We start from the raw sequence: 347640 nt of genomic DNA, 5'->3' as shown, positions 1-347640 counted from the left end.
CCCGACGGCTCCGCCCAGATACTCATCGTCGGCGCCGACAACGGCATCTACCACAAGATCCGCCACCCCAACGGCACCTGGGACGCACTCCAACCACTCACCGGCATGGGCACCCCCACCACGGCCGCCGGCAGCAACGTCAGCATCGCCGGCATGCCCGACGGCTCCGCTCAAGTCCTCATCGTCGGCGCCAACAACATCGTCCACCACCAGATCCGCAACCCCAACGGCACCTGGACCGGATTCCAACCCATCAGCGGCTACAACACGTCATCCCCCGCAGCCGGCAAGGACGTCGCCATCACCGGCATGCCCGACGGCTCCGCCCAGATACTCATCGTCGGCGCCGACAACGGCATCTACCACAAGATCCGCCACCCCAACGGCACCTGGGACGCACTCCAACCGCTCCCCGGCAGGGGCACCCCCACCACGGCCGCCGGAAATCGCGTCAGCATCGCCGGAATGCCCGAAGGCTCCGCCCAGGTGACCATCGTCGGCAGGCGTTGACGAAGCACCTCGGGAACCGCTCCGAGCGGCCCGCCGGTTGAAGGCGGGAAAGTGCCCCCTCCCCCGTCAGTGACCCGCGATCGAGATGTCGCGGGCCCGCTGCCGGGGGAGGCGCGGCCGATGAGCCGCCCCCGGCCCGCGGGCTGGCACCGGCACCCGGCCCACGATCGGAACACCCCGTGTACGTCGGGGGCCGGCGCGCCGGCCGACCCCCGACGTACACGGGCTCACGAACGCCCGACCGACCGGCCGGTCGTCGCGCCGCCCTGACAAACCGGTTCACGAACGTCGGGGTTCCCGGCAAGGATGGCCGCATGACCTGGCGAGCACCGGAGATCACCCGGACCCCCGAGCCCTACGTCGGCGACGAGCGCACCATGTTGGAGGGCTGGCTGGATTACCACCGGCAGACCCTGCTGCTCAAGTGCGCCGGGCTGACCGCGCAGCAGCTACGCACGCCGAGCGTCGAGCCCTCGGGGCTCACCCTGCTCGGCCTGGTCCGGCACCTGGCCGAGGTGGAGGCCTCCTGGTTCCGGGAGGACTTCGCCGGCGAGCGGATCGACCACCCCTACTGCACGCCGGAGAGCCCGGACGCCGACCTCGACGTCGGCACCGCCGACGCAGAGGCCGACTTCGCCACCTACCACCGGGAGATCGCGCTGGCCCGGGCCGCCACCGCCGGCCGGTCGCTCGACGAGACCTTCACCGAGGTCGGCCCGAAGCGCCGGACGTTCAACCTGCGCTGGGTCTACGTGCACCTGATCGAGGAGTACGCCCGGCACAACGGCCACGCCGACCTGATCCGCGAACGCATCGACGGCCGCACCGGCGAGTGACCTACACCGTTTCCCCCGACCGGCGCCCCTCTCCCGCCGAACCGAGCCGCCGCCCACGCCGGGCGTCCATTTCGACGTAACGACAGCAACTCACGACCCGTCCGTGACGTCTTCCGGTAGGACGGGGCGTGGCCGACCCCGTCCTACCGACCGGTACGCCTGCCTGGCGTGGCGGTGGACACGACGGGGAGCTGACGATGGTCGACGGGGAACGCCTGACGCCTTCCAGGAGAAGGACGCTGGGCATGATCGGCGCGGTGGGCGCGGCCGGTGCTGCCGCCCTGGTGGGGCTCGGATGGCGGCTCGATAGTCGCCCGGCGGCGGCGCCCGCCGACCCGCACTATCCCGGTGACCTGGTCGAGGCCGGCACGCCGGGCGTCGTCCACCGGACACCCGGCCGGTTCCCGGTCGTCCTGGAGAACAGCCGGCCGGGCGCGGCCGGCTTCCGCCTCACCGGCCACCGGTTCGGCACCGACCGGTCCGGTGAGATCGCCGGCTACGCCTCGACGACCAGCATCGAGCCCGGGGAGGAACTGGTCTTCCGGGTCTCGGTGGCACCCGCCCAGCAGTACCGTGGCGCGGTATTCCGGATCGGGCACTACGGCGGCGCGGGTGCCCGGATGGTGGCCCAGGGCCCCTGGCTGGACGGGACGACCCAGCCCGCTCCCACGGTTTCGGCGGAGACCGGCACGGTGTCGTGCGCATGGTCACCCGGATGGCGGCTGCGGATCGGCCCGGACTGGATCAGCGGGCAGTACCTCGCCCTGCTGAGCACCGCGTCCGGTCACCACCACTGGGTTCCGTTCGTGGTTCGCGGTCCGGCCCGTACCTGCGGCGCGCTGGTGGTCATCCCGACGAGCACCTACCAGGCGTACAACCAGTGGCCGTTGGACGGCCGCACCGGCGCGAGCCTCTACTACGGCCACGACGGCACGGGCCGACGCTCGCCGACGCACCGGTCCCGGGCGGTCAGCCACGACCGCCCGTACGCCGAGAGCGGCCTGCCCCACCTGGCTGCCGACGACATCGGCTTCGTGCAGTGGGCCGAGGCGCAGGGGCACGACCTCACCTACGCCACCAGCGAGGACCTGCACACGGGCCGGGTCGAGCCGGGACGTCATCAGGCAGTGATCTTCCCCGGGCACGACGAGTACTGGTCGGCGCGGATGCGAACGGCAGTCGTCACCGCTCGCAACGGCGGCACCAGCCTGGTCTTCCTCGGTGCCAACAACTGCTACTGGCGGATCCGGTACGGGGTCGACGACCACGACGAGCGGCTGGTCCGATGCGACAAGGTCGACGAGCCGCGCAACGGTGTCGTTCCGACGACCCCCATGTGGCGGAAGACCGGCAGTCCCGAGCAGCACCTGATCGGCAGCCAGTACGTCAGCGTCGTCGACGGCCGCGCGCCGCTGGTGGTACGTGCCAGCGGGCACTGGTTCTGGGCCGGGACGGGCGTACGCGACGGCGACTGCATCCCCGACGTGGTGTGGGGGGAGGCCGACCAGCGGATGCCCGGCGTGGGCGGTCCGCGAGCGGTCGAACAGGTCCAGCTCGCCGACTCGCCCTTTCACCGGAAGGGGACGGCCCAGCGGCAGCACACCCAGCTGTACCGGGCCCGCTCGGGCGCCTGGGTGTTCGCCGCCGGGTCCCTCGGGTGGACGCGGGCGCTGCACGACCCGGCCATCGCCGACCCGCGGGTGGACCGGGCCACCCGCAACCTGCTCCATCGCGTGCTCGGCGAGGTCCCGGCCGAGACGGATCAGCCGGTCAATGCCAGCGCGGCCCGCAGGTAGCGCAGATCGGCCGGGCCGCTCCAGCGCAGCGCCGACAGCCCGGCGACGCGGGCGCCCCGGATCGCCCGGTCCTCGTCGTCGACGAAGAGCACCCGGGCCGGCGGGGTCTCCAGCGCCTCGCAGGCGGCCTGGAAGTACTCCTTCGCCGGCTTGTGCACCCCGATCTTCGAGGAGTTGACCACCACGTCGAGCTCACCGACCAGGCCGAGCGCGACGAGGTCGGCGTCGAGCAGGTCGGTGGCGTTCGTGCCGAGCCCGACCCGGATACCGCCGGCCCGCGCCTCGCGGACGAAGTCGAGCACCTCGGGGTCCACCTCGCCGCGGTAGCGCTGCCACTGCTCGACGGCGGCACGGGCCCGCTCGGGGTCGCCCACGGAGTCGGTCAGCGCGTCGGAGACGCTGGTCATCCAGTCGGCGTGGCTGACCCTGCCGGTCAGCACCGGCTGGAGCCGCCCCCAATGCATGGCGATCTCGGTGAGCACGCCCTCGGACAGGCCGTACTCCCGCTCCACCCCGGCGGCCACCGCCGGGTCCCACCGCCGCAGGACGCCGTCGAAATCCACCAGGAGCGCCGTCGCCCGTTCCCGACCCACTACTCGTTCTCCTCGCCGCGGCCACGCCGCTCGTCGTCCCCGTCGGCCCGGTTGAGCCGTTGGCTGATCACCTGGGTCACCCCGTTGCGCATGGTCACGCCGTACAGGGCGTCGGCGATCTCCATCGTCCGCTTCTGGTGCGTGATGACGATCAGCTGACTCTTCTCCCGCAACTGTGCCAGCAACGTGATCAACCGGCCCAGGTTGACGTCGTCGAGGGCCGCCTCCACCTCGTCCATGATGTAGAACGGGCTGGGCCGGGCCCGGAAGATCGCCACCAGCATGGCCACCGCGGTCAGCGACCGCTCGCCGCCGGAGAGCAGGGAGAGCCGCTTGATCCTCTTACCCGGCGGGCGGGCCTCCACCTCCACGCCGGTGACGAGCAGGTCGTCGGGTTCGGTGAGGATCAGCCGACCCTCGCCGCCGGGGAAGAGCACCGTGAAGACCTGCTCGAACTCCCGGGCGGTGTCGGCGAACGCGCTGGCGAAGACCTCCAGGATCCGGTCGTCGACGTCCTTGACCACGGTGAGCAGGTCCCGGCGGGTGGCCTTGAGGTCCTCCAGTTGCTCGGTGAGGAACTTGAAGCGCTCCTCCAGCGCGGCGAACTCCTCCAGCGCGAGCGGGTTCACCTTGCCCAGCAGGGCCAGCTCCCGCTCCGCCTTGGCGGCCCGCTTCTCCTGCACCGGGCGCTCGTAGGCGACCGGGTCGGGCACCGGCAGCCCGTCCCGCTCGGCCGCCGCCACGTCCGCCTGGGTCGGCGGTACGGGCTGGTGCGGGCCATACTCGGCGACCAGGGTCTCCACGTCCAGGCCGAAGTCCTCGGCGGCCTTCGCCTCCAACTGTTCGATGCGCAGCCGCTGCTCGGCGCGGGCCACCTCGTCCCGGTGCACCTGGCTGGTCAGCCGCTCCAGCTCCGCGCCGAGGCGCTTGGCCGCGCCGCGTACCTCGGACAGCTCGGCCTCCCGGGTGGCGCGCTCGCGGGCCACGGCATCCCGGTGCTCCTCGGCCCGCGCGATCGTGGTGGCCAACCGGGCCAGCGCCTCGCGGGCGCCGCCGGCCACGGCGCGGGCGATGTCCGCGCCCCGTGCCCGGGCGGCCCGACGGGCCGCCGCGCGCTCCCGCGCGGCCCGCTCGGCGGTGGCCTGCCGGCGCAGCGAGTCGGCCCGGCCGGCGATCGAGGAAACCCGCTCCTCGGCGGTACGCACCGCGAGCCGGACCTCCATCTCGTTCTGCCGGGCCCGGGGCACCATCGCGGCGAGCTGGTCGCGCTCCTCGGTGGACGGCTCGGCGTCGAGCGGGGTGGCCTCGGCCAGCCGGAGCCGTTCCGCCAGCTCGGCCAGGGCGGTCAGGTCGCGTTCCCGGGCCGCCTCGGCACGGGACCGGGAGTCGCCGAGCCGGTCGGTCTCCGCCTTCGCCGACCGGGCGGCGGCGCCCAGTTCGGCGAGCCGACGGGCGGCGGCGTTGCGGTGGCTCTCGGCCTCCCGCCTCGCGGCGGCGGCATGCTGCACCACCTCCTTCGCGGCGGCCACCTCGGCGCGCGCCTCGCCGAGCTGGTCGCGCAGCTCGGCGGCGGCCCGCTCGGCGGCCGTCCGGTTGGTCCGGGCCTCCTCCACGGCGGCCTGCACCTCGATGAAGCTGGGTGCCTTGGCCGACCCGCCGGCCGCCGCGTACGCCCCGACCACGTCGCCGTCCCCGGTGACCGCGCGCAGCTCCGGGTTCCCGGCGACCAGCTCGGACGCGGCGGCAAGGTCGTCGACCAGCACCACGTCGCGCAGCGCCCGGTGCACGGCCGGGCGCAGCTCGGCCGAGCACTCGACCAGGTCGGGGGCCCAGCGGGCGTGCTCGGGCAGCTGCGGGCGCAGCGCGTCGGCCGACCCGGTCATGCCCGGCCCGGCGGGGCTGCCGACCAGCAGGCCGGCCCGACCGGCGTCGGCGATCTTCAGCAGCCGCATCGCCTCGACCGCCTCGTCGACGCCGCTGACGGCGACCGCGTCGGCGAGCCCGCCGAGCGCCGCGGCGAGCGCCGCGGAGTGGCCGGGGGCGATGGTGAGCAGCCCGGCCAGACTGCCGAGCAGACCGGGCACCTCGTCGGCGCGGGCGAGCAGCGCGCCTGCGCCGTCCTTGCGGCGCAGCCCGGTGGCGAGCGCCTCCTCGCGGGCCTTGTGCGTCGCGGCGTCCTTCTCGACGGCCCGCTCGGCGTCGGCGAGGGACCGGACCGCTGCCTGCGCCTTCTCCTGCACCGCGACCGCCTCGGCGTGCCGGGCGTCGAGGTCGGCGTTGTCCCGGTCGGCCTCGGTGGACTGTTCGGCCACCATGTCGAGGTCGGCCTGCGCCTGCTCGGCGCGGGCCAGGGCGTCGGCGTGCGCGGCGGCGAGCCGGTCGATCTCCTCACCGGCGCTGGTGGTGCGGGCCCGCGCCGAGTTCACCTGGCCGGTGAGCCGGGCCAGCCCCTCGCGCCGGTCGGCGATGGCCTTGGCCGCCGCGACCAGTTCCCGCTCGGCGGCGGCGAGCTGCCGTTCCAGCTCCTGCCGGTGCTCGACGGCCTCGGCGAGCCGGATCTGGTCGTCTGTGAGCGCCGCCCGCAGCTCCTCCTCCTGCTCGTGGACCCGCTCGGCCTCGGCCTCCAGCTGGTCGGGGTCGCGGCCGGGGCGCTCGTCGTCGCCGGTGGCGCTGAGGTGACGCAGCCGCTCCCGGGCGAGCTGCTCGATGGAGCGGAACCGCTCGGACAGCGCGGAGAGCTTGTACCAGGTGTCCTGGGCGGCAGCCAGCAGCGGGGCGTCCTCCGCCAGTGCCGCCTCCAGCTCACCGAGCCGGCCCTGTACCTCGACGTGCTCCGCCTCGATCTGCTCGCGCCGCTCGCGCAGGGCGCTCTCGTCGGCGATCTCCTTGTCCAGGGTGGCGCGCAGGGTGGCCAGGTCGTCGGCGAGCAGCCGCAGCCGGGCGTCGCGCAGGTTGGCCTGGATCGCGGCGGCCCGTCGGGCCATCTCGGCCTGCCGGCCCAGCGGCTTGAGCTGGCGGCGCAACTCGGCGGTGAGGTCGGTGAGCCGGTTGAGGTTGGTCTGCATCGCGTCCAGCTTCCGCAGCGCCTTCTCCTTGCGCTTGCGGTGCTTGAGGACGCCGGCCGCCTCCTCGATGAACGCCCGCCGGTCCTCCGGCTTGGCGTGCAGCATCCCGTCGAGCCGGCCCTGCCCGACGATGATGTGCATCTCCCGGCCGATGCCGGAGTCCGACAGCAACTCCTGGATGTCGAGCAGGCGGCAGGAGTCGCCGTTGATCTCGTACTCGCTCTCGCCGGAGCGGAACATCCGGCGGGTGATGGAGACCTCGGTGTACTCGATCGGCAGCGCGCCGTCGGTGTTGTCGATGGTGAGGGTGACCTCGGCCCGGCCCAGCGGCGACCGCCCGGCGGTGCCGGCGAAGATGACGTCCTCCATCTTGCCGCCGCGCAGCGCCTTGGCGCCCTGCTCGCCGAGCACCCAGGCGATGGCGTCGACGACGTTGGACTTGCCGGAGCCGTTCGGGCCCACCACGCAGGTGATCCCGGGCTCCAGCTTCAGCGTCGTCGCGGAGGCGAAGGACTTGAACCCCTTCACCGTCAGGCTCTTGAGATACACCTTCTCGATCCTCGTCCGGTGGTCGCCGACCGTCGTGGGCTGCGCGGACCCTGGTGACCCGCAGACTAACCCGGCGTCGCCGGGGGTCGCGCACGCGACCCGCCCCGGGCGTCCGTTCTCCACCGGCGCGTCGCGACCGGCGCCGGGCGTCCACGGTACGGATCGGACGGATCGCCGGACCGAAGCTTGATCAATTATTCAAGATCAGGAAATGGTGCCGGGGAATGGCCCGGACATGGCGGCGCGCCGGCACATAAGTGTCGGCGCGCGATTTTGCGTGGTGCGATTCAGTTGTCCGACAACCGAAGATCAGGTCAGCGCCGGCTCGGCCAGACGGAGCAGATCGTCCGCCTCCGCCACAGCCGCCGCGAGCCGATCATTCTCGGCACGCAGGCGCGTGATCTCGAACTCAAGTGCCTGAACCCTGGACCGCAGTCGGGTGACCTCGTCGAGCAGACGCCGATCGGGCGCTGCACCTACGTGGCCGTAGAGGGCCTTCGCCATACTGACTCCTTGATATGCGCTGCCAGAAAGACCGGCCAACGCGCGCCCACTCGTTCGCGGCTGTCATTCCCAGCGATTCTGGGCATGACCGGGCGCGACTGGCGACACCTACATATTGAGCCGACAACCGCCATTCGTCAAGTTCCCGCAGGCCGTAGATCATCTCCACGTCTGCCGGTCCACTTGTCGGGGGCTGCCACCAGGCACGGACACGCTCTGTCCGGACGCGTTAACTGTACGCCTCGGATCACCGGAAGTGGCCGTCCATGCGAGCCGGATTCGCTTAACTCTTCCTTAGCCACGTTGCCGCGGCTCGCGCCGCACCCGTAGGTTCAGCCCGGTCCGCAACCGACCCGTGGAGGCGACAGGCGTGTATGGCTCGAACGACCCGAACGATCCGGAGGGCGCCCGCCGGCGCGAGGAATTCCCGACCGGCAGGCCCGCCTGGCTGACCGACCGGCCCGAGCCGCGGTCGGCGTACCTGTTCGGGGACGAGCCGGACCAGCCGGGTGACCGTTGGGCCGCCGATCCGCACCGCGCGGATCCCACCGATCGGGCGGAGCCCACCGATCGGCCGTGGGCACGGCAGCCCACCGATCGGCCGGAGCGGCCGGGCGACCAGCCCTGGCGGGAGGAGCCCACCGGCCGGTGGCAGCCCGCGAGCGAGCCGCGGCGGCCGGAAGGCGAGCCGTGGCAGCCCGGCGCCGAGCCGTGGCACAACCAGCCGACCGAGCCGTGGCACAACCAGCCGACCGGGCAGTGGCACGACGAACCAACCGGGCAGTGGCACAACCAGCCGACCGAGCAAGGGCACGACCAGCCGACCGGGCAGGGGGACGCGGAGCGCACCCGGGTCGTGCCGGTCGTCGGGCCCAGCGCGTCGGTGGCCGGCGGGCCGCAGGCGGGACTCACGACGTACCGGGGAGGCCGGGCCGGGGACGCCCCGGCCGACGGCGAGGGGCGGCACCGGCCGGCCCGCCGGTTCCCGCGCCCGCTGCTGATCGGCGGGGCCGCCGCGGCGGCCACCCTGGTCGTCAGCCTCGGCGTCGGCGCCCTGGCCCTGCCGGGCGGGGACGACCCGCGGACCGAGCCGGCCGCCGCCGACGGCCCGGTCGCCGCCGCGCCGGCCGACCCCGATGCGACGTCCGCGCCGGCCGCCCTCCCGCCGAGCGCCTCACCCACCACCGCCCGTCCGTCGGCCGCACCGAGCCGGACCGCCAAGCCGACGCCGATGCCCAGCCGGTCCACCGCCGCGTCGCGGAGCAACCACCGCAGCACCCCGCCGACGGCGTCCCGCAGCGTCGTTGGGACGGGCGTCAGCAGCCAGGCGCGGCAGGTCGTCGACCTGGTCAACGCCGAACGGGCCAAGGCCGGCTGCGGCGCACTGAAGATCAACAGCAAGCTGACGGCCGCCGCCCAGGCGCACAGCCAGGACCAGGCCGACCACCGGAAGATGTCGCACGACGGCAGTGACGGCAGCAGCGTCGGCAAGCGGCTCGACCGGGTCGGGTACGCGTGGCGCGCGTACGGCGAGAACGTCGCCTGGAACCAGCAGACCCCGGCCGCGGTGATGAACGCCTGGATGAACAGCTCCGGGCACCGGGCCAACATCCTGAACTGCTCGTTCACGGAGATCGGCGTCGGCGTGGCCACCAGCAACGGGCCGTACTGGACGCAGGACTTCGGCACCCCGCGCTGAGGCGACGAACGTGACCCCGGCGACCCGGGCGAGTCGTCGCAGGGGTCACGTTCGTTGCACCGGGTGAGGCCCGCCGAGGCGGTACGTGGGGGCGGCGGGCCCGACCGGGCGGCCGGGGGCCGCCAGCTACCCGGGAGCTGCCGATGCGGATCCGGCTGCGCTCGCCCGGCGTGTGGCGTGGGCCGCGCCGGCTGCTGCGGTCCCTCGTCGCGGTGGCGCTGCTCACGGCGGCGTACGGCTGCCGGGCGGACCTGCTCCCGCCGGGCGCGCCCACCCCGTGGCCGGCCGACTCGGCCCGGCACTGGCGCTGGCAGTGGCAGCTCAACGGGCCGCTCGACACCACGGTCGACGCGGAGGTGTTCCTGCTCGACCCGGTGCGTACCACCGCCACCGAGACTGCGGCGCTGCGCGCCCGGGACCGCCGGCTGGTCTGTCAGGTCGCCGTCGGCTCGTACGCCGGGACGGACCCGGACGCCGACCGGTACCCGGCGGCGGCGCGCGGCGGGGCGGGCCTGCGGCCGGACACCCGCTGGGTGGACGTCCGGCGGTGGGACGTGCTGGAACCGATCCTCGCCGACCGGTTCCGGCTCTGCCGGGGGAAGGGCTTCGGCGCGGTGGCGCTGGCCGACGCCGACGGGTACGCCCACCGGCCCGGCCTCCCCCTGGACTTCGACGACCAGTTGCTGTTCAACCGGCGGGTCGCCGCGCTGGCCCGTACGCTGAGCCTCTCCCCCGGCCTGCTGGGCGACGTGCCACAGGTGGCCGCGCTGGCGCCGGACTTCGACTTCGCGGTCGACGAGGAGTGCGTCCGGCTGCGCCGGTGCGCCAAGCTGCTGCCGTTCGCCGACGCCGGGAAGCCGGTGTTCCACGTCGAGTACACCGGCGACCCCACCGAGTTCTGCGTGGCCACGGTCGGGTACGGCTTCGCCTCGATGCGCAAGGACCGCCGGCTCGACGCGTGGCGGGCACCGTGCCCGGCCGCCCCCTGACCGCCCGGGCCCATCACTCCGTTCGCGGCACATCGCGGTGTCCCGCCGGGCCGTGAGCCCGACAGGTCGCACCCGGAGCCGGTCGCGGCGTACCCCCGGGGCGGTGCAGCATCGCGAGCACGTTGCGGGCGGGGACCATGCCACCGTAGAAAGCCCCGACACGGCGACGCCGCCCCCGGCCGGCGGGAGCGGCGTCGCGGCGTGTGCCGCGTCAGCCGGTGGCGGCCGGGGTCGCGGCGTCGTCCGCCCCGCGCTGCCGGGGCACGCCGGCCTCCTCGGCGCTCAACGGCGTCGCCAGCTCCTCCAGCGACTTCCCCTCGGCCCGGACGCCGAGGACCAGCTCGACGATGCCGCCGACGATCATCACGGAGGCGCCGATGACGAAGGCGAGCACGGTGTCGCCGACCTGACCGCTGCCCACCAGCTTCGAGAACAGCAGCGGGCCGGTGATGCCGCCGACGGCGGTGCCGATCGCGTAGAAGAACGCGATCGCCATGGCCCGGGTCTCCATCGGGAAGATCTCGCTGACCGTCAGGTACGCCGCACTGGCCCCCGCGGAGGCGAAGAAGAGCACCGCACACCAGCAGGCGGTCATCGTGGTCGCGCTGAGCACCCCGTCGTGGAACAGCCACGCGGTGCCGAGCAACAGCAGGCCGGAGATGATGTACGACCCGGCGATCATCGGCACCCGGCCGACCGTGTCGAAGAGCCGGCCCAGCAGCAGCGGTCCGAGCAGGTTGCCGACCGCGATCACCGCGAAGTAGTAGCCGCTGTTGCCCGGCGGCACCTCGAAGAAGGTCTCCAGGATCTGGGCGAAGCCGAAGGTGATGGCGTTGTAGAGGAACGCCTGCCCGACGAAGAGCGAGAAGCCGAGGACGGCGCGCTTCGGGTACCGGGCGAAGAGGGTCTTCGCGATGGTCAGGAAGCCGGTGCTGCGACGCTGGCGGATCTCGAGGTAGCTGTCGGCGGCGTCGAGTTTCCGGCCGGTCTCCCGCTCCACCTCCCGCTCGACGGAGTCGACCAGCCGCTCGGCCTCCTCGCCCCGGCCGTGGATGAACAACCATCGTGGGCTCTCGGGCACGTGCCGGCGGACCAGCAGGACCACCACCCCCAGCACCGCGCCGAGGCCGAACGCCACCCGCCAGCCGACACCGGTGGGCAGGCCGTTGAGCAGCGGCACGGTCAGCAGCGCGCCCAGCGCGGCGCCCAGCCAGAAGGTGCCGTTGATGATGATGTCGATCCGGCCCCGGTGCCGGGCCGGGATCAGCTCGTCGATCGCGGAGTTGATCGCCGCGTACTCGCCGCCGATGCCCATGCCGGTCAGGAACCGGAACAGGAAGAACCACCAGGTGTCGAAGGAGAGCGCGGTCATCGCGGTGGCGACCAGGTAGACGCCCAGCGTCAGCAGGAACAGCTTCTTCCGGCCGAACCGGTCGGTGAGCCAGCCGAAGAAGAGCGCGCCGGTGCAGGCGCCGGCCACGTAGAGCGCGGCGGCCAGGCCGGTGACCTGGCTCTGGGTGATGTCCAGACCGCTGCCCGGCTCGGCCAGCTTGCCGGAGAGGTTGCCGACGATGGTGACCTCTAGGCCGTCGAGGATCCACACCGTGCCGAGGCCGATGACGATCATCCAGTGCCAGCGGGACCACGGGAGCCGGTCGAGCCGGGCCGGCACGTTGGTCCGTACCGTGCCGGTCCGCACGTCGGCGCTCATGGCCGGCTCCGCGGGGATTCGGGTTCGTCCGGGGCACCGGCGCGGTGGCCGACCGCCGGCATGCGCTGTACGTCCATGGCGGCCCAGATGCCCCGCGGACCGGGCGGCTAATCCTGCCGTCACGTCGACGGGACGCACCCCGGGCGGCGGGGCCGGTCGGGCCGCTCCGGGGTGCCCAGGGTCATCCCCGGAGCGCCCCCCGGGGCCGGGGCTGGCAGCGGGGACAGCTGTACGAGGAGCGGTTCATGAACGCCTCGCGGCGCATCGGCGTCCCACACCGTCGGCACGGCTCACCCTCCCGGCCGTACGCGTTGAGGGCGCGGTCGAAGTAGCCGCTCTCGCCGTTGACGTTGACGTACAGGGCGTCGAAGCTGGTGCCGCCCTCGGTGATCGCCTCGCTGAGGACGTCGCGGACGTGGCCGAGCAGCCGCAGCGCGGTCGGCCCGGTCAGCGCGTCGGTCGGCCGGGCGCCGTGCAGCCGGGCCCGCCACAGCGCCTCGTCGGCGTAGATGTTGCCGACCCCGGAGATCAGGGTCTGGTCGAGCAGCGCCCGCTTCACCTCGGTACGCCGGCGGCGCAGGGTGGTGACGAAGGCGTCGTCGGAGAACTCCGGGTCCATCGGGTCCCGGGCGATGTGCGCGATCTCCCCCGGCAGTTCCGCCCCGCCCTCGGAGACCGACAGCCCGCCGAACGTGCGCTGGTCGACGAAGCGCAGCTCGGGGCCGTCGTCGGCGAACCGGAACCGGACCCGCAGGTGCAGCTCGTCGGCCGCCGTGGCCGGCTGGAGCAGCAGTTGGCCGGACATGCCGAGGTGGCCGACGATGGCGTCACCGCTGTCCAGCGGCAGCCACAGGTACTTGCCGCGCCGCCGCACGTCGCGCACCGTCCGCCCGGCCAGCACGTCGGCGAAGTGCGCCGGGCCGGCCAGGTGGCGACGGACCGCCCGGGGGTGGCGCACTTCGACGGTGGCGATCCGCCGGCCGGTGACCCACTGGGCCAGGCCCTGCCGGACGGTCTCGACCTCGGGCAGCTCAGGCACGGCCCGCCTCGTCCGCCGCCCGGGCGTCCAGCGCGCTGCCGCCGGCCGGGTTCACGGCGGACCCGTTCACCCCGCCGGACGCGCTCGCCCCCACCGCCGCCGGCGTCCCGGCCTCTCCGGCCGCCGACTGTTCGGTCGCCGCCCGCTCGGCGGCGTCCCGCTCGGCCTGGGCAGTCAGCTCGGCGGCGTCCCGCTCGGCCTGGGCAGTCAGCTCGGCGGCGTCCCGCTCGGCCTGGGCAGTCAGCTCGGCGGTGTCCCGCTCGGCCTGGTCCCGCTCGGCCTGGGCGGTCAGCTCCCGCCAGGCGGACTCGGCGGCACGCTGCTCGGCTTCCTTCTTGCTGCGCCCCTCCGCCCCGCCGTAGCGGTTGCCGGCGACCACCACCCAGGCGGTGAACGTCTTGAGGTGGTCGGGGCCGGTGCCCTCGATCCGGTACTCCGGGACGCCCAGCCCCAGCGCGGCGGTCAGCTCCTGCAGGCTGGTCTTCCAGTCCAGCGCGGCGCCCCGACCGGCCGACTCGGCCATCAGCGGGTCGAACAGCCGGTGGATCACGATGGCGGCGGTGTCGAGGCCGTACTGGAGGTAGATCGCGCCGAGCAGGGCCTCCAGGGTGTCGGCGAGGATGCTCGCCTTGTCCCGGCCGCCGGTGCTCTCCTCGCCCTTGCCCAGCAGCAGGTACGCGCCCAGCCCGTCCGGGCCCAGGCCACGCGCCACGTCGGCGAGCGCGCGCATGTTCACCACGCTCGCCCGCAGCTTCGCGAGCTGCCCCTCGGGAAGATCGGGGTGGTTGTGGAAGAGCGCGGCGGTGATCACCACGCCGAGCACCGAGTCGCCGAGGAACTCCAGCCGCTCGTTGGTGGGCAGGCCGCCGTTCTCGTACGCGTACGAGCGGTGGGTCAGGGCCCGCTCCAGCAGTTCCGGGTTCAGCGAGACCCCGAAGGCGGACTCCAGGTGGCCGACGGGGGCCCGCCGCCGCTTGTCGTTGGTCATGATGCGGTTACCTCTTCGTTCGCGACCGGGCGGGCCGCGCGCGGCGGGCCCCCCGGGGCCGGCGCGGAGCACGCGGCCGGTCGGGCCGGGACGGGACGGGCGGTCACAGGCTCACCTCGGTGTCGGTGGTGCGATCGGCGTGGTCACCGGGCTGGGCGGGGGTTTGCGGAGCACGATCGAGCAGCGCGGAGACCGTTTCGGTGGCCCGCCGACGCCACAGGTGGGCGGCGAGGGCGATGCCGGAGGCGACATCGTCCTCCCGGGCCGCGCCGTGGCAGACGACCACCGTCCCGGCCACCCCCAGCAGGGCCGCCGCCCGGGGGACACCGCCGCTGGCGGGCGGCCCGCCAGCCATCGCGTACGCGCCCTCGATCGCCTTGAGCAGCACGTTTCCGGTGAAGCCGTCGGTCACCACCACGTCGGCGCGCGCGCCGGAGGCGATGTCGTACCCCTCGACGAGGCCGACGTAGCGCGCTTCGTGGTGCAGCGGCACGGCGGCGAGCATCGGATCGGCGGTGCGCCGCAGCCGGTCCCCCTTGCCGGCCTCGGTCCCCACGGACAGCAACCCGACCCGGGGCTCGGCCACCCCGTGCGCGACGGCCGCATAGGCCGCACCGAGCACGGCGTGCCGGGCCAGCGTGGCGGGGCCGGGTTCCAGGGAGCCACCGACGTCGAGCAGCACCACCGGGCCGGCGACCGCCGGCAGGGTGGCCACCAGCGCCGGCCGTCGCACGTGTGGCCAGCGGCCGAGACCCAGTGCGGCGGCGGTGACGGTGGCGCCGGTGGCGCCGGCGGAGACCACCGCGTCGGCGGTCCCGTCGCGGACGGCGGTGACCGCCGCCCGCACGGTGCTGTCGCCGCGGGCGGCGACGGGGTGGTCGGCCATGCCGACGGCGGCCCGCACCGGCCGGACCGTGATCCGGCTGCGCTGCACCGGGTCGAGGGCACCGATCAGCCTGTCGGCGACCTCGGAGGGGCCGACGAGCAGGAGGTGCAGGTCCGGGTCGGCACGCATGGCGTACAGAGCGCCGTCAACCACGACGGCGGGAGCATCGTCCCCGCCGAGGAGGTCAACGGCGATCCGCACGGTGCCCGGCTCCACCGGGACGTCGGCCGGAACGGGCCGGCCGGCGACGGCGGGAGCCGGGGCACCGGGCGATCGCCAGGATGCACGCGCCACCCGACCTGGGGTCGGGGGCGTCACTCGGCGTCCAGGTCAGACCTCGATGACCTGGCGGCCGTTGTACGTGCCGCAGACGGAGCAGGCGGTGTGCGGCAGCTTCGCCGACTTGCACTGCGGGCAGGCCACGGTCGCGACCACGGCCGCCTTCCAGTTCGCCCGGCGGGACCGGGTGTTGCTGCGCGACATCTTGCGCTTCGGGACGGCCACGGTTCTTACTCCTCTGTACGGGTCAGTTGCGACAGGCCCGCCCAACGCGGGTCGATCTGCTGGTGACTGTGGTCGGCCGGCAGATCGTCCCACTGCACCCCGCACTCGGGGCACAAGCCTGGGCAGTCCTCCCGGCAGAGCGGGTTGGTCGGCAGCGCGAGCACCACCGCGTCCCGCAGCGCCGGCTCCAGGTCGATCAGATCGTCCTGCATCCGGCCCACCTCGTCCTCGTCGGTCGTTTCGTCCGTGGTGCTGTCCTCGTACGCGTACAGCTCCTGGACGTTCACGGCCACCGAGTCGTTGATCTCGCGCAGGCACCGGCCGCACTCGCCCCTGACGAGACCGCTGACGGTCCCCGAGACGAACACGCCCTCGGACACCGACTGCAGCCTCAGGTCGAGGTCGAGGTCCGTGCCCTCCGGTACGCCGATCAACTCCCCGCCGAGGTCCGCCGGTGCCGGGACGACCCGCTTGACCGTACGCAACGCGCCAGGGCGACGCGGCAGGTCCCTCGTGTCGAGGACCAGCGGCGCCTTGGGGTTGAGTGATGAAGACGAGTGTTTGGGCATAGTCAGACTCCGGCCGGTGAGAGGCCGACAAAGCAGGTTACCTGGGCGACCGCCGGACCGTCGAACCGGGGGCGGCGCCCGACCCGCCTGTCGGCTGCTGAGGTGCCGCTCAGAAGGGTAGCGGGCGATCCGCCTCGTCCCCACCGAAGGTGCCGATCTCCCGCAGCGCGTGCATCTTGTCCCGGCCGCGCTCTATCGAGGCGAGCGCCCGGGTGAGGAACTGCTCGAAGTTCGCCAGCGCGGTGTCGACGTAGTCGTCGACCTCCTCGCGCAGCCGTTGCGCCTCGGCCCGGGCCTCGGCGATGATCCGTGCCCCCTCGTGCTCGGCCGAGACGGTGATCTCGTTCACCGACACCAGGCGGGCGTGTTCCGCCTCACCCTCGCTGATGATCCGGTCGGCCTCGCGCTTGCCGGCGTCCATGATCTTGTCCCGTTCCTCCAGCAGGACGGCGGCCCGGCGCAGGTTGGCGGGGAACTCGGCGCGCATCTCGTCGAGGACGGCGATCATCTCGCCCCGGTCGACCATGCAGTTGTTCCGCGACATCGGGACGGAGCGAGCCTGCTCCACCATGGCGATCAGTTCGTCGATGCGATCGAGCGGGTCCACCGGTACCTCACTCCTGTCGTTCGTCGGCCGACCTACATGATGCGGGCTACGGCCGGGTTCCCGCTCGACCCATCATGTCGCGCCGGGGCCACCGCTTGCCGGTCCACCCCGCCCGGCGCGCGTCGTGTCGCGCCCGACGGGGCCGATCGGGCACGCGTAGGCCCGACGAATCGCCCGCAACGGGGCGATCCGGTGCCGACGCACGAGATCCGGCGCGCGGGTCAGGGGTGCGGGGTGAGGCGGGACCGGAGGGCGTCGCGAACCAGGTCCGGGACGTGGGAGGAGATGTCGCCGCCCCACTTGGCCACGTCCTTCACCAGGCTGGAGGAGAGGAAGGAGTAGAGCGGGTTGGTCGGCATGAACAACGTCTCCACCCCGGCCAGACCGATGTTCATCTGGGCCATCTGGAGCTCGTAGTCGAAGTCGCTGACCGCCCGCAGGCCCTTGATCAGCACACTGGCCTGCTGCGCTCGACAGAAGTCGACCAGCAGGCCACGGAAGGACGCGACCCGCACGTTGTCGTACGAGGACGTCACCTCCCGAAGCATGTCGATCCGCTCCTCGACGGTGAACAGGCCGCTCTTCGACTGGTTCACCAGCACGCCGACGATCACCTCGTCGAAGAGTCGGGCGGCCCGCCCGATGATGTCGAGGTGTCCATTGGTGACCGGGTCGAACGAGCCGGGACACACCGCACGTCTCATGAGCGGCGACCGTACCAAAGGGTGGTCTCGCCGTATCGACGGCTGCGCTCCCCGGTGACGCCCTGCACCCAGGCGACCGGGCCGGTCCGGCTGGACCGTTCCACCACCACCAGGGCGTCCGCCGCCAGCCAGTCGCCGTCGACCAGCGCGGCCAGCAGCTCGGTGACCTCGGCGTCGGACACGGCGTACGGCGGGTCGGCGAACACCACGTCGTACGGCCCGCCGTCCGGCCCGGCCGCCAGCACCGTGGCGACCCGGCCGGTGACCAGCCGGGCGGCCGGGGCGGCCCGCAGCGCGGCGATGTTCTCCCGGACCACGCGGGCGGCCCGGGGATCGGACTCGACCAGCAGCACGTGTGCCGCGCCCCGGGACAGCGCCTCCAGCCCGACCGCGCCGGACCCGGCGTACAGGTCGGCGAAGCGCGCACCGGCCAGGTCGACGTCGGCCTGCACCGCGCTGAACAGGGCCTCCCGCACCCGGTCGGAGGTGGGTCGGGTGCCGGCGCCGGGCGGCGCGGCGATCCGCCGGCCGCCGAGCGTCCCGGCCACGATCCGGGTCACCGCCTGCTCCTGCTCATGCCCCGACGCTACGCGACTTGCGGCGCGCCCCGGCACGTGCCGGGGGCGTCGCGCCGCGATCACCCGGCGTGCATCAATGATCTCAAATCAATAACATCACTTCCGGAGGTTTCCGTGCGCTGTGCCGGCCGCCCCGTTCTCGCTAGGGTCTGCCGGGTGCCGGCCGCGTCCCGCCGGCCCACCGGCGCCGGGAGGCGTCGTCGCGGGCGCGCCGCACCCGGCCGCGACCGCTGACCCCCGCTACCCCGCGCCGCACCCCTGATGCTTTCTTCACCCCGGGAGTACGCGTGATCCGTCCCAAGCTGTCGCCACGACGGCCGATCGTCGTGGCCGCCGCCGCCCTGGCCGGCCTCGCCACAGCGTTCGCGGCGTCGTCGCCGGCGCTGGCCACCAGCCCGTCCCCGACGCCGTCGGCCACCCCGGCCTCGCCCGCGCCGACGCCGTCCGCGAGCACGTCGCCGGCCTCGCCCGCCCCCGAGGGGCCGACCTGCGTCAGCGCGGCCGACGCGCGGTACACGCACACCTTCCGCGGCAAGCGCGGCGAGGCCAGCATCACGCTGGTCAACGGCCCGCTCTGCGAGGGCGAGGAGCAGTCCTTCGCGCTGGTCTCCTACGTCGCCCCGTCGACGAAGGTCGAGTTCCCGCAGTACGTGCTGAGCAAGTCGGTGGACAAGTTCACCTCCGTCGCCAAGGGCGAGGTGGGCACCCGGTCCACGCTGAAGTTCAAGGTCGAGGTCCCCACCTGCTACACCCAGGTCGACTTCGTCTTCGGCGACAAGATCATTGACCCGCTGACGGAGAGCGACCTCTACCGCAACCGCAAGGTCGGCAGCCCCAAGGGCATCGGCTCCCAGTCCAAGGGCCCGCAGGCCTGGTACAACGGCGGCAGCGGCACCTGTGAGGCCGCCCCCGAGGTGATCGTCGAGTCCGACTGCACCGGCAAGGTCACGTTCAACCTGATCAACCGCGACGGCAACGCCGCGGCGAACTTCGTGATCACCACCGACAAGGGCTTCAGCAAGGCCGTCACGGTCGCCCTGCGCAGCATCGAGAAGGTCGAGCTGGACGCCGCCGCGGTGGACGGCCAGATCACCGTCACCGCGAACGAGAAGAGCCTCTGGACCGGCACCCGGAAGGCCCCGGCGGAGTGCCAGGAGCCCGAGGTCGGCGAGCCGGAGACCTCCTACGAGTCCACCTGCGACGAGCTGTTCCTGCTGGTCCAGAACCCGAAGGACGGCGTCAGCCTGACCGTGACCTTCACCCCGAGCACCGGCAAGCCGCAGACCGTCACCATCGAGCCGGGCACCAACAAGTCCGTGCGCTTCCCGGCCTCCAAGGGTCTGAACGTCGTCATCACCGGCGACCTGGAGTCCGCCGAGCCGATCGAGTGGACCGCCCCGATCTCCGGCTGCGACGGTGGCGGCACCGGTGGCGGCGACCAGGACGGTGGCCTGCCGGTGACCGGCGCGGCGGCCGGCGGCATCGCCGCGGGCGCGGTGGCCCTGCTGGCGGCCGGCGCGGTGCTCTTCGTGGTCGCCCGGCGTCGGCGGATCCGCTTCACCTCCTGACCCACCGACCCACCCTGACCCGCTGACCTGACCGGGTTCCCCCGAACCGCACGAACCGAGGGCGCGTCGACCACCCGGCCGACGCGCCCTCGCCCCATCCGGGCCGTCCCCCGCCCCCGCAGAGTCGCGCTCTTTCACGGAATTAGTGGCGTCGTGCTCGCCGGAGGCCACTAATTCCGTGAAAGAGCGCCTGCGTGGGACGCGGCGGGTGGGAGTGGTCAGTTGGGGGTGAGGAGGTGGTCGATCAGGGTTGGGGCGACCGGGTCCTCGTCGTCGTTGGTCAGCACGACCAGCCGGCGGTCGGAGTCCGGTAGCCAGGCGACGAACGCCTTGAAGCCGAGGTTGTGCCCGGAGTGGCCGACCGACCGCTCCCCCGCCAGCGGGCCGACGAAGCAGCCGTACCCGTACGCCTGCGACCCGAAGCTGGCCTGCGCGTACGCGGTGATCATCCGCGCGACCGAGGCGGGGGTGAGCAGTCGGGCGTCCCGCAGCCCGTCGAGCCAGGCCAGCAAGTCGTCGGCGGTGCACCAGACGTCACCTGCGCCCATGCTCACCGTGTCCAGGTCCCAGGAGGGCACCGGACGGCCGCCGGAGTGGCCCGTCGCCACGTCGGCGCGTCCCGCGCCGGAGCCGGCGAAGCTGCCGGTCATGCCCAGCGGCGCGAAAACCTCCTCCGCCAGGAAGTCCCGGTACGGCCGGTCGGCGGCCCGCTCGACGGCGCGGGCGAGCAGGACGTAACCCGGGCTGCTGTAGTGCCAGCCCGCACCGGGGGCGAACAGCGGCGGGAGCGCGCGGAACCTGGCCAGCAGCTCGTCGGGGTCGATCGCGCCGGCCAGGTCGAGCAGCGGGTACTCCTCCCAGTGCCCGAGGCCCGAGGTGTGGGTGAGCAGGTGGTGCAGGGTGATGGGCCGCCAGGCCGGCGGGCAGTTCGGCACCCACCGGTCGACGGGATCGTGCACGTCGAGCCTTCCCCGCTCGGCGAGGAGCAGGACAGCCGCGGCGGCCATGTTCTTGCTGATCGAGGCGATCTGGAACCGGGTCCGGCCGGAGCAGGGCTGACCGGTGGCGTCGTCGGCGAGGCCGGTGGCCTGCTCTACGGAGCGCCGGTCGCCCTGGGCCAGCAGCGCCATGCCACGAAGGAGAGATGGGGTCGACATCGACCGAGCCTAGGCGCGGACGCGCCTCCGGTGGGGCCGCCGACGACCCTAACGGCGGGCGAAGCCGCCCCTCCCGGTGTGCCGCCCAGCGCTCCGCCCGACGAGGGGGCCACCCGACCTCGACGCCGACGGCCCGACCGAGGTGTGCACCGTGCTCCACCCGGAGTCGATCACCCCGCCCGGGGCGGGATCAGCCCTTCTCCAGGTACTCCGCTCGTTCCTCGTCGACCAGGGCGGCCACCGAGGCGGCCAGCGCCGGGTGGCTTTCCAGCTCCGGGTCCTCCTCGACCAGGGCGATCGCCTCGGCCCGGGCGTCCCGGATCAGGTCGGCGTCGCGCAGCAGCGACAGCAGCCGTAGGTGCGAACGCCGGCCGGACTGGGTGGCCCCGAGCACGTCGCCCTCGCGGCGCTGCTCCAGGTCCAGCTCGGCGAGCTTGAAACCGTCCGTGGTGGACGCCACCGCGTCGAGGCGCTCCCGGGCCGAGGAGCCCTCGGCGGCCTCGCTGACCAGCAGGCAGAGCCCGGCCGCCGAACCCCGGCCCACCCGGCCGCGAAGCTGGTGCAGCTGGGAGACGCCGAACCGGTCGGCGTCCAGCACGATCATCACGGTGGCGTTGGGCACGTCGACGCCGACCTCGACGACCGTGGTGGCGACCAGCACGTCCAGATCGCCGGCGGCGAAGGAGCGCATCACGGCGTCCTTCTCGTCGGCGGGCAGCTTCCCGTGCAGGACGCCGATCCGCAGCCCGTGCAACGGCCCCTCGGCGAGCAGCGGGGCGACCTCGGTCACCGCGAGCGGGGGCCGTCGACCGGTGTCGTCCTCCCGGGGCGGCTCCTCCTCCGACGCCGGCCCCTCTCCGATCCGGGGGCACACCACGTACGCCTGGTGGCCGGCGGCGGCCTCCTCGCGGAGCCGGCGCCAGGCCCGGTCCAGGAAGGCCGGCTTCTCAGCGGCGGGCACCACGTGCGAGGCGATCGGCGAGCGCCCCTGCGGGAGCTGGGACAGGGTGGACGTCTCGAGGTCGCCGTAGACGGTCATCGCCACCGTGCGCGGGATCGGGGTGGCCGTCATCACCAGCACGTGCGGCGGCTGGTCAGCCTTGGAGCGCAACGCGTCGCGCTGCTCCACGCCGAACCGGTGCTGCTCGTCGACCACCACGAGGCCCAGGTCGGCGAAGTCCACCCCCTCGTACAGCAGGGCGTGGGTGCCCAGCACGATCCCGGCCCGCCCGCCGGCCACCTCGGCGAGGGCCTGCCGGCGGGCTGCCGCACCGAGCGAGCCGGTGACCAGCTCGACCCGGGTGGCGTCGTCGGCGGCGCCCAGCTCACCGGCCCGGGCGAGCGGGCCGAGCAGGTCGAGCATCCCCCGGTGGTGCTGGGCGGCGAGGACCTCGGTCGGGGCGAGCAGCGCGGCCTGCCCGCCGGCGTCGACCACCTGGAGCATCGCCCGCAGCGCCACCACCGTCTTGCCGGAGCCGACCTCGCCCTGGAGCAGCCGGTGCATCGGGTGCGGGACGGTCAGGTCGGCGGCGATCTCCGCGCCGACCGTCCGCTGGCCGGGGGTCAGCTCGTACGGCAGCCGGGCGTCGAACGCGTCGAGCAGCCCACCGGCGCGCGGCGGCCGGGCCTTCGCCGGCCAGGCGGCGGCCCGGAGCTTGCGCTGCACGAGGGTGAGCTGCACGGCGAACGCCTCGTCCCACTTGAGCCGGCGGCGGGCCCGGTACAGGTTCTCCTTGCTGGACGGCCGGTGGATCTCGCGCAGCGCGGTGCCGATCCCGACCAGTTTGCGGTCGGCCCGGACGGTGGCGGGCTGCGGGTCCTCCGGCGGGGTGAAGGTGTCCAGCACCACCCGCACGCAGCGGGCGATCACCCAGGTCGGCACCGCCGCCGCAGCCGGATACACCGGGATCAGCGCACCGGCGAACTCCTCGACCTCCTCGCCGACCGCGGCCTCGCCGTCGTCACCGTCGCCGAGCATGACGTACTCCGGGCCGTTGAGCTGCCGCTTGCTCCGGAACTCGGTGACCTTGCCGGCGAACAGGCCCCACCGGCCGGGGCGCAGCTCCCGCTCCCGCCACGCCTGGTTGCCGAAGAAGGTCAGGGTGAGCACGCCGCCGGAGTCGTCCCCGACGGTCACCTCCAGCAGGTTGCCCCGGCGCTGGCGCATCGGCCGCACGGCGGTTCTCTGCACCTGGGCCAGCACGGTGACCTGCTCGCCGACGTCCAGCGAGCGGATGTCGGTGTGCTCGCCGCGCTCGTCGTACCGGCGGGGGAAGTGGTAGACCAGGTCACCGGCGGTGTGCAGGTCGAGGTGCGCGGCCAGGGCCTTGGCCGTCTTGTCCCCGACCAGCTTCTTCAGCGGCGTGTCGACCGTGGCCGGCTCGGACGTCGTCATTCGACCCCCACCAGGAGTGGATAGTGCGGTTGGCCGCCCGGGTACGCCTGGACCTCCACGAACGGCCAGCGCCGGGCGACGTGCTCTCGGACGGCCTCGGCCAGCCCGTCGGGGGCGCCCGCGCCGGAGAGCAGGGTGACCAGCTCGCCGCCGCCGCCGAGCATCCGGTCGACCACGGCGGCGCAGGTGTCGGCCAGGTCGACGCCGATCAGGTGCACTTCCCCCTCGACCAGGGCGAGCACGTCGCCGGGGCGGCACGGGCCGGCGACGGTCAGCGCCTCCCGGCTGGCCCAGCAGACCTCGGCGTACCGGCACGCGCCCGCGGCCTCGGCCATCGCGATCACGTCGTCGGCGAAGCGGCGCTCCGGGTCGCGCACGGCGAGGGCTGCCAGCGCCTGCACCGGCGACCGGGTCGGCACCACGCTGACCTTCACCCCGAGCGCGTGCGCCTCTCGCGCGGCGGCGCTCGCCACGGCCTGGGTGTTCGGGTCGTTGGGCAGCACCACCACCCGGGCCGCCGCCGTGGCCCGGATGGCGTCGAGCAGCTCACCGATGGACGGGTTGCCCGGCACCACCGTCGCCCCCTCGCCCTCGAACAGTTCCGCCATGCCGACGCCGGAGGCGACCACCACGGCCGCCCGGCCGTGGTGGGCCGGGGTCGGCGTGGCCACCTGGTCCGCGAAGCGGGTCACCGAGATCCGGTACGGCCGGCCGGCCTCCACCCCCGCCTCCACGGCCGCGCCCACGTCGTTGACGTGCACGTGCACGTTCCAGGTGGTCGACGCCGCATCGGTGGCCCCGTCGCCGACCACCACCAGCGAGTCGCCGAGCCCGGCCAGGGTCTCCCGCAGCCGGGTGACCCCCTCGGGCCCGGCGTCGAGCAGGAACTGCACCTCGTACGCGTACTCCGCCGAGCCGGTCTCCCGGGCGGCGGTGGCCGGCGGGCGGGCCTCGCGCGGGGCGAACGCCGGCCGGGCCGGGCTCTCCCCTGTGATCACCTCGACCAGCGCGTCGAGCAGCAGGCACAGCCCCCGACCACCGGCGTCGACCACGCCGGCGCGGGCCAGGGCTGGCAACTGCTCGGGGGTGCGCGCCAGGGCCCGGGCCGCCGCTCCAGCCGCCTCCCGGGCGACGATGCGCAGGTCGTCGCTGTCCGCCGACTCGGCCGCCCCGGCCGCCGCCGCGACCACGCTGAGCAGGGTGCCCTCGACCGGGCGGGCGACAGCGGCGTACGCCGCCGCGGTGGCGTCGCGCAGCGCGGCGGCCAGCTGGCGGCCCCGCACCGCCGGCACGGTGGCCAGGGCGTCGGCGAAGCCGCGCAGGATCTGCGACAGGATCACCCCGGAGTTGCCCCTGGCGCCGAGCAGCGCGCCGCGCGCCATCAGCCGCAGCGCGTGCCCGTGCGGGGTGGACCCGCCGTCGCCGACGGTGGCCAGGTCCATCGCCAGGGCCTGCTGGGCCGAGGTGAGGGTGAGCACGAGGTTGGTGCCGGTGTCGCCGTCGGGCACCGGGTAGACGTTGAGGTCGTCGATCTCCCCCTGGTGCCGGCGGAGCGCGGCCAACCCGCCCGCGCACCAGCGGCGCACCGCGGCGGCGTCGAGGGTGTCCAGCACGGCGAGAAGCCTACTGGCGCGCACCGACACGCGCCCGGGCCGGCACCGACACGCGCCCGGGCCGACCGTCCCGTTCCGGCGTGTCCGCCCGACAGGGGCCGGTTGGCCAGGCACGGGGGCATCGGGTAACCTGGCCAGGTTGCCCGGGCAGCGCTTGGCGGCGACCTCATGAACGTTTCAAAACACCCAGGAGTATCCCGTGGCTAGCGTGTGCGACGTCTGTGGCAAGGGACCGGGCTTCGGCCACAACGTGTCCCACTCGCACCGGCGGACCAACCGCCGCTGGAACCCGAACATCCAGTCGGTGCGCACTCCGGCCGGTGGCGGTAACACCAAGAAGTTGCAGGTCTGCACCTCCTGCATCAAGGCCGGCAAGGTCACCCGCGCCTGACGCGGTAGCGCCGACCCACCTTTCGCCGAAAAGCCGGCGGGCCCCGAGGGCCCGCCGGCTTTTCGTGTCCGCCCTCGGGGCGGGGCACGGCGAGGATGGGGGCCTCAGAGGGTACGGCCGAAGGAGAGGCAGCCCGGGGCGTCCTGGTAGTACCCGAAGTTCGGGATGTGCTCGTACCCGGCCGAGGTGTACATGGCGATCGCCTCGGGCTGCTTGTCCCCGCACTCCAGGATGAGCCGCTTGCGCCCGTGCTCACGCGCCGACCGCTCGACGGCCACGAGCACCGCCCGCGCCACGCCTCGGCCGCGCGCCACGGGGCTGGTGTACATCCGCTTCAGCTCCGCGGTGTCCCCGGTGTCGCCGTGGCTGCGCCAGCCGCCGCACCCCACCGGCTCCCCGGCCAGGTACGCGACCAGGAACGCCCCGCCCGGCGGCTCGAACTCGACGGCGTCGACCGGGGTGTCGTCCCCGCTGCCTCCGTACCGCTGACCCAGGTCCGCCAGGGCGGCCCGGACGAGCCGCTGCGACTCCGGCGAGTCGAAGCGGGTCGCGCGGATCTCAATCTCACTCACCGGTGAAGGGTACGTCGCTGACCAGCCGTTACCGGAAGTGGTCCCAGCCGGTCGGCCCGGCGTACGGTACGCCGTCGACGGTCACGCCCCCGCCCCCGCCCTCGACCACCCGGCCGACCGGCCGCCACGGCGCGGGCAACGCCACCGCCGGGGGGAAGGTCGCGGCCAGCGCGTGGTCGTCGCCGCCACCGAGGATCCACAGGTACGGGTCGACCCCGAGCGCCTGGGCGGCGTCACGCATCTGCCGGGGCACCTCGAAGGCGTCCCGGCGCACGTCGATGCCGACCCCGCTGGCCCGGGCCACGTGTCCGAGGTCGGCCAGCAGCCCGTCCGACACGTCGATCATGGCGGTGGCACCGAGCCGGGCGGCGTGCGGGCCGGCCGGGTACGGCACCTCGGGCCGCCGGTACGCCTCCACCAGCAGCTTCGGGGTGCGGAAGCCCCGGGACAGCACGGTGTACCCGGCGGCGGCGTACCCGCTGCGGCCGGCCAGGGCCAGCACGTCCCCCGCCCGGGCGCCCGAGCGGACCACCGGGGCCAGCCCGCCCAGGTCGCCGAGGGCGGTGACCGCGATCGTCAGCGTCGGGCTGGCGGACATGTCGCCGCCGACCACGCTCGCCCCCACCGTGGCCGCCTCGGCGGCCAGCCCGTCGGCCAGTTCCTCGGCCCAGGCCGGGTCCAGGTCCGCCGGCATGCACAACGCCACCAGCAGCGCGGTCGGGGTGCCGCCCATCGCCGCGATGTCGGCCAGGTTGGCCGCCGCCGCCCGGTGCCCCACGTCCCGGGCGCTGGACCAGTCCCGCCGGAAGTGCCGCCCTTCGACCAGCACGTCGGTGGACGCGACGACGCGGGCGTCCGGCGCGACCAGCACCGCCGCGTCGTCGCCGGGCCCCAGCAGGCAGGCCGCTCCCTGGGGCAGCCGGGCAGTGACCCGGTCGATCAACCCGAACTCGCCGATCCCCGCCACGCTCATGCCCGTCCCCCGTCGCGCCCGTACCCGCCGTGGGCCCGGAACCGTCCCGCGCCCCATCCGCTGTCGCGCCCGTCGCGCTCGCTCACCGCTTCTCCTTGGCCACCGATAGGGATCAGACCTGGTCCGTAAGGTACTTTCACCCTTCGGGCCGCCTGCGGGCGGCGACGGACGGAGGTCGAGTCGTGGTACAGGCGTACATCCTCATCCAGACCGAGGTCGGCCGAGCGCGTGACGTGGCCGATCTGATCGCGGACCTTGCCGGCGTGGTACGGGTCGACGCCGTCACCGGCCCGTACGATGTGGTCGTGCTCACCGAGGCCAACACGGTCGATGAGCTCGGCAAACTCATCGTCAGCAACGTGCAGATGGTGCCCGGCATCACCCGCACCCTCACGTGTTCGGTGGTGCGCCTGTAAGTGGACGAGATCATCTCCTCCCCCAACAAGACCGACAACACCCACGGCGCCAGCGGTGCCGACGGGCAGGCCCCGGGCCCGCCGCGCCGGGACCGGGCCAACCGGAGCGCGGCGCTGATGGCCACGCTGATCGCCGTCCCGGTGACCGTGGCCGTCGCCGGGTTCACCTTCGCCAAGCTCGCCCCGGACACCCCGGCCGCCGAGCCGGCCCCGGCGGCGACCAGCGCCCAGCCGCAGTCCACCGCGCCGGTCGAGATGGCCGCCCCGAAGCTGCCCGGGCGGCCCGAGATCGTGTGCCGCGCCCTGACGTCGCAGCTCCCGTCGACCGTGCGGGGCCTGGGCCAGCGGCCGGTCACCGCCGGCCCCGAGCAGAACGCCGCGTACGGCGATCCGGCGCTCACCGTCGCCTGCGGCGGCGACGAGCCAACCCCCGGCACCACCGACGACGTCTGGGTGGTCAACAAGGTCTGCTGGTACCCGGTCGAGGGGCCGGACGCGACCGTGCTCACCACCCTCGACCGGGAGACCGCCGTGCGGGTCACCGTCCCCCACACGCACGGGTCGGCCCTGCAGTGGGTGAGCCCGATCTCCGACGTGGTGGTCGCCACGGTGCCCTCCGGCGGCACCGTGCCGGCCGGCTGCACGGGCTGAGCGCGGGCCGGGCCCGCTCGGCGCGGAGGGCCGGGTGCGGGTTCAGTGCAGGCCCACGCCGCGCCGCTGGGCGGTGCGGATCAGGCGGTTCACCAGCTTCGGGTACTCCAGCCCGGAGGCGGCCCACATCAACGGGAACATCGACGTCGGGGTGAACCCCGGCATGGTGTTGATCTCGTTGAGGTAGACGTCCAGCTCGGGGGTGACGAAGAAGTCGACCCGGGCCAGCCCGGCGCAGTCCAGCGCGGCGAACGCCCGGACGGCGTACTCCTGGACCTGGCGGGTGACGTGCTCGGGCAGGGGCGCCGGGAGGTCGTACTCGGGCTCGGAGAGGTACTTCGCCTCGAAGTCGTACCAGGCGTGCTCGCCCCCGGCGCGCACCTCGGCCAGCAGGGACGCCTCGGCCCCGCCGCCGGCCTCACCCTCCAGCACGCCGCACTCGATCTCCCGGCCGACGATCGCGCCCTCGACCAGCACCTTCGGGTCGATCTCCCGGGCGACGGCGACGGCGGCCTCCAGGTCGGCCCAGTCGTCGACCTTGGTGATGCCGAACGACGAGCCGGCCCTGGACGGCTTGACGAAGACCGGCAGGCCGAGCCGCTGCTTGTCCTCCCCGGAGAGGGTCACCCCGTTGCGCAGCACGGCGTACGGCCCGACCGGGATGCCCTCGGCGGCGCAGAGCTTCTTGGTGAACTCCTTGTCCATGGCGGCGGCGGAGGCGAAGACGTTCGCCCCGACGTACGGGATGCCGGCCATCTCCAGCATGCCCTGGATGGTGCCGTCCTCGCCGTAGGCGCCGTGCAGCACGGGGAAGACCACGTCGACGTCGGCGAGCACCTGGGGGCCCTGGGTCGGGTCGAGCACCATCAGCCCGTTGCCCGTCGGGTCGGCGCGCAGCACGATGTCGACGCCGGCCTCGGCGGTGATCTCCGGCAGCCGCCGGGCGCTGATCGCCAGGTCGCGATGGTCCCCGCTGGTCAGCACCCACTTGCCGGCCCGGGTGATGCCCACGGGGACCACCTCGAACTCGTCCGGGTCGAGCGCGCCGAGCACGCTGCCGGCGCTGACGCAGGAGATGCCGTGTTCGGGGCTTCGGCCGCCGAAGACGAGGGCCACACGGGTCTTGCCTGGGGTGGTCACTCGGTCACCCTTTCGTCCGCGACTGCGAGGCTGATGGCGCTCACCCGGTTGACCTTACTGTGGGTGGCGAGACATGGATGCCGATACCCGGGGAGGGCGGCAATACACCGCAACCGGTCAACATCGCCTACACGCAGCGTAATCGCATCAGCTCGGACGCTCGGGGCGGTCGGCGGCCGACCGGCGGTCAGAGGCCGTAGCGGCGGCCGACCGCGATGACCTTCACCCGCTGCCGGCCGGCCCGCACCATGCCCAGCGCCATGAACGCGCCGGCGATCCGGTCGGCCGCCTCCCGGCTGCTCGCGCCGACCACCTGACGGCGCCGCTCGGGCGCACGCCGCTCGTCCCGGAGGGGTCCGTCGACGGGTCGGACGTCGGTCAGCACCACCAGGAACCGGGTCATGGCCGCCCTCCGGTCCCGCCCCACTCCGACCGGGCGGACGCCTGTTCGGGCTCCGCCGTGGTCGCCGCGAGGCCGCCCGACCGGTCCCGACACACGTAGGCCAGGCTCGCGTGGATCCACGCGTCGTCGTTGTCGCGGAGCACCGGATGCGCGCACCAGCGGCACCGCGACACCCTGGGCCAGGAGGCGGTCACCGTCATGCGACTCCCTTCCGGTGCGTCCCGGGTGGCGGCACGCGGCGATCGGGTACGGGGGAGAAAACCCGATCGCCACGCGCCCCATCCCCTCCGGTCACTCACCACCGCCGTCGCCACGACAACCGGCAGTGAGGAACTGGTCACACATTGACATGTGGATGGGCGTGAATGCAACTCTCATCGGCGTTCTCTCATGCACACCTTCCCGAAGATGTGTGTCACCATCAATGCATGGCACCGAAGACCGCCAGGGCCCGACGGCTCGGCATCGCGCTGCGTACGCACCGGGAGGCGGCCGGCCTCACCCTCGAGGCCGCCGCCGACGAGATCAACAGCACCCGGAGCACCCTGTCCCGGTACGAGAACGCCCAGACGCTGATCAGCCCGGCCACGGTGCGCGCCCTGCTCACCCTCTACGGCGTGGGCGCCGACGAGCTCGCCGCGGCCGTCCAGCTCGCCAAGGACGCCCGTAAGCCGGGCTGGTGGGTGTCCTACTCGTACCTGCTGGACCGGCGGACCATCGACTTCATCGCGCTGGAGGCGGAGGCGACCGGCATCGCCAACTTCGAGCCCTCGGTGGTGCCCGGCCTGTTGCAGACGGCGGACTACATCCGGGCGGTGATGCGGGGCGGCCCGCACACCCTCAGCGACGACCAGGTGGAGCAACGGGTCCACCTGCGACTCGACCGCCAGCAGCGGCTCACCGACGAGAATCCACCGATCCTCGACGCGATCATCGACGAGGGCGCGCTGCTGCGCCCGGTGGGCGGTGAGAGCGTGATGGAGGAGCAACTGCGCCACCTGCTCAAGGCGTCCGAATTGCCCAACATCACCGTCCAGGTGATCCCGCTGGCCGCAGGCTACCACCGGGGCACCCGGGGCTCGCTGCACATCCTGGAGTTTCCCGACCCGGAGGATCCGATCATCGCGTCGGTGGAGACGGTGGCCGGGCAGATGGTCCTGGACCGGGCCGGTGACCTGCGTACCTGCACCAAGATCATGGAGCATCTACGGACGGTCGCACTCAGCCCTGGGGCCAGCCGGGAAGAGCTTTTCCGCATCCTGAAAGGACGGTAGGACAATGACCCCGACGACGAGCGCGGCACTGGCTGCGGCGCGATGGCGCAAGAGCAGCCGCAGCGGCGACGAAGGTGCCTGCGTGGAGATGGCGGTCGTGCCCGACGCGATCGCGGTCCGCGACTCCAAGGACCCGGCCGGCCCGGCGCTGATCTTCGCGCCGACAGCCTGGACCGCCTTCGCCACAGCCCCGCCCCGCCGCTGACCGCCGCCCGGCCGGCCGGGGGGTCCCGCCCCGGCCGGCCGGCGCGGCCCACCCCGGCCGGCACCCGCCGGCCTCTCGTCGTGGTCCACCCGCCGCCCGGTCCGCACCGCCGGCCGGCGGGTGGGCCACCACCGCACCCCACCCCGCGCCCCGGCGACCGCAGGCGGTGGCCTTCCGCTCAGGCGTCGAGAGCGGCGGTGACGTCGGCCAGCAGGTCGGCGGTGTCCTCCACCCCGCAGGAAAGCCGGACGAAGCCGGGGGCGGTGTCATCGCCCCACTGGGCCCGGCGGTCCGCCGTGGTGTGCAGGCCGCCGAACGAGGTGGCCGCGTCCACCAGCCGGGCCGCGTCGACGAACCGGCCGACCCGCTCGGCGTCGCCCAGATCGAACGCGAGCATCCCGGGCATCCGGCGCATCTGCGCCGCCGCCACCGGGTACGCGGGGTCGTCGGGCAGGCCCGGCCAGCGCAGGCCCGTCACGTCGGGACGGCCGGCGAGCAGCCGGGCCAGCGCCTCGGCGTTGGCGGACTGCCGGGCCAGCCGCAGGTCGAGAGTGGCCAGCGAGCGGTGCGCCAGCCACGCGTCGAACGCCCCGGGCACCGCGCCGGTGACGGTGCGCCAGGCGGTGACCGGGTCGAGCAGCTCCGGCGTACGGGTCGCCACGTAGCCGAGCAGCAGGTCGGAGTGCCCGGTCAGGGCCTTGGTGCCGGAGGCGACCACCAAATCCGAGCCGAGATCCAGCGGGCGCTGGCCGAGCGGCGTGGCGGTGGTGTTGTCGACCGCGACGAGGGCCCCGGCGGCGTGCGCGTCCCGGGCCAGCGCGGCGATGTCGGCGACGTCCAGGCCGGGGTTGGCCGGGGTCTCCAGCAGCACCAGCCGGACCCCGTCGAACGACGGGTACGGCCCGGCGGTCGGCGCGAACAGCACCCGCACGCCGATCCCGGCGAGGGTGTCGGTGGCGAACGTCCGCATCGGGTAGTACCCGTCGGCGGGGAGCAGCACGGTGTCGCCGGGGCGCAGCAGCGCCAGCAGCAGGCCGGTGATGGCCGCCTGCCCGCTGGCGAAGACCCGGACGTCACCGCCCTCCAGCTCGCCGATGGCCGCCTCCAGCAGCCGGCGGGTCGGGTTGTCCGGCCGGCCGTACCCGTTCGGGGTCGCCGCCGGCCCCTGCCACGGGTCGAGGTGGTACGTCGCGGCGAAGACCGGCCCGGGCAGGAACGGCTGCCCCGGGGTCGGCTCGGGCAGGCCGGCCCGGACGCAGCGGGTGCCGTCGCCGTCGCTGGCCCGTGCGCTCATGCGGGCCTCACTCGTACGACTCGGGCTTGGCGGTGCGGCTCATCAACAGGTCCACCGTGAGCCGGGGGTCCATCCCCTCGTGACAGATCCGCTCGATCTGCTCGGTGATCGGCATCTCCACCCCGTGCGAGCGGGCCAGGTCCCGGATGGCCAGGCAGCTCTTCACGCCCTCGGCGGTCTGCCGGGTGGCCGCCTGGGCCTGCTCCAGGGTCTCCCCCCGGCCCAGGTGCTCACCGAAGGTCCGGTTGCGGGCCAGCGGCGACGAGCAGGACGCCACGAGGTCGCCCATCCCGGCCAGCCCGGCGAAGGTGATCGGGTCCGCGCCGAGCGCCACCCCGAGTCGGGCGGTCTCGGCCAGCCCCCGGGTCATCAGCATCGCCCGGGTGTTGTCGCCGAACCCCATCGCGGTGGCGATGCCGTACGCGAGGGCGATCACGTTCTTCACGGCCCCGCCCAGCTCACAGCCGATCACGTCGTCGTTGGTGTACGGCCGGAAGTACGGCGTCCGGATCGACGACTGGACTAGCTGGACGCGGCGGTCGTCGGTGCCGGCGACCACGGTGCCGGCGGGCTGCTCGGCGGCGATCTCGGGGGCGAGGTTCGGGCCGGAGACCACCACCACCCGGTCCGGGGTGACCCCGGCGGTCTCCACGATCACCTCGCTCATCCGCCTGGTGGTGCCCAGCTCGATGCCCTTCATCAGCGACACCAGCGTCGAGTCCGGATGCAGGTGGCCGGTCCACTCGGCGAGGTTGCCGCGCAGCGTCTGCGACGGCACGGCCAGCACCACGATCTCCGCGCCGGTGATCGCCTCGGCGGCGTCGGCGGTGCCGGTGACCCGCTCCGGCAGCCGCAGGTCCGGCAGGTACTCCGGGTTGTGCCGACGCGACCGGATCGCCTCGGCCACCGGCTGCCGCCGGGCCCAGATCGTCACGTCCCGGCCGGCGTCGGCGAGGATCTTGGCGAACGCCGTCCCCCACGATCCGGCTCCCAGCACGGCCACGTGGCCGGTCACGCCGCACCCCCCTCGGCCGGCAGGGAACGGGTGACGGCGGGACGGGACGGCCGTTCCCACAGCGGTGGCGGCGTCCCGCCGCGGATCTCGGCGAGCTGGTCGCGCAGGCGCAGCATGATGGCCTCGGTCATCTCTTCCAGGGTGGCCTTGGTTGGCGTCGAACCGACCCACCGGCTCAGGTCGACCGGCGGACCGGCGACCACGGTCACCGGGATGCGGGGCCGCAGGTTGAACCGGTTGGTCCGCGGGTCGAAGAGCTTCTCCGGGCCCCACATGGCGACGGGGACCACCGGGGCGCCGGTGGCCAGCGCCAGCCGGGCGGCGCCGGTCTTGCCCTTCATCGGCCACAGCTCCGGCTCGCGGGTGGTGGTCCCCTCCGGGTAGATCACCACCGCGCCCCCCTCGGAGAGCGCGGCGACCAGGGTGTCCAGCGACTTGACGGCGTCCGCCGTGCCCCGTTCCACCGGGATCTGCCGGCACCGGTGCAGGATCCAGCCCGCCACCGGCACCCGGAAGACGCTGGCCTTGCCGAGGAACCGGGGCCAGCGTCCCGCGTCGTAGACGAAGTGCGCGGAGACCAGCGGGTCGGCGTGCGAGAGGTGGTTCGGCACGATGATGATTCCGCCGTCGCGGCGCAGCTGCTCCATGCCCCGCCAGGTGCGCCGGGTCCAGACCATCATCACGGGCTTGACCAGCAGCACGGCGAACCGTTGCCAGAACCCCAGCCTGCGCCGTGTCACCCTGCCTCCTCGTAGCCCCGACCCGCGCCGCACCCGCCCGCGCTGCCCGCAGCGAAATCATGCCTGCTCGCCCCGGGTACGGCCAGTGCGGGTGCCGCCACCCGACTGGCAGGATTGTCCCGTGCAGCAGCGAACCTGGACGGTGGTGGTACCGGTGAAGCGCCTCGGCGCGGCGAAGAGCCGGCTGCGCGGGGCGCTGCCCGGCGTACCCCACGAGGAGCTGGCACTGGCCCTGGCGGCCGACACGGTCGCCGCGGTGCGGGCGTGCCCGGCGGTGTCCGCCGTGGTGGTGATCACCGACGACCCGCTGGTGGCGGCGATGGCCGGCGCGGCGGGCGCGCGGGCCGTGCCGGACGTGCCGGACGCCGGCCTGAACGCCGCCTTCCGGCACGGCGCCGAGGTCGCGACCGCCGGCGGCGGGGCGTGGGTGGCCGGGCTCACCGCGGACCTGCCGGCGCTGCGCCCGGCCGAGCTGGCCACCGCGCTGGACGCGGTCACCGCCGGCCCTGCCGGGGTACGCCGATTCGTGGCCGACGCCCCGGGGAGCGGCACCGTGCTGCTCGCCGCGCCGCCCGGCGTGCCGCTGGACCCCCGGTTCGGGGTCGACTCGGCGGCGGCTCACCTGGCGGGTGGCGCGTTGCCGCTGACCGGCGACTGGCCGACCCTGCGCCGGGACGTCGACACGGCCGCCGACCTGGCCGCCGCCCTCCGGCTGGGGCTCGGGCCACGCACCGCCGCCCTGGCCGGCGTCGACCGGCCGGCCGCCCACCCGGGTTGACCCGACCGGCCCGGCGCGGGGTGTACGGTGCTGCCATGCAGGGCACGGTGGCCACCTACGACGCGGCGACGCGCAGCGGCGTGCTGCTCCTCGACGACGGCACCGAGCTGGCCTTCCCGGCCCGGGCGTTCGACGCCTCCGGGCTGCGGCTGCTCCGGCTGGGCCAGCGGGTCCGGATCGAGACCGACACCGCCGGGGAGATCGTCCGGGTGACGTTGCCGACGATGCCGTGAGCTACCCGCCCAAGTTCATTTTGCGTTAACCCGTTCCGGGACATTATGAGCGGGTGAGCACCCCTCGCGAGCAACCCGCCGGCCCGTCCACCGACGATCACCCACCCGCCGACGACCGCCCCACCGGTGGGCGGGAAGCCGTCGACCCCACGCCCGTCCGCAACGGGTCCCGCCGGCGCGGCGTCGACGGCCGCTTCCGCCCCCGGGAGACCGCCGAGGACGAGCTGGCGGCGTCCGGCCCGGCCGCCGGGGCGGCCTCCGCCGGGTTGGAGGAGGTGCTCGACGCGCCCAGCGAGCAGCCGACGGCGGCGGCCCTGCCCGCGCCCGGCTCCGGCTCCGGGTCTGGCTCCGACCCCGGCTCCGACGACGAGCCGACACCGCCGGAGCCACTGCCCGAGGACCGGTTCCTCAACCGGGAGCTGTCCTGGCTCGACTTCAACGCCCGGGTGCTGGCCCTGGCCGAGGACCCGCGCACCCCGCTGCTGGAGCGGGCGAAGTTCCTGGCCATCTTCGCCAGCAACCTCGACGAGTTCTACATGGTGCGGGTGGCCGGGCTGAAGCGCCGACTGTCGGCGGGGCTGCCGGTGCGCGGCGGGGACCGGCTGCCGCTGCGCACCCAGCTTGAGCTGATCACCGAGCGGACCGCCGACCTGGTCGGCCGGCACGCCGCCTGTTCCGTCGACGACGTGCTGCCGAAGCTCGCCGCCGAGAACATCCGGATCCTGCGCTGGTCGGACCTGGACGCGCCCGAGCGGGAGCGCCTACGCACCTACTTCCGCGAGCACATCTTCCCGGTGCTCACCCCGCTCGCGGTCGACCCCGCGCACCCGTTCCCGTACATCTCCGGGCGGTCGCTGAACCTGGCCGTCGCCGTCCGCGACCCCGACGGCGGCTCGGAGCTGTTCGCCCGGGTCAAGGTGCCGAACAACGTGCCCCGGTTCGTCCGGGTCGGCCGGGACTCCCCCGGGGTGCGGGTGCTCCCGGTCGAGGAGCTGATCTCGGTGCACCTGGAGCAGCTCTTCTCCGGTATGCAGGTGGTCGAGTGTCACCTGTTCCGGGTCACCCGCAACACCGAGGTGGAGGTCGACGAGGACCGCGACGAGGACCTGCTCCAGGCCCTGGAGCGGGAGCTGGCCCGCCGCCGGTTCGGCCCGCCGGTACGGCTGGAGGTGGCCGCCTCCATCTCCGACCACATGCTGGAGCTGCTGGTCCGCGAGCTGGACATGGACGGCCACGACGTGCTGCGGGTCCGTGGCCTGCTCGACCTGTCCGCCCTGTGGCAGCTCTACGGCGACGCCGACCGCCCCGACCTGAAGGACCCGCCGTTCGTGCCGGCCACCCACCCCCGGCTCACCGAGGGCGAGGTGCCGCGCAGCGTCTTCGCCACCCTGCGGGACGGGGACGTGCTGGTGCACCACCCGTACCACTCGTTCGCGACGAGCGTGCAGCGCTTCGTCGAGCAGGCGGCGGCCGACCCGGACGTGTTGGCCATCAAGCAGACCCTCTACCGCACCAGCGGGGACTCCCCGATCGTCGACGCGCTGGTCGACGCCGCCGCCGCCGGCAAGCAGGTGGTGGTGCTGGTGGAGCTGAAGGCCCGGTTCGACGAGGTGGCCAACATCGGCTGGGCGCGCACGCTGGAGCGCGCCGGCTGCCACGTGGTGTACGGCCTGGTCGGCCTCAAGACGCACTGCAAGACCGCCCTGGTGGTACGCCAGGAGGGCACCCAGATCCGCCGCTACTGCCACATCGGCACCGGGAACTACCACCCGAAGACCGCCCGGCTGTACGAGGACTTCGGCATGCTGACCGCCGACCCGGAGATCGGCGCCGACCTCACCGACCTGTTCAACGTGCTCACCGGCTACAGCCGGCAGACCGCGTACCGGCGGCTGATGGTGGCTCCGCAGGGGATCCGGCGGGGGCTGATCGAGCGGATCGAGCGGGAGATCACCCACGTCCGGCTCGGCATGCCGGGGCTGGTGCAGTTCAAGGTGAACTCGCTGGTCGACGAGAAGGTCACCGACGCGCTCTACCGGGCGTCCCGGGCCGGGGTGCACGTGGACCTGCTGATCCGGGGCATGTGCACGCTGCGCCCGGGAGTGCGGGGGCTGTCGGAGAACATCCGGGTCCGGTCGATCCTCGGCCGGTTCCTGGAGCACTCCCGGATCTTCCGGTTCGGCAACAACGGGGCCGCCGAGTTCTGGATGGGCTCGGCCGACCTGATGCACCGCAACCTGGACCGCCGGGTGGAGGCACTGGTGCAGGTGAGCGACCCGGTGGCCAGGGCCGAGTTGGACCACGTGCTGGCCGCGGCGTTCAGCCCCGACGTGGAGGCGTTCGAGCTGGCCGGGGACGGCTCCTGGACCCGGCGGACGGGAGCGCCGGGCGGTCCGCTGACCCATCTGCAGGATCTGCTGCTGCGCCGCGTCGGCGGCACTCCCGGTTGAGCCTAGGCTGAGCGGATGTCGGAGGGGGAACGGATGATCCGGGCGGCGGGCGGGGTCGTCTGGCGCCCGGACCAGGACGACGTGCTGGTCTGCCTGGTGCACCGCCCCCGGTACGGCGACTGGTCGCTGCCCAAGGGCAAGCTGGAGGCGGGCGAGCATCCGCTGTCAGCCGCCGTCCGGGAGGTCGCCGAGGAGGCCGACGTGCGGGCGGTACCCCAGGTCCGGCTGCCCACCATGCGGTACCGCAGCGAGGGCCGGCCGAAGGCGGTCGACTACTGGTCGATGCGGGCGGTCGCCGACGGGGGCTTCCAGCCCGACACCGAGGTCGACGGGATCCGCTGGCTCCCCGCCGGGGAGGCGACGCGCCTGGTCAGCTACCCGCACGACGCCGAGGTGCTGGCCGCGTTCGCCGCCCTGCCGCCGGTCACCGCGACGGTGGCGCTGGTCCGGCACGCCCACGCCGGCAGGCGCGGGACCTGGTCCGGCCCGGACGCCGGCCGACCGCTCGACGACACCGGCTGGGCGCAGGCGCACGCCCTGGCGCCCCTGGTGGCCCTGGTGCGCCCGGCCCGGCTGCTGTCGGCCTCGGCCCGCCGCTGCGTGCAGACACTGGACCCGGCGGCGGACCTGCTGGACCTGCCGATCGAGGTGGCCGGCGACCTCGACGAGCCGCAGCCCGGCCAGGACCCGGACGAGCGGGCGCTGGCCGCCGCGGCCTGCCTCACCGAGCTGGCCGCCGAGCAGGCCAGGGCCGGGGTGTGCACCCAGGGCAAGGTGATCCCCGGGGCGATGGAACGCCTCACCGGCCGCGCCGACGACTTCACCACACCGAAGGGCGGCGGTTGGCTGCTCGCCTTCGCCGCCGACCGCCTTCTCGCCGCCGACCCCCTGTGACGGCGTCAGCCGGCCGCCTCTGACGAAAGGTCGCGGCCGACGGGGTTCGGCGCGGGCGTCAGCCGGCGGCGGTGGGCGGCAGGGTGAGGGTCACCGCCACCGGCAGGTGGTCGCTGGCGGTGCTGCGCGGCGCCACCGGCCCACCGGCCACCACGCCCGGCGAGACCAGGACGTGGTCGATCTGCTCGCGCGGGTCGTCGGCCGGGCTGGTGAACAGGGGTCGGGCCGCGGCGAGCGCGTCCACCAGTCCGGCGCGGGTGAACTCCGCGTACGCCGGGGCGTCCGGCTCGGTGTTCAGGTCCCCGGCGACCACGAGGGGCCGGCCGGCGGCGTACCCCAGGGCGAACCGCGCCACGGCGCGGGCCTGCGCCACCGGCTCTTGGCCGGGCGGCGGTTGCAGGTGGGTGGCGACCACCGCGAGGCGCGCGTCGCCGCCGAGGTCGACGGTGACGCCGAGCGCCTGGGCGCCGGTGGGCGCGCCGAGGGCTGCCAGCCGCTTGCTGCGGGCCGACTCCATCGGGAACCGGCTGAGCACCGCGTCGCCCCACACCGGGTCGGCGGCGGGCGCGAAGACGTACGGCATGCGCAGCCGCGCCGCGAGCAGGGTGAGTGTGTCGTGGCCGCCGTTGAGCAACCAGCCCCGGTCCACCTCGCTCAGCAGCACCACGTCGGGCCGCTCGGCGGCGACCACCCGGGCCAGCCCGTCCGGGTCGAACCGCCCGTCCAGCCCGAACCCCATCCGGACGTTGTACGCCACCACCCGCACGTCGGCGGGCGGGCTGCCGGGCCGGAGCGGGGCGACCTCGGCGGCCGGCAGGTTCGTCACGAGGAGGGTGACCAGGCCGGAGACCGCAGCGACAGGGCTGGTCCACGCCCGGGACGCCGCCCCGGCCGGCGCGGCCGTCCCGCCCCGGAGGCCCGGTGCGAGCGCCACGACGGCGACGAGGCCGGCCACGACGACCGGCACCGCCGCGTTCGGGTAGCCGAGGTCGTAGGCGGCGTAGTAGCCGACGGCGGCGACGGCGAAGAGCAGCATGCCCAGCACCGCCGCGAGCGGCGACCGGTCGGGCCGGCCCGGGGCCCCGGCGGAGGCGGGGGCCGCGGGCTCGACGGATGCGGAGGCGTCCGGGGAGCCGGCAGGATCGGGAACGGCGGGTGCGGTGGCCGGGGCGACGATCGGGGCGGCGGCCCCGGCGAGGCTCAGGCACGCGCCGACGCCGGCGGCGGTCAGCAGGACCGCCGGCCCCAGCCAGCCCGGATCCCCTACGGCGAACAGCACCACCCCGAGTACCAGCGCGAGCGGGCCGAGCAGCCGCGCGTACCCGCGCGGCGGCCGGGCCAGCGCGGCGAACAGGAAGAAGGCGACTGCGTAGCTGAACAGGGCGGACACGTCACCGGCCGCCGAGTGGGCGAGGACGTCGCCGGGGCCACGCCGGTAGGAGGACGCGGTCTCCGCCACCGCCGGGGAGAGCGCCACCATCCCGGTCAACAGCAACGCCGGGCCGGCGAGCAGCCACGCGCGGGCACCGCGGCCCGGTTCCACCGGCGGCGCGGGGCGGGTCGTCGCGGCCAGGAAGAGCCCCACGAGGACGACGCTGCCGGCCCACCCGGCCCAGCCACCCCGCCAGACCAGGTCGTACGTGCCGAGCCCCGCGTGCACGACCGCGCCGAGGGCCAGCCCCAGCGTCAGCCCGGGCACCGGCCGGTGGGTGCCGGCCGCGGTGCCGGCCAGCCAGAGCAGCCCGGCCACCAGGCCTGCGGTGGCCAGCCAGAGCTGCGCCCGGCCGCCCGGGGCGGCGGTGAGGGCGAGCCGGAGGCCGGCCAGCGCCACGGCGGCGACCAGCGTGACCGGGCGGGCGCCCGACCGGCGCAGCAGCGCGGGAAAGGCCAGGGCGAGCACGAACCAGCCGAGCGCGAACGCTCCCAGCAGTTCGGCGGGGGTGGATGCTGCCTGCCCGAAGATGGTGATGACCGAGGGGAGGAAGACCCGCAGCACGTCGATCAGGACGACGATGCCCAGGGCGAGCGTGGCGGTGTGGAGGTGGCGGTAGCGCACGGGATGCCTTTCGCCGACCGGTGGGGGTCCGGCGATTCTGCGCGCGCCGCACGCCGTCGGTCAACGGGCCGGAACCCGTACCCGGACAAGCGGAAGGGGCGCCCACCGGTCCGGTGGGCGCCCCTTCGACGGTTCGGCCGGTCAGCGCTTGGTAGCCGCCTTCTTGGCCGAGGACTTCTTCGCCGGCGCCTTCTTGGCCGCCGTGCTCTTGCTCGCCGCGCTCTTGGTCGCCGCGCTCTTCGTCGCCGCCGCGGTGGTCTTCTTCCCCGTGGTCGACTTGGTCGCCGCCGCGGTCTTCTTCGCGGGGGCGGCCTTCTTGGTGGTGGCCGTGGACGCCGTTGTCTTGGTCGCCTTGGCCGGGGCCGCCTTCTTCGTCGCGGCGGTGGCCTTGGCGCCGGTGGCCTTCGTACCCGACGCCTTGGCCGTCGTGGCCTTCGTACCCGCCGCCTTCGCACCGGTGGCCTTGGCGCCCGCCGCCTTGGCCGTCGTGGCCTTCGCGGTCGTCGTCTTGGCCCCGGTCGCCTTGGCGGCCGTGGTCTTGGTGGCGGCCGTGGCGGTCTTCTTCGCCGCCGCCGTGGCCTTCGGCACCTTGCCGCTGGCCACCATCTCCTTGAACCCGGCACCCGGCCGGAAGGTCGGGACGGATGTCTTCTTGACCTTCACCGCCTCGCCGGTCCGCGGGTTGCGCGCTGTTCGGGCTCCCCGGACGCGCTTCTCGAACGCTCCGAATCCGGTGATCGCCACCTTCTCGCCCTTGGTGACCGCCGCCTGGACCTCAGCGAGGACCGCGTCGAGCGCGGCCGTCGCCGTCTTCCGGTCCCCCAGGCGAACGGCGAGCGCCTCGATGAGCTCGGCCTTGTTCACGACTTCCTCCCGATTGTGCAACTGACTCGACGCGAGCCATTCTGCGCGCACGGTATGCCCTGTGCTGCCTGGACACAAACATTCGGTCGAAAAAAGGCCTTGTGTCGCAACGGATTCGCCCCCACCGGGCGGGCCGGTGGGGGCGGAAAGCGATGCCGGATCGGGCGTACGGCTATGCCACGGCGGGCAGGAACGGCCGCCGACCGCGCTCGTACGAGGTGATTTCGGCCTCGTGGCGGAGCGTGAGTCCAATGTCATCCAACCCCTCCAGCAGCCGCCAGCGGCTGAAGTCGTCGAGGGGGAACGACCAGGCGGCATCCCCCGCCCGGACCTCACGGGAGGTCAGGTCGACGGTGACGGCGGTGGTGGGGTCGGACTCGACGAGGCGCCACAGCTCCTCGACGGCTTTCAATTCCAACTCGACCGGCAGCAGGCCCTCCTTGAGGGCGTTGCCGCGGAAGATGTCGCCGAACCGGGGCGAGATCACCGCCCGGAACCCCCAGTCCCGCAGCGCCCAGACGGCGTGCTCCCGAGACGACCCCGTACCGAACTCCGGGCCGGCCACGAGAATCGACGCGCCCGAATACACGGAATCGTTCATCACGAATGACGGGTCCTCCCGCCACGCGCTGAACAGCCCGTCGGCGAATCCGGTCCGGGTCACCCGCTTGAGGTACACGGCGGGGATGATCTGGTCGGTGTCCACGTTGGAACGGCGCAGCGGCACGGCGGTGCCGGTGTGCACGGTGAACTTGTCCATCTGTCGCGGCTGCCCTTCTACAGGTCGGCGGGGGCGGCCAGCCGGCCGGCCACGGCGGTGGCGGCGGCGACCGGCGGCGACACCAGGTGGGTGCGGCCACCCCGGCCCTGGCGCCCCTCGAAGTTGCGGTTGGAGGTCGAGGCGGAACGCTCCCCCGGGGAGAGCGTGTCCGGGTTCATGCCCAGGCACATCGAGCAGCCGGCGAACCGCCACTCGGCCCCGGCGTCGGTGAACACCTTATCCAGTCCTTCGGCCTCGGCGGCCTCCCGGACGGCTGCGGAGCCGGGGACCACGAGCATCCGTACGCGGTCGGCGACCTTCTGCCCGCGCAGCACGTCGGCGGCGGCGCGCAGATCCTCCAGCCGGCCGTTGGTGCAGGAGCCGACGAAGACCACGTCGACGGAGAGGTCACGCAGCGGGGTGCCCGGCGCGAGGTCCATGTATTCCAGGGCCCGGCGGGCGGCGGCCCGTTCGGAGTCGGTGCCGAACTCCTCCGGGTCCGGCACGACCGCGCCCAACGGGGCGCCCTGACCGGGGTTCGTGCCCCAGGTGACGAACGGGGTGATCCGGCTCGCGTCGAGGGTCACCTCGGCGTCGAAGGTCGCTCCCTCGTCGGTGGGCAGCGTCCGCCAGTGGTCGACCGCCGCGTCCCAGTCAACCCCCTGCGGCGCGTTCGGCCGTCCCTTGAGGTAGGCGAAGGTGGTCTCGTCCGGCGCGATCATGCCGGCCTTGGCGCCCCACTCGATGGACATGTTGGCGACGGTCATCCGCCCCTCCATGGACAACGCGCGGATCGCCTCGCCCCGGTACTCCACGATGTGCCCACGCCCGCCGCCGGTGCCGACCTGGGTGATCAGGGCGAGCACCAGGTCCTTGGCGGTGACGCCGGGGCCGAGCTGGCCGGTGACGTTCACGGCCATCGTCTTCGGGCGGGCCTGCGGCAGCGTCTGGGTGGCCAGCACGTGCTCGACCTCGCTGGTGCCGATGCCGAACGCGAGGGCGCCGAACGCCCCGTGGGTGGCGGTGTGTGAATCGCCACAGACGATCGTCATGCCGGGCTGGGTGACGCCGAGCTGCGGGCCGATGACGTGCACGATGCCCTGGTTGGCGTCGCCGAGCGGGTGCAGCCGGACGCCGAACTCGGCGCAGTTGCGGCGCAGCGTCTCGATCTGGGTGCGGGAGGTGGGGTCCGCGATCGTGAGCAGGTCGCCGCGCCGCTGCTGGAACGCCGGATCCGCGTACCCCGTCGGGGTGTTGTGGTCCTCGGTCGCGAGCGTGAGGTCGGTGCGGCGCACGCGGCGGCCGGCGAGCCGCAGCCCGTCGAAGGCCTGCGGGCTGGTGACCTCGTGCAGCAGGTGCAGGTCGATGTAGAGCAGGTCCGGTTCGCCCTCGGCGGACCGGACGACGTGCGTGTCCCAGACCTTCTCGGCCAGGGTCCTCGGTCGAGTGACTCCCACCATCTGGACATCCTAAATTCTGGGAGGTAAGTTTCGGTTTGTGGGACACAGTATGAGCGGTGTTGGCGTTCTCGACAAGGCGGTGGTCATCCTGGCCGCCTGTGTCGACGGCGCCAGCCTGGCCGAACTCGTTGAACGCACCAAGCTGCCCCGGGCCACCGCGCACCGGCTGGCGCAGGCGCTGGAGATCCACCGGATGCTGGTCCGGGACACCCAGGGCCGCTGGCGCCCCGGCCCTCGACTCGGTGAGCTCGCCAACGCCGCGCCGGACGTGCTGCTGACAGCGGCGGAGCCGCTGCTGGCCGCGCTGCGCGACGCCACCGGGGAGAGCGCCCAGCTCTACCTGCGCCGCGCCGACGAGCGGATCTGCGTGGCCGCCGCCGAGCGGGCCAGCGGCCTACGGGACACCGTGCCGGTGGGCTCGGTGCTGCCGATGACCGCGGGTTCGGCGGCGCAGATCCTGCTGGCCTGGGAGCCGCCGGAGGCGGTGATGCCGCTGCTGCCCCGGTCGAAGTTCACCGGCCGCACACTGGCCGAGGTACGCCGGCGGGGCTGGGCGCAGAGCGTCGCCGAGCGGGAGGCGGGTGTGGCGAGCGTCTCGGCCCCGATCCGCGACCGCACGGGCCGGGTGATCGCCTCGATCAGCATCTCCGGCCCGATCGAGCGCCTTGGCCGCCGCCCCGGCGAACGCCACGCCATGGCGGTGGTGAGAGCCGGCCAACGCCTCTCCGGCCTCTAGCCCCTCCCCCACCCCCGGGTGTGAGAACGGCCCGTCTCACCGAGGTGAGACGGGCCGAGTGGAGTACGTAGCCCCGACCGGATTCGAACCGGCGCTACCGCCTTGAGAGGGCGGCGTCCTGGGCCACTAGACGACGGGGCCAAGACTTTTCCTGCATCGCCGGCCTGACGGTCGGCGCCGCTGTAGTCTAGCGGCGGGTCCCCTCGCGGGCGCGCAGGGGGTGGCTGGCGGGGTCGAGCACAGCGCCGCCAGCATGACCCCGGCTGTGGGCTCCTTCGTGAGCCGGCTCCCGGGGGCTCACCACGGGGCCCGGAACGCGAAACAGCCCGCCTCACCGAGGTGAGACGGGCTGATCGGAACTGTAGCCCCGACCGGATTCGAACCGGCGCTACCGCCTTGAGAGGGCGGCGTCCTGGGCCACTAGACGACGGGGCCAGAACCTTCTCCTGCACCACCCTGCCGGGCGGTGCCGCCGAACTCTACCAGAGAATTCTTCTCAGCCCCCCTTGCGGGCGACCGGAGCGCTCTCCAGCGGGATCCAGCGACCGGTGCTCTCGCGACCACCGGTTGCTGGGGTACCAGGACTCGAACCTAGACTAACTGAACCAGAATCAGTTGGGCTGCCAATTACCCCATACCCCATTGGCACCTCACGGTGCCGTTCGGTGCCTTGCGGCACCGGAGAGAAACTTTACCCTCCCGGCCCCGGCTAGGCCAAATCGGGGGCCCGAACCCGTGCTGTACTGCGGTTCCGGGCCCCGACGAGTCAGCCGACCGGGACGACCGGGTTGGTCAGCTCCCCGATCCCCTCGATACGAACGGTGACGGTATCCCCCTCCGCCAGCGGGCTAACCCCCGCAGGGGTGCCGGTGAGCACCACGTCGCCGGGGAGCAGCGTCATCACGTGCGAGACGTACGACACCAGGGCCGGGACGTCGAAGACCATGTCCCGCGTCCGGCCGAGCTGCCGCACCTCCATCTCCTCCGGGTTGCGACCCACCTCGCACCGGACCTCCAGGTCGGTGACGTCCAGGTCCGTGGTGATCCAGGGCCCGATGGGGCAGAACGAGTCGAAGCCCTTGGCCCGGGTCCACTGCCCGTCGGAGCGCTGGAGGTCCCGGGCGGTCACGTCGTTGGCGCAGGTGTAGCCGAAGATGGCCCGCTCGGCGGCGGCCCGGTCGGCCCGGCGGGCCCCAGGGGCGCCGATCACCACGGCCAGCTCGGCCTCGTGCTCGACCCGCTTGGAGAAGATCGGCAGCCGGATGGCGTCGCGCGGGCCGATCACCGAGGTGGACGGCTTGAGGAAGAGCAGCGGCTCCTTCGGCACCGCGCTGCCCTGCTCGGCGGCGTGCTCGGCGTAGTTGCGGCCGACGCAGACCACCTTGCTGGGCAGGATCGGGGAGAGCAGTCGGACGTCGGAGAGCGCCCACCGGGCACCGCTGAACTGGATCTGGCCGAACGGGTGGCCCTCGATCTCGGCGATGGTCAGGCCCTGTGGGCCCGCCTCCGGCTCGCCCTCGACGGCCCCGAACGACATTCCCTTGGCATGAGCGAAACGAGCGATACGCACCAGGCCAATCTAGCCCCGGGACGACGTCCGGCCGCGCCGACGGGCACGCCGGGGCGGCGAGTGCCCTCCTGCTACGCGTACGGGAGGCACCCCAGGCGGCGGGGCGGGGGTGTCGGAGGGGAGGGTCCGGGGCGGCCACCCTACGTGGTCCGTCGCCGGCGCGGACCGGGTTCGCCACTTCGTACCCGCACGACGTGGCGTCGCGCCTAGCGTCGGCTACCGGAGGTTCGTTCGTATGCCTGCATCGACACGAAACCACAGGGCCCTCGCAGTGTTCGTACACTGCCTCGGCATCCTCGCCGCCGTGCCGGCACTGCCCACGGCGGCCCCGGAGGCGGCCACGCCGGCAGCGGCGGCCCGTCCGGCCGCGGCCGTCGCCACGCCGACGGAGACCCCGACACCAACCGACTCGGCGACGGCGCCGACGCCGGCGGCGCCCGCGCCGCCCCCGCTGGTCTCGCCGTCCGTGGTGGTGCCGACCCAGGGCGCACCGTCACCGGTGACGGTGGCGGTCACCCCGGCCGGCACACCCGCGCCGGGCTACCAGGTCCAGGTCCGCAACACCGGGAGCCGGCCACTGGCCACCACGGTGCGCCAGGAACTGCCGGCCGGGACGTCCGCGACCTGGATCACCCCCGGCGGGCGGGCCACCCGCTCGGCGGCGAGCACCGAGGTGACCTGGCAGCTCAACCTGCCCGCCCGCAGCACCACCACGCTGCACACCGCGCTCTCCGCCGCCGCGCCGGGCCGACCGCTCGCCGCGCCGGCCTGCGCCTTCACGAGCGACGGCAACCGGCCGTACGACTGCGCGACCGCGACCTGGAGCGGCGCGACGGTACCGGCGGCCGAGGTCACCGCGGCCCCGCCGTGGCGCCGGCCCCCGGTGCTGCTCGCCGCGCTGGCCGTGGTCCTCCTGGCCGGGCTCGGCGGGCTGTGGTGGTGGCAGCGGCGCCGACGCGTACGCTCCGGTGCCCGGCAGCCCGGGGCGACCGCGCCGGCCGGGACCGCCGGGGCGACCGTGCCGGGGACGATCGACCGGGGGACCGTGTACCCCCGGCCCGCCACGCCGACGGCTGCGACCCGCCGCCGCAGGCCTCCGGTCTGGCTGCTGGTGGGGGCGGCCCTGGCGCTCCTGGCCGGGGTGGTCCTCGCGGCCACGCTGACCGCCACCCGGCGGGTCGCCGCGATCGACACGACCAAGCAGCCGACCAGCGGCGCCTGGGTGGGGCGCAGCGCGACGGGGGTGGTCGGCGTGCCGCTGCGCGAGCAGGCGCTGGAGTTCACCGTCTACCGGGTCGCCTGCCCGAGCAGGCCGGTCGCCGGCGGGCAGTGCCAGGCCACCGTCGGGGTCCGCAACGTCAGCCCGCAGCAGCAGACCTGGCACGGTCAGATGCAGCGCGCGTACCTGCCGGGCGGCACCTGGGTCAGCACCGACGAGGCGGCGACCCGGCTGGCCAACCAGGGGCGGGACGTGTTCGCCCAGCCGCTCGCCGCGGGCAGCCGGCTGGTGCTGCCGCTGGTGTTCACGGTCGACGGCCCGGCCCGGCCGAAGCAACTCGAGCTGCGCAGCGGAGTGTTCTCCGCCGGGGTCCGGGTGGACGTGCCCTGACCCGGGGCGCGGGGCGGAGACCGTTGGCGCCGCCCCGGGCCAGGCCGGGGTGGGCACGGGGGGTGGGCGGGCGGCGGTCGTACGCTGGGACGGTGACCGCCGCCCTCGTCCCTGCCGCACCGCTGCACCTGACCGACTGGCAGGCCCGGCGGCGCGCCCACGAGGAGCGGGTCGACGGATGGCTGACCCCGCACCTGGCCCGCCGCCGCACCGGCGCGAAGCACCCGGTGGAGGACTTCCTCTTCACCTACTACTCGCACCGCCCCGCCCAGCTGCGCCGCTGGCATCCCGGGGCGGGCGTGGTGCTGCGCGGCGCGGACCCGGCCGGGTTCGGCCCGGACTACCGGGCCACCGCCGCCGGGCTCACCCTCGACACCGAGGCGGTACGCGCCCGGCGGGCCGGCTCGGTGGACTGGATCCGCGCCCTGCTCGCGGCGACCGCCGGCCGGCCCGCGCACCTGGGCTGCTTCGGGATGCACGAGTGGGCGATGGTCTACCGGCAGACCCAGGAGGAGGTACGCCACAACGCGTGGCCGCTGCGGCTCAGCCCGGCGGAGACGGCAGCCGTGGTCGAGGAGCGGGGCGTGCGGTGCAGCCACTTCGACGCGTACCGGTTCTTCACCGCGCCGGCCCGGCCGCTGAACCTGCTCGCCCCGACCCGGGAGAGCCAGCACGACCTGGAGCAGCCGGGCTGTCTGCACGCCAACATGGACCTCTACAAGTGGGCGTACAAGCTGTCCCCGCTGGTCTGCTCGGAGCTGGTGGCCGACGGCTTCGCCCTGGCCCGGGAGATCCGCGCGCTGGACATGCGGGCCAGCCCGTACGACCTGGCCGCGCTCGGGTACCCGCCGGTGCGGGTGGAGACCCCCGAGGGCCGCGCCGAGTACGCCGCCGCGCAGCGCGGGTTCGCCGAGCGGGCCGCCGTCCTGCGCGCCCGGCTGCTCGCCGCGCTCGGCTGAGCGCAGGGGCCCCTCCCGACGCCCGTGGCGCGGCAGGAGCCCCTGCTTATCCTTCCGGCCTCAGCTCGCCGTGCAGCTCAGGGTGGGGATGGTGGGCGCGGCGGTGCTGCTGCCGAGGAAGCCGAAGGTGGCCTCCGCGCCCGGGGCGAGCGCCCCGTTCCAGCTCACGTTGCGGGCGGTGACCGCGCCGCCGGTCTGGGCCAGCTCGGCGTTCCACGACTGGCTGATCCGCTGGCCGTCGGGGAGGGTGAAGCCGACCGTCCAGCCGACCGTCCGGGCGGTCCCGGTGTTGCTGACGACCACCTCGCCCTGGAAGCCGCCCTGCCACTGCCCGACGATCCGGTAGCCGGCCGTGCAGCCGACCCCCGAGGTCGGGCCCGCCGTGGGCGTGGCGGTGGGCGTCGGCGTCGGCGTGCTCGTCGGGGTGGGGGTGGTGCCGGAGAGCGCGGCGACCAGCGCCGGGTACCAGCGGTCCGACATCTTCTGGTCGCCGGCGGCGTTGGGGTGCACCCCGTCGTACGTGTCGGTGGCGGTGCTGAAGCCCGTCCACTGGTCGACGACCACGATCGGGGACTGGGCGGTGGTCTTCCCCGCCGCCCAGCCGTCGATCGCGCTGTTGAACGCGACCACCCGCTGCCCGCACTCGGCGCAGCTGGCCGGGGCCATCGGGATGATCTTCGCGACGATCACCCGCATCGCCGGGTTGCTGGCCCGCATCTGGTCCACCAGCTTCGAGTGGGCGGCCAGGATGGTCGCCGGCGCGATGCTGCTCCACACGTCGTTGGTGGCGAAGTGCATGAGCACGATGTCGGGGTGGGTGGCGGAGAGCCAGCCGGGGAGCAGGTTCTGGTTGGCGACGTTCGTCACCAGGTACCCGCCGTGGCCCTCGTTGTCACCGTCGTACGCCTGCCCGCAGCCCTGCGGGCCGAGCGTGCCGACGAAGTCGATGTTCGTGTGGCCGGTGGACTGGAGGCGGTTCCAGAGGATCGACCGCCAACAACCGGGCGAGCCGGTGATCGAGTCACCGAGCGGCATGACCCGCACCGGTGCGGCGACGGCCGGCGCGGCGGACGCGGGCAGGGTGGGCGCGGCGGCGAACAGCCCGGTCAGCAGGGTGAGGGAGACCGCCGCGAGGGCGGCGAGCAGGACCGGAACGATTGGCCTTCGAAGCATGGTGAGGGGGCTCCTGTCACGTGACGTCGTACGGTCGGTGACGGCCCGGTTGCTCCCAGGGCCATTCCACCAGATCGCCGCCCGTCCCTCAACGGCCTCCCGAATACCGGCCCCCGGCCGCTCCGGGATCGCCCACCGGCGTGGGCCCGGTCGAGGTCCCGACGCGGGCCGTCGCGCCCCGGTCAGGGGTGACCGCGATGCGTGGCCCACTCGGGGGCGAGGATCGACATCACCGTGGCGTCCACCCAGTCGTCGCCGTCGCGCAGCACCTGGCGCAGCACCCCCTCGGCGACGAAGCCGACCTTCTCGTAGACCCGCCGGGCCTGGGGGTTGAAGGCGAACACCTCCAGCGAGATCCGGTGCAGGCCGAGCCGCTCGAAGCCGTACCCGACGACCAACCGCACCGCCTCGGTGCCAAGCCCCCGGTTCCGGCCGGACGCGGCGAACAGGGTGCGAAAGTTGCAGCTGTGGTTCCACCCGTCCCAGTCGTTGAGGACGACCTCGCCGACGCAGTCGCCGGTGGCCCGGTCGACCACGGCCAGATCGAGCCGGTCGGCCTGCGCGTTGCGGCTGCCGTACCAGTCGCGCAGCCGCCGCTCGTCGAAGCCGCCTGGCGGGCTGCCGGTCAGCCGGCCGACCTCGGGGTCGGCCATGGCGGCGCCGAGGGCCGCCACATCCCCGTCGACGAACGGGCGCAGGACGACGCGTTCCCCGGTGAGGGTCGGCTTGACGGCGAAGTCGGGCGTCGGGGCGGTGTTCATGCCCTGGGACGCTAGGGCCCGTTCCGGCCCCGCCATACCCGATTTTCCGCCGGGACGGTCAGTCGTCGTCGGCCCGGCGGTCGCGCTTGCGCTGGGACTGGCGCTTCTTGTCGGTGAGGCGGCGCTCCTTGGCGCGCCGCGACGGGCGGGTCGGGCGACGCGGCGGGGGCGGCGGGGCCACCGCCTCGCGCAGCAGCGCCGCCATCCGCTCCCGGGCTGCCTCCCGGTTGGCGAGCTGGGCCCGGTGCTCGCTCGCGGCGACGGTGAGCACCCCGTCGACGAGCCGGCCGGCCAGGCGTTGCAGCGCCCGGGCGCGCAGCGGCTCCGGCAGGCTCGGCGAGCCGGCCACGTCGAAGCTCAGCTCCACCCGCGAGTCGGTGGTGTTGACGCCCTGCCCACCCGGGCCCGACGAGCGGGAGAACCGTTCGCGCAGCTCGGCTCCCGGCACCACCAGCCGGTCGGTCACCCGCAGTCCGTCGTCCACGCCCCGAGGCTAGCGCCCCACCCGCGCCCGTGGTCGGGCATGGGTCGCCGAAGGGCCGAGAGCCGGTCAGCTCAGCCGCCCTTGCCGATGATGGTGTCGGCGGTCTGTTGTACCTGCTCGATCGGGATGGCGAAGCCGATGCCGATCGAGCCGCTGCCGTCGATGGTGGCGATGGCGGTGTTCACCCCGACCACCTCGCCCCGGGCGTTGACCAGCGGGCCGCCGGAGTTGCCCGGATTGATCGACGCGTCGGTCTGCACCGCCCGGTGCCGGTTGGTGCCGAGCCGCACCTGGCGGTCGAGCGCGCTGACGATGCCCGCGGTGACGGTGCCGGCCAGCCCGAGCGGGGAACCGACCGCGAGCACCGGCTCGCCGACCCGGGTGGCGCCCGGCTTGGCCAGCGGCAGCGGGGCCAGGCCGGCGTCCGGGGGCACCCGGAGCACGGCCAGGTCGCTGCCCGGCTCCCGGCCGACCACCTCGGCGGGGAACCGCCGGCCGTCCGGCAGCTCCACCGTGACCGCTGTCCCGCCGCCCTTGGCCAGGATGTGGTCGTTGGTGATCAGGTGCTGTTGGTCGTCGATGGCGAACCCGGAGCCGGTCGCCCCGGCGCCGGAGCCGCCCCCGACCAGCACCGACACCACGCCCGGCACGGTCCGCTCGGCGGCGGTGACCAGCTCGGCGGGCACCGGGGCCGCCGACGCCGCCGACGGGCCCGGCGCGCCGGCCTGGTCGGCGACCCACATGCCGGCCGCCGCGCCTGACAGGGTGGACAGGGCGACCACCCCGGCCGCGGCCAGCAGCCGGTCCCGCCAGCCGCGCCGCCGGCCGCCCCCCTCCTGACCGGGTACGTCCCACCGGCCCCGTCCGTCCGGGTCGAGTTCGGGCGAGACGAACCACGGTCCGCGCGGCTCGCCCAGTCCGGTCTGCACTGCCATGCGTGCGCTCCTCACGTCCTTGTCACCGCGGATGTCCGTCTCGGGAACCCGGAAGGGTCGGCGTGCTGACGTGCCGGGACCCGCGCCCGACCGGTTCAGGGCAGCCGGGAGAACCACCGCATCGACCCCGCCGCGGCCCCCATCGCGAGGACCAGCCCGAGCCCGATGAACCGGGCGGAGACGTCCTGCCGCTCCCGGCGGTAGCCGACCGAGGTGCCGATGTCGTCGTAGACCGCCCGCAGCTCCGCGCTGCTGGTCGCCTCGTGGAAGCCGCCCCCGGTGGAATCGGCGACCGCCCTGAGGGTCTGCCCGTCCACCGGCACCTGGATGGGTCGGCCGCCCCGGTCGACGAACCCGGACGGGGTGCCGAACGAGATGGTGTGCACCGGCACCTTCGCCGCGACCGCCTCGTCGGCGGCCTCCATCGGGTCCATGCCGGAGGTGTTCGCCCCGTCGGAGAGCAGGATGATCCGGGCCGGCGGTGGCTGCTTGGCCGCCTGACTGTCCAGCCCTTTCAACGCGCCGAGCGAGGTGTTGATCGCCTCCCCGATGGCGGTGCCCTGCACGCCGGTGGCACCCTCGGCGAGGCGGTCGATGCCCTCGTGCAGGGCCTCCCGGTCGGTGCCGGGCGGCACCAGCACCGCAGCGCTGCCGGCGAACGCGACCAGCCCCACGTTGAACTCGTCGGGCAGGCCGTCGACGAACCGCCGGGCGGCCTGCTTGGCCGCGCTGAGCCGGTCCGGTTCGACGTCGGAGGCGAGCATCGAGGTGGACACGTCCACGGCCACCATGACGGTGGCCCGTTCCCTGGGCACCCGCACCTCGTCGTGCGGCCGGGCGAAGCCCACCACCAGCAGCGCCAGCATGGCCAGGAAGAGGCCCGCCGGCAGGTGCCGGCGCCACGCGGGGCGGTGCGGGGCGACCCGGTCGAGCAGCCGCAGGTTGGTGAAGCGGACGGCGTACCGGCTGCGGCGGCGCTGGGCCAGCAGGTAGCCGGCGGCCAGGGCGGCGACCCCGAGCAGCAGCCAGAGCCGGGCGGGTGACTGCCAGCTCACGCGGCACCTCCCCGCGCCGCGCCCGGCACCCGCGCCGGGCCGCCCCCGCTCGCCGCCGGCGCCAGGGCGAGCCGGCGCTGGGCGTGCACGTGCCGGACGATGTCGGCGCACCAGTCCCGGTCGGTGCGCAGCGGCAGGTGGGCCGCCCCGCACCGGCGCAGCGCCTGGCTGATCTGGTCGCGTTGGGCGGCGGCAGCCTCGGCGTACCGCTCGCGCAGCCGGGGGTCGCCGGTCCACACCTCCCGCCGCCGGCCGGTCTCCGGGTCGACCAGGGTGATCAGGCCGACGTCCGGCAGCTCCAGCTCACGCGGGTCGGTCACCTGCACGGCGAGCACCTGGTGCCGCACGGCGAGCCGGCGCAGCGGCGCCTCCCAGGGTGGCGGGGCCGCCGGGTCGTCGGGCAGGCCGTCGAGGAAGTCGGAGACCACCACGACCAGGCCACGTCGGGCGGCGACCCGCCCCACCGCGGCCAGCCCGTCGGTCAGGTCCGGGGGCGCCAGCGGCGCGGTGTCCGGTTCGTACCCGCCGACGCGCGGCGCGGACAGCAACGTGCGGAGCAGCCCGAGCAGGTGGGTCCGGCCGCTGCGGGCGGGGAACCGGTGCAGCCCGTGCGGGGCCAGCAGTTGGGCGCCGAGCCGGTTGCCGGAGCCGGCGGTGAGGAAGCCGACCGCCGCCACCGCGGCCACCGCCAGCTCGCGCTTGTCCAGTTCGGCGGTGCCGTACTCCATGCTGGGGCTGGCGTCCACCAGCAGCCAGGTGGTCAGCTCCCGGTCGGCGTCGACCTCGCGGACGTGCGGGACGGTGGTCCGGGCGGTGACGGCCCAGTCCATCCTGCGCACCTCGTCCTCGCCCGGCCGATACTCGCGGCTGCCGGCGACCTCGCTGCCCGGACCGGGCAGCAGCCCGCGGTACTGGCCGTGCAGCAGCCCGTCCAGGCGGCGGGTGACGGTCAGCTCCAGCCGGCGCAGCCGCCCGCCCGGCGCGAGGTCGGCCAGGGTCGGGTCGGCCAGGGTCGGGTCGGCCGGCGGGGCCCCGCTCCACGTCGGCGGGGTGCCGTTCGACGACCGCGTGGTCCCGCCCCGCGCGGGCGGGACGGCGGGGCCCCTCACGCCGCCGCCAGGTCGGTGGCGTACCCGGTGTGGTGGGTGGCGATCCGGGGCGGCGGCACCGCGTCGACCAGCCGGCGCACCACCGCCTCGGCGGAGACCCCGTCGGCGACCGCGTCGAAGGAGAGCACCAGCCGGTGGGCGAGGACGTCCACCGCCAGTTCCCGGACGTCCTCGGGCAGCACGTGGTCCCGGCCGCGCAGCAGCGCCTGGGCCCGGGCGGCGGCGACCAGACCCAGGGTGGCCCGGGGGCTGGCCCCGTACGCCAGCAACGGCGCGATCTCGGGCAGCCCGAACCGGCCCGGGTCCCGGGTGGCCAGGATCAGCCGGACGACGTACTCGGCGAGGGCGTGGTGCACGAAGACGTCGCCGGCCCGGCGTTGCAGCGCGCGCAGCCGGCCGGGGTCGAGGACCGGGCGCGGACTCGGCCGGCCGGCGCTCATCCGATAGAGGATGGCCAGCTCGTCGGCGTCCCCCGGGTAGTCCACGACGATCTTGAGGAGGAATCGGTCGCGCTGCGCCTCGGGGAGCTGGTACACGCCCTCGGACTCGATCGGGTTCTGGGTGGCGAGCACCAGGAACGGGTCGGGGACGGGCCAGCTCCGCCCGCCGATGGAGACCTGCCGCTCGGCCATCGCCTCAAGCAGCGCGGACTGCACCTTGGCCGGGGCGCGGTTGATCTCGTCGGCGAGCAGCAGGTTAGCCATGATCGGGCCTAGCTCGACGTCGAAGCTCTCCTTCGAGGCCCGGTAGATGCGGGTGCCGACGATGTCTGAGGGCACCAGGTCCGGGGTGAACTGGATCCGGGAGAAGGTTCCGCCGACCACGGTGGCGAGGGTGTGCGCGGCGAGTGTCTTGGCCACGCCGGGGACGCCCTCCAGCAGGCAGTGGCCGTTCGCGAGCAGCGCGGTGAGCAGGCGTTCGACGAGCCGATCCTGCCCGACGATCACGCGTTTGACCTCGAAGAGCGTCTGTTGCAGCTCGGCGCCGGTCGGATCGGGATCGACCGGGCTGGGCAGGCTGGCCAGGGTGTCCGAGATGTCCGTCACGGTGCTTGCTTCCCGGGCGGCGGTCCGGCAAACGTCGGAAATTACGCCACTCGGTGGCCCTTTGTCCCCCTGACCGGGGCGACCGTCGCCATCCGCCGCGAAGCACGCCCCGGGTCCGGTAGCGGACGCGACGACGCCGGCCCACCGGGGGCCGGCGTCGTCGGGTGGCATGGATCAGGGGGTGAACACCGCCAGGTGGAAGGGTCGGTCCGACGGGGCGCCGGTCGAGTCGACCGTCTGCACGAACACGCCGTTCGGCGTGCCGAGCCGCGGCGCGACCGAGACCTCGCCGGCCGGCGGGACGCAGCAGTTGGCGGCATCGCCGACGTTGGCCACGTACGCGCCCCGGACCAGGCTGTGGTTGAAGATGACCTGGTACTGGCCGGGGCCGTACCTGGTCGCGGAGACCGCGTCGTGCCCGCGGAGCAGCACGCCGGCGCTGCTGACCACCGCGAAGGAGGTGGAGCCCGCCACGAAGGACGGGCTCACGTCCCGCAGCGCCGCCCTGGCCTGGGCCGCCTCGGCCGGCGTCACCGTCGGCTGGCCCACCCGCGCGGCGGGGCGGGCCCCCGGCTGCCCGGTCTGGGCCGCGGGCTTCGCCGTCGTCGTCTGGGCGGCGGCGATGCCGCCACCGGTCAGCGTCAGCGCCAGCACGCCGAACGTGACCGCAGCCGCCCTACCGGAAATGAATCTCGCCATGACAGGTCCCCCTTTTGTCGACCGTGTCGAAACGACCGGCTCGTCAGGCAACGAGTCGGATAGCCTCCGAGCCTGATCGGTGTTTCGTAAAGCGTCGGCACAGCCGCCGCCGACACATTGACCGTGCCGAAAAGCGGGCCACCAGACGACCTCTGAGCAGCTACTACTGCCGAGAACACCAGGGCTGGAACCAGGTGGAAACTAGCACCGGGAAAAGTGCAGGGTCAATAGATGACCACGGCGTTTCGGATTTATTCAGGCGATCGGAGAATTGCGAAACATGAGCGCTGGGAAATTCACGAAAGGCGCCCAGGCTCAGGGTCATTGCGTTTTCACGGGTGCGGTCCCTGGTCGGCCCGGGGACCGTGGCCGGGGCGAGGCGGCCGATGCCGTGGGGCGGCGCCTATGGAGCTGAGTCGTCCACGTCGTCACCGCCGGTCGGGCCACCGCCGTCGCGTCACCCACCACCGTCGGTAGATATCCGGTCACCGTCACCGTCACCGTCAGCGGCAGCGGCAGCGGCAGCAGCCGGTTCCGGTTGGCGGCGATCGCGATTGCCCGCCGCCGGAGACGTGGCGGGCGTCTCCCGCACCTCGACACGGGCGCTAGCGTGTCGCCGTGGACACGTCCGAGAAGGCGCCGCCCGGGTTCGACCGGGGTGCCCGGGCCCGCGTGTGGCTCTGCTGGCTGGCCGTGGCGCCCGGGCTGGCCTGGGCGGCGGTCCGGCTGACCGGCCTGGAACGGGGCCCGCTCGTGCAGGCGGTCGCCTTCACCCCGTACGTGGCGGCCTGGACGCCCGTGCCGCTGCTGCTCGCGCTCGCCCTGCGACGCCGCTGGCCGGCGGCGGTCGCGGCCCTGGTCGCGGTGGCGCTGATCGGGACGGTCGCGCCCCGGGCGCTGCCCGGCGGGCGGCCCGCCGCGCAAGGGCCGGAGCTGCGGCTGCTCACCGCCAACCTGCTGGCCGGCGCGGCCGACGCCGGCGCCGTGGTGGACCTGGTCCGCGCGCACCGGGTCGACGTGCTGACCGTGCAGGAGTTCACCCCGGGCGCGGCAACCGAGCTGGACCGGCTGGGCCTGGCCGGCCTGCTGCCCCACCGGCAGCTCAACCCGCAGGTGGGCACCACCGGCTCGGGCCTCTACGCCCGCTTCCCGATCGCCGGGGGCGGGATCCGGCAGAACCGCGGCGGCTGGGGATTCAGCCAGGCGTACGGCACGGTGCTGCCGCCGGGCGGGCCGCCGGTGCGGATCGAGTCGGCCCACCCGGCGGCCCCGTACGCGGTCGACCAGGTCGGGGCCTGGCGTGCCGACCTGGAGGCGCAGCCGGCCGCCACCCCGACGGCGGGGCTGTCGATCCTGGCCGGGGACTTCAACGCCACCCTCGACCACGCGCCGCTGCGCTCCCTGCTGGCCACCGGGTACGCCGACGCCGCCGACGCCGCCGACGCCGGGCTCACCGGCACCTGGGGGCCCTACGACGGTGACCTGATCCCGCCGGTGACGATCGACCACGTGCTGGTGGACCGGCGGATCGCCGTCCGGTCGGTGGCGGTGCACCCGCTGCCGGGCAGCGACCACCGCGCGGTCCTGGCGGGGCTGCGGGTGCCCGCCCCACCCCCAACGGGCGGGTGAGCGAGCGGCCCCTGCGCGTCGGGCAGTACGACGCGGTCACCGACCGGCCCAGCGTGCACCGCGCCCCCGCTCAGACGTGGGCGCGGTCCAGGCCATAGGTGAGCGCGTCGACGAGGGCGCGCCAGGACGCCTCGACCACGTTCGGGTGCACGCCGACGGTCGTCCAGTCCCGGCCCGTCCCGTCGGCGGTCTCCACCAGCACCCGGGTGACCGCACCGGTGCCGTGGCTGCCCTCCAGGATGCGCACCTTGTAGTCGGCCAGCTCGAAGTCGCGCAGCTCCGGGTAGTGCCGGCACAGGCCGACCCGCAGTGCCTCGTCCAGGGCGTTGATCGGGCCGTTCCCCTCGGCCGTGGCGATCACCCGCTCGCCGCGCACCCGGATCTTGACGGTGGCCTCGGAGACGACCGCGCCGTCCTCGCGGTGCTCGACCAGCACCCGGTACGACTCCAGGGCGAACGGCCGGGTCGGCGCGGCGCCGGGCAGCTCGGAGCGGACCAGCAGCTCGAAGGAGGCGTCGGCGGCCTCGAAGGACCAGCCCTCGGCCTCCAGCTCCTTCACCCGGCTGGTCACCTTCGACAGGGTCTCCGGATGGCCGGCCAGGTCCAGGCCCAGCTCGCGGCTCTTCAGCTCGACGCTGGCCCGGCCGGCCATCTCGGTGATCAGGATCCGCATGTCGTTGCCCACCACGCGTGGGTCCACATGGTTGTAGAGCAGCGGATCCACCTTGATCGCGCTCGCGTGCAGCCCCGCCTTGTGAGCGAAGGCGGCGGCCCCGGCGTACGCCTGGTGGGTGTCGGGGGCGATGTTGGCGATCTCGGCGATGGCGTGGGAGACCCGCACCATCTGTTCCAGGCAGCCGTCCGGTAGGACCGGCAGCCCGAGCTTGAGTTGGAGGTTGGCGACGACGGCGAAGATGTCGGCGTTGCCGGGGCGCTCGCCGTACCCGTTGGCGGTGCCCTGGACGTGGCGGACGCCGGCCTCGACGGCCGCGATGGTGTTGGCCACCGCGCAGGCGGTGTCGTTCTGGGCGTGCATGCCGAGCCGCCCGGGATCGACGCCGGTCCGCGCGACCAGGTCGGCGATCGCGGCGGTCACCTGGGAGGGCAGCATCCCGCCGTTGGTGTCGCAGAGCACCATCACCTCGGCGCCGGCGGCCAGCGCGGTCTGGACCACCGCCGCCCCGTACGCCGGGTCGTGCCGGTAGCCGTCGAAGAAGTGCTCGCCGTCGACGAAGACCCGCCGCCCCTCGGCGACGAGGTGGGTCACGGTGTCCCGGATCATCGCCAGGTTCTCGGCGGCGGTGGTGCGCAGCGCCCGCTCGACGTGCCGCAGGTCGGCCTTGGCGACCAGCGCGACGGCCGGGGTACGCGCGTCCAGCAGCGCCCGGACCTGCGGGTCGTCGGCCACCGCGACGCCCGCCTTGCGGGTCGCCCCGAACGCGACGAGCTGGGCGTGCTTCAGGTCCAGCTCGGTGCGGGCCCGGCGGAAGAACTCGGTGTCCTTCGGCACGGCGCCCGGCCAGCCCCCCTCGATGAAGCCGACCCCGAACTCGTCGAGCAGCCGGGCGACGGCCAGCTTGTCGACCACCGAGTAGGTGAGCCCCTCTCGCTGGGCGCCGTCGCGCAGCGTCGTGTCGTAGACCTGGAACGTCATGGAGGGTCCTCTCGGGCGCGAGTGGGACGGGGCGGCGGGGCGGGGTGGGACCAACAAAAAGACCTCCCGCGGATGCGGGAGGTCTGCGCGCTCGGCGGAGGGAGGCCGGGCGCGCTAGGTGCCGATAATGACGACGCTGCTGGTCACGATCACCACTCTGCCACCCGCCCCACCGTTTTGGGAGGCACAATCCACATGTCGGGACGGTGACGCAGGGTTGCGATACCTCATCCGCCCTCACCTGCGGGGCAGAACCCGCCGCCGGTGATCGGGTTCACAAGTCACCTGGCCGCTATCAAGCCGAAACACCGCTGCGGCAGTATCTGGAACAGATCCAGTTACGGCCTCGTGCCGCTGCCAAGGAGGACCCCGTGCTCACTGTCGGTGACCGTTTTCCCGAGTACGAACTCACCGCCTGCGTGTCTCTCGACGCCGACAACGCGTTCGAGTCGATCAACCACAAGTCTCACCAGGGCAAGTGGCGGGTTGTCTTCTTCTGGCCGAAGGACTTCACCTTCATCTGCCCGACGGAGATCGCCGAGTTCGGTCGGCTGAACGGCGAGTTCGCCGACCGGGACGCCCAGGTGCTCGGCGTGTCGGTCGACAACGAGTTCGTCCACTACGCCTGGCGCAAGGACCACCCGGACCTGCGCGAGCTGCCCTTCCCCATGCTCAGCGACATCAAGCGCGAGCTGACCGCCGACTGCGGCGTGCTCGGCGAGGACGGCGTGGCCCAGCGCGCCACCTTCATCGTCGACCCGGACAACGAGATCCAGTTCGCCATGGTGACCGCCGGCTCGGTCGGCCGGAACGTCTCCGAGGTGCTGCGGGTGCTCGACGCGCTGCAGACCGACGAGCTGTGCCCGTGCAACTGGAACAAGGGCGGCGACACCCTCGACGCCACCAAGCTGCTCGCCGGCGCCGGGGCCTGACGATGGGTCTCGACGCGGTCAAGGCAGCCCTGCCGGAGTACGCCAAGGACATCAAGCTCAACCTCGGCTCCACCGTCGGCGCCTCGACGCTGAAGCCGGAGCAGGCCTGGGGCACCGCGCTGGCCTGCGCCGTAGCGGCGCGCAACCCGGTGGTGCTCCGGGAGATCGCCGCCGAGGCCGCCGGTCACCTCACCCCCGAGGCGGTCGAGGCGGCCAAGGGCGCCGCCACGATCATGGCCATGAACAACGTCTACTACCGGGCCAAGCACCTCATCGGCGACGACCAGTACGCGTCGATGCCGGCCCGGCTGCGGATGCAGATCATCGCCCGACCGGGTGTGGAGAAGGGCGACTTCGAGCTGTGGTGCCTCGCCGTCTCGGCGATCACCGGCTGCGGCGTCTGCCTGGAGTCGCACGAGAAGACGCTGCGCGGGGCCGGCTTCACCCGCGAGCAGGTGCACGAGGGACTGCGGATCGCCGCCGTGGTGCACGCCGCCGCGGTGGCGCTCGACGCGCAGGCCGCGCTGGCCTGAGCCCGCCGCCCCGACTCCGCCGGCGCCGCTACCGCGGTGCCGGCGGAGTCGGCGTTTCCGGCGGTACGTGTGTAGGAGCCGACCGGGCTGGGTAGGTGTATTTCGGACAACGAGAACACCCCCTCTCCGAGACGACTACGACAGTCGAGGCAGGAGCACCCCATGGACAGGCTCGACCCGCACACCACACACGGCACGCCGGAGCCCATGACCCACGGCGGGCAGGGTTCGGTCGCCGGCGGCGCCCCCGCCGGCGCGTTCGACCCGTGGAGCTACCGCGACCGGGCGTCGGCGGCCGACGCCGACCTGGTCGGCTACAAGGTCGAGGCCACCGACGGCGGCATCGGCAAGATCGACAGCGCGAGTCACGAGGTCGGCAGCAGCTACCTCGTGGTCGACACCGGCCCGTGGATCTTCGGCAAGAAGGTGATGCTGCCGGCCGGCACGGTCAACCACGTCGACCACGACGAGCGCAAGGTGCACGTCGACCGCGACAAGGACCAGATCAAGGCCGCGCCCGAGTACGACGAGGACAGCCACAGCGACCCGGCGTACCGGGACAAGCTCGGCGGCTACTACGACGAGAGCTACGGCAACCTGCCCCCGGGCACCGCTCGCTGAGCGGGGCCGCCGGCCCGGCCGGCGGGGCCAGGTTCACCGTCACGGCCGGTGGGGTTCACCCCCACCGGCCGTTACCGTGTCAGGGTGGACGCGATCGAGGTAACCCGCAGGATTCCCTTCTCCGCGATGTTCAACTTCCGTGATGTCGGCGGCTACCCGGCGGGCGACGGGCGCACCGTCGCCTGGGGACGGCTCTACCGCTCGGACTCACCGCACCGGATCGACGGCGCCGACCGGGACGCCTTCGTCGCCCTCGGCGTCCGCACCGTGATCGACCTGCGCCGCCCGGACGAGGTGGCCCGGGACGGCCGGGTGCCGGAGCTGGACGGGCTCACCTACCGGCACATCCACCCGGAGCACACCCCGTGGACGGAGTCGCAGTACGAGCCCGGCTCGAGCCTGGCCCGCTACCTCGCCGACCGGTACGCCGCCCTCGCCGGGACCGGCGCTGCCGGGCTGGCCGAGGCGGTCGGGCTGATCGCCGACGGCGCCGCCGCCCCGGTCGTCGTGCACTGCGTGGCCGGCAAGGACCGCACCGGCATCGTCTGCGCGCTGACCCTCGCGGTGCTCGGCGTGAGCGACGCCGACATCGTCGCCGACTACGCGCTGAGCACGGAGGCGTCGGCGCGGTTCAGCGCCTGGGTGGCCGCCACCACCCCCGAGGCCGAGGAACTCCCCGCGCCGTTCCTGGCGTCCCCGGCCGAGGCGATGGCGCTGTTCCTGACCGAGCTGCGCGCGGGACACGGCTCCGTCGAGGAGTACCTGCGGCACGCCGGCGTCACCGACGCCCAACTCACCGCCCTCCGCGACCACCTGCTGGACTGACCTCCGACCCGGCCGCTCCCCGACCCGGCGACGGCCGCCGGGCGCGGTGGGGCGGCGGGAAATGCCCGGGGCGGCGGGCGCCCCGGGCATCGGGGCCGGTGCTCAGAGGACCCTGGTGACCCAGCCGTGCGGGTCGGCGGCCCGGCCGCGCTGGACGTCCACCAGCCGTCGGTGCAGGTCGGTGGTCACCCGGCCCGGGTCGCCGCCACCGACGATGAACTCGCCGTCGGAGAAGCGGACCTTGCCGATCGGCGTGACCACGGCCGCGGTGCCGCAGGCGAAGGCCTCGCGCAGCCGACCGCTGGCCGCGTCGGCCTGCCAGTCGGCGAAGCTGACCGGCCGCTCCTCGACCCGGTGGCCGGCCTCGGCGGCCAGGGTGAGGATCGCGTCGCGGGTGATGCCCGGCAGGATGGTGCCGGTCAGCGGCGGGGTGACCAGGGTGTCGTCGTCGTAGACGAAGAAGACGTTCATCCCGCCCAGCTCGTCGACGAAGCGGCGCTCCACGGCGTCGAGGAAGACCACCTGGTCGCAGCCGGCCTCGATCGCCTCGGCCTGGGCGGCCAGCGAGGCCGCGTAGTTGCCACCGCACTTGGCCGCGCCGGTGCCGCCCGGGGCCGCGCGGGTGTAGTCCGGCGACACCCACACCGTCACCGGCTTGACCCCGCCGGAGAAGTACGCCCCCGCCGGGGAGGCGATGACCACGTAGAGGTATTCGTTGGCCGGGCGGACGCCGAGGAAGACCTCGCTGGCGAACATGAACGGTCGCAGGTAGAGGCTGCTCCCGTCGCCCTCGGGGATCCACTCCCGGTCGATCTCGACCAGCCGGCGCAGCGACTCGACGAACGTCTCCGGCGGCAGCTGCGGCATCGCCATCCGGCGCGCCGACTCGGCGAACCGGGTGGCGTTGGCCTCCGGCCGGAACATGGTCACCGCGCCGTCGCCGGTGCGGTAGGCCTTCAGGCCCTCGAAGATCTCCTGTGCGTAGTGCAGCACCGCGGCGGCCGGGTCCATCGGGATCGGCGCACGCGCCTCGATCCGGGCGTCGTACCAGCCCTTGCCGTCCGCGTACCGGATGGTGACCATGTGGTCGGTGAAGACCCGGCCGAAGCCCGGGTTCGCGAGCAGGGCGGCCCGGTCCACGGCGGATACCGGCGTGGAATTCGGACGGATCTCGAAGTCGAGCATGTCACCACCGCTCATCGCGCGGACCTCCCTGGGGACGACGGCGGCCGGGACCGCACGCCGGATTCACTGGTGCCAGAAACTTACCCCGAACGGTCGTTCAGCGGGTAGCCGCGTACCGGCGGGACGGACGCCCCGAACGGGCGTTCCGGCTGTTCAGACGCCCTTTCCTCGGGGCATCGGGGCGGGGCGGAGCCGCCGTCAGGCCGCCGCGTGCGCGGCGAGGCGGTCGCCCACCTCGGCGGTGCGCAACGGTACGCCCGGGGCGCGGCCGGCCAGCTCCGCGCCGACGGCGGCGGTCACCCGCGTCGCGGCGTCGGCGTGCCCGAGCTGGTCGAGCAGCAGGGCGGCGGAGAGCACGGCGGCCACCGGGTCGGCGATGCCCTGGCCGGCGATGTCCGGCGCGGAGCCGTGCACCGGCTCGAACATCGACGGGTACGCCCCGGTGGGGTTGATGCAGCCGCTGGCGGCCAGCCCGATGCCGCCGGTGACCGCGGCGGCGATGTCGGTGAGGATGTCGCCGAAGAGGTTGTCGGTGACCACCACGTCGTACCGCTGGGGCTGGGTGACCAGGAACATCGCGGCGGCGTCGACGTGCTGGTACTCCGTGGCCACGTCCGGGTGCTCGGCGGCCACGGCCGCGAAGGCGCGGGCCCACAGCGACCCGGCGTGGGTCAGCACGTTGGTCTTGTGCACCAGGGTGACCTTGCGCCGCTCGCGGCGGGACGCCCGGGCGAACGCGTCGCGGATGACCCGCTCCACCCCGTGCCGGGTGTTCAGGCTCTCCTCGGTGGCCACCTCGGCCGGGGTGTCCCGGTGCAGCGAGCCGCCCGCGCCGGCGTAGAGCCCCTCGGTGCCCTCCCGGACCACGACCAGGTCGACCTCGCCGGGCTTGACGGTGGCCAGCGGGCCGGCCACGCCTGGCCACAGCCGCGACGGGCGGAGGTTCACGTACTGGTCGAAGGCGAACCGGAGCTTGAGCAGCAGGCCGCGCTCCAGCACGCCCGGCGGGACGCTCGGGTCGCCGACCGCGCCGAGCAGGATCGCGTCGTGCCCGGCCAGCTCGGTCAGGACGGAGTCCGGCAGCACCTCGCCGGTGCGGTGGTAACGGGCCGCACCGAGGTCGTACTCGGTGGTCTCCACCCCGGGGAGGACGGCGTCGACGACCTTGAGGGCCTGCGCGACCACCTCGGATCCGATCCCGTCCCCGGCCACCACCGCGATCCGTGCCACGTCGTGAGCTCCCTCGCCTCGTCGTCTTCCGCAACGGTACGACTCTGTCCCGCCTCCCGGTACGATGCTTCCGCATTCTGGGAATTGGAACGCACAGCAGGCTCCCAGGTGGGATTCATGGTGCGGCCAACTTCGCTGCTTAGGGTCGGTGGTGAACGGGTCACGGGGCCCGGACGGGATTCGTCGCGGCGCTGCGGCGCCGTCAGCGAAGGAGCAACTGCCATGCGGATCGAGGAACAGCCCCGGCACCGGTGGGTCGACGAGCAGCCCCGCACGCAGTGGGTGGACCAGTCGACGTTCGCCAGCCGCCGCCCCGACCTGCGCCTGGGCAGCCGCACCCACCGCCTCGACCGGGCCGGTGGCACCGCCGCCGACCGGATCGCCGTGCAGCACACCGTCGGCACCAGCACGGCCGAGTACTCCCTGCTGCTCAACGCCCCGAGCTGGCTGGGCCGGCGCGGGGTGGGCGAGGCGCTCGCCGACGCCGTCGCCGAGCTGCGCGCCATCGACCTCACCTACGGCCCGAACCGGCGCGACAGCCTCGTCTCCCGGCTGCGCCGGGGGGAGATCAGCCCCGAGTCGTACCCACCGCTGGCCGACCTGGTGGACCGGTGCGCCGCCATGCGGGCGGCGACCGACGGCTGGTTCGACGCGTGGGCGGTGCCCGGCGGCTTCGACCCGGGCGGCCTGCTCGGCGGCTGGGCGGTGGAGCGGGCCGCGGCCCGGCTGCGCGCCGCAGGCATCCACGACTACGCCGTGCTCACCGGCGCCGACCTGGTGGTACGCGGGCACGCCGCGCACGGCGGCCCGTGGCGGGTGGCCGTGCACCACCCGACCGACTCCCGCCGGCCTCCGCTCGTGCTGGAGATGACGGCCGGTGCGGTGGGCACCTCCGGGGTTACCGGACGGCGGGGGCATGTGGTCGACCCGCACACCGGGGAGCCCGCCGACCAGCTCGACGCCGCCACGGTGATCGGGCCGGACCTGGCGGTGGCCGACGCCTACGCCACCGCGCTCTACGCCGCGGGCCCGGCGGGGCTGGACTGGTTCCGCGACGGGTCGGACTACCGGGCGCTGTTCGCGCACCGCCGCCGCTGAGATCCGACCGGGCCACCCTCGGCGGCCGGTCTTCGCTCCCGGCCGTGGGTGACCCGCGATCGGCCCCCACGGTCTCGGCAACGGCCGTGGGGGCCGGTCAGCGACGAGTGCGCGTGGCTCGCGCAATCGAGGGGTGCGGACCCGGGCCGGGGTGGACGTCAACCGCGTCACCCGAAGACGGGTCGACGCCGAACTCAACCAGTGACCGCACGAGTACGCTAGCGAATCGCCGTCACTCGATGCAAGGGTCTCCACAGCGGACCGTCCCCGAAGGACGATCGGAAGTTTCACGACTGACCTGCGGCGGGGTCACGGTGACTTACCCGGCCCGGGATGGCACGCTGTCCGCCGTGAGTTTCGATCTGAGCGTGTGGGCCCTTCCGGACAGGGCCACGCCCATGGACGTGCGGGCAGCAGTGCAACGGTGCCGACAGGGGCAGCACGACGACCGCTACCCGGACCCACGGGTCGTCGCCTTCTACCGGGCGATCACCGCCCGCTATCCGGACCGGCCGGCGGGCCCGGGTTCCCCGTGGGTGGTCGCGCCCCTGCACGCGGCCAACGACCACATCGAGATGAACCTCAACCCGGCCTGCGAGGACCAGGTGCTGCTCGACATCGAGCGGCTGGCCGGCGAGTGCCACCTGATGCTGTTCGACTACCAGGACGGCTCGGTCTACCCGCCACCCGCCCCGGCGCGCCGCTGACCGGTCGACGGCGAGGGGCCCGGCCGTCCGGCCGGGCCCCTGATCCGTCCTGTGTGGACGCCGTGTCACTCGTTCCTGGATGGACCTACTCGTCGCGCAGGTCGGCGGCGCTGGCCGAGGTCGCGCCGATCGAGTCAGCCGCGGAGGTGAGCAGGTCCGCGCCGAGCGCCTGGTCGACCGTGAGGGTCATCAGCGTCTCACCGCCGGCCTCCCGGCGGGCCACCTGCATCGCCGCGATGTTGATACCGGCCTCGCCGAGCAGGGTGCCGACGGTGCCGACCACGCCCGGCCGGTCCGCGTAGCGCAGGAAGAGCAGGATGCCCTCCGCGCCGATCTCCACGTCGAAGCCGTCGACCTCGGTGAGCTTGAGGATGTCGCGGGCACCGGTGTGGGCGACCGTGCCGGAGACGCTGACCGTGCGGCCGTCCGGCAGCGCGCCGCGGACGGTCACCAGGGTCTGGTGCTCGGCGGTCTCGGCCAGGCTGGCGAGGTTGACCTCTACGCCACGCTCGGCGGCCAGGTGCGGCGCGTTGACGTAGGTGACCTGCTCCTCGACCACGGAGCTGAACAGCCCCTTGGTGGCCGCGAGCTTGAGCACCGAGACGTCGTGGTTCACGACTCCCCCGCGCACCTCGACGGTGACGCTGGCGGCCACCCCGCCGGCCACGGCGGTGAACGCCCGGCCGAGCTTCTCGGCCAGCGGCAGCAGCGGGCGGACGTCCTCGGCGACCACGCCGCCGGCCTGCACGTTGACCGCGTCCGGAACGAACTCGCCCTGCAACGCCAGCTTCACGCTCCTGGCCACGGCCAGGCCGGCCTTGTCCTGCGCCTCGGCGGTGGAGGCGCCCAGGTGCGGGGTGGCCACCACGTTGTCGAAGGCGAACAGCGGCGAGGAGGTGCACGGCTCCTTGACGTACACGTCGACGCCGGCACCGCCCACCCGGCCCTCGGCGAGCGCGTCGGCGAGGGCCTGCTCGTCGATCAGTCCGCCGCGGGCGGCGTTGACGATCCGCACGCCCGGCTTGACGATCGCCAGCTCCTTCTCGCCGATCAGGCCCACGGTCTCCGGGGTCTTCGGCAGGTGGATCGAGATGAAGTCGCTCTCCCGCAGCAGCTCCTCCAGCCCGACCAGGCGCACCCCGAGCTGCGCCGCGCGGGCCGGCTGGATGTACGGGTCGTACGCGATCAGCCGGGTGCCGAAGGCGGCGATCCGGGACGCGAAGAGCACCCCGATCCGGCCGAGGCCGACCACGCCCACGGTCTTGCCCTGCACCTCGACGCCGGTGTACTTGGACCGCTTCCACTCGCCGGCCTTCAGCGCGGCGCTGGCGCTGGCGGTGTTGCGGGCCACGGCCAGCAGCAGCGCGACGGCCTGCTCGGCGGCGGAGACGATGTTGGAGGTGGGGGCGTTGACGACCATGACGCCCCGCGCGGTGGCAGCCGGCACCTCGACGTTGTCCAGACCCACGCCGGCCCGGGCCACCACCTTCAGCCGCGGGGCGGCGGCGATCGCCTCGGCGTCGATCTGCGTGGCGCTGCGCACGATCACCGCATCGGCCTCGGAGAGCGCGGAGAGCAGGGCCTGACGGTCGGTGCCGTCGACGTGACGGACGTCGAAGTCGTGGGCGAGCACCTCGATGGCGGCGGGGGCGAGTTCTTCGGCGATCAGTACGACAGGAGTCATCGGTCCTCGTAGAGGTCGTGTGGCGGTCGGCCGGGACGTGGGGGCGCCGCGCTGCGCCCTGCGCCGAGTCGTGCCATGGCCGTCAGGTGGCGGCTACGCACCTACCCGCGATGTTAGGGCGCGGGCCGGCCGGCGTGCCCCGGACTGTGGGGTGAGGGCCCTCACAAACCCGACATGTCAGTGGGGTTCCGGGCGGGAGAACACCAGCGGCGACCCGCCCGGCGCCGGGTGGGCGTCGGGCGGGCCACCGCTGTCCACGCCGGGGTCAGGCGGTCTCGGTGATCGGCCGGTCGACCCAGCTCATCATGGACCGCAGCTTCTGACCGGTCTCCTCGATCGGGTGCGCCGCGCCCTCGGCCTGCCACTTGGTGAAGTTCGGCCGGCCCGCCTCGTCCTCGGCCACCCACTCGCGGGCGAACTCGCCGGACTGGACCTCGGAGAGGATCTTGCGCATCTCCTCCTTGACCCGGGCGTCGACGACGCGCGGGCCGCGGGAGAGGTCGCCGTACTCGGCGGTGTCGGAGATGCTGTAGCGCATCTTCGCGATGCCGCCCTCGTACATCAGGTCGACGATCAGCTTCAGCTCGTGCAGGCACTCGAAGTAGGCCACCTCGGGGGCGTAGCCCGCCTCGGTGAGCACCTCGAACCCGGTCTGCACCAGGGCCGCCGCGCCGCCGCAGAGCACCGCCTGCTCGCCGAAGAGGTCGGTCTCCGTCTCCTCCTTGAAGGTGGTCCGGATCACGCCGGCCCGGGTGCCGCCGATCCCCTTCGCGTAGGCCAGGGCCAACGCGAGGGCGGTGCCGGTGGCGTCCTGCTCGACGGCCACCAGGCAGGGCACGCCCTTGCCGTCGACGTACTGGCGGCGGACCAGGTGACCCGGGCCCTTCGGGGCGACCATCGCGACGTCCACGTCGGCCGGCGGCTTGATCAGGTCGTACCGGATGTTGAAGCCGTGGCCGAAGAGGATGGCCTTGCCGGGTGCCAGATTCGGCGCGATCGCCTCCGTGTAGAGGGTCCGCTGGGCGGTGTCCGGTGCCAGGATCATGATCACGTCGGCCTCGGCCGCGGCCTCCGCCGGGGTGAGCACCCGCAGGCCCTGCTCCTCGGCCTTGGGCCGGCTCTTCGAGCCCGCCGGCAGGCCGATCACCACGTCGACGCCGGAGTCCCGCAGCGACAGCGCGTGGGCGTGGCCCTGGCTGCCGTACCCGATCACCGCCACCTTCTTGGCCTGGATCAGGCCCAGGTCGGCATCGTCGTCGTAGTACACCTCAACGCTCATTGACTTCCCTTTCGTACGGCGGCCCGGGCGGCCCGTCGTGGCTTGTGCGGGTGGTGTGGCGGGCAAGGGGCTCAGGCGGCCCTCAGCGCCGGGCCGGCGGCGATCGAACGCGAGCCGCGCCCGATCGCCACCGTGCCGGACTGGACCATCTCCTTGATCCCGAACGTTTCGAGGTCGCGTAGCAGCGCGTCCAGCTTGTCGGGGGTGCCGGTGGCCTCGATCGTCAGCGTGTCGGGCGCGACGTCGACCACCCGGGCGCGGAACAGGTTGACCGTCTCGAGCACCTGGCCACGGATGGCCCGGTCGGCGCGGACCTTGACCAGCAGCAGTTCCCGGGCGACCGAGACCTGCGGGTCCAGCTCGACGATCTTGAGCACGTTGACCAGCTTGTTGAGCTGCTTGGTGACCTGCTCCAGGGGGGACGACTCGGCGTTGACCACGATGGTGATCCGGGAGACGTCCGGGTTCTCGGTCTCGCCGACGGCGAGACTGTCGATGTTGAAGCCGCGCCGGGAGAACAGCCCGGAGACCCGGGCCAGGACGCCCGGCTTGTTTTCCACGAGCACGGACAGGGTGTGCAGGTTCATTAGATATCGTCCTCGTCGAAGTTCGGGCGGACGCCGCGGGCGAACATGATCTCGTCGTTGCTGGTGCCGGCGGCCACCATCGGCCAGACCATCGCGTCCTTGCCGACCACGAAGTCGATCACGACGGGGGCATCGTTGATCGCCATCGCCGCCTCGATGGTGGAGTCCACGTCGGCCGCGCTCTCGCAGCGCAGGCCGACGCAGCCGAGCGCCTCGGCGAGCTTGACGAAATCGGGGATGCGGTGCTTGTGGGTGCCCAACTCGGTGTTCGAGTACCGCTCGTTGTAGAACAGCGTCTGCCACTGCCGCACCATGCCGAGGTTGCCGTTGTTGATCACGGCGATCTTGACCGGGATGCCCTCCAGCGCGCAGGTGGCCAGCTCCTGGTTGGTCATTTGGAAGCAGCCGTCGCCGTCCACCGCCCAGACCACCGTGTCCGGCCTGCCCACCTTGGCCCCCATGGCGGCCGGGACCGCGTAGCCCATGGTGCCGAGGCCGCCGGAGTTGAGCCAGGTGCCCGGCCGCTCGTACGAGATGAACTGCGACGCCCACATCTGGTGCTGGCCGACGCCGGCGACGTAGACGGCCTCCGGCCCGGCGATCTTCCCGAGCCGCTCGATCACGTACTGCGGGGAAAGGGAGCCGTCGGCTGACTCCTCGTAGCCCAGCGGGTACCGCTTGCGCAGCTCGTCGAGCTGGGCCCACCAGTCGCCGAGGTCGGCCGGACGGCTGGCGGACCGCTCGGTGGTGACCGCGGCGATCAGCTCGTCGATCACGTGCCGGGCGTCGCCGACGATCGGCACGTCCGCGTGCCGGTTCTTGCCGATCTCGGCCGGGTCGATGTCGGCGTGCACGACGGTCGCGTCCGGGGCGAACGAGTCCAGCTGGCCGGTGACGCGGTCGTCGAACCGGGCGCCGAGCGCCACGATCAGGTCCGACTTCTGCAGGCCGTAGACCGCCGACACGGTGCCGTGCATGCCCGGCATGCCCAGGTGCTGCGGGTGTGAGTCGGGGAACGCCCCGAGCGCCATCAGCGTGGTGACCACCGGGATGCCGGTCAGCTCGGCCAGCCGACGCAGCCCGTCCGTGGCGCCGGCCTTGAGGACCCCGCCGCCGACGTAGAGCACCGGCCGGCGGGCCGAGGTCATCAGCCGGGCGGCCTCCCGGATCTGCTTGCCGTGCGGGTGCAGGGTCGGCCGGTACCCGGGCAGGTCCAGCGTCGGCGGCCAGGAGAAGGTGGTCTGCGCCTGGAGGACGTCCTTCGGGATGTCCACCAGCACCGGGCCGGGGCGACCGGTCGAGGCCAGGTGGAACGCCTCGGCGAGCACCTGCGGGATCTCCTCCGGCGTCTGCACCAGGAAGTTGTGCTTGGTGATCGGCAGGGTGATGCCCTGGATGTCGGCCTCCTGGAAGGCGTCCGTGCCGATCGACGGCCGGGCCACCTGACCGGTGATCGCCACCATGGCCACCGAGTCCATGTACGCGTCGGCGATCGGGGTGACCAGGTTCGTCGCGCCCGGGCCGGAGGTGGCCATGCAGACCCCGACCTTGCCGGTGGCCTGGGCGTACCCGGTGGCCGCGTGTCCGGCGCCCTGCTCGTGCCGGACCAGGATGTGCCGGACGGTGGAGTCGTAGAGCGGGTCGTACGCCGGGAGGATCGCCCCGCCCGGAATGCCGAAGACGACATCGACGCCGAGCGCCTCCAGGGACCGCACGAGCGACCCGGCTCCGGAGATCTGCGCGGGCGCGGGCTGCCGTACCGCCGGGGCGGACGGCGCGACCTGGTCGGCGGTCGCCGGCTCGGCGCCGGCACGGGTCCGGCGGGCGGAATGGGCGAGGGTCTCTGGCGTGGGTCTCGTCATGGCGGTTCAGGCCTTCGGCTGGAGTGGCTGATGCTCTTCAGGCGGTGCAACGCGGGCGGGGCACACCCGGATGGGTCCGACGGCAATAAAAACGGCCCTCGTGCAGATGCACGGGGCCAGCGCACTCTCGATGACGGAGAGTGCGCTCAGGTAAGTACTCGCGGAGAGGTCGACGGCATGCGGTCAAGCCTGCCGCATCTCACGCGATGAGTCAACTGATCCCACATTTTGGTTAACGGGCGTCGGTGACGTGCTCTCCGGCACACCGGCTCCGACCGCCCCCAGCTGCACGGACGCGCCCCCGTCGGGGCGTTGGGCGGGCATCGTCGGCAGCCGCCGTGGACGCGCCGCCGCGGGCGGGGCCGGCACGGCGGCGGGGTGCCCGGCGGGCGGCGCCGACACCGGGGCGGGACGCGCGCCACCGGACGTGGCGGCCTCCAGCATCGCCTCCAGGTGCTCGCCCGGCACCCCCCAGCCGAAGAGCGCGCCCTGGCCCCACCGGCAACCGGCGGCGACCACCGCGGCCAGCTCGGTGGGGGTGGTCACTCCCTCGGCGATCACCTCCATCCCGAGCTGGTGGCCCAGCCGCATGACGATGTCGACCATCGGGGCGAAGGCCGGGCCGTCGGTGCCCACGGGCCGAACCGGCTCGTGCTCGGCGACCAGGCTGTGGTCGATCTTGAGGATGTCGATCGGCAACCGGCGTAGCTGCCCGAGCGACGAGTACCCGGCGCCGAAGTCGTCCAGGGCGATCCGGACGCCGGTGCGCCGCAGCGCGGTCAGCCGCCGGACGAGTTCGTCGAGGTCGGTCGCGACGGCGTGCTCGGTGACCTCCAGCACCAGCCGCTGCGGCGGCACGTGGTGGGCGCGCAGCGCCTCGGCGACCTGGATCACGTACTCGGGGGCGTGCAGCTCCCGGGGGGAGACGTTCACCGAGACCCACACGTCGTGCCCGTCGGCCAGCCAGCGGGAGAGCTGGTGACACGCCTGGTGCAGCACCCACGCCCCGAGCTTGGCGATCATCCCGCACTCCTCGGCCAGCGGGATGAACTCGTCCGGGCGGACGTTGCCCAGCTCCGGGTGGCGCCAGCGCAGCAGCGCCTCCGCGCCCACCGGGCGCACCGACGGCAGCGACGCCACCGGCTGGAACACCAACCGCAGCTCGTCGCGCTCGATCGCGCCGCGCAGCTCGTGCTCCAGCGTCGTGCGGCGGCGCAGCAGCTCGTCGTAGGCGACGTCGTAGTGCTCGATCCGGTTCTTGCCGCGCTGCTTGGCGTAGCGCAGGGCCAGGTCGGCGTGGCGCAGCAGCAGCTCGGTGTCCGGCTCGTCGGGCTGCCCGGCCACCCCGATGCTGACCGAGAGGAAGACCGGCCCGCCCGGCTGCTCGTACGGGCGGCCGAGCAGCCCGAGCAGCCGCTCGGCGACCCGGCCGGCGTCGGGCGGGCGGCCGGGCATGAGCACCGCGAACTCGTCGCCGCCCAGCCGGGCGGCCAGGTCGCCGGGGCGCAGGTTGCCGCGCAATCGCCGGCCCACCTCGGCCAGCACCTCGTCGCCCACGTCGTGCCCGCGCATGTCGTTGACGTTCTTGAAGCCGTCCAGGTCCAGGCCGAGCAGCACGCACGGGACGCCGGAACCGGTGCTGTCCTGCAGGGCGCGCAGCAGCCCCCGCCGGTTGGCCAGGCCGGTCAACGGGTCGGTGTGGGCCAGCTCCCGGAAGTGCGCCTCGCGCTCGGCGAGCCGGCTCGCGTACCGGCGAACGTCGTGCAGGGCGAAGTACTGCCGGGCCACCAGCGCGAACCCCTCGACGCTGCCGGCGACGATGCCCAGCGCGTCGAACCGGCCGCCCTGGAGCAGGTGGTACATCGCGGAGGCGGCCATCGCGACCATCGGGACGAAGGCGTACGCGCCGTCCCGGCGGATCAGGTCGACGTCGAGCTGCCCGGGCGGGGCGGCCCGGTGCACGGCCCGGTGCACGGCCAGCGCGGCGGTCAGCAGCCCGGCCGCGAGCAGGACCGTGCCGGCCAGCAGCATGCCGGGCACGGACTGGCAGAGCCCGCCGGCGATGCCCAACCCGCCGCAGGTGACCGCCGTGATCCCGGCGCCGAGCCAGGCCAGCCGGCGGCGGGGCGCGGCGGCCCGCATGAGCACGATCAGGGTGAGCCCGGCGGTGAGCGCCACGCTGACGCTGGCCAGCAGGATCGGCGCGCAGGCCGCCGGGATGGCGGTGGCGAGCAGCCGGGTCGGCTCGGAGAGGAGTACCCAGCCGACGAACCAGAGCGCGGTCGCCATGATCAGGCCGTCGAGCACCAGCCGGGCCGTCGCCGCCCGGGTGGGCCCCGCGCAGGTCAGCCGGAGCAGGCCCGCGCCGAAGGCGAACGCGCTCACCGCGGTGCCGACGGAGACCAGGGTGGCCCAGCCGACGCGCAGACCCTGCTGATCAGCCAGGTATGCGCCGCCGACGAGCGGCACCGCCCACCCGATCAGCAGGCTGAACAGCGCGAACACCCCGGCGGCGGCGACCAGCGCGGCGGCCTGCCCGCACCCTCGCCCCGCCCGGCGGGCGAGGACGACCAGCAGCGCGGTGGCGCCGGCGGCCACGAGGCCGCTCAGCACCGCCACAGCGATCATGCCCGGGGGGAAGTGCACGTCCTCAACTGTGCCGGATGCCCGCTCGGCGTGGGGGGCCGGGTGCGCAACTGTTGGGACACAGCGCGGCACCCCTGGGAGCACCCCGGCCGACGGTGCAAGACTGGTACGCATGCCTGAGCTGCGGTCGAAGACCTCCACGCATGGCCGGACGATGGCCGGCGCCCGGGCCCTGTGGCGGGCCACCGGGATGACCGACGACGACTTCGGCAAGCCGATCGTCGCCATCGCCAACAGTTTCACCCAGTTCGTGCCCGGCCACGTGCATCTCAAGGACATGGGCGGCCTCGTCGCCGACGCGGTGGCCGAGGCCGGCGGGGTGGGCCGGGAGTTCAACACGATCGCGGTCGACGACGGCATCGCCATGGGTCACGGCGGGATGCTCTACTCCCTGCCCAGCCGGGAGCTGATCGCCGACGCGGTGGAGTACATGGTCAACGCGCACTGCGCGGACGCCCTGGTCTGCATCTCGAACTGCGACAAGATCACCCCCGGCATGCTGCTGGCCGCGCTGCGGCTGAACATCCCCACCGTCTTCGTCTCCGGCGGCCCGATGGAGGCCGGCAAGACGATGGCGATCGAGGGGATCGTGCACTCCAAGATCGACCTGATCGACGCGATGGTCGCCTCGTCCAACAACGCGGTCACCGACGACCAGCTCGGCGAGATCGAGCGGTCGGCCTGCCCGACGTGCGGCTCCTGCTCCGGCATGTTCACCGCGAACTCGATGAACTGCCTCACCGAGGCGATCGGCCTGGCCCTGCCCGGCAACGGCTCGACGCTGGCCACCCACGCCGCACGCCGGTCGCTCTTCGTCGAGGCCGGCCGCACCGTCGTGGAGATCGCCAAGCGCTGGTACGACGGCGACGACGCCTCGGTGCTGCCCCGGCGGGTCGCCGACCGGGCCGCGTTCGAGAACGCGGTCGCCCTGGACGTGGCGATGGGCGGGTCGACCAACACGATCCTGCACCTGCTCGCCGCCGCCCGGGAAGCCGAGATGGAGTTCTCGGTGGCCGACATCGACGCGATCTCCCGTCGGGTCCCGTGCCTGGCCAAGGTCGCCCCGAACTCGCCGCAGTACCACATGGAGGACGTGCACCGGGCCGGCGGCATCCCGGCCCTGCTCGGCGAGCTGGACCGCGCCGGCCTGCTGCACCGGGACGTGCACGCCGTGCACTCCCCCAGCCTTACGAGGTGGCTCGCCGACTGGGACGTGCGGGGCGGCTCGGCCACCCCCGAGGCGGTCGAGCTGTTCCACGCCGCCCCCGGCGGGGTGCGCACCACCGAGCCGTTCTCCACCACCAACCGCTGGTCCACGCTGGACACCGACGCGGCCGGCGGCTGCGTGCGGGACCTCGCCCACGCCTACAGCGCCGACGGCGGGCTGGCCATCCTGCACGGCAACCTCGCCCCGGAGGGCTGCGTGGTGAAGACCGCCGGGGTGCCCGACGAGTGCCTGACCTTCCGCGGCCCGGCAAAGGTGTACGAGTCCCAGGACGACGCCGTGACGGCGATCCTTGCGAAGGAGATCGTGGCCGGGGACGTGGTGGTGATCCGGTACGAGGGCCCGAAGGGCGGCCCCGGCATGCAGGAGATGCTCTACCCCACCTCGTTCCTCAAGGGCCGGGGGCTGGGCAAGGCCTGCGCGCTGCTCACCGACGGCCGGTTCTCCGGCGGGACCTCGGGGCTGTCCATCGGGCACGCCTCCCCCGAGGCGGCCTCCGGCGGCCTGATCGCCCTGGTCGAGCCCGGCGACGAGATCGTCATCGACATCCCGGCCCGGTCGATCTCGCTGAACGTGCCGGACGACGTGCTGGAGGCCCGCCGCGTCGCGCAGGAGAAGCGCGACAAGCCGTACACGCCGCTCGACCGGCAGCGGCCGGTGTCGGCGGCGCTGCGCGCGTACGCCTCGATGGCCACCTCGGCCAGCGACGGCGCCTACCGCCGGGTGCCGGAGTAGGCGTGGGGCCCCTGCCGTCACTCCCGTGCCCGGCAGGGGCCTCCCCGACGCCGCTCACCCGTCCGGCCAGGGCTCCCCGGCTCCGTCCGCGAGCGACGCTCAGTACCCGACCAGGGCGATGACGAGCGACGACACCGCGGCGGCGAGCAGCACCCCGCCCGCGCCGATTCCGACCGCCGCGCTCACCGGCACGGCGCGGGCCCGGGCGACCGGAACCGCCGCCAGCGCCGCCGCCGTCACCAGGGCGGCGACCACGTGGATCAACGGATAGTCGAGCAGCGCCGCGACCGGGAACAGGTGCACCCCCACCACGAGCGCGACCCAGACGGGGATCAGCTCCCGGCGGCCCCGCAGGGCGAGCAGCCCGGCACCGAGCGCCGCGACGCCGAACTCGATGCCGACGACCAGGCCGAAGGTGCGGCTGGTGTCGGCGTCGAAGGCCGTCGGGTCGGACCAGCGACGCCAGGTGAGAACCCCGCCGGCGACGGCGGTGAGCAGCGAGAGCACCGATCCGATGGTGAGCACCGGACGCCAGCTTTTGGGCGGCGCCTCCTGGGCCCAGCCGAACCAGCTCGATGCGAAGAAGCCGAACACGACTGCTGTGGCCGACGCGTCCCGCACGTGCTCCGCGATCATGGCTCCCTCTCGGTGGTGCGGCGTCGGCGATGCCGTCCGCAGACCGATCTCCCGACACGACGGCCCGCCTGATCTTGGTAGATCCTTGCCTACGATCGGAGTGGGCAGGCATCGGGGGCGGGCATGAGCTGCTGAACTTCAGCCCGGCCAGGACCCGCATACCGGTCTCCGGCAGGCAGATCCGCAGGGCCGCGTCGGCGACCAGGATAAGCGTCAAGTTCTCAAAGGATCGGGGATCATCGCTCGACAGCGCACACCGACAGGTCGAACATCGGCTCCTCGATCGCCTTCAGCAGCGGCCGGGAAGCCGCGTGTTCCGGCCTGACGTGCCGGCCGAGCACCACAACCGCCACCGACGAGGCACCGGCTGTCTTCAACGCATGGGCGAGCGACTGCGCCCGAGACCCGGTCGTCCAGGTGTCATCGACAATCAGCGGCCGGACGAGGCCGACGTGCTCGGGGAGCCGGACGCCGAACCAGTCGGGCTGAAAGCTCCGGACGTCAGGCCCGTAGCGGGGTTCGGCACAACGGCGAGCCAGGGCAGCCCCAGCCGGTCCCCGATCAGCTCCTGGAGTGCGTGCGGGCCGGGCCTCCCCCGAGTGCTGGGGACCGCGACAACATGGGTCGGGGCACCGCCGATCCGTCGGGACACGCAGTCGAGGTGCTCCCGCAGGAACAGGAGCAGCAGCGCCAGCAGGTTCCACCTCGCCTGTGTCGACGCCGGAAGCGACTTGTACGAGCGCAGGTGGTGGTGATGCTGGCCCGTACGTGGCGAGTACGAGATCGGCACCACCACGTCGGCGAGCAGACCTCCGGATTCGGTCTGCTGCTCCTGGCATGGGTAGCAGTAGGCGAACCCCGGCGTGCGCACGCCTCGGCAGGTCGGGCAGACCCACTCGGCGGCGGGCAGCGGGTTGCGCAGGAAGTTCCGCTGGGTCTCGACGTGTTCCCGGATACGGGCCCAGGGGTCAGAGGCTGGCGAACTCAGGGAATCCCTCCAGCTCGGTCGCGGCCGGCATCCTGTCAAGGATGGCGTCGATGGCCTCTACCAGCTCAGCCGTGCCATGCGCCACGTGAACCCCGGGCCGGTCGGCGAACGAACGCGCCCAGTCGTGTCGCATCACCTGGCTGGTCAGCACCACCGGGCGGCCATGCTGAAGGGCGAGCCGCGCCTGGATCCGGGCACCGCTGCGTTCGCCAGCCTCGACGACGACGGTGGCGGCGGCGTAGCCGCTCATCACCGCGTTGCGCATCGGGAAGCTCTGCTTCGTCGGGGCGGCGTCCGGCCAGAACTGGCTGATCACCAGGCCGACCTCAGCGATGTGCTCCTGCAGTGCCCGGTTGACGGCCGGGTAGTGGCGACGGATGCCGGTGCCGATGACCGCGACGGTGCGCCCCCCGGCGGCCAGCGCCGCCTGGTGGGCGGCGGTGTCGATGCCCTTCGCCAGGCCGCTGACCACCGTCACCCCTCGGACTGCCAGCGAGGTCGCCACGGAGCGGGCGATCGCCACCCCCCCGGCCGCTCGCCTCGCGGCTGCCGACCACCGCGATGGCTCGGGCGTCGGGCCGGAGGTCTCCCCGCGTGAACAGCAGCGGCGGCATCTCCCGGATGTCGCGGAGTTGGGCGGGATAGTCGTCGTCGAAGAAGGCCCGCACCGTGATGCCCTCGGACTGCCATGCGGCCAGATCGGCGGCGGCGGCCTCGACCAACGAGTCGACGGAGCGCTCGTCTGGGAAGAGGGTGTCCGCCTGCCCGACGACCCGCCCGAGCACGCCGAGCGCGCTACCGGTCTCCTGGACGTCGTGGGCGGCGTCGGACCAGCCCAGGTCGGGCTGCCACAGCAGCGCTACCAGCGCCGCCCGCTCCGCCGTCGCCCGGTCCATGGCCCCGATCGTAGAGGCCCGACCCGGCTCACCGGCCCGCTGGCCACGCGATGGTGACGAAGCAACCTGGCGCGTTCCGGATCTCCCCCACACGCGTCGAACATATGTTCCCCGCGTGGCCCGTCAATCGGGGATCTCCAGGTCGGGGCCTGCGGATACAGGGCGGATGCCCTCGTCGTCGTGGCGGTGGACGGCGCAGCCGGCCCGGGTGAACCGGGCGGTCACCGTCTGCCCGGCGTGCTGGGCGGCCAGCCGCAGCAGGGCCGGCACCGGGTCGGCCGGCAGTGGGCGGGGAGCCGACTGCGGCAGCGGGACCGCCACCTCCGGGTCGGTCGGGACGGTCTCGGGGAGGGCCGCGTCGAGGCCGTCCAGGCAGTCCGCCAAGGCCGCCTCCAGGCTGGGCCGGCACGGCAGGTCGTCGGGGCAGACCGGGGCGGCCAGGGATCGCAGGTCGACCGACCAGAGCAGCCCGTGCGCCCGCAGCGGGTCGGCCGGGTGCCCCCGCAGGTCGAGCACGCCCACCACCAGGGCCAGGTCGAGGCCGTGGGTGAGCCGGAGCAGATCGGCCAGCGGGGGCGCGTCCGGGCGTACCGCGGCCACCAGCAGGCGCGCGGCGGGCAGCCCGGGGCGGACGGCGGCCACCTGCTCCCCCACCGGGTCCGCGCCCGCCCAGGGCAGGGTGACGTAGCCCTCGCGCACGTCCGGCGGGATCTCGTGGCCGCCATCGGCCTCGGTGAGGTCCTCCGGGCGCACCCCGAAGCCGGTCGCCCACGCGCCCAGCCGGTAGCGGCCGGACAGCCGCACCGACGCCCGCCCGCCCGACGTGTTACCGGCCAGGGTCGCCACATCCGGCGCTCCCGCGTGCCAGGCCAGGTGCACCACCCGGTGCCGCAGGTCGGTGATGGTCACCAGCACCGTCCGGTGGAGGCGGCGGGTGCCGCCGCAGGTGACGCAGGACAGCCCGGACGGGCGGCAGTCCGGGCAGGGCCGCCACGACACCGGCTCGCCGAGCCAGGCCGGGTCCGGCGGCTCGGCGAGCCGGCGCAGCGGCACCCGCACCCGGCGGACGACCTGGCCGGTGGGGTGCCCGACCAGGGTCTCGACCGCCTCGCCGTGGCCCAGGCCGGTGTGCCACCAGCGCCCGTCCCGCCAGACGGCCTGCGCACCGGGCAGCCCGCCGCCACCCGCCGGGCCGGCGCAGCCTGCGTGGACCCGGTGCTCGATCCCGGCCACGTCGGTCGCCGTCGGGTGCAGGGGGCGGGGCAGGTCGGGGCGGAGCATCCGGGCGGGGGCGCAGCGGCCTCGCTCACCGAGCCCGGCCAGCGCGCCGACCATGTCGGTGGCGGCCAGGGCTGCCGACAGGTCCGCGTGGGGCTCCGGCAGCACGGCGGGCACGGGCGAACCGGGCACCTCGTACCGGACGTCCCAGCGGAGGGCATCGCCGTGCCGGCGGGCCTCGACGACCAGGTCGAGCAGGAGCAGATCCGCCAGCGCACAGAGCCGGGCCAGCCTGGCGGCGGGGTCGAGCGGGGGCGGCGCGGTCGACCGGCCCACCAGCACCCGCCACGCCGGTCGGGCGGCCTCCGCGACGGCCCGACCCTCCAGCTCGTGCCGCTCGTCCGCCGGCAGGTCGGGCCGCCAGGCCGGCGGCAGCCGTACGGTCAGCGGGTCGACGGTGGCGGCGACGCCGGTCGTGGCGGCCAGTTCGCGTACCCGGGGAGTCAGGTCGGCCACCCAGTCACCCGCCGGGTCCGGACGGGGGTCGAGGGTGCCGGGCGCGACCAGGTGGGACGCGACCGCGCCCGTGTCCAGGTTGGCCACGGTCAGCACGAGCTGCGCGCGGCGGCGACCGCGCCGGCCGCAGCGCAGGCAGGCGACTGCGACGGTCCCGACGCCCCGGCACAGCTCGCATTTCCGGTACGGCTCCCGGCGCGGCTCCGCGTCGCCGGGCGGGCCGTCGTCGGCCAGGAGCCGGTCGCCGTAGCGGGTGCAGCGGCAGGGGTCGAGACGGAAGGTCACGCCGTCGCAGTCGGGGCAGGCGACGGTGGGCGCGCCGGTCACCGGGGCTGCCGGCCCGTGCAGGGCCCGTCGTGGTCGGTGCGGCGCACGCAGCGCGTGCGGTCCGGCAGCGGCAGGTCGCAGAAGATCCGATGGCGTACGCCCTGCTCGTCCTCGGCGGAGACGGTCGTCTCCCCGGCGTCCACGTCGGGCAGGAAGGTCACCGACCGGGCCAGCGCCCCGGCGAACCGGCGCGCGGCGGGCAGGTCGGCGGCGGTGAACGGCAGGTGCGCCACCCAGCGCGGGCTCACCGGCCGACCGCCGGATTCACCGACCCGACCGAACACGGTTGACGATAAAACGCGCGCACGACAGACCCACTCCCTCTCGGACGGCTGACCGAATCAGCAATTGGTGAACCGTAGGAATTTCTCGGTAATCGCCTTTGTCAGAGCCATCTTGTAAGGTCGGAAGCGCTATCACAACGAAGGTTCGCTCACACTGTTCAGCCAATTGTCTGCAACATTCCGGTGTTTCAGGACGGGCGTCGAGATGTTGCAAAACGGAACCGGGAAGGAGGCCGGATGGCCGAGGACATGGGATCGACGGTGCCCCGGCGCAGGCTCGGCAGGACGCTGCGCGACCTGCGCAACGAGGCGGGGATAACCCTCGACGCCGCCGCCGAGGCGCTGGAGTGCAGCAGGCAGAAGGTGTGGCGGATCGAGAGCGGGCTCGGTTCGGCGCGCAGCGTGGACGTCCGGGCCATGTGCGAGCTGTACCGGACGAAGGGCGAGCTGACCCGCGCGCTCCTGGCCCTGGCCGGCGAGACCAGAGCGAAGGGCTGGTGGCACGCCTACGGCGATGCCATCCCGGACTGGTTCGAGTTATACGTCGGCCTCGAATCCGCCGCCTGCCGGATTCGGCGATACGATGAATCGCTGATTCCTGGCCTACTGCAAACCCGAAGCTATGCGCTCGCCGTCTATCAGCACCGTTCCGAGGTGACCGAGGATGAGCGGGAACGCCTGGTTCAGGTGCGGCTACAACGACAGGCGCTGCTGACACGTCGGCTGCCGGCAGCACCCAGGATGGATGTCGTAATCTCGGAGGGCGCGCTCCTGCGGATCGTAGGCGATCGACCGACGATGGCTGAGCAATTGCGCCACCTGCTTGATGTCGGCGAGCATGCCTCCGTGAGCATCCGGGTCCTGCCACTCTCGGTTGGCTTACACCGAGGCGTCGAGGCAGGGACCTTCGTGATGCTGGAGTTCCCACTGGGTAACCGCGCCACTCCGGACCCCCCGGTGATCTACAGCGAGTCGTGGACCGGGGCGCTCTACCTCGACCGGCCGGAGGAGTTCGCCGCCTACGAAAAGGTCTGGACGAGCCTGGATCAGCTTGCCCTCGATGAAGGACAATCAAGGCACTTGATCAACAAGATCACTGGAGAGGTCCACCATGGTTGACCTGACGAGCGCCCACTGGCGCAAGAGCACCCGAAGCGGCAGCAACGGCGGCGACTGTGTCGAGGTGGCCGACAACCTGCCTGGCATCGTCGCCGTACGCGACAGCAAGGACCCGGCGGGGCCGGTCCTCAGCTTCACCCCTGCCGCCTGGACCGCCTTCACCCACCGGGTCAAGCGCACCCACTGACGAAACAGCCCGGGTGCGGCGGGTACGAAGACCGCCGCACCCGGCGCAACCCGCCTTAGGATCACGTAGGTCGGACGGATCGTCAGTAGTACTCGCGGATATAGCCAAGGGCACGCTCGTACACGTCGCTGTCGCGGATCTTGAACTTGATGTAGAGCGTCTTACGGAGGGACTGCTGGACCAGGCGGTCGCCGTCACGGGTGTCCTGCCAGCCCTCGAACCGCACCGCCCGAACGACTTCGTCGACCTCGCTGACGATCTTCTCGGCGATGATCGGGGTTCCGTTGCCCTTGAGGGACTGGAACAGCTCCGTCAGCGCCGCCTTGCCTCGCTCCTCGCGGGGGACCTCGGTGGCGGCCTTCTCGGCAGCCACGGTGTCCTTGGCCAGGGCGAACAGCTCCTTGAGAAATTCCAGGCTGGCCTGTTGGGAGTGCGCGTACTTCTCCCGCAGAGCCGTGAGCCGCTTGCCGAGTTCGATGAAGACAGGATTACCGATGTGCCTGGCGACGCGGGCGGTAATCCACTTTTCGACCTCGACCGGGTCGACGTCCTTCTTCCTGCCCGTCATGAGGTCTTCGATCACCTGAGCATCCAGGACGATCGTGTCAAGGTCGGTACGAGGCACCTCGACGGTGATGTGCGCGTTGATGAGTTCCAACGTCTTGGCACCGAGGGTGTGCCACACGAGCCGGCCGGCGACGTCCGCCGGCCGCACCGACTCGTACACGTCGGTGAGCCACCGGTAGTCGGTCGCGTAGGTCGAGAGGATCGGGTCGGGGCTGAGGGTCTCCCAGAGCTGGGCGACTACGCTGAAGGACTGGCCGAAGGCGTCGCGGGCCTCGTCGCTGCTGATCGCGGTCTGGGCGGCGATCAGCCCTTCGTAGCCGCCCACGGTCCGGTCGACGCCGGGGAAGAAAGCCAACGCGGCTTCGACGGCCGGGCCGAGCTGATTACGCAGTACGGCGATGTTGCTGATGACCTGCTGCACACTCTTCTCGTCGAAGGCGAACGCCTTGGCGACGTCGTCGAAGATGCCCAGGTAGTCGATGATCAGCCCGTGCGTCTTGCTCGGCGGGTAGACCCGGTTGGTACGGGTGATCGCCTGGAGCAGGTTGTGCTCCTTGAGTGGCTTGTCGACGTACTGCGCGTACAAAATCGGAGCATCGAACCCGGTAAGCAGCTTGGCCGTCACGATGATGATCTTCAGCGGGTCGGCCGGGTCGTTGAACCGGGCGGTGATCCGCTCCAACTCGTCCCGGTCGGGGGTGTACTCCTTCCACGCCTTCGGGTCCCGCGCGTTGTGACTCATGACCACGGTGGAGGCGTCGGGTCCGAGGATCTTGTCGAGCTCCGCCTTGTACGCGACACAGGTCGGCTTGTCGTAGACGACCACCTGCGCCTTGAATCCCTGCGGCTCGACCTTGGCCCGGAAGTGCTCGGCAATGTCCGCAGCGATCCTGCGGATACGCTCGTCGGCCTTGATCAGCGATTCCAGCGAGGCGGCCCGCCTCGACAGGGTGGTCTTGTCGGCCTCCGTGAGCCGGTGCTGTTCGGCCAGCTCCGCGAACGCGGCGTCGATCGCGGCCTCGTCGAGATGGATCTCCGACAGGCGCGGCTCGAAGTGCAGCGGCAGCGTCGCCCCGTCCCGGATCGAGTCCTGGAAGGAGTACCGCGACAGGTACCCACCTTCGTCCAAAGTGGACCCGAACCACATAAAAGTATTGCGGTCGCGCTTATTGATGGGAGTGCCGGTCAGGCCGAACAGGAACGCGTTCGGCAGGGCCTCGCGCATCTTGCGCCCGTAGTCACCCTCCTGGGAGCGGTGGGCCTCGTCGACCATGACGATGATGTTGTCGCGGTCGTCCAGCACCCCGGGTGCCTCGCCGAACTTGTGCACCGTGGTGATGATGACCTTGCGCGCGCCGGCGCTGAGGAGATCCTGAAGCTCACTGCGGAGTTTGGCCGAGACAAGATTCGGCACGTCCGAGGCGTTGAACGTGCCGGTGATCTGGGTGTCCAGGTCGATCCGGTCGACGACGATGATCACCGTAGGGTTCGTCAGTCCCGCCGTGGCGCGCAACTTCTGCGCGGTGAACACCATGAGCAGCGACTTGCCCGAACCCTGGAAGTGCCAGATCAGGCCCTGCTTGACCCGCCCATGCAGCACCCGCTCGACGATGAGGTTCGTCGCCTGAAACTGCTGGAATCGGGCGATGATCTTTATCTTGCGGTGCTTCTTGTCCGTGGCAAACACCGTGAAGAACCGTAGGAAGTCCAGCACCGCCCCCGGTGAGAGCACACCCTCGACGGCCTCCCGCACCGCCGCCAGGCCGGTCCGCGCTGGGGCGTCAGCGGCGGACTCTTCCCGCCACGGGCCCCACAGGTCGACCGTCATGCCGACCGAGCCGTACCGGAAGTCCTTGCCCTCGGTGGCGAAGTTGAACACGTTGGGTACGAAGAACGCCGGTACGTTGACCTCGTAGTCCTCGTTGATCTGCGCCGCCGCGTCGATCCACGTGTAGGCCGGCCGAACCGGGGACTTCGCCTCACCAACGACCAGCGGGAAGCCGTTGCACCACAGCACCAGGTCGAAGCGACGCTCGACCCGCCCAACCTTGTATGTCACCTCTGTGGAGATCATCCACTGGTTGGCGCTCGGCTCGGGGTTGTCGAAGTCGATGAGCCGGACCGTGACGTGCTCCCCGGCCGGGCCGAACGGCATCGACTTCTGCCCGGTCAGCCACGCGGCGAACTCCTCGTTCGCCACCACCGGATTCGGCGTACGCCGCGCGGTCAGGATGATCGCCCGAAGGCGATAGATCACCTCGTCCGCCAGCCGAGGGTCGGCTTCGATCACCGGGTTCAACCGCTTCAGGGCCTCCTTGACCGGCCCCTCCAGCAGCACCTCATCCTCCCGGCGCGGCAACTCCCTACCCGGCACGAACTGGATGTCAGGCGACTCAACAAGATCCCGCACAAAGTCCCGAACCGTGTTGGCCTCGTTGAAGGTCACTTGACACCTCCGAAAATGCTGCCATGAATCACATCTGCGAGATCGGCCGCCCGAGAGCGCTCAGTCGAAATCGCTTGCTCGGCCCACTCAGCCTGAATGAGTCGAGATGAGGCACCGTCGGGGTCTGGGACGGTAAATAGAAAACTAGCGAAGTCCCCATGCGCCAGATGGGGGGCGAAAGAACCAGTGAGCGAACCGCTTAGGGATCGCTGAAATCCGGAACTTCGAACGATCGCGCGCAACAAAGGTGATCTTGACCGATCTCGCGGCCGAAGCCGTGCTACTCGCTGCACAAGTAACGCGCCATCCTCTTCCGCCTGGAGTTCCGCCCAGCGCAAGTGACCGGCTGCAGTGAAGGGCCTATCCATAGGGATCACAACATCCCCGACAGTTAATGCATACTTCGACATTTGAGCCGTCAGCGGCAATCTCCAATGCACAGTATCCGAAGAACCCCAGCGAGTTTCGCCGATCCCAATATTAATACCCCTGAGGAGCGGCCGCGACGATTCACTCGCTTCGTCGCTAAAACCAACACTCGGGAACGCGAATCCGACAAGTACATCCGCAATCTCGCGAATCGACTGTCCACCTGAAACGACCTCGCAGCTAAGCACCCCATCGACTGCTGGGGATGCCGCATTAGCCAAACGTCGCAATGCCCCCCGGTGACGCTCGATGGACCAAAGGAGGCTGGCGAGGCGCCACTGCTCGTCGAGGGGCGGCAGGTCTAGCTCATAACGCTGCATTGGCCCCCACAGCAACCGAGGGTTCATGGAACCGGTCGCTTCGGTGGTTGCGTATTCGACGAATTCCTCTGAGGAGAGCACGAACGGCAGAAATTCCTGAAGCAAGCCGTTCTCTGGGACTGCGTCGAGGACGTAGGTCTTGTCAGCAACGACACCGGCGAAGTCAGGCACCCCGACCTTGCGCAGGTATGGACGCGCCGACACAAAGAGGGCCTGCCCCGGCTGAAAGACGTACCGGAAGGTGGAGCCCATCTGGCCGTCACCGACCTGACCCCAGCGCTCGATTGTCACGCCTTCACTGTCGACGTGCCCACCAGCGACATACCGCTCGACTCCGCTACTCGTCGGATCAACCTGAGTTCGCGAGCGACGGATCACATCGCCCAGTCGAACCCGCTTCCAGGTGCTCTTGTCGAGGTTGAGACTCACCGGGCCGCCTCCTGCCGTAGGAGCGCTAACACGTCTTCGATGGCGGTGTCGGCTCCAGCGGCGGCTTCGCGCCAAGTGGCGACCGTGGCCTCGATATGGTCGCTGGCGGTTGCTCCCCGTCGACCGCTGGGTGGTTTGACATAGAGCGGAATGGCGAGGTTGTAACCGTTGTCAGCGATCCGCTCGATGGTCGCGGCAGCCGCGAATCCTTCTTCTTCGTCGAACCCTTGATAGGAATCGAGGATTCGCTGCTGGTTCCGGTCGCTCAAAAAGGACTGCGCCTGCACTCGGGCGAACTCGCGCGCAGCGTTGATGAACAGAACCCGACCACGGCGCTCAGCGGGCTTGCGGGACCGGAGGACGAGTACAACCGCCTCCATCGACGAGTTGTAGAACAGACCCGGTGCCAAGCCGATCACCGCCTCGACCAGGTCCGACCGGACCATCACCTGACGGACCGCGCTCTCGGACACTCGGGTGAGGACACCGTGTGGCAACAGGATCGCTGCCCTACCCGATGCCGGATCGAGGCTCTTGGCGATGTGTTGCAGGAACGCATAGTCGGCTGCGTTCTGCGGCGGAATGCCCCACATATTTCGGCCATGCGGGTCCTTGACGAACGCGGTGCGGTCCCACGCCTTGATAGAGTACGGCGGATTGGCGAGCACCACGTCGAAGGTACGCAGCCGGGCACCGTCGTGGAAGGCCGGCCTGGTGAGGGTGTCACCGTGCTCGATGCGGCCGTCGACGATGCCGTGCAGGAACAGGTTCATCCGGGCGATGGCTGACGTACCGTAGTTGAGCTCCTGCCCGTAGAGCCGGAGGTTGCGCCACTCCTTGCCCTGGCGGCGCAGCTCAGCGGCGGTGGAGATGAGCATGCCGCCCGTGCCGCAGGTCGGGTCGTAGACCGACTCCCCCGGTTCGGGCTTGAGCATCATCGTCATCAGGTGGACAAGGGTGCGGTTGGTGTAGAACTCCTGCGCGGTGTGACCGGAGTCGTCGGCGAACTTCTTGATGAGGTATTCGTACCCCTGACCGAGTTCGTCCTCTGGCAGGTTGGCCACCGAGAGCGTCTTGGTGGAGAAGTGCTCGATGAGATCGTTGATGGTCGCGTCGGGCAGCAGGTTCTTGTTGCCCCAGTCGCCGTCGCCGAAGACGCCGGCCAGGGTGTCCGGATTTGCCGACTCGATCGCCCGCATGGCAGCGAGGATCGCCGCGCCGACGTCGTTGGTGACCTTGCGGACGTCCTGCCAGTGGGCCCCGTCGGGGATGGCGAAGCGGTGGTTCTCCGGCAGGTCGGCCAGCTTGTCGTCACCGTAGATCTCCAGCGCCGCGGCGTGTTCCTCGTCGTACACGTCGGAGAGCCGCTTGAGGAAGACCAGCGGGAAGATGTACTGCTTGTAGTCGCCGGCATCGATCAGGCCGCGCAGCCGGATTGCCGCGCCCCACAGGTAGGACTCCAGTTCACGCTGCGACATGCGGGCGCTCACGCCGTCACCTCCGTCGGGGTGAAGCCCCACTTGGCAAGTTCGGCTTCCAGCGCGGAGCGCGTTTCCCGGGCGGCGGCGTGGGCCGCTTCGAGGTCGGTCAGGGCCTGCTCCAGGGTGCGCTGCTCGCCGTCATCGGCGGCAGCGACGTACAGCGGGATGTTGAGGTTGAAACCGTGGGCCTTGATGTCGTCGAGCGTGGCGACCGCCGCCAGGCCGGGTGCATCGGCGAACGCCTGGCAGGTCCGCAGCAGGGTGTCGGCGTGCTCCGGTTCGAGGGTGTTCTGGTTACGGCCGCGCTTGAACAGCGTCTCGCCGTTGACGAACAGCACCCTGCCCTTGCGATCGTCGGCCTTACGTCGGCGCAGGATGAGCACGCACGCGGCTAGGCCGGTGCCGTAGAAGAGATTGGGCGCGAGACCGATCACGGCCTCGACCAGGTCCGCCTTCAGGACGAACTCGCGGATGCGCCCCTCGGCACCCTGGCGGAACAGCGCGCCCTGCGGCAGCACGACGGCGACCCGGCCGCTCCCCGGCGCCGCAGAGGTGAGCATGTGCTGGACCCAGGCCCAGTCGGCATACCCCTTGGGTGGAACGCCCCCGAGCCGGTTGCGGCCCCACGGATCGGAGGCCCACGCCACCTCGCCCCAGTTCTTGAGCGAGAACGGCGGGTTGGCGATGACGCAGTCGAACTGGGCGAGGCGCGAGCCGTCGTAGAAGGCCGGCGAACGCAGGGTGTCGTCGTGGGCAATGTCGAAGTCTCCGACCCCGTGCAGGAGCAGGTTCATCTTGGCGAGGCCGGAGGTGGCGAGCACCTTCTCCTGGCCGTAGAGCTTGCCCCAGAGGGTCTGCGGCCGGCCACCCTGGCGCTTCACATGCTCGATGACCTCGATGAGCATGCCGCCCGTGCCGCACGCCGGGTCGTAGACCGTCTCGCCCTCCTGCGGGTCGAGGATGTCGACGAGCAGTTTGACCACCGGGCGCGGGGTGTAGTACTCGCCGGCCTTCTTGTTGGACTGGTCCGCGAACCGCTTGATGAGGTATTCGTACGCCTGCCCGAACACGTCCGGCGCGACGTTCGCGTTACTCAAATTCCTGGTCGAGAAGTGCTCGATGAGATCGAGCAGCTTGGCGTCAGGAAGCTTGTCCTTGTTCGTCCAGGCTGCGTTGCCGAAGATGCCGTACAGCACATCCGGGTTGGCCTTCTCGATCGCGCGGAAAGCGGCCACCAGGGCCTGCCCGACGTTCTCGGTGCGGGCGCGCACGTCCTCCCACAGGCTGCCCTCCGGGATGCCGAAGCGGTGGTTCTCCGCGAACGAGGCGTACTCGTGGTCGCCGTCCGACTCCCCGAGCGCCCGCTCGTACTCCTCGGTGTAGGCGTCGCTGATCCGCTTGAAGAACATCAACGGAAAGATGTACGCCTTGAAATCCGCCTGGTCGATGCTTCCGCGCAGCAGGTCAGCGGCCTTGGCGAGGTACTGCTCCAACTCCGACAGGCTCAGTGGAATGGCGAGTGTGTCATGGGTCGTCGCGGAGGCCCGCGCGTATCGATCGGTCACGTCGGGCACCGGTCCACAACCATGTTTGTTGCTGTCTCCTCGGGAGTTGCCGGCATGTCGCCATGCCGGTCTCCTACCGTAGCCGGGACGGCAGACAGCGAGGGACCCCCGGGTCGGTTGCTGATGCGTGTCGTTGGGTCGGGGCGGTCAGCCCAACCGGCGCAGCCGCCGCACCGTCTTCGCCGACCTGAGGCGACCGCCCGTTCGTGCACCACACCGCCGAGTCGCTGGGCACCCGGCCGTCCCTACGCCCAACTCGGGCTGGGCATTACCGAGCGCCCTCGCCCGGTGCGGTGGAGTCTGACGGTTCAATCGCCAGGGCCGCGCAGGGACGGCACGGTCGACGCCTTACTTCGATTCCGAGAACCCATCGGGATCGTCGAGTTCACCGCGCGGCATCTCTGCCAGGAGAGCGACAAGACTAGCGGTGGAGCCAACAAGCTCCGAGGCCGCTTCTCAGGCGACGGCGGTGGCCATCCGGCGTACCGCCTCGGTGATCAACTCCGGTGCGGTGCCCAGGTTCAGCCGGACGTGGCCGGCACCGCCGGTGCCGAAGGCCGGGCCGGAGTTGAGCGCCACCCGGCCACGATCGAGGAACACGGCGGCGGGGTCGTCGCCGAGGCCCAGTGCGCGGCAGTCGAGCCAGGCGAGATAGGTGGCCTGACCGGGGTGGTGACGGATGGCCGGCAGGTGCTCCGCGAGCAGCGCGGCGAGGAGTCGACGGTTGTCGTCCAGGCCGGTCAGCAGGGCGTCGAGCCACTCGCCGCCGTCACGGAAGGCGGCGGTGTGAGCGATCACGCCGAGGTGGCTGGTGCTGACGCTGACCTCGACCGGAACGCGGGCGAGGTCACCGGCCGCGGCCAGGCCGGCGACGAGGAGCGCACCGCGCAGGCCGGCGAGGTTCCACCCCTTGGAGGCGGACATCAGCGAGAGACCGTTCTCCGCGCCGGGCACCGAGAGGTACGGCACGAACCGCGCTCCCCCGGCCACCACCGGAGCGTGGATCTCGTCGGCGACCACTCGCACCCCGTGCCGCTCGGCCAGGCCGGCGACGGCGGCCAACTCGTCGGCGGTGTGTACGACGCCGGTCGGGTTGTGCGGGCTGCACAGCAGGTACGCCGCCGGCCGTCCACCGGCCCGCGCCTCCCGGAACGCGTCCTCCAGCGTGCCGAGGTCGATCCGCAGGTCCTCGCCGAGAGGGGCCTCCACGATCCGACGGCCTGCGTGCGCCACGAAGTCGTAGAACGGCGGGTAGACCGGACAGTTGACGACCACCGCGTCCCCCGGACCGGTGACCACCCGCAGCACCTCGACGACGCCGTGCATCACGTCGGGCACCAGCGCGGTGCGCTCCACGGCCAGCCCGTCCCAACCCCACCGCCGCCGGGCGAACTCCGCCAGTGCCTGCGGGTACGCCGTGCCGGCGGCGTAGCCGGTGTCACCGCGCGCGACGGCGTCGGTGATCGCCCGCGCGACGGGCTCGGCCAGCGGGACGTCCAGCTCCGCCACCCAGAGCGGCAGCACGTCGTCCGGGTACGCCCGCCACTTGACGCTCGTCCGTTGCCGGAGCTGGTCCAGCGAGAGCTGGCGCAGGGGATTCATCGCGTCTCCGCCACCGCTGAGCACACCACTCATGGTTGAAGCCTATTCCGCTCCCCGCAACCTCGCGATCAGCGCCGCCGAGGGCCTGGAGTCGGGTATCGGCGACCTGTCGCACGGTGTACCCCAGGCAGGAGCATTGCTCTACCTTGGACGGTGCAGCAGGGCTTGCTAGGCGTGGAACGTAACAGGACCACCGACTTCCGACGGGGAGAGATGGACGATCAACCGAGTAGAGACTCCGGGCTGGAAGTTCCGCTTTCCTGGCTTGCCGACGCCCCGTTGTTCATCGACGGTGAACAGGTGTCTGCCTTCTACGACGCAGTGGTCATGCCGGAGAACGAGGCCGGCAAGATCTCAATCTCCACGAAAGACATCCGTCTTTCGAGGACCAGCACCAACGGAAAGTTGGGGGCCCGCATCGGGACCAGAGAGTTGCTGGCGGCCATCTTCCCCTTCCTGGACGCCCAGATCAGCCTGGAGGGGAGTCGCGGTCGCGAGAAGTCGAAGCAGGCCGAGGATGGAGACACGATTGAACTCCATCCCATCAGCAATCCCCACCGCCAGCTCGTTCAACTTGCCCTGCATTACGCGGCGCATCTGCCCAGCAGGGTGAGATTCGCCCAAGATGAGATGTGGCTGGATGACCTCGACGAGGCATACATCAAGGACAGCCCCCGGGCACTCGTCTTCTTCGACCTGCCTGCGCGACGAGCGATCATTCCGCTGGCCGCAGAGCTGACCACCGGAAAAGTGGTGGCAATCTTCGAGGAACTGGCGACCGAGGTCTCCAAGACGGTCCGCACGCTGCCGCCGACCTACGCGGCGACCGAGGAGCCTGAGACGAAACGCGAATACTGGCGCTGGTTCTCAGACAACTACAATCCCATTTCAGCGATGAACGTGCTCGAACGCGGCATAGGTGACGGCGGTCTGGCTCGCTGGGTGGACTACCGGGTTCACATCGAGGACAGGGCCCTTCAGCTCTCCCTGCGGGGCCGCGGCAAGTTCGAAACAGGAATTTTCGCGTACTCCATGATCCGCCGCGGCAACCAGCACGGGCTGCGCATCGTCGGCACGCTGAAGTCCGGGCCAGGGCTCAACGTCCTCGCCGTCTTCGAGAAGTAGGCCGGCAGCGACGGTCAGACGATGCCGGCGTGTCGACGTCCGGTTGCCGGCGGCCAGTCGCCCGCCCCACCACGGCGCTGGCGCGCATCGAAGCAGATGTGAAGCTATGAGCGAGCCGTTGCAGGTAAGTCGTGCGCCACTGGGCCTTCCGCGTAGGTCCCGTCGGCGAACAGCACTGGCCGTAGCCCTGGGTCGTCGACCCGCACGCCGAGAATGCCATTCCTTCTGGCATCACCGCGCCAGCCGCCCTGTTCCTGAGCACCGTCGCTCGATTCGGCCACAGCCGTCCCGTGTTCGATCCGGCGAACCCGCAGCCGCTGCACGACACCTATCGTTGGTTCTACCTAACCGGTCAACGCGCCGACACGGAGTTCGGATCGCCCGCTACGGTCCGCACCGATGGGACGGACGTCGAGGAGATGCGGCGGGCCATCGTCGACCTGTTGCAGGCCGCCGATGTGGGCATCATCGACGTACTGATCAGACCGGACCCGAGCGACAAGGAAGCCCTTTCGGCAGCTTCTCCGCGACTGCAAGGATCCGGACGGCCCCACCCTCACCTTTCAGCCGCACCGCGTGGTCCACCTACGTCCGTAAGGTCAGACCGGCTCGCTGACGGTCGCGAAGGGGCGGGTCAGTTCTTGCGTCGGAGATCCAAGCCGTAGACGAGCAGACCCGCGCCCACAACCAGGCAGGTCATCATGACGAGGACCCGGCCTTTGGGAGAAGCCGGGGTGAACCAGAAGGTGATCAGTTCCTGTATGCCAGCCCCGAGGAGGGCACCGCCGAAGGCCAGGGCCGAGATGCGCCAAGTGTCGCCGTCGGTGCGGATCAGCTCCTTCGTGGCGGCATCGATGTGAATCTTGGAGACGGTCTCCAGGCCGCGCAGGCGGGCGATCCGGATGGCCCGAATCCCGATCTCCCTGATCAAGCGGGTGTTCGTCTTGAGGAGTTCGGCCGCGCCCTGCCGGCCGAAGTCGAGCGGGGTGTCGCCACCGGTCAGTTCCTCCTGAATCTGCCGCAGCGCCTCATGCAGGTCCCTGGTGCCCCCGGCGAAGTCGAAAGGCGCACCGACCGAGTCGTCGCCAGTGCTCCAGCCATCCGTCCCCGCCCCGTCCCGGCTGGTGGTCTCGGTCATCCTCGCACCTCCGGCCGGCCGGAAATCTCGAACGTAAAGTCCTGCTGGCGCTCTTCCAACGCCCTGAACAGGTCCCTTGCGACAGTCGCTCGATGGGCCACCAGCGAGTCGATGTTCTCCTTTTCGAGCATTCGGACGACGCGATCGTGGCCCGTGACGCCCATCAGGATCCTCATCAGGGCGGGAAGCATCTCGATCAGGATGATCGTCAGGCGGAGGGTCCACTCAGCGGCAGCTACGTATCCCCCCTCGGCGGTCAGCTCGCCCAGGGCCTTCAGGCGCTCGATAATGCCGACCTTGCCCTGGCTCTGGCGTGCCCTGGCGACCTCTGTCTCGATCTCCCCCTCGACACTTTCGGAGGCACGGGCCAGGAACTGCCCCGATTCCTCGCGGAGGGCAGCGGTCGAGTCGTTCAGCTTCCGTAGCTGGTCCTGCTTGTCGGAGAGTCCGCTGTCTTTGGCGTAGCGATCCGCGATCTGGCGCTTGAGCATGCAACTCGGCCCTTGGCCCGGCCTGCCGCTAACGCTCTCGCCGGCTTTCCCGGTGCATTCCGCGACCGCGTCCTGTTGGAAGCGACTGGCCTCGGCGGAGATCGACTTGATCTCCGCCTGGAGCGTCGCAGCCTCCCGTCTGGTGCGCGAGAGATTATCGAGCTTTCCCAGCACCGGGCCGAATGATTCCAGCCGCCGCCCTTCACACGCCGGGGAGTCGGGGACGGGCGGCGTCCCGTCGGCCACGAGCCCGTTGCAGGCCCGCAACTCGCTTTCCAGCCGTAGGACGGACTCCTGCCTCGATCTCGCGACATGTTCCTCGATGGCGGTGTGGAAGATGCCCAGGAGCAACGGCTCAGCCAGGATGACTCCGAGCAGGACCGCCAACGCGAGCCTGCTCAGGGTCCTCGAAATCGCCTGCCGTACGGCGCTGACGGCGGAGGCCGTAGCCAACCACCGGTCCAGGCTGAGGATCAGGGCTCCCCAGAGCAGCGCGATAAACGGAATCGACCAGTTGAAATAGCCGAAGGAGTAGTAGAGGGCCAAACCGAGGGACAGCGTCGCGAAAGTACTCGTGATCAGCACCACGGACCCGAGGCTCGTGTACCGGATCCGCTCGCTGGGCACCAGGGTGAGGATGTCCTCGCGCGCCCCGGCCAACGAGCGCAGGAGCCGCGTGACACTGAATGATCGAATGGAGTGGCCGCTCAATTGGTCTCCAGGTTCGCTCTACTGGCCTCGTCCACCACTGTGAGGTCAGCCGTTCGCGTGCACCGCCAGGGTGGCACGGTCACCAACGCCTGGGCCTGCGCGAGGTGGTCCCACCCGGCCCAGCCGAGCAGTTCCGTGCCGTCGTTGTCCCGGCCCGCCTTCGAGTACGAGATGAACCGCCGCACCGCACGCCCCCGCGCCGCCATGACGGTCACTCCCACCTATTCAGCTGTTTGGGATCCGGTGGACCGTACCGGCCGACGAAGGCCCGCAAAGTCAGAGATCCGACAGGCTTCTCATCGCTCACCACGGGGCCGAGCGGTATCGGGACGCATGGATCCGGTGTCCTGCCCGGACGGCTGATCCTGTGTGGAGGAATGGGCGCGGACGAGAGCGCATGCGGCCGGCCGGCGCGCAGTCATCTGCTGCGCTCAGTTGACCGTGCGCAGGACCGGCCGGGTAGTGAGGGCCGCCGGGTCGAGCCGGCGCGAGGCACGGACGATGAACGTCGCCGACTCGCCCGGCAGCAGGGTGACCAGTGCGTCATCGACCTGCGCGGCCGGGTCGAGCCGGTCCGGGTACAGGGTCAGGTCGCGCAGGATCGTCCGTGCGGTGACCCGTACCCGTTGACTGCCGTCGACCTCCTCCACCGTCGCGTCGAACGCTGCCGCCGGCCAGTCGGCGTCGCGGTCCTCGGCGAAGAACCAGAACGCCCGGTCGATGCTCTCACCCGCCTCAGCGACCAGCAGCTCGCGCCGGGGCTCCTCGGGCCGCGCCAGGTCCGCCGGCAACTCCAGCGTCACCGAGGCGTACGCGGGCACGTCGAGGTCGTACGTCGTCTTCGCCCGCGCCTCGCCGTCCAGGGTGAGCCGGGTGACCGTGGCGGGGGCCCGCCACGGCCGGCCGGTCTCGTTGACCGCAACCAGCGCCAGCCCGCCGTCGCGGGGCTGGACGGTGAGCAGCCGGTCGGCGTACGCGCGGCGCAGCGCGTACCACAGGGGTTTGCGGCGTCCGTCGCCGTCGACGGCCGACCAGGAGGTCACCGGCCAGCAGTCGTTGAGCTGCCAGACGATGGTGCCCATACAGACCGGCCGGTGCGAGCGGAAGTGCTCCACCCCGAGCTGGATGGCCCGGGCCTGGTTGAGCTGCGTGAAGTAGTGCCACTCGTCGAAGTCGACCGGCGGCGACAGGTGGGCGTCCAGGCCACGCTGGAGCTTCGCGTCGCCGTCGATGGCCTTCTGGTGGTGGGCCATGCCGGGCGAGTCGTGGGCGAGGGGGTCGTCGGAGATCGCCCGGCGCAGGGTCGCGTACGCCGGGGGCGCCTGGTAGCCGAACTCGGCGACGAACCGGGGGACGTACTCCCGGTATTTGGTGTAGTCGTCGGTGTTCCACACGTCCCAGATGTGCGTGGTGCCGTGCGCCGGGTCGTTCGGGTGGACGTCCTCGCTGCCCGACCAGGGGCTGCCCGGCCAGTACGGGCGGGTCGGGTCCAGCTCGGCGACGATCCGGGGCAGCAGGTCCAGGTAGTAGCCCCGGCCCCAGGTGCGGCCCGCGAGGGGCTCCTGCCAGTCCCAGTCGTGCCAGCCCCAGATGTTCTCGTTGTTGCCGGTCCACAGCACCAGCGACGGGTGGGCGGCCAGCCGGGTGACCTGCTCGCGCGCCTCGGCCTCCACCTCGGAGCGGAACGGCTCCTCCTCCGGGTACGCCGCGCAGGCGAACAGGAAGTCCTGCTGGACGAGCAGCCCCCGCTCGTCGGCCAGCTCGTAGAAGTCCCCCGACTCGTACCGGCCGCCGCCCCAGACCCGCAGCAGGTTGATGTTCGCCCCGGCCGCCTGGTCGAAGCGCTCGGCCAGCCGCTCCCGGGTCACCCGGTTGGGGAAGGCGTCGTCGGGGATCCAGTTGACGCCGCGCACGAACACCGGCACGTCGTTGACGTGCAGGGCGAACGCGGAGCCGTGCTCGTCCGGGGCGGTGTCCAGGCGGACCACGCGGAAGCCGATCCGGCGGGACCAGGCGTCCAGCTTCCGCCCGTCGGCGGCATGCAGGGTCACCGCGAGGGGGTGCAGCGGCTGCTCCCCGTACCCCCGGGGCCACCACAGCGCGGGGTCGCGGACCTCCACGGTCAGCGCGGCCGTGCGCTGTCCGGCCGCCACGACGGCCTCGACGGCGACGCCGGCCACCTCGGCGCGGACGGTGACCGGCTCCTCGGCGGCGCGCTCGACCTCGACGCGCAGCTCGACCCGGCCGACGCCGTCGGCGGCGGTGACCAGCGGGCGGACCGTCGCCAGTCGGGCCGTGGACCAGGCGTCCAGGGCGATGTCCTGCCAGATGCCGGCGGTGACCACCGTCGGTCCCCAGTCCCAGCCGAAGTTGCAGGCCGTCTTGCGGATGAAGTTGAAGGGCTCCGGGTACGCGTTGGGCCGGTCGCCGAGCCGGTCCCGGTGCTCCTCCGCGTACCGGTACGGCGAGTCGAAGCGGACGGTCAGCGTGTTGGCCCCCGGCCGCAGCACGGATGTGACGCCGAAGCGGTGGCCTCGGTGCATGTTCTCGGTGCGGCCGACCTCGGCGCCGTTGAGGGTGACGGTGGCGACCGTGTCGAGGCCGGCGCAGGCCAGGTCGACCCGGTCGGCGTCGCCCGGTGGCGCGTCGAAGGTGGTCTCGTACACCCAGTCGGTGCGCCCGATCCAGGCCAGCGCCGTCTCGTTGTCGTCCAGGTACGGGTCGGGGATGAGGCCGGCGGCGAGCAGATCGGTGTGCACGCAGCCGGGCACGGTCGCCGGGACCGCCCGGTCGATGATCTCCGACGGCACCTGCGGACCGGGAACGGCCCGCAGCACCCACCCCTCGGACAACGATTGCCGGGTCACGACTTCACCGCACCTTCCATGATTCCGCGGACGATCTGGCGGCCACCGACGAACAGCATGATCAGTAGGGGCACGGTGGCGACGAACGCCCCCGCGAGCACCCGCCGGTAGATCACGTAGTTGCCGCTGGCCAGGTCGGAGATGGCCACCATCGAGGTGGGGAAGTCGGTGCCGCTGAGCGTGATCAGCGGCCACTGGAAGTCGTTCCAGGTGCCGACGAAGGTGAGCAGGCCGAGCACGGCCAGCGCCGGGCGGATCGCCGGCAGCACGATGTTCCAGTAGACGCGCATCGTGGTCGCGCCGTCCATCCGGGCCGACTCGACCAGCTCGTCGGGCACGGTGTTGAGGATGAACTGCCGCATGTAGAACACCCCGAACGCGGTGACCAGGCCGGGGGCGATGACCGCGAGCAGGGTGCCGTTCCAGCCGAGCTTGCCCATCACGATGTAGAGCGCGACGATGCCGAGCTGGTTGGGCACGGTGAGGGTGAGCACCACGAAGAGCATCAGCCACCTGCTGCCCTTGAACCGCAGCTTCGCGAAGGCGAACCCGGCCAGCGAGCAGAAGAACAGCACCGAGGCGGTGACCGCGGTGGAGACGAGGGCGCTGTTGACCAGGCCGGCGGCGAAGTAGACGTCCTGGAGGGAGAAGACCTCGTCCAGGTTCGTCATGAACTGGTCGCCCGGGACCACCGCCGGCGGGATCTTCGCGAGCGCCTCGTCGTTGCTGGTGGCGATGACGAACATCCAGTACAGCGGGAACGCGGAGAGCAGGATCGTCGTCGCCAGCAGCAGGTACGTCCAGACGCCGGCCGCGGTGTCCTGCGGGGCCCGGCCCAGCAGCCGCGCCCGGTTGCGCCCGCGCGGCCCGGCGTCGGCCGCCCGCGGCACGGTGTCGACGGCACTCATTGGCGGCCTCCGGACAGACGGTTCGTCAGCAGGGTGTTGATGCCGGCGACTACGAGGATGATCAGAAACAGGGCCCAGGACATCGCGGCGGCGTACCCGAGGTCGAGGTCCTTCCAGCCGACCTTGTAGATGAGCTGGGCGATGGTCTGCCACTCGCCGTTCGGGCCGCCGGTGGCCGCCTGCGCGTTCAGGTCGAACAGCATCGGCTCGGTGAAGAGCTGGAGCCCGCCGATGGTGGACAGCACCACGGTGAAGACGACGACCGGCTGGATCATCGGCACGGTGATCCGCCAGAGCTGCCGCCACGGGCCGGCGCCGTCGATGGCGGACGCCTCGTAGACGTCGCGCGGGATGGACTGCATCGCGGCCAGGTAGAGCAGCGCGTTGTAGCCGATCCACTTCCAGTTGACCATGGTGGCGATGGCGATCCAGGAGTGGAGCTTGTCGGCCCGCCAGTCGGCCGGGGCGTCGCCGCCCAGGCCCACGAGGCCGAGCAGCCAGTTGGCCATGCCGAAGTCGCGGGAGAAGAAGACGCTGAACACCATGGTCGAGGCGACCAGCGGGGTGACGTACGGCAGCAGGATGCCGACCCGCCACCAGGTCTGCGCGCGCAGCTTGCGGTTCAGCAGCGAGGCGACCACCAGGGCGAGCAGGAGCTGCGGTATCGAGGAGAGCAGGAAGATGCCGAAGGTGTTGTAGAGCGCGTTCCAGAAGTCCTCGTCGCCGAGCAGCTTCGCGAAGTTGTCGAAGCCCGCCCAGGGCGGCAGGGTCGGGTCGTCGAGCTGGTAGTTCCGCAGCGAGACGACCCCGTTGAAGATCAGCGGGAAGAGCCCGAAGACTCCGAAGATCAGGAAGAACGGTGCGATCAGCAGGTACGGCATGTAGCGCATGTCGAAGCGGTACAGCCGGTTGCGCCAGGTGAGCTGCCGCTCGTCGGCCCCGGGGCCGTCGACGCCACGCTTGCGCGGGGTACGACGGCCCGGCGGGGCGGGCGCGGCACGGGTGGAGGGCATGGGACGCTCCTGGGCCGAGGTGGACTGTCTCCGGGGTGGGACGCCGGGGCGGTGGCGGGGCGGGGCGGCCCCGCCACCGGTCACCGGATCGTCAGGACCTGCCGGCCTTCTCGGCCTCCTTGACCGCCTCCGCCCAGGCGGCGTCCGGCTTGAGGGTCTTGTTCTCCACCCGCTTGATGACGTTCTCCACCGCGACGCGGGTCGGGCCGTTCTTCTTGCCCAGGTACTGCGGGGTGAGGCCCTGCGCCATCTTCGGGAAGATCTGCCCGACCGGCGCGTCGTTGAAGAACGGGTTCTTGAACTCGGCGATGGCCGGGTCGGAGTACAGGGCCGGCTGCGACGGCAGGTTGCCGACCTTCTTGAAGACCTCGATCTGCTGCTCCGGCTGGACCAGCCACTCCAGCAGCTTGTACGCCTCGTCGGCGTGCTTGCTCTGCTTGGGGACGGTCAGGAACGACCCGCCCCAGTTGCCGCCGCCGCCGGGCACCGCCGCGATTTCCCACTTGCCCTTGGTGCCGGGGGCGGTGTCCTTGATGTGGCCCAGCATCCACGCCGGGCAGGCGAGGACGGCGAAGGCGCCGCTGGTGAAGCCCTTGTCCCAGTCGGCCTGGAAGCTGGTCAGGTTGGCCGAGATGTCGGCCTGGAGGGCCTTGACCGTGTAGTCGAAGGCGACCTTCGGGCCGCCCTCCATCTGGAGCTGCTCCTGCTCGCTGTAGAAGCCGGCCTGCTGCTGGCCGAGGACCGGGTTGAACAGGTTGGTCCCGGCGTCGAGGAACTTCTTGTCGGTCTTGGCGGTGTACTGCTGGCCGACCTCGATGAACCGGTCCCAGGTGGGCCAGAGCGCGGAGACCTGGTCCCGCTCGGTGGGCAGGCCGGCGGCCTTGAACAGGTCGGTGCGGTAGCACATGGCCAGGCCGCCGACGTCGGTGCCGAGGCCGATCTGGGTCTTGCCGTCGGCGGACAGCGACTGCTTCCACTTCCACGGCAGGTACTTGCTCTCGTACTGCCCGGCACCCTTGTCCAGCAGGTTGACGAACTTGTCGGACTGGCTGCGGAACTGGACCATGAAGCCCTCGTCGATGGCGGCGATGTCCGCCGCGCCCGAGCCGGCGACCAGCTTCTTCTGCAGGTCCTCGTGCTGCGCGTTGTACTCGCCCGAGTTGAGCTGGATCTTGACGTTCGGGTGGGCGGCCTCGTACTTGGTCTTCAGGTCCTGGAGCCCGAAGTCGCCCCAGAAGTTGATTTTCAGGGTGACCGCGCCGCCGCCCGCCTCGTCGCCGCCGCTGGTGCTCTTGCCGCTGCACGCGGCCACCACGGCCAGGCTGACCGCGCCCACGGCGACCGCGCGGGCCCAGTGGGTCCAGGACCGTCTCATGTCATCCTCCGAGCAAGATGGGAACGCTCCCGACATCGAGAGACGTTGACTGAACCGGATAAGTGAAGCCACCGTACGATCCCGTCTCCGCAGTGTCAACGAATGGTTAAGCCCGGGGCCGTTCCGTAACTTTCGACCCCATGGGAGCGCGACCATGCGTGGTCGACCCCTCCGCAGCATCCCGATCGGCGACAGCGTCACCCGCGCCCGGCCGACGACCCGTATCCTTAACCGGGCAAGTAATCCGTTCGGTCGCGGGGCGGGGCGGCTCCGGCCCGGTCGCCCGCGGGGCCGGTTGCAGTAGCGTGAGGGCCGCCGGTTCACCCCGGCGCCGTGACACCCGCCCGGGGCGGGCCCAGCAAGTGGAGGAGACACGCCGGTGAAGCGGCCGACCATCGCCGACGTCGCGCGGCGGGCCGGGGTGTCCAAGGGCGCGGTCTCGTACGCGATGAACGGACAGCCCGGCGTCTCCGAGGCGACCCGGCAGCGCATCCTGGCCATCGCCGCCGAGATCGGGTTCAGCCCGAGCAGCGCCGCGCGGGCGCTCTCCGGCGCCACCGCCAAGGCGGTCGGCCTGGCCCTGTGCCGCCCGGCCCGGATCCTCGGCATCGAGCCGTTCTTCATGGAGCTGATCAGCGGCGTCGAGGCCGAACTGTCGGCCCGGTCGTACGCGCTGACCCTCCAGGTGGTCGCCGACCAGGATGCGGAGATCGCGGTCTACCGGCGCTGGTGGGCCGAGCGCCGGGTGGACGGGGTCTTCGTCTGTGACCTGCACACCGACGACCGGCGGGTGCCGGCGCTGGAGGAGCTGCAACTGCCGGCCGTGGTGATCGGCGGCCCCGGGCACACCGGCTCGCTGGCCAGCGTCTGGTCCGACGAGGCCGCGGCGCTGGCCGAGACGGTGGAGTACCTGGTAGCCCTGGGCCACCGACGGATCGCCCGGGTCGGCGGCCTGCCCGCACTGCTGCACACCGAGATCCGCAGCGACGCGTTCACCGAGGTGTGCGGGCGGCTCGGTCTCGACGAGTCGGTCACCGTCTGGTCGGACTACACCGGCGAGGAGGGGGCCCGGGCCACTCGGCGGCTGCTCAGCTCGCCGAACCGCCCCACCGCCGTCATCTACGACAACGACGTGATGGCGATAGCGGGGCTGTCCGTGGCCCAGGAGATGGGCCTTCAGGTCCCCGGCGACCTGTCGATCGTCGCCTGGGACGACTCCCCGCTGTGCCAGCTCGTGCACCCGCCGCTGACCGCCCTCGGCCGGGACATCCCCGCGTACGGCGCGCACGCCGCCCGGCAGCTGCTCCGGGTGATCGCCGGCGAGCCGACCGGCGAGCTCCAGGACGAGACCGCCCACCTCACGCCCCGGGGCAGCACCGCGCCGCCCCGGGTCAGGTGAACCGGTTCAGCACCGCGCGCCCCACCGGCCCGGACGCCCTCACCGGGACGCGGACGGGAACTCCTCGAAGTACGCCTCCACCCGCTCGGCCGTCGCCGGGCGGGCCAGCGCGAAGCCCTGCCCGTAGCGGCAGCCGGCCCGGCCGGCGGCGTCCGCCTGGGCCGGCGTCTCCAACTGCGCGGCGATGATCTCCAGGCCGAGCCGGTCGCCGAGGCTGACCACCACGTCGACCAGCTGGTGGTGCCCGCCGTCGGCCCCGTCGACCCCGTGCGGGGCCAGCTTGAGCAGGTCGATGGGGAGCCGGCGGAGCTGGGCCAGCGAGGCGTGCGCGGCCCGGAAGTCGTCCAGCGCGGTGCGCACTCCGAGCGAACGCAGCCCGGCGAGCCGGGCCACCATCGTCGACGGCTCCGCACCGACACGCGGCTCGGCCACCTCGACCACCAGCCGCTCCGGCGGCAGCCCGTGGGTGGCCAGCACCGCCGCGGTGCGCTGGAGGAAGTCCGGCGCGGCCAACTCCCGAGGGGTGACGTTCACCGACATCCAGAGCTGCCAACCCCCCGCCGACCAGTCGGCCAGTTGACGGCAGGCCCGGTCCAGCACCCAGCGGCCCACCTCGCCGACGAGGTCCAGGTCCTCGGCGACCGGCAGCAGCTCGGCCGGGAGCACGGTGCCCAGCACCGGGCTGCGCCAGCGCAGCAGCGCCTCGGTGCCCACCGGCAGCCGGTCGGCCAGCCCGAGCACCGGCTGGTAGACCAGGTCCAGCTCGCCCCGGGCCACCGCGCCGGGCAGCTCCCGCTCCAGATCGAGCCGGCGGACGAGCTGCTCCTCCAGGTACGCGTCGTACCACTCGATCCGGTCCCGGCCGAGCTGGGCGGCCCGCCGGCGGGCCAGGTCCGCCTGGCGCAGCACGTCGTCGGCGGTTGCGCCGGGGATCTCGGCCAGGCCGATGCTGGCCTGCAACCGGACCTCGGCACCCGCCACCCGGTACGGCTCGCCGAGCGCCTCCAGCAGCCGGGTGCCCAGTGCGTACGCCAGCACCGGGCCGGCGGTGGTGACCACGCCGAACTCGTCGCCGACCAGCCGGGCCACCAGGTCGTCCGGGCCGACCGCCGCGCGCAGCCGGCGGGCCACCTCCACCACGACCACGTCGCCGACCGCGTGGCCGCGACCGTCGTTCACCGCGCCCAGGCCGTGCAGGTCCACCACCAGCAGCGCCCCCGCCCCGTCCCGCCGGGCGGCCAGCTCGCGCAGCAGCTCGCGCCGGTTGGCCAGCCCGGTGAGCTGGTCGGTCGCGGCGAGCTGGCGCACCACGCGCTCCAGCCGGCGACGCTCGCCGACGTCACGCATGTGCAGCACCAGCGCGTGCACCTCGGGCACCCCGCGCTGGTCGCTGATCGTGGACTCGGTCTCCCGCCACGCCCCGTGCCCGTCGCGCAGCCGGGCAGCCAGCAGCGTCGGCCGGACGCCGGCGCGCACCCCGTCGAGCAGCAGCGCGGCGCGCGGGACGTCGGCGGGGTGCAGCAGGTCGGCGAAGGGCCGGCCGAGCACGTCGGCATCGGTGAGCCCGAACAGCCGGGTCGCGGCCGGGGACTGCCAGCGCACCCGCAGCGCGTCGTCCAGCAGCAGGATCAGGTCGTCGCCGCCCGAGACCAGGGCCCGGAAGTGCGCCTCCTGGGCGGCGAGGCGGGTGGCGTACCGGCGGTTGTCGGTGGCGGTCATCAGCTCCCGGACCACCAGCGGCGGGGTCACCGCCAGCCCGAGCAGGATCGCCCCCGGCGTGAAGTCGCCGTGCGCGTAGAGGTGCCCGACGGCGGCCAGGGCGGCGATCGCGGCCGGCGCGCTGACCCGGGGCCAGACGGGCGTCGGGCCACCCGGGCGGCGCGGGTCACCGGCGGCCACCCGGCGGACCCCGTCGGCGGTGAGCAGCGCCCCGACCACCAGCGGCCCGACGGTGGCCAGCAGGGCCCGGTCCATGGCGTCGTAGGCGAGCAGCACGATCAGCGCGAGCAGGCCGAACTGGGCCGCCCCGGCGCCGAGCAGGCAGATCGCCGCGCCCGGCCGGCGTCGCCAGTCGGCCAGCGCCGCGACGCCGATCGACGCGAGGCCGAACCCGCCGGCCACCACCGCGACCCGGGCTGCCGGCGGGGTCTCCCCCGGCGGCAGCAGCACCCAGGCGGCGAAGATCAGACTCAGGCCCAGGCTGACGATGTCGACCACGCGGCGGACCCGGGCCCGGTTCGGCAGCCGGCTACGGCCGGGCAGCAGGAGCAGCCCGCCGGTGTGCAGCAGGGCCGCGATCCCGAGACCGGTCGCGCCGACGGCGACCCGCAGGCCGGTGCCGACCAGGGGAAGCACCGCGACGGTCAGCCCGACCGTGGCCACCGCCGCGTCGAGCAGCCCAGCGGCCGAGCGGCAGCGGATGGCGCGGCGGCCGGCCCGGTCGGGGCCGCCGCCGGGCGGCCCGGCGTACCGGACGGGCACGGCCAGCAGGGACAGCCGGACGCCGGCCAGGACGCTACCGGCGGCACCGGCGAGCGCCACCGCGGCCAGCGGCGGGATCACGCCGGCCAGGCCGGCGAGGGCGAGCAGCGCCGCCGTCGCCAGCACCAGGAGGTCGGCGGGACGCGGGAGGCTGCGGGAGGTGCCGGAGGGATACGCGACGGGCACGGCGATCGCCTTCGTGAGGGGGCACGGGCGGTGCGGTACGACGGTGCGGGGTTGCGGTCGGCGGCGTCGCCCGGCGTGGCGGCCCGGGACGACGTGGGCGCGGCTGGTTCGCCGGCCCAACATGATGAAACGATCCACCGTCACCGCAGGAAACGGCTATCAGGCCATGAAGATGAGTGATTCAAGTCACTTGCATGGCACCGGTCACCCGCGCCCCCGCCCGCCCGGGGGCCGGCCCCGCCCAGGTGGGATCATCTGGGGGTGAGTCGCGCCGAGACCGTCCGCTTCCGCCCCAACCAGGCGATCCTGGTCGCGGCGGTGATCGCCTTCATCGGGGCGCTGCCGCTGGCCGCCGCCGGGTGGTACTTCCTGCCGGTGCTGCTCGTCCCCCTCGCCGTCGCCGTCTGGGCCTGGCGCTCAGGCACCGAGGCGGACGCCCGGGAGCTGCGCCTGCGGGCGCTGACCGGGCAGCGCCGGATCGGCTGGGAACGGATCGTCGAGCTGACCGCCGACGCCCGGGGCCGGGCCGTCGCCCGGCTCGACGACGGCGAGTGGCTGGTCCTGCCCGCGGTACACGGCACCGAACTGCCCCGGCTCGTCGCCGTCACCGGCCAGCCTCTGCCCGGCCGCACACTCTGACCCACCTGACCGGGCCCGGCCCGGCCGACCGGCGGGCCGGACCACATCGGCGGGTCGGCCGGCGGACGGGTCAGTAGCCGTCCGAGACCGTGTTGATCAGCGCCTGGCCGGCGGCGAACCGCCGCACCTGCTCCCCCACCAGCCGGTACGCCCGGGGCAACAGCCCGCGCACCGAGCCGGCGACGTGCGGGGTGAGCAGCACGTTGGGCAGCCCCCACAGCGGGTGGTCGGCGGGCAGCGGCTCGGGGTCGGTGACGTCCAGCGCGGCCCGTAGCCGGCCGGAAGCCAGCTCGGCGACCAGCGCGTCCGTCCGGGCCACCGGGCCGCGTGCGGCGTTGACCAGCAGCGCGCCGTCGGGCATCGCGGCGAGGAACTCCTCGTCGACCATGCCCCTGGTCGCCTCGGTGAGCGGCACCAGCAGCACCACCACGTCGGCCTCGGGCAGCAGCGCCGGCAGCTCGTCGACCCCGTGCACCCCCTCGGCGGGGCGGGCCGTCCGGGCGACCAGGGTGAAGGTCACCTCGAACGGTGCGAGCCGGGCGCGCACCGCCGCCCCGATCGAGCCCGCGCCGACGATCAGCACCCGCTTGCCGGCCAGCTCGTCGGTCGGGCAGACCCGGTCGTACGCCCACTCGCGGCGGGACTGGGCGACGGCGAAGGCGGGGAAGCCGCGCAGCTGGGATAGGACCGCGGTGGCCACCCACTCGGCGGTGCCGGAGTCGTGCACCCCGCGCGCGTCGCAGAGCGTCACCCTGGCCGGGACCCGGCCGACCCAGGCGTCGGCCCCGGCGGAGAGGAGCTGCACCACCCGCAGGTCGGGCAGCTCGCCGAGCAGGGCGGTGGCGTCCCCGCCGGACAGGAACGGGGGCACCCAGAACCGCACGTCGGCAACGTCGGACGGGAGGCGGGACGGCGACTCGACCACCTCGACGGTCACCCCGGGCGGCACGTCGCCGAGCAGGCCGCGACCGGCCGGGTGCGGAATCCATACCTTCACGCCCGACGACGATAGTCGCCCGGCGGCGCCGGTCCCCCGTTGGTGCGGGCCGAACCACCCGGCGCGGGGCCCACGCGGCGGTGACCGGCCGCCCGCACCGGCGACAGATCCGGGCAGGGCTACCGCGCGGCCACCGCGCAGGACCCGTCCGGGCGGCTAGGCTGGGCCGGGTGAGCCCCCGTCGCCCGTACGCCCGGAAGACCTCTGTGCGCGCGGTGGCTGCGGCGTCGTGCGCGGCGCTGCTGCTGGCCACCGCCGGATGCAGCTTCGGCGAGCCGGACCCCGACCCGGCCGGCGAGCCGCCGAACCTGCCGACCCCCTCCGCCTCCGCCCCCGGCGGCGGCCAGCAGATGGTCGCCACCGTGCTGGCCAAGGGCCTGCGGGTGCCGTGGGGGATCGCGTTCCTGCCCGACGGCGGCGCGCTGGTGACCGAGCGGGACAGCGGCCGGATCCTCAAGGTCGGGCCCGGGTCCGGGCGGGACGGGCTGACCGTCACCGCCGTGCAGACCGTGCCCGACGTCGCGGCCGGCGGGGAGGGCGGCCTGCTCGGCATCGCCGTGTCCCCCCGCTACGCGACGGACCGGACGGTCTTCGTCTACCACACCGCCGAGCAGGACAACCGGATCGTCAAGCTGGAACTGGGCGGCCGGCCGACGCCGGTCCTGACCGGTATCCCCCGGTCCGGGACCCACAACGGCGGCGGGCTCGCCTTCGGCCCGGACGGCTACCTTTACGCCAGCACCGGCGACGCCGGCAACCGGGAGTCCGCGCAAAACCAGAAGAGCCTCGGCGGCAAGATCCTGCGGATCACCCCGGACGGCAAGCCGGCCCCGGGCAACCCGTACCCGGGGTCCCCGGTCTGGTCGCTGGGGCACCGCAACGTGCAGGGCCTCGCCTGGGACGCCGGCAAGCGGATGTACGCGGTCGAGTTCGGCCAGAACACCTGGGACGAGATCAACCAGATCACCAAGGGCGGCAACTACGGCTGGCCCCTGGTCGAGGGGAAGGCCGGCGACAAGCGGTACACCGACCCCCTGGTGCAGTGGAAGACCTCCGACGCGTCCTGCTCGGGCCTGGCGGCGACCGACCGGCTGCTGGTCACCTCCTGCCTGCGCGGGGAGCGGATCTGGCTGGCCGAGCTGACCGACACCGGCACCATGCTCGGCCAGCCCCGGGAGCTGCTCACCCGAAAATACGGTCGGCTGCGGGCGACGGTCGCCGCGCCCGACGGGTCGATCTGGGTCACCACCTCCAACCACGACGGGCGGGGCCAGCCGGCCCCCGAGGACGACCGCATCCTGCGGCTGGTCTTCCCCGACGGCGGCGCGGGGCGTGGCTAGCCGCGAAGCGCAGCGGCCGTAGCACCCCGGCCCGCGCGGCGCGGCGCGGCGGAATCCCCGGTTTGCCAAGATCCTTCACTGGGCAGGTCAGAATCTCAGCATGGACGGCCAGGAGAACGAACAGCGAAACACCGGGGACGCCGACACCCCGGCGACCGGTCGTGGCCGGCGCTGGGCCCTCCCGCGCCGACGCGGGGACGTCTCGTCCGGCCGGGCCCTGGCCCGCCGGGTGGGCGTGGCGCTCGCCGTCGTGGCGATCGCCCTGGCCGGGGTGGTGATCGGCACCTTCGCCGGCGGACGGGTGCAGACCGACATCGGTCCGTTCCGGGCCGAGTTGACCCTCGCGCCCGCGCTCACCGGCAGCACCACCGTCGACATCCCGCCGCTGGGTGCCCTGCAACTGAACAGCCACGACGGGCCGACCCATCTGACCGTGGGGCTGGGGGCACTGGACCAGCGACGCACCGTAGCGCTGATCGACGACCCGGCGAGCATCAGCCGGGCCAGCCAGTCCGCCGTCACCGACGTCCGCACCGGGGTGATGCGCCTCGGCCTGCGTACCGCCGGCGCGACGCTGCTGGTCACCCTGTTGCTGGCCGCCCTGGTCTTCCGGGACACCCGGCGCACCGCCTGGGCCGGAGGGCTCGCCCTGGCGGTCACCGCCGGCAGCCTCGGCCTGGCCGCGTCCACCCTCCGCCCGCAGGCCATCGAGGAGCCCCGGTACGAAGGGTTGCTGGTCAACGCCCCAGCGATCGTCGGTGACGCCCGGAAGATCGCCAACGACTACACCAAGTACGCCGAGCAGCTCCAACGCCTCGTCGGCAACGTCAGCCAGCTCTACACCACCGTGTCGGCGCTGCCGGTGTACGAGCCGGCGCCCGGCACCACCCGGATCCTGCACGTCTCCGACATGCACCTCAACCCGACCGGCTGGCAGCTCATCCGCACCGTGGTCGAGCAGTTCGGCATCGACGTGGTGATCGACACCGGCGACCTCACCGACTGGGGCAGCGAGCCGGAGGCGTCCTACGTCGGGTCGATCGGGCTACTCAAGAAGCCGTACGTGTACATCCGGGGCAACCACGACTCGGGGAAGACAGCGGCGGCGGTGGCGCAGCAGCCGAACGCGATCGTGCTGAACAACTCGACCACCACCGTCGCCGGGCTGACCATCGCCGGCATCGGCGACCCCCGGTTCACCCCGGACAAGGAGACCTCGCCCGCCGGCAGCGGCCTGACCAAGCAGGTCGCCGACCAGGTGATCGGGGCCGGCGACCAGCTCGCCACCACCGTCCGCAACTCGCCCAAGCCGGTGAACATCGCCCTGGTGCACGACCCGGCGTCCGCCGGGCCGCTGTCGGGCACCTGCCCGCTGGTCCTCGCCGGCCACACCCACGCCCGGCAGGTCTCCAAGCTGCCGCAGGTGCCGGGCCAGATGCCCACCCAGCTCATGGTGGAGGGGTCCACGGGCGGGGCCGGGCTGCGCGGCCTGGAGGGCGAGGAGCCCACCCCGCTGTCGATGACGGTGCTCTACCTCGACAAGGACAAGCTGCTCCAGGCGTACGACGACATCACCGTCGGCGGGACCGGCCAGTCGCAGGTCAGCCTGGAACGGCACGTGGTGCGGGACCCGAAGGCCGGCGCCGAGGTCCCCGTCACCCCCACCCCGACCCGCTGAGCGCGGCGGGCCGGGGACGGCGGGAACGGGTCAGCGCAGGGCCAGGGCGGCCAGGGCGGCGTTGACGATGCTGCCCGGCAGCAGGTCGTGCAGCTCGTACAGCTCGCGGACGCTGCCGGACTGGCCGAACTCGTCCACGCCCAGCGGCACGGCGTGCGCGCCGAGGGCCGAGCCGAGCCAGGCCATCGCGTGCGAGGCGGCGTCGTGCACGGTCACCACCGGCACCCGGTCGACGAACGCCGACCGCAGCGCCCCGGGCACGCTCGGCACGGTGGCCGTCCGCACGCCCTGGCGCAGGGTGCGCTGCCAGGCCCGGTAGAGCCGGTCCAGGCTGGTCACGTCGACCACGTGCGCGGCCACGCCCTCCTCGGCCAGCTCGGCGGCGGCGGCCAGCACCTCGGGCAGCACCGCGCCGGACGCGGCGAGCTGCACCACCGGGGCGTCGGCCAGGTGCGGGTACGCCTCGTGCGCGTCCACCAGCCGGTACGCCCCGGCGACCGCCTGCCGGCGCAGCACCGCGTCGCCGATCCGGGCCCGGGCCGCCTCGAAGGGGGCCTGGTCGATCGGGCGGGTGCTGAGCCGGAAGTAGTACGCCCCGTCCTCGGCCGGCGCGGCGGTGGTGGCCGGCACGCCACCGGCGGCGATCTGCCCGAGCGCGTCGCAGAGCAGCCAGTCGAGGGTGGCCGCGTACGCCGGCTCGACGAAGGTGACCCCGGGCAACTCCAGCCCCACCGAGGCGGTGATCGTCGACTGGTGGGCGCCGCCCTCAGGGGCGAGGGTGATGCCCGACGGGGTGCCGGCGACCACGAACCGGGAGCCGGAGTACGTGCCGTACAGGAACGCGTCCAGCCCGCGCAGCACGAACGGGTCGTAGACCGTGCCGACCGGCAGCAGCGGCTGCCCGGACAGGTCCCAGGACAGGCCGAGCTGGCCGAGCAGCAGGAACAGGTTCATCTCCGAGATGCCCAGCTCGATGTGCTGGCCCGACGGGCTCTCCGTCCAGCGCAGCATCCGGTCCTCCGTCCAGGACCGCTGCGCGGTCGGGGCGAACACCCCGGTCTTGTTGATGAACCCGGCCAGGTTGGTGGAGGTGGCCACGTCCGGGGCGGTGGTGACCAGGTACGGGGCGATGTGCTCGTCCCGGGCCAGCTCCACCAGCACCCGGCCGAAGACCTCCTGGGTGGAGACGGGCTTGTTGGCGCGTACCCGGGTGGTCTCCGGGACGGTGACCGGCAGGGCCCGCTCGCGGGGCGCGCGGGACAGCGCCTCGCGGCGCTCGCCGGCCCGGATGCCGGCCGGGGTCGCCGGGTCGAGGCGGTCCCACTCGGTCTCGACGGTCAGGCCCTGCGCGGCGCGCAGGACGTCGACCTGCTCGGTGGACAGCAGCGCGGAGTGGTTACGCGGGTTGCCGGCGATCGGCAGCCCCCACCCCTTCACCGTGTACGCGAAGACCACGCTGGGCCGGTCGGTGACCGCGTCGCACTGGGCGTACGCGTCGAGCATCGCCGCGAGGTCGTGCCCGCCCAGGTCGGTGACCAGCGGGCCCAGCTCGTCGTCGGCGATGTCGGCGATGAGCTCGGCGATCCCGGCGGGCGCCCCGTCGAGGAACTGCGCGCGCAACGCCGGGCCGGCCAGCCCGAACAGCGACTGGTACTGCTCGTTGGGCATCGCGTCGATCCAGTCGCGCAGCGCCTCCCCGCCCGGCCGGGCGTACGCCTGGGCGAGCCGGCGGCCGTACTTGACCTCGACGACGTGCCAGCCGGCGGCCTCGAACTGGCCGCGCCACTGCTTGATCCGCACCCCGGGGACGACCCGGTCCAACGACTGGCGGTTGAAGTCGACCAGCCACATCACGTTGCCCAGCCCGGTGGTGGCGGGGTCGGCGACGGCCTCCCAGATGTTGCCCTCGTCCAGCTCGGCGTCGCCGATCAGCGCGACGAACCGGGAGTGCGGGCGCTCGCCGAAGTGGGCGTCGACGTACCGGCGGGTGACGGCGGCGAACAGCGGCGCGGCGGCGCCGAGGCCGACCGATCCGGTGGAGAAGTCGACGCCGTCCGGGTCCTTGGTGCGCGACGGGTACGACTGGAGGCCGCCCCGGGCCCGCAGCCTCGGCAGGTACGACCGGTCCAGGTTGCCCAGCAGGTACTGGACGGCGTGGAAGACCGGAGAGGCGTGCGGCTTGACCGCGACCCGGTCCTCGGCGTCGAGGTGGGCGAACCACAGCGCGGTCATCGCGGTGACCAGGGAGGCGCTGGACGCCTGGTGGCCGCCGACCTTCACCCCGTCGCCGGTGTCCCGGTCGTGGTTGGCGGCGTCGACGATCCGGGTGGCGAGCCAGAGCACCCGCCGCTGGATCTCGTCGAGGACATCGAGGTCGTGCTGGTTCACGGTGGCTCCATCCGGGCGTCGCCGTTGACGCCCTCCGAGGGGGTGCGGGGGCCGCGTACTCGAAAGAGGCGGGAAGGCCGCCGCCGGGTCCCGGCGGCGGCCTTCCCGGGTCGGGCCTCAGCCCTGGGCGCCGAGGCGCTCCAGGATCAGCTCGCGGACGGTCTTGGCGTCAGCCTGGCCCCGGGTGGTCTTCATGACCGCGCCGACCAGCGCGCCGGCCGCCGCGACCTTGCCGCTGCGGATCTTCTCGGCGATGCCCGGGTTCGCGGCGATCGCCTCGTCCACGGCGGCGGTGAGCGCGCCGGTGTCGGAGACGACCTCCAGGCCCCGGTTGGCCATGATCTGGGTGGGCGAGCCCTCACCGGCCACCACGCCCTCCAGGACGGTCCGGGCCAGCTTGTCGTTGAGCTTACCGGCGTCGACCAGGCACTGGAGCTCGGCGACCTGGGTCGGGGTGGCCCCGATGTCGGCCAGCTCCACGCCGGCCTCGTTGGCCCGGCGGGACAGCTCGCCCAACCACCACTTGCGGGCGGCGGCGGGGGTGGCCCCGGCGGCGATGGTGGCCTCGATCAGCTCGACCGCGCCGGCGTTGAGCACCGACTGCATGTCGGCGTCGGACAGGCCCCACTGCTCCTGGAGCCGGCGGCGGTGCAGCCGGGGCAGCTCCGGCAGGGCGGCCTTCAGCTCGGCCACCCACGCGGTGTCCGGGGCGAGCGGCACCAGGTCCGGCTCCGGGAAGTACCGGTAGTCGGTGGCGGTCTCCTTGGACCGGCCCGGCCGGGTGCCCCCGGTGTCCTCCTGGAAGTGCCGAGTCTCCTGGATGATCCGGCCGCCCGCGTCGAGCACCGACGCCTGGCGCAGCATCTCCGAGCGGACCGCCCGCTCCACCGAACGCAGCGAGTTGACGTTCTTCGTCTCGGTGCGGGTGCCCCACTCCGCGCCCGGGAGGTTGAGGGAGGTGTTCACGTCGCAGCGCAGCGAGCCCTCCTCCATCCGCACGTCGGAGACCCCCAGGGAGCGGATCACGTCGCGCAGCTCGGCGACGTACGCGCGGGCCACCTCGGGGGCGAGCGCCCCGATCCCCGGGACCGGCTTGGTGACGATCTCCACCAGCGGGATGCCGGCCCGGTTGTAGTCGACCAGCGACTCGGTCGCGCCGTGGATGCGGCCGGTGGCGCCGCCGACGTGCAGCGACTTGCCGGTGTCCTCCTCCAGGTGCACCCGCTCGATGCCGATCCGGACCAGCTCGCCGTTGACCTCCACGTCCAGGTACCCGTCGACGCAGAGCGGCTCGTCGTACTGGCTGATCTGGAAGTCCTTCGGCATGTCCGGGTAGAAGTAGTTCTTCCGCGCGAACCGGCACCACTGCGCGATCGAGCAGTTCAGCGCCAGGCCGATCCGGATCGTCGCCTCGATGGCCGCCTTGTTCGCCACCGGCAGCGAGCCGGGCAGACCGAGGCAGACCGGGCAGACCCGGGTGTTCGGCTCGCCGCCGAAGTCGGTGGGGCAGCCGCAGAACATCTTGGTGTTCGTGCCCAGCTCGACGTGGGTCTCCAGGCCGATCACCGGTTCGTAGCGCGCAACGACGTCGTCGTACGCGGGCAAGGTGGTCGTCATCGGTGCTCCTGCCTCACAATGCCGGTGGGGTGAACGTGCCGACCGCGGACTCCAGCGCGGCGGCGACCCGGTACATCCGGTCGTCGGCCATCGTCGGTGCCATCACCTGAAGACCGACCGGCAGCCCCTCGGAGAGGCCGCACGGCACCGAGATGCCCGGCCCGCCGTACAGGTTCGTCGGAATGGTGAACAGGTCCGCCAGGTACATCTGGTACGGGTCGGCGGTGCGCGCGCCGATCGGGAACGCCACGAACGGCGTGGTCGGCGAGATCAGCGCGTCGACCTGCTCGAACGCGGCGGTGAAGTCCCGGGTGATCAGGGTGCGGACCTTCTGCGCCTGCCCGTAGTAGGCGTCGTAGTAGCCCGAGGAGAGGGCGTACGTGCCGAGCATGATCCGGCGCTTGACCTCGGGCCCGAAGCCGGCCTCCCGGGTCAGCGACATGACCTCCTCCAGCGACCGGTTGCCGTCGTCGCCGACCCGCAGGCCGAACCGGACGCCGTCGAACCGGGCCAGGTTGGAGGAGCACTCGCTGGGGGCGATCAGGTAGTACGCCGGCAGCGCGTACTTGAAGTGGGGGCAGGACACCTCCACGATCTCGGCGCCCAGCTTGGCCAGCGCGTCGACCGACTCGCGGAACGCCGCCATCACGCCCGGCTCGGCGCCCTCGCCGGTGAACTCCGTGACCACGCCCAGCTTCACGCCGGTCAGGTCGCCGGTCGCGCCGAGCCGCGCGGCGGCCACCACGTCGGGCACCGGCTGCGGGATGGAGGTGGAGTCGCGCGGGTCGTGGCCGCCGATCACCGAGTGCAGCAGCGCCGCGTCCAGCACCGTACGCGCGCAGGGGCCCGGGGTGTCCAGCGAGGAGGAGAACGCCACCAGGCCGTACCGGGAGGTGCCGCCGTAGGTGGGCTTCGCCCCGACGGTGCCGGTGACCGCGCCCGGCTGGCGGATCGAGCCGCCGGTGTCCGAGCCGATCGCCAGTGGCGCCTCGTACGCCGCGATGGCGGCGGCGCTGCCGCCACCGGAGCCGCCCGGGATGCGGTCGAGGTCCCACGGGTTGTGGCTCGGCCCGTACGCCGAGTACTCCGTGGAGGAGCCCATGGCGAACTCGTCCATGTTCGTCTTGCCGAGCATCACCGTGCCGGCCGCCCGCAGCCGCTGCACGATCGTCGCGTCGTACGGCGGGCGCCAGCCCTCGAGGATCTTCGACCCGACGGTGGTCGGCACGCCCTTGGTGGTGAGCACGTCCTTCACGGCCACCGGGACGCCGGCCAGCGGGCCCAACTCCTCCCCGGCCGCCCGGCGCTCGTCGACCGCGCGGGCGGCGGCGAGCGCGCCCTCGGTGTCGACGTGCAGGAAGGCGTGCACCCGGCCCTCGACGGCGGCGATCCGGTCCAGGTGGGCCCGGGTCACCTCGACGGCCGAGGTCTCCCCACCGGCGACGAGACCGGCGATCTCGACGGCGGTCAGCTTGGTCAAATCAGTCACGACGCCACATCCTCGTCCAGGATCCGCGGGACGCGGAACCGCTGTTCCTCCGCGTCGGGCGCGCCCGACAGGGCCTCCGCCGGGGTCAGGCCCGGCACCACCACGTCCTCGCGCAGCACGTTCGTCAGCGGTACGGAGTGGGAGGTCGGCGGGATGTCCGCCGCGGCGACCTCGCCGACCTGGGCGACCGCCTGGAGGATCGTGTCGAGCTGGCCGGCGAAGGTGTCCAGCTCCTCCTCCGTGACGGCGAGCCGCGACAGTCGCGCCAGGTGCGCGACCTCCTCGCGGGAGATGGCGGCCATCAGTGCCCCCTTCGTGGCTGTCGTGCTGGTTTCTGGCGGTGGCCCGCCGCGCGTCGGGATGACGATGACGTGCGGTGACCGGAGCGAGTCTATTGTCCAGCACCGGCCCGGCGTCCCCGACTCCCCCTCCGGCCCCGCGGCGCCCAGGACGCCGTCGGGTCAGCGGGCGCGCGGGGGCCGGCTCTCCGCCTCCCGCGCGGCCGGCCGCAGCGGGCGGTACCGGGCGAGCCACGCGGCCAACTCCTCGGCCGGCATCGGCCGGGCGTAGAACCAGCCCTGCGCCACGTCGCAGCCGGCGGCGTGCAGCAGCCGCCAGGTCCGCTCGTCCTCCACCCCCTCCGCGACGACCCGCAGCCCGAGCGCCCCGGCCAGCTCGATCATCGACCGGACGATCGCGGCGTCGTCCGCGTCGTCGGCCATCCCGAGTACGAACGACCGGTCCACCTTCACCTCGGACAGCGGCAACCGGCGCAGGTGCTGCATCGACGAGTACCCGGTGCCGAAGTCGTCCAGCGCGATGGCCACCCCGATGGCGTGCAGCCGGGAGATGGTGGCCAGCACCCGGCGCGGGTCGGCCATCAGCGCGCCCTCGGTGATCTCCAGTTGCAGCCGCTCCGGCCGGACGCCGAAGCGGGCCAGCCGGTCGGCGATCTGGTCGGCGATCTCGCCGGTGTGCAGGTCCCGGACGCTGACGTTGAGCGCCGCCCGCAGGCTGATGCCGGCCGCCGACCACTTCGCCAGCTGTTCCACCACGTCGTCGACCACCCGGCGGGTGAGCAGCCGCATCACCGCGCTCTGTTCGGCGACCCGGATCAGCTCCTCCGGGTCGACCATTCCCCGGCGCGGATGCCGCCAGCGCAGCAGCGCCTCCACGCCCACCACCTCGCCGGTGGCGATGGCGACCTGCGGCTGGTAGTACATGGTGATCTCGCCGGGGTTGCCCGGCTCGTCGGGCCCCGGCCGCCGGCCGGTCGGCTCCGCGTACGCGGCCCCGGCCCCCGGGCCGGTCCCGGGATCCGACTCCGTCGCCCCGCCGCCCGGTTCGGCCGGCTGCTCCGGCCCGGTGTCGGCCGGCTGCTCCGGCCCGGTGTCGGTGTCGGCGGCCCGCCGGCGGATGGGGTCGGCGGCGGTGACGATCCGCTGGATCAGCTCGTCGGGGTGGGCCGGCCCCGAGCGCTCCCGGCGCCGGCGGGCGCCCCAGCGGGCCGACCCGCCGGTCGAGCGCCCCGCGCCACCACGGCCGGCGACCGCCGGGGCGAGGGCGGCGGGCAGGGCGGCGCCGTCCCCGCCGCGCACCCCGGCCGCCCCCCGACCGTCGTCCCGCCCCGCCGGCCCCGCTTCGAGTACGCGCCGCAGGTCGGCCAGCAGGCCCAGCCGCTCGGCGGAGTTGTGGTCGGACTCGGCGGCGTACACGGCGACGGTGTCGCTGCGCTGCTTGGCGTCGTACATCGCCACGTCGGCGTGGCGCATCAGGGTGGCGAAGTCCTCCCCGTGCTCGGGGTAGAGCGCGATGCCGATGGAGCCGCCGACGTCCAGCGGCAGCCCGTCCAGCGCCACCGGCTCGGCGAGAGCGCCCACCAGCCGCTCGGCGGTCTCCCGGGCGGCGTCCACGCCGGTCAGGCCGGTGCTGACGATGGCGAACTCGTCCCCGCCGAGGCGGGCGAGCAGATCCCGCTCCCCCACCGCGCCGGCCAGCCGGGCACTCACCTCGACCAGCAGCCGGTCGCCCACGGCGTGACCGAGCGCGTCGTTGACGTTCTTGAACCGGTCCAGGTCGATCAGCAGCAGCGCCAGGTGGGCGTCCGGCTCGCCCCGGGCGGCGCGCTCGGCGTGCAGGTGGACCTGCTCGGCCACCTCCGCGAGCAACGCCTTGCGGTTGGGCAGGCCGGTGAGCGGGTCGAGCGCGCCCAACTGCTCCTGCTCGGCGGCGAGGTGGGCCATTCGGTACACCGCGAACAGCGGCACCAGCACCAGCGGAATCAGTGCGGCGCTGGCCCGGGCTGCGGTCACCAGCACCGGGGCGAGCAGCAACAACGAACCGGTGGAGATCAGCTCGTACCCCAGGCCCGACCGGAACCCGGGCCACCAGCGGCCACCGAAACGCCACCGGATGGCGGTGCTGACCAGACCGTAGTTGACCACGAACCAGGCCGCCGCCGCCCCGCCGACGGCCAGCACGTCGCTCCAGCCCAGGTGCCCGCCCTCGAAGATCCCGCCCGGCCCCAGGCCCGTGACCGCCGCAGCGGCGGCCAGCGCGCAGGCGTACTGGGCTGCGTTGAAGCCGGACCGCCAGGCGGAGTGTCCCATCCGCCAACCGGAGACGACCACCGCGACCGTCTGCACCGCCACAGCCGGACCGAGCCCCCAGCCGAGCAGGATGGCGAAGGTGAAGCAGGTGGACGGGAATACCGCCGAGGACTGCCGGCGCCCCGGGGGCACGAACGGCCGCGCGTCGCAGACCACGGCGAGGGCCGCCATCGTCCAGAACGCCACCGGCAGCCCGGCGAGTCGGCCCGGCAGCTCGGTCAGCGGCCCGGCCGAGACCAGCAGCGCCAGCACCGCGACGGCGGCGACGAAGCCGTAGAAGGGCGCAACCCGTCCCGGCGGGACGAAGTTTCGCGGATCTGCGGCCTCCATCGCACCTCCCGGGCAGCGGCCACGGCGGGCCCTGCGCCCGTCGTGCCCCCATGAAACGCCCTGAGTGCCGCTTTTTCCGAGACGACAGCCACGAATCGGTCGTAGTCGTGATTAAGTTGGTATACGCGACCAGGTGGGGTCAAGATTCACGACCCGCCCCGCAGGCCCTCCGGCCGGGTCACCCGGGCCGGTGACGGCCTAGGCGCTCGGCGGCGGCGGCCGGGTCACTCGCCGACGCGGGCCACCTCACGGGCCGCGTCCGGGCCCTGGTCGAGCAGGACCCGGAAGCCCTCCTCGTCCAACACCGGCACCTTCAGGCTGACCGCCTTGTCGGCCTTGGAGCCGGGGTTGTCCCCGACCACGACGAAGCCGGTCTTCTTGGAGACCGAGCCGGTGACTTTGCCGCCCCGGATCTGGATCGCCTCGGCGGCCTGGTCCCGGGAGAACCCGGCCAGGGTGCCGGTCACCACGACGGTGAGCCCCTCCAGCGGGCGTGGCCCCTCGTCGACGGCCTCCTCGGCCATCCGTACGCCCGCCTCGGCCCACTTGCGGACCACCTCGTGGTGCCAGTCGACGGCGAACCACTCCTTGATGCTGGCCGCGATCGTCGGGCCGACGCCGTCGACCGAGGACAGCTCCTCCTCGCCGGCCGCCTCGATGGCCGCCATCGAGCGGAAGTGCCGGGCGAGGGCCTGTGCTGCCGTCGGGCCCACGTGCCGGATCGAGAGCGCCACCAGCACCCGCCACAGGTCGCGCTCACGGGCCACGGCAAGGTTGTCGAGCAGCTTCACGGCGTTGCTGCCGAGGCTGCCGTCCTTGTTGACGAAGAACGGCGACCGGGCCAGCTTCTCGGCGTCGAGGGAGAACAGGTCACCCTCGTCGGCGATGACCTGCGCGTCCAGCAGCGCCGCCGCGCCCTTGTAGCCGAGCACCTCGATGTCGAACGCGCCCCGGCCGGCCAGGTGGAAGACCCGCTCGCGCAACTGCGCGGGGCAGCCACGGCTGTTCGGGCAGCGGATGTCGACGTCCGCCTCCTTCTCCGGCCGCAGCGGGGTGCCGCAGGCCGGGCAGGTGGTCGGCATGACGAACGGCCGGGCGTCGGCCGGACGCAGGTCGACCACCGGGCCGAGCACCTCGGGGATCACGTCGCCCGCCTTACGGATCACCACCGTGTCGCCGATCAGCACACCCTTGCGCTCCACCTCCTGCGCGTTGTGCAGGGTGGCCAGGGCCACCGTCGAGCCGGCCACCAGGACCGGTGCCAGGACGGCGAACGGGGTGACCCGGCCGGTGCGGCCGACGTTGACGTCGATGTCGAGCAGCTTGGTGTTGACCTCCTCCGGCGGGTACTTGAAGGCGATCGCCCAGCGCGGGGCCCGGCTGGTGGAGCCGAGCCGGCCCTGGATGGAGACCGGGTCCACCTTGACCACCACGCCGTCGATCTCGTGCTCGACGTCGTGCCGGTGCTCGGCGTAGTACGCGATGAACTCCGCGACGCCGGCCAGGTCGGGCACCACCCGCCAGCGGTCGCTGGTCGGCAGCCCCCACGCCCGCAGCGCCGCGTACGACTCGGACTGGGCGGTCGGGGCGAAGCCCCGCCGGGCGCCGACGCCGTGCACCACCAGCCGCAGCGGCCGGGACGCGGTGATCCGCGGGTCCTTCTGGCGCAGGCTGCCGGCGGCGGCGTTGCGCGGGTTGGCGAACGGGGCCTTGCCCTGCTCCACCAGGCTGGCGTTGAGGTCGGCGAAGCCGGCGATCGGGAAGTAGATCTCGCCGCGCACCTCGATGAACTCGGGCACCTCGGGGAACTCGGCCGACGTGGCCAGCCGGGCCGGCACGTCCCGGATGCTGCGGACGTTGGCGGTGACGTCCTCGCCGGTGCGCCCGTCGCCCCGGGTGGCCGCGCGCACCAGCCGACCCTGCTCGTAGGTCAGGTTGATCGCCAGCCCGTCGACCTTGAGCTCGCACAGGTAGGACACCGGGCCGCCGGCGTCCCGCTCGACCCGCTCGGCCCAGGCCGCCAACTCCTCATCGGCGAAGGCGTTGTCCAGGGAGAGCATCCGCTCGGCGTGGGCGACCGGGGTGAAGTCGGTGGAGAAGGTGCCGCCGACCCGCTGGGTCGGGGAGTCCGGGGTGCGCAGGGCCGGGAACTCGGCCTCCAGCGCCTCCAGCTCGCGTAGCTGCCGGTCGAACTCGGCGTCGGTGACGATCGGGGAGTCCAGGACGTAGTAGCGGTACTGGTGATCGGTCAACTCCTGGCTGAGAGTGGCGTGCCGCTCCCGCGCCTCGGGGGTCGGCTCGGCCCCCGCCGCCGCCTCCTGCGCCGGGGTGACCTGCTGCGGGACTGCCCCCTCAGCGCCGTCCGGCGCGGCCGGCCCCGCCGTCGACGCCGGATCGTCCCCCGACGCCCCGCCGCTCTCGGACGCCACGCCGCTCCCCGACGCCCCGCCGCTCTCGGACATCCCGCCGCTCCCCGATACCCCGCCGCTCCCCGACATCCCGCCGCTTCCCGACACCTTGCCGCCACCGGACACGTCGCGCGACCTCCCGTGATCAAGCTACCCCCGCACCGTATCGGTCGGGTGTGACAATCCGCCGGCCGCCCACCGCGCCCAGCGGGCCGTCACCCCGCCGGCGTGCGAGGATCGCCGCACGTCGGCGGGCCCGGGCCGACGCCGGACAGAGGGAGGCGCGGATGACGGACTGGCTGCTCTGGGCACTGGCGATCGTGCTGGCCGTCGCGGCGGGCTGGGCGTGGAGCGAGTGGCGCCGGCGCAACGCCGGGACCGAGCGCACCCGCGCCCGGCGGGACCGGACCCGGCCGCAGCGGGACCGGCCGCGCCCCGGATCCACCGCCACCCGTCCCGGCCGGGGAGCCGGCACGCGGGCCCCGGGCCGACCGGCCGCCCCGCCCCGGCCGCGCGCCGCCGAGCGAACCAACGCCCCCGCCGGTACGCCCCGACCCGGCGAGGTCTGGTGGGCCGAGGTCCCGTACGCCGACGGCACCGGCTCGAAGGTCCGCCCCTGCGTGGTGCTGCGGGCCGACGAGCGGGACGCCGACGTGCTCAAGGTCACCAGCCAGGACAAGTCCGACCGGGACGATCACGTCCGCATGCCCACCCGCGACTGGGACCCCGGCGCCGACCACGACAGCTACCTCGACATCAGCGAACCCATCCGGATCACCACCTCGGCCTTCCGGGACAACGCGGGCAGGTGCGACCCCACCCTCTGGCGCCAGCTCCGCACCCTCCCCCACCTGCCCACCCCCTAACCACCCACCCCACCCGAACCCCAGAGAGTTGATCAAGAGGTTTGCGTCAGCGGCGGGGCTTGGCGTGACGCAAACCTCTTGATCAACGGGCTGGTCGGGAGGGGGTCAGTCGTGGGGGGTGGTGAGGGTGGTTAGTTGGTCGGCGTACTCGATGCGGGTGGACCAGTCGCGCGGCCAGGCGGACAGCCCGTGGGCGGCACCGACGAAGGCGCCGGCCAGGGCCGCGATGGAGTCGGAGTCGCCGGAGGTGGTCGCACCCCGGGCCAGCGCGCCGACCGGGTCGTCGGCGTGCCACAGCGCGCAGAGCAACGCCGTCGCCAGCGCCTCCTCGGCCACCCACCCCTCACCGGTACGCCGGCACGGGTCGCCGCCGTCGTCGGGGCGGGTGAGCGTCGTGGTCAGCCGGCCCAGGGCGGCCAAGCACTCGTCCCAGCCTCGGGCGATGAACTCCTCCGGGGAGTCCACCCCCGGGCGCTGCCACAGGTCGCCGAGCCAGTCCGCCCGGTAGACCCGACGCTGCTCGCGGGCCCGCTCGGCGAGCAGCACCGGCAACTCGGCCAGGGCGACGCCGTCGCGCAGCAGCCGGACCGCGTAGGCGGTCAGCTCACTGGCGGCCAGCCCGGTGGGGTGGCCGTGGGTCAGCCCGGCCTGGAACTGGGCGAGGCCGGCCAGGGTGTCCAGGTCGACGGGGAGCAGCCCGACGGGGGTGACCCGCATGTTGGCGCCGCAGCCCTTCGAGCCGGCGACCGTCGCCTCCTGCCAGCGCACCCCCCGGGACAGTTCGGCGCAGGCCCGCAGACAGGTCATCCCCGGGGCGCGGTTGTTGTCCGGGCTGACCGCCCAGGCCATGAAACGCTCCCGCAGCAGCGGCTCGACCGCCTCCGGGGTGAACGCTGGCGCGTCGTGCAGCGCCCAGCCCACCGCGAGCGCCATCTGGGTGTCGTCGGTGACCAGCGCCGGGTCGCCCTCCAACTCGCGAGGGCCGGACGGGCCGTACCGGCGGTGGATCTCGGCGACGGTCAGGAACTCGGTCGGCCGGCCCAGCGCGTCACCGTAGGCGAGGCCGAAGAGCGAGCCGGAGGCCCGCCGGAGCGAGGTGTCAATCACCCCCGTGATCATGCCCGGCGGCAGCAAACCGCGCCACGGGAGCGCGGGTCAGTCCCAACACAGGCAGAACGGGTGCCCGGCCGGGTCGGCGTAGACCCGGAAACCCTCGCCCTCGCCGGGCAGCCGCCGCGCGCCCAGGGCCAGCGCCGCCTCCTCGGCGGCCTCGATGTCGGAGACGGTGACATCGAGGTGGAACTGCTGGGGCCGCTCCGGGTCCGGCCAGGCCGGCGGGCGCAGGTCGGGCGCCTGCTGGAAGGCGAGCCGAGGATGGCGGCCGACCGGGCCGCCGAGCACCACCCACTCGTCGCCCTCGGAATCCTCCTCCGCCACCGGCAGACCCAGCAGTTCGGCGTAGAAAGCCGCGAGGGCGCGGGGATCAGGGCAGTCGATCACCGTGGAACGCAGTTGTCCAACCATGGGGTCATTCTGCCCACCGGATCCGACAGGAAACCTCAGTCCTCGGCGAGGCGCCGCCCCGCGTCCCGGCACGCCGCGAGCACCGCCCGGACGTACTGCGGGCTGGCCCCGGCGAGGCCGCAGGCCGGGGTGACCACCACCTGCTCGGCGAGGCGACGGCGCGGGAAGCCGAGGCGGTCCCAGAGTTGACGTACCCGGTCGGCGACCTGGGCGGAGGTCGGCGCGCCACCGGCCGGCGGCGGGGTGGCCGGGGCGGCGCCGGCCAGCAGCCCGAGCCCGGCGTCGATCGCCTCGCCGAGCGGGTCCAGGTCCCGTACCAGGCTCAGGTCCAGCGCGACCGCAGCCGCGCCGGCGCTGCGGAACAGCTCCAGCGGGACGTCCGGCGCGCAACAGTGCACCACGACCGGGACCCCGACCGCCTCGATCACCGTGCGCAGCAGGTCCGCCGCGTCGGGCTGCGCCACCGGACGGTACGTGCCGAGGCCGCTCTCCGTGGGCACGTGCCCGGCCAGCACGGTCGGCAGGGACGGCTCGTCGAGCTGGAGCAGCACCGTGGCCCGGGGCAGCCGGCGGGCCACCGCCGCGACGTGCGCGCGCAGCCCTTCGGCGAGCGACCCGGTGAGATCCCGCACCGCGCCCGGGTCGCGCAGCATCCGCCCGCCGATCGGCAGATCGAGCGAGGCGGCCAGGGTGTACGGCCCGGCCGCCTGCACCTTGACCGTCCCCGTGTACTCCTCGGCCTGCTCGGCGAGCTGGTCGAGGTCGCGTTCCATCAGGTCCCGGGCCCGGCGCAGGTCCCGGCCCGGCCGGGGGGCGACCCGCCATCGGCCCGCGTACAGCTCGACCGGCAGCTCGACCAGCAGGCCGCTGGTGCGGCCGATCAGGTCCGCGCCCGGGCCGCGCTCGGGCAGCTCGGGCAGGTGGGGCAGCGCGGGCAGCTCCCCGAGGACGACCCGCTGCGCCTCGGCGACGTCGGTGCCGGGCAGCGATCCGATACCGGTCGCCGCGCCGGCCGGCCAGGGCCACGCAAGATCTGTCACGGGCGAAGGGTATACGGATCAGGCGGTGATGGTGGCGGAGCCGAGCACCACGTCGCCGGCCTGGTCCGGCCGGTACGCCACCACGGCCTGACCCGCGGCGACTCCGCGCACCGGACGGCGCAGCTCGGCGCGCAGCGTGTCCCCGATCAGCTCGACGGTGGCCGGCACCACGTCGCCGTGGGCGCGCAGCTGCACCTCGCACCCGACCGGCCCGGTCGGCCGCCCCCCACCGGTCCACACCGGACGCTCGGCGCGCACCGAGAAGACCTCGAGCGCCTCGGCCGGCCCCACGGTGACGGTGTTGGTCTTCGGTGTGATCGAGAGCACGTAACGCGGTCGTCCGTCCGGGGCGGGCCGGTCCAGGTGCAGGCCGCGCCGCTGCCCCACCGTGTACGCGTACGCGCCGGTGTGGCTGCCGACCACCGCGCCGGTGAGCGCGTCGACCACGTCGCCCGACGCCTCGCCGAGTCGTCCGGCCAGGAAGCCCCTGGTGTCGCCGTCGGCGATGAAGCAGATGTCGTGCGAGTCGGGCTTGTCGGCAACGGCCAGCCCGCGGCGGGCCGCCTCCTCGCGGACCTGCGCCTTCGTCGAGTCGCCGAGCGGGAAGACCGACCGGTCGAGCTGGGCGCGGGTCAGCACCGCCAGCACGTACGACTGGTCCTTGGCGAGGTCGACGCTGCGGCGCAGCAGCCCGTCCGGGCCGAGCCGGGCGTGGTGGCCGGTGACGACGGCGTCGAAGCCCAGGGCCACGGCCCGGTCCAGCACCGCCGCGAACTTGATCTTCTCGTTGCAGCGCAGGCAGGGGTTCGGGGTACGACCGGCCGCGTACTCGGCGACGAAGTCGTCGACCACCTCTTCGTGGAACCGGTCGGCCATGTCCCACACGTAGAACGGGATGCCGATCACGTCGGCGGCCCGCCGGGCGTCCCGGGAGTCCTCCAGCGTGCAGCACCCCCGCGCCCCCGTGCGGTACGTCTGCGGATTACGGGCAAGCGCCAGGTGGACGCCGGTCACGTCGTGCCCGGCCTCCACGGCCCGCGCCGCCGCCACGGCGGAGTCCACCCCGCCCGACATGGCCGCAAGAACCCTCACCCCGTCACGCTCCCTTCCCCACCCGAGCGTACCGGCCCCGCCCTGTCGCCCCGTCGATCATGGAACGGTGCCGGGGGCGGAAGGCGCGCGGCGCCGAACCGGGCCCACGAGTCCATCTGGTCGGCGGGGGTGAGGGCTAGCGGGGGGTGCGGAGGGCGGCGGCGCGGCGGGCGCGGTCGACTGCGGCCGGGAGGGCCGTCACCAGGGCGTCGATCTCCGCCTGGGTGCTGGTGTGGCCGAGGGTGAAACGGAGCGAGGAACGGGCGCGGTCGTCATCGGCGCCCATCGCGATCAGCACGTGCGAGGGCTGGGCCACGCCGGCCGAGCAGGCCGAGCCCGTGGAACAGGCGATGCCCTGGGCGTCGAGCAGCAGGAGCAGAGCGTCGCCCTCGCAACCCGGGAAGGAGAAGTGCGCGTTGCCCGGGAGCCGGTCGGTGGGGTCGCCGTTGAAAACCACCTCGGGGACGGCGTGCCGGACCCGCTCCACCAGGTCGTCGCGGAGGGCGGCCACCCGGGCCGCGTACTCCTGCTGGCCCTTCACGGCCGCCTCCACCGCGACCGCGAAGGAGACGATGCCGGCGGTGTCCAACGTCCCGGAGCGGACGTCGCGCTCCTGCCCGCCGCCGTGCAGCAGCGGGGTGGCCGCGACATCCCGGGCGAGCACCAGCGCGCCGACGCCCGCAGGGCCGCCCAGCTTGTGCCCGGTTACGGTGAGCGCTGAGACGCCGCTGGCGGTGAAGTCGACCGGCACCTGCCCGACGGCCTGGATCGCGTCGGTGTGGAACGGCACGCCGTGCTCGGCGGCGACGGCGGCCAGCGCGGCGACCGGCTGGAGGGTGCCCACCTCGTTGTTGGCCCACATGGCGGTGACCAGGGCCACGTCGTCGCCGTGCGCGGCCAACTCGGCGCGCAGCGTCTCCGGGGCGAGCCGACCGGCGGCGTCCACCGGCAGCCACCCCACCTCGGCCCCCTCGTGGTCGACCAGCCAGTCGACCGCGTCGAGCACGGCGTGGTGCTCGACGGCGCTGGAGATCAGCCGCCGCCGGCCCGGGGACGCGGACCGGCGGGCCCAGAAGATGCCCTTGACCGCGAGGTTGTCGCTCTCCGTGCCGCCGCCGGTGAAGATCACCTCGGACGGGCGGGCGCCCAGCGCGGCGGCCACCCGCTCGCGGGACTCCTCCACCCAGCGCCGGGCACGTCGGCCGGGCGCGTGCAGTGACGACGCGTTGCCGGCCTCGCGGGCGGCGGCCAGGTACGCCTCCAGTGCCTCGTCGAGCATCGGAGTCGTCGCGGCGTGATCCAGGTATGCCATCACCGTTCAGCCTACTGACCGGGGCACCGGTGCCCCGACGCCGGAGGGCGCTCGCGCCCTGCCCCGGGGAGCCCACCGGGGCGCAGAGCAGAGCCACCGACCCGCACGTGGCGAATCTCCAGAGCATTCCGGGGTACTACAAGGACTACCCCATCGACCCAACAACCCCGCCCACCCCGACAGAACCCTGTCGGGAGGCACCTTGACGGGCTGATCGGCGGGCCGGCTCAGCTCCCCGACCCGCCGATCAGCCCCCTCCCCCACCCCACCCCACCCCCTCCCCACCCCACCCGGCCCACCTGGCGGCAAATACACGGAAAGAGTGGCTATCCCGCGCGGGATAGCCACTCTTTCCGTGTATTTGCGAGCCCTCAGGGGGCGGCGGTCACTTGCGCTTGCGGATCTCCTCCGCCGCCTGGGGGACGACCTTGAACAGGTCGCCGACGACGCCGAAGTCGGCCAGCTCGAAGATCGGGGCCTCGCCGTCCTTGTTCACGGCGACGATGGTCTTCGAGGTCTGCATGCCGGCCCGGTGCTGGATCGCCCCGGAGATGCCCAGCGCGACGTAGAGCTGCGGGGAGACGGTCTTGCCGGTCTGGCCCACCTGGAACTGGTGCGGGTAGAAGCCGGAGTCGACGGCCGCGCGGGACGCGCCGACGGCGCCGCCGAGCAGGTCGGCCAGCTCCTCGACCAGCTTGAAGTTGTCGGCGTTGCCGACGCCACGACCGCCGGAGACGACCACGCCGGCCTCGGTCAGCTCGGGGCGCGAGCCCTTCTGCTCGGCGACCCGGTCGACGACCTTGGCCAGCTTGTCGGTGTCGGTGACCGACACGGTGAGCTGCTCGACGGTCGGGGTGGCGGCGGCCGGCACCGGGGGGACCGAGTTCGGCCGGACGGTGACCAGCGGGAGGCCCTTGGTGACCTTGGACTTCACGATGGCCGAGCCGGCGAACGCGACCTGGGTGGCGGTGCCGTCGGCCGCGAGGCCGACCACGTCGGTCAGGATGCCGTTGTCCAGCTTGACGGCCAGCCGGGCGGCGATCTCCTTGCCCTCCTGGGCGGAGGCGAGCAGCACGGCCGCAGGCTGGACCCGCTTGACCAACTCGGCCAGCACGGTGGCCTTGGGGGCCACCAGGTAGCCGTCGATCTCCTCACCCTCTGCGGCGTAGATCTTCTCCGCGCCGTACTCGCCCAGCTTGGCGCTCAGCGCCTCGGCGGCGCCGGGGCCACCGAGCACGACCGCGCTCGGCGTGCCCAACTCGCGGGCGAGGGTGAGCATCTCCAGGGTGACCTTCTTGACGCCGAACTCCCGGGTGGCTTCGACGACGACGAGAACCTCAGACATGTCCAGACCCCTCACACGAACTTCTCGGTGGCGAGGAACTCGACCAGCTGCACGCCGCCGGAGCCCTCGTCGGTAACCTTCGCGCCGCCGGAGCGCGGTGGGCGCTTGGTGTGCCCGAGTACGGTGCTGGTCGCGCCGTCGAAGCCCACCTCGGCCGGGGCGACACCGAGGTCGCCCAGGGAGAGCGTCTGCACCGGCTTCTTCTTGGCGGCCATGATGCCCTTGAAGGACGGGTAGCGCGGCTCGTTGATGGTGTCCCAGACGGAGACGACGGCCGGGGTCGAGGCGGTGACCACCTCGTAGCCCTCCTCGGTCTGCCGCTCGACGGTCAGGGTGGCACCGTCGACGGTGAGCTTGCGCGCACCGGTCAGCGCGGCGACGCCGAGGCGCTCGGCGATCATGTGCGGCAGGACCTGGACCCGGCCGTCGGTCGACTCGGCGCCGCAGATCACCAGGTCGGCGCCCAGCTGACCGAGAGCGGCGGCGAGCACCTTCGAGGTGGCCACGGCGCAGGACCCGTGCAGGGCGTCGTCGACGACGTGCACGGCCTTGTCCGGCCCCATGGAGAGCGCCTTGCGGATCGACTCGGTCGCCCGGTCCGGACCCATGGTCAGGATGGTGACCTCGCCGCCGTGCGCCTCCTTGATCTTCAACGCCTCTTCGATGGCGTACTCGTCCATCTCGTTGATGACGTTGTTCGCCGAACCGCGGTCGACGGTGTTGTCGTCAGTGCGCAGGCTGCGGTCCGCGCCCGAATCGGGCACCTGCTTGACGAGTACGACGATGTTCATCGCGCTTCGACGACCCTCCTGTTGGTGTTGCGATTGCTCGCCCGGTCTCGGGCGCAGCCTCGCGCGTCCGTTGACGCCCGGTCAACAGCGGGCTGCTGTGCAGTTGCCCACGACCCAATGTTACCCACAAGTAGGTTCAGCCTCCGGGGGCCCCGGAGTGACACAACTCACCGCACGCGCCCCGGCCGGGGCGCGTACGGCGGGGGTCAGGCCGGCTCGGCCAGCGCGGCCCTGATCTTGTCGATCGCCGCCTCCTCGGCCGGCACCACCCCCCGGTGCGCCCGGGCCACCCGGTCGGCGGCGGCGAGCACCAGCGACCGGTAGCCGGCCACGTCCTCCGGGGACTTCTCCCGCAGGATCTCCACCGCCCGGCCGAGCGCCGGCAGCACCACCGACTCGATCTCCAGGGCCGAGTCCCGGGGCAGCATCGGCAGCGGCCCGGTGGTGAGGGCCTCCTTCACCGGGCCGCCCGCCTGCGCCAACACCCCGGACGCGGCGAAGCTCTCCCGCAGCAACGCGAGCATGCCCGGATCGGCGTTCGAGACCAGGAAGACCGCGCCGAACGCGCCGGTCTTCAGGGTGAGCCGCTCGTCGTCCGTCAGTCGCTGCCCCATGGTCACGGAGTGTAGATGTAGGGCGTGGTGGTGGTGACCGGGACGAGGCCGAGCCGCTCCAGGATCGGCCGGCTGTCGTCGGAGGCGTCCACCTGGAGCAGGGTGCGGTCGCGCTGGGCGGCCAACCGCGCCCGGTGGCCGACCAACGCCCGGTAGATGCCCCGGCGGCGCCAACCCTCCAGCGTCGAGCCGCCCCACAACGTCGCGAAGCCGGTGCCGGGGACGTAGCGCACCCAGCCGGCGCTGACCACGGTCTCCCCCGCCTCGGCGACCACCACCGTGATCGACTGCGGGTCGGCGGCGATCTCCCGCTCCAGCCCGTCGGCGAGGTGACCCCGGCTGTCGCCCCAGACCTCCTCCTCCATGACCACGATCCGGTCCAGGTCGGCGCGGGCGGTCACCTCGCGCAGGCGTACCCCCTCGGGGACCACCGGGAGGGCTGCGGCCAGCGGCGCGACCGGGCCGATCACGACGGTCTCCCGTTCCTCCGGGACGAACCCGGCGGCCCGCAACCGGTCGGGCAGGTCGGCCGGCTCGTCGTGGCCGTGCAGCTTCCACTCCACCTGCTCGCCCCGGGCCCGGAAGAACTCCACCTGCCGGGCGATCAGCTCGTCCAGCGCCGCCCCGGTCAGACCGCCCAGCTCCCGGTAGCTGAGGAAACCCCCGCGGTCCAGGCCGAGAATGCGGCAGAGCGGCCCGTCCCGCTCCACGGTCACCCCGGCCGGGAGCGGGTCCGGCACCCATGCCTTCAGCTGGTTGTCGTACGCCTCACGCAGCGTCATCGCGTCAAGATCGGTCACCGGTCCAGGTTATGCCCGGGGCAAAGCGGATAATCGGCGTCGTGTGGGAGACGGTGCGGCGGTGGTTCGACCCGCGGGAGCTGCGGTCGGTGGGCAGCACGCCCGACTACCGGTTCTCCCTGGCCAACGAACGGACGTTCCTGGCCTGGCTGCGCACCGGGCTGGCGCTGGTCGCCGGCGGGCTGGCCGCGGCCCAGTTCCTGCCGCCGCTGCCGCTGGCGCACCTGCGCGAGGCGATCGCCGTCGCGCTGCTGCTGCTCGGCGGGACGGTGGCGGTGCGGGCCGTGGACCACTGGGCCCGCACCGAACGGGCCATCCGGCTCGGCGAGGAGCTACCGGCGTCCCGCTTCCCCGCCGTCCTCGCCCTCGCCGTGGGGCTGGGCGCGCTGCTGCTGGTGGTGGCCGTGCTCGTCCGGGCGGTCGGCGGCCGGTGACCGGGGACCCGGGGCTGCAACCCGAACGGACCCGGCTGGCCTGGCGGCGCACCCTGCTCGCGCTCACCGTCGTCACCGTGCTGACCGTCCGGTTGGCCCTCACCGGGGACGCGATCGGGGCGGTGCTGGCCGGCGTGGCGATCGCCGGCTGGGCGGCGGCGCTGCCCCTCTGCTGGGGGCGGGCCGTCGGCTCGGGCCCGATGCGCGGCACATCGCGGACCATGCCCGTGGTCGCCCTGGCCGCCCTCGGGCAGGCCGCAGTGGGTGTGCTGCTGACGGTGCGCGGACTGTGGTGATCGGGCGAAGGTGCGCCATGATGGGGGGATGGCCAGGCTGTACGTCCTACTCTTCCTGATCCAGATCGTCCTCGCGGTCTGCGCGCTGATCAGCTGTCTCTCGGCCGAGGAGGGCCAGGTCCGCGGCCTGCCCCGGATCGCCTGGGTGCTGGTCATCCTGATCTTCCCGCTGGTCGGCTCGATCGCCTGGTTCGTCGCGGGACGGGAGCCCGCCGCGGGCCGGCCCCGGGCGGCCGGGCCGCTCGGCCGCGCTCCGGCCGAGCGCCGCCGGCCCGTCGCCCCGGACGACGACCCGGAGTTCCTCAGCTCCCTCGCCGAGCGCTCCCGCGAGCAGGACCGGGAGCTGTTCCGCCGCTGGGAGGACGACCTGCGCCGGCGCGAGGACGACCTGCGCCGTAAGGAGGGCGACCCGCCCCGGGAGGACGACCGGCCGGGGGCCTGACGCGGCGGCGAGCCCGACCAGGCTGCCCGGTCAGGGTGCCCGTCTGGAGCCGGTCCGCGAGCTGGTACGGGTCACACTCGACGCCTGAGCGCCCGAACCGCCAGAGGCGCGAAGACGGCGGCGAGGGCGACGGCCCAGAGCATCGACTGGACGACCGGGGTGGCCACCGGGCCACCGACCAGCAGTCCACGCAGGGCGTCGGCCAGGATGGTCACCGGGTTGACCTCGACCCAGTGCTGGAGCCAGCTCGGCATCCGGTCGGTCGGGACGAAGACATTGCTGGTGAAGGTGAGCGGGAAGATCACCATGAAGCCGAAGATCTGCACCTTCTCGGGCTCGCTGACCAGCACCCCGACCAGCACCGAGATCCACGCGGCGGCCAGCGAGAAACCGAGCAGCAGGACGAACGCCCCGAGCAGCCCGAGCACCCCGTTGCCCAGCCGGAAGCCGAGGATCGCGCCGACGCCGATCAGCAGCGACACCGACCAGGCCTGCTTCACCGTGTCGGCGAGGATCCGCCCGGCCAACGGCGACCAACGGGCGATCGGCAGGGCGCGCAGCCGGTCGAACACGCCCTTGGTGAGGTCGTTGTTCAGCCCGAACCCGGTGGTCATGGTGGCGAAGAGGGCGTTCTGCACGATGATGCCGGGCAGCGCGAACGTCAGGTACTCCCCCGGCGAGCCGGAGATGGCCGTACCGAAGACGTACGTGAACAGCAGCACGAACATCACCGGCTGGATGCTCAGGTCGAGCAGCTCCATCGGGTTGTGCTTGATCTGCACCAGGCTGCGCCAGGCCAGGGTGAGGGTGTGCCGCAGCCCGGCGGACACGCCGAGCCGTCGGGCCGGGGCCAGTGGGGCGGTGACGGTGGCGGCGGTCATGCCGGCGTCCTTTCCAGGTCGGCCCCGGCCGGGGCGTCGGACTCAGCACGGTGGCCGGTGAGGGAGAGGAAGACCTCGTCGAGGCTGGAGCCGCGCAGGGCCAGCTCGGCCACCGGAACCTCGGCGGCGTCGAGGCGGCGGACCACGGCCGACAGCACCGCCGGGTCGGTCACCGGGACCGTGACGGTGGTGTGGGCGACCTCCGGGGGGACGGCGGCCACCTCGCCGGCGATGGACACCACGGTCGCCAGGTCGGCCGGATCCGCCGGGCGGACCGTGAGCACCTGGCCGCCGGTCTTGGCCTTCAGCTCCTCCGGCGTGCCCTGGGCGATCACCCGGCCATGGTCGACGACGGCGATCTCGCCGGCGAGCTGGTCGGCCTCCTCCAGGTACTGCGTGGTCAGCAGCACGGTCACCCCGTCGGTGACCAGTTCGCGGACCGTGTCCCACAGCTCGTTGCGGCTGCGCGGGTCCAGCCCGGTGGTCGGCTCGTCGAGGAAGAGCACCTGCGGCCGGCCGACGAGGCTGGCGGCCAGGTCCAGGCGGCGGCGCATCCCGCCGGAGTAGGTCTTCGCCGCCCGGTCGGCGGCGTCCGTCAGCTGGAACCGGGCGAGCAGCTCACGCGCCCGGGCCCGGCCGTCGGCCCGGCTCAGCCCGAGCAGCCGCCCGATCAGCAGCAGGTTCTCGGTGCCGGTGAGGGCCTCGTCGACCGAGGCGTACTGGCCGGTGAGGCCGATGAGCTGACGGACCCGGTGGGCGTCGCGGCGGATGTCGTACCCGCCGACGGTGGCGTGGCCCTCGTCGGCGGCGAGCAGGGTGGCGAGCACCCGCACGATGGTGGTCTTGCCGGCCCCGTTGGGCCCGAGCAGCCCGAACACGGTCCCGGTGGGGACCGCGAGATCGACTCCGGCGAGGGCCGTGGTGGCGCCGAAGCGCCGCACCAGACCCTCCGCCCGGATCGCGTACGTCATGGAAAGCTCCCGTCGTCTCGCTTGTCACGCCACCATGGCCGACGGCATTGACAAACTGCCGAGGCGCGGCTGACGTTACGGCGACGGGCGCTGACAATTCGGTGATTTCGCCCTCGGCGGATCACGCCGGGGGGGTTGACGGCAGCCTCAGGCCAGGTTCGAGGAGCGGGGGTACGCGTCGGCCGGGTCGGTCAGGACGTTGACCAGGTACGGCACGCCGGAGGCGAAGGCGCGGTCCAGCGCCGGGGCAAGGTCGGCGGCCTTCTCCACCATCTCCCCCGCTCCGCCGAGGGCCTCGACGACGTGGTCGTAGCGAAGTCCAGGCTGGAGGTCGGCGGCCACGTCGTAGCCGTACATGGCCCGCATCGGGTGCTTCTCCAGGCCCCAGATGCCGTTGTTGCCGACCACGATCACCACGGGGAGCTGCTGGCGGACCAGGGACTCCACGTCCATCAGCGAGAATCCGGCCGCGCCGTCGCCCATCAGCACGCAGACCTGCCGGTCCGGGTGGCTGACCCGGGCCCCCATGGCGTAGCCCATGCCGGTGCCGAGGCAGCCGTACGGGCCGGGGTCGAGCCAGGTGCCGGGCTGGGCGGGCTCCAGGTACTTTCCGGCGTACGAGACGAAGTCGCCCCCGTCGCCGATGGTGATGGCGTCCGGGGCGAGGACCCGGCGCAGCTCGCCGTAGACCCGGGCCGGGCGGATCGGGTCGGTCTCGGCGGCCATCTCCTCGGCGTCGCGGGCCTTCGCGGCGTCCTCGGCGACGCGCAGCTCGGCGATCCAGTCGGCGTGGTCGGCCCGGTCGCCGGGGTGGTCGGCGAACGCGGTGAGGACCAGCCGCAGGTCGCCGGCGGGCGAGGCGGCCGGCTGGACGTGGGTGGCGCGCTGGCTGGGGGCGTCCACCACGTGCACGACCTTGGCGTCGCCGAAGTCGCCGAAGGCGAGCCGGAAGTCCAGCGGGGTGCCGACCACGACCACCACGTCGGCGCCGCGCAGGGCGACCCGGCGGGCCTTCGCGAAGGCGAGCGGGTGGGTCGGCGGCAGCGTGCCCCGGCCCATGCCGTTGGTGAAGACGGGCACCTGCAACGCCTCGGCGGCGGCCCGCAGTGCGTCGACGGCGTCCCCGGCGTACACGTCGGAGCCGGCGATGATCACCGGGCGGCTGGCGGCGGCGATCAGTGCGGCGGCCCGCGCCACCTCCGCCGGGTCGGCCTCGACCGGGGCGGGCGGGGCCACCTCGGGCAGCTCGGCGTCGCCGACGGAGAAGACCGCCTCCAGGGGGAGGTCCAGGAAGACCGGGCCCCGGTGCGGGGTGAGCGCGGTGGTCAGCGCGGCGCTGACCGCGCGGGGGATGTCGTCGGCGCTGAACACCGTCCCGGCGTGCTTGGTGACCGGGGCGACCAGTGGCAGGTGGTCCATCTCCTGGAGGCTGCCGGAGCCCCAGCGGAACTGCGGGGCCCGACCCCCGAGCACCAGCACCGGCGACGCGTTGAAGAACGCGCTGGTCAGCCCGGAGATGCCGTTGGTGACGCCGGGGCCGGCGGTGAGCACGGCGAGGCCGGGGCGGCGGTTGAGCTTGGCCACCGCCTCGGCCGCGAAGACCGCCGACTGCTCGTGCCGGACGTCGTAGAGCGGGAATCCGGCCTTGTGGGCCGCGTCGTAGAGCGGGAAGACGTGCCCGCCGGAGAGGGTGAACATCTCCCGTACGCCGTGCGCGCGCAGCGCCGCGAGCGCCAGTTCCCCGCCGTGACCCTCGACCCGCTCCGTCATCGCCGTTCCCCTCGTCCGTGGCCGGAGTCACACGCTACTGGCCGGTAGGCGGAATGTGAACCGTCCTCGGGTCAGCGCCCGGTGAAGTCCGGCTTGCGCTTCTCGACGAAGGCGGCCATCCCCTCGCGCCGGTCGTCGGTGGCGAACAGCGCCGCGAAGAGCTGACTCTCCCAGGCCAGGCCGGAGGTGAGATCCATGTCCAGGCCGCCGTCGACCGCGAGCTTCGCCGCCCGCAGCGCCTGCACCGGACCCTTCAGGTACGGCTTCACCAGCTCGACGGCGGCGGAGTACACCTCGGCGGCCGGGACCACCCGGTCGGCCAGGCCGATCCGCAGCGCTTCCTGGGCGTCCACCATCCGGCCCGACATGATCAGGTCCTTGGCCCGGGCCGGGCCGACGAGACGGGCCAGCCGCTGGGTGCCGCCCGCGCCGGGGATGACGCCGAGCTTGATCTCCGGCTGGCCGAGCTTGGCGTCCTCGGCCACCACCCGCCAGTCGCAGGCCAGGGCCAGCTCGCAACCGCCGCCGAGGGCGTACCCGGTGATCGCGGCGACCACCGGCTTGGGGATCCGGGCGAACTCGCCGAGCGCGCTGGACAGGGCGGCCGCCCGCTCCGCCATGTCCACGTAGGACATCTCGGCCATCTCCTTGATGTCCGCGCCGGCCGCGAACACCTTCTCCCCGCCGTACACGATGACGGCGCGGACCTCGGGGTCGGCGGTGGCGGCCGCAGCGGCGGCCCGCAACTCCTCCTGGACCTGCTTGTTGAGCGCGTTCATCGGCGGCCGCTCCAGCCGGATGGTGCCGATGCCGTCCCTGGTCTCCAGCCGCACGAACTCGCTCACGCCGCCCTCACTTCCTCGTCGAAGTCGCGTGCCAACCTTACGGCCCGGGTCGTTGGGGTAAGTAGTCTGGTGTCCGCCCCGCGTCCCGGAGTCCGCCATGGTCAGGTACTACGACGACAGGTCGGTGCAGGTCACCTCCGCCGCCATCCACGTGGACGGCCAGGCGTACCCGCTGGCCGAGATCAGCATGGTCTGGCACCTGCGCGGCAGCCGGTCCTGGCGGGTGCTCGTCGGCCGGGGCGCGATCGGCGCCGCGCTCGCCGGGCCCCTGGTCGCCGCCGCACTGGGCGTGGCGCTCGCGCTGTGGCTGCACCGCTCGCTGACCGTCACGATCGCCATCGTGGGGGCCTCGGTGCTGGTCGGGCTCGCCGTCGGGCCGGTCGCCGACTTCCTCTTCGAGCACCTGGACCGCTCGTACGCCCGGGGCAGCCGGCAGCTGGAACTGTGGGTCCGGTGGCGCGGCCACCCGGTGCGGCTGCTGAGCACCCGCGACGCGCTGCGCTTCGGGCAGATCTACCGGGCCGTGCAGCGCGCGGTGGAGAGCGGCCAGTCGCCGGCCCCCCCGGCGCGGAACACAGGCCCGTCGGGCAACATGGCCAGACCGCGCAACAGGCCGTAGCGGTCCTGTTCGTCGCTCGCGACGCGACGGAGGTGTTGCCGACCGCCTACGGAGCTGCCCGCACAGACGGGGCAGCCCCGAAGGGGCCCCGGGCTCCACCGCCCCGCGCCGGTACCGCACCGGAAAGACCCCGCACGCGGAGGCGCGACACCGCCACGGCCGGTTAGCCTTAGTGATGACCCTCTATTACCGGGACGACGCGGTGCAGGTGACGTCCGAGTCGATCCGGGCGGGCGGCCACTCCATCCCGATCGCCGGGATCACGTACGTCTGGCACGCACGCGGGCGGACCACGCTCGCCGTGCGGGGGCGGGTCGTCGGCCGGGGCGTGCTGGTGCTGCTGCTGTCGCTGCCGCCGCTGGTGGCGCTGGTCTGCGTGGTCTCGCTCGCGTGGTCGGCGCAGGACCGGGGCAATTGGACGCTGGCTCTGATCATCCTGGCCGCCTGTGCCGTGGGCGTGCTGGCCCTGGTCCCGTTCCTGGAGGTGCCGCTCGGCTGGCTGGACCGCTCGTACGAGCGGGGGAACCGGGTGAACGAGCTGTGGGTGCAGCACCACGGCCAGGAGGTGATGCTGCTGCGCACCCCGGACGCGCTACGGTTCGGGCAGATCTACCGCGCCGTGCAACGCGCCGTCGAGCAGCAGGTGGACCGGGGATGACCGGTCGGCGGGCGACGCGCTCGCCCTGACCCGGCAGTCGGGCGCCGACGGGCGGCACTGGATGTCCCGGCGCACACTGGGAGGCATGGCGATTCCCCTTCCCCGGCCGACCGCTGTCCTCGGCCTCACCCGGTCCGCCTTCGATCAGGCCCTCGGCTCGGCCGCCTCGTTCGCCGCCGTCCCGGTCCGCGCGTTCGCGGTGCTGGACGGGGTGGAGGCGCTGCTGTCCCGGATCAATCGGGTGGTGGACCGGATCGAGGGGACGCTGGACCGAACGGACCGGGTGCTCGACGACGCCGAGTCCGCCGTCCGGGAGGTGGCCGTGATCAGCGCCTCCGCGACCACCGCGATCGACACCGCCACCGGGGTCGCCACCGCGGCGGCCGTGGTGGTCGCCTCGGCCGAGGGGGTCGCCGGCCGGGCCGCCGCCACGGTGGACGCCGCCGCCGGGGCGGCCGACACCGCCGGCGAGCTGCTCGCCGCGTACGAGCCGGCGCTGCGGCGGGCCGCGCCGATGACGACTCGTTTCGTCGAGGAACTCAGCCACGAGGAGGTGACGGCGGCTATCCGGCTGGTCGACGAGCTGCCCAAGCTCAAGGAGCACCTCACCGCCGACATCCTGCCGATCCTGGCCACCCTGGACCGGGTCGGGCCGGACCTGCACGACCTGCTCGACGTCACGCGGGACCTGAAGCTCGCCGTCGCCGGCATCCCCGGCCTGGGCATGCTGCGTCGCCGGGGCGAGAAGCTGACCGACGACCCGGGCTGACCGACGGCGCCCGCCCCGTCAGGCCGACGGGGCGTGGAGCTCGTCGATCTCGGCCCGGCGGGGCAGGGCCACGGACGCGCCGAGTTTGCGCACGCAGGCCGCGCCGGCCGCCGCCGCCCACCGCACGGCGGCAAGCAGGTCCCGCCCCTCGCCCCAGGCCACGGCGAGGGCCGCCGTGAAGGCGTCCCCGGCTGCCGTCGAGTCGACCACGTCGACCTGCACCGCCGGGACGTACGCGGGCTCGGCGTCCCGCTCGACGTACCAGGCGCCGTCCCCGCCCAGGGTCAGCACCGCCCGGGGCGCGAGCGCCAGCAGCGCCCCCGGGTCGTCCCGGCCGCGCCCGGTGAGCGCCAGCGCCTCGTTCTCGTTGACCACCAGCAGGTCGACGGCGGCGAGCAGCTCGTCCGGCACCCGCTGGGCCGGCGCCGCGTTGAGGATCACCCGGGTGCCGGCGGCACGGGCGGCAAGCGCCGCCTGGGTCACCGTCGCGACCGGGATCTCCAACTGGGCGACCAGCACGTCCGCCGCCCGCACGGCGGCCAGCTCACCCTCGGTGAGATCGGTGAACGCGGTGTTCGCCCCCGGGGTGACCATGATCGCGTTCTCGCCGTCGGCGCCGACCATGACCAGGGCGACGCCGGACGCCCCGTACACCACCCGGAGCTGGCCGGTGTCGACACCGGCCGCGGTGATCCGGGCCTTGAGGGTGACCCCGAACGCGTCGGAGCCGATCGCGCCGAGGAACGCGCAGGACGCGCCGGCCCGCACGGCGGCGACGGCCTGGTTGGCGCCCTTGCCGCCGGGGACCATGACGAAGGCGCTGCCGAGCAGCGTCTCACCGGGACGCGGCAGGGCCGGCGCGGTGGCCACCAGGTCCATGTTGGCGCTGCCCACCACGACCACCCGGGTCTGCTGCACGCTCGGCACTCCTCGCGGCTCAGGCGGCGCGGGCCGTCCAGCGGTCGCCGACGCGGTCGACCGTCAGGGGCAGGCCGAAGGTCTTGGAGAGGTTGTCGGCGGTCAGGGTGTCGGCGAGCAGCCCCTGGGCCATCACGCCGCCCTCGCGCAGCAGCAGGGCGTGGGTGAAGCCCGGCGGGATCTCCTCGACGTGGTGGGTGACCAGGACCAGGGCCGGAGCGTCCGGGTCGTACGCCAGCTCGGCCAGCCGGGCCACCAGGTCCTCGCGCCCGCCCAGGTCGAGCCCGGCGGCGGGCTCGTCCAGCAGCAGCAGCTCGGGGTCGGTCATCAGCGCCCGGGCGATCTGCACCCGCTTGCGCTCCCCCTCGGACAGGGTGCCGTACGCCCGGTCGGCGAGGTGGCCGATGCCGAACTGGCCGAGCAGCGCGTGGGCCCGGGCCTCGTCGGTGCGGTCGTAGCTCTCCCGCCAACGCCCCACCACCGACCAGGCGGCGGTGACCACCACGTCGACCACCCGCTCCTCGGCGGGCACCCGCTCGGCGAGGGCGGCGGTGGACAGGCCGATCCGCATCCGCAGCTCGTTGACGTCGGTCCGGCCGATCCGCTCGCCGAGCACGTGCGCCGTGCCCGTGGTCGGGTGCAGCCGGCCGGCGGCCAGGCTCAGCAGTGTCGTCTTGCCGGCACCGTTGGGGCCCAGCACGACCCAGCGCTCGTCCAGCTCGACCCGCCAGTCCACGTCGTGCAGCAGCGCGGTGCCGGACCGGCGTACGCCCACACCGTCCAGGCTGACCACCAGATCCGCGTCCACGGGGGCGGTGGCGGGGGCGGCGCCGACGACGCCGGGGATCAGGTCACCAGTCACCCGTCCATCCAACCACGCACCGCCGCACCGCCCCCCACGGGCGGTGGCCACGCCATAGGGTGGGGCGCCGTGGCGTTGGTCACCGCACGGGGGAGGAACCAGATGCCGTACCGCTTCAGGGAGCGTCTCGGGTGAGCGCCGCTATTGAGATCGAAGGGCTACGCAAGACCTTCCAGGGCCCGTACCGCAGCCGCCAGGTCGCCGTCGACGGCTTCGACCTGCTGGTGGGGCGGGGCGAGATCCACGGCTTCCTGGGGCCGAACGGCTCGGGCAAGACCACCACGCTGCGCGCCCTGCTCGGGCTGGTCCGTGCCGACGCGGGCCGGATGCGGCTGTTCGGCGAGGACGTGCCGCGCCGGTCGGCCGCGGTGGCCGGGCGGGTCGGCGCGATCGTGGAGACGCCGCAGTTCTTCGGCAACTTCACCGGGCACCGCACGCTGCGGCTGCTCGCCCTGGCCGGCGGGGTGCCGACCCGGCGGGTGGACGAGGTGCTGGACCAGGTGGGGCTGCGCGGCCGGGGCGACGACCAGGTCAAGGGCTACTCGCTGGGCATGCGGCAGCGGCTGGCGGTGGCCTCGGCCCTGCTCAAGGAGCCGGAGCTGCTGATCCTGGACGAGCCGGCGAACGGGCTGGACCCGGCGGGCATCCGGGAGATGCGGGACCTGATGCGGGAGCTGGCCGCCGCCGGGGTGACCGTGCTGCTGTCCAGCCACATCCTCGGCGAGATCCAGCTGATCTGCGACCACGTGACGATCATCTCTCGGGGGCGGCGGGTGGCCGCCGGGCCGGTGGAGGGCGTGCTGGACGGCCACGACCAGCACGACTGGCGGGTCGGGGTGCCCGAGCAGGGGCGGGCTGCGGAGCTGCTGCGCCGGGAGGGGCTGCCGGTGGAGGAGCACGCCGAGCACCTCGTCGTCGGCGGGGTGCCGGACGCCGGCGAGATCAGCCGGCTGCTGGGCGAGCAGGGGCTCTGGGTCCGCGAGCTGGTGCCACTGCGACCCGACCTGGAGAGCGTCTTCCTGGAACTCACCGACGACGGGGCGGAGCGTCCCGAGCCGCCCGGACTGGCCGACGGGCCGGCGCCCGGCGACCCCGGCGAGGGCCGGCTCATCGACCTCGACGTGACCGTCGGCGACGACAGGGAGGCAAGGGCGTGAGCCTGGTACGGGCCGAGCTGGAACGGCTGGCCGCGCGCCGCTTCGTCCAGCTCATGCTGGTGTTGCTGGTGCTGGCGTTCGGGGTGACCGCGGTGACCACCCTGGTCGGCTCGCACCGACCGTCGTCGATCGAGGTCGCCGAGGCCCAGCAGGCGGCGGCCGAGGAACGGCAGGCCCTGGAGGCCACGTACCAGCGGTGCCTGGCCGCCGCGCGGGGAAACCTGCCGCCGGAGGAGGCGGAGAGCTTCCCGGACGACTGCTCGGCGTTCGACCCTGCCCAGCGGGAGCGGCTGCCGGTGGCCACCGACCACCTCCAGGGGGTGTTCAACTTCGCCAACCAGGCCCGCCCCCTGCTGTACCTCCTGATCCTCTTCCTGGTGCTGTTCGGGTTCCTGGTCGGGGCCTCGTACATCGGGGCGGACCTGTCCACCGGCGGGGTGGTCAACCTGCTGATCTGGCGGCCCCGGCGGCTCGCCGTGCTCGGCGCGAAGCTGGGCACGCTGCTCGGCGCGCTGACGGCGGTGTCGGTGCTGGCGTCGACGGCGTACGGGGGCGCGTTCTGGCTGATCGGGCAGACCGCCGGGATGCCCGGGGCGACCGACGGGGACTTCTGGCCGTGGCTGTGGCTGACCTGGGCCCGCGGGGTGGTGCTGGTGCTGTTCGCCGCGACGGCCGGCTTCGCCATCGCCACCCTCGGCCGGCGGACGGCGGCGGCGCTCGGCGCTGTCATGGCGTACGCGGTGGTGTGGGAGCTCGGCCTACGGGTGGTGGTGGAGGTGGTGGGCATACCGCGGGGCGAGGACTGGATGCTCTCCACCTACCTCGACGCCTGGCTGACCGGGGAGGCGCGGCTCTCCGACGCCACGGTGTGCCGGGGCGTGTCCGGCTACTGCGACGGCACCTACCAGCTCGGCTGGGGGCTCGGGCTGGCGGTGCTGCTGGCGCTGACGGGCGGGCTGACGGTGGCCGCGTTCGCCGCGTTCCGCCGCCGCGATTTGATCTGACCCGCGCACCCGGGACGCGACAACTTGTTGCAGCGCCCCGGGTGATGGTGAAGAATTCCTACGTGACGGACGCGTGGTCAGCCCACGGTGCTGCCGAACACCTCGTCCCGCACGGCGTCGAGAGCGGTGCGCAGCGCGCCGTGCAGGACCGGCTCCTCGGTCAGGCCGCTCGGCACCACCCGGGGGCGGACCAGGGTGATCGCCGCCACCTCCCGCTGCACCCGCCCAGCCAGCGCCGCGCCGCCGGCCCGCCCGACCTCGCCGGCGAGCACCACCAGCGGTGGGTCGAGCACCACGCAGGTGCTCGCCACGCCCAGGGCGAGCCGGCGGGCCAGCTCGTCGAGCACCGGTGCGGCGTCGGCCTCGACCGCCGCGCGTACCGCCTCGGCGGCGTGGTCGGCGACGATGCCGTGCTCCCGGGCCACCGCCAGCACCGCGTCGCTGCCGGCGAGCTGCTGGAAGGCCGGCTTGGCCCGGCGGGACACGTCGCGCGGGATCGGCGCCCCGGGCACCGGCAGGTAGCCGATCTCGCCGGCCGCGCCGCTGCTGCCGTGGTGCAGCCGTCCGCCGAGCATGATCGCCAGACCGACGCCCGCGCCCAACCAGACCAGCACGAAGTCGGCCAACTCCCGGGCCGCGCCCGACTGCGCCTCGGCGACGGCGGCCAGGTTGACGTCGTTCTCGAAGACCACCGGGGTGTCCAGGTCCTCGCGCAACGCGGCGAGCAGACCACGGTGCCAGCGCGGCAGGTTGAACGCGAAGGTGATGTCGCCGGTGCCCGGCTCGACCAGGCCGGGCGTGCCCAGCACCACCCGACGCACGCCGGACAACTCGGCCCCGGCGCTGCTGGCGGCCTGGACGACGGCGTTGTGCACCACGCCGACCGGGTCGTCGGTGTCCCGGGTGGACAGCTCCACCCGGCCGGTCACCGCGCCCGTGATGTCGGCGCAGGCCGCGACCACCCGGTCCGCGCCGACCTCCACCCCGACCACGTACGCGCTGCCGGGCCGGACGGCGTAGAGCTGGGCGTTCGGGCCCCGCCCGCCGGCCTGCTCGCCGACCCGGGCGACCAGGCCGCGTTCCTCCAGCCGCTCGACCAGCTGGCTGGCGGTGACCTTGGACAGGCCGGTCAGCTCACCGATCCGGGCCCGGGTCAGCGGCCCGCGCTCGAGTAACAGCTCCAACGTCGCGCGGTCGTTGAGCGCTCGTAACAGGCGGGGGGTGCCGGGCAGCCGGGTCGCACTCATGCCATGTCCTCTAGCTATTCGTAAACTTTACTCACCACTACCGACCTGCAGACGGGTGTCCGTAGCGTAACGGCCGCCCGAGACCGGGTGGTCGGACGACCCGGCAGCGACCGTGGTCCCGCCGGCGATCCCGGTACGACGTTCGTGCCCTCGGGCACCGGAAGGGGACAGACTCGTGGGGACCGATCCAGGACTGCGCCGACTCGCGCTGGGCACCCTACTCGCCGCGTACCCGGGGCCCGTCCCGCCGGACTGGGCCGTCGGCCTCGTGGGCGAGGGCCTGGCCGGGCACACCCTGTTCGGCACGAACGTGCACGACTTCGCCCAGCTCGCGGCGAGCACGGCGGCGCTGCGCGCGGCCCGGCCCGACGTGCTGGTCGCCATCGACGAGGAGGGCGGCGACGTCACCCGGCTCGCCCGCGCCACCGGCAGCCCGTACCCGGGCAACGCCGCGCTCGGCGCGGTCGACGATCCGGCGGTGACCGAGCGGGTGTACGCGGCGATCGGGGCCGAGCTGGCCGCCCTCGGGATCACCGTCAACCTCGCGCCGACCGTGGACGTGAACACCGCCGACGAGAACCCGGTCATCGGCACCCGCTCGTTCGGCGCCGACCCGGCCCGGGTGGCCGTCCACTCGGCCGCCGCCGTCGCCGGCATCCAGTCGACCGGCGTGGCCGCCTGCGCGAAGCACTTCCCCGGCCACGGCGCGGCGACCGCCGATTCGCATTACGAGCTGCCCACCGTGGACGTGCCGCCGGCCGTACTGCGCGAGCGGGACCTGCCGCCGTTCGCCGCCGCCGTCGGGGCCGGGGTGCGGTCGATCATGACGGCGCACATCCGGGTCCCCGCGCTGACCGGGGACGACCCGGCCACCTTCAGCCGGGCGGTCCTGGTCGGCCTGCTGCGCCGCGAGTACGGCTTCTCCGGGGCGGTGATCACCGACGCGCTGGAGATGAAGGGCGCGGCGCTCGCCGCCGGGGGCGTCGGCCCGGCCGCCGTCCGCGCGCTCGCCGCCGGGGCGGACCTGCTCTGCATCGGCGCCACGGTCGACGCCGCGCTGGTCGAGCGGGTGGCCGCCGAGATCGTCGACGCGCTCGGCGACGGTCGGCTGGACCGGGCCCGGGTGGAGGAGGCCGCCGGCCGCACCGCGGCGCTCGCCGCCTGGGCCCGGCCCGCCGGCACGCCGCCCCCCGCCCCGACCGACCTCGGGTACGCCGTCGCGCGGCGCGCCGTCCGCGTCGAGGGCGACGTCACAGGGCTGGGCCGGCCGCTGGTGGTCCAGTTGCACACCGCGTCCACGATCGTCGAGGAGCGGGTGCCGTGGGGGCTCGGCCCGCACCTGGCCGGGCTGGAGGAGGTGCGGGTGGTGGCCGCCGAGACCGACGTGGCGTCCCTGCGCGGGCTCGCCGGGGCCCGGCCCATCGTGCTGGTGGGCCGGCACCTGCACCGGCTCCCCGGCGGCCCCGACCTGGTCGACGCGCTGGCCGCCACGCATCCGGTGACCGTGGTGGAGATGGGCTGGCCGGGCCGGTGGCGGCCGACGGGCGCTCGCGCCTACGTGACCACGTACGGAGCGAGCCACGCAAACGGGCGGGCGGCGGCGGAGGCACTCGGCCTGGCCGGTTGACCCCGGGCTGCTCTGGGTTCGCGTACCTGGGGTTGGTCCGCGCGTCGGGCTGTCCCGTGCACGGGTGCCCCGGTCGGCCAACCGCCAGACACCGACCCTGATCCGCACTCTGCGTCACTAGGCCCAGAAGCCACCCAGCTCGCTGCACCACAGGTCAAGTCCCCTAAATGACACCGACAACCCGCCGATCACCCCTTGCCCGACCCATTATCGATACGTAGCGTCATGGACGGGACGGCGGCCGGCAGGAGGGCCTGGGGAAAGGCTGCGGACCGTGGATCCGGCCCGGGATCCACGGTCCGCGCTCCGCCTGCGGCACCGGCCGGCGGGCGGGCAGCTACGGGCCGCCGGGGCCCGGAGTCACGGCGGGTACACCCCGTACGACCGCCAGCCCTGGTCCGCGAAGCCGGCCGCCTCGGCGACCCGCGCCGACGCGACGTTGGCGGGGTCGTGCCGGTACGTCGGCACCGCACCCCCGTCGAGCACCCGGCGGGCGGCCCGGGCGACGAGTCGACGCGCCAACCCGCGACCCCTGGCCTCCGGCACGGTGCCGACGGCCAACTCGTGCCCGTGGGCGTCGTGCCGCTTGATCGCCGCGCCGGCCAGGTACCGTCCGTCGGCGCCCCGCACCACCAGCACCTCGCGGTCGAACAGCCGCAGCCACCGCGGCAGCCCCGGCTCGGTCGGCGCGACCCATTCCCCCACGTCCGGCAGCGGAGCCGGGGCCAGGGTCCACCGGAAAACGTCCTCGTGGCACACCCACCCGGGGTGGTCCACGGCGGCCGGCAGGCCGGCGATCAGCCGCCGCTCCGACTGGCCGGCCAGCGCCCGGACCGCCGGGGCGTGCCGGGGCGCCACCGAGAGCACCGTGCCGCGGCCGTCGCCGACCGCGATCGCCGGGCGGAGCCGGCCGTCCCAGGCGGGCAGGGCACGCCGGCGCGAGCCGACCACGTTCAGCCCGGGTCCGGCCGGCCACTGCCCGAGCCAGGTCGCCAGGTGCAGGTACAGCCGCCGGTCGAGCACCGGTCACCCTCCTCCGCACCGCCGGAACGCGCCCCACCCCGAGGCCAACATGATCACGGTACGCCAACCACCCGCCTCGGGCCGGGAGCTCCGGCGGACCGCTTCTGAAGAACGTGCACAGTCTGGTTGAGGCGGCCGACGGGCGGGTAGACGTACAGAAGATCAGCGATGATTGCCGATTCGTCGTCCGGTTGCCGTCGACGGGAACCGGACGCATCGATCGAACGTCATAACCAGTTCCATCCATGTACAACTTTCTCTGGGACGGTATGGTCATGCCGAATCTGCCTTATGACCGGTACCAACAGGACGCCGAGCGCCGCTGGCGGGAAGCCGGAAGCGGGCGGTTCCCCGCGCAGCCGACGTACCGCGAGGTGCGCAACGCGCGCCGCACGGAGCCGGCGCTGTCCTGGGCGGAGCTGAACCGGCTGCCGGCCGGCGTCTCCACCCGGCGCGGCCTCACCGCCCGCTGAACCCGCGGACGGGGGCCGGAGCTCAGAGCTCGGCGGCGATGGCCTTGGCGCTGTCCACGTCGGGGCCGGGCAGCGGGACGAAGAGGGTGCGCCGGTAGTACTCCAGCTCGCGGATGCTCTCCCGGATGTCGGCCAGCGCCCGGTGGGCCAGCCCCTTCCGCGGCTGCCCGAAGTACACCCGCGGGTACCAGCGCCGGCACAGCTCCTTGATGGAGGAGACGTCGATCATTCGGTAGTGCAGGTGCGCGTCCAGGCGCGGCATGTCCCGGGCGATGAAGCCCCGGTCGGTGGCGATGGAGTTGCCGCACAGCGGCGCGGTGCGCGGGTCCTTGACGTGGCTGGCGACGTAGTCGAGCACCAGGTCCTCGGCCTCGGCCAGGGTCACGGCCGAACGCCGGACCTCCTCGGTGAGGCCGGACTTGCCGTGCATGGTCCGGACGATCTCCGGCATCCCCTCCAGCGCCGCCTCGTCGGCGTGGATCACCACGTCGACACCGTCACCGAGCACGTTGAGGTCGGGGTCGGTGACGAGCGCGGCGACCTCGATCAGGGCGTCCCTGCCGAGGTCCAATCCGGTCATCTCACAGTCGATCCAGACGAGGAGGTCAGCCACGGCCACAGCCTACGCGCAGCCCACGCCCTCGCGCCTCGGCACTGTCGGCCGGATGGACCGCTAGGGTTTCCCCGTGCCAGCTGAACCGATCGCGCCACCCTCCGTCACCGCCGACGAGCCGGGCGGCCGCAGGGTCCGCCGGCTGGTCACGGTGCTGGCCCTGGCTGCTGTCCTCCCGGCGCTGTACCGGCCCGGGCTGGTGCACGACTTCTTCGACCTGAAGATCTACATGCGGGCGATGGACTGGTGGGCCGCCGGCAACCCGCTCTACGACTACGCGCAGCCGGACCGGGTCCAGGGCGAGCTGTACTTCACCTACCCCCCGCTGAGCGCGCTGCTGCTGCGCCCGTTCGCGTTGCTGCCGCTGGGCCTCACGATCGCGGTCTTCACGGTCCTGACCGCGCTCGCCGTGGTGGTGACCACCCGCTGGCTGCTCGCCCCGGTCATCGCCCGGCACGGCCTGCCCCGGACGTTCGCCCTCACCGTCGCGGTGCTGCTGGTCTTCGCAATGGAGAGCACCCGGGAGACGATCACCTTAGGTCAGATCAACATGCTGCTGGTCGTGCTGATCCTGGCCGACCTGCTCTTCGGGGTGCCGCAGGGGCGGCGCTGGGCGGGGGTCGGCATCGGGTTGGCCACCGCCCTGAAGCTCTACCCCGGCATCTTCATCGTCTACCTGCTGGCGACCCGCCGCTGGCGGGAGGCGGCCGTGGCGTCGGCGACCGCCGCCGGGGCGACCCTGCTCGTGGCGGCCGTGGCCCCGTCGGACTCGTGGCGGTTCTGGACCCACGAGCTGTGGGCGACCAACCGGGTCGGTCGCGCCGACTACACCGGGAACCAGTCGCTGTTCGGGCTGCTCAGCCGGTTCACCGCGCCGGCCGCGCCGAACCGGGCGCTGTGGATCGCGCTGGCCCTGCTGGTCGCCGGGTACGGGCTGTGGCGGGCCGCCCGTGCCGCCTCGGCCGGGGACGTGCTCACCGGGTTGACCCTGACCGGGCTGGTGGGCGCGCTGGTCAGCCCGATCACGTGGACCCACCACATCTACTGGTTCGTCCCGGCGATGGTGGTGCTGGCCGACACGGCGCTGGGCGCGGACCCGGCCACGCCCGGCGGGGCGCGGCGGCGTCGGTGGCTGACCGGGCTGGCCGTGTTCACCGGCGCGGTGATCGTCTACGGGGTGGTCTCGTTCCAGAACTGGGGGGTGGCCCCGGTGCGCACGGACTCGCCCGGGGAGTTCCTGGTCCGCAACACGTACGTGCTGCTGAGCCTGCTGCTGCTGGTGGCTCTGCCGGTCGCCCGGCGGGCCGGGCCGACCACCGCCAGGGACAAGAAATCGCACCAACTGGACAGAACTCCCGATTAGCGCCGATACCGGCTAACCTTGCCCCTACCTCGGGCATCTCCCGTGGCACCGGCCCCCCGGTGAGGCGGCCCTCCGCGTCGGCAGCGCGGAGGGCCGCCCTCCGTCGAGGACGAATTCTCCGGTCGACGCCTCCGGCGAGGGGCGCACCCCGCCCCGCCGGCCGGGGGCGGCGTACCGGTCAGGAGGGTTGGCGGGTGCGGGCCGGGCCGGGCGCGGCTGGGCGGATACGGCGGGGCTCGATGCGCACCGGCCGGGCCGTGGCCTCCGGGTTCAGCGGCGGCCAGGCCAGCGGTGCCGGCGGGGACGGCGGGGCGAGATCGGCCAGGGTGGCCGGGCGGCGGGCCGGGGCCGGCCCCAGCGCCGGGCGGGGCCGGCCGGCGGGCGGCCCCACCGCGACCAGCTGCCGTTCGGCGGGGACCGCCGGGGCCGGCGCGGGGCCGGCGCCGAGCGCGTCGAGCGAGGTCATCCCGAGCCGGCCGGCGAGCACCGGCACCTGGTCGGGCTCGACCACGAAGACCACCTCGCGGGGGCGCACCGGTCGCAGCAGGAGCGCGGCGGACACCACCAGCAGGCCACCCAGGACGATCAGCGCCCAGACGGCCACGGGGAACCACCCGGCGGCGAGTTCCGCCTGCAGGTCCACCGCGCCGATCCGGGCGGTGACGCCGCCGTCGGGGTCGACGCGCCGGGTGGCGACTCCGAGGGCGACGCCGGCCAGCAGCGCCGGGATCCCGATGGTGAGCAGCAGCATGCCGACGAGCGCGCGAGCGAATCGCATCCGTGTCGTTTCCTTCCGTGGCCGGGTACCCGGACGACCATACCGAGGCAAATCGCACAATCACCCGATATCACCAGCAACGGCGTACAGCGACCCGGAAAAGGCGCTGGCCCGCCGGTATGCACCGGCGGGCCAGCGGGCGGTACGGGACGGCTCAGGACCTCGCGGCCGGCTCCCGCCGCGTACGGGCGAACGCGAGACCGCCCAGGGCCAGGCCGGCCAACCCGGCGACCAGCCCCGCCACCCCGAACGCAGTGCCCGCGCCGCCGTCGGAGTCGTCATCGTCGTCGTCCGCACCGGCGGCTGCCACGGCCGGCGCCGACGCCCCCGCCGACGGGGCCGCCGCGGTGAGGGTGAGCACCGGCGCGGGCTTCTCCGGCTCCTCGGCCCCGGCGGCGGACGGCTCCTCGATCCAGCGCACCACGTTGCCGTCCGAGTACGTCTGAAGCGCCTTGAACACCATCGTGTCCACCTCCGGCAGCGGCCCCATCGAGACCGGGAACTCCTGGAACTGGCCCGGCTTGACAGCCGCGTCGCCGGTCGCCGTCCAGGTGATCTTCGACACGGCCTCGGTGACCTCGCTGCCGTGCACCTGCACCGGCGGATCCACCTTGCGCTTCTCCATCGCCACCGTCCAGCCCGGCACCGGCATCGTGGACACCGAACCGACCGGGGCGTTCTCCGGCAGCACCACCTCGACCTTGGTCGTGGAGGCCTCGTCGCTCTCGTTCGGCACCCGGAACGCGAACCGGCCGTAGCCGCCCTGGGTCGCCTCCTTCGGGTTGACCGAGACGTGCGCCGAGGCGGGCGCGGCCACGCCGAGCACCACGGCGGCGACGCCGAAGGCCAGGACGGCGGCGGTTGCGGAACGCCGGTGACGGAGCATGGGGAACTGCCTCTCTCTAGCGGATGCTCACGGTGGCGCTCACCGTGGCCTGGTCGATGTCCGTGGTCCGGACGGTGAAACGGAACTGCCACTCCCCCACGGCGGGCAGGTTGAGCTCCCCGGTCGCGTGGTTGTCGGTCAGCGGCAGCAGCAGGATCTCGATCGGCTCGATCCCGGCCGCCGGCAGCGCGGCGGTGGCCTTCCACTCCTCCACCGGCTGCGGTCGATTGTCCTTCGTGTACGCGTACAGGTGCAGTGAGTTGTTGCCCCGTTCGGCCGGGTCCATCTCGACCTGGAGGGAATAGAGCGGGCTGGACAGGGTGGTGGTGAACAGGCCGGCCTGCGTGCCGGCCGCGTCGGCCCCGGCGGTGCGGGCCGGCGGCGTCTGCACCAGGGTCGCCGACACCGCGAGCACCACCGCGGTGATCGCCAACTCCACCCACACCGCCCGCCGCACCGGCGTCGGCCGCCCCGCGGCGGTGCGCCGGCGCACCAGCGCCCGGGAGTACGCGGCCACGCCGAGCACCAGGACGAACAGCACGATCTTGGCCAGCACCAGCCGCCCGTACGTGGTGTCGACCAGGGCGGTCGGGGTGGCCACCTCGATCAGCGCCTGCACCGTGCCGGCGAGCAGCAGCGCCGCGACGGCCAGCGCCGCCCAACGCGACCAGATCGGCAGGATCGCGCCCAACTCCCGCTCGTCGGCCCGACGCAGCAGGAACCCGCCGAGCATCACCAACCCGCCCAGCCAGACCGCCATGCTGCCCAGGTGCACCGCGTCGACCACCACCGACACGGCCGGGGCGGGCGAGGCCGCCGGGTGCCCGGCCAGCGGCCAGGTGAGCAGCGCCGCGCCGCCGAGGATCGCCAGGATCACCCCGTCGGTGCGGCCCACCGGCCCGGCGAAGAGCGGGCGGAGCAGGAACGCCGCCGCCGCGAGCAGGCCCAGCCGGACCAGGTGCGTCGCGCCGTACGTGCTGCCCAGCACGTCGCCGAGGCCCGCCCCGGTCACGTCGAACAGCCCGCCCCCGGCGGTGTACGGCACCTGCAACCACAGCTCGGCGAGCGTGGCGAACACCAGCAGGCCCAGCCCCGTCCAGGCCAGCCGGGCCGGGCCCCGGCGGGAGAGCCGACGCGGCCACAGCGCGCCGAGCACCAGCGCTGGGCCGACCAGCAGCAGCAGCCCCGCGTACCCGAGGTACTTGGCGACCTTGACCCCGTGCTCCACCACCGGGTCGGCCCGGTTGTCGGACCCCGCGTCCGTCGGCGGCGTCGACGGGGCGCCCACGGAGTAGGTGAACGCGCCGGACACCGGGTGGCTGTCCGCCGAGATGACCCGGTAGCTGACCAGGTAGGTGCCCCGCCCGGCGGACGGGTCCACCGGCACGGTCACCACCGTGCTCTCGAAGGCCGGCTCCCCCCGGTCGGCCCGCGCGCCGTCCGGGGCGATCACCCGGATCTTCCCGGCCACCTTGCGCACCGGCTCGCTGAACGTCAGCACCACCTCGGTCGGCCCTCCGGGCACCACGGCGGACGCGGCCGGGCTGCTGCTCACCAGCACCGCATGGGCGCTTGCGGGGGTGGCCGGGGCCAGCAGCAGGGCGACGACGGTGACCAGCAGGCCGGCGATCGCGCCCACCCGCGCGAGCCGGCGGCGGGGAGGCCGGAGATTGGCAGCAGTCATGTGGGCCATGCTCGCCGACGCGGGGGCCGATCGGCGACCCGGGCCGGCACCCGCGGCGGCCCGGACCCGATGCCCACCGCCGGCGCCTGCGGGTCCTCGCCGCCCAGCCGCGCCGACAACGCCGCGCGCACGCCGTCGCATGTCATGAGCGGGTAGTCGGGCCGGGCACCGGGAAAGTTCCCCGAGTGGGCCACGCCATGTAAGGGCCGAAGGACCCTGCCCGGCCCGGATCTGCCGCGTACCCTGATGTGACGTGATCCCCGCCCCGCGTGACCCCGCCGCCGTCGGTCCGCCCGACGCCACGGGCGTCGGTGCCCGGGGTCCGGCGGTCGACGCGGCCCGGGACGGGGCGACCGACTGGGCGCTCGCCGCACGCGGCGGCGACCCGGTCGCCCAGGCGGCGTTCGTCCGGGCCACCCAGGCCGAGGTGTGGCGGTTCGCCGCCGCGCTGGTCGACCGGGACAGCGCCGACGACCTCACCCAGGAGACCTACCTGCGGGCGTTCCGGGCGCTGCCCGGCTTCGAGGGGCGCTCCAGCGCCCGGACCTGGCTGCTCGGCATCGCCCGCCGGGCCTGCGCCGACCACCTGCGCACCGTGGTCCGTCGGCGGCGGCTCGCCGAGCGGCTGGTCGGCCACGCGCACGCCGACCGCCCGTACCCGGACCCCGCCGGGCAGCTCGGCGCCACCGATCTGGTACGCCGGCTGCCCGCCGAGCGGCGCGGGGCCTTCGTGCTCACCCAACTCCTCGGCCTGTCGTACGCGGAGGCCGCCGCCGTGGAGGGGGTGCCCGTCGGCACCATCCGCTCCCGGGTGGCCCGGGCCCGCGCCGACCTGGTCGAGGCGGTCGGCGACGCACTCGCCGGATGACCGGGAACTTCCGTCGGAGCCGGGGCGACCAATGACCATGACCGCACGACGCATCGGGGCCGTCCGCTGGCCCGCCGTCCGCCCCTGGCTGGGCGTCGCCGCCCGGCTCGGCCTCGCCGCCGTCTGGCTCGTCGCCGGCGGGACCAAGGTCGGCGACCTGGCCGCCTCCGGGCGCGCTGTCAACGCGTACCAGGTGCTGCCGTACGACGTCGCGACGGTGATCGGCGCGGCGCTGCCCTTCGTCGAGCTGGCCCTGGGGCTGCTGCTGCTGGTGGGACTGGCCACCCGGCTGGCCGCCGGGGTGTCGGCCGCGCTCCTGGTGGTCTTCGTCGCCGGCATCGCCTCGGCCTGGGCCCGTGGCCTGGCCATCGACTGCGGCTGCTTCGGCAGCGGCGGGCAGCTCGCCGCCGGACAGGCCCCGAGCTACCTCCCGGAGATCCTCCGGGACCTGGGATTCCTGGCGCTGGCCGGATTCCTGCTGAGCTGGCCCCGCACCCCCGTCTCCGTGGACGGCTGGCTCGCGGGCACACCTGTGGAGGACGAGGATGAGTAGTCGCAAGGGACAGCGGGACGCCGCCCGGGTGGTCCGGCAGCAACTGGCCCGGGAACGCCGCCGACGGCGGACCCTCTGGGCCTCGGTGGCGGCGGTCGCCGTGCTGGTGATCGCCGGCGGGATCGGCTGGGCCGTCTGGTCCAGCCAGCGCTCCGACACCTTCACCGCCCCGCCCGGCGCGACCGAGAACGGCACCGGCGTCGCGTACGGGGACGGGCCGGCCACCATCGACCTGTACGAGGACTTCCTCTGCCCGGCCTGCAAGCAGTTCCAGCAGAGCAGCGGCGCGACGATCGAGCAGCTGGTCAACGAGGGCAAGGCCCGGGTCGTCTTCCACCCGGTGGCCTACCTCAACCGGTTCTCGACCACCGAGTACTCCACCCGGTCCTCGGCCGCCTCCGGGTGCGCGGCGAAGGGCGGCAAGTTCCGGGAGTTCACCGCCGCGCTGTTCGACCGGCAGCCGCCGGAGGGCGGCGCCGGGCTGAGCAACGACGAGTTGGTCGAGATCGGCGCCGGCGTCGGGCTGAACCGGGACGACTTCTCCTCCTGCGTCTCCGACGGCACGTACCGGGCGTGGACCGAGCACGTCACCGAGGACGCGAGCAAGGCCGGGATCACCGGCACGCCGACGATCAAGGTCGACGGCAAGGAACTCTCCGACCGCAGCCCCGCGGGCATCACGGCGGCGGTGGCGGCGGCCGGCAAGTGACCCCCGCGCCGCTGCGCCGGGGCGGGCCGGGCCGCCGGGGCGGGCCGCTGCGCCGGGGCGGGCTGGTCGCCGCCGCCGCGCTGGTCGCCGTCCTCGGCACCGCCGCGCCGGCCGCCGCGCACGGCGGGGAGGCCCCGGACGGCACCGACTACCGGGCCGAGGCGATCGGGGTCGCCCCGGCCCGCCCGGGGCTGACCGTCCGGGTGGTGGAGGCGGGGGCCCGGCTGGAGCTGGTCAACCGCACCGGGCGGCCGGTCGAGGTGATCGGCTACTCCGGGGAGCCGTACCTGCGGGTCGGGCCGGACGGGGTGTTCGAGAACAGCCGCTCCCCGGCGACATACCTGAACCGGACCCTGTCGGGGGACGCCACCCTGCCCGCCCAGGCCGACCCGGCCGCCGCCCCGGACTGGCGGCGGATCGACGACGGGCCGGCGGCCCGCTGGCACGACCGGCGCATCCGGTGGCAGGAGCCCGACCCGCCCGCGCGGGTGCGCGCCGACCCGACCCGGGAACAGCGGGTCCTGGACTGGGCCGTGCCACTGCGCGACGGCGCCGAGCCCGTGGAGGTCCGGGGCACCCTCGACTGGGTGCCGCCGCCGGACCCGTACCCCTGGTGGGTGGCGGCGACCCTCGGCTTCCTCGCGCTGGGCGCCGCCGGGCTGCTGGCCACCGGCACCGCGGCGGCGGCCAGGGCGCTGGCCGGGGTCGGCGCGGCACTGGCCGTCGGCGGGGTGGCCGCGATCGTGCTCACCGTCGGCCGGGAGCTGGACGCCGGCGCGTCCGGGGTGGGCGGGGTGCTGGCCGGCCTGCTCGCCGGGCAGGTCTGGGCGGTGCTCACCGGCCTGGGTGCGCTCGCGGCGGGCGGGTACGCGCTGGCCCGCCGCCCCGCCGCCGACTTCGCGCTGGCGCTGGCCGGGGCCTGCCTGGCCCTGTTCGTCGGCGTCACCAATCTCGCCGTCCTCGGCCGCTCGGTTCCCCCGGCCCCCTGGCCCGGCAGCCTGGCCCGCCTCCTGGTCACCGTGGTCCTGGCCGCGGGAGCCGGCGCCACGGCCGCCGGCCTCCTCCGCCTCCGCGCCGCCGCGGCCCGCCCCGCCCCGCCGCCCGCCCGCGTCGATCATGGGCTCGCGCTGGGGAACGAACCGTCCTAGCGCCCATCCACCGGGCACCAGGGCTTTCTGACCGCCCCCGGGTCAGGGCTGGGGGATGAAGCCGTAGGGGAGTTCCAGGCGGTGGGTCGACAGCAACTCCTGGTTCGCCAGGAGGGTGCGGGTGGGGGCGTCGGCGACGATGCGTCCCTCGTCGAGGATGACCGAGCGGTCGCACAGCTCCAGCGCGTACGGGAGGTCGTGGGTGACCATCAGCAGCGTCACCGGCAGGGCGCGCAGGATCCCGGCCAGCTCCCGGCGGGCCGCCGGGTCGAGGTTCGACGACGGCTCGTCGAGCACCAGGATCTCCGGCCGCATGGCCAGCACTGTGGCCACCGCCACCCGGCGGCGCTGCCCGAACGACAGGTGGTGCGGGGTGCGGTCCCGGTGCTCGCCCATCCCCACCGCCGCCAGGGCCTCGTCCACCCGGGCCGTCAGCTCCGCCCCACGCAGCCCCAGGTTGGCCGGCCCGAACGCCACGTCCTCGGCGACGGTGGGCAGGAAGAGCTGGTCGTCCGGGTCCTGGAAGACGATGCCCACCCGGCGGCGGATCTCCGCGAGGGTGCCCCGGTCCCGGCTGACGGTCAGCCCGCCGACGTGCACCGAGCCCTCGGTAGCGGTGAGGATGCCGTTGAGGTGCAGCACCAGGGTGGTCTTGCCGGCACCGTTGGGGCCGAGCAGCGCCACCCGTTCGCCGCGCGGCACGGTCAGGTCCACCCCGTGCAGGGCGACGTGCCCGTCCGGATAGGCGAACCGCACGCCGCGCACGTCGAGGGAGACAGGAGCCGGGGTCTGCACGTACCCGATCATTGCAGGACGACAGCGGCCCCGGCGATGGTGGCCGCGACCAGCGGCACCGCCGACCCGACCAGCCACTGCCCGGCGGTCGCCGCGCCCGCGCCCTGCCAGACCGCCGGCATCCGGCCGGAGTAGCCGCGCGACACCATCGCCAGGTAGACCCGCTCGCCGCGCTCGAACGCGCGCAGGAACAGCGCCCCGATCCCGGCGGCGAAACCGCGCAGCTGCCACAGGAACCGCGGGTCGTCCCCCCGGGAGACCCGGGCCACCCGCATCCGGCGGGCCTCGCCGACCAGCACGTCCAGGTAGCGCAGCATGAAGGTGGCGATCTGGGTGAGGATCTGCGGGCAGCGCAGCCGGTCCAGGCCGACGATCAGGTCCCGGGTCGTCGTGGTCGCCGCGAGCAGCAGCGACGCCAGTACGCCGAGGGTGCCCTTGGCGATGATGTTCCACCCGCCGAGCAGCCCGTCGACGGAGAGACTCAGCCCCGCCACGTCGACCCGCTCACCCGCCCCGAGGAACGGCAGCGCGAACGCGAACAGCACGAACGGCAGCTCGATCGCCGCCCGGCTGAGCAGCCAGCCCGGCCCCACCCGGGCCAGCGCGGCCACCACCGCGACCAGCAGGGCGTACCCGCCGAAGGCCCAGAACGCCGCGCGCGGGGTGGCCACCACCGCGACGGTGAACAGCACCATCGCGGCGATCTTCACCTCCGGTGGGAGGCGGTGCACCGGCGAGGTCGACTCCCGGTAGAGCACGTGGGCGTGGCCGGCCCCCATCGCCGTCCCGCCTACCGGCTGTTCGCCACGCGCGAGGCGTCGTCGCCGCGCCCGCCGCCGACCGGGTCGCCCCCGGCCCGGTCCCCGCCGGTCGTTCCGGCGGCGGTGGCGTGGCCGGTGCCCCGGCGGCGCAGCAACCAGAACACGCCGCCACCGACGGCGAAGGTGAGCAGCACCCCGAGGACGCCGGAGAGGCCGGTGGAGAGGAAGTCGTTGTCCACGCCCCGGATGCCGTAGTCGGCCAGCGGGCTGTCGGCCAGCTCGTGGTCCTGCGCCTGCTGCGCCGGGCAGCTGCCGCCGGTGATCTCGTCCTCGGCGTTGACCGTGCAGCCCTTGAGCAGCGACGAGTCCAACCCGTCCGGGTGTGACGAGGCGTAGTTGCTGACCACACCGGCCAGCAGCAGTGCGACCAGCAGGCCGCCGACGACGAATCCCCAGGGACGCTTGCTCATCGGGCACCTCCGGCGACCGGGACGACGGGAGCCGGCGCGGCCGGCTTCAGGGCGCGCAGCGCGTACACGAGATCGGGGCGGACCTTCGCGACGGTGACCACGGTGGTCGCGGTGATCAGGCCCTCGCCGATGCCGATCAGCAGGTGTGCGCCGGCCATGGTGCCGGCCAGGCCGGCCAGGTTGCCGCCCAGGTCGGTGGTGCCACCCAGCCAGTACTGCAGCACGAAGCCCTGGGACGCGACGACGACGCTGACCAGCGCCGAGACGAAGGCGGTCACGCCGAGGCCGGCCGGAGTGCGGGGCAGCACCCGCAGCAGCAGGGTGATCAGCAGGTACGCCGCGGCGGTGCCGAGGACGGCCATGTTGCTGATGTTCAGGCCGAGCATGGCCACCCCGCCGTCGCCGAAGACCAGCGCCTGCACGACCAGCACGACCGCCACGCAGAGCGCGCCGACCCACGGGCCGACCAGCATCGCGGCGAGCGCGCCGCCGAGCAGGTGACCGCTCACGCCGGCGGTGAAGATCGGGAAGTTGAGCATCTGGACGGCGAAGATGAACGCGGCGACCAGGCCGGCCATCGGGGCGAGCCGGTCGTCCAGGTCGCGCCGGCCACGCAGCACGCACAGGGCCAGCACCGCCAGCGCGAAGGCGGCGAAGAGGGCGGCGACGGGACCGTTGACGATCCCGTTGGAGATGTGCATCGCCAGGGTTTCCACTCGACCTCCCGGGGCGCGGTGGGCGGGCCCACACCGACGGGGTGAGCCTATTTCCAGGGAACCACTGTTGCCAATAGCTTGCAACAAGCCATGAAGTTGCTCACGGGTGCCGGCGCGTCGCCCCCGCCGGCCCGCCCCGGGGCGGCGGTAGGGTTCCGCCATGACCGCGCCCGCCCGCCTCAACCCCGGTGACCCCGCGCCCGAGTTCACCCTGCCGACCGACACCGGCGAGACCCTCTCCCTGGCCGACCTGCGCGGCCGGAAGGTCATCCTGTACGCCTACCCCGCCGCGATGACCCCCGGCTGCACCAAGCAGGCGTGTGACTTCCGCGACTCGCTCGCCTCGCTCCAGGCGGCCGGCTACGAGGTGGTCGGCATCTCCCCCGACAAGCCGGAGAAGCTGGCGAAGTTCCGCGACCGGGACGCCGTCACCTTCCCGCTGGTCGGCGACGCCGACAAGGCGGTGCTCACCGCGTACGGGGCCTACGGCGAGAAGCAGTCGTACGGGCGGACGGTGACCGGGGTGATCCGGTCCACCTTCGTCATCGACCCGGACGGGAAGATCGAGCGGGCGCTCTACAACGTCAAGGCCACCGGCCACGTCGCCAAGCTGCGCCGCGACCTCGGGCTGGACTAGGACCGTCACACCGGACCACTACCCTTCGCACGTGGCCCGTTACAAGTATTCGCCGGAGGCGCTGGCCGCCGCGGCGGCACAGGCCCGCAGCATCACCGAGGTGATGCGGCTGCTGGGCGTACGCCTCAGCGGCGGCTCGCACGCGCACATCAGCCGTCAGCTCAAGCGCTTCGGCATCGACACCTCGCACTTCACCGGGAGTGCCCACAACCGGGGAGAACGCAACATCCGGGTTCCGGCGTCGGCGCTCCTGGTCAAGCGGCCCGAGGGATCGCGACGGGTCGCCGGGAGCCGGCTGAAGCGAGGACTGGCGCTGATCGGGCTGTCGGAGGAGTGCGAGGTATGCGGCACCGGCCCGAACTGGCAGGGAGCGCCCCTCACCCTGCACGTCGATCACATCAACGGCGACTTTCTGGACAACCGGCCGCACAACCTGCGGCTGCTCTGCCCCAACTGCCACAGTCAGACCGCCACGTACGCCGGGGCCCGGCGGCCGGCTGTGGTCGCACCCGATGTGGTCTACGATCCGAGTGCCGTGACACCAACGGGTTTTCCGATCGGCCGGCGACTTCGTCGGCCGCCTCAGTGGTCGTGGAAGATGACGGTGTACGCGGTCAAGGGGCCGTAGCCCAACGGCAGGAGGCATACGGTTTAGGTCCGTACCAGTGCGGGTTCGAATCCCGTCGGCCCTACTTCTGCACACCCTGACACCATCCGCCGAGGATGGTGTCACGCTCGTCACGACACGTAGTGGCCCTGCTCAAGGCTGGGCCAGGATGGCAGCGTGAGTCTGCGCTTCGTCCTCGACCCCGAGCTGACCCCCGAACTGCGCGAGCAGATCGTCCGCCTCTGGGTCGACGTCACCAACGCCGGCGGCGCCGTCGGCTTCGTGGCGCCGGTCACCGCCGCCGACGTCCGTCCCGTCGCCGAGGCCGCCTTCGCCGACCTCGCCGACGGCCCGGACCGGCTGCTCGTCGGGTACGACGGCGCGCGTGCCGTGGCCGTGCTGATCTTCGCCGACAACCGGTTCCACCTCAAGGCGCACTGGTGCACCCTGAAGCGGGTGATGGTGCACCCCGACACCCAGGGCCGGGGACACGGGCTGGCGCTGATGCGCGAGGCGGAGCGGCTCGGCCGCAGTCTGGGCCGGGAGGCGCTGCACATCACGGTGCGGGGTGGGCTGGGGCTGGAACGGTTCTACGCGCGGCTCGGCTACCGGGAGGTGGGCCGGCTGCCGGGCGCGCTGCGGGTCGCCCCGGGCGACGACCGGGACGAGGTCCTCATGTGGCTCGACCTGACCGCCGGCGGGTGCCCCGACGCCGCCCCGACCGCCTGATCGCCGTCGCCCGTCCGGGCCCGGTGCTCGCCCGCTCACCCGTTCGGCTCGACTCGGGATGCCGGTGCTGCGGTGCCGGAACCGGCTGCGGCTCTGGTGAACCGGCGGGCGAGGTGTGCGAAGGCGTCGGTCAGTTCGTCGGGGCCGACGACGTCGATGTCGGCGTCGAACCGGGCGACGGCGGCGGCGAGGCTGGGCCATGACCATGATCCGAGGGTGAGCCGGCAGCGGTCGGGGCCGAACTCCTCGACGACGCCGTCGCGGGTGTAGAGGGCTGCGGTGGCCGCGGGCAGGTCGAGGATCACCGTGCCTCGGCAGGGCCAGCCACCGGAGGCGTCGTCGGAGCCGCGGAACCTGCCGATGACGTAGGTGGCGACGTCTCCTCCGGGCAGCGTGCGTGGGGTGAACCGGGGCCCGTTCGGGGTGCGCGGGATGATCCGGTCGACGCGGAAGATGCGCCACTCGTCGCGGTCGAGGTCCCACGCGACGAGGTACCAGCGTCCGTCCCAGGTGATGACGCGGTAGGGCTCGACGCGGCGCGTGGGCTTGTCCGCGCCCTCGGAGCCGTAGTCGAAGCGCAGCACGTCGTGGGCGTGGACGGCTGCGCTGATCGCCAGGAGCACGTCGCCGTCGACCGGTGCGACCGGCCGGGTGGTGGGCGGCTCGACGGCGGTGACTCGCAGGGCGTTGATGCGGTGCCGTAGCCGGGCGGGCATGACCTGCCGGATGGTGTTCAGTGCCCGTGCGGCGGCTTCTGCGAGGCCGTCGCCGGGGGTGGTGGCCGCGATCTGCAGGGCGATGGTGAGGGCGACTGCCTGTTCGTCGTCGAACAGCAGCGGGGGTAGTTCGGTGCCGGCGCTGAGCCGGTAGCCGCCGTCGGGGCCCTTGACTGCGGCGATGGGGTAGCCGAGTTCGCGTAGCCGGTCGACGTCGCGGCGCACGGTGCGCAGGCTGATGTCCAGGCGTTCGGCCAGCAGCGTGCCGGGCCAGTCCCGGCGGGCCTGCAGCAGTGACAGCAGGGCCAGCAGTCGGGCGGAGGTTTTCGGCATGAATTCGATTCTGCCCGCAGTAGGTGCCACACCCTGGCACCTACTGCTGCGAGTCTCTCTCACACCGGCCGGGCCACGACGATCCGGCGAAGCCGGCCATCTCCCCCTTTGACATCTCTCGACAGGAGCCACCATGGGCATCATCACCACCACCCACCTGAATTTCCGCGGCGACGCCCGGGAGGCGCTGGAGTTCTACCAGTCCGTGTTCGGCGGCCAGATCGCCCTGGTGACCTACTCCGACGCCCACAACGTCTCGGTCCCGGCCGAGGCCGACCAGATCATGTGGGGCCAGGTCCAGGCCGACAACGGATTCCACGTGATGGCCTACGACGTGCCCGGCAACCAGTCCTACAGCCCCGGTGACAAGCCGGTCTTCGTCTCCGTCCGAGGCCAGGACGAGGACGAGATCACCACCTACTGGAAGGGCCTGTCCGAAGGCGCGACCGTCTTCCAGGACCTCGGCCCCGCTGGCTGGGCCCCGCTCTACGGCATGCTCAAGGACCGCTTCGGCGTCACCTGGGTTCTCGACGTCGCGGTCGAGCACCACGCCGGCTGACCCGCCGCATGGTGCACACACACGCACGCGCCCTTGGGCCGCCCGACCTGACCACGACGGAGCAGTTGTGACCACGCGCCTCGACGCCCGCGCGCTCAATCGAGCGACCCTGGCACGCCAATTCCTGCTCGAACGTACCGGGGCGACCGTGCTCAGCACGGTCGCCCGGCTGGGCGGACTGCAGGCCCAAGAACCACAGGAACCCTTCATCGGCCTCTGGTCCCGCGTGAACAGCTTCGATCCCGAAGAACTCAGCCGGCTCATCGAGCAGCGGATCCTGGTACGGCTGCACCTCATGCGCCGCACCGTGCACCTCGTTTCCGCCGACGACGCATGGAACTGGCGGCCACGTCACCACACCCTGCTCCGGCAACGGACCCTCGGCACCTACCGTCGCGAGCTCACCGGGCTCGACCCGGATGACCTCGCGGCCCGGGCACAGGCGCTCATGGCCGACGGCCGGGCCCGCTCACTCGGCGACGTCGGACGCGCCCTGGCCGAGCACTGGCCGGGGCCAGCACCTCGCGTACTGGGCGAAGCCGTCGTCGCCGCGCTCGTGCCGACGGTCCAGCTCCCGCCGCGCGGCACCTGGCGCAGCACCGCCGGGGCGCTGTACCTGCCCCTGTCCACCTGGCTCGGCCGTCCCGCCCCGCCCCGTGCCAGGCCGGAGGTCTCGCTGGCGGCCGGCCACGCTGACCCCGTCGGCGAGGACCTGGTGCGCCGATATCTGCGGGCGTTCGGCCCCGCCGCCAGCGCCGACCTGCGCGCCTGGTGCGGGCTGGCCGGTCTGCCCCACGCCGTGAAGGCGGTCCGCGGCGAGCTGATCAGCTTCCGCGACCACCGCGGCCGCGAACTGCTCGACCTTCCCGACGCCCCACGGCCCGAGCCCGACACGCCCGCACCCGTGCGCTTCCTACCGGCCTTCGACAACGTCGTCCTCGGCTACCACGACCGTAGCCGCATCATCGACGACAGCCACCGGGGCCTGTCCGTGGCCGGGGAGCGCCTGGTCCTCGTTGACGGCCGGGTGGCCGCCACCTGGACCGGTACCGCCGGAACCATCACCGTCGCACCACTGCGTGACTTCACCCGCGCCGAACACACCGCGGTCGCCGAGGAAGCCGAGCGCCTCGCGGCATTCCTGTCGGACACCGCACGCGGGCGGCCGTAGACCTACGGCCGATCGCTGCACGTCGGCCGTCACCGGCCGCGGCCGGTCAGTCCGTCACCGTCACCGGGTCGCCGACCCGCAGCACGCCCGGACCGTCGGGGACGAGGTGCAGTCCGAAGGGGACCTTTCCGTCGATGTTCCGGTGCCGCCCGAGGGTGCGCAGCGGCTCCTTGCCGCGTACCCCGGTCTCCTGGTCGGTGGTGGTGACCACGCAGCGGCCGCACGTGCCGGCGGCGCGGAACCGGGCGGAGCCGATCCGCAGCCGCCGGCCGGCCCAGTCGTCCTCGGCCCAGGCGGGGGCGCCCTCGACGACCAGGTTGGGCCGGAACCGGCTGATCGGCACGGGCGCCTCGCCGGCCTCGGCCAGCCAGCCGTTGAGCGCGTCGAGGGAGCCGGTGGTGGCCAGCAGCAGGGGGTACTGGTCGGCGAAGCTGACCTGGTCGCCGGTGTCGTAGGCGCGGGCGCCGGGTGCCAGGTGCCGGGTGGGCCGGGCCAGGTGGACCAGGCGGGCCGGGCGGCCGAGCAGGGCGGTGAGCCAGTCGTCGGCGGCCGGCCCGGCGGGGAGCGCGGGGACCAGCAGCCGGTTGCGGAACACCCGCACGGGCAGTGGCTCCACCCCGGTCGGCTCGGCGACGTCCAGGTCGGGGCGGCCGGCGGCCCGCAGCACCAGGCCGCCGTCACGGGGAGCGGCCCGCAGCCCGACCAGCGCGGTGGCCTCCCGCTGGGTGACGCCGAGGCCGTCGGCGTCGACCACCAGCCAACGCCGGTCGCCGGCCAGGCCCCACGGTTCCACCCGGGCGCCGTCGTGGTCCAGCCGGTGGCAGCCCTTGACCGGGTACGTGTGCACGGCCGCCAGCCTCACCAGGCCGCCCCGATCCCGTCGCCCGGGTACCAGTGCCGGGCCGGCGTCTCCCGGTACGCGAGGAAGCGGCGGCCGGTGCGTTCGGCGTGTTCGGCGAGAACGTTGGTGGTGGTGACGTTGTCGGTGAGCAGCAGCGCGCCGGGGGCCAGCTTCGGCTCGACGGCGTCGAACTCACGCTTCTCGTGCGCCCGGCTGTGGTCGCTGTCGTGCAGGAAGAGGTCGACAGGACGGTCGAGGGCCTCGATCGAGGCGATGGAGTCGCCGACGACCAGGTCGACCACCTCCGACCAGGGCGCGGTGCGGGCCAGGTAACCGGCCTCGGGGTTGATGTCCAGGGAGGTGACTCGACCGGGGTGCCCCTCGGCGGCGTTGCGCAGCAGGGCGGCGGCCAGCACGCAGCTGCCCAGTCCCTTGTCGACGCCGGTCTCCACAACGTGCGCGGGGCGGGTGGCCCGGACCATGGCGTACCAGCCGATCCGGCGGGCGTAGCGGACATTCCGGTCGGCCAGGCCCCGGCGGGACGCCTCGGCGGTGGCCCGTTCGATGTGCCCACGCAGTTCCTCGTCGCCCTCGATCTCGGCGAACCAGCCCCGGACCCGGGCCACCGGCACGTCGCACGCGACGCTGACGAACCAGGCCAGGTGCTGCCGGCTCAACTTGGTCAGCTCGTATGTGTAGTTGTGGTGCTCCCGGGAGGTGACCAGCCACCGGGCGGAGGCGCGCAGCACCTTGGCGTCGTGCCGGGCCACCCGGGCGAGCCGCTTGGGAAAGGCGGCGACCGGGGCGAGTCGGGTGCGGGCGATGGCCCGGCGCAGCTTCGTCGCGTCCACGTGAGGGTTGTACCAGGTTCAGGAAAAGGCGGGGTGATGAAAGTTTCGATTCACGCGCCGGCTGTCACCGGCCCCGTCCCGCAGTCGCGCCACCGGACCGGACCGGGCACGTGGGCGGCACACGAACTCAGTAGCATCGCCGCCATGTCTCGTCCCCAGCAGGTCGCGGAGCCGGCCGAGGATAGCCCGGTCGGTTCGACGCGGGCGGGTGTCGGTGCAGAGCCGGCCGCGCGGCCGGTGAAGCGGCGCCGGTGGCGGCGGATCGCGCTCGTGACCGTGCTGGTGGTGGCGCTGCTCGGCGCGGGTGGCACGGTCGCCGGCGTGCTGTGGCTGCGGTCGGTCGAGCAGGGCATCGACCGGGTCGACGCGTTCACCGACGTGCCGGAGGAGGCCCGGCCCGAGCCCGTGGTCCGGGGTGCGCTGAACATCATGATCCTGGGCAGCGACTCCCGGGACCCGGAGAACAGTTCCGGCTCGCGGACCGACACGATCATCCTGGCCCACCTGCCGAAGGACCGGTCGAGCGCTCAGTTGATCTCGATTCCCCGGGACACCTGGGTGCCGGTCCCCCGCTCGAAGAACGGCCGGCACGGTGGCCGGGAGGCGAAGATCAACGCCTCGTACGCCTGGGGCGGGGTCCCGCTGATGGTGCAGACGGTGGAGAAGTTCACCGGGGTGCGGATCGACCACGTGGCGATGGTCGACTTCGCCGGCTTCAAGGAGATCGTCGACGCGCTGGACGGCATCGAGGTCGACATCGAGCGCGGCTTCACCTCGACCCACTCCCTCAACCCGGACAGCCGGCGCACCTTCGCGCAGGGCCGGCAGACCCTCGACGGCGCGGCCGCGCTGGACTACGCGCGGGAGCGTTACGCGTTCCCTGACGGCGACTTCGCCCGCATCCGCCATCAGCAGCAGGTGATCAAGGCGATCCTGGACAAGGCGGCCTCGGGCGGGCTGCTGACGAACCCGGCCCGGCTCAACGCATTCGTGCGGGCCACCGCCGACGCGGTCGCCGTCGACAAGTCGCTGTCCCTGGTGGACCTGGCCACGGAGATGCGGCACCTGCGCAGCGGCAACCTCGGCTTCTTCACCTGCCCGACCCGGGGCACCGGCCGGGTCGGCAGCGAGAGCGTGGTGTTCGCCGACACCGCCAGGGCCCGGTCCTTCTTCGACGCGGTCCGCCGGGACTCGGTGCCGGACATCCTCAAGGCCGGGGGGTAGCGATCGGATCGCCCGTCCGGGTATGGCGACCGGCGGTGGCCGGCCGTATCCTGCCTTCGGCCTGGCGGATCGCTGTCGATGCCGTGGCCGTGACGGGGGAGGTCACGCACTCATGTCCAGCCAGCCTGCGGTGAGCCGGGAGGTCGCGGCCGCCGCCCACGCCGACGGCGGGCCACCGCCGGCCGGGGCGTCGCCTGTCGCCCGCGAGGGCACCGACGCCGAGCCCTCGCCGTCGGGCGCCCGGTCGGGCGCGTCCCGACCGGCGGACACCGCCCCGGGCCGGCCGGGTCTGGACACCACGGCGGTGCTGCCGTACGCGGGATCGCAGGCGTCGCGGCGCACCCGGAGGCTTCGGGCGTGGATGATCACCGGGCCGGCCGACCTGGCCGGGCTCCTGGCTCCGTTGCTGCTGACCACTCGGTTCTGGCGCGGCACCCTGGTCATGGCCGCCCTGACGGTGACCGTCTTCGCGGTGGGCGGGCTCTACCGGGCCCGCCGGCACACCAGCCTCCTGGACGAGCTGCCCAGCCTCACCGGGCGGCTGTTGGCCTGCGGGGCGGTCGTCGCCATCATCGCGGCGATACGGCACGACTCGGCGGACGACGCAGCCGGCTTCATGCGCGGGGTGGGGGTCTCCGCCGGCCTGGTCATCGTCAGCCGGGCGGTCACCCGGTCCCTCGCCGGCATGGCCCGCAGGCGCCGCTGGGTCGAGCACAACGCGATCGTCATCGGCAGCGGGCCGGTCGCCGCGGAGCTGGCCCGGATGCTGCGCCGCTACCCGCGGTACGGCCTGCGCTTCGTCGGCTGCGTCGACGCCGCGGGGGCGCACGCGCCGGGCCGGCTGCCGGTGATCGGCACGCTGGACGACCTGGAGCGGATGGTCGAGCTGGTCGAGTGCGAGGTGCTGATCATCGCCGACCCGTCCTGCCCGGAGCCCGCCCTGATGGAGCTGCTCCGCCGCCCGGCCAGCTCCGGGTGCGACCTGTGGGCGGTGCCCCGGCTGTGGGGGTCCCGCACCCACGACGGGAACCCGGACCACATCGGGGCCATCCCGATCGTCAAGGTCGGCGACACCACGTTCTCGGGTCCGAGGTGGGCGGTCAAGCGGGCCTCCGACGTGGTGATCGCCTCGGTCGCGCTGGTGGCGTTGAGCCCCGTCCTGCTGCTCTGCGCCCTCGCCACGTACCTGGAGGACCGGCGCGGGATCTTCTTCCTCCAGGAGCGGGTGGGCCGGCACGGGCGGCTCTTCCGGGTCGTCAAGTTCCGCTCCATGCGCCCGGTCGACGAGCACGAGTCACGTACCAACTGGTCGATCGCCCACGACCGGCGGGTCGGCCCGGTCGGCCGGTTCCTCCGCCGGACGTCCCTGGACGAGCTGCCCCAACTGTGGAACATCCTCAGGGGCGACATGAGCGTGGTCGGGCCGCGCCCCGAACGGCCACACTTCGTGGAGCAGTTCTCGGCGCAGTACCCGCAGTACGCGATGCGCCACCGGGTCCCGGTCGGGTTGACCGGACTGGCGCAGGTGAGCGGCCTGCGGGGGGACACCCCGATCTCCGACCGGGCGCGCTTCGACAACTACTACATCGAGAACTGGTCACTGTGGCTGGACGTCAAGGTGATCCTCCGTACGGTGGCGGAGGTGTTCCGCGGCGGCCGGCACTGACGGCCGGTGCCGCCCGTCCGGGGTCCGCCGGCGCCGTGGGATCATCGGTCCGGGCCGGTCCACACCGCTGACCAGGCCGGTTCGGGAGGGGACCAGATGGCCCACGGAAACCTCGACGCCGTGTCGGGGACATCGGGTGTCAGCCGGCGGAACGCCCTGCTGCGGGGCGGGGCCGTCGCCGCCGGCCTGGGCACGACCGCGGTGGGCGTCGCCGCGTTGGGCCCCTGGTCGTCGAACGGCTCCGGCGGTCAGGGCGTGGTCGACGTCCGCGAGCACGGCGCGCGGGGCGACGGCCGCAGCGACGACACGGAGCCCCTGCAACGGGCCATCGACGCCGCCGGCCGGGCCGGGGGCATCGTCTTCTTCCCGCCGGGGACGTACCTCACCGGGCGGCTGACCCTCCGCTCCCGGGTGCACCTGCGCGGCTCGGGCGGCGACGCGACCATCCTGCGGCTGCGGGCCGGGGCGAACTCGGCCATCCTTGAGTCGGACGGGTTCTCCCGGCTCGCCGGCACCCGGTCCGACCAGGGGATCACGCTGTTCAGCGTGCGCGACCTGACCCTCGACGGCAACAAGGAGCAGAACCCCTCCGCCGGGTACGGGCTGCGGGTCTACGGCTACGGCTACGAGATCTCCGAGGTCATCGTCTTCAACTGTCGCAACGACGGCCTCGTCAGCGAGTGGGGGCCGGCCGGGGCGCTGCCGGCGCCCTCGCACCAGATGGAGGCCCGACTGTCGGCGGTGCGCACCCACGGCAACGACGGGCACGGGATCAACTTCCACGGCCCGCACGACTCGATGTTCATCAACTGCCTGACGTTCGAGAACGGGGCGAGCGGGTTCCGGCTGACCGGCGACTCGATGGGCACGTCCATGGTCAACTGCCACGCCTGGGGGATCAAGCAGAACGTCTCGTTCGACCTGGCAGCCACCGGGATCAGCTGTTCCAACTGCTACGCCGACCTGAACGGCGGGGTCGGCGTCCGGATCTCCCGCAACGACATCCGGTGGATCGGCGGGCTGGTGCTGGGTTACAACCACACCGACCCGCACCCGGAGATCGGGATCCAGTTCGTGCCCGGCATCCAGCCCGAGGAGCCCTCCGGCTGCCTGGTGGAGAGCAAGGTGGTGAACTGCGGCACGGCGGCCGTGGACTTCGGCGCGGAGCGGGGGCTGTCCAGCGTCCGGGTGAGCCTGTCCCAGCCGGGTGCCGTGGACGCCGACGGTCGGCCCATCCCCGGCACCGGCCGCGGCTGGATCGGCACGCCGGCGCCGACGACGCTGGTCGAGATCACCCAGGGCCTCGGGCACCCGGACAAGAACCTCGTGGTGCGTCCCGCATTCGACCTGCGCGCCGAGGCCGAGCCCGCCCGCCCGGGCGACGGCTCGGTGCGCGTCTTCGCGCGGGACGTGGGCGGCCGGACGCAGTTGTGCGCGCTGTTCCCCAGCGGCGCGGTGCAGGTGCTCGCGACCGAGCCCTGACCTCCGGATCGGGCCGGCAGGGCCACGGGCGGACCGGCAGGCCGGCGGCGGCCGGGCCGGGACCGGGTCAGGGCCCGGCGCCGCCCCCGGTCGGCACCGCGTCCCGGTCCCTGGCCGGCTCCGCGACGGACCCCTCGGCGGCCCACGGCCGCATCCGGGCGAGGAACCAGCAGACCACCAGCGCCTCGGCGACCAGCAGCTGACCGACCAGGCCGGCGACCCCGGTGACCCAGAGGGCCGACGCCGCGAGCCCGCCGAACGCGACGACCCGCGACCCGACGGCCGAGACGAGATAGCGGCGCGGCGCCGCCCAGACCATGTGCCGGGTGGACAGCCAGGTCGCCGCCGTGAGCAGCGCCTTGTATCCGCAGTACAGAGCGATCACCCCGACGCCGACGGTGGCCAGGTCGGGCGCGACGAGGGCCCGCAGCGGCCCGCTGGCGAGCACCACCGCCGACACCGCCACCAGCGCCACCACGGTCAACGCCCGGGTGCCGGTCCACCAACGGCCGCGCCGGCCGGCGACGACGTCCTCCCGGACACTGGCCGACAGCACGACGTGGAACGGGCCGAAGACCAGGTCCATCGCCCTCAGGACGACGACGGCGGCCGGTCCCGCCACGGCGCCGGCCACCGAGGGCAGCGTGACGGTGTACGACAGGTCGACGGCCGCGGCGACGCAGTACACCGAGCCCACCCGCAACCCACGCCGCAGGCCCGGGCGGACCGCCGCAGGTGCGGCGGCGGGGCGACGCAGCAGCACCCAGGCCAGGACGGCGACCTGTGCGGGCACCGCGACGACGTCGACCCGCAGGTCGAGGGCGACGAACACGGCACCACCGAGCAGGGTCCCGACCGCGGTCAGCTGCGGGATGAGGTTCGCCCGTCGGGGTGTGCGGGTGCCCGCGGTGGCCCAGAAGAACGCCTCGAGCGGCAGTTGCAGGAGCACCGGGGCGAGCAGGATCAACCGGTCGGCGGAGCCGGTGTCCGGCAGCGCCACCGTGGCGCACAGGTAGCCCACCACGGCGACCGGCGCGAGCGTCGCGGCGGCGACGCGGCCCGCCCAGCTCTCCACGTGCCAGTCCGCCGGGACCAGGCCGGCGGAGAGTGGCCGGCCGACCAGGGCCTCCAGCAGCGTGTACGGGATGGCGAGCAGCGCGCCCTGCAACGCCACCGCCGGCAGCCGGTCGGTGTCCGCCGAGGACGCCAGCAGGAAGACGTAGACACTGCACAGCCGGGTGAGCGCCTGCACCGACAGCTGCGAGCCCTGCAACCGCGCCCCGACGGCGAGCAGCGGTCGCATGGCTCAGGCCCGCCGAGCGTCGGCGTCGGGCGCGTCCGGCGCGGGGTGGACAGTCGGGGCAGCGTCGGCGGAGGGGGCGTCGGGGGTTGAGGCGGGGACAGGGGCGTCGGGGGTGGCGTCGGCGGGGGCGTCGGCGGAGGGGGCGGGGGCGTCCGGCGCGGTGTGGACGGTCGGCGCGCCGGCGGGGGCGGGGGCGAGCCAGGCGACAGGCCAGGCTGCGGGCCAGGGGGCGGGCGAGGGCGGATCGTCCAGGCGCAGGCCGTACGCCACGAACGCGGCCAGGCACATCATCGCGCCCGGGTACTCCCACGCCTCGATCACCAGGAACGAGGCGGCCAGGCCGGCCAGCACCGCGACGTGCAGCACGGACGCCGGGTGCGCGGCGGTGCGCCGACGCAGCCGCACCAGCCCGTACCCGATGCCGGCGACCAGGACGATCATCGCCCACAGACCGTACTGGAGGCCGACGCTGACGAAGTAGTTGTCGACGAAGACCTGCGGGCCGGCCGTCACCCGGGAGGTGGTGGCCGCGCCGACCCCGCCGATCCCGAGCCCCCAGAGGGGCAGGCCGCCGCCGAGCAGCCCGGCCCACACGTCGAACCGTTCGAAGAGGCTGCGTGCGCCGGTGGCGCCGACGGCCACGAAGCCCACGGCCACGCAGACGACCACGCCCAGGCCCACCAGCCGCGCGCGGCGTCGCCCGGCGGCCCCGCCGGAGCGGTCGAGCAACACGGCCGCGAGCACCCCCGCCACCACCAGCAGCGCCCCCGACCGGCTGGTGCTCAGGGCCAGGCAGGCGACGGCGGCGAACCCTCCGGCGTGCCAGGACCACGGGGCACGCCGGGCGCGCCGGGTCAGCCACAGGGTCACGTAGCCGAGCAGGTACGCGCCGGCCAGGATGCCCAGCTCGCCGTTGAACTCGGTGAGGCCGGGCACCCGGAAGGTGTCGCCGATGTAGCGGACCGCCCGGTCCTCCTCGAAGCCCCACCGCACCAGCCGGGCCGGGCCGACCGCCAGCTCCCCGACCGCCGCCACGGCGTTGGCCACGAGCAGCCAGGACAGGGCGGTGAGCACCGTCCGCACCTGGGGCCGCGTCAGCGCGGCGAGCACCACGAGCAGCAGCAGCGGGACCAGGGTCAGCCGGACGCCGACGAGGGTCTGGGCCGCCCCGTGGTGGGCGACGCCGATCAGGCTCCACACCGCCACGACCAGCAGCACCGCCGCGCCGGTGAGGAGCCGGGTCCGGGTCCACCGGCCGAGCAACGCGGTACGCCCGAAGAGGACGCCGACCACCGCAACGGCGGAGACGCTGAGCACGTACTCGCGCCCGCCGAACGCGTCGCCGACGAGCCCCTGGACGCCGGTCATCCACAGCCCCAGCGGGGCGTTGAGCACGATCAGCACGTACACCAGGGCGGGCACCTGGCGGACCGCGACGACGCCGAGGCCGGCCAGGAAGAGCGGCGCCACCGGGGAGATGCCGGCCAGCGCGCAGCCGACGACGGCCAGCAGGAGCAGCACGCCGCCGACCAGCCAGCCGGTGGGCGGCCGACGGCGGGCCGGGGCGGTTCCGGGTGCCGTCGCGTCGGGCCGGCGTCCGGGGTCCGGGATCATCGGCGGGTCACCTCGGGTCGCTGGTCGGCACCGGCTCGGCCGCCGACCGTCCGGTAGGTCTCGACGACGGCGTCGACGTGCCGGTCCCAGTCGAGGCGCGTCCCGTCAGCGGCGGCCGACGCGGACATCGCCGCGTACTCGTCGTCGGGCATCCGGGCGGCGCGGCTCAGCAGTTCGGCCAGCTCGTCCCGGGTGCGGAAGACCAGGACCGAGGCGTCCTCGGCCATCGGCGGCCGGGCCATGTCGCTGGCGAGGACGGGCCGCGCCGCCGTCAGCGCCTCCGCGCAGACCAGGCCGAACGTCTCGGCGCACTGGCTGGGGAAGACGAGCCAGCCGGCCCGCAGGAACGCGGCGCGCTTGCCCTCGGCGTCGAGGTAGCCGAGGTACCGCACGGAACGGGACCGCTCGGCCGCCCGCTCGACCTCGGCGCGCAGCGGGCCGTCGCCGCCGACGAGCAGCGTGCCGCCGACCGCGTCGGCGGCCTCCGCCCAGGCATCCAGCAGCAGGTCCACGCCCTTGTGCCGGTCCAGTGCGCCGAGGTAGAGGAAGACGTGGCGGTCGCCGGGTGGCCAGTCGCGCGGCCCGGGCGGCAGCGGCACGGCGAGCGGCAGGAGCCGGGTGGCCGGCCCCGCCCCCGCGGTGCCGGCCAGGACCCGCAGGCGGGTGCGTTCGGACGGGAACAGCAGGATGCAGCGCCTGAGCTGCCGCAGCACCCACCGGGACCGCAGCCGCAGCAGCGCGTCCAGGAGGGCCGAGCGGCCCAGGTTGCCCAGGGCGTTGTTGGGGTCGCGGACGGCGTGGTCGTGCACGGAGTGGCAGGTGGGCCACCGCCGCGACAGCCGCGCCACCGGCCGGACGCCGAGCCCCTGCCAGTTGTGCAGGTGCACCACGTCGGGGTCGAAGTCGCGCAGGTCGTCCGGGCCCAGTCCGGTCGGGTCGACCAGGTCGCCCAGGTGGGTGCAGAGCTTGGCCAGCCGGGGGGCGAGCCGGGCCAGGCGGGCCGAGACCCGCTCGCCGACCGGCCGGTCCTCCGGGTGCTCCGCGTCGGGCGTCCGGCTGTAGACGCGGACCTCGTGGCCACGGTCGGCGAGCGCCCGGGACAGGTCCCGGACGTACCGCTCGGCGCCGCCCCGGACGGCGAAGCCGGAGTGCACCATGGCGATCCGCACGGCCGTCACCTCCCGGCCGGGCGGGTGGCCGTCGGCACCCCGGAGAGCAGGTCGGCGAGGTGTGCCGTCGCGGTACGCCAGGATCGGCCGCACCGCCCCACCGGCGGCCGGGGCGCGGTCGTCGCCTCGGTCACGGCGTCGACGAGGGCGCGGGGCGTCCAACTCGTCATCCGGGCCGCCCGCCCGCCGGTGGCCTCGTGCAGGGCCGGATCGGGGGAGACGACCACCGGCGTGCCGAGCCGCAGCGCCTCGGCCGCCGGCAGCCCGTAGCCCTCGAAGTGGCTGGGCATCAGGAACGCGGCGGCGCCGGCGATCGTGGCGGCGTACCCGTCCTCGGGGAGGCGGTCCAGGAACAGCACCCGTTCCGCCGCGACGCAGCGGGCGACGGCGGCCTCGAACTCCGGCACCCGCTGCCCGCCGGTGAGCACCGCGAGCACGTACCCGGGCAGGTCGGGCAGGGCGTCGACGGCGATTTCGACCCCCTTGTGCGCGGCGTGCCCGGCCACCGCCAGGTAGCGCCCCCCGCCCGCGACCCGCGCGGCCAGCGGGGCAGGCAGCGGGCCGGGGGCGGTGTCGAGGCTGCTGCCCGGGTGCCAGACCGCCGTGCGGTCGTCGCGGACGCCGTACAGGCCGAGGAGATCGTGTCGGGTGCGGGCGCTGACGCAGAGCAGCCGCGCGGACCGGCCGATCGCGGTGCCGTAGCTGACCCGCCGGTACTGCCGGACGGCGCCCGACAGCCCGTGCGGCCAGAGCCGGAACGCGAGGTCGTGCACGACGGTGGTGACGGGCAACCGGCTGCCCCGCACGGCGAGCGACGGGCTCAGCGACAGCACCGTGGTCGCGGGGGCGGCACCACGGTCGGCGCGACCGGTGACGCCGCGCAGGGCGGTGACCGCGGACGCGATCGCCCGGGCCCGGTCGGCCGGCTGCCGGCTGACCACCTCGACCTGGACGGCCGGGTCGGTCGGGGGGGCTGCCCAGTCGGGTGGCGCGGCGACCACCCGGAGCCGCTGCGGGCCGGGCCAGTGCCGGACGACCTCGGTGAGCACCCGGGTGATCCCACCGTCCCCGACGCCGCTGCACTCGAGGACGGTCGTGTCGACCCGCTCAGCCGGACTCATGCGTGACCCATTCGGCCATCCGGGCCGCGAAGCTGTCCCGCCCGAACCCGGCCGCGTGCCGGCGGGCCCGGTCGGGGTCGAGCCCGTCGAGCCGGCGCAGGGCCGCGGCGTGGCGGGTCGGTTCCCGCGACGCGACGAGGAATCCCGTCTCGCCCTCCACGACGGTCTCCAGCAGCCCACCGGCGCGCAGCCCGACGACCGGGGTGCCGCACGCCTGGGCCTCGACCGGGATGATGCCGAAGTCCTCGTGCGCGGGGAAGAGCAGGGCTCGGGCACCCCAGTACAACTCCCGGAGCCGCTCCCGGCCGGGCCGCGACTCGAACGTCACCGGGACGGGCGCCCGCGCGGCCAGCCGGCGCAGGCGGGCCTCCTCCGGGCCGCCCCCCGCGAGGACGAGCGGCAGGCCCGCCTCGGCGGCGGTCGCGATCATCAGGTCGAAGTTCTTGTACGGGATCCACCGCCCGACCCCGAGCAGGTACTCGCGGGCCTGGTCCCGCTGGGCGGCCGGCGGGGCGGCGAAGAAGTCGACGTCTACGGGCGGGTGGATGACCACCGCGTCGCGCCCCCAGTACCGGCGGATGCGGGCCTGGACCTCGCGGGAGTTCGCGGCGTAGGCGTGCACGTGCCGGCTGAGCCGGACATCCACCGCCTGCAACGCCCGTCGTGGCCCGCTCAGCAGCCGTCCCGCGCCGCGCCCGTCGAAGTCGGGGCTCCAGACGTACCGGGCGGGCGAGTGCACGTAGCTCAGGTGCCGCGTCCGCTCGGGCGGACCGAACCGGGCCGTGTGGCCGAAGGCGTGGCTGGAGGAGATCACCACGTCGTACCCGGCGGGACGGGCGGCGGCACGCCAGGCCAGCGGCAGGAACGCCAGCGCGAGGGCCTTGCTGCGGCGCAGCGGTGTCCGGGCCAGCCAGGACTCCCGCAGTCGCAGCCGGTCCCGGGGAACGTCGGACTCGGCCCACAGCACGAACCGGTCGGCGTGCGGGACCAGGTCGGCGATGGCGAGGAAGACGTTCTCGGAGCCGCCGGCCGCGCTGAACCACTCGTGGACGAGCGCGACGGAGCGCCCGGCCAACAGCGGCGGGTCGACGCGCGGGGCCGGCACGGGACCGGCGTCCTCGACCGACGTCATGACTTGTCGCCCAACCCGATGCTCCCCAGGGACACGGGGCACCACCTCCGACCGGGCGCCCAAGAACCCGCCTGGACGGGCGATGTCACACCGGTCCCCCGACGGCCGTGTCCATTAATGATGCCGCCGCAGCCGTTGTCAACTCGCGCGACGACCGTCAGCTGGTGCGCCGCCACAGGTCCCGCAGCGCGTCCCAGTTCCCGCCGACGCCGGACTCGCAGAGGGTCTCCAGGTAGAGCGCCCCGAGCCCGTCGTCGCGGTCCCACCACACCCCGCAGATCGTCCGGCCGTCGTCGCCCTTGAAGGCGTACTCGATGTAGCTGCCGGCGGCCCCGCTGACACCGCCGGTGGTGCGGGTGGCCTCCCGCAGGCCGGGGGCGAGCGACCCGCCGGCCAGGTTGAGCTGCTGCCGGTAGGCCCGTGCCGCGTCCTTGGTGGACCTGGCCTCGTAGAGGCCGAAGTGCAGGGACAGCCCGCCGTAGCGGCAGAACACGTGCCGCTTCTCGTCCGCCGGCCGCTTGGGCCCGCCGGCCTCGGTGTCGACCGCGCAGCCGCCCATTCGGGCCAGCCACGGCTCGGCCAGCGGTGCGAGGTCGCCCTCGAACTTGGGCTTGTTGAGGGAGAACTGGTTCGCCTCGAACGGCGCCACGGTGGGGCTGGCCGAGGGGGCCGGGCCGGGAGCGGCCCCGTCGTCACCGAGGGTGGTGCCGACGAACACCCCGGCACCGCCGGCGACGACCGCCGCCAGCACCACCACGGCGATCCAGAGGCCGGTGCGGCTGCGCCGGGGCGGCTGCGCCGGCGCGATCCGCCGGCCGGGCGCGGAGAACCTGTCGTACGGCGGGGAGCTGCCGGGCGTCGGCTCGGCGGCCGGCGAGAGAGGCGCTCCGGAGACCGGCTGGGGCGTCACCGCCCACGGCTGGGGCACCCACGGCGGTTGGGGCGGGCCCGACGTCGGCTGCGGGGGCACCGACACCGGCTGGGGCGGTGCCGACGTGGGCTGTGCCGCCACCGCGACCGGCTGCGGCTGGGCCGAGATCGGTTGGGCCGAGATCGGTTGGGCCTGGATCGGTTGGGCCTGGATCGGTTGGGCCTGGATCGGTTGGGCCGGGATCGGCTGGGCCGGCGGGGGCTGCGTCGACCCGCCCGCCACGGGCCGGTAGTCCATGCCGAGGGTCTGGAACAGCCGCTGCGGCGCGCCGGCCTCCTCCGGCGGGTACGCCACCCAGGGATGGGCGGCGGAGAAGTCGGCGGCGAGGTAGCGGTGGCCGCCGGCCGTCTGGGCGAGCGTGTTCGCCACGTTCGCGAAGGCTGCCCGCCAGCGCTGGTCCGCCGCCGCGACGCCGTCCAGCACCACCACGAGCGCCGGCCGCCCCTGACCGTCCATGGCGGACCATGCCCGGCCGACCTGGCAATCCCCCACCGCCTCGGTGAACCTGTACGGACCCTCCGGCTGCATGCCCCACTCCTCTGCTCACCCGCCGTGCGGATAGTACAGAGACGGCGCGACAACGACGGTGCTCACGGGTTGCCTCTGAAAGTTTTGATGCATAGAGTCGGCGCATGAATGACGGACGCACCGTCGGGGCGCCCACCGACCGGGTGGTCGACCTGTTCCGGGGCGTCCGGCTCACCCCGACCCAGCGCCGGATCGCGCACAGCCTGGTGCAGAACGCCGCTACGGCGGCATACCTCTCCGCCGCCGAGGTGGCTGAGCTGGCCGGGGTCAGCCAGCCGTCGGTGACCCGATTCGCCGTGGCGCTCGGCCACGACGGCTACCCGGCGCTGCGCCGCCGGCTGCGCGAGCTGACCGGCGCGGCCACCGGCGGGTCCTCCGGCGGCGGCAACGAGCTGCAACGCGCCGTCCGGGCCGAGGTGGGCAACCTGGAGCGGCTGGCCGGGCAGCTCGCCGACCTGGACCGGATCGCCGAGACGGGCGAACTGCTCGCCGCGAGCCGCCCGCTGCCGGTGCTCGGGCTGCGGGCCGCCGCGCCGCTGGCCGCGTACTTCGCGTACTTCGCCGCCAAGGTGCACCCGGACGTGCGGGTGCTCGACGACGGCGGCAGCCTGCTCACCGACCGCCTCGAACAGGCCGCCGCCGCCGGGGCGACCGCCCTGCTGGCGTTCGTGCTGCCCCGCTACCCCCGGGAGACCCTGGACGCGCTGCGCGAGGCGCGGGCCGCCGGGCTGACCGTGGTGGCCATCACCGACTCGCCGGTCAGCCCGGCCACCGAACACGCCGAGGTGGTACTCCCCGCCGCCGTCGGCACCGATCTGGTGTTCGACCTGCACACCGCCCCGATGACCCTGGCGATGGTGGTCCTCCAGGCCATCTGCGACGCCGCGCCCGCCGAGACCCAGCGTCGGCTGGAGGCGTTCGAGTCCTCCGCCGCCCGTCGCCAGTTGTTCCTCGGCTGAGAGGAGAACCGAGATGCCCCAGCCCGTCCGCGCCCCCCGCGGCACCGCGCTGACCGCCCGGGGGTGGCCGCAGGAGGCCGCCCTGCGGATGCTGATGAACAACCTCGACCCGGAGGTGGCCGAGCGCCCCGACGACCTGGTCGTCTACGGCGGCACCGGGAAGGCCGCGCGGGACTGGCCGTCGTACCACGCGCTGGTGCGCACGCTGACCGACCTGCGCGAGGACGAGACGATGCTGGTGCAGTCCGGCCGCCCGGTCGGGGTGCTGCGCACCCACGAGTGGGCGCCCCGGGTGCTGCTGGCCAACTCCAACCTGGTCGGCGACTGGGCCACCTGGCCGGAGTTCCGCCGCCTGGAGCAGCTCGGCCTGACCATGTACGGGCAGATGACCGCCGGGTCCTGGATCTACATCGGCACCCAGGGCATCCTCCAGGGCACGTACGAGACGTTCGCCGCCGTCGCCGCCAAACGGTTCGATGGAAGCCTGGCCGGCACGCTGACGCTGACCGCCGGATGCGGCGGGATGGGCGGGGCCCAGCCCCTCGCGGTCACCATGAACGGCGGCGCGTGTCTCATCGTCGACGTGGACCGCAGCCGGTTGGACCGCCGGGTCCACGACCGCTACCTCGACGAGGTCGCCGACTCCCTGGACGACGCGGTGGAGCGGGCGCTCGCCGCGAAACGGGACCGCCGCGCGCTCAGCGTCGGCGTGGTGGGCAACGCCGCCACCGTCTTCCCCGAGCTGCTGCGCCGGGGCGTGGAGATCGACATCGTCACCGACCAGACCAGCGCGCACGACCCGCTGTCGTACCTGCCGGAGGGGGTGGAGCCGGCCGACGCCGGGGACTACGCGAGGGCGAAGCCGGCCGAGTTCACCGACCGCGCGCGGGCCTCGATGGCGGGGCACGTCGAGGCGATGGTCGGCTTCCTCGACGCGGGGGCCGAGGTCTTCGACTACGGCAACTCGATCCGCGGCGAGGCTCAACTCGGCGGGTACGAGCGGGCGTTCGACTTCCCCGGTTTCGTGCCGGCGTACATCCGTCCGCTGTTCTGCGAGGGCAAGGGCCCGTTCCGGTGGGCGGCGCTCTCCGGCGACCCGGCCGACATCGCCGCCACCGACCGGGCGATCCTGGACCTGTTCCCGGAGAACGAGTCGCTGGCCCGGTGGATGCGGCTGGCCGGCGAGCGGGTCGCCTTCCAGGGCCTGCCGGCCCGGATCTGCTGGCTCGGCTACGGCGAGCGGGACAAGGCCGGAGTGCGGTTCAACGAGATGGTCGCCTCCGGCGAGCTGAGCGCGCCGGTCGTCATCGGCCGGGACCACCTGGACTGCGGCAGCGTGGCCAGCCCCTACCGGGAGACCGAGGCGATGGCCGACGGCTCCGACGCGATCGCCGACTGGCCGCTGCTCAACGCGCTGGTCAACACCGCCAGCGGGGCGTCCTGGGTGTCCATCCACCACGGCGGCGGGGTCGGCATCGGCCGGTCCATCCACGCCGGCCAGGTCTGCGTCGCCGACGGCACGGCGCTGGCCGGGCAGAAGATCGAGCGGGTACTCACCAACGACCCGGCGATGGGCGTCATCCGGCACGTCGACGCCGGCTACGACGCCGCCCGCGAGGTCGCCGACCACACCGGCGTGCGGGTGCCGATGGCCGAGGGCCGGGCATGACGGCGGACTCCGCGGACCACGTGGACCTGGCGGACCCCACGGACCTCGCCGGCCGGTTCCGGCTGCTCTGGGACTCCATCGCCCCGGTCGGCCGGGACCCTGGCAGCGGCGGCTACCTGCGGTATTCGTTCACGGAGCCGGAGCTGGCGCTACGCGAATGGTTCCGGGCTCAGGCCGCCAGCCGGGGCATGCCGGTCACCGCCGACGGCAACGGAAACCTCTTCGCCCGCTGGGGCGACCCGGCGGCCGGGGACGCGGTGCTGACCGGCAGCCACTTCGACTCGGTGCCGCACGGCGGCGCGTACGACGGGCCGCTCGGCATCGTCAGCGCGTTCCTCGCCGTGGACGAGCTGCGCGCCGCCGGGGCGACCCCGGTCCGTCCCCTCGTGGTGGCCGCGTTCGCCGAGGAGGAGGGCGCCCGCTTCGGCGTACCGTGCCTGGGATCGCGGCTGCTCACCGGCGCGCTCGATCCGGATCGCGCGGCCGGCCTGCGCGACGCCGACGGGGTCAGCCTGGCCGAGGCGCTGGGCGACCGACCCGCAGGCGCCCGGCCCGACCTGCTGGGCCGGTTCTCGTGCTTCGTGGAGCTGCACGTCGAGCAGGGCCGCGCGCTGGCCGAGCGCGATGCGCCGGTCGCGGTCGCCAGCGCCATCTGGCCGCACGGCCGCTGGCGCTTCGACTTCCACGGCGAGGGCAACCACGCCGGTACGACCCGGATGGCCGACCGCCGCGACCCCATGCTCACGTACGCGTTCACCGTGCTCGCGGCGAACAAGGAGGCCCGGCTGCGCGGCGCGCACGCCACCGTCGGTCGGGTCCGGGTCGAGCCGAACGCCACCAACGCGATCCCGTCGAAGGTGACCGGCTGGCTGGACGCCCGCGCGGCCGAGCCGGACACGCTGACCGGCCTGGTCGACGCGGTTCGCGCCAAGGCCACCGACCGGGCCGGCCGGGACGGCACGGAGGTCACCCTCACCGAGGAGTCGGCGACCCCGCTGGTCGCCTTCGACGGCGGCCTCGGCGGGCGGCTGGCGGCGCTGCTGGGCGCGCCGGTGCTGCCCACCGGGGCGGGTCACGACGCCGGGGTGCTGGCCGGGCACCTGCCCACCGCCATGTTGTTCGTGCGTAACCCGACCGGGGTGTCGCACTCCCCCGCCGAGGCGGCCACCGACGCCGACTGCGCCGCCGGGGTCACCGCCCTGGCCCGGGTCCTGGAGGAGCTGACATGCGTCTGACCCAGCTTCCGGCGGCCGGGCCAGGGCTTCCGGCGGCCGGGCCGGCCACGAACCCAGGGCCGGCCCGACACACGCCGGCCGGCGGGGACGCCGCGGGCAGCCCCCGCACGCCAGCCGGCGGGAACCCCACCCGAGGCGGCCCCCGCACGCCAGCTGGCGGGAACTCCACCCGAGGCGGCCCACACACCCCGGGCCCTATGGAGCTGCCCGCACAGACGGGGCAGCTCCAAAGGGGGCGGAAGAGGTGACCCCGACCCGCTGGCTGGCCGAATACGCGTGGCTGCCCGACCAGGCCGAGCCCACCCCGGACGTGCTGATCGAGGCCGAGGACGGCCGGATCACCGCCGTCACCCCGCTCGGCGGCGCGGGCACGCCCACAGCCGGGGTGGAGGTGCTCGGCGATGCCACCCGGCTGCCCGGGCTGACCCTGCCCGGGCTGGCCAACGCCCACTCGCACGCGTTCCACCGGGCGCTGCGCGGACGCACCCACGGCGGCCGGGGCGACTTCTGGACCTGGCGGGATGTCATGTACGAGGTGGCGGCCCGGCTCGACCCGGACAGCTACCTGGCCCTGGCCCGGGCCGCGTACGCCGAGATGGCGCTGGCCGGGATCACCTGCGTCGGCGAGTTCCACTACCTGCACCACGGCCCCGACGGCACGCCGTACGCCGACCCGAACGCGATGGGGGCCGCCCTGGTCGAGGCCGCCGCGCAGGCCGGGATCCGGCTCACCCTGCTGGACGCCTGCTACCTGACCGCCACGGTGGACGGGGCGCCGCTGACCGGGCCGCAGCGGCGATTCGGCGACGGCGACGCCCTGCGCTGGGCCGACCGGGCCTCGGCGTTCACCCCCGACGGGGCCCACGCGCTGGTCGGGGCAGCCGTGCACTCGGTCCGCGCCGTGCCGGCGGAACAGCTCGCCACCGTGGCCGGCTGGGCCGACCGGCGCGGGGCACCGCTGCACCTGCACCTGTCCGAGCAGCCCGCCGAGAACGACGCCTGCCGGGCCGCGCACGGCCGCACGCCGGCCCGGCTGCTGGCAGACCACGGGGTGCTCGGCCCGGGCACCGTCGCCGTACACGCCACCCACCCCACCAGCGCCGACGTGACTCTGCTCGGCGACACCGGCACCGGGGTCTGCCTCTGCCCCACCACCGAGCGGGACCTCGCCGACGGGATCGGGCCGGCCCGCCGGCTGGCCGAGTCGGGCGTCGCGCTGAGCCTGGGCAGCGACAGCCACGCCGTGATCGACCTGTTCGAGGAGGCCCGCGCGGTGGAACTGGACGAGCGGTTACGCACCCGACGCCGGGGGCACTTCAGCGCAGCCGAGCTGGTCGGCGCGGCCACCGTCGCCGGGCACGCCGCGCTCGGTTGGGGCGACGCCGGCCGGCTGTCGGTCGGCGACCGGGCCGATCTGGTGACGGTACGGCTGGACAGCGCCCGGACCGCCGGGGTGCCGCCGGTCGGCGCGTTCTTCGCGGCCACCGCCGCCGACGTGACGCACGTGGTGGTCGACGGGCAGACGGTCGTGGCCGACGGCCGGCACCTGACCGTGGACGTGCCGGCGGAGCTGCGGCGTGCCATCCAGGCGGTGACCTCGTGAGCCTGGGCAACTGGCAGTACCGACCGGCCGGGCCGGGCGATCGGGTCCGGCCGGCGCTGCGGAACACCGGCAGCCTGCTCATCGACAACATCGGGGAGCTGGTCACCAACGACATCATCGGCGAGGGCGGGCCGCTGGGTATCCGCCGGGACGCCGCCGTGCTGGTCGAGGACGGGCAGGTGGCCTGGGTCGGGTCGGCCCGGGGCGCCCCGGCCGCCGACCGGCGGATCGACGCCGAGGGGGCGGCCGTGCTGCCCGGGTTCGTGGACAGCCACGCCCACCTGGTGTTCGCCGGGGACCGGTCCGTCGAGTTCGCCGCCCGGATGGCCGGCCAGCCGTACACCGGGGGCGGCATCCGGACCACGGTCGGCGCGACCCGGGCGGCCTCCGACGACACGCTGCGGGCCACCGTGGGCCGGCTGGTCGGCGAGGCGATGCGGCAGGGCACCACCACGATCGAGATCAAGAGCGGGTACGGGCTGACCGTCGCCGACGAGGCCCGTTCGCTGCGGATCGCCGCCGAGTTCACCGAGGACACCACCTTCCTCGGCGCGCACGTGGTTCCCGCCGAGTACTCCCACCGCCCCGACGACTACGTGGGCATGCTGTGCGGGCCGATGCTGGCCGCCGCCGCCCCGTACGCCCGCTGGATCGACGTGTTCTGCGAGCGGGGAGCCTTCGACGTGGACCACGCCCGGGCGATCCTCGCCTGCGGGCAGGCCGTCGGGCTCGGCATGCGGGTCCACGCCAACCAGCTCGGCCCCGGTCCGGGCGTGCAGCTCGGCGTGGAGCTGGGCGCGGCCAGCGTGGACCACTGCACCCACCTGTCCGACGCCGACATCGACGCGCTCGCGTCGCGCCGGATCGGCTGCATGTGCCCGGACGGCCTGCACACCACCACCGTCGCCACCCTGCTACCCGGTGCCGAGTTCTCCACCCGGTCGCCCTATCCGGACGCACGCCGGCTGCTCGACGCCGGCGTCACCGTGGCCCTGGCCACCGACTGCAACCCCGGGTCGTCGTACACCTCGTCGATGCCGTTCTGCATCGCGCTCGCCGTACGCGAGATGCGGATGACCCCGGCGGAGGCGGTCTGGGCTGCGACGGCAGGTGGGGCGGCGGCCCTGCGCCGCAGCGACGTGGGGCGGATCGCGTGGGGCGCGCGGGCCGACCTGATGATCCTCGACGCCCCGTCCTACCTGCACCTGGCCTACCGGCCCGGTGTTCCCCTGATCCGCCAGGTTCTGCACAACGGAGTGCCGCAATGTCGATCGTGACCGTCCAGCCCACCGGGATCTGCCCCGCCGACGTGCTCGCCGTGGCCCGAGGCAGCGCCCGGGTCGTCCTCGCCCCGTCCACCGTGGACGCGATGGCGGCCAGCCGATCCATCGTGGACCGGATCGAGGCCGCCGGCCGGCCTGTGTACGGCGTCTCCACCGGCTTCGGGGCCCTCGCGAACACCTTCGTCGCGCCGGAGCGGCGAGCGGAGCTGCAACACGCGCTGATCCGCTCGCACGCCGCCGGGGTGGGCGCTCCGATGCCGCGCGAGGTGGTCCGGGCGATGATGCTGCTGCGGGTCCGCTCGCTGGCGCTGGGCCGCTCCGGGGTCCGCCCGCTGGTCGCCGAGGCACTGGTCGACCTGCTCAACCACGACGTCACCCCCTGGGTGCCGGAGCACGGCTCGCTCGGCGCGTCCGGCGACCTGGCCCCGCTGGCGCACTGCGCGCTGGTGCTGCTCGGCGAGGGCTGGGTGCTCGGCCCGGCCGGTGAGCGGATCGACGCCGCCGACGCGCTGCGCGGGGCCGGGCTGACCCCGGTGGAGCTGGCCGCCAAGGAGGGGCTGGCTTTGATCAACGGCACCGACGGCATGCTCGGCATGCTGCTGCTGGCCATCAACGACGCGGCGCACCTGTTCGCCATGGCCGACGTGACGGCCGCCCTGGCCATCGAGGCGATGCTCGGCTCGGAGCGGCCGTTCCTGCCGGAGCTGCACGCGATCCGCCCGCACCCCGGCCAGTCGGCGTCGGCGGCGAACATCCACCGGCTGCTCCAGAAGTCGGCGGTGATGGACTCGCACCGCGACGACCTGGCGCACGCCGTGCAGGACGCGTACTCGATGCGCTGCGCCCCGCAGGTCGCCGGCGCGGCCCGGGACACCCTGGACTTCGTCCGGACCGTGGCCGACCGGGAACTGGTGTCCGTGGTGGACAACCCGGTGGTGCTGCCGGACGGCCGGGTCGAGTCCACGGGGAACTTCCACGGTGCCCCGCTCGGCTTCGCCGCCGACTTCCTGGCCATCGCCGCCGCCGAGGTGGGGGCGATCTCCGAGCGGCGGGTGGACCGGCTGCTCGACGTGACCCGGTCCCGGGAGCTGCCGGCGTTCCTCTCCCCCGACGCCGGGGTCAACTCCGGGCTAATGATCGCCCAGTACACGGCCGCCGGGATCGTCGCGGAGAACCGCCGGCTGGCCGCCCCCGCCTCGGTGGACTCGCTGCCCACCAGCGGGATGCAGGAGGACCACGTCTCGATGGGCTGGGCGGCGACGAAGAAGCTGCTCACCGTGCTGGACAACCTGACCAGCCTGCTCGCGGTGGAGCTGCTGGCCGCCGTACGCGGGCTCCAGCTACGCGCCCCGCTGACGCCGTCGCCGGCCGGACGGGCCGCCCTGGCCGCGCTCGGCGAGGCGGCCGGGGAGCCGGGGCCCGACGTGTTCCTCGCCCCGCTGATGGAGGCGGCCCGGTCCGTGGTGGCCGGCCCGGAGCTGCGGGCCGCGATCGAGCGGGAGATCGGCCCGCTCGGCTGACGCCGGGGGTGGCGGAAGCCGGGCACCCGGCACGACCCTCCCCCGGCGATCCGCCGCCCGCCGTCAGGCCGCCGGCGGGAGGACCTTGGCGATCAGCTTGGCCAGCTCACGCAGCGCCTTGCCCCGGTGGCTGATCGCGTCCTTCTCCGGCGGGGTCAGCTCCGCGTTGGTGCGGTCCTGGCCGTCGCCGAGGAAGATCGGGTCGTACCCGAAGCCGCCCTCGCCGCGCGGCGCGCGCAGCAGCCGGCCGGCCTGCCGGCCGTCGACCAGGTGCTCCTTGCCGCCGGGCAGCACCAGCGCCACCGTGCAGACGAACGACGCGCCCCGGTTGTCGTCGGGCAGGTCGGCGATCTGGTCCAGCACGAGCTGCAAGTTGGCCCGGTCGTCGCCGTGCCGGCCGGCCCAGCGGGCGCTGAACACCCCCGGCATCCCGTTGAGGGCGTCGACGGCGAGGCCGGAGTCGTCAGCGATGGTGAGCAGCCCGGTGCGCCGGCAGCCCTCCCGCGCCTTGATGAGCGCGTTCTCGCCGAAGGTCAGGCCGGTCTCCGGCAGCTCCGGGTAGTCCTCGACGTCGTCGAGGCCGAGCAGTGCGACCCGGTGCGCGCCGAGCGCGCCGTCGAGGATCCGCTGGAGCTCGATCAGCTTCTTCCGGTTACGGGTGGCGAGCAGCACCTTGTTCATGAGAGAGCCTTCCGCTGGGCCTCGGCCAGTTCCGCGCAGCCGGCGACGGCCAGGTCGAGCAGGGCGTCGAGCTGGTCGCGGGCGAAGACCCCGGACTCCCCCGTCCCCTGCACCTCGACGAACTCGCCGGTGCCGGTGCAGACCACGTTCATGTCGACCTCGGCCGCCACGTCCTCTTCATAGCAGAGGTCCAGCCGGGCCTCGCCCGCAATCACGCCGACGCTCACTGCGGCGACGGAGCGGTGCATCACCTTCTCCGGCTTGCCGGCCAGCGACTTGCGGTCGGCCAGCCAGTTCACCGCGTCGTGCAGCGCCACGTAAGCGCCGGTGATCGCCGCGGTGCGGGTGCCGCCGTCGGCCTGAAGGACGTCGCAGTCCAGCACGACCGAGTTCTCGCCGAGCGCCTTGAGGTCGATGGCGGCCCGCAGGCTGCGGCCGATCAGCCGGGATATCTCGTGGGTCCGCCCGCCGACGCGGCCTTTGATGCTCTCCCGGTCCGAGCGGGTGTTCGTGGCCCGGGGCAGCATCGCGTACTCGGCGGTCACCCAGCCGAGCCCGGAGCCCTTGCGCCACCGGGGCACCCCCTCGGTGACGCTGGCCGTGCACAGCACCCGGGTCTCGCCGAACTCGACGAGCACGGAGCCCTCCGGGTGGGTGCTCCAGCCCCGGGTCAGGGTCACCGGTCGGAGTTGGTCGGGCCGCCGCCCGTCAGGTCGCGCCATGCCTGCACCCTATGCGGTGCGGTGATCGAACCGCCCCGGGGTGTCCCGCTCTCCGCGCCCGCCGCCGGCCGAGGTCGGTCAGATGTCGTAGCAGGCGCCCGAGCGGACCACTTCCAGCGGCCCGTCGTACGCGGTGCCGGCCGCCTCGATGGTGAGCGCCTCGCTGCCCCACGCGGCGACCAGGTGGGTCAGCAGCAGCCGGCCCACCCCCGCCTTGGTGGCCGCCTCGCCGGCCTCCCGGCCGGTCAGGTGCAGGTCCGGCGGGTTGTCCACCCCGTCGAGGTAGCTGGCCTCGCAGAGGAAGACGTCCGCGCCCTGGGCCAGCCGCAGCAGCGCCTCGCACGGCGCGGTGTCGGACGAGTAGCAGAGCACCCGACCGTCGTGCTCAAGCCGCACCCCGTACGTCTCGACGGGGTGGTTCATCCGGTCGACGGTGACGGTGAACGGGCCGATCGGGAACGTGCCCGGTTCGAGGCCGTAGAACTGGTAGACGTCCTCGACGGTGCTGTCCTCCTGCCCGTAGGCCAGCGCCAGCCGGTCCGGGGCGCCGGAGGGGGCGTACACCGGCAGGACCGGACACGGGCCGTCCGGGGCGTACCGGCGCACCACCACGTACGACACCGCGTCGAGCATGTGGTCGCAGTGCAGGTGGGTGAGGAGGATGGCGTCCGGGGCGTGCAGCCCGGCGTAGCGCTGGAGGGTGGACAGCGCGCCGGGGCCGAAGTCGACCAGGAGCCGGAAACCGTCGGTCTCGACCAGATAGGCCGAGCACGGGGAGTCGGGGCCGGGGAAGCTCCCGGCGCAGCCGAGAACGGTCAGTCGCATGTGGTCGTCCCGCTGTCACGAACCGTAGTCGTCACGTCGGCCGCCGTCCCGTCCATGATCTTCATCGACGTGTACGACACGCTGCGCAGCCTACGCTGGCGCGCGCCGGGGCAAGAATCATCTAGTGGAAGTTGTCATCAACGTGACACCCGCAGCCGCCGCCGGCCGGAGACGACGGACGGGCCGGACCGGTCACCCGGTCACGGCCCGTCGACGCCGTCAGGCTCGTCCTCAGGCCCAGAGCTGCCCCTCCAGGGCCTCCTCGGCGTCGGCCAGGGTGCCGCCGTACGCGCCGGTGCTCAGGTACTTCCAGCCGCCGTCGCAGACCACGAACGCGACGTCGGCCCGGCGGCCGTCCCGGACCGCCTCGTGCGCCACCGCCAGGGCGGCGTGCAGGATGGCCCCGGTGGAGAAGCCGGCGAAGATCCCCTCCACCTCCACCAGCTGCCGGGTACGCAGCACGGCGTCCCTGGTGCCGACGGAGAACCGCCGGGACAGCACGGTGGCGTCGTAGAGCTCCGGGACGTACCCCTCATCGATGTTGCGCAGCCCGTAGACCAGTTCCCCGTAGCGGGGCTCGGCGGCCACGACCTGGATGCCCTCGACCTTCTCGCGCAGGTAGCGCCCGGTGCCCATGAGGGTGCCGGTGGTGCCGAGCCCGGCCACGAAGTGGGTGATCGTGGGCAGGTCCTGGAGCAGCTCGGGACCCGTGGTCTCGTAGTGCGCCCGGGCGTTCGCCTCGTTGCCGTACTGGTAGAGCATCACCCAGTCGGGGTGTTCGGCGGCGATCTGCTTGGCGGTGGCGACGGCCTGGTTGGAGCCGCCGGCGGCCGGCGAGAAGATGATCTCCGCGCCGTACATCCGAAGCAGTTGGACCCGCTCGGTCGAGACGTTCTCCGGCATCACGCAGACCAGCCGGTAACCCCGCAGCTTGGCCACCATGGCCAGCGAGATGCCGGTGTTGCCGCTGGTCGGCTCCAGGATGGTGTCGCCCGGGCGGAGCCGGCCGTCGGACTCGGCCCGGCGGACCATGAACATGGCCGCCCGGTCCTTGATGCTGCCGGTCGGGTTCCGGTCCTCCAGCTTGGCCCAGAGCCGCACCGGCGGCGCCCCCTCGGGCACCGTCGGCGAGAGCCGGGGCAGCCCGACCAGGGGCGTGCCGCCGCAGGCGTCCAACAGGCTTTCGTACCGCGCCATCGCCGCCCCGCCTCAGCGGACGGCGGCGGCGCGCGTGGCTACCGTATGCGAGGCGATCGCCGCCGCTGCGGCGAAGCCGAACGCGCCGCCGGCCACGGCCGGCAGGATGGTGACGCTGTCGCCGTCGTTGAGCTTGGCGTCGAGCGCGCCGAGGAAGCGGACGTCCTCGTCGTTGACGTAGACGTTGACGAAGCGGTGCAGCACGCCGGCTTCGGTCACCAGCCGGCCGCGCAGGCCGGCGTGCCGGGAGTCCAGGTCGGCGAGCAGGTCGGTGAGCGTGTCGCCGGCGCCCTCGACGACCTTCGCGCCGCCGGTGTAGCTGCGCAGGATGGTGGGGATGCGAACCTCGATGGCCATGATGTCGTGCTCCTTGTCCGGATGTGCGGTTGCTCGGTGACGGGAAGGAATGAATGTCGCGATGCCGCTGGAATCAGCGGTCGGAACACTCGTAGTCGACCGTCGCCGGGCTCTGCCCGAACATGTAGGACTGGACGGCGTTCGGGTCCACGGCGGCGTCCACGATCCGGACCGGCTCCTCCGTCACCACGCCGTCGACGATCCGGTAGGAGCGGATCTCCTCGGTGTCGGGCTCGCGGGTGGAGACGAGCAGGTAGTGCGCGCCAGGCTCGCCGGCGAAGGAGACGTCGGTACGCGACGGGTACGCCTCGGTCGCGGTGTGCGAGTGGTAGATGACGATCGGTTCCTCGTCGCGGTCGTCCATCTCCCGCCACAGCCGCAGGTGCTCCATCGAGTCGAACTCGTAGAACGTCATGGAGCGGGCCGCGTTCTCCATGGGGATGTGTCGGATCGGGGTGTCACTGCCGGCGGGACCGGCGACCACGCCGCACGCCTCGTCCGGGTGGTCCCGGCGGGCGTGGGCGACGATCGCGTCGATGATCGACCGGTCGATGCTCAGCACGCTGCCCAGCCTAGCCCCTCCACCCGCCCAGCCGAGGGTGGCGACGGTCACCCTCAGTCGATCATGGCGTTGAGCAGGGATTCCTGGAGATACCCGAGGTACGCGTAGACCGACAGTTGGAACACCCGGCTCGACGACGGGTCGGCGGCGACCGCCTCGTCCAGCTCCGCACCGAGGTCCGTGCCGTCCTTGACCTCCAGCCGGACGCCCATCGCCAGGCGGGCGTCGTTGAGCGCCCGCAGCCACGCCTCTGCCGCCTCGGCGTCGAGCTGGACCTCGCCGCCCGAGGAGTCCGGCAGGGCGGCGAGGATCGCCCCGGCCTGGTCGATCTTGCCGGTCTTCAGGTCGCCCTCGGTGTACCGGCGGAACTCCGCCGTACCGGCCGAGTCGTCCGGGTAGACCTCGGGGAAGAGCCGGCCCAGCACCGGGTCGGAGTGGTCGAAGCCGTCGGTGAGCAGCCCCACCACCTCGGAGGCCACCTTGCGCAGGACCCGGACCTCGTCGACGGCGAGGGTGGCGACGTACCGGTCGCCCCGGCGCCGGAACATGCTCACGACCGCTCCACCGTGGCCCACAGCCCGTACGCGTGCAGCTGCGCCGCGTCGTGCTCCATCCGTTCCCGGGCACCGCTGGAGACCACCGCCCGGCCCTTGTGGTGCACGTCCAGCATGAGCTTCTCCGCCTTCTCCCGGCTGTACCCGAACAACTTCTGGAGGACCCAGGTCACGTACGACATCAGATTCACCGGGTCGTCCCACACAATCGTCACCCACGGCCGGTCGGAAGCCGGCACCTCTTCGGTGGCCGGCGTCTCGACCGGTGCAACCTGCGGAGCCGCCATGCCCCCCATCGTGCCACCGGTTGCCGGGAAGCGATGAACCGGAACGCCGGACGGGTCCGGATCATCGGCCGGAGCTTCCCCGACGACCGGCGCGCGGGCCGGCCCGGCAGGACCCCGTCGGGGCCCCACCGGCCGGTCCGGGCCGGCGTCAGGCGAGCAGGATGCCGTGGTCGACCGCCTCGGAGAGCACCGCGCCGAGCGAGCGGCGGACGGCTTCGAAGCGTCGGGAGATGTCCCGGGTCAGCTCCAGCTCGACCTCGCGCAGCGCCCGTTGCGCCCAGGACCGGGCGCCGCCCGGGTCGTCGTTGCCGAGGCTGCGCCAGTGCTGCCAGCAGCCGCCGGAGAGCGCCACGGCGACCGGCGGGAGCACCTCGACACGTTCCCCGCCCGGGTAGCCGGAGACCGCGTCCACCGCACCGGCGCCGGCCACCTCGGCCACCCCGGCGGTGCTGGTGACCAGCAGCACCCGGTCGAGGTCCCGGCCGACCGGGTGGTCGCCGAGCCCCCAGCGGACGGCGTTGCCGATCCGCCGCCGGACCCCCTCGGGCACCGGGTCGCCCAGGACCCGCCCGGCGGCATCGTCGAGCAGGGCCCGCACCGCCTCGTCGCACCGGGCGGTGGCGAGCAGGGACAGCGCCTCCAGCTCGCGGTCGAGCAGCTGTGGCAGGCCGGCGCAGCCGACCCCGAAGACGATCTCCTGCACCACCCGCAGGTGGGTGTCGGCCAGCTCCAGGGCGACGTGCTGGCGGATGCGCTGGGCGCGGGAGCGGGCCTGCCGGTCCAGACGCTCGGCCCACCCGGTCGCCTCCGCGCCGGGCGGCACCGGGACCCGGCCGTGCGTCCCGGGCAGCACCGGCGACCGGGCGCTGGCCCGGCGCAGCCCCTCGTCGGCGGCCCAGCCCACCAGGGCCCGCCGCAACGCGCCGACGTCGTCCGGCCGGGCCGGGTACCAGTGGGCCACGGCCAGGGCCGGCACGGCGGCGAGCAGCACCGCACGGTGCGCGGCCAGCACCACCTCGACCGGCCCCGCCGCGCCCACCGGGTCCGCCGGGTCCGCCGCGCCCACCGGGTCCGCCGGGTCCGCCGCGCCGACCGGGTCCGCCGCGCCGACCGGGTGCGGCTCGGTCGGCAGCCGGGCCGGCCACGGATCCACCGGCCCACCCGGCTGCGCGGACCGCGTCGGCGGCCGGTCGACCCGGCCGCCGGAACCCGTCGGGACGGAAGCCCCCGTGCCGTCCGTCCACGCCGGGTCCCGGCGGCTGCTCGTCACCCGTCCGCGCGCCCCGGGCCCGTCCGGTCGACCCGACCCGGCCCCCGGCCGCCCGGTCGGAGGCGGGGCCCAGCCCGAGACGCCGGGCGTCACCACGAAGAAGACCTCGGCCGCGGCGTGGGCGGCCTCGGCCAGCAGGTGCAGCTCGGCGGCCGTGAACGCCTGGTCCGCCGCGATCACGAACAGCAACGCCCCGGCCCGGCCGACCGCGTCGAGCAGCACCCGCCTGCCGGCGAGGCCCAGCGTGTCGGTGTCGGGCGTGTCGACCACGGTGAAGTGCCGCAGCAGCGGCTCGGTGACGGTCAGCTCGACCCGGCGCGGCGGCCGGGCCAGCGCCGGGCCCGCCGCCGACTGGTCCGGCGCGTACGCGTGCGGCTGGCGGTAGCCGGGCACGTAGGCGGCCCGGGTCGGCACCCGGGCGTGGTCGACCAGCAGCCAACTCCCGGGCGGGACGGCGAGCATCCCCGGGGCGAGCCCCAGCAGGGAGGCGAGTACGTCACGCCGGGCGGCGCCGGCCGGCCCGGCGGCGACCACGGCGAGCGGGTCGTCCGGCCGGGCCTCGGTCACCCCGAGCCGGGTGGGCGTCGGGCCGCACCGCAGCGGGCCGGCCGGCCCGCTCGGCTCGTCGGACACGTCGGTCGAGGGGAGTGGACCCGGCTGCATCAGGCTGCCTCCCGGTGAGGGCGGCCGTGCTCGGATCCGGCCGCGTGGTCTGTCCGGTGGGGACACTTCGGATGCGGGAAGAGTACGGCCGGCGGGAACATGAACCCCGTAAAGCGAATACTCAGCGCTGATCGACAGATTACTCAACTTCGGAGCGTCACGGCGCGCACGCGTACCGGCTGCGGTCGATATGCTGCCCCGATGAGTCGGTGGGAGTTCGTCGGCCGCAGGGATGAACTCGACCGCCTGCTGGCTGCGGCGACCGGCGCCGACGGGCGTGGGCTCTTCTACAGCGGGTCGGCCGGCGTCGGCAAGAGCCGGCTGCTGCGCGAGGCGCTGGCCCGGGTCCCCACCGACGGGTACGCCGTCTGGACCGTCTCGGCCAGCGCCACCACGGCGGCGCTGCCGTTCGGCGGGCTGGTCCAGTTGCTCCCGGCCGAACAGCCGCCGGGGCTCTCACCGGCGGGCGTGCTGCGCTGGGCGGTGCAGCAGTTGCAGCAGCAGGCCGCCGGGCGGCACATCGTGCTGGCGGTCGACGACGCGCACCTGCTCGACCCGCCGTCGGCCGCGCTCGTGCACCTGATCGGCCGCGCGGAGAATGCCACCGTGATCGGAACGCTGCGTGACGGCGAACAGTTGCCGCTGCCGATCCGGGCACTGTGGACGGACGGTCTGGTCGACCACGTGGAGCTGGCCCCGCTGGGGTTGGCGAACACCACCGACCTGCTCGCCGCCATCCTCAAGGGCCCGGTCGACCCGTGCTCCGCCGACCGGCTGTGGCGGCTCTCCGGCGGCAACGCGCTGCTCCTGCGCGAGCTGGTCATGGCCGCCCCGCCCGGCGAGCTGACCCGCACGTACGGGATGTGGCGGTGGACCGGCCGGCTGACGCTGGCGCCCACCCTCACCGAGCTGATCGACACCCGGATCGGGCAGCTCACCCCCGGGGTCCGGGCGGTGCTGGAGCTGGTCGCCTTCGGCGAGCCGCTCGGGCTGCACCTGCTCGGACAGGCGGTGGAGCCGGCCGACGTGGAGACCGCCGAGGAGCGCGGCCTGATCGCGGTGGAACGCAACGACCGCCGCACCGACGTTCGGCTGGCGCACCCGCTCTACGGCGAGGTGATGCGGCGGCGCTGCCCGGTCAGCCGCACCCGACGGTTGCAGGCCCGGCTGGCCGAGCTGGTGGAGGCGGTGGGCACGCGACGCCGCGACGACCTGCTGCGGGTGGCGGTGTGGCGGCTGGACTCCGGCACCGCGCAGGATCCGGCGTTGCTGCTGGACGCGGCCGTCCAGGCGTTCGCCCGGTACGACGTGCCGCTGGCGACCCGGCTGGCCCGGGCGGCGCTGGACGCCGATGGGGGCTTCGACGCCGCAGAACTGCTGGCCACCCTCCTGATGTTCGCCGACCGGCCGGAGGAGGCGATCGTGATGCTCGACGCGGTCGCCGACGACGCGGCGGGGGCAGGGCGGCGCAGCCGGTGGCTCACCGTGCGGGGGATGGTCAGCTACTGGGGTCTCAGCGAGGAGTCCACCGTGGACGAGATCGCGGCGCGGGCCGGCGAGCTGCCCGACGCCGCCGACCAGGCCCGGGTGCACGCCTTCGAGGCGATCATGCGGCTGCATCGGCTGGACACCGGCCCGGCGGTGCGGCTGGCCCGGGCGGTGCTGGACCGTCCGGCCGCCGGGGTGGCCGCCCGCGAGCTCGCCCGGTGCACCCTGGCGCACCTCCAGGCCGCCCAGGGACAGCTCACCCTCAGCGGCGCGGCGATCGACCAGGTGCAGGCCGAGATGGCCCGTTGGCGCGGCGACATGCCGTACCTGCAACTCGCCCTGGAGCTGGCCCGGGGAACCCGGCTCGCCCTCGCCGGCGATCTGGCCGGCATCGACGCGATCGTGGCCGACGAGTTCGCCGACCTCGCCGGCGCGGGCGACTTCCGGCTCGGCACCGGTTACCTGGCCATCCTCCAGGCGTACGCGGCGCGGCTGCGCGGCCAGAGCGGCACGGCGCTGAGGACGAGCCTCGGCGCGTGCGCGGTGCTGGCCACCAGCCGGGTGTACGCGGGCCTGGCGCACGCCGAGCGCGCCCAGGCGGCGGCGCTGCGGGGCGAAGCCGCGCACGCCGTCGAGGCGATGGCCGAGGCGGACCGCACCCACGCCCCGGGGATGGCGGTGCTCTACCCCTGGCTGGAGCAGGCCCGCGGAGCGGTGCTCGCCACCGCCGGCGACCCGGCCGGCGCCGCCAAGCACCTCGCAGCCCTGGCTGACCGGCTCCGCGACGACGGGTTCGCCGGGCACGAGGTGCTCGTCCTGCACGACCTGGTCCGGTTGGGCCAGGCGACCGCCCTGGTCGGGCCGACCTGCGGCGACGGCAGCCGGCGGACGGTGGCTCAGCGGCTGGCCGAGCTGTCCGAGCAGGTCGACGGCCCGCTGCCGTCGCTGCTGGCCCGGTGCGCCCGGGCCGCCGCCGGCAACTCGGCCGACGAGCTGCTCGCGGTGGCCGACGGCTTCGCCGGGCTGGACCTGCGGGTGTACGCCGCCGAGGCCACCGCGGCGGCGACCCGCCGGCTGCGGCGGCGCCGGTCCAGCTCGGCCTCGGCCGCCCACGCGCGCCTCGGCGAGCTCCTCGGCCGGTGCGACCAGGTCGACACCCTGGCGCTACGCCTCGGGCAGCCCGCCCTCAGCGACCGGGAGTGGGAGGTCGCGCGGCTCGCCGCCCAGGGCGCGACCAGCCGCGCGATCGCCGAGCGGCTCTTCCTGTCCAGCCGGACCGTGGACAACCACCTGCAACACGTCTACAGCAAGCTCGGGGTGACCGGTCGCGCCGAGCTGCGCTCCGCACTGCGGTCGTACCCGGGCCAGGAGGGCGAGCCTGCGCAGTGAACTCTAGGCTGGTCAGGTGAGCACCCTTCGCCCCGCGCTGTTGACCGACCACTACGAGCTGACCATGGTCAGCGCCGCCCTACGGGACGGCACCGCCGACCGCCCGTGTGTCTTCGAGGTCTTCAGCCGCCGGCTGCCCACCGGGCGCCGGTACGGAGTGGTCGCCGGCACCACCCGGCTGATCGACATGATCCGCGACTTCCGCTTCTCGGCCGACGAGGTCGACTTCCTGCGCCGCGGTGGGGTGGTCGACGACGCCGGCGCCGAGTGGCTGGCCGGTTACCGCTTCACCGGCGACATCGACGGGTACGCCGAGGGCGAGCTGTTCTTCCCCGGCTCCCCCATCCTCACCGTCTCCGGGGGCTTCGCCGAGTGCGTGGTGCTGGAGACGCTGGTGCTGTCGGTGCTCAACCACGACTGCGCGGTGGCCGCGGCGGCCGCCCGGATGGTCACCGCGGCCCGGGGCCGGACCCTGATCGAGATGGGCTCCCGGCGGGCCCACGAGGAGGCGGCGGTCGCCGCGGCGCGGTCCGCGTACCTGGCCGGGTTCCGGTTCACCTCGAACCTGGCCGCCGGCGAACGGTACGGCATCCCCACCGCGGGCACCGCCGCGCACGCGTTCACCCTGCTGCACGGCGACGAGCGGGCGGCGTTCGCCTCCCAGGTCGCGACGCTGGGCAAGGACACCACGCTGCTGGTCGACACGTACGACATCAGCCAGGGCATCCGCAACGCGATCGAGGTCGCCGGGCCGGAACTGCGCGCGATCCGGATCGACTCCGGCGACCTGACGGTGATCGCCCAGCAGTCCCGCGAGTTGCTCGACTCCCTCGGCGCCACCGAGACGAAGATCATCGTCTCGGGCGACCTCGACGAGTACGCCATCGCCACGCTCGCCGCCGAGCCGGTCGACATGTACGGCGCGGGCACGGCCGTGGTCACCGGCTCCGGGGCGCCCACCGCCGGCCTGGTCTACAAGCTGGTCGAGGTGGCGGGGCGGCCGGTGGTGAAGCGCTCGGAGCACAAGGCCACCATCGGCGGCCGGAAGGTGGCCGTCCGCCGGCACAAGCCGACCGGCACCGCGACCGAGGAGATCGTCGTCCCGCAGGGCGTGCCGGACCGGCAGTCGCACGACCGGCTGCTCCAGCGGTCGTACGTGGCCGGCGGCGAGCCGGTCGACCTGCCGACGCTGGACGAGTCGCGGGAGCACCTGCGGCAGTGCCTGATCTCGATCCCGTGGGAGGGCCTGAAGCTCTCCGCCGGCGACCCGGCGATCCCGGTGACCGTCGTCCCCGCCGGCTGACCCGCGCCCACCGCCCCGCCCGCCACCCCGCTCAACCGCCTCCCGGCTCACCCGCACCGCGAAGGAGCACCCCTGACATGGCCAACGCGCTGATCATCGTCGACGTGCAGAACGACTTCTGCGAGGGCGGCTCCCTCGCGGTGGCGGGCGGGGCGGGCGTCGCCGCCGGGATCTCCCGGCTGCTCGCCGCCGAGCCCGACCGCTGGGACCACGTGGTGGCGACGAAGGACTACCACGTGGACCCGGGCGCGCACTTCGGCGACCCGCCGGACTACATCGACTCCTGGCCGGTGCACTGCGTCGTCGGCACGGCCGGGTCGGAGTTCCACCCGGAGCTGACCACCGGCCCGGTCGAGGCGATCTTCCACAAGGGCGAGCGTGCGGCTGCGTACTCCGGCTTCGAGGGTCACGCCGACGACGGCGAGTGCCTGGCCGACTGGCTGCGCGCCCGGGGCGTGGACCGCGTCGACCTGGTCGGCATCGCCACCGACCACTGCGTACGGGCCACCGCGCTGGACGCCGCGCGGGAGGGGTTCGCCACCACCGTGCTGCTCGACCTGACCGCCGCCGTGGCACCGGAGACGCTGGACGTCGCGCTGCGCGCGATGGAGGGTGCCGGGGTGGCCATGCACGGCGAGCCGGTGATCCGGGCCGCCTGAGGCGGTAAACCGCTGGCGGGTGTCGTACCCGGGGACGAGGATGTCGCCGGAGGTACCGACCGTCGTGAACATGAAGCCTTACCGGCAGGTGCTCGCCCTGCCCGGTCTCCGGTCGTTGCTGGTGGTGTCGGTGCTCGCCCGCGTCCCGCTCACCGCGACCGGGGTGACCATCACCTTCCACGTGGTGTTCGACCTCGGCCGGGGGTACGGGGCGGCCGGCCTGGTCGGGGCGGCCACCACCGTGGGCGCGGCGCTGGGCGGCCCGCTGCTCGGCCGGCTGGTGGACCGGCACGGCCTGCGCCCGGTGCTCGCCCTGACCACCGTCGCCGAGGGGATCTTCTGGTCCACCGCGCCGGCGCTGCCCTATCCGGTGCTGCTGCCGGCCGCGTTCGTCGCCGGTCTGCTCGCCCTGCCCATCTTCTCGGTGATCCGGCAGTCGATCGCGGCGCTGGTGCCGCCGCAGCGGCGTCGCCCGGCGTACGCGCTGGACTCGATGTCGATGGAGCTGTCGTTCATGGTCGGCCCGGCCCTCGCCGTGGCGCTGTCCACCGCCGTGTCCGCCCAGTTCACCCTCTACGCGGTCGGCGTCGGCGTCGTCGCCGCCGGCATCGCCCTCTGGCTGCTGAACCCGCCCACCCGCGCCACCGACGAGCCGCCCCGCGAGCACCGCCGGGTGCCCCGCCGGGAATGGCTGACGGCCCGGCTGGTCGCCCTGCTGGTGGCCAGCCTCGCCGCCACGCTGGTGCTGGGCGGCACCGACGTCGCGGTGGTCGCCGTGCTGCGGGCCGGCGGCGAGGTCGGCTGGACGGGCGCGGTGCTCGCCGCGTGGGCGGTCGCCTCGCTGGTCGGCGGCTTCGCGTACGGCGCGGTCAGCCGGCAGGTGTCCCCGCTGGCGCTGGTGGCCGCGATCAGCCTGTGCACCCTCCCGGTCGGGCTGGGCGGCGGGCACTGGTGGCTGCTCAGCCTGGCGCTGGTCCCGGCCGGCATGCTCTGCGCGCCGACCCTCGCCGCCACCGCCGACGCGGTCAGCCGGCTGGTCCCGGCCGCCGTGCGCGGTGAGGCGATGGGCCTGCACGGCTCCGCGGTGACCGTGGGCATCGCGCTGGGCGCCCCGCTGTCCGGTGCGGTGATCGATGCCTCCGCGCCCTGGTGGGGGTTCGTGGTGACCGGCGCGATCGGCCTGCTGATCGCCGCGGCCGTGCTCCCCGCCGAGCTGCGCCACCGCCGCGCCCCCGCCCCGGCCCGGACCGCCGAGGGCGGCGGCGAGCTGGCCCGGCCTGATCAACTTCATGTCCCGCACATCGCGCCCACCCCCGCCCCGGAAGCCGCGACATACGGCAGGTCGTGACGCCCCACCACGGGAAGAGACGACGGGCGCCGTACCCCGGTGGGGGTGCGGCGCCCGTCGTACGGTGCGGTGTGGGTCAGCGCTGGTCGAGGTTCCCGGCGGTGTCCTCCTGGTAGCTGGCACCACCGTTGGACTCGCTGGTCAGCGGCTTCGCGCCGCCCTCGGGCGGGCCGGCCAGACTCTGCCCGGCGGCCAACTCCGGGAACTTCGCGTCGAACGCCGGGCGCTCGGAGCGGATCCGCGGCATCCGGTCGAAGTTGCGCAGCGGGGGCGGCGAACTGGTCGCCCACTCCAGCGAGTTGCCGTGACCCCACGGGTCGTCGACCTCGACCACCGGGCCGGTCTTGTACGACTTCCAGCAGTTCCAGAGGAACGGCAGGGTCGAGATGCCGGTGATGAAGGCGCCGATCGTGGAGATCATGTTCAGCGTGGTGAAGCCGTCCTGAGGCGCGTAGTCGGCGTACCGGCGCGGCATGCCCTCGGCGCCGAGCCAGTGCTGCACCAGGAAGGTGGTGTGGAAGCCGATCATCGTCAGCCAGAAGTGAATCTTGCCCAGCCGCTCGTCGAGCATCCGGCCGAACATCTTCGGGAACCAGAAGTAGACCCCGGCGAAGACGGCGAACACGATCGTGCCGAAGAGCACGTAGTGGAAGTGCGCCACCACGAAGTACGAGTCGTGCACGTGGAAGTCCAGCGGCGGGCTGGCCAGCAGCACACCGGTCAGGCCACCGAAGAGGAAGGTCACCAGGAAGCCGACGGCGAAGAGCATCGGCGTCTCGAAGGTGATCTGGCCCCGCCACATGGTGCCGATCCAGTTGAAGAACTTCATACCGGTCGGGACGGCGATCAGGTAGCTCAGGAAGCTGAAGAACGGCAGCAGAACCTGGCCGGTGGAGAACATGTGGTGCGCCCACACGCTCATCGACAGGGCGGCGATGGCGATGGTCGCGGCGACCAGACCCTTGTAGCCGAAGATCGGCTTGCGGGAGAAGACCGGGATGACCTCGGTGATGATGCCGAAGAACGGCAACGCGATGATGTAGACCTCGGGGTGCCCGAAGAACCAGAAGAGGTGCTGCCACAGCATCGGCCCGCCGGTGGCCGGGTCGTACACGTGCGCGCCGAGCAGCCGGTCCGCGGCGAGCGCGAAGAGCGCGGCGGCCAGCAGCGGGAAGATCAGGATCGCCAGCAGGCTGGTGACCAGCATGTTCCAGGTGAAGATCGGCATCCGGAACATGGTCATTCCGGGCGCGCGCAGGGTCAGGATCGTGGTGATCAGGTTCACCGCGCCGAGGATCGTGCCCAGACCGGAGATGGCCAGGCCGACGACCCACATGTTGGCGCCGACGCCCGGCGAGTGCTCGACCGTGCTCAGCGGGGTGTACGCCGTCCAGCCGAAGTCCGCCGCGCCGCCCGGGGTGAGGAAGCCGCCGGTCGCCAGCAGGCCGCCGAACAGGTAGAGCCAGTAGGCGAAGGCGTTCAGCCGCGGGAACGACACGTCCGGGGCGCCGATCTGGAGCGGCACCACGTAGTTCGCGAAGGCGAACACGACCGGCGTCGCGAAGAACAGCAGCATGATCGTGCCGTGCATCGTGAACAGCTGGTTGTACTGCTCCGGCGACAGGAACTGCAGCCCGGGGCGAGCCAGCTCGGCCCGCATGATCAGCGCCATCAGGCCGCCGATCATGAAGAACACGAACGCGGTGATCATGTACATGATCCCGATCTGCTTCGCGTCCGTGGTGCGCAGCAGCCGCGAGAATGCCGACCCCTTGACCGGCTCTCGTACCGGCCAGGGCCGGGTCACGACCGGCTTGGGTGCGACGGTGGTCACGAGTGGCCTCCGGTTCTGGGTTTGTGCCGCTCGGCACGCGTGATTATCTGCGGGCCGTCATCCGTAGGGAGGATAGTCCCCAGCAGGTGGGGGTGCCGCGTGGGGTGGGCGGCTACGATGACCGCCCCGCGGGCGAGCCCTCACAGCGGATCGACCAACAACCGGTAGTGCTCGCCGAAGATCCGCCCGCCGCGCCCGCGCAGCAGCGGGTCGCGCAGCGCCGGCGACACGTCGCGGGTGCGGTTGCGGTCCCGGGTCCGGTCCCGCACCCACCGGGTACGCGGACGGCGGCGACTCTCGTACGCCATCAGGGCCGCCTCGACGGTGTCGGCACCCTTCAGCGAATCGGCCAGCACCACGGCGTCCTCCAGCGCCATGGCCGCCCCCTGGGACAGGGTCGGTGCGGTGGCGTGGGCAGCGTCGCCGACGAGCAGCACCCGCCCCCGGGACCAACGCCCCAGCTCGACCTCCTCGGTGATGCCGACGTGCACCCGTTCCAGCACCTCCAGAACCTCCGGCACCGGGCCCCCGTACCCGCCGAACAACTCGCGGAGCCGGGCCGGCGGGTCGGCCGGTGGCACCGTGCCCGCCTCGTCGGCGTAGCAGTAGAGCCGCCCGGCACCGAGCGGCACGACGAGGAACCCGGCCCGCTGGCCCAGGAGCGCGGTCCACTCGTCGACCCGGGGGCCGCCGCGGACCACGGCCCGGTAGACCACCTGACCCGCCGGCCGGGACGGCCCACCCAGCCCGGCCAGGGAACGCACCGCCGAGCGTGGGCCGTCCGCGCCGACCACGAGGTCGTACTCGGCGGCGGTGTTGTCGGCGAAGGTGACGCCGACGGCGGCGGGCAGCAGCTCGATCCCGCACACCTCGGCCCCGTGCCGGACCGCGCCGCCGGCCCCGGTGAGCAGCACCCGGTACAGCTCGGACCAGGGCAGCGCCCGGCACTCGCCGACGTCGGCCCAGAGGGCGTCCAGGTCGACCTCGCACAGCGGGGCACCGGAGGCGTCGAGGAAGCACTGCCGGTGGACGACCTGCCCGAGCGGGCGCACCGGGCCGTCGAGGTCCAGCCGGCGCAGCACCCGCGCCGCATTGCCGGGCAGGTAGAGGCCGGTGTCGACGAGTTCCGCCGGGGGCAGCTTCTCGGTGACATCGGGCCGGAAACCCGCCATCCGCAGCGCCCGGGCCACGGCCAGACCGGCGATGCCCGCGCCGACGACGAGAATGCGCAGGGGGGAGCCACCCATCGTGGTGTACGCCTCCGGAGGGGAGTTCGGCACGCGTTGGAGGCAAGACACTACTCGGTGCGATCGGTGCACGCCAGGGCCGTTCGCCCCGGGCCGGGTCACCCCTCGACGGGGCGGCGTCGATCGCGGAGGCCCGGCCGGCCAGGCGAGCACTCAGTCGTGATTCACGCCGATGAATGCGCTCCGGGGCGAAAATGGGCCGGGCCCGGTTGCGCGAAGGTTTCAGGCATGTGAATGTGTCCGGAGCGCATGGGAGCGCTCCCGCCACACCTCCGGACCCGTCCGACGCCGAAGCCTAGGAGCATCATGAAGCGTCCAATCCGCGCCCTCGCCGCCGCCGGCCTGCTCGCCGCCGGCTCGCTCGTCGCCGTCGCCGTCGCCGTCGGCGGCACCGCCTCCGCCGACACCCAGATCTGCGAGCAGTACGGCTCGACGGTCATCGGCGGGAAGTACGTCGTGCAGAACAACCGCTGGGGCACCAGCGCGCAACAGTGCATCAACGTCACCGGCAGCGGGTTCGGCATCACCAGCCAGCAGGGCTCCGCCCCGACCAACGGCGCGCCGGTGTCGTACCCGTCGATCTTCGTGGGCTGCCACTACACCAACTGCTCCCCCGGCACGAACCTGCCGGTCCAGGTGAGCCAGATCAGCAGCGCGCCCAGCAGCATCGGCTACAACTACGTCGGCGGCGCGACCTACAACGCCTCGTACGACATCTGGCTGGACCCGTCGCCGAAGCGGGACGGGGTGAACCAGATGGAGATCATGATCTGGCTCAACCGGCAGGGCTCGATCCAGCCGATCGGCTCACCGGTGGGCAGCGCCACCGTCGCCGGACGCACCTGGGAGGTCTGGCGGGGCAACAACGGCGGCAACAACGTCATCTCGTACCTGGCGCCGTCGGCGATCCCCGCCATGAGCTTCGACGTCCTGGACTTCATCAACGACACGCGCAACCGTGGCGCGATCACCAACTCGTGGTACCTCACCAGCATCCAGGCCGGCTTCGAGCCGTGGCAGGGCGGCGCGGGGCTGGCGGTCAACTCGTTCTCGCAGTCGGTGAACACCGGCGGCACCCCGCCGCCGACCACGCCCCCGCCGACCACGCCCCCGGCCGGGGGCGGCTGCGCGGTGAAGTACACGCCGAACTCGTGGAACAACGGCTTCACCGCCGACGTGCAGATCACCAACACCGGCTCGTCGACGATCAACGGCTGGACGCTGGCGTACAGCCTGCCGGCCGGGCAGCAGATCACGGGCTCGTGGAACGCCACCGTGGCCCAGAGCGGGTCCGCGGTGACCGCACGGAACATCGGCCACAACGGCACGCTCGCGCCGGGTGGCACCGCCAGCTTCGGCTACCAGGGGACGCTGAACGGCGCGTACTCGTCGCCGGCCAGCTTCACCCTCAACGGGCAGGCCTGTACGCGGAACTGACGCCGGAGGGGGCGCGACCCGGTCACGCCCCCTCCGGCCAGCCTCAGCCCCCAATACAAGGTCCCGGATACCGTCGACCGGCGGACGGGCCGGGGCGGTCAGTGGCCGAGGGCGTCGATGTCGCGCATCTCCTCGGCGGTGAGCGAGAAGCCCCAGATGTCGGCGTTGGCGCGGATCCGCTCCGGGGTGACCGACTTCGGGATCACCACGATCTCGTGGTCGATGTGCCAGCGCAGCACCACCTGGGCCGGCGACACGTCGTGCGCGGCGGCGATCCGGGTCAACACCGGGTCCGACAGGTCGCTGGACTTGAACGGGCTGTACCCCTCCAGCACCACGCCCCGGTCCCGGTGCTCCAGGTGCCGCTGCCGGTCGTACAACGACGGGCTCCACCGGATCTGGTTGACCGCCGGGTTCTCCTCGGTGGCCTGGATCAGCTCGTCGATCTGCGCGGTGCCGTAGTTGCTCACCCCGACCGCCCGGGTCAGGTTCTCGTCCCGGGCGGCGAGCAGCTCCCGCCAGACCGGAATGCTGTCGGCCGGCGAGGACGGCGGCCAGTGGATCAGCCACAGGTCGACGTGGTCGGTGCCCAGCGCGCGGAGGCTGGCCTCGATCGTCTCCCGCTCCCGTCCCACCCGTTCCGGCGGCAGCTTGGTGGTGATGAAGATGTCCTCCCGACGCAGCCCGCTCTCCCGGACCGCCCGGCCCACCTCCTCCTCGTTGCCGTACATGGTGGCGGTGTCGAGGTGCCGGTAACCGGCGTCGAGGGCGGCGAGCACGGCGTCGTACCCGGCCTGGCCCGTGGCCTGCCAGGTGCCGAAGCCGAGCAGCGGCATCCGCACGTCGCCGGGGAGCAGGGCGGTGGGCTCGTCGAGGCTGTCCATGGCGGCTGTTCTACCCGCGATCCCGCCGGCCATGCCAGCCCGGGGGCACGGCCCGGCGCCCCGAGGAAGCGGCAATCCGCGGCGGACGAGTGCGGGAGGCCCTGCGGACGCGGACGGTCCGCAGGGCCGGGCCGGCTCGACCCACCCCCGGGGTCGAGCCGCCGCTCCCCTACCTCCAGGTGATGTCGGACTCGGAGTAGAAGCAGTTCACGCCGTCGGCGCCCTCGCCGATCTCGGTCGGCTCGCTGCCCTTCGGTACGCCCTTCCACTTCTGGCAGATCTTGGTGCTGTGGTTGGGGTCGTTGAGGATGGTGATCCGGCTGAACCGGGCGGTGTCGCCCCAGTTGGTGTTGATGCCGGCCAGCACCTTGGTGGAAGTGGCGGTGATGTTGTCCAGCACCACGTGCCGCTGGTACGAGGTCGAGCAGTTGCCGCAGGCCCGGTAGAGCTTGCCGGAGTTCTCCACCCGGAAGTTCCTGATGTGGACGGTGCCCGCGCCGTTGTGCTGGAACACCTTGTCGGTGCCGGACCGCGCGCCGCCGCCGTCGACCGTGTACGTGGTTCCGCCGCGGAAGGTGGCCGCGTCCTCGCCCACGTCCTCCCACCAGACGTTGATCAAGGTGCAGTTGCCCTCGCAGTGCACGCCGTCACCGGCCGGCGCTCCGATGATCACGTTCTTCAGGGTGGCCCCGGCTGCCAGCTCGAACATCGGGTCCTGGCTCTCGGACTGGCCGCCGTCGCCGATGCCGTAGTAGCGCTTCATGCCGCCGTCGAGGGTGCCGGAGACCGGGATGGTCGCGTCGACCTTCTGGCTGCTGGTGGGCGTCGGCCAGCTCGCTGGCGGGGTGGTCGGCGGGGGCGTCGTCGGCGGCGTGTTGGTGGGCGGGGCGCTGGTCGGCGGGGCGGTCGTCGACGGCGGGGTGGTCGGCGTGCTGCCGCCGCCCGAGTCGACCGTCACGTCGTCGAAGCTGCCGCTGGCGTACGCGGTGACCAGGCCGACCCGGCCGGACGCGGCCAGGCTGTTGCTGCCGGAGGCGATCTGCGTGCCGTTGACGAAGCCGCGGATGGTGCTGCCGCTGGTTTCGATCCGCAGCGTGTACCAGTTCCCGGCGCTGACCCCGAGCGGGGCCGAGCCGATCGCGGTGATCTGGCTGCCGTTGACCGCCTGGAGTTCGGCCCGGCCGGAGCCGAGCAGCGCCAGCCGGTACATCTTGGTGCTGCTGGCCGAGCGGGCGGCGAGGCCGACCAGCCCGGTGGAGGAGCCGAAGCCCGTGGGCTTCACCCGGGCCTGCACCTGGTAGTCGGTCCAGTTGGTCTGGCCGGCGAACTGCCGGGCCAGCTCGCTGCTGGTGCTGGCCTGGTTGAACACCCCGGAACCGTCGGTGAGCACCGACCAGGTGCCGCCGGACTTGGACCAGCCGGAGGCGTCGCCGTCGTTGAAGTTGTCGGAGAAGACACTGGCCGCGAAGGCGGAGGAGCCCATGCCGGCGGCGAGGGTGGCCGCAGTCGCCCCTGCCCCCACCGCCCACAGCAGCGGGTGCCGGTTTCTGGCGCGTTTGATCTGCACTTCTGTCCTCCTTGGCAGGATGGTGGCGGCTCTCGGAAGTGGTTGCGGCCACGACGACGCGCGTCGTGGCGCGCTTGGGACGGTTGGTCCACGCCCGAGGACCGTGCGCCCTGGCGGAGTGCCCGTCACCGCGCAGGGGGGAAGGTGGGTTCACCACCTCGGGGAAAGGGCTTTCCCACGCCTGAGGCTATGACCGGCCACACATCATCGTCAATGCCTGGCGGTTGCAGACCTGTTGCAGCCTGCGACGGCGGGAACGGGCCCGGCCGACGCCACCGCCGACCCTCGGTCGCCGCCCTCGCGGCGCACGGCCGGACCGGCAACCGGGGCTCAGGCCGCCGCCGGGTCGGTGAGCCGCCAGGCGGCATTGATCAGCCCGATGTGGGACAGCGCCTGCGGGAAGTTGCCCAGCTGGGCCCCCGTGCGCGGGTCGATCTGTTCGGCGAACAGCCCCACGTCGTTGGCGTGCCCGAGGATCCGCTCGAACAGCCGCCGGGCCCGCTCCGGCTCACCTGCCATCACCAGGCACTCCACCAGCCAGAACGAGCAGAGCAGGAAGCCGGCCGGGTCGGTGTTCCAGCGCCGCACCAGCCCGTCGTCGGTGCCCAGCTCGCGTTCGACCACCGCGATGGTGGCGCGCATCCGCGGGTCGGACGCCTCCAGGAAGTGCACCACCGGCAGGAAGAGGGCCGAGGCGTCCAGCTCCGTCGAGCCGAAGGCCCCGGTGTACGCGCCGACCCGGTCGTTCCAGCCCTCGCGGAGCACGGTCGCGCGGATCTCGTCCCGGATGGCGGCCCAGCGGCGCGGGTCGGCGCGGTCGCCGAGTTGCGGGGCCAGCACGACCGCCCGGTCCAGCGCCGTCCAGCAGAGCACCTTGGACGACAGGTAGTGCCGGTCGGTGTCCCGGGTCTCCCACATCCCCCGGTCGGGCAGCCGCCAGGTCGCGGCGACCTGCTCGGCGAGCCCCACCACCATCTCCCGCAGCTCTTCCGCGAACGGCTCGCCGAGTTGCTCGTGCAGCCGCCAGACCGCCGAGATGACCTCGCCCGGCACGTCGAGCTGGCGCTGCCGCCACGCGTCGTTGCCGATCCGGACCGGCCGGCTGCCGGCGTACCCCCGCAGGTGGGTGCAGTCGTGCTCGGAGAGGTCCCGCTCCCCCTCCAGCCCGAACAGCACGGGCACCGGCGTCCCGCCGACCCGGCCGATCGAGCGGGCCGCCCAGGCGAAGAGCCGGGATGCCTCGGTCGGGCAGGCGGCCACCCAGAGGGCGCGCATGGTCATCGAGAAGTCGCGCAGCCAGGAGAAGCGGTAGTCGTAGTTGCGGTCGCCGCCGAGCCGCTCCGGCAACGACGTGGTCAGGGCTGCGGCGACCGCGCCGCTGCGGGCGTACGTCAGCCCGGTGAGCACGGTCGCGCCGTGTCGCACCTGCGGGGCGTACGCGCCGTCGTAGCGGTGCGTCTCCCGGAACCCCTCCCAGGCCCGCACCGTCTCGGCGAGCGCGACGACCGGGTCCAGCCGGGCCGGCCGGTCGCGGTACGCCGGCGCGTACGCCAGGTCGAAGCCGACGCGCTGCCCGGCGGCGACCTCGAACTCCTGCCGGACCCGGTCCTGGTCGGCACGCAGGGCCGGTCCGGTGCCGCGCAGCACCAGCGTGACCGGCCCGGCGGCGGCCAGCACGGCGCCGTCGTCCTGCTCGTGCAGGTACGGGGTGAGCAGGCCGTACTCGGGGCGCGGAACGAAGTCCAGCCCCATCCGGACCCGGCCGGTGAGCCCCTCGACCACCCGCAGCAGCACGGCCGGGGAGTCCATCCCCACCTCGTGGCCGCGCGCGCCGATCTCGGCGGAGAGGGCGTCGGTGACCGCGACGCTGCCGGAAGGCGTGTGGTGGACCGTGCGCAGCACCAGCGTGTCCGGCCGGTACGCCCGCTCCACCCGCGCCGGCGCGAGCGGCGCGAGCCGCCAGTGCCCGCCCCGTGGGTCCAGCAGCCGGCCGAAGACCGAGGCGCCGTCGAACCGGTCCGGGCACCACCAGTCGACCGAGCCGTCCCGCCCGACCAGCGCGCCGGAGCGGCAGTCGGAGAGGAACCCGTAGTCGGAGATCGGCGGCTGGTCCACCCGCGCCGGGTACCCGCGCCCGCCCGGATCAGGCCGGCGAGGGCGCGGGGGCCCTCGCCGGCCGGGCCGGGCCGGGCCGGTCAGGAGGTCGGCGGCTCGTCCTTGCCGGCCTCCTCCGCCGCGTCGGCCTCCTCCTTGGTCCGGTGCACGGCCTGGTCGGCGTGCTCGGGCGGGCCGTAGACGGTGTAGAGGACCAGCGGGTTGGGGCCGGTGTTGACGAAGTTGTGCTTCGTCCCGGCCGGTACGACCACCAGGTCGCCCTGGGCGACCTCCTTCTTCTCCCCGGCCACCCGGGCCTCGCCGGTGCCGCTGACGAAGGTGAGAATCTGGTCGGTGTCCTCGTGGACCTCCTCGCCGATCTCGCCACCCGGCGGGATCGTCATGATCACCAGCTGGGTGTGCTCACCGGTCCACAGCACCCGCCGGAAATCTGGGCTCTTCTCTGCGACGGTCGCGATCGTGAAATGCTCCATGCCGGGCACATACCCGGTGGCGGCCCCCGTCACGCCGGGAACGGCAGATGATGGAAATCCTCACTGATCCGGGGTTTGGGCCCGCCCGGACCGGGCATCGAGAGCATCAGCCGGCGCAACCGGGCCGGTCGAGCCAGGTCCCCGCCGGCGTACCGCCGTACGGCTGCGGTGGTGGGAGACGGCCGGAGCGCGGCGACGTTACGACCCCCGGGTCGCGGCGGCGCCGTGCGCCCGTGTCCGGGCCCGGTACCCGACCGGTCCCCGCCACCGGACGTGACGGGGACCGGATTTCGAGAGGTCAGGACGCGATGGTCAGGTGGAAAGACCGGTCCGCGGCCACCCCCGCCGAGGTGAAGGTCTGGACGAAGACCCCGTTGGGCACGCCGGCGCGGCCGACCACCGCGATCTCGCCGCTGGGCGAGCTGCCGATGCTGCCGGTCAGGCCGATCGTCCCGACGAACGCCGACTGGGACACGTCGTGGGCGAAGACGACCTGGTAGATGCCGACGCCGAGCCGGGTGGCGGAGGCGGCCCCGAAGCCGCGGACCAGCACCCCGGTGGACTCGATCACCGCCCAGAAGAGCTGCGCGGTGGGTGGCATCCCGGCGACGGTCGCGGGAACGAGTTGCGCGCCGGCCTCGGTGCGGTCGCTGGCGCTCGCGACGGGCTGATCGGCGGACTTGGCGGCTGTGGACATGGTGGCTCCTTGACTGCCGCCTGCGAGGGGCGGCGAGCTAGAGGGGTGAAAGGGAGATAAATACCGATCAGATGCCACTTGCCGGTTCAATCTGATCAATACCCTTTATGAGGCAAACGCTAATCGCTGCCGCCCCTCCAGAGCCAGCGCAGGCGCTGTCCAATCATGGACTCTCGGCTATGTGATCACGCCATCGAGCTGCGCATACATCGCCGCAGCGGGTGCAGCCAGGCGGGCCGGAGGGTCAGCCGTCGCGGTGCAGCCAGGCGAGCAGGTCCGGCGGGGCGAGGGCGGCGGTCCGGGCCCGATACCGGGCCAGCGTCGCCGCGTCGAGCAGCTCCCGGCCCTGCCCGGAGCGACCGCGCCGGAAGAAGGCCGACCGGTCCTTCAGCACGCCCGCCGGGTCGGGGACGAGCCGGTCGGCCCGCTGGCGCATCCGGTCGAAGGTGGCGGCCTCGACCAGCTCCGGCCAGCGCGGCGCGGGCACCTCGATGCCGAACCGGCCGGCCAGCGCGCGCATCTGCCCGTCCAGGTCGGCCACCAGGTCGTCGTAGTGCACCAGAGTCACGTTGGGCCGGTCCCGGCGGGCCCAGGCATCACCGAGATGCCACATCACCCCCTGGAGGGAGTCCATCTCCTCGCGCGGGTCGGCCTCCCGGTCCACCCAGCGCCCCAGCGCCTCCACCAACGGGGTACGCGGGGCGGGCGGCCCCTGCGGCGCAGGCTGGCCGGTCAGCTCCGCCAGCCGCTCCCGGTCGAGGTTGCCGCTCTGGTGCCAGAGGGAGACCGCCATGTCCAGCGGGTGCCGGGCCACCACGACGTAGTGCGCCCGGTCGTCCAGCGGGATCCCGTCGAGCGGGGTGTGGGTCTTGACGAACCGGCGGTGCGGCTGGGCGGCGAGCCGGGCGTACACCTCGTCGCGGGGCTCGACCAGCCAGTCCAGCCAGGGCGACAGCTCCGGCAGCGGCGCCGGCAGGTCGGGTGTGCCGAACACCAGCAGGGCGCAGATCATCTGCATCCAGGTGGTGCCGTTCTTGGACCGGGTGCTGATGACGATGTCGCCGTCGCGAAAGGGGAAACCGTGCCACCGGGCGCTGTCCTCGTCGGACGAGCGGTAGCGAATGGGGGTGCCGGGCACCCGAGGATGGTAGCGACCGGCGCGCCCGCGCGCCCGCATTTGCCGGAAGCCCTGTGACGAGCGCCGATGTGTCGCTACATTGAACTATGGTGCCCGCGCACTGGGGTCGGGCGGCGGAGCCGGTCTACCGCCCCGTCCTCACCGGTCGACGGAGCACGCTGGAGGCGCTCCGGCACCTCGACGGCGTCACGGCCGCCCTGCTCGCCCCGGTGCTCGACGTGTCCACGATGGACCCGTCCCTTCCGGACAGCCTCACCCGGCTACCGCCGGGGCTGCTGCCGGCGGTCGACGTGACCGCGCTGCCCGACGGGGTGGGCGGCGAACTGGTCCGCTGGGGCGTACCGCTGGTCCCGGTGGCGGGGCTCACGGAGAGCGACGCACGGCTGACGGCGCACGGCCTGGCGGCCCGGGCGTACGCCGACCGGCTGGTGGTGCGGCTACGGGCCGGCCTCGACCGGTCGGGCCCGGACGCGACGACGGCCGCGGTGGAGCGGATCTGGCGGCTCACCGGGCTGGCCCCGGAACAGTGCGAACTCCTCGTGGACGCCGGGGACGTCTGCTGCCCCGCCGACGTCCGGTCGGCGGAGCCGCGGGTCCGCCGGCTGGTGGACTGGGCGCGGCGGCACGCCTGGCAGGCGGTGACCGTGGCGGCCGGCGGGGTGCCGCCGGGGTTGTCCCGGCTCCCCACCGACGAGCCGGTACGCCTGGACCGCTGGGACTGGCTGCTCTGGCTGCGGCTGGCCGACCTCGGCGTCGGGTACGGCGACTACGGAGTCGACTGCGCGGTGCCCGGGGCGGACGCCGCCGGGGACCGGCTGCCCACCGTCCGCTACACGACCGACGGGGCGTGGTGGGTGTACCGCTGGTCGCGGCGCGGCGGCCGGGGCGACGAGCGGGTGGCGGACCTGTGCCGGACGCTGGTGTCGGCACCGCACTGGCCTGCGGGCGGGGCGGGCTTCTCCTGGGGCGACCACGAGATCCTGCGCCGGTCCCGGGGCATGGCCGGGGCCGGGTCGACGACGAACTGGGCGGCCTGGAGCACCTCGCACCACCTGGCCCGGGTGCTGTTCGACCTCAGCCGACCGGAGGGGGCGCGGCCGGCGGACGACCGGCGACCCGGGACGCGGCCCGGCGGGGAGGACCGCGCGTGGTCGGGTGGCGAGCGCCGGACCGGCGGGTGGCGCGGCGGCCCGGAGCGTGGCCGCCCCGGCCGACCGCACCGGGGCGGCGAGACCGGACGGGCCGACTGAGTCGCGGCGGCCCCTCCTCGCGGGTAGCGGCCCCTCCTCGCGGTGAAGCCGGAGCGACTACTCCTTGTCGGTGAAGCCGAACTGGACGATCCCCTCGTCGTCGACGCTGGCGTCGACCGAGGTGTCGCTGAGCAGCTCGGCGGCGTCGGAGTCGAGGAAGATCCGGGCCCCCTCGGTGTCCACCACCTGGTCGCCCTGCGCCGGCTCGGGCACCAGCTCGATGGTGAGCGAGCCGGCGTCGGCGTCGGCGGCGATGCGCAGGCCGCCGTCCTGCAAGACGTCCTCCTGGGCGGCGAGGTCGCGGATCACGAGCACGGCGTTGTCGGTCATGGTCAGCATGGTGGACTCCTCGTGGGTTCTTCCGGTCGCGGATCGGCGCAGGCCGGGCTCAGCCCGCGGACGAGCACGCGGGGGAGCTGGGCGACGAAAGGCCCGTCGCCGTACGAAACGGGGCAGGTCGCATGCCCCTCCCTGCCTACGTTGCCTCCTGACGGGGCATCCGTCAAATAGACCATGCTCGACCGATTCCATACACCAAAACCGGCTCCCAGCTGCCCATACACTACCTACGCTGGGCTCATGGACGACGCGAGGCGGTATGCGGCCGGGTTCACCGGCACCCTGCTGCTGGTCTTCTCGGACGGCACGGCGCGAACCCCTGACCTACCTGGTTTGGCAATAACCTTCACCTGATGGGGTTTCCGGGCAGAAAACTGCATGGCAGCATCAGCGCATGCACCGTCGTCTCTTCCCCCGGGCGCTCGCGCTGGCGGCGCTGGTCGCCGTCGCGGCCACGGCCGGCGCCCCCACCGCCACCGCCGAGGCGCCCACCCCCGCGCGGACGCGGCTCACCGCGACCATCGACGCGATCCTGGCCGACTCCCGGCTCGCCGGCGCGCAGGCTGGGGTGGTCGTGGTGGACACCACGACGGGCGAGACCCTCTACGACCGCAACGGCGACCGTCGGCTGGTCCCGGCCTCCAACACCAAGCTGTTGACCTCGACGGCGGCGCTGGCGCTGCTCGGCCCGGGCCACCGGTTCAACACCACGGTGAGCGCGGACGGGCGGCGACGGGCCGGGCTGGTCTCCGGGAATCTCTACCTACGCGGCGGCGGCGATCCCACCATGCTCGCCGCCGACTACGACGAGCTGGCCACCCAGGTCGCCGCAACCGGCATCCGGGTGGTGACCGGGGACCTGGTGGCCGACGACACCCGCTACGACGACACCCGGCTCGGCTCGGACTGGACCTGGGACGACGAGCCCTACTACTACGCCGCGCAGGTCTCGGCGCTGACCGTCGCGCCGGACACGGACTACGACGCGGGCACCGCGATCGTGCACGCCGCCCCGGCCACCACGGCCGGGGGGAAGCCGGCGGTCACCATGACCCCGCCGAACGGGTACCTGCGGATCGACAACCGCGCCGAGACCGTGTCCGCCGGGGAGACCACCCTTTCCTTCGAGCGCGCGCACGGGAGCAACACCGTCGTCGTCACCGGCCAGATCGCCGTGGGCGCGGACCAGGCCAGCGAGTGGGTGACCGTCTGGGAGCCGACCGGGTACGCCGCCGACGTGTTCCGCGCCGCCCTGCGCCGGCACGGCGTCCGGGTGCTCGGCCGGACGGTGCCCGGGCGGGCCACCCCGGCCGACGCCACCCCGATCGCCGGGCACGACTCGATGGCCCTGGCCGAACTGATGGTGCCGTTCCTCAAGCTGTCCAACAACGGTCACGCCGAGGTGCTGACCAAGGAGATCGGCCGCGTCCTCACCGGCTCCGGGACCTGGCCGGCCGGGCTCACCGCGATCAGCGAGTACGTCGCCGACACCGGGATGGACACCGGGACGCTGCGCCAGCGGGACGGCTCCGGGCTGTCCCGGCGAAACATGATCCCGCCGGCCCAGCTCGCCGCCCTGCTCGCCACGGTCCGCGCCGAGCCGTGGTTCGACGCCTGGTACGCCGCGCTGCCGGTCGCCGGCAACGCCGACCGTTTCGTGGGCGGCACCCTGCGCAGCCGGATGCGCGGCACCGCTGCGGCGGACAACGTGCACGCCAAGACCGGCAGCCTGACCGGCGCGTCCGGCCTCTCCGGCTACGTCACCGACGCCGACGGGCATCTGCTGGCCTTCTCCGTCGTGCTGAACAACTACCTCGCCTCGTCGGTCAAGGGGCTGGAGGACCAGATCGCGATCGTGCTGGCGTCGTACACCGACAGGGATCCGGGGGCGGCGCGGGCGGCGCCGCCTGCTGCGCCCGACACGCCGCGGACCCCCGAGGGCAGGGAGTGTTCCTGGGTGAAGCCGATCGCCTGTTGACCGACCCGGACCCCTTCCGGGTGCGGAGGAAGGGGCCCGGGTCGCAGGCCACGGGGAGTGGCGGCGGGCCCGCCGGGACGGGAGGCGGGCCCGCCGCGTCTTCAGGCGCCGGGGCGGTCGGGCGGGCGGACCGTCACGGTGGGGTCGCCCCGCTCGATCAGCGCGTCGATCTCGGCGGACCGCAGACCGCGCAGCGTGAGCACCCGCCGGCCCCAGCGGTGCAGCCGGCACGGGTGCGGGCTCGCGTCGTTGCGGCAGACCGTCCCGCCCGACCAGCGCCGGGGCGCGTGCACCACCACCGCCCGCACCGCGAACTGGGCGTCCTCCCCCGTGATGTACGGGGGCAGCGGGATCTCCCGGAGCGTCTCCCCCGACTCCTCGACGCCGAGGGAAGCCGCGGGACGGACGGTACGGGTGGCGGTGCTGCTCATCGGTGAAGCCTCCACAGTGGATGGACGGACCGGGACAGCAGAAAACGTACGGCCGCTCCGCGGCGACGCGACGGACAAACTGTCCTCCGGGGGGCGTCTCCGCCCCGACCGGCCCGGCGGCCGGGGACGCCGGGGACGGCTCAGAACCCGCCGGGGTCAGCCGAGCCGGAAGCCGAGCGCCCGGGCCAGCACCAGCGCCTGTTCGGCGTCGATCAGCGCGTCGGCCCGCTCCACCACGGTCGGGTCGAGCGCGGACAGGTCACTGCCCCGCAGGTCGGCACGGGAGAGGCGGGAGCCGTGCAGCTGGGCACCGGACAGGTCGACGCCGGTGACCGTGGCGCCGGTCAGGTCGGCGCCGGTCAGGTCCACCTCGCGCATCCGCACGTCGGTCAGGCGCGCCCCGCGCAGGTCGGCCCCCGGCAGGGCCACGAACGACCAGTCCCCGCCGTCGATCCGCAGCGGACGCAGGTCGCACTCCGCGAAGCTGCTGCCGACCAGCTTGCAGCCGGTGAACTCGGCGTCGAAGAGGTTGCACCGTTTGAAGACGCAGCGGGTGAAGGCCGAGTCGGTGTGCCGGGAGGCGTTGAACGCCACGTTGCCGAAGGTGCAGCCGGTGAAGACGGCACCCCGGCTGACCGCCTCGGTCAGGTCCACGTGGAAGAACTCGCAGCGCACGAAGTGCCGGTCGACCAGCTCCTCGCCGTACCAGTCGTCGTGGCGGAAGGTCACGTCCTCGGTCGGCTCCAACACCTGGTCAGCCTACTGGGCAAGCCGGCATCTTCCGCACAGCCCGTACCGGCTAGTAGGTTCGGCGGGTGAGTGTGGCGCGCAGCACCGACCCCGACCGGCTCGGCTTCGATCCCGCCCGGCTGGGGCGGATCGACGAACACTTCGGCAGGTACGTCGACGAGGGGCGGCTCGCCGGCTGGCAGATCGTCGTCACCCGCCGGGGCGAGATCGCCCACTCCTCGACCTACGGCCTGCGGGACCGGGAGGCGGGCGCCCCGGTCGAGCCGGACACCCTCTGGCGCATCTACTCGATGACCAAGCCGATCATCTCAGTCGCGGCGATGATGCTGTGGGAGGAGGGCCGGTTCGAGCTGACCGACCCGATCAGCCGCTGGCTGCCGGAGTTCGCCGACGCCCGGGTCTACGACAGTGGCCCGGTGACCAGCCCGCACACGGTGCCGGCGGTCGAGCCGATCCGGATCTGGCACCTGCTCACCCACACCGCCGGGCTGACGTACGGGTTCGCCCAGGTCTCGGTGGTCGACGGCCTGTACCGGGCCGCCGGCTTCGACCTCAGCGTGCCCACCGGGGCCGACCTGACCGCCGCCACGCGGACGCTGGCCCGGCTGCCGCTGCTCTTCCAGCCGGGCAGCAGCTGGAACTACGGGGTCGCCACCGACGTGCTCGGCCGGCTCGTCGAGGTCGTCTCCGGCCGGCGGCTGGACCAGTTCCTCGCCGACCGGATCCTGCGCCCGCTGGGCATGACCGACACCCGCTGGTGGGTCGACGAGCCGGACGCCAAGCGGCTGGCCGCCCTGTACGCCCCGAACCCGGCGACCGGCCAGATATTCCGCGCCGACTCGATCGGCCGGGCCGCGCTGACCGAGCCGACGTGGCTGTCCGGCGGCGGCGGGCTGGTCTCGACGGCCGGCGACTACCACCGCTTCACCCAGATGCTGCTACGCGGCGGCGAGCTGGACGGCGTGCGCCTGCTCGGGCCCCGGACGGTGCGCTTCATGACCCGCAACCACCTGCCCGGCGGTCGGGACCTGGCCTCGTTCTCCCCGTCCGGGTTCGCCGAGACGGTGCTGGAGGGCGTCGGGTTCGGCCTCGGCTTCGCCGTGGTGCAGGACCCGGTCCCGGCCCGGGTGCCGAGCAGCGTCGGCGAGTACTACTGGGGCGGGATGGCCAGCACCGCGTTCTGGGTGGACCCGGTGGAGGAGGTCACCGCGCTGCTGTTCACCCAGCTTCTGCCGTCGAGCACCTACCCGCTGCGAACGCAGCTGCGTCAGCTCGTCTACTCCGCCCTCGTCGACTGAGCCCGGTCGGGTCCGACGGTCGCGGCCTCCCGCCCGGGATCGCCGGAACGGCGCCGCCGGGGCGCTCGGCTCCATAGCCTGGGGACGACGACGACGGCCGCTCGGACGGGTGCGGCGCGGGAGGCGGTCAGGCGATGAGCGACATCGTGGTGTTCGGGGCCGGCGGCACGGCGGGTTCGCGGATCACCGCCGAGGCGGTGAACCGGGGCCACCGGGTGACCGCGGCGGTGCGCCGGCCGGAAGCGGTCAGCTACCTGCCGGCCGGGGTCGACCTGGTCACCGGCGATGCCACCTCGGCACGCAGCGTACGGGAGCTGGCCCCGGGCGCGGACGCGATCGTGGTGGCGGTCGGCGGCGGGGAGCGGGCGCTGTGGCGGGACGCGGCGGAGAACCTGATCACGGTGCTGCGGGACCTGCCCAACCCGCCCCGGGTGATCCACGTCGGCGGCGGGGCGACCCTGCTCAACCCGAGGGGCGTCCCGTTCCTCGAGGAGCCGGACTTCCCCGAGGAGTACCGGGACTCGGCGCTGGGCCAGGCCGACGCCTTGGCCTGGTACCGGTCCTCGGCCGAAGGGGTGACCTGGACGTACGTCTCCCCACCGCCGCTGGAGTTCCACCCCGGCGAACGCACGGGCCACTACCGGACCGGCACGGACGAGCCGGTCACCGACGAGCGGGGCCGCGCGGTGCTGAGCTACGAGGACCTGGCCGTCGCCGTCGTGGACGAGATCGAGCACCCGCGCTTCGAGAACATGCGCTTCACCGCCGGATACTGAGCCGCCGGGTTCTGGGCCGCAGGGAACCGGGCCGCCGGGACCGGGCCGTGTGCCGTCAGTCGTTTCTACCAGTGTCCGCCGAGCGGGGCCGGGCTGCGGTCCGTCCCGTGGGCTGGGCCGGCACCCGGGGTCGCACGGTGGGCCGCCACGCCCGGCCGTTGGCGTAGATCACCCGGAAGCCCAGGTACGCCGCCAGGGGCGCCCAGTGTGCGGAGCCCATCCGCAGCTCGGCGGCGTTGTGCCGGTGCCCGTTGGCGAGCACGTCGAGCAGCACGGTCTCGAACGCGGCCGACTCCACCCAGTCGACCTCCCGGGTGACCACAGATCAACGCGGCGCCGGTGGCGTCGAGGAAGTCGCGCAGCACGGCGTCGGACGCCCGCAGCACCGAGCAGCTGCCGAAGTAGAGCCGCCGGCCGTCGCACCGGCCGGCCATCCGCTCGGCCACGTCGGCGAGGTCGACGGAGTCCCAGTCGGTGAGGCAGAGCCGGCTCGGCTCGCCGTGCATGGCGAAGAAGCCCACCCGGTAGTCGGCGTACTGCTTGAGCAGCCAGCGGTCGAGGAAGTAGAAGAGCTCGTCCCGGGTGGCCGCGTCCTTGTGGATGAACCGGATCTTGCCAAGCCGTTCGAGCAGCTCCAGGGTCGGCAGGACTGATCCGCGCTCGTTGAGGTCGCGGTGCCACTGCCCCTCGACACAGAAGACGCCACCACGTGCCACAGCCACCTCCCCCCAGCCCTCGGTGACGTTACCGCCGGCCACCCGCGCCCCGACAGTCACCCTCCGTCGGATCCGAATCACGTTTCCGTCACGCCGCGCCCCGCGTACCGTTCCGGCCGTTCCGTGCATCGGCGACCCGCAATGGGGTGTCCCCATTTCACCCTCCTTTCCCGGCAGATCCCCAACCCCGGGAAAAGCAAGAACAATTCCGGTTATTCGTCTCCGGAAGGACGCCACGGTGCGAGGGTGGAACGGACGGGACGTCCCGGTCGACGGACCCGGCTCACCCCATTCGCTCTCCTTACGGGAGGACTTCCGTGCGTGCCGAAACCTTGAAGCGGGCCGTGGTCGCGTTCGCCCTGGCGTTGCCCGGCGTCGCGATCGCCACGGTGGTGGCCGCCCCGGCGGCCCACGCCGACGGCTGCTACACCTGGAAACGAAACCTGTACCAGGGGCGCTCCGGCGACGACGTCCGCCAACTCCAGATCCGGGTCGCCGGGTGGGCCGGCACCCGGGACATCGTGGAGAACGACGGCCGGTACGGCCCGAAGACCGCCGCCGCGGTCAAGCGCTTCCAGTCGGCGTACGGGCTGAAGGCCGACGGGGTCGCCGGGCCGCAGACGTACACCAAGCTGTACGCGCTCCAGGACAACGACTGCACCCCGCGTCACTTCAGCTACAAGGAGTTGGACAACGGCTGCGGCCTGGGCGGCTGGAGCGGGGGCCCGCTGTCGGCGACGAAGACGAAGGCCAACGCGCTGCGCACCATGTGGAAGCTGGAGGCGCTGCGGCGCGAACTCGGGGACAAGCCGCTGCTCGTCACCAGCGGCTTCCGCAGCAAGGAGTGCAACCAGCAGGTCGGCGGGGCATCGGACAGCCAGCACCTCTACGGCACCGCAGCCGACCTCGTCCCCCGCGACTCGTCGTTGTGCGACGCCGCCCGCGCGGCCCGCGACCACGGCTTCAGCGGAATCTACGGCCCCGGGTACCCGGACCACGGCGACCACGTCCACGTGGACTCCCGCCGGGAGAACAACAGCGATCAGACGTCGAACACGACCGTCTGGTCCGCGCCGAACTGCGGGATCGGCACCAGCGGCGACTGACCGGGGCCGCCAGGCGGACGCCGCCGGCTCGACCGCGAGGACTGCCCCGCGGCCGCGCCGGCGCGCCGGAGCGCGTCATCTGCCCGTCGACGGGGTGTTCGACCTTCCCTCTCCGGCTTGCAGGCCCCAGGGGATACGCGCGCTACCGACATCATCGACCCCTGCCGAGTCGGTCTTCGCCGGGTCGACCCCCTGCCGGGTCGGTCTACCCTCCGTTGGCTCCTATGGAGCTGCCCCGTTTGTGCGGTCGATGGAGCGGGAGCGTAAACGGGGCAGCTCCAAAGGGGCCGAAGGACGGGTCCCCGACCGGATGCGGGGTGCAATCGTCCGGCCGTCACCCGACTGCCCGATACACGGGGCGGCATGGGGCGGGCGGGGGCGGGGCGCAGGGAGCAGCGGCGGTGGCCGGATCAGGCGAGGCCGGCGTCGTGGACCAGGATGGCGACCTGGACGCGGTTGTTCAGGTCGAGCTTGGTGAGCAGGCGGGAGACGTACGCCTTGACCGTGGCCACGCTCATGAACAGCTCGCCGGAGATCTCGGCGTTGGTCCGGCCCTGACCGAGCGCCACCGCGACCTCCCGTTCCCGCTCGCTGAGCCCGGCCAGCATCCGTAGGGCCCGTTCGCGGCGGGGGTCGACGCCGGCCGGCCCGGACGCGGTGACGTGCCGGATCAGTTGCCGGGTGACCGTCGGTGAGAGGGTGGCCTCCCCGGCTGCGACCCGGCGCACCGCCCGGACGATCTCGGCGGGCGGAGTGTCCTTGAGCAGGAACCCGGCCGCCCCGGCGCGCAGCGCCCGCAGCACCTGGTCGTCGGCGTCGAAGGTGGTCAGGACGAGGACCTCGGGCGGACGGGGCTGGGCGCGCAGCGCCTCGGTGGCGGCGAGCCCGTCCACCCGGGGCATCCGGATGTCCATCAGCACCACGTCGGGCGCGCAGGCGGCGACGGCGGCCGGCACCTGGTCGCCGTCGGCGGCCTCGCCGACCACCCGCAGGTCGGGCACGCCGCCGAGGATCATCGACAGGCCGGCCCGGACCAGGGCGTCGTCGTCGACGATCAGCACCCGCACGGGCTCCCCCGGGTGTCCCTGTCCGGGGCTGCCGCCGTCGTGTTCCCGCCCGGTCATGCCGGCCAGGGTAGCCAGGCGGTCAGCCGGAAGTCGCCAGCCCCGTCCCGCCCGTGCTCCAGGCGCCCGCCGGCCAGGCTGACCCGTTCGGCGACGCCGACCAGGCCGGTGCCGGTGCCGGGGATGGCGGGCTGCGACTCGGCCCCCACCGGCCAGCGGTTGCGGACGTCGACGGTCAGCCCTTCGCCGGGTGCCCCGGAGAGCCGGACGGTGACGGCCGCGCCCGGCGCGTGCTTGCGGGCGTTGGTCAGCCCCTCCTGGACGATCCGGTACGCGCCGCGCCCGAGCGCGGCGGGCGAGGTCCCGGCCGCGTCGACGGTGTCGACCACCTCCACCCGCATGCCGGCGGCCCGGGACTCCGCGACCAGCGTGGGAACGTCGGCCAGGGTGGGCTGCGGACGTTCCACCGCGGCCGGCTGCGGCGCCGACCGGGCCGCCGGGGTGGGGGCGGGTCCGGGCCGGGCCGACCCGGTCGACACCCGGCCCGACGACGCCGGGCCGGGTGGGGGCGGGTCGTCGGCGCGGAGGACGCCGATGACCTCGCGCAGGTCCTGGAGGGCGGCGTGGGCGCTCTCCCGGATCACGCCGGCCGCCCGGGCGACCTCCTGCGGCGGCGCGTCCGGCCGGAACTCCAGCGCGCCGGCGTGCAGGCTGAGCAGCGAGATCCGGTGTGCCAGCACGTCGTGCATCTCCCGGGCGATCCGGGTGCGCTCCAACTGCCGGGCCTGCGCCACCCGGAGCTGCTGCTCCGCCTCGGCCCGCTCGGCCCGGTCGCGCAGGGACAGGATGAGCTGCCGGCGGGCCCGGACGAACATCCCCCAGGCGAGCACCGAGCCGGTGAAGACGGCCGCCCAGGCCAGCTCGCCCCGGAATCCGATCGCCGGGTCGGGGCGGAGCAACGCGTAGCTGACGCTGGTCAGCGCGCTGCCGCCGAACACCAGCGCGGCCTGCGACAGCGGCCGGTGCACCACGACCGTGAACATGATGACCACGAGGGCCACCGCGGCGGTCGCCGAGAACAGCCCGAGCGGCAGGGTGGCCACCGCCAGGCCGAGGGGCCAGCGGCGGCGGAGCCACAGCGCCGCGCAGGCCAGCAGCCCGAGCACCGTGTCGAGGCCCTGCAACCACTCGTACGGCAGCCGCCCGGCCACCTCCGGAACGGGCTGGCCGGCGTCCCAGGCGGCGACGACGGCCCAGCCGAGGGCGAACAGGAAGAGGTGGGCGTCCACCAGCCAGTCGCGGGTGGTCCGTCGGGGTCGCGCCCCGGACGACGCCACGTCGGCGAGGGCACCCGGCAGCAGCCAGGGATGATCCGGTACGACGGCGCTGGTCACCACCCCATGCTAGGAAGGCCGCAGCCCCGCCGACAGCTACCAAAGTCGACGCCGGCCGTGGCCGGAGGTCGATGTGGTTCTCGACCGGTGACCGCAGCGCCCGGCCGGGTGGCGCGGGCAGGCTCGACCCATGATCGAAGTTGAGCACCTGACCAAGCGGTACGGCGGTCGCGCCGCCGTCGACGACGTCAGCTTCACCTGCGCGCCGGGCAGCGTCACCGGCTTCCTCGGCCCGAACGGGGCCGGCAAGTCCACCACGATGCGGATGATCTGCGGGCTGGCCCCGCCGAGCGCGGGCACCGCCACCGTCTGCGGAGTGCCGTACCGACGGCTCGCGAACCCGGGCCGGGTGGTCGGGGTGCTGCTGGACGCCTCAGCGCAGCACTCCGGGCGGACCGGGCGGGAGGTGCTGACGCTGGCCGCCGCCACGATGGGCGTGCCCCGGCGGGAGGTCGACGTGAAGCTCGACCAGGTCGGGCTGGGCGCAAGTGCCGCGCGGCGGCGCGTCGGCGCGTACTCGTTGGGGATGCGGCAGCGGCTCGGCCTGGCGCACGCGCTGCTGGGCGACCCCCGGGTGCTGATCCTGGACGAGCCGGCGAACGGCCTGGACCCGGAGGGCATCTTCTGGATGCGCGGCCTGCTGCGCGACTTCGCCGACCGGGGCGGCACCGTGCTGCTCTCCTCCCACCTGCTGAGGGAGGTGGAGGCGGTGGCCGACCAGTTGGTGGTGATCGGGGGTGGTCGGGTGGTCGCCTCCGGCGGCACGGACGAGCTGCTGGCCGACGCCGGCACGCTGGTCCGGGCCCGCGACGGGGAGGCCCTGGGGCGGGCGCTGGCCCACGCCGGCCTCGCCGCGACAATCGCCGCCGGCCCGGCCGCGTCGCCCGGCGGCGGCCTGTTGGTCCAGGCCGAGCCCGGCGTGGTCGGGCAGGCAGCGGCGGACGCGGGGGTCGTCCTCACCGAGCTGCGCCCGGCCGGCGGCGGTGGCCTGGAACAGCTCTTCCTCACCCTCACCGGCGGCACGTCGACGAAGGAGACCACCGCATGAGCGCGAGCACCGCCCCCACCGCACCCGCCGTCGCCCCGCCGGCTCACCCGGGGGTACGCGGATCGTCGCTGCCCCGGCTGACCGCCGTCGAGCTGCGCAAGCTCGTCGACACCCGGGCCGGGCGGTGGCTGCTGGCCGGCATCGGCCTGATCTCCGTCGCGATCGCCGTGGTGCAGCTGTGGGTGCTGGCCGACGACGAACAGACGTTCACCGCGTTCTTCGTCCCGCAGCTGCTGCCCGCCGGCCTGCTCCTGCCGGTGCTGGGCATCCTGTCGATCACCGGGGAGTGGTCCCAGCGCACCGCGCTGACCACGTACGCGCTGGTGCCCCGCCGGGAGCGGGTGATCGTCGCGAAGCTCGCCGCGGTGGTGCTGGCCGCGCTGGCGTCGGTGCTGGTCACCCTGGCCGTCGCCGCAGTCGGAACGCTGGTCGCGAAGGCGACGGGCGGGTCGGGCGACTGGTCGTTCGAGGCCGCCCGGCTGTTGCACGCGGTGGTCCTACAGGTGCTGGGGGTGCTGATGGGTGCGGCGTTCGGCCTGCTGCTGCTGAACACCCCGGTGGCGGTGGTCACCTACCTGCTGCTGCCGACGGTCTGGGCGGTGCTGGCCGGCATGGTCGCGGCGCTGCGGGAGCCGGCCCGCTGGCTGGACACCAGCGTCGCCATGGAGCCGCTGTTCGGCCCGGAGGTGACGGCCGGCCAGTGGGGGCGGATGGCCGTGTCGGTGCTGGTCTGGACGGTGCTGCCGCTGGCCGGCGGGCTGGTCCGCACGCTGCGGCGGGAGGTGTCCTGACCATGAGTGCCGGGGACGCGCCGACGCGGGTCGACGGCGGGGCGGGCGAGCTGGCGGTCATGTGGGGCGGCTTCCCGCTGGTCGGGGCCGGCGCAGGCTGGCTGCTCACCGCCGTCGCCGGCCCGGTCGCCGGGCTGCCGTGGGTGCCCGTTCCGGGCTGGTTCGAGGCGCTTGCCGGGCTGCCCCGGCCCCAGGTCACGATCGGTGCGCTGGCGCTCGGCGCGCTGGCCGGGCTCGTCGTCGCCGGGATCGGCACCTGGGAGCGGCTGCGGGTCGAGGTGGACGCGCGGCAGGTCCGGCTGCGCTGCGCCGGGCGGGACCAGGAGGTGGCCCGTTCCGCCGTGCGGGTGGTGTTCGTCGACCGGCGGGACCTGGTGCTGCTGGGCGACGGGGAGGAGGAACTGGCCCGGGAGCACGGCGACGTGAGCGCCGGGCGGCTGGCCGCCGCGTTCCGGGGGCACGGCTGGCCCTGGGCGGACGCGGACCCGCACCAGGACGCGTACCGGCGGTGGGTGGACGGGCTGCCGGGGCTGCCGGCGGGGGCGGACGCCCTGCTGCGGGCGCGGCAGGGGGCGGTGGACCGGGGCCGGCGCGGGGACGCCGACGACCTGCGGCGGGAGTTGGCCCGGCTCGGGGTGGTGGTGCGGGACGAGGAGAAGCGGCAGTACTGGCGGCTGACCCGCCGGGCGGCCCCGGGGTGAGGCTACCGGCGCTCGGCGTTGGCCGACCGGCGCTGGGGGCGGCCCACCGAGGCCAGCAGCTCGTCCAGCGCGTCGACCTCGGCCCAGCCGTTGACCGAGACCCGGCCGGTGGCGTCGACGGTCACCTCGACCCGGTCCGGTGTCCGGGGCAGCTCGTCGAGCAGCCCCGGGAAGCGGTCGTTGAGCAGCGCGAACTCCTGGTTGGTGGAGCCCACCCAGGGCCGGTCGGTGTCGACCAGGTCGGCCCGGAACGGCCCGGCGACCAGCAGGTCGGTCTCGGCCAGCAGGGCTGCCACGTCCTCGCGTCCGCTGTCGACGGCGCGGCGCAGGCCGTCGCGGGTGTAGCCGGTGAAGGTCATCACCGACCGGCCGGCCCGGCGCACCCCGGCGGCCACCTCGGCCAGCGCGCCGGCCTGGTCGAACGGCTCTCCGCCGAGCAGGGTCACCCCCTGCGTGCCGGCGGCGAGGACCCGCTCGACCAGTTCGGCCGGCGCGACGAGTTCTCCGCCCCGGAACGTCCAGAGCTGGGGGTTGAAGCAGCCCGGGCAGCGGATCGCGCAGCCCTGCACCCACAGCGCGGTCCGCTCGCCGGGACCCTCGGCCCGGGTCGACGCGAGGAACCGGGCCAGCGCCACCAGTTCCGGCCCGGCGGCGGAGCGCCGCACCGGGCCGGTCTCAGAAATCGAGTACGCGTCCACCGGACGTCCCCGGGTGGGCGGGCGGCCCGCAGACCAGCAGGTCGCGCAGGCGGGCGTACTCGTGCGGGGCCAGCTCGGCGGCGGCGGCGAACTCGGCGACGCTGCCGAACCCCCGGCGGGCCTCCCGGGCGACGAGCACCCGCCCGGCGCGGGCGGCGTCGAAGCCGGGGAGCGCGGCGAGCTGCCCCGCCCCGGCTGCGTTGACGTCCACCGGGGACGGCGCGGCGTCCGGCGGCGGGCTGGTGGGCGGGCCGAAGACCGGCGCGCCGAAGTCCAGCGGCGCGCCGAAGCCCAGCGGCGCGGCGGTCGGGTCGGCCATGGGCAGCAGCGGGCCGGCGGTCGGGTCGCCCGGGACCTTGGTCGCGGCCGGGCCGGCGGCCCAGTACCCGCCCGGCTGCCCGACGACGGGCGGGCCGGAGACGGGGCTGCCGAACCCGCCGCCCACCGGCGGGCCGGGCGGCGGGGCGAGGACCCCGGGCGGGTACGCGGACCCGGGCCAGCCCGGCGCGGGCCGGGCGTACCCGGGCCGGTGGCCGGCCCGCCACCGCAACCAGAACACGTTGACCCCGAGTGCGTGCATCACGCTGACCACCCAGGCCGCGAACCACAGGCCGAAGCACCAGGCGCTGGCGTCGCTGCCCTTCTCGGCGACGCCGATCCCGATGAAGCCGCCCCAGCTGGCGAGCAGGTAGACGATGCCGGGAATCCACCAATCCGAGCGCCGGGCCCGGATGCCGACGTAGAGGAAGCCGATCCCGCCGAAGCAGCTGAACCCGAAGATCGGCAACAGCAGCCACCAGCTGTGCCGCAGCCGCCACCAGACGTTGACCCTGGGCGAGCGCACCGGCGGCGCGCCGGCCCAGGTGGGCGGACCGGGCGGCGGGTACCCCTTCGGGCCGGCAGCGGGCGGGAGCGGATACCCGGGCGGGCCGGGCGGCGGGTACGCCGGTGGGCCCGACGCGGGCGGCCAGCTCGGCGGCCAACCGTCAGGCGCGGTCGACATCGTGCTGCTCGTCGGCGACGACGGTCGCCACCCGGTCGCGGTCGGCCGTGTACGCGCTGCGCACCGTCCGCGCGTCGAGCAGGTCCTCCAGCACGGCCACGTAGTCGAGGCAGCTCTCGCCGAGCAGGCCCTGGGTCTCGGCGCTGACCGAGCCGTCCGGGTTGACGGTGACGACGACGCGGGGCTGGCCGGTCACCGGTCCCGCTCCTGCACGGCGAAGACCAGCCGGACCGAGGCGTCCTCGGTGACCTGCTCCGATTCCAGTCGCAGCCCGGCGTCCGGGGCCTGGGCCCGCAGTCGTTCCAGCACCGCGCCCTGCACCTGCCGCCCGTACGCGGCGTCGACCGACCGGACGATCTCCACCGCCCGCGCCTCGTCGACCTCGCCGCTGAGGTGCGCGGTCCAGATGCCGTCCGGGCCGCGGAGGAAGCCGGCCCGTACCCCGGCCCAGTCGGCGGTGATCTCGTCGGTGGCGGCGGTCACCGCCGCGCCGGTGTCCCGCAGCGCGGCGGCGAGCAGCGTCTCGTCACGCATCCGGGTCTGCACCTGGCAGACCATCCGGCCGTCGCCGTCGCGGTCGGCGGTGGCGACGTGCGCGGCGGCCACGGCGGCCACCGCCAGGGGTACGAGTATCAGCGAGATGCTCACCGGCGCGCTCCTGTCGTCGTCGTGGTGGTGATGATGATGGGGGCGGGTACCGGCATCAGAACTCCACCGCCCGGCCCCCGTGCCCGCCGCCCGGCAGCCCCGGGCCACCCGACGGACGCGGGTCGAGGTCCCAGTCCTCGGCGGCGGTCGCGGCGACCGCCCGGTGTTCCGCCCAGGTCCGTACGGCGGTGATCCGCTCGGCCTGGGTGACACTCAACGGAACCATGTTGACGAGTGCGCGCAACAGGTCGTCGCGGCGCAGCGGCCGGCGCTCGGCGTACGCGTCGACGAGCCCGGCGACGACGGCCTGCTCGATCTCCGCGCCGGAGTAGCCGTCGCTGAGCCCGGACAGCTCGGCCAGCAGCCCCGAGTCGACGGTCAGCTCCCCGGCCACGGCCGGGTGCCGCAGCCGGCGGGCGATGTGCAGGCTCCAGATCGAGGCGCGTTCGGCCCGGGTCGGCAGGTCGACGAAGAAGATCTCGTCGAAGCGTCCCTTGCGCAGCAGCTCCGGCGGGAGGGCGGCGAAGTCGTTGGCGGTGGCGATGACGAAGACCGGACGGGTCTTCTCCTGCATCCAGGTCAGGAACGAGCCGAAGACCCGGGCGGACGTGCCCGAGTCGCCGCCCGTGCCACCGGCGAAGCCCTTCTCGATCTCGTCCAGCCAGAGCACGCAGGGCGCGGTCGCCTCGGCGACCCGGATCGCCTCGCGCATGTTCTGCTCGCTGGAGCCGACCAGCCCGGCGAAGACCTTGCCGATGTCCAGCCGCAGCAGCGGCAGCCCCCAGGCGGCGGCGACCGCCTTCGCGGTCAGCGACTTTCCGCAGCCTGGGACGCCGGTGATCAGGACGCCGCGTGGGGCCGGCAGCCCGTACCCGGCGGCCTCGGCGAGCCAGGAGCCGTCCCGCTTGGCCAGCCAGCGCTTGAGGTTCTCCAAGCCGCCGACGTCGGCGAGCGGCACCGGGGCGTCGAGGAACTCCAGCAACCCGCTGCGCCGGACGGCCTGCCGCTTCTCCTCGTGCACGAGCCGCAGGTCGCGGGCGTCGAGCACGCCGTCGTCCACCATGGCGCGGGCGAACGCGTTCTCCGCCTCGTGCAGGGTCAGCCCGAGGGCCGCCTTGGCCAGCCGTTCCCGGCCCCGCTCGTCCAGGTCGATGCGGATGCGCCCGCCCGTCGCGTTGGCGGCGATGATCCCCTCCAGCACCGCGCGGATCTCCGGCTCGGTGGGCAGCGGGAAGTCGACCACCGTGACGTCCTTGGTCAGCTCGACCGGGAGGTCCGGCACCGGGGACAACAGCACCAGGGTGCGCGGCACGGGGCCGCTGCGGTAGGCGACGGCCAGCTCGCGCAGCCGGCGCACCACCCCGGGGTCGGCCGGGCGGCCACCGGCGCCGAGCACGGGGTGCAGGTCGGCGAGGACGACCAGGGCCGGCTCGTCGATCCGCCACGCCGCGTCGAGGGCGGCCACCGGGTCGGCCGTCCCCTGCCGCCGGTTGCCGTCGGGCGGGACCAGGCCGCGGGTGGCCGACCAGGTCCACACCCCGCGCGGAGTGCGTACCCGGGCGGCGTCGTGGGCGACCGCGGCGATCTCGGCGAGCACCCGCTGCTCCTCGTACGAGCAGATTTGGAGCACCGGCACGCGGGCCTTGAGCAACTGGGACAGGGCGTCGCGGAAGGCCGTCGCCATCGCCGATCCTCCCCGAAGCGTCGCCGGACCGCGCAGACTCTAGCACCGGAGAGATCGACGGGCAGGCTGGTGCCACCGGCACGACCTGCGGCGGGGGCCGGGGCCGCACGGACCCCGACCCCCGCCGGGCCGACTGGCGACCGGGCTCAGAAGCGGTACGCCGTGCCGTACTCCGGCACCAGCACCCGGGTACGGGGGGACACGGCGCGCACCGCCGCGATCAGCGCGTCGAGCCGTTCGCGGTCGGTTGGCGCGACCGTCGGCGGGTTGACCAGTGGCGTCTCGAAGTTGTCCCAGTGCACCGGCACCACGACCTTCGGGTGGTCGAGGGCGGCCATCAGCCGGGCCACGTAGTCGGCGGTGGCGGTGCTGGACTGGAGGGCGACCATCGCCACGTCCGGGGCCAGCCCGGCGAGGTCGCGCTCGACGAAGTCGCTGGCACCCATGAAGAACACCGCCGGGCCGCCGGCGATCCGCACCTGGTAGGCGAGGGTGTCGCCCTCCGGCAGGTCGGCGATCGTCTCGGGCCGGGCCGGCGGGGTCACCCGCACCCCGGGGAAGGCCATCGAGTACGACGCGTTGCGGCTGTGCAGCGAGCCGACCACCTCGACGGTGTGGTCGCCGAAGTGGAGCACCTCACCGCCCTTGACCGGGCTGAGCTGCCCGACCGGCAGCCCGTACGCCAGCCCGAGGTGGTACGCGGTGAGCGTGCCGAACACCCGGGCGCCGGTGCGCTGGGCGATCCGGGGCACGTCGTTGAAGTGGTCCCAGTGGGTGTGGGTGACCAGGATCGTGCTGGCCCGGTCGACGTACCGGTCGAGGACGTCCTCGGCGACGGTGAGCGCCGTCTCCTGGTTGAACTTCCCGGTGAACAGCCCGGTGTCGTACCGGCTCAGGTACGGGTCGACCAGCACCGTCCGGCCGCCGATGTCGATCCGCCAGCCCGAGGTGCCCCACCAGCGGAAGCTGACGGCTCCGGTGCGGCGGGGGGCGGGGGCCGGGGTGGGCGCGGCGGCCCGGGCCGGGGCTGCCGGTCCGGTGGCGGCGAGGCCGCCGACGGTGACCAGGGCGGCTCCGGCGGCGGCGTCGCGCAGCAGGCGGCGGCGGTCGAGGTGGTTCTCGGGCATGGTGAATTCTCCCCGTCAGGTCGTGCGGGTGGGACCCCTCGACCTCACCACCGCAGCCCCGGCCGCGTCCAAGATCGACGGCACGCACGGCCGATACGCGATCGGGTATCGGACCAGCCCAGCGCCCCTGTCCGGCGGCGACAGGCCGGGAAATCAGCCGTCGCGCAGGGCCTCGACGGCGATCCGCGCCGCCTCGCCCATGGCCAGGTCCACGTCGATGCGGCGGGTCGCCAGCCGTTCGGTGCGGGCGAACACCGCCATCGCGTACCGGCGGCCGTCGGGGTACTCGGCGACCCCGGCCTCCAGGTGCAGGCCGGGCAGGGTGCCGGTCTTGGCGCGGACCCGCACGCCGGGCGGAAAGCCGGAGGCGAGCCGGGTCCAGAAGAGCTGCCGGTCCATCAGCTCCCGGACCGTCGCGCAGGCCGACGCCGGGCCGGCCTCGTCGCGCCAGATCAGGCCGAGCAGCCGGGTCATCTCCCGGGCGGTGCTCGACGTGGTGTGCGCGGGGTCGAGCACCCGCATGGCCCGGACCCGCTCGTCGGAGAGGGTGGGGAAGATCCGGGCGAACTCCGCCTCGGTGCGGGCCCCCACGTCGGCGAGCATCGTCTCCACCAGCTCGCGGGGCCCGCCGACGATCCGGGTGCGCGGCAGCCCCAGCTCGGCGGCGAGCATCGGCAGCACGTCCCGGCCGACCCGGCGCAGCAGCAGATCGGCGGCCGTGTTGTCGCTGACCGACATGGCGAAGTACGCCAGGTCGCGCAGCGACACCTCGGCGTCGTCGGCGCAGCCGGCCACCCCCCAGCCGCCGAGCCGGTCCGCCGCCCGGACCAGCACCCGCTCGGTCGGGTCGAGCTGCCCGACGCTGGCCTGCCGGGCGAACTCCAGCACCAGAAGGATCTTGAAGACCGACGCGATGACCACCTGCTCGTCGGCGCGCACCGCCACCGCGCGGGCCGGTCCGCCCGCCCGCCCCGGATCCGCGTCGCCGCCCGCCCGTTCCGGGTCGTCGTCGACGTCGACCACGTGCAGGCTGGCGGCCACCCCGGCCCGGCCGAAGACGTCCGCGATCCGCTCCCCCACCGTCACCCCGGCACCGTACCGGCGGGCGAGGCCCCGGCGTCGGCCCACCGCCTGCGGCGCGCGGACGGGCCGCCCCGGCCGTCGGCACCCCGGTTCCCCGCCCCGCCGGTCGGGTCGCTGGCGTAGGGTCGGCGGCCGTGGACCTGCTCCGGCACCTGCGGCACTTCGTGGTGGTCGCCCGCGAGCTGCACTTCGGCCGGGCGGCCGAGACGCTGGGCATGGCACAGCCGCCGCTGAGCCAGTCGATCCAGCGGCTGGAGCGGGAGCTGACGGTCGAGCTGTTCGACCGGTCCCGCCGGCAGGTGCGGCTGACCACCGCCGGTCAACTCCTGCTCGGCGAGGCCGACGAGCTGCTCGCCGCCGAGCAGCGGGCGCGCGACCTGATGCGTCAGGTCCGGGCCGGGACGCTCGGGGTACTGCGGGCCGGGGTGCCGCCGGAGACCCCAGCGGTGACGCTGCGCGAGCTGCTGGACCGGCTCGCCGCGCGGGCTCCCGGCCTGGACGTCGACCTGCACGAGCTGACCAGCGCCGAGCAGGTCCGGATGCTCGCGCAGCGGCGGCTGGACGTGGGGCTGCTGCACCACCCGGTCAGCGCCGACGGGCTGCGGTTCGGGCCGGCGGTGGCCGTACCGCTGGGGGTGGTGCTGCCCCGCGCGTCGCCGCTGGCGCGGCCCCGGGAGGTCGAGCTGGCGGCGCTGGCCGGCCTGGACCTGATCGCCGCGCCCCGGACGACGGCGCCCCAGTGGCACGACCACGTCCTGGACGTGTGCCGGCGGCACGGCTTCACGCCCCGGCGGGTGCGGCCGGCCCGGAACCCGGAGTTCCTGTTCGGGTTGGTGCTGGCCGGCGGGGCGGTGGCCGTCGAGCCGGCGGCGACGGTCCGCCGGGAGCCGCGCATCGCCTGGCGGCCGGTCGCGGGGTCGCCGCTGGTGAAGCGCACCTCGGCGGCCTGGCCGCAGCGCGCCGGCCACCCCGCCGCGCCGGTGTTCGGGGAGCTGGCCGCCGAGGTGCTAGCCGGCGCAGAGCCGACGCTGCCGACCGACCCGCTCACCCCTGCCCTGCGCCCCTGGCCGGTGCTGTTCGAACCCCGATCGGCGGATTCACCCCCGTAAAGTTCCCCGGCGCTCTCCCGGTGTTCGGGCTTCCGCCATTAACATCGCTGACCATGAATACAAAGAGCGTCACCCGCTCGCTACCCGGGCGGCTGATCACGGCGTTCGCACTGGCCGTGGCACTGGTGACACCCGTCGTGGCGAGCACCTCCGCATCGGCGGCTGCCTCGCTGACCGTCGCTCAGGCGCTGGCCGCCCAGGACGGCCGCGCGGCCACCGTCACCGGGTACGTCATCGGCCAGCCGACCGCGACGTCCACGGTGATCACGTCCGGCTACACGGCGGACACGGCGATCGCCATCGCCGACACCGCCGCCGAGACCAGCACGAGCATGATGCTCTACGTCCAGGTGACCGCCGCGTACCGGAACGGCTTCGGGCTGCTGACCAACCCGGGGCTGCGGGGCAGGCAGATCACCACCACCGGGGCGCTGACCGCGTACTTCAGCCACGGTGGGCTGAAGAACCCGACCGCGATGAGCCTCGGCGGCGACACCCCCGGCCCGACGCCCACCCCGACGCCGACCGCCACCCCCACCGCATCGCCCACCCCGACGCCCAGCCCGACCGGCGGCTCCGGCCCGTACGACTCGACGTACTACGCCACCGCCCTCGGCAAGACGGGCACCGCGCTGCGCAACTCGCTGCACACCATCATCACCCCGCAGACGAAGCTCAGCTACGAACAGGTGTGGGACGCGTTGAAGGACACCGACCAGGACCCGGCGAACGCCAACAACGTGCTGCTGCTCTACACCGGCCGGTCGCAGAGCAAGACCACCAACGGCGGCGGGGTCAACGACTGGAACCGGGAACACGTCTGGGCCAAGTCGCACGGGAACTTCGGCACCGCCACCGGGCCGGGCACCGACGTGCACCACCTGCGCCCCGAGGACGTCTCGGTCAACTCGACGCGCGGCAACAAGGACTTCGACAACGGCGGCAGCGCCGTCTCGGAGGCCGCCGGCTGCTACACCGACTCCGACTCGTTCGAGCCGCGCAACGCCGTCAAGGGCGACGTGGCGCGCATGATCATGTACATGGCGATCCGGTACGAGGGCGGCGACGGCTGGGCGAACCTGGAGATGAACAACTCCGTGTCCAACGGCAGCGCGCCGTACCTGGGCAAGCTGTCGGTGCTGCTCTCCTGGAACCAGCTCGACCCGCCGGACGCCTTCGAGAAGCGCCGCAACCAGGTCATCTACGACCGCTGGCAGGGCAACCGCAACCCGTTCATCGACCACCCGGAGTGGGCCGCCGCGATCTGGGGCTGACCCCCGCCGGAGCCGCCCGGTTGTCGCACATCACCCGCCCCGGACCGTGAGGAAGCGGCCGGAAGGGGTACGAGAACCGGGTGGCACGGCCGGACCGGTCGGCGGGCGGGAAGGCGCTCCCGCACCGGCCGGCCCCGGACGAATGGAAGAGGCGGCCGAATGGCGAACACGATTCCCGACATCACGCTCAACGACGGCAATACCATCCCGCAGCTCGGCTTCGGGGTGTTCCAGATCGAGCCGAAGGACACCGCCGAGGCGGTCGGCCGGGCCCTGGAGATCGGCTACCGGCACATCGACACCGCCGAGATGTACGGCAACGAGGCCGAGGTGGGCCAGGCGGTCCGCGCCTCCGGCCTGAACCGGGGCGAGGTCTTCGTCACCAGCAAGCTGAACAACGCCTTCCACCGCCCGGACGACGCCCGCAGGGCGTTCGACTCCACGCTGGCTGCGCTGAAGATGGACCACATCGACCTGTTCCTGATCCACTGGCCGCTGCCCACCCTCTACGACGGCGACTTCGTCTCCACCTGGAAGGTCCTGGAGGAGTTCCGGCGCGACGGCCGAGCCCGCTCCATCGGGGTGTCGAACTTCCAGGTGCCGCACCTGGAGCGGCTCGCCGCCGAGGCGGACGTGGCGCCGGCGGTCAACCAGATCGAGGTGCACCCGTACCTCGGCAACGAGGAGGTGCGTGCGTACGGCAGCGCGCACGACATCCGCACCGAGGCGTGGTCCCCGATCGCGCAGGGCAAGGTGCTCGACGACCCGACCCTGCTCGACATCGCCGGGCAGGTCGGCCGGACCGTGGCCCAGGTCGTGCTGCGCTGGCACGTGCAGCGCGGCGACATCGTCTTCCCCAAGTCGGCCACCCCGAGCCGGATCGACGAGAACTTCCGGATCTTCGACTTCGAGCTGGACGACGCGACGATGGCCCGGATCAGCGGCCTGGACAGGGGCGAGGCGGGCCGGCAGGGGCCGAACCCGGACACCTTCGACTACCTCCCCGACTGAGCGGACGCGTCGGGGCCCTCGTCACCGCCTCCACGGCGGCGAGGGCCCGCTTCCGCAGCCGGCCGGGCCCTACGTGTCGCTCACCTCAGGCGGGCGCGACGTCGCTCAGGACCGACCTGTCGGCGAGCCGGTGGAACGCGGCCTCGGTCGGCGAGCCCGGAGCGGCGATGTAGACGATGAGCCGTTGGTCGGCGTCGGGCACGTGCAGCACCCGGCACTCGAACTCCAGCGGCCCCAGCTCGGGGTGCGGCACCCGCTTCACCACCGGGCGGCGTTCCGCCACGTCGTGCTCGGCCCAGAGCCCGGCGAACCGCGGCGAGACGCCGAGCAGCTCGGTGACCAGCTCGGCCAGCCCCCGGTCGCCCGGGTACCGGCCGTACGCCGCACGCAGGTCGGCCACCGATGTCCGGACGAACCGACGGACGTCCGGGTCGTCCCAGGACGCGTCCGCGTCGGGCCGGCCGAACATCCACCGGATCATGTTCGGCTCCCCGGTCGCGCCGTCGCCGACGAAGAAGGTGGCCAGCCGGTTGACGGCGAGCAGGTCGTACTTCGCGTCGACCAGGTAGGCCGGGGTCAGCGTCATGCTGTCGAGCAGGTGGCGCAGCCCGTCGGACACCTCCCGGCTGGGCCCCGGCGACGGCGGCGGGCTCTCCCCGGCCACCCGGAACAGGTACTCCCGCTCGTCCCGGGAGAGCAGCAGCGCCCGGGCCAGGGCGGCGAGCACCTGCCGGGACGGGTGCGGGCCGCGCCCCTGTTCGAGGCGGACGTAGTAGTCGACGGACATCCCGGCGAGCTGGGCGACCTCCTGGCGGCGCAGGCCCGGGGTGCGTCGGCGTACCCCGTCGGGCAGGCCGACCTCTGCGGGCAGCCGCCGGGTCCGCCGGCTGCGCAGGAACGCCGCCAGCTCGTCGCGTCGCAGTCCGCTCGTCGTCATGCCCCCAGTCTGCCCCGACCCGGCGGGCCGAGGGTGGTACCACCGGTCCCAGGCTCAGGCGTCTCTCCCGGCCGGCCCCCGACGGCGGCATGCTCGGTGCATGACGACGATGACGGCCCTGATCACCGGGGCGAACAAGGGAATCGGGTACGAGACGGCGCGGCAGCTCGGTGCCCGGGGGATGACCGTGCTGATCGGCGCGCGGGACGCCGACCGGGGCCGGGAGGCCGAGCAGAAGCTGCGGGCCGACGGGGTGGACGCGGCCTTCGTGCCGCTGGACGTCACCGACGAGGCGTCGGTGTCCGCCGCCGCGGCGTGGGTGGCCGAGCGGTACGACGGGCTGGACGTACTGGTCAACAACGCGGGGATCGTGCTGGGCGACGGGAAGCGGTCGCTGCCCAGCGACACCACCGTCGGCACCCTGCGCCGGGTGTACGAGACGAACGTCTTCGGGGTGGTGGCGGTGACCAACGCCCTGCTGCCGCTGCTGCTGCGCGCGCCGGCCGCCCGGATCGTCAACGTGTCCAGCGAGATCGGCTCGCTCGCCACGATGACCGACCCGACGGGGCCGTACTTCGCGATGACCTCGGTGCCGTACCCGTCGTCGAAGGCGGCGCTGAACATGGTGACCGTGATGTACGCCAAGGAGCTGCGGGACACCCCGATCAAGGTGAACGCGGCCAACCCGGGCTACTGCGCCACCGACCTCAACGGCCATTCCGGGTTCCGCGCCCCTCAGGAGGGGGCCGAGGTGAGCGTGCACCTGGCGACGCTGCCGGCGGACGGCCCGAGCGGCGTCCTCTGGGGCCACCTCGCCAACGGCGACGGCGGGTACGGCGTCGTGCCCTGGTAGCGGCACCGGACTGCGGCGTGGGGCGGCTCCGGCCGGCGGGGCGGTCAGCCGGTGAGCGCGATGCGCCAGTCGTTGCAGCGCATCCACCGGCCCGGCGGGTACTCGAAGTCGGTCTCGCCGAGCAGTTCGAAGCCGGTCTTGCGGCAGACGGCGTTCGACGGCGGGTTGCCCACCGAGGGGTACGCGTGGGCGTGCCGGTGGTGGGTCCGCTCGGCGCGGGCCAGGGCCAGCGCCTCGCGCACCGTCGCGGTGGCCAGCCCGCGCCCCTGGTACGCGGGCAGGATCGCCCAGCCCATCTCGTACACCGGCTCGTCGTGCCAGACCCGTTCCCAGTAGCCGACGCTGCCGACCTTGACCCGCTCGGGCAGCACGATGGTGAACATGTTCCCGCTGCCGGGGCCGGGGCCGGCCAGGTAGCGGGCGTGCCGGGCGACGACCTGTTCCTCGGTCTCCGGGCCCCCGGTGTGCTCCCGGACCTCGTGGATGTTGAGCTGGCGCAACAGGTCGAGGTCGTCCTCGGCCCACCGCTCGATCCGCACCCCCGCCGGCGTCCCGCCCATGCGTCCCTCCTCCGTGCTCGGTGCGCACAGTCAACCGCACAGCACCGACAACCCGGAGCGTCGGCGGGTGTCGGTACGGTCTCGGGCGTGACGGGACACGACTGGTCTGACGTACGACGGAGGCTCGGCCTCCTGGCCGCCGCCCCGGCGGTCGACGAGGTGTTCGGGGCGGGCGGGCACGGCTGGGAGCTGGAGCCGCCGCTGACCCCGGCGGAGCTGGCCGAGCTGGAGGGCCAGTTCCAGGTGGAGCTGCCGACGGAGTACCGGTCGTTCCTGCTCCAGGCCGGCCGGGGCGGCGCGGGCCCGGCGTACGGGCTGTTCCCGCCGCGCCGGGTCGACGGCCGGTGGCAGTGGGAGGGCGACGGCGCCGACATGACGACCCCGGATTCCCTGGTCCGGCCGTTCCCGCACACCGAGGCGTTCAACCAGGCGGACGACCTGCCCGAGCAGCCCGAGGAGGACGACTTCGCCTCGGCCGAGGAGTACGACGCGGCCGAGGAGTACTGGTGGGAGCGGCACGACGCGATCATGTACGACGAGGCGCACTTCGTCGGCCTGCTGTACCTGTGCCACAAGGGCTGTGCGCTGCGGGACGTCCTGGTGGTGACCGGGCCGGCCCGGGGCACGATGTGGGCCGACGGCACCGCCGAGGAGGGCGGGTTGGAGCCGCTGCTGGACGACGACGGCACGCCGCTGGGCTTCGCCGGGTGGTACCGCCGGTGGCTGGACGGGGCCACGCGGCGGGTAAGCGGGCGTCGGTGACCACGTGGGAACAGACGGCACCGGCAGCGGCCGAAAAGACATTGATAACAGTGCATTGAATCTCTAGCATCACCACCATGCGTGTCCGTCGTGTCATCGCCGTGGCCGCCGTCGCCGCGCTGCTGAGCCTGCTCGCCGTCACCGCCGCCCAGGCGGACGACGCCCCGGCGCTGACCACCCCGGGCGTGCCCGTCGTGGTCGTCGACGAGCCCCACCGGCTCACCCTGTCGTGGACGCCCTCGACCTGGGTGGATGAGCCGGAGGGCGCGGGTCCGATCAGATACCAGGTGATGATGCCGCTGGGCCCCCACACGTACCGGGGCCTGGGTGACGTGGACACGTCCGGCATCACGCTGACCGACCTGGCACCGGGCACCGATTACCGGATCGCGATCCAGGCGTACGCGATCGGCGGCTACTCCGTCCCCTCGGCCACCACCGGCCTGCGCACCGCCTACGGGAAGGCGAAGGTCAGCTACCTCAACCGCGACTGGTCGCCGACGGACAACCAGGCCCAGTTCGACCTGCTGGTCACCAACACCGGTACGCAGCCGCTGAACCTCACCACCGTGCGGGTGCGGTACCACATGCTCTTCGAGGGCGGCAACACCTCGCTGGTGACCGAGTGCGACTGGGCGGAGCTGGGCTGCGGCCGGATCCGGCACCAACTCTTCTTCTTCATCCCGCCCACGCCCCCGGGCAGTTCGCCCGGTCCGACGCCAGTGCCAACGCCGACCCGCTACCCGCTGCCGGGCACGCCGGCCCCCGGCTGGGTGGAGCTGACCTTCACCGACGGGGTGCTCGCCCCCGGCGCGTCGACCGGGCCGATCCAGCTTCGCCTCCACCGCCCCAACTGGAGCGACATCGACGAGCGCGACGACCCGAGCTGGCAGGCCGCGACCGGGGCGCGGACCGACAACAGCCGGATCACCCTCGACGTCGACGGCGTCCGCGAGTTCGGCGACCAGTACGCCAGCTGAGCCGCCACCCGCAGCCCGTCGCAGAGGAGGGCAACGGCTTACGGCGTACGCCGGCCACTCACCCCGCAGGCCGGCGCGGCGAGTGGCCGGCGGGCAGTGGCAGATCCTCGACGTGGCCCCATTCCAGCTCGTTGCCGCGGGCCAGTGCCGCCTCACCCCAGGACACGCGGAGCAGGCCCGCGTCGGAGTTGCAGGCGAACCCGACGAGTACCACCTCGGGCCGGGCGGCGAACTGCGCCACGATCTCCCGCAGGGGCTCACGGTCGCGGGCTTCCTCGGGGCTGCGCGGCATCATCGGCAGGGGCACCTCCTCGTGGCTGGGCTCCGGCCCGAAGAGCACCAACAGGTCCCGGATCAGCCGGCTGAGGTCACGGCCGGGCCGGGCGTCGCGGATGTCCATGTCGGCGCGCTTGGCGTACCGCCAGGGCAGCAGGAGATGGTCGCGGCAGATGGTCACCCGTACCTGCGCGCCGGGAGGATGAACGTCCGTCACGTCGGGCAGCTCGCGCAGGTGCTCGTGCAGCACCTCGTACTGCTGCTTCCAGCGCACCGGCCCGAAGGCGTGGTCGGTGTCCAGTTCGGACGCCTCCCGAGCGCCTCGGGCCAGCTCGACCGCACGGTGCAGGGCAGCCGGGATCTCCCGGCGCAGGGCCACCGCGAGGGCGGGCCCGAACTTCCGCACCGACCACTCGGACGGCCCGCCAGCGATCCCCATGCCGATCACCCCCTGTGCCGATATGGCCACGCATCGACACCGACGATCTCACACCGATCGAGGCATGCGAAAGCAACGCGACCATGCCCGCCGGAACCGCGGGCAGCGGATGGCAGCGGCACCCGGGCGCACGGCAGGCACGCCGAGGTCAGGGTTTGCGGGCGACCGCGCCGTAGATCGACGCCTCGGCCAGCGGCGGGCGCTCGGACTCGGGCACCTCGGCACGCCACTGCGTCACCGGGACGACGCCCGGCTCGACCAGGTCAAGGCCGTCGAAGAACCGGGAGAACTCCGCCCGGGACCGGGGGACGGCTTCCCGTTCGACCGTGCGCGCCGCCAGCTCGACGCGCATCCGCTCGACGACCTCGGCGGGCATGAGGTCGATGGTGACGTGGCTCAGCACCAGGTAGCTGCCCGACGGCAGCGCCTCGACCAGCCGGCCGACCACCTCGTACGGCCGGTCGGCGTCGGTCAGGAAGTGCGCGACCGCGACCAGGAGCAGCGCCACCGGCCGGGACAGGTCCAGCGTGCGGTGCAGCTCGTCGGCGGCCAGGATGCGCTCCGGGTCGCGCAGGTCGGCGTCCAGGTACGCCGTCGTGCCGGCGGGGGAACTGGTCAGCAGCGCCCGCGCGTGGGCCAGCACCATCGGATCGTTGTCGGCGTAGAGGACCCGCGACTCGGGGGCCACGGCCTGGGCCACCTCGTGGGTGTTGTCGGCCGTCGGGATGCCGGTGCCGATGTCGAGGAACTGCCGGACGCCGGCCTCGGCGGCCAGGTACCGCACCGCCCGCTGGAGGAAGGCCCGGTTCTCCCGGGCGAGGGTGCGGATCGCCGGGTACGCGGCCGCGATCCGGTCGCCGGACTCCCGGTCCACGGCGAAGTTGTCCTTGCCGCCGAGCCAGTAGTTGTAGCGCCGGGCGGGGTGGGGAACGCTGGTGTCGAATCGGTCGGAGAGCCGAGCGGTGTGGTGGTCCTGAGGGGTTGCGGAACCCACGGGAATCCTCATCGTTCGTGCGGCCAGGAGAGGCCCCGGCCAGCCGAAGGTTCCCGGACGGCCGGTGCCCCCACACAGCGTAGGCGTCGGATCGCCGGACCGCTGACCCGTCGATCATCGCGGGTGGACCCCTCGTGGCTTCCCTGGGCCGACCGGGGCGCGGTCAGCGGTCGCAGCCGTCGGGCAGGTGGATGCGGGCGGCGGGCACCCCGGCGGCGAGTAGCCGCAGCCGCGCGCCGGCCACCATCGCCGGCGGGCCGCAGGCGTACACCTCCTGGCCCGGACGGTGGTGCCGCAGTGCGACGGTCAGGGCGTCGCCCCGCTCGTCGGGCTCGGCGTGCTCATCGTGGGAGAACGCGGGCACGACGGTCAGCCAGTCGTGGGCGACCTGAAGCTTGTCGAGGCTGATCGGGTCGTACAGGTCGGCGAAGGCACGGACGCCGACGACCAGGGTCACCCGCCGGCCGCCCCTGGTCGCCTGCTCGAGGGCTACCTGCTCGGCGGCGACCTGCTCGACCAGGGCGCGCAGCGGGGCGAGGCCGGTGCCCCCGGCGACGAGGTGCAGGTCGGCGGTCGGGTCGGGGGCGAGCGTGAGGCCGGCACCCCGGGGCGGGCCGAGCCAGAGCGGCCCGCCGGGGCGTACCCGGTCGACGAGGCTGCGGGAGACGGCACCGGCGGCGCGGACGTGCAGCTCGATCGTGCCGTCCGGGCGGGGCGCGTTGGCGGGCGAGTACCAGCGCCACCGGCCGGGCAGGCCGGGCACGCTGACCGGGACGGCCTGGCCGGGGCGGAACGGCAGCCGCCGCCAGAAACGTACGGTGAGAATGGCGACGCCCCCGGAGGGCCGATCGTGATCGAGCACCTCCACCGGCCACCAGGCCGGGCCGTCGCCGACGCGGTCGGCGACGTGCCGGACGGCGGTCAGCGTGCGGCGGGCGGCCTGCTCCCAGACGCCGGCCAGCGCGGCCGTCCACTGTGGGTGCGCGTGGCGGGCCACCGTGGCGACCAGGGCCTCGCCGACCAGCGCCTGGTGGTGCGGGCCGAGATGGCAGTCGCGCCAGGCTCGGCCGAGGACGGTCAGCAGCGCGGCCCGTCCGGCGCGGTCGTCGTCGCCGGTGGCGAGCTGGCCGAGGGCGGCCAGGAACAGGGGCGCGTCGCGTTCGGGCAGCAGGGCGGGCATCCGGTCGGCGAGCGTGCACCAGAAGTGGTCGGCGGCCCGGTCGATGCCGGCGACGGTGACCGCCCAGGAGGCGGCGAGGTCGACGCCGCTCACCGGCCGGCCCCGGTCGGACGCGCCTCCCCGGTGCCCCCGGCTATGCGTTCCTCCCCGGCGGTCCCGATTGGGCGTGCCTCCCCGGCGAAGGCGGCGCGGGCGGCGGCGATCGCGGTCTGAGGCAGGTCGAGCGCCCAGAGCACCCCGGCGAGGTAGTCGACCAGCCGTCGCTGCTGCTCCTCCCCCAGCCCGAGACCCGGCCAGGCGTCCGCCGCCGCGCGCCCGTCGAGCGCCGCGCCGAGGGCCGCCGCCAGGTGGTCGGCGAGCCGGCCCAGATCGACCCCGACCAGGTACGGCTCCAGCTCCGCGTCCGCCGCCACCAGCCGCAGCCATTGCCACACGGCCTCCCGTACGACCTCGTCCGAGTACGCCACGCTCACGCTCCCTGCTGGAAGGAGGGTCCCTCGTCCTCGGGTTCGGGTAGAGGGAGGCCCCGGTTGATCGGTGGAATGGCACCGGGGCGGGCGGGGGCGGGGACGCGTCGGGGGAGGACTCGTCCCCGGAGCCAGCACCCGCCCCGGGCCATGTGAATCAGCCTGCCGGGCGGGGCCGAGCGCGCCATGACGACGAACAACTCGTCGACATGAAGGGTACGTATGCCGCCGAACTACTCAGGAGCGGTGGCGGGAGAGGCGCTCGACGATGCGATGGCCGGCGAAGGCAGTAGCGGCGCCGAGCACGACGCCGGCAGCCAGCGCGACTCCGCGTTCGGCGCCGGGCGCGCTCGCCAAGGCTTCGGGCGGGGCCGCAGGTGACGGGGCGTTCGCCTCGTCGGCCGCCGGTCCTGAGGCGAGCGCGGACAGGTAACTGCGGTCGACAACCGACGTGAAGCGCCGAGCACGCCGCGACGTCTCGGCCTTCATCCGTGGCCCCCGAGCCTCCGCCCAGAAGCGACGTCCTGCCGACCCCTTGAAGAACTGATCGGCGAGCACTTCGAGGTGGGCCTCGCTGAGCACGTCCACCTCCCACATCAACTGCCAGTGGGACACGATGAGGTTCGTGTAGACGTGCTTGCGGAACCAGTCGAGGTCGGTGGCCTCCTCGATGGGTCCCCAGCACTCCAACAGCTCGGGATCGTCGATGGCCATCTTGAGCAGGTCGGTATGCAGAGCGCGGATCGACTGTTCCCGCGCGGCCTTGGCCTCGCGCGCCTGTAGCACCAGAGAGGTGACCACCCCGATCAACGCCAGCGCCGCGAGGACGGCCGACGCGGCACCGTAGGTCTCGCCGACGTTGCCCAGCATCGCCCAGTCATAGCCGGGGCGATCACCGATCCACAGCAGGCCCAGCGGGGAGAGGAGCACGGCGACAAGCATGGCCAGGACGGCTGCCAGCAGGGCGGTCGGCGTCGCCGACCGGCGGGCCACGACAGAGGCCGCTCGGAGTCGGGACACCCTGCCTCCACGCTCGCTGGTGGAGGCAGGCTACTACAGGTGTGCCGTCGGCGGCCGGGTCCCGTCGACCTCACGAGCGAAGAACGAGTCGAACGATTCGGCCTTGTCCAGCAGCGCCAGGACCTGCGTGCGGCAGCCTTCGACCACCTCCGGGTCGACGAACTTGTCCGCTCCGATCGGCATGCCGGTCTCGTCGTACCTGACCTCGTACACCGCCCGCCGACCGGCGACCATCAGCTCCGGCACCGTGCCGTGGTCCTCCTCCAACTCCCCGACCAAACCGGCGTCGAGTACCCGGATCCGCTCCCCGGCGTCGGCCCGGTAACGGAGGAAATGCAGCTCCCAGATCAGGTACGGGGTGAGCGGCGGCTCGACGATCCTCAGGCGCCGCAGCCCGGAGCCGCGTTCCGCCAGTTGCCGGAAGAACCGCACCAGCTCCGGGTTGGGCTCGGCGGCGATGCGCAGCGCCTCCTCCCAGCAGCCCTTCGCGAACGCCTCCCAGCTCGGGCTGCCCGGCTCGCGGAACGTCTGGATCCGCTCGGTCTTCAGGATCGGACCGTCAACGGACTGCACCACGGCGTAGAAGTCGGCTTCGTACTCCGCGAGGCCCAGCCGCTCCCCCCGCGCGGATCGGAGCAGGTCACGCATCCGGGATGTCCGGCTTCGCCGCCACGATCATGCTCCGGGGAATGATCACGACTCTTTCGTCCTCCCCGACGCTGACCCCTTCTGGGAGACGGCCGCTGTAGGCGTCGGTCAGGTCGCGGCCGATGACCGCCACGTCGCCGTTCGACAGCTCCCACACGTCGGGGCAGGTGGTGGTGCCACCGCTCTCCCCCAGCTCCGCTGCGGACCGCCCGAGTCTCCGCGCGAAGTCGGCAGCACCGTCCGCTTCCCAGCGTCTCGTCATGACCACTCCCCGTGGTGATGGACTGGCGGCCAGGCTAACAAGCGCCAGTGCACCCCTCGGGCCTTTCGGCAGGCGATTTCACAAGGGACGAAGTTAATCTCCCCCGGCCGCAGGGCGACCGACGGTGACGCCAGTCCTGCCGGATACGGCAACCGACGGTGGGCTGCCTCCAGAATCGACGCTTCCGGCCCCAGAAGCGCACCAACCCGTCGACGAACGCGATGACCGCCTTGCCGGGAGCGCGGCGATCGCGGTATCCGAGTGGCCCACGTCGGAGGAAACCTCATCGATATGCGCGGTACGTATACCGGTCGTCCACGGAGCGGATTTAAATGGATAGGCTCAACGAGGCGCTACGGACGGAGCCACCCGCGAATGGCGAGTTTCCCGTGACACACGCGAACTGCCCCCGCTGCGGCGGCCGGCTGGCCCGCGACAACGACAGCGGGCGGTGCACCCCGTGCCAGGCCGCCGAACGGGACCGACTGAGCCGGCCCCCGGTGGTGCCGGCCAACTTCTGGGAACACCAGCCGGTACGACGGGCGTTGGCCGCGCGGCACCTCGGACGGGTCATCCGAGCATTCCGCTGCCACCCGTACCACGGGCGGAACCCACTGCCGCAGAGCGCGGTCGCCGCGTGGCTGGGAATCACCCACGCACAGCTCAGCAGAGTCGAGAACGGCTCACCGATCGTCCACCTTGACCGCCTCACCCACTGGGCGCAGGTACTCCGCGTCCCCGGCGAGCACCTGTGGTTCGCGCTTCCCGAAACGAACGGCAGGGCAGGAAGCGGTCTGCTGCCTGCACCTGCTCAGGATCAGCCTTCCTCAAAGCCTCCCGATGAGGGCCGGCGGGCGTTGCTGGCCGGTATCGCAGCCGTGGCTGCGGGGGCCGGACTGATTGCGACGACGGGCGTCACCCAACCTCGTCGCATCGGCGCCAGGGATGTCGCTCGCCTCAACGCAGTTCTGGAGCTGTACCGATCAGTGGACTACGAAAGCGGAGGCGGCCTGCTGTACCGAGAGGTGGCTCACTTCGCGGAGTCGGTGTACGGGATGCTCGACTGGTCGCACACGCAAGCGTTGACCTCCAGCCTCGTTGCGTCGGTAGCGGCAGCTCGGCAGCTGGCTGGTTGGACGGCTCTCGACGCGGGCAAGCACAGCGACGCCCACCGTCATTTCGTCGCAGCCGAACGAGCCGCACTCACTGCGGACGATGCCCCTCTGGCTGCGATGATCCGCTATTCCCAGGCCAAGCAGCTACAGCATCTCCGCCACAACCGGGACGCGCTCGCGACGTTGCAACCTGCCCGCGCCCACGTCCGGGCACAGGCCACACCAGCGGTCAACGCTCTGCTTCTGGGCGCGGAGGCCGCCTCACTCGCCGCGCTCGGCGCGCACGGGGAGGCGGTGACCACACTCGGCAAGGCCAGTGACGAGTTCGACCGCATCGGCAGTGTCCACGAACCGGAGTGGATGAGCTTCTACGACCGTGGCGAGTTGCTCGCCCAGTACGGCCGCGTCTACCGAGACTTGGCACGCCGGGACGAGAAGCGCGCCCCTGAGGCGGTGCGCTGGGTGGAAGACGCCATTGCTGCCTTCGGTCCGGCGAACGTTCGCAGCACGCTGCTCAACGAGGTCGGCCTGTGCAGTGCGCTGTTCCTGGCCGATCAGCCCGAGCAGGCGCTGACGGTCGGCACGCGCGTCCTGAACCAGGCCCGATCCTTGAGTTCACGGCGGGTGATGGACCGGGTCGGCAACCTGCGACGCGATCTGGCGCGGCACCGCAAGCTACCTGAGGTCGCCGAGTTCGAGCACAGCCTGAGCCTGGCGACGATCCACCCGACACCAGGATGAGCATGGCTGACGCAGGGCGGTTCACCGAGCGCGCAATGACGGCGGCGATGCACCAGGTTGCCGCCAATCTGGGAGTGCCCACCCGGGATGCGCAGCTGTTGCGCCTGACCAACAACGCCGTCTTCGCGCTGCCCAGCGCCGCGATCGTCATCCGGATCGCCCGCACCCACCAGCTCTACGACCGGGTGGGCAAGGTTGTCCGGCTCGCGCAATGGTTTGCCTACGTCGACGCGCCGGCCATCCGGCTGGCGGTGGATGTCGAGCAGCCAGTTCAGGTCGGCCGCCTGCTGGCCTCCGTCTGGGAGTACGTCCCGCCGACCTCGCCGGCACCAACAGCCGAAGACCTCGGCCGGGCCCTGCGGGAGTTCCACACGTCTGGAGTTCCACCCTTTCCCCTGCCGGCGTGGGATCCGGTCGGCGACGCGCGCCGGAGACTGGACGACGCCGAAGGACTCAGCGATCGCGATCGTGACTTCCTGGTGGACTGGTGCAACCGTCTCGAGCCTCGGCTGGATGCGCTGCGCCGGGACACGGAGGGACAACTGATCCACGGGGACGCCCATGTCGGGAACCTGCTCCGCGAGCCGTCAGGCCGGGCCGTGCTGTGTGACTTCGACGCGACATGCGTCGGACCTTGGCAGGTCGACCTGGTGGCAGTCGCCGTCGGCGAAGCCCGGTTCGGCGGCATTGACTCGTACCGATCGTTGGCTGACACCTATGGATGCGACGTCACCACCGACCCGAACTGGCCCCTGCTGCGGGAGGCGCGCGAGCTGAAGATGATCGCGGCAGCCGTTCCGCTCCTGGCGAGCTCCGCCAACATCGTCCGGGAGTTCACCACCCGGCTCCAGTCCGTGGTGGAAGGCGACCACCAGGCACGCTGGACGCCGTTCGCCGACCTGATCAGTTGAGAACCGCCGTCACCGGTGCACGCCGGAGAGAGCGTGCAGCCGTCCTCGTAGCGTTGATTTCTCAAGCGCAAGCAGAACCGACTGATTGGCTGCCCAGCCGTCCGGGAACTTCACCGGGACGTTGAGGTGCACCGGTTCGGACGACGGATGGGCGTCCAGTAGTTCCGCGATCCCCGCCCGCGCCACCACCACGCACGCGTGCCGGTGCCGGGACGTCAGCACACACAGCCGCCCCGACTCCAGGTGGAACGCCGTCGCGTCCCGCCGCCCGGACAGCGGGTGCAGCACGATCGTCACGTCGTACTCGCGGCCCTGGAGCCGGTTGGCGGTGTCCACCGTGATGCCCGCCCCGGCCTCGCCGAGGTGCGCGCGGATGGCCGCGACCTGGTCGCGGTGCGCGGCCCCGACGGCGATCCGGTCGGCGGTGACCGGCGTGCCGGCCGGCGCGTGCTCGGAGACGGCGACCGCTCCCCGCCGCAACACCCGCAGCGCCAGCGCGGCGCACGCGGCGGCAGCCTCCCCATCGGTACGCAGGGTGTGCCGCTCCGGCAGCTCGTACAGCGCCCAGCCCGACGACGCGGCCAACTCCACCGCCGCGTCGACCGCATCCCCCGGCCCGGCCTCGGTCAACGCAAGCGCCCGTTCACCATGCCCCGTGCCGGCGCGGAACCCGGTGAACGGGTAGAACGCCGCCGCGACCACCGGCGCCGCCGACGCGGGCAGCCGCCACGACACCGGCAGCCGGTACACCGGCAGCTCCGGGTTGTGCCGCAGCAGCACCGCCACCGCGGACTGCATCGGATCCCAGGTCAGGCCCGTCCACCGCGCGGTCTCGACCGTGGAGAACGGATCGAGCTGCCCGGGATCCCCCACGAACAGCGCCCGCTCGAACCTGCCGGCCACGCGCAACAGGGCGTCCGACCGCATCTGGTACGCCTCGTCGACGATCGCCCACGGCCAGGAGCCGTCGGTGACCATCGCCCACTTGGCGGCTGTACCGATGATGACCGCAGGCCCGCCGAGGTCGGCGACCTTCGCGGCGACCTTGACGGTGTCGTGACCCTTCACCCGGTCGGTCGGCTTGTACTCGGTCGCGGACAGCCGGCCGATCCGCAGCTCGGGAGCCTTTCGGGCGAGCCGGTCGATGAGGTCGTCGACCTGCTCGTTGGTCTGCGCGATGATGATCAGCGGCTCACCTGCGGTGGCCAGCTCGGCAGCGGCGCGGACCACGAGTGTCGACTTGCCGGCCCCGGGCGGCGAGTCGACGACCACGCCCCGGTGGTCACCGGAACGCAGGTCGGCCAGCACGGCCGTGATGACCCGCTCCGCCTCGACGGCGGGCGGCACCTCCAGCCCGAGCATCGATCTCCCCTCCCACCAGGTGCTGCGACCCTACCCGCAGGCACCGACACGGCCGTACCCACGGCTTGCCGCCGCACGGCTGCGGTAGAGAGCACGCGGCGTCCACGGTGCAGGAGAGCCGGCTCGGTGAAGACGGATCAAGCGGTAGGACGATTGCCAAAGGCGATCAATGCCAATACAAACATGGATGTCATCCCGGTGGATTGTGACGGCGACCCCGTCAACCGGATTCACATCATCCCCAAAGGGGGGCCCATGGCACGCAGCCGCATCGCCGGTGCAGCAGCCATCACACTCGTCCTACCACTTATGGGCGTCCTTCCCGCGTCAGCCGCGACGGCCGCGCCCGCGCAGGCCGCGGCGAAGCAGGCTCAGCCCAGCGACACCCGGGAGCTCACCCGCAAGGACTTCACGCTGGACGGCCGCAAGGTCGAGACGCCGGCCCGGTACCAGCCGCGCACGCAGGCGCGTTCGAACGCCAAGTCCTCCGGGGTGACGCCGCCGGTCGGCACGGTCCGGCAGTGGCTCGGGATGGACGACATCCAGGGCCAGCTCTACCGCAAGGACTACACGCTGCGGGGCTCGGGCAACAACGTCGAGGTGTGGGTCGCCAACGACATCGCCTTCCCCGCCGGCGACTGCCGGACCCAGATCCCCTCGTCGACGCAGATCACCGACGAGCAGGTGGCGAGCTTCGTCCACGAGTTCGACACCAACATGTACCCGAAGGAGACGGCAGCGTTCAGCACGCCGCCGGACCGTGACGGCACCAACGCCCTGCTCGGACCGGACGCCAACGGCAACGGCGGCGACTACACCGGCGGCGGCAACAAGACGGTCACCCTGATCGACAACGTCCGGGACGACAACTACTACGAGTTCCCGGCCAACCCGACCTACATCGCCGGCTTCTTCTCGGCCCAGTTCAACGAGCTGTTCGACCGCAACGTCATGACCGTCGACGCGTTCGACTGGGCCCACCGCACCGGGGCGAACCCGCCGAACGAGCCCACCGACGACCTGTGCACCAGCCGCCCGGCCCGGCCCTTCAACTACGAGGGCACCTTCGCCCACGAGTGGCAGCACCTGGCGCACTACTACACCGACCCCTTCGAGGGGAACTGGATCAACGAGGGTCTGGCCGACTTCGCCCAGACGCTGACCGGCTACGTCGACACCACGACGACGGTCTTCGACCGGGGAGCCGACAGCCACCTCTACTGCTACCAGGGCTTCGGCACGGTGCAGACGCCGTACAACGTCAACCCGCGGGACTGCGGCGGCCCGGAGAACTCGCTCACCCTGTGGGGCGAGAGCCCGAACCCGAACGCGGTGCTCGCCGACTACGGCAACGCGTACTCGTTCATGCAGTTCCTGTACGACCGGTACGGCACGGACATCATCTCCCGGCTGCACAAGGATGGTGAGCGGCAAGGGCTGGCCAGCCTGGACGCGGCGCTGAAGGCCAAGGGCGTCAGCAAGATGTACCAGGTCATCCACGACTACCAGACGATGACGCTCGTCGACAAGATCGTCGGGGACTCGCGGCGCGGGATCATGCTCGGCGTACCGAAGAGCCGGGTGACCACGCCGAGCCTGCGCTCCACGGTCAACCTGGCCAACCCGGCCGCCAACGCCACCCCCGGGGCGGCGCCGAACGGGGCCGACTTCGTGCCGCTGCAGAAGGCCGACGGGCAGATCCTGCGCGGCCGTGACCTACGGTCGCTGTCGTTCGAGGGCACCAAGACACTGCCGCCGCTGCCGCTGTCGTGGACCGTCGTGTCGAACGACCCGGACCGCTCCGGCAACCCGGTCCTGTGGTCCGGGAACGGCAACAACATCGACTCCGCGGCGGTCGCGTCGGTCGCCGTGCCGACCGCCGACCCGACGCTGCGCTTCGCCGCCAAGTACGGCGCGGAGTTCGGCTTCGACTACGGCTACGTCACCGTCTCCACCGACGGCGGCGCGACCTACACCGCCATCCCAGGCGACAAGACGATCGACGGGCCGTTCGGTCCGGCGCTCAACGGGACCACCGACGGGTTCGAGGCGCACTCGTTCGACCTGTCCGCGTACGCCGGCAAGACGATCCTGCTCGGCTTCCGCTACGTCAGCGACGGCGGCGTCAACGAGGGCGGTCTGCTGGTCGACGACATCACCGTCGGCGGCACGACGGTCAGCGACGGCACCAGCCTCGCCCCGTTCGACTCGCCGACGGAGATCAAGCCGATCACCGTCAACAACTGGAACCTACGGCTGATCGGCATCGACGAGCAGCACTCGATCGCCGCGCAGTTCGAGTTCGACGGCAAGTCGAGCCTGACGCTGAACCGGGCGAAGCTGGCCCTGCTCAGCCTGTTCCCGAAGGTCGTCGCCGTGGTCGCCTACGACGAGCCGACCGAGCAGGTCAACCAGTACGCGCCGTACACGCTGAAGGTCAACGGAGTGGTCCAGCCGGGCGGCACCGCCTGACCTGACCCGGCACAACCCCGGGCACCTGTCACCGCTCTGGTGGCAGGTGCCCGGGCACCCCTGTCGGGGACCACCCAGCGGGCCGCCGTGCCGCGCTCGCGCCCAGCCGCGCTTGCCAACGCCAGAGGGCTTTCCTGACCCGGCGCGCCTTCCCTACCCTCCGTTCGCAACGATCGGGAACAACGCGGGACGCCCGCTCGAACCTGCCGGCCAGGCGCAACAGGGCGTCCGACCGCATCTGGTACGCCTCCTCGACGATCGCCCACGGCCAGGAGCCGTCGGTGACCATGGCCCACTTGGCGACCGAGTGAGCCCTCCAAGCCGGCTGGGTTGCCTCATCACAGGTCGCGCAACTCGGGAAATCCACACCTTGCGTCCCAGTGCATCTTGGAGCCTTGAGTCCGGGATCTGACATTTAGAAGTCCTCAAGTGGGGCAAATCAACCGTTGGACTGTTGACTAGAGTCGCGGACACCGTCGCGCAGGGTGTTCGACTGGACGCGTAGTGGCTATGGTGTCGGCTCCGCCTTCCCTCGCGACACATAGGACTGACGTGGGCATCCTCAAGGAGATGCAGCGGGCGCACGCACGGCAGGTGCGCGCCCAGACGCAGGCTCAAGCCGCTGCATACCGGCACCACCAGCAACTTCGCCGAGAGGCCGAGCGCGCCATGAAGGCCGCACAGCGCACCGCAGTCGCCAACGAGCGTGAGCGCAAGCGGTTGTACGTCGAGGCACGTGTCGCCGAGATCGCCGTCGACAACTCGAGCCTCCAGGCCCACCTCGATGAGCTGGACACACTGCTGGTTGCCACGCTCGACGTCGATGATCACATCGACCTCAGAAGGCTCCGGAAGTCGGCACAGCACAGGCCGTTCACCCCCGGCACACTCGGCACCCCCTTGGCGCCGCCCGACTGGCGGCGATTCGAGCCGCCTGCCCCGACCGGGCTCAGCAAGATGTTCGGTGGTCAGGCAAGGCACCAGCAACAGCTCGCCGGAGCGCAGCAGGCGTTCGCCCAGGCGCAGGCCCAGCACGCCGCCGCCGAGGCTGACCGGCAGCGGCGGCTCTCCGCAGCCCACCAGCGTTACCAGCAACAGTGCGCCAAGGTCGACGCCGAGATCAGTGCGCACAACGCGGAGATCGACCGCTTCGCGGCGGCCTTCGCCGCTGCCGATCCCGCCGTCGTCGTCGAGTACTTCGGCATGGTGCTGGGCAACTCCGTCTACCCGGATGACTTCCCGCAGCACTACCGCCTGGCGTACGTGCCGGAGTCGCGGCAGTTGGTGGTGGAATACCACCTACCGACCCTGGACGTCATCCCCACGGTCCGCGAGTACCGCTACGTCAAGGCCCGCGACGAAATCACCACCACCGCCCGCCCCGCCAAGGAGATCAAGGAGCGGTACGCCACGCTCGTCGCGCAGGTCACCCTGCGGACCGTGCACGAGCTATTCGAGGCTGACCGGTCCGGGCTCGTCGACACGGTGGTGTTCAACGGCATCGTCGATACGACCGATCCACGGACCGGTGCATCCGTGCAGCCGTGCCTGGTGACACTGCGGACGACGCGTGAGGTGTTCACCGAGCTGAACCTGCGCCTGGTCGAACCGCTCGCCTGTCTGGCACACCTCAACGCCTCGGTGTCCAAGCGCCCCGCTGAGCTGGCAGCGGTTCGGCCGGTGCTGGAGTTCGACATGGTTGACAAGCGGTTCGTCGATGAAGTCGACGTGCTGGCCGACCTCGACCAACGGCCGAACCTGCTGAAGCTCACCCCGACAGAGTTCGAGAGCCTGATCCAGAACCTCTTCGCGAAGATGGGCCTGGACACCAAGCAGACCCGGGCGTCGCGAGATGGTGGGGTCGACTGCGTCGCCTTCGACCCGCGGCCGATCTTCGGCGGCAAGGTCGTCATCCAGGCCAAGCGCTACCGCAACACGGTCGATGTGTCCTCGGTGCGGGACCTGTTCGGCACGCTGCAGAACGAGGGCGCATCGAAGGGCATCCTGGTCACCACGAGCGGCTACGGTCCCGCCTCGTACGAGTTCGCTTCAGGGAAGCCACTGGAACTCATCGACGGCTCCAACCTGCTGTACCTCCTCGCCGAACACGCTGATGTGAAGGCCCGGATCGACCCGAGCGACCTGGACTGAGCCATGGCGGGGACGTCCTGGTCGGCGAAGCAGAACTGATCATGCACTTCACCCATATCGACAATCTGCCGGCCGTCCTCACCGCTGGCCGGCTGTTCGCAGACAACGTGGTCGGCGACCGGCTGGCCACGAACGTTGGTGCCGTCGACATCAAGGCAAGCCGGCGGGCGAGGAGGGTCCCCTGCCCGCCCGGCGGTGTCGTCGCTGACTACGTGCCGTTCTACTTCGCCCCGCAGTCACCCATGATGTTCCGAATCGCTTGCGAGCACAGGGACGGCAAGGTGGGCTGTTATCCGGGCGGAGACGACCCGTTGGTCTATCTCGTGAGTTCGGTGGAGCTGGTTCACGCCGCCGAGCTGGGATGGGTCGCGAGCGACGGCAACTGCGCCGCCACCCTCACTCGGTTCTCCCCCGCGCTCAACGATCTGGCCGACCTGGTCGACTGGCCGCTACTCGAGGAGCGGATCTGGAAAAACACCCCGGAGGATCCGGACCGGGTCCGCAGAAGGATGGCCGAGTTCCTGATTCATCGTGAGTTTCCTCTCGACCTGCTGACCGGGTACGCCGTACGGACACCAGCACGACAGGAACAGTTGACGCAGGTCCTCCGCGCTGCTGGCATCATCGACGCGTACGTTGGTGTCAGACCGGGCTGGTACTACGGATACCAACGGAGGGAGGTGCGCGAATGATCATCGTCAGCCACGGCAACCTGCTGACCGCCGACGCCGAAGCGCTGGTCAACACGGTCAACACCGTAGGCGTCATGGGCAAAGGAATCGCTCTCCAGTTCAAGCGCGCCTACCCCGCCAACTACGCGGCCTACCGGGCGGCTTGTGCTGCCAAGAAAGTCCAGTTGGGCGAGATGTTCCTGTTCGACTCCACCCGCCTTGGCCCTCGCCGGTATGTGATCAACTTCCCCACCAAGGGCCACTGGCGGGCAACCTCGAAGCTGGAGGACATCGAGGTCGGCCTCACCGACCTCGTCCGCGTGATGCGCGAACGCCAGATCTCCTCGGTCGCGGTGCCCGCACTCGGCTGCGGTAACGGTGGACTCAACTGGGAGCAGATCCGACCGCTGATCGAGCAAGCCTTCGCCGAGCTGCCCAACGTCCGGGTGCTGTTGTTCCCCCCGGAGGGCGCCCCCGAGCCGTCCGATATGCCGGTCGCTACTCCGAAACCTCCGCTGACCCCTGGACGCGCCACCTTGCTACGGGCCATCGAGCGGTATCTCGAACAGTCCCGTGCGCTGGAACCACGAGAGGGCATCACGACCCTGGAGATCCAGAAGATCGCCTACTTCCTCCAGGTGCTTGGAGAGCCGTTCCGTCTCTCCTTCACCCGCGGTCGGTACGGGCCCTACGCGGAGAGCCTGAATCACGTCCTTGACCGCCTGGAAGGGCACTATCTGGTCGGGTTCGGTGACCGTTCATCCCGGGTCGAGGAGCTACGTCCTATTCACCTAACCGAAGGGACGAGCGAGGCCGTCGACGCGTGGTTCGACGCGCCCAGCCAGCCGATCTCGGCCGCTCCTGATCGACTTGCCGTGCTTGTCCAGGGGTTTGAGGCACCGTACAGCCTCGAGCTACTCGCCACCGTGCACTACGCCGCGCAGGCGCACCCGCCCACACACGAGATCGAGGAGTTGATCGAGCGGGTTAGGGCGTGGAGCGGACGTAAGGCCCGCCTCTTCACCCCGGCGCACGTCACGACGGCCTACGAACGGTTGGCGTCGGCCGGACTCTTGCCGAGCAAGGTGACGTCCTCGGCTTGACCGGATCAGACCCCGATCCGACTGCGCAACGCGGATCAGCGAGTTGCAGTTCCCGGTACTACTCCCGGCCCAATGTCCCGGCCCCAACGACTCGCCGACGGTGTGGAGCGCTGGAGGGCAGCGTGCCTCGCCTTCGCTCGCTAGGTTGCCAGGGTGACGGATCTTGAGCGGGGCATTTACGAGCACCTGGTCACCCACCAGCTCGCTGGCCAGCTTCACCACCTCGACTCCGCCCGGGTCCAGCACCGCCCCCTGGACCCCGCCGACTCCCACAAGCACCTGACCCGTCACCTCGCCACCCTCATCAGCCGCGCCCTACAGGCCGTCCCCAACGGCGACGACAAGCTCCACCGCCAGGTCGACCTGGCCAACCGCCTCGCCACCGCCATCGCGGACCTCAACCCCGACTCCGCCGGCCCCAACGACCAGGTAGCCGACGCCAGGAACCTCCTCCACGCCATCGCCGCCCCACCCACCCCACCCGCGCAGCCGGCCTTCCCGCAGCGCCCCACCACCCCGCTCTCCACCGGCGCGCTCCTGGTCAACGGCCGCCACCAGCCCCGGATCGGCCACGAGGTCACCCACGAGATGGCGTCGGCCAACCACGTCGACCTGCTCTGCGCGTTCATCAAGTGGTACGGCCTACGCATCGTCGAGCCGGCCATCCGCGAGCTGATCGGCCGAGGCGGCAAGCTGCGGGTCATCACCACCACGTACCTGGGCGCCACCGACCAGCGGGCGCTGGACCGGCTCGCCGAGCTGGGCGCCGAGGTCAAGGTCTCCTACGAGACCAGGACCACCCGGCTGCACGCCAAGGCGTGGCTGTTCCGCCGGGGCAACGGCACCACCACGGCGTACGTCGGCTCGTCGAACCTCTCCAAGGCAGCGTTGGTCGACGGGGTGGAGTGGAACGTCCGGATCTCGAACATCGAGCAGCCGCACGTCATCGACACCTTCACCGCCACATTCGAGGACTACTGGAACGACCCCGCCTTCGAGGCGTACGAGCCGGGCAGGGACGCCGAGCGGCTGCGGCAGGCGCTGCGCGGAGAGCGGTCGGACGACGGCATCACCCAGATCTCGAACCTGGACGTGCGGCCGTACCCGTACCAGGCGGAAATCCTGGCCGACCTGGACGCCGAGCGGCAGGTGCACGGCCGGCACCGGAACCTGGTGGTGATGGCGACCGGCACCGGCAAGACGGTCGTGGCGGCGCTGGACTACCGCCGGCTACACCGCAGCAGGAGTGTCGACTCGCTGCTCTTCGTCGCCCACCAGGAGCAGATCCTCAAGCAGAGCCTGGCGACGTTCCGCCAGGTGATGGGCGACGGTAGCTTCGGCGAGCTGCTGGTCGGCGGCAAGGAGCCGACCGACTGGCGGCACGTCTTCGCGTCGATCCAGTCGCTGCACCGGCGGGAGATCGCCCCCGAGGCGTACGACATGGTGATCGTCGACGAGTTCCACCACGCCGAAGCGCCGACGTACGCCCGGCTGCTGGAACGGTTGGAGCCGCGCGTACTGCTGGGGCTGACGGCGACGCCCGACCGGGCCGACGGCGGCGACGTGCGGCGGTGGTTCGACGGCCACGCCGCCGTGGAGCTGCACCTGTGGGAGGCACTGGAGCGGCAGTTGCTGGCCCCGTTCCAGTACTTCGGGATGCACGACGACGTTGACCTGTCGCATCTGCGGTGGAAGCGCGGCCAGGGGTACGACCTGGGCGAGCTCGGCGGCGTCTACACCGGCAACGAGGCGCGGGCTCGGATCATCCTCAAGGCCGTGCGGGACAAGGTCGACGTGGACCGGATGCGGGCGCTCGGGTTCTGCGTCGGAATCGGGCACGCGGAGTTCATGGCGGACTGGTTCACCCGCCGGGGCGTACCGTCGGCTGCGGTGACCTCACGGGCGGACCGCGCCGGGCGGTCGCGGGACGAGTTGCTTCGGGAGTTCAAGGCCGGGAAGCTGCGCGTCCTGTTCACGGTGGACCTGTTCAACGAGGGGGTCGACCTGCCGATGGTCGACACGATCCTGATGCTGCGGCCCACCGAGAGCGCCACGATCTTCCTTCAGCAGCTCGGCCGGGGTCTGCGGCTGGACGACGACAAGCCCTGCCTCACGGTGCTGGACTTCATCGGCGGGCAGCACGCGAACTTCCGCTTCGACCTGCGCTGGCGGGCGCTGACCGGGGTGACCCGGCGGGCGATCAGGGACGCGGTCGAGCAGGACTTCCCCTCCCTGCCGAGCGGCTGCCACGTCGAGCTGGACCGGGTGGCGAAGGAGGTGGTGCTGAGCAACCTCAAGAGCGCCATGCCCACCTCGAAGAAGGGCCTGGTCGCGGAGCTGCGGCAGCTCGGGGACGTCAGCCTGGGCACGTTCCTGCGCGAGACCGGGCTGGAGATCGAGGACGTGTACCGGTCGGCGTCGGTCGGTGGGTGGACCGGGCTGCGGCGGCTCGCCGGCCTTGAGGCGTCGACGCCCGGCTCGGACGACCGTGAGCTCGGACGGGCGGTCGGGCGGATGCTGCACCTCGACGACGTGGACCGGCTGGACCTGCTGGCCCGGGTCGCGGCCGGCGAGCGGCCCGCAGCCGGCCGGCTCTGGGACATGCTGCACTTCGACCTGTGGGGGCCGAACGCGTCGCTGGCCTCGCGGGACGAGCGGGTGGCGCGGCTGTGGGCGGAGCCGGCGCGCTGCGTCGAGCTGCGCCAGGTCGCCGAGGTGCTACGGGAGCGGATCCACCGGGTGACGATGCGGGCGGGGGCGCTGCGGGTGCACGCCCGGTACAGCCGCAACGAGGCGTGCGCGGCGTTCGGGATGCCGAACCCGGGGTCGCTGCGCGAGGGCGTGAAGTGGCTTGAGTCCGAGCGGGCGGACCTGTTCTTCGTCACGCTGGTCAAGTCGGAGCAGCACTACTCCCCCACCACCATGTACGCCGACCGGGCCATAACCGAGCGGCTGTTCCAGTGGGAGTCGCAGAGCACCACGTCGTCGGTGTCGACGACCGGGCAGCGGTACGTCAACCACGAGCAGCGGGGGTCGACGGTGCACCTGTTCGTCCGGGAAACCCGGGTGCCGGACCGGGACCTCGGCGCGCCGGCCTACCTGTACGCGGGGCCGATGGCCTACCGGGAGCACAGCGGGGACCGGCCGATGCGGATCGTCTGGGAGCTGACCCATCCGCTGCCCGCCGACATGTACTCGGCCGCCCGGACAATCGCCGCCTGATCCTGCTTCACACAGGAGTCGGAACAGCCCGGAATCTCAGGCCGCATCTGCCGCCGGGGCGAACCTGACGTCGAGCTTCATGCCCAGGGCGCGGGCCAGGCGCTCCAGGACAGCCAGGGTCGGCACGGTGCCCCCTGCCTCAAATCGGGCGACGGCGGACTGCGTCATGCCGGCAGTCCTCGCCAGCTGGGTCTGGCTCCAACCGTTCTGCTCCCGCAACTGCCGCACCGTCTGGCCGAGCTCGAAGGCTATCCGCGCCGCCTCGTAGGCTTCGGCGGCGCCCGGCTCGGTCATCCGGCGCTCTCGAAGCTCGTTCCAGTCAACGCGATCGTTCATCATTGCGCCCCCTCGTTCACCGTGTGCCGCTCCGTCACGCATCGCTCAAACGCCCGGCGGGCGCGTTCGACTTCGCGCTCTTCACGCATCCGGGTCTTCCGAAAGACCGTCAACAGGATGATCCGCCGGTCGGACGCTATCCAGTACGTCACCGGCACCGCATCGCGGTCCAGGTAGAACCGCAGCTCCCGGAGCTTGCCGTCGAGCTGCTTCGTGTGCGGCTCGCCGAGGAGAGCTCCGCGGCTGGCGAGCATGTCGATATAGAACGCGGCTCTCGCGAATTGTGTGGTCGGCAATCCCTCCAGCCAATCCCGGACTTCGGGCTCCAGCTCCACGCCACCCCAGGCCATAGCACCGATGCTATGGCTTCGACTGTGCGTAGTCGCGCCGCTCAGCGGGCGTGTCGAGGGCAAGAAGAGGGCCACCGCCGCGCACTCCGGCCCGGACGATCGGCACCTGATCGACCCACCACCTGACGCGGCGCAGGCGCGGAAGCCCCATCGGGCTTCTGCCGTCGGTTCGGGTACGGGGTCGCACCATCCGACGAGAAGGACATTCACACTTCTCCATACCGAGAGGACGTGCTAACCCTTAGCAATGATGCCTGCACCGAGAGTGGCACGGCGGTCTGGCGCAGGCCGCTCCGACACACCGTCACCGCCTTTCCTCACCCACGGCGAGTAATCGGTGAGCACCTGGGCCCGTACACCGCCCTCGCCCCCCGCCGCCGACATGCCGGAGCCGTCCGAGCAGCAGCCCATCCTCGGCGTCGAGCCGGGCACGCCGCTCGACCTGCTGCTGGTCAACGCGCCGCTGCGCGACTACACGCTCCGCCCCCGGGTCAACAACTCCCCGCTGCCGGTGCTCGGCCTGGGCTACCTCGCCACCTACGCCACCGTGCAGGGCTTCAGCGTGGGTGTCCTCGACGGGGAGTCCCTCGGCCTCAGCGTCGAGGAGATCCAGAGCATCGTCAACGAGGCCGCGCCCCGCTGGGTGGGGTTCAACCTGCTGGCGCCGACGTACGAGCTGAGCGCCCGCATCGCCGCCGGCCTCGACCCCGAGATCCAGATCATGGTCGGCGGTCACCAGGCGAAGGCGAGGCCGGAGGCGATCATCGCGGAACCGCGGTTCGCCCGCCTGGAGGCGCTGATCGTCGGCGAGGCCGAGACCCGGCTCGTCGAGCTGCTGAACGACCACCAACAGCGGGTACGGCTTCCGGGCGTGATGTGGCGGGACCCGACCCTGGGTACGCCGGTCACGGGCGGCGGGCCGGGCACGGCATGGCACCTGGCCCCGGACGTCAACGCCCTGCCGTTCGTCGACCGGCGGTTCTTCGCCGCCGACCCGTACCGGCCGGGCGACGGGCCGTGGGAGGCGGCGATGGTGGGCGCCCGCGGCTGCCCGTACGAGTGTTCGTTCTGCGGCGCGGCCGTCAGCGCAAACCTGGACGTCGCCATCCGCACCCGGGAGCCGGCCAACATCATCGCGGAGATGGACGAGCTCAACGTCCGGTACGGCGTGCGGGCGTTCCGGTTCGTCGACGACCTCTTCCTCGGCTACGAACGGTTCGTCCGGCGCTGCATGCCCGCGTTCGCCGAGGCCGACGTCGGCGGTCGGTACGTCTGGGACGCCACCGGCCGGGTCAACGTCCTCGCCCACGCCGACGACGCCTTCCTGGAGACGCTCGCGGCGAACGGCTGCCGGGAGGTCGGGCTCGGCATCGAGTCCGGCAGCGAGCGCGTTCTCGGCCACCTCGGCCAGCGGATCAGGCCCGAGCTGACCCGGGACGTGGTCCGCCGGCTCACCCGCCGGGGCATCAACGTCAGGGGTCACTTCGTCCTCGGCCGGCCCACCGAGACGCGTGCCGAGTTGGAGGCGACCGTCCGGCACGTACGCGAGCTGTGGGACCTGACCGAGAACGCGCCCGGCACCTTCCGGGCGAGCGTCTTCGAGTTCCGCCCCTACCCCGGCACCCCGCAGTGGCACCGGCTGCTGGCCACGGGCCGGTACGACCCGTCGCGGCTGCTGGACCACCGCACCATGGACCTGAGCGAGCACGGGCTGGATGAGGCCATGCGAACCGGCGACGAGTTCGACCTCCCGGCCAACCTCCAGTTCGGGGAGGTCGAGTTGTCACACGTGCGCCGCCGGCTGGTGGAGCTGGCCCGCGCCCAGCACGAGCGGCTGTTCAACCGCTGACCGGTCGGCCCCGGCCGGCGGTTACCGTACGTGGATGGAACAGCGGATCAGCCTCGTGACCCTCGGCGTCGCCGACCTGTCCCGCGCCCGCGCCTTCTACGAGCGGCTCGGCTGGCGCGGCCAGGAGGCCGAGCAGACCGTCTTCTTCCAGGCCGGCGGCCTCGCCGTCGTGCTGTGGGCGCGTGACAAGCTGGCCGCCGACGCCGACATCGCTGACGCCGACGCGGGCGGCTTCGGCGGGCTGAGCCTGGCGCAGAACGTCCGGTCCCGCGAGGAGGTCGACGAGGTGATCGGGGCGGCGGTCGAGGCCGGGGCGACGGTCACCAGGCCCGCCCGGGAGACCTTCTACGGCGGGTACGCCGGCTACTTCGCCGACCCGGACGGGCACCTGTGGGAGATCGCCTGGAACCCTGGCTTCCCGCTGGCGGCCGACGGCACCCTGGCTGTCCCCGACTTCGGCACCGCCTGACTCCGCCCCGGCCGCCGAGGCGGCAGGGGCGGCGGGGCGGTCAGCGGACCGGGTCGTGGGTGCCCCGGGGCACGTGGGGCTTGCAGCGGCGCAGCCGGTCGGCGGCCATCCGACCGCCCACGGCCAGCCCGTGCCGCTCGACGGCGGCCAGCCCGTACGCGCTACACGTCGGGGTATAACGGCACTGGCCCGGCCAGCGGTGCGACAGCCACCGCCGGTACCCGAGGATCGCGGCGCGGCCGGCCCGGTCGACGACCGGTGCCCGGGTCGCCCCGGCGGCCACCGAGCCGAGGGTGAGCATGAACGAGAACAACCCGAAGTCGCAGCAGTCCGGGCCGTCGCAGTCGCAGTCGGTGCAGGAGTCGCCGCGCCGCTTCTTCTTGCGGTGCCGATCCTTCTTGAGGCTGAACATGGCGATCATCCTGCTGCACGTGCGCAACGCCCCTGAGCCGAAGCCGAGCCGGACGACCGCACGCGTCAGCGCTTCCTGGAGATCACCAGGAGAAGCTCAGAGCATCAGGCCCAGACGGTGCGGCGGAGCCCGTCGTGCGTGGCGCAGGCGTCCCGCCGGCCGCCGGTGAGGCTGACCGCGCCGTCGCGGCACTGCACCAGGTACCCCCTCCCGGCCCAGAAGTCCTGCCCGCAGTCGAAGAAGTCGCACACCCGCACGTCGGGCCTGCGGACGCGGGAGCCACCGCAGTAGTCGTACCCGAACGGGTTCGCCGGTGCGCCGCAGAGCCCGTCGCGCTTCGCGGTGGGTGACGCGGTGCGCCGCCGCGACTCCGGGGTCGCCTTCGGGGTCGCCTTCGGGGTGGCCCGCAGGACGGGGCGGGCCGTCGGGACGGCGGTGGGGGCCGCGGCGGCGGCGGCGACGTCCGAGCCGGGCCGCACCGGCGGGTCCGACTCGAAGAGCACCGCGGGCAGCAGCAGCGCCGCGGCTGCGGCCACCGCGACGGTACGCCGGCCGCCCGGCACGGCGGCGGTGATCCGGGCCTGGCCGGGAGTGGCGATGGCCGGGCGGAACGGCCGGTTCTGGTCGTGCTCGGCGATCAGCTCGTCGAGCTGGGCGAGCACGGTGCCTCGCTGCTCGATGGCGTCGGCGAAGGCCAGTGCGAGGGTGAACCGGAACTCGGCGGCGGCCTCGGCGGGCAGCAGCAGCCCGGAGGTGCGCCGCCGGTCGAGGACCTGGATCAGCGTGACCGGCGCCGCCGGGTCGTGGGCCAGCCCGGTCATCTTCCCGTACGCCCAGTCGCGCCGGCCGCGCCCGCCGAGCAGGACCAGCCGACGGTCGGTGAGCACGGCGATCCCGGCGTCGGTGACCTTGACCCCGTCGGGGCGGCGGTGGTGCAGCGCCGGCCGGCCGGGGTCGACGCTGAGGTCGGGGGCGGGGAGCACGGCGGTGTGCCGCAGCTCGACCAGCTGCGCGGCGGGCAGCGCCCAGTGGACCCGCTCGCCGGGGGCGAGTTCCAGGGGCAGGCCGGAGTCCGCCGCGCGCCGGCCGAAGTCGGCCGCCGCCGCGCGCAGCCGCCGCAGTTCCTCGTCGCGCCGCCGCCACGCCTGCTCGGCGGCGCGGTACGTCCGCTGTCGTCGTTCGTTCTGCCGGTACGCCCACCGGTACCGCCACGTGGAACCCGTCGAATCAGTCTTCGCCACGCCGACTCCTTAGCCGCGCGAGCCGCCAACCGGGGTGTCATCCGGATCAACGGCGCCGACCGGTCGAACGAACCCGGCGAAGCGGGCGAATCACCTGATCGGTGGACAAGAGCGGACGAGAAGCGGATGACGCCGTGTCGATTCACGTTCTGTCGGCGGTCCTCGGCGACGCCGTGTGGATCGGTGGCTCGCTGGGTAACGTCAGCCGCAGCCGGGCCGCGATGCCGCGCCGGCAGCACCGACGCGAAGGGGGGACCCGTGACCGGCCCGGACCAGCGCCCGCGTGTCGTGATCGGGGTCGACATCGGCACCACCAGCACCAAGAGCGTCGCGTTCGACACGGACGGCCGGCAACTCGCCACCCACTCCGTCGGCTACCCGTTGGACGAGCCGCACCCCGGCTACGCCGAGCAGGACCCCCTGCTGATCTTCGACGCGGTGGTGGAGACGGTCCGCGCGGTGGTGGCGGAGCTGCCCGGGCCGATCGCCGGGCTGTCGTTCAGCACCGCGATGCACAGCCTGATCGGGCTCGACCCGGACGGTAAGCCGCTGACCGCGTCGGTGACCTGGGCGGACTCCCGCGCCAGCCGGCAGGCCGAGCGGCTGCGGGCGGTCCCGTCGGGGCTGGCGCTGCACCGGCGGACCGGCACGCCGGTGCACCCGATGGCGCCGCTGCCGAAGCTGGTCTGGTTCGCCGAGCAGGAGCCGAAACTGTTCGAGCGGGTCGCCCACTGGGTCGGCATCAAGGACTACGTGCTGCTGCGGCTGTGCGAGACGCTGGTCACCGACCACTCGGTCGCCTCGGCCAGCGGCCTGATGGACATCCGGAGGCTCGCCTGGGACGCCGAGGCGCTGCGGATCGCCGGGGTCACCGAGGAACAGCTCCCGCAGCTCGTCCCGACCACCACCGTGCTGCCGGGGCTCACCGCGGCCTCCGCCGCCGCGACCGGCCTGCCGGCGGACACCCCGATCGTGGTCGGCGCCGGTGACGGCCCGCTGGCCAACCTGGGCCTCGGCGCGGTGCACCCCGGCGTGGTGGCCTGCTCGATCGGCACCAGCGGGGCGATGCGGGTGATGGTCGAACGCCCCGCCGTCGACCCGCTCGGCGGGGTGTTCTGCTACGCGCTGACCGAGGACCGCTGGGTGGTCGGCGGCGCGATCAACAACGGCGGGATCGTGTTGCAGTGGGCCGGCGACGCGCTCGCCCCCGAGATGGGCGAGGAGTCCGAGGAGAAGCTGCTCGACCTGGCCGCCCACGCGCCGGTCGGCTCCGGCGGGCTGATCATGCTGCCGTACCTGCTCAGCGAGCGCGCCCCGCACTGGAGCGCGTTGCCGCGCGGGGCGTACGTCGGGTTGACCCACGGCCACCGCCGCGAGCACCTGGTGCGGGCGGCGCTGGAGGGGGTCTGCCAGCAGCTCGCCCTGGTGCTGTCGTCGGTGCGGGCGGCCGGCAACGAGGTGCGGGAGGTGCGGGCCAGCGGCGGCTTCGCCCGCAGCCCGCTGTGGCGGCAGATGCTCGCCGACGCGCTCGGCATGCCGGTGCGGTTCCCGGCCGGCCACGAGGGGTCCAGCTTCGGCGCGGCGCTGCTGGGCATGCAGGCCCTCGGCCTGATCGCGTCCGTCGACGTCGCCGCCGACCTGGTGAAGATCGACGAGACGGTACGCCCCGACCCGACCGCCGCCGCCGTCTACGCCGCCCTGCTTCCGCTGCACTCCGAGCTGTACGACGCGCTCGTCCCGACGTTCGCGTCGCTGCGACGGCTGGCCCCGAGCCTGCCGCCGGAGCCACCGCCCACCTCTCCACCCATGTGATCGCCCGTACCCTGCTGGCACGGACGCCGTCCGAAGGTCGTGATAGCCGTGGTCACTCTGCTCGCCGCACCGGCGGAACCACTCACCGACGCCGGTAACGCCCAACTGATCGTCGCGGCCCTGCTGGGCATCGCCGCGGTGGTGGTCCTGATCGCCTGGGGCAAGGTCCATCCGTTCCTGTCACTGATCCTCGGCGCGGCAGTGCTCGGCGTCGTCGCAGGGGTGGCACCCGACGCCATCGTCACGTCGTTCAGCGGCGGCGTCGGCTCCACCGTCGGCGGGGTCGGTCTGCTGATCGCCCTCGGGGCGATGATCGGCGGCCTGCTCGCCGAGTCCGGCGGCGCGGACGGCATCGTCACCCGGATCGTCAACAAGGTCTCCGGGTCGGCCCTGCCCTGGGCGATGGCCGGGGTGGCCGCGCTGATCGGCCTGCCGCTGTTCTTCGAGGTCGGCGTGGTGCTGCTGGTGCCGATCGTGCTGCTCGTCGCGAAGCGCACCGACGTGCCGCTGATGAAGGTCGGCATCCCGGCGCTGGCCGGCCTGTCGGTGCTGCACGGCCTGGTCCCGCCGCACCCCGGCCCGCTGGTGGCGATCTCCTCGCTCAACGCGGACCTGGGCCTGACGCTGGGGCTGGGCCTGCTGATCGCCATCCCGACCGTGATCATCGCCGGGCCGGTCTTCGGCAACATCATCTCCCGGTACGTCCCCGCGACGATTCCCGAGGGACTGCTGCCGACCCGCACGCCGGCCGGCGTCGGGGGTGGCGGGACCGACCGCGGCGTCGCGGGCCGCCAGCAGACCGGCGTGGACGGCGAACTGCTCACCGAGGACGACCTGCTCAACCCCGGCACCGGCCGCCCCGGCGCGCCGGTCGACGACTCCGGCACCGAGACCGCCCGCCGGGCCCCGAAGTTCTGGCCGGCGGTGATCACCGTGCTGCTGCCCGTGGCGCTGATGCTGCTGCGGGCCGTCGGCGAGCTGGCCCTGGCCGAGGGCAGCGCCGGCCGCAAGGCCCTGGACATCGTCGGCGCCCCGATCGTGGCGCTGCTGGCCGGGGTGATCGTGGCCATGTTCACCCTCGGCTTCCAGGCCGGGTTCAGCCGCAAGCAGGTCTCGTCGGTGCTCGGCGGCTCGCTGCCGCCGATCGCGGGCATCCTGCTGATCGTCGCGGCGGGCGGCGGGTTCAAGCAGGTGCTGGTGGACGCCGGGGTGGGCAACCTGGTCGCCGACGCGGCGGAGAACGCCAGCCTGTCCCCGCTGCTGCTGGGCTGGCTGGTCGCGGTCGGCATCCGGGTCGCGACCGGCTCGGCGACGGTCGCCACGATCACCGCGGCCGGCATCGTCGCCCCGCTGGCGGCGACCCTGGACCGGCCCGGGGTGGCGCTGCTGGCCCTGGCCGTCGGCTGCGGCTCGCTGTTCTTCTCGCACGTCAACGATGCCGGCTTCTGGCTGGTGAAGGAGTACTTCGGGCTGACCGTCGGGCAGACCATCAAGAGCTGGTCGGTGATGGAGACGATCATCTCGGTGGTCGGCTTCGCCGGCGTCCTGCTGCTCGACCTGCTGTTGTGACGCCCTGACCGGGCCGCCGGGGAACGGTCAACCCCGGGGTCGTACCGCCGGGACCAGTGCGGCGCGCAGGTCGGCGAGGTTGGTGGGGCGACCGTAACGCCAGCCCTGGCCGTGGACGCAGCCGATCGCGGTGACCGCCGCGTGCTGCTCGTCGGTCTCCACCCCCTCGGCGACCACGGTCAGGTCGAACGCCCCGGCCAACCGGGTCACCATCTCCACCGTCGCGTACGCCCGGGTGTCGTCGCCCAGCCGGGCCACGAACGACCGGTCGATCTTCAGCTCGGTGGCCGGGATGTGGTGCAGGTAGCTCAGCGACGAGTAGCCGGTGCCGAAGTCGTCGATGGCGATCCGGATGCCCAGCTCGCGGAGCTGACGCAGCCGCTCCAGCACCGTGTCGCTGCCGTCGATCAGCGCCGACTCGGTCAGCTCCAGGGTCAGCGCGCGGGGCGCCAGGCCGGCGCCGGCGGTGGCCGCGGTGACGGTGGCGATCAGGTCCGGCCGGCGCAGGTGCGCGGCGGCGATGTTCACCGCGACCGTCGCCTCCGGGGCGCGGTCCCGCCAGGTGGCGGCGGCCCGGCATGCCTCGTGGATCACCCACCGGTCGATCGGCAGGATCAGCCCGGTCTCCTCGGCCAGCGGCAGGAAACGCGCCGGGGTGAGCAGCCCCATCCGGGGATGCCGCCAACGCACCAGCGCCTCGGCGCTGCGCACCTCGCCGGTGACCAGGTCGACGATCGGCTGGTACTCCAGGTGCAGTTGCTCCTCGTCGACGGCGCGGCGCAGGTCGGCGATCAGCTCGGCCCGGCTCACCGTCGCCTCCCGCAGGGCCGGGGTGCAGGTGCGGTACACGGACTTGCCGCCCGCCTTGGCGGCGTACATGGCGATGTCGGCGTCGCGGAGCAGGTCGGTGTGGGAGGCGTGCTGGGGGCCGTACTCGGCGATGCCGATGCTGGCCGAGGGGTGCACACCCGCCTCCTCCTCCCCGGGGGAGGGTTGCAGGGCTGCGAGCAGCCGCTCGGCCACCCGCTCCGGCCGGACCTGCCGGTCGCCGTCGACGAGGACGGCGAACTCGTCACCCCCGAGGCGGGCGATGCTGCCGTCGTCGGCCACGGCCCGCGCCATCCGGCCGGCGATGCTGGTCAGCAGGAGATCACCGGCACCGTGCCCGAACCGGTCGTTGACCTGCTTGAAGCCGTCCAGGTCCAGCAGCAGCACGGCGACCGGGGCCTCGTCGCGCAGCGCCTCGCGCAGCCGACGGTTGAACATCAGCCGGTTCGGCAGGCCGGTGAGCTGGTCGGTGTAGGCGAGTTGGCGCAGCCGGGCGACCAGCCGGAGGTTCTCGTTGGCGGCCAGCCCCTGCCGCAGCGCCAGGACGCCGAGCAACGCCATCATGCCGACGAAGACCATGTGCGGGGTCTGCCCGGTGGGCCGCCGGGCCAGTATCACCGCCACGATCGCCCCGCCCACCGGCAGGTACGGCAGGGCGACCCGCCACCAGGGCGGCAGCGGCGACTCGGTGGGCTCGTCGACGTCGTCCGAGGCCAGGGGCAGCGGGTACCGGCTGGCGGCGGCGATCAGCAGGTAGCTCAGCGGCCAGCAGACATCGATCGGGTGGCCGGGGGCGTAGCTGCCGTTCGCGAACAGCGAGACGTATGTGGCGTCGGCGACCGCCCGGGTGACCAGGCTGGCCCCGATCAGGGTCAGCGGACGCCACATCGGCCGGGCCGGCCCGGCCACCGCGACCAGGATGGTCAGCTGCACCAGATCCAGCATCGGGTAGAGCAGCCCGAAGGTGCGCAGCGGGTCGGTCAGGTCGGCGGCGGCGATGCCGCGGAACACCACGACCCAGCCGATCGGGATGAGGGCGAGCCCGACGATGACGCCGTCCAGCACCGTCCGGGCCCGCCCGACGGCGCTGCGCGGGGCGGCGAGGGAGCAGAGCAGCGCGGCGGTGCCGGTGACGATGCCGAGGGTGAACAGCAACCCGATCAGCGGGGTGTTCGGCAGGCCGCCGTCGCCGATCCGCTGCACCGTCCACAGTGCTCGGCCGAGCACGGCGAAGCCCATGGTGGCCGCGAGCAGCGCCCAGAATCGGCGTAGCGGCGCGGGGTGCCGGCGGGCCGCTTCGACGCACGCGTAGCCGGCCCAGCCCGCCAACGCGACCGCGCCGAGATCGCTGACCAGGGCCGCGCCGGGCAGTCGGGCGACCAGCCAGACCGCCTCGACGAACAGGACGATCGCGGCCACGACGAGTCCAACCCGACCGGGCCGGTACGCCCCGGCGGGGGTCGTGCGGGGGTGAGGCGCGTCGTGGGGCAGCACAGCGGTCGCTCCGGCTTCCTCTCCTTGCGCACCTCGACGGTGAGGACCGGTCGTTGACGGCGAACGACGAAAGCGTAGTCAGCCTACGGGCGGGCCGCCAGGGGCGTCCGGCCGCCTGCGGCGAGGGCTGCCAAGGTTCGTGGGGCCGGCGCGGAGGCAGCCACCGCGCCGAACCGCACTGCTACTTCGATGGTGGACGACCCGATCCTTTGTGACGGAGGAAGCTTGCTCCACGTCGGCACGACGTGGTGTCCGCCGGCTCCTTTGGAGCTGCCCCCACAGACGGGGCAGCCAAGAGCCCGCCAGGGGTGGCCCGAGGTGGCCAGGGGTGGCCAGGGGTGGCCCGAGTGCACTCACCCCCGTGCCCCGTTCATGCGGGCAGCTCCAAAGGAGCCGAGGAGGGCACCCGCCGAGCCACGCCGGCGAGCGGTCAGGCCCAGTCCTCGGCCGGGTCGCCGTCGGACGGGCCGACCACCGGAGTGGAGGCGACACCAGCACCAAAACCGGCACCGGCACCGGGCGGGTCAGCGGGGGCGGGGCCCTGGTCGGGGGTGGCCGCGGCCGGGGGGCCGCCGTGGGTCCACGGGGTCTCCGCCGGGTCGGGGAACGCCCCCGCCGGCAGGAACCCGTCCGACAGGGTGGTGAGGCAGAGCCGCTCCCCCACCTCCGGCACGGTGCCCGGCGGGGCGCTCAGCCCGCGGCCCATCCCGCCGGAGAGCTCCAGCACCACCTCGGTCTTGCCGTCGGCAGCCGGGGTCAGGAAGACCACCTTCGCCTTCTGCCCCGGCCGGGCCGGCGAGTACAGCGTCGCGCCCACCGGCACCGCCACCGGCTCGGTGGTGACCACCTGGATTCGGGGCCGCAGCACCGGCCGTTTGCCGGTGTCGTCCACCCGTCTCGGGTCGGCCAGCGTCACGTCCCCGACAAACGCCTCCCCGGTCAGCCGGTGCTCGGCCATCACCAGCGGGTCGTCGTAGGCGCGCTGGACCGCGTACGAGGTGCCGGCCCGTTCCAGCCGGTGCAGGCGCACGGCCGCGGCCACCGCCCCGTCCCGGCGCGGCTGCGGCCCGCCGCCGGCGTCGACGTGCTCGGTGTGCGCGGTGAAGGCGTCCCGGTCGCCGGCCCAGCGCCCCTCGACCCGCGCGCCGGGCGGCACGGCGGCGAGCAGCCCCACGCCGCGCCACATCAGCTCCCAGGTGGGCGCGAGCTGCCCGCGCAGGGCCCGCTCCAGCTCCGCGTACGCGGACCGGCGGGCGGTGTCGTCGTCGGCCGCGTCGGTGTACGCGGCGATGGCCGGGGCGAGCACCCGGTTGTCGAACTCCGGGTCGGTGGTCGGGCCGGCGGGCGGGCAGACCGCCGGGTCCTCGGCCCGGGCCGCCGCCCGCACGCCGTCCAGCCCCGGCGGCGGGTCGAGCCAGCCGAGCACCGCCGGCAGGTGCAGGTCTTCCACCGAGCTCTGCCCGGTGGCCCAGTGCAGGGTCAGCGCCTCGGTCATCGCCAGCAGCGCCGACGAGCCGGGGTGCTCGGCCCGTTCGGCGAAGAAGGTCAGCCAGCGCCCGAGCAGCGGCACCGACGGGTGCACCGGGTACTCGCCGTCGGGCCGGCGGAACCGGGTGGAACGGCCGAACAGCCGCAGGAACGTGACCCCGGCCGGGTTCGGCAGCAGCAGCTGCGGCGCGTCGACGTACCGGTGCCGGACGTCGCGGCCCCGGTCCACCGCGACGGCCTCGGACAGCCCCCGGAAGGAGTCCAGGTAGGGCAGCACGATCCCGGCCAGCTCGGCGGCGAACGCGAAGCGCTGGTCCCGGTTGCGGGGCTGCGGCACGATCAGCAGCCGGGCGTCGTCCGGGGCGGTGCCGACCAGCGCCGCGAGGGGTGCGTTGGCCTCGCCGGCCATGGCCAGCGGCACCAGCACCAGCGGCCGGGGCGACAGGTGCAGGTGCCGGACGGTGGCCACCGGCTGGGCCACCCCGGCGGCGAGCGCCTGGGCCCTCGCGAGCGCGCGCAGCGTACTCATGCGGGCCGCCCGGCCAGGGCGTCGGCGCGCAGCCGGGCCGCGGCCCGCAGCAGCGCGGCGGCCTCCGCCTGCTCCGGCCCGCCGGCGTGTTCCCCGCCGGCCAGCGCGAGCGCCTCCGCCACCGTCGCCACCCCACCGAGCGCCTCGCGGACCGGCCGGCCCAGGGTGGCCGTCTCCGCGCGGGTGGCGTGCCGGCAGAAGTACGCCAGCTCGCACGCGGCCAGGCACTCCGGCGCGTAGCGGGCCGGCACCGACAGCAGGGACCGGCGCAGGTCGACGGGGTCGGCCGTGGGGTCGGCGGTGAAGCCGGCCGGCACGTCGGCCAGCAGGTCGTCGATCCGGGCCGCCCGGTCGAGCTGCCGGCGCAGCACCAGCAGTTGCTTGCGCACGTCGACGAGGCTGGCCACCGGCTGGTTGGCGAAGTCGCGCGGGCAGACCAGCAGCACGTCCGAGGAGACCAGTTCGGGATCGTGCCCCTCGGCGGCGAGCAGCTCGCGCAGGGCCAGCACGTAGACGGCGGACTGGATCGCGGCGGCGGCCACCTTGCCCGGGTCGGCCTGCCCGTCGATCACCGGGAACGACTTGACCTCGACCACGTGGAACCGGCCGGCGAGCCGGGCGGCGACCAGGTCCGGTTCCAGGTGCACCCGCTGGCCGGCGACGTCCAGGCCGAGCAGCGGGTGGTCGAACAGGGCGGCCGGGTCCCCCGCGCCGGTCGGCGCGGCTGCGGCCAGCGCGGCCCGGGACCGCGCGGACCGGTCGGGTTGGCCGGGCCGGTCGTCGGCGCCGAGGTCGGTCCACGTCGCCGGGCCGCCCGGGTCGACGCCGAGCCGCTCGGCGACCAGCCGGAGCAGCTCGGCCCCGCCGTCGGCCTTGACCTGCGCCTCGAACGCGTTGCCCCGGGTGATGGCGAACCGGGACTGGCCGAACCGGGCCGGGAAGCCGACCCGCTCGGCCAGCTTCGGCTTGTCCACCCCCGCGCTGTCCAGCACGGCCCGGCGGGCGCAGCCGGGGTTACCGGTCAGGGCGGCGATCGTCCGGGCGTTGTGCCGCCGAGGTGGTGCGTCGCCCCGGATCTCGGCCAGTCGCTGCGCGGTGCTCGTCACGACACGCCACGATAGGCCCTCGCCGCCGGTTCGGCGCGGGCCGCGCCGCGCCGCACCAGCACGGCGACCGTGGCGGCGGCAACCAGCGCCGCCCCGGCCATCACCCAGAGCACGGTACGCAGCCCGGAGGTGAAGCCCGGGTCGGCGAGCCGGCCGGCGGTGGTGCTGGCCAGCACCGCGCCGACCACCGCGATGGCGATCGTCTCGCTGGACAACCGGGCGGTGTTGATCATTCCGGCGCCGGTGGCCGCCCGGCCCGGCGCGACGCTGCCGATCGCGATCGCGTCGAGCAGCCCGATCGACAGTCCGATCCCCACCCCGATGGTCAGCAGCGGTCCCGCGAGGGTCGCGGCGTCGCTGTCCGGGGCGAGCACGGTGGCCCAGGCCGCCCCGACCGCGACCACCGCCACGGACGCGACGATCACCGCAGGGGCCGGCACCAGCCGGGTCAGCGCGCCGCCGAGCAGCGGCAGCACCAGGGTGGGGGCGGTGAGCAGGATGAGCGTCCCGCCGGCCGCGCCGGGGCTCATGCCGACCACCGTGGTCAGGTACGACGGCAGGTAGACCAGCAGCGGCACCAGCACCGCGACGGTGGTGGCCGCCGCCAGGCAGACGCCGAGGAACCGGGGGCTCGCCAGCAGGGCCAGGTCGAACATCGGCTCGGCACGGCGGCGCTCCACCCGGACGAAGACCGCCAGCAGGGCCGCCGCCGCGACGAAGGCGGCCACGATCACCGGGGCGGACCAGCCGAACTCGGGGCCCTGCACGAAGCCGAAGATGAGCAGCAGCAGTGCGCTGGTGAACGTGACGGTGCCCGCCCAGTCCACCCCTGCGGCGTGCGCCGGGCGGGACTCCGGCAGCAACGGGACCAGGGCGAGGACCACACAGGCGGCCAGCGCCGGCACGGCGAAGACGGCCCGCCACCCGAACGCCTCGATCAGCAGCCCGGCGATCGACGGGCCGAACGCGAGGCCGACGCCGATGGCCGTGCCGAAGAGGCTGAACGCGCGGGCCCGGGCCGGCCCCTGGAACGCGTCGGCCAGCAGGGCGGCGGCGCTGGTGGCGGCGGCGGCAGCGCCGATGCCGGCGAGCGTGCGGGCGACGCCGAGCAGCACGATGTTCCCGGCGAACGCGCCGGCCAGCCCGGCCACCGCGAAGATCGCCAGGCCGACGGTGTAGACCCGGCGGCGGCCGAACAGGTCGGCGAGCGCGCCGATGGCGAGCATGAAGCTGGCGAAGGTGGCGTTGTAGCCGTTCACCACCCACTGCACCCCGGCCAGCCCGGCGTCGAGGTCTCGGCCGATGTCCGGCAACGCGACCGAGGCACCGGTCAGCGAGATGGGCAGCGACACAGTCGACAGCAGGACGGCGACGAGCACGACGGCCGGGCGGTTGCGCACGATTCTCCCCGTTCTTCGCGGCCGTCCCAGGGTAGGTGCCGATGGTCGGGCCGGCGGTTCCAGGGGGGCTCAGCGGCCGGCGGAGCGGTTCCAGGGCGAGCGGGGCAGGGCGGTGCCGGCCAGCGGGCGGCGGGTACGGCGACGCGGGCGGCGACCGGGGGTGCAGGGCGGGCGGGAGACGGTGTGCACCGGCGCGACCGGGACGCCGGCCGGCTGGCGGCCGATCAGCCAGCAGAGGAAGCGGGCCACGAGGGATCAGCCGACCGGGAGGCGCTCGGCCTCGGCCTTGGAGATGTCGTACTGGGCGCCGCAGAAGGTGCACTGCTTCGCGTAGCGGGTGCGGATCGGGATCAGCGGGACGAAGAACAGGGTGAACCTCGTGGACCGGCGGGTGATCACCTGGGCGGCGTGGTTGCCGCAGTTGCGGCACACCTGCTGCGCCACGCCCGACCGGTCGACCTTGGTGCGGAGTCCGAATATGAAGAACATCGCCCCGCATTACCCACTCACGCAACCTTCTGCACCCCGATTTGCCATACCCGTCGTTAACACAGTGCTGGTTACCGGAACGTGTGCAGCAGAAGGTGGGGAGAGCGGTGAGCAACCATGTCCGCTGGAAGGACATCAGGGCCGGGTATGTGGAGCGGGCCGGAGGAGAGGAAGCGGTCGAGACCGGCAAGCAGGAACTCCTGGCCGAGACGGCCCCCGTCCGCCACGACCGGTCGGCGTGGCGGACGGGCACCTCTGCTCAGCGGACCGCGTCGGCGGTCGCCGGCTCCTCCGGGAGCCAGATGGGCTGCCAGTCCGGCATCTGGTGGTAGCGGACCAGCTCGCCGAAGCCGGAGACCGTCCCGCTCCACGCCGCGTACGGCGGGTTCTGCTCGTCGAAGCCGCTCTGCACGAAGGTGAGCTTCGTCTTCCCGTCGGACTCGGCCAACTCCCAGGTGGTGACGCCGGTCGGGCCCCAGTCGACCGACATCCGCCGGCCCGGGTCCAGGTCGACCACCTTGGCCGCGTAGCCGGCCTCGAAGCCGCCCATGGCGTACCGGCCGCCGAGCCAGGGCTCGATGCCGATCGGGTACCCGAACCAGGCGCTGGCCTGCTCCGAGTCGGTCAGCGACTCGTACACCTTCGGCAGCGGGGCGGCGATGAGCAGCTCGCCGCGCAGGTCGGCAGATGTGAAGTCGGTGCGTGGTAGGAGCTGACGGCCCTCCAGGTGGGCGGCCAGGTTGGCGATCGTCAGGGCCCAGTACGTCTGGAACACGCCCCGGATCGTGCTGCCGCTCATCGCCTCGGCGAAGTCGAAGTGGCTCTGCCGCAGGGTGAGGATCGTCGACTCCCCCTCCGGCTCCAGGGCGATCTCGGTGGTGGTCTCGACCCCGTCGAGCAGCCAGGCGAAGCGCAGTATCCGCTCGTCGGCGTGCAGGAGCCGCTGGTGCGGGGCATCGCCCTCCGGGGTGTAGCGCCCCCAGAACGCGTACCGGTGGGGCAGTTCCACCTCGGCGTGCTCGGCCAGCCAGGCGCGCAGCTCGGCCGGGTCGGTGAGGGCCCGGTGGACGGCCTCGACGGGCGCGGCGAGCCGGGCGCGCAGGGTCATCGGTTCAGTCACGGTCTTCTCCCTTGGGATAGCAGGCCACGGCGAGCTTGAAGGCGTCCCCTTCGGCGCCCCCGTAGCGGGTGAACAGCTCTTGCAGGGTGGTGCGCAGGTCGGCGAGGAACTCCTGCCGGCGCTCGGCCGGCACCCGGATCTCCCCGGAGACCCCGATCGAGGGCAGCTCGGGGGCCGCCCGGTCCAGGGCGGCGACGTCCGCCTGGACCTCCTCCATGAGGTCGACCAGGTGGCCGAGGCTCAACTCGTCGCGGGCCCGGCGCAGCCCGCCGATCCGGCCGACGAGCCGGGGCGAGAGCCAGTAGGACCGGGCGACCGCCTGGTAGATGCCCTCGCTGATGCCGCGCACCTTACGCTCGGCCACCTGCTCGGCCAGGCCGGCCGCGACGAGCTGCTTGACGTGGTAGTAGACCCGCTGCGGGGTCTGCCCCAGCCGGTTGGCGACCTCGGTGCAGGTGCCCGGGTCGGCGAGCTGCCGCAGCACCTCGATCCGCTGCGGCTTGAGCAGGGTCTCGGCCTGCGACATCTCTTCGAGGTACAGGACGTCTCTCATAACAAAAACAAGTTTGTACGTAAAAATCTTGCTTGTCAATCGGTTCGACAAAGGGGCGGCCGAGGATGGCCGCCCCTTTGTCGTACGGTGGGTCAGGCGGTCCAGTCCGGGCGCAGCGGGTAGCCGTTCACCCCGGCCGGGCCGTTGCGGGTGGCCAGCACCTGGTGCAGCTGTATCTCGTTGCGCTCGAACGCCAGCCGGGAGCCGGCCATGTACAGGCCCCACACCCGGGCGGTGCCCTCGCCGACCTCGGCCACGCACTCGTCCCAGTTCGCCACCAGGTTGCGGCACCACCCTGCCAGGGTCAGCGCGTAGTGCTGGCGCAGGTTCTCCTCGTGGTGCACCTCCAGCCCGGCATCGTGGATCTCGCTGATCAGCCGGCCCGGGCCGGCCAGCTCGCCGTCGGGGAAGACGTACCGGTCGATGAACGCGCCGGAGCGGTGCGGGGCCCGGTTGTCGGCCCGGGTGATGCAGTGGTTGAGCAGCCGACCCCCGGCCCGTAGCCGGTCCCGCAGGGCGCCGAAGTAGACCGGGTAGTTGCGCACCCCGATGTGCTCGGTCAGGCCGATCGAGGAGACCACGTCGAACCGCTCGCGCGGCGCGTCCCGGTAGTCCAGGTGCCGCACCTCGGCGAGATCGGTCAGCCCCTCCCGCTCGATCGCCGCCTGCGCCCACTGCGCCTGCGCCCTCGACAGGGTCACCCCGAGCGCCTTGACGCCGTACTCGCGGGCCGCGTGCCGGACCATGCCGCCCCAGCCGCAGCCCACGTCGAGCAGCCGCATCCCCGGCTTGAGCGCGAGTTTCCCGGCGACCAGGTCGTACTTCGCGGCCTGGGCCTGCTCCAGCGTGTCGTCGGGGCCGCGGAACACCGCGCACGTGTACGTCATCGAGGGGCCGAGCACCCTCTCGTAGAAGGCGTTCGAGACGTCGTAGTGGTGCGAGATGGCGGTGCTGTCCCGGGACCGGGAGTGGCGCAGCCCGTTCATCACCCGCTTCCAGCGCGGCGCGGCCTCCTGCGGCGGGGGCGGCGGCGGCATCAGCCGCTCCCAGCCCAGCCCGCGCACCAGGGCCAGCCCGTCGGCAAATGCCGGCGGGCGGAGCCTCAGCTCGTCCTTGAGCACCCGCAGCGCCTCGTACGGGTCACCCGGGTGGACCCCGTCCAGGGCCAGGTCGCCGCTGACGTACGCCCGGGCCATGCCCAGGTCGCCGGGCGCGGTGAGCAGGTACGACAGGCCCCGCTCGGAGCGGATGCCCAGGGTGATCCCGGCGTCGGCGGGGCCGACGGCGCTGCCGTCGTACCCGGTGATCCGCACCGGCAGGGGTCCGGCCGTGACGGCGCGGACCACGTCGGACACGGTCGGCGCCGACCGCCGGCCGCCGGCCGGCGGGGTGGACGGGACGCTCGCCGCCCCCTGTTCTCGATCGGTCAGGCTCATTCTCGTGCTACCGCCTTCTCGTAAAGTCCGGTGAGCCGGTGGTCCGGGTCGTAACGGTCCTTCACCGCACGCCAGGTTCCGCCGCCGTAGAGACGGTCGAAGGCCTGACGGTCGTAGTACGCGTCCGAGTAGAGCGACTTGTGGCCGCCCGCGTCGGACACCGCGCGCTCGATCAGCCGGTTGACGTCGCCGTCGGCGGCGCCCTCGGCGATCGGCACGGTCCCCCAGAAGCCGATGTTGACGTAGTTCTGCCCGGGGCGTAGGGGGTACAGCGGCCAGGGTCGGGCCGATCCGGGGCCGGCCGGCTCACGCAGCCGCAGCGGGCAGAGCCAGACCGGGGACATCCGCACCTCGCGGGCGAACCAGCGCAGGAAGTCGGCCATGCCCTCCAGGGGGATCTCCACGTCCTGCACCACCCGCTCCCGGGCGGGCTGGCCGCGCAGCCGGTCGATGCGCGCGGCAACCTGGTGCCGGTGCTCCAGCCGGACGAGGCGGTGGTAGACGTCGCTGCGCCGCCAGCGGGCCGGCCAGACCCGCCGGACGACCGGGTGCTGCACCCCGAACGCCGCCGAGCACCAGAACCAGTCGGTGTCCCAGCGCCAGAGGTAGTCGTAGGTGCTCAGCCAGTCGCGGGTGAGCCGGCGCAGCGAGCGGTAGTAGATGCCCTGGCCGGTGTAGTCGCTGACCCGCGGCGCGTCGTCGGTGAAGGCCGCCAGCACCAGGTACGCCTCGCCGGGGCTGAACACCACCCCGTCCATCGCGTCCACCGGCTCCCCGCCCCAGGACCGGGTGGCGGTGACCTCGCCGATGGCATCGGTCAGCGCGGCCAGGTCGGTGAAACGTACGTTGCGCAGGGCCACGTACCGACGCACGGGCGCGAGCTCGATGCGCAGCCGGGTGGCGTAGCCGAGGCTGCCCAGCGAGTTGGGGAAGGCGGCGAAGAGGTCGGCGTGCTCCCCGTCGGGGCGGGCGGCGACGATCTCGCCCGCGCCGGTGAGCACGTCCATCTCCAGGACGGATTCGTGCGGCAGGCCATTGCGGAACGAGGTGGACTCGATGCCGAGGCCGGTCACCGCGCCGCCCAGGGTGATGGTGCGCAGCTGCGGCACCACCAGCGGCATCAGCCCGTGCGCCAGGGTGGCGTCGACCAGCCGCTCGTACGTGCACATGCCCTGCACGTCGGCGGTGCGCGCCTCGGGGTCGACCCCGATCACCCCGCCGAGGCCGCTGACGTCCAGCCCGGGGGCGCTCGGCGCCGATCTCGGGCGGAACAGGTTCGAGGTGCGTTTGGCCAGTCGCACGGTCTCACCGGCAGGGACCGCGGCATACGACCGGCGCAGCAGATCCACCGCTCCGTCGTGGTCAACGCCATGATCCACACGGACAGCACACATGCGATCACTGTACGCGCGACAAGTCGATCCCGTGGGACGTCCACGGTGGCCGTTCCCACGTCACGCGGCATACCGTGGGCAGCATGCCGAGAGCCATCTGGAGCGACCTGGTGATCGCCGAAAGTGACGACACGGTGGTGGTCGAGGGCAACCACTACTTCCCGCGCACCGCCCTGCGCAACGATCTGGTCCGGGAGTCGTCGACGCACACCTTCTGCCCCTGGAAGGGCACCGCGTCGTACTACACGCTGACGCACGACGGGCGGACCAGCACCGACGCGGTCTGGTACTACCCGGAGCCGAAGCCGGATGCCGAGATGGTGCGCGACCGGGTGGCCTTCTGGAAGGACGTCACGGTCGTCGACTAGGCCCGACGCCCGCTCGGGGGACGGGTTTACCCACGCCCAGGCGCTTGCGGGCGGATATACGCGCTCGTCAGCCGCGGTGGGCGTGCAGCTCCGGGCGTAGGGCGCGGAGCTGGGCGAGGTGCTTGGGCAGGTGGACCCGGGTGTGCAGGTCGAGGGTGCGGCCCCAGGGCAGCGCCTCGTCGACCCGCAGGTCGACGTCCTCGTGCAGGCGGGTCTCGACGAGCGTCTGCGCCGCCGCCGGACCCAGCCGGTCCACCAGTACGCAGAGCTTGTGGCTGGTGCCCCGCAGCATGGTGGCCAACCCGGCCAGCCCGCCGCACTCGGCGACCAGCGCGTCGAGCTGCGGCCGGTGCACGGTCTCCAGGTCGTAGTACGCGAACGGCGATCCGGCCAGCACCGCCTCGGTGGCCTCACTCATCAGCTCGTCGTTGGCCGCCAGGTGCGCCACGATCTGCTCGGCGCTCAGCTCCCCGCCGCCCGGCGGCTCGAACCCGCCCGCGTCCACCTCGGCGAGCACCTCGTCGTACGTCCGCCGCAGCCGCCCGGTCTCCACGCCCCCAGTCAACCCGGCACCCCGCCGTCCTCCCCCTGGTGGGCGCGCCCGGTTCACCCGGAAGGGGACGAGGCCGGCCCGGAGAACCGACGTGACGGCCGGAGAGCAGGTGGTCGCCCCACGCCGTCGGCCCGGAGGCCACGGCCGAGCTTGCGGGCGTCCGGGTGCCGCTGTGCGCCCCCTGTGGAGCTGCCCCGTCTGCGCTACCGGGCCGGCGGTAGCACAAACGGGGCAGCTCCACAGGAGCGGCGGAGGGGTTGGCCGGTCGGGGCGGACCAGTCCGGAGCAGGGCACGCCGTGAGCAGAGGGCACGCCTGAGCAGAGGGCACCGTGAGCAGAGGGCACGCCGTGAGCAGAGGGCACCGTGAGCAGAGGGCACGCCGTGAACAGGGCCGCCCTGACTGCGGGTTCGGCCCGCCGTCAGCGGCGGCCCTGGCGGGCGCGGAGGTAGTCGCTGACCACGTACTCGCCGAGGTCGTCGAGGTCCGGGGTGAACATCCGGCCCCGGGAACGGCGGGCCACCGCGTCGACGAAGCGGCGCAGGCCCGGATCGTCGCCGAGCATGAACAGGTTGAGCGTGGCGCCGGCCCGGGTCAGCTGGTCCACCTCCCGGATCGTGGCCTCGATCGTCTCCGGCAGCGGCGGCCAGTTGAAGTACGCCTCGCCGTCGTCGGGGTCGAGGTGGGCGGTCGGCTCGCCGTCGGTAACCACGAGGACCACCGGCTCCGCGCCCGGATGGCGGCGCAGGTGCCGGCCGGCCAGCCGCAGCGCATGCTGGAGGTTGGTGCCCTGCTGCAGGTCCGGTTCCACCGCCGCCAGCTCCGCCTGGGTCAGCGGCGCCGCCTCCCGGCCGAAGCCGACGATCTGCAACGCGTCCTGCGGGAACCGGGTCGCCACCAGGTGGGACAGCGCCAGCGCCGTCTGCTTCATCGGCCCCCACCGCCCCTGCGAGATCATCGAGTACGACAGGTCCACGCAGAGCGCCACCGCCGCCGACGCCCGGCGCTCGGTCTCCGCCACCTCGAAGTCGGAGACCGCGAGTTGGACGGGCACCATCGGGCCCGCCCGGGCGACCGCCCGGGTCAGGGTGCGCACCACGTCGAGCGGCTGCTCGTCGCCGTACTCCCATGGCCGGGACGCCCCGCTCGCCTCGCCGGCGGCCCCGGCCGAGCGCAGGTCGTGCTGGCCGCGCGGCCCAGCGGTCAGGTCGGCGAAGACCCGGCGCAGGGCGGTGCCGGCGAGCCGACGCAGCGCCTTCGGGCTCAGCGTCAGCCCGTCGGAGTCCCGGGTGACCCAGCCCTGCCGGCGCAGCTCCCGTTCCAGTTCCCGCAGCCGGCGCACGTCGTCGGCGGCGTCGCGGCCCAGCGTCCGGGACACCGCGTCGACGTCCACGTCGTCCAGGGTGGCCCCGGGCTGGTCCTGGTCGAGGGCGTCCAGCAGCTCGTCCAGCTCGGCGATCTCACCGAGCGCGTCGGCCGCCTCGCCGTACCCGAGCGACTGCTCGCCGCGGACCCGCTCGCCCCGATTCCAGTTCAGGTCGGGTCGCAGCGCCCGCAGGTTCGCATCCAGCGCCGACAGCTCGCCGGCCAGCCGGTCGCCGAGGGACTGGCGCATCAGGCCGGCCAGCTCCTCGCGCTGCCGGTCCGACAGGGACCGCATCAGCCGCTCCCCCGCCGCCGCGCGCCGGGCCAGCACGTCGACCAGCTCGTCGACGTCCTTCGGCCGCTCCGGGAAGAACTCGCCGTGCCGGCGCATGAACTCGGCGAACGCGTCGGTGGTGTCCTCCGACCGGGCGTGCCGGGCAAGCAGGTCGTTGAGGTCGCGCATCATCTCGGCGAGCTGCCGCTGGGCGGCCGGGTCGGCGGCGGCCCGCGCCGCGTCCCGCAGCCCGGCGAACCGCTGTTCCAGCACGTCGCCGCGCAGCCCGTCGAGGATCCGCTGGTACGCCTGCCGGGCCTCGGCGCTGGCCCAGGAGTAACCGGAGAGCTCCTGCACGGCGCGGGCCGTGGACCGGGGCAGGTTGTCCAGCACCGCCTCGGCGAACCGGGCCGCCTCGTCGGCGCGTCCGCGCAGCTCGTCCCGCTCGGCGGCGAGGGCCTGGTCGAGCAGCGCCCGGGCCCGGGTCACCGCGCCGTCCAGGTCGCCCCGGCGCAGCGCCTCCCGGCGCAGCCGCCGGGCCCGGGCGGCCAGGTCGTCCAGGCCGCCCCGGCCCTGGACGCCGCGCCGCAGCAGGTCACGCAGCGCGTTCCGCAGGCTGCCGCCGGCCAGCATCTCCGCGCCGACCGCGTCCACCGCCGCCCGCACGTCGTACGGCGGAGCGAGCGGGTCCGGCCCGCCGTGCCACTGCCCGTACCGGAACCGGTTGCCGGCCACGGCTCAGCCCCGGCTGCCGTAGACGGTGCGCCCGCTGTCGGTGACGTCCTTGCCGAGCCGGCGCGTCAGGTGCAGCCCTTCCAGGACGAACTCCACACCGGCCGCCGCCTGTTCCGGCGTCGGCGCGTCGCCCATCCCCAGCCGGTCGAGCGCCTTGGCCAGCCCCGGCACGGTACCGACCTGGCGCAGCAACTCGGCCGAGGCGACCAGCTCGCCGGTCTCGACCACCCGGCCGTCGTCCACCAGCGCGGTGAAGCCGGACAGGTCCAGCCCGGCCAGCCGGGCCCGGAACGTGTCGTCCGTGGCGGTACGCAGCAGATGATCCAGGACCTCGATCTCCCGTCCCTCCTCGCCGCTCTCGAACTCGACCTTGCCGCGCAGCGTCGAGGTCACCGACACGGCGTCGCCGATCCGGGCCACCGGCGCCTCGGACGCCGGGTCGGAGCCGGCGGCGAGCAGGCCGGTGCGACGCAACGCGGCGGCGGCTACCGTCTCGGCGGCGGCGATGGCGAACCGGGCGGAGACGCCGGAGCGCTGGTCGACCGACGGCGACTCGCGGACCGCGCGGGCGAACCGGGCGAGCACCTCCAGCACGTGCTCCGGCACCTCGCCGACCGGGTCGGCCTCCTGCCGGATCAGCGCCAACTCCAGTTCCAGCTCCAGCGGGTAGTGGGTGTGGACCTCGGCGCCGAACCGGTCCCGGAGCGGGGTGATGATCCGGCCCCGGTTGGTGTAGTCCTCCGGGTTGGCGCTGGCCACCAGGAACAGGTCCAGCGGCAGCCGTAGCTGGTAGCCCCGGATCTGGATGTCCCGCTCCTCCAACACGTTGAGCAGCGCCACCTGGATCCGTTCGGCCAGGTCGGGCAGCTCGTTGATGGCGAAGATGCCCCGGTTGGTACGGGGCACCAGCCCGAAGTGGATCGTCTCCGGGTCGCCGAGGGTGCGTCCCTGGGCGATCCGGATCGGGTCCACGTCGCCGATCAGGTCGCCGACGCTGGTGTCCGGGGTGGCGAGCTTCTCGCCGTAGCGCAGCGAGCGGTGCAGCCAGGCGACCGGCAGGTCGTCGCCGGCGGACTCGGCCAGGGCGCGGGAGGCGGGGGTGAGGGGGTGCATCGGGTGCTCGTTGAGCACCGAGCCGGCGATCACGGGGGTCCACTCGTCGAGCAGCGCGGCCAGCGAGCGGATCAGCCGGGTCTTGCCCTGGCCGCGCTCGCCGAGCAGCACCATGTCGTGGCCGGCGAGCAGGGCCCGCTCGACCTGGGGCAGCACCGTGTCGTCGTACCCGACGATGCCGGGGAAGCGGTCCTCGCCGGTGCGCATCCGGGCGAGGAGGTTGTCTCGGAGTTCCTGTTTGACCGTGCGGTGTCGGTGCCCGGCGGCCCGCAGCTCGCCCAGGGTGGCGGGCAGGTCGGCGGGCGGGACCGGGAGAACCTGGTTGGGCTCAGTCACCCGACCAACGCTAGCGCGGCACGGCCCGTCGCCCCGCCCCGTCGTCCGCACGGGCCTGGGGCCTCACCTTCCCGCCCGGGCGCGAATCAGCTTCGGCACCGCCGCGAGGCCGGTGACCGGGCGGAAGGCGCGGGCGGCGGCGGCCAGCGTCGCGTACTCGTCGTCGGCCAGGTCGATCTCGGCGGCGGCGGCGTTGCGCTCCACCTGTTCCACGCTCGACGCACCGGGGATGGCCACCACGTTGGGGTGGCGCAGCAGGTGGGCCAGGGCGATCTGGCTGGGTGTGGCGTCGTGCGCGTCGGCCACCTCGCGCAGCGCGCCGATCAGCGCGGCGCCGCGCTCCAGGTTCTCCGGCAGGAAGTACGGGTTGGCCCGGCGCACCGCCCCGCTCGGCGGGTTCCGCGCGTCGTACCGGCCGGACAGGAAGCCCTGGGCGAGCGGGCTGTACGCGATGACGATCCGGCCGGCCTGCTCCGCGTACGGCAGGAGGTCGTCCTCGGGCCCGCGGTCGACCATGCTGTAGCGGACCTGGTTGCTGAGCACCCGCCGGCCCAACGCGGCCTCGGCGAACCGCCAGCGGCGCAGGCTGTAGTTGCTCACCCCGACCTCGGCGACCAGGCCGACGTCCTGCAGCGCCCGCATGCCCCGCATGGTGGTGGTGTCGGCGACCACCGGGTTGGCCTGGTGCACCTGGTACAGGTCGATGGTGCGCACGCCGAGCCGGGCCGCCGAGGCGACCGCCCGCTGCTGCACCACCGGGGCGACCGGCAGCAGCGGGAAGATCTTGCTGGCCACCACGACCCTGCCCCGGTCGTCGCCGAGGGCCACGCCGAGGATTCGCTCGCTGCGGCCGAAGCCGTACACCTCGGCGGTGTCGAACAGGGTGACCCCGAGGTCGAGCGCCCGCCGGACGATGTCCGCCGCCCGGCGCTCGTAGTCGGGCCCGTAGCCCCACTCCTTCGAGCCGAACTGCCAGGTGCCAAGGCCGATCTTGGAGATGGGCTTGGGGGTGTCGAGCTGGACGAAGCGCATCCCCCGAAACTACGCGAAAGGTAGGGCACCTTATCAGCACATTCCAGGCAGGAGGGCGATTCTTCCTCTCCATCGGGTTGACAAACTGATAGTCATAGATCGATTGTGGGAGCGCTTCCATCCACCGCCACCGCTCCGGGAGCCCGTCATGACCCGTCCCCGTCCCCGGTCCCGTCCCGCCCGGCTGGCGCTTGCCGCCGCCCTGCTGCTGCTCGCGCCCCTGATCCCGGGCCTCGCCCCGGCCGCCTCGGCGGCCAGCCCGACCGTGTACGAGGCGGAGAGCGGCACCCTCACCGGGGTGACCGTCGCGACTGCCGCCGCCGGCTACTCCGGAACCGGTTACGTCGCCGGCTTCGACGCCGCCGACGACCAGGTCGCCATTCCCGTGCCCAACTCCCCCGGCGGCCTGTTCGAGCTGACCGTGGCCTACCGCGCGCCGTACGGCCAGAAGACCGCCTCGCTGCTGCTCAACGGCGCAGGCAACGGCGACGTCGTGCTGCCGGCCAGCACCGAATGGGCCACCGTCGCGGCCGGCAAGGTGCTGCTGCGCGCCGGCGCAAACACCATCACGGTACGCAACAACTGGGGCTGGTACGAGATCGACGCGATCCGGCTCGCCCCGGTCAGCGCCCCGCCCCCGCACCAGGTCACCGGCGCGCTGGTCAACCCCGACGCCGACGCCCCGGCACGGGCGCTGATGCGCTACCTGACCGCGCACTACGGCACCGACGTGCTCTCCGGCCAACAGGACATGGGCGGGGTGCGCTGGCTGGAGGAGAACGTCGGCAGGGCGCCGGCCATCGCAGGCCTCGACCTGATGGACTACTCGCCCAGTCGGGTCGAACGCGGCACCACCTCCACCGAGGTGGAGAACGCGCTCGCCTGGGACGCCCGGGGCGGCATCGTCACCTTCGCCTGGCACTGGAACGCGCCGAGCGGTCTGATCGACACCCCCGGCAAGGAGTGGTGGCGCGGCTTCTACACCGACGCCACCACCTTCGACGTGGCGGCGGCGCTGGCCGACCCGAACTCCGCCGACTACAGACTGCTGATCCGCGACATCGACGCGATCGCCGTGCAGCTCACCCGGCTGCGCGACGCGGGCGTGCCGGTGCTCTGGCGACCGCTGCACGAGGCCGAGGGTGGCTGGTTCTGGTGGGGCGCCAAGGGTCCCGGCCCGGCCAAGCAGCTCTACCGGCTGATGTACGACCGGCTCACCGACCACCACGAGCTCACCAACCTGATCTGGGTGTGGAACTCGATCTCCGCAGACTGGTACCCGGGCGACGACGTGGTGGACGTGGTCAGTGTCGACTCGTACCCGGCGGTCGGCGACCACGGGCCGCTCAGCGGGTCGTACGACCGGCTGGTGTCCCTGGGCGGCGACCGCAAGCTGGTCGCGCTGGGTGAGGTGGGACCCATCCCGGACCCGGAGCTGACCCGCGTCTACCGGGCCGACTGGAGCTGGTTCGTCACCTGGTCCGGCGACTTCCTCACCGACGGCCGGTGGAACTCGCTGGACTTCCTGCGCCGGGTCTACCGCGACGACCCGCACGTGCTCACCCTCGACGAGCTGGGCGACTGGAAGCACGCGGGCCCCAGCCCGAGCCCGACCGTCAGCCCCACCGGCTCACCGACCCCGACGCCCACCACGCCGACGCCGACCCCGACCAGCCCGACCCCGACGCCGACCGCGTCGGCGAGCTGCACGGCGAGCTGGAAGCTGGTCAACCAGTGGCCCGGCGGCTTCCAGGCGGAGGTTACGGTGCGCAACTCGGGCACCGCGCCGATCACCGGCTGGACGGTCCGCTGGACGTTCGGTGCCGGTCAGAGCGTGGCCAACTCCTGGAACGCCACCGTGTCGACCAGCGGGAACACCGTCACCGCCCGCAACGTCGGCTGGAACGGCCGGCTGGCCCCCGGAGGCACCGCCACCCTCGGGCTGATCGGTGGCGGGTCCGCCCCGACTCCCACGCCCACCTGCGCCCCGGCCTGACCTGGTCCCGACAGCCCGGGAGGTTCGCGCCGGCACCAGCCACCGCGCGGGCGCGAACCTCCCGGCCACCGGGGGCGGCGATAGGGTCGGTGGCGTGACGCACCTTGCCGCCGACGAGCGCTACCAGACCATGACCTACCGGCGCGCCGGGCGCAGCGGGCTGCGGCTGCCCGCCGTCTCGCTCGGGCTGTGGCACAACTTCGGGCCCGACCGGCCGTTCGAGCGGCAGCGGGACATCGTCCGCCGCGCCTTCGACCTCGGCATCACCCACTTCGACCTGGCCAACAACTACGGCCCGCCGCCCGGGGCAGCGGAGGAGACCTTCGGCCGGCTGCTCGCCACCGACCTCAGGCCGTACCGGGACGAGCTGGTCGTCTCCAGCAAGGCCGGATACCTGATGTGGCCCGGCCCGTACGGCGAATGGGGCTCCCGCAAGAACCTGATCTCCTCGCTGGATCAGTCCCTGCGCCGGATGGGCCTGGACTACGTCGACGTCTTCTACTCGCACCGGTTCGACCCGGATACCCCGCTGGAGGAGACGATGGGCGCGCTCGACGCGCTCGTCCGCTCCGGCAAGGCGCTCTACGTCGGCGTCTCCAACTACGACTCGGCGCAGACCGAGCGGGCCGCCGCGATCCTGCGCGACCTCGGCACGCCGCTGCTGATCAACCAGCCGTCGTACTCGATGCTCAACCGCTGGACGGAGGACGACGGGCTGCTGGACACCCTGGAGCGGGTCGGGGCGGGCTGCATCGCGTACAGCCCGCTCGCCCAGGGCCTGCTCACCGACCGCTACCTGGGCGGCATCCCCGCGGATTCCCGGGTGCGCACCAGCGTCTTCCTCAACGAGAGCGACCTCGACGAGGAGAGGATGGCCACCATCCGGGCGGTCGGTGCGATCGCCGAGCGGCGCGGGCAGTCGCTGGCCCAGCTCGCGCTCGCTTGGGCGCTGCGCGACCCCCGGATGACCAGCCTGATCATCGGGGCGAGCAGCGTGGCGCAGTTGGAGGCGAACGTCGCCGCACTGGACAACCTGGACTTCACCGCCGAGGAGCTGACCGAGATCGACGGCCATCTCGCCTGACTGGAAGCATGGCGGGACCTGGAGCAGCGGTGAGCTGGTAGTCGTCACGACCGTGGGATCACGTGGGCAGGCAGTGTCACTGACGCGCGGTCGCGGGCCAGCCCCGGTAGGACTGCCGCTCCGCTCCGCGTCGCGGAGCGGGGCGGCAGCCGGTCAGCTGGTGCCGGAGGGGCGGCCACCCGTCTTGATCCAGACGAGCGCCGCCACGATCGCCAGGCCCCCGGCGACCCCGAGCAGGTCGGGCAACTGGAGCAGCAGGTCCTCCGTCGCGTACCCCTCAGCCGTGGCCGCCCTGGACGGATCGTCGCGGTCGACGTACACCGTGAGCTCCTCCCCGGCGTGGTGCCGACCCACGTCGAGCTGGCTGGAGAACCGCTCCTGGTACGCCACACCGTCGACGGCATACGCCACGGTCATCCGCGTCACCGCGTACGAGCGGCTGACCCGGAACCGTTCCGCCTGCACGACCCGGCCGGTCACCGCTGTCCCCTCGCTGACCCGCTGCTCGACAGTGGCGTTCAAACGGTCATCGAGCAGGACGGCACCGCAGATCAGCACGGTTCCGAAGAGAGCCGCGACGATGACCCTTATTCCGCGGGGAAGCCGTACCGAGACCGACACCGGTCCTCCAAAGCACGTGAGCTCATGTCGATCAGTCTGTCGGTGGGACGAGCGCTTTGTAGAGCGTCCCGATGCCAGCGGTGATGGTATCGATCGCGGCATTGATCTGCCTTCGGATGGCGGACGGGACGAACCGGTAGTGCTGCACCGACCGCGCCCTCGGTGCCGGCGACGGGGCATCAGCTGGGCGGGATGAGCCGGCCCGCTGCGCACCGACGATGGGCATCCGCCCCCCGACCGGCGCCCGCCGGGCACACCCCGGGCCGGCCGGAGGACGGACCCGGGGCAACGCGCACGCCATCGGTGCCGGGCGGCACCGGGCGCACATAATCCGGTCGCTGGGCTCGCATTCGCCCGCTACGGTCCGCCGAATGAGGCTGGAGAAGATCACTCCGGAGAACTACAAGGCGGCTCTCGCGCTGTCCGTACGTCCCGATCAAGAGGATCTGGTCGCGCCGGTGGTCAAGTCGTTGGCCGAGGCGTACGTGTTTCCCGAACACGCCTGGCCAAGGCTGATCTATGACGGCGACCGGCTGGTCGGCTTTCTGATGGCCTTCCTCGACATACCGTGGGGCCGCAGTCACGACGACCTGCGCTCTGGCCTGTGGCGGCTGAACATCGCGGCTGACGCCCAGAGGAGCGGCTACGGTCGGTTCGCCGTCGAGGCCGTGTGCGCGGAGATCGGTGCCCACGGCGGCACCCGGGCATACGTCACCTGGAAACCCGGCCCCGGTGGGCCGGAGAAGTTCTACCTGAAGCTGGGTTTCCGGCCGACCGGCGAGCAGAGTGGCGGCGAGACCGTCGGCGTCCTGGACCTGTGAAAATCCCGGCCGGCCCAGGGCGGCACCGCGCTCGGCCTCGGGAGAGTTGTTGGCGTAGCCCGAACCTGGACCGGTCAGCTCATCCGCCGGCACGGTCTCGAAGCGGCCGCGATTTCCTGCTCGAGGGACCCGGCGTCCCGCTCATCGCACAGGAGAATGGCATGGAAAAGAGGACCCATTCCATGATCTCCAGGTTCATACGAATTCGCCCAGTGCCGGCCGACCTCAGCGAGGATGCTGAAGAGAACCGCTCTACTGTCGACGCTTTCCCGCAGGACGCAGGGGGCGTTCTCGACATCACCTCTCCCGGGCATCTGTTCCGGCTGACCGGCGCAGTTCATCGGTCAGCTCGGCCGCTACCTGCTCCGGCTCCGCCAGACAACGCCAGGCCGGTACCCGACGGACGGGGGTGAGGCCGGCGGTGATGTCGAGCTGGGCGAGCACCTTACGCAGTCCCCGGCCGTCGGAATCCCCCGCCGGATCGTCAACGACGACGGCCAGTTCGACCTCCGCGTGGCGCGCAATGATGTCGATGGTCCGCCCGGTCACGGGGACGTCGCGCCGCACGGCGAGGCCGGCTTCCCCAAGGGCACGATGCAGCCGGTCGGTGGCCACCGCTGAGGCATCCGGCACCCTGTCGGCGGCCTCGCGGCCGAGGGCCAGCGCGGTGAGCAGTCCACGTTGCCCCGACCACCACGAACGGTCGCCGACCACGACCAGCTGGGACCGGGCCCGGGTGATGGCGACATTCCACAGGTTGGTCTGGTGCACGAGCCAGCCTCGGGTGCGATCCGGGATGCCGTGCGCCCCGACGGGCGAGACGACCATGATGTCCCGTTCGCTGCCCTGGAACTTGTGGATGGTCGCGCAGAGCAAATTGTCGGTGAGGCCGGCGTCGCGCAGGGCCGCAGCCAGGCGACGCTGGTGCGCGGCGAGCGGCGTGACCACCCCGATCGAGGCATCGGGGTACGCCACCCGCAGGCGCGCCACCTCGGTGACCACCTGATCGATCTCCACCTGGTTACGCCCGGAGCCGGTCGCCCCGGGGCTGAACCTTCCGGGGACGTCGCGCCAGCGCACCGCCGGCTCGGCCGGAGCGGCCAGCCGGGCCGGGTCGGTCAGCACAGTGAGCCGCCCCTGGTAGATCTCCCGGTTCGGCACCTCGACGATGTCCGGGTGGCACCGGTAGTGCTCGTCGAGGAGGTGTGTCGCACCCGCCGCTGCGGCGAACGCGTCGTACGCGGAGTGGCCCGTGTAGGTCAACCGGCGGCTGGTCAGCCATCCGCTACTCAGGTCGGCCCCGGCCCGCTCGGCGACGTCGTCGGCCTCGGGCAGGTCCACGACGGGCGCGAGCTGACGCGGATCACCGATGATCAGCGCCCGCTTGGCGCGGTAGAGCATGGGCAGGATCGCGGGAATGGCGCACTGCGCCGCCTCGTCGATCACCACAAGGTCGTACAACGCGGGGCTTCTGCGCAGCCGCCGGGCGGACAGCGCGGTCACCGCCCAGCCCGGCAGCACCCGCAGCAGCTCGGGGAAGTAGGCCCAGCTGTCCGACTGCGGCTTGGCCATCTCGTCGGCCCGGTCCTGCAACAGGCGCGCTCCCGCAGCCACCCGGCGGGCGATCTGCGCCCGCAGTAGCTCGATGCTGCTGGCGGGCCTGTCGGTGCCGACCAGGCTGACGAGTTTGCGCCAGGAAGCCTCGGCGTCGGGCAGCTCGGCGAGACGCTGCCGGCGTTCGCGCCAACGCAGCTCGATCACGGCCCGCTCGGCGAGCGCCTCGACGGCGTCCCGGTCGACGGCCCGGTACGCCCGCAGCCGCCACCGGTACCACCACCCGAGCCACCTGCTGGCGAGCGCCCGATCGGTCAGGTGGACGAGCTGCGCCAGAGCCCTGTCGTCGTCCGGCAGCGTGGCCACCCCGGCGCTCGGGCCGGAGTCACGCTCGACGGCCAGCTCGGCGAGGTCGCGTTCGAGCAGACGTAGCTCGTCCAGTGTCCCCCGGAGTTCGGCGGCCTTCTCGGCCAGCAGTCGCAGCTCGTGCAGCGGGGTCCGGTCGTCCGGCTCGGTGCGGTGCTCCGCCGGCGGATAGGCGGCGAGGATGTCGGCGAGGTGTTTCGGTTCCTGCAGCCGGTGTTCCTTGTTGCCGGTACGCACCAGCAGGCCCGGGCCGATCAGGTCGGTGACCCGGCCGAGCACCGAGTCGACGGCCTGATTGCTGGTGGAACCGATGAGCACGCTCTGGCCGGCGGCGGTGGCGGTGGCCAACAGGGCGGTGACCAGTTGACTCTTGCCGGTGCCCGGCGGCCCCTGGGCGACGGTCAACGGCTGTGACATCGCCGCCTGGATGATCTCTTCCTGCGCCTCGTTCGTGGCGCTCATCGCCACCGTCACGACCGGCGTCGGAGGCACCTCGTCGGGGCGGAGCGCCAGCGCGCCCAGGGCGGTCCGCTCGATGAGCTTCGGATTCTTGACCATGCCTCGAAGGTCGTCGACGAGCTGCCGCTGCGGCGACTCGGTGGCGTCGACGGTGTAGAGGATGGCCGCGTTCTGGACCCGGCTCACCGGTCCCGGGCGGATGGTGCCGGCGAGCATCGCCGGGTCGAGCTCGACCACCGGGTCCAGCCCGAACGTCTTCATGAGCACATCGGCGGTGGCGACCAGGGCAGCGGGGTCACCCGGTACGAAGACCTGCTCGACGCGTTGCCGCAGCTCGTCGGCTTCCACCTCGGAGAGCTGGAACAGGTCGACGAGGGCGGAGCTGGGACGGGGCGGAAAGGAGGCGTGCAGGACATCGTCCGCGCCGACGGTGACATCGCAGACCAGGAGCGGGGCGAGCCGTGGAGGTCGGCCCCGGCCGGGCCGGATGGCGACGACCGGGTAGCCGTACTGCACCTCCCTGCCGTCGGCCCGGGCCCGTGCGGCGAGTCTGGCGGCCGTACCACCCAGCCGGACGGGCGCGTCCGAGGTGAGGACGGCCTCGGACCCGGGCGGAGCAGCGACGTACGTGCCGGTTGCCTGGGGATCGATGAGGGACTGCAGCACGGTCGACCGCTGCATGCAGTTGACGTAGTAGGTCACCAGGCGACGCCACTGGTCGGCGTCGAACGGCGCCTCGTCCGCCGGAATGGCCGGGGCGGCTGCGACCTGCCCCGCGGCGGCTGCGGAACCGGGCACGGTCGCCAGCCGGATCGGCTCGGTGACTCCCTCACTCGACTCGACCGGGTTGTGCTGACGACGCCGGGCCATCTCGGTCAGGGCGTACCGGGAGAGGTCGTTGGTGGTGATCCAGCCGTCGTCCGCCGTCCCCTCGGCCGCGCCCCGCAGGCCGGTGAGGAGCACCTCGGTGAAGATCGACGGCTGGTCCGGTCCCTGCGCCTTCGACGCCTTGAGGTGGGTGCTGGAGGTCAGCATGAAGGTGCCACGCTCACGTTTGGCACGCCGTGGCTCTTCGCGCACTCCGCCCCGGAAACGGTGCCGGGCCGTGAACGCGCCGGAGAAGCAGCAGTCGAGGAGGACCACCTTCTGGCTGGCCTTGGTGTGGTTGAGCAGATGACGCAGGGTGCCGTCGGCGTCGAAGGCGGTCGCGTGCAACTGCCCGCAGACCGTGTCGGTCGCGGCCAGGAACAGCGACTGCCCGTCGCCGTGCAGCACGCCGTGGCCGGAGTAGTAGAGCAGCGCCAGGTCGCCGTTACGCCGCGCGCCGTAGAACTCCTCGACGACCTGACGCAGGTGCGCGGCCGGCAGGTCCAGTTCGGCGCGTACGGTGTCGAACTCGCCGGCCCCGTCCAGCAGGGCCTTGAGTTGTGCCACGTCCTGTCGTACCGAGGGAAGGGGCGCAAGCTCACGGTCGACGTGGCAGGCGGCTGTGCCGAGCAGCAGGGCGTGCCGACCCATCAGCGGCGGGACCGTTCGATCGCGGCCCGCACCGTCTCGATCAGTTCGTCGGTCTGGCCGTGGGTGGGCCGGTCGATGGTCAGCTCGATGTCACCGACCCGCAGGTGCACCCGGCGGCCGGTGTGACGTTGCAGGAAGGCCAGGACCACGTCGACCAGGGCCTGCACGTAGCCGGGGTCGACGCCCGCCAGCACGGTCACCACGCCGAACGCCAGCTCGCCGACGCCCTTGGCAGCCGGGTCGGTGGTGGGCCGCTCGACGCGCTCCACCTCGCCGGCCTCGCGGAGGTCGTCCGCCAGCTCCCCGGTCAGCTCGTTGAGGACGAACTCGTCGTCGTCGGTGAGCGGCGTGAAGTCGATCCGGATGCGGACGTGAGACACCCAACCTCCTCGGCGTGCGGTGCTGACGAGGCTACGGAGGCGGCGATGCGTGCGGTTATGTCTGTCGGCTTTCCGATCGACCATCCACTGAGGTGATATCGGCGACTTTCGGGTAGGCCTCGGTACTCGAAGTGGGTCAGGTGCAGATCGACGAGGGCCACCAGGAGAACCGCTTCGACGTGGACGAGCAGGAGACCCGGCGGATCGTCGATTTCCTCGCGGCGATGCGGGATCGGCACGGCGCGGACCTGACCCGGCTGAACCTCAGTGGTGGGCGGCTGGCAGTGACGCCACCGGCACCGCCGGTGTACGCGACGGCGCGCGCCCAGCACCGAGCCCCTGCGGCAGGCGTCCGGCTGGATGCTGCACCGCCTGAGCGGTACGACGAGCACGCTGGTCGCGGCGGGCCTGGCCGCGTACGCGATCTTCGGTTGCCCCCGCCGCGCAACCCCAAACAACAGGCCTGAGTCCCCCACCACGCCCCGGTCTCGCCCGCGCAAATTCACGGAAAGCGTGGCCATTCGACGCGGAATGGCCACGCTTTCCGTGAATTTGCAGGCACTCAGGTGAACGCGATTCGGGTTGTCGAGGCGGTGCCTTGCCTCGGTGACCCGACCGTTTGGCCTGTAGTGCCAGCACTGGCCGCCCGCCCTGCAGGGGTGGCAGTCTGGGCTCAGGAGTGAGAGCGGGTCGCTAACTGGCCGACTCGGCCTTGAGCCCGGCCAGGAAGCCGACCCAGGAACGGCCGTCGAAGGCGAGCGCCGGGCCGGTGCGGTCCTTGGTGTCGCGGACGCCCACCGCGCCGCCGACGAACCGCACCTCGACGCAGGCCGCGTTGTCGGAGCTGCGGGAGGACTTGAACCAGTCACGATCGGGGGTGCGGCGAGGGGCCATCACGTCATCTCCTTGGCGATCCGCCGGATCAGCGCCAGCGATTCCGCCGAGCTTAACGCCCGTTCCCGCGCCTCGGCGAAGGTCATCGTGTAGTCCGCGACCCGGCTGGACTGGTCGATGATGTCGCTGGAGGTGAGCACCTCCTGCCAGACGAGCTCGGGCAGCCGGGGCGACGGAAACGACAGGATCTGAAACGGACCGCCGAGCGCGGGGTGCGCACCGGCGGCGAACGGCATCACCCGGATCTCGATCTGGCCCGGGCGCTCGGTCAGCAGCCGGTCGAGGTGGTCGAGCTGGGCGCGCATCACCTCCGGGCCGCCCACCTGCTGCCGCAGCGCGCCCTCGGCGATCACGGTGGTCAGGCGCAGCGGGTGGTCACCGTCCAGCCGCCGCTGCCGCGCCATTCGCACGGCGACCCGCCGGTCCATCTCGGTCAGCCGGACGTAGGTGTTGCCGCCCCGGATGACCGCGCGAGCGTACTCCTCGGTCTGCAACAGCCCGTGCAACAGTTCGTTGTGGTAGCTACGGACGTGTTCAGCGCCCGCCTCGTAGCCGAGGAAGCGGAGGAAGTCGGCGGGGAAGAGCTGCGAGTACTGGTGCCACCAGGCCCGCTGCATGGCACCGACCCGCAGCTCCTCCAACTCGGTGGCGTCGGACGGGTCGAGCTCGTAGATCTTGACAAGCTGGGCCAGCCGGTCGGCGGGCACCTTGACCCGGCCGGCCTCCACCCCGGAGATGTACGCCTGCGTGATGCCGGTGGCGCGGCCCGCCGCGACCGCCGTCATCCCCACTTCCTCGCGGCGCTCACGCAGCCGCATCCCGAGCTCCCACGCCTGCACGGTCGGCGACGCGGGCGGAGGCGTCGGCTTACGACGCGTCCTTGGGGGGGGTCGATGCCATCTCAACTCCACTCGCTCTTTGCCGATGTCATGTCGGCGAGCGTCCGGCAACGTTCGGACACTGGCCGGCCGCACGACGAGCCGCCAGCGAATGCCCGCGCGCCACGTTGCACGCGAGGTTCATCGCCATGAGCGAACGAGTCCTACGCCCAGACCTCCCGGCCGGTCAGGCCGGCACCGCTCACTTGAAGGCGGCGTGGCCGGTCAGCACCTGTCCGATGATCAGCTGATGTACCTCGGAGGTGCCCTCGTAGGTGAGCACGGATTCGAGGTTGGCCGAGTGGCGGATGACCGGGTAGTCGAGGGTGATCCCGGCCGCGCCGAGGATGGACCGGCACTCGCGGGCGATGGCGATGGCCTCCCGCACGCTGTTGAGCTTGCCCAGGCTGACCTGCCGGTGGTCGAGGGTGCCAGCGTCCTTCATCGCGCCGATCTGCAACGCCAGCAGCATCCCCTTGCCCAGTTCCAGCCCCATGTCGGCGAACTTGAGCTGGGTGGCCTGGTACGCGGCGAGCGGCTTGTCGAAGATCAGGCGGCTGCGGGCGTACGCGATCGTCGTCTCCAGGCAGTCGTGGGCCGCGCCGAGCGCCCCGAAGACGATGCCGAAGCGGGCCTCGTTGAGACACGACAGCGGCCCGGACAGGCCGGCGGCCTCCGGCAGCATCGCGTCGGCGGGCAGCCGCACGTCGTCGAGGACGAGCTCCGAGGTCACCGAGGCGCGTAGGGAGAGCTTGCGGGTGATCTCCGCGGCGGTGAAGCCGGGGGTGCCGGCGGGGACGAGGAAACCTCGGACGCCCTCGTCGGTGCGGGCCCACACCACGGCGACATCCGCGACGGAGCCGTTGGTGATCCACATCTTGGTGCCGTTGAGCACCCAGTCGTCCCCGTCGCGGCGGGCCCTGGTCCGCATGCCGGCCGGGTCGGAGCCGAAGTCCGGTTCCGTCAGGCCGAAGCAGCCGATCGCCTCGCCGGCCGCCATCCGGGGCAGCCACTGCTGCTTCTGCTCCTCGGAGCCGAACCGCCAGATGGCGTACATGGCGAGCGATCCCTGCACCGAGACGAGGGAGCGCAGCCCCGAGTCGCCCGCCTCCAGCTCGAAGCAGGCCAGCCCGTACGCGACGGCGGAGGTGCCGGCGCAGCCGTAGCCCTCCAGGTGCATGCCGAGCACGCCGAGCTGCCCGAGTTCGAGGGCCAGGTCCCGGACGGGCAGGCTGCCGTCCTCGTACCAGGTGGCGATCTCCGGGCGGATCCGCCGGTCGACGAAGCCACGTACGGCGGCCTGGAGGGCCCGGGTGTCGTCGTCGATCAGCGCGTCGACGCCGAAGTACGCGAGCGTGGGCGCGGGGGTAGACAGGGTCACGATTCGGTCCTCCCGGGGTTTCTGCCAGCTGCACGATCACGCTACGCGCGACGGCGACGGCCATCGCGTCCAGCGTGTCGTGGGTCATCGCCGTCCGGTCGGGAGGACCGACGCCGGGCACATCGGGTGGCCCCGTCGCGCCGTCGGCTGTCGCCTGCCCGGGCCAGACGCCGGTAGCCGGCAGATCCGAATCCGTCTCGACGTACGGTTTCCCGCTCAACCCCGGACGCCGCCGATCGCGTCTCACTCTGCATCCGCACGTGAACGCGAGGCGGACGCGACCTGGAGGTGGCGTGAGTCGGCACGAGGACGACGAACAGTTCCGGCTGTTCGTACAACGACAGTGGGGGCCGTTGCTCCGAACGGCCTACCTGCTGACCGGCGACCGGGGGGCAGCCGAGGACCTGGCGCAGTCGGCGTTGGAGAAGACCCATCGGCGCTGGGGGCGAGTGCTGCGCAGGGACGCGCCCGAGGTGTACGTACGCCGGGTGATGGTCAACACGGCGATCTCCTGGCGGCGTCGGCGGCGACCCCTGGAGGTGCCGCTGCTGACCTCCGACAGCGCGCCGACGCCGGACGCGTACGCGCAGGTGGAGGAGCGGCAACTGCTCCTCACCGCGCTGCGGCGGTTGCCGCCGAGGACCCAGGCGGTTCTGGTGCTGCGCTACTTCGAGGACCTCGGCGAGGCGGACACCGCCAAGGTTCTCGGCTGCTCCGTCGGCTCGGTGAAGAGCCAGGCATCGCGCGGGTTGGCCCGGCTGCGGGTCGAGTTCGCCCCGCCCGCCCCGCAGTCCCCGGTACGGCTCGAGGAGGAACTGGCATGACCGGAAACTTCCCAGATTCGATGCTCAGTCCCGCGCTGCGCCAGGCCGCGCACGGCGTCGACGTACCTGGGGATCCGTGGCCGGGGTTCGCCCGGCGCGAGCGACGGCACCGGCGGACGCGACTGATCCGGACGGCGGTGGCCGCCACGGTCGTAGCCGCCCTCGTCGGGGTCCAGACCAACGTGGTACCCCTGCCCGGGTGGGCGCCGGGCATCGCGGTCGCCGCCGCCCCGACAGCGCTGCTCGACGCGCCGCCCCGGGGCGCACTGGCCGCAGATCAGGCCTGGCTGGACGGGCTGCGGACGCGGATCAGCACCGATCCGCGGCTGAGCATCGACACCCCGCTGGGTGGCTGGAACCCGGACGGCATGTGGAAGGTCGGCGATCGCGACCGGATTCGTCTGCTCTACGGCAGTGACCAGCCGGGCCACCGGGTCGCGCTGGTCGCGGTGCCGCTGCGCTTCGGCCTGCTGACCAAGGAGGCGCTGGTCTGGTACGTGGGTCCGGCCGGGGCCGGGGCGCAACAGATGCGATACGCCGGCCACAGCGAGGGCGTCGACAGCCCGGTGATGACCCTGATGCAGGCCGACCCCGACGGGGGCGGATTCGCGGTTGTCATCGGGCCGGCCGAATCCACCGTGATGATCAGTGGCGACCCTCGGTACACGCCGACGGGAACCCTGGAGTACCCGGACCTCGCCAGGGTGGACGGCAGCGGGGTCGGGTTCGCCGTCCTGCCCCCCGCGCCGCTTCGGAACGAACCCGTCGTCCGGGTCAGCCGTGGCGGCCAGGTGCTCTTCCAGGAAGGCCTCGGCGGTGGCCCATACGCCGGGATCGACCCGACCGGGCCGGAGATGGACGTCCTGCTCACCGCCGCCCGACGGGGTGCCCTAGGTACGCCGCTGGACGACGCCAACCTGCGCAACTTCGTCGAAACGGCGCTCCTCGACAGTCGCCTCCCGGCCGTCGGGACGACGGTGCGGGTGCGTTGGTCGGGCAGCGAGCACGGCCAGGCCGCCGCGCTGCTCACCGTGCAGCCTGCCGGCGGCGGGGTGATCGCGTACGCCATGCACGGCGACGACCGAACCGGCTGGTGGACCGACCTGCGGCTGCTGCTGCCGGCCGAGGGCGCCGACCAGCGACCGATCGGCTGGCGAATCCGGACCGACAACGGCACCCGCACGCCGACGGGCCAGGTGCGGGTGATCGCCCCGCCGAACGCGGCCCGCGTCACGGTCACGGTTGGCGGCGCACCCCCGGCCACGGTCACCCTCGACGCGTCGAACGCCGGCACCACCCGGATACCGCCGGACCAGCCGGCCACCCTCACCGCGTACTCCGCGGACGGCGGCGTCCTCGGCACCACGCCGTTACCCCCGGTCGAGGCCGACATGTCGGGCCTGCCGGGCGACAGCCCGGCCACCCGGGTGAACCCCTGAAGAACCGGAAGCGTGGCCGAGCCGCCTTCGGACGGCTCGGCCGGCCCACCATCCCCACACCGCCTAGAGGGTGATGGCCGTTACTGAGCGGCCCTGCGGCCGGGTCATGCGGCCACCACCCGGGGTCAAGTGAGGGTCAAACGATCAAAGGCTTGCTCACCGCGAGCGGTGAGCAAGCCTTTGATCGTTTGTCTCAAGGTGGAGCCGAGGGGACTCGAACCCCTGACCCCCACACTGCCAGTGTGGTGCGCTACCAGCTGCGCCACGGCCCCTTGACTTCGCCCCCGGTTGCCCGGGCACGGAGAGAACTATACACACGCCGGCCGCCATGGTCATCTCGCGGGCCCCCACCCGCGGGTCAGTTCAGCGCGACGTCCGGCGGGAAGTGGGCGACCGCCGCCAACATGCCGCCCTGCCGGCGCAAAACCATCGGCCACAGGTCGTCCGGGCGGTCGACGAAGGCGTCCCCGGGCAGCGCGTCGAAGACGAACCAGGACCCGTCCTCGATCTCCTGTTCGAGCTGGCCCGCACCCCAACCGGAGTAGCCGGCGAAGACCCGGATGCCGCCGACGCTCTCCCGCATCCGCTCCGGGTCGGCGGAGAGGTCGATCGTGCCGACGGCGCCGGCGACCTGGTGGAAGCCGCGCAACCGCTTGGCCGGCCCGCGCAACCGGGCCAGACAGATCGCCGAGTCCGGCTGCACCGGCCCGCCCTCGAACAGCACCGCCGGGTCCCGGGCCAGGTAGCTCCAGTCGCCGAGGACGTCGACGACCGGGACCTCGGTGGCCCGGTTGAGCACCACGCCCAGCGCCCCGCCCGGCTCGTGCGCGACGAGCAGCACCACCGTCCGGTCGAAGTTCGGGTCCTTGAGCGTCGGGGTCGCGACCAGCAGCCGTCCGGTCATCGACTCCATCGCACGCCCGCCGATCGCCTGGTCTTCTCCCTGCATGTCAGACATCCGTCAGCCACGCGCCGAGGGACAGGGGCCGTCGCCCCGGACGTCGGCACCACGGCCGGACCGGACGGCATCGACGCCGGGGCCGAGCGGGGATGTGGAGGGCCACACCCGCTCGGCACGGGACTCCGCGCTCATCCCTGCTGTCAACGCCATGCCTGGCACCATAGCTTGCGGTCGGGGCACTGGTTAAGGTCTGACCGGTGGATGATCGAGTGGGACCGGAGGGGGTGGCGATGGGGCCGACGGCGGACATCGCGGTGATCGGCGGTTCGGGGCTCTACGCCCTCCTGGAGGGTGCCACCGAGCACCAGGTGGAGACGCCGTACGGGGAGCCGTCGGACCCGGTGACGATCGCCGAGGTGGGCGGCCGGCGGGTGGCGTTCCTGCCCCGCCACGGGCGCGACCACCGGCACCCGCCACACCTGATCCCGTACCGGGCGAACCTGTGGGCGCTGCGGTCGCTCGGGGTGCGCCAGGTGCTCGCCCCGTGCGCGGTCGGCGGGCTGCGTCCCGAGTTGGGGCCGGGCACCTTCGTGGTGCCGGACCAGCTCATCGACCGCACCAGCGGCCGGGTCCAGACGTACTACGACCGGGGCGCGGTGCACGTGACCTTCGCCGACCCGTACTGCCCGGTGGGCCGCCGGACGCTGCTCGACGCGGCGGCCGGGCGGGGCGTGTCGGCGGTCGACGGCGGGACGATGGTGGTCGTGGAGGGGCCGCGCTTCTCCACCCGGGCGGAGTCCCGCTGGTTCACCGCGATCGGCGGGGCGGTGGTCAACATGACCGGCCACCCGGAGGCGGTGCTGGCCCGGGAGTTGGCCCTCTGCTACACCCCGATCGCCCTGGTCACCGACCTGGACGCGGGGGTGGAGAGCGGCGAGTCGGTGACCCAGGAGGAGGTCTTCCGGGTCTTCGGCGAGAACACCGACCGGCTGCGCGGGGTGCTGCTGGACGCGGTCGCCGCCCTGCCGGCCGGGCGGGACTGCCCGTGCGGACGGGCGCTGGACGGGATCAAGCTGCCCTTCCCGCTCCCCTGACCCCGGGCCCGCGTGGCGGCGATCAGTGCGGGCTGGGCGAATTAGCCGATAGGTGAGCTTTTTCCGGATAGATTCGGCAGGTCAGGGGCCCGATCGCCGCTCGTCTCCGGCGAGGAGGCAGCCCGCGCCGCGACACGGAGGCCCACCGATGGCAACGGTCCGCGAGACGACGTACGACCTGCTCCGGGCGCTGGGCCTGACCACCGTCTTCGGCAACCCCGGCTCCACCGAGGAGCCGTTCCTGCAGGAGTTCCCCGCCGACTTCCACTACGTGCACGCCCTGCACGAGGCGTCCGCGGTGGGGATGGCCGACGGGTACGCCCAGGCGACCGGCGGCCCCGCGCACGTCAACCTGCACACCGCCCCGGGCACCGGCAACGGCATGGGCAACCTGGTCACCGCCTGGCACAACAAGACCCCGCTGATCGTCACCGCCGGCCAGCAGACCCGGGAGATGCTGCTGATCGAGCCCCGGCTGACCAGTCGCCGGGCGGTCGAGCTGACCCAGCCGTACGTCAAGTGGAGCTACGAGCCGCCCCGCGCGCAGGACATCCCGGCGGCGTTCATGCGGGCGTACGCCACGGCGGTGCAGCCGCCGGCCGGGCCGGTCTTCCTCTCCCTGCCGCTGGACGACTGGCAGCAGCCGGCGTCCGGGGCGCCCGAGGTACGCACGGTGGCCACCCGGTACGCCCCGGACCCGACCCGCCTGCGCGAGTTCGCCGCCACGGTGGCCGCCAGCCGCTCTCCGGCACTCGTCCTCGGCGGGGCGGTCGACAGAGCCGGAGCGTGGCCGGCGGCGGTTGCGTTGGCCGAGCGGCTGGCCGCCCCGGTCTGGTCCGCGCCGGCCCCGGAACGGGCCGCGTTCCCCGAGGACCACCCGTACTACCGGGGCGTGCTGCCGTACGCGATCGGGCCGCTGGCCGACGCGCTGCGCGGGCACGACACGGTGCTGGTGGTCGGCGCGCCGGTGTTCCGGTACTACCCGCACGTGCCCGGGGACTACCTGCCCGCCGGCTCCCGCCTGCTGCACGTGACCGACGACCCGGAGGAGACGGCCCGCGCGCCGGTCGGGGACAGCCTGCTCGGCGACCCGGGTCTGGCGCTCGCCGCCCTGGTCGACCTGCTCCCGGCGGCCGAGCGCCCGCCCCCGCCGCCCCGGCCCGCCCCCGAGCCGCCCGACCTGGGCCCGCCGCTGAGCCCGGACGGCCTCTTCGCCATCCTGGCCCGGCACTGGCCGCCCAATGGGGTGCTGGTGCAGGAGTCACCGTCCAACCTGGCCGCTCTGCGCCGCCGGCTGCCGGCCACCCGGCCCGCGTCGTACTTCACGATGGCCAGCGGCGGGCTCGGCTTCGGGCTGCCGGCGGCGGTGGGGATCGCGCTGGCCGAGCGGGACACCGGGCGGGGCCGCCCGGTGGTGGCGGTGATCGGGGACGGCTCGTTCCACTACTCGGTGCAGGCCCTGTGGACGGCCGCGCGGCTGCGCCTGCCGCTCGCCGTCGTGGTCCCGGTCAACCAGCAGTACGCGATCCTCAAGTCGTTCGCCGAGCTGAAGCACACCCCCGGGGTTCCGGGCCTGGACCTGCCCGGCCTGGACATCACCGCGGTGGCCCGGGGGTACGGCTGCGCCGCCACGGTCGTCGAGGAACCCGACGGGTTGGGCGACGCGCTGCGCGCTGCGCTGGCCGCAGACCGGCCCACCGTGCTGCCGGTGCCGATCAGCACCGACGTCCCGCGGCTGCTCTGAGCCCCGGCCCACCTACCGCCAGGCTGGGCCTGCCCACCCCGGCGCGGGACCGCAGCCGGGGATCGGGCCACAGCCGGAGGCGGGTGACTCAGCGGCGCAGGACCAGCGGCGCGCCGGTGGACACGTCGAGCACCGTCCGGTCGCCGAGCGGTGCCTTCAGGGGGGCGGTGACCGGCTGGAGCACGAGCTGATCGGTGCAGATGCCGGTGGCCGGGGTGACGCCCCCGCCGACCACCACCACGTCGTCTCGCTCCCACACCAGCGGGGTGAACACCACATCGCAGGCACCCACGCCGATCCGCCAGGTCAACCGGGCCCCGTCGACGGCCTGGAGGTCCTGGGCGCCGACCATGCCGTCGGGCACCGGGCCGGTGGGCGCGACGCCCCGGGGCACGGCGGTGACCGAGCCGGGCGCGACCGCGAGCCGGGCCACCGGGGCCTCCAGCTCCTCGACGTTGAACACCCAGGCCGGGACCTGCGCCTCGCCCCGGCTGGTGCGCACCGGCGCGGTGCCGAGCCGCACGGCGGTGACGGTCAGCGGCACGCAGGCGGCCGACGGCACGCTGCTCACCGGCCCGTCCGGCCCTGGCTCGATGGTCGGCCCACCCGTGGCACCGGGCTTGATGATCGGCCCGTCCGGGCCCGGCTCGATGATCGGCCCGTCCGGCCTTGGCTTGATGATCGGCCCGTCCGGGCCGGGCTCGACGATCGGCCCGTCCGTGGCACCGGGCTTCGGCGGGAAGCTCGGCCGCTTCTCGGGCGTCGGCCGCTGCGGCCGTCCCTCGCACGGCGGCGGATCGCCCTGGTCGAGCTGTCGGTACGCCGTGCCGGCGCTGATCAGCGGCACGGTCAGCGCCCCGTCGGGGAAGCGGATCGCGGCGTCGGCCGGCTTGGCGGTGGGCATCGCGACCTGCTCCCGGTACCAGCCGTTGCGGAACGCCTGCTCGGTCTCTGGGGTGAAGTCGGGGTCCCCGAGCAGCACGGTCGGCTCCTGGAGCGGCACGTACCCGGCGGTCCAGGCGTTTCCGGGCTGCCACGCCTCGGCCACCTCGACGGCCCGCTGGTGGAACGACTCCCACCGGTCGTCGGCTGCCAGCTCCGACCCGGCCGGGTCGCAACCGGCCGCGATGAGGAGCAGGGGCAAGCCCACCAGGGCGAGAACTGGACGACGCATGTCCCTTCGACGCGCCCGCGCCGTTTCCGGTTCCCCGGCTTCGGGTCACCGGCCTTCCCACCGGGCCCGCCGGGACCGGACACGACTGTGCGCCCCGGTCCGGTGGACCGGGGCGCACAGTCAGGTGGTGGAGGTGCCGGGAATCGAACCCGGGTCCTTCGCCGGTTTGTCAGGGCTTCTCCGAGCGCAGCTCGCTATGCCTCTACTCGGCCCCACCGCTCACGCGAGCGAGTTGGTGTGACGGGCCCAGTCGCTGATTAATCTCGCCGCACGGACCCCGCGACCGGGTCCGGTTGGCCAGCCCTCTAACTGATGCCGGCTGACTGGGACGAAGGCGTTCCCAGGCCGACAGACTCAGCTACTCGCCTCAGGCGGCGAGAGCGAAGTCAGCGCGATTGTTCTTGGCGCTTATAAGTTTCCGACGACCGATTCTCGAGACGACGTCGGCTTCCTCGGCTCGCTTCCCCTGTCGCTGCGTACGAAGTCGAAACCAGTCACCCCCTCGACGGGCCGCCCCTGTCGGCGGCTCCACACAGCCTAACGCCTTCCGCAACCGGTTTCATCCCGAGGCCCCGCCCCGGCGCGCCAAAACGGACTAACGGGATGAATCAGTCGTCCATCCCCTTGCCGCGCCGGCCGGCGGCCCGGGCGATCTCCCGGTCCGCGTCCCGCTTGGCGAGGTCCTGCCGCTTGTCGTACGACTTCTTGCCCTTGGCCAGGGCGATCTCCACCTTGGCCCAGCCGTCGGAGAAGTAGACCTGCAACGGGACCATGGTCAGGCCGCCCTCGCGGGTCTTGCCGATCAGCCGGTCGATCTCCAGCCGCTTGAGCAGCAGCTTGCGGGTACGCCGGGGCTCGTGGTTGGTCCAGGTGCCCTGGGTGTACTCCGGAATGTGCATGGAGTGCAGGTAGAGCTCGCCGTCGCGCTCCTGGGCGAAGGCGTCGACCAGCGACGCCCGCCCAGCCCGAAGCGACTTGACCTCGGTGCCGGTCAGCGCCATGCCCGCCTCGTACGTATCGAGGATGGCGTAGTCGTGGCGCGCCTTCTTGTTGGAGGCGACGACCTTGCGCCCCTTCTCCCGTGGCATCGGCGCCACCTCCCCTCGTTGCGGCTCCCGGCCGGGCCGGAAGCGGAGATCATGCTACCCGAACGACAAGGACCCTCCCGCACGGATTATTCCGCGCCGGAGGGTCCTGCCGCGTCGGACGGACCTGAGGGTGACTAGACCCGCAGGTAGAACCGGAGGGTCACCCAGGCGGTGGCGGCGCTGACCAGACCGCCCACGCCGGCCATGATCGGGAAAACGACGAGGATGTCGCCCCAGCCGACCGGGGAGAGCAGCCCCTGAAGGTCGCTGAGCGCCCCGTCGAACAGCAGATACTTCGCCGCTATCAGGGCGACCAGGGCGAGCAGCGAGCCGATCAGGCCCGCGACCACGGCCTCCAGCACGAACGGCGCCTGGATGAACCAGTTGGACGCGCCGACCAGCTTCATGACCGCGACCTCGCGCCGCTTGCTGTACGCCGCGACCTGGATCGTGTTCGCGACCAGCAGCAACGCGGCGATTGCCATCACCGCCGCAGCCGCCAGCGCGATGTTCTGGACCGAGGTGAGGATCTTGAAGATCTTGTCCAGGAGTTGGCTCTGGTCGACGATCTCGTCGACGCCCTCGGTGTCCTTGTACTGGTTGTAGATCTCCCGATACTGCTCGGGGTTGACCAGCTTGAGCCGGAACGACTCGGGCAGGCTGTCCGCCTTGACCGCGCTCAGCAGGTCGGGCGCGTCCTGGAACATCTCCTGGAAGCGCTTGTACGCCTCGGCCTTGTCAACGAAGTCGACCTCCTTGATCAGGGGATCGCTCTTCAGCTTGGTGTCGATGTCGGCGCGCTGCTGCTCGTTGGCCTCCTTCTTCAGGAAGATCGAGACCTCGATGTTCTTGTAGTAGAGGTCCTTCATGTCGTTCACCTGGCGGTACATCAGACCGCTGGCACCGAGCATGGTCAACGACACGGCCATCGTGATGATCATCGCGATGGTCATGGTCACGTTGCGCCACAGTCCGACCAGTACCTCGGACAGGACGTATTTCACGCGCATCGGGAATTCCTCCGGGTCTCCGGCGTGAGGTGATCGTCGTCAGGCTGCACAGGGGTGGAGCGCCGGCTCACCCGTAGACGCCACGGGCCTGGTCGCGCACGATGCGACCGCTCTCGATCTCGATGACCCGACGCCGCATCTGGTTCACGATGTTGGAGTCGTGGGTGACCATCACGACGGTCGTGCCGGTGCGGTTGATCCGGTCCAGGAGGCGCATGATCTCGATCGACGTGTCCGGGTCCAGGTTTCCGGTCGGCTCGTCCGCGAGCAGGATCAGCGGACGGTTCACGAACGCCCGGGCGACGGCGACCCGCTGCTGCTCACCACCGGAGAGCTCGTGCGGGTAGCGGTGCTCCTTGCCACCGAGCCCGACCAGCTCCAGCACCTCGGGAACGACCCGGCGGGCGACCGCCTTGGTCTTGCCGATCACCTCGAGAGCGAACGCCACATTCTCGTACGCGGTGCGGTTCGGCAGCAGCCGGAAGTCCTGGAAGACACAGCCGATCGAACGCCGGAAGTGCGGTCGCTTCCAGGAGCGCATCGAGGTGACGTCCTTGCTGTTGACGACGACCCGCCCCTTGTTGGGGGTCACCTCGTGCAGCAGCAGCTTGATGATGGTGGACTTGCCGGAGCCTGATGGACCGATGAAGAAGACGAACTCGCCCTTCTCGATCGAGACGGACACGTTGTCGAGCGAAGGCCGGGACGCCTTCGGGTACGTCTTCGTCACTTGCTCAAGCTGAATCACGGGTGGTGAGTCTACGCGGTGTAACCGATGAGCCAAGCCCCCACGCCCGCCGATGCGAGGCGCGTCATCGAAAGACCCTGTTAACGGGAGATCAACGACGCGCTCCGCCCGCGATCGATCACGCTGCGTCGCCGGCAAGCTGTCGCTGCTTGCGCCAACGGATACCGGCTTCGATGAAGCTGTCCAGCTCGCCGTCGAAGACCGAGCTCGGATTGCCGGTCTCCTGCTCGGTTCGGAGATCCTTCACCATCTGGTACGGGTGCAGGACGTACGAACGCATCTGGTCGCCCCACGAGCCGGCGGCGTTCTCCTTGAGCCCCTCCAGCTTGGCCTGCTCCTCCTGGCGCTTGCGCTCCAGCAGCCGGGCCTGGAGCACCCGCATCGCAGACGCCTTGTTCTGGAGCTGGGACTTCTCGTTCTGGCAGGTCACCACGATGCCGGTGGGGATGTGGGTGAGCCGCACCGCCGAGTCGGTGGTGTTGACGCTCTGCCCGCCCGGGCCCGAGGACCGGTAGACGTCGACCCGCATCTCGTTCTCGGGAATGTCGATGTGGTCGGTCTGCTCGGTCACCGGCAGCACCTCGACGCCGGCGAAGCTGGTCTGCCGGCGGCCCTGGTTGTCGAACGGGCTGATCCGCACGAGGCGGTGGGTGCCGGACTCCACGCTCAGCGTGCCGTAGGCGTACGGGACCTTGACCGCGAAGGTGGCGGACTTCAGGCCCGCCTCCTCCGCGTACGAGGTCTCGTAGACCTCGGTGGGGTAGCCGTGCCGCTCGGCCCAGCGCAGGTACATCCGCAGCAACATCTCGGCGAAGTCGGCCGCGTCCACGCCGCCGGCCCCGGCCCGGATCGCCACCAGCGCCTCCCGCGAGTCGTACTCGCCGGACAGCAGGGTGCGAACCTCCATCTCCTGGATGGCCTTGGTGAGCCCGCCGATCTCGGTCTCCACCTCGGCGAGCACCCCGGGGTCGTCCTCGGCCTCGGCGAGCTCCAGCAGCACCCGGGCGTCGTCGAGCCGGGAGCGCAGGCTGCCCAGCTTGCTGATCTCGCCGTTGACGTACGACAGCTGGGAGGTCACCTGCTGCGCCTTGGCCTGGTCGTCCCACAGGTCCGGCGCGGAGGCCTGCTCCTCGAGCCGGGCCTTGTCCTCGTGCAGTCGGTCGAGGTTGAGCACAGCCTCGATGTTGCGCAGGGTGGCGTCGAGTTCCTTGAGCTGTTCGGCGTAATCGGCAGCGGTCACGACAGACAAGACTACTGCGAATACGGCAGGTCAGCTTGCGAGCCCCACGGTGGCGGGCGAAAAGTGTCCGCGCGGCCGACCGGCACGGGCCTGTCGGCCGCGCTGGTCACGGGCGAACGCAGTCCCGGGGACGGCCCGGTGGCGGGGTGGCGGGCCGTCGATCGGGTCAGCCGACGGGGGCGGACTTCAGCCAGGACAGGGCGGCCTTGTGGTAGGCGACGGCGAACTCCAGCGCGCTGGCGTCGTACGCGTCGCCCTCCTTTTTGGCGTTCTTCACCTGCTCCCGCACCCGGGCCAGGGCCTCGCTGTGGTATTCGTTGGCGGAGGCTTGGAGGCTGCGCAGCTGGGCTTGCGAGTGCAGGCCGCCGAAGGCGACCCGCAGGGCGATCGGGTTGCGGATGGTGTCCCGCCCCGGGTCCTCGGCCAGCCAGCGGGAGAAGGTCCGCTTGCCGGCCGCGGTGATCGCGTACGGCTGGCTGGATCGGGGGCCGGGCTTGCCCAACCGCACCAGACCGCGCTCGGCCAGCACCGGCAGCTCGCGGTAGACCTGGCTGCGGGTCATCGACCAGTACGGGGCGAGCTTGCGCTCGGCGGCGGCCATCAGCTGACCGCCTGTCATGGGACCCTCGTGGAGCAGCCCGAGAAGGGCCGCCGCCGTAGGGTTCACTCCGGAATCCGCCATGCCCCTTACGCTGCCACTTTGCCGACCCGGCGTCCAGGATTTGCCATTTTCGCCACCCTGGAGGGTTTCCTTTGTGCACTGTCGGCGGGCGACAGTCCGTTGAGGGCCGGTCACGCTGCGCACGGCCAGGGCCCCCGCGACGCGGCGGGAGCCCTCGCCGGACGGGTCAGCCCATGTGGGGGTAGGTGTGGTCGGTCGGTGGGACGAAGGTCTCCTTGATCGTCCGGGGCGACATCCAGCGGACCAGGTTGTGCCAGGAGCCGGCCTTGTCGTTGGTGCCGCTGGCCCGGGCGCCGCCGAACGGCTGCTGCCCCACCACCGCGCCGGTCGGCTTGTCGTTGATGTAGAAGTTCCCGGCCGCGTACCGCATGCGCTCGGCCACCGCGTCGACCACCCGGCGGTCAGTGGCGAAGATCGCCCCGGTCAGCGCATACGGGGCGATCGACTCGGCCTGGGCGACGACCTCGTCGAAGCGGGCGTCGTCGAAGACGTGCACGCCGAGGATCGGGCCGAAGTACTCGGTGGTGAACGTCTCGTGTGCGGCGTCGGTGCACTCGAACAGGGTCGGCCGGACGAACCACCCGACCGAGTCGTCGGCGGTGCCGCCGGCCAGCACGGTGCAGGAGCCGTCGCCGGAGATCAGCTCCAGGGCTGCGGTGTGCCGGTCGAACGCCTTGGCGTCGATCACCGCGCCGCCGAAGTTGGTGAAGTCGGTGACGTCGCCGTAGGTCAGCGAGTCGGCGGTGGCGGCCAGCCGGTCGCGCAGCCCGCCCTCCCAGAGCGACCGCGGGACGTACGCCCGGGACGCGGCCGAGCACTTCTGGCCCTGGTACTCGTACGCGCCGCGGATCAGCGCGGTGTGCAGCGCGTCCACGTCGGCGCTGGTGTGCGCGACCACGAAGTCCTTGCCGCCGGTCTCGCCGACCAGCCGGGGGTAGCCCCGGTAGCGGTGGATGTTGTCGCCGACGGTCCTCCACAGCTGCTGGAAGACCTTGGTCGAGCCGGTGAAGTGGATGCCGGCCAGGTCCGGGTCGGCGAGCACCACGTCGGAGACCTCCTCGCCCCGCCCGGTGACCATGTTGATCACGCCGGGCGGCAGGCCGGCCGCCTCGAACAGCCGCATGGTGAAGTGCGCGGCGAACTGCTGGGTCGGGCTCGGCTTCCAGACCACGGTGTTGCCGAGCAGCGCCGGGGCGGAGGGCAGGTTGCCGGCGATCGCGGTGAAGTTGAACGGGGTGACCGCGTAGACGAAGCCCTCCAGGGGGCGGTGGTCGAGGCGGTTCCACACCCCCGGGGAGGAGAGTGGCTGCTCCTGGAGCAGGCCCCGGGCGAAGTGCACGTTGAACCGGAGGAAGTCGATCAGCTCGCAGGCCGCGTCGATCTCGGCCTGGACGGCGGTCTTCGACTGGCCGAGCATGGTGGCGGCGTTGAGGGTGTCCCGCCACGGGCCGGCGAGCAGCTCGGCGGCGCGCAGGAAGATCGCCGCGCGCTCCTCGAACGGCAGGGCCCGCCACATCGGTGCGGCGTCCTTGGCGGCCTGCACCGCAGCGCGGGCGTCGTCGTGGGTGGCGTGACCGGTGACGCCCAGCACGTGGCCGTGCCGGTGTGGCTGCACCACGTCGATCGGCTCGCCGCCGGCCATCCGCTGCTTGCCGGCGATGGTCATCGGCAGGTCGAGGCGCTCGCCGGCCAGGTCGGCCAGGCGTCGCTGGAGCCGCTCCCGGTCGGCACTGCCCGGCTCGTAGGCACGGACCGGCTCGTTACGCGGCTCGGGTACGGAGAACACGGCGTCCATCGGGGCTCCTGGCGATCTCGGCAGCGGTGGCGAAATCGGACCCGCGGGCACCGGCCGGGCGGCCGGACGCCGTACGCCGCGGGCTGCACCGGTCGCGGCGGCGGGACCTGCGCCGATTCTCCCACGCGGCACCCCCGGTCTCGCCCCGCCCCGGCCCCACCCACCCGACCTGGCCCGCGCCGCACCGCCGGACCCCGCCCTGCGAATCGCCGCCCGACCCGCCTCCACCTCCGGCGATTCCCTCGCCCAGCACCCGCCGTCCTTACGATTCCTCGCCCGCTGCCGCCCACTCCCCGCTCCGCCCGGGGCCCGGGACGGGCGGGTCGGGTGGCGGCGGACGGGCGGAGGGCCGGCGGTCGGGTGGCGCGTACGCTGGATGGCCGGTGACCAGCCCCGCCCGTGCGCCGGCAGAGACCGGCCGGGTCCGGGCGTCCGTCGAAGGGGAGACGATGAGCAACCAGCCCGGCAGCGCCACCGCCGCGGAGCCGGACCAGCCGGTGCAGGGCGCCCCGGCCGGGGCTGACGGGCCCGGCGACGCCGCCGGGCCGGCGTCGCCCGTGGAGCCGGAACCGACCCCCGGGGGTACGTCCCCGGCGCGCGCCCCGGGGGCGGTCGTGCTGGCGCTGCTGGCCGTGGCCTGGCTGGCGGCAATGCTCTGGTCCACCCGGGCGGTGATCAACTCCGCCGAGGCGGGGGTCACCGCGATCAGCCTCTCCGCGTTCGCGCTGCCCGGGGTCATCTCGGCCGCACTGGTGGCCGGCGCGGCGGTCGCCCTGGCGGCGACCAACCTGCTGGCCCGGCGGGGCGCCGAGCGGGTCACCCTACGCTTCGCCGTCGCGGTCGGCACCGGCGTGCTGGTCGGGCTCGCGGCGGCGGTGGTGATCAACCTGACCTACTTCGACAACGCGACCACCAACGTCATCGCCGGCACCACCGCCGCGGCGGCGATCATCGGCGGCGCCGTGGCCGGCGCCGGCAACGCCCGGGTGGCCGGCGCGATCATCGCCGCCGCGCTCGGCGCGCTGGTCTTCGTGGTGGCGTTCAGCCGGGCCCGGGACCCGCTGTTCGACCTCTTCGGCGCGGGCGACACCCAGGAGTCGATGGTCGGCGCCGCGAAGTGGGTGTCCCGGTCGGAGTCCCTGCTCGCCGGGCTGCTGGCGGGGCTGCTCGCCTTCGGGTACATCACCTGGGCCAGGCGACGCGCAGAGCGGCGCGACCCGGCCTCGCCCGCCCCCCGCTGGCCCGGCTACCTGCTGGCCGGGGCCGGTCCCGGCCTACTCCTGCTGCTCGCCGAGATCATCATCCGGGTCGGCGGGCGCTCGCTGCTCGACCTGGCCGGCGCGCTGAGCGAGGCGGACGCGGTCGCCCAGACCTCGCTGGGCACCTCGCGGATCGACAACGGGATCTGGGTGCTCTTCGTCGGCGCGCTCACCGCGCTCATCGCCTTCGGCCGCACGCTGGGCCCCACTCCGGGCGACGACGCCACCGAGGCGGCGGCCGACGACGAGGTGGCGGCGGCGGACCGCTGACGGTCGACCCGTCCCCCGGCCCGGTCCGGTCCGCCGGTACGGCGACCGGGTGCGCGGGCGGCGTCAGGACGCGGCGCGCAGCAGCTGCTCCAGCTCGCTGACGTCGTACCACTCCAGCTCGTGGTCCTCGGCGCCGTCGACGGTGAACTGGGCGTCCGGGTCGTCGGCCAACGCCTCGGCGGCCACGGCAGCGGCGGCGGCCACGTCGTCACGCGCGTCGTCGCCGTCGACGTGCAGCGCGGCCACCGCCGTCACCGGCACCGGTCGGACCAGCCGGACCGCGCTGGAGCCGAGCACGTCGTCGGTGCGCCGCAGCGCCGAGGCGGGGACGTCGACGGCGACCACCGCGCGCCGACGGGGTGCGGCCGGATCGTCCCGGAGCAGGAGCAGCGCGTCCTGGGCGGCCCGGGTGAACGCGATGTACTCCAGTTCCTCCTCGTCGCCCTCGGCGTACCACTCGCGCAGGGCGGGGGTCACCGTGTGGGCGTCGGTCTCGGGCAGCCCCTGCTCGGGGAGGCGGGCCAGCATCGGCACGATCGCCGGCACGTACACCCGGACAAGCTCCTCGGTCACCGGTCGTCTCCCCCCGCTCCGTCTGCCGGCCGGCGTGCGCCGGCCCCGGGCGCCGATCATGCCGTACGCCTTGACCGTCATACACCCCGCACCCGTCGCACGGAAGGTTGCCGCGCGAGTGGCGGGTCGGCGACTCTGTCGGCGGTGGATGGCAAACTGAGGCAAACGACGTCAACCCCGGGAGTTTCCATGGAGCCGAGGTTCCTGCTGCTCTCCGACGTGGCCGCCGAGCTCAACGTGTCGGACTCGCAGGTCTACCACATGGTGCGCAGCGGTGAGCTGCCCGGGATCAAGGTCGGCGGTCGGGGGCACTGGCGGGTCGAGCGCGCCCGCCTGGAGGAGTACATCCAGCACAAATACGCCGAGACCGCCGAGTGGGTCCGGGACAACCCGCTGAACGACCGCGACGGCGAGTAGCGACCACCGCACCGAGCGGCATTGACCGCGGGCGTTGTCCTGGCCGAGAATCGAGCCTGTCGGAGGCAAACGAAGGCGAACGCAAGCAACGGGGGTTTCGATGATTGAGTCCCGTCGTCCCGGGCCTGTCCGTCCTCCGGTCCGGGTGCGACCGGCGCCCCCGCTCGACCCGCCGTTCACCGAGGAGCCGGCCGAGGGCTGGCCCCGCCCGGTCGCCGCCCAACTGGCCCTCGACCTGTTCGAGGCGCACCGCCGCATCCCGGCCCGCCCCGGCGGGCGCGCGCACGACCCCCGCCCCGCCCCTGGCGGTCCTGGGCGGGCCACTCCACTGGCCCCGCCGCCCGCCGCGCTGGTCACGGCCACGCCGGAGGCCACCCGGGCCGCCCAGCGCTTCGTCACCACCTGCCTGGAGATCCTCAACGGATACCGGCCGCTCGGGCAGATCCGCCCGATGAGCGAGCCGGCCTGCTCGGCGGACGTGATGAACGAGCTGACCAGGGCGGCGGCGCGCACCGGCCCGGTCCGTCGCCGCTCCACCCGCCCGACCGTGCGGCTGCGCCGGCTGCGGGTCTGCGAACCCCGCCCTGCGGCCGTGGAGGCCGCCGCCGTCCTGGGCAGCGCCGCCGGGCACACCTGGGCGATGGCGCTCCGCCTGGAGCATCGGCGCGGTCGCTGGCTCTGCACCGTACTCCAACTCGTCTGACCGCCCCGACGGCTGCGCCCGCGCCCCGAAGGCCGGGGCCGGAAATCGGTCCCCGCAGCGGGCCGGCAGCCAGGCCGGGCACGGGGCCGAAGCCGGGGCGACCTGGCGGACAGCGAGGGGGCCCCGGCGGTCGCCGGGGCCCCCTCGCTGTGCTCGCTGGTGGGACGGACGCCGTTCGGCGGCGCCGGACGGGTCAGTTGCCGCCGTTGGCGGCGCCGTGGCACCGCTTGTACTTGCGGCCGGAGCCGCACGGGCAGGGCGCGTTACGCGACGGGCCGCCGGCCTCTCCCCGGGCCGGAACCGCCTGCCGGGCGGAGCTGGCCGCCACGGCCTGCCCGCTCCCGCCGAAGGCAGCCGGGCGGGGCTGAGCCTCGGGGGCCGGCGGGGCCGCCGGCCGGGCCGGCCGCTCGGAGCGGGCCGCACGCACCGGCGGGGCCTTCTCCTCGGACCGCTCCACGGCGACCGCCCCGGCTCCGGCCTCACCGTCGATGGTCGGCGCAGAGTACTGCAGGCCCTGCTGCTGGGGGGCGCGACCCAGGCCCTTGGCCCGGATCTCCACCGGCTTGTCCAGCAGCTGCACCTCCTCGGCCTCGGCCTCGGGCTCGGCCTCCTGGACCTGGACCTCCAGGTTGTAGAGGAAGCCGACCGTCTCCTCCTTGATGCCGTCCATCATGGTGGCGAACATGTCGAAGCCCTCGCGCTGGTACTCCACCACCGGGTCGCGCTGGGCGTACGCCCGCAGACTGATGCCCTCCTGGAGGTAGTCCATCTCGTAGAGGTGCTCACGCCACTTGCGGTCGATGACCTGAAGCAGCACCATCCGCTCCAGCTCGCGGGTGCCCTCCTCGCCGAGCTGCTCCTCGCGCCGGTCGTAGGCGGCGTTCGCGTCCTCCTTGAGGCGGGCGAGCAGGAGGTCCTGGTCGAAGCCGGCCCGGGAGCCGATCTCCTCCTCCAACTCGGCCAGTGCGATGCCCACCGGGTAGAGCTGCTTGAGGCTGGCCCAGAGCTGTTCGAGGTCCCAGTCCTCGGCGTAGCCGTCGCTGGTGGCGCCGATCACGTACGCGCCGATCACGTCGTCGATCATGTTGCGGACCTGGTCGGAGAGGTCCTCGCCGTTGAGCACCCGCAGGCGCTCGGCGTAGATGACCTGGCGCTGCTTGTTGAGCACCTCGTCGTACTTCAGGACGTTCTTGCGGATCTCGGCGTTCTGGCCCTCGATCTGGGCCTGGGCGCTCTTGATCTGGCGGGTCACCATCTTCGACTCGATGGGCACGTCCTCGGGGATGTTGAAGCGGTCCATCACCGCCTCGACCGCGCCGGCCCGGAACCGCTTCATCAGCTCGTCCTGCAGGGACAGGTAGAAGCGGGACTCGCCCGGGTCACCCTGCCGGCCGGCCCGACCGCGCAGCTGGTTGTCGATCCGCCGGGACTCGTGCCGCTCGGTACCCAGCACGTAGAGCCCGCCGACGCCCGCGACCTCCTCCGCCTCGGCCTCGCAGGCCTGCTTCCACTTGGGCAGGACCTCCTCCATGGCCTTGGCGTACTCCTCCTCGTTCTCCGCCGGGTCGAGGCCGCGCTGGCGCAGCTCGTTGGCGGCGAGGAACTCGGGGTTGCCGCCGAGCAGGATGTCGGTGCCCCGGCCGGCCATGTTGGTCGCCACGGTGACCCCGCCCTTGCGCCCGGCCTGGGCGACGATCTCCGCCTCCTTGGCGTGGAACTTGGCGTTCAGCACGGAGTGCGGGATGCCCCGGCGGCGCAGCAGCTGGGAGATGATCTCGGAGTTCTCCACCGAGACGGTGCCGACCAGCACCGGCTGACCGGCCTGGTGCCGCTCGGCGATGTCCTCGACGACCGCGTTGAACTTGGCCTTCTCGGTCTTGTAGATGACGTCGGCCCGGTCCTGCCGAACCATCGGCCGGTGGGTCGGGATGGTCACCACGCCGACGTTGTAGACCTTGTTGAACTCGCCCGCCTCGGTCTGGGCCGTACCGGTCATGCCGGAGAGCTTCTCGTAGAGGCGGAAGTAGTTCTGGAGGGTGATGGTGGCCAGGGTCTGGTTCTCCTGCTTGATCTCCACCCCCTCCTTGGCCTCGATCGCCTGGTGCATGCCCTCGTTGTAGCGGCGCCCGTGCAGGATGCGGCCGGTGAACTCGTCGACGATCAGGACCTCGCCGTCGCTGACGATGTAGTCCTTGTCGCGCTTGTACAGCTCCTTGGCCTTGATGGCGTTGTTCAGGTAACCGACGAGGGGGGTGTTCACCGACTCGTAGAGGTTGTCGATGCCGAGCCGGTCCTCCACCTTCGCCACGCCGCGCTCGGTCACCGCGATGGTGCGCTTGGCGTAGTCGACCTCGTAGTCGCCCTCGCCGTCCTTGCCGGGCTGGAGCCGGGCCACCACGCCGGAGAACTCGCCGTACCAACGGGCCGAGTGCTCGGCCGGGCCGGAGATGATCAGCGGCGTCCGGGCCTCGTCGATCAGGATCGAGTCGACCTCGTCGACCACCGCGAAGTTGTGGCCCCGCTGGACCAGCTCCTCCTTCGACCAGGCCATGTTGTCGCGCAGGTAGTCGAAGCCGAACTCGTTGTTGGTGCCGTAGGTGATGTCGCACTCGTACGCGGCGCGGTGCTCGCTGGCCGGCCGGTTGGGCAGCACCACGCCGACGGTGAGACCGAGGAACCTGTGCACCTGCCCCATCCAGGCGGCGTCACGCGGGGCCAGGTAGTCGTTGACCGTGATCACGTGCACGCCCTTGCCGGACAGCGCGTTGAGATACACCGCCATGACCGAGGTCAGGGTCTTGCCCTCACCGGTCTTCATCTCGGCGATGTTGCCGAAGTGCAGCGCCGCCCCACCCATCACCTGGACGTCGTACGGCCGCTGGCCGAGCACCCGGGCGGACGCCTCGCGCACGGCGGCGAAGGCCTCCGGCAGCAGGTCGTCGAGGGTCTCACCGTCGGCCAGCCGCTCCCGGTACTGATCAGTGAGCCCCCGCAACTCGTCATCGGTGAGGTTGACGTAGTCGTCCTCGATCGAGTTGACGGCGGCGGCGATGGCCTTCAGCCGGCGCACCATGCGGCCCTCGCCAGCGCGGAGGACCTTTTCCAGAATCGACACGGATCAACGCTCCCCTAGACAGTCTCGATCCATCGTAGGCGCTCCGTCGGCCCGATGGTCACTGGTGGCGGCGGTCCGATCGGCCGAAACCGACATAACGCTCGGACCGCAGGCCGGCGGCGGGATATCCGGTTACGCCCAGCGCGAACGATCCGGCACGATGGCCCGGTGGAACCCGTGGAACTCACCGAGGGCGGTCTGCTGCTGCGGCCCTGGCAGGCAACCGACGCTGACGCCGTGCACCGGGCCTGCCAGGATCCGGACATCCAACGCTGGACCACCGTACCCCGCCCGTACCTGCCCGAACATGCCCACGGGTTCGTCACCGAACTCAACGCGGCGGCCTGGCGCGACGGCACCGGTGCCCCGTTCGCCGTCTGCGACGGCGCCACCGGGGAACTGTTGGCCTCCTGCGGGCTGGTGGCGCTGGACAAGGCGACCGACAGCGGTGAGATCGGCTACTGGGTGGCCCCCTGGGCCCGGGGTCGGGGCGTCGCCGCGCATGCCACCCGGGCCGTCGCCCGGTGGGCGTTCGACGCGCTCGGGCTGCGCCGGCTGCTCTGGCAGGCCGAGATCGGCAACCACGCCTCCCGGCTGGCCGCCCTGCGCGCCGGGTTCCGGGTCGAGGGCGAGCTGCGGCTGGCCCACCCGGCGCCCGACGGCCGGCGGGAGGGCTGGATCGGCTCCCTGCTCCCCGGCGAGCTGCCCGCGCCGGGCGCCCCCGGGCCGGCCGGACCGGAAACCCTGGCCGCCCGGCGGGCCGCCGTCTTCGGCCGGGCGCAGCCCACCCTGTTCGCCACCGTCGGCACCGGGGAGCTGCGGCTGCGGCCGATCGAGGAGCGCGACCTGGACGCGATCGCCGAAACCTGCCGCGACCCGCACACCATCGAGTGGACCACGGTGCCGGCCCCGTACGAGCGGACGCACGCCGAGGGGTTCAAGCGGGACGTCGCCGAGGCGACGTGGGCGCGCGGCACGGGGGCGTACTTCACCGTCGCCGACGGCGACGACCGGTACCTCGCCTCGATCGACCTGCGGATCTCCCCCGCCGACCCGGTGCAGGGCACGGTCGGCTTCATGACCGCGCCGCACGCCCGGGGCCGGGGGTACGTGCCGGCCGCGACCGCCGCCCTGGCCACCTGGGGCTTCACCACGCTCGGCCTGGCCCGGGTCGAGTGGCGGGCGCTGGTCGGCAACACCGCCTCCCGCCGGGCGGCGGAGAAGGCCGGCTTCACCATGGAGGGCGTGGCCCGGGCGGCACTGACCCTCCGCGACGGCGCCCGGGGCGACGCCTGGACCGGCTCGCTGCTCCCCGGGGACCTGACGTGAGCACGCCGCCCGACACGGTCGAGGCCGAGGGGGTCCGGCTGCGGCCGTTCCACGTCGACGACGTCGCGGACACCGCGTCGGCCTGCTCCGACCCGATCACCCAGCGGTTCCTGCCCGGCCTGCCGAGCCCTTACACCGAGGCCGACGCCCGGTGGTGGGTCGCCGAGGGCGCCCCGGCGGCCCGGGCCACCGGCGGGGCCGCGTACGCGGTCGCGGACCCGGCGACCGACCGGCTGCTCGGCGGTATCGGCCTGAGTAACCCGGTTCCGGCGCGGGGACAGGCGGAGATCGGCTACTGGGTCGCGCCGTGGGCGCGTGGGCGCGGGGTGGCCACCGCCGCGACCCGGGCACTGGCCGCCGCGGCGTTCGCGCACGGCACGGCCCGGCTGGAGCTGCTCACCCACCCGGAGAACGCGGCCAGCCAGCGGGTCGCGCTCGCCGCCGGCTTCCGGCACGAGGGGGTACGCCGCGCGGCGGCCCCGGCCCGCGACGGCGGTCGGCACGACCGGGTCTGTTGGGTGCGGCTGGCCGACGACCCGCCCGGCCCCGTGGCCCGCACCCTGCCCGACCTGCCCGGCGGACGGCTCACCGACGGCGTGGTGGCCCTGCGCCCGGTCGGCGCGGACGACGTGGCGGGGATGTACCGGCTGCACCGCCGGCCCGAGGTGGTCGCCAACCGGGTCCCGCCGGAGCCGCCGTCGCTCGCCGACATCGAGCGACGCTGCCGCCTCGCGGGGAGCCGCTGGTTGGCCGGGTTCGCCGCCGACCTGGCCATCCTGGATGCGGCGACGGGTGAACTGGTCGGCGGCTGCGCGCTGCACCACGACGAGCCGGCGACGGGGCAGGCGATGATCGGCTACAGCATGCTGCCCGCCGGGCGGGGCCGGGGCCTGGCCACCCGGGCGGGGCCGGGGCCTGGCCACCCGGGCGGCCCGCCTCGTCGCCGGCTGGGCGTTCGACGAGGTCGGGATCGCGCGGATCTGGGCGGGCACCCGCCCCGAGAACGTCGCCTCGCAGCGGGTGCTGGAGAAGGCCGGGTTCTCCCGCGAGGGCCTGTTGCGCGGCCGGCTGCCCGGCCCGGACGGCACCCGGTACGACTCTTACATCTACGCCCGGCTCGCCACCGACGTTCCCCGCTGACCCGTGCGGGCCAGCGGGGGAACGGCCGGTCGGGGTCAGGCGTCGAGGGAGATGATTCCGTAGTCGTAGGCGTGCCTGCGGTAGACGACGCTGGGGCGGCCGGACTCCTTGTCGTGGAACAGGTAGAAGTCGTGCCCGACCAGTTCCATCTGGAACAGCGCGTCGTCGACGGTCATCGGCTCGGCGGGGTGCACCTTCGCCCGGGCGATGTGCCAGGGCTGGTCGTCGTGCTCCTCCTCGACCCGTTCCGCCACGGCGGTGGCCGTTCGCGAGCCGTCCAGGGCCGCGACGGGGGACCCGAGATCCGCCACCGGCAGGTCGGCGGTGGCCGCCGCGACGGAGATCGGGGCGTGCCGGCCCCGGTGGACCCGGCGGCGGTCCGCCGCCCGGCGCAGCCGGTTGTCCAGCTTCGCTATCGCGGCGTCGAGCGCGCTGTAGAAATCGTCGGTGCAGGCCTCGGCCCGAATCACCGGACCACGGGAAACGCACGTTATCTCGACCCGTTGGCAATGGTCGGACTGGCGTGGATTGCGCTCGTGGAACAACTCGACGTCAACACGAATAAGTTTGTGATCGTAACGTTCGATCTTCGCGAGCTTCTCGGCTACGTGCACCCGGTAATGATCCGGAACCTCGACGTTGCGGCCCTTGACCACGATGTCCACGTGACCTCCCTTGTTCGGACGGCCTTCGATTCGGAAATCCCGGCCGGCTCGCCCTCTGGGAAGCCCGTGCGGCGTCGACCGGGTCAGTGCGGCTCCGCCTCCTCTCACCGCCGGGGGCGGGTGGGAATGCCTTCCTACCCCCGACACGAAAACGCTAACCCTTGTTCGTCCGCGAGTCACCCCCCGCCGCGCAAAGGCTCAGAACTTTCACAGGATGAACACGGTCGGGTGAAACACAAACACGAAAGGTCATCAATGACGCCGTTTCTCGGTCGCGGCGAGCACCGCGGCGACCTGCGGTGACAGGCCGGTCGCGCTGAGCGCCCGGCCGGCGGCGGCCAGGGTGACCCCGGTGGTGACGATGTCGTCGAGCAGCACGACCACCGGCGTCGGCACGCCGACGCGGGGCCGGGGCGGCCCCGCCCCGGGGCGGGGCCGGAACGCCGACTCCACCGCCCGGGCACGGCCGGCGCGGTCCAGGGTGGTCGAGTCCGGCCGGGGCAGCGCCCGCAGCGGCCGGACCACCCGCACCGGCCACCCGGCCCGGCGCAGCCGGACCGCCGCGTGCCGGGCCAGCCGGTCCAGGTGGTCGCCGTACCGGGCGCGGGCCGCCGCCGCCGTGTCCGGCACCGGGGCCAGCAGCACCGGCCTCGTCCCGCCCACCGCGTCGGCCACCACCTCCGCGAGCAGCCCACCCAGCGGCCGGGCCAGCCCGTGCCGGCCCCGCTCCTTGTACGCCAGCAGCGCCTCCCGCAGCGGCCCGGCGTACGGGCCGAGAGCGACGCACGGCGGCAGGCCGGCCGGGGCGGGGGTCGGACGTACGGGGCGAGGGCTCAGCGCCTCCAGCGCCGCCACGCAGCCGGGGCAGAACCCGCGCCGGACGGTCGCCGTGCGGTCCCGGCAGCCGGCGCACTCCACCGGCAGCACCAGGTCGGTGAGGTCCGCCCAGAGCCCGCCGACGCCGCGCACCGCGCCCGCTCAGTAGAGGAAGAACGGGGCGGTCGGGTTGCCGGCCCGTACCCCGGCCGGCGGCGGGGTCACCTCCAACACCTGGTCCCGCTTGATGGTGTCGAACGGGTTGTTCCGGTACGCCACCCCGTTCGCCTCGTACATCAGGTTCCCGCTGGAGAACGGCACCACCGGGTTGAGCGGGTACGTCGACAGGTGGGTCACCCGGGCACCGAGGTCGTTGCGCAGCGCCGTCTCCAGGGCGCCATCCACGCTGATCTGGTAGACCGCCGGCCGCCCCACCGACCCGGCCAGGTCCAGGCTGTTCTCCGTCGCCCAGTCGACCGCGGAGAGGTCGGTCAGCGAGGTGACCAGCCGGCGGGCCGGGCCCACGGAGACCACACCGCCGTTCAGGTTGACCGCCGCGACGTACAGATCGCCTCCGACGATCGCCGCAATCCGGTGCCCGTCCAGCGAGGCGGCCACCGCCGTCACCTCGCCCTCGACGGTCAGCGGCAGCTCCCGGAGCTGGGCGTTCCCGTCGAACCGGTAGAGCCGGCCGTCGGCCACCACCAGCCCCTGCGGGCGTTCCGGGTCGGGCGAGCGCAGCCAGACCGGCCGCCCCATCGAGGCGTACGACCGGGGGCTGCGCTGGAAGACGCTGACCGGCGCCGCGCCGGCGCCGACCGTGAGCCGCTGTCGCTGGTCCGGCCCGGCCGTCACCAGGGCGGCCAGCACAGTGTCGTCGGAGCGGCTGAACCCGGCCGACACGACACCCTTGTTGTACGCCGCCACGATCGGCACCCGGCCGCTCGCCTCGCCGGCGAAGGCGAGCGGGTGGACCGCCCCGTCGTAGACGCAGAACCGCTGCGGGTCGCCGGTGACCGGGTACGCCGGATTCGCCCGGCGGTGCGCGGCGAGGTCGGGCACCTTCTTCCGGGACTGGTTGTGGATCTTCAGCTCCAGTTGGCCGTCCAGCTCCGGCAGCGACCAGGCGAGCTGGTCGACGAACTGCTCGACCCGCTTGTCGTCCGCGTCGACGGGCATGTCGAGGTTGACCTCCCACTGCCCGTCCGACTCGGTCGCGTTGTTGATCAGGCGGGTGCCGTCCGGCAGCCGGCGCGTCCCCGACCCCAGCCACTCCGACGGCCCGGCCGTCAGCCACTTCACCACCTCGGTGACCCGCCGCTCGTCGGGCACGGCCAGGGGCAGGTAGCGCTGGTCGGGCACCAGCCGGGTGCGGTCGGTGTTCCAGAAGTAGACGGTGTGGGTCTGGTAGTACTGCCGCAGCGCGTCGTCGCTGAGCAGCAGCACGTTCGGCGGCGGGTCCTTGACGTACCAGCCGGCGTCCGGCTTGTCCTCCTGGGCGGCGCTCAGCTTGAACCCGTACTCGGTGTCGGTGGCCACCGGCGGCACCAGCGTTCCGTCGGCGCGCAACAGACCGATCTGCTGCACCCGGAGGGTGACCTTGATGCCGTCCGTGTTCTCGGTGATCACCGGCGTCTCGCGCAGTCGCACCACGGTGAGAGCCACCTCGCTGGGCTGCTTCTCCTGGATCCGGCTGCGCCCGTCCGGGGCGACGAACTGCTTGACCCGGTAGTAGGCCCGGTCCGCCTCACCGGCGGCGGCGGAGAGAAAGTTCGTGACGAAGGCCTTGCGGTCGGTCCCGCTGGCGGCGGGGCCCGGTGGCTCGTCCCGGCGGTAGCTCGACGAGCCGGACCTGGCGGCGGTCACCTGCCCGTCGACCCTGACCTCGGACTCCTTGGGGATGCCGCAGCCGGTGATCCCGGTGAGCAGGAGCAGCCCGGCGAGGGGCGCGACGAGCCGGCGGCGCGGCGTCACGACCCCACCTCCGCGCGGTCGCCGGTCGCCGGGGCGGGCCCGATGGCCAGCGCGCCCCCGGTTCCGGAGCCGATGGCGAGCAGCCCGCCGTCCCGGGGGCCGCCGAACGGCAGGGCCGCGTCGCCGGGGACCAGCCTCAGCGGGGACGTGGTCAGCCGGTCGCCGGCCCGGGCCGGCAGGGTGAGTCGGAACTGGGCGCCCTGTCCCGGCGCGCCCCACGCCTCCAACCAGCCGCCGTGCAGCCGGGCGTCCTCCAGGCTGATGGACAGGCCGAGACCGGTGCCCCCGGTCTGCCGGGCCCGGGACGGGTCGGCCCGCCAGAACCGGTTGAAGACCAGCTTCTCCTCCCCCGGCTTGAGCCCCACCCCGTGGTCCCGGACGGTGATCGCGACCGCCGTCTGGTCGTGCCCGAGGGTGATCAGGACGGGCTTGGCCTCGCCGTGCTCGACGGCGTTGCCGACCAGGTTGCGCAGCACCCGCTCGACCCGGCGCGGGTCCACCTCGGCGATCACCGGGGCGTCGGGCACGTCCAGCTCGATGGCCACCCCGACCCGCTCGGCCAGCCCGGCCAGCCGGTCGGCGACCCGGTGCACCACCGGCACCAGGTCGGTCGGCTCGGAGTCCAGCATGGCGAACCCGGCGTCGAAGCGGCTGATCTCCAGCAGGTCGGTGAGCAGTTCCTCGAACCGGTCCAGCTCGGCCTGCAGCAGCTCGGCGCTGCGAGCCACCGCCGGGTCGAACTCGTCCCGCTCGGCGAAGATCAGGTCGGCGGCCATCCGGACCGTGGTCAGCGGGGTACGCAGCTCGTGGGAGACGTCGGAGGTGAAGCGGCGCTGCAACCGGGACATCTCCTCCAGCCGGAGAATCTGCCGTTGCAGGTTGGTGGCCATCTGGTTGAACGACGCGGCCAGCAGTGCCAGGTCGTCCTCCCCGTTGACCACCATCCGCTGGTCGAGCAGGCCGGCGGAGAGCCGCTGGGCCGTCCGGGCGGCCACCCGCACAGGCGTCACCACCAGCCGGGTGACCAGGGCGGCGAGCAGGCCGAGCAGGAGTACCAGCGCCGCCCCGGTGGCCACCACGGTGGCCCGGGCGTCCGCCGCCGTGGCGTCCTGGCGGGTCAGCGGCACCAGGTAGTACAGCTCCACCTGGCCGAAGCGGGTCGGCACCGGCGAGCCGTACACCAGGTATTTCGTGGAGTCGTCGGCCAGCCGGCCGGTGCGGATCTGGCTGGCGATGTTGCCCCCGGCGACCGTGGCCCGCAGCTCGCGGCTGATCAGCGGACCGACCTCCACGTCCGGGGAGAAGCGCGGCTCGATGATGCCGGTGTAGTCGTCGGCGATGATCCCGACCACCACCCCGCTGGTCTGCTGCGGGTCCCCGCCGGCCAGGTAGTTGACCGTGCCGTCGATGGTGTCCTGGAGCTGGGCCTCCTGCGCCTGGCTGTAGAGGCTGAACTGCTTGGCCGCGTAGGCGCTGCCGCTGCTGAGCCGGAGCCGGACGTCGGTCTCGGCGTTCTCCACCAGAATGTTGGTGATCTTGTCGGCGATCAGGTACGCGAACCCGCCGACGAGCAGGCTGGAGGTGACCAGCGTGATGGTCACCACCCGGACCTGCAACGAGCGGCGCCAGGTCTGTCGCACGCCGGCCACCAGCCGGGCCGCCCTCCCGGCCAGCACACGCCACAGCTCCCGCACGGCGGGTGGCCGGCGGGTGACCGCGGGTGAGGGACCGGACGTCGGGGAGGTGGTCACAGTGCGACCCAGGTTATCCGGTGCCGGCCTTGTAGCCCACGCCCCGGACGGTGAGGATGATTTCCGGTCGCTCCGGGTCCGGCTCGATCTTGGCCCGCAACCGCTGCACGTGCACGTTGACCAGCCGGGTGTCGGCGGCGTGCCGGTATCCCCAGACCTGTTCCAGCAGCACCTCCCGGGTGAACACCTGACGCGGCTTGCGGGCGAGCGCGACCAGTAGGTCGAACTCCAGCGGCGTCAGCTTCACCTCCTCGCCGTTGCGGCTGACGGTGTGCGCCGGCACATCGATGCTGATCTGGTTGCCGGGCGGCCCGATGGTCAGCATCTCCGGTGCCACGTCCTCGCCCCGGCGCAGCCGGGCCCGCATCCGGGCCACCAACTCCTTGGGCTTGAACGGCTTGACCACGTAGTCGTCGGCTCCGGACTCCAGCCCGAGCACCACGTCGACGGTGTCGCTCTTCGCCGTGAGCATCACAATGGGCACGCCGGACTCGCCGCGGATCGCCCGGGCCACGTCGATACCGCTCATTCCGGGCAGCATCAGGTCGAGCAGGACGATATCGGGCCGACTCTCCCGGAACGCGGCCAGCGCCCGTTCCCCGTCGGCGACGAACGAGGGCAGGAAGCCCTCGCTGCGCAGGACGATGCCGAGCATCTCGGCGAGCGCGGGGTCGTCGTCGACCACCAGTACCCGGGCTCTCATGGGATTTATACTTCCATCCCCGTTCGTCTCGGTGGGACCGGCGTCACCCTGACGGCGTCGGCGGTTCGCCGGAAGCGGCGTACCCGGCACGGTACTGCCGGTTGGCCGTCCACCGCACGTCCAGCGCGCGGGGTCGTGTCACCATGACCGGTGCGGGTGCCGCCGAGCCCCGGCCATCGCCAGCCGTCCCCGGGGAGTACGCGTGCCAGATGCCGGCCCGACCGCCGTGCTCCCGCGCCGGCCACTGACCGTCGGTGAGCTGCTCGACTCCGCCGTCCTGCTGCTGCGCGGGCACGCCCGGGTGCTGATCCCGGCCGCGCTCGTCCTCGCCACCGCCGAGCAGTTCCTGCTGCACCCGCTGCGGGTCGCCGCCGGCGCCCAGCCGCCCGGCTTCACGTTCCATCTCGGCCAGCTCGCCCCGTACTGGGGGCTGCTCGCGGTGGGGGCGGCCACCGAGGCGGTGATCGTCCTGCTGCTCGGCAACCCGGCCGCCCGGGCCGCCGGGGCGGCGTTGCTGGGTCGTACCGCCGGCCCGGGCGAGCTGGTCCGGCCCGCCGGGGCCCGGCCGGGGGCGACCGCGCTGCTGGCCGCGGGGGTCGGCGCGGTCATGCTCGTGGCGGCCCTGCTCGGGCCGGGCTGGGTGGTCGCCTGGGCGCTGCTGGGCTCGGTCGCGTCGGCGCTGGTCGTGGACCGGGTCGCCGCCGCCCGGGCGCCGCTGCGCGCCGCCGCCCTCGCGCTGCGCACCGGCTGCCGGGCCGCCGCCGTCCGCCTCCTCGGCTACTTGGCCTGGTGGATCGTCCGGGTCGGGTTGGGCGTGGGCGTCTTCTACGGGCTGCGCGCGCTGGGCCTCGCGGCCCTCACCGACCCGGCCTGGGCCGTGCCGGTCTCCGGCGCGATCTGGGCCGGCGTGAACGGCGTCGCCTACCCGGCGCTGGCCTGCCTCGACGCGGTCCTGCACCTGGAGGGCCGGATGCGCACCGAGGGGCTGGACATCCGGCTCTCCCGGGCCCCGGCGGGACTCGGCGAGCCGGCGCTGCTGGCGGCCGACCGGTGAGCCTCAGCCGGTGGTGGACCGAGACCACGGCCGCGCTGGGCGACCACCTGCCGCTGCCGCTGGCCGCGCTGCTCCTGCTGCTGGCAGCCGGGCTGGTCGCGCTCGGCTGGTACCACTACCCGGCCTGGGTGCCCCGCCGGCTGCCCCGGCTCCGGCTGGCCCGGCGGCCCCGGCTCCGGCGGCACCGGGGCACCGGCCCGGCCACCGCCGGGACGGCGGCGCCCGCGCCGGACGCCGCCCCGCCGGACGGGGCCGGCCTCCTGGCCGACCGGCTGGCGGCGCAGGGCCGCTACGCCGAGGCGGTCCGGGAGCGGCTACGCGGCATGCTCGGCGAACTGGCGGCCCGGCGGGTGGTGGAGCAGCGCCCGGGAATGACGGTCGCGGAGCTGACCACGGCCGCCACGGCATGTCGCCCCCCGGTCGGCCCGCCGCTCGCCGCCGCCGCCGGAATCTTCTCCGACCTCTGGTACGCCCAGCGCCCGGCCGCCGCCGAGCACGACCACCGGATGCGGGAGCTGGCCGTCGAACTGCACCTGGTCCTCACGGCCCCGGCCCCGCAGGGCGGTGAGCGGGCGTGACCGCCGTGCCGCACCACACCGGGCCCGCCGCACCGGCACCCGCCCCGCGCCGCCGGCGTCGGCGTCGGCACCGGCTGGCGATCCCGCTGGGGCTGGCCGGGCTGCTGATCACGATCACCGTGGTCACCCACGCCGTGGACCAGCCCGACCCCACCGAGCCGGGATTCCTCTCCCCGGTCGCCACCGACGCGGACGGCGGCAGCCGGCTCGCCGACGCGCTGCACGACCGGGGCGTCGTCGTGCAGCGGGAGACCGACCCGCTGCGGGCGATGCTGGCCACCGCCGGCCGGGCGACGCTCTTCGTGCCCGCGCCGGGACTGCTGCACCCGGACACCCTCGGCGCGCTGCGCGACCTGCCCGGCCGGACCCGACTCGTGCTGGTCGACCCGCCCCGGCAGGTGCTGGAGGCCGCCGGCCTGCCCCTGGTCCCCGCCGGCCGGCGGTGGGCCACCCGGGCGGTCGGCCCGGACGCCGACGGGCGGCCCTGCGCGCTGCCCGAGGCGGCCCGCGCCGGGGTTGCCGCCGCCGAGCGGCAGCGCTACGCAGTCCCGCCCGGCCGGTCCGGGGCGGCCGTGGACCGTTGCTACGCCGCCGGGCTGGCCCGGGTACCCGGGTCGACCGAGACAGTGGTGATCGGGGCCAGCGACCCGTTCCGCAACGACCGGATCGACGAGCGGGGCAACCGGGAGTTGGCCACCGGCCTGCTCGGCACGACCGGCCGGGTGGTCTGGCTCGACCTGGACGGCCCCGCCCCGCCCCCACCGGGGCCCGGCGGCGACGGGCCGAGCTGGCCGGCCGATCGCGAGGGCCCCGGCGGCGGGACCGGCGACGACGGGCCGCCCGGCGGCGACGACGGACCGGGCGCGTCCGGCGAGGACCGGGGCGACGAGGGCTCCGCCGCCGACGGCCAGCCCCCGCCCAACCCACTCTGGACGGCCTTCCCCGCCTGGTTCTGGGCCCTACTGACGCAGCTCGCCCTGGCCGCGCTGCTGCTGGTGCTCTGGCGGGCCCGCCGGCTCGGCCCGCCGGTGGCCGAACCGCTGCCGGTGGCCGTCCGCTCGGCCGAGACGGTGCTCGGCCGGGCCCGGCTCTACCAACGGGCCCGCGCCCGGGGCCCGGCCGCCGACACGCTGCGCTCCGCCGCCCTGGCCCGGCTGCTGCCCCGGCTCAACCTGCCCGCCGACCCGCCCCCCGACTCGGTGGCCGCCGCCGTCGCCGCGCGGGCCGGCGGCACCGCCGCGCAGGCCCACGACCTGCTGTACGGCGACGAGCCGACCACCGACCGCGAGCTGCTGGACCTGGCCCGCTCGCTGGACCTGCTGACCCGTACCGTCGCGGGGACGCCCGAGGCGGCCCGGGCGGACGCCGGCCCGCGTCCACCGGACCCACCCCGCCCCGACCCACCCCGCCCCGAGCCACCGGCCGCCGCCGACCCACCGGCCGACCCGCCCGGCCCCGACCGGCCGACGGCCGTCCCCCGCCCCCGTTCCGCCCCGCCGAAGGAGGACCCCCGGTGACCCGACCCGCCGGAACCGCCGAGCCGCCGACCGCCAGCCCGGACGACGCCCGCGCCGCCCTGCACCGGCTACGCGCCGAGGTGGCCAAGGCGGTCGTCGGGCAGGACGGGGTGGTCACCGGCCTGGTGCTCGCCCTGCTCTGCCGGGGGCACGTGCTGCTGGAGGGGGTGCCCGGGGTGGCCAAGACGCTGCTGGTCCGGACCATCGCCGCCGCCCTCGACCTGACCAGCAAGCGGGTGCAGTTCACCCCGGACCTGATGCCCGGCGACGTCACCGGGTCGCTGATCTTCGACCCGCGCACCGCCGCGTTCACCTTCCGCGAGGGGCCGGTCTTCACCAACCTGCTGCTCGCCGACGAGATCAACCGGACCCCGCCGAAGACCCAGTCCGCGCTGCTGGAGGTGATGGAGGAGCGGCAGGTGTCGGTGGAGGGCGAGCGCCGGCCGCTGCCGGAGCCGTTCATCGTGGCCGCCACCCAGAACCCCATCGAGTACGAGGGCACCTACCCGCTGCCGGAGGCGCAGCTCGACCGGTTCCTGCTCAAGCTCACCGTGCCGCTACCCAGCCGGGACGAGGAGCTGGGGGTGCTCCGGGCGCACCACGCCGGGTTCGACCCGCGCGACCTGGCCGCGGCCGGCGTACGGCCGGTGGCCACCGCCGACGACCTGGCCGCCGCCCGGGCGGCGGTCGGCCGGGTGTACGTGGCCGAGCCGGTGCTCGGCTACGTCGTGGACCTGTGCCGGGGCACCCGGGCCGTGCCCGCGCTGGAACTGGGCGCCTCCCCCCGGGGCGCGACCGGCCTGCTCGCCACCGCGAAGGCGTGGGCCTGGCTGGCCGGCCGGGACCACGTCACCCCCGATGACGTGAAGGCCGTCGCCCGCCCCACCCTGCGGCACCGGCTGCGGCTGCGCCCCGAGGTGGAGTTGGAGGGCGTCGGGGTGGACGCGGTGCTGGACACGGTGCTGGCCACCGTGCCGACGCCGCGATGACCTGGCGGGCGGCGGCGCTGCTGGGGGCGGGTGCCGCCACCCTGCCGCTGTGGCCGGCGCCGTTCGTCGGGGTGGCCCTGATGACCGTGGCCGTGCTGGCGCTGACCGCCGTCGACTGGGCGCTGGCCGCGCCGCCGACCGGGATCGCGGCCGACCGGGAGGGGGACCGGCGGGTCCGCCTGGGCGGCACCGCGACCGTCACCCTGCGGCTGACCAACGTCTCGGCCCGTACGCTGCGCGCCCGGGTCCGGGACGAGTGGGTGCCGTCGGCCGGAGCGCGGCCGGACGTGCCGCCGGAGCAGGTCGTCCGGCTGGACCCGGGGGCGGGCGTCGACCTGCCGACCCGGCTCACCCCGGCACGGCGCGGCGACCGGCCGGCGGTCGCGCTGACCGTCCGCTCGTACGGGCCGCTGCGGCTGGCGTTCCGGCAGCGCGCCGGCCGTCCCGCCACCCCGGCGTGGACGCTGCGGGTGCTGCCCCGCTTCGACTCCCGCCGGCACCTGCCGGAGAAGCTGGCCCGGCTGCGGGTGATCGACGGCACCCAGGTGACCCGGGGCCGGGGCGAGGGCACCGAGTTCGACACGCTGCGCGAGTACGTCGTCGGCGACGACGTCCGCTCGATCGACTGGCGGGCCAGCGCCCGCCGTTCCGACGTGCTGGTGCGTACCTGGCGCCCGGAGCGGGACCGGCGGCTGGTCTGCGTCCTCGACACCGGGCGGACCTCGGCGGCGCGGATCGGCGACGAGCCCCGGCTGGACACCTTCCTCGACGCCGCGCTGCTGCTCACCGCGCTGGCCGCCCGCGCCGGCGACCGGGTCGACCTGATCGCCGCCGACGCCGTGGTCCGGACCGTGGTGACCGGCGCGGGCCGGCCGGCGCTGCTGGCCCGGCTGGTGGACGCGGTCGCCCCGCTCCAGCCGGCGCTGGTGGAGACCGACTTCGCGCTGATCGCCGGCGAGGTGCTGCGCCGGGAGCGGCAACGCAGCCTGGTGGTGCTGTTCACCGCGCTGGAGGCCGGGGCGCTCGGTGAGGGGCTGCTGCCGGTGCTGCCCCGGCTGGCCGCCCGGCACCGGGTGATCGTCGCCGCGACCCACGACCCCGTGCTCACCGCGCTGACCACCGCCGCACCGGGCCGGCCCGCCGACGCGTACGCCGCCGCGGCGGCCTGGCGCGCCCTGGCCGAGCGGGACCGCCTCCGCGCCGCCCTGACCCGGTACGGCGTCACGGTGCTGGACGCCCCGGCGGACCGGCTGGCCCCGGAGGTCGCCGACACCTATCTCCGCCTCAAGTCCCTCGGCCGGCTCTGAGCCCCGGGGCGTCGACCGTGGACCCGGCGGTGGCACCCGCCCGGACGCCGCTCCCACCGACCGCCCGGCGGCCGAGCACGACGACGTACGCGAGGAAGGCGAGCCAGACCACCGCGCCGACGCCGATGCGGAGCGCGGCCGGCAGTGGGGCCGGGGTGACGAACGCCTCCAGGCCGGCGGAGACCGCGAACACGCCGACCAGGCCCACCGCGGCCAGCACGGCGGAGCGGCCGGCCTCGGCCACCGCCCGGCCCCGGGTGAGCCGGGGCGGCGGCGCGATCCACGCCCACGCCGTGCGCAGCCCGACCCCGGCGGCCACGAAGACCCCGGTGAGCTCCAGCAGGCCGTGCGGGGTGATCATGCCGAAGAACACGTCGGCCCGGCCGTAGGAGACCATCACCCCGCCGACCACCCCGATGTTGAGCGCGTTCTGCCAGAGCAGCCAGAGCACCGGCACGACCAGCATCCCGGAGGCGAGGCACTGGGCGGCCAGCCAGGCGTTGTGCGTCCACAGGTGGAAGGCGAAGGTCGGCGCGGAGAACTCGGTGTAGTAGCCGGCGAACCCGGACCGGACCAGCTCGGCGGCGGCCTCCTCGCCGACGAACGCGGCGGCGGTGTCCGGATGCCCGGCGACGTACCAGATGAGAAAGCCGCTGAGCAGGCTGAAACCGGTCGCCACCGCGCACCACCACGGCCAGGCCCGGTAGACCGCCCCGGGGAAGCCGACCACCAGGAACCGCCCGACGGCGGCCCACGACGGGCGGGGCCGGCCGGTGATCCGGCCCCGGGCCCGCAGCACGAGCTGGGAGAGCTCGGCGACGAGCCCGGGCTCGGGCGAGCGGCTGCGCAGCACGGACAGGTGGGTGGCGGCCCGCTGGTAGAGCGCGACCAGCTCGTCGGCCTCGGCGGCGGAGAGTCGACGGCGGCCCGACAGCTCCTCCAGCCGGCGCCACCCGCCCCGGTGCTCGGCGACGTACGCGTCGAGATCCACTGGTCCTCCCCCGTCCGGCGACCATAGTGTTCACTGTGCTGGTGAACGCGCAACCACCGGCACCGGTCGCCGGCGCGTCCGGCGGGGACGCCGGGCTGGTCAGCGGCGAGGCCGTGGCGCTGGACGTCCGGGCCGCCCGAATCGGTTCCCGGGTGCTGGCGCTGCTGCTCGACCTGGTGGCGCAGGCGGTGATCGCGGTGGTCCTGGTGGTCTGCCTGTCGGCGGCGGTGGCCGTGTTACCCGCCGGGCTCGCGGACGCGGCGCTCGGCAGCGCGCTGCAGACCGTCGGGGCGATCCTGGTCCTGGTCGGCTACCCGACGCTGTGGGAGCGGTTCGCCGGGGGCCGCACGCCCGGCAAGCTGGTGGTCGGGCTGCGGGTGGTCCGGGTCGACGGCGGGCCGGTGGGGCTGCGGCAGTCGCTGACCCGGGCCCTGGTCGGAGTGGCCGTGGAGTGGCCCGGCCTGGTGCTGCCCCTGCTGAGCTGGGTGGCGAGCGTGGCGGTGATGCTCACCGACCGGCGGGGCCGGCGGCTCGGCGACCTGGTGGCCGGCACGATGGTGGTGCACACCCGCGTCGCCACCGCCTGGCGGCCCGCCCCGCTGCTGGCCCCGGCGCTGGCCGGTTGGGCGTACGCGCTGGACCTCACCCGCCTCGACGACGACCTCGCGCTGGCCGTCCGGCAGTACGTCACCCGGGCGCACCGGTTCGCCGAGCCGGCCCGGTCCCGGCTGGCCGGGGCGCTCTGGGCGGAGGTGGCAGCCGTGACGACACCGCCACCGCCGGCCGGCCTACCGGAGGGGATGTGCCTGGCCACCGTGCTGGCCGAACGGCACCGCCGGGCGACCCACCGGCTGCACCGGGCCCGGACCCACACCGCGATGCTGTGGCCGGAGCTGACCCCGGCACCGGCCGGGGGTGGGCCGCGGGCCGCCGGGACCGGCGACTGACCCGCCGGTACGCGGGCCGGGCGGCACGCCCACGCAGGCCGGGCGGCACGCCCACGCAGGCCGGGCGGCACGCCCACGCAGGCCGGGGTCCGACGCCGCGCCGACGTCGGCAGGGCCCGGCCGGGCGGCTCAGCCGAAGAGCGTCCGGCCCCAGTGGTCGCCGCCGTCGCGCACCCCGGGCGGGCAGGCGAAGACGCCGCTGGAGACGTGCCGCAGGTACTCGTTCATCGCGTCGTTTCGGGCCAGCCGGGTCTGGATCGGCACGAACTGCTTGCGCGGGTCCCGCTGGTAGGCGATGAAGAACAGCCCGGCGTCGAGGCGGCCCAGCCCGTCCGAGCCGTCCACGAAGTTGTAGCCCCGGCGCAGCAGGCGCGCGCCGTCGTGCTGGCTCGGGTGGGCGAGCCGGACGTGCGCGGTCTCGGCGATCAACGGCTGACCGTCGTCGCCCTTCGCGGCGAGGTCGGGTTCGTCGAACTCGTCGCCCCGGCCCAGCGGGGCGCCGCTGCCCTTGGTCCGCCCGACGATCTGCTCCTGCTCGACCAGGGAGCTGCGGTCCCAGGTCTCGACCAGCATCCGGATCTTGCGGGTGACCAGGTAGGACCCGCCGGTCATCCAGTCCGGCCCGTCGCCCGGCTGGGCCCAGAGCTGCTCGCGCAGCAGCCCGGCGTCCTCGGCCTTGAGGTTGGCGGTGCCGTCCTTGAAGCCGAACAGGTTGCGCGGGGTGGCCTGCCCCCGGGAGGTCGACGAGGTGCGCCCGAAGCCGAGCTGCGACCAACGGACGCTCACCACGCCCATGCCGATCCGGGCCAGGTTCCGGATGGCGTGCACCGCCACCTGGGGGTCGTTGGCGCAGGCCTGGACGCAGAGGTCCCCGCCGGACAGCTCCGGGCGCAACGCGTCCCCGGCGAAGTGCGGCAGGTCGGCCAGCGCGGCGGGTCGGCGGCCGGCGAGGCCGAACCGGTCCTTCCCCTGGGCGTCGCGGAACAGCGTCGGGCCGAAGCCGATGGTGAGGGTGAGCTGCGACGGGGGCAGCCCGAGGGCCTCGCCGGTGTCGTCCGGCGGGGCCTCGGGGACGCCGCCGACCGCGCCGATCACCCCGGCGTCCCGCCCGGCGGTCATCCGGGCGGCTGCGGCCGTCCACTCCTGGAGCAGGTCGACGAGCCGGGCCCGGTCCTTCGTGACGACGTCGAACGCGACGAAGTGCAGCCGGTCCTGGGCCGGAGTGGTGATGCCGGCCTGGTGCTCGCCGTGGAACGGCACCGGGCCGGCCGCCGCGCCCTGGTCGGCGGCGGCGCGTTCGCCCCCGCCCCGGGCCAGCGCGCCGGCCCCGACGGCGACGCCGGCCACCCCGGCGACCCCCGCGCCGGCGAGTGTGATCGCCCTCCGCCGGGATACCTGGTTCCCGCTCATGCCGTCACCCTTCCCTGTTCGTCGGTGCGCCCACCGGGGCGGTCGGTCACCGGGCGACGACCGCCGCCACCTTGCTGATCGGCTCGGCCAGCGCGTTGATGCTGTCCGAGAGTTCCTTCAGGTCGGCCTTGCTCAGCGCGGTGTGCAGCTTCCAGCCGTCGCCGTCGCGGTGCTTGCCGAGCGCGGTCTCCACGTTGGCGAACTCCTTGTCGAGCTGGGCGACCAGCTCCGGGGAGCGCTGCTCCAGGGCCGGGCGGAGCGAGGCGATCGCAGCCTTCGAGCCCTCCAGGTTGGCGTTGAAGTCCCAGAGGTCGGTGTGCGAGTAGCGCTCCTCCTCGCCGGTGATCTTGCCGCTGGCGACCTCGTCGAGCAGCGCCTTCGCGCCGTTGGCGAGCTGGAGCGGGGTGAGCTTCTCGGCATTGGCCTTGGCCACGATCGCCTTGACGTCGACCAGGAGCTGGTCGGCGATCGGGCCGTCCTTGCTGATGTCGCCGGACGTCCAGAGGTCCTTCTCGATCCGGTGGAAGCCGGTGAACTCCATGCCCTCCTCGATGACCTCCTCGCGGCCGTCGATCTTCGGGTCGAGGTCGCCGAAGCTCTCCGCCACCGGCTCGATCCGCTCCCAGTAGGTCCGGGCCACCGGGTACAGCGCCTTGGCCTTCGCCACGTCGCCGGCCTTGACCGCGGCCACGAACTCCTCGGTCTTGGTCAGCAGGGCGGCGGTCTGGCTGTTGACGTAGCGCTGGTAACTCGCGGTGGCCTCGGCCAGCGCGGCGTCGGGGGCGACGGTCGCGGCGGTGCCGCTGACCTTCAGCGCCCCCCGGATGCCCTTGCCGATCATCCCGGGCTTGCAGGCCGTCTCGTACGTCCCGGCGGGCAGCTCCACGCGCAGCTCGCGGCTGAGCCCGGGGGCGATGTTCTCCACCTCGCCCATCACCCGGTCCCCGGCCGCGTAGACGTAGAACTCGGTGACCTTGGCACCGGAGTTGGTGACCTTGAAGGAGGTCTGGCCGGCGGGCAGGTCGGTCCGGCCGACCTCGCACGCGGTGTCGGTCGCCTTGACGGTGACCGGGCCCCCGTCGCCGGCTGCGCCGTCCTTCTCCGCTCCGCCGCAGGCGGCGACGCCGGTGGTGGCCAGCACGCCGGTGGCGGCCAGAGCCAGGAAGCGGGTGGTACGCATCAGGAGTTTCCCCTCGTGAGGTCAGGCGCGCGGCGACGCGGTCGCCGGTCCGGTTCCGCTGGTGGTGGAAGAGTCGGTGCCGGGGGCCGCCGGGCCGGACGGTTCGGCGGCGGTGTTCGTGGCGGGCCGGGCCGGGGCGGCTGGCCGGCGCAGGAAGAGCAGCAGCACCGGCAGGGCGTACGCGACCCAGGCGACCATCTCCAGCACGCTCGGCGCGGGGGTGACGTTGAACATCCCGGCGAGCAGGGCGGCGTACCAGGTGCTCGGGTCGAGCACTCCGGTGATGTCGAAGGCCAGGTCGTTCAGGCCGGGCAGCACGCCGGCCTCCTGGAAGTCGTGCACGCCGTACTTGAGGATGCCGGCGGCGACCAGGATCAGCAGGGCGCCGGTCCAGGTGAAGAACGTGGACAGGTTGATCTTCAGGGCACTGAAGTAGAGGCCCACGCCGATGGCCACGGCGCTGGCGATACCGCCGATCAGGGCCAGCAGCGGCCCGCTGTCCCCGGCCGCGCCCTGGGCGGCGGAGTAGAAGATGAGGGCGGTCTCCAAGCCCTCCCGGATCACCGCGAGGAAGGCCATCCCGGCCACCGCGACGGAGCCGACCGCGAGCGCCTCGCTCAGTCTGCCGCGCAGCTCACCGGCCATTGTCCGGGCGGCCCGGCGCATCCAGAAGATCATCCAGGTGACGAAGACGACGGCCGCGACCGAGGTGACCGCCTCGAACAGTTCCCGATCCTCGGAGCGGGCCAGCAGCGAGGTCGAGGTGTACTCGATCAGCCAGCCGAAAAGCACCGACAGGACCACCGCGAGGCCGACGCCCGCCCACACCTGGGGAAGCCGGTCCCGGCGCTGCGACTTCACGAGGAAGGCGACCAGGATGCTGACCACGAGGGTCGCTTCCAGGCCCTCCCGCAGGCCGATCAGGTAGGTGGCGAACATCGGCACTCCATGATCCGTCAGCATGCCTCAGCTAACTTAGGGCAGCCATACCTTCCTCCCGTTCCGTGACCTCGTCAAGTTGTTCAGGGCGAACTCACCCGGCCACACGGCGGCCCGGTACACGAAAGGACCGGGCCCGCCGCAGCGCGGCCGACCCGGTCCCTGTCGTGCGGATCAGTAGCGGTAGTGCTCCGGCTTGAACGGGCCCTCCTGCGAGACGCCCAGGTAGGCGGCCTGCTCCTTGGTCAGCGTGCTCAGCTTCGCGCCGAGCGCGCCCAGGTGCAGCCGGGCCACCTTCTCGTCCAGGTGCTTCGGCAGCACGTAGACGCCGATCGGGTAGTCCTCGGGCTTGGTGAACAACTCGATCTGCGCGATCGTCTGGTTCGCGAACGAGTTCGACATCACGAAGCTCGGGTGCCCGGTCGCGTTGCCCAGGTTCAGCAGCCGACCCTCGGACAGCACGATGATCGAGTGCCCGTCGGCGAACTTCCACAGATCGACCTGCGGCTTGATGTTCACCCGCTCGACATCGGAACGCTTGGCCAGGCCAGCCATGTCGATCTCGTTGTCGAAGTGACCGATGTTACCCACGATGGCCTGGTGCTTCATCCGCGCCATGTGCTCGTTGGTGATCACGTCGAAGCAGCCGGTAGCCGTGACGAAGATGTCCGCCTGCCCGACCACGTCGTCCAGAGTCGCCACCTGGTAGCCGTCCATCGCCGCCTGAAGGGCGCAGATCGGATCGACCTCGGTCACCACGACCCGGGCGCCCTGGCCACGCAACGACTCGGCGCAGCCCTTGCCCACGTCGCCGTAGCCGAGCACGACGGCCATCTTGCCGCCGATCAGCACATCGGTGGCCCGGTTGATGCCGTCGATCAGCGAGTGGCGGCAGCCGTACTTGTTGTCGAACTTGCTCTTCGTCACCGAGTCGTTCACGTTGATCGCCGGGAAGAGCAGGGTGCCGTTGCGGTGCATCTCGTAGAGCCGGTGCACGCCGGTCGTGGTCTCCTCGGTCACGCCCTTGATGCCGGCGGCGATCCGCGTCCACCGCTGCCCGTCCTCGCCGAGGGAACGGTGCAGCACCTCAAGGATGACCGCGTACTCCTCGGAGTCGGCGGACTCGACCGACGGAACAGCCCCGGCCTTCTCGAACTCGACACCCTTGTGCACGAGCAGGGTGGCGTCGCCGCCGTCGTCGAGGATCATGTTCGGACCCTGACCGTCCGGCCAGGCCAGCACCTGCTCGGTGCACCACCAGTACTCCTGAAGACTCTCGCCCTTCCAGGCGTACACCGGCACGCCAGCCGGCGCCTCGGGCGTGCCGTCCGCGCCGACGACGATCGCGGCGGCGGCATGGTCCTGGGTGGAGAAGATGTTGCACGACGCCCAACGAACCTCAGCACCGAGCGCCACCAGGGTCTCGATCAACACAGCCGTCTGAATGGTCATGTGCAGCGACCCGGTGATCCGCGCCCCCGCGAGGGGCTGCGCCTGCGCGAACTCACGACGGATCGCCATCAGGCCCGGCATCTCGTGCTCGGCGAGCTGGATCTCCTTGCGCCCGAACTCGGCGAGCGACAGATCGGCTACCTTGAAGTCGCCCTCGGCGAGGGTGCTCGGCCGGGCCTCGGACGGCGTGCCACTGGGGACGGCCGGGAGGGTGCTGGTCATAGAAGCTCCTGTCGAAGAACGAAGTGCTGCGCGACCCTTCACTTTACGCGCGAAGGCGGACAGCGCGCGGGGCGGTCGGTCGTGAACGGACTTTCCCGCCCACTGTCCGGCCGCCCCGCGCATCCCCCCGGTTTGGTTCCCCGCGCGCCCTCGGACCTTCGTCACGTTAACGCTGCGTACTCATAGAGTCACACTAGGCCAGGGCTACGTCAAGCCATTCCGGAAATTTCGGATATGTGTCGGCCGCGTGGGTCGGCCTTCCCTCCACGGGGGGTGACGGTCAGTCGAGCCCCGGGGTGGCCACGTACGCCTCGCCCTCGCCATCGAGGACGAGCGGACCGGCGTCGGCCGGGCCGATCGCGGACTGCCCCGGCACAAGGGCGACAACGCCCCGACCGTCGTCGGCCGAGAGCCTCCCGGCCCGGCAGAGCACCACGCGAGGCCCCGGCGCCGTGAGCCGGACCGGCAGCGCGCCGGCGTCCAGCCGCACCCGGTGCAGCGCGAAATCGTCGACGGGCACCGGCCAGCGGACCACCCCGGCGGACACCGGCTCCGGGGCCACCACCGGGTCGTCGAGCACCTCGAAGCGGAGCACCCGCAGCAGCTCGTCGACGTCCACCCGCTTCGGGGTCAGCCCGCCGCGCAGAACGTTGTCGCTGGCCGCCATGATCTCCACGCCCGTGCCCCGCAGGTAGGCGTGCAGGTTGCCGGCCGGCATCCAGATCGCCTCCCCGGGGGCGAGCCGGAGGTGGTTGAGCAGCAGCGCCACCAGCACCCCCGGGTCGCCCGGGTAGTGGCCGGCCAACGCTCGGGCGAGCGCCACGTCCGGCCCCGCGGCCCGCGCCGCCAGCACGTCCGCCACCAGCCCGGCCCGCTCCGCCGCCGGCCAGCTCAGCAGCAGCCGTACGGCCTCCCGCAGCCCCGCCGGGCCGCCGCGCAGCGCCGACACCACCGGCTCCAGCGCCGGTACGCCGAACGCGGCCAGCGCCTCGGCCGACTCCACCGGGTCGCGGAACCCGCAGAGCGCCTCGAACGGCGAGAGCGCGACCAGCAACTCCGGCTTGTGGTGCGGGTCGGCGTAGTTGCGCTCCCCCGCCGGGCGCGCCGCGTCGGCCGCGTACCCGGCACGGGCCTGCTCCGGGTCCGGGTGGGCCTGGAGGCTCAGCGGGGCGTCCGCGGCGAGCACCTTGAGCAGGAACGGCAGCCGGGGGCCGAACCGCTCGACCACCCGGTCGCCGAGCCAGCGCCCCGGCTCGGCGGCCAGCAGGTCGACCAGGCTCACCGCCGCACCACCGCGCCGCACCGTGGCCGGCGCACCCGGGTGGGCACCCAGCCACAGCTCGGCCTCCGGCCCCGCGCTGGGCACCGGGCGCCCCTGCAACTCGGCGATCGCCGAACGGGAGCCCCAGGCGTAGTCCCGGATCGGCCCGTGCAGCGGTTCCACCTCAGCTCCCGGTGCGGGTCTCGTCGGTGGCGGTCTCCGTCGCGTGCGGCGCCGCGGCGGCCGGCACGTCCGGGGCGGCCGTGGGTGCCGCGGTGCCGGTGCCGGCCCGCTCTGCCGCGACGGACCAGATGTCCGGCTCCAGATAGATCACCCGGGCGACCGGGACGGCCGCGCGGATCCGCGTCTCGACGGCGTTGATCCCCCGCGCCAACTCCTCGGCGCTCTCGCACGCCGGGACCGCGATTTTCGCGGCCACCAGCAGCTCCTCCGGGCCCAGGTAGAGCGTCTTCATGTGGATGATCCGCTCGACCTCCGGGCCGGCGGTGACGGCCCGCTCGATCGCGGCCACGTCCTTCGGCTCGGCGCCCTCACCGAGCAGCAGGCTCTTCGTCTCGATAGCCAGGACGATCGCGATGAGCACCAGCAGGACGCCGATCATGGCGGTGCCGGCCGCGTCCCACATGCCGTTGCCGGTGATCAGCGTCATCCCCACGCCGAACAGCGCGAAGACCAGACCGACCAGCGCGCCGAAGTCCTCCAGCAGCACCACCGGCAGCTCCGGGGCCTTGGACCGGCGGATGAAGTGCACCCAGGACTGGTTGCCCCGGATGTGGTTGGACTCCTTGATCGCCGTACGGAAGGAGAAGCTCTCCATCACGATGGCCGCGACCAGCACGACGACCGGCACCCAGTGCCAGCTCTCGATACCGTGCGGTTCGGCCGCCTTGTGCCACGCCTCGTACAGCGCGAACAGGCCGCCGACGCTGAACAGCACGATCGACACGATGAACGCGTAGATGTAGCGCTCCCGGCCGTACCCGAAGGGGTGTTCGGGGGTTGCGGCGCGCTTGGCCCGCCGGCCGCCGAGCAGCAGCAGGCCCTGGTTGCCGGAGTCGGCCACCGAGTGGATCGACTCGGCCAGCATCGACGAGGAGCCGGTCAACAGGAACGCGATGAACTTCGTGATCGCGATGCCCACGTTCGCGAACAGCGCCGCGACGATCGCCTTGGTACCACCGTCGGCGCTCATGCCGGTCCCCGTTCGATGCCGCACGTGCTCACTGGTTTGCCAGCTCCTTCATTTCTGTGATGGCCGGAACCGCCATCGGGTCCAGTCCGTGTGCCAGGGCCAGGTAGACCGAGGCGAAGTCCGGCACCGCCACCAGCGAGGCGAGCCGCTCCAGCGCGGAGCCGCCCTCGGCGGTCACCACGTCGCAGCGCACCCCGCGCCGCTCGGCGAGGGTCTGCACGGCGTCGGCCCGACGCTCCTCGACCGCCAGCGGCTCGTCGGCGTCGTCCTCGGCGTTGAGGCCGCCGTCGCGCAGCAGCACCAGCCGCAGCCGGGTGCCCGCCGCCTCGGTCTCCTCCTGATCGGCGAAGATGTCCCGCATTCCCTCGGCGAGGCCGCCGAACACGCCGTCGAGCAGGCCGACGCGCCCCCGGCCGGCCTCGCCGAGCGCCCCGCTGACCACGGGATAGCGGGCGTTGGCCGACAGGGTGTCGCCGAACCGGCGGGCCGCCACGGTGGCCAGCGGCGACGAGCCCCAGACGATGGGGATCGACCCGGCCAGCCCGAGTGCCAGCGACTTCGCGGGGTTGACGAACGATTCGGCCGTGGCACGGCACCGGTCGGCGTCCGCGTCGAGCCGCGCCGCCGTCTCGGCCAGATCCGCCTCGTTGACCTTCACGAGCCCGAGCGTACGGGCGGCGAGCAGAACCGGCACGGTGAGCGCCCACAGGCTGGCCCGGGCCGGGGCGCGGCGGGGCACCGGGATGAACGGCGCGCGGGCCCGCTCGGCCGCCGCCTGCAACTGCGAGTCGGGGGCGCCGACGGCGACCAGCCGGGCGCCCCGGCGGTGCGCGGCCTCCGCAGCGCCGAGCGCCTCGGGACTGCGGCCGGAGGCGCTGACCGCGATCACCACGTCGGCGGCGCCCACCCAACCGGGCACGCCGGCGCTGCGGTGCGGGATGACCGGGACCGGGCAGCGCGGCCCGGCGACCGTGGCCAGCACGTCCCCGGTGCGCCCGGCCGTGCCGATGCCGGCGATGACGACCGCCCGGGGGCGGCCGTCGTCGGCGAGCGCGGTCAGGTTCGTCTCGGCGGTCAGGGCAGCGGACTCCCGGACCTGCGCCCCGGCGGAGGCGGTGAACCGGAGCATGCCGCCCGGGTCGCGCTCCGCGAGGGCGTCCGGGTCGTCCAGCAGGGACTCGTCGGCGTCGCGGCGGCCGCTGACTCCGGCCGTTCCCTCCATCACGGCTGCTGCGCGGGTCCGCCGCGCGCCTCGTCGAGCAGCAGCACCGGCACGTCGTCGCGTACCTCGAAGATCCGACCGCACTCGGTGCAGGTCAGTGTCTGCGCCCCGGCGTCGTAGTCCAGCGGGGCGTGGTGTGTGTCCGGACAGGCGAGGATCTCGAGCAACTGCGGGTCCAGGGCCATGGTGCGGCTCCTTCCACGGTGCGGGGGCGGCGGTCGACGGTGCCGACCGGCGCAGGCGATCTTATCGGCGAACCCGGTCGAGCACCTCGTCGCGGAGCGAGATCATCCGCTCCTCGGTCGGCGCCTCGACGTTCAGCCGCAGCAGCGGCTCGGTGTTGCTGGCACGCAGGTTGAACCAGGCGCCGTCGGGGAAGCTCAGGGTGAGCCCGTCCAGCTCGTCGGCGCTCGCCCCCGGGTACGCGGCGCGCACCTCGGCCACCCTCGCCGACTGGTCGGCCACCGTAGAGTTGATCTCGCCGGACGCGACGTACCGCTCGTACTCCCGGGCCAGCTCGGACAGCGGCAGGTCCTGCTCGCCCAGCGCGGCGAGGGCGTGCATCGCGGCCAGCATGCCGGTGTCGGCGAACCAGAAGTCCCGGAAGTAGTAGTGGGCGGAGTGCTCGCCACCGAAGACGGCGTTGGTGCGGGCCATCTCGGCCTTGATGAAGGAGTGCCCGACCCGGGCCACCACCGGCTTGCCGCCGTGCTCGGCGATGATCTCCGGCACGGCCCGGGAGGTGATCGGGTTGTGGATCACCGTGGACCCGGGATGCCGGGCCAACTCGCGGACCGCCACGAGGGCGGTGATCGCCGACGGGGAGACCGGCTCGCCGCGCTCGTCGATGACGAAGCAGCGGTCGGCGTCGCCGTCGAAGGCCAGCCCCAGGTCGGCGCCGTGCTCGCGGACGGCCCGCTGGAGGTCGACCAGGTTCGCCGGGTCCAGCGGGTTGGCCTCGTGGTTGGGGAACGTGCCGTCCAGCTCGAAGTAGAGCGGCACGATCTCCAGCGGCAGCGCCGGCAGCACGGCGTCGCCGAGCACGCTGGGCACCGTCCAACCGCCCATCCCGTTGCCGGCGTCGACCACGACCTTCAGCGGCCGGATGCCGGAGAGGTCTACCAGCCCGCGCAGGTAGGCGGCGTACTCCGGGCGCAGGTCGCGCCGCTCGGTCGGCCGGGTCGAAGCCTCGGCCGGGGGCGCGGCACCGGAGTCGAGCAGCGCCTGCGCCCGGTCCCGGATCTCGGCCAGGCCGCTGTCCTGCCCGATCGGGCGGGCGGCCGAGCGGCACAACTTGATGCCGTTGTACTTGGCCGGGTTGTGGCTGGCCGTGAACATGGCACCGGGCAGGCCGAGGATGCCGGAGGCGTAGTAGAGCATGTCGGTGGAGGCGAGCCCCAGCTCGATCACCGACCGCCCCTGCGCCCGGACGCCGGCGGCGAACGCCTCGGCCAGGGCCGGGCCGCTGGCCCGCATGTCGTGCGCGATCACCACCGCGTCGCCGGGCTCGTCGGCGGCGGCGAGCACCTGACCGAAGGCGACGCCGAGCGCCTCGGCCGCCCGCTCGTCCCACTCGTCCGGCACCGTGCCCCGGACGTCGTACGCCTTCACGATCCGGGACAGATCAGACACGGGTTCCGCTCCTTGGCCGCAGGTCCTCAACGCACCTGAGCGTATCGGAGCGCCCCCGCCTCCCCCGCCTCAGCCGGGGAGGCGGGGCATGATCGTCGTCGCGTCGCCGCCACCGGCTGGCGCGGGCGGCCCACCCGGACCGGGCGGCGTCCCACTCGGACCGGGCAGCCCACCCGGACCGGGCGCCTCGGGCGGGCCGGGCTGCCGGGGCGGGGTGTCGCCGGCCGGGTGCGCCGTTCCACCGCCGTAGACCCCGCCGCCACTGACCGGCGGGGCGGCCGGCGGGCCGGGGCGGGCGCCGTACGTCCCGCCGGACGGGGGTGCGGCCGGCCGGCCGTACACCCCGCCGGTGGGCGGCGCGGGCGGGGTCGCCGCCCCGCCACCGGAGCGGTACGTGGTGCCGCCCGGGTTGCGCGGCAGCGGCACCGGCGGGTACTCGCCCCGGTCGGCGGCCGGCTCCTTGTCGGCCCGGGACCGGCGTACCAGCAGCACGATCAGGCCGACGCCCACCACGACCAGGCCGATGCCGAAGAGCATGAACACCGACAGACCGCCGGAGTCCTCCTCGGCGGCGACCGTGGTTGCCGAGCCGGCCCGGGCGGCGGCCACGGCCAGGGTCGGGCCGCCGACGTCCACCGCCTCGGTCGGCGCGACGGTCGGGCTCGGCGACGGCGTACGCGACGAGGTGGGCGACGGGCTCGGCTTCTTCCTCTCCCCGATCACCCGGGCCGCGGTGGCGTCCCGGCCGAGGGCACGGCCGAACGCGTTGGTCGCCTCACCCGCCAGCTCCAGCCGGCCTCCCGGCGTGCCCGCCCGGAACGTCACCCGGTAGCGCACCGTGAGGCTCTTGCCCTTGCACAGCGTAGGGTTCGTCGGCGTGACCTGACTCGCGGTCACCCGGCCCCCGCCGCCGGAGACCGACACCGGCCACCACCGACCGGCCGTGGCCACCTGGACGGAGGCCTGGTCCGCGGCGAGGCCGTCGAGCCGCAGCCCCAACCCGGTACGGACCAGCACGCAGCCCCCGGTGCGCTTGCGCACCTCGACGTTGACCGCCCCCGGCGAGCCGCCCGGCCGGAAGCTGTCGGCCGAGCGCACCCGCACCGAGTCGCCGTCGGCCAGGGCCGGCGTCGCCCCGACGGCCACGAGGCCGCCCAGCATCACGCAGACCGCCGCGATCCGCGTCGCCCGCCGACGTACCGCCATGCTCACCTCGCCGTTCCTCCCCGGGTGGGGTCCGCTGGTCAGGTTACTACCGGGTGCGGGGCCCGGTAGTTCGTCGAGCGCCCCGCATGTGCTTTGCGTTACGGAAACCACCCCCGCCCGCCGCGCGGGCGGGCGGCGGGTCCGTCAGCAGGCGGCGGCCAGCGCCTCGCGGCAGAGTCGGTCGGCGGTGCGGGTGGTCTCCGGCAGCCGGTACCTCGGCGTCAGCGCGAGCACCCGGGCGCAGGCGTTGTCCAGGCCCATCCGGTGCCCGACGCTGACGAAGACCGGCTTCACCCCGTCCCGGGTGCGCAGCACCCGGCCGACCACCTCCCCGCCGTCGCGCAGCGGCGACCAGGCGCCGCGCCGGTCCGCCGGCGGCTCCCACTCGCCGACCAGCGGCGTCTTGCCCACCCCGATCGCGGGCAGCCCGGTGACCACGCCCAGGTGGCAGGCGAGCCCGAACCGGCGCGGGTGGGCCAGCCCGTGCCCGTCGCAGACCAGCAGCTCCGGGCGGACGGTCAGCTTCTCCAGCACGTCCAGCAGCGCGGGCAGTTCCCGGAAGGCGAACAGCCCAGGGACATAGGGGAACGCGGGCCGCCCCACGCCGACCGCCCGGTCCACCACGGCCAGCGTCCGGGCGTCCAGCACGGTGACGGCCGCCGCGAGCCGGTCGCCGCTCTCGGCGTACGCGACGTCCAGGCCGGCCACCGTCGCGGGCGCGGTGGGGCCCGGCCCGACCAGGTCGGCGAGGGGTCGCATCCGGTCCTGTACGGCGAGCGCCTCGGCCTCGGTGCGCGGCGGCCGATGAGCTCGCGCCTCGGGTCCGCGTGGCAAGTGGGTCGCCGATGGGTCAGCCATCGGGTGAGCATGGTCCGCCGTCCCCGCGGGCGCAACGGACCAGCGTCGGTGACGACACACCCGGCCGGGTCCAGCCGGGGTTTTCGCACACCTGTCGGGTAACTTCTTCTGGTCCGAAATTCCGGTCATCGACAGGAGAAGCTCCGCGCATGGGCAAGAAGACGATCCACGTCTCCGACTTCAGCGGCACCGTTCTGCGGCCGGGCGACGAGGTGGTCCGCGTCGTGGTGCTGGAGCACCCCGACCTGGTCGCCGGCCCCGTGCAGCTGGACGCCACCGCGGCCGAGGTGGAGAGCATCGACGACGCCACGCTGGACGTCGCGGTGGTGGAGATCCACGACCAGCACGGCGGCGGCGAGCCCCGCCGGGTGGTGCTGACCGCCAGCGAGTTCGACGCGATGGCCACCGACGTGCCGATGGCCCAACTGCTGAAGACCGCCGAACGGGTCCGCCCGCCGAAGGCGCGCAAGGGCGCCGAGAAGCCGGACTACGGCACCATCGAGCACGCCGGCAAGCCGCACCGGGGCCGGGTCACCGAGGAGGAGGCCCGGCTGGTCCGCGAGCAGCTCGACGAGGTCAACAAGCGGCTCGCCGACGCCGGCATCCGCCAGGTCGACCCGGCCGATCCCGAGCACGCGCTCCGGTACGGCCTCCCCGCCGCCGCACCCGACTCTTCGGTGCCGCCCACGGCCTCCTGACGCCCCGCCGCCGCCCGACGGTCGCCGGGCGGCGGCGCGCCGGCCCCTTCCCGCCACGAGGCGCGGGAGGCCCTCCTACTCCTGTGCGGCGGCGAGAGCCTCGGCGACGGTGGCCTCCGTGGCGGCCTTCTCCACCCCGAGCCCGGTGAGCACGCCGGCACCGTTCTCCACCTCCAGCAGGCCGAGCAGGACGTGCTCGGTGCCGACGTGTCGGTGACCGAGCCGCAGCGCCTCCCGCACGGTGAGTTCGAGCGCCTTCTTGGCTCCGGGGTCGAACGGGATCAGGGCGGGCAGCGTGTCGGTCGGCGCCGGCAGGGCCGCGGTCGCGGCCTCCCGCAACCGCTCCAGCGGTACGCCTTGGGCGACGACCGCCCGCGCGGCGAGGCCGTCGGGCTCGCCGAGCAGCCCGAGCACCAGGTGCTCGGGGCGGATCTCGGCGTTCCCGGCGGCGCGGGCCGCCTCCTGGGCCGCGATCACGACATTGCGGGCGCGCGGGGTGAAGTTGTCGAACCCGCGGGCAGGGTTCAGGGCCGACGGCTCGGTGGACGCCCTGGGCACGAACCTCTTCTGCGCCGCCTGCTTGCTCACCCCCATGCTGCGCCCGATGTCGGTCCAGGACGCGCCGGAGCGGCGGGCCTGGTCGACGAAGTGGCCGATCAGGTGGTCGGCGAGGTCGCCGAGGTGGTCGGCCACCACGACCGCTCCGGAGAGCTGGTCGAGGGTGTCGGTGTGGGCCTTCTTGATCCCCGCGATGAGGTCGTCGAGGCGGATCGTACTGGGCATCTGGGCAGGATTCGTCATGCGTCAACCATAGGTTGACGGATGCCCACTCGTCAACCCTGAGTTGACGATTTGCCGACGTCGTGCCCGGCCCGCCCGCCTCTCGGCCGGGCTGGTAATGATGCGCTCATGCCGCACTCCCGCCTCGGCCGTCCTCGACCCCGGAAGGGACGGTGCTGACATCGAGGACGGCGAGGGCGCCCTCGCCGGCCCGCCGGGCCTCGGCGACGGTCCGGCCCAGCGTGACCACCCTGGCGGCCACGCTCGGCAGAGAGACCAGTTCCCCCACCTGGTCCCCCTCGGTGACGAAAACGTCCAGGGCCAGGACACCATCCCGGTCCCGGGCCGCCTCGACGCCGGTGATCGCCGTCACCCGCCCCGACCGGACGTGCTTGGTCAGCAGCGTCGAGGCCGAGCGCGGCTGGGCCGGCGGGGCCACGTCCAGCGGCTCGCCGGACATCACCGCCAGGTACGCCGCGACGACGTCGTAGGAGTACGCGTAACCGATCATCATCATGATCGGGCCGCCGGCGAGGCGTCCCGCGCACTCCACCAGCCGGACCACGCCGTCTTCCAGGATCCACTCGCTGTGGATGAACCCCGTGTCGAAGTCGACTGCCGCGACCAGCCGCTCCGCCGCGGCGACCAGTTGGGCGTACTGCGCCGACGGCAGGTCCGGGTCGATGGTCTCGGTCACCGGCACCGGATGCGCACCCGGGGCGACATCGGTGGCGGTGACGTTGCGGAAGAGCACCTCTCCCCGGAGGACCAGCAGGTTCACGTTGTACTGCCGCCCGACCATGCGCCGCTCGGCCAGGTAGGACTCCACCGCCGGGAAGCGCGTGCTGCTGTGCGCGGGCGGGGCGACCATCCGTTCCCAGCCCGCGGAAACGTCGGCGGCGTCCGGGACGATCTGCACCCCGGACGAGCCCGCCCGCGCGGTCGGCTTGAGCACCAGCCCGCCGGGAACCCGCTCGGCGAAGGCCACCGCGTCGGCGGGCGAGCGGATGAGCCGCCACTGCGGGCCGACGACGCCACCGGCCTCCGCCACCTGGCGTAGCAGGAACTTGTCGCCGAGGATCTCCGCCGACGCCGGTCCGGCGCCGGGCAGGCCGAGGCGCTGTGCCAACCGCGCCGCGAACACCACCCCCGCGTCGTCGACCGGGACGACCGCCTGGATCCGCAGGTCCGGATGCCAGAGGTGGAACAGGTCGGCCGCCATCGGGCGTCGGAAGTCCAGTTCGTACAGGTCGCACTCGGGCCAGTGGGCGGCGAGGTGGGCGCGGGCCCCCCGGGCGTACGCCACGGCCGGCTCCTCAATGATGATCACCCGCAGGTCGCCGACGGTGCGGCGCAGCAACGGCAACCAACCCTGCACGTACCCGACGAGGATCAGGGCCCGCCGATCGTCCGGACTACTCACCCGGGACACTCCCTTTCGATGGTTGGGTCGCGACCCGGTCGACGGCCGCCGCCAGCGATCGGACGGTCGGATTCTGGAAGAGGGTGGCCAGCCCGACGGGAGCGCCCAGGGCACGGCTGAGCCGGGCCTCCACCTCGATCAGCCTGAGCGACGAACCACCGGCATCGAAGAAGTTGACATCCGGGCCGAGGGTGTCGCGGCCCAGGGCGGCGGCGCAGACCCGCTCGACCAGCGACACCATGGGCCCGTCGGCGCGTGCGGTGGCCGTGACGGCGATCGCGCGCAGCGCGGCAATGTCCGGCTTGCCGTTCGGGGTGAGCGGCATGGCCGCCAGAATCCGCAGGTCACCGGGGTGCATGGTGGCCGGCAGCAGGTCGGCGAGGTGCCGGCGCAATCCGTCCCCGGTCAGCTCCGGCGGCCCGGCCACGTACGCGGTGACCCCGTCGGGCCCGTCAGCGAGCAGGAGGCAGTCGGTCACGTCGAGGTGCTCCCGCAGCACCGCCTCGATCTCGTCCAGCTCGACCCGGGTGCCGTTGAGGCTGACCTGCCGGTCGGCCCGGCCCCGGAACTCGATGGTGCCGTCCGGCCGGGCCATCCCGAGATCCCCGGTCCGGTACAGCCGCACGCCCTTCTCGCCGTGCGGATCCGGCCCGAACCGGTGGGCCGTGCCAATCGGGTCCCCCGGATACCCGAGGGCCAGGTACGGGCTGCGGACCCGGATCTCGCCCACCACGTTGACCGGCACCGGGCGCCCGTCGTCGTCGGTGAGCAGGATCTCGGCGGTGGGCGAGGCCGGGCCGACCAGCGGTCGGTTGTCGGCGGTCTCCCGGGACCGGGGGTGGCCGTGGTCGATCGTGGCGGCCACCTGGGGGGTCTCGGTGGCACCGTAGTGCGACACCACCCGCGCCCTGGGACAGAGCCGGGCGATACCAGCGACGTCCCGAGCGTCCACCGCGCCGCCACCGAAGGCGACCAGCCGGACGTCGACCAGCCGGACGCCGGACGCCTGACCAGCCGCGACGAGCAGCCGCCCCAGGGCGGGACTCAGGTGCAGAACGGTGATCCGCCGGGCGGCGAGCCAGCGGACCAGCGCGGTCGGCGACGCGGCCTCCGAGGCTGCCGGCAGGTGCACCGGCGCACCCACCGCCACCGCGACCAGCACCTCACGGAGCAGGGGGTCGTGGCCGACCCCGGCGAGCGCGGAGAACCGATCCTCCCCGGTGAGCCGGTACGCGGCCGGGTACCACTGGAGCAGGGCCGCCAGCGGGGCCGCCGAGGCGGCCACCGGCCGGGGGTGACCGGTGCTGCCGGAGGTGAACGCGAGGTAGGCCGTCCCGGCAGGCAACGATTCCGAACCGGACACCGGTGACGCTTCGGCCCGAGCCGCCGGGATGCCGGTGGCGTGGTCCGGGCGCACGACCGGACGGTCACCGGTGGCATCGACCACGACCGGGTCGCCGGCGGCGGCCAGCATCCGCTCTCGGCGGGTCGGCGGCAGGGCGGCGTCGACCAGCAGAAACGTCCTGGCTCCGGCCAACACGGCGACCAGGGCCGCGACCAGCGCCGGACTCCGGCCACCCAGCACCGCCACCGCACGCCGCCGCCCAGGGTCGACGCGGTCCAGCGCCGCCCCGAGACCGACGGCGGTCGAGGCGAGCCGATCGCCGGTCACCGTCTCGTCACCGGCCAGGACCGCGGGGCTGTTCCCGGTGCGCCGCAGGGCGGCCAGGAGGGTGCGCCCGAGTTCCGCCGCGGACGAGGTGACGGGCGGGTAGGCCCGCCAGGGGGACCGTACCGTGCTCGTGTCGGCCCGTCCGACGTCGTCGAGCAGCCGGGCAGCGTCGCGAGGAAGGTCGGCGAGCACCCGTACGCAGTCGTCGGCCACCGCCTCGATCTGGTCGTGGTCGAACAGGTCCAGGTCGTAGACCAGCTCCAGCCCGACACCGTCCCGGTCGTCGACGAAGTACGCCGAGATGTCGAACAACGCCCCCGGCAACGGCGGGGTGAGCACCTCGACCCGGGTCCCCGGGCCGAGGTCCAGCGGCGTCGCCGGATACGACAGCAGGTTGCACCAGATCTGGAAGATCGGGTTGGCCGCGGCGACCCGGGGCGGGGCGAGTTCCCGGACCAGCTCGTCGAAGGGCACGCGCCGGTGGGCCAGGGCCGTGGCGACCTCGTCGGCCACCACGCGCAGGTTGTCCCGCACCGACCGGTTCCGGTCCACGGCCAGGCGCAGGACCAACGAGTTGTTGAAGAAGCCCACCGAATCGGCCAGGTCCGCGTCGTCCCGGTCCGCGACCGGGGTGCCGATGACCAGGTCGTCCTGCCCGGTGTACCGGTTGAGCACCGTCGCCAGGCCCAGGGCGAGCAGGGGGAACAGCGGCACCCGGTGACGTACCGCGAGGTCGCGCAGCTCGCTGGCCACCTGTCCGGGGAGCCGGTGGGCCACCCGCCCGGCCCGGAACCGGGGGGTGACCGGGCGGCGGCGGGCGAACGGCAGCCGGACCGGCCCGGGCAGGTCGGCCAGCCGCTTGCGCCACCAGGCGAGTTCCGACTCGACCATGGCCCGGTGCTCCGGGGAACGGGCGGCGGCGGCGACCGCGGGGAACTGCACCGGCTCGGGGAGGCTCTCCCCCCGGTACGCCCGACCGATGTCGCGCTGGATCACCTCGATGGACCAGCCGTCGACCACGATGTGGTGCCCGACCAGGGCGAGCAGGCAGGTGTCCGCTCCGGTGACCAGCACCTCCGCCCGGAACAGGGGGCCGGTGTCCAGCCGGAACGGGCGGCGCACCACCTCGGCCGCCCAGTCCTCGACGGTGCTGGTGGGATCGGCCACCACCAGGCCGCCGTCCTCCGGCGGGTCCGCCACCAGTTGGACCGGCCGGGCGGCGACCGTTCCGACCCGGGTACGCAGGGCCGCGTGCCGCCCCAGCACGGTGGCGACCGCGCGGTCGAGACGAGCCAGGTCGACCGGGCCACGCAGGCGCAGCAGCGCCGGGACGTGGTAGGCGGCGCAGTGCGGGTACATCTGGTGGAGCAGGAACAGCCCCTCCTGCTGGGGAGCCAGCGGAGCGCTGCGCCGGCCCCCGGTGACCGGGCGGGCGGGTCGGGGCGGCGCGGCGGCGGCGGGTCGGACGTCCAGGAGGGCGGCGAACCCACCGACGGTGGGTTCGGCGAGAACGTCGGCGACGGTGACGGCCAGCCCGGTCTCCCGGGCCACCCGCCCGGCGACGACCATCGCGGACAGGGAGTGCCCGCCGTGCGCGGCGAACTCGCTGTCCGCGCTGAGGTCACGGGCCCCGAAGACCTCCGTCCAGAGCCGGGCGACGTAGCGTTCCCGGTCGGTCATCGGCGGCGCGGCGGGAGCGGGGTCGGCCGGGGTCGCACGGCCGGCGCGGAGCAGGGCGGCCACGGCCGCCCGGTCGGCTTTGCCGCTGGCGTTGCGCGGCAGCGCCGCCAGGACCACCAGGTCGGCGGGTACGGCGACGGCCGGCAGTGCGTCGGCCAGGTCGGCGCGCCAGGCACCGGGGTCGGGTCGCCCGGTGACCACCGCCATGACAGCGCCGTCGCGGACCAGCGCCACGGCATCGGTGACCCCGGGCAGTCGGCGCAACGCGTGCTCGATGTCGCCCAACTCGATCCGCACTCCCCGGATCTTCACCTGATGGTCGCGGCGTCCGTGGTACGCCAGGTCCCCGTCGGGCAGCCGCCGCACCAGGTCGCCGGTGCGGTATGCCCGCCCGCCCGGTCCGGCGCCGGCATCCGGCACGAACGCCAGGGCGGTCGCCGCGGGCCGC

General features: G+C 73.4%; 307 protein-coding genes, 5 tRNA genes, 1 other RNA gene and 5 pseudogenes (1 of these 318 cut by a window edge). 116 read left to right on the top strand and 202 right to left on the bottom strand.

Annotated elements, in window-relative coordinates; genetic code table 11:
• From ACH4T9_RS04780 to ACH4T9_RS04770, 3 genes are all read left to right on the top strand, one after another.
• Window positions 1–510, top strand: a 510-nt coding sequence (locus ACH4T9_RS04780; protein ID WP_396669805.1) for a hypothetical protein, incomplete at its 5' end; no start/stop codon positions are given.
• Window positions 511–824: 314 nt separating this feature from the next.
• Window positions 825–1346, top strand: a complete 522-nt coding sequence (locus ACH4T9_RS04775; RefSeq protein ID WP_396669804.1) for a DinB family protein — start codon at window positions 825–827, stop codon at window positions 1344–1346.
• A 128-nt stretch (window positions 1347–1474) separates the two neighbouring features.
• Window positions 1475–3142 carry a N,N-dimethylformamidase beta subunit family domain-containing protein gene (locus ACH4T9_RS04770; protein ID WP_396669803.1) on the top strand — a complete coding sequence of 556 codons (1668 nt, stop codon included), beginning with the start codon at window positions 1475–1477 and terminating at the stop codon, window positions 3140–3142.
• On the opposite strand, the gene ACH4T9_RS04765 is transcribed toward ACH4T9_RS04770, so the two are convergent.
• The 3 genes from ACH4T9_RS04765 to ACH4T9_RS04755 form a co-directional block, all read right to left on the bottom strand.
• Window positions 3109–3735 carry an HAD family hydrolase gene (locus tag ACH4T9_RS04765; protein ID WP_396669802.1) on the bottom strand — a complete coding sequence of 209 codons (627 nt, stop codon included), beginning with the start codon at window positions 3733–3735 and terminating at the stop codon, window positions 3109–3111. The genes ACH4T9_RS04770 and ACH4T9_RS04765 overlap by 34 nt on opposite strands.
• A complete protein-coding gene (gene smc / locus ACH4T9_RS04760) occupies window positions 3735–7349 on the bottom strand; it encodes a chromosome segregation protein SMC (RefSeq protein ID WP_396669801.1) in 3615 nt (1204 codons plus the stop codon). The genes ACH4T9_RS04765 and smc overlap by 1 nt, the downstream gene beginning before the upstream one ends.
• 309 nt (window positions 7350–7658) lie before the next feature.
• Window positions 7659–7853, bottom strand: coding sequence for a hypothetical protein (locus tag ACH4T9_RS04755; protein WP_396669800.1), 195 nt, complete (start codon window positions 7851–7853; stop codon window positions 7659–7661).
• 370 nt (window positions 7854–8223) lie between these two features.
• On the opposite strand from ACH4T9_RS04755, the gene ACH4T9_RS04750 reads away from it, so the two are divergent.
• Window positions 8224–9552, top strand: a complete 1329-nt coding sequence (locus tag ACH4T9_RS04750; RefSeq protein ID WP_396669799.1) for a CAP domain-containing protein — start codon at window positions 8224–8226, stop codon at window positions 9550–9552.
• Window positions 9553–9695: 143 nt separating this feature from the next.
• A complete protein-coding gene (locus ACH4T9_RS04745) occupies window positions 9696–10541 on the top strand; it encodes an endo alpha-1,4 polygalactosaminidase (RefSeq protein WP_396669798.1) in 846 nt (281 codons plus the stop codon).
• Window positions 10542–10752: 211 nt separating this feature from the next.
• On the opposite strand, the gene ACH4T9_RS04740 is transcribed toward ACH4T9_RS04745, so the two are convergent.
• From ACH4T9_RS04740 to rsmD, 9 genes and pseudogenes are all read right to left on the bottom strand, one after another.
• A complete protein-coding gene (locus ACH4T9_RS04740) occupies window positions 10753–12252 on the bottom strand; it encodes an MFS transporter (RefSeq protein ID WP_396669797.1) in 1500 nt (499 codons plus the stop codon).
• A 181-nt stretch (window positions 12253–12433) separates the two neighbouring features.
• Window positions 12434–13291, bottom strand: coding sequence for a bifunctional DNA-formamidopyrimidine glycosylase/DNA-(apurinic or apyrimidinic site) lyase (mutM, locus tag ACH4T9_RS04735; RefSeq protein WP_396669796.1), 858 nt, complete (start codon window positions 13289–13291; stop codon window positions 12434–12436).
• Window positions 13292–13553: 262 nt separating this feature from the next.
• Window positions 13554–14279: pseudogene (rnc, locus tag ACH4T9_RS04730) on the bottom strand (ribonuclease III); the annotation flags it as partial.
• Between the two features lie 103 nt (window positions 14280–14382).
• Window positions 14383–15381 carry a phosphate acyltransferase PlsX gene (locus ACH4T9_RS04725; RefSeq protein ID WP_396669908.1) on the bottom strand — a complete coding sequence of 333 codons (999 nt, stop codon included), beginning with the start codon at window positions 15379–15381 and terminating at the stop codon, window positions 14383–14385.
• 114 nt (window positions 15382–15495) lie between these two features.
• Window positions 15496–15669 carry a 50S ribosomal protein L32 gene (gene rpmF, locus ACH4T9_RS04720; protein ID WP_161687848.1) on the bottom strand — a complete coding sequence of 58 codons (174 nt, stop codon included), beginning with the start codon at window positions 15667–15669 and terminating at the stop codon, window positions 15496–15498.
• A gap of 5 nt (window positions 15670–15674) precedes the next feature.
• The gene (locus tag ACH4T9_RS04715) at window positions 15675–16238 is read right to left on the bottom strand and encodes a YceD family protein (protein ID WP_350888493.1); all 564 of its coding nucleotides are present in this window, start codon (window positions 16236–16238) and stop codon (window positions 15675–15677) included.
• A 109-nt stretch (window positions 16239–16347) separates the two neighbouring features.
• Entirely contained in the window at window positions 16348–16845 is a 498-nt protein-coding gene (locus ACH4T9_RS04710; RefSeq protein ID WP_396669795.1) for a hypothetical protein, read from the bottom strand.
• A 221-nt stretch (window positions 16846–17066) separates the two neighbouring features.
• Window positions 17067–17549: a pantetheine-phosphate adenylyltransferase gene (coaD, locus tag ACH4T9_RS04705; protein WP_387016554.1), complete on the bottom strand. Its 483-nt coding sequence runs from the start codon at window positions 17547–17549 to the stop codon at window positions 17067–17069.
• Entirely contained in the window at window positions 17546–18109 is a 564-nt protein-coding gene (gene rsmD, locus ACH4T9_RS04700; RefSeq protein WP_396669794.1) for a 16S rRNA (guanine(966)-N(2))-methyltransferase RsmD, read from the bottom strand. Before rsmD ends, coaD begins: the two co-directional genes overlap by 4 nt.
• Before the next feature lie 305 nt (window positions 18110–18414).
• Here rsmD and ACH4T9_RS04695 point away from each other — a divergent pair, with 305 nt between their 5' ends.
• A complete protein-coding gene (locus ACH4T9_RS04695; protein ID WP_396669793.1) occupies window positions 18415–19695 on the top strand; it encodes a cell wall anchor protein in 1281 nt (426 codons plus the stop codon).
• A 218-nt stretch (window positions 19696–19913) separates the two neighbouring features.
• Here the strand turns inward: ACH4T9_RS04695 and ACH4T9_RS04690 are convergent, their stop codons facing one another.
• From ACH4T9_RS04690 to ACH4T9_RS04680, 3 genes are all read right to left on the bottom strand, one after another.
• Window positions 19914–20852, bottom strand: coding sequence for a serine hydrolase domain-containing protein (locus ACH4T9_RS04690; protein WP_396669792.1), 939 nt, complete (start codon window positions 20850–20852; stop codon window positions 19914–19916).
• A gap of 190 nt (window positions 20853–21042) precedes the next feature.
• Window positions 21043–23247: an ATP-dependent DNA helicase RecG gene (recG, locus tag ACH4T9_RS04685; protein WP_396669791.1), complete on the bottom strand. Its 2205-nt coding sequence runs from the start codon at window positions 23245–23247 to the stop codon at window positions 21043–21045.
• Window positions 23244–24860 carry a DAK2 domain-containing protein gene (locus tag ACH4T9_RS04680; RefSeq protein WP_396669790.1) on the bottom strand — a complete coding sequence of 539 codons (1617 nt, stop codon included), beginning with the start codon at window positions 24858–24860 and terminating at the stop codon, window positions 23244–23246. Before ACH4T9_RS04680 ends, recG begins: the two co-directional genes overlap by 4 nt.
• Window positions 24861–25059: 199 nt before the next feature.
• Here ACH4T9_RS04680 and rpmB point away from each other — a divergent pair, with 199 nt between their 5' ends.
• Window positions 25060–25251 carry a 50S ribosomal protein L28 gene (gene rpmB, locus ACH4T9_RS04675; protein WP_007456456.1) on the top strand — a complete coding sequence of 64 codons (192 nt, stop codon included), beginning with the start codon at window positions 25060–25062 and terminating at the stop codon, window positions 25249–25251.
• Window positions 25252–25355: 104 nt separating this feature from the next.
• On the opposite strand, the gene ACH4T9_RS04670 is transcribed toward rpmB, so the two are convergent.
• Both ACH4T9_RS04670 and ACH4T9_RS04665 read right to left on the bottom strand, forming a co-directional pair.
• Window positions 25356–25823 carry a GNAT family N-acetyltransferase gene (locus tag ACH4T9_RS04670; RefSeq protein ID WP_396669789.1) on the bottom strand — a complete coding sequence of 156 codons (468 nt, stop codon included), beginning with the start codon at window positions 25821–25823 and terminating at the stop codon, window positions 25356–25358.
• Window positions 25824–25851: 28 nt separating this feature from the next.
• Entirely contained in the window at window positions 25852–26796 is a 945-nt protein-coding gene (locus ACH4T9_RS04665; protein WP_396669788.1) for a thiamine-phosphate kinase, read from the bottom strand.
• A gap of 182 nt (window positions 26797–26978) precedes the next feature.
• Between ACH4T9_RS04665 and ACH4T9_RS04660 the strand changes: the two genes are divergently transcribed.
• Both ACH4T9_RS04660 and ACH4T9_RS04655 read left to right on the top strand, forming a co-directional pair.
• Window positions 26979–27212, top strand: coding sequence for an Lrp/AsnC ligand binding domain-containing protein (locus ACH4T9_RS04660; RefSeq protein ID WP_161687828.1), 234 nt, complete (start codon window positions 26979–26981; stop codon window positions 27210–27212).
• A gap of 117 nt (window positions 27213–27329) precedes the next feature.
• On the top strand, window positions 27330–27863 hold the full coding sequence (locus ACH4T9_RS04655) for a DUF3515 family protein (RefSeq protein WP_396669907.1): 534 nt from the start codon (window positions 27330–27332) through the stop codon (window positions 27861–27863).
• A 42-nt stretch (window positions 27864–27905) separates the two neighbouring features.
• Here ACH4T9_RS04655 and ACH4T9_RS04650 read toward each other — a convergent pair whose 3' ends face one another.
• Both ACH4T9_RS04650 and ACH4T9_RS04645 read right to left on the bottom strand, forming a co-directional pair.
• The gene (locus tag ACH4T9_RS04650) at window positions 27906–29003 is read right to left on the bottom strand and encodes a D-alanine--D-alanine ligase family protein (RefSeq protein WP_396669787.1); all 1098 of its coding nucleotides are present in this window, start codon (window positions 29001–29003) and stop codon (window positions 27906–27908) included.
• A 187-nt stretch (window positions 29004–29190) separates the two neighbouring features.
• Window positions 29191–29406 (bottom strand): hypothetical protein, encoded by a 216-nt coding sequence (locus ACH4T9_RS04645; RefSeq protein ID WP_396669786.1) that lies wholly within the window; start codon window positions 29404–29406, stop codon window positions 29191–29193.
• A gap of 428 nt (window positions 29407–29834) precedes the next feature.
• On the opposite strand from ACH4T9_RS04645, the gene ACH4T9_RS04640 reads away from it, so the two are divergent.
• Window positions 29835–30680: a helix-turn-helix domain-containing protein gene (locus ACH4T9_RS04640; protein ID WP_396669785.1), complete on the top strand. Its 846-nt coding sequence runs from the start codon at window positions 29835–29837 to the stop codon at window positions 30678–30680.
• A gap of 4 nt (window positions 30681–30684) precedes the next feature.
• Window positions 30685–30885, top strand: a complete 201-nt coding sequence (locus ACH4T9_RS04635; protein WP_387016573.1) for a DUF397 domain-containing protein — start codon at window positions 30685–30687, stop codon at window positions 30883–30885.
• Window positions 30886–31063: 178 nt separating this feature from the next.
• Here ACH4T9_RS04635 and ACH4T9_RS04630 read toward each other — a convergent pair whose 3' ends face one another.
• The 3 genes from ACH4T9_RS04630 to ACH4T9_RS04620 are packed head-to-tail and all read right to left on the bottom strand — an operon-like array spanning window position 31064 to window position 33934.
• Entirely contained in the window at window positions 31064–32179 is a 1116-nt protein-coding gene (locus tag ACH4T9_RS04630) for a cystathionine gamma-lyase (RefSeq protein ID WP_396669784.1), read from the bottom strand.
• Between the two features lie 7 nt (window positions 32180–32186).
• A complete protein-coding gene (locus ACH4T9_RS04625; RefSeq protein ID WP_387016576.1) occupies window positions 32187–33194 on the bottom strand; it encodes an NAD(P)H-dependent glycerol-3-phosphate dehydrogenase in 1008 nt (335 codons plus the stop codon).
• Window positions 33191–33934, bottom strand: a complete 744-nt coding sequence (locus ACH4T9_RS04620; protein ID WP_396669783.1) for a lysophospholipid acyltransferase family protein — start codon at window positions 33932–33934, stop codon at window positions 33191–33193. Before ACH4T9_RS04620 ends, ACH4T9_RS04625 begins: the two co-directional genes overlap by 4 nt.
• Window positions 33935–34055: 121 nt before the next feature.
• On the opposite strand from ACH4T9_RS04620, the gene cofC reads away from it, so the two are divergent.
• From cofC to ACH4T9_RS04600, 4 genes are all read left to right on the top strand, one after another.
• Entirely contained in the window at window positions 34056–34712 is a 657-nt protein-coding gene (gene cofC / locus ACH4T9_RS04615) for a 2-phospho-L-lactate guanylyltransferase (RefSeq protein ID WP_396669782.1), read from the top strand.
• A 35-nt stretch (window positions 34713–34747) separates the two neighbouring features.
• On the top strand, window positions 34748–34945 hold the full coding sequence (locus ACH4T9_RS04610; protein ID WP_396669781.1) for a cold-shock protein: 198 nt from the start codon (window positions 34748–34750) through the stop codon (window positions 34943–34945).
• Between the two features lie 224 nt (window positions 34946–35169).
• On the top strand, window positions 35170–37395 hold the full coding sequence (locus ACH4T9_RS04605; protein WP_396669906.1) for an RNA degradosome polyphosphate kinase: 2226 nt from the start codon (window positions 35170–35172) through the stop codon (window positions 37393–37395).
• Window positions 37396–37410: 15 nt separating this feature from the next.
• Window positions 37411–38289 carry an NUDIX domain-containing protein gene (locus ACH4T9_RS04600; RefSeq protein ID WP_396669780.1) on the top strand — a complete coding sequence of 293 codons (879 nt, stop codon included), beginning with the start codon at window positions 37411–37413 and terminating at the stop codon, window positions 38287–38289.
• 58 nt (window positions 38290–38347) lie between these two features.
• Here the strand turns inward: ACH4T9_RS04600 and ACH4T9_RS04595 are convergent, their stop codons facing one another.
• The 4 genes from ACH4T9_RS04595 to leuC all read right to left on the bottom strand — a co-directional run bounded on the left by ACH4T9_RS04595 (window position 38348) and on the right by leuC (window position 43429).
• Window positions 38348–40345, bottom strand: coding sequence for an endonuclease/exonuclease/phosphatase family protein (locus ACH4T9_RS04595; protein WP_396669779.1), 1998 nt, complete (start codon window positions 40343–40345; stop codon window positions 38348–38350).
• Window positions 40346–40486: 141 nt separating this feature from the next.
• Window positions 40487–41209, bottom strand: coding sequence for an HU family DNA-binding protein (locus tag ACH4T9_RS04590; protein ID WP_396669778.1), 723 nt, complete (start codon window positions 41207–41209; stop codon window positions 40487–40489).
• Window positions 41210–41381: 172 nt separating this feature from the next.
• Window positions 41382–41969, bottom strand: a complete 588-nt coding sequence (gene leuD / locus ACH4T9_RS04585) for a 3-isopropylmalate dehydratase small subunit (RefSeq protein ID WP_350885819.1) — start codon at window positions 41967–41969, stop codon at window positions 41382–41384.
• Between the two features lie 17 nt (window positions 41970–41986).
• A complete protein-coding gene (leuC, locus tag ACH4T9_RS04580; protein WP_396669777.1) occupies window positions 41987–43429 on the bottom strand; it encodes a 3-isopropylmalate dehydratase large subunit in 1443 nt (480 codons plus the stop codon).
• A 49-nt stretch (window positions 43430–43478) separates the two neighbouring features.
• On the opposite strand from leuC, the gene ACH4T9_RS04575 reads away from it, so the two are divergent.
• Window positions 43479–44165, top strand: coding sequence for an IclR family transcriptional regulator (locus ACH4T9_RS04575; protein ID WP_091671614.1), 687 nt, complete (start codon window positions 43479–43481; stop codon window positions 44163–44165).
• A gap of 68 nt (window positions 44166–44233) precedes the next feature.
• On the opposite strand, the gene ACH4T9_RS04570 is transcribed toward ACH4T9_RS04575, so the two are convergent.
• The 4 genes from ACH4T9_RS04570 to ACH4T9_RS04555 all read right to left on the bottom strand — a co-directional run bounded on the left by ACH4T9_RS04570 (window position 44234) and on the right by ACH4T9_RS04555 (window position 45735).
• Window positions 44234–44306, bottom strand: a tRNA-Glu gene (locus tag ACH4T9_RS04570).
• A 221-nt stretch (window positions 44307–44527) separates the two neighbouring features.
• A tRNA-Glu gene (locus ACH4T9_RS04565) sits at window positions 44528–44600 on the bottom strand.
• A 135-nt stretch (window positions 44601–44735) separates the two neighbouring features.
• Window positions 44736–44807: transfer RNA gene (locus ACH4T9_RS04560), tRNA-Gln, on the bottom strand.
• Window positions 44808–44931: 124 nt separating this feature from the next.
• Window positions 44932–45735, bottom strand: coding sequence for a fumarylacetoacetate hydrolase family protein (locus tag ACH4T9_RS04555; protein WP_396669776.1), 804 nt, complete (start codon window positions 45733–45735; stop codon window positions 44932–44934).
• A 235-nt stretch (window positions 45736–45970) separates the two neighbouring features.
• Here ACH4T9_RS04555 and ACH4T9_RS04550 point away from each other — a divergent pair, with 235 nt between their 5' ends.
• Window positions 45971–47344, top strand: a complete 1374-nt coding sequence (locus ACH4T9_RS04550; protein WP_396669775.1) for a hypothetical protein — start codon at window positions 45971–45973, stop codon at window positions 47342–47344.
• Window positions 47345–47436: 92 nt separating this feature from the next.
• On the top strand, window positions 47437–48303 hold the full coding sequence (locus ACH4T9_RS04545; RefSeq protein ID WP_396669774.1) for a 3-methyladenine DNA glycosylase: 867 nt from the start codon (window positions 47437–47439) through the stop codon (window positions 48301–48303).
• A 60-nt stretch (window positions 48304–48363) separates the two neighbouring features.
• Here ACH4T9_RS04545 and ACH4T9_RS04540 read toward each other — a convergent pair whose 3' ends face one another.
• From ACH4T9_RS04540 to ACH4T9_RS04505, 8 genes are all read right to left on the bottom strand, one after another.
• Complete coding sequence (locus ACH4T9_RS04540) at window positions 48364–49476, bottom strand: cellulose binding domain-containing protein (RefSeq protein WP_396669773.1); 1113 nt, start codon at window positions 49474–49476, stop codon at window positions 48364–48366.
• 182 nt (window positions 49477–49658) lie between these two features.
• Entirely contained in the window at window positions 49659–50237 is a 579-nt protein-coding gene (locus ACH4T9_RS04535) for a GNAT family N-acetyltransferase (protein ID WP_396669772.1), read from the bottom strand.
• A 58-nt stretch (window positions 50238–50295) separates the two neighbouring features.
• A complete protein-coding gene (gene arfB / locus ACH4T9_RS04530; RefSeq protein WP_396669771.1) occupies window positions 50296–50721 on the bottom strand; it encodes an alternative ribosome rescue aminoacyl-tRNA hydrolase ArfB in 426 nt (141 codons plus the stop codon).
• Window positions 50722–50792: 71 nt separating this feature from the next.
• A complete protein-coding gene (locus ACH4T9_RS04525; RefSeq protein ID WP_396669770.1) occupies window positions 50793–51656 on the bottom strand; it encodes a S1C family serine protease in 864 nt (287 codons plus the stop codon).
• A 95-nt stretch (window positions 51657–51751) separates the two neighbouring features.
• Window positions 51752–52711 (bottom strand): VWA domain-containing protein, encoded by a 960-nt coding sequence (locus tag ACH4T9_RS04520; RefSeq protein WP_396669769.1) that lies wholly within the window; start codon window positions 52709–52711, stop codon window positions 51752–51754.
• Complete coding sequence (locus tag ACH4T9_RS04515; protein ID WP_396669905.1) at window positions 52708–53721, bottom strand: DUF58 domain-containing protein; 1014 nt, start codon at window positions 53719–53721, stop codon at window positions 52708–52710. Before ACH4T9_RS04515 ends, ACH4T9_RS04520 begins: the two co-directional genes overlap by 4 nt.
• 95 nt (window positions 53722–53816) lie before the next feature.
• A complete protein-coding gene (locus tag ACH4T9_RS04510) occupies window positions 53817–54866 on the bottom strand; it encodes an AAA family ATPase (protein ID WP_387016601.1) in 1050 nt (349 codons plus the stop codon).
• A 174-nt stretch (window positions 54867–55040) separates the two neighbouring features.
• Window positions 55041–55565 carry a hypothetical protein gene (locus tag ACH4T9_RS04505; protein WP_396669768.1) on the bottom strand — a complete coding sequence of 175 codons (525 nt, stop codon included), beginning with the start codon at window positions 55563–55565 and terminating at the stop codon, window positions 55041–55043.
• 672 nt (window positions 55566–56237) lie between these two features.
• On the opposite strand from ACH4T9_RS04505, the gene ACH4T9_RS04500 reads away from it, so the two are divergent.
• Window positions 56238–57194 carry an endonuclease/exonuclease/phosphatase family protein gene (locus ACH4T9_RS04500; protein WP_396669904.1) on the top strand — a complete coding sequence of 319 codons (957 nt, stop codon included), beginning with the start codon at window positions 56238–56240 and terminating at the stop codon, window positions 57192–57194.
• A gap of 70 nt (window positions 57195–57264) precedes the next feature.
• Here ACH4T9_RS04500 and cimA read toward each other — a convergent pair whose 3' ends face one another.
• Window positions 57265–58848 carry a citramalate synthase gene (gene cimA, locus ACH4T9_RS04495; RefSeq protein WP_396669767.1) on the bottom strand — a complete coding sequence of 528 codons (1584 nt, stop codon included), beginning with the start codon at window positions 58846–58848 and terminating at the stop codon, window positions 57265–57267.
• Between the two features lie 371 nt (window positions 58849–59219).
• On the opposite strand from cimA, the gene ACH4T9_RS04490 reads away from it, so the two are divergent.
• From ACH4T9_RS04490 to ACH4T9_RS04475, 4 genes are all read left to right on the top strand, one after another.
• The gene (locus ACH4T9_RS04490; protein ID WP_161687773.1) at window positions 59220–59780 is read left to right on the top strand and encodes a peroxiredoxin; all 561 of its coding nucleotides are present in this window, start codon (window positions 59220–59222) and stop codon (window positions 59778–59780) included.
• 2 nt (window positions 59781–59782) lie between these two features.
• Window positions 59783–60313, top strand: a complete 531-nt coding sequence (locus ACH4T9_RS04485; RefSeq protein ID WP_350885845.1) for a carboxymuconolactone decarboxylase family protein — start codon at window positions 59783–59785, stop codon at window positions 60311–60313.
• 162 nt (window positions 60314–60475) lie between these two features.
• Complete coding sequence (locus ACH4T9_RS04480; RefSeq protein ID WP_396669766.1) at window positions 60476–60934, top strand: PRC-barrel domain-containing protein; 459 nt, start codon at window positions 60476–60478, stop codon at window positions 60932–60934.
• Between the two features lie 84 nt (window positions 60935–61018).
• A complete protein-coding gene (locus ACH4T9_RS04475; RefSeq protein ID WP_396669765.1) occupies window positions 61019–61759 on the top strand; it encodes a tyrosine-protein phosphatase in 741 nt (246 codons plus the stop codon).
• A 102-nt stretch (window positions 61760–61861) separates the two neighbouring features.
• On the opposite strand, the gene ACH4T9_RS04470 is transcribed toward ACH4T9_RS04475, so the two are convergent.
• A complete protein-coding gene (locus tag ACH4T9_RS04470; protein WP_396669764.1) occupies window positions 61862–62959 on the bottom strand; it encodes a branched-chain amino acid aminotransferase in 1098 nt (365 codons plus the stop codon).
• A 183-nt stretch (window positions 62960–63142) separates the two neighbouring features.
• Window positions 63143–64174, bottom strand: coding sequence for a 3-isopropylmalate dehydrogenase (locus tag ACH4T9_RS04465; protein WP_396669763.1), 1032 nt, complete (start codon window positions 64172–64174; stop codon window positions 63143–63145).
• A gap of 222 nt (window positions 64175–64396) precedes the next feature.
• Between ACH4T9_RS04465 and ACH4T9_RS04460 the strand changes: the two genes are divergently transcribed.
• The gene (locus tag ACH4T9_RS04460; protein WP_396669762.1) at window positions 64397–65272 is read left to right on the top strand and encodes an FAD:protein FMN transferase; all 876 of its coding nucleotides are present in this window, start codon (window positions 64397–64399) and stop codon (window positions 65270–65272) included.
• Window positions 65273–65622: 350 nt separating this feature from the next.
• Window positions 65623–65979: a hypothetical protein gene (locus ACH4T9_RS04455; protein ID WP_396669761.1), complete on the top strand. Its 357-nt coding sequence runs from the start codon at window positions 65623–65625 to the stop codon at window positions 65977–65979.
• Window positions 65980–66064: 85 nt separating this feature from the next.
• Here the strand turns inward: ACH4T9_RS04455 and serA are convergent, their stop codons facing one another.
• The 5 genes from serA to ACH4T9_RS04430 all read right to left on the bottom strand — a co-directional run bounded on the left by serA (window position 66065) and on the right by ACH4T9_RS04430 (window position 74019).
• Entirely contained in the window at window positions 66065–67663 is a 1599-nt protein-coding gene (gene serA, locus ACH4T9_RS04450; RefSeq protein WP_396669760.1) for a phosphoglycerate dehydrogenase, read from the bottom strand.
• Window positions 67664–67928: 265 nt separating this feature from the next.
• On the bottom strand, window positions 67929–68942 hold the full coding sequence (gene ilvC / locus ACH4T9_RS04445) for a ketol-acid reductoisomerase (protein ID WP_396669759.1): 1014 nt from the start codon (window positions 68940–68942) through the stop codon (window positions 67929–67931).
• Window positions 68943–69013: 71 nt separating this feature from the next.
• Window positions 69014–69529: an acetolactate synthase small subunit gene (gene ilvN / locus ACH4T9_RS04440; RefSeq protein WP_396669758.1), complete on the bottom strand. Its 516-nt coding sequence runs from the start codon at window positions 69527–69529 to the stop codon at window positions 69014–69016.
• Complete coding sequence (locus tag ACH4T9_RS04435; protein ID WP_396669757.1) at window positions 69529–71391, bottom strand: acetolactate synthase large subunit; 1863 nt, start codon at window positions 71389–71391, stop codon at window positions 69529–69531. The genes ilvN and ACH4T9_RS04435 overlap by 1 nt, the downstream gene beginning before the upstream one ends.
• A 183-nt stretch (window positions 71392–71574) precedes the next feature.
• Window positions 71575–74019 (bottom strand): putative bifunctional diguanylate cyclase/phosphodiesterase, encoded by a 2445-nt coding sequence (locus ACH4T9_RS04430; RefSeq protein ID WP_396669903.1) that lies wholly within the window; start codon window positions 74017–74019, stop codon window positions 71575–71577.
• Between the two features lie 130 nt (window positions 74020–74149).
• Here ACH4T9_RS04430 and ilvD point away from each other — a divergent pair, with 130 nt between their 5' ends.
• Window positions 74150–75997, top strand: coding sequence for a dihydroxy-acid dehydratase (ilvD, locus tag ACH4T9_RS04425; protein ID WP_396669756.1), 1848 nt, complete (start codon window positions 74150–74152; stop codon window positions 75995–75997).
• A gap of 99 nt (window positions 75998–76096) precedes the next feature.
• On the opposite strand, the gene ACH4T9_RS04420 is transcribed toward ilvD, so the two are convergent.
• From ACH4T9_RS04420 to ACH4T9_RS04395, 6 genes and pseudogenes are all read right to left on the bottom strand, one after another.
• Window positions 76097–76633 (bottom strand): hypothetical protein, encoded by a 537-nt coding sequence (locus tag ACH4T9_RS04420; protein WP_396669755.1) that lies wholly within the window; start codon window positions 76631–76633, stop codon window positions 76097–76099.
• A gap of 430 nt (window positions 76634–77063) precedes the next feature.
• On the bottom strand, window positions 77064–77504 hold the full coding sequence (locus ACH4T9_RS04415; protein ID WP_396669754.1) for a hypothetical protein: 441 nt from the start codon (window positions 77502–77504) through the stop codon (window positions 77064–77066).
• 97 nt (window positions 77505–77601) lie between these two features.
• The gene (locus ACH4T9_RS04410) at window positions 77602–78144 is read right to left on the bottom strand and encodes a DNA-processing protein DprA (RefSeq protein WP_396669753.1); all 543 of its coding nucleotides are present in this window, start codon (window positions 78142–78144) and stop codon (window positions 77602–77604) included.
• A 67-nt stretch (window positions 78145–78211) separates the two neighbouring features.
• Window positions 78212–78517, bottom strand: a pseudogene (locus tag ACH4T9_RS04405) (DNA-processing protein DprA); the annotation flags it as partial.
• A 123-nt stretch (window positions 78518–78640) separates the two neighbouring features.
• The gene (locus tag ACH4T9_RS04400) at window positions 78641–80578 is read right to left on the bottom strand and encodes a hypothetical protein (protein WP_396669752.1); all 1938 of its coding nucleotides are present in this window, start codon (window positions 80576–80578) and stop codon (window positions 78641–78643) included.
• On the bottom strand, window positions 80575–80826 hold the full coding sequence (locus tag ACH4T9_RS04395) for a hypothetical protein (RefSeq protein ID WP_396669751.1): 252 nt from the start codon (window positions 80824–80826) through the stop codon (window positions 80575–80577). Before ACH4T9_RS04395 ends, ACH4T9_RS04400 begins: the two co-directional genes overlap by 4 nt.
• Window positions 80827–81099: 273 nt before the next feature.
• On the opposite strand from ACH4T9_RS04395, the gene ACH4T9_RS04390 reads away from it, so the two are divergent.
• Together ACH4T9_RS04390 and ACH4T9_RS04385 are read left to right on the top strand one after the other, a co-directional pair.
• A complete protein-coding gene (locus ACH4T9_RS04390; RefSeq protein WP_396669750.1) occupies window positions 81100–81981 on the top strand; it encodes a helix-turn-helix domain-containing protein in 882 nt (293 codons plus the stop codon).
• Complete coding sequence (locus ACH4T9_RS04385) at window positions 81974–82168, top strand: DUF397 domain-containing protein (RefSeq protein ID WP_396669749.1); 195 nt, start codon at window positions 81974–81976, stop codon at window positions 82166–82168. The genes ACH4T9_RS04390 and ACH4T9_RS04385 overlap by 8 nt, the downstream gene beginning before the upstream one ends.
• A gap of 82 nt (window positions 82169–82250) precedes the next feature.
• Here ACH4T9_RS04385 and ACH4T9_RS04380 read toward each other — a convergent pair whose 3' ends face one another.
• The 5 genes from ACH4T9_RS04380 to ACH4T9_RS04360 form a co-directional block, all read right to left on the bottom strand.
• A complete protein-coding gene (locus ACH4T9_RS04380; protein ID WP_396669748.1) occupies window positions 82251–85181 on the bottom strand; it encodes a type I restriction endonuclease subunit R in 2931 nt (976 codons plus the stop codon).
• Window positions 85178–86359: a hypothetical protein gene (locus ACH4T9_RS04375; protein WP_396669747.1), complete on the bottom strand. Its 1182-nt coding sequence runs from the start codon at window positions 86357–86359 to the stop codon at window positions 85178–85180. The genes ACH4T9_RS04380 and ACH4T9_RS04375 overlap by 4 nt, the downstream gene beginning before the upstream one ends.
• Window positions 86356–87849 carry an N-6 DNA methylase gene (locus ACH4T9_RS04370; protein WP_396669746.1) on the bottom strand — a complete coding sequence of 498 codons (1494 nt, stop codon included), beginning with the start codon at window positions 87847–87849 and terminating at the stop codon, window positions 86356–86358. Before ACH4T9_RS04370 ends, ACH4T9_RS04375 begins: the two co-directional genes overlap by 4 nt.
• On the bottom strand, window positions 87846–89405 hold the full coding sequence (locus ACH4T9_RS04365) for an N-6 DNA methylase (protein WP_396669745.1): 1560 nt from the start codon (window positions 89403–89405) through the stop codon (window positions 87846–87848). The genes ACH4T9_RS04370 and ACH4T9_RS04365 overlap by 4 nt, the downstream gene beginning before the upstream one ends.
• Before the next feature lie 456 nt (window positions 89406–89861).
• Window positions 89862–91040, bottom strand: coding sequence for a MalY/PatB family protein (locus tag ACH4T9_RS04360; RefSeq protein ID WP_396669744.1), 1179 nt, complete (start codon window positions 91038–91040; stop codon window positions 89862–89864).
• Window positions 91041–91220: 180 nt separating this feature from the next.
• On the opposite strand from ACH4T9_RS04360, the gene ACH4T9_RS04355 reads away from it, so the two are divergent.
• Window positions 91221–92132 (top strand): hypothetical protein, encoded by a 912-nt coding sequence (locus ACH4T9_RS04355; RefSeq protein ID WP_396669743.1) that lies wholly within the window; start codon window positions 91221–91223, stop codon window positions 92130–92132.
• Window positions 92133–92766: 634 nt separating this feature from the next.
• On the opposite strand, the gene ACH4T9_RS04350 is transcribed toward ACH4T9_RS04355, so the two are convergent.
• From ACH4T9_RS04350 to ACH4T9_RS04320, 7 genes are all read right to left on the bottom strand, one after another.
• Window positions 92767–93270, bottom strand: coding sequence for a hypothetical protein (locus tag ACH4T9_RS04350; RefSeq protein ID WP_396669742.1), 504 nt, complete (start codon window positions 93268–93270; stop codon window positions 92767–92769).
• Window positions 93267–94472: a DUF4407 domain-containing protein gene (locus ACH4T9_RS04345; protein ID WP_396669741.1), complete on the bottom strand. Its 1206-nt coding sequence runs from the start codon at window positions 94470–94472 to the stop codon at window positions 93267–93269. Before ACH4T9_RS04345 ends, ACH4T9_RS04350 begins: the two co-directional genes overlap by 4 nt.
• Window positions 94469–94693, bottom strand: a complete 225-nt coding sequence (locus ACH4T9_RS04340; RefSeq protein WP_396669740.1) for a DUF7008 domain-containing protein — start codon at window positions 94691–94693, stop codon at window positions 94469–94471. The genes ACH4T9_RS04345 and ACH4T9_RS04340 overlap by 4 nt, the downstream gene beginning before the upstream one ends.
• Window positions 94694–94903: 210 nt before the next feature.
• Window positions 94904–97339: a glycoside hydrolase family 2 protein gene (locus tag ACH4T9_RS04335; protein WP_396669739.1), complete on the bottom strand. Its 2436-nt coding sequence runs from the start codon at window positions 97337–97339 to the stop codon at window positions 94904–94906.
• A complete protein-coding gene (locus ACH4T9_RS04330) occupies window positions 97336–98247 on the bottom strand; it encodes a carbohydrate ABC transporter permease (protein ID WP_396669738.1) in 912 nt (303 codons plus the stop codon). The genes ACH4T9_RS04335 and ACH4T9_RS04330 overlap by 4 nt, the downstream gene beginning before the upstream one ends.
• On the bottom strand, window positions 98244–99260 hold the full coding sequence (locus ACH4T9_RS04325; protein ID WP_396669737.1) for a carbohydrate ABC transporter permease: 1017 nt from the start codon (window positions 99258–99260) through the stop codon (window positions 98244–98246). Before ACH4T9_RS04325 ends, ACH4T9_RS04330 begins: the two co-directional genes overlap by 4 nt.
• Window positions 99261–99351: 91 nt before the next feature.
• Window positions 99352–100635 (bottom strand): extracellular solute-binding protein, encoded by a 1284-nt coding sequence (locus tag ACH4T9_RS04320; RefSeq protein ID WP_396669736.1) that lies wholly within the window; start codon window positions 100633–100635, stop codon window positions 99352–99354.
• A gap of 379 nt (window positions 100636–101014) precedes the next feature.
• On the opposite strand from ACH4T9_RS04320, the gene ACH4T9_RS04315 reads away from it, so the two are divergent.
• Window positions 101015–102034 carry a LacI family DNA-binding transcriptional regulator gene (locus ACH4T9_RS04315; protein ID WP_396669735.1) on the top strand — a complete coding sequence of 340 codons (1020 nt, stop codon included), beginning with the start codon at window positions 101015–101017 and terminating at the stop codon, window positions 102032–102034.
• A gap of 39 nt (window positions 102035–102073) precedes the next feature.
• Here ACH4T9_RS04315 and ACH4T9_RS04310 read toward each other — a convergent pair whose 3' ends face one another.
• On the bottom strand, window positions 102074–104701 hold the full coding sequence (locus ACH4T9_RS04310; protein WP_396669734.1) for a putative bifunctional diguanylate cyclase/phosphodiesterase: 2628 nt from the start codon (window positions 104699–104701) through the stop codon (window positions 102074–102076).
• 261 nt (window positions 104702–104962) lie between these two features.
• On the opposite strand from ACH4T9_RS04310, the gene ACH4T9_RS04305 reads away from it, so the two are divergent.
• Window positions 104963–105340 (top strand): PH domain-containing protein, encoded by a 378-nt coding sequence (locus tag ACH4T9_RS04305; RefSeq protein WP_396669733.1) that lies wholly within the window; start codon window positions 104963–104965, stop codon window positions 105338–105340.
• A gap of 70 nt (window positions 105341–105410) precedes the next feature.
• On the opposite strand, the gene ACH4T9_RS04300 is transcribed toward ACH4T9_RS04305, so the two are convergent.
• A complete protein-coding gene (locus ACH4T9_RS04300) occupies window positions 105411–106337 on the bottom strand; it encodes a 2-hydroxyacid dehydrogenase (RefSeq protein WP_396669732.1) in 927 nt (308 codons plus the stop codon).
• A 170-nt stretch (window positions 106338–106507) separates the two neighbouring features.
• Between ACH4T9_RS04300 and ACH4T9_RS04295 the strand changes: the two genes are divergently transcribed.
• The gene (locus tag ACH4T9_RS04295; protein WP_396669731.1) at window positions 106508–107677 is read left to right on the top strand and encodes a PQQ-dependent sugar dehydrogenase; all 1170 of its coding nucleotides are present in this window, start codon (window positions 106508–106510) and stop codon (window positions 107675–107677) included.
• Between the two features lie 100 nt (window positions 107678–107777).
• Complete coding sequence (locus ACH4T9_RS04290; RefSeq protein ID WP_396669730.1) at window positions 107778–109355, top strand: metallophosphoesterase; 1578 nt, start codon at window positions 107778–107780, stop codon at window positions 109353–109355.
• A gap of 30 nt (window positions 109356–109385) precedes the next feature.
• On the opposite strand, the gene ACH4T9_RS04285 is transcribed toward ACH4T9_RS04290, so the two are convergent.
• The 6 genes from ACH4T9_RS04285 to ligA form a co-directional block, all read right to left on the bottom strand.
• Window positions 109386–111743: a transketolase-like TK C-terminal-containing protein gene (locus ACH4T9_RS04285; protein WP_396669729.1), complete on the bottom strand. Its 2358-nt coding sequence runs from the start codon at window positions 111741–111743 to the stop codon at window positions 109386–109388.
• Window positions 111744–111860: 117 nt separating this feature from the next.
• On the bottom strand, window positions 111861–113360 hold the full coding sequence (gene gatB, locus ACH4T9_RS04280) for an Asp-tRNA(Asn)/Glu-tRNA(Gln) amidotransferase subunit GatB (protein WP_396669728.1): 1500 nt from the start codon (window positions 113358–113360) through the stop codon (window positions 111861–111863).
• A gap of 13 nt (window positions 113361–113373) precedes the next feature.
• Complete coding sequence (gatA, locus tag ACH4T9_RS04275) at window positions 113374–114849, bottom strand: Asp-tRNA(Asn)/Glu-tRNA(Gln) amidotransferase subunit GatA (protein WP_387016687.1); 1476 nt, start codon at window positions 114847–114849, stop codon at window positions 113374–113376.
• Window positions 114846–115151 carry an Asp-tRNA(Asn)/Glu-tRNA(Gln) amidotransferase subunit GatC gene (gene gatC, locus ACH4T9_RS04270; RefSeq protein ID WP_007075103.1) on the bottom strand — a complete coding sequence of 102 codons (306 nt, stop codon included), beginning with the start codon at window positions 115149–115151 and terminating at the stop codon, window positions 114846–114848. The genes gatA and gatC overlap by 4 nt, the downstream gene beginning before the upstream one ends.
• A 159-nt stretch (window positions 115152–115310) precedes the next feature.
• On the bottom strand, window positions 115311–117788 hold the full coding sequence (locus ACH4T9_RS04265; RefSeq protein ID WP_396669727.1) for a putative bifunctional diguanylate cyclase/phosphodiesterase: 2478 nt from the start codon (window positions 117786–117788) through the stop codon (window positions 115311–115313).
• 224 nt (window positions 117789–118012) lie between these two features.
• Window positions 118013–120250, bottom strand: coding sequence for an NAD-dependent DNA ligase LigA (gene ligA, locus ACH4T9_RS04260; RefSeq protein WP_396669726.1), 2238 nt, complete (start codon window positions 120248–120250; stop codon window positions 118013–118015).
• A 233-nt stretch (window positions 120251–120483) separates the two neighbouring features.
• On the opposite strand from ligA, the gene ACH4T9_RS04255 reads away from it, so the two are divergent.
• A complete protein-coding gene (locus ACH4T9_RS04255; RefSeq protein ID WP_396669725.1) occupies window positions 120484–121062 on the top strand; it encodes a type II toxin-antitoxin system PemK/MazF family toxin in 579 nt (192 codons plus the stop codon).
• 105 nt (window positions 121063–121167) lie between these two features.
• Here ACH4T9_RS04255 and ACH4T9_RS04250 read toward each other — a convergent pair whose 3' ends face one another.
• The 9 genes from ACH4T9_RS04250 to ACH4T9_RS04210 all read right to left on the bottom strand — a co-directional run bounded on the left by ACH4T9_RS04250 (window position 121168) and on the right by ACH4T9_RS04210 (window position 129580).
• Window positions 121168–122181, bottom strand: a complete 1014-nt coding sequence (locus ACH4T9_RS04250; protein WP_396669724.1) for an ADP-ribosylglycohydrolase family protein — start codon at window positions 122179–122181, stop codon at window positions 121168–121170.
• A 36-nt stretch (window positions 122182–122217) separates the two neighbouring features.
• Window positions 122218–122586, bottom strand: coding sequence for a VOC family protein (locus tag ACH4T9_RS04245; protein ID WP_350885951.1), 369 nt, complete (start codon window positions 122584–122586; stop codon window positions 122218–122220).
• A 35-nt stretch (window positions 122587–122621) separates the two neighbouring features.
• The gene (locus tag ACH4T9_RS04240) at window positions 122622–123626 is read right to left on the bottom strand and encodes a methionine synthase (RefSeq protein WP_396669723.1); all 1005 of its coding nucleotides are present in this window, start codon (window positions 123624–123626) and stop codon (window positions 122622–122624) included.
• A gap of 18 nt (window positions 123627–123644) precedes the next feature.
• The gene (gene mnmA, locus ACH4T9_RS04235) at window positions 123645–124718 is read right to left on the bottom strand and encodes a tRNA 2-thiouridine(34) synthase MnmA (RefSeq protein WP_396669722.1); all 1074 of its coding nucleotides are present in this window, start codon (window positions 124716–124718) and stop codon (window positions 123645–123647) included.
• A gap of 136 nt (window positions 124719–124854) precedes the next feature.
• A complete protein-coding gene (locus tag ACH4T9_RS04230; protein WP_396669721.1) occupies window positions 124855–126030 on the bottom strand; it encodes a cysteine desulfurase family protein in 1176 nt (391 codons plus the stop codon).
• A gap of 385 nt (window positions 126031–126415) precedes the next feature.
• Window positions 126416–127375, bottom strand: coding sequence for an electron transfer flavoprotein subunit alpha/FixB family protein (locus ACH4T9_RS04225; RefSeq protein ID WP_396669720.1), 960 nt, complete (start codon window positions 127373–127375; stop codon window positions 126416–126418).
• A gap of 11 nt (window positions 127376–127386) precedes the next feature.
• Window positions 127387–128166 carry an electron transfer flavoprotein subunit beta/FixA family protein gene (locus tag ACH4T9_RS04220; protein WP_396669719.1) on the bottom strand — a complete coding sequence of 260 codons (780 nt, stop codon included), beginning with the start codon at window positions 128164–128166 and terminating at the stop codon, window positions 127387–127389.
• Between the two features lie 206 nt (window positions 128167–128372).
• Window positions 128373–128786 (bottom strand): hypothetical protein, encoded by a 414-nt coding sequence (locus tag ACH4T9_RS04215; RefSeq protein WP_396669718.1) that lies wholly within the window; start codon window positions 128784–128786, stop codon window positions 128373–128375.
• Window positions 128783–129580 carry a GNAT family N-acetyltransferase gene (locus ACH4T9_RS04210; protein ID WP_396669717.1) on the bottom strand — a complete coding sequence of 266 codons (798 nt, stop codon included), beginning with the start codon at window positions 129578–129580 and terminating at the stop codon, window positions 128783–128785. The genes ACH4T9_RS04215 and ACH4T9_RS04210 overlap by 4 nt, the downstream gene beginning before the upstream one ends.
• 11 nt (window positions 129581–129591) lie before the next feature.
• Here ACH4T9_RS04210 and ACH4T9_RS04205 point away from each other — a divergent pair, with 11 nt between their 5' ends.
• Genes ACH4T9_RS04205 through ACH4T9_RS04195 form a run of 3 tightly spaced genes read left to right on the top strand, consistent with a single transcriptional unit; the run spans window position 129592 to window position 130752 of the window.
• The gene (locus tag ACH4T9_RS04205; protein ID WP_396669716.1) at window positions 129592–130014 is read left to right on the top strand and encodes a YidH family protein; all 423 of its coding nucleotides are present in this window, start codon (window positions 129592–129594) and stop codon (window positions 130012–130014) included.
• On the top strand, window positions 130011–130310 hold the full coding sequence (locus ACH4T9_RS04200) for a DUF202 domain-containing protein (protein WP_396669715.1): 300 nt from the start codon (window positions 130011–130013) through the stop codon (window positions 130308–130310). Before ACH4T9_RS04205 ends, ACH4T9_RS04200 begins: the two co-directional genes overlap by 4 nt.
• A gap of 28 nt (window positions 130311–130338) precedes the next feature.
• Window positions 130339–130752 (top strand): PLD nuclease N-terminal domain-containing protein, encoded by a 414-nt coding sequence (locus tag ACH4T9_RS04195; RefSeq protein WP_396669714.1) that lies wholly within the window; start codon window positions 130339–130341, stop codon window positions 130750–130752.
• A gap of 71 nt (window positions 130753–130823) precedes the next feature.
• Here the strand turns inward: ACH4T9_RS04195 and ACH4T9_RS04190 are convergent, their stop codons facing one another.
• The 4 genes from ACH4T9_RS04190 to ACH4T9_RS04175 all read right to left on the bottom strand — a co-directional run bounded on the left by ACH4T9_RS04190 (window position 130824) and on the right by ACH4T9_RS04175 (window position 135219).
• Complete coding sequence (locus ACH4T9_RS04190) at window positions 130824–131633, bottom strand: ABC transporter permease (protein WP_396669713.1); 810 nt, start codon at window positions 131631–131633, stop codon at window positions 130824–130826.
• Window positions 131630–132604 carry an ATP-binding cassette domain-containing protein gene (locus tag ACH4T9_RS04185; RefSeq protein WP_396669712.1) on the bottom strand — a complete coding sequence of 325 codons (975 nt, stop codon included), beginning with the start codon at window positions 132602–132604 and terminating at the stop codon, window positions 131630–131632. The genes ACH4T9_RS04190 and ACH4T9_RS04185 overlap by 4 nt, the downstream gene beginning before the upstream one ends.
• 147 nt (window positions 132605–132751) lie before the next feature.
• Window positions 132752–134374, bottom strand: a complete 1623-nt coding sequence (locus ACH4T9_RS04180; protein WP_396669711.1) for an acetolactate synthase — start codon at window positions 134372–134374, stop codon at window positions 132752–132754.
• 71 nt (window positions 134375–134445) lie between these two features.
• Window positions 134446–135219, bottom strand: coding sequence for an enoyl-CoA hydratase/isomerase family protein (locus tag ACH4T9_RS04175; RefSeq protein ID WP_396669710.1), 774 nt, complete (start codon window positions 135217–135219; stop codon window positions 134446–134448).
• Between the two features lie 97 nt (window positions 135220–135316).
• Here ACH4T9_RS04175 and ACH4T9_RS04170 point away from each other — a divergent pair, with 97 nt between their 5' ends.
• The 3 genes from ACH4T9_RS04170 (at window position 135317) to ACH4T9_RS04160 (ending at window position 137265) form a co-directional block, all read left to right on the top strand.
• Complete coding sequence (locus ACH4T9_RS04170; RefSeq protein WP_396669709.1) at window positions 135317–135838, top strand: DUF6232 family protein; 522 nt, start codon at window positions 135317–135319, stop codon at window positions 135836–135838.
• Window positions 135839–136013: 175 nt separating this feature from the next.
• Window positions 136014–136496: a DUF6232 family protein gene (locus tag ACH4T9_RS04165; RefSeq protein ID WP_396669708.1), complete on the top strand. Its 483-nt coding sequence runs from the start codon at window positions 136014–136016 to the stop codon at window positions 136494–136496.
• 85 nt (window positions 136497–136581) lie between these two features.
• The gene (locus ACH4T9_RS04160) at window positions 136582–137265 is read left to right on the top strand and encodes a hypothetical protein (RefSeq protein ID WP_396669707.1); all 684 of its coding nucleotides are present in this window, start codon (window positions 136582–136584) and stop codon (window positions 137263–137265) included.
• 18 nt (window positions 137266–137283) lie between these two features.
• On the opposite strand, the gene ACH4T9_RS04155 is transcribed toward ACH4T9_RS04160, so the two are convergent.
• Window positions 137284–138183, bottom strand: coding sequence for a ribokinase (locus tag ACH4T9_RS04155; RefSeq protein WP_396669706.1), 900 nt, complete (start codon window positions 138181–138183; stop codon window positions 137284–137286).
• A 19-nt stretch (window positions 138184–138202) separates the two neighbouring features.
• Window positions 138203–139045, bottom strand: a complete 843-nt coding sequence (locus ACH4T9_RS04150; protein ID WP_396669705.1) for an ABC transporter ATP-binding protein — start codon at window positions 139043–139045, stop codon at window positions 138203–138205.
• Between the two features lie 131 nt (window positions 139046–139176).
• Here ACH4T9_RS04150 and ACH4T9_RS04145 point away from each other — a divergent pair, with 131 nt between their 5' ends.
• Window positions 139177–140202: an ABC transporter ATP-binding protein gene (locus ACH4T9_RS04145; RefSeq protein WP_396669704.1), complete on the top strand. Its 1026-nt coding sequence runs from the start codon at window positions 139177–139179 to the stop codon at window positions 140200–140202.
• On the top strand, window positions 140199–141206 hold the full coding sequence (locus ACH4T9_RS04140; RefSeq protein WP_396669703.1) for an ABC transporter permease subunit: 1008 nt from the start codon (window positions 140199–140201) through the stop codon (window positions 141204–141206). The genes ACH4T9_RS04145 and ACH4T9_RS04140 overlap by 4 nt, the downstream gene beginning before the upstream one ends.
• Window positions 141207–141283: 77 nt before the next feature.
• Here ACH4T9_RS04140 and ACH4T9_RS04135 read toward each other — a convergent pair whose 3' ends face one another.
• Window positions 141284–142453, bottom strand: coding sequence for an ROK family protein (locus ACH4T9_RS04135; RefSeq protein WP_396669702.1), 1170 nt, complete (start codon window positions 142451–142453; stop codon window positions 141284–141286).
• Between the two features lie 175 nt (window positions 142454–142628).
• On the opposite strand from ACH4T9_RS04135, the gene ACH4T9_RS04130 reads away from it, so the two are divergent.
• On the top strand, window positions 142629–144080 hold the full coding sequence (locus ACH4T9_RS04130; protein ID WP_396669701.1) for a glycoside hydrolase family 3 N-terminal domain-containing protein: 1452 nt from the start codon (window positions 142629–142631) through the stop codon (window positions 144078–144080).
• Between the two features lie 360 nt (window positions 144081–144440).
• On the opposite strand, the gene ACH4T9_RS04125 is transcribed toward ACH4T9_RS04130, so the two are convergent.
• Complete coding sequence (locus ACH4T9_RS04125; protein WP_396669700.1) at window positions 144441–145103, bottom strand: GNAT family N-acetyltransferase; 663 nt, start codon at window positions 145101–145103, stop codon at window positions 144441–144443.
• A 275-nt stretch (window positions 145104–145378) separates the two neighbouring features.
• On the opposite strand from ACH4T9_RS04125, the gene ACH4T9_RS04120 reads away from it, so the two are divergent.
• Entirely contained in the window at window positions 145379–145576 is a 198-nt protein-coding gene (locus ACH4T9_RS04120; protein ID WP_396669699.1) for a DNA repair protein, read from the top strand.
• A 22-nt stretch (window positions 145577–145598) separates the two neighbouring features.
• Here the strand turns inward: ACH4T9_RS04120 and orn are convergent, their stop codons facing one another.
• Window positions 145599–146195 carry an oligoribonuclease gene (gene orn / locus ACH4T9_RS04115; RefSeq protein WP_396669698.1) on the bottom strand — a complete coding sequence of 199 codons (597 nt, stop codon included), beginning with the start codon at window positions 146193–146195 and terminating at the stop codon, window positions 145599–145601.
• A 67-nt stretch (window positions 146196–146262) separates the two neighbouring features.
• On the opposite strand from orn, the gene ACH4T9_RS04110 reads away from it, so the two are divergent.
• Window positions 146263–147552: a glycosyltransferase family 87 protein gene (locus ACH4T9_RS04110; protein ID WP_396669697.1), complete on the top strand. Its 1290-nt coding sequence runs from the start codon at window positions 146263–146265 to the stop codon at window positions 147550–147552.
• Between the two features lie 178 nt (window positions 147553–147730).
• Here ACH4T9_RS04110 and ACH4T9_RS04105 read toward each other — a convergent pair whose 3' ends face one another.
• The 3 genes from ACH4T9_RS04105 to ACH4T9_RS04095 all read right to left on the bottom strand — a co-directional run bounded on the left by ACH4T9_RS04105 (window position 147731) and on the right by ACH4T9_RS04095 (window position 150900).
• Entirely contained in the window at window positions 147731–148330 is a 600-nt protein-coding gene (locus tag ACH4T9_RS04105) for a hypothetical protein (protein WP_396669696.1), read from the bottom strand.
• Between the two features lie 154 nt (window positions 148331–148484).
• Window positions 148485–149216 carry a YcnI family protein gene (locus tag ACH4T9_RS04100; RefSeq protein ID WP_396669695.1) on the bottom strand — a complete coding sequence of 244 codons (732 nt, stop codon included), beginning with the start codon at window positions 149214–149216 and terminating at the stop codon, window positions 148485–148487.
• A 16-nt stretch (window positions 149217–149232) separates the two neighbouring features.
• Window positions 149233–150900: a copper resistance CopC/CopD family protein gene (locus tag ACH4T9_RS04095; protein ID WP_396669694.1), complete on the bottom strand. Its 1668-nt coding sequence runs from the start codon at window positions 150898–150900 to the stop codon at window positions 149233–149235.
• Between the two features lie 253 nt (window positions 150901–151153).
• Between ACH4T9_RS04095 and ACH4T9_RS04090 the strand changes: the two genes are divergently transcribed.
• Genes ACH4T9_RS04090 through ACH4T9_RS04075 form a run of 4 tightly spaced genes read left to right on the top strand, consistent with a single transcriptional unit; the run spans window position 151154 to window position 154178 of the window.
• Window positions 151154–151768 (top strand): sigma-70 family RNA polymerase sigma factor, encoded by a 615-nt coding sequence (locus ACH4T9_RS04090; protein ID WP_396669693.1) that lies wholly within the window; start codon window positions 151154–151156, stop codon window positions 151766–151768.
• A gap of 31 nt (window positions 151769–151799) precedes the next feature.
• The gene (locus ACH4T9_RS04085; RefSeq protein WP_396669692.1) at window positions 151800–152321 is read left to right on the top strand and encodes a MauE/DoxX family redox-associated membrane protein; all 522 of its coding nucleotides are present in this window, start codon (window positions 151800–151802) and stop codon (window positions 152319–152321) included.
• The gene (locus ACH4T9_RS04080; RefSeq protein WP_396669691.1) at window positions 152314–153030 is read left to right on the top strand and encodes a DsbA family protein; all 717 of its coding nucleotides are present in this window, start codon (window positions 152314–152316) and stop codon (window positions 153028–153030) included. Before ACH4T9_RS04085 ends, ACH4T9_RS04080 begins: the two co-directional genes overlap by 8 nt.
• Window positions 153027–154178, top strand: coding sequence for a hypothetical protein (locus ACH4T9_RS04075; protein ID WP_396669690.1), 1152 nt, complete (start codon window positions 153027–153029; stop codon window positions 154176–154178). The genes ACH4T9_RS04080 and ACH4T9_RS04075 overlap by 4 nt, the downstream gene beginning before the upstream one ends.
• A 42-nt stretch (window positions 154179–154220) precedes the next feature.
• On the opposite strand, the gene ACH4T9_RS04070 is transcribed toward ACH4T9_RS04075, so the two are convergent.
• From ACH4T9_RS04070 to ACH4T9_RS04055, 4 genes are read right to left on the bottom strand one after another with little or no spacing between them, the layout of a single operon-like run.
• Window positions 154221–154985 (bottom strand): energy-coupling factor ABC transporter ATP-binding protein, encoded by a 765-nt coding sequence (locus ACH4T9_RS04070; RefSeq protein ID WP_396669689.1) that lies wholly within the window; start codon window positions 154983–154985, stop codon window positions 154221–154223.
• Complete coding sequence (gene cbiQ, locus ACH4T9_RS04065; protein ID WP_396669688.1) at window positions 154982–155752, bottom strand: cobalt ECF transporter T component CbiQ; 771 nt, start codon at window positions 155750–155752, stop codon at window positions 154982–154984. The genes ACH4T9_RS04070 and cbiQ overlap by 4 nt, the downstream gene beginning before the upstream one ends.
• A gap of 11 nt (window positions 155753–155763) precedes the next feature.
• A complete protein-coding gene (locus tag ACH4T9_RS04060) occupies window positions 155764–156204 on the bottom strand; it encodes a PDGLE domain-containing protein (protein ID WP_396669687.1) in 441 nt (146 codons plus the stop codon).
• Window positions 156201–156920 (bottom strand): energy-coupling factor ABC transporter permease, encoded by a 720-nt coding sequence (locus ACH4T9_RS04055; protein ID WP_396669686.1) that lies wholly within the window; start codon window positions 156918–156920, stop codon window positions 156201–156203. The genes ACH4T9_RS04060 and ACH4T9_RS04055 overlap by 4 nt, the downstream gene beginning before the upstream one ends.
• 160 nt (window positions 156921–157080) lie before the next feature.
• Between ACH4T9_RS04055 and bcp the strand changes: the two genes are divergently transcribed.
• The 4 genes from bcp (at window position 157081) to ACH4T9_RS04035 (ending at window position 158893) form a co-directional block, all read left to right on the top strand.
• Window positions 157081–157557 (top strand): thioredoxin-dependent thiol peroxidase, encoded by a 477-nt coding sequence (gene bcp / locus ACH4T9_RS04050; protein WP_396669685.1) that lies wholly within the window; start codon window positions 157081–157083, stop codon window positions 157555–157557.
• Window positions 157558–157588: 31 nt separating this feature from the next.
• Window positions 157589–158185, top strand: coding sequence for an HNH endonuclease signature motif containing protein (locus tag ACH4T9_RS04045; RefSeq protein ID WP_396669684.1), 597 nt, complete (start codon window positions 157589–157591; stop codon window positions 158183–158185).
• Window positions 158176–158249 (top strand) — tRNA-Leu (locus ACH4T9_RS04040). The genes ACH4T9_RS04045 and ACH4T9_RS04040 overlap by 10 nt, the downstream gene beginning before the upstream one ends.
• A 92-nt stretch (window positions 158250–158341) precedes the next feature.
• Window positions 158342–158893, top strand: a complete 552-nt coding sequence (locus tag ACH4T9_RS04035; RefSeq protein ID WP_396669683.1) for a GNAT family N-acetyltransferase — start codon at window positions 158342–158344, stop codon at window positions 158891–158893.
• A 35-nt stretch (window positions 158894–158928) separates the two neighbouring features.
• On the opposite strand, the gene ACH4T9_RS04030 is transcribed toward ACH4T9_RS04035, so the two are convergent.
• Complete coding sequence (locus ACH4T9_RS04030) at window positions 158929–159942, bottom strand: helix-turn-helix transcriptional regulator (RefSeq protein ID WP_396669682.1); 1014 nt, start codon at window positions 159940–159942, stop codon at window positions 158929–158931.
• A 133-nt stretch (window positions 159943–160075) separates the two neighbouring features.
• On the opposite strand from ACH4T9_RS04030, the gene ACH4T9_RS04025 reads away from it, so the two are divergent.
• Together ACH4T9_RS04025 and ACH4T9_RS04020 are read left to right on the top strand one after the other, a co-directional pair.
• Window positions 160076–160501: a VOC family protein gene (locus ACH4T9_RS04025; protein ID WP_396669681.1), complete on the top strand. Its 426-nt coding sequence runs from the start codon at window positions 160076–160078 to the stop codon at window positions 160499–160501.
• A gap of 67 nt (window positions 160502–160568) precedes the next feature.
• A complete protein-coding gene (locus ACH4T9_RS04020; protein ID WP_396669680.1) occupies window positions 160569–161672 on the top strand; it encodes a winged helix DNA-binding domain-containing protein in 1104 nt (367 codons plus the stop codon).
• A 46-nt stretch (window positions 161673–161718) separates the two neighbouring features.
• On the opposite strand, the gene ACH4T9_RS04015 is transcribed toward ACH4T9_RS04020, so the two are convergent.
• On the bottom strand, window positions 161719–162534 hold the full coding sequence (locus tag ACH4T9_RS04015; protein ID WP_396669679.1) for an MOSC domain-containing protein: 816 nt from the start codon (window positions 162532–162534) through the stop codon (window positions 161719–161721).
• Window positions 162531–163364 carry a class I SAM-dependent methyltransferase gene (locus ACH4T9_RS04010; RefSeq protein ID WP_396669678.1) on the bottom strand — a complete coding sequence of 278 codons (834 nt, stop codon included), beginning with the start codon at window positions 163362–163364 and terminating at the stop codon, window positions 162531–162533. Before ACH4T9_RS04010 ends, ACH4T9_RS04015 begins: the two co-directional genes overlap by 4 nt.
• A 144-nt stretch (window positions 163365–163508) precedes the next feature.
• On the opposite strand from ACH4T9_RS04010, the gene ACH4T9_RS04005 reads away from it, so the two are divergent.
• From ACH4T9_RS04005 to ACH4T9_RS03995, 3 genes are all read left to right on the top strand, one after another.
• The gene (locus ACH4T9_RS04005; RefSeq protein WP_396669677.1) at window positions 163509–164588 is read left to right on the top strand and encodes an LCP family protein; all 1080 of its coding nucleotides are present in this window, start codon (window positions 163509–163511) and stop codon (window positions 164586–164588) included.
• 112 nt (window positions 164589–164700) lie between these two features.
• Window positions 164701–166254, top strand: a complete 1554-nt coding sequence (locus ACH4T9_RS04000) for a sugar transferase (RefSeq protein ID WP_396669676.1) — start codon at window positions 164701–164703, stop codon at window positions 166252–166254.
• Between the two features lie 96 nt (window positions 166255–166350).
• Window positions 166351–167736 (top strand): glycosyl hydrolase family 28-related protein, encoded by a 1386-nt coding sequence (locus ACH4T9_RS03995; RefSeq protein WP_396669675.1) that lies wholly within the window; start codon window positions 166351–166353, stop codon window positions 167734–167736.
• Window positions 167737–167803: 67 nt separating this feature from the next.
• Here ACH4T9_RS03995 and ACH4T9_RS03990 read toward each other — a convergent pair whose 3' ends face one another.
• From ACH4T9_RS03990 to ACH4T9_RS03965, 6 genes are all read right to left on the bottom strand, one after another.
• Window positions 167804–169039, bottom strand: a complete 1236-nt coding sequence (locus ACH4T9_RS03990; RefSeq protein ID WP_396669674.1) for a hypothetical protein — start codon at window positions 169037–169039, stop codon at window positions 167804–167806.
• Window positions 169040–169042: 3 nt separating this feature from the next.
• On the bottom strand, window positions 169043–170653 hold the full coding sequence (locus ACH4T9_RS03985; RefSeq protein WP_396669673.1) for a hypothetical protein: 1611 nt from the start codon (window positions 170651–170653) through the stop codon (window positions 169043–169045).
• Window positions 170650–171822 (bottom strand): glycosyltransferase family 4 protein, encoded by a 1173-nt coding sequence (locus ACH4T9_RS03980; protein WP_396669672.1) that lies wholly within the window; start codon window positions 171820–171822, stop codon window positions 170650–170652. The genes ACH4T9_RS03985 and ACH4T9_RS03980 overlap by 4 nt, the downstream gene beginning before the upstream one ends.
• A gap of 5 nt (window positions 171823–171827) precedes the next feature.
• The gene (locus ACH4T9_RS03975; RefSeq protein ID WP_396669671.1) at window positions 171828–172943 is read right to left on the bottom strand and encodes a glycosyltransferase; all 1116 of its coding nucleotides are present in this window, start codon (window positions 172941–172943) and stop codon (window positions 171828–171830) included.
• Window positions 172930–174075, bottom strand: a complete 1146-nt coding sequence (locus ACH4T9_RS03970) for a glycosyltransferase (protein WP_396669670.1) — start codon at window positions 174073–174075, stop codon at window positions 172930–172932. The genes ACH4T9_RS03975 and ACH4T9_RS03970 overlap by 14 nt, the downstream gene beginning before the upstream one ends.
• Window positions 174076–174232: 157 nt before the next feature.
• Window positions 174233–175534, bottom strand: a complete 1302-nt coding sequence (locus tag ACH4T9_RS03965; protein ID WP_396669669.1) for a hypothetical protein — start codon at window positions 175532–175534, stop codon at window positions 174233–174235.
• A 104-nt stretch (window positions 175535–175638) separates the two neighbouring features.
• On the opposite strand from ACH4T9_RS03965, the gene ACH4T9_RS03960 reads away from it, so the two are divergent.
• The 6 genes from ACH4T9_RS03960 (at window position 175639) to hutH (ending at window position 183803) form a co-directional block, all read left to right on the top strand.
• Window positions 175639–176493, top strand: coding sequence for a MurR/RpiR family transcriptional regulator (locus tag ACH4T9_RS03960; protein WP_396669668.1), 855 nt, complete (start codon window positions 175639–175641; stop codon window positions 176491–176493).
• Window positions 176494–176506: 13 nt separating this feature from the next.
• Complete coding sequence (gene hutU, locus ACH4T9_RS03955) at window positions 176507–178162, top strand: urocanate hydratase (RefSeq protein ID WP_396669667.1); 1656 nt, start codon at window positions 176507–176509, stop codon at window positions 178160–178162.
• Window positions 178159–179397: an allantoate amidohydrolase gene (locus ACH4T9_RS03950; RefSeq protein ID WP_396669666.1), complete on the top strand. Its 1239-nt coding sequence runs from the start codon at window positions 178159–178161 to the stop codon at window positions 179395–179397. Before hutU ends, ACH4T9_RS03950 begins: the two co-directional genes overlap by 4 nt.
• A 244-nt stretch (window positions 179398–179641) precedes the next feature.
• Entirely contained in the window at window positions 179642–181000 is a 1359-nt protein-coding gene (locus tag ACH4T9_RS03945; RefSeq protein ID WP_396669665.1) for a formimidoylglutamate deiminase, read from the top strand.
• Between the two features lie 56 nt (window positions 181001–181056).
• Window positions 181057–182277 (top strand): imidazolonepropionase, encoded by a 1221-nt coding sequence (gene hutI, locus ACH4T9_RS03940; protein ID WP_396669902.1) that lies wholly within the window; start codon window positions 181057–181059, stop codon window positions 182275–182277.
• A complete protein-coding gene (gene hutH, locus ACH4T9_RS03935) occupies window positions 182265–183803 on the top strand; it encodes a histidine ammonia-lyase (protein WP_396669664.1) in 1539 nt (512 codons plus the stop codon). The genes hutI and hutH overlap by 13 nt, the downstream gene beginning before the upstream one ends.
• A gap of 63 nt (window positions 183804–183866) precedes the next feature.
• Here the strand turns inward: hutH and rdgB are convergent, their stop codons facing one another.
• From rdgB to ACH4T9_RS03890, 9 genes are all read right to left on the bottom strand, one after another.
• On the bottom strand, window positions 183867–184484 hold the full coding sequence (gene rdgB, locus ACH4T9_RS03930; RefSeq protein WP_350886336.1) for an RdgB/HAM1 family non-canonical purine NTP pyrophosphatase: 618 nt from the start codon (window positions 184482–184484) through the stop codon (window positions 183867–183869).
• Window positions 184481–185206 carry a ribonuclease PH gene (gene rph / locus ACH4T9_RS03925; protein ID WP_396669663.1) on the bottom strand — a complete coding sequence of 242 codons (726 nt, stop codon included), beginning with the start codon at window positions 185204–185206 and terminating at the stop codon, window positions 184481–184483. The genes rdgB and rph overlap by 4 nt, the downstream gene beginning before the upstream one ends.
• Before the next feature lie 78 nt (window positions 185207–185284).
• Entirely contained in the window at window positions 185285–186031 is a 747-nt protein-coding gene (locus ACH4T9_RS03920; protein ID WP_396669662.1) for an MBL fold metallo-hydrolase, read from the bottom strand.
• Window positions 186032–186262: 231 nt separating this feature from the next.
• Window positions 186263–187228 carry a PLP-dependent cysteine synthase family protein gene (locus tag ACH4T9_RS03915; protein ID WP_396669661.1) on the bottom strand — a complete coding sequence of 322 codons (966 nt, stop codon included), beginning with the start codon at window positions 187226–187228 and terminating at the stop codon, window positions 186263–186265.
• Window positions 187229–187240: 12 nt separating this feature from the next.
• Entirely contained in the window at window positions 187241–187585 is a 345-nt protein-coding gene (locus tag ACH4T9_RS03910; RefSeq protein ID WP_350886344.1) for a MoaD/ThiS family protein, read from the bottom strand.
• A 73-nt stretch (window positions 187586–187658) separates the two neighbouring features.
• Window positions 187659–188147, bottom strand: coding sequence for a Mov34/MPN/PAD-1 family protein (locus ACH4T9_RS03905; protein ID WP_396669660.1), 489 nt, complete (start codon window positions 188145–188147; stop codon window positions 187659–187661).
• A 53-nt stretch (window positions 188148–188200) separates the two neighbouring features.
• Window positions 188201–188695: a DUF2017 domain-containing protein gene (locus ACH4T9_RS03900; protein WP_396669901.1), complete on the bottom strand. Its 495-nt coding sequence runs from the start codon at window positions 188693–188695 to the stop codon at window positions 188201–188203.
• A 2-nt stretch (window positions 188696–188697) separates the two neighbouring features.
• Window positions 188698–188988, bottom strand: coding sequence for an ATP-dependent Clp protease adapter ClpS (gene clpS / locus ACH4T9_RS03895; protein WP_350886347.1), 291 nt, complete (start codon window positions 188986–188988; stop codon window positions 188698–188700).
• Window positions 188989–189136: 148 nt separating this feature from the next.
• Entirely contained in the window at window positions 189137–190891 is a 1755-nt protein-coding gene (locus ACH4T9_RS03890; protein WP_396669659.1) for a hypothetical protein, read from the bottom strand.
• Between the two features lie 231 nt (window positions 190892–191122).
• On the opposite strand from ACH4T9_RS03890, the gene ACH4T9_RS03885 reads away from it, so the two are divergent.
• From ACH4T9_RS03885 to ACH4T9_RS03870, 4 genes are all read left to right on the top strand, one after another.
• Window positions 191123–193798 (top strand): LuxR C-terminal-related transcriptional regulator, encoded by a 2676-nt coding sequence (locus tag ACH4T9_RS03885; protein WP_396669658.1) that lies wholly within the window; start codon window positions 191123–191125, stop codon window positions 193796–193798.
• Window positions 193799–193814: 16 nt separating this feature from the next.
• Window positions 193815–195101: a nicotinate phosphoribosyltransferase gene (locus ACH4T9_RS03880; protein ID WP_396669657.1), complete on the top strand. Its 1287-nt coding sequence runs from the start codon at window positions 193815–193817 to the stop codon at window positions 195099–195101.
• 77 nt (window positions 195102–195178) lie between these two features.
• The gene (locus ACH4T9_RS03875) at window positions 195179–195760 is read left to right on the top strand and encodes an isochorismatase family protein (RefSeq protein ID WP_161687566.1); all 582 of its coding nucleotides are present in this window, start codon (window positions 195179–195181) and stop codon (window positions 195758–195760) included.
• A gap of 40 nt (window positions 195761–195800) precedes the next feature.
• Window positions 195801–197108: an MFS transporter gene (locus ACH4T9_RS03870; RefSeq protein WP_396669656.1), complete on the top strand. Its 1308-nt coding sequence runs from the start codon at window positions 195801–195803 to the stop codon at window positions 197106–197108.
• Between the two features lie 76 nt (window positions 197109–197184).
• Here ACH4T9_RS03870 and ctaD read toward each other — a convergent pair whose 3' ends face one another.
• Together ctaD and ACH4T9_RS03860 are read right to left on the bottom strand one after the other, a co-directional pair.
• Window positions 197185–198942: a cytochrome c oxidase subunit I gene (ctaD, locus tag ACH4T9_RS03865; protein ID WP_396669655.1), complete on the bottom strand. Its 1758-nt coding sequence runs from the start codon at window positions 198940–198942 to the stop codon at window positions 197185–197187.
• 140 nt (window positions 198943–199082) lie between these two features.
• The gene (locus ACH4T9_RS03860; RefSeq protein WP_396669900.1) at window positions 199083–200189 is read right to left on the bottom strand and encodes an FAD-dependent monooxygenase; all 1107 of its coding nucleotides are present in this window, start codon (window positions 200187–200189) and stop codon (window positions 199083–199085) included.
• A gap of 306 nt (window positions 200190–200495) precedes the next feature.
• Between ACH4T9_RS03860 and ACH4T9_RS03855 the strand changes: the two genes are divergently transcribed.
• On the top strand, window positions 200496–201626 hold the full coding sequence (locus tag ACH4T9_RS03855) for a cellulose binding domain-containing protein (protein WP_396669654.1): 1131 nt from the start codon (window positions 200496–200498) through the stop codon (window positions 201624–201626).
• Between the two features lie 98 nt (window positions 201627–201724).
• Here ACH4T9_RS03855 and ACH4T9_RS03850 read toward each other — a convergent pair whose 3' ends face one another.
• The 6 genes from ACH4T9_RS03850 to ACH4T9_RS03825 form a co-directional block, all read right to left on the bottom strand.
• A complete protein-coding gene (locus tag ACH4T9_RS03850; protein WP_396669653.1) occupies window positions 201725–202510 on the bottom strand; it encodes an aldo/keto reductase in 786 nt (261 codons plus the stop codon).
• A gap of 169 nt (window positions 202511–202679) precedes the next feature.
• Window positions 202680–204077 (bottom strand): pectate lyase, encoded by a 1398-nt coding sequence (locus ACH4T9_RS03845; RefSeq protein WP_396669652.1) that lies wholly within the window; start codon window positions 204075–204077, stop codon window positions 202680–202682.
• Window positions 204078–204407: 330 nt separating this feature from the next.
• Window positions 204408–206192 carry a glycoside hydrolase family 15 protein gene (locus ACH4T9_RS03840; RefSeq protein WP_396669651.1) on the bottom strand — a complete coding sequence of 595 codons (1785 nt, stop codon included), beginning with the start codon at window positions 206190–206192 and terminating at the stop codon, window positions 204408–204410.
• An 80-nt stretch (window positions 206193–206272) separates the two neighbouring features.
• Complete coding sequence (locus tag ACH4T9_RS03835) at window positions 206273–206665, bottom strand: cupin domain-containing protein (RefSeq protein ID WP_396669650.1); 393 nt, start codon at window positions 206663–206665, stop codon at window positions 206273–206275.
• A 298-nt stretch (window positions 206666–206963) separates the two neighbouring features.
• Window positions 206964–207362 carry a hypothetical protein gene (locus tag ACH4T9_RS03830; protein WP_396669649.1) on the bottom strand — a complete coding sequence of 133 codons (399 nt, stop codon included), beginning with the start codon at window positions 207360–207362 and terminating at the stop codon, window positions 206964–206966.
• A 244-nt stretch (window positions 207363–207606) separates the two neighbouring features.
• Window positions 207607–208500: a sulfotransferase domain-containing protein gene (locus ACH4T9_RS03825; protein ID WP_396669648.1), complete on the bottom strand. Its 894-nt coding sequence runs from the start codon at window positions 208498–208500 to the stop codon at window positions 207607–207609.
• Window positions 208501–208586: 86 nt separating this feature from the next.
• Between ACH4T9_RS03825 and ACH4T9_RS03820 the strand changes: the two genes are divergently transcribed.
• Window positions 208587–209750 carry a hypothetical protein gene (locus tag ACH4T9_RS03820; RefSeq protein WP_396669647.1) on the top strand — a complete coding sequence of 388 codons (1164 nt, stop codon included), beginning with the start codon at window positions 208587–208589 and terminating at the stop codon, window positions 209748–209750.
• A gap of 57 nt (window positions 209751–209807) precedes the next feature.
• On the opposite strand, the gene ACH4T9_RS03815 is transcribed toward ACH4T9_RS03820, so the two are convergent.
• Complete coding sequence (locus tag ACH4T9_RS03815; RefSeq protein ID WP_396669646.1) at window positions 209808–210089, bottom strand: HesB/IscA family protein; 282 nt, start codon at window positions 210087–210089, stop codon at window positions 209808–209810.
• 394 nt (window positions 210090–210483) lie between these two features.
• On the opposite strand from ACH4T9_RS03815, the gene dacB reads away from it, so the two are divergent.
• On the top strand, window positions 210484–212067 hold the full coding sequence (gene dacB / locus ACH4T9_RS03810; protein WP_396669645.1) for a D-alanyl-D-alanine carboxypeptidase/D-alanyl-D-alanine-endopeptidase: 1584 nt from the start codon (window positions 210484–210486) through the stop codon (window positions 212065–212067).
• Window positions 212068–212168: 101 nt separating this feature from the next.
• On the opposite strand, the gene ACH4T9_RS03805 is transcribed toward dacB, so the two are convergent.
• Both ACH4T9_RS03805 and ACH4T9_RS03800 read right to left on the bottom strand, forming a co-directional pair.
• Window positions 212169–212498, bottom strand: a complete 330-nt coding sequence (locus ACH4T9_RS03805; protein ID WP_396669644.1) for a hypothetical protein — start codon at window positions 212496–212498, stop codon at window positions 212169–212171.
• Between the two features lie 156 nt (window positions 212499–212654).
• Window positions 212655–213248, bottom strand: coding sequence for a pentapeptide repeat-containing protein (locus tag ACH4T9_RS03800; RefSeq protein WP_396669643.1), 594 nt, complete (start codon window positions 213246–213248; stop codon window positions 212655–212657).
• Window positions 213249–213313: 65 nt separating this feature from the next.
• Here ACH4T9_RS03800 and ACH4T9_RS03795 point away from each other — a divergent pair, with 65 nt between their 5' ends.
• Together ACH4T9_RS03795 and ACH4T9_RS03790 are read left to right on the top strand one after the other, a co-directional pair.
• Window positions 213314–214546 carry a serine hydrolase domain-containing protein gene (locus tag ACH4T9_RS03795; RefSeq protein ID WP_396669642.1) on the top strand — a complete coding sequence of 411 codons (1233 nt, stop codon included), beginning with the start codon at window positions 213314–213316 and terminating at the stop codon, window positions 214544–214546.
• A gap of 134 nt (window positions 214547–214680) precedes the next feature.
• Window positions 214681–215322 (top strand): NAD(P)-dependent oxidoreductase, encoded by a 642-nt coding sequence (locus tag ACH4T9_RS03790; protein ID WP_396669641.1) that lies wholly within the window; start codon window positions 214681–214683, stop codon window positions 215320–215322.
• A 55-nt stretch (window positions 215323–215377) separates the two neighbouring features.
• Here the strand turns inward: ACH4T9_RS03790 and ACH4T9_RS03785 are convergent.
• Window positions 215378–216038 (bottom strand): annotated as a pseudogene (locus tag ACH4T9_RS03785) (DUF6642 family protein).
• Between the two features lie 317 nt (window positions 216039–216355).
• Between ACH4T9_RS03785 and ACH4T9_RS03780 the strand changes: the two are divergent.
• A complete protein-coding gene (locus ACH4T9_RS03780; RefSeq protein ID WP_396669640.1) occupies window positions 216356–217144 on the top strand; it encodes a D-Ala-D-Ala carboxypeptidase family metallohydrolase in 789 nt (262 codons plus the stop codon).
• 410 nt (window positions 217145–217554) lie between these two features.
• On the opposite strand, the gene ACH4T9_RS03775 is transcribed toward ACH4T9_RS03780, so the two are convergent.
• Together ACH4T9_RS03775 and ACH4T9_RS03770 are read right to left on the bottom strand one after the other, a co-directional pair.
• Window positions 217555–218286, bottom strand: coding sequence for a response regulator (locus ACH4T9_RS03775; protein ID WP_396669899.1), 732 nt, complete (start codon window positions 218284–218286; stop codon window positions 217555–217557).
• The gene (locus ACH4T9_RS03770) at window positions 218265–219602 is read right to left on the bottom strand and encodes a sensor histidine kinase (protein WP_396669639.1); all 1338 of its coding nucleotides are present in this window, start codon (window positions 219600–219602) and stop codon (window positions 218265–218267) included. The genes ACH4T9_RS03775 and ACH4T9_RS03770 overlap by 22 nt, the downstream gene beginning before the upstream one ends.
• 130 nt (window positions 219603–219732) lie before the next feature.
• On the opposite strand from ACH4T9_RS03770, the gene ACH4T9_RS03765 reads away from it, so the two are divergent.
• The 3 genes from ACH4T9_RS03765 to ACH4T9_RS03755 are packed head-to-tail and all read left to right on the top strand — an operon-like array spanning window position 219733 to window position 222142.
• Window positions 219733–220650 (top strand): ABC transporter ATP-binding protein, encoded by a 918-nt coding sequence (locus tag ACH4T9_RS03765; protein ID WP_396669638.1) that lies wholly within the window; start codon window positions 219733–219735, stop codon window positions 220648–220650.
• Window positions 220647–221441, top strand: a complete 795-nt coding sequence (locus tag ACH4T9_RS03760; protein ID WP_396669637.1) for an ABC transporter permease — start codon at window positions 220647–220649, stop codon at window positions 221439–221441. Before ACH4T9_RS03765 ends, ACH4T9_RS03760 begins: the two co-directional genes overlap by 4 nt.
• A 2-nt stretch (window positions 221442–221443) precedes the next feature.
• On the top strand, window positions 221444–222142 hold the full coding sequence (locus ACH4T9_RS03755) for a hypothetical protein (RefSeq protein WP_396669636.1): 699 nt from the start codon (window positions 221444–221446) through the stop codon (window positions 222140–222142).
• A gap of 2 nt (window positions 222143–222144) precedes the next feature.
• Here ACH4T9_RS03755 and ACH4T9_RS03750 read toward each other — a convergent pair whose 3' ends face one another.
• The 7 genes from ACH4T9_RS03750 to ACH4T9_RS03720 all read right to left on the bottom strand — a co-directional run bounded on the left by ACH4T9_RS03750 (window position 222145) and on the right by ACH4T9_RS03720 (window position 228388).
• Window positions 222145–222840 carry a 4Fe-4S single cluster domain-containing protein gene (locus ACH4T9_RS03750; RefSeq protein ID WP_396669635.1) on the bottom strand — a complete coding sequence of 232 codons (696 nt, stop codon included), beginning with the start codon at window positions 222838–222840 and terminating at the stop codon, window positions 222145–222147.
• Window positions 222818–223843: a helix-hairpin-helix domain-containing protein gene (locus ACH4T9_RS03745; RefSeq protein ID WP_396669634.1), complete on the bottom strand. Its 1026-nt coding sequence runs from the start codon at window positions 223841–223843 to the stop codon at window positions 222818–222820. Before ACH4T9_RS03745 ends, ACH4T9_RS03750 begins: the two co-directional genes overlap by 23 nt.
• Window positions 223827–224039: a DUF2997 domain-containing protein gene (locus ACH4T9_RS03740; RefSeq protein WP_350886408.1), complete on the bottom strand. Its 213-nt coding sequence runs from the start codon at window positions 224037–224039 to the stop codon at window positions 223827–223829. The genes ACH4T9_RS03745 and ACH4T9_RS03740 overlap by 17 nt, the downstream gene beginning before the upstream one ends.
• On the bottom strand, window positions 224036–224491 hold the full coding sequence (locus ACH4T9_RS03735) for a hypothetical protein (protein WP_396669633.1): 456 nt from the start codon (window positions 224489–224491) through the stop codon (window positions 224036–224038). The genes ACH4T9_RS03740 and ACH4T9_RS03735 overlap by 4 nt, the downstream gene beginning before the upstream one ends.
• A gap of 55 nt (window positions 224492–224546) precedes the next feature.
• Window positions 224547–226175: an AAA family ATPase gene (locus ACH4T9_RS03730; protein ID WP_396669632.1), complete on the bottom strand. Its 1629-nt coding sequence runs from the start codon at window positions 226173–226175 to the stop codon at window positions 224547–224549.
• Between the two features lie 146 nt (window positions 226176–226321).
• Entirely contained in the window at window positions 226322–227302 is a 981-nt protein-coding gene (locus ACH4T9_RS03725) for an MBL fold metallo-hydrolase (protein WP_396669631.1), read from the bottom strand.
• Window positions 227303–227455: 153 nt separating this feature from the next.
• A complete protein-coding gene (locus ACH4T9_RS03720) occupies window positions 227456–228388 on the bottom strand; it encodes a serine hydrolase (RefSeq protein ID WP_396669630.1) in 933 nt (310 codons plus the stop codon).
• A 131-nt stretch (window positions 228389–228519) separates the two neighbouring features.
• On the opposite strand from ACH4T9_RS03720, the gene ACH4T9_RS03715 reads away from it, so the two are divergent.
• From ACH4T9_RS03715 to ACH4T9_RS03705, 3 genes are all read left to right on the top strand, one after another.
• A complete protein-coding gene (locus ACH4T9_RS03715; protein ID WP_396669629.1) occupies window positions 228520–229494 on the top strand; it encodes a LysR family transcriptional regulator in 975 nt (324 codons plus the stop codon).
• Between the two features lie 53 nt (window positions 229495–229547).
• On the top strand, window positions 229548–230768 hold the full coding sequence (locus tag ACH4T9_RS03710; RefSeq protein WP_396669628.1) for an endonuclease: 1221 nt from the start codon (window positions 229548–229550) through the stop codon (window positions 230766–230768).
• A gap of 159 nt (window positions 230769–230927) precedes the next feature.
• Window positions 230928–231779, top strand: coding sequence for an aldo/keto reductase (locus tag ACH4T9_RS03705; protein ID WP_396669627.1), 852 nt, complete (start codon window positions 230928–230930; stop codon window positions 231777–231779).
• A gap of 85 nt (window positions 231780–231864) precedes the next feature.
• Here the strand turns inward: ACH4T9_RS03705 and ACH4T9_RS03700 are convergent, their stop codons facing one another.
• The gene (locus ACH4T9_RS03700) at window positions 231865–232716 is read right to left on the bottom strand and encodes a helix-turn-helix transcriptional regulator (RefSeq protein WP_396669626.1); all 852 of its coding nucleotides are present in this window, start codon (window positions 232714–232716) and stop codon (window positions 231865–231867) included.
• 100 nt (window positions 232717–232816) lie between these two features.
• Here ACH4T9_RS03700 and ACH4T9_RS03695 point away from each other — a divergent pair, with 100 nt between their 5' ends.
• On the top strand, window positions 232817–233569 hold the full coding sequence (locus ACH4T9_RS03695) for an SDR family NAD(P)-dependent oxidoreductase (RefSeq protein ID WP_396669625.1): 753 nt from the start codon (window positions 232817–232819) through the stop codon (window positions 233567–233569).
• Window positions 233570–233613: 44 nt separating this feature from the next.
• On the opposite strand, the gene ACH4T9_RS03690 is transcribed toward ACH4T9_RS03695, so the two are convergent.
• Complete coding sequence (locus ACH4T9_RS03690; protein WP_396669624.1) at window positions 233614–234129, bottom strand: GNAT family N-acetyltransferase; 516 nt, start codon at window positions 234127–234129, stop codon at window positions 233614–233616.
• 87 nt (window positions 234130–234216) lie between these two features.
• On the opposite strand from ACH4T9_RS03690, the gene ACH4T9_RS03685 reads away from it, so the two are divergent.
• Both ACH4T9_RS03685 and ACH4T9_RS03680 read left to right on the top strand, forming a co-directional pair.
• Window positions 234217–234891, top strand: a complete 675-nt coding sequence (locus ACH4T9_RS03685; protein ID WP_396669623.1) for an SMI1/KNR4 family protein — start codon at window positions 234217–234219, stop codon at window positions 234889–234891.
• Between the two features lie 77 nt (window positions 234892–234968).
• Window positions 234969–235871 carry a cellulose binding domain-containing protein gene (locus ACH4T9_RS03680; RefSeq protein WP_396669622.1) on the top strand — a complete coding sequence of 301 codons (903 nt, stop codon included), beginning with the start codon at window positions 234969–234971 and terminating at the stop codon, window positions 235869–235871.
• A gap of 58 nt (window positions 235872–235929) precedes the next feature.
• Here ACH4T9_RS03680 and ACH4T9_RS03675 read toward each other — a convergent pair whose 3' ends face one another.
• The 7 genes from ACH4T9_RS03675 to ACH4T9_RS03645 form a co-directional block, all read right to left on the bottom strand.
• Window positions 235930–236586, bottom strand: a complete 657-nt coding sequence (locus ACH4T9_RS03675; RefSeq protein ID WP_396669621.1) for a hypothetical protein — start codon at window positions 236584–236586, stop codon at window positions 235930–235932.
• 148 nt (window positions 236587–236734) lie between these two features.
• Complete coding sequence (locus ACH4T9_RS03670; protein ID WP_396669620.1) at window positions 236735–237592, bottom strand: SAM-dependent methyltransferase; 858 nt, start codon at window positions 237590–237592, stop codon at window positions 236735–236737.
• Between the two features lie 151 nt (window positions 237593–237743).
• Window positions 237744–238853, bottom strand: coding sequence for an FAD-binding oxidoreductase (locus ACH4T9_RS03665; RefSeq protein WP_396669619.1), 1110 nt, complete (start codon window positions 238851–238853; stop codon window positions 237744–237746).
• Complete coding sequence (locus ACH4T9_RS03660) at window positions 238850–239227, bottom strand: globin (protein ID WP_396669618.1); 378 nt, start codon at window positions 239225–239227, stop codon at window positions 238850–238852. Before ACH4T9_RS03660 ends, ACH4T9_RS03665 begins: the two co-directional genes overlap by 4 nt.
• 237 nt (window positions 239228–239464) lie before the next feature.
• Window positions 239465–240157 carry a DUF6082 family protein gene (locus ACH4T9_RS03655; RefSeq protein WP_396669617.1) on the bottom strand — a complete coding sequence of 231 codons (693 nt, stop codon included), beginning with the start codon at window positions 240155–240157 and terminating at the stop codon, window positions 239465–239467.
• Between the two features lie 123 nt (window positions 240158–240280).
• Complete coding sequence (locus ACH4T9_RS03650) at window positions 240281–240895, bottom strand: DUF6879 family protein (RefSeq protein ID WP_396669616.1); 615 nt, start codon at window positions 240893–240895, stop codon at window positions 240281–240283.
• A complete protein-coding gene (locus ACH4T9_RS03645; protein WP_396669615.1) occupies window positions 240888–241157 on the bottom strand; it encodes a hypothetical protein in 270 nt (89 codons plus the stop codon). The genes ACH4T9_RS03650 and ACH4T9_RS03645 overlap by 8 nt, the downstream gene beginning before the upstream one ends.
• 389 nt (window positions 241158–241546) lie before the next feature.
• Between ACH4T9_RS03645 and ACH4T9_RS03640 the strand changes: the two genes are divergently transcribed.
• Both ACH4T9_RS03640 and ACH4T9_RS03635 read left to right on the top strand, forming a co-directional pair.
• Window positions 241547–243013, top strand: a complete 1467-nt coding sequence (locus ACH4T9_RS03640; RefSeq protein WP_396669614.1) for a helix-turn-helix domain-containing protein — start codon at window positions 241547–241549, stop codon at window positions 243011–243013.
• On the top strand, window positions 243010–243924 hold the full coding sequence (locus ACH4T9_RS03635) for an aminoglycoside phosphotransferase family protein (protein ID WP_396669613.1): 915 nt from the start codon (window positions 243010–243012) through the stop codon (window positions 243922–243924). The genes ACH4T9_RS03640 and ACH4T9_RS03635 overlap by 4 nt, the downstream gene beginning before the upstream one ends.
• Window positions 243925–243933: 9 nt before the next feature.
• Here the strand turns inward: ACH4T9_RS03635 and ACH4T9_RS03630 are convergent, their stop codons facing one another.
• Window positions 243934–245286 (bottom strand): AAA domain-containing protein, encoded by a 1353-nt coding sequence (locus ACH4T9_RS03630; protein ID WP_396669612.1) that lies wholly within the window; start codon window positions 245284–245286, stop codon window positions 243934–243936.
• Between the two features lie 309 nt (window positions 245287–245595).
• On the opposite strand from ACH4T9_RS03630, the gene ACH4T9_RS03625 reads away from it, so the two are divergent.
• The 5 genes from ACH4T9_RS03625 to ACH4T9_RS03605 all read left to right on the top strand — a co-directional run bounded on the left by ACH4T9_RS03625 (window position 245596) and on the right by ACH4T9_RS03605 (window position 254905).
• The gene (locus ACH4T9_RS03625; protein WP_396669611.1) at window positions 245596–247758 is read left to right on the top strand and encodes a peptidase M6 immune inhibitor A; all 2163 of its coding nucleotides are present in this window, start codon (window positions 245596–245598) and stop codon (window positions 247756–247758) included.
• Window positions 247759–248310: 552 nt separating this feature from the next.
• Window positions 248311–249909: a restriction endonuclease gene (locus ACH4T9_RS03620; RefSeq protein ID WP_396669610.1), complete on the top strand. Its 1599-nt coding sequence runs from the start codon at window positions 248311–248313 to the stop codon at window positions 249907–249909.
• A gap of 41 nt (window positions 249910–249950) precedes the next feature.
• Window positions 249951–250601, top strand: a complete 651-nt coding sequence (locus tag ACH4T9_RS03615) for a DUF4433 domain-containing protein (protein ID WP_396669609.1) — start codon at window positions 249951–249953, stop codon at window positions 250599–250601.
• Window positions 250598–251683: a macro domain-containing protein gene (locus ACH4T9_RS03610; RefSeq protein ID WP_396669608.1), complete on the top strand. Its 1086-nt coding sequence runs from the start codon at window positions 250598–250600 to the stop codon at window positions 251681–251683. The genes ACH4T9_RS03615 and ACH4T9_RS03610 overlap by 4 nt, the downstream gene beginning before the upstream one ends.
• Before the next feature lie 153 nt (window positions 251684–251836).
• Complete coding sequence (locus ACH4T9_RS03605; RefSeq protein WP_396669607.1) at window positions 251837–254905, top strand: DUF3427 domain-containing protein; 3069 nt, start codon at window positions 251837–251839, stop codon at window positions 254903–254905.
• Between the two features lie 36 nt (window positions 254906–254941).
• On the opposite strand, the gene ACH4T9_RS03600 is transcribed toward ACH4T9_RS03605, so the two are convergent.
• Window positions 254942–255244 (bottom strand): multiprotein-bridging factor 1 family protein, encoded by a 303-nt coding sequence (locus ACH4T9_RS03600; RefSeq protein WP_396669606.1) that lies wholly within the window; start codon window positions 255242–255244, stop codon window positions 254942–254944.
• Window positions 255241–255591, bottom strand: a complete 351-nt coding sequence (locus tag ACH4T9_RS03595; protein WP_396669605.1) for a type II toxin-antitoxin system RelE/ParE family toxin — start codon at window positions 255589–255591, stop codon at window positions 255241–255243. Before ACH4T9_RS03595 ends, ACH4T9_RS03600 begins: the two co-directional genes overlap by 4 nt.
• 337 nt (window positions 255592–255928) lie before the next feature.
• On the opposite strand from ACH4T9_RS03595, the gene ACH4T9_RS03590 reads away from it, so the two are divergent.
• Together ACH4T9_RS03590 and ACH4T9_RS03585 are read left to right on the top strand one after the other, a co-directional pair.
• On the top strand, window positions 255929–257440 hold the full coding sequence (locus tag ACH4T9_RS03590; RefSeq protein ID WP_396669604.1) for a B12-binding domain-containing radical SAM protein: 1512 nt from the start codon (window positions 255929–255931) through the stop codon (window positions 257438–257440).
• A 34-nt stretch (window positions 257441–257474) separates the two neighbouring features.
• Complete coding sequence (locus tag ACH4T9_RS03585; RefSeq protein ID WP_396669603.1) at window positions 257475–257909, top strand: VOC family protein; 435 nt, start codon at window positions 257475–257477, stop codon at window positions 257907–257909.
• Window positions 257910–257949: 40 nt separating this feature from the next.
• Here the strand turns inward: ACH4T9_RS03585 and yidD are convergent, their stop codons facing one another.
• Window positions 257950–258321 carry a membrane protein insertion efficiency factor YidD gene (yidD, locus tag ACH4T9_RS03580; protein WP_396669602.1) on the bottom strand — a complete coding sequence of 124 codons (372 nt, stop codon included), beginning with the start codon at window positions 258319–258321 and terminating at the stop codon, window positions 257950–257952.
• Between the two features lie 104 nt (window positions 258322–258425).
• Window positions 258426–259562 carry a hypothetical protein gene (locus ACH4T9_RS03575; RefSeq protein ID WP_396669601.1) on the bottom strand — a complete coding sequence of 379 codons (1137 nt, stop codon included), beginning with the start codon at window positions 259560–259562 and terminating at the stop codon, window positions 258426–258428.
• Window positions 259563–259820: 258 nt separating this feature from the next.
• On the opposite strand from ACH4T9_RS03575, the gene ACH4T9_RS03570 reads away from it, so the two are divergent.
• Both ACH4T9_RS03570 and ACH4T9_RS03565 read left to right on the top strand, forming a co-directional pair.
• Entirely contained in the window at window positions 259821–261374 is a 1554-nt protein-coding gene (locus tag ACH4T9_RS03570) for a gluconokinase (RefSeq protein ID WP_396669600.1), read from the top strand.
• A 48-nt stretch (window positions 261375–261422) separates the two neighbouring features.
• Entirely contained in the window at window positions 261423–262943 is a 1521-nt protein-coding gene (locus ACH4T9_RS03565) for an SLC13 family permease (RefSeq protein ID WP_396669599.1), read from the top strand.
• 27 nt (window positions 262944–262970) lie between these two features.
• Here ACH4T9_RS03565 and ACH4T9_RS03560 read toward each other — a convergent pair whose 3' ends face one another.
• The 6 genes from ACH4T9_RS03560 to ACH4T9_RS03535 all read right to left on the bottom strand — a co-directional run bounded on the left by ACH4T9_RS03560 (window position 262971) and on the right by ACH4T9_RS03535 (window position 270277).
• Entirely contained in the window at window positions 262971–265190 is a 2220-nt protein-coding gene (locus ACH4T9_RS03560; protein WP_396669598.1) for a putative bifunctional diguanylate cyclase/phosphodiesterase, read from the bottom strand.
• Window positions 265191–265695: 505 nt separating this feature from the next.
• Window positions 265696–267282: a hypothetical protein gene (locus ACH4T9_RS03555; RefSeq protein ID WP_396669597.1), complete on the bottom strand. Its 1587-nt coding sequence runs from the start codon at window positions 267280–267282 to the stop codon at window positions 265696–265698.
• The gene (locus ACH4T9_RS03550) at window positions 267279–268388 is read right to left on the bottom strand and encodes a hypothetical protein (RefSeq protein WP_396669596.1); all 1110 of its coding nucleotides are present in this window, start codon (window positions 268386–268388) and stop codon (window positions 267279–267281) included. Before ACH4T9_RS03550 ends, ACH4T9_RS03555 begins: the two co-directional genes overlap by 4 nt.
• Window positions 268385–269788, bottom strand: a complete 1404-nt coding sequence (locus ACH4T9_RS03545; protein WP_396669595.1) for an MFS transporter — start codon at window positions 269786–269788, stop codon at window positions 268385–268387. The genes ACH4T9_RS03550 and ACH4T9_RS03545 overlap by 4 nt, the downstream gene beginning before the upstream one ends.
• A gap of 69 nt (window positions 269789–269857) precedes the next feature.
• Window positions 269858–270037 carry a hypothetical protein gene (locus ACH4T9_RS03540; RefSeq protein ID WP_350886820.1) on the bottom strand — a complete coding sequence of 60 codons (180 nt, stop codon included), beginning with the start codon at window positions 270035–270037 and terminating at the stop codon, window positions 269858–269860.
• Window positions 270038–270043: 6 nt separating this feature from the next.
• Window positions 270044–270277, bottom strand: a complete 234-nt coding sequence (locus ACH4T9_RS03535; protein ID WP_396669594.1) for a zinc-ribbon domain-containing protein — start codon at window positions 270275–270277, stop codon at window positions 270044–270046.
• A gap of 107 nt (window positions 270278–270384) precedes the next feature.
• Here ACH4T9_RS03535 and ACH4T9_RS03530 point away from each other — a divergent pair.
• Window positions 270385–270487, top strand: a pseudogene (locus ACH4T9_RS03530) (transcriptional regulator); the annotation flags it as partial.
• A 49-nt stretch (window positions 270488–270536) separates the two neighbouring features.
• On the opposite strand, the gene ACH4T9_RS03525 reads toward ACH4T9_RS03530, so the two are convergent.
• The 4 genes from ACH4T9_RS03525 to ACH4T9_RS03510 all read right to left on the bottom strand — a co-directional run bounded on the left by ACH4T9_RS03525 (window position 270537) and on the right by ACH4T9_RS03510 (window position 274780).
• Window positions 270537–271397 (bottom strand): SRPBCC domain-containing protein, encoded by an 861-nt coding sequence (locus ACH4T9_RS03525; RefSeq protein WP_396669593.1) that lies wholly within the window; start codon window positions 271395–271397, stop codon window positions 270537–270539.
• On the bottom strand, window positions 271390–271950 hold the full coding sequence (locus ACH4T9_RS03520) for a helix-turn-helix domain-containing protein (RefSeq protein WP_350886813.1): 561 nt from the start codon (window positions 271948–271950) through the stop codon (window positions 271390–271392). The genes ACH4T9_RS03525 and ACH4T9_RS03520 overlap by 8 nt, the downstream gene beginning before the upstream one ends.
• Window positions 271951–272042: 92 nt before the next feature.
• Window positions 272043–273386, bottom strand: a complete 1344-nt coding sequence (locus tag ACH4T9_RS03515) for a class I SAM-dependent methyltransferase (protein WP_396669592.1) — start codon at window positions 273384–273386, stop codon at window positions 272043–272045.
• Window positions 273383–274780, bottom strand: a complete 1398-nt coding sequence (locus ACH4T9_RS03510) for an FAD-binding oxidoreductase (RefSeq protein WP_396669591.1) — start codon at window positions 274778–274780, stop codon at window positions 273383–273385. Before ACH4T9_RS03510 ends, ACH4T9_RS03515 begins: the two co-directional genes overlap by 4 nt.
• A gap of 83 nt (window positions 274781–274863) precedes the next feature.
• Between ACH4T9_RS03510 and ACH4T9_RS03505 the strand changes: the two genes are divergently transcribed.
• The gene (locus ACH4T9_RS03505; protein WP_396669590.1) at window positions 274864–275148 is read left to right on the top strand and encodes a DUF427 domain-containing protein; all 285 of its coding nucleotides are present in this window, start codon (window positions 274864–274866) and stop codon (window positions 275146–275148) included.
• A 67-nt stretch (window positions 275149–275215) separates the two neighbouring features.
• Here ACH4T9_RS03505 and ACH4T9_RS03500 read toward each other — a convergent pair whose 3' ends face one another.
• The 4 genes from ACH4T9_RS03500 to ACH4T9_RS03485 all read right to left on the bottom strand — a co-directional run bounded on the left by ACH4T9_RS03500 (window position 275216) and on the right by ACH4T9_RS03485 (window position 280555).
• On the bottom strand, window positions 275216–275701 hold the full coding sequence (locus tag ACH4T9_RS03500) for a hypothetical protein (RefSeq protein WP_396669589.1): 486 nt from the start codon (window positions 275699–275701) through the stop codon (window positions 275216–275218).
• A gap of 420 nt (window positions 275702–276121) precedes the next feature.
• A complete protein-coding gene (locus ACH4T9_RS03495) occupies window positions 276122–278074 on the bottom strand; it encodes a VWA domain-containing protein (RefSeq protein ID WP_396669588.1) in 1953 nt (650 codons plus the stop codon).
• A gap of 3 nt (window positions 278075–278077) precedes the next feature.
• Window positions 278078–279523 carry a magnesium chelatase gene (locus ACH4T9_RS03490; protein ID WP_396669587.1) on the bottom strand — a complete coding sequence of 482 codons (1446 nt, stop codon included), beginning with the start codon at window positions 279521–279523 and terminating at the stop codon, window positions 278078–278080.
• A gap of 63 nt (window positions 279524–279586) precedes the next feature.
• The gene (locus ACH4T9_RS03485) at window positions 279587–280555 is read right to left on the bottom strand and encodes an aldo/keto reductase (RefSeq protein ID WP_396669586.1); all 969 of its coding nucleotides are present in this window, start codon (window positions 280553–280555) and stop codon (window positions 279587–279589) included.
• A 148-nt stretch (window positions 280556–280703) separates the two neighbouring features.
• Between ACH4T9_RS03485 and ACH4T9_RS03480 the strand changes: the two genes are divergently transcribed.
• Window positions 280704–282551, top strand: a complete 1848-nt coding sequence (locus tag ACH4T9_RS03480; RefSeq protein ID WP_396669585.1) for a glycosyl hydrolase — start codon at window positions 280704–280706, stop codon at window positions 282549–282551.
• Between the two features lie 94 nt (window positions 282552–282645).
• Window positions 282646–283635 carry an L-glyceraldehyde 3-phosphate reductase gene (gene mgrA, locus ACH4T9_RS03475; RefSeq protein ID WP_396669584.1) on the top strand — a complete coding sequence of 330 codons (990 nt, stop codon included), beginning with the start codon at window positions 282646–282648 and terminating at the stop codon, window positions 283633–283635.
• Between the two features lie 153 nt (window positions 283636–283788).
• Here mgrA and ACH4T9_RS03470 read toward each other — a convergent pair whose 3' ends face one another.
• Window positions 283789–284358 carry a DUF3592 domain-containing protein gene (locus ACH4T9_RS03470; protein WP_396669583.1) on the bottom strand — a complete coding sequence of 190 codons (570 nt, stop codon included), beginning with the start codon at window positions 284356–284358 and terminating at the stop codon, window positions 283789–283791.
• Window positions 284359–284627: 269 nt separating this feature from the next.
• Between ACH4T9_RS03470 and ACH4T9_RS03465 the strand changes: the two genes are divergently transcribed.
• Window positions 284628–285077: a GNAT family N-acetyltransferase gene (locus ACH4T9_RS03465; protein ID WP_396669582.1), complete on the top strand. Its 450-nt coding sequence runs from the start codon at window positions 284628–284630 to the stop codon at window positions 285075–285077.
• 297 nt (window positions 285078–285374) lie between these two features.
• Here the strand turns inward: ACH4T9_RS03465 and ACH4T9_RS03460 are convergent, their stop codons facing one another.
• Entirely contained in the window at window positions 285375–288974 is a 3600-nt protein-coding gene (locus tag ACH4T9_RS03460; RefSeq protein ID WP_396669581.1) for an AAA domain-containing protein, read from the bottom strand.
• A complete protein-coding gene (locus tag ACH4T9_RS03455; protein WP_396669580.1) occupies window positions 288974–289354 on the bottom strand; it encodes a hypothetical protein in 381 nt (126 codons plus the stop codon). The genes ACH4T9_RS03460 and ACH4T9_RS03455 overlap by 1 nt, the downstream gene beginning before the upstream one ends.
• Window positions 289355–289494: 140 nt before the next feature.
• On the opposite strand from ACH4T9_RS03455, the gene ACH4T9_RS03450 reads away from it, so the two are divergent.
• Window positions 289495–289821 (top strand): hypothetical protein, encoded by a 327-nt coding sequence (locus ACH4T9_RS03450; protein ID WP_396669579.1) that lies wholly within the window; start codon window positions 289495–289497, stop codon window positions 289819–289821.
• 226 nt (window positions 289822–290047) lie between these two features.
• Here ACH4T9_RS03450 and ACH4T9_RS03445 read toward each other — a convergent pair whose 3' ends face one another.
• From ACH4T9_RS03445 to ACH4T9_RS03435, 3 genes are all read right to left on the bottom strand, one after another.
• Window positions 290048–290248: a DUF397 domain-containing protein gene (locus ACH4T9_RS03445; RefSeq protein ID WP_396669898.1), complete on the bottom strand. Its 201-nt coding sequence runs from the start codon at window positions 290246–290248 to the stop codon at window positions 290048–290050.
• On the bottom strand, window positions 290248–291066 hold the full coding sequence (locus tag ACH4T9_RS03440; protein ID WP_396669578.1) for a helix-turn-helix transcriptional regulator: 819 nt from the start codon (window positions 291064–291066) through the stop codon (window positions 290248–290250). Before ACH4T9_RS03440 ends, ACH4T9_RS03445 begins: the two co-directional genes overlap by 1 nt.
• Before the next feature lie 262 nt (window positions 291067–291328).
• The gene (locus tag ACH4T9_RS03435; RefSeq protein WP_396669897.1) at window positions 291329–292456 is read right to left on the bottom strand and encodes an acyl-CoA dehydrogenase family protein; all 1128 of its coding nucleotides are present in this window, start codon (window positions 292454–292456) and stop codon (window positions 291329–291331) included.
• 344 nt (window positions 292457–292800) lie between these two features.
• Between ACH4T9_RS03435 and ACH4T9_RS03430 the strand changes: the two genes are divergently transcribed.
• A complete protein-coding gene (locus tag ACH4T9_RS03430; RefSeq protein ID WP_396669577.1) occupies window positions 292801–293331 on the top strand; it encodes a SigE family RNA polymerase sigma factor in 531 nt (176 codons plus the stop codon).
• Window positions 293328–294770, top strand: a complete 1443-nt coding sequence (locus ACH4T9_RS03425) for a hypothetical protein (RefSeq protein ID WP_396669576.1) — start codon at window positions 293328–293330, stop codon at window positions 294768–294770. The genes ACH4T9_RS03430 and ACH4T9_RS03425 overlap by 4 nt, the downstream gene beginning before the upstream one ends.
• Before the next feature lie 199 nt (window positions 294771–294969).
• On the opposite strand, the gene ACH4T9_RS03420 is transcribed toward ACH4T9_RS03425, so the two are convergent.
• Window positions 294970–295042 (bottom strand) — tRNA-Ala (locus tag ACH4T9_RS03420).
• Window positions 295043–295128: 86 nt separating this feature from the next.
• Complete coding sequence (locus tag ACH4T9_RS03415) at window positions 295129–295719, bottom strand: YqgE/AlgH family protein (RefSeq protein WP_396669575.1); 591 nt, start codon at window positions 295717–295719, stop codon at window positions 295129–295131.
• Between the two features lie 242 nt (window positions 295720–295961).
• Between ACH4T9_RS03415 and ACH4T9_RS03410 the strand changes: the two genes are divergently transcribed.
• Together ACH4T9_RS03410 and mdlC are read left to right on the top strand one after the other, a co-directional pair.
• Complete coding sequence (locus ACH4T9_RS03410) at window positions 295962–296765, top strand: S-methyl-5'-thioadenosine phosphorylase (RefSeq protein WP_396669896.1); 804 nt, start codon at window positions 295962–295964, stop codon at window positions 296763–296765.
• 148 nt (window positions 296766–296913) lie between these two features.
• Window positions 296914–298509, top strand: a complete 1596-nt coding sequence (gene mdlC / locus ACH4T9_RS03405) for a benzoylformate decarboxylase (RefSeq protein ID WP_396669574.1) — start codon at window positions 296914–296916, stop codon at window positions 298507–298509.
• Between the two features lie 88 nt (window positions 298510–298597).
• Here mdlC and ACH4T9_RS03400 read toward each other — a convergent pair whose 3' ends face one another.
• From ACH4T9_RS03400 to pruA, 8 genes are all read right to left on the bottom strand, one after another.
• Complete coding sequence (locus tag ACH4T9_RS03400; protein WP_396669573.1) at window positions 298598–299683, bottom strand: hypothetical protein; 1086 nt, start codon at window positions 299681–299683, stop codon at window positions 298598–298600.
• A gap of 125 nt (window positions 299684–299808) precedes the next feature.
• Window positions 299809–300185, bottom strand: a transfer-messenger RNA (tmRNA) gene (gene ssrA / locus ACH4T9_RS03395).
• 106 nt (window positions 300186–300291) lie between these two features.
• On the bottom strand, window positions 300292–300771 hold the full coding sequence (smpB, locus tag ACH4T9_RS03390; RefSeq protein WP_396669572.1) for an SsrA-binding protein SmpB: 480 nt from the start codon (window positions 300769–300771) through the stop codon (window positions 300292–300294).
• Between the two features lie 134 nt (window positions 300772–300905).
• On the bottom strand, window positions 300906–301781 hold the full coding sequence (gene ftsX / locus ACH4T9_RS03385) for a permease-like cell division protein FtsX (RefSeq protein ID WP_396669571.1): 876 nt from the start codon (window positions 301779–301781) through the stop codon (window positions 300906–300908).
• A 67-nt stretch (window positions 301782–301848) separates the two neighbouring features.
• The gene (gene ftsE, locus ACH4T9_RS03380; RefSeq protein WP_117665857.1) at window positions 301849–302529 is read right to left on the bottom strand and encodes a cell division ATP-binding protein FtsE; all 681 of its coding nucleotides are present in this window, start codon (window positions 302527–302529) and stop codon (window positions 301849–301851) included.
• A gap of 118 nt (window positions 302530–302647) precedes the next feature.
• Window positions 302648–303769 carry a peptide chain release factor 2 gene (gene prfB, locus ACH4T9_RS03375; protein ID WP_396669570.1) on the bottom strand — a complete coding sequence of 374 codons (1122 nt, stop codon included), beginning with the start codon at window positions 303767–303769 and terminating at the stop codon, window positions 302648–302650.
• Between the two features lie 166 nt (window positions 303770–303935).
• A complete protein-coding gene (locus tag ACH4T9_RS03370; RefSeq protein ID WP_350886730.1) occupies window positions 303936–304451 on the bottom strand; it encodes a PadR family transcriptional regulator in 516 nt (171 codons plus the stop codon).
• A gap of 166 nt (window positions 304452–304617) precedes the next feature.
• Entirely contained in the window at window positions 304618–306246 is a 1629-nt protein-coding gene (gene pruA, locus ACH4T9_RS03365) for an L-glutamate gamma-semialdehyde dehydrogenase (RefSeq protein ID WP_396669569.1), read from the bottom strand.
• A gap of 449 nt (window positions 306247–306695) precedes the next feature.
• Here pruA and ACH4T9_RS03360 point away from each other — a divergent pair, with 449 nt between their 5' ends.
• Window positions 306696–307775 (top strand): hypothetical protein, encoded by a 1080-nt coding sequence (locus tag ACH4T9_RS03360; protein ID WP_396669568.1) that lies wholly within the window; start codon window positions 306696–306698, stop codon window positions 307773–307775.
• A gap of 63 nt (window positions 307776–307838) precedes the next feature.
• On the opposite strand, the gene ACH4T9_RS03355 is transcribed toward ACH4T9_RS03360, so the two are convergent.
• Complete coding sequence (locus ACH4T9_RS03355; RefSeq protein ID WP_396669567.1) at window positions 307839–308348, bottom strand: DUF6912 family protein; 510 nt, start codon at window positions 308346–308348, stop codon at window positions 307839–307841.
• Window positions 308349–308537: 189 nt separating this feature from the next.
• Between ACH4T9_RS03355 and ACH4T9_RS03350 the strand changes: the two genes are divergently transcribed.
• Entirely contained in the window at window positions 308538–308765 is a 228-nt protein-coding gene (locus ACH4T9_RS03350; RefSeq protein ID WP_396669566.1) for a helix-turn-helix transcriptional regulator, read from the top strand.
• Between the two features lie 100 nt (window positions 308766–308865).
• A complete protein-coding gene (locus tag ACH4T9_RS03345; protein ID WP_396669565.1) occupies window positions 308866–309468 on the top strand; it encodes an Rv3235 family protein in 603 nt (200 codons plus the stop codon).
• A 193-nt stretch (window positions 309469–309661) separates the two neighbouring features.
• Here the strand turns inward: ACH4T9_RS03345 and secA are convergent, their stop codons facing one another.
• Window positions 309662–312583 carry a preprotein translocase subunit SecA gene (gene secA / locus ACH4T9_RS03340; protein ID WP_396669564.1) on the bottom strand — a complete coding sequence of 974 codons (2922 nt, stop codon included), beginning with the start codon at window positions 312581–312583 and terminating at the stop codon, window positions 309662–309664.
• 168 nt (window positions 312584–312751) lie between these two features.
• Here secA and ACH4T9_RS03335 point away from each other — a divergent pair, with 168 nt between their 5' ends.
• Together ACH4T9_RS03335 and ACH4T9_RS03330 are read left to right on the top strand one after the other, a co-directional pair.
• Window positions 312752–313912 carry a GNAT family N-acetyltransferase gene (locus ACH4T9_RS03335; RefSeq protein WP_396669563.1) on the top strand — a complete coding sequence of 387 codons (1161 nt, stop codon included), beginning with the start codon at window positions 312752–312754 and terminating at the stop codon, window positions 313910–313912.
• Window positions 313909–315052 (top strand): annotated as a pseudogene (locus tag ACH4T9_RS03330) (GNAT family N-acetyltransferase). Before ACH4T9_RS03335 ends, ACH4T9_RS03330 begins: the two are co-directional and overlap by 4 nt.
• Window positions 315053–315087: 35 nt before the next feature.
• Here the strand turns inward: ACH4T9_RS03330 and hpf are convergent.
• The 5 genes from hpf to mtrA all read right to left on the bottom strand — a co-directional run bounded on the left by hpf (window position 315088) and on the right by mtrA (window position 320961).
• Window positions 315088–315717: a ribosome hibernation-promoting factor, HPF/YfiA family gene (gene hpf, locus ACH4T9_RS03325; protein WP_396669562.1), complete on the bottom strand. Its 630-nt coding sequence runs from the start codon at window positions 315715–315717 to the stop codon at window positions 315088–315090.
• Between the two features lie 252 nt (window positions 315718–315969).
• Window positions 315970–316686: a ComF family protein gene (locus tag ACH4T9_RS03320; protein ID WP_396669561.1), complete on the bottom strand. Its 717-nt coding sequence runs from the start codon at window positions 316684–316686 to the stop codon at window positions 315970–315972.
• 9 nt (window positions 316687–316695) lie between these two features.
• Window positions 316696–318507, bottom strand: coding sequence for an LpqB family beta-propeller domain-containing protein (locus tag ACH4T9_RS03315; RefSeq protein WP_396669560.1), 1812 nt, complete (start codon window positions 318505–318507; stop codon window positions 316696–316698).
• Window positions 318504–320180 (bottom strand): MtrAB system histidine kinase MtrB, encoded by a 1677-nt coding sequence (gene mtrB, locus ACH4T9_RS03310; protein ID WP_396669895.1) that lies wholly within the window; start codon window positions 320178–320180, stop codon window positions 318504–318506. Before mtrB ends, ACH4T9_RS03315 begins: the two co-directional genes overlap by 4 nt.
• A 91-nt stretch (window positions 320181–320271) precedes the next feature.
• Window positions 320272–320961 carry an MtrAB system response regulator MtrA gene (gene mtrA, locus ACH4T9_RS03305; RefSeq protein WP_350886704.1) on the bottom strand — a complete coding sequence of 230 codons (690 nt, stop codon included), beginning with the start codon at window positions 320959–320961 and terminating at the stop codon, window positions 320272–320274.
• A gap of 202 nt (window positions 320962–321163) precedes the next feature.
• On the opposite strand from mtrA, the gene ACH4T9_RS03300 reads away from it, so the two are divergent.
• From ACH4T9_RS03300 to ACH4T9_RS03280, 5 genes are read left to right on the top strand one after another with little or no spacing between them, the layout of a single operon-like run.
• Complete coding sequence (locus ACH4T9_RS03300) at window positions 321164–322015, top strand: hypothetical protein (protein ID WP_396669559.1); 852 nt, start codon at window positions 321164–321166, stop codon at window positions 322013–322015.
• Window positions 322012–322593, top strand: a complete 582-nt coding sequence (locus ACH4T9_RS03295) for a DUF4129 domain-containing protein (RefSeq protein ID WP_396669558.1) — start codon at window positions 322012–322014, stop codon at window positions 322591–322593. Before ACH4T9_RS03300 ends, ACH4T9_RS03295 begins: the two co-directional genes overlap by 4 nt.
• Window positions 322590–324110: a DUF4350 domain-containing protein gene (locus tag ACH4T9_RS03290; RefSeq protein WP_396669557.1), complete on the top strand. Its 1521-nt coding sequence runs from the start codon at window positions 322590–322592 to the stop codon at window positions 324108–324110. The genes ACH4T9_RS03295 and ACH4T9_RS03290 overlap by 4 nt, the downstream gene beginning before the upstream one ends.
• The gene (locus ACH4T9_RS03285; protein ID WP_396669556.1) at window positions 324107–325099 is read left to right on the top strand and encodes an AAA family ATPase; all 993 of its coding nucleotides are present in this window, start codon (window positions 324107–324109) and stop codon (window positions 325097–325099) included. The genes ACH4T9_RS03290 and ACH4T9_RS03285 overlap by 4 nt, the downstream gene beginning before the upstream one ends.
• The gene (locus tag ACH4T9_RS03280) at window positions 325096–326406 is read left to right on the top strand and encodes a DUF58 domain-containing protein (RefSeq protein ID WP_396669555.1); all 1311 of its coding nucleotides are present in this window, start codon (window positions 325096–325098) and stop codon (window positions 326404–326406) included. The genes ACH4T9_RS03285 and ACH4T9_RS03280 overlap by 4 nt, the downstream gene beginning before the upstream one ends.
• Here ACH4T9_RS03280 and ACH4T9_RS03275 read toward each other — a convergent pair.
• Complete coding sequence (locus tag ACH4T9_RS03275) at window positions 326384–327397, bottom strand: stage II sporulation protein M (protein WP_396669554.1); 1014 nt, start codon at window positions 327395–327397, stop codon at window positions 326384–326386. The genes ACH4T9_RS03280 and ACH4T9_RS03275 overlap by 23 nt on opposite strands.
• A 41-nt stretch (window positions 327398–327438) precedes the next feature.
• Between ACH4T9_RS03275 and ACH4T9_RS03270 the strand changes: the two genes are divergently transcribed.
• Window positions 327439–328344, top strand: a complete 906-nt coding sequence (locus ACH4T9_RS03270) for an RDD family protein (protein ID WP_396669553.1) — start codon at window positions 327439–327441, stop codon at window positions 328342–328344.
• Window positions 328345–328473: 129 nt separating this feature from the next.
• Here the strand turns inward: ACH4T9_RS03270 and efeB are convergent, their stop codons facing one another.
• The 11 genes from efeB to nfi form a co-directional block, all read right to left on the bottom strand.
• Window positions 328474–329754 carry an iron uptake transporter deferrochelatase/peroxidase subunit gene (efeB, locus tag ACH4T9_RS03265; protein WP_396669552.1) on the bottom strand — a complete coding sequence of 427 codons (1281 nt, stop codon included), beginning with the start codon at window positions 329752–329754 and terminating at the stop codon, window positions 328474–328476.
• A 46-nt stretch (window positions 329755–329800) separates the two neighbouring features.
• Entirely contained in the window at window positions 329801–330934 is a 1134-nt protein-coding gene (gene efeO, locus ACH4T9_RS03260) for an iron uptake system protein EfeO (RefSeq protein ID WP_396669551.1), read from the bottom strand.
• A gap of 21 nt (window positions 330935–330955) precedes the next feature.
• Entirely contained in the window at window positions 330956–331873 is a 918-nt protein-coding gene (efeU, locus tag ACH4T9_RS03255) for an iron uptake transporter permease EfeU (protein ID WP_396669550.1), read from the bottom strand.
• 174 nt (window positions 331874–332047) lie between these two features.
• Entirely contained in the window at window positions 332048–333547 is a 1500-nt protein-coding gene (ahcY, locus tag ACH4T9_RS03250) for an adenosylhomocysteinase (protein ID WP_396669549.1), read from the bottom strand.
• Window positions 333548–333827: 280 nt separating this feature from the next.
• Window positions 333828–334991, bottom strand: a complete 1164-nt coding sequence (gene manA / locus ACH4T9_RS03245; RefSeq protein WP_396669548.1) for a mannose-6-phosphate isomerase, class I — start codon at window positions 334989–334991, stop codon at window positions 333828–333830.
• A 1-nt stretch (window position 334992) separates the two neighbouring features.
• A complete protein-coding gene (locus tag ACH4T9_RS03240; RefSeq protein ID WP_396669547.1) occupies window positions 334993–336021 on the bottom strand; it encodes a cation diffusion facilitator family transporter in 1029 nt (342 codons plus the stop codon).
• Window positions 336022–336049: 28 nt separating this feature from the next.
• Complete coding sequence (locus ACH4T9_RS03235) at window positions 336050–337246, bottom strand: SIS domain-containing protein (protein WP_396669545.1); 1197 nt, start codon at window positions 337244–337246, stop codon at window positions 336050–336052.
• Window positions 337243–337428: a Trm112 family protein gene (locus ACH4T9_RS03230; protein ID WP_117665810.1), complete on the bottom strand. Its 186-nt coding sequence runs from the start codon at window positions 337426–337428 to the stop codon at window positions 337243–337245. Before ACH4T9_RS03230 ends, ACH4T9_RS03235 begins: the two co-directional genes overlap by 4 nt.
• A 61-nt stretch (window positions 337429–337489) precedes the next feature.
• Window positions 337490–338875: a phosphomannomutase/phosphoglucomutase gene (locus tag ACH4T9_RS03225; protein ID WP_396669544.1), complete on the bottom strand. Its 1386-nt coding sequence runs from the start codon at window positions 338873–338875 to the stop codon at window positions 337490–337492.
• Window positions 338876–338944: 69 nt separating this feature from the next.
• Window positions 338945–340081: a hypothetical protein gene (locus ACH4T9_RS03220; protein ID WP_396669894.1), complete on the bottom strand. Its 1137-nt coding sequence runs from the start codon at window positions 340079–340081 to the stop codon at window positions 338945–338947.
• A gap of 144 nt (window positions 340082–340225) precedes the next feature.
• The gene (gene nfi, locus ACH4T9_RS03215) at window positions 340226–340840 is read right to left on the bottom strand and encodes a deoxyribonuclease V (RefSeq protein WP_396669893.1); all 615 of its coding nucleotides are present in this window, start codon (window positions 340838–340840) and stop codon (window positions 340226–340228) included.
• 248 nt (window positions 340841–341088) lie between these two features.
• Here nfi and ACH4T9_RS03210 point away from each other — a divergent pair, with 248 nt between their 5' ends.
• Window positions 341089–341637, top strand: coding sequence for a hypothetical protein (locus ACH4T9_RS03210; RefSeq protein ID WP_396669543.1), 549 nt, complete (start codon window positions 341089–341091; stop codon window positions 341635–341637).
• Between the two features lie 75 nt (window positions 341638–341712).
• On the opposite strand, the gene ACH4T9_RS03205 is transcribed toward ACH4T9_RS03210, so the two are convergent.
• The 3 genes from ACH4T9_RS03205 to ACH4T9_RS03195 form a co-directional block, all read right to left on the bottom strand.
• On the bottom strand, window positions 341713–342438 hold the full coding sequence (locus ACH4T9_RS03205) for a Clp protease N-terminal domain-containing protein (RefSeq protein ID WP_396669542.1): 726 nt from the start codon (window positions 342436–342438) through the stop codon (window positions 341713–341715).
• Window positions 342439–342544: 106 nt separating this feature from the next.
• Window positions 342545–343840, bottom strand: coding sequence for an ATP-grasp domain-containing protein (locus ACH4T9_RS03200; RefSeq protein ID WP_396669541.1), 1296 nt, complete (start codon window positions 343838–343840; stop codon window positions 342545–342547).
• Window positions 343833–347640, bottom strand: the 3' portion of a protein-coding gene (locus ACH4T9_RS03195; RefSeq protein ID WP_396669540.1) for an amino acid adenylation domain-containing protein. It continues 1061 nt past the right edge of the window; the window shows 3808 of its 4869 coding nt (coding positions 1062–4869); the start codon falls outside the window, past its right edge; it ends in the stop codon at window positions 343833–343835. The genes ACH4T9_RS03200 and ACH4T9_RS03195 overlap by 8 nt, the downstream gene beginning before the upstream one ends.

Origin of the sequence: Micromonospora sp. NPDC020750 (genome assembly GCF_044334565.1) — a bacterium.
Classification (GTDB): domain Bacteria; phylum Actinomycetota; class Actinomycetes; order Mycobacteriales; family Micromonosporaceae; genus Micromonospora.
The sequence above is the reverse complement of the archived record's forward strand: the minus strand, read 5'-3'. Positions and strand labels throughout refer to the sequence as shown.

What these genes read in the sequence shown, in the direction of transcription:
- ACH4T9_RS04775 (WP_396669804.1), top strand. Translation starts at nt 825, where the DNA reads ATGACCTGGCGAGCACCGGAGATCACCCGGACCCCCGAGCCCTACGTC.
- ACH4T9_RS04755 (WP_396669800.1), bottom strand. Translation starts at nt 7,853, where the DNA reads ATGGCGAAGGCCCTCTACGGCCACGTAGGTGCAGCGCCCGATCGGCGT.
- ACH4T9_RS04745 (WP_396669798.1), top strand. Translation starts at nt 9,696, where the DNA reads ATGCGGATCCGGCTGCGCTCGCCCGGCGTGTGGCGTGGGCCGCGCCGG.
- ACH4T9_RS04740 (WP_396669797.1), bottom strand. Translation starts at nt 12,252, where the DNA reads ATGAGCGCCGACGTGCGGACCGGCACGGTACGGACCAACGTGCCGGCC.
- ACH4T9_RS04715 (WP_350888493.1), bottom strand. Translation starts at nt 16,238, where the DNA reads ATGCCCAAACACTCGTCTTCATCACTCAACCCCAAGGCGCCGCTGGTC.
- coaD (WP_387016554.1), bottom strand. Translation starts at nt 17,549, where the DNA reads ATGAGACGTGCGGTGTGTCCCGGCTCGTTCGACCCGGTCACCAATGGA.
- ACH4T9_RS04690 (WP_396669792.1), bottom strand. Translation starts at nt 20,852, where the DNA reads ATGTCGACCCCATCTCTCCTTCGTGGCATGGCGCTGCTGGCCCAGGGC.
- recG (WP_396669791.1), bottom strand. Translation starts at nt 23,247, where the DNA reads ATGACGACGTCCGAGCCGGCCACGGTCGACACGCCGCTGAAGAAGCTG.
- ACH4T9_RS04665 (WP_396669788.1), bottom strand. Translation starts at nt 26,796, where the DNA reads ATGAGCGTGGCGGGGATCGGCGAGTTCGGGTTGATCGACCGGGTCACT.
- ACH4T9_RS04655 (WP_396669907.1), top strand. Translation starts at nt 27,330, where the DNA reads ATGGCCACGCTGATCGCCGTCCCGGTGACCGTGGCCGTCGCCGGGTTC.
- ACH4T9_RS04645 (WP_396669786.1), bottom strand. Translation starts at nt 29,406, where the DNA reads ATGACCCGGTTCCTGGTGGTGCTGACCGACGTCCGACCCGTCGACGGA.
- ACH4T9_RS04640 (WP_396669785.1), top strand. Translation starts at nt 29,835, where the DNA reads ATGGCACCGAAGACCGCCAGGGCCCGACGGCTCGGCATCGCGCTGCGT.
- ACH4T9_RS04635 (WP_387016573.1), top strand. Translation starts at nt 30,685, where the DNA reads ATGACCCCGACGACGAGCGCGGCACTGGCTGCGGCGCGATGGCGCAAG.
- ACH4T9_RS04630 (WP_396669784.1), bottom strand. Translation starts at nt 32,179, where the DNA reads ATGAGCGCACGGGCCAGCGACGGCGACGGCACCCGCTGCGTCCGGGCC.
- ACH4T9_RS04610 (WP_396669781.1), top strand. Translation starts at nt 34,748, where the DNA reads ATGCAGGGCACGGTGGCCACCTACGACGCGGCGACGCGCAGCGGCGTG.
- ACH4T9_RS04600 (WP_396669780.1), top strand. Translation starts at nt 37,411, where the DNA reads ATGTCGGAGGGGGAACGGATGATCCGGGCGGCGGGCGGGGTCGTCTGG.
- leuD (WP_350885819.1), bottom strand. Translation starts at nt 41,969, where the DNA reads ATGGACAAGTTCACCGTGCACACCGGCACCGCCGTGCCGCTGCGCCGT.
- leuC (WP_396669777.1), bottom strand. Translation starts at nt 43,429, where the DNA reads ATGGTGGGAGTCACTCGACCGAGGACCCTGGCCGAGAAGGTCTGGGAC.
- ACH4T9_RS04575 (WP_091671614.1), top strand. Translation starts at nt 43,479, where the DNA reads ATGAGCGGTGTTGGCGTTCTCGACAAGGCGGTGGTCATCCTGGCCGCC.
- ACH4T9_RS04550 (WP_396669775.1), top strand. Translation starts at nt 45,971, where the DNA reads ATGCCTGCATCGACACGAAACCACAGGGCCCTCGCAGTGTTCGTACAC.
- ACH4T9_RS04540 (WP_396669773.1), bottom strand. Translation starts at nt 49,476, where the DNA reads ATGCTTCGAAGGCCAATCGTTCCGGTCCTGCTCGCCGCCCTCGCGGCG.
- ACH4T9_RS04535 (WP_396669772.1), bottom strand. Translation starts at nt 50,237, where the DNA reads ATGAACACCGCCCCGACGCCCGACTTCGCCGTCAAGCCGACCCTCACC.
- ACH4T9_RS04525 (WP_396669770.1), bottom strand. Translation starts at nt 51,656, where the DNA reads ATGGCAGTGCAGACCGGACTGGGCGAGCCGCGCGGACCGTGGTTCGTC.
- ACH4T9_RS04505 (WP_396669768.1), bottom strand. Translation starts at nt 55,565, where the DNA reads ATGGCGAGATTCATTTCCGGTAGGGCGGCTGCGGTCACGTTCGGCGTG.
- cimA (WP_396669767.1), bottom strand. Translation starts at nt 58,848, where the DNA reads ATGACGTTCCAGGTCTACGACACGACGCTGCGCGACGGCGCCCAGCGA.
- ACH4T9_RS04485 (WP_350885845.1), top strand. Translation starts at nt 59,783, where the DNA reads ATGGGTCTCGACGCGGTCAAGGCAGCCCTGCCGGAGTACGCCAAGGAC.
- ACH4T9_RS04480 (WP_396669766.1), top strand. Translation starts at nt 60,476, where the DNA reads ATGGACAGGCTCGACCCGCACACCACACACGGCACGCCGGAGCCCATG.
- ACH4T9_RS04470 (WP_396669764.1), bottom strand. Translation starts at nt 62,959, where the DNA reads ATGAGCGGTGGTGACATGCTCGACTTCGAGATCCGTCCGAATTCCACG.
- ACH4T9_RS04460 (WP_396669762.1), top strand. Translation starts at nt 64,397, where the DNA reads ATGCGGATCGAGGAACAGCCCCGGCACCGGTGGGTCGACGAGCAGCCC.
- serA (WP_396669760.1), bottom strand. Translation starts at nt 67,663, where the DNA reads ATGACTCCTGTCGTACTGATCGCCGAAGAACTCGCCCCCGCCGCCATC.
- ilvC (WP_396669759.1), bottom strand. Translation starts at nt 68,942, where the DNA reads ATGAGCGTTGAGGTGTACTACGACGACGATGCCGACCTGGGCCTGATC.
- ilvN (WP_396669758.1), bottom strand. Translation starts at nt 69,529, where the DNA reads ATGAACCTGCACACCCTGTCCGTGCTCGTGGAAAACAAGCCGGGCGTC.
- ACH4T9_RS04435 (WP_396669757.1), bottom strand. Translation starts at nt 71,391, where the DNA reads ATGACGAGACCCACGCCAGAGACCCTCGCCCATTCCGCCCGCCGGACC.
- ACH4T9_RS04430 (WP_396669903.1), bottom strand. Translation starts at nt 74,019, where the DNA reads ATGATCGCTGTGGCGGTGCTGAGCGGCCTCGTGGCCGCCGGCGCCACC.
- ilvD (WP_396669756.1), top strand. Translation starts at nt 74,150, where the DNA reads ATGCCTGAGCTGCGGTCGAAGACCTCCACGCATGGCCGGACGATGGCC.
- ACH4T9_RS04420 (WP_396669755.1), bottom strand. Translation starts at nt 76,633, where the DNA reads ATGATCGCGGAGCACGTGCGGGACGCGTCGGCCACAGCAGTCGTGTTC.
- ACH4T9_RS04390 (WP_396669750.1), top strand. Translation starts at nt 81,100, where the DNA reads ATGGCCGAGGACATGGGATCGACGGTGCCCCGGCGCAGGCTCGGCAGG.
- ACH4T9_RS04385 (WP_396669749.1), top strand. Translation starts at nt 81,974, where the DNA reads ATGGTTGACCTGACGAGCGCCCACTGGCGCAAGAGCACCCGAAGCGGC.
- ACH4T9_RS04360 (WP_396669744.1), bottom strand. Translation starts at nt 91,040, where the DNA reads ATGAGTGGTGTGCTCAGCGGTGGCGGAGACGCGATGAATCCCCTGCGC.
- ACH4T9_RS04355 (WP_396669743.1), top strand. Translation starts at nt 91,221, where the DNA reads ATGGACGATCAACCGAGTAGAGACTCCGGGCTGGAAGTTCCGCTTTCC.
- ACH4T9_RS04350 (WP_396669742.1), bottom strand. Translation starts at nt 93,270, where the DNA reads ATGACCGAGACCACCAGCCGGGACGGGGCGGGGACGGATGGCTGGAGC.
- ACH4T9_RS04330 (WP_396669738.1), bottom strand. Translation starts at nt 98,247, where the DNA reads ATGAGTGCCGTCGACACCGTGCCGCGGGCGGCCGACGCCGGGCCGCGC.
- ACH4T9_RS04325 (WP_396669737.1), bottom strand. Translation starts at nt 99,260, where the DNA reads ATGCCCTCCACCCGTGCCGCGCCCGCCCCGCCGGGCCGTCGTACCCCG.
- ACH4T9_RS04320 (WP_396669736.1), bottom strand. Translation starts at nt 100,635, where the DNA reads ATGAGACGGTCCTGGACCCACTGGGCCCGCGCGGTCGCCGTGGGCGCG.
- ACH4T9_RS04290 (WP_396669730.1), top strand. Translation starts at nt 107,778, where the DNA reads ATGGACGGCCAGGAGAACGAACAGCGAAACACCGGGGACGCCGACACC.
- gatB (WP_396669728.1), bottom strand. Translation starts at nt 113,360, where the DNA reads ATGACGACCACCTTGCCCGCGTACGACGACGTCGTTGCGCGCTACGAA.
- gatC (WP_007075103.1), bottom strand. Translation starts at nt 115,151, where the DNA reads ATGGCCGCCATCTCCCGCGAGGAGGTCGCGCACCTGGCGCGACTGTCG.
- ACH4T9_RS04265 (WP_396669727.1), bottom strand. Translation starts at nt 117,788, where the DNA reads ATGGAGGCCGCAGATCCGCGAAACTTCGTCCCGCCGGGACGGGTTGCG.
- ligA (WP_396669726.1), bottom strand. Translation starts at nt 120,250, where the DNA reads ATGTCCGAGAGCGGCGGGGCGTCGGGGAGCGGCGTGGCGTCCGAGAGC.
- ACH4T9_RS04255 (WP_396669725.1), top strand. Translation starts at nt 120,484, where the DNA reads ATGACGGACTGGCTGCTCTGGGCACTGGCGATCGTGCTGGCCGTCGCG.
- ACH4T9_RS04250 (WP_396669724.1), bottom strand. Translation starts at nt 122,181, where the DNA reads ATGATCACGGGGGTGATTGACACCTCGCTCCGGCGGGCCTCCGGCTCG.
- ACH4T9_RS04245 (WP_350885951.1), bottom strand. Translation starts at nt 122,586, where the DNA reads ATGGTTGGACAACTGCGTTCCACGGTGATCGACTGCCCTGATCCCCGC.
- ACH4T9_RS04230 (WP_396669721.1), bottom strand. Translation starts at nt 126,030, where the DNA reads ATGGCATACCTGGATCACGCCGCGACGACTCCGATGCTCGACGAGGCA.
- ACH4T9_RS04225 (WP_396669720.1), bottom strand. Translation starts at nt 127,375, where the DNA reads ATGTCTGAGGTTCTCGTCGTCGTCGAAGCCACCCGGGAGTTCGGCGTC.
- ACH4T9_RS04220 (WP_396669719.1), bottom strand. Translation starts at nt 128,166, where the DNA reads ATGAACATCGTCGTACTCGTCAAGCAGGTGCCCGATTCGGGCGCGGAC.
- ACH4T9_RS04205 (WP_396669716.1), top strand. Translation starts at nt 129,592, where the DNA reads ATGCCCGGGGCAAAGCGGATAATCGGCGTCGTGTGGGAGACGGTGCGG.
- ACH4T9_RS04195 (WP_396669714.1), top strand. Translation starts at nt 130,339, where the DNA reads ATGGCCAGGCTGTACGTCCTACTCTTCCTGATCCAGATCGTCCTCGCG.
- ACH4T9_RS04190 (WP_396669713.1), bottom strand. Translation starts at nt 131,633, where the DNA reads ATGACCGCCGCCACCGTCACCGCCCCACTGGCCCCGGCCCGACGGCTC.
- ACH4T9_RS04185 (WP_396669712.1), bottom strand. Translation starts at nt 132,604, where the DNA reads ATGACGTACGCGATCCGGGCGGAGGGTCTGGTGCGGCGCTTCGGCGCC.
- ACH4T9_RS04180 (WP_396669711.1), bottom strand. Translation starts at nt 134,374, where the DNA reads ATGACGGAGCGGGTCGAGGGTCACGGCGGGGAACTGGCGCTCGCGGCG.
- ACH4T9_RS04170 (WP_396669709.1), top strand. Translation starts at nt 135,317, where the DNA reads ATGGTCAGGTACTACGACGACAGGTCGGTGCAGGTCACCTCCGCCGCC.
- ACH4T9_RS04165 (WP_396669708.1), top strand. Translation starts at nt 136,014, where the DNA reads ATGACCCTCTATTACCGGGACGACGCGGTGCAGGTGACGTCCGAGTCG.
- ACH4T9_RS04160 (WP_396669707.1), top strand. Translation starts at nt 136,582, where the DNA reads ATGGCGATTCCCCTTCCCCGGCCGACCGCTGTCCTCGGCCTCACCCGG.
- ACH4T9_RS04135 (WP_396669702.1), bottom strand. Translation starts at nt 142,453, where the DNA reads ATGAGTGCGACCCGGCTGCCCGGCACCCCCCGCCTGTTACGAGCGCTC.
- ACH4T9_RS04120 (WP_396669699.1), top strand. Translation starts at nt 145,379, where the DNA reads ATGCCGAATCTGCCTTATGACCGGTACCAACAGGACGCCGAGCGCCGC.
- ACH4T9_RS04105 (WP_396669696.1), bottom strand. Translation starts at nt 148,330, where the DNA reads ATGCGATTCGCTCGCGCGCTCGTCGGCATGCTGCTGCTCACCATCGGG.
- ACH4T9_RS04100 (WP_396669695.1), bottom strand. Translation starts at nt 149,216, where the DNA reads ATGCTCCGTCACCGGCGTTCCGCAACCGCCGCCGTCCTGGCCTTCGGC.
- ACH4T9_RS04095 (WP_396669694.1), bottom strand. Translation starts at nt 150,900, where the DNA reads ATGACTGCTGCCAATCTCCGGCCTCCCCGCCGCCGGCTCGCGCGGGTG.
- ACH4T9_RS04085 (WP_396669692.1), top strand. Translation starts at nt 151,800, where the DNA reads ATGACCATGACCGCACGACGCATCGGGGCCGTCCGCTGGCCCGCCGTC.
- ACH4T9_RS04080 (WP_396669691.1), top strand. Translation starts at nt 152,314, where the DNA reads ATGAGTAGTCGCAAGGGACAGCGGGACGCCGCCCGGGTGGTCCGGCAG.
- ACH4T9_RS04070 (WP_396669689.1), bottom strand. Translation starts at nt 154,985, where the DNA reads ATGATCGGGTACGTGCAGACCCCGGCTCCTGTCTCCCTCGACGTGCGC.
- cbiQ (WP_396669688.1), bottom strand. Translation starts at nt 155,752, where the DNA reads ATGGGGGCCGGCCACGCCCACGTGCTCTACCGGGAGTCGACCTCGCCG.
- ACH4T9_RS04060 (WP_396669687.1), bottom strand. Translation starts at nt 156,204, where the DNA reads ATGAGCAAGCGTCCCTGGGGATTCGTCGTCGGCGGCCTGCTGGTCGCA.
- bcp (WP_396669685.1), top strand. Translation starts at nt 157,081, where the DNA reads ATGACCGCGCCCGCCCGCCTCAACCCCGGTGACCCCGCGCCCGAGTTC.
- ACH4T9_RS04030 (WP_396669682.1), bottom strand. Translation starts at nt 159,942, where the DNA reads ATGCCGAAAACCTCCGCCCGACTGCTGGCCCTGCTGTCACTGCTGCAG.
- ACH4T9_RS04025 (WP_396669681.1), top strand. Translation starts at nt 160,076, where the DNA reads ATGGGCATCATCACCACCACCCACCTGAATTTCCGCGGCGACGCCCGG.
- ACH4T9_RS04005 (WP_396669677.1), top strand. Translation starts at nt 163,509, where the DNA reads ATGTCTCGTCCCCAGCAGGTCGCGGAGCCGGCCGAGGATAGCCCGGTC.
- ACH4T9_RS04000 (WP_396669676.1), top strand. Translation starts at nt 164,701, where the DNA reads ATGTCCAGCCAGCCTGCGGTGAGCCGGGAGGTCGCGGCCGCCGCCCAC.
- ACH4T9_RS03995 (WP_396669675.1), top strand. Translation starts at nt 166,351, where the DNA reads ATGGCCCACGGAAACCTCGACGCCGTGTCGGGGACATCGGGTGTCAGC.
- ACH4T9_RS03990 (WP_396669674.1), bottom strand. Translation starts at nt 169,039, where the DNA reads ATGCGACCGCTGCTCGCCGTCGGGGCGCGGTTGCAGGGCTCGCAGCTG.
- ACH4T9_RS03985 (WP_396669673.1), bottom strand. Translation starts at nt 170,653, where the DNA reads ATGATCCCGGACCCCGGACGCCGGCCCGACGCGACGGCACCCGGAACC.
- ACH4T9_RS03975 (WP_396669671.1), bottom strand. Translation starts at nt 172,943, where the DNA reads ATGAGTCCGGCTGAGCGGGTCGACACGACCGTCCTCGAGTGCAGCGGC.
- ACH4T9_RS03970 (WP_396669670.1), bottom strand. Translation starts at nt 174,075, where the DNA reads ATGACGTCGGTCGAGGACGCCGGTCCCGTGCCGGCCCCGCGCGTCGAC.
- ACH4T9_RS03965 (WP_396669669.1), bottom strand. Translation starts at nt 175,534, where the DNA reads ATGCAGCCGGAGGGTCCGTACAGGTTCACCGAGGCGGTGGGGGATTGC.
- ACH4T9_RS03960 (WP_396669668.1), top strand. Translation starts at nt 175,639, where the DNA reads ATGAATGACGGACGCACCGTCGGGGCGCCCACCGACCGGGTGGTCGAC.
- hutU (WP_396669667.1), top strand. Translation starts at nt 176,507, where the DNA reads ATGCCCCAGCCCGTCCGCGCCCCCCGCGGCACCGCGCTGACCGCCCGG.
- ACH4T9_RS03950 (WP_396669666.1), top strand. Translation starts at nt 178,159, where the DNA reads ATGACGGCGGACTCCGCGGACCACGTGGACCTGGCGGACCCCACGGAC.
- hutH (WP_396669664.1), top strand. Translation starts at nt 182,265, where the DNA reads ATGTCGATCGTGACCGTCCAGCCCACCGGGATCTGCCCCGCCGACGTG.
- rdgB (WP_350886336.1), bottom strand. Translation starts at nt 184,484, where the DNA reads ATGAACAAGGTGCTGCTCGCCACCCGTAACCGGAAGAAGCTGATCGAG.
- rph (WP_396669663.1), bottom strand. Translation starts at nt 185,206, where the DNA reads ATGGCGCGACCTGACGGGCGGCGGCCCGACCAACTCCGACCGGTGACC.
- ACH4T9_RS03920 (WP_396669662.1), bottom strand. Translation starts at nt 186,031, where the DNA reads ATGCGACTGACCGTTCTCGGCTGCGCCGGGAGCTTCCCCGGCCCCGAC.
- ACH4T9_RS03915 (WP_396669661.1), bottom strand. Translation starts at nt 187,228, where the DNA reads ATGGCGCGGTACGAAAGCCTGTTGGACGCCTGCGGCGGCACGCCCCTG.
- ACH4T9_RS03910 (WP_350886344.1), bottom strand. Translation starts at nt 187,585, where the DNA reads ATGGCCATCGAGGTTCGCATCCCCACCATCCTGCGCAGCTACACCGGC.
- ACH4T9_RS03900 (WP_396669901.1), bottom strand. Translation starts at nt 188,695, where the DNA reads ATGTTCCGGCGCCGGGGCGACCGGTACGTCGCCACCCTCGCCGTCGAC.
- clpS (WP_350886347.1), bottom strand. Translation starts at nt 188,988, where the DNA reads ATGGCGGCTCCGCAGGTTGCACCGGTCGAGACGCCGGCCACCGAAGAG.
- ACH4T9_RS03885 (WP_396669658.1), top strand. Translation starts at nt 191,123, where the DNA reads ATGAGTCGGTGGGAGTTCGTCGGCCGCAGGGATGAACTCGACCGCCTG.
- ACH4T9_RS03875 (WP_161687566.1), top strand. Translation starts at nt 195,179, where the DNA reads ATGGCCAACGCGCTGATCATCGTCGACGTGCAGAACGACTTCTGCGAG.
- ACH4T9_RS03870 (WP_396669656.1), top strand. Translation starts at nt 195,801, where the DNA reads ATGTCGCCGGAGGTACCGACCGTCGTGAACATGAAGCCTTACCGGCAG.
- ACH4T9_RS03860 (WP_396669900.1), bottom strand. Translation starts at nt 200,189, where the DNA reads ATGGGTGGCTCCCCCCTGCGCATTCTCGTCGTCGGCGCGGGCATCGCC.
- ACH4T9_RS03855 (WP_396669654.1), top strand. Translation starts at nt 200,496, where the DNA reads ATGAAGCGTCCAATCCGCGCCCTCGCCGCCGCCGGCCTGCTCGCCGCC.
- ACH4T9_RS03850 (WP_396669653.1), bottom strand. Translation starts at nt 202,510, where the DNA reads ATGGACAGCCTCGACGAGCCCACCGCCCTGCTCCCCGGCGACGTGCGG.
- ACH4T9_RS03835 (WP_396669650.1), bottom strand. Translation starts at nt 206,665, where the DNA reads ATGGAGCATTTCACGATCGCGACCGTCGCAGAGAAGAGCCCAGATTTC.
- ACH4T9_RS03830 (WP_396669649.1), bottom strand. Translation starts at nt 207,362, where the DNA reads ATGTCCACAGCCGCCAAGTCCGCCGATCAGCCCGTCGCGAGCGCCAGC.
- ACH4T9_RS03820 (WP_396669647.1), top strand. Translation starts at nt 208,587, where the DNA reads ATGGTGCCCGCGCACTGGGGTCGGGCGGCGGAGCCGGTCTACCGCCCC.
- ACH4T9_RS03815 (WP_396669646.1), bottom strand. Translation starts at nt 210,089, where the DNA reads ATGCTGACCATGACCGACAACGCCGTGCTCGTGATCCGCGACCTCGCC.
- dacB (WP_396669645.1), top strand. Translation starts at nt 210,484, where the DNA reads ATGCACCGTCGTCTCTTCCCCCGGGCGCTCGCGCTGGCGGCGCTGGTC.
- ACH4T9_RS03805 (WP_396669644.1), bottom strand. Translation starts at nt 212,498, where the DNA reads ATGAGCAGCACCGCCACCCGTACCGTCCGTCCCGCGGCTTCCCTCGGC.
- ACH4T9_RS03790 (WP_396669641.1), top strand. Translation starts at nt 214,681, where the DNA reads ATGAGCGACATCGTGGTGTTCGGGGCCGGCGGCACGGCGGGTTCGCGG.
- ACH4T9_RS03765 (WP_396669638.1), top strand. Translation starts at nt 219,733, where the DNA reads ATGATCGAAGTTGAGCACCTGACCAAGCGGTACGGCGGTCGCGCCGCC.
- ACH4T9_RS03760 (WP_396669637.1), top strand. Translation starts at nt 220,647, where the DNA reads ATGAGCGCGAGCACCGCCCCCACCGCACCCGCCGTCGCCCCGCCGGCT.
- ACH4T9_RS03755 (WP_396669636.1), top strand. Translation starts at nt 221,444, where the DNA reads ATGAGTGCCGGGGACGCGCCGACGCGGGTCGACGGCGGGGCGGGCGAG.
- ACH4T9_RS03745 (WP_396669634.1), bottom strand. Translation starts at nt 223,843, where the DNA reads ATGTCGACCGCGCCTGACGGTTGGCCGCCGAGCTGGCCGCCCGCGTCG.
- ACH4T9_RS03730 (WP_396669632.1), bottom strand. Translation starts at nt 226,175, where the DNA reads ATGGCGACGGCCTTCCGCGACGCCCTGTCCCAGTTGCTCAAGGCCCGC.
- ACH4T9_RS03725 (WP_396669631.1), bottom strand. Translation starts at nt 227,302, where the DNA reads ATGCCCGAGAACCACCTCGACCGCCGCCGCCTGCTGCGCGACGCCGCC.
- ACH4T9_RS03710 (WP_396669628.1), top strand. Translation starts at nt 229,548, where the DNA reads ATGAATACAAAGAGCGTCACCCGCTCGCTACCCGGGCGGCTGATCACG.
- ACH4T9_RS03705 (WP_396669627.1), top strand. Translation starts at nt 230,928, where the DNA reads ATGGCGAACACGATTCCCGACATCACGCTCAACGACGGCAATACCATC.
- ACH4T9_RS03700 (WP_396669626.1), bottom strand. Translation starts at nt 232,716, where the DNA reads ATGACGACGAGCGGACTGCGACGCGACGAGCTGGCGGCGTTCCTGCGC.
- ACH4T9_RS03695 (WP_396669625.1), top strand. Translation starts at nt 232,817, where the DNA reads ATGACGACGATGACGGCCCTGATCACCGGGGCGAACAAGGGAATCGGG.
- ACH4T9_RS03690 (WP_396669624.1), bottom strand. Translation starts at nt 234,129, where the DNA reads ATGGGCGGGACGCCGGCGGGGGTGCGGATCGAGCGGTGGGCCGAGGAC.
- ACH4T9_RS03680 (WP_396669622.1), top strand. Translation starts at nt 234,969, where the DNA reads ATGCGTGTCCGTCGTGTCATCGCCGTGGCCGCCGTCGCCGCGCTGCTG.
- ACH4T9_RS03675 (WP_396669621.1), bottom strand. Translation starts at nt 236,586, where the DNA reads ATGGGGATCGCTGGCGGGCCGTCCGAGTGGTCGGTGCGGAAGTTCGGG.
- ACH4T9_RS03670 (WP_396669620.1), bottom strand. Translation starts at nt 237,592, where the DNA reads ATGAGGATTCCCGTGGGTTCCGCAACCCCTCAGGACCACCACACCGCT.
- ACH4T9_RS03650 (WP_396669616.1), bottom strand. Translation starts at nt 240,895, where the DNA reads ATGCGTGACCTGCTCCGATCCGCGCGGGGGGAGCGGCTGGGCCTCGCG.
- ACH4T9_RS03645 (WP_396669615.1), bottom strand. Translation starts at nt 241,157, where the DNA reads ATGACGAGACGCTGGGAAGCGGACGGTGCTGCCGACTTCGCGCGGAGA.
- ACH4T9_RS03635 (WP_396669613.1), top strand. Translation starts at nt 243,010, where the DNA reads ATGAGCATGGCTGACGCAGGGCGGTTCACCGAGCGCGCAATGACGGCG.
- ACH4T9_RS03630 (WP_396669612.1), bottom strand. Translation starts at nt 245,286, where the DNA reads ATGCTCGGGCTGGAGGTGCCGCCCGCCGTCGAGGCGGAGCGGGTCATC.
- ACH4T9_RS03625 (WP_396669611.1), top strand. Translation starts at nt 245,596, where the DNA reads ATGGGCGTCCTTCCCGCGTCAGCCGCGACGGCCGCGCCCGCGCAGGCC.
- ACH4T9_RS03615 (WP_396669609.1), top strand. Translation starts at nt 249,951, where the DNA reads ATGCACTTCACCCATATCGACAATCTGCCGGCCGTCCTCACCGCTGGC.
- ACH4T9_RS03610 (WP_396669608.1), top strand. Translation starts at nt 250,598, where the DNA reads ATGATCATCGTCAGCCACGGCAACCTGCTGACCGCCGACGCCGAAGCG.
- ACH4T9_RS03600 (WP_396669606.1), bottom strand. Translation starts at nt 255,244, where the DNA reads ATGATGAACGATCGCGTTGACTGGAACGAGCTTCGAGAGCGCCGGATG.
- ACH4T9_RS03595 (WP_396669605.1), bottom strand. Translation starts at nt 255,591, where the DNA reads ATGGCCTGGGGTGGCGTGGAGCTGGAGCCCGAAGTCCGGGATTGGCTG.
- ACH4T9_RS03585 (WP_396669603.1), top strand. Translation starts at nt 257,475, where the DNA reads ATGGAACAGCGGATCAGCCTCGTGACCCTCGGCGTCGCCGACCTGTCC.
- yidD (WP_396669602.1), bottom strand. Translation starts at nt 258,321, where the DNA reads ATGTTCAGCCTCAAGAAGGATCGGCACCGCAAGAAGAAGCGGCGCGGC.
- ACH4T9_RS03555 (WP_396669597.1), bottom strand. Translation starts at nt 267,282, where the DNA reads ATGAGTACGCTGCGCGCGCTCGCGAGGGCCCAGGCGCTCGCCGCCGGG.
- ACH4T9_RS03535 (WP_396669594.1), bottom strand. Translation starts at nt 270,277, where the DNA reads ATGTTCTTCATATTCGGACTCCGCACCAAGGTCGACCGGTCGGGCGTG.
- ACH4T9_RS03520 (WP_350886813.1), bottom strand. Translation starts at nt 271,950, where the DNA reads ATGAGAGACGTCCTGTACCTCGAAGAGATGTCGCAGGCCGAGACCCTG.
- ACH4T9_RS03515 (WP_396669592.1), bottom strand. Translation starts at nt 273,386, where the DNA reads ATGAGCCTGACCGATCGAGAACAGGGGGCGGCGAGCGTCCCGTCCACC.
- ACH4T9_RS03510 (WP_396669591.1), bottom strand. Translation starts at nt 274,780, where the DNA reads ATGTGTGCTGTCCGTGTGGATCATGGCGTTGACCACGACGGAGCGGTG.
- ACH4T9_RS03505 (WP_396669590.1), top strand. Translation starts at nt 274,864, where the DNA reads ATGCCGAGAGCCATCTGGAGCGACCTGGTGATCGCCGAAAGTGACGAC.
- ACH4T9_RS03485 (WP_396669586.1), bottom strand. Translation starts at nt 280,555, where the DNA reads ATGCGCTTCGTCCAGCTCGACACCCCCAAGCCCATCTCCAAGATCGGC.
- ACH4T9_RS03480 (WP_396669585.1), top strand. Translation starts at nt 280,704, where the DNA reads ATGACCCGTCCCCGTCCCCGGTCCCGTCCCGCCCGGCTGGCGCTTGCC.
- ACH4T9_RS03470 (WP_396669583.1), bottom strand. Translation starts at nt 284,358, where the DNA reads ATGCCGCGATCGATACCATCACCGCTGGCATCGGGACGCTCTACAAAG.
- ACH4T9_RS03465 (WP_396669582.1), top strand. Translation starts at nt 284,628, where the DNA reads ATGAGGCTGGAGAAGATCACTCCGGAGAACTACAAGGCGGCTCTCGCG.
- ACH4T9_RS03460 (WP_396669581.1), bottom strand. Translation starts at nt 288,974, where the DNA reads ATGGGTCGGCACGCCCTGCTGCTCGGCACAGCCGCCTGCCACGTCGAC.
- ACH4T9_RS03445 (WP_396669898.1), bottom strand. Translation starts at nt 290,248, where the DNA reads ATGGCCCCTCGCCGCACCCCCGATCGTGACTGGTTCAAGTCCTCCCGC.
- ACH4T9_RS03440 (WP_396669578.1), bottom strand. Translation starts at nt 291,066, where the DNA reads ATGCGGCTGCGTGAGCGCCGCGAGGAAGTGGGGATGACGGCGGTCGCG.
- ACH4T9_RS03425 (WP_396669576.1), top strand. Translation starts at nt 293,328, where the DNA reads ATGACCGGAAACTTCCCAGATTCGATGCTCAGTCCCGCGCTGCGCCAG.
- ACH4T9_RS03415 (WP_396669575.1), bottom strand. Translation starts at nt 295,719, where the DNA reads ATGCAGGGAGAAGACCAGGCGATCGGCGGGCGTGCGATGGAGTCGATG.
- ACH4T9_RS03410 (WP_396669896.1), top strand. Translation starts at nt 295,962, where the DNA reads ATGGGGCCGACGGCGGACATCGCGGTGATCGGCGGTTCGGGGCTCTAC.
- mdlC (WP_396669574.1), top strand. Translation starts at nt 296,914, where the DNA reads ATGGCAACGGTCCGCGAGACGACGTACGACCTGCTCCGGGCGCTGGGC.
- ACH4T9_RS03400 (WP_396669573.1), bottom strand. Translation starts at nt 299,683, where the DNA reads ATGCGTCGTCCAGTTCTCGCCCTGGTGGGCTTGCCCCTGCTCCTCATC.
- smpB (WP_396669572.1), bottom strand. Translation starts at nt 300,771, where the DNA reads ATGCCACGGGAGAAGGGGCGCAAGGTCGTCGCCTCCAACAAGAAGGCG.
- ftsX (WP_396669571.1), bottom strand. Translation starts at nt 301,781, where the DNA reads ATGCGCGTGAAATACGTCCTGTCCGAGGTACTGGTCGGACTGTGGCGC.
- ACH4T9_RS03370 (WP_350886730.1), bottom strand. Translation starts at nt 304,451, where the DNA reads ATGGCGGATTCCGGAGTGAACCCTACGGCGGCGGCCCTTCTCGGGCTG.
- pruA (WP_396669569.1), bottom strand. Translation starts at nt 306,246, where the DNA reads ATGGACGCCGTGTTCTCCGTACCCGAGCCGCGTAACGAGCCGGTCCGT.
- ACH4T9_RS03360 (WP_396669568.1), top strand. Translation starts at nt 306,696, where the DNA reads ATGAGCAACCAGCCCGGCAGCGCCACCGCCGCGGAGCCGGACCAGCCG.
- ACH4T9_RS03350 (WP_396669566.1), top strand. Translation starts at nt 308,538, where the DNA reads ATGGAGCCGAGGTTCCTGCTGCTCTCCGACGTGGCCGCCGAGCTCAAC.
- ACH4T9_RS03345 (WP_396669565.1), top strand. Translation starts at nt 308,866, where the DNA reads ATGATTGAGTCCCGTCGTCCCGGGCCTGTCCGTCCTCCGGTCCGGGTG.
- mtrA (WP_350886704.1), bottom strand. Translation starts at nt 320,961, where the DNA reads ATGAGAGCCCGGGTACTGGTGGTCGACGACGACCCCGCGCTCGCCGAG.
- ACH4T9_RS03280 (WP_396669555.1), top strand. Translation starts at nt 325,096, where the DNA reads ATGACCTGGCGGGCGGCGGCGCTGCTGGGGGCGGGTGCCGCCACCCTG.
- efeB (WP_396669552.1), bottom strand. Translation starts at nt 329,754, where the DNA reads ATGAGCGGGAACCAGGTATCCCGGCGGAGGGCGATCACACTCGCCGGC.
- efeO (WP_396669551.1), bottom strand. Translation starts at nt 330,934, where the DNA reads ATGCGTACCACCCGCTTCCTGGCTCTGGCCGCCACCGGCGTGCTGGCC.
- efeU (WP_396669550.1), bottom strand. Translation starts at nt 331,873, where the DNA reads ATGTTCGCCACCTACCTGATCGGCCTGCGGGAGGGCCTGGAAGCGACC.
- ahcY (WP_396669549.1), bottom strand. Translation starts at nt 333,547, where the DNA reads ATGACCAGCACCCTCCCGGCCGTCCCCAGTGGCACGCCGTCCGAGGCC.
- ACH4T9_RS03240 (WP_396669547.1), bottom strand. Translation starts at nt 336,021, where the DNA reads ATGAGCGCCGACGGTGGTACCAAGGCGATCGTCGCGGCGCTGTTCGCG.
- ACH4T9_RS03230 (WP_117665810.1), bottom strand. Translation starts at nt 337,428, where the DNA reads ATGGCCCTGGACCCGCAGTTGCTCGAGATCCTCGCCTGTCCGGACACA.
- ACH4T9_RS03220 (WP_396669894.1), bottom strand. Translation starts at nt 340,081, where the DNA reads ATGGCGGTACGTCGGCGGGCGACGCGGATCGCGGCGGTCTGCGTGATG.
- nfi (WP_396669893.1), bottom strand. Translation starts at nt 340,840, where the DNA reads ATGCGACCCCTCGCCGACCTGGTCGGGCCGGGCCCCACCGCGCCCGCG.
- ACH4T9_RS03210 (WP_396669543.1), top strand. Translation starts at nt 341,089, where the DNA reads ATGGGCAAGAAGACGATCCACGTCTCCGACTTCAGCGGCACCGTTCTG.
- ACH4T9_RS03205 (WP_396669542.1), bottom strand. Translation starts at nt 342,438, where the DNA reads ATGACGAATCCTGCCCAGATGCCCAGTACGATCCGCCTCGACGACCTC.